Source organism: Streptomyces sp. TLI_55, assembly GCF_900206255.1.
Lineage (GTDB): Bacteria > Actinomycetota > Actinomycetes > Streptomycetales > Streptomycetaceae > Streptomyces > Streptomyces aquilus.
The window spans coordinates 8,771,417-9,232,789 of sequence record NZ_OAOJ01000001.1 but is presented as its reverse complement, the minus strand read 5'-3'; the positions used below and the strand labels follow the sequence as shown (position 1 = coordinate 9,232,789).

374 protein-coding genes and 23 pseudogenes (2 of these 397 only partly in view) are annotated in these 461,373 nt (G+C 70.1%); 187 read left to right on the top strand and 210 right to left on the bottom strand.

All coding sequences use genetic code 11. From position 1 onward, the window contains the following. Positions 1 to 90: the 5' portion of an SUKH-3 domain-containing protein gene (locus tag CRP56_RS42160; protein WP_179851261.1), read on the bottom strand. 360 nt of this gene lie to the left of the window's left edge; 90 of the gene's 450 nt are visible here — the first part of the coding sequence; its start codon is at positions 88 to 90; the stop codon falls past the left edge of the window. A gap of 608 nt (positions 91 to 698) precedes the next feature. Between CRP56_RS42160 and CRP56_RS42155 the strand changes: the two genes are divergently transcribed. Further along, complete coding sequence (locus tag CRP56_RS42155) at positions 699 to 1,142, top strand: VOC family protein (RefSeq protein WP_097273310.1); 444 nt, start codon at positions 699 to 701, stop codon at positions 1,140 to 1,142. 9 nt (positions 1,143 to 1,151) lie between these two features. Further along, positions 1,152 to 1,490, top strand: coding sequence for a hypothetical protein (locus tag CRP56_RS42150; protein WP_097273308.1), 339 nt, complete (start codon positions 1,152 to 1,154; stop codon positions 1,488 to 1,490). Positions 1,491 to 2,086: 596 nt separating this feature from the next. On the opposite strand, the gene CRP56_RS42145 is transcribed toward CRP56_RS42150, so the two are convergent. The 4 genes from CRP56_RS42145 to CRP56_RS42130 all read right to left on the bottom strand — a co-directional run bounded on the left by CRP56_RS42145 (position 2,087) and on the right by CRP56_RS42130 (position 5,623). After that, positions 2,087 to 2,563, bottom strand: coding sequence for a hypothetical protein (locus CRP56_RS42145; protein WP_097273306.1), 477 nt, complete (start codon positions 2,561 to 2,563; stop codon positions 2,087 to 2,089). 200 nt (positions 2,564 to 2,763) lie between these two features. After that, positions 2,764 to 3,336, bottom strand: coding sequence for a dihydrofolate reductase family protein (locus CRP56_RS42140; RefSeq protein ID WP_097273303.1), 573 nt, complete (start codon positions 3,334 to 3,336; stop codon positions 2,764 to 2,766). Positions 3,337 to 3,514: 178 nt separating this feature from the next. Continuing rightward, positions 3,515 to 3,973, bottom strand: coding sequence for a TetR family transcriptional regulator (locus CRP56_RS42135; protein ID WP_097273301.1), 459 nt, complete (start codon positions 3,971 to 3,973; stop codon positions 3,515 to 3,517). Positions 3,974 to 4,138: 165 nt separating this feature from the next. Then, positions 4,139 to 5,623 carry an MFS transporter gene (locus CRP56_RS42130; protein WP_097273299.1) on the bottom strand — a complete coding sequence of 495 codons (1,485 nt, stop codon included), beginning with the start codon at positions 5,621 to 5,623 and terminating at the stop codon, positions 4,139 to 4,141. A 144-nt stretch (positions 5,624 to 5,767) separates the two neighbouring features. On the opposite strand from CRP56_RS42130, the gene CRP56_RS42125 reads away from it, so the two are divergent. Beyond that, positions 5,768 to 6,334 carry a TetR/AcrR family transcriptional regulator gene (locus tag CRP56_RS42125; protein ID WP_097273297.1) on the top strand — a complete coding sequence of 189 codons (567 nt, stop codon included), beginning with the start codon at positions 5,768 to 5,770 and terminating at the stop codon, positions 6,332 to 6,334. A 263-nt stretch (positions 6,335 to 6,597) separates the two neighbouring features. Here CRP56_RS42125 and CRP56_RS42120 read toward each other — a convergent pair whose 3' ends face one another. Further along, positions 6,598 to 7,383 (bottom strand): SDR family NAD(P)-dependent oxidoreductase, encoded by a 786-nt coding sequence (locus CRP56_RS42120; protein ID WP_097273296.1) that lies wholly within the window; start codon positions 7,381 to 7,383, stop codon positions 6,598 to 6,600. Positions 7,384 to 7,468: 85 nt separating this feature from the next. Between CRP56_RS42120 and CRP56_RS42115 the strand changes: the two genes are divergently transcribed. Both CRP56_RS42115 and CRP56_RS42110 read left to right on the top strand, forming a co-directional pair. After that, a complete protein-coding gene (locus CRP56_RS42115) occupies positions 7,469 to 8,323 on the top strand; it encodes a helix-turn-helix domain-containing protein (protein ID WP_097273294.1) in 855 nt (284 codons plus the stop codon). 202 nt (positions 8,324 to 8,525) lie between these two features. After that, positions 8,526 to 9,296, top strand: a complete 771-nt coding sequence (locus CRP56_RS42110; protein WP_257041752.1) for a barstar family protein — start codon at positions 8,526 to 8,528, stop codon at positions 9,294 to 9,296. Between the two features lie 209 nt (positions 9,297 to 9,505). Here CRP56_RS42110 and CRP56_RS47305 read toward each other — a convergent pair whose 3' ends face one another. From CRP56_RS47305 to CRP56_RS49380, 3 genes are all read right to left on the bottom strand, one after another. Next, positions 9,506 to 9,781 (bottom strand): transposase, encoded by a 276-nt coding sequence (locus tag CRP56_RS47305; protein WP_143664991.1) that lies wholly within the window; start codon positions 9,779 to 9,781, stop codon positions 9,506 to 9,508. A 176-nt stretch (positions 9,782 to 9,957) separates the two neighbouring features. Beyond that, on the bottom strand, positions 9,958 to 13,599 hold the full coding sequence (locus CRP56_RS42105) for a beta-galactosidase (RefSeq protein ID WP_306459463.1): 3,642 nt from the start codon (positions 13,597 to 13,599) through the stop codon (positions 9,958 to 9,960). A 282-nt stretch (positions 13,600 to 13,881) separates the two neighbouring features. Next, complete coding sequence (locus tag CRP56_RS49380) at positions 13,882 to 14,544, bottom strand: ricin-type beta-trefoil lectin domain protein (RefSeq protein ID WP_373559743.1); 663 nt, start codon at positions 14,542 to 14,544, stop codon at positions 13,882 to 13,884. An 895-nt stretch (positions 14,545 to 15,439) separates the two neighbouring features. On the opposite strand from CRP56_RS49380, the gene CRP56_RS42095 reads away from it, so the two are divergent. From CRP56_RS42095 to CRP56_RS42080, 4 genes are all read left to right on the top strand, one after another. Continuing rightward, a complete protein-coding gene (locus tag CRP56_RS42095) occupies positions 15,440 to 17,425 on the top strand; it encodes a beta-galactosidase (protein WP_097273285.1) in 1,986 nt (661 codons plus the stop codon). 82 nt (positions 17,426 to 17,507) lie between these two features. Beyond that, positions 17,508 to 19,649, top strand: coding sequence for an alpha-galactosidase (locus tag CRP56_RS42090; RefSeq protein WP_097273283.1), 2,142 nt, complete (start codon positions 17,508 to 17,510; stop codon positions 19,647 to 19,649). A gap of 83 nt (positions 19,650 to 19,732) precedes the next feature. After that, positions 19,733 to 21,214, top strand: coding sequence for a glycoside hydrolase family 43 protein (locus CRP56_RS42085; protein ID WP_097273281.1), 1,482 nt, complete (start codon positions 19,733 to 19,735; stop codon positions 21,212 to 21,214). 125 nt (positions 21,215 to 21,339) lie between these two features. Further along, a complete protein-coding gene (locus tag CRP56_RS42080; RefSeq protein ID WP_097273279.1) occupies positions 21,340 to 23,094 on the top strand; it encodes a cellulase family glycosylhydrolase in 1,755 nt (584 codons plus the stop codon). A gap of 264 nt (positions 23,095 to 23,358) precedes the next feature. Here the strand turns inward: CRP56_RS42080 and CRP56_RS42070 are convergent, their stop codons facing one another. From CRP56_RS42070 to CRP56_RS42050, 4 genes are all read right to left on the bottom strand, one after another. After that, entirely contained in the window at positions 23,359 to 24,486 is a 1,128-nt protein-coding gene (locus CRP56_RS42070; RefSeq protein WP_097273277.1) for a Gfo/Idh/MocA family protein, read from the bottom strand. Continuing rightward, positions 24,456 to 25,166 (bottom strand): ThuA domain-containing protein, encoded by a 711-nt coding sequence (locus CRP56_RS42065; RefSeq protein WP_097273275.1) that lies wholly within the window; start codon positions 25,164 to 25,166, stop codon positions 24,456 to 24,458. Before CRP56_RS42065 ends, CRP56_RS42070 begins: the two co-directional genes overlap by 31 nt. Positions 25,167 to 25,913: 747 nt before the next feature. Next, positions 25,914 to 26,117 carry a hypothetical protein gene (locus CRP56_RS42055; RefSeq protein WP_097273272.1) on the bottom strand — a complete coding sequence of 68 codons (204 nt, stop codon included), beginning with the start codon at positions 26,115 to 26,117 and terminating at the stop codon, positions 25,914 to 25,916. A gap of 255 nt (positions 26,118 to 26,372) precedes the next feature. Further along, positions 26,373 to 28,634 (bottom strand): MMPL family transporter, encoded by a 2,262-nt coding sequence (locus CRP56_RS42050; protein WP_097273270.1) that lies wholly within the window; start codon positions 28,632 to 28,634, stop codon positions 26,373 to 26,375. 175 nt (positions 28,635 to 28,809) lie between these two features. Between CRP56_RS42050 and CRP56_RS42045 the strand changes: the two genes are divergently transcribed. Together CRP56_RS42045 and CRP56_RS42040 are read left to right on the top strand one after the other, a co-directional pair. Continuing rightward, positions 28,810 to 29,982 (top strand): sensor histidine kinase, encoded by a 1,173-nt coding sequence (locus CRP56_RS42045; protein ID WP_097273268.1) that lies wholly within the window; start codon positions 28,810 to 28,812, stop codon positions 29,980 to 29,982. After that, entirely contained in the window at positions 29,957 to 30,619 is a 663-nt protein-coding gene (locus CRP56_RS42040; protein WP_097273266.1) for a response regulator, read from the top strand. The genes CRP56_RS42045 and CRP56_RS42040 overlap by 26 nt, the downstream gene beginning before the upstream one ends. Positions 30,620 to 30,935: 316 nt before the next feature. Here the strand turns inward: CRP56_RS42040 and CRP56_RS42035 are convergent, their stop codons facing one another. The 4 genes and pseudogenes from CRP56_RS42035 to CRP56_RS42020 all read right to left on the bottom strand — a co-directional run bounded on the left by CRP56_RS42035 (position 30,936) and on the right by CRP56_RS42020 (position 32,778). Beyond that, positions 30,936 to 31,817 carry an alpha/beta fold hydrolase gene (locus tag CRP56_RS42035; protein WP_097273264.1) on the bottom strand — a complete coding sequence of 294 codons (882 nt, stop codon included), beginning with the start codon at positions 31,815 to 31,817 and terminating at the stop codon, positions 30,936 to 30,938. A gap of 108 nt (positions 31,818 to 31,925) precedes the next feature. Beyond that, positions 31,926 to 32,003: pseudogene (locus CRP56_RS48755) on the bottom strand (IS5/IS1182 family transposase); the annotation flags it as partial. Positions 32,004 to 32,110: 107 nt separating this feature from the next. Next, entirely contained in the window at positions 32,111 to 32,434 is a 324-nt protein-coding gene (locus CRP56_RS42025; protein WP_097273262.1) for a DMT family transporter, read from the bottom strand. Next, on the bottom strand, positions 32,431 to 32,778 hold the full coding sequence (locus CRP56_RS42020; protein WP_097273260.1) for an NAD(P)H-dependent oxidoreductase: 348 nt from the start codon (positions 32,776 to 32,778) through the stop codon (positions 32,431 to 32,433). The genes CRP56_RS42025 and CRP56_RS42020 overlap by 4 nt, the downstream gene beginning before the upstream one ends. A 44-nt stretch (positions 32,779 to 32,822) precedes the next feature. On the opposite strand from CRP56_RS42020, the pseudogene CRP56_RS42015 reads away from it, so the two are divergent. Then, positions 32,823 to 33,038, top strand: a pseudogene (locus CRP56_RS42015) (transposase); the annotation flags it as partial. Here the strand turns inward: CRP56_RS42015 and CRP56_RS42010 are convergent. The 7 genes from CRP56_RS42010 to CRP56_RS41980 all read right to left on the bottom strand — a co-directional run bounded on the left by CRP56_RS42010 (position 33,035) and on the right by CRP56_RS41980 (position 38,252). Next, positions 33,035 to 33,379, bottom strand: coding sequence for a DUF2750 domain-containing protein (locus CRP56_RS42010; protein ID WP_097273258.1), 345 nt, complete (start codon positions 33,377 to 33,379; stop codon positions 33,035 to 33,037). The pseudogene CRP56_RS42015 and the gene CRP56_RS42010 overlap by 4 nt on opposite strands. 45 nt (positions 33,380 to 33,424) lie before the next feature. Beyond that, positions 33,425 to 33,967 (bottom strand): hypothetical protein, encoded by a 543-nt coding sequence (locus CRP56_RS42005; protein ID WP_143664990.1) that lies wholly within the window; start codon positions 33,965 to 33,967, stop codon positions 33,425 to 33,427. A 668-nt stretch (positions 33,968 to 34,635) separates the two neighbouring features. After that, positions 34,636 to 35,616 carry an NADPH:quinone reductase gene (locus CRP56_RS41995; RefSeq protein ID WP_097273252.1) on the bottom strand — a complete coding sequence of 327 codons (981 nt, stop codon included), beginning with the start codon at positions 35,614 to 35,616 and terminating at the stop codon, positions 34,636 to 34,638. Between the two features lie 324 nt (positions 35,617 to 35,940). Beyond that, positions 35,941 to 36,153 (bottom strand): hypothetical protein, encoded by a 213-nt coding sequence (locus CRP56_RS49170; RefSeq protein ID WP_097273250.1) that lies wholly within the window; start codon positions 36,151 to 36,153, stop codon positions 35,941 to 35,943. 180 nt (positions 36,154 to 36,333) lie between these two features. Next, entirely contained in the window at positions 36,334 to 37,185 is an 852-nt protein-coding gene (locus tag CRP56_RS41985) for an oxygenase MpaB family protein (protein WP_373559775.1), read from the bottom strand. A gap of 205 nt (positions 37,186 to 37,390) precedes the next feature. Continuing rightward, positions 37,391 to 37,564, bottom strand: a complete 174-nt coding sequence (locus CRP56_RS47845; protein ID WP_179851259.1) for a hypothetical protein — start codon at positions 37,562 to 37,564, stop codon at positions 37,391 to 37,393. Positions 37,565 to 37,826: 262 nt separating this feature from the next. Continuing rightward, positions 37,827 to 38,252 (bottom strand): winged helix-turn-helix transcriptional regulator, encoded by a 426-nt coding sequence (locus CRP56_RS41980; protein WP_097273248.1) that lies wholly within the window; start codon positions 38,250 to 38,252, stop codon positions 37,827 to 37,829. Positions 38,253 to 38,318: 66 nt separating this feature from the next. Between CRP56_RS41980 and CRP56_RS41975 the strand changes: the two genes are divergently transcribed. Further along, positions 38,319 to 39,263, top strand: coding sequence for an NADP-dependent oxidoreductase (locus CRP56_RS41975; protein ID WP_097273246.1), 945 nt, complete (start codon positions 38,319 to 38,321; stop codon positions 39,261 to 39,263). A 115-nt stretch (positions 39,264 to 39,378) separates the two neighbouring features. Here the strand turns inward: CRP56_RS41975 and CRP56_RS41970 are convergent, their stop codons facing one another. Further along, positions 39,379 to 40,134: a class I SAM-dependent methyltransferase gene (locus CRP56_RS41970; protein ID WP_097275048.1), complete on the bottom strand. Its 756-nt coding sequence runs from the start codon at positions 40,132 to 40,134 to the stop codon at positions 39,379 to 39,381. 412 nt (positions 40,135 to 40,546) lie between these two features. Here CRP56_RS41970 and CRP56_RS41965 point away from each other — a divergent pair, with 412 nt between their 5' ends. After that, entirely contained in the window at positions 40,547 to 43,771 is a 3,225-nt protein-coding gene (locus CRP56_RS41965) for an ABC transporter permease (RefSeq protein ID WP_257041746.1), read from the top strand. 59 nt (positions 43,772 to 43,830) lie between these two features. Continuing rightward, on the top strand, positions 43,831 to 46,659 hold the full coding sequence (locus tag CRP56_RS41960) for a hypothetical protein (RefSeq protein ID WP_257041744.1): 2,829 nt from the start codon (positions 43,831 to 43,833) through the stop codon (positions 46,657 to 46,659). 42 nt (positions 46,660 to 46,701) lie between these two features. Here the strand turns inward: CRP56_RS41960 and CRP56_RS41955 are convergent, their stop codons facing one another. Then, on the bottom strand, positions 46,702 to 47,706 hold the full coding sequence (locus CRP56_RS41955) for an ABC transporter ATP-binding protein (RefSeq protein WP_373559742.1): 1,005 nt from the start codon (positions 47,704 to 47,706) through the stop codon (positions 46,702 to 46,704). Between the two features lie 638 nt (positions 47,707 to 48,344). Between CRP56_RS41955 and CRP56_RS41945 the strand changes: the two genes are divergently transcribed. The 5 genes and pseudogenes from CRP56_RS41945 to CRP56_RS41930 all read left to right on the top strand — a co-directional run bounded on the left by CRP56_RS41945 (position 48,345) and on the right by CRP56_RS41930 (position 52,255). Next, entirely contained in the window at positions 48,345 to 49,817 is a 1,473-nt protein-coding gene (locus tag CRP56_RS41945; RefSeq protein WP_257041742.1) for a hypothetical protein, read from the top strand. Between the two features lie 94 nt (positions 49,818 to 49,911). Then, positions 49,912 to 50,112 (top strand): annotated as a pseudogene (locus CRP56_RS49475) (IS701 family transposase); the annotation flags it as partial. A 67-nt stretch (positions 50,113 to 50,179) separates the two neighbouring features. Beyond that, on the top strand, positions 50,180 to 50,371 hold the full coding sequence (locus CRP56_RS47840) for a hypothetical protein (RefSeq protein ID WP_179851258.1): 192 nt from the start codon (positions 50,180 to 50,182) through the stop codon (positions 50,369 to 50,371). A 54-nt stretch (positions 50,372 to 50,425) separates the two neighbouring features. Beyond that, a complete protein-coding gene (locus tag CRP56_RS41935; RefSeq protein ID WP_097273242.1) occupies positions 50,426 to 51,586 on the top strand; it encodes a PP2C family protein-serine/threonine phosphatase in 1,161 nt (386 codons plus the stop codon). Between the two features lie 219 nt (positions 51,587 to 51,805). Then, on the top strand, positions 51,806 to 52,255 hold the full coding sequence (locus CRP56_RS41930) for a nuclear transport factor 2 family protein (protein WP_179851257.1): 450 nt from the start codon (positions 51,806 to 51,808) through the stop codon (positions 52,253 to 52,255). A gap of 323 nt (positions 52,256 to 52,578) precedes the next feature. Here CRP56_RS41930 and CRP56_RS41925 read toward each other — a convergent pair whose 3' ends face one another. After that, entirely contained in the window at positions 52,579 to 54,024 is a 1,446-nt protein-coding gene (locus tag CRP56_RS41925; protein WP_179851256.1) for an amino acid permease, read from the bottom strand. A gap of 521 nt (positions 54,025 to 54,545) precedes the next feature. Between CRP56_RS41925 and CRP56_RS41920 the strand changes: the two genes are divergently transcribed. The 3 genes and pseudogenes from CRP56_RS41920 to CRP56_RS41910 form a co-directional block, all read left to right on the top strand. Then, complete coding sequence (locus CRP56_RS41920; RefSeq protein WP_097273240.1) at positions 54,546 to 55,292, top strand: FadR/GntR family transcriptional regulator; 747 nt, start codon at positions 54,546 to 54,548, stop codon at positions 55,290 to 55,292. A gap of 86 nt (positions 55,293 to 55,378) precedes the next feature. Next, entirely contained in the window at positions 55,379 to 56,851 is a 1,473-nt protein-coding gene (locus CRP56_RS41915) for an APC family permease (protein WP_179851255.1), read from the top strand. 134 nt (positions 56,852 to 56,985) lie between these two features. Beyond that, positions 56,986 to 57,642, top strand: a pseudogene (locus tag CRP56_RS41910) (IS5 family transposase); the annotation flags it as partial. 224 nt (positions 57,643 to 57,866) lie between these two features. Here the strand turns inward: CRP56_RS41910 and CRP56_RS41905 are convergent. Together CRP56_RS41905 and CRP56_RS41900 are read right to left on the bottom strand one after the other, a co-directional pair. After that, a complete protein-coding gene (locus tag CRP56_RS41905) occupies positions 57,867 to 58,547 on the bottom strand; it encodes a class I SAM-dependent methyltransferase (protein ID WP_097273237.1) in 681 nt (226 codons plus the stop codon). An 81-nt stretch (positions 58,548 to 58,628) separates the two neighbouring features. Then, the gene (locus CRP56_RS41900) at positions 58,629 to 59,852 is read right to left on the bottom strand and encodes a phospholipase D-like domain-containing protein (protein ID WP_373559741.1); all 1,224 of its coding nucleotides are present in this window, start codon (positions 59,850 to 59,852) and stop codon (positions 58,629 to 58,631) included. Between the two features lie 294 nt (positions 59,853 to 60,146). On the opposite strand from CRP56_RS41900, the gene CRP56_RS41895 reads away from it, so the two are divergent. Genes CRP56_RS41895 through CRP56_RS41885 form a run of 3 tightly spaced genes read left to right on the top strand, consistent with a single transcriptional unit; the run spans position 60,147 to position 63,648 of the window. Continuing rightward, complete coding sequence (locus tag CRP56_RS41895) at positions 60,147 to 61,910, top strand: diacylglycerol kinase family protein (RefSeq protein WP_097273235.1); 1,764 nt, start codon at positions 60,147 to 60,149, stop codon at positions 61,908 to 61,910. Then, positions 61,911 to 62,864 carry a YihY/virulence factor BrkB family protein gene (locus CRP56_RS41890; RefSeq protein WP_097273233.1) on the top strand — a complete coding sequence of 318 codons (954 nt, stop codon included), beginning with the start codon at positions 61,911 to 61,913 and terminating at the stop codon, positions 62,862 to 62,864. Between the two features lies 1 nt (position 62,865). Further along, on the top strand, positions 62,866 to 63,648 hold the full coding sequence (locus CRP56_RS41885) for a phosphatase PAP2 family protein (protein ID WP_097273231.1): 783 nt from the start codon (positions 62,866 to 62,868) through the stop codon (positions 63,646 to 63,648). Positions 63,649 to 63,827: 179 nt separating this feature from the next. Here the strand turns inward: CRP56_RS41885 and CRP56_RS41880 are convergent, their stop codons facing one another. Both CRP56_RS41880 and CRP56_RS41875 read right to left on the bottom strand, forming a co-directional pair. Further along, positions 63,828 to 64,160, bottom strand: a complete 333-nt coding sequence (locus CRP56_RS41880) for a putative quinol monooxygenase (RefSeq protein WP_097273228.1) — start codon at positions 64,158 to 64,160, stop codon at positions 63,828 to 63,830. Positions 64,161 to 64,510: 350 nt separating this feature from the next. Further along, complete coding sequence (locus CRP56_RS41875) at positions 64,511 to 65,794, bottom strand: MFS transporter (protein ID WP_097273226.1); 1,284 nt, start codon at positions 65,792 to 65,794, stop codon at positions 64,511 to 64,513. 76 nt (positions 65,795 to 65,870) lie between these two features. Between CRP56_RS41875 and CRP56_RS41870 the strand changes: the two genes are divergently transcribed. Then, positions 65,871 to 66,440: a TetR-like C-terminal domain-containing protein gene (locus CRP56_RS41870; RefSeq protein ID WP_097273224.1), complete on the top strand. Its 570-nt coding sequence runs from the start codon at positions 65,871 to 65,873 to the stop codon at positions 66,438 to 66,440. Here the strand turns inward: CRP56_RS41870 and CRP56_RS41865 are convergent. The 3 genes from CRP56_RS41865 to CRP56_RS47835 all read right to left on the bottom strand — a co-directional run bounded on the left by CRP56_RS41865 (position 66,410) and on the right by CRP56_RS47835 (position 67,764). Continuing rightward, on the bottom strand, positions 66,410 to 67,105 hold the full coding sequence (locus CRP56_RS41865) for an alpha/beta hydrolase (protein WP_097273221.1): 696 nt from the start codon (positions 67,103 to 67,105) through the stop codon (positions 66,410 to 66,412). The two genes, CRP56_RS41870 and CRP56_RS41865, sit on opposite strands and share 31 nt — an antisense overlap. 186 nt (positions 67,106 to 67,291) lie before the next feature. After that, positions 67,292 to 67,468, bottom strand: coding sequence for a hypothetical protein (locus CRP56_RS41860; RefSeq protein ID WP_097273219.1), 177 nt, complete (start codon positions 67,466 to 67,468; stop codon positions 67,292 to 67,294). A 113-nt stretch (positions 67,469 to 67,581) separates the two neighbouring features. Further along, positions 67,582 to 67,764, bottom strand: a complete 183-nt coding sequence (locus tag CRP56_RS47835; protein ID WP_179851254.1) for a hypothetical protein — start codon at positions 67,762 to 67,764, stop codon at positions 67,582 to 67,584. A gap of 26 nt (positions 67,765 to 67,790) precedes the next feature. Here CRP56_RS47835 and CRP56_RS48745 point away from each other — a divergent pair. Together CRP56_RS48745 and CRP56_RS41845 are read left to right on the top strand one after the other, a co-directional pair. After that, positions 67,791 to 67,995, top strand: a pseudogene (locus CRP56_RS48745) (transposase); the annotation flags it as partial. Between the two features lie 100 nt (positions 67,996 to 68,095). Next, positions 68,096 to 68,638 carry an MOSC domain-containing protein gene (locus CRP56_RS41845; protein ID WP_179851253.1) on the top strand — a complete coding sequence of 181 codons (543 nt, stop codon included), beginning with the start codon at positions 68,096 to 68,098 and terminating at the stop codon, positions 68,636 to 68,638. 332 nt (positions 68,639 to 68,970) lie between these two features. Here CRP56_RS41845 and CRP56_RS41840 read toward each other — a convergent pair whose 3' ends face one another. Further along, complete coding sequence (locus CRP56_RS41840; protein ID WP_097273215.1) at positions 68,971 to 69,438, bottom strand: MarR family winged helix-turn-helix transcriptional regulator; 468 nt, start codon at positions 69,436 to 69,438, stop codon at positions 68,971 to 68,973. A 114-nt stretch (positions 69,439 to 69,552) separates the two neighbouring features. Here CRP56_RS41840 and CRP56_RS41835 point away from each other — a divergent pair, with 114 nt between their 5' ends. Together CRP56_RS41835 and CRP56_RS41830 are read left to right on the top strand one after the other, a co-directional pair. Further along, positions 69,553 to 70,497, top strand: a complete 945-nt coding sequence (locus tag CRP56_RS41835; RefSeq protein WP_097273213.1) for an LLM class flavin-dependent oxidoreductase — start codon at positions 69,553 to 69,555, stop codon at positions 70,495 to 70,497. Between the two features lie 129 nt (positions 70,498 to 70,626). After that, the gene (locus CRP56_RS41830) at positions 70,627 to 71,616 is read left to right on the top strand and encodes an L-threonylcarbamoyladenylate synthase (protein WP_097273211.1); all 990 of its coding nucleotides are present in this window, start codon (positions 70,627 to 70,629) and stop codon (positions 71,614 to 71,616) included. 357 nt (positions 71,617 to 71,973) lie between these two features. On the opposite strand, the gene CRP56_RS41825 is transcribed toward CRP56_RS41830, so the two are convergent. Together CRP56_RS41825 and CRP56_RS47830 are read right to left on the bottom strand one after the other, a co-directional pair. Next, positions 71,974 to 73,212, bottom strand: a complete 1,239-nt coding sequence (locus CRP56_RS41825; protein ID WP_373559740.1) for a glycoside hydrolase family 30 beta sandwich domain-containing protein — start codon at positions 73,210 to 73,212, stop codon at positions 71,974 to 71,976. A gap of 951 nt (positions 73,213 to 74,163) precedes the next feature. Continuing rightward, positions 74,164 to 74,421, bottom strand: coding sequence for a hypothetical protein (locus CRP56_RS47830; protein WP_179851252.1), 258 nt, complete (start codon positions 74,419 to 74,421; stop codon positions 74,164 to 74,166). A 285-nt stretch (positions 74,422 to 74,706) separates the two neighbouring features. On the opposite strand from CRP56_RS47830, the gene CRP56_RS41815 reads away from it, so the two are divergent. From CRP56_RS41815 to CRP56_RS41800, 4 genes are all read left to right on the top strand, one after another. Then, positions 74,707 to 75,573, top strand: a complete 867-nt coding sequence (locus CRP56_RS41815) for an AraC family transcriptional regulator (protein WP_097273207.1) — start codon at positions 74,707 to 74,709, stop codon at positions 75,571 to 75,573. A gap of 192 nt (positions 75,574 to 75,765) precedes the next feature. Then, complete coding sequence (locus CRP56_RS41810; RefSeq protein WP_097273205.1) at positions 75,766 to 76,404, top strand: hypothetical protein; 639 nt, start codon at positions 75,766 to 75,768, stop codon at positions 76,402 to 76,404. A gap of 517 nt (positions 76,405 to 76,921) precedes the next feature. Further along, complete coding sequence (locus tag CRP56_RS41805; protein WP_097273203.1) at positions 76,922 to 77,539, top strand: SRPBCC family protein; 618 nt, start codon at positions 76,922 to 76,924, stop codon at positions 77,537 to 77,539. A 38-nt stretch (positions 77,540 to 77,577) separates the two neighbouring features. Further along, entirely contained in the window at positions 77,578 to 79,890 is a 2,313-nt protein-coding gene (locus tag CRP56_RS41800; RefSeq protein ID WP_097273201.1) for an FdhF/YdeP family oxidoreductase, read from the top strand. Between the two features lie 291 nt (positions 79,891 to 80,181). Here the strand turns inward: CRP56_RS41800 and CRP56_RS41790 are convergent, their stop codons facing one another. Then, positions 80,182 to 80,742: a hypothetical protein gene (locus tag CRP56_RS41790; protein ID WP_097273199.1), complete on the bottom strand. Its 561-nt coding sequence runs from the start codon at positions 80,740 to 80,742 to the stop codon at positions 80,182 to 80,184. A gap of 116 nt (positions 80,743 to 80,858) precedes the next feature. Here CRP56_RS41790 and CRP56_RS47035 point away from each other — a divergent pair, with 116 nt between their 5' ends. After that, positions 80,859 to 81,278 (top strand): PASTA domain-containing protein, encoded by a 420-nt coding sequence (locus CRP56_RS47035; protein WP_257041735.1) that lies wholly within the window; start codon positions 80,859 to 80,861, stop codon positions 81,276 to 81,278. A gap of 126 nt (positions 81,279 to 81,404) precedes the next feature. Here the strand turns inward: CRP56_RS47035 and CRP56_RS41780 are convergent, their stop codons facing one another. Together CRP56_RS41780 and CRP56_RS41775 are read right to left on the bottom strand one after the other, a co-directional pair. Beyond that, positions 81,405 to 82,442: a C40 family peptidase gene (locus CRP56_RS41780; protein ID WP_097273197.1), complete on the bottom strand. Its 1,038-nt coding sequence runs from the start codon at positions 82,440 to 82,442 to the stop codon at positions 81,405 to 81,407. Between the two features lie 249 nt (positions 82,443 to 82,691). Continuing rightward, positions 82,692 to 83,372: a DUF4232 domain-containing protein gene (locus CRP56_RS41775; RefSeq protein ID WP_097273195.1), complete on the bottom strand. Its 681-nt coding sequence runs from the start codon at positions 83,370 to 83,372 to the stop codon at positions 82,692 to 82,694. Positions 83,373 to 83,642: 270 nt separating this feature from the next. On the opposite strand from CRP56_RS41775, the gene CRP56_RS41770 reads away from it, so the two are divergent. Next, the gene (locus CRP56_RS41770) at positions 83,643 to 85,982 is read left to right on the top strand and encodes an ATP-binding protein (RefSeq protein WP_097275030.1); all 2,340 of its coding nucleotides are present in this window, start codon (positions 83,643 to 83,645) and stop codon (positions 85,980 to 85,982) included. A 296-nt stretch (positions 85,983 to 86,278) separates the two neighbouring features. On the opposite strand, the gene CRP56_RS41765 is transcribed toward CRP56_RS41770, so the two are convergent. Continuing rightward, positions 86,279 to 87,217, bottom strand: coding sequence for a 2-hydroxyacid dehydrogenase (locus tag CRP56_RS41765; protein ID WP_097275028.1), 939 nt, complete (start codon positions 87,215 to 87,217; stop codon positions 86,279 to 86,281). 181 nt (positions 87,218 to 87,398) lie between these two features. Between CRP56_RS41765 and CRP56_RS41760 the strand changes: the two genes are divergently transcribed. Together CRP56_RS41760 and CRP56_RS41750 are read left to right on the top strand one after the other, a co-directional pair. Next, complete coding sequence (locus CRP56_RS41760; protein ID WP_097275026.1) at positions 87,399 to 88,163, top strand: methyltransferase; 765 nt, start codon at positions 87,399 to 87,401, stop codon at positions 88,161 to 88,163. A 219-nt stretch (positions 88,164 to 88,382) separates the two neighbouring features. Beyond that, positions 88,383 to 88,607 (top strand): hypothetical protein, encoded by a 225-nt coding sequence (locus CRP56_RS41750; RefSeq protein ID WP_097273192.1) that lies wholly within the window; start codon positions 88,383 to 88,385, stop codon positions 88,605 to 88,607. Between the two features lie 219 nt (positions 88,608 to 88,826). On the opposite strand, the gene CRP56_RS41745 is transcribed toward CRP56_RS41750, so the two are convergent. The 6 genes from CRP56_RS41745 to CRP56_RS41720 form a co-directional block, all read right to left on the bottom strand. Then, positions 88,827 to 90,185, bottom strand: coding sequence for an NAD(P)/FAD-dependent oxidoreductase (locus CRP56_RS41745; protein ID WP_097273190.1), 1,359 nt, complete (start codon positions 90,183 to 90,185; stop codon positions 88,827 to 88,829). A gap of 82 nt (positions 90,186 to 90,267) precedes the next feature. Beyond that, complete coding sequence (locus tag CRP56_RS41740; protein WP_097273188.1) at positions 90,268 to 91,101, bottom strand: GNAT family N-acetyltransferase; 834 nt, start codon at positions 91,099 to 91,101, stop codon at positions 90,268 to 90,270. A 116-nt stretch (positions 91,102 to 91,217) separates the two neighbouring features. Next, entirely contained in the window at positions 91,218 to 93,704 is a 2,487-nt protein-coding gene (locus CRP56_RS41735; protein WP_143664989.1) for an FtsX-like permease family protein, read from the bottom strand. Positions 93,705 to 93,785: 81 nt separating this feature from the next. Further along, on the bottom strand, positions 93,786 to 94,370 hold the full coding sequence (locus tag CRP56_RS41730; RefSeq protein WP_097273184.1) for a GNAT family N-acetyltransferase: 585 nt from the start codon (positions 94,368 to 94,370) through the stop codon (positions 93,786 to 93,788). A gap of 26 nt (positions 94,371 to 94,396) precedes the next feature. Next, positions 94,397 to 95,209: an SDR family oxidoreductase gene (locus CRP56_RS41725; RefSeq protein WP_179851251.1), complete on the bottom strand. Its 813-nt coding sequence runs from the start codon at positions 95,207 to 95,209 to the stop codon at positions 94,397 to 94,399. Positions 95,210 to 95,331: 122 nt separating this feature from the next. Continuing rightward, positions 95,332 to 98,112, bottom strand: coding sequence for a helix-turn-helix transcriptional regulator (locus CRP56_RS41720; protein ID WP_097273182.1), 2,781 nt, complete (start codon positions 98,110 to 98,112; stop codon positions 95,332 to 95,334). Between the two features lie 334 nt (positions 98,113 to 98,446). On the opposite strand from CRP56_RS41720, the gene CRP56_RS41715 reads away from it, so the two are divergent. The 3 genes from CRP56_RS41715 (at position 98,447) to CRP56_RS41705 (ending at position 101,647) form a co-directional block, all read left to right on the top strand. Continuing rightward, entirely contained in the window at positions 98,447 to 99,190 is a 744-nt protein-coding gene (locus tag CRP56_RS41715) for an SDR family oxidoreductase (RefSeq protein WP_097273180.1), read from the top strand. A gap of 84 nt (positions 99,191 to 99,274) precedes the next feature. Further along, entirely contained in the window at positions 99,275 to 99,745 is a 471-nt protein-coding gene (locus tag CRP56_RS41710) for a carboxymuconolactone decarboxylase family protein (protein ID WP_097273178.1), read from the top strand. Between the two features lie 285 nt (positions 99,746 to 100,030). Further along, positions 100,031 to 101,647, top strand: coding sequence for an MFS transporter (locus tag CRP56_RS41705; RefSeq protein WP_097273176.1), 1,617 nt, complete (start codon positions 100,031 to 100,033; stop codon positions 101,645 to 101,647). Positions 101,648 to 101,672: 25 nt separating this feature from the next. Here the strand turns inward: CRP56_RS41705 and CRP56_RS41700 are convergent, their stop codons facing one another. Further along, complete coding sequence (locus CRP56_RS41700; protein ID WP_097273174.1) at positions 101,673 to 102,911, bottom strand: PP2C family protein-serine/threonine phosphatase; 1,239 nt, start codon at positions 102,909 to 102,911, stop codon at positions 101,673 to 101,675. A gap of 362 nt (positions 102,912 to 103,273) precedes the next feature. Here CRP56_RS41700 and CRP56_RS41695 point away from each other — a divergent pair, with 362 nt between their 5' ends. After that, a complete protein-coding gene (locus CRP56_RS41695; protein WP_097273172.1) occupies positions 103,274 to 103,510 on the top strand; it encodes a hypothetical protein in 237 nt (78 codons plus the stop codon). 16 nt (positions 103,511 to 103,526) lie between these two features. Here the strand turns inward: CRP56_RS41695 and CRP56_RS41690 are convergent, their stop codons facing one another. Both CRP56_RS41690 and ilvC read right to left on the bottom strand, forming a co-directional pair. Then, a complete protein-coding gene (locus CRP56_RS41690; protein WP_097275024.1) occupies positions 103,527 to 103,961 on the bottom strand; it encodes a VOC family protein in 435 nt (144 codons plus the stop codon). 423 nt (positions 103,962 to 104,384) lie between these two features. Then, on the bottom strand, positions 104,385 to 105,389 hold the full coding sequence (gene ilvC, locus CRP56_RS41685) for a ketol-acid reductoisomerase (RefSeq protein WP_097273170.1): 1,005 nt from the start codon (positions 105,387 to 105,389) through the stop codon (positions 104,385 to 104,387). A 601-nt stretch (positions 105,390 to 105,990) separates the two neighbouring features. On the opposite strand from ilvC, the gene CRP56_RS41680 reads away from it, so the two are divergent. After that, positions 105,991 to 107,091 carry an AMP-binding protein gene (locus CRP56_RS41680; RefSeq protein WP_097273168.1) on the top strand — a complete coding sequence of 367 codons (1,101 nt, stop codon included), beginning with the start codon at positions 105,991 to 105,993 and terminating at the stop codon, positions 107,089 to 107,091. Further along, entirely contained in the window at positions 107,091 to 108,485 is a 1,395-nt protein-coding gene (locus CRP56_RS41675; RefSeq protein WP_097273166.1) for an aldehyde dehydrogenase family protein, read from the top strand. The genes CRP56_RS41680 and CRP56_RS41675 overlap by 1 nt, the downstream gene beginning before the upstream one ends. A 159-nt stretch (positions 108,486 to 108,644) precedes the next feature. On the opposite strand, the gene CRP56_RS41670 is transcribed toward CRP56_RS41675, so the two are convergent. Further along, positions 108,645 to 109,268, bottom strand: coding sequence for a DUF5134 domain-containing protein (locus tag CRP56_RS41670; RefSeq protein ID WP_097273164.1), 624 nt, complete (start codon positions 109,266 to 109,268; stop codon positions 108,645 to 108,647). Between the two features lie 17 nt (positions 109,269 to 109,285). Next, on the bottom strand, positions 109,286 to 109,672 hold the full coding sequence (locus CRP56_RS41665) for a cupin domain-containing protein (protein ID WP_234375065.1): 387 nt from the start codon (positions 109,670 to 109,672) through the stop codon (positions 109,286 to 109,288). 370 nt (positions 109,673 to 110,042) lie between these two features. Between CRP56_RS41665 and CRP56_RS41660 the strand changes: the two genes are divergently transcribed. After that, positions 110,043 to 110,939 carry an RNA polymerase sigma-70 factor gene (locus tag CRP56_RS41660; protein WP_097273162.1) on the top strand — a complete coding sequence of 299 codons (897 nt, stop codon included), beginning with the start codon at positions 110,043 to 110,045 and terminating at the stop codon, positions 110,937 to 110,939. Positions 110,940 to 111,027: 88 nt separating this feature from the next. On the opposite strand, the gene fdxA is transcribed toward CRP56_RS41660, so the two are convergent. Then, on the bottom strand, positions 111,028 to 111,402 hold the full coding sequence (gene fdxA, locus CRP56_RS41655) for a ferredoxin (RefSeq protein ID WP_097275022.1): 375 nt from the start codon (positions 111,400 to 111,402) through the stop codon (positions 111,028 to 111,030). 197 nt (positions 111,403 to 111,599) lie between these two features. On the opposite strand from fdxA, the gene CRP56_RS41650 reads away from it, so the two are divergent. The 3 genes from CRP56_RS41650 to CRP56_RS41640 all read left to right on the top strand — a co-directional run bounded on the left by CRP56_RS41650 (position 111,600) and on the right by CRP56_RS41640 (position 115,380). After that, positions 111,600 to 113,330, top strand: a complete 1,731-nt coding sequence (locus CRP56_RS41650; RefSeq protein ID WP_097273160.1) for an L-aspartate oxidase — start codon at positions 111,600 to 111,602, stop codon at positions 113,328 to 113,330. A gap of 115 nt (positions 113,331 to 113,445) precedes the next feature. Beyond that, the gene (locus tag CRP56_RS41645) at positions 113,446 to 114,189 is read left to right on the top strand and encodes an SDR family oxidoreductase (RefSeq protein ID WP_097273158.1); all 744 of its coding nucleotides are present in this window, start codon (positions 113,446 to 113,448) and stop codon (positions 114,187 to 114,189) included. Positions 114,190 to 114,423: 234 nt separating this feature from the next. Then, complete coding sequence (locus CRP56_RS41640) at positions 114,424 to 115,380, top strand: RNA polymerase sigma-70 factor (RefSeq protein WP_097273156.1); 957 nt, start codon at positions 114,424 to 114,426, stop codon at positions 115,378 to 115,380. Positions 115,381 to 115,382: 2 nt separating this feature from the next. Here the strand turns inward: CRP56_RS41640 and CRP56_RS41635 are convergent, their stop codons facing one another. After that, the gene (locus tag CRP56_RS41635; protein WP_097273153.1) at positions 115,383 to 116,105 is read right to left on the bottom strand and encodes an RNA polymerase subunit sigma; all 723 of its coding nucleotides are present in this window, start codon (positions 116,103 to 116,105) and stop codon (positions 115,383 to 115,385) included. Between the two features lie 159 nt (positions 116,106 to 116,264). Next, positions 116,265 to 116,921 carry a TetR/AcrR family transcriptional regulator gene (locus CRP56_RS41630; protein WP_097273151.1) on the bottom strand — a complete coding sequence of 219 codons (657 nt, stop codon included), beginning with the start codon at positions 116,919 to 116,921 and terminating at the stop codon, positions 116,265 to 116,267. Positions 116,922 to 117,092: 171 nt separating this feature from the next. On the opposite strand from CRP56_RS41630, the gene CRP56_RS41625 reads away from it, so the two are divergent. Continuing rightward, complete coding sequence (locus CRP56_RS41625) at positions 117,093 to 117,830, top strand: SDR family NAD(P)-dependent oxidoreductase (RefSeq protein ID WP_097273149.1); 738 nt, start codon at positions 117,093 to 117,095, stop codon at positions 117,828 to 117,830. Positions 117,831 to 117,978: 148 nt separating this feature from the next. Beyond that, positions 117,979 to 118,383 (top strand): OsmC family protein, encoded by a 405-nt coding sequence (locus CRP56_RS41620; protein ID WP_097273147.1) that lies wholly within the window; start codon positions 117,979 to 117,981, stop codon positions 118,381 to 118,383. Between the two features lie 91 nt (positions 118,384 to 118,474). On the opposite strand, the gene CRP56_RS41615 is transcribed toward CRP56_RS41620, so the two are convergent. The 3 genes from CRP56_RS41615 to CRP56_RS41605 form a co-directional block, all read right to left on the bottom strand. Further along, a complete protein-coding gene (locus CRP56_RS41615) occupies positions 118,475 to 119,194 on the bottom strand; it encodes an alpha/beta fold hydrolase (RefSeq protein WP_097273145.1) in 720 nt (239 codons plus the stop codon). A gap of 49 nt (positions 119,195 to 119,243) precedes the next feature. After that, positions 119,244 to 120,194 carry an alpha/beta hydrolase gene (locus CRP56_RS41610; protein ID WP_097273143.1) on the bottom strand — a complete coding sequence of 317 codons (951 nt, stop codon included), beginning with the start codon at positions 120,192 to 120,194 and terminating at the stop codon, positions 119,244 to 119,246. 126 nt (positions 120,195 to 120,320) lie between these two features. Continuing rightward, a complete protein-coding gene (locus CRP56_RS41605; protein ID WP_097275020.1) occupies positions 120,321 to 121,097 on the bottom strand; it encodes a DUF427 domain-containing protein in 777 nt (258 codons plus the stop codon). A 347-nt stretch (positions 121,098 to 121,444) separates the two neighbouring features. On the opposite strand from CRP56_RS41605, the gene CRP56_RS41600 reads away from it, so the two are divergent. Further along, entirely contained in the window at positions 121,445 to 122,392 is a 948-nt protein-coding gene (locus CRP56_RS41600) for an alpha/beta fold hydrolase (protein WP_097273141.1), read from the top strand. 30 nt (positions 122,393 to 122,422) lie between these two features. Further along, positions 122,423 to 122,917 (top strand): cupin domain-containing protein, encoded by a 495-nt coding sequence (locus tag CRP56_RS41595; protein ID WP_097273139.1) that lies wholly within the window; start codon positions 122,423 to 122,425, stop codon positions 122,915 to 122,917. 165 nt (positions 122,918 to 123,082) lie between these two features. Here the strand turns inward: CRP56_RS41595 and CRP56_RS47300 are convergent, their stop codons facing one another. Continuing rightward, the gene (locus CRP56_RS47300) at positions 123,083 to 123,340 is read right to left on the bottom strand and encodes a hypothetical protein (RefSeq protein WP_097273137.1); all 258 of its coding nucleotides are present in this window, start codon (positions 123,338 to 123,340) and stop codon (positions 123,083 to 123,085) included. 222 nt (positions 123,341 to 123,562) lie between these two features. Here CRP56_RS47300 and aceE point away from each other — a divergent pair, with 222 nt between their 5' ends. The 5 genes from aceE to CRP56_RS41565 all read left to right on the top strand — a co-directional run bounded on the left by aceE (position 123,563) and on the right by CRP56_RS41565 (position 132,199). Continuing rightward, complete coding sequence (gene aceE, locus CRP56_RS41585) at positions 123,563 to 126,250, top strand: pyruvate dehydrogenase (acetyl-transferring), homodimeric type (protein WP_097273135.1); 2,688 nt, start codon at positions 123,563 to 123,565, stop codon at positions 126,248 to 126,250. Positions 126,251 to 126,267: 17 nt separating this feature from the next. Continuing rightward, positions 126,268 to 127,542: a 2-oxo acid dehydrogenase subunit E2 gene (locus tag CRP56_RS41580; protein ID WP_097273133.1), complete on the top strand. Its 1,275-nt coding sequence runs from the start codon at positions 126,268 to 126,270 to the stop codon at positions 127,540 to 127,542. 99 nt (positions 127,543 to 127,641) lie between these two features. Continuing rightward, entirely contained in the window at positions 127,642 to 130,407 is a 2,766-nt protein-coding gene (locus tag CRP56_RS41575; RefSeq protein WP_097275018.1) for a helix-turn-helix transcriptional regulator, read from the top strand. Positions 130,408 to 130,991: 584 nt separating this feature from the next. Next, positions 130,992 to 131,681: a sigma-70 family RNA polymerase sigma factor gene (locus tag CRP56_RS41570; RefSeq protein ID WP_179851249.1), complete on the top strand. Its 690-nt coding sequence runs from the start codon at positions 130,992 to 130,994 to the stop codon at positions 131,679 to 131,681. After that, entirely contained in the window at positions 131,678 to 132,199 is a 522-nt protein-coding gene (locus CRP56_RS41565; RefSeq protein ID WP_097273128.1) for a MarR family winged helix-turn-helix transcriptional regulator, read from the top strand. The genes CRP56_RS41570 and CRP56_RS41565 overlap by 4 nt, the downstream gene beginning before the upstream one ends. Here the strand turns inward: CRP56_RS41565 and CRP56_RS41560 are convergent. Then, positions 132,189 to 133,115, bottom strand: a complete 927-nt coding sequence (locus tag CRP56_RS41560) for an alpha/beta fold hydrolase (RefSeq protein ID WP_097273126.1) — start codon at positions 133,113 to 133,115, stop codon at positions 132,189 to 132,191. The genes CRP56_RS41565 and CRP56_RS41560 overlap by 11 nt on opposite strands. A 161-nt stretch (positions 133,116 to 133,276) precedes the next feature. Here CRP56_RS41560 and CRP56_RS41555 point away from each other — a divergent pair, with 161 nt between their 5' ends. The 3 genes from CRP56_RS41555 (at position 133,277) to CRP56_RS41545 (ending at position 136,278) form a co-directional block, all read left to right on the top strand. Then, on the top strand, positions 133,277 to 133,543 hold the full coding sequence (locus tag CRP56_RS41555; RefSeq protein WP_097273124.1) for a WhiB family transcriptional regulator: 267 nt from the start codon (positions 133,277 to 133,279) through the stop codon (positions 133,541 to 133,543). Positions 133,544 to 133,719: 176 nt separating this feature from the next. Beyond that, the gene (gene qcrB / locus CRP56_RS41550) at positions 133,720 to 135,360 is read left to right on the top strand and encodes a cytochrome bc1 complex cytochrome b subunit (RefSeq protein ID WP_097273122.1); all 1,641 of its coding nucleotides are present in this window, start codon (positions 133,720 to 133,722) and stop codon (positions 135,358 to 135,360) included. Between the two features lie 69 nt (positions 135,361 to 135,429). Then, complete coding sequence (locus CRP56_RS41545) at positions 135,430 to 136,278, top strand: alpha/beta fold hydrolase (protein WP_097273120.1); 849 nt, start codon at positions 135,430 to 135,432, stop codon at positions 136,276 to 136,278. A gap of 113 nt (positions 136,279 to 136,391) precedes the next feature. Here the strand turns inward: CRP56_RS41545 and CRP56_RS41540 are convergent, their stop codons facing one another. Then, positions 136,392 to 137,453: a ferritin-like domain-containing protein gene (locus CRP56_RS41540; protein WP_097273118.1), complete on the bottom strand. Its 1,062-nt coding sequence runs from the start codon at positions 137,451 to 137,453 to the stop codon at positions 136,392 to 136,394. 120 nt (positions 137,454 to 137,573) lie between these two features. After that, positions 137,574 to 138,146, bottom strand: a complete 573-nt coding sequence (locus CRP56_RS41535) for a YceI family protein (protein WP_097273116.1) — start codon at positions 138,144 to 138,146, stop codon at positions 137,574 to 137,576. Positions 138,147 to 138,859: 713 nt separating this feature from the next. On the opposite strand from CRP56_RS41535, the gene CRP56_RS41530 reads away from it, so the two are divergent. The 10 genes and pseudogenes from CRP56_RS41530 to CRP56_RS48735 form a co-directional block, all read left to right on the top strand. Then, on the top strand, positions 138,860 to 139,594 hold the full coding sequence (locus CRP56_RS41530; RefSeq protein ID WP_097273114.1) for an alpha/beta fold hydrolase: 735 nt from the start codon (positions 138,860 to 138,862) through the stop codon (positions 139,592 to 139,594). A gap of 223 nt (positions 139,595 to 139,817) precedes the next feature. Continuing rightward, a complete protein-coding gene (locus CRP56_RS41525) occupies positions 139,818 to 141,050 on the top strand; it encodes an NAD(P)/FAD-dependent oxidoreductase (RefSeq protein ID WP_097273112.1) in 1,233 nt (410 codons plus the stop codon). A gap of 221 nt (positions 141,051 to 141,271) precedes the next feature. Beyond that, positions 141,272 to 142,138 (top strand): sigma factor, encoded by an 867-nt coding sequence (locus CRP56_RS41520; RefSeq protein ID WP_097273110.1) that lies wholly within the window; start codon positions 141,272 to 141,274, stop codon positions 142,136 to 142,138. Positions 142,139 to 142,534: 396 nt separating this feature from the next. Next, on the top strand, positions 142,535 to 143,083 hold the full coding sequence (locus CRP56_RS41515) for a hypothetical protein (RefSeq protein WP_097273108.1): 549 nt from the start codon (positions 142,535 to 142,537) through the stop codon (positions 143,081 to 143,083). Between the two features lie 461 nt (positions 143,084 to 143,544). Further along, on the top strand, positions 143,545 to 145,473 hold the full coding sequence (locus tag CRP56_RS41510; RefSeq protein WP_097273105.1) for an N-acetylmuramoyl-L-alanine amidase: 1,929 nt from the start codon (positions 143,545 to 143,547) through the stop codon (positions 145,471 to 145,473). A gap of 167 nt (positions 145,474 to 145,640) precedes the next feature. Continuing rightward, positions 145,641 to 145,994, top strand: a complete 354-nt coding sequence (locus CRP56_RS41505; RefSeq protein ID WP_097273103.1) for an antibiotic biosynthesis monooxygenase family protein — start codon at positions 145,641 to 145,643, stop codon at positions 145,992 to 145,994. A 1,052-nt stretch (positions 145,995 to 147,046) separates the two neighbouring features. Continuing rightward, positions 147,047 to 148,534, top strand: a complete 1,488-nt coding sequence (locus CRP56_RS41500; RefSeq protein ID WP_097273101.1) for an NUDIX domain-containing protein — start codon at positions 147,047 to 147,049, stop codon at positions 148,532 to 148,534. 71 nt (positions 148,535 to 148,605) lie between these two features. Continuing rightward, positions 148,606 to 149,799 carry a M15 family metallopeptidase gene (locus CRP56_RS47825; protein ID WP_179851248.1) on the top strand — a complete coding sequence of 398 codons (1,194 nt, stop codon included), beginning with the start codon at positions 148,606 to 148,608 and terminating at the stop codon, positions 149,797 to 149,799. Positions 149,800 to 149,979: 180 nt separating this feature from the next. Next, complete coding sequence (locus CRP56_RS41485) at positions 149,980 to 150,777, top strand: NUDIX domain-containing protein (RefSeq protein WP_257041708.1); 798 nt, start codon at positions 149,980 to 149,982, stop codon at positions 150,775 to 150,777. 43 nt (positions 150,778 to 150,820) lie between these two features. Further along, a pseudogene (locus tag CRP56_RS48735) lies at positions 150,821 to 151,137 on the top strand (DedA family protein); the annotation flags it as partial. A 40-nt stretch (positions 151,138 to 151,177) separates the two neighbouring features. Here CRP56_RS48735 and CRP56_RS41475 read toward each other — a convergent pair. Continuing rightward, entirely contained in the window at positions 151,178 to 152,617 is a 1,440-nt protein-coding gene (locus CRP56_RS41475) for a HAMP domain-containing sensor histidine kinase (protein ID WP_143664988.1), read from the bottom strand. Positions 152,618 to 152,660: 43 nt separating this feature from the next. After that, positions 152,661 to 153,368, bottom strand: coding sequence for a response regulator transcription factor (locus CRP56_RS41470; protein ID WP_097273095.1), 708 nt, complete (start codon positions 153,366 to 153,368; stop codon positions 152,661 to 152,663). A gap of 178 nt (positions 153,369 to 153,546) precedes the next feature. On the opposite strand from CRP56_RS41470, the gene CRP56_RS41465 reads away from it, so the two are divergent. Further along, positions 153,547 to 154,302: a hypothetical protein gene (locus CRP56_RS41465; RefSeq protein WP_143664987.1), complete on the top strand. Its 756-nt coding sequence runs from the start codon at positions 153,547 to 153,549 to the stop codon at positions 154,300 to 154,302. Here the strand turns inward: CRP56_RS41465 and CRP56_RS48730 are convergent. Then, entirely contained in the window at positions 154,299 to 154,463 is a 165-nt protein-coding gene (locus CRP56_RS48730; protein ID WP_257041700.1) for a hypothetical protein, read from the bottom strand. The genes CRP56_RS41465 and CRP56_RS48730 overlap by 4 nt on opposite strands. A 184-nt stretch (positions 154,464 to 154,647) precedes the next feature. On the opposite strand from CRP56_RS48730, the gene CRP56_RS47295 reads away from it, so the two are divergent. Continuing rightward, the gene (locus tag CRP56_RS47295; protein WP_143664986.1) at positions 154,648 to 155,064 is read left to right on the top strand and encodes a hypothetical protein; all 417 of its coding nucleotides are present in this window, start codon (positions 154,648 to 154,650) and stop codon (positions 155,062 to 155,064) included. 130 nt (positions 155,065 to 155,194) lie between these two features. On the opposite strand, the pseudogene CRP56_RS49375 reads toward CRP56_RS47295, so the two are convergent. The 3 genes and pseudogenes from CRP56_RS49375 to CRP56_RS41440 all read right to left on the bottom strand — a co-directional run. After that, a pseudogene (locus tag CRP56_RS49375) lies at positions 155,195 to 155,371 on the bottom strand (IS110 family transposase); the annotation flags it as partial. A 109-nt stretch (positions 155,372 to 155,480) separates the two neighbouring features. Then, positions 155,481 to 155,666 (bottom strand): hypothetical protein, encoded by a 186-nt coding sequence (locus CRP56_RS41445; protein WP_257041699.1) that lies wholly within the window; start codon positions 155,664 to 155,666, stop codon positions 155,481 to 155,483. A gap of 59 nt (positions 155,667 to 155,725) precedes the next feature. Beyond that, positions 155,726 to 155,947, bottom strand: a complete 222-nt coding sequence (locus CRP56_RS41440; protein ID WP_097273084.1) for a hypothetical protein — start codon at positions 155,945 to 155,947, stop codon at positions 155,726 to 155,728. A gap of 136 nt (positions 155,948 to 156,083) precedes the next feature. Here CRP56_RS41440 and CRP56_RS41435 point away from each other — a divergent pair, with 136 nt between their 5' ends. Then, positions 156,084 to 156,875: a CPBP family intramembrane glutamic endopeptidase gene (locus CRP56_RS41435; protein ID WP_097273082.1), complete on the top strand. Its 792-nt coding sequence runs from the start codon at positions 156,084 to 156,086 to the stop codon at positions 156,873 to 156,875. Positions 156,876 to 157,209: 334 nt separating this feature from the next. Next, a complete protein-coding gene (locus CRP56_RS47820) occupies positions 157,210 to 158,130 on the top strand; it encodes a restriction endonuclease (RefSeq protein ID WP_257041698.1) in 921 nt (306 codons plus the stop codon). Between the two features lie 74 nt (positions 158,131 to 158,204). On the opposite strand, the gene CRP56_RS41425 is transcribed toward CRP56_RS47820, so the two are convergent. The 3 genes from CRP56_RS41425 to CRP56_RS41415 all read right to left on the bottom strand — a co-directional run bounded on the left by CRP56_RS41425 (position 158,205) and on the right by CRP56_RS41415 (position 164,059). After that, positions 158,205 to 159,740, bottom strand: a complete 1,536-nt coding sequence (locus CRP56_RS41425) for an NCS1 family nucleobase:cation symporter-1 (RefSeq protein ID WP_097273079.1) — start codon at positions 159,738 to 159,740, stop codon at positions 158,205 to 158,207. 400 nt (positions 159,741 to 160,140) lie between these two features. Further along, positions 160,141 to 163,068 (bottom strand): M36 family metallopeptidase, encoded by a 2,928-nt coding sequence (locus tag CRP56_RS41420; RefSeq protein ID WP_097273077.1) that lies wholly within the window; start codon positions 163,066 to 163,068, stop codon positions 160,141 to 160,143. Between the two features lie 424 nt (positions 163,069 to 163,492). After that, positions 163,493 to 164,059, bottom strand: coding sequence for a TetR/AcrR family transcriptional regulator (locus CRP56_RS41415; protein ID WP_097273075.1), 567 nt, complete (start codon positions 164,057 to 164,059; stop codon positions 163,493 to 163,495). A gap of 264 nt (positions 164,060 to 164,323) precedes the next feature. On the opposite strand from CRP56_RS41415, the gene CRP56_RS41405 reads away from it, so the two are divergent. From CRP56_RS41405 to CRP56_RS41395, 3 genes and pseudogenes are all read left to right on the top strand, one after another. Then, positions 164,324 to 164,749 (top strand): TIGR03618 family F420-dependent PPOX class oxidoreductase, encoded by a 426-nt coding sequence (locus CRP56_RS41405; protein ID WP_097273071.1) that lies wholly within the window; start codon positions 164,324 to 164,326, stop codon positions 164,747 to 164,749. Between the two features lie 69 nt (positions 164,750 to 164,818). Continuing rightward, positions 164,819 to 165,234: pseudogene (locus CRP56_RS41400) on the top strand (transposase); the annotation flags it as partial. Continuing rightward, positions 165,153 to 165,521 (top strand): annotated as a pseudogene (locus tag CRP56_RS41395) (hypothetical protein); the annotation flags it as partial. The pseudogenes CRP56_RS41400 and CRP56_RS41395, both read left to right, overlap by 82 nt. On the opposite strand, the gene CRP56_RS41390 reads toward CRP56_RS41395, so the two are convergent. Genes CRP56_RS41390 through CRP56_RS41380 form a run of 3 tightly spaced genes read right to left on the bottom strand, consistent with a single transcriptional unit; the run spans position 165,491 to position 168,296 of the window. Then, the gene (locus CRP56_RS41390) at positions 165,491 to 166,489 is read right to left on the bottom strand and encodes an ABC transporter substrate-binding protein (RefSeq protein WP_097273068.1); all 999 of its coding nucleotides are present in this window, start codon (positions 166,487 to 166,489) and stop codon (positions 165,491 to 165,493) included. The pseudogene CRP56_RS41395 and the gene CRP56_RS41390 sit on opposite strands and share 31 nt — an antisense overlap. Before the next feature lie 8 nt (positions 166,490 to 166,497). Beyond that, positions 166,498 to 167,265, bottom strand: a complete 768-nt coding sequence (locus CRP56_RS41385; RefSeq protein ID WP_097273066.1) for an ABC transporter ATP-binding protein — start codon at positions 167,263 to 167,265, stop codon at positions 166,498 to 166,500. A 2-nt stretch (positions 167,266 to 167,267) separates the two neighbouring features. Further along, positions 167,268 to 168,296, bottom strand: a complete 1,029-nt coding sequence (locus CRP56_RS41380) for a FecCD family ABC transporter permease (RefSeq protein WP_097273064.1) — start codon at positions 168,294 to 168,296, stop codon at positions 167,268 to 167,270. A 345-nt stretch (positions 168,297 to 168,641) separates the two neighbouring features. Between CRP56_RS41380 and CRP56_RS41375 the strand changes: the two genes are divergently transcribed. Then, on the top strand, positions 168,642 to 169,334 hold the full coding sequence (locus CRP56_RS41375; RefSeq protein ID WP_097273062.1) for a response regulator transcription factor: 693 nt from the start codon (positions 168,642 to 168,644) through the stop codon (positions 169,332 to 169,334). Next, positions 169,331 to 170,782 carry a HAMP domain-containing sensor histidine kinase gene (locus tag CRP56_RS41370; RefSeq protein ID WP_097273060.1) on the top strand — a complete coding sequence of 484 codons (1,452 nt, stop codon included), beginning with the start codon at positions 169,331 to 169,333 and terminating at the stop codon, positions 170,780 to 170,782. The genes CRP56_RS41375 and CRP56_RS41370 overlap by 4 nt, the downstream gene beginning before the upstream one ends. A 116-nt stretch (positions 170,783 to 170,898) precedes the next feature. Here the strand turns inward: CRP56_RS41370 and CRP56_RS41365 are convergent, their stop codons facing one another. From CRP56_RS41365 to CRP56_RS41355, 3 genes are all read right to left on the bottom strand, one after another. Further along, positions 170,899 to 173,049 (bottom strand): MMPL family transporter, encoded by a 2,151-nt coding sequence (locus CRP56_RS41365; RefSeq protein ID WP_097273059.1) that lies wholly within the window; start codon positions 173,047 to 173,049, stop codon positions 170,899 to 170,901. A 327-nt stretch (positions 173,050 to 173,376) separates the two neighbouring features. Then, entirely contained in the window at positions 173,377 to 173,610 is a 234-nt protein-coding gene (locus tag CRP56_RS47815; protein WP_179851247.1) for a hypothetical protein, read from the bottom strand. 339 nt (positions 173,611 to 173,949) lie between these two features. Then, positions 173,950 to 174,684 carry an SDR family oxidoreductase gene (locus CRP56_RS41355; protein WP_097273055.1) on the bottom strand — a complete coding sequence of 245 codons (735 nt, stop codon included), beginning with the start codon at positions 174,682 to 174,684 and terminating at the stop codon, positions 173,950 to 173,952. A 121-nt stretch (positions 174,685 to 174,805) separates the two neighbouring features. Here CRP56_RS41355 and CRP56_RS41350 point away from each other — a divergent pair, with 121 nt between their 5' ends. After that, positions 174,806 to 175,249: a MerR family transcriptional regulator gene (locus tag CRP56_RS41350; protein WP_097273053.1), complete on the top strand. Its 444-nt coding sequence runs from the start codon at positions 174,806 to 174,808 to the stop codon at positions 175,247 to 175,249. 90 nt (positions 175,250 to 175,339) lie between these two features. On the opposite strand, the gene CRP56_RS41345 is transcribed toward CRP56_RS41350, so the two are convergent. Beyond that, positions 175,340 to 175,777 carry a glutaredoxin domain-containing protein gene (locus tag CRP56_RS41345; protein WP_097275014.1) on the bottom strand — a complete coding sequence of 146 codons (438 nt, stop codon included), beginning with the start codon at positions 175,775 to 175,777 and terminating at the stop codon, positions 175,340 to 175,342. 180 nt (positions 175,778 to 175,957) lie between these two features. On the opposite strand from CRP56_RS41345, the pseudogene CRP56_RS41340 reads away from it, so the two are divergent. Beyond that, positions 175,958 to 176,799: pseudogene (locus CRP56_RS41340) on the top strand (IS5 family transposase). A 20-nt stretch (positions 176,800 to 176,819) separates the two neighbouring features. On the opposite strand, the gene CRP56_RS41335 reads toward CRP56_RS41340, so the two are convergent. Further along, positions 176,820 to 177,749, bottom strand: a complete 930-nt coding sequence (locus CRP56_RS41335; RefSeq protein WP_097273050.1) for a M48 family metalloprotease — start codon at positions 177,747 to 177,749, stop codon at positions 176,820 to 176,822. Then, positions 177,746 to 178,117 (bottom strand): BlaI/MecI/CopY family transcriptional regulator, encoded by a 372-nt coding sequence (locus tag CRP56_RS41330; protein WP_179851246.1) that lies wholly within the window; start codon positions 178,115 to 178,117, stop codon positions 177,746 to 177,748. Before CRP56_RS41330 ends, CRP56_RS41335 begins: the two co-directional genes overlap by 4 nt. Positions 178,118 to 178,233: 116 nt before the next feature. Between CRP56_RS41330 and CRP56_RS41325 the strand changes: the two genes are divergently transcribed. Genes CRP56_RS41325 through CRP56_RS41315 form a run of 3 tightly spaced genes read left to right on the top strand, consistent with a single transcriptional unit; the run spans position 178,234 to position 180,331 of the window. Continuing rightward, complete coding sequence (locus CRP56_RS41325; RefSeq protein WP_097273046.1) at positions 178,234 to 178,902, top strand: DedA family protein; 669 nt, start codon at positions 178,234 to 178,236, stop codon at positions 178,900 to 178,902. Beyond that, complete coding sequence (locus tag CRP56_RS41320) at positions 178,899 to 179,510, top strand: phosphatase PAP2 family protein (RefSeq protein ID WP_097273044.1); 612 nt, start codon at positions 178,899 to 178,901, stop codon at positions 179,508 to 179,510. The genes CRP56_RS41325 and CRP56_RS41320 overlap by 4 nt, the downstream gene beginning before the upstream one ends. Then, positions 179,507 to 180,331 (top strand): phosphatase PAP2 family protein, encoded by an 825-nt coding sequence (locus CRP56_RS41315; RefSeq protein ID WP_097273041.1) that lies wholly within the window; start codon positions 179,507 to 179,509, stop codon positions 180,329 to 180,331. Before CRP56_RS41320 ends, CRP56_RS41315 begins: the two co-directional genes overlap by 4 nt. A gap of 140 nt (positions 180,332 to 180,471) precedes the next feature. Here the strand turns inward: CRP56_RS41315 and CRP56_RS41310 are convergent, their stop codons facing one another. The 3 genes from CRP56_RS41310 to CRP56_RS41300 all read right to left on the bottom strand — a co-directional run bounded on the left by CRP56_RS41310 (position 180,472) and on the right by CRP56_RS41300 (position 182,553). Further along, entirely contained in the window at positions 180,472 to 181,161 is a 690-nt protein-coding gene (locus tag CRP56_RS41310; RefSeq protein ID WP_257041689.1) for a GAF and ANTAR domain-containing protein, read from the bottom strand. Between the two features lie 345 nt (positions 181,162 to 181,506). Then, the gene (locus CRP56_RS41305; protein ID WP_257041688.1) at positions 181,507 to 182,145 is read right to left on the bottom strand and encodes a restriction endonuclease; all 639 of its coding nucleotides are present in this window, start codon (positions 182,143 to 182,145) and stop codon (positions 181,507 to 181,509) included. A 216-nt stretch (positions 182,146 to 182,361) separates the two neighbouring features. Continuing rightward, positions 182,362 to 182,553, bottom strand: a complete 192-nt coding sequence (locus CRP56_RS41300) for a hypothetical protein (RefSeq protein WP_097273037.1) — start codon at positions 182,551 to 182,553, stop codon at positions 182,362 to 182,364. A 243-nt stretch (positions 182,554 to 182,796) separates the two neighbouring features. On the opposite strand from CRP56_RS41300, the gene CRP56_RS41295 reads away from it, so the two are divergent. Next, positions 182,797 to 183,423 carry a TetR/AcrR family transcriptional regulator gene (locus CRP56_RS41295; protein ID WP_218878021.1) on the top strand — a complete coding sequence of 209 codons (627 nt, stop codon included), beginning with the start codon at positions 182,797 to 182,799 and terminating at the stop codon, positions 183,421 to 183,423. A 47-nt stretch (positions 183,424 to 183,470) separates the two neighbouring features. Here CRP56_RS41295 and CRP56_RS41290 read toward each other — a convergent pair whose 3' ends face one another. From CRP56_RS41290 to CRP56_RS41265, 6 genes are all read right to left on the bottom strand, one after another. Next, on the bottom strand, positions 183,471 to 183,923 hold the full coding sequence (locus tag CRP56_RS41290) for a hypothetical protein (protein ID WP_097273033.1): 453 nt from the start codon (positions 183,921 to 183,923) through the stop codon (positions 183,471 to 183,473). Then, a complete protein-coding gene (locus CRP56_RS41285) occupies positions 183,920 to 184,249 on the bottom strand; it encodes a hypothetical protein (RefSeq protein ID WP_097273031.1) in 330 nt (109 codons plus the stop codon). Before CRP56_RS41285 ends, CRP56_RS41290 begins: the two co-directional genes overlap by 4 nt. 138 nt (positions 184,250 to 184,387) lie before the next feature. Continuing rightward, the gene (locus tag CRP56_RS41280) at positions 184,388 to 185,713 is read right to left on the bottom strand and encodes an amidohydrolase family protein (RefSeq protein ID WP_097273028.1); all 1,326 of its coding nucleotides are present in this window, start codon (positions 185,711 to 185,713) and stop codon (positions 184,388 to 184,390) included. Further along, on the bottom strand, positions 185,710 to 187,290 hold the full coding sequence (locus CRP56_RS41275; protein ID WP_097273026.1) for an FAD-dependent oxidoreductase: 1,581 nt from the start codon (positions 187,288 to 187,290) through the stop codon (positions 185,710 to 185,712). The genes CRP56_RS41280 and CRP56_RS41275 overlap by 4 nt, the downstream gene beginning before the upstream one ends. Next, on the bottom strand, positions 187,287 to 188,192 hold the full coding sequence (locus tag CRP56_RS41270; RefSeq protein ID WP_097273024.1) for an alpha/beta fold hydrolase: 906 nt from the start codon (positions 188,190 to 188,192) through the stop codon (positions 187,287 to 187,289). The genes CRP56_RS41275 and CRP56_RS41270 overlap by 4 nt, the downstream gene beginning before the upstream one ends. A 19-nt stretch (positions 188,193 to 188,211) precedes the next feature. Then, the gene (locus CRP56_RS41265) at positions 188,212 to 189,045 is read right to left on the bottom strand and encodes an alpha/beta fold hydrolase (protein WP_097273022.1); all 834 of its coding nucleotides are present in this window, start codon (positions 189,043 to 189,045) and stop codon (positions 188,212 to 188,214) included. A 164-nt stretch (positions 189,046 to 189,209) separates the two neighbouring features. On the opposite strand from CRP56_RS41265, the gene CRP56_RS41260 reads away from it, so the two are divergent. After that, positions 189,210 to 190,061, top strand: a complete 852-nt coding sequence (locus CRP56_RS41260) for an IclR family transcriptional regulator (protein ID WP_097273020.1) — start codon at positions 189,210 to 189,212, stop codon at positions 190,059 to 190,061. Positions 190,062 to 190,398: 337 nt separating this feature from the next. Here the strand turns inward: CRP56_RS41260 and CRP56_RS41255 are convergent, their stop codons facing one another. From CRP56_RS41255 to CRP56_RS41185, 15 genes and pseudogenes are all read right to left on the bottom strand, one after another. After that, positions 190,399 to 191,010, bottom strand: a complete 612-nt coding sequence (locus tag CRP56_RS41255; protein ID WP_097273018.1) for a helix-turn-helix domain-containing protein — start codon at positions 191,008 to 191,010, stop codon at positions 190,399 to 190,401. A 9-nt stretch (positions 191,011 to 191,019) separates the two neighbouring features. After that, positions 191,020 to 191,832, bottom strand: coding sequence for an alpha/beta fold hydrolase (locus tag CRP56_RS41250; protein ID WP_257041686.1), 813 nt, complete (start codon positions 191,830 to 191,832; stop codon positions 191,020 to 191,022). A 20-nt stretch (positions 191,833 to 191,852) separates the two neighbouring features. Beyond that, positions 191,853 to 191,991: pseudogene (locus CRP56_RS48725) on the bottom strand (3-oxoadipyl-CoA thiolase); the annotation flags it as partial. Positions 191,992 to 192,092: 101 nt separating this feature from the next. Then, complete coding sequence (gene catC / locus CRP56_RS41240) at positions 192,093 to 192,389, bottom strand: muconolactone Delta-isomerase (protein ID WP_097273016.1); 297 nt, start codon at positions 192,387 to 192,389, stop codon at positions 192,093 to 192,095. 18 nt (positions 192,390 to 192,407) lie between these two features. Beyond that, the gene (gene catA, locus CRP56_RS41235) at positions 192,408 to 193,277 is read right to left on the bottom strand and encodes a catechol 1,2-dioxygenase (protein ID WP_097273014.1); all 870 of its coding nucleotides are present in this window, start codon (positions 193,275 to 193,277) and stop codon (positions 192,408 to 192,410) included. 30 nt (positions 193,278 to 193,307) lie between these two features. Further along, positions 193,308 to 194,411 carry a mandelate racemase/muconate lactonizing enzyme family protein gene (locus tag CRP56_RS41230; protein ID WP_097273012.1) on the bottom strand — a complete coding sequence of 368 codons (1,104 nt, stop codon included), beginning with the start codon at positions 194,409 to 194,411 and terminating at the stop codon, positions 193,308 to 193,310. A 9-nt stretch (positions 194,412 to 194,420) separates the two neighbouring features. Then, entirely contained in the window at positions 194,421 to 195,473 is a 1,053-nt protein-coding gene (locus CRP56_RS41225; RefSeq protein WP_097273010.1) for an NADH:ubiquinone reductase (Na(+)-transporting) subunit F, read from the bottom strand. An 80-nt stretch (positions 195,474 to 195,553) separates the two neighbouring features. After that, a complete protein-coding gene (locus CRP56_RS41220) occupies positions 195,554 to 195,874 on the bottom strand; it encodes a phenol hydroxylase subunit P4 (RefSeq protein WP_097273008.1) in 321 nt (106 codons plus the stop codon). 1 nt (position 195,875) lies between these two features. Continuing rightward, complete coding sequence (locus tag CRP56_RS41215) at positions 195,876 to 197,426, bottom strand: YHS domain-containing protein (RefSeq protein ID WP_097273006.1); 1,551 nt, start codon at positions 197,424 to 197,426, stop codon at positions 195,876 to 195,878. 1 nt (position 197,427) lies between these two features. Beyond that, entirely contained in the window at positions 197,428 to 197,715 is a 288-nt protein-coding gene (locus CRP56_RS41210; protein ID WP_095855690.1) for an MmoB/DmpM family protein, read from the bottom strand. Continuing rightward, positions 197,712 to 198,728, bottom strand: a complete 1,017-nt coding sequence (locus CRP56_RS41205; RefSeq protein ID WP_097273003.1) for a phenol 2-monooxygenase — start codon at positions 198,726 to 198,728, stop codon at positions 197,712 to 197,714. The genes CRP56_RS41210 and CRP56_RS41205 overlap by 4 nt, the downstream gene beginning before the upstream one ends. 51 nt (positions 198,729 to 198,779) lie before the next feature. Continuing rightward, positions 198,780 to 199,178, bottom strand: a complete 399-nt coding sequence (locus tag CRP56_RS41200) for a hypothetical protein (RefSeq protein ID WP_097273001.1) — start codon at positions 199,176 to 199,178, stop codon at positions 198,780 to 198,782. Between the two features lie 213 nt (positions 199,179 to 199,391). Then, positions 199,392 to 200,549 carry an acyl-CoA dehydrogenase family protein gene (locus CRP56_RS41195; RefSeq protein ID WP_097275008.1) on the bottom strand — a complete coding sequence of 386 codons (1,158 nt, stop codon included), beginning with the start codon at positions 200,547 to 200,549 and terminating at the stop codon, positions 199,392 to 199,394. A gap of 174 nt (positions 200,550 to 200,723) precedes the next feature. Beyond that, positions 200,724 to 201,629, bottom strand: a complete 906-nt coding sequence (locus CRP56_RS41190; protein ID WP_097275006.1) for a LysR family transcriptional regulator — start codon at positions 201,627 to 201,629, stop codon at positions 200,724 to 200,726. Positions 201,630 to 201,692: 63 nt separating this feature from the next. Continuing rightward, positions 201,693 to 202,859, bottom strand: coding sequence for a PucR family transcriptional regulator (locus tag CRP56_RS41185; RefSeq protein WP_097272999.1), 1,167 nt, complete (start codon positions 202,857 to 202,859; stop codon positions 201,693 to 201,695). A gap of 153 nt (positions 202,860 to 203,012) precedes the next feature. On the opposite strand from CRP56_RS41185, the gene CRP56_RS41180 reads away from it, so the two are divergent. Then, positions 203,013 to 204,506, top strand: a complete 1,494-nt coding sequence (locus CRP56_RS41180; protein WP_097272997.1) for a long-chain-fatty-acid--CoA ligase — start codon at positions 203,013 to 203,015, stop codon at positions 204,504 to 204,506. A 92-nt stretch (positions 204,507 to 204,598) separates the two neighbouring features. Here CRP56_RS41180 and CRP56_RS41175 read toward each other — a convergent pair whose 3' ends face one another. The 3 genes from CRP56_RS41175 to CRP56_RS41165 all read right to left on the bottom strand — a co-directional run bounded on the left by CRP56_RS41175 (position 204,599) and on the right by CRP56_RS41165 (position 210,792). Further along, positions 204,599 to 206,944 (bottom strand): ATP-binding protein, encoded by a 2,346-nt coding sequence (locus CRP56_RS41175; protein ID WP_097272995.1) that lies wholly within the window; start codon positions 206,942 to 206,944, stop codon positions 204,599 to 204,601. A gap of 270 nt (positions 206,945 to 207,214) precedes the next feature. Then, on the bottom strand, positions 207,215 to 207,970 hold the full coding sequence (locus CRP56_RS41170) for an SDR family NAD(P)-dependent oxidoreductase (RefSeq protein WP_097272993.1): 756 nt from the start codon (positions 207,968 to 207,970) through the stop codon (positions 207,215 to 207,217). A gap of 227 nt (positions 207,971 to 208,197) precedes the next feature. Next, positions 208,198 to 210,792, bottom strand: coding sequence for a flavin-containing monooxygenase (locus CRP56_RS41165; RefSeq protein WP_097272991.1), 2,595 nt, complete (start codon positions 210,790 to 210,792; stop codon positions 208,198 to 208,200). A gap of 253 nt (positions 210,793 to 211,045) precedes the next feature. Between CRP56_RS41165 and CRP56_RS41160 the strand changes: the two genes are divergently transcribed. Further along, positions 211,046 to 213,067, top strand: coding sequence for an NADPH-dependent 2,4-dienoyl-CoA reductase (locus CRP56_RS41160; protein ID WP_097272989.1), 2,022 nt, complete (start codon positions 211,046 to 211,048; stop codon positions 213,065 to 213,067). A 70-nt stretch (positions 213,068 to 213,137) separates the two neighbouring features. Here the strand turns inward: CRP56_RS41160 and CRP56_RS41155 are convergent. Next, positions 213,138 to 213,395, bottom strand: a pseudogene (locus CRP56_RS41155) (ATP-binding protein); the annotation flags it as partial. Positions 213,396 to 213,527: 132 nt separating this feature from the next. Then, the gene (locus CRP56_RS47810) at positions 213,528 to 213,686 is read right to left on the bottom strand and encodes a hypothetical protein (RefSeq protein ID WP_179851245.1); all 159 of its coding nucleotides are present in this window, start codon (positions 213,684 to 213,686) and stop codon (positions 213,528 to 213,530) included. A gap of 90 nt (positions 213,687 to 213,776) precedes the next feature. Here CRP56_RS47810 and CRP56_RS41150 point away from each other — a divergent pair, with 90 nt between their 5' ends. The 3 genes and pseudogenes from CRP56_RS41150 to CRP56_RS41140 all read left to right on the top strand — a co-directional run bounded on the left by CRP56_RS41150 (position 213,777) and on the right by CRP56_RS41140 (position 216,304). Continuing rightward, complete coding sequence (locus CRP56_RS41150) at positions 213,777 to 214,874, top strand: alpha/beta hydrolase (protein ID WP_179851244.1); 1,098 nt, start codon at positions 213,777 to 213,779, stop codon at positions 214,872 to 214,874. Further along, a pseudogene (locus CRP56_RS41145) lies at positions 214,871 to 215,279 on the top strand (FAD-dependent monooxygenase); the annotation flags it as partial. The gene CRP56_RS41150 and the pseudogene CRP56_RS41145, both read left to right, overlap by 4 nt. Next, positions 215,272 to 216,304: pseudogene (locus CRP56_RS41140) on the top strand (maleylacetate reductase). The pseudogenes CRP56_RS41145 and CRP56_RS41140, both read left to right, overlap by 8 nt. Before the next feature lie 6 nt (positions 216,305 to 216,310). On the opposite strand, the gene CRP56_RS41135 reads toward CRP56_RS41140, so the two are convergent. Beyond that, positions 216,311 to 217,216, bottom strand: coding sequence for a LysR family transcriptional regulator (locus tag CRP56_RS41135; RefSeq protein ID WP_101924613.1), 906 nt, complete (start codon positions 217,214 to 217,216; stop codon positions 216,311 to 216,313). Positions 217,217 to 217,444: 228 nt separating this feature from the next. Here CRP56_RS41135 and CRP56_RS41130 point away from each other — a divergent pair, with 228 nt between their 5' ends. From CRP56_RS41130 to CRP56_RS41120, 3 genes are read left to right on the top strand one after another with little or no spacing between them, the layout of a single operon-like run. Then, a complete protein-coding gene (locus CRP56_RS41130) occupies positions 217,445 to 218,686 on the top strand; it encodes an acyl-CoA dehydrogenase family protein (protein ID WP_101924612.1) in 1,242 nt (413 codons plus the stop codon). After that, positions 218,683 to 219,255, top strand: a complete 573-nt coding sequence (locus CRP56_RS41125) for a flavin reductase family protein (protein WP_097272983.1) — start codon at positions 218,683 to 218,685, stop codon at positions 219,253 to 219,255. Before CRP56_RS41130 ends, CRP56_RS41125 begins: the two co-directional genes overlap by 4 nt. A gap of 26 nt (positions 219,256 to 219,281) precedes the next feature. Then, positions 219,282 to 220,811, top strand: a complete 1,530-nt coding sequence (locus CRP56_RS41120) for an acyl-CoA synthetase (protein ID WP_097272981.1) — start codon at positions 219,282 to 219,284, stop codon at positions 220,809 to 220,811. Between the two features lie 321 nt (positions 220,812 to 221,132). On the opposite strand, the gene CRP56_RS41115 is transcribed toward CRP56_RS41120, so the two are convergent. The 6 genes from CRP56_RS41115 to CRP56_RS41090 are packed head-to-tail and all read right to left on the bottom strand — an operon-like array spanning position 221,133 to position 226,802. Beyond that, positions 221,133 to 222,047 (bottom strand): alpha/beta hydrolase, encoded by a 915-nt coding sequence (locus CRP56_RS41115; RefSeq protein ID WP_097272979.1) that lies wholly within the window; start codon positions 222,045 to 222,047, stop codon positions 221,133 to 221,135. Between the two features lie 21 nt (positions 222,048 to 222,068). Next, a complete protein-coding gene (gene dmpG / locus CRP56_RS41110) occupies positions 222,069 to 223,097 on the bottom strand; it encodes a 4-hydroxy-2-oxovalerate aldolase (RefSeq protein ID WP_097272978.1) in 1,029 nt (342 codons plus the stop codon). Next, positions 223,094 to 224,068: an acetaldehyde dehydrogenase (acetylating) gene (locus tag CRP56_RS41105; RefSeq protein WP_097272976.1), complete on the bottom strand. Its 975-nt coding sequence runs from the start codon at positions 224,066 to 224,068 to the stop codon at positions 223,094 to 223,096. The genes dmpG and CRP56_RS41105 overlap by 4 nt, the downstream gene beginning before the upstream one ends. Next, a complete protein-coding gene (locus tag CRP56_RS41100) occupies positions 224,065 to 224,862 on the bottom strand; it encodes a 2-keto-4-pentenoate hydratase (RefSeq protein WP_097275002.1) in 798 nt (265 codons plus the stop codon). Before CRP56_RS41100 ends, CRP56_RS41105 begins: the two co-directional genes overlap by 4 nt. A gap of 5 nt (positions 224,863 to 224,867) precedes the next feature. After that, positions 224,868 to 225,806: a 3-carboxyethylcatechol 2,3-dioxygenase gene (locus CRP56_RS41095; protein WP_097272975.1), complete on the bottom strand. Its 939-nt coding sequence runs from the start codon at positions 225,804 to 225,806 to the stop codon at positions 224,868 to 224,870. A 12-nt stretch (positions 225,807 to 225,818) separates the two neighbouring features. Further along, the gene (locus tag CRP56_RS41090; RefSeq protein ID WP_097272973.1) at positions 225,819 to 226,802 is read right to left on the bottom strand and encodes a zinc-binding dehydrogenase; all 984 of its coding nucleotides are present in this window, start codon (positions 226,800 to 226,802) and stop codon (positions 225,819 to 225,821) included. A 236-nt stretch (positions 226,803 to 227,038) separates the two neighbouring features. Here CRP56_RS41090 and CRP56_RS41085 point away from each other — a divergent pair. Continuing rightward, a pseudogene (locus CRP56_RS41085) lies at positions 227,039 to 227,394 on the top strand (transposase); the annotation flags it as partial. 328 nt (positions 227,395 to 227,722) lie between these two features. Here the strand turns inward: CRP56_RS41085 and CRP56_RS41080 are convergent. Beyond that, positions 227,723 to 229,350, bottom strand: a pseudogene (locus tag CRP56_RS41080) (IS200/IS605 family accessory protein TnpB-related protein). A 188-nt stretch (positions 229,351 to 229,538) separates the two neighbouring features. Beyond that, positions 229,539 to 230,144 (bottom strand): TetR/AcrR family transcriptional regulator, encoded by a 606-nt coding sequence (locus tag CRP56_RS41075; RefSeq protein WP_097272970.1) that lies wholly within the window; start codon positions 230,142 to 230,144, stop codon positions 229,539 to 229,541. 149 nt (positions 230,145 to 230,293) lie between these two features. Between CRP56_RS41075 and CRP56_RS41070 the strand changes: the two genes are divergently transcribed. From CRP56_RS41070 to CRP56_RS49370, 5 genes and pseudogenes are all read left to right on the top strand, one after another. Further along, positions 230,294 to 230,926, top strand: coding sequence for a TetR-like C-terminal domain-containing protein (locus CRP56_RS41070; protein WP_097272968.1), 633 nt, complete (start codon positions 230,294 to 230,296; stop codon positions 230,924 to 230,926). Positions 230,927 to 231,307: 381 nt separating this feature from the next. Then, the gene (locus tag CRP56_RS41065) at positions 231,308 to 232,882 is read left to right on the top strand and encodes a cytochrome ubiquinol oxidase subunit I (RefSeq protein WP_097272966.1); all 1,575 of its coding nucleotides are present in this window, start codon (positions 231,308 to 231,310) and stop codon (positions 232,880 to 232,882) included. 13 nt (positions 232,883 to 232,895) lie between these two features. Then, on the top strand, positions 232,896 to 233,900 hold the full coding sequence (cydB, locus tag CRP56_RS41060) for a cytochrome d ubiquinol oxidase subunit II (RefSeq protein WP_097272964.1): 1,005 nt from the start codon (positions 232,896 to 232,898) through the stop codon (positions 233,898 to 233,900). Positions 233,901 to 234,124: 224 nt separating this feature from the next. Continuing rightward, a pseudogene (locus CRP56_RS41055) lies at positions 234,125 to 234,490 on the top strand (electron transfer flavoprotein subunit alpha/FixB family protein); the annotation flags it as partial. Positions 234,491 to 234,877: 387 nt separating this feature from the next. After that, positions 234,878 to 235,150, top strand: coding sequence for an ester cyclase (locus CRP56_RS49370; RefSeq protein ID WP_097272962.1), 273 nt, complete (start codon positions 234,878 to 234,880; stop codon positions 235,148 to 235,150). A 108-nt stretch (positions 235,151 to 235,258) separates the two neighbouring features. Here the strand turns inward: CRP56_RS49370 and CRP56_RS48715 are convergent, their stop codons facing one another. Further along, positions 235,259 to 235,414: a hypothetical protein gene (locus tag CRP56_RS48715; RefSeq protein WP_257041674.1), complete on the bottom strand. Its 156-nt coding sequence runs from the start codon at positions 235,412 to 235,414 to the stop codon at positions 235,259 to 235,261. 655 nt (positions 235,415 to 236,069) lie between these two features. Between CRP56_RS48715 and CRP56_RS41040 the strand changes: the two genes are divergently transcribed. Next, positions 236,070 to 238,436: a SpoIIE family protein phosphatase gene (locus CRP56_RS41040; protein WP_097272960.1), complete on the top strand. Its 2,367-nt coding sequence runs from the start codon at positions 236,070 to 236,072 to the stop codon at positions 238,434 to 238,436. Positions 238,437 to 238,444: 8 nt separating this feature from the next. Here the strand turns inward: CRP56_RS41040 and CRP56_RS41035 are convergent, their stop codons facing one another. The 8 genes from CRP56_RS41035 to CRP56_RS41000 form a co-directional block, all read right to left on the bottom strand. Next, positions 238,445 to 238,945: a GNAT family N-acetyltransferase gene (locus CRP56_RS41035; protein WP_097272958.1), complete on the bottom strand. Its 501-nt coding sequence runs from the start codon at positions 238,943 to 238,945 to the stop codon at positions 238,445 to 238,447. Positions 238,946 to 238,952: 7 nt separating this feature from the next. Beyond that, entirely contained in the window at positions 238,953 to 240,530 is a 1,578-nt protein-coding gene (locus CRP56_RS41030; protein ID WP_097272956.1) for an acyl-CoA synthetase, read from the bottom strand. A gap of 57 nt (positions 240,531 to 240,587) precedes the next feature. Next, complete coding sequence (hcaB, locus tag CRP56_RS41025; protein WP_097272954.1) at positions 240,588 to 241,427, bottom strand: 3-(cis-5,6-dihydroxycyclohexa-1,3-dien-1-yl)propanoate dehydrogenase; 840 nt, start codon at positions 241,425 to 241,427, stop codon at positions 240,588 to 240,590. 3 nt (positions 241,428 to 241,430) lie between these two features. Then, complete coding sequence (locus CRP56_RS41020; protein WP_097272952.1) at positions 241,431 to 242,297, bottom strand: alpha/beta fold hydrolase; 867 nt, start codon at positions 242,295 to 242,297, stop codon at positions 241,431 to 241,433. Positions 242,298 to 242,331: 34 nt separating this feature from the next. After that, positions 242,332 to 242,895 carry a 3-phenylpropionate/cinnamic acid dioxygenase subunit beta gene (locus CRP56_RS41015; protein WP_097272950.1) on the bottom strand — a complete coding sequence of 188 codons (564 nt, stop codon included), beginning with the start codon at positions 242,893 to 242,895 and terminating at the stop codon, positions 242,332 to 242,334. A gap of 95 nt (positions 242,896 to 242,990) precedes the next feature. Then, positions 242,991 to 244,211 (bottom strand): NAD(P)/FAD-dependent oxidoreductase, encoded by a 1,221-nt coding sequence (locus tag CRP56_RS41010; protein WP_097272948.1) that lies wholly within the window; start codon positions 244,209 to 244,211, stop codon positions 242,991 to 242,993. Beyond that, complete coding sequence (locus CRP56_RS41005; RefSeq protein WP_097272946.1) at positions 244,208 to 244,555, bottom strand: bifunctional 3-phenylpropionate/cinnamic acid dioxygenase ferredoxin subunit; 348 nt, start codon at positions 244,553 to 244,555, stop codon at positions 244,208 to 244,210. Before CRP56_RS41005 ends, CRP56_RS41010 begins: the two co-directional genes overlap by 4 nt. Next, positions 244,552 to 245,922 carry an aromatic ring-hydroxylating dioxygenase subunit alpha gene (locus CRP56_RS41000; RefSeq protein ID WP_097272944.1) on the bottom strand — a complete coding sequence of 457 codons (1,371 nt, stop codon included), beginning with the start codon at positions 245,920 to 245,922 and terminating at the stop codon, positions 244,552 to 244,554. The genes CRP56_RS41005 and CRP56_RS41000 overlap by 4 nt, the downstream gene beginning before the upstream one ends. A 409-nt stretch (positions 245,923 to 246,331) precedes the next feature. Here CRP56_RS41000 and CRP56_RS47290 point away from each other — a divergent pair, with 409 nt between their 5' ends. Beyond that, the gene (locus tag CRP56_RS47290; protein WP_143664984.1) at positions 246,332 to 246,562 is read left to right on the top strand and encodes a hypothetical protein; all 231 of its coding nucleotides are present in this window, start codon (positions 246,332 to 246,334) and stop codon (positions 246,560 to 246,562) included. 560 nt (positions 246,563 to 247,122) lie between these two features. Further along, positions 247,123 to 247,968 carry an IclR family transcriptional regulator gene (locus tag CRP56_RS40995; protein WP_097272942.1) on the top strand — a complete coding sequence of 282 codons (846 nt, stop codon included), beginning with the start codon at positions 247,123 to 247,125 and terminating at the stop codon, positions 247,966 to 247,968. Positions 247,969 to 248,216: 248 nt separating this feature from the next. On the opposite strand, the gene CRP56_RS40990 is transcribed toward CRP56_RS40995, so the two are convergent. After that, positions 248,217 to 248,828: a helix-turn-helix domain-containing protein gene (locus CRP56_RS40990; RefSeq protein WP_097272939.1), complete on the bottom strand. Its 612-nt coding sequence runs from the start codon at positions 248,826 to 248,828 to the stop codon at positions 248,217 to 248,219. A 307-nt stretch (positions 248,829 to 249,135) separates the two neighbouring features. Here CRP56_RS40990 and CRP56_RS40980 point away from each other — a divergent pair. The 5 genes and pseudogenes from CRP56_RS40980 to CRP56_RS40960 all read left to right on the top strand — a co-directional run. Further along, positions 249,136 to 249,702: pseudogene (locus CRP56_RS40980) on the top strand (RNA-guided endonuclease InsQ/TnpB family protein); the annotation flags it as partial. Between the two features lie 177 nt (positions 249,703 to 249,879). After that, on the top strand, positions 249,880 to 251,031 hold the full coding sequence (locus CRP56_RS40975; RefSeq protein ID WP_097272937.1) for an ABC transporter substrate-binding protein: 1,152 nt from the start codon (positions 249,880 to 249,882) through the stop codon (positions 251,029 to 251,031). A gap of 112 nt (positions 251,032 to 251,143) precedes the next feature. Then, positions 251,144 to 252,349: a sensor histidine kinase gene (locus tag CRP56_RS40970; protein WP_097272935.1), complete on the top strand. Its 1,206-nt coding sequence runs from the start codon at positions 251,144 to 251,146 to the stop codon at positions 252,347 to 252,349. Further along, positions 252,346 to 253,005, top strand: coding sequence for a response regulator transcription factor (locus CRP56_RS40965; RefSeq protein WP_097272933.1), 660 nt, complete (start codon positions 252,346 to 252,348; stop codon positions 253,003 to 253,005). Before CRP56_RS40970 ends, CRP56_RS40965 begins: the two co-directional genes overlap by 4 nt. A 452-nt stretch (positions 253,006 to 253,457) precedes the next feature. Beyond that, positions 253,458 to 253,862 (top strand): growth inhibitor PemK, encoded by a 405-nt coding sequence (locus CRP56_RS40960; protein ID WP_097272931.1) that lies wholly within the window; start codon positions 253,458 to 253,460, stop codon positions 253,860 to 253,862. 70 nt (positions 253,863 to 253,932) lie between these two features. Here CRP56_RS40960 and CRP56_RS40955 read toward each other — a convergent pair whose 3' ends face one another. Continuing rightward, positions 253,933 to 256,236, bottom strand: coding sequence for a beta-L-arabinofuranosidase domain-containing protein (locus tag CRP56_RS40955; protein WP_097272929.1), 2,304 nt, complete (start codon positions 256,234 to 256,236; stop codon positions 253,933 to 253,935). Between the two features lie 768 nt (positions 256,237 to 257,004). On the opposite strand from CRP56_RS40955, the gene CRP56_RS40950 reads away from it, so the two are divergent. The 3 genes from CRP56_RS40950 (at position 257,005) to CRP56_RS40940 (ending at position 261,561) form a co-directional block, all read left to right on the top strand. Then, a complete protein-coding gene (locus CRP56_RS40950; protein WP_097272927.1) occupies positions 257,005 to 258,438 on the top strand; it encodes a glycoside hydrolase family 43 protein in 1,434 nt (477 codons plus the stop codon). Positions 258,439 to 258,541: 103 nt separating this feature from the next. After that, the gene (locus tag CRP56_RS40945; RefSeq protein ID WP_097272925.1) at positions 258,542 to 260,098 is read left to right on the top strand and encodes an alpha-L-arabinofuranosidase B; all 1,557 of its coding nucleotides are present in this window, start codon (positions 258,542 to 258,544) and stop codon (positions 260,096 to 260,098) included. A gap of 89 nt (positions 260,099 to 260,187) precedes the next feature. After that, positions 260,188 to 261,561, top strand: a complete 1,374-nt coding sequence (locus CRP56_RS40940; RefSeq protein WP_097272923.1) for a glycoside hydrolase family 43 protein — start codon at positions 260,188 to 260,190, stop codon at positions 261,559 to 261,561. Between the two features lie 75 nt (positions 261,562 to 261,636). Here the strand turns inward: CRP56_RS40940 and CRP56_RS40935 are convergent. Then, positions 261,637 to 262,085 (bottom strand): annotated as a pseudogene (locus tag CRP56_RS40935) (alpha/beta fold hydrolase); the annotation flags it as partial. Positions 262,086 to 262,377: 292 nt separating this feature from the next. Here CRP56_RS40935 and CRP56_RS40930 point away from each other — a divergent pair. The 3 genes from CRP56_RS40930 to CRP56_RS40920 all read left to right on the top strand — a co-directional run bounded on the left by CRP56_RS40930 (position 262,378) and on the right by CRP56_RS40920 (position 265,670). Continuing rightward, the gene (locus CRP56_RS40930; RefSeq protein WP_143664983.1) at positions 262,378 to 263,031 is read left to right on the top strand and encodes a hypothetical protein; all 654 of its coding nucleotides are present in this window, start codon (positions 262,378 to 262,380) and stop codon (positions 263,029 to 263,031) included. 84 nt (positions 263,032 to 263,115) lie between these two features. After that, positions 263,116 to 263,826, top strand: coding sequence for a hypothetical protein (locus tag CRP56_RS40925; protein WP_143664982.1), 711 nt, complete (start codon positions 263,116 to 263,118; stop codon positions 263,824 to 263,826). Continuing rightward, positions 263,823 to 265,670 carry a M48 family metalloprotease gene (locus tag CRP56_RS40920; RefSeq protein WP_097272916.1) on the top strand — a complete coding sequence of 616 codons (1,848 nt, stop codon included), beginning with the start codon at positions 263,823 to 263,825 and terminating at the stop codon, positions 265,668 to 265,670. Before CRP56_RS40925 ends, CRP56_RS40920 begins: the two co-directional genes overlap by 4 nt. 71 nt (positions 265,671 to 265,741) lie before the next feature. Here CRP56_RS40920 and CRP56_RS40915 read toward each other — a convergent pair whose 3' ends face one another. The 11 genes and pseudogenes from CRP56_RS40915 to CRP56_RS40865 all read right to left on the bottom strand — a co-directional run bounded on the left by CRP56_RS40915 (position 265,742) and on the right by CRP56_RS40865 (position 285,386). Continuing rightward, complete coding sequence (locus tag CRP56_RS40915) at positions 265,742 to 267,079, bottom strand: ricin-type beta-trefoil lectin domain protein (RefSeq protein ID WP_097272914.1); 1,338 nt, start codon at positions 267,077 to 267,079, stop codon at positions 265,742 to 265,744. A gap of 24 nt (positions 267,080 to 267,103) precedes the next feature. Beyond that, on the bottom strand, positions 267,104 to 269,086 hold the full coding sequence (locus CRP56_RS40910; protein ID WP_097272912.1) for an alpha-L-fucosidase: 1,983 nt from the start codon (positions 269,084 to 269,086) through the stop codon (positions 267,104 to 267,106). Between the two features lie 53 nt (positions 269,087 to 269,139). Then, on the bottom strand, positions 269,140 to 271,548 hold the full coding sequence (locus tag CRP56_RS40905; RefSeq protein WP_097272910.1) for a ricin-type beta-trefoil lectin domain protein: 2,409 nt from the start codon (positions 271,546 to 271,548) through the stop codon (positions 269,140 to 269,142). 104 nt (positions 271,549 to 271,652) lie between these two features. After that, a complete protein-coding gene (locus CRP56_RS40900) occupies positions 271,653 to 273,485 on the bottom strand; it encodes an RICIN domain-containing protein (RefSeq protein ID WP_097272908.1) in 1,833 nt (610 codons plus the stop codon). Between the two features lie 29 nt (positions 273,486 to 273,514). Beyond that, a complete protein-coding gene (locus tag CRP56_RS40895; RefSeq protein ID WP_097272906.1) occupies positions 273,515 to 275,026 on the bottom strand; it encodes an arabinofuranosidase catalytic domain-containing protein in 1,512 nt (503 codons plus the stop codon). Between the two features lie 30 nt (positions 275,027 to 275,056). Then, positions 275,057 to 276,685, bottom strand: coding sequence for a glycoside hydrolase family 27 protein (locus CRP56_RS40890; protein WP_373559737.1), 1,629 nt, complete (start codon positions 276,683 to 276,685; stop codon positions 275,057 to 275,059). Positions 276,686 to 276,738: 53 nt separating this feature from the next. Further along, a pseudogene (locus tag CRP56_RS40885) lies at positions 276,739 to 278,150 on the bottom strand (arabinofuranosidase catalytic domain-containing protein). Positions 278,151 to 278,528: 378 nt separating this feature from the next. Further along, positions 278,529 to 279,998, bottom strand: a pseudogene (locus CRP56_RS40880) (endo-1,4-beta-xylanase); the annotation flags it as partial. 47 nt (positions 279,999 to 280,045) lie between these two features. Further along, positions 280,046 to 281,179: an SGNH/GDSL hydrolase family protein gene (locus tag CRP56_RS40875; RefSeq protein WP_097272901.1), complete on the bottom strand. Its 1,134-nt coding sequence runs from the start codon at positions 281,177 to 281,179 to the stop codon at positions 280,046 to 280,048. A gap of 83 nt (positions 281,180 to 281,262) precedes the next feature. Next, complete coding sequence (locus tag CRP56_RS40870) at positions 281,263 to 283,710, bottom strand: RICIN domain-containing protein (protein WP_257041664.1); 2,448 nt, start codon at positions 283,708 to 283,710, stop codon at positions 281,263 to 281,265. 86 nt (positions 283,711 to 283,796) lie between these two features. Beyond that, complete coding sequence (locus CRP56_RS40865; RefSeq protein WP_257041663.1) at positions 283,797 to 285,386, bottom strand: arabinofuranosidase catalytic domain-containing protein; 1,590 nt, start codon at positions 285,384 to 285,386, stop codon at positions 283,797 to 283,799. Between the two features lie 943 nt (positions 285,387 to 286,329). Between CRP56_RS40865 and CRP56_RS40860 the strand changes: the two genes are divergently transcribed. Next, entirely contained in the window at positions 286,330 to 287,268 is a 939-nt protein-coding gene (locus CRP56_RS40860) for a L,D-transpeptidase (protein ID WP_097274994.1), read from the top strand. 138 nt (positions 287,269 to 287,406) lie between these two features. Next, positions 287,407 to 288,297, top strand: a complete 891-nt coding sequence (locus CRP56_RS47285; RefSeq protein ID WP_143664981.1) for a hypothetical protein — start codon at positions 287,407 to 287,409, stop codon at positions 288,295 to 288,297. A gap of 49 nt (positions 288,298 to 288,346) precedes the next feature. Here CRP56_RS47285 and CRP56_RS40850 read toward each other — a convergent pair whose 3' ends face one another. The 4 genes from CRP56_RS40850 to CRP56_RS40835 all read right to left on the bottom strand — a co-directional run bounded on the left by CRP56_RS40850 (position 288,347) and on the right by CRP56_RS40835 (position 290,903). Continuing rightward, complete coding sequence (locus tag CRP56_RS40850) at positions 288,347 to 288,982, bottom strand: helix-turn-helix domain-containing protein (RefSeq protein ID WP_097274992.1); 636 nt, start codon at positions 288,980 to 288,982, stop codon at positions 288,347 to 288,349. Between the two features lie 43 nt (positions 288,983 to 289,025). Then, entirely contained in the window at positions 289,026 to 289,391 is a 366-nt protein-coding gene (locus CRP56_RS40845; RefSeq protein WP_097272897.1) for a hypothetical protein, read from the bottom strand. Further along, a complete protein-coding gene (locus tag CRP56_RS40840; protein WP_179851242.1) occupies positions 289,388 to 289,651 on the bottom strand; it encodes a hypothetical protein in 264 nt (87 codons plus the stop codon). The genes CRP56_RS40845 and CRP56_RS40840 overlap by 4 nt, the downstream gene beginning before the upstream one ends. 76 nt (positions 289,652 to 289,727) lie before the next feature. Beyond that, positions 289,728 to 290,903 carry a PP2C family protein-serine/threonine phosphatase gene (locus CRP56_RS40835; protein ID WP_179851359.1) on the bottom strand — a complete coding sequence of 392 codons (1,176 nt, stop codon included), beginning with the start codon at positions 290,901 to 290,903 and terminating at the stop codon, positions 289,728 to 289,730. 234 nt (positions 290,904 to 291,137) lie between these two features. Here CRP56_RS40835 and CRP56_RS40830 point away from each other — a divergent pair, with 234 nt between their 5' ends. Then, a complete protein-coding gene (locus CRP56_RS40830) occupies positions 291,138 to 292,139 on the top strand; it encodes an RNA polymerase subunit sigma-70 (protein WP_097272893.1) in 1,002 nt (333 codons plus the stop codon). A gap of 46 nt (positions 292,140 to 292,185) precedes the next feature. Continuing rightward, the gene (locus CRP56_RS40825; RefSeq protein WP_097272891.1) at positions 292,186 to 292,596 is read left to right on the top strand and encodes an SgcJ/EcaC family oxidoreductase; all 411 of its coding nucleotides are present in this window, start codon (positions 292,186 to 292,188) and stop codon (positions 292,594 to 292,596) included. A gap of 73 nt (positions 292,597 to 292,669) precedes the next feature. On the opposite strand, the gene CRP56_RS40820 is transcribed toward CRP56_RS40825, so the two are convergent. Next, positions 292,670 to 293,464, bottom strand: coding sequence for a MerR family transcriptional regulator (locus CRP56_RS40820; RefSeq protein WP_097272889.1), 795 nt, complete (start codon positions 293,462 to 293,464; stop codon positions 292,670 to 292,672). 78 nt (positions 293,465 to 293,542) lie between these two features. Here CRP56_RS40820 and CRP56_RS40815 point away from each other — a divergent pair, with 78 nt between their 5' ends. Next, positions 293,543 to 293,905, top strand: coding sequence for a nuclear transport factor 2 family protein (locus tag CRP56_RS40815; protein ID WP_097272887.1), 363 nt, complete (start codon positions 293,543 to 293,545; stop codon positions 293,903 to 293,905). A 97-nt stretch (positions 293,906 to 294,002) separates the two neighbouring features. Here CRP56_RS40815 and CRP56_RS40810 read toward each other — a convergent pair whose 3' ends face one another. After that, positions 294,003 to 295,925 carry a Stk1 family PASTA domain-containing Ser/Thr kinase gene (locus tag CRP56_RS40810; RefSeq protein WP_097272885.1) on the bottom strand — a complete coding sequence of 641 codons (1,923 nt, stop codon included), beginning with the start codon at positions 295,923 to 295,925 and terminating at the stop codon, positions 294,003 to 294,005. A gap of 325 nt (positions 295,926 to 296,250) precedes the next feature. After that, the gene (locus tag CRP56_RS40805; protein WP_097272883.1) at positions 296,251 to 296,706 is read right to left on the bottom strand and encodes a MarR family winged helix-turn-helix transcriptional regulator; all 456 of its coding nucleotides are present in this window, start codon (positions 296,704 to 296,706) and stop codon (positions 296,251 to 296,253) included. Positions 296,707 to 296,816: 110 nt separating this feature from the next. Between CRP56_RS40805 and CRP56_RS40800 the strand changes: the two genes are divergently transcribed. From CRP56_RS40800 to CRP56_RS40780, 5 genes are all read left to right on the top strand, one after another. After that, complete coding sequence (locus tag CRP56_RS40800; RefSeq protein ID WP_097272880.1) at positions 296,817 to 298,133, top strand: MFS transporter; 1,317 nt, start codon at positions 296,817 to 296,819, stop codon at positions 298,131 to 298,133. Then, the gene (locus tag CRP56_RS40795) at positions 298,130 to 298,963 is read left to right on the top strand and encodes an SDR family oxidoreductase (RefSeq protein WP_097272878.1); all 834 of its coding nucleotides are present in this window, start codon (positions 298,130 to 298,132) and stop codon (positions 298,961 to 298,963) included. Before CRP56_RS40800 ends, CRP56_RS40795 begins: the two co-directional genes overlap by 4 nt. 246 nt (positions 298,964 to 299,209) lie before the next feature. Next, positions 299,210 to 300,538, top strand: coding sequence for a hypothetical protein (locus CRP56_RS40790; RefSeq protein ID WP_257041659.1), 1,329 nt, complete (start codon positions 299,210 to 299,212; stop codon positions 300,536 to 300,538). A gap of 268 nt (positions 300,539 to 300,806) precedes the next feature. Beyond that, positions 300,807 to 301,604 (top strand): hypothetical protein, encoded by a 798-nt coding sequence (locus tag CRP56_RS40785; RefSeq protein ID WP_257041658.1) that lies wholly within the window; start codon positions 300,807 to 300,809, stop codon positions 301,602 to 301,604. A 106-nt stretch (positions 301,605 to 301,710) separates the two neighbouring features. After that, a complete protein-coding gene (locus CRP56_RS40780; protein ID WP_097274984.1) occupies positions 301,711 to 302,568 on the top strand; it encodes a hypothetical protein in 858 nt (285 codons plus the stop codon). A gap of 27 nt (positions 302,569 to 302,595) precedes the next feature. Here the strand turns inward: CRP56_RS40780 and CRP56_RS40775 are convergent, their stop codons facing one another. From CRP56_RS40775 to CRP56_RS40735, 9 genes and pseudogenes are all read right to left on the bottom strand, one after another. Further along, positions 302,596 to 305,526 carry a helix-turn-helix transcriptional regulator gene (locus CRP56_RS40775; protein ID WP_097272876.1) on the bottom strand — a complete coding sequence of 977 codons (2,931 nt, stop codon included), beginning with the start codon at positions 305,524 to 305,526 and terminating at the stop codon, positions 302,596 to 302,598. 169 nt (positions 305,527 to 305,695) lie between these two features. Continuing rightward, positions 305,696 to 306,741: pseudogene (locus CRP56_RS40770) on the bottom strand (zinc-binding dehydrogenase). A 35-nt stretch (positions 306,742 to 306,776) separates the two neighbouring features. Then, on the bottom strand, positions 306,777 to 309,941 hold the full coding sequence (locus CRP56_RS40765; protein ID WP_097272874.1) for a bifunctional cytochrome P450/NADPH--P450 reductase: 3,165 nt from the start codon (positions 309,939 to 309,941) through the stop codon (positions 306,777 to 306,779). A 45-nt stretch (positions 309,942 to 309,986) separates the two neighbouring features. Beyond that, positions 309,987 to 311,036, bottom strand: a complete 1,050-nt coding sequence (locus tag CRP56_RS40760; RefSeq protein WP_097272872.1) for a tetratricopeptide repeat protein — start codon at positions 311,034 to 311,036, stop codon at positions 309,987 to 309,989. Beyond that, the gene (locus CRP56_RS40755; RefSeq protein WP_097272870.1) at positions 311,033 to 312,199 is read right to left on the bottom strand and encodes a DUF4331 family protein; all 1,167 of its coding nucleotides are present in this window, start codon (positions 312,197 to 312,199) and stop codon (positions 311,033 to 311,035) included. Before CRP56_RS40755 ends, CRP56_RS40760 begins: the two co-directional genes overlap by 4 nt. Before the next feature lie 32 nt (positions 312,200 to 312,231). Beyond that, a complete protein-coding gene (locus tag CRP56_RS40750; RefSeq protein ID WP_097272868.1) occupies positions 312,232 to 313,560 on the bottom strand; it encodes a Dyp-type peroxidase in 1,329 nt (442 codons plus the stop codon). Positions 313,561 to 313,641: 81 nt separating this feature from the next. Further along, the gene (locus CRP56_RS40745) at positions 313,642 to 314,262 is read right to left on the bottom strand and encodes a hypothetical protein (protein ID WP_097272866.1); all 621 of its coding nucleotides are present in this window, start codon (positions 314,260 to 314,262) and stop codon (positions 313,642 to 313,644) included. 270 nt (positions 314,263 to 314,532) lie between these two features. Beyond that, entirely contained in the window at positions 314,533 to 315,126 is a 594-nt protein-coding gene (locus CRP56_RS40740; protein ID WP_097272864.1) for a TetR/AcrR family transcriptional regulator, read from the bottom strand. Between the two features lie 326 nt (positions 315,127 to 315,452). Next, positions 315,453 to 316,628 carry a DUF4331 family protein gene (locus CRP56_RS40735; RefSeq protein WP_097272862.1) on the bottom strand — a complete coding sequence of 392 codons (1,176 nt, stop codon included), beginning with the start codon at positions 316,626 to 316,628 and terminating at the stop codon, positions 315,453 to 315,455. Positions 316,629 to 316,896: 268 nt separating this feature from the next. On the opposite strand from CRP56_RS40735, the gene CRP56_RS40730 reads away from it, so the two are divergent. The 5 genes from CRP56_RS40730 to CRP56_RS40710 all read left to right on the top strand — a co-directional run bounded on the left by CRP56_RS40730 (position 316,897) and on the right by CRP56_RS40710 (position 322,729). Further along, complete coding sequence (locus CRP56_RS40730) at positions 316,897 to 317,505, top strand: hypothetical protein (RefSeq protein WP_097272860.1); 609 nt, start codon at positions 316,897 to 316,899, stop codon at positions 317,503 to 317,505. A 13-nt stretch (positions 317,506 to 317,518) separates the two neighbouring features. Beyond that, positions 317,519 to 318,859, top strand: a complete 1,341-nt coding sequence (locus CRP56_RS40725) for a Dyp-type peroxidase (RefSeq protein WP_097272857.1) — start codon at positions 317,519 to 317,521, stop codon at positions 318,857 to 318,859. 28 nt (positions 318,860 to 318,887) lie between these two features. Continuing rightward, positions 318,888 to 319,976 carry a catalase family protein gene (locus CRP56_RS40720; RefSeq protein WP_097272855.1) on the top strand — a complete coding sequence of 363 codons (1,089 nt, stop codon included), beginning with the start codon at positions 318,888 to 318,890 and terminating at the stop codon, positions 319,974 to 319,976. Between the two features lie 104 nt (positions 319,977 to 320,080). After that, entirely contained in the window at positions 320,081 to 320,707 is a 627-nt protein-coding gene (locus CRP56_RS40715) for a TetR family transcriptional regulator (protein ID WP_097274982.1), read from the top strand. Between the two features lie 102 nt (positions 320,708 to 320,809). Then, positions 320,810 to 322,729, top strand: coding sequence for a Stk1 family PASTA domain-containing Ser/Thr kinase (locus tag CRP56_RS40710; protein ID WP_097272853.1), 1,920 nt, complete (start codon positions 320,810 to 320,812; stop codon positions 322,727 to 322,729). A gap of 147 nt (positions 322,730 to 322,876) precedes the next feature. Here the strand turns inward: CRP56_RS40710 and CRP56_RS49365 are convergent. Both CRP56_RS49365 and CRP56_RS40700 read right to left on the bottom strand, forming a co-directional pair. After that, a pseudogene (locus CRP56_RS49365) lies at positions 322,877 to 323,077 on the bottom strand (hypothetical protein); the annotation flags it as partial. A 506-nt stretch (positions 323,078 to 323,583) separates the two neighbouring features. Beyond that, complete coding sequence (locus tag CRP56_RS40700; protein WP_097272851.1) at positions 323,584 to 325,197, bottom strand: MFS transporter; 1,614 nt, start codon at positions 325,195 to 325,197, stop codon at positions 323,584 to 323,586. Between the two features lie 186 nt (positions 325,198 to 325,383). On the opposite strand from CRP56_RS40700, the gene CRP56_RS40695 reads away from it, so the two are divergent. Continuing rightward, positions 325,384 to 326,022 carry a TetR/AcrR family transcriptional regulator gene (locus tag CRP56_RS40695; protein WP_097272849.1) on the top strand — a complete coding sequence of 213 codons (639 nt, stop codon included), beginning with the start codon at positions 325,384 to 325,386 and terminating at the stop codon, positions 326,020 to 326,022. A gap of 37 nt (positions 326,023 to 326,059) precedes the next feature. Next, the gene (locus CRP56_RS40690; RefSeq protein WP_097272846.1) at positions 326,060 to 326,842 is read left to right on the top strand and encodes an LmeA family phospholipid-binding protein; all 783 of its coding nucleotides are present in this window, start codon (positions 326,060 to 326,062) and stop codon (positions 326,840 to 326,842) included. 5 nt (positions 326,843 to 326,847) lie between these two features. Here the strand turns inward: CRP56_RS40690 and CRP56_RS40685 are convergent, their stop codons facing one another. Next, positions 326,848 to 327,483 carry a TetR/AcrR family transcriptional regulator gene (locus tag CRP56_RS40685; RefSeq protein ID WP_179851241.1) on the bottom strand — a complete coding sequence of 212 codons (636 nt, stop codon included), beginning with the start codon at positions 327,481 to 327,483 and terminating at the stop codon, positions 326,848 to 326,850. A gap of 134 nt (positions 327,484 to 327,617) precedes the next feature. Between CRP56_RS40685 and CRP56_RS40680 the strand changes: the two genes are divergently transcribed. The 7 genes from CRP56_RS40680 (at position 327,618) to CRP56_RS40650 (ending at position 335,380) form a co-directional block, all read left to right on the top strand. Beyond that, complete coding sequence (locus CRP56_RS40680) at positions 327,618 to 328,760, top strand: VOC family protein (protein ID WP_097272842.1); 1,143 nt, start codon at positions 327,618 to 327,620, stop codon at positions 328,758 to 328,760. 36 nt (positions 328,761 to 328,796) lie between these two features. Next, positions 328,797 to 329,735, top strand: a complete 939-nt coding sequence (locus CRP56_RS40675; protein WP_097272840.1) for a fumarylacetoacetate hydrolase family protein — start codon at positions 328,797 to 328,799, stop codon at positions 329,733 to 329,735. A 19-nt stretch (positions 329,736 to 329,754) separates the two neighbouring features. After that, positions 329,755 to 331,335: a bifunctional 3-(3-hydroxy-phenyl)propionate/3-hydroxycinnamic acid hydroxylase MhpA gene (gene mhpA, locus CRP56_RS40670; RefSeq protein ID WP_097272838.1), complete on the top strand. Its 1,581-nt coding sequence runs from the start codon at positions 329,755 to 329,757 to the stop codon at positions 331,333 to 331,335. After that, positions 331,332 to 333,299 (top strand): acetoacetate--CoA ligase, encoded by a 1,968-nt coding sequence (locus tag CRP56_RS40665; RefSeq protein WP_097272836.1) that lies wholly within the window; start codon positions 331,332 to 331,334, stop codon positions 333,297 to 333,299. The genes mhpA and CRP56_RS40665 overlap by 4 nt, the downstream gene beginning before the upstream one ends. After that, positions 333,296 to 333,640, top strand: a complete 345-nt coding sequence (locus CRP56_RS40660) for a DoxX family protein (protein ID WP_097272834.1) — start codon at positions 333,296 to 333,298, stop codon at positions 333,638 to 333,640. Before CRP56_RS40665 ends, CRP56_RS40660 begins: the two co-directional genes overlap by 4 nt. Before the next feature lie 374 nt (positions 333,641 to 334,014). After that, complete coding sequence (locus CRP56_RS40655; RefSeq protein ID WP_097272832.1) at positions 334,015 to 334,887, top strand: SDR family NAD(P)-dependent oxidoreductase; 873 nt, start codon at positions 334,015 to 334,017, stop codon at positions 334,885 to 334,887. Between the two features lie 19 nt (positions 334,888 to 334,906). Next, on the top strand, positions 334,907 to 335,380 hold the full coding sequence (locus CRP56_RS40650; RefSeq protein WP_097272830.1) for a MerR family transcriptional regulator: 474 nt from the start codon (positions 334,907 to 334,909) through the stop codon (positions 335,378 to 335,380). A gap of 11 nt (positions 335,381 to 335,391) precedes the next feature. On the opposite strand, the gene CRP56_RS40645 is transcribed toward CRP56_RS40650, so the two are convergent. Next, positions 335,392 to 335,913: a hypothetical protein gene (locus CRP56_RS40645; RefSeq protein WP_143664980.1), complete on the bottom strand. Its 522-nt coding sequence runs from the start codon at positions 335,911 to 335,913 to the stop codon at positions 335,392 to 335,394. Positions 335,914 to 336,199: 286 nt separating this feature from the next. Further along, positions 336,200 to 336,598 carry a nuclear transport factor 2 family protein gene (locus CRP56_RS40640; RefSeq protein WP_097272826.1) on the bottom strand — a complete coding sequence of 133 codons (399 nt, stop codon included), beginning with the start codon at positions 336,596 to 336,598 and terminating at the stop codon, positions 336,200 to 336,202. A 194-nt stretch (positions 336,599 to 336,792) separates the two neighbouring features. Between CRP56_RS40640 and CRP56_RS40635 the strand changes: the two genes are divergently transcribed. After that, entirely contained in the window at positions 336,793 to 337,539 is a 747-nt protein-coding gene (locus tag CRP56_RS40635; protein WP_097272823.1) for a GNAT family N-acetyltransferase, read from the top strand. Positions 337,540 to 337,584: 45 nt separating this feature from the next. Here CRP56_RS40635 and CRP56_RS40630 read toward each other — a convergent pair whose 3' ends face one another. From CRP56_RS40630 to CRP56_RS40620, 3 genes are all read right to left on the bottom strand, one after another. Continuing rightward, on the bottom strand, positions 337,585 to 337,977 hold the full coding sequence (locus tag CRP56_RS40630) for a MerR family transcriptional regulator (RefSeq protein ID WP_097272821.1): 393 nt from the start codon (positions 337,975 to 337,977) through the stop codon (positions 337,585 to 337,587). Positions 337,978 to 338,023: 46 nt separating this feature from the next. Beyond that, complete coding sequence (locus CRP56_RS40625) at positions 338,024 to 339,073, bottom strand: NADP-dependent oxidoreductase (RefSeq protein ID WP_097272819.1); 1,050 nt, start codon at positions 339,071 to 339,073, stop codon at positions 338,024 to 338,026. Between the two features lie 76 nt (positions 339,074 to 339,149). Then, positions 339,150 to 340,001: an alpha/beta fold hydrolase gene (locus CRP56_RS40620; RefSeq protein ID WP_097272817.1), complete on the bottom strand. Its 852-nt coding sequence runs from the start codon at positions 339,999 to 340,001 to the stop codon at positions 339,150 to 339,152. A 141-nt stretch (positions 340,002 to 340,142) separates the two neighbouring features. Between CRP56_RS40620 and CRP56_RS40615 the strand changes: the two genes are divergently transcribed. Beyond that, positions 340,143 to 340,499 (top strand): winged helix-turn-helix transcriptional regulator, encoded by a 357-nt coding sequence (locus CRP56_RS40615; protein ID WP_097272815.1) that lies wholly within the window; start codon positions 340,143 to 340,145, stop codon positions 340,497 to 340,499. Between the two features lie 300 nt (positions 340,500 to 340,799). On the opposite strand, the gene CRP56_RS40610 is transcribed toward CRP56_RS40615, so the two are convergent. Beyond that, the gene (locus CRP56_RS40610) at positions 340,800 to 341,744 is read right to left on the bottom strand and encodes a hypothetical protein (RefSeq protein ID WP_257041649.1); all 945 of its coding nucleotides are present in this window, start codon (positions 341,742 to 341,744) and stop codon (positions 340,800 to 340,802) included. A 140-nt stretch (positions 341,745 to 341,884) separates the two neighbouring features. After that, complete coding sequence (locus CRP56_RS40605; RefSeq protein ID WP_097272813.1) at positions 341,885 to 342,469, bottom strand: TerD family protein; 585 nt, start codon at positions 342,467 to 342,469, stop codon at positions 341,885 to 341,887. Between the two features lie 277 nt (positions 342,470 to 342,746). Here CRP56_RS40605 and CRP56_RS40600 point away from each other — a divergent pair, with 277 nt between their 5' ends. Continuing rightward, the gene (locus CRP56_RS40600) at positions 342,747 to 343,199 is read left to right on the top strand and encodes a DUF5707 domain-containing protein (protein WP_097272811.1); all 453 of its coding nucleotides are present in this window, start codon (positions 342,747 to 342,749) and stop codon (positions 343,197 to 343,199) included. 89 nt (positions 343,200 to 343,288) lie between these two features. Here the strand turns inward: CRP56_RS40600 and CRP56_RS40595 are convergent, their stop codons facing one another. Then, on the bottom strand, positions 343,289 to 343,735 hold the full coding sequence (locus CRP56_RS40595) for an NUDIX domain-containing protein (protein WP_097272809.1): 447 nt from the start codon (positions 343,733 to 343,735) through the stop codon (positions 343,289 to 343,291). 187 nt (positions 343,736 to 343,922) lie between these two features. Between CRP56_RS40595 and CRP56_RS40590 the strand changes: the two genes are divergently transcribed. The 3 genes from CRP56_RS40590 to CRP56_RS40580 all read left to right on the top strand — a co-directional run bounded on the left by CRP56_RS40590 (position 343,923) and on the right by CRP56_RS40580 (position 345,711). Beyond that, a complete protein-coding gene (locus CRP56_RS40590; RefSeq protein WP_097272807.1) occupies positions 343,923 to 344,315 on the top strand; it encodes a hypothetical protein in 393 nt (130 codons plus the stop codon). Positions 344,316 to 344,381: 66 nt separating this feature from the next. Further along, positions 344,382 to 345,008: a TetR/AcrR family transcriptional regulator gene (locus CRP56_RS40585; RefSeq protein WP_097272805.1), complete on the top strand. Its 627-nt coding sequence runs from the start codon at positions 344,382 to 344,384 to the stop codon at positions 345,006 to 345,008. Positions 345,009 to 345,087: 79 nt separating this feature from the next. After that, positions 345,088 to 345,711 (top strand): TetR/AcrR family transcriptional regulator, encoded by a 624-nt coding sequence (locus CRP56_RS40580; RefSeq protein ID WP_097272803.1) that lies wholly within the window; start codon positions 345,088 to 345,090, stop codon positions 345,709 to 345,711. Positions 345,712 to 345,813: 102 nt separating this feature from the next. On the opposite strand, the gene CRP56_RS40575 is transcribed toward CRP56_RS40580, so the two are convergent. The 4 genes from CRP56_RS40575 to CRP56_RS40560 form a co-directional block, all read right to left on the bottom strand. Further along, positions 345,814 to 347,016 carry an MFS transporter gene (locus tag CRP56_RS40575; RefSeq protein ID WP_097272801.1) on the bottom strand — a complete coding sequence of 401 codons (1,203 nt, stop codon included), beginning with the start codon at positions 347,014 to 347,016 and terminating at the stop codon, positions 345,814 to 345,816. 228 nt (positions 347,017 to 347,244) lie between these two features. Next, a complete protein-coding gene (locus CRP56_RS40570; protein WP_097272799.1) occupies positions 347,245 to 350,457 on the bottom strand; it encodes a cytochrome P450 in 3,213 nt (1,070 codons plus the stop codon). Between the two features lie 223 nt (positions 350,458 to 350,680). Then, positions 350,681 to 351,397 (bottom strand): GH12 family glycosyl hydrolase domain-containing protein, encoded by a 717-nt coding sequence (locus CRP56_RS40565; RefSeq protein ID WP_097272797.1) that lies wholly within the window; start codon positions 351,395 to 351,397, stop codon positions 350,681 to 350,683. A 127-nt stretch (positions 351,398 to 351,524) separates the two neighbouring features. After that, positions 351,525 to 353,882: a sialidase family protein gene (locus CRP56_RS40560; protein ID WP_097272795.1), complete on the bottom strand. Its 2,358-nt coding sequence runs from the start codon at positions 353,880 to 353,882 to the stop codon at positions 351,525 to 351,527. Between the two features lie 366 nt (positions 353,883 to 354,248). Between CRP56_RS40560 and CRP56_RS40555 the strand changes: the two genes are divergently transcribed. Both CRP56_RS40555 and CRP56_RS40550 read left to right on the top strand, forming a co-directional pair. Beyond that, positions 354,249 to 355,631, top strand: a complete 1,383-nt coding sequence (locus CRP56_RS40555; RefSeq protein ID WP_097272792.1) for a condensation domain-containing protein — start codon at positions 354,249 to 354,251, stop codon at positions 355,629 to 355,631. A 135-nt stretch (positions 355,632 to 355,766) separates the two neighbouring features. Beyond that, complete coding sequence (locus tag CRP56_RS40550) at positions 355,767 to 356,969, top strand: low temperature requirement protein A (RefSeq protein ID WP_097272790.1); 1,203 nt, start codon at positions 355,767 to 355,769, stop codon at positions 356,967 to 356,969. A 37-nt stretch (positions 356,970 to 357,006) separates the two neighbouring features. On the opposite strand, the gene CRP56_RS40545 is transcribed toward CRP56_RS40550, so the two are convergent. Continuing rightward, positions 357,007 to 357,963 carry an alpha/beta fold hydrolase gene (locus CRP56_RS40545; protein WP_097272788.1) on the bottom strand — a complete coding sequence of 319 codons (957 nt, stop codon included), beginning with the start codon at positions 357,961 to 357,963 and terminating at the stop codon, positions 357,007 to 357,009. Positions 357,964 to 358,067: 104 nt separating this feature from the next. Here CRP56_RS40545 and CRP56_RS40540 point away from each other — a divergent pair, with 104 nt between their 5' ends. Together CRP56_RS40540 and CRP56_RS40535 are read left to right on the top strand one after the other, a co-directional pair. Beyond that, positions 358,068 to 358,655, top strand: coding sequence for a TetR/AcrR family transcriptional regulator (locus tag CRP56_RS40540; RefSeq protein WP_097272786.1), 588 nt, complete (start codon positions 358,068 to 358,070; stop codon positions 358,653 to 358,655). 238 nt (positions 358,656 to 358,893) lie between these two features. After that, on the top strand, positions 358,894 to 361,320 hold the full coding sequence (locus CRP56_RS40535; RefSeq protein WP_097272784.1) for a SpoIIE family protein phosphatase: 2,427 nt from the start codon (positions 358,894 to 358,896) through the stop codon (positions 361,318 to 361,320). A gap of 49 nt (positions 361,321 to 361,369) precedes the next feature. Here CRP56_RS40535 and CRP56_RS40530 read toward each other — a convergent pair whose 3' ends face one another. Then, a complete protein-coding gene (locus tag CRP56_RS40530; protein ID WP_097272782.1) occupies positions 361,370 to 361,753 on the bottom strand; it encodes an STAS domain-containing protein in 384 nt (127 codons plus the stop codon). Between the two features lie 212 nt (positions 361,754 to 361,965). Between CRP56_RS40530 and CRP56_RS40525 the strand changes: the two genes are divergently transcribed. Together CRP56_RS40525 and CRP56_RS40520 are read left to right on the top strand one after the other, a co-directional pair. Beyond that, entirely contained in the window at positions 361,966 to 362,301 is a 336-nt protein-coding gene (locus CRP56_RS40525; RefSeq protein ID WP_097272780.1) for an STAS domain-containing protein, read from the top strand. A 440-nt stretch (positions 362,302 to 362,741) separates the two neighbouring features. Then, positions 362,742 to 363,182 (top strand): ATP-binding protein, encoded by a 441-nt coding sequence (locus CRP56_RS40520; protein ID WP_097272778.1) that lies wholly within the window; start codon positions 362,742 to 362,744, stop codon positions 363,180 to 363,182. Here CRP56_RS40520 and CRP56_RS40515 read toward each other — a convergent pair. The 4 genes from CRP56_RS40515 to CRP56_RS40500 form a co-directional block, all read right to left on the bottom strand. Then, positions 363,161 to 363,592: an ATP-binding protein gene (locus CRP56_RS40515; RefSeq protein WP_097272776.1), complete on the bottom strand. Its 432-nt coding sequence runs from the start codon at positions 363,590 to 363,592 to the stop codon at positions 363,161 to 363,163. The two genes, CRP56_RS40520 and CRP56_RS40515, sit on opposite strands and share 22 nt — an antisense overlap. A 115-nt stretch (positions 363,593 to 363,707) precedes the next feature. Next, the gene (locus CRP56_RS40510) at positions 363,708 to 366,227 is read right to left on the bottom strand and encodes a SpoIIE family protein phosphatase (RefSeq protein WP_097272774.1); all 2,520 of its coding nucleotides are present in this window, start codon (positions 366,225 to 366,227) and stop codon (positions 363,708 to 363,710) included. A 76-nt stretch (positions 366,228 to 366,303) separates the two neighbouring features. Continuing rightward, complete coding sequence (locus CRP56_RS40505; RefSeq protein ID WP_097272772.1) at positions 366,304 to 370,557, bottom strand: HAMP domain-containing protein; 4,254 nt, start codon at positions 370,555 to 370,557, stop codon at positions 366,304 to 366,306. Between the two features lie 255 nt (positions 370,558 to 370,812). After that, positions 370,813 to 371,136: an STAS domain-containing protein gene (locus CRP56_RS40500; RefSeq protein ID WP_257041640.1), complete on the bottom strand. Its 324-nt coding sequence runs from the start codon at positions 371,134 to 371,136 to the stop codon at positions 370,813 to 370,815. Positions 371,137 to 371,322: 186 nt separating this feature from the next. Between CRP56_RS40500 and CRP56_RS40495 the strand changes: the two genes are divergently transcribed. Both CRP56_RS40495 and CRP56_RS40490 read left to right on the top strand, forming a co-directional pair. Then, positions 371,323 to 371,817 (top strand): ATP-binding protein, encoded by a 495-nt coding sequence (locus tag CRP56_RS40495; protein WP_257041639.1) that lies wholly within the window; start codon positions 371,323 to 371,325, stop codon positions 371,815 to 371,817. Between the two features lie 219 nt (positions 371,818 to 372,036). Beyond that, the gene (locus tag CRP56_RS40490) at positions 372,037 to 372,534 is read left to right on the top strand and encodes a MarR family winged helix-turn-helix transcriptional regulator (RefSeq protein WP_097272769.1); all 498 of its coding nucleotides are present in this window, start codon (positions 372,037 to 372,039) and stop codon (positions 372,532 to 372,534) included. Positions 372,535 to 372,595: 61 nt separating this feature from the next. On the opposite strand, the gene CRP56_RS40485 is transcribed toward CRP56_RS40490, so the two are convergent. The 7 genes from CRP56_RS40485 to CRP56_RS40455 form a co-directional block, all read right to left on the bottom strand. Next, the gene (locus tag CRP56_RS40485; RefSeq protein WP_097272767.1) at positions 372,596 to 373,774 is read right to left on the bottom strand and encodes a PP2C family protein-serine/threonine phosphatase; all 1,179 of its coding nucleotides are present in this window, start codon (positions 373,772 to 373,774) and stop codon (positions 372,596 to 372,598) included. A 97-nt stretch (positions 373,775 to 373,871) separates the two neighbouring features. Beyond that, positions 373,872 to 375,611, bottom strand: a complete 1,740-nt coding sequence (locus CRP56_RS40480) for a PP2C family protein-serine/threonine phosphatase (protein WP_097272765.1) — start codon at positions 375,609 to 375,611, stop codon at positions 373,872 to 373,874. Next, positions 375,608 to 376,678: an ATP-binding SpoIIE family protein phosphatase gene (locus CRP56_RS40475; RefSeq protein WP_097272763.1), complete on the bottom strand. Its 1,071-nt coding sequence runs from the start codon at positions 376,676 to 376,678 to the stop codon at positions 375,608 to 375,610. The genes CRP56_RS40480 and CRP56_RS40475 overlap by 4 nt, the downstream gene beginning before the upstream one ends. Beyond that, positions 376,675 to 377,118 carry an ATP-binding protein gene (locus tag CRP56_RS40470; RefSeq protein WP_097272761.1) on the bottom strand — a complete coding sequence of 148 codons (444 nt, stop codon included), beginning with the start codon at positions 377,116 to 377,118 and terminating at the stop codon, positions 376,675 to 376,677. The genes CRP56_RS40475 and CRP56_RS40470 overlap by 4 nt, the downstream gene beginning before the upstream one ends. Further along, positions 377,118 to 377,537, bottom strand: a complete 420-nt coding sequence (locus tag CRP56_RS40465) for an STAS domain-containing protein (RefSeq protein ID WP_097272759.1) — start codon at positions 377,535 to 377,537, stop codon at positions 377,118 to 377,120. Before CRP56_RS40465 ends, CRP56_RS40470 begins: the two co-directional genes overlap by 1 nt. Then, positions 377,534 to 378,424, bottom strand: a complete 891-nt coding sequence (locus tag CRP56_RS40460) for an STAS domain-containing protein (protein WP_097272757.1) — start codon at positions 378,422 to 378,424, stop codon at positions 377,534 to 377,536. The genes CRP56_RS40465 and CRP56_RS40460 overlap by 4 nt, the downstream gene beginning before the upstream one ends. A gap of 114 nt (positions 378,425 to 378,538) precedes the next feature. Beyond that, positions 378,539 to 379,732 carry a PP2C family protein-serine/threonine phosphatase gene (locus CRP56_RS40455; protein ID WP_097272755.1) on the bottom strand — a complete coding sequence of 398 codons (1,194 nt, stop codon included), beginning with the start codon at positions 379,730 to 379,732 and terminating at the stop codon, positions 378,539 to 378,541. Positions 379,733 to 379,930: 198 nt separating this feature from the next. Between CRP56_RS40455 and CRP56_RS40450 the strand changes: the two genes are divergently transcribed. Further along, positions 379,931 to 380,365, top strand: a complete 435-nt coding sequence (locus CRP56_RS40450) for a MarR family winged helix-turn-helix transcriptional regulator (RefSeq protein WP_059190636.1) — start codon at positions 379,931 to 379,933, stop codon at positions 380,363 to 380,365. 456 nt (positions 380,366 to 380,821) lie between these two features. Beyond that, positions 380,822 to 381,664, top strand: coding sequence for an RNA polymerase sigma factor SigF (locus tag CRP56_RS40445; RefSeq protein ID WP_257041632.1), 843 nt, complete (start codon positions 380,822 to 380,824; stop codon positions 381,662 to 381,664). A gap of 66 nt (positions 381,665 to 381,730) precedes the next feature. Here the strand turns inward: CRP56_RS40445 and CRP56_RS40440 are convergent, their stop codons facing one another. Further along, complete coding sequence (locus CRP56_RS40440) at positions 381,731 to 382,072, bottom strand: YybH family protein (RefSeq protein WP_097272750.1); 342 nt, start codon at positions 382,070 to 382,072, stop codon at positions 381,731 to 381,733. A 128-nt stretch (positions 382,073 to 382,200) separates the two neighbouring features. Continuing rightward, entirely contained in the window at positions 382,201 to 383,631 is a 1,431-nt protein-coding gene (locus tag CRP56_RS40435) for a glycoside hydrolase family 43 protein (RefSeq protein ID WP_097272748.1), read from the bottom strand. 340 nt (positions 383,632 to 383,971) lie between these two features. Between CRP56_RS40435 and CRP56_RS40430 the strand changes: the two genes are divergently transcribed. Next, positions 383,972 to 385,567, top strand: a complete 1,596-nt coding sequence (locus tag CRP56_RS40430; protein WP_097274976.1) for a sigma-70 family RNA polymerase sigma factor — start codon at positions 383,972 to 383,974, stop codon at positions 385,565 to 385,567. Positions 385,568 to 385,743: 176 nt separating this feature from the next. Here the strand turns inward: CRP56_RS40430 and CRP56_RS40425 are convergent, their stop codons facing one another. Further along, positions 385,744 to 387,105 (bottom strand): hypothetical protein, encoded by a 1,362-nt coding sequence (locus CRP56_RS40425; protein ID WP_097272746.1) that lies wholly within the window; start codon positions 387,103 to 387,105, stop codon positions 385,744 to 385,746. Between the two features lie 273 nt (positions 387,106 to 387,378). After that, positions 387,379 to 387,978, bottom strand: coding sequence for a TetR/AcrR family transcriptional regulator (locus tag CRP56_RS40420; RefSeq protein WP_097272744.1), 600 nt, complete (start codon positions 387,976 to 387,978; stop codon positions 387,379 to 387,381). A 102-nt stretch (positions 387,979 to 388,080) separates the two neighbouring features. Between CRP56_RS40420 and CRP56_RS40415 the strand changes: the two genes are divergently transcribed. After that, positions 388,081 to 389,262 carry an epoxide hydrolase family protein gene (locus tag CRP56_RS40415; protein ID WP_097272742.1) on the top strand — a complete coding sequence of 394 codons (1,182 nt, stop codon included), beginning with the start codon at positions 388,081 to 388,083 and terminating at the stop codon, positions 389,260 to 389,262. Between the two features lie 35 nt (positions 389,263 to 389,297). On the opposite strand, the gene CRP56_RS40410 is transcribed toward CRP56_RS40415, so the two are convergent. After that, on the bottom strand, positions 389,298 to 389,876 hold the full coding sequence (locus CRP56_RS40410; RefSeq protein WP_097274972.1) for a TetR/AcrR family transcriptional regulator: 579 nt from the start codon (positions 389,874 to 389,876) through the stop codon (positions 389,298 to 389,300). Between the two features lie 90 nt (positions 389,877 to 389,966). Here CRP56_RS40410 and CRP56_RS40405 point away from each other — a divergent pair, with 90 nt between their 5' ends. Then, entirely contained in the window at positions 389,967 to 390,848 is an 882-nt protein-coding gene (locus CRP56_RS40405; RefSeq protein ID WP_097272739.1) for an SDR family oxidoreductase, read from the top strand. Between the two features lie 377 nt (positions 390,849 to 391,225). Here the strand turns inward: CRP56_RS40405 and CRP56_RS40400 are convergent, their stop codons facing one another. Continuing rightward, entirely contained in the window at positions 391,226 to 391,576 is a 351-nt protein-coding gene (locus tag CRP56_RS40400; RefSeq protein WP_097272737.1) for a helix-turn-helix domain-containing protein, read from the bottom strand. Between the two features lie 509 nt (positions 391,577 to 392,085). Here CRP56_RS40400 and CRP56_RS40395 point away from each other — a divergent pair. Further along, positions 392,086 to 392,460 carry a hypothetical protein gene (locus CRP56_RS40395; protein WP_097272735.1) on the top strand — a complete coding sequence of 125 codons (375 nt, stop codon included), beginning with the start codon at positions 392,086 to 392,088 and terminating at the stop codon, positions 392,458 to 392,460. 112 nt (positions 392,461 to 392,572) lie between these two features. Here the strand turns inward: CRP56_RS40395 and CRP56_RS40390 are convergent, their stop codons facing one another. From CRP56_RS40390 to CRP56_RS40370, 5 genes are all read right to left on the bottom strand, one after another. Continuing rightward, a complete protein-coding gene (locus tag CRP56_RS40390) occupies positions 392,573 to 392,953 on the bottom strand; it encodes an NUDIX domain-containing protein (RefSeq protein WP_097272732.1) in 381 nt (126 codons plus the stop codon). A 46-nt stretch (positions 392,954 to 392,999) separates the two neighbouring features. Continuing rightward, positions 393,000 to 393,953 (bottom strand): YihY/virulence factor BrkB family protein, encoded by a 954-nt coding sequence (locus tag CRP56_RS40385; protein ID WP_097272730.1) that lies wholly within the window; start codon positions 393,951 to 393,953, stop codon positions 393,000 to 393,002. Positions 393,954 to 393,998: 45 nt separating this feature from the next. After that, a complete protein-coding gene (locus CRP56_RS40380; protein ID WP_097272728.1) occupies positions 393,999 to 394,934 on the bottom strand; it encodes a Dyp-type peroxidase in 936 nt (311 codons plus the stop codon). Between the two features lie 3 nt (positions 394,935 to 394,937). Then, the gene (locus CRP56_RS40375) at positions 394,938 to 397,250 is read right to left on the bottom strand and encodes an FdhF/YdeP family oxidoreductase (RefSeq protein ID WP_097272725.1); all 2,313 of its coding nucleotides are present in this window, start codon (positions 397,248 to 397,250) and stop codon (positions 394,938 to 394,940) included. Between the two features lie 136 nt (positions 397,251 to 397,386). Next, complete coding sequence (locus CRP56_RS40370) at positions 397,387 to 397,998, bottom strand: DUF1269 domain-containing protein (protein ID WP_097272723.1); 612 nt, start codon at positions 397,996 to 397,998, stop codon at positions 397,387 to 397,389. A gap of 284 nt (positions 397,999 to 398,282) precedes the next feature. On the opposite strand from CRP56_RS40370, the gene CRP56_RS40365 reads away from it, so the two are divergent. Continuing rightward, positions 398,283 to 400,775: an ATP-dependent Clp protease ATP-binding subunit gene (locus tag CRP56_RS40365; RefSeq protein ID WP_097272721.1), complete on the top strand. Its 2,493-nt coding sequence runs from the start codon at positions 398,283 to 398,285 to the stop codon at positions 400,773 to 400,775. Positions 400,776 to 400,910: 135 nt separating this feature from the next. After that, the gene (locus CRP56_RS40360) at positions 400,911 to 402,134 is read left to right on the top strand and encodes a PucR family transcriptional regulator (protein ID WP_097272719.1); all 1,224 of its coding nucleotides are present in this window, start codon (positions 400,911 to 400,913) and stop codon (positions 402,132 to 402,134) included. Positions 402,135 to 402,167: 33 nt separating this feature from the next. Here CRP56_RS40360 and CRP56_RS40355 read toward each other — a convergent pair whose 3' ends face one another. Further along, on the bottom strand, positions 402,168 to 402,794 hold the full coding sequence (locus tag CRP56_RS40355; protein ID WP_097272717.1) for a DUF1345 domain-containing protein: 627 nt from the start codon (positions 402,792 to 402,794) through the stop codon (positions 402,168 to 402,170). A 459-nt stretch (positions 402,795 to 403,253) separates the two neighbouring features. Here CRP56_RS40355 and CRP56_RS48700 point away from each other — a divergent pair, with 459 nt between their 5' ends. After that, the gene (locus CRP56_RS48700) at positions 403,254 to 403,667 is read left to right on the top strand and encodes a hypothetical protein (protein WP_257041624.1); all 414 of its coding nucleotides are present in this window, start codon (positions 403,254 to 403,256) and stop codon (positions 403,665 to 403,667) included. A 658-nt stretch (positions 403,668 to 404,325) separates the two neighbouring features. Further along, on the top strand, positions 404,326 to 404,439 hold the full coding sequence (locus tag CRP56_RS48695; RefSeq protein WP_257041623.1) for a cytochrome P450: 114 nt from the start codon (positions 404,326 to 404,328) through the stop codon (positions 404,437 to 404,439). Positions 404,440 to 404,475: 36 nt separating this feature from the next. Here the strand turns inward: CRP56_RS48695 and CRP56_RS40340 are convergent, their stop codons facing one another. From CRP56_RS40340 to CRP56_RS40330, 3 genes are all read right to left on the bottom strand, one after another. Next, the gene (locus CRP56_RS40340; protein WP_097272715.1) at positions 404,476 to 405,498 is read right to left on the bottom strand and encodes a LacI family DNA-binding transcriptional regulator; all 1,023 of its coding nucleotides are present in this window, start codon (positions 405,496 to 405,498) and stop codon (positions 404,476 to 404,478) included. Between the two features lie 246 nt (positions 405,499 to 405,744). After that, positions 405,745 to 406,866 carry a GH12 family glycosyl hydrolase domain-containing protein gene (locus tag CRP56_RS40335; protein ID WP_097272713.1) on the bottom strand — a complete coding sequence of 374 codons (1,122 nt, stop codon included), beginning with the start codon at positions 406,864 to 406,866 and terminating at the stop codon, positions 405,745 to 405,747. 157 nt (positions 406,867 to 407,023) lie between these two features. After that, positions 407,024 to 409,942 carry a glycoside hydrolase family 48 protein gene (locus CRP56_RS40330; RefSeq protein WP_097272711.1) on the bottom strand — a complete coding sequence of 973 codons (2,919 nt, stop codon included), beginning with the start codon at positions 409,940 to 409,942 and terminating at the stop codon, positions 407,024 to 407,026. 604 nt (positions 409,943 to 410,546) lie between these two features. On the opposite strand from CRP56_RS40330, the gene CRP56_RS40325 reads away from it, so the two are divergent. The 5 genes from CRP56_RS40325 (at position 410,547) to CRP56_RS40305 (ending at position 420,814) form a co-directional block, all read left to right on the top strand. Beyond that, positions 410,547 to 412,283 carry a glycoside hydrolase family 6 protein gene (locus CRP56_RS40325; protein WP_097272709.1) on the top strand — a complete coding sequence of 579 codons (1,737 nt, stop codon included), beginning with the start codon at positions 410,547 to 410,549 and terminating at the stop codon, positions 412,281 to 412,283. A gap of 229 nt (positions 412,284 to 412,512) precedes the next feature. Then, on the top strand, positions 412,513 to 415,509 hold the full coding sequence (locus CRP56_RS40320) for an AfsR/SARP family transcriptional regulator (RefSeq protein ID WP_097272707.1): 2,997 nt from the start codon (positions 412,513 to 412,515) through the stop codon (positions 415,507 to 415,509). A 194-nt stretch (positions 415,510 to 415,703) separates the two neighbouring features. Beyond that, positions 415,704 to 416,255: a sigma-70 family RNA polymerase sigma factor gene (locus tag CRP56_RS40315; protein WP_097272705.1), complete on the top strand. Its 552-nt coding sequence runs from the start codon at positions 415,704 to 415,706 to the stop codon at positions 416,253 to 416,255. A gap of 44 nt (positions 416,256 to 416,299) precedes the next feature. Continuing rightward, positions 416,300 to 419,626 (top strand): right-handed parallel beta-helix repeat-containing protein, encoded by a 3,327-nt coding sequence (locus CRP56_RS40310; protein ID WP_097272703.1) that lies wholly within the window; start codon positions 416,300 to 416,302, stop codon positions 419,624 to 419,626. Positions 419,627 to 419,722: 96 nt separating this feature from the next. Next, positions 419,723 to 420,814, top strand: coding sequence for a S8 family serine peptidase (locus tag CRP56_RS40305; RefSeq protein WP_097272700.1), 1,092 nt, complete (start codon positions 419,723 to 419,725; stop codon positions 420,812 to 420,814). Positions 420,815 to 420,834: 20 nt separating this feature from the next. Here the strand turns inward: CRP56_RS40305 and eccCa are convergent, their stop codons facing one another. Then, positions 420,835 to 424,755, bottom strand: a complete 3,921-nt coding sequence (gene eccCa, locus CRP56_RS40300; protein WP_097274970.1) for a type VII secretion protein EccCa — start codon at positions 424,753 to 424,755, stop codon at positions 420,835 to 420,837. Between the two features lie 149 nt (positions 424,756 to 424,904). Between eccCa and eccD the strand changes: the two genes are divergently transcribed. The 12 genes from eccD (at position 424,905) to CRP56_RS40240 (ending at position 445,169) form a co-directional block, all read left to right on the top strand. Continuing rightward, entirely contained in the window at positions 424,905 to 426,329 is a 1,425-nt protein-coding gene (gene eccD / locus CRP56_RS40295) for a type VII secretion integral membrane protein EccD (RefSeq protein WP_097272698.1), read from the top strand. 13 nt (positions 426,330 to 426,342) lie between these two features. Beyond that, the gene (gene eccB / locus CRP56_RS40290) at positions 426,343 to 427,836 is read left to right on the top strand and encodes a type VII secretion protein EccB (RefSeq protein ID WP_097272694.1); all 1,494 of its coding nucleotides are present in this window, start codon (positions 426,343 to 426,345) and stop codon (positions 427,834 to 427,836) included. A 125-nt stretch (positions 427,837 to 427,961) separates the two neighbouring features. Next, positions 427,962 to 428,300 (top strand): hypothetical protein, encoded by a 339-nt coding sequence (locus tag CRP56_RS40285; RefSeq protein ID WP_097272692.1) that lies wholly within the window; start codon positions 427,962 to 427,964, stop codon positions 428,298 to 428,300. A gap of 46 nt (positions 428,301 to 428,346) precedes the next feature. Next, entirely contained in the window at positions 428,347 to 428,667 is a 321-nt protein-coding gene (locus tag CRP56_RS40280; RefSeq protein WP_097272690.1) for a WXG100 family type VII secretion target, read from the top strand. An 8-nt stretch (positions 428,668 to 428,675) separates the two neighbouring features. Then, a complete protein-coding gene (locus CRP56_RS40275; protein ID WP_097272688.1) occupies positions 428,676 to 429,158 on the top strand; it encodes a type VII secretion system-associated protein in 483 nt (160 codons plus the stop codon). Between the two features lie 4 nt (positions 429,159 to 429,162). After that, the gene (locus CRP56_RS40270; protein ID WP_097272686.1) at positions 429,163 to 431,715 is read left to right on the top strand and encodes an AAWKG family protein; all 2,553 of its coding nucleotides are present in this window, start codon (positions 429,163 to 429,165) and stop codon (positions 431,713 to 431,715) included. Beyond that, complete coding sequence (locus tag CRP56_RS40265) at positions 431,712 to 432,185, top strand: YbaB/EbfC family nucleoid-associated protein (RefSeq protein ID WP_097272684.1); 474 nt, start codon at positions 431,712 to 431,714, stop codon at positions 432,183 to 432,185. The genes CRP56_RS40270 and CRP56_RS40265 overlap by 4 nt, the downstream gene beginning before the upstream one ends. Continuing rightward, entirely contained in the window at positions 432,178 to 432,522 is a 345-nt protein-coding gene (locus CRP56_RS40260) for a hypothetical protein (RefSeq protein WP_097272682.1), read from the top strand. Before CRP56_RS40265 ends, CRP56_RS40260 begins: the two co-directional genes overlap by 8 nt. A gap of 8 nt (positions 432,523 to 432,530) precedes the next feature. Continuing rightward, positions 432,531 to 442,151, top strand: coding sequence for a hypothetical protein (locus CRP56_RS40255; protein WP_097272680.1), 9,621 nt, complete (start codon positions 432,531 to 432,533; stop codon positions 442,149 to 442,151). Continuing rightward, the gene (locus CRP56_RS40250) at positions 442,148 to 442,888 is read left to right on the top strand and encodes a type VII secretion system-associated protein (protein WP_107484052.1); all 741 of its coding nucleotides are present in this window, start codon (positions 442,148 to 442,150) and stop codon (positions 442,886 to 442,888) included. Before CRP56_RS40255 ends, CRP56_RS40250 begins: the two co-directional genes overlap by 4 nt. Continuing rightward, the gene (locus CRP56_RS40245) at positions 442,885 to 444,003 is read left to right on the top strand and encodes an RICIN domain-containing protein (RefSeq protein ID WP_097272678.1); all 1,119 of its coding nucleotides are present in this window, start codon (positions 442,885 to 442,887) and stop codon (positions 444,001 to 444,003) included. Before CRP56_RS40250 ends, CRP56_RS40245 begins: the two co-directional genes overlap by 4 nt. Positions 444,004 to 444,059: 56 nt before the next feature. Beyond that, positions 444,060 to 445,169, top strand: coding sequence for an RICIN domain-containing protein (locus CRP56_RS40240; RefSeq protein ID WP_097272676.1), 1,110 nt, complete (start codon positions 444,060 to 444,062; stop codon positions 445,167 to 445,169). On the opposite strand, the gene CRP56_RS40235 is transcribed toward CRP56_RS40240, so the two are convergent. After that, positions 445,166 to 448,540 carry a BTAD domain-containing putative transcriptional regulator gene (locus tag CRP56_RS40235; protein WP_257041619.1) on the bottom strand — a complete coding sequence of 1,125 codons (3,375 nt, stop codon included), beginning with the start codon at positions 448,538 to 448,540 and terminating at the stop codon, positions 445,166 to 445,168. The two genes, CRP56_RS40240 and CRP56_RS40235, sit on opposite strands and share 4 nt — an antisense overlap. Positions 448,541 to 448,640: 100 nt before the next feature. Beyond that, positions 448,641 to 449,177: a TetR/AcrR family transcriptional regulator gene (locus CRP56_RS40230; RefSeq protein ID WP_097272672.1), complete on the bottom strand. Its 537-nt coding sequence runs from the start codon at positions 449,175 to 449,177 to the stop codon at positions 448,641 to 448,643. Positions 449,178 to 449,252: 75 nt separating this feature from the next. Between CRP56_RS40230 and CRP56_RS40225 the strand changes: the two genes are divergently transcribed. The 4 genes from CRP56_RS40225 (at position 449,253) to CRP56_RS40210 (ending at position 452,888) form a co-directional block, all read left to right on the top strand. Further along, the gene (locus tag CRP56_RS40225; RefSeq protein WP_097272670.1) at positions 449,253 to 450,302 is read left to right on the top strand and encodes an aldo/keto reductase; all 1,050 of its coding nucleotides are present in this window, start codon (positions 449,253 to 449,255) and stop codon (positions 450,300 to 450,302) included. After that, a complete protein-coding gene (locus CRP56_RS48690; protein WP_257041616.1) occupies positions 450,299 to 450,457 on the top strand; it encodes a hypothetical protein in 159 nt (52 codons plus the stop codon). Before CRP56_RS40225 ends, CRP56_RS48690 begins: the two co-directional genes overlap by 4 nt. A gap of 253 nt (positions 450,458 to 450,710) precedes the next feature. After that, entirely contained in the window at positions 450,711 to 451,748 is a 1,038-nt protein-coding gene (locus CRP56_RS40215) for an SDR family oxidoreductase (RefSeq protein WP_097272667.1), read from the top strand. 150 nt (positions 451,749 to 451,898) lie between these two features. Beyond that, positions 451,899 to 452,888, top strand: a complete 990-nt coding sequence (locus tag CRP56_RS40210; RefSeq protein ID WP_097272665.1) for a sporulation protein — start codon at positions 451,899 to 451,901, stop codon at positions 452,886 to 452,888. 34 nt (positions 452,889 to 452,922) lie between these two features. Here CRP56_RS40210 and CRP56_RS40205 read toward each other — a convergent pair whose 3' ends face one another. Both CRP56_RS40205 and CRP56_RS40200 read right to left on the bottom strand, forming a co-directional pair. Continuing rightward, entirely contained in the window at positions 452,923 to 453,861 is a 939-nt protein-coding gene (locus CRP56_RS40205) for a M56 family metallopeptidase (RefSeq protein WP_097272662.1), read from the bottom strand. A gap of 6 nt (positions 453,862 to 453,867) precedes the next feature. Then, positions 453,868 to 454,290, bottom strand: a complete 423-nt coding sequence (locus CRP56_RS40200) for a BlaI/MecI/CopY family transcriptional regulator (RefSeq protein ID WP_097272660.1) — start codon at positions 454,288 to 454,290, stop codon at positions 453,868 to 453,870. Between the two features lie 95 nt (positions 454,291 to 454,385). On the opposite strand from CRP56_RS40200, the gene CRP56_RS40195 reads away from it, so the two are divergent. From CRP56_RS40195 to CRP56_RS40185, 3 genes are all read left to right on the top strand, one after another. After that, positions 454,386 to 454,961, top strand: coding sequence for a TerD family protein (locus CRP56_RS40195; RefSeq protein ID WP_097272658.1), 576 nt, complete (start codon positions 454,386 to 454,388; stop codon positions 454,959 to 454,961). Positions 454,962 to 455,181: 220 nt separating this feature from the next. Beyond that, positions 455,182 to 456,507 carry a hemolysin family protein gene (locus CRP56_RS40190; protein ID WP_097272656.1) on the top strand — a complete coding sequence of 442 codons (1,326 nt, stop codon included), beginning with the start codon at positions 455,182 to 455,184 and terminating at the stop codon, positions 456,505 to 456,507. Beyond that, positions 456,504 to 457,523, top strand: coding sequence for a hemolysin family protein (locus CRP56_RS40185; protein ID WP_097272654.1), 1,020 nt, complete (start codon positions 456,504 to 456,506; stop codon positions 457,521 to 457,523). Before CRP56_RS40190 ends, CRP56_RS40185 begins: the two co-directional genes overlap by 4 nt. Positions 457,524 to 457,574: 51 nt before the next feature. Here the strand turns inward: CRP56_RS40185 and CRP56_RS40180 are convergent, their stop codons facing one another. From CRP56_RS40180 to CRP56_RS40160, 5 genes are all read right to left on the bottom strand, one after another. Beyond that, positions 457,575 to 457,739, bottom strand: coding sequence for a twin-arginine translocase TatA/TatE family subunit (locus CRP56_RS40180; RefSeq protein ID WP_097272652.1), 165 nt, complete (start codon positions 457,737 to 457,739; stop codon positions 457,575 to 457,577). Positions 457,740 to 457,807: 68 nt separating this feature from the next. Next, positions 457,808 to 458,908, bottom strand: a complete 1,101-nt coding sequence (locus CRP56_RS40175) for an AraC family transcriptional regulator (protein ID WP_097272650.1) — start codon at positions 458,906 to 458,908, stop codon at positions 457,808 to 457,810. 61 nt (positions 458,909 to 458,969) lie between these two features. After that, positions 458,970 to 460,397, bottom strand: a complete 1,428-nt coding sequence (locus CRP56_RS40170) for an aldehyde dehydrogenase family protein (RefSeq protein ID WP_097272648.1) — start codon at positions 460,395 to 460,397, stop codon at positions 458,970 to 458,972. After that, positions 460,394 to 461,272: an SDR family NAD(P)-dependent oxidoreductase gene (locus tag CRP56_RS40165; protein WP_097272646.1), complete on the bottom strand. Its 879-nt coding sequence runs from the start codon at positions 461,270 to 461,272 to the stop codon at positions 460,394 to 460,396. The genes CRP56_RS40170 and CRP56_RS40165 overlap by 4 nt, the downstream gene beginning before the upstream one ends. Next, a protein-coding gene (locus tag CRP56_RS40160; RefSeq protein WP_097272644.1) for a flavin-containing monooxygenase crosses the window boundary here: on the bottom strand, positions 461,269 to 461,373 show its final stretch. It continues 1,242 nt past the right edge of the window; 105 of the gene's 1,347 nt are visible here — the last part of the coding sequence; its start codon lies beyond the right edge, outside the window — the gene reads right to left on this strand; its stop codon occupies positions 461,269 to 461,271. Before CRP56_RS40160 ends, CRP56_RS40165 begins: the two co-directional genes overlap by 4 nt.

Sequence of the window (461,373 nt, the reverse complement as noted above, 5' to 3'; positions counted from 1 at the left end):
GAACCCGGCACCCTTCAGCCGCCGCGTCCAGTCCGTAATGGCGATATTGCGACCTACTGTCCACCTAGCAGCACAAAGCGCGTCCAGCACCGACGGACTGCAAGCCGTCATCGACTCACTTGTGTGCTCTATGCGCCCTCCCACTCGACTTTGCCTGTTGCCCCAGTCTGCCGCACATCCCCACCAGAGGACAGGGTTATTGGTTCCGAAGGACACGAAGATCGTTTACGGGACAGCCCTCAGCACGTTTCGATGGTGTTCGAAAGGATGGCTGGTATCCACGGGCGGTGCCTACGGTGGCCCGGAATGGGGGGCGACCACAGCGAGTTGCTTCGGTCGGCCGAGTGGCAGGTCCTCACCGGCGTCTGCTCGAACCGGCGTCACAGTGGGGCCAAGGCAGGGAGACGTCTGCGTGCAGTTCAAAAGATGTGACCCGCACAGCTGTGGTTCTCGCCCTTGGCCGTGAGGTGGTATTCGTGGCGCGGGCCGGCGTCGTGGGGCAGCCGCTCGAGCCCTCCCTGGTCGACCACAGGGTGAGCCGTTCCGTGAATACCTTGCGGAGCAGCCCAAGGCCGGCCTCGACATGGTCGAAGCGGCACACCCGGGCCACACATCGCGCGGGATCAGCGGCGACCAAGACTCACCGACCACGAGTGCTACCCCTCAGCGCCTTTTGAAGAGACCTCAAAAAGGATCCGATGACATTGATAAGGCGCTTCGACCACGTCGGCATCACCGTTGCTGACCTCGACGCCGTAACTGCGTTCTTCGTCAGCCTCGGTCTGGAGGCCGATCGGAAAATGGCCGTCGAAGGCGAGTTCCTGGACACGGTGATCGGCATGACCGGCGCCCGCACCGAGATCGTCATGCTGCGGGTGCCCGGCGGAGGTACGACACTCGAACTCTCGAGCTTCACACGGCCGAACCACCTGCCGGGTTCGCCTGCCGCACCGGCCAACGAGCTCGGCCTGCGCAACATCGCCTTCGAAGTACACGACCTCCAAGCCGCAGTCGACCATGCCGGACTCGACGGCTACGGCCTGGTGGGAGGCATCGGCGAATACGAGGGCGCGTGGCGGATGGCCTACGTCCGCGGTCCCGAAGGAATCATCGTCTCGTTGGCCGAGCGCATCCAGCAATAAGGAGAAAACATGAGCACGGCGGTGACCGACGAGCAAATTCGGGCTCTGGCCGCGACCGCGAAGCCCTACAGCCTGGCGATCCTTCAGTGGGGGCCGGAGCGGGCCATGGACGGCGCGGACGCAATCGAACTCGAACACCAACGGCGCATGGTGGCGCTGCGTGCTGAAAGGGTGATCGCGATCCTGTGCCCGGTCACCTCCGACACCGTGGCCGGCGTCGCCATCATGACGGTGCCGGCCGAGGAAGCCGAAAAGATCATGGCCGGGGACCCCTGTGTGCGAGCCGGGATGATGCGCTGCGAGGTTCACCCGTGTCACGGCTTCCCGGGGGATGCCCTCCCCGTATGAACGGTCCCGGTCAATCCTGCCAGGCCGGCAGATCGGCTTGGCCTCTCTTGCGGAGGTGTGGAATGACAACCGCCACTGCCTCCGAACCGGGCGCGAACTGCGCGCTGAGCAGCGGTTGGTGGCCCACGCCCTACGACGACGGCTACGTCACCACAGCCCGCGTGCACCCTCGACACGCCCCCTTGTCCCGCTCGCCGAAGCCTGGGACGGAGGGGAACTGCCGCCCATGCGGCTGCAGCAGACCATGCGGATCGCCGTACGCGGAGGCGACACCGGGCACACGCTCACATGGGACCCACCACGTGCCCGATCGCGCCTGTCGGGAGACGCCCCCGGGCCTCTCCGCGCGAGTGAATGCGTCGCCGCCGGCAATGCGGCGTCGGCCAGTCCATGCCGCAAGGCGCCTACCGGTGATGCCACTTACCGGCCAGGCGGGTGAGCCGAGACCCGAAGCCCACACGTGAGAAGCCGCGCCCGCTACGAAGGTCCCAACCCGTTGGTGATCTTCCAGAGGAAACTCGCCCGTACCTCTCCCCCACACCGCCGGCGCCCCGGCCGCCGTCGTCTCCCCATTCACTGCCCTGTCCGCGGGACGCTCAGTCGGTGCCGCCGACGGGAGGGTCCTGCCAGCCGGGCAGAGTCAGCTCGTCGTCGCGAAGCGACCAGAGCGGCTGCTGCCGGGACGGCGGTCCGGCAAGGACCCGCAATTGCTGCGGACGGTATTCGTCGCGCGCGTCCTCAACGCTGAAGCCCGCCGAGCCCAATACCGCGGCCATCGCCTGCATCATCGCCGCTCCGATCGCACTGGAATGCCGCAGGACCGGTTCGTCCAATTGCTTCAGCGCGAACACGCGACGCGCGCAGGCCCGCAGACGAGGGCTTGCCTGCCAGGCCACGAACACGCCGCCCGCCGCGTCGGCACCGTCATCGATGTCCACCTCGACGCCACCGGCCAGGACCGAGTCCAGGCCAGGGGCGAGCACGGGCAGGCCCGCGGCCGCCAGCTCGTTGCGGACCTTATAGGCGAGCACTTCCAAGGCCGCGGACTCTTCACTACCTACTCGTTCGAACACTTGCTCAATCTAGTCAACCGCAGACACGGAACCCTTGACCACGGCTACCAGAAACCGCATGTGCCCAGGCCCAGGTCAGCCAGCCGACTGGCCCGGCTTCGCCGTCGCAGCCTCGGCCGTCGCCGCGTGCGACGATGCGATCGCCTTGGCCTCGGTCACCAGTAGAGCCGCATGACCAAGGAAGGTGCTGGTCGACAGGCTCAACGACGGACGCGGTAGCGGATGTGAGTGGCCTCCGGCGTGTCGATCACTCGGATGATCTGCAACTCGATCTGCGACGGCAAGACGTCGAACAGGCGACGGCCATCACCGAGCAGCACCGGGATCTGATGGATCTGCACCTCATCCAACACCCCCGCCTCAAGCGCCCGTTGCGCCGTGTACGCGCCACGCACCTGCACATCCTTGTCCCCGGCGGCGGCCTTGGCCTGTGCCATCGCGCTTTCGATCCCGTCGGTCACATAGGTCACCAACGGATACCCCCAACGGGCAGCGGGGCCGGGCGGGCGGTGACTGGGCACGAAGATCGGGAGACCACCGTGATCACCGCCCCAGTGATCCATGAGCTCGGCAGTGCGTCGTCCCGCGAGCACCGCACCGGCTGCGTTCCATTCGTCCTGGAATTGCGCGGCAGGCCCCGACAGGGGGCCGGACTCGCCCTCCGGGTCGGCCCACTTGTGCAGGCGTTCGCCATCGTCGCCGCCTAGAAAGTCGTTCGGATCGGCGATGTATCCGTCGACTGACATCGACATGTCGAGCACTGATGCGGGCACTTCGACCCCCTGTTGGTTTCGACCAGCCTGATACGACTGTGCTGTAGACCCGGCATCGCGGCATTACTCATCGCGCATCGCAGCGGCAACAGCACGCGCGAGCCTGTGTGCCTCTTCAGCCACCATCGCCATCTGGGCCGTGTACCGCAAATTGCAGCCCGGGCGTGAGGAAGAGCGGCTACTTCAGCGGCTTCGCTGACTGTCGGCCCGCAGCGGGCGCGAAGCCGGGCTCGAGGAGGTCGAAGATTTCCTCCACTGCGGCCAGCGGGTTCTCGGCGTCCCGGGCCAGGGAGTAGGCATCCAGGGTGAAGCGGGCGAGGACACGACATGCGGTGGCTGACGTGGGTGCCTCGGGGTCTGAGGCGATGGCGGAGACGAGGGCCTGCTCGTGCCGCGCCTGCATGTGGGAGGTGTAGCCGCGCAGCGCGGCCGAGCTTTCGACGAGGGTCCAGAACGAGATGGATTTCGGTGTGGAGAACCATCGGGCGGCGTTGAGCGCCTCGGCGCGCAGCGCGTTGAGCAGCGACTGATCGGGGCTTCGGTTCGCCACGGCGCCGACCAGGCGTTCTTCGTGGTGTTCGTCCTGGTCGAAGACCAGCGCCTCCTTCGAGGCGAAGTGTGCGAACACGGTGGTCACGGCGACGTCCGCAACGCCGCGGCCGAGGCCACCGAGAGACAGTCCGGCGGCGGGCTGCCGGCCTCGTTGTCGAGGTGGCAGCGGGCGGTCGGGCGTCAGGGGCGGCTTCGGGGTGTGTGCGCGAAGCGCCGAACACCACAATGATTCGAAGCCAGTCGAACATACTCACAGCCCCTGTAGCCGTTCCGCTTCCGCCGGCACCTGGTCCGGTGTGGTGTGCGCATCCGGATCGGTGGAAGGGTGCGGCACCGTCGAGTCTGCCGCGGGCTTGGTCCTGGCCAGCCACAGGCTGGTGAAGACCGCGGTGGCCAGGGTGACGGCGCCGGCGACGACGAAGGCGTTGCCGAGTCCGGTCTCCAGGGAGGCGCCGCCGGTTTGCCGGGCGCGGACGACGGCGCCGAGCACCGCCACGCCCAGCACCGCGCCGATCTGCCGGGTGGTGCTGCTGATGCCGGAGGCGAGGCCGCCCTCCTGGGGACTGACCGCTTGGATGGCGGCGCCGGTCAGGGGGGACATGGTCAGGGCGAAGCCGGCGCCGATGACTCCCAGCCGCCACCACACGTTCCCGTAACCGGTGTCGGCGTGCACCGTGCCCAGCGCCAGCAGCCCTGCTCCGGCCAGGGCCAGCCCGATGGTGACGACTATTCGGAATCCGTACCGGGCGGCGAGCCGGCCCGCGAACGGGCTGACGATGACCATGGCGAGGGAAACGGGAAGGGTTTGCAGGCCGGCACGCAGGATGGAGCTGCCCTGGACGTACACGAAGAACTGGGAGAAGAAGAACGACGAGCCCATGAGCGCGAACCCCACCACGATCATGGCGGTGTTCGACACGGTGAACAGCCGCTCCCTGAACAGCCGCAGTGGCAGCATCGGTGCCGAGCGACGCGCTTCGACGGCGACGAAGGCGGCGAGGAGGATCGCCGCCGCGGCGAAGCTTCCCAGGATGACCGGTGCGGTCCAGCCGCGGGCGCCGCCCTCGATCAGCCCGTAGGTCAGGGCCCCCACCGCCAGACAGGACAGCACCGTGCCCGGGACATCGATCGCGGGGGCGTTCGGATTGCGGGATTCGCCGAGGTGGCGCAGGCCGACCAGCAGCAGGACCACGCCGATGGGCAGATTGACCAGGAAGATGGCCGGCCAGCCGAAGGCATCGGTCAGCACGCCGCCGGCCACGGGCCCCGCGGCCAGGCCGATGCCGCTGAATCCGGCCCACAGCCCGATCGCCTTGATGCGTTCGCGCGGTACGGGATATGCGGCGGCGAGCAGGGCCAGCGAGGCGGGGCTCAGTGCCGACGCCCCGACGCCCTGCAGCATCCGGCCGGCGATGAGCCAGCCGACCGAGGGCGCGAGGCTGCACAGCACCGATGCCGCGGTGAACACCGCCGCGCCGGCCAGGTACACCCGCTTGCGGCCGAACCGGTCGGCGAACACGCCGCCGGACAGCAGCAGCATCGCGACCAGCAGCACGTACGCGTCGACGATCCACTGCAGCCCGGTCAGCCCTGTGTGCAGCCGGTGCTGCATGTCGGGCAGCGCCGCTCCGACGATCGTGTTGTCGAGCAGCACCATGAATTGGCCCAAGCAGGTCACGGTGAGCAGCACGGCCCGGTCGGGTCGACCGCCTCCAGCCGCGGGCGATGCAGTCATGGGGTTCCTCTCCCTCGTCGTCGCGCCTCGCCACGGCTGATACGGCCGACTTCCGGGCGCCCTAACGCAGTTCCGGACTGCGTTAGGTGACTGTAGGGAGACTCCACCCACTAACGCAAGTCACAACTGCGTTAAGCTGGGGGGATGGAAGAGCCACAGAGGACCCGGCGACCCGGCGGGCGCGGCGCCCGGGTCGGCGCGGCGGTGCATCAGGCCGTCACCGACCTGATCAACGAGCGCGGCTACGGCAAGTTCACCGTCGGCGACGTCGCGGCTCGCGCGGGTGTGGCCGACAGCAGCATCTACCGCCGGTGGGGCAACCTGGAGGCCCTGCTCGCCGACGTGGTGCTCACCCGCCTCAACGCCAGGTCACCCATGCCCGACACCGGAAGCCTGGCCGGCGACCTGCGCACGTACGCGGCCCAAGTGGCCCGCGAGATCACCGGACCCGACGGCCTGGCCTTGCTGCGCCTGGCCGTCGCCCTGTCCGGCAACGGCGAACAAGGCGTGCAGGCACGCGACGACCTCCTCGCCGAACGCGCCCGCCAACTGGAGTCCATGCTCGATCGCGCCCGCGAGCGCGGCGAACACGCACCCGACGCGCTCGGCGTGCTGGACCATGTGATGGCCCCGATGTACATCCGAGTCCTGTTCGGCCTGGGGCCGCTCACCCCGGACTATGTCGACGGTCTGGTCGACCGGCTGCTGTGACCGCACGCCTCCCCCACCGACCCGCTCCGCGACAGCCAAGTCCGCACCGGCCGCCGGCTCGCCCCTGAGCCGGTGCTGCGGCCTGGCGGTCGCCCTGGCCCGTCACCCGCCGCACCTGTCGCCGGTGCGGCCGATGCGGTCGAACAGCCAGTCTGCGGGCGGCCCCAGGGGGCACGTCGGCCAGTTCCTCTCCTCGCCAGAGGCGTCGACGCAGGCACGAACTGCGGTGGGACGAAGCGCCCTTGGGCACCCTCGCAAACGGATCACGCGCCGGCACCGCCGTCGACGGGCAGGATCGCGCCGGTCACATACGAGGAGCGGTCGCTGAGCAGCCAGGCGGCGGCCTCGGCGATCTGCCAAGGCTCGGCCATCCGGCCCAGCGGAATCGTTGCGGTTATCTGCTTGACGATGCCGGGCGTGGCCGCCTCCCAGGTGTCGATCATCTGCGTGGAGGTGCCGCCGGGGGTGATGCCGTTCACGCGGATGTTGGCGGGGGCCCAGTTGACCGCGGCGGTCTCAGTGAGGCTGTTGAGTGCGCGCTTCATGGCCCCGTAGGCAGGCAGGGCGGGGTTGGCGCGGCGGCTGCCGATGCTGGAGGTGTTGACGATGGCCCCGCCACCGCCCTGTCGCATGAGGGCGGCCTCGGCGGTCATGGCGGTCCAGTGCGAACGGAAATTCACGGCGAACTGCTCGTCGATGTCCTCGTCGCTGGTGGCGTCGACCGGGCCGAACTGCTGCTGGGGGACCGCGCCGTTGTTGAAGGCACCGTCGAGCCGGCCGTGCAGCTCCTCGACGTGGTCGACGGCGGAGCGGATGCTCGCGCCGTCGGCGAGATCAAGGGTGACCGCGTCGGCGACGCCACCGTCGGCGCGGATCTCGGTCACGATCCGGTCGAGGGCGTCGGTGCTGCGGGCGGCCAGCACGACCTTGGCGCCCTCGCCGGCGAAGAGCCGGGCGGCGGCAGCGCCGATACCACGGCTGGCGCCGGTGATGAACACGACCTTGCCGTTCAGCAGGCCGATGGGGGTGCTGTCTGTGTTGGTGGTCATGTCAGCAGCGTGTGCCGGTTTCCCACCCTGATACAGGCACAAGCCGTACCAGGATCCCGCTCCGCGGAGCGTGCAGACTCGGAGTATGGACAAGCAGGAGCTGGGCACCTTCCTGCGCAGCCGCCGCGAGCGGCTGCGGCCCCAGGACGTCGGTCTCCCCTCAGGCCCGCGACGGCGGACACCGGGCCTTCGGCGCGAGGAGGTAGCGGTCCTCGCGCACATCTCCACGGAGTACTACATCCGCCTCGAACAGGGCAGAGCCGCCTCACGACCCTCCGGCGAGGTCCTCGCCGGTATCGCCGACGCACTCCTGCTCACCGACGCCGAATCCCATCACCTCCACGTCCTGGCGGGCACCGCCCCCAACCGAACCGCACTGCACCGACGCGACGTCCGACCGAGCATCCTCGCCCTGCTCGAGCGGCTGCCGCAGACAGCCGGCTTCGTCATATCCGCCGCCTTCGAGGTACTCGCCTGGAACGACCTCGCAGCCGCGCTCATGGAGGACTTCGCCGCACTCGACCCCAAGGACCGCAACCTGGCGCGCCGGGTATTCCTCGCCCCGCAGCGCGATGATCCGCCGCTGTACGGCATCTCCGACACCGCCGAGTTCCGTCACCACGTGGTCCAGGAACTGCGCTCCGCCGTCGCCCGTTACCCGGCGGATCCCGCGGTGACCGGTCTCGTCGACGAACTCCGCGACGCCAGCCCCGACTTCGCCCGGCTCTGGGAGCGGCACGACGTGCAGGCCGCAACGATGCTCACGAAGACCTTCCGCCACCCGGCCGTCGGCGAGATAACCGTCGACTGCGACTCACTCGCGCTCACCGACCGCGACCAATACCTCGTGCTCTACAGCGCCCCTCAAGGATCCCCAAGCGCTGAAGCATTGGCCCTTCTGAACGTCCTCGGAACCTCGGCCGCCGAGTATCGGCACTAGCACGACACTCCAGGCGTCGCTGAGAACCCGTCTTTCATCCTTCGGCCTCCCTGCGACGGTGGAGCGTTGGAGTGATGGTATTCGTGCAGGCCGAGTTGCCCCGTAGCCCAGCCGCCCCCTTCGTGGAGCCGTCGGTAGGCTCTTCCGCGCAGGAGGTGCCATGGAACCAGTGGGTGGGCCTGGCGAAGGGTGCAAGTACGCCTTGACCAGTGACGAGGATGATGAGTTCTGGGGGTGCGTGCGGGACACCGAGGGGCTGTTCCATCCTCAAGAAGACGGTCTTCGGCAAGTTGAACTCCTGGCGTGCTCTCCGCAGGGAAAGTTCCTGACCAGCCTCGATCATCTGGGGAGTCGGCGAGCGACGGCAGGCGGGGCCCATCTGTCGTTCCTCGATGCTGAGGGCATCGAGATGGGTTCCTACTTCGTCAGCGGTCTGACCGCGACGGCTGCAAGGCCGTCGATGCATGGAGACGGGCTGTTCGATATCGAGGTGCGCCTGTGGTGCGATGAACTGCTCCCTGGATCGGCGGAAGTCTGGGACTTGCTCCGAACAGGGACGTTGAACCGCAAGGGCATGTGGGGTGGCCTCGATGCGGGAGGCCGGAAGGCGTGGTTGTCCGTTGCGCTGTGGTCCCGTGAGTACCAGCGTCGCGGACAGCCCGAAGACGCCCCACCGGGGCAGGTGTTCCCCCTGGACGGCCGGCGAGCCGTCGATATCAACGGCTTCTACTGCGCACTGGGCGAGGCCATCAACGGTCCCGGCGGGTACTTCGGATGGAATCTCGCTGCCGTGGACGACTGCCTGAGAGGAGGCTTCGGCGCCAAGCCCCCGTTCACCCTGGAATGGCTGCACTCGAACACCGTGAGTTCAGGCCTGATCAGCGCTCCTGCGGCGGGCAGCGACAGTGCCGCCGATCTCCAGATTCTCCTCGAGATCTTCGCCGACCACGACGTCAACGTCCTCATGCGGTGAACAAGGGGAACAAGGCTTGAGCAGAGATCGGCACTCGCTCGTCAAGCGGCCTTCAGAGGAGGTTGCGGGCGGGGCATGGCGGCGTTCGGCTGGGTCACAAGTGTGATCGCGACAATGGTGAGCATCGCTTCGGCGTGCTCAGGGAGCGTCTCGTAGTCGCGGACATTACGGCGGGCATGGAGCCACCACGCCAGGCTCCGCTCGACCACTCAGCGGACCGGCACGAGGACGAAGCCTTTGGCGGTCTTGGGGCGGCTGACCGTTTTGATCGTGAGGCCGAGGAAGGACTTGGCCCAGGCGACGAGAGTGCCCGCGTAGATCGAGTCTGCCCAGACGATCGTGATCTGCGGGTGCATGAGGCGCAGGCGGAAGAGGACTTCGCGGGCGGCGACGCTGTCGTGGACGTTGCCGGGCGGTGCTGCCGCAACCGCACGGGAGACGGGCCGTACTCGCCGATCGGCGGGTACGGCCCGATGAACTCCCACTCCGCGCCCGTCAGTTCCACTCGCGTCACGCAAGGAACATCGACCGGACCGGACCCCGCCGCGACAGCGAATCCCGCAGATTGATCACGACTCGATACATGCCCCAGGGGTGGGAGCGGTCTCTTGCCGTACGGGTGGGAGATCCGTGCGGGGGTTGGTTGTTGGGCTGGTCGGGTTCAATTGGCGCAAGTGAGGCGGGCGTTGGCCCAATCGGCGTGGTCGCTGCCGTTGCCGTCGCCGCCGTCGCCGACCACGAGGTCGAGGTGCTGGGCGCCGGTGATGTCGGCGTTGAGGGTGACGGGGTCCTGATGGGCGCGCAGGACGTCGGTGGTGGCGACGGGTTTGCCGTCGGCGAGGACGGTGAAGGTGACGCTTCCGTAGCCGCCTGTTTCGTCGTCGATGCCCACAACGGCGGTGAAGGCAGTGCAGTTGCCGCCGAGGTTGACGGTGACGTCGGAGGGGGCATGCGCCCCCAGGCCCTTGGTGTAGGTGGTGCCGTTGAGGGTGATGGTGTGACCGTCGCCGGCGGCGTCTTCGCCGTTGGAGGTGTCACGCTCGACCGGGCCCCAGCCGTTGGTGGAGGTGAACGGCAGGGCGGACACCAACGGACTACCGGTGGGCGGCGGCACGGGGACCATGATGGTCGCCGATCCCGTCGCTGATCCGGTCCGGCCGTTCTGGTGGGTGGTGGCGGTGACGCCGAAGGCGGCTGCTCCGGGTTGGTCGCCGGTGGGGGCGGTGACGGTCCAGGTGCGGGTGGCGGTGCTGCCCGGCTGCACCGTGCCGATGTGCTGGACGGTGTCGGGTGTGGCGCTCCAGCCGTCGGGCAGGGTGAGGGCCAAGGTGGTGTCGCGGGCGGTTCCGCTGTTGCGGCGGGGGGTGTAGAACGCGGTGACTCGGCCGCTCTCCCCGCGCTTGAGGACGTCCGGGGCGCTCACCCTGACATCGGCGGTGGCGACGGCCTCCTGGTGGGGCACCTGGCCGTAGGTCGGGGAGGCGATGGGCGGATAGGTCAGGGAGGTGGTGTGGTTGCCGTACTCCTCCAGGGAGACCTTGCCCAGTCCGCCGGTGGTGGCGTCCTGATTCCACACGGCGATGGCGATGGTGTTACGCCCATCGGTGCGCAGCATGCCCGGCTGGACGGGGAAGGAGTGCTGTGGGCCGATGTCGTTGACGTACTGGCCGACCATCCAACCGTTGACGTAGATCAGCGCACGGTAGTGGCGAGAGGGGTCGTCGTCGATACGGATGCCCAGGGGAACGTCCTGTCCCTTGGGCAGGGACAGGTTGACACTGGTGCGGTACCAGGTGATCCCCGGCGCGCTGCCGGAGGCGGGCAGAGCCGCGGGCTTCCAGTCGGCGTCCGGATAGCCCGGCAGGTACCAGCCCCGGCGCTCACCGGTCAGACCACCGGTGTTGTACGGGCCACGCGCCGGGTCGACAAGATCCTCACCGCCGAGTTTGCCCTGGATGCGCCAGCTCAACTGCCGGGTCGAGCCGGTCAGATACGCCGACAGCAGACCACGCGGATTCTTGTTGCCGTAGGGAGAGACCCATGCTTCGTCGTGGCCCATGTTCTCCACCAGGACCGAGATGACGTTGTCCGTGCCCGGGCGCAGGGCGCCGGCGGGGAAGGTGAAGGCGTGCGCGCCGTCGCCACTGCTGCCCAGGAAGACCCCGTTGAGCCAGGCCAGATAGACCCCTTGATTGCCGGTGCCGGCGGCCAGAGAGATACTCTTCTCGGTTCCGGCGGCCTGGAAATGACCGCGGTACCACACCGCCCCGCTGTGGAAGCCGTACTCATCCGTGTAGAGCACCGGCGGTGCGGCCGGTTTCTGCGGGTTGGTGGTGGTGTTCTTGTCCGCCGCCTGCCAGGCGGCATCGTCATACCCGTACTGGGACTCCGGCGCCTCCGCCTTGGTACGCCAGCCAGTCAGCGTGGGAAGGGCCACGGGCACGGGGCCCGGGAGTTGCTGCTCGGTCGCCGATACCCGCTTGCCGTTCCAAGTCACGGTCCGGGCCGAGGGAGCGGCTATTACTTGCAGCGTGCTGGGTTTGTCGGTGTCGCCGGTCAGCCTGAGCTGGTCATCGGTGAACGCTGCGGTGCGCACCAGTTCCGGACCGCGCACCAGCACCGGGCCGCGGCCGGTGTCCAACTGCCAGAACCGGTCGGCGGTCGCGTCGTCGGCCAGCAGCAGCCGCAGCGGGGTGCTGCCGTCGGCCGGCTGGACCAGCACCTGGGCAAGCCCGTCGTGCGTGTAGTTCAACCGCAGGTCACCTCGCGCGGCGTCCCAGGTCTGCTTCACACTGCCGGCCAGCACCGTCACCCGGGGACGCGAAGCGTAGTGGAGCACCGTCTCGCCGTCCTGGCCGTGCCGGCCGTAGAACAGCGCGGTGTCCACACCATCCCCGTAATCACCGTGCGTCATCAGCTCCGATGTCGAGTACCGCAGATCCTGGTGGTCCATGCGGTAGTCGGCGACCAAGAGCTTGGAGTCACGGCCGGCGATCGTGACAGCCGTCCCCGGCTCCTGGGGAACACTCGGATAATCCGGCCCCAGGTTCAGCTGCGTCTGAACGGTGGAGGTGTCGTTGACGTCCTTGTGACGCACGACGACAAAGGTCGTGCCGTCATCGGGATTTCGCCGGACCTGCTGGCTCAACTCCGCGTCGGCCGGCGCCGGAGCATCCGGAACCAGGTCGGTCTTCGCCAACGGCTGAACCGACTGGACGAAATACCCCAGCCGTTTGTCCGTGTAGTACTTCTCGGTCAGCTCCCGGTCCTCCTTGATCGGAGCACCGTAGTCGTAGGAGGTATAGCCGTTGCCGGGGCTGGCCAGCCATCCCCACGACGTGCCGCCGTACGTCATGTAGAAACTCTGCATGGTGGCGCCGACACCGATGTTGTTCTCGTACGCCGCCTTCTCCCACTGACCGTTCGTCAGCTCCCGGCACTTGTCGTAACCCGGCCCTCCCCACGGGTCGAACGCACCTCCTTGGAACTCGGGTAGGTACAGCGGCTTACCCGCCTTGTGGCCCCAACTCAGGTCAGGCAGGGCGTTCCACGTGTCCGGGTGAGAGCAGTCGAAGCCCTGCGGATAGGAGTCAGGGCCGTCGATGTCCAGCAGATCGTTGTGCACACCGCTGTTGTTGCCGGTCAGGGGTACGGTGATGCCGTCGGCCCGCGCCTTGTCGACCAGGTGCTGCATATAGGCGTGGCCATCAGCATTCCCGTTGTAGAACTCGTTCTCCACCTGGTAGGCGATCACCGTGCCGGTGCCGTTGGTCAGTTGGTGGCGGGCCAGGATCGGATCGATGCGCGACAGCCACTCATCCGCCGCCGACAGGTAATCCGGCGCTGCCGTTCGCGGAGTGCCCTGCTGCTTGATCAGCCAGCCGGGAAGACCACCCGAATCCGTCTCCGCGTTGATGTACGGGCTCGGGCGTGCGATCACATAGATGCCGGTCTCCGCCGCCATGTCCAGCAGTTTGTCCACGTCGCGGACGCCACTGAAGTCGTACACGCCCTGTTTGGGCGAATGGTAGGCCCAGTCGAAATAGATCGACACGGCGTTGAACCCACCGGCCTTCATCTTCTGGAGCACGTCACGCCACGCCTGCGGGCTGGGCAGCCGCCAGTAATGGAATTCACCCGACCACACGTATAACCGCTTGCCGTCAATCTTCAACGAATAGTCGTCGTAGGTGATCGAGTGCGTGGCCGCGGCACTTCGTGGGACGGCGGCCGGAGCGGATGCGGCAGCGGCCGGTGGTGCGGTGGCCGAGAGCAGCCCCGCCGACAGTGCCCCAGCAGCCACCGCAGATACCAGCCGACTCATGCGCCGGGGGGCCACACGACCGTGCGTTCTTCCCTCATTGAACATGACAGGCCCTGATTCCTGAGAAGGCGGTTCCAGACCCGGCCTGCAATGAGGCCACTGGACCGCGGAAGTGGAGTGGATTCGCAGGGGATCGCATGGCCGGCCGTCAGAACGCCTGTCGATCCCGGTCCCTGGGTGCGAGCGGCTCCCGGATCCGTGAAACCAGCAACCCCGGAACCCAGGTTGTCTACTTCGGGTTGGGTACTTCGTCCCGGGTGATCACGTGGGGACTGTTGTGGATCTTCTACGGTTCGGCCACTGAGTTGGACGTGGGAGGTGGTCGGTGTTCCAGGTGTTGAAGAAGCTCCAGCGGGTGTCGGTTGACGGCGAGTGATCCGGGTCGCGGATGGGCCCGTTCTCGTGCAGGGCGATCGGCACAGAGGAGCCGACGATGTTCTTCACCACGTCGCAGAAGCCGTTTCGCGGGTTTCTCGTAGTCCGGCCCGGCCACCCACGTGGACTCCTCCCGGCCGGAGGGAATGCGCTCGCCGTACTGGCTGTAGAGGTAGCAGAGCAGGTACGTCGCCCGCTGCGTGGCTCCAGGCCACACGGGGCTCGAGCAGCAGCCGGGCGGCGGACGCTGCCTCCCGAAGTGGCCCACCTCTGGTTGGTACACAGACTCGACTGAACACCGGTAATGCAGCCGTCGGAGTTGACCTGCCACCGCTGGTTGCTCTGTCCGTTGCAGTTCCAGATGTCCACCTTGGCGCCCGGCGTCGTCTGGTTGTTGCAGGCCTCCAGGCACATCGAGTCGCCGGACACCCTCAACTCACCGGTCGGCGTCGCTTCCCACGACTGGTCGGCCTGGCCGTTGCCGTCCCCAATCTCCACCCCGGCACCGGCGGTGCTCGCCGTGCGTGCTGTAAGACGGGCTGCCGGCACCCCCGCTGGGCGCGATCTTGCCTGTGGTCGGTTTGCGGGTGAAGAGCAGGACACGTCCACTCCTCATGGGGAGGTTGGATGTTGTTCAACTGTGGTGGCTTGTGACGTCCCAAGAGGTGTTCCGCGAGGGACTCTGGAGGCACGCCCGGAACCGTAGGACTTCTGAGGGACCCTGACAAGGGGCGCGACGGCAAAATGAAACAGTTTCCAACAAGCCTGTACAGGAACTTACAAGCTCGCCGGGGTGCAGGTGTTCGTCCCTTCGATCCCAGGCGCGACGCGGCCATACCGAGGCGCTCGACGGCCGGTGCGTTCTGGTGCAGCAGCGCGGATCCGCTCGTCGAGCGTGAGCCGCCGAGCAGGTCTCGGCGCGTGTGTCGATCGGCGGTACCGGGTCGTGGAACGGATGCCGGGCGGGGGCAGGGACGAAGAACCCACGAGGAAGACGCCCAGGCAGGCTGGTCGCGGTCATCGAAGCGCTTCGACGCGCGCATCGCCGCGACAGGCCGTCAACAGCCTGAGCCAGAGAGATTTTCTTGATGCCTGCCCTCTTGTCTCGCAGGAGACGTGTCATTAACGTTCCCGGCCAGGTGAAGCGCTTCGACGATGTGGAGGGTGGGGCCGCCGCCTTGAGCAACGAGCTGAACCGCAGAAGCTTTGCCCCTCGTACCGCCGCTGATCATCCGCCCGTTCGGGCAGAAGCGCTTGCGCACCGGTGTGCTCTCCGGCGCGATCAGGGGGTGAACCGGCCGCCCGTTCGCACCCCCGCCCCGTAACCGGGAGCGGCTCCGCCCGCCCATTCCCCGCTGCTGGAGTGGAGCCGCTCCCTCACCACCGTCACCAGGGCCAGAACTCGCCCGGCAGTTGCCGCGTCCCTTCTTCCCGAGGACCCGTCATGACCACCCGCAGCCTGACCGACCGCCTGGGCGGCCTCGCCTTCGGCGGCGACTACAACCCCGAGCAGTGGGACGAACCGGTGTGGAAGGAGGACGACGCGCTGATGCGCCGGGCCAGGGTCAACCTGGCCACCATAGGCGTCTTCTCCTGGGCCCTGCTGGAACCGGACGAGGGCCGCTACGACTTCGCCTGGCTCGACGCCCACATCGAACGCCTCCACGCGAACGGCGTGGCCGTCGACCTCGCCACCCCGACGGCCTCCCCACCGCCCTGGTTCACCCTGGCCCACCCCGACGCGCTGCCGGTCACCCCGGACGGCACCCGCCTCACCCACGGCAGCCGCGACACCTACTGCCTCACCGCGCCCGCCTACCGCCGCGCGGCCCGCCGGATCGCCTCCGCCCTGGCCGAACGCTACGGAGACCATCCCGCCGTCGCCCTGTGGCACGTCCACAACGAGTACGGCACGCTCTGCTACTGCGACCACACCGCCGCCGCCTTCCGGGTGTGGCTGCGCGCGCGCCACGGCTCGCTGGACGCCCTCAACGAGGCGTGGGGAACGGCCTTCTGGAGCCAGCGCTACACCTTCTGGGAGCAGGTACTGCCGCCGCGCGTGACGCAGTGGCACAAGAACCCCGGCCAGGCACTGGACTTCCGCCGCTTCTGGTCCGACGAGATCATCACCGCCTACCGCGAGCAACGCGACGCGATCCGCGCGCACAGCGACCGGCCGGTGACCACCAACCTGATGCTCCCCGCCTACCAGAACGTCGACCTGTGGACCCTGGCCCGCGAACTCGACGTCGTCACATCCGACCAGTACCCGAGCGCTCCCGGCCTGGACGCCGCCGCCGACGTCGCCTTCCACGCCGACCGCGCCCGCTCCCTGGCCGACGGCGGCCCTTGGCTGCTGATGGAACAGGGCACCAACACCGTCTACGACCGCGACCGGGTCCTCGCCAAGGAGCCCGGGGACATCCTGCGCCACACCCTCGGCCACATCGCGCGCGGTTCGGAAGGCGCCCTCTTCTTCCAGTGGCGACAGTCCCGCGCCGGCGCCGAGACGTGGCACTCGGCGATGGTCCCGCACGCGGGGCCGGACAGCCGCATCTTCCGTGAGGTCGCGCACGTCGGCGAGGCGGTCGCCCGGCTCGGCGAGCTGGCGGGATCGACGGTCACCGCCTCGGTGGCGGTCCTGCACGAAGCGGACGCCTGGTGGGCGCTCGGCGTGGACGGCCTCCCCTCCCCCGACCTCGACTACCACGCGGCACTCGGCCGGGCGCACCGGGCACTGTGGGACGCCGGCGTCACCGTCGACTTCGCACACCCCGAGCACGACTTGAGCCGCTTCCCGCTCGTCATCGCACCAGCCCTGTTCCTCCTGTCCGACGCGGCGGCCGAGAACCTGCGCCGGTACGTCGCCGACGGCGGAACCCTCCTCGTCCAGCACGCGAGCGGATACGTCGACGACCGCATGCACGCCCGCCTCGGCGGCTACCCCGCCGAGCCGCTGCGCGAGGCCCTGGGCATCCGCGTCGAGGAGTACCGGCCGCTGCGGCGGGACGAGCGAATCGCCCTGTCGGACGGATCGCACGGCACCGTCTGGAGTGAGTCGCTACGGACGGAGGGCGCCGAGACGCTCGCCGCCTACACCCACGGCATGCTTACTGACAGCCCGGCGCTTACCCGGAACCGCTTCGGCACCGGGCAGGGCTGGTACCTCTCCACCCGCCTGGACGACGCCGGCTACGCCGCCCTGGTCGCCCGGCTGCTCGACGAGGCAGGGGCGGATCCCGAAGTGCCGGGCCTGCCCTCTCAGGTCGAGGCCGTCGTCCGACGCGCCCCGGACGGCCGTAGCTGGCGCGTCCTGATCAACCACCGCCCCGAACCCGTGCCCCTGCCCGAGCCCGCCCACGACCTGCTCACGGGCAGCACGTTGTCCGAACTGCCGCCCGGCGGCTGCGCGGTGCTCCGTACCACCTGACCCCCGCCCGAGTCCCTCCCTTACCGCGGGGGCTACCGCTGGGGCCCGCCCCGCACGTCTCTCCCCGACCAGAAAGGCCACCATGACCAGCGCACCGCAGACCCTCCGATGGGGCCACGCGGCCCTGGAGGTCGAGATCGACGTCGGCGAGGACGGCACCGCCCGCCTCACCCACATCGGCCTCCCCGGCGGGACACCTCCCGAGCGGCGTAACTGGCCTCCGCTGCCCCTGCTGGAGGTCACGGCCGCGGGGCACGGCCGCGCCTGGTCGGGCGGGCGTCTCATCGACTCGTACGTCGGCGGACGGCTGCGCCACCGCGCGCACCGCGTGTCCCGCGACGGTGACTGGCACGTGCTGACCGTCGAACTCCGCGACCCTGAAACCGGGCTCGTCGCGGAGGTGACCTACCGCTCGCCGGACGGGGTGCCCGTGCTGCGCAGCGAGGTGGTCCTGCGCAACGGTGGGGAGTCGGCACTGCACCTGGAATCGGTCTCGTCCCTGGTCGTGGGGTGTCTCGCGGACGGCCCGGAGGCCATCGGGGGCGCGGATCTGCTGTGGGCGGAGAACGACTGGGTCGCCGAATGCCGCTGGCAGCGCCGGCCGATGCGGGTGACCTCGCCGGTGTTGAGCGACCGCGTGGTCGTCTACGACAACGGCAAGGGCGAGTTCACGCAGACCGGCCGGGGTGTGTGGTCCAGTTGCGGTCGCCTGCCCATGGGCGGCTTCACCGACCGTGACTCGGGGCGCACCTGGGTGTGGCAGATCGAGCACAACGGCGGCGGCTGGCACTGGGAGTGCGGTGAACGCGACCGGCTCGCCTACCTGGCCCTGTTCGGCCCCACCGACACCCACCACGGCTGGCGCCATCCCCTGGAGCCCGGCGGCGAGTTCCGCACCGTACCCGTCGCTCTCGCCTTCAGCGCCGACGGCGGGCCGGACGACGCGTTCGCCGCGCTGACCCGTTACCGCCGCACGGCCCGCCGCCCGCACTCCGACCACCGGCGACTCCCCGTCATCTTCAACGACTACATGAACTGCCTGATGGGCGACCCCACCACGGAGAGACTGCTGCCGCTGATCGACGCGGCGGCCGAGGCGGGCGCGGAGTACTTCGTCATCGACGCCGGCTGGTACGACGACGAGAACGGCGGCTGGTGGGACAGCGTCGGCGCCTGGGAGCCGGCCGCCTCCCGGTTCCCCGGAGAGCGCGGGATCCACGAGGTGCTGGACCGCATCCGCGAGCGCGGCATGGTGCCCGGCCTGTGGCTGGAGCCGGAAGTGATCGGCGTACGCAGCCCCATGGCCAAGGCCCTGCCGGACGAGGCGTTCTTCCGCCGCGACGGCGTGCGCGTCACGGAGACCGGCCGCCACCACCTGGACCTGCGTCATCCGGCCGCCCGCGCCCACCTGGACCAGGTCGTGGACCGTCTGGTCGGCGAGTGGGGCGTCGGCTACCTCAAGCTCGACCACAACATCGACCCCGGCTCCGGCACCAGCGCCCACCCCGGCGAGACCCCGGCCGCCGGACTGCTCGGCCACAACCGCGCCCAACTGGACTGGCTCGACGGCATCCTGGACCGCTACCCGCACCTCGTGGTGGAGAACTGCTCCTCCGGAGGCATGCGCTGGGACTACGCACTGCTGTCGCGGCTGCAACTGCAGTCCACCAGCGACCAGCAGAACCTCCAGCTGTACGCACCCATCGCCGCCTCCGCGCCCACCGCCGTCACCCCCGAGCAGGGGGCCGTCTGGGCCTACCCGCTGCCGGAGGACTCCCTCGACGAGGTCGCCTTCACCATGGCGAGCGCACTCCTCGGCCGCATCCACCTCTCCGGCCTGCTCCCGGACCTGCGGCCCGACGCCCGGGCCCTGGTTCACGAGGCCGTGGCCGTGTACAAGGCCATCCGCGCCGACCTGCCTCAGGCCGTCCCCGCGTGGCCGCTCGGCCTGCCGGCCTGGGACGACCCGTGGCTCGCCCTGGCCATGCGCACCCCTGCCGCCACCTACCTCACCGTGTGGCGCCGCCCCGGCGGCGAGTCCACCATGAGCCTTCCCCTGCCTCACCTCCGCGGCTCCGCCGCTCGCGTCGACGTCCTCTACCCCACCGAGAGCCCCGCCGTCGCCGCCTGGAACCCCGATGCCGCCGACCTGACGCTGACGCTGCCCACAGCTCCGTCCGCCGTGCTGCTCCGCCTCACCCTCACGGTGCCGGACGTGCCCTGAACCGCCGGTGCCACCTGACAACGACCCGCTGAAGGAAAGGGACTTGACCCCATGTCAGAAATGCGGCGGGCGGACACGCCACCATGACCAACCCCGTGATCCCAGGCTTCCACCCGGACCCCAGCATCTGCCGCGTCGGAGACGACTACTACCTCGTCTGCTCCAGCTTCGAGTACTTCCCCGGCATCCCCGTCTTCCACAGCCGCGACCTGGTGCACTGGACGCAGATCGGCAACGCCCTGGACCGGCCGGCCCAACTGCGTCTGCCGGCCGCCATGCCGTCCTCCGGCGGGATCTACGCCCCGACCCTGCGCCACCACGACGGACGTTTCTGGCTGATCGTCACCAACGTGGCCGAGGGCGAGGGCAACCTGCTGTTCACCGCCACCGACCCGGCCGGGCCCTGGTCCGACCCGGTCCGACTGCCGGGGGTGAAGGGCATCGACCCGGATCTCGCCTGGGACGAGGACGGCACCTGCTGGTGCACGGTCGCCGGGGGCGCACAGGTCCGTATCGACCCGTACACCGGCGAGACCTTCGGACCCGCGCACCAGGTGTGGGCCGGCACCCCCGACGCCCAGGCGCCGGAAGCGCCGCATCTGTACCGCATCGGCACGTACTGGTACCTGCTCATCGCCGAGGGCGGCACCGAGCGCGGCCACGCCGTCTCGATCGCCCGCGGGCGCACGCCCACCGGCCCGTTCGAGCCGTGCCCGGACAATCCGGTCCTCACCCACCGCGGCACTCACCGCCCCATCCAGAACACCGGGCACGCCGACCTGGTCCAAGGACCCGACGGCTCCTGGTGGTTGGTGCTGCTGGGGGTCCGCCCGCGCGGTGGCACCCCCGGCTGGCACGTGCTGGGACGCGAGACGTTCCTCGCACCGGTCACGTGGGTGGACGACTGGCCCGTCGTCGGCGAGGTGCCGTCCGTTCTGCCCGCGCCGGCATGGCCGCTCGTCCCCGGCCCGGCCGCGGAGGTCCGGGACGACTTCGACCTCAGCGAGCTGCGGCCGCAGTGGATCTCCGTGCGCGACCGTCCCGCCGAGCACTGCACCACCAAGGAACGGTCCGGCTGGCTGACCCTGCGGGCCCGCGGCGCCTCGCTGGACGAGCCGGACGTCGTCTTCGCCGGCCGCCGCCAGCAGCACCTGTCCTGCCGGATACGCACCCGGATCGACCCCGCCGAAGGGCGCGGTGGCCTCGCCGTCCGCCTGGACGAGGAGCACCACTACGAGATCGAGGCGGCCGAGGGCCAGGTACGCGTCCTGAGCCGCGTCGGACCGTTCCGCACCGTCGCGGCATCCCGTCCCGTGCCGGCCGGGCCCGTGGTTCTGCGCCTCAACGTCTGCGACGCCCCTCCGAACGGCCCCCGCACCGGCCCCGATGTCCTCACGTTCGGCGTCGAGGAGCCGGACGGCACCTTCACCGCTCTCTGCGCACTCGACGGCCGCTACCTGTCGACCGAGGTGGCAGGCGGCTTCACCGGACGGGTCATCGGCCTGTACGCGGCGGCCGGCACCGTGCACTTCGACTGGTTCGACTACGAGCCGCTCGGCCTCTGAACCGGCGCGGCGAGCCGAGGCACGACGTCGACTTCCGAAGACGCCCCGCCCCCTGCTGCCTGCTGTCTTCTGCTCCATCTCCCCCCACGGGCGGAACCCGCTCGGCCGACAGAGAGAGGTCACAGATGAAAGGAACGCACCACCCCACCGACCGGCGCAGAGGCGGCCCGGGCCGGGTGCTCGGTCTGCTGCTGGCGCTGGTCGCCGCGATCGGGCTGACCAGCACCACCGCGTTCGCCGTACCGTCCCACAAGGGCGCGTCCGCGGCGACGGAGAACGTCGCGCTCAGTCCGATGGGCACGGTGGCCGCGATGCAGCCCAGCTGGAACCTCGGCAACACCCTGGACGCCATCCCCGATGAGACGTCCTGGGGCAACCCACTGGTCACCAAGGCCCTGTTGGACACCATCAAGTCCCAGGGCTTCCGCAGCGTCCGGATCCCGGTGACGTGGACCGACCACCAGTCCTCGACCGCCCCCTACACGATCGACGCGCGATGGATGACCCGCGTCAAGCAGGTGGTCGACTGGGCGCTGGCCGACGGTCTCTACGTCGTGATCAACGTCCATCACGACTCGTGGCAGTGGATCGCCGACATGCCCACCGACCATGACGGCGTCCTGGCCCGTTTCAAGGCCTCCTGGACGCAGATCGCCGCCACGTTCAAGGACTCCCCGCAGAGCCTGCTCTTCGAGAGCAACAACGAGCCGCAGTTCAACAACACCACCGACGCCCAGGGCATCCAGTACAACGACGAACTGAACACCGCGTTCCACAGCGTGGTGCGCCAGTCCGGCGGCAACAACGCGACCCGTCTGCTCGTCCTGCCCAGCCTGCACACCAATTCCGGCCAGGTCTTCCTGGACGCCCTGGTGAGCGAGATGAAGTCGCTGAACGACCCCAACCTCGTGGCCACCGTGCACTACTACAGCTGGTACCCGTTCAGCGTGAACATCGCCGGCGGCACCCAGTTCGACGCCACCGCCCAGAAGGACCTGACCGACAACTTCGCCCGGCTCCGCGACACCCTCGTCTCCAAGGGAATCCCCGTCTACCTGGGCGAGTACGGCCTGTTGTCCTACCCCGACCACTTCCAACCCGCGCCGCGTGTCGAACGCGGCGAGGCACTGAAGTACTTCGAGATGTTCGGCTACGAGGCCCGCATCTCCGGGGTGACCACGGCCCTGTGGGACGCCTACAACTTCCTGAACCGCTCCACGCTGCAGTGGCGTGACCCCGAGCTGATCAACCTGATCAAGACGAGCTGGACCACCCGCTCGGGCACCGCTTCCTCGGACCGGATCTTCCTGGAGAAGTCGAGCGCCATCACCGCCAGGACCCTCACCCTGAACCCGAACGGCACCACCTTCCGCGGCGTGTGGCAGGACGGCAAGAAGCTCGTCCAGGGCCGGGACTACACCGTCTCCGGCAACCAGCTCACACTCACAGCCACCGCACTGACCCGGCTCTCCGGCGACCGCGCCTACGGGGTCAACGCGACGATCGAGGCCCGTTTCTCCCGGGGGCTGCCCTGGAAGATCCACGTGACCACGTACGACAAGCCGGTGCTCTCCGACGCGACCGGTGACGCCGGCGGACTCACCATCCCCACCCAGTACCGCGGTGACCAGCTGGCCACCATGGAGGCCACGTACGCCGACGGCACCAACGCCGGACCGACCAACTGGACTCCCTACCAGGAGTTCAACGAGGCCTTCTCTCCCGACTACCCGGGCAACGGTCTTCTCCTCACCTCCAAGTTCGTCAACTCACTACGCGAGGACACCCAGGCGACGCTCGTCTTCCACTTCTGGAGCGGAGCCACCGTGACGTACCACGTGACGAAATCCTCAAGCACGGTGACCGGAACCGTCGCCTGACCCTTCCCCGCCCCGGGTGTCCCCTGGCGCCCGGGGCCTTCTTCCTGCCCGGTCAGCCACGGATCTCGACGGCGCGTTCGCCCGTCTGACGCAGGGCTGCGTTGCTGCTGCGGTGTCGCCGCCGGCGCCCGGCGCCAATGACGGTATGCGGTACGCGTACGTCGCCGCCCTGGAGGGCAATCTGCTGGAGCTGATCGAGACGCACTGAGCAGGGCAGGTTGGGGCGTCGTACCGCGGAGCCAGTGCGGCCCTCGATGCCGGCCCTCAGCGCTGTGCGGCCCGGCGGGCGTCGGCGCCCCTCCACTGCGCGGCGGCCGTCAGCGGAACGGCGGCGGGCGGCTCCGCCGAGGTGGTCAGCTCGATGCGCCGGCCCTCGGCCGACGAACGCAGGAGGGCACTCATCGTCTCCAGCACATGCAGGGCGAGGTCACCGTTCGCGCGGGGTGCCCGCCGCTCGCCTGCGGTGACGAAGTCGAGCAGGCCGAGGCCGCGTGTGCCGTCCATGTAGCCCGCGGACGCGGGAAGCGGGTGCCACTGGGTGCCGCCGAGCTCGAAGAGGCGTACCTCGCCGTCGAAGTGGTTCGGATCCGGGACCGCCAGGGTGCCCGCGTCGCCGTGCACCTCGATCGGCGCGGCTGTGGCGGCCACCCCGTCGAAGCTCGTCGTGATCGTCGTCAGAGTCCCGTTCGCATGCTCGAGCACGCCCGAGACATGACTGTCGACGTCCACCGGTATCCGCTCGCCCGCGCGCGGGCCGGAGCCGATGACGCGCTCGCTGCGCAGCCGGCTGGTGGCCCCGATCACGGCCCGCACCGGGCCCAGGAGGTGGACCAGGGACGTGAGGTAGTACGGCCCCATGTCCAGCAGCGGGCCACCCCCGGCGGCGTAGTAGAAGTCGGGGTGCGGATGCCAGCGCTCGTGGCCCGCTGTGACCATCACGGCGGAGGCGAACTGGGGGCGCCCGATGCTTCCCGCCGCCACCGCCGCGCGCGCCGTCTGGATTCCGGTGCCCAGCACGGTGTCCGGCGCGCATCCCACACCCACGCCGGCCTGCGCGGCGGCCTCCAGCACGGCGTACGCGGCAGGCAGGTCGGCGGCCAGCGGCTTCTCCCCGTAGACGTGCTTCCCGTGGCCGATCGCGCCGAGGGCGATCTCGGAGTGGGCAGCGGGGACGGTGAGGTTCAGCACCGTGTCCACATCCGGGCTGCTCAGCAACTCCTCGACGGACATGGCCCGCACGCCGGGCAGTTCGGCGGCGACCGCTGCCGACCGGGAGGCGTCGAGATCGGCGACCGCGGTGACGCGTACGGCGGGGTGGCCGACGAGCGTGTCCAGGTACGCGCGGGAGATGACGCCGAGACCTACGACGCCGATGCGGTGCGCGTCGCCCACAGCATGCCCCTTTCGATGATGGTGCGGACGTTCGGGTTCTCCAGCACGTCGAGGCTGTGCCCCGGGGTCGTCACCACGATCCGCCCGGCACCCCACCGCCGGGTCCAGACCGCGGGCGAGGTCACCGGCCGGTGCCAGGGCTGCCACGGCCGGGCGGGATGGGTGGTGGTGGCCAGGACGTCGATCAGGTCGTCGTGGAGCACCCAGTACTGCTCGGTGTGCAGCTCGAAGTCCTCGATGCCGGCGGTGACGGGGTGCTCGCGGCCGAAATCCGTGATGTTGACGACGTGCGGCAGGTAGTTGTCCTCCTGAACGCCCCGGCGTTCACAGGGCTCCTTGCCCGGGTGGGTCGCGAACTGCCCTCCCACCAGGTGGAGATAGTCGGACGAGGCACGGAACGAGTCGGCGATGCCGCCGTGCCAGCCGGTGAAGCCCGTGCCGGCCTCGACCGCCGCGCTCAGTCCAGCCAGCTGCTCGCCGCTGATCTCCGACATCGTGACGCACTGCACGACGAGATCGGTGCGGGCCAACACGGCGGCGTCGGCGTAGACCTCGGTCGACTCCTCGACCCGGACGTCATATCCGTTGCCGCGCAGGAAGGGCAGGAAAAGCTCCGTGGCCCGGACCGGCTGGTGCCCCTCCCAACCGCCTCTGACCACCAGGGCCTTCTTCAGCGTCATCGCGTGCCTACTCGTCCCTTCTCGCCTCTTCTCAAGCCGCAGTCCTGAGACTTGAGGCCGAAGATCGGCGCCCTCACTATGCGTCAGGCGCTCGCCCGCAGGGAAGAGCCACCGGATTCCGCGAAAGTTTTCGCTCACGGGCGGCCTCGGACGTGGCCTCCGTCAGCCGCGATCTCAGCGATCGACGCGCCCGTGCGGGCGGCGCGCAGGATCTCCAGCTCCCGGTCGGTGAGGGGCAGAACCTGGAACGCCAGCAGTCCGAGCGCTCCTGTGGGTGATCCACCATCTGTGCCTGAAGAGTCACGACATACTCCGGCAGCCGGGGTAGTCATGTCGGGCCGGGCGCCCGCGTGCACGACACCTTCGGTCCGAGGCGTTCGCGGGCCGTTCCTGCCGCAGTGCAGGTGCCGCGGGAAGTCCCCGTGCGTCACGCACGTGACCGGCACCGTCGCCGGTGGCGTGTGGGTCCGCTGTATCCAAGACGGCATCGCCGTCTGCCGGTTCCGCGTCACCGAACCTCCCCCTGTGGCACCACCACACAGAAGTGGTGTGACGGGGCCACCATTCCCTGTCGGTTAGGCCTCAAAAGTGGTTCTGGATCACTGGACCTGTAGCGGAGGCTGAGGCCGGCGACGACGGCGTCGAGGTCCTGGCCAAGGCCGGTGGCAAAGGTGTGCAGGGCGGGCAGGTCATCCGCCTGGACGCTGGCGATCCACTGGTCGAGGTGTTTGCCCTGGCGGTCGTTCATCAACTCGGCGAACGGCGGACATGGTGGGAGGTTCGGTCGAGCGCGGCGCAGCGGGTCAGGATCGCTTTGAGCTGCTGGGCTTGTTCGTCGGTGAGACGGTCGGGGTGGCGGGTCAGCCAGCTGGTCACGTCCCGGACGGACGGTGCTTTGCGGGGCGGGTCGTGCGGGAATTTCTCGCGGAGCTTGACCACGTACTTCTTCACGACGCTCTCGCCGCCGGTGTAGCCGCGCTCGGGACTTCCTCGAACAGGCGGCGGGCGATGGTGCAGTCCTCGGGTCCGGGCCTACTCAACGGCTCGGCCCGCGCCACGAAGGCCGACTCCAGTCTCCCGACGGCAGACCGGGGAACAGGACTTGCTTGCCGTCCTTCGCGTCCCATTAGGCGTACTCCCCCCGCGGAAACCGCGACCACCAGCGCAAACGCCTTAGCCGGTCTCGGAGGGCGGGCGGGAGTTGAGTCAATGGTCAACCAGCCGTGCACGCGGGGCCTCACCCGTGGATTCCGCGTCGGTGCCGACCGGGCCGCGGGGAAGCATCCTGTCCAGCCACTTCGGCAGCCACCAGTTGGTCCGGCCGAGGAGTGTCATGGTCGCCGGTACCAGCACCATGCGTACGACCGTGGCGTCGATGAGGATCGCGGTGGCCAGGCCGAGACCGAACATTTTTGTGGAGGGGTCGTCGGCGACGGCGAAGGACAGGAAGACCGCCACCATGATGAGGGCGGCCGAGGTGATGATCCGCGCGGTGCGCGAGACGCCCTCGACGATCGCCGTGCGGTTGTCGCCGGTGCGCAGGTACTCCTCGCGCACGTGGGAGAGGAGGAACACCTCGTAGTCCATCGACAGGCCGAACAGGATGGCGAAGAGGAACATCGGGATGAACGACACGATCGGAACGGTCGCTTCCAGCCCGATGAGTGCGCCTCCCCAGCCCCACTGGAAGACCGCGACCATGACGCCGTAGGCCGCGCCGATACTCAGCAGATTCAGCAGTACCGCCTTGAGCGGTACGAGTATCGAGCGGAAGACCAGCATCAGCAGCAGGAACGACATCGCCAGCACGGCGGCGGCGAACACCGGCAGACGTTCGCTGGTGCGTCGGCCCACATCGGACAGGCTCGCGGCGGCGCCGCCGACGTGCGCCGTGGCCGGGCCGTGCCCGACGGCCCCGGGCAGCACCTTGGCACGCAGCCGGGCGATGGTGTCGGCCGTGGCCTTGTCCTGAGGGCTGGTGGTCGGGAACACCACGAGGGTCGCGACGCCGGTGTCGCGATCGATGCGGGCCGGCGCGACGGACGCGATCCCCGGATCCGCCGCGATCGTTGCGACGAGACGGTCCACCACGCCCGGATCACCGGCAAGGTCCGCGGCGATGACGAGGGGGCCGTTGGTGCCCGGGCCGAATCCCTCGGCGACGAGGTCGTAGGCCCGGCGCTCGGTACGGCTCTGCGGCAGTGAGCCGTCGTCGGGCAGGCCGACGCGCAGGCCGAGCACGGGCAGCGTCGCGATCAGCAGCAGCCCCGCCGCGCCGACCGCGTAGGGCACCGGATGTCGGCCGACGTGCCCGACCCAGCGCCGCCACCCGGCGGCGGGGACGGCGCCCGGCGCCGTGTCCCTCGGTCGGCCGAGGCGGCCCAGCCTCCTGTTCCGCAGAGCGCGGCTGATCCGGCCGGCCCGGGCCAGGCGCGGACCCGCCGCGCCGAGGAAGGCCGGCAGCAGCGTCACCGACGCGAGCACCGTCGTCAGGACGACGATCGAGACGGCGATCCCTCCCACTGTCATGAACGGCACGTGCGCGACCGCGAGGCCGAGGATCGAAACGACGACGATGCCGCCCGCGAACACCACCGGCCGCCCCGCCGTCGCCACCGCTCGTCCGGCCGCCGCCTGCGCATGGAGCCCGGATGCGAGGTACTCCCGGTGCCTGGCGAGCACGAACAGCGCGTAGTCGATGCCCACTCCGATGCCGACCATGCTGCCCAGGACCGGCGCGAAGGTGGGAACCTCCGTCACCCCCGCCAGAACCGTCATCGTGGCGACCCCGACGGTCAGCCCGAAGACCGCCATGCCGATCGGCAGCGCGGCGGCGACGAGCGAACCGAAGGCCAGGAACAGGATCGCGGCCGCGGCGAGGAGGCCGATCAGCTCGCTCGCGCCGCCGTCGGGGTCGGAGAAGGCGTAGAAGAGGCTCCCGCCCATCTCGATCCGCAGGGGCAGTTGGGCACGCAGCCGCTCGCCGAGACCGACGAGCGCGTCGAGGTCCTCGGCCGACAGCCGGCTCTGGTCGGCGTACTGCACCCGGACGACCGCGATCCGGCCGTCGGCCGAGACGAGGCCGCCGCGCACAGCCGCGTCCCGGCCTGCGTCGAGCGCGCCCGCCGGGTCGCTCGTGCCGAGCACGTGCGACAGCCGCCGCACCTCGGCCCGCAGCCGTGTGAGAGCGGTGCGCGCGGCGTCGTCGTCGAAGAACGTCGCACCGTCGTCGAGGGGGGTGACGACCACTTGGGCGGTCATCCCCTCCTGTCCGGTGCCGGCCCGCTCGATCAGCTCCGCGGCCCGTCGGGAGTCCAGTCCCGGAGCGGTCATCGAGTCCGCGGTCCGCCCGCCGAAGGCGACGGCGGCGAGGACGGCGAGCGTGGCGACGAGCACCCATGCCGCGATCACCCGCCAGGGATGACGGGCGGCACCTGTGCCCAGGCGCAACAGGGCTTTCGAGAGCATCGGGTCCTCCAACCACCTCGTCGGCCGTCCTTGTACGGCCACCGATGCCGAGGCTCGTCGCCACGGCTCTCCGCGGCATCGGCTCGCGGGCCGCGGATCCGTCGGCCTCAAGTCGGAGTGACACCCCGTTCTTTCGGCTGATGCGCGGCACGCCGGGGTCCCTAGTCTGAGAACCGTGCTGCGAGACGACCTGCGAACCCTGTGGACCGAACCCCGGCCGCCCGACGCGCCCGCCCGGGTGCGGCGGGACTGGGCGCTGCTCGCCGCGGGCCTGGCCGGTGTGGTGCTGGAGGCGGCCCTGCGCGAGGACGTCGTGTGGCGGCCGGTGGCGGTGGTGTTCACCGTTTGGCTGTGCCTGCTGCCCCTGTGGCGCCGGACCCGCCCGCTGGCGATGGTGACGCTGGCGTTCGGCTCGGTGGCCCTGCAACCGCTGGCCTCGCTCGTCGCCGAGCCGCGCGAGCCCGTCGGCCTGTACACCGGCGCGATCGTGCTCGTGCTGGTGTACGCGCTGCCCCGGTGGGGATCGGGACGCGAGATCGTGCTGGGCGGCGCGGTGATCGTCACGGTCGGCGCGCTGTGTGTCGTCACGGACGGGACCCCGGTCGTCGAAAAGCTCGTGGGCTTCGTCTTCTTGCTGCTGCCCGGCGTGATCGGGGCTGCCGTGCGGTTCAGGGTGACCGCTCGCGATCGGCAGTTGGAGCAGCTGCGCTCCCGCGAACGCGAGCAGCTCGCCCGGGAGTTGCACGACACAGTGGCCCACCACGTGTCGGCCATGGTGATCATCGCCCAGGCGGGCCGGGTGCTCGCGGGCACCGACCCGTCCGCCGCCCTCCAGGCACTGGAGGGGGTCGAGGAGGAAGGGGCGCGCACGCTGGAGGAAATGCGCGCCATGGTTGCGGCGCTGCGCGACCGAGGGGTCGGCGCCGAGCTGGCGCCGCCTGCCGGTGTCGCGGATCTGGAGCGCCTGGTGCGCACCCCGGGTGGTCGCCTCAGGGTCGATCTGGGACTCGACGGCGAACTGGACGCGCTGCCCCCGGCCGTGGACGCGGCCGTCTACCGGATCGTGCAGGAGTCGGTGACCAACGCGCTGCGCCATGCGGTCGACGCGACCGAGCTCGTCGTCCGGGTCGCCGCGGAACGGCACACGGTACGGGTGAGCGTGCGCGACGACGGTCGGCGCACCGGCCGCGGCCGCGACGGATACGGACTTACCGGATTGCGCGAGCGCGCGACCCTGCTCGGCGGCACACTACGAGCCGGCCCGGGTACCGACCGGGGCTGGCATGTCGACGCCGAACTGCCGAGAGCGAGGAACGAGAGCGTTGTCCATTCGCGTCCTCGTCGCTGACGACCAGGCGATCATCCGCACCGGGTTGCGGATCATTTTGAACGCCCAGCCCGGCATCGAGGTGGTCGGCGAGGCCGCCGACGGGCGGGAAGCGGTACGTCTGGCCCGCGAACTGCGCCCTGACGTCTGCCTGTTCGACATCCGCATGCCGGTACTCGACGGGCTCGAGGCCACCCGGCTGGTCGCCGGGCCGGGCGTCGCCGATCCGCTGGCCGTGGTCGTCATCACCACGTTCGACCTCGACGAGTACGTCTACGGCTCCCTGCGTGCGGGCGCCCGCGGATTCCTCCTCAAGGACACGGGACCGGACCTTCTGGCGCAGGCCGTACGGTCGGCGTCCGACGGTGAGGCGCTCATCGCACCCAGCGTCACCGTCCGTCTGCTCCAGACATTCGCGGACCTGCCCGCCGGCCGGCCCGCGGCCCAACCGGTCTCCCCCGTCACCGCCCGCGAGGAGCAGGTGCTCCTCGCCGTCGCTCGCGGGCTGACCAACACCGAGATCGCCGACGCACTGCACATCAGCCTCAGCACGGTGAAGACGCATCTGGCCAGCCTCATGGCCAAACTCGGCGCACGCAACCGGGTCGAGATCGCGATGTGGGCCTACGAAACGCGCCGTATCCTCCCCGGAAGCTGAGCCGGGTGCCGGGTGCGGGGCGCCGGGTGCCGGGTGCGGGGCGCCGGGTGCCGGGTGCCGGGTGCGGGGCGCCGGGTGCCGGGTGCCGGGTGCGGGGCGCCGGGTGCCGGGTGCGGGGTGCTGCCCGGCCATGTCACATCGGTTCCCGTCCCGACGTCAGTGCACCGGTCGGCTCATGTCCGACGGCCGGACGCGCCTTGCCCGTGGCAGCTGGCGCGCGCTGCGGGGAGGGGCTGTCGGTCGTCCCGCCAACAGCCACGGGCGGCCACGACCGAGCATGCCGAGCCCAGGGCACCCAGGGCGGAAAGCCAGTCGGTCAGAGGGTGGCTTGCGAGGCGCCGTCAAGGACCTGGCGCAGCCGATGCGCGAACTCGTCCGGCTTCCCCGCATATCCGAACTCGCCGTCCCTGAACCCGCCGTGATGGCTGGGAAATACGGTCACCTGCCGGCCGAGCAGTTCAGCGGTCGCGACGGCGGTACGTCCGGTCAGCACGCCTTCGGACTCCTCGCCCACCGCGATCACGACGTGGGTCGGCGCAGCCGCGATCGCGTCGGCATCCGGCCGATGGCTGCTGACCGCCCACGACCGGTCAGACAGCAGCGGCTCCTCACGTGAGCCGTCATCCTCGGTGGGCATCCCGAACGTGGCGGGATCGGCCTCTGGCAGTGCGAAGTACGCGTCGGTGAACTCCCCCTTCCACGAGGTCATCGCGATGAACGCGGCCATCCCGGCGCCCCATCCCCGCTTCTCATAGGTATCTCGGACTGCGGCCCGCGCCCGCTCAGCCGCCGGGCCGTCCGACGTGAGGGTGATGAGCGGCGGCTCGTGCGCGACCAGAGTCGTCACGTCTGCCGGATACGTCGCCACGAGCGCGAGCGCGGTGACCGCTCCCCCGCTGCTGGCGAACATCTCAACCGGGCCGGCCCCGAGCGCTTCGATGACCGCGTGCACGTCGTCCGCCTGGGTCCGCGGCGTGTGGTCGACCCGCCCGTCCTTACGAGTACTGCGCCCCAGGCCGCGCGGGTCGTAAGTGACCACGGTCCGCTCAGGAAAACGCGCGGCGAGTGCGACGAAGCCTCTGGCATCCATGGGCTGCCCGATCATGAACAACGGCGGGCGCCCATCCATGGCCGGCAGTGGCCCACGAACGTCATACACCAGGTCCGCGCCGGATGCTTCGGGCGTGTGAGTCTCCATACCTGTGCAGACCGGCCCCGTCCCGAAAACTCATCGTTGCGGCAGGCATCGCTCCGCGATAGGGCAACACTCACACCTCGAAGCGCCGCTCCGTCTGATGAGCTCGGCCTTGGCGCCGGACAGATCCCATGCCGTGCAGTCCTCCCGGTTGCCGGGCAGTGGCCGGCCGACAGCGACGGCGAGCCGAGGGCCAGGCGACTGAGAGGACAGTGCCGGCTGCGACGTCCCACAGACCCTGCGCCCAACATGCCGCACCTAGGCTCAGCCCCGCCGGCTTCGCGTTGCGTCCGGCGTCAGCCTTCTGGACTGGCGACCCGCGCCAGGACGATGCCGCCGACGATCAGGGCCAGTGCGGCTGTGCGCAGGAACGTGACGGGGTCACGGTTGACGATGATCCCGAGCGTGATGGCGCCGACAGCGCCGATGCCGGTGAAGACGGCGTAGGCGGTACCGACCGGGATGGTCCGCATGGCGAGGGTGAGCAGGTAGACCGCGCCGGCGGCCAGGAGAAAGCAGAGCACGGTGGGCAGAGGCCGGGTGAAGTTCTGCGTGGGCTTGATGCTCTGGGACCAGCCGATCTCCACCGCTCCGGCGAGGGCGAGAAAGACCCAGTTCATGAGGTCACCTTCGCGGCGAGATCGCCACCGAGGTCACGCGCTTGCTTCAAAGCTTCGCTGAGGGAGGTTTCGTGCCGGGGCCTCAGATCGGTCAGCAGCGGGTCGACCACGGAATTCGTCAGTTCGGCGTGCAGGAAGCGGACGTCTGTGATGGCGAAGTGACCGGCGGCGAAGTCCTGTAGATAACGCGTCTGGTGATCGAGTGCGGCCTTGGGGGCGCCGGGGAGGTAGGAGCCACCGCGGGCGCTGGCCACGACGATGGTGCGTCCGGTCAGCGACATGCGGGGGAAGGTGACCTGGTCGATCCATGCCTTCAGGGAAGCCGGGACGCCGTAGTTGTACATCGGGGTTGCGATGAGGACGACGTCTGGTCTGGCACCTCGGAGTGAAGCCGCAGATCGCCCGCCGCGGCACCGAACACGGCTCCGGGCTCGGCACCCAACGCTGGGTCGTGGAGCGCACGTTCGCCCACCTGCACTGGTTCCGCCGCCTGCGGATCCGCTGGGAGATACGCGACGACATCCACGAAGCCTTCCTCACCCTCGGATGCGCACTCATCTGCTGGCGGCGACTGCGCTCCGTGTTGAGCGGCGCCGTGGGCTAGTCACCAGCCGCCAGTCGGTTGAGGACTTCCATCGGAGTGAAGCTCCAGCCGACGAGGCGCGGTCCGCTCCAGTTGATGCCGATCATGTATCCCTCTCGGGCGGCTTCAGGCAGATCGCGATCGCGCCAGGCATCCAGGGACATGGATTCAACACGTAGCCCATGCCCCCAGATCGTCGCCGCCCTCTGGGCCCGGGCTGAGGTCGACCAGTAGGGAAGACTTCGCGTGCCGTCCGCAGAGAGGGGAGCCGGGCTTCCCTCGTCATCCCGAACAAACCAGACCACTCCGCTCTGACGCGCATCTCGGAAGAATGCTGCCGCCTGCGAACCGCTCTGACTCATGCCACTGAGCCTAGCGTTCCCCGTCAATCATTTCGTTAGCGGTTCTTAGAGGGTCACGTGTGCGGAGATCAAGGGCGCGGAGGGCTCGGTCTCGTCGACGGTCAGCAAGGCGGTTCCCATGGTGTCGCCCTGCTCGGGAATCTCCACGTGGAGACCGCCCAGCCGCCCCGTGGTATTGACCTTCCAGGGAAGCTCGACGGAGTCGATGTCGTCCTGGTCCAGGGCCGCGTCCCCGGCCGTCAAGTCCCCGGCCGTCGTCCCCAGGGAGGTCACGAACGCCTTCAGACCGTCGGGAGTGCTACGGAAGCGCAGATAGAGGTCCTGACCGCTCTCCGCGCTGCCGTCGCCCGGCAGCATCAGGTAGGAGACGTCCCTGGCCCCGGCCGGCACCGTGAGCCGGAAGGTCTTCTGGAGAGCGGCGGCGGGCACCCCGTGCTTCTCCTGCGGAGCGTTCGGCAGCGCGTTGTCTTTGAGCCTGAAGGGCAGGAGCGGTCCCGCGAGGATCACTCCGGCGACCAGCAGGAACACACCGCATGCCGCTGTAAGAGCTGCGACAGGCAGTCGCTTTTCGTCATCCGGGCTCGTCATGTCCGCCATCAAGCTTCTTCCGCATCTTGGATGTGCCTCGGACGTCACGTCACGGGCGAGACCGGTGGTGTGCAGGTGGGCGATCTCCGGCAACGCGAGATGGTAGCGGAACCCCGCGAAGCTCCGTTCGAGATCTTTCCGACGTTCGCTGGGCACGGGCGGGACGTCGCGTGCGGCGAGCGCGTCGTCGACGGCCTCGCAGGGCCAGTGCGGCAGCCCTTCGGGCCGGCCTGGCCATCCGGGCGGCTCAAGCAACACGGACCCCACCTCCGCATACGGTGGGAGCGGACGGCGCGCGGGTCATGAGGCGCGGCGGAAGACGGCGGCCGGGCCGATGACGCCGGCACCGAACTTGAGAAGACGCTGCGGAGGGTGGGGGGAGCTACCCGGGATGGTCGCCGGGCGCCCCGGCATGGGTCGGGTGTGCTCAGCGGCAGCGTTCAGCTTGGGGCAGCGAGCCAGGACGTCCTTCAGCGCGGCCTGCTCGTCCTCGCTCAGCGATGCGGGGTGACGAGTGAGCCAGCCGGTGACCCGCCGCACGCGCTGATGCGGGGTTCACCTGTCGGCCGGAGGAGGCATGAGCGAGATGTCCTGGCAAGGTAATTGCGCTGGCGGACATACCGCGTCGCCGGGCGGAATGCCTGTGGGTTCGGAGGCGATGCTCCCGGTCAGTGAGGGATCGTGACGAGTACGCGTCCGCGGCCGCCGACGTCGACGCGGTCGTGGGCCTTGGCGATGTCTTCCAGGGGGTAGCGGTCGCCGACGTCGATGGTGAGGGCGCCGACGGCGGCCGCTGCGGTGAGGTCGCGGGTGGCCTGGCGTTTGGCATTGGCGGGGAAGTCGTCGCTGCCGAGCAGCCGCAGGATGACATTGTTGAACAGCAGGGGCCAGAAGGGGATTTCGGTCCGGTCGGCGCGGGTGGCGTAGGCGGCGATGACCGCGTCCTGGGCGACGATCGCGTTGTCGAGGTCGGCGTTGTCCGACAGGGCCACCTCGATGATCCGGTGTACGCCGTCGGGTGCGAAGGCACGGATCGCCTCCGCGGGATCGGCGCAGTCCAGAGCGACCGTGTGGGAGACCACTGCGGCATCGACATGGTCCAGGTCCGCGCTGCGCCGTACGGTACCGACTACGGTGGCCCCGCCCCAGCTGGCGAGCTGCGCGGCCAGGGAGCCGACCGAGCCGAGGACGCCGTGCACCAGGACGAGCTTGCCGTCGACGGGGCCGTCGGCGAACACCGTGCGGTGGGCGGTGATCCCGGGGATGCCCAGGCTCGCCCCGAGGTCGTCGCTGAGGTGCGCGGGCAGCGGAACGGCGAGGTCGGCGGGCACGACGGTGTACTGGGCGGCGGTGCCGAACGCCCGGTAGGACTGGGCGCCGTACACCCACACCCGCTGTCCGGCGCGGCGCGCGTCGACTCCGTCGCCGAGGGCGTCGATGACACCGGCCGCGTCGCTGTGCGGGACGACCCGCGGGTAGGGCATCGACGAGCCCAGCCAGCCGCGCCGCTTCTTGGTGTCACCGGGGTTGACGCCCGACACGGTCACGCGCACGCGTACTTCACCGGGGCCGGGCTGGGGGTCGGGCAGCTCGCCGACGTGCAGCACGTCGGCGGCCGGGCCCTGTTCGTCATACCAGGACGCAAGCATGGGTGACTCCGTTGCTCATCGGCTTGAAAGTGCTTCGAGCCTAGGGTGGACGGCGGGTTGGCGTGGGCGGCGTCGGATCCGGGGCGGTCCTCGCCCCGGCGGGGCGGTCAGCGGATGCCTTGCCAGCGGCCGAGCCCGTAAGCCATCGCGGTGCCGTCTTAAAGCGCCACCGCGCCCCACTGAGGTCCCTCCCGGCGACCTCGACGTCCGCTTGGAGGGCCAGAACGCGGCTTCAACGCCGAGTACGGCGATGACGCATGCCCCTACTGCGGCCTGGGTAGAAACCGCCGTCCGCGCCCTGCTCGGCGACTGCACCGATGTCCCCTACGTCTGGCGCCACTGCCGCTCACGGACGTCCGCCCCTGTGCCCAGCTCACCGCCGAGGCCGCCGCGGCGGCGGCCCTCCAGGGCCGCTCGTGGGAACTGCACGACCTGCCGATCAGCCACCCGGCCGCCCTGCGCCCCGACCAGCTGCGCGCCTACGCGGCAGAGGCGGGACTCGACACCCTCCGCTTCGAACGGGAGCTGCGCGCCCACACGGGGCCCCGCGCGTCGCCGAGAACGCTGACTCCCCGGACCCCAGCTCGGTCGCCAGCACCCCCACCTTCTTCGTCACCGGCCGCCGTCACCACGCCGCCCACGACCCCGCGGGACTCACTGCCGCCCGCGAGCGAGCCGCCGTGGCCGCCGCCCGCTGAACGCCGGCCACCCCACCCCTCAGGCCGCGTCCGACGGGGCCGTCACGGCGGAGCGGGCCGGGGCCATCGCCCAGCGGATCGCCGCGGTCATAGCCGAGCCCAGCGGCCGCACGCACAGCCCGTCCACCACCGGCAGCCGGGGCAGCCGCAGCTCGTCCGCGGCCCAGCCTGGCAGCGCGGACACCGCGTTCGCGGCCAGCACCCCGTACGGCAGCCGGGCGGCGAGCGGCACGGGTGGATTGAGCAGCAGAAAGCGGGCCGCGTCCCGGGCCGGCGCGGTGGAGCGCAGTTCCGGACGGTAGGCGTCGAGGCGACGCGCGAGCTGGTCCCGGGTGCGCGGCGGGTCGGGGACGCCAAGCGCCTCCGCGATGCGGGCCATGTCCTCGACGTAGCCGTCGCACTCCGCGGCCGTCAGCGGGTGCGCGCCGTAGCGCTGGTGGGCGCGCAGGAAGCTGTCGACCTCGGCGACGTGCACCCAGCACAGCAGGTGCGGGTCGGAGGCCCGATAGGGCTCGCCGTCGGGGGTGACACCCACGATCCGCTCGTGCACCGCCCGGACCTGCGCGCACGCGGCCTCCGCGTGCCCGGCCGTGCCGTACGTCGTCGTCGCCAGGAAGGTGCTGGTGCGCTGGAGGCGGCCCCAGGGGTCCCCCCGGAAGCCGGAGTGGGCGGCCACCGCCGCCATCGCCCGCGGGTGGAGGGACTGCAGGAGCAGGGCGGAGAGCCCGCCGATGAACATCGACGCGTCGCCGTGCACCCGCCGCACCGGCCGGTCCGGCGCGAACCAGCGAGGGCCGGGGGTCTGGTGGATCAGGGCCCGGTTGCGCGGGCCGTCGGGGCCGGCGACCCGGGCGAAGAGCCCGCCGCCCAGCCGCGCACGGGCGCCCGCCCCGAGCGCCCTGAGCGGGTCGAGTGCCCTCAGCGGGTCGAACGACCCGGACACGCCGTCGCGTTTCGAGGTTGCCGTGGCTCCTCCTGGTGCCGGGGCGCATCGGGGTGCGCCGGATGAGACCGTATATCTCCAGCTTCCCTCGTCATGCGCCCCGCGGATGCAAGGACGGCGACATGGGGTCCGCTCACGGGCAGGCGCAGGCGAAGCAGACCTCCGCCGCCTGCGGCTTGGGGCACAGCACGCGCAGCTCCGCCGCGGCCCGCAGCCGGCCCAAAGCACATGCCCGGGGCCGCCGGCAGGAACGCAGCGAGAGCGTCAGGGCTTCGGCGTTGTCGAACACCAGCAGCCAACCTGGCATCGTTCTCAGCTCAGCCGACAGCAGCTCCACCGCGGCGGCCGGTATTGCGCCCGCGGGCGCGATGCCGGCCCGGACGGCGAGCGCGCCAAGCTGTCGAGCTCAGCGTTCGCCTGGTCCTCGCGGCGGATGCTGCGCATTCAAGCGAGGATCTGCTGATGGTGCAGCGGCGTATAGGGGGCGCCCGGGGGGCGGGAGTGTACCGACGGTGACCTGCACGGCGAGCTGAGCTGTGGGCGCCCGGCGGGGTGATCGCCGGGCGCCATCATCGTCGTACGGGATCGGGGTCCTGCTCCTGCTGCGCGGCGCGGGCGTCGAACGTCTCGCGGGCCGCCCGGATGGTGTCGATGTTGGCCTGCGACCAGTCGGTGATGTGCTGGATCAGGGCGCCCACCTCCCGGCCCAGGCCGGTGAGTTGGTACTCCACGCGGGGCGGCACCGTGGGGTACACCTCGCGGTTGAGCAGGCCCTCGCGTTCCAGGGAGCGCAGGGTCGCGGTCAGCACCTTCTGGGTCACGCCGTCGAGGCGGCGGCGCAGTTCGGTGAAGCGCATCGCGTGGCCGTCCTCCAGGGCCACCAGCACCAGCATGGTCCACTTGCTCGCGATCACCTCCAGCACGGCCCGGGTGGGGCAGTCGCGTAGGAAGACGTCCACGCCGCCGTGTTCTCTGAGGTCGAAGCCGGTATCCATGAGGAACCTCGATATCAGACAAGTGCCTTCTTCCGCGCGGGGATTGCGGCGGCCGAGGATGAGTCCATGAACCGCGTGAACCGTATGCATGCCATCGTCCAGTCCGTCTTCGGCGGCCCCGAGGTCCTGACGTACACCGAGACCGACGTGCCCGAGCCCGGGCCCGGGGAGGTGCTGGTGCGGGTCGGGGGTGCCGGGGTGAATCCCGGGGACACGGTGTTGCGGTCCGGGCGGGTGCCGGAGCTGGTGAGCCTGCCGTGGACACCGGGCAACGACGTCGCCGGGGTCGTGGCGGGCGTCGGCCCCGGGGTGAGCCGGTTCGCGGTGGGGGACGAGGTGTACGGGCTGCTGCCTCTCTCGCCGCGCGGGGCGTACGCCGAGTACACCGCCGTACCGGCCGCCGTGCTGGCGCCGAAGCCCAAGAACCTGGACCTGGCGCAGGCGGCCGCCGTGCCGCTGGTCTCGGTGACCGCCTGGACGGCCCTGTCCGTGCTGGCCGGTGTGCGGCCCGGTGACCGGGTGCTGATCCACGCGGCGGCGGGCGGGGTCGGGCATGTCGCGGTGCAGCTGGCCAAGGAACTGGGCGCGCATGTCATCGGCACGGCACGGGAGGCCAAGCACGCGTGGCTGCGGGAGCTCGGCGCCGATGAGGTGATCGACTACACAGCCGTGGACTTCCGGGACGCGGTGGCGCCGGTGGACGTGGTGCTGGACCTGGTCGGGGGTGCGTACGGGGCGCGATCGCTGGAGGTGCTGCGCCCCGGCGGGCTGCTCGTGGGGGCGGCGATCGACCCGGGGGTCGATGAACAGCAGGCGGCCGAGCGCGGGTTGCGGTATGTGTGGGTGACGGCCGAGCCCTCGGGGGAACTGCTGTCGGAGATCACCGAGCGGATCGAGGCGGGGCGGCTGCGGGTGACGGTCGAGCGGACCTATCCGCTGGCGCAGGCCGCGGCGGCGCACCGGGCGATCGAGGAGAAGCGGACGACCGGGAAGCTCGTGCTGGTGCCGTGAGCATGGGAAAGGGCGCCCGGTGCGGCACCGGGCGCCCTCATGCTCGTATGAGAGGGCGGAGCAAGCGTCCTGCGAGCAAGCGCGCGGGCCGGCCAGGGGCTGGAGAATCCGGTGTTTATACCTTTCTCGCGACCACCATGTAGTTCTCGGCCTCAAGGTCGAACGTGCTCAGTTCCGGCTGGAGTCCGACCCGGTGCAGGTCGACTTCGAGTTCCTCGTACCGGTAGGGCCAGCAGGACAGCACTTCCGAGCGGACAAGAACCGAGCCAGTCTCATCAACTTGCGCGATCGCGATCTCGATGTGGTGCTCCTCCTCCCAATGCGGCGCAATCTCCCAGCGGTAGACCACGAGGCCATCGCGACCGTTCCGGCGGACGAGTCGGTCACTGATGTCCAGCCGGGAACCTCTGGCCCTCACGAGTTCCCAGGTGCGGGAGGTGAGTACCAAGCGCCCGCCGGGGCGCAAAAGCCGTGCCATCGATTCCAGAGCAGCACCCCGGCCTGTCGCGCCCGTGGCATGGTGAAGCGAGTTGCCAACGCAGAACACCATGTCGAACGTGTTGTCCTGAAAATGGTCGGGCAACTCTTCCCAGCTCGCCTGTAAGGCCCGGACTGATGCCCCGAACTCCTCGGACAGCTCCGCAGTCCGACGAACCATCGCCTCGCTGGCATCAGTTGCGACCACCTGGATGCCACGACCGGCGAGGCCGACCGCCAACTGTCCCGTTCCGCATGAACAGTCGAGGACGCGAGCGTTCGGCGGCAGGAGCTTGAGGACGTCGTCGAACGTCGCAGCGAACTCGGCTGGAGGCAACTTTGCATCCGTGATGAGCCATTCGTACACCTCGGCAAGCACGTCATAACCCGTCACAACCACTACCTCCATCACGCGGCAGACTCGCGGTAGGCCGGCAGTCCATCAACGCGGCGAGCCGGGCACCAACTGGTTTTCGCAAGGAGGGCTCTCGTCGGCGACACCGACCGGTAGCGGCCCCGCGATATCAGCGGAGCAAGTAACTCCCACTCCCGATCAGTGAGTTCATGGCGCGGTATCACCCCACCCACCGATCCTTGTGCGGTCTTGGTGAGCCCTGATAGGACTGTGACGCGCTGTCACCGTCACATGTTCGATTCTGCGGGGGTTGCATGTGGCCGCCACGGCCTTGACTTCTTCGCCTCAGCCGCGCCCGCGCGCCCCGCGTACCCCGCGCCCTCCTCGGCACCGGCTTCCCGCCGTCGTCAGGCGCGCCGCGCAGCACGGGCCGGCGCTCCTCGCCGTCGCCGTGACCGTCCTGCTGTGTGCGACGGCGCTGGCCGCGCTCGCGGCGCTGGCCGGGAGTTCCGTGCAGGACGGAGCCGTACGGCGGCTGGCCGGCCGTATCGACGCGCAGGCGAGCGTCAGCGCGTCCTACCGGACCGGCGGAATGGCCGCCGCGGACCGGGATGTGCGGGCTGCCGTCGAGCGGGTGTTCGCCGGGGTGCCGCAGCGGACCTACGTCGGGCTGCTGGGTGTGTCGCCGGTCTCGGTGACAGGGATCGGAGCGGAGGGTGGGCCGCCGCGTGTTCCCGGGGCCGGTGGACTGCACCCGGTCGCCGTCCAAGACGCGGGCCGGTTCGGGACGTTGGTCTCCGGGCGGTGGCCAGCCGGTACGGCCGGGGCCACCGCCGCCGCGTTCACCTCCCTCCCCGAGGTCCGGGTCGGCGCCGGATCCACCGCACCGGTGGACGCTGCGGTGCCCGATGCGCTGGCCCGACGTCTGGGTGCCGGACCCGGCACCGCCCTGCGGGTGGAGGACGCCTTCGGGCGGGCCGTGACGGTACGGATCACCGGTGTTTTCCGGGCGCGTGCCGCCGTCGGGTTCTGGCCGGCCATGGCCGGGGATCTGGCCCCCGGGCAGACCGCTGACCAGCGGCTGCTCGTGGTGTCGGCGTCGGCTCTCAACGGCAGCGCCGCCCTGAACGGGCACCTGACGGCCCACTGGAGCGCGCAGCCCGACTTCTCCCGGATCGACGCGGCCGACCTCGCCGGGCTGCGTGAACGGCTGCGCGCGTTCTCCGGGAGCCGGACGGACGTGTCGGTGTTCGGCGGGCGGCAGCCGTCGCTGGACGACCTGAACGCGGTCTCCGGTCTGCCGGGAGCGATCGACGACCTGACGGTGCCCATGGTGGCGGCCCGGTCCTCGCTGTACCTGCCCAGCGTGATGCTGGCGGCGCTCGCCCTCGCGACCCTGGTCCTGGCCGCACGACAGTTGACGGTGCGTCGGCGTGACGAGCTGGCGCTGCAACGGGCCCGGGGCGCCGGCACCCCGCGGTTGCTGGGGGGCGCCGCGGCGGAATGGGCGCTCACCGGCATCCCGGCCGCTCTCGCCGCGCCCTTCCTGGCCGGACTGCTGCACCCCGGCGCTCGCGGCACCGGTGTGTGGGCGGCGGTGGGGGTGACTCTGCTGGTGCACGCCGCGGCGGTGCTGCTGCCCGTACTGCCGTCGTCGCGGATGCGCTCGGCGCGGGGTGCACGGGCCGCCGCCGCGCAGCGGCTGGGTGCCGATCTGGCCCTGGCGGTCGTCGCCGTCCTGGGCTATCTGGAATTGCGGCGGCACCACTCGTTGCTGGCCGGTCTGGGGAGCGGCGGCGCGTCCGCCGATCCGGTGCTGGTCCTGGTGCCGGCCCTGGTGGCGGGCGCCGCGGCGCTTCTTCTGTTACGACTGCTGCCGCTGGCCTCCCTCGCGCTGGACGCGTTCGGGCGTCGTAGCCGGGGTGTGGTCCTCGCACTGGCCGGCTGGCACCTGGGCCGGCGGGCCGCACGCAACGCCGGGCCGGTGGTGCTGATGTGTCTGGCCGTGTCGGTGAGCGCCTTCGCGACCACCGCGCTGGCCTGCCTCGGCGCCCTGGCCTCCGAGGAGGCCGCGTTCACGGTCGGCGCTGACGTGCGCATCTCGCCGTCCGCGGACGGCAGTTACCCCTCCTCCGTACTGGGCTCCGCCTATCGTGCGCTGCCCGCCGTGACCTCCGTGACGCCGGTGACGCGGGCGACGGTGAACCTGCCGGGCGGCGCCACCGAGGACCTGTTCGGCACGATCGGCGGCCCCGCTCCCCGCACCCCCTCGGCGGACGTCCACGGGCTACGGCTGGCCGGGCGTCCGACCGCGCTGCTGCTGGACGAGCGGCTGAGCAGTGACGGCAGCCGGGCGGCACCGGGCCTGCGGCTGACCGTGCAGGACGCCGCCGGGCTCGTCAGCACGGTGACCGCCCGCCTGCCCGCCGCCGACGGAGCCCGGCACACCGTCGTCGTACCCCTCGACGTGCCGTTGAGCGGCGGCCATCCAAGGCAGTACCCGCTGACGCTGACCGCCGTCAGTCTCCTCCCCCAGCCGGGCGTCCGTCCCGCGCGACTGGAACTGGAACTGATCCGGGTGGGCGCGCGCGGCACCGCGGACACCTGGGAGAGCCGGCTGCCCGGTGGGCAGGCGTGGGCCGACGGCACCTCACATGCCTCCGACTCCACCGCGGGCGCGTGTGAGGGTAAGCCCACCGGCGGCTACGAGCCCGGCACCCCGGGGGTGTGCGCCATCGCTCCCGGCGGTTCCGGGGTGCTTCGGACCACGGTCAGCACCGGCATCCGGCCCGCCCAGGACGTCGATGACGTCCTCGGCGGGGGCCTGTCCGAAAGCGACTACGACACCCGGCCCGCCGGTCAGGTGCGATTCGTCGCGGGCCCGGTCGGCCGTCCCGCGCCGCTTCCGGTGCGCGCCGACGCCGCGGCGCTGAGCGCCGCGCGCCTGAGCGTGGGCGCCACCACGACGCTGGATCTGGGGAGCGCCCGGATCACGGCCAAGGTGGTGGGCCGGGTCGACTCACTGCCCGGACTGGGCCGCGAACAAGGGCATCTGATCGCCGATCAGCGCCGGCTCGCCGCCGCGATGACGCGCGCGGGTGCCGACCACGTGGATCCCGCGTTCTGGTGGCTCAGCAGCACCGACAGCGCCCGTACGGCCACCGCCGCCGAGGCGCAGCCCGCGCTGGGCCGCGTCACCACCACGGCGCGTACGGCCGCCTCCCTCCAGGCGGACCCGTTCCGCAGCGGCCTGCGCCGGGCGCTGGAACTGGTCCGCTACGTCGCCCCGGCCTTCGCGGTCATCGCCTTCACCGTGCACGCCGTGGTCTCCATCCGGCAGCGCCGCAAGGAGTTCGCCCTGCTGCGGGCGATCGGCGTGCGCACCGGAAACCTGTCCGCGCTGCTGAGCACCGAGCAACTGGGGCTCACCCTCTTCGCGGTGGTCCCCGGGGCGCTGATGGGCATGGCCCTCGCGTCGGCGGTACTGCCACTGGTCACCGTGGACGACAGCGGACAGACCCCCTATCCCCCGCTGCCGCTGGTCATGCCCTGGGCGACCGTGGCGCTGTTCACCGTGGGCACCGCCGTCCTCATCAGCGCGGTCGTGTCGGCGCTGGCCCGGCTGCTGTCACGGGTCGACCTGGTACGGGTGCTGCGAGCGGGTGAGGACCGTTGAGCACGCGGCCCGGTACGACGACTGCCGGCAGCCCCGGACATGACCGGAGAGGACGGACCGTGAGGCGACCCGTGGGCGCGGCGGTGACGCGGCGCCTGATACGCAGGGAGACCCGGGGCGATCTGCCGTTGCTGGCCTGCCTGGCGGCCGTGGTCCTGGTGCTCACGGCGCTCTGTGCGTGGGTCCCGGCGTTCGCGGGCGGCCAAGAGGACCAGGCCCTGCGGCAGCGCGTGACAGCCTCGCAGGAGCAAGCGCCTCTGATCAGCCTGAGCACCACACCCCAGGTCTTCACCACCGTGCCGCCCGCGCTGAACGCGGCCGGCCTGCTCGACGCCGGCCGCACCCTCACCGAGCAGCTCACCGGCCCCGCCGCAGGCCGGGTGACCGTCACCGGCGGCAGCTACGACTACGAGCAGGCGTCCCTGCTCTCACCGCGGCCCCCCGGCCCGGCGAATGCCGCCACCCAGCTGGCGCTGAGCTATCTGCCGTCCGCGCGGGCCCACCTGCACTACGTCAGCGGCCACCCGCCCGCCGATCGCACGCCGCCCGGCACGCCGGCCCAGGTCGCGTTGTCGCAGGCCAGCGCGCGGGCGCTCGGTGTACGGGCCGGCAGCCGGCTGACCCTGGAGTTCGCCAAGACGCCAGGTGTGCAGAGCGCACCACCCCGCGCGACGCTCCTCGTGAGCGGCGTCTACCGCACCACGGCGGCGAGCGACGACTTCTGGTCGGGCCGCGAGAGTCTGGACCAGCCGTCGCGCTACCCGGCCGAGCGCTCCGCGGGCACCGTGCTCGCCGTCCGCGGCCTCGTCGGACTCGACGCGGCGGACCTGCTGGCCGGTGCCGGCGTCGGCGGTCCCCGGATGACGTGGCAACTGCGCGCGGACCTGTCCGGAGCGGCGCTGAACCAGGCGCGCGCACTGACCGGCCCGCTGACCCAGTACAGCGAGGCCCTGAACGAGGCCTTGTGCCAGGGCGTTGACCCGATCACCAGCGACCTCAGCTGCCATGTCGGCGGCCGGCCCACCGCTCCCCTGCTGGTGACCGACTCCCTGACACCGCTGCTCACCGCCTTCACCGCTCAGGACCAACAGGCCAGGCGGCAGGCGACGTTCGCCGTCGACGCGCTGGCCGCGGTCGCCCTGGCCACCGTCACGGTCGCGATACGGCTGCTGCTGCGCCGCAGGCAAGCGCATCTGCGGTTGCAGCGCGCCCGAGGCGCGTCCACCGTGCGGTTGGTGCTGCTGCGCTGTGCCGTCGCCTGGCCGGTGATGGTGATCGCCGCACTGCTCGGCTGGGCCGCCGGAGTCGCCCTCGCCCCCACCGGCACGTCCGGATCTCCCCAACCGATGACCGCGGCCCTCGCCACCTCGGCGGTCGCGCTGACGCTGCCTTTGATGACCTGGCTCGCGGTCCGCGAACCACACAGACCGGGTCGACTGCGGCGCTCACGCCGGAACATCGCCGTCGGCCGACGCGTGGTCCTGGAGCTGACGGTCCTGACAGCGACGGCGGCCGGCGTGGTCGCGCTGCGCTCGCAGGGCCCCGACGGCATTCTCGGCGCCGTGCCGGTGCTGGTGGCACTGAGCGTCGTACTCATCCTGCTGCGCTGCTACCCGTTCGTGCTGCGCCTGGTGCTGCGGCCGGCCCGGCGCAGCCGGGGAGCAGTGGGGTTCCTCGGGGCGGCCCGGGCCGCGCACGACGCCCCGGCGACCGGGCTGGCCCTCTTCGTCCTGGTCCTGACCCTCGGGACGGCCGTGTTCGGCGGCCTCGTGCACCGTACGATCGACGACGGCTTCGCGACGGGCGCGGCCTGGAGCACCGGCGCCGACGCGAGCGCGACCGCGGCCGGGACCGTCACCCCCGCACCGGGCACCCGCGCCACCGGCACCCGGAGCGCCCTCCAGCACCTGTACTCCCTCGACCTGGCAGGACAGGCCGACGGCGCGGAGATCTCGCCAGTCGCCGTGATCGCCGTGGACCCGGAGCAACTCGCCGCCGTAGCACCGAAGTCACCGCTGGCCGCCACTTTGCTGGCTCGGCTGCCCCGGTCCACGGATGCCCGAGCACGCGCGAACGCCGGCCTGCCCTCACTCCTCTCCCCCGACCTGCGGGCCAGAGAGCGCACCGGCGGCTTCACCACCCCGGTCGTGCACGCCGGACAGCGCCCAAGGGATGTGGTCTTCAAGCCAGTTGGCACCCTGACCGCCACCGACCTGCGCGACCCGCTCCTCGGGCCGGTCACGGCACAGATCGCCGCCAACACGCCGCTGCTGATCACCACCGCCGACGCCGCGCGCCTGCTGCCCCCGCAGCCCTCGGGCAGCACCGTCCTGCTCCTCAAGGCCCAGACTCCCGCCGCCGGGGCGCCCGCCGCACTACGGGCGGAGGCGGCCAAGGTGCTGGGCCCACAGGCCCGGATCCGCGTCCGCTCCGAGACGCTGAACGCACTGCGCACCGACGGTCTGACGCGCGGACTGACCACGATCTACGCCGCCACCTCGATCCTGGCCTCCCTCTCGGGCCTGCTCGCCCTTGTCCTCGAACTGACGCTGACCTCGCACGAGCGAAGCCGCACGACCTCGTTCCTGCGCACCCTCGGACTCGGGGGCACAGCGGCCGGGGCCCTGCACTTCCTCCAACTACTGCCCTTGGCACTCGCCTCGGCGGTGGGCGGCATCCTGCTCGGACTGCTCGAACCGCGGCTCATGGCACCGACGTTGGACCTGCGGCAGTTCACCGGCGGTCCCGCCCAACCGGCACTGCACACCGACTTCTCGCTGACCGTCGCGCTCGTCACCGGCGTGACCGCGCTGATCCTGGCCGCCGCGGTCACCGAAGCGGTGCTGGCCCGGCGGCGGGGCCTGGGGGCCGTGCTGCGCCTCGCGTGAAGCCCGCGGATCGACACCCGCGCCACGCCTGCCCTCACGCGCTCAGCGTTCGGGGCCACCGCCTGCCGTGTCCTGCGCATCGGCGCGCGCCCGCCGCGCGGTCTCGTCAGGCCACACGCCCACGTGGTCGCTCTCCAGCACGAGGCGCACCCGCTTGCGCAGGTGGAGACGCTCGGTGAACTCGCTCGGCAGTTGCAGCCGACCACTGCCGTCCAGCACCGCGTACTCCTCCGCGGTGTGCACGTTGACGCCGTCCTCACCGGTGGCGACCCGGCGCAGCACCTCGGTGGACGTACGCCCGTCGCGGATCCCCACGGTGCGCTGCACCTGCTCGGACACCAGCGCGTCGTGGGTCACCACGACCACGGTGACGCCCAGTTCCTCGTTGGCCCGGCGCAGCGCGGCGAAGACCTCGTCGCTGGTGGCGGTGTCGAGCTGGCCGGTGGGTTCGTCGGCGAACAGCACCCGGGGCTCGTTGGCGTTGGCGACGGCGATGGCGACCCGCTGCTGCTCGCCGCCGGAGAGTGTGTCGGGGGTGCGGTCCCGGCAGTGGCCGACGGACAGCAGGTCGAGCAGTTCCTCCGCCCGGCCCCGGCGCCGGGAGCGCTTGATCCCGGCGTACGTCATCGGAAGCATCACGTTCTCGGCCGCCGTGAGGTACGGCAGGAGGTTGCGGGAGGTCTGCTGCAGCACGAAGCCCACCGTGCTGCGCCGGTAACCGAGCCGTTCGCGGCGCTTCATCGCCAGCAGGTCGTACCCGGCGACCTCGGCACCGCCCGCGGTGGGCACGTCCTGGCCGGAGAGGATGCCCAACAGGGTGGACTTGCCCGAACCGGAGGCACCCACCACCGCGATCATCTCGCCCTCGGCCACCGTCAGGTCGAGTCCCTGGAGTGCCTGAACCTCGACACCCTCGCTCTGGTAGATCCGCACCAGGTTCTCGCACACGACCAACCCGGCCTCGCGCTGCGGAGCCGCGGCGGCCGCGGCCCGCCGCCGCAACTCGTCCAAGTCCGGTGCGCCGATCGGCTGTTCGTGGACGGGCACATGGTCCCCCGGGAGGTGCGATCTGCGGACAACGGTGTCAGGCAGGCACCAGGGTAGTGCGGGAGTCGCGGCCAGGGTCCGTCTTCAAAGATCAGCGGATGGTGGGTCATGGCGGGTTGATAAGCCGCCATGAACTCACTGATCGGGAGCGGGAGTTACTCGCTTCGCTGATATCGCGGGCGGCCGCCGGTCGAGCGCGTGTGGCGGACCGGCAGGTCGTCAACGGGATGGTCTGCAAGATCCGGACCGGGATCTCCTGGTCGTTCTGCCGGAAGGCTGTGGTCCGCGGAAGATGGTCCACACCCGCTTCCGGCGCGCTACCGGTAGTTCGTAAAATCCGGTGATGGTGTGGGTTGACGGCAGGTCGGGTTGGTCGTAGGCCGGTGGTTACAGTCAACTGCCTTGCTGGGGCTGAAGATGACCGCTCGCCGTCCGTGTCCGCCTGCGCCGGGGCCGTAACCCCCTCGTCCCGGTCGGAGACTTGTCATGAGCGCACTCCGTAGTGCTGCACGTTCGAGCGAAGCCCTCACGCTTCGGTGATACGACGGACCTTCCGCACCGAAATGCCAGCAACTTTGAGAGCTGAACTACGCTCAACGCAACGGAACTGTCCGGCCGGCCCACACGTCGACAAGATCGTGACGAACATCGACGACGCCCCCTCCGTGAACGAGCTGTCGGCCACCTGGAGCGACATCCAGGGGGACGAAAGTGCCTACCGCGACGACTCGTACGACCGCGAGGTCCGCGACTGCGCCACCCGCCTCGCCGCCGACCCCGGCGCGCCCACCGCCTACGTCTGGACCCTGGGCCTCACACTGATGGCGTCCTACGTGGCCGGGCTGCCGGGTGAGGGAGTTGCCGACGCCGCCCGGGAGGCGCTGCGGGCCACGGACCACGCCCTGCGCGACCACCCCTGCGACCACGCCACGCATCCCTACCGCACCCACGACGCGGAGGAGGACGACTGGCACCTGCCCTTGCTGCTGCGGCTGCTCGCCGACGAGACGGCCGACTGGGACGAGGACCGGCCCCGCGAGGAGTGGCTCTGCCCGCGCAACGTCGCCGGATACGCTCGCATCGCCCTGGACATCCTCGACCCGGGTTCGGTGCCGGACGTCCCGCCCCGGCTCCCGGCGGACATCCGCGGCGACATCGAGAGTCTCTCGGCGATCCTGAACCTCTACCCCGACGGCGACCCCGACGACGACCTCGCCTCTCATGCCGGGAACCTCTCCCTCGCCGCCGACGCGGAGCGCCCCGGACGGCTGCTGGTCGCCAGGGCCATCAGTTGGCACGTCGTCTCCGGCATGGTGCGCAGGAAGTCGGTCCTCGACGACCTGATCGAGGCCGTGGCGAAGACGCTGCCGCACTACGCCGACGCGACCTGCGCCCATGAACGCCACCCGGAGCCGGAGGACAGCGGCCCGGAAGCCGCCGAGTCCGGCCTCAGGCTGAGCAGCCCCGCCGGACGGGAGATATACGAACGCGACCGCGAGGACTGGGGCCACCCTCCCCTCGACGAACTCCTCTGCCCCGTCCACCTGGCGGAGATCGCCCGCGAGACGCTGACGACCCTGCGCGAGGGCCGTGACAAGCTTTTCGGTGACCGTTCCACCGGCCATCTCGACGCCGAGTACCTGCGCGCGGACGGACGGCTGGACATCGAGAAGATCGTCGAACGGCTCGACCACAAACACTGGAACGAGAAGTACGCCGACGACCTGGGCCTGTGGGCCGCCCGTCGTTACGAGGGCGCCGACGTCCGGGAGCGCGTCGTCCTCTTCATCACCGCCTATCAGGCGATGAAGATCTCCTATCCCAGCCCGCCGTACGCCGTGACGCGCGGCGTACTCGACATGATGCGCCCTCTCGCCGCCGCGTCCCGACCGGCCGACTGCGCCCACCCGGACGACCATCCGACCACGCGGTACGTGGACATCCGGCACGGCCTCCCGCAGGTCTACGCCCCCGACGACTTCCCGGCGACCGAGCACTCCCGCAGCCTGGGATCGTGGACGTGCCCGCGCTTCACCGCGATCCTCGCCCAGGGGTGCGTCAGCAGTCTGGAGCGCCTGGACGAGACGGAGGGCGAGGGCGATTACCGGTAGTTCGTTAAATCCGCCGGTGGCGGTATGGGTTGACGGCAGGTCGGATTGGTCGTAGGCCGGTGGTCGGAGTCAACTGCCTTGCTGGAGACTGGAGATGACCGCTCGCCGTCCGTGTCCGCCTGCGCCGGGGCCGTTGGAGGACTACGCGGCCCGGTTCGACGGCCTCTTCCTCAGCCTGGCGCAGCGGCGGGGTTTTCGCGAGTACCTGACCGGGCTGCTGGCGCCGCGGGAGCGGAACAAGACGATCATCTGCCTGGCAGGAGCGGAAACGGTGACCGGGGCGGGGATGCCGGGGTGCAGCGGCTGCAGGGCGTGCTCAGCGGCTGTGCAGCTGACTTCTCAGACCCGGTACCGCCGGATCGGTGATCGCCGCGTACGCGGCGGCCATGTCCGTACCGGGGACGGACAGCAGGGGGCTCGTCCGTGATCTCGCCCGGACCCAGGCCATGCCCTCGCGGGAAGAGATCCGTCGGGTGCGGCGACTGATCGATCGCGTCCAGACCTCTCCCAACACCCTGATCATCTTCGAAGTCTGCGGCGGGGCACTCTGGTAGGAAGAAAGCACCAGCACGCGTGAGACGCGGGGTCGTGAAAGGCAGGCGCTTCCGATGGTGGCAGGCAACAGCTTCTTCGCCGACCTGCTGGCACGCTCCCAGCTGGTCTCCGGGCGTGATCTTGCCGGGCTGGTCTTCGACGCCGGGCAGAGCGTGGGTCTGACAGCCACTGGCGTGTACGTCACCGACCTGCAGCAGACGCGGCTCATCGCTCTGCCCCAGCCCGTCCCCGCCGGGGAGTCCACCTTGGAGATCGACTCCTCTCTGGCGGGACTGGCCTACCGGCTGGAGCACACGCACCTGACGCAGGACGGCATGACCGCGTGGATCCCCATGGTCGACGGCGTCGAGCGCCTGGGCGTGCTCAAGGTCTGCGGCCCCGACCTGTCCGTCCCCGACTGCGAGGCACTGGCCGCAGTGACCGCGCTGCTCCTCGTGTCCAAGTCGTCCCACAGCGACCTGCTGATCGAAGCGGAGCGCCGAAGGCCCATGACGGTCCAGGCCGAACTGCTGTGGTCCTTCCTCCCACCGCGCACGATCGGCACCGCCCAGGCCACCTCGACCGCCGTGCTGGAACCGGCCTACGACGCCGGTGGCGACGCATTCGACCACAGCTTCACCGACCACGGTCTGCACCTGGCCCTCCTGGACGCCATGGGCCACGACCTCGCCTCCGGCGGAGCCAGCGCGGCCGGACTGGCGGCCTGCCGCGCCACCCGCCGCTCCGGCGGCGGACTCACCGACATCGTCATCGCGATCGACCAGATCCTGGACCAATGGTTCACCGACCGGCTCATGACCGCGGTCATCGCCGACCTCGACCTCACCGACGGCACCCTCGCCTGGGTCAACTGCGGCCACCCCCCGCCCCTGCTCGTACGCGACGGGCAGGTCCTGAACCTCCTGCACCGCGAACCCGACCTGCCCCTGGGCTGGAACTTCCACAGCCACACCCCGCCCACCATCCACCGCGCCCGGCTCCAGCCCGGCGACCGCGTCCTGCTCTACAGCGACGGCGTCACCGAGGCCCGCTCACCCGAAGGCGACCTCTTCGGCGAACAGCGCCTCGCCGACACCGTCATCCGCGCCATGGCCGCCGGCGACCCCGCCCCCGAAGCCCTGCGCCGGCTCCTGCAGCAGCTCAGGCGCCACCAGGAACACACACAGTCCGACGACGCCACCATCGTGATGGCCGAGTGGCACCCCACCCCGTAGGCAAGGCCCCGTCGAGCCCGAGTACGGACTCGACTCAACTGGCCGGCGCCGACGAGCGACGCCACCGCGGGCACCGCCACCAGGGCCACGAACACGCCGAGTACAGCTTTGCGCACCACACCTCCTAAAGCGGGCCCTGTTGCGGAAGTGTCGACCGCGCCGCACGACGAGGTCTGATTGCCGCCAGCAAGATCCGCCTGCGGTGATCACACTGGCGACATGACGATGTCATCCACTACGGACTCAGTGACAGCCCTCACCGGCATGTATGCGGCTGAGGCGGAGTACTTGGCGGCAGGAGGCGCTGGCGAGGCTTCGTTCGACCTGCTCGCCCCCTTCTTCGCGCCCGATGTCGAGCTGCATCAAGCAGCTGCCCTGCCCTATGGAGGTACTTGGCGTGGGCACAACGGCATGGCGCAGTTCTTCCTCAGGATGGGAGAGGTGTGGGAGTCGTTCGACATGGTGGAGCAGGAGTTTCTTGCCACCGGTGAGACTGCGGTCGTGCTCACAAAGGTTCGTGCTCGCGCTCGTGCGACCGGGCGTGAACTCAGCTTCCCGATCCTGCAAGCGATCACGGTCAGGGACGGGCGGATCACCGAGGTCCGTCCGTTCTACTGGGACACGCGGGCTATCGCCGACGCCTGCGCCGTGCCGCCGCCTACAGACTGAGGCCGACGGTAAATCCGCTGGTCACAGCCACTGGTTGAGGACTGCCACCCACACGGTTGCCTCGTCGCGGACGGCAGGTTGTCGTATCTCGTGGCCACGGCCCGGTGACGCTTGAGGTCGACAAGCACCTCGCCGGCATCGTCTCCAACTCGTGGGGCGACACCGCGACCGGTCAGGCGTCCGCCCTCGCGACCGTCGGCGACCAACGTTGTGCACAGCTCCCGCGTCCCGACTCGGTCCGGTGCCGCGAACGGCTGGTGCCGCAGCGGGAGAGCTGCGGCACCAGCCGTTTCATGTCCGGCGGATGGAGGCCTGCCCCTCCCCTACGCGGCGGAGATCGCGCGCTTGGCGGTCAGCCGCTGCCGCAGCACCGCGATGCCCACCACCGCGAGCGCGACCACCGTGGACAGCACCACCTGGTCGCGGCCACCACCGGACGCGGTGTCGGTGAGCATGTAGCCGAGGACGAACACGATCAGTGCGATGGTCGCCCAGGTGAGGTACGGGAAGAGCCACATCCGCACGACCAGTTTCTCTGGCGACTCGGCCTGGATGATCCGGCGCATCCGCAGCTGCGAGAAGCAGATGACCAGCCACACGAACAGCGCGATCGCACCGGAGGAGTTGAGCAGGAACAGGAAGACGGTGTCCGGGTAGGCGTAGTTGAAGTAGACCGCCACGAAGCCGAAGACCACCGATGCCAGGATCGCCGTCTGCGGCACGCCCTGACGGGCCGTACGGCCGAAGGCGGCGGGGGCGTCGCCGCGGCGGCCGAGGGAGAAGGCCATACGGGAGGCGGTGTACAGGCCGGAGTTGAGGCAGGACAGGACGGAGGTCAGGACGATGAAGTTCATGACCTGGCCGGCGTGCGCGATGCCGAGCGAGTCGAGCGCGGCGACGTAGGAGCCGTCCTTGGTGATGGAGGGGGAGTTCCAGGGCAGCAGGGTCAGCACGATGAAGATCGAGCCGAGGTAGAAGACGGCGATGCGCCAGATGACGCTGTTGGTGGCCTTGGTGACCGCGCGCTGGGGGTCCGCGGACTCACCGGCGGCCAGGGTGACGATCTCGCTGCCCATGAAGGAGAAGACGACCATCAGCACACCGGTGAGGATGGAGCCGGGGCCGTTGGGCAGGAAGCCGCCGTGCGACGTCAGGTTGGACAGCCCGGCCGTGTCGCTGTGGACGCCCGGCAGTATCCCGAAGACGGCCAGCAGGCCGACCCCGATGAACGCGGCGATCGCCACGACCTTGATCCCGGCGAACCAGAACTCGAACTCCCCGTAGGAGGCGACCGACGCGAGGTTGGAGACGGTCAGCACGACCATCACGATCAGCGCCCACCCCCACTGCGGCACCGCCGGGATCCAGCCCTCCAGGATCTTGGCCCCGGCCGTCGCCTCGACCGCCAGCACCACGACCCAGAAGAACCAGTACAGCCAGCCGATCGAGAACCCGGCCCAGCGGCCCAGCGCCCGGTCCGCGTAGGCGGAGAACGAACCGGAGGTCGGGTTGGCGGCGGCCATCTCGCCGAGCATCCGCATGACGAGGACGACCAGCACGCCGACCAGGGCGTACGACAGCAGGATGCCGGGGCCCGCGGCCGCGATACCGGAGCCGGAGCCGACGAACAGACCGGCGCCTATCACGCCGCCGATGGCGATCATGGACAGATGGCGGTTCTTCAGTCCGGCCTGGAGGCCGGATCCTGCGGTGGGGTTCTCACCGCCGGTCTTGGGGGTGGCGGTCGGAAGAGGGGGACGTGTCTTCATCTCGACATCCAGAGAGTGGGTTCGGTCAGGGGAGGGTGCCGGCGGGTTCGGGCGGGGGTGACCGCGTGGATTTCGCCGCCGGATGGGCGTACGGCCTGGTACGTCGCGGGTGATCACCTGTCGAACGGGGTGACGCCGAGGAAAATAGTTCACGGCGATCAGAAATAACAAGGGGGCCAGATCGTCCGTTTTCCCTGCGACGTCCGAGCCTGACCCCACCTCCGGCCGGGCCTTACCCCAGCTGACCTGCGCATCCCGAGTGGGGGCGGTCCACGGGCGGAGTCTTGTTTAAATGTTCATAGTGCTCTAATTTTTCATGCACCACGGCGGCTGCTCCTTCTGTTGTGACGTCCGCGCCGTGCCTCGGCTGTTCCGGGAAGTCCGGAGACCCCCTCCCGACACCTCCTCCCGGCACCCCCTCGCCCTGGGAGGCCCCATGCACAACGCCTGCCTGATCCGGACCGCCCGCGGCGGCCTCAGCGGTTGCGCCACCGCGTTGAGCGGGCCGTTAGGGTGGCGTCGTGGTGAACGCAGCGGGCAAGTTCGGGCCTTACAACCAGCCGGGTCCGGCACGAACGGCGCCGGTCACCGGTGTGGGACACGCCCGTGCCCTGCCCGGCGGGGGCCAGACCGGATCCGAGCACGTCCGTTCGCGGATCGCGCTGCGCGTGCGCCTGGCGTCCGTGCTCCCGGGTGACCGGCTGCCCGACACCGGTGTCCTCGCCGACGAGCTGGGGATCAGCGAGATCACCGTCCGCCGCGCGCTGGAGGGCATGTGTCAGGACGGCCTGCTCGACCGTCGCCGCGGGCGCGCGGGCGGAACCTTCATCGCGCCGGGCTGGGACGCGGTCGTCGCCCTGCTGCACGACGCCGAGGAGGCGGCCTCGCTCGACTCCTTCCACCTTCTGCTCGAATGCGGCCTCGTGGCGCACAGCGCGGGTGAGATCCCGGCCGAGCGGCTGGATCCGCTTCAGTCGCTGGTCACGGAGATGGACACGACCGACGACTCGACGCGGCTGCTCCAACTGGAGGCCCGTTTCCATCTGGACCTCGCGGAGACGCTCGGCGGCCCCGGGATCCGCGAGTTCGCCGCCGACCTGCTCGGCCAGCTGTGCCTGCTGCAGCCCGCTCCGACACCCGCGGTCGTACGGGCGCGAAACCGCTGCCACGCCGAACTGCTCGTCGACCTCGGCCGTGGCGCGATGGACCAGGCCGTGCGGGCGGTGAAGACACACCAACAGGCACACCAGCGCGCCCACCCGAGCTGACGCCCCGGTCGCACCGCCCCGAGAACCGCCGGCCGGCGCCGACCCCGCACACGCGCCTCGCGCCGCCACACCGCACAAGGAGTTGCATGACCGACCACGGAGCCGTCGGCCCTTCGTCGATGTCGGGTCCCGTCGGCGGCGCGCCCCAGCGCCTGCGCGGCGGAGTCCTCGGCATGGCGGACATCGCCGCCGCCACAATGGCCAACGTCGGCCCGGCCATGAGCTTCTTCTTCGGCTTCGCCTTCCTGGGCACCGCCGCGGGCATCGCCTCCCCGCTGACCATCGTCGCCGCCGGTGTCGCGGTCGCGCTCCTCGGCAACACGCTCGCCCAGTTCTCCCGGGCACACCCCTCCGCGGGCAGCTTCATCACCTTCGTCGGCAAGACCTTCGGACCGGTCAGCGCGGTGACCACGGCCCTGCTGGCCGGCCTCGGCTACATCATCGCGATGGCCTCCGTCATCGCGATCTCGGGCGGGTTCGTACAGATCACGCTCTCCCACTACACCGGCGTCGACCTGCCGTGGATCATCTGGACGCTGCTGCTGACCGGACTCTCGGTCGTACTGATGCTGCGCGGGGTGGTGGTCTCCACCAAGTGGGCCGGCTACTTCTTCGGCGTGGAGATGCTGGTACTGGTGGTGGTCTCGATCGCGGCGCTCGTCAAGCACCATGGCAGTCTCTCCGCCGACCCGTTCCTGCCCGGCCACATCCATCACGGCCTCAGCGGCCTGGCGGCAGGCTTCCCCCTGGCCGTCTACCTGTTCATCGGCTGGGAGAACTCGGCGGCCCTGGCGGAGGAGACGCAGGACCCACGGCGCAACGTCGGCCGTGCCGTGTTCCTCTCCGTCGCCATCATGACCGTGAGCTACATCCTCTTCTCCTACGCCACGGTGACCGCCTTCGACAACGACATGGCCAGGCTCGGCGAAGCCCGCATCCCCTTCATCGACGTCGCCCACGACACCCTGGGCGCGCTGGCGTTCGTCGCCTACGTCGGGGGCCTGACCTCCACCCTCGGCGTACTGATCTCGGGCATCAACTCCCAGGCCCGCCTGGTGTTCAACGCCGGACGCGAGGGACTGCTCCCGTCCTTCTTCGGCTATGTGCACCCCACCCGGCGTACGCCGAACAACGCGATCGTCACCTTCGCCGTCACCGCACTGCTGATCATCGGAGGCTGGGGCCTGGGCCATCTCCTCGGGTCCGGCAGCGGCTCGATGAACCCGGTGGTCTTCTTCACCGAGTCCTCCAGCCTCGGCGCCATCCTGATCCTGCTGGTCTACCTCGCGTCCAACGTCGCCCTGCCGCTGTACTACCGCAGGTACCGCCCGCAGGAGTTCCGGACCGTCCGGCACCTGGTCCTGCCCGCGATCGGCGCCTTGGCCATCCTGGTCCCGCTGTACTACCTCGCCAAACCCGGCCAGCCCGCGCCATACAACTGGTTCCCCTACGCGGCCCTGGCCATCCTGCTCCTCGCCGTCGGCTACGCGGCCCTCCTGGTCCGCCGCGACCCCACGCTGGCTGAACGGGTGGGCTCCATCGTCGCCGACGTGGACTGACCGCAGCCCCGCACGGGCGCCTCTGACACAGCCCCTCCGCGGACCCGTACGTCTGTGCGCCGGCACGCCCCCAGGGGCCGCGCTCGGCCGCGTCGACGAGGGCCCAGCCAGCAAAGCGAACTGGCCTCCTGGACATGAGGCAGGGTGATCTTTCGGATGATGAGTGGGATCGGCTGGAGCCGCACTTGCCAACGAATCGTGGGCGGGGCGGACGCTGGCAATGCCACCGCCGTGTGATCAACGGGATCCTGTTCAGGCAGCGGACCGGCCTCCCTTGGCGGGACCTGCCTCCATCCTTCGGTATCTGGAAGACGGTTCACGACCGTCATCGACGGTGGTCGGCGGACGGTACGTGGGAGAGAATCCTGCGTGCCGTCCAGGCAGACGCCGATGCCGAGAGCCGGATCGACTGGAGCACGGCCAGCGTCGATTCCACGACCTGCCGCGCTCATCAGCACACAGCTGGCGCCTCCACTCGTGCCCCGAAGATCCCGGGACGGCGCAGGAGCCCGGCGCGGCACCGCTCCGATGAGGCCCGGGGACGCTCGCGAGGCGGGCTCACATCCAAGATCCACCTCGCCGGGGAAGGCGGGTGCCGCCCGCTCGGGTTCGTCATCACGCCCGGCCAGTGGGGAGATGCACCGCAGATGATCCCCGTGCTGGAAGAGATCCGCGTGCCCCGGCAGGCTGATTGACGACCGCGCACCCGGCCCGACCACGTCGGGGGAGATAAGGCGTACTCGTCACGCCGTAATCGGCGTCACCTGCGCAGGCGCCAGATCAAACACACGCCATGCGGGTCACCGAGAAGTGCTCCGCGACCAGCTTCCTGCCTGCGGTCGCACATCGGCGGCGCTCATCGTCGCTGATACGCGCAAGGCGTCGTAGGCCGCGCTCGGGGCCAGTCGGGCCGAGGGGCCGGCATGCCTCACTGCAGCGCATGTTCGACGACCCCGAACTCACCCCTCGTGACAACGACTCGCCCGGGTGCTGATCCTGCCGAAAGCGGAAGGGCTCAGCGCAGGCGCCGCGCACGCAGCACCAGGTCGTCGGTGTGGTGCGCGCCGGCGCCCCCGTCGGGTGCCACACGTGGCCGCTGCTCGTTCACCTCCACCTTCCAGTCGTCGGTGAGTAGGGCGGCGACCATCGAGGGCCAGACGTAGTCAGCCGGGTCGAAGCCACTGTCCTGCGCGTGCTGGGTGTCCATCCCCGCGTGATGCACGAGCAGCAGCACGCCGCCGGGTGCGACAGCCGCGAGCAGCGCTCGCTCGGCTGCGGCGTCGGGGGTGCGCAGCAGGGCGGGATACTGCGCGGAGACCAGGTCGAAGGAGGCCGGCGGGAGCGCCGCTTCCGTCAACGCGGCGTGTACCCAGCGAACGGAGACTCCTGCGTCCCGCCCGTGCACGGCCGCTCGCTGCAGCGCCACGCCCGAGACCTCGAGCGCGGTCACGTCCCAGCCGCCGCGCGCCAGCCAGACCGCGTCCGCGCCCTCTCCGCAGCCGACGTCGAGCACCCGCCCAGGTGTGAGCCCGGCTACCTCGGCCACGAGCGCACCATTGGGCCGCCCGCTCCACAGCTGTTGTCGCTCGGCGTACCGGTTGTCCCACTCCGCCCGCACCGCGGGGTCGCCGAGGTATCCCTCGCCAGGCAGGAAAGCGTCAGACGCGGGCGATCCCGCTGCGATGTTGTCGGTCACGGGCCCAACGTCACCCATCGGGGCCCCGTCCCGCCACTCCCGTTGCCGCTCCGGCAAAAACGGCATCCAGGGGCCAAGTCGTCAAAGAAAGCGGCGGATGGGTGTGACGGCTGTTTCCCGGGCGCGCTGGAGCAGTGCCCGTCGTCTCCAGCGGGTGAGATCGATGTCCACGCTGTCTTTCAGGTCCTGTTCGTAGTCACGGTCGAGTGACGCCGTGAAGGTCTCGTCCAGGACCGCGAGCATGACCTCTTCGTCGTGGTCCATGGAGCGGCGGTTGAAATTGGTGGAACCGATCAGCGCGGCCACCGAGTCCACCGTGATGATCTTGGCGTGCATCATGGTCGGCTGGTACTGCCGGATGTGCACGCCGGCCTGCAGCAGACGGGCGTAATGGTGTTGACCGGCCAACTGGCAGGCACGCTGATCCGTATGCGGGCCGGGGAGCAGGATTTCCACCCGTACGCCGCGCCGGGCGGTCTGGCAGAGCAGATCGATGAAGTACGTGTCGGGTGCGAAGTAGGCGGTGGCGAGCCGGAAGCGTTCCTCGGCGGAGGTGAGCATGACGCGGATGAGTGTCTGCATGTCCTGCCAGCCGATGCTGGCCGATCCGCGTACGACCTGAACGACGGCGGAACCGGCCTGCTGGTGTTCGGTGAAGCGGTCGCGGTCGTCGAAGAGTTCCTCATGGCACTCGGCCCAGTTCTGCGCGAACGCGGCCGCGATGCCGTCGACGGCCGGACCGCGCACCTGTACATGGGTGTCCCGCCATTCGCCCGGACCGCGGGCGTCGCCGCACCATTCCTCGGCGATACCGACACCTCCGGTGAAAGCGGTGTGCTCATCCACGATGAGGGCCTTGCGGTGGCAGCGGTGGTTCTGTTTGAAGGGCGACAGCCACACGGGTTTGCGGAACCACGCCACGTGCACGCCCGCCTCGCCCATCAGATCGAGCAGTTGCCGTTCGATCTTCTGGGCGCCGAAGCCGTCCAGAAGCAGCCGGACCCGTACTCCCGCCCGTGCCCGGTCGGCCAGCGCGCGGGCGAAGTCCCGGGCGATCTCGCCCCGCCAGTACACGAACGTCATCATGTCGATGGTGTGCCGAGCCGAGCGGATCGTCTGGAGCATCGCGGGAAAGATCTCATCACCGTTGCGCAGCCGGGCGAGTTCGTTCCCCTCGGTGGCAGCCACTCCGATGAGCCGCTCCAGTCGACGGCGCAGGCGCTGCTTGCGTGCCTCGGGGGCAGTGAGCGCAGGGGCGGAAGCCGGAGCGTCGGCAGGGGATGTCGATGTGCCGTCCAGAATCACGCGCTGTCTCCCGTCGGATCATGAGGTGGGCCCGGTGCAGACTGACCGGCGAGCCCGAGTAGCCGCTTGCCCTGCCGAGACGGCGGCACTCCTCGGAACAGACACCTTCGTGCAGAAGCGGTGAATGCCTGTCAACGGTCGCCGTCCCTGTCCGCGGACGCGTCCGCCGACAGCCACACCCCGCCAAGACCCGTCGCTACGAGTCTGGGCCGAAGATCAGCGGGCATACGGCGATGAGCCAGAGGACGAGCCTCGGCCCGGCCACCGCCGTGAAACGTTGATCAGGGGGCATCCATGCCGACCGCCGTATCGGGAAGACCAGCGGAGTTGCCTGGCGAGAGACCTGCGGGAAGTCTCGCGGCCCTCGGCCATCGCCCCGTGGCACCGCGCGGGACGGGTTGGGCCGTCGGCTGGATCGGGGCGCTGACGATCTGCCAGGCGGCACTGATGGTGGGCATCGGTCTGCTGATCACCGGCCCCGCCCACGACCTGTGGCCCATGACGGTCGAGGACCAGGTCAACTCGGCCTTCGCGCGGATGCGCACGGACACCCTCACCGCGCTGTCCTCGATCGCCTCCGAGGCCGGCAACACCGAGACCGTGATAGCCGTGACCCTGGTGAGCTGCCTCGGTCTGCTCCTGATGCCGAAGCTCCCCAGGTGGCGGCAGGCGACGTTCCTGGCGCTCGCCGTGTCGTTGCAGTCACTGGTCTTTCTGGTCATCACGGTGGCAGTGGACCGGGACCGTCCCGACGTGCACCGTCTCGACGGCTCACTGCCCACGTCGAGTTACACCTCGGGCCACACGGGCGCGGCGACGGCCGTCTACGGTGGACTGGCCGTCCTCGCCCTTTCCCGCATACGCAGCCCGTGGCGGCGCATCATCGCCGCCGCCCTGTTCCTGGTCCCGATCGTGGTGGGCATCGCCCGGCTCTACCGGGGCATGCACCACCCCACCGATGTCGCGGGCGGACTCGTGAACGGCGGCCTGTCGCTCTGGATCGTCGGGCGCGCCGTACTCGCCGACGGGTTCCTGACCGCTCCCCTGGCGTCCGAGGCCAGGACCACGCCGGAGGCCAAGGCCGAGGGCCGCGGACAGCGCTCGGGCCACGTCGCGGTGATCATCAATCCCACGGTCACCGGCCCCAGCGACCGCGACGCGCTCCGGCAGGTCCTCGCGCAACACGGCCACCGCACACCGGAGTTCATCGAGACCACCGCCGATGATCCCGGCGGCGGCCAGACCAGTGAAGCGGTGCGCAACGGCGCGACCCTCGTGGTGGTCTGCGGCGGCGACGGCACGCTCCGGGCAGCGGCCACCGCCCTGGCGGGCAGCACGGTCCCTCTCGTACTGGTCCCCTGCGGAACCGGCAACCTCCTGGCCCGCAACCTGGGTCTGCCCCTGTCTGCCGCCCACGCCCTGGACGCCGCACTGCGCGGCACCGTCCACCGCGTCGACCTCGGCCGCATCGAGGCAGACGGCCTGCCCCCGACGCACTTCGCCGCCATGTGCGGCGCCGGGCTGGACGCCGCCATGCTGCAGCGCGCCAACGCCCACGACAGCACGAAGTCCCTCCTGGGCTGGCCCGCCTATGTGCTCGCCCTCCCCCGGGCCTGGCGGCGCGCTCCGCGCATGACCGTGGACGTACGGCTGGACGGCGCCGCGGCTGTTCGGCGTACCGCCCGTATGGTGCTGATCGGCAACGTCGGCGCGGTGCAGGGCGGCATGCGCCTGCTGCCCGACGCGCGCTGCGATGACGGGCGGCTCGATCTGCTGATCCTCGATCCGCACGGCCTGGGCGGCTGGATCAGGGCCCTGTGGACGCTGCTGCGCGGCGCAGCCTCACCGCAGTCGGCTAGGAACACCCCTGGCGAGCAGCAGGGGGCCCTCGGCGCCGACGCGCCGGTCGCCTTCTTCACCTTCCGGCAAGCCGAGTTCACCTTCGACCGCGCCCAGCCCCGCGAACTGGACGGCGACCCTGTTGCGCCCGGGCGCCGGCTGAGCGTCGAGGCGAGCCCCGGCGCGCTGACGATGCTGCTGCCCGCACGGGAGAAGTAGATGGGTACGGCGACAAAGGTCCCCGAGACACGCGACATGACCGGCGAGGAACTGTCCGGCGACGAGGCCTGGGCAGCTCTGCGCCGGTACGGCGGCTGGCCTCTGCTGCGCGACGCGTTCGTCCGCTTCCGCTACGCCGACGGCTTCAGCCATGCCCGGGCCCTCGCCCTGCAGACGGTGCTGGCGGTCATCCCCCTCGCCATCGCCTTCGTCGGCCTGTCCACCAGCCTGCACACCGAGAACGTCGGCAGGCTCGCGGAGTTGACCATCCACCGGATAGCCCAGGGTCCCAGCGCGGCCGTCGTCGATGACGCACTCGACCGCAGCCGGCACAACTCCGGATCCGGCGCCGAGGTCGCTCTCTGGTTCGGCGCCGTCTTCTCCCTGGTCAACGTCACCACCGCCATGTGCCAGATCGAGCGGGGCGCCAACCGGATCTACGGCAACGAACGCGACCGCCCCTTCCACCTCAAGTACCTGCGCGGTCTGGTGATGGCGCTCAGCGCCGGCCTGCCGCTGGGTCTCGGATTCATCCTCATGGTGGCCGGCGACGACCTCGCCGCGGCGGCCGTCACCGTCTACGACCTAAGCGACAGCACCCTGCACGCCTGGGACATCCTGCGCTGGCCCCTCGGGTTCCTGCTCGCCCTCATCTCCGCGAGCGCCGTCTTCCGCCGTTCGCCACGCCGCAACCAACCGGGCTACACCTGGCTCGCCTTCGGCGCGGCCGTGTATCTCGTGCTGTGGATGGCCCTGACCTGGGTTCTGAGCCTCTACCTCGACCTCAGCGGTTCCTTCGACACCGTCTACGGCCCCCTCAGCGCGTTCATGTCCCTGCTGCTGTGGGCGTACCTCACGTCCATCGCCCTGCTGCTCGGCCTGTCCTTCGCAGCACAGCTGGAAGCGGCACGCGGCCGGCGCCCCGGACCGATCCAGGACGACCCAGGAGTCTGACGTGAGCACGAACGCAGGTTTGCGAAACCTACGAGCACGCCGTCGGCAGGCCGACCGCAGGTACGGTGCGCGACTGCTGGCCTCCGCCGGCCTCGCCTCCGTGAGCGCGGTCCTGTTCGGGCTGGTGCTCATTCTGGTCGAAGGGCAGTGGCGGCCGTTGCAACGACTGGACACGTCGGCCGCGCGACGCCTGCACAGCACGGCCCTCGACCATCCCGCGTGGGCGAGCACCCTGCACGTGCTCTCCGATCGGGTCTGGGACCCGGTGACGCTGCGGCTGGCCGTCGCGGTGCTGACGGTGTGGCTGCTGTACCGCAGGGCGTGGCGCCTGGCCGCCTGGGCGGCGGTGACCGCTGTGGCCGGCGGGCTCATCGGCCTGCTGGTCAAGACGGTGGTGGAACGGGCCAGGCCGGACCTCCAGGACCCGATCGCCCACGCGCCGGGCTACTCCTTTCCCTCCGGTCACGCCATGACGGCCACCACGTCCTTCGGCATCTTCCTGCTTGTGCTGCTGCCGCTGATCCCGCGGGCCTGGCGCATCGTGTCCTGGTGCCTGGCCCTGCTCTCGGTCCTCGGCGTCGGCTTCACCCGCGTCGCTCTCGGCGTGCACTGGTGCAGCGACGTTCTGGGCGGCTGGCTCCTCGGCCTCGCCGTCGTCGCCGCCACCGCCTGGTCCTTCCAGACCTGGCGCGTCGAAGCGGGTCGCGGCCACACGGCAGTGACGGACGGTCTGGAACCGGAGATCACCCATGACGCACCCGAGGACGACGCGGCCCAGCCATAGGCGGGCTGTCACGGGCGGCGTGGCGACACCCTCACAGGCCGCCGGCCCGGGAGCCTGAACGACGCCGCGTCTGCCCGGTTACCCGTCCGACGCACCCCGCTGCGTCCGCCCGCGATCATTCCGATGCACGCGTCGATCGATGCCTTCTTCGACGACTGCACCAGTGACGGCTACGCCGGTCACTCCCGCTCCTTCACGGCCATCTCACCGAGCTCGGACCAGTCGTTCTGCGGGATCGTCGCATTCACGATCCGCGGGGTCTCGGCGAGGTACGGCGGCAGAACGCCCTGTGCGGCGCGGAAGTGGTCCGAGCCGACATGTGCGGCGCCGGCTGCGTCGTCGCGGAAGGCTTCCACGAGAACGTACTCGGTCGGGTCCTCGACGCTACGGGACCATTCGAACCACAGGCAGCCCGGCTCAGCCCGTGTGGCCAGCGTGAAGTCCCTGCTGATCTGCGGCCAGTCGTCCGCGTGCGCCGGCAGGATCCGGAACTTGGCCGTAATGAAGATCACTGACTCTCCTCGGTGAGGGAAACCGTACGAAGCGGGTCGGCGCGCGTGCTGCCCGCGGCCTTCCTGTTCTTCGCAGTCCCATCCTTCGGGTCCGGCACGGCGCCGGTCCCGCAGGACAGGGGGACCGTGGGCAGCGCCCACAGTCCCGTTCATGCGGCCGCTCGGACTTGCGGACGGCCTCCAGTATCGCCTTCAACCGGGCACCACGCCCTTCCAGGCATGGGCATTCTGAAAGCCTCGCGCTCCTCACGCCTTCAGGTCCAGCCTCCTCCCGCACGGCAGCCGTGGCAGGCATGTCGAGGTCGCCGCGGCATCGGGGCAGCCGCGGCGACCGGTTCTCGGGTGGTTTCTCAGACCTGGGGGACGCCTGGGGTGACAGGGGTTCGGCTCATGCGCAGGCGCTGCGCGAGCAGGGCCAGGGCGCACAGTGCGGCGACCGTGGCCGCGTAGGTCACAAAGGTGTCCTTCAGGCCGGCGTGCGTGGCGGCGATGCCTGCGATCACGGCGGGGATGCTGAAGGCCAGGTAGGAGATGACGAAGGCGACGGAGAACAGTTCGCTGCGTTCGGCGGGGCGGGCTATCCGGGCCAGGGTGCCGAAGCTGGCCAGGGCGGAGCCGCCGAATCCGACGCCCGCGATCGCGGTGCCGACCGCGGCCGCGGTCAGGTAGTGCGCTTCCACACCGGTCAGGGCGACGGCCGTGCCGAGAAGGAGCAGGGTCGCGCTGACGGCGAGGGTGCGGCCGACGGGCCAGCCGCGCAGGGCAAGGGCGGTGAGGAAGGCCGGGCCGGTGAGCAGGGTGACCACGAGTCCGCCGACGACGTGGTTGGACAGGCCGAACAGGCCGGCGGCGACGGACGGGCCGAGGGACAGGTAGAGGCCGCCGAGTGCCCAGCTCGCGATGAGGATCGGGACCAGGCTGAGCAGGTCGGCCCGCAGGTGGGGGGCAATGCGCAGGCGGGGCTGGAGGGAACGGGCTGCGCCGGGGCGCCGCAGCGAGGTCTCGGGCATAGCCGACAGCAGGGCACCGGCCACCACCAGGGCCAGGAGCAGCAGCACGTAGACGAGGCGGGTGGGGTGTGGACCGTACTGGACGAGGAGTCCGCATCCCAGCGCGCCCAGTCCGAGTCCGAAGGTCGGCGCGGTACCCGTGACGAGGCCTGCCCGGTGCGGGGCGTGCGCGGGGTTGAGGTCGGCCAGGGCGGCGCCGAGCGTGGTCATCGCCGCCCCGGTGGCGATGCCCTGGACGAGGCGGGCGGTCAGCAGCAGGCCGACGCTCCCCGCGGTGAGGAACAGAACCATGGAGGCGGCTTCGAGGGCGATCGCGGAGAGCAGGACCGGACGGCGGCCCAGGTGGTCGGAGAGGGCGCCGAGGACGAGGAGCGCCCCGATCATGCCGAGCACGTATACGGCGAACACCGTGGTGAGGGTGGTGGCGGTGAAGTGCCACTGCTGCTGGTAGACGACGTAGAGCGGGGAGGGCGCGCTGGAGGCGGTCATGAACAGCACGAAGACGACCGCGAGGGAGGCGAAGGCGACGGGACGGCTCAGCCGTCGTCGCCTCTCCTCCGGTGGCGCCGTGCGGTCGGTGGGCGGCGGGGAGGGCTGGAGCTGGGACGAGGTGGGACCGGACACGACGCGACTCCAAAAGCAGTGATCGATGCGTTTAGGACGCTACCACTAACGCAGCGATCAGTGCGATAATTTCCCCATGGCTGACTCGTCGACCCAGGTACGTCCCGGCGGCCGCTCCGCGAAGGTGCGGGCGGCCGTACACCGCGCCGTCGCGGAACTCCTCGCCGAGGAAGAAGCCGAGACTCTGACCCTGCCCGCGGTGGCCGCGCGCGCCGGCGTGCACCCCACCACCCTGTACCGGCGCTGGGGATCCATCGCCCAGCTGCTCACCGACGTCGCCAGCAGCCGCTTCACCGACGACCTGGTCGTCCCCGACTCCGGCTCCCTGGCCGGCGACCTCCGACGCTGGCTCGCCGACGTGGCCACCGACGTCGCCGACCCCGACACCCTCGCCCTCATGCGGGCGACCATCGGCTCCGGACCGGCAGGCGGCTGCGCCTGCGTCGAGGATCGCCACCGCCAGCTCGCCGCCATCATCCAGCGCGAACAGGACCGAGGAGGAACGGCAATCGACGTGGAGAGCGCGGCGGACTTCCTCCTCGGCCCGCTCTACTACCGCGCCGTCTTCACCCCCGAACCCGCCACCGCAGACTGGGCACGCACCCTGGTGACCACTTACCTGGCCACGCTCAGCTCGACGAGGTGACGGGCTGTGCCAGCCGGATCGATGACCTGATGGAGGTGTGCGCCAGGCAGGTGTGCCACACGCCATCCGCGTTCGCCCGCCTGGTCGGCGAGGTCGTCATACGGAGGGCCGAACAGCAAGTAGGAGCACGGATGGTCGTCCCAGCCGTCGGGGACCGGGATGTGCTGCTCGTAGTAGGACAGAGGCAGGGTGGGCTGCTCCTCGATGACGGTCTGCCGCATCGTCGGATCGGTGAACATGGGTGCGACGTCTGCCTCGTCCCACCAGTCGGTCCAGCGTGGCAGCCTGCCGTTCACCGCCATCGGGCGCAGGAACGCCAGCAAGTCGGGTGTGGCGACAGGGGTGGGTCCGGTCCGGGCCGGCAGCGCGGCATCGACGAAGATGGAGCTGATCACTGGATGGTCGAGGCCCGAGCGAATCGCCGGGAGAAACAGGCCCGCGTTGCTGTGTGCTACCAACGTGACGGGGCTGTCGGCCGGGAGCTGCCGCAGGTCGTCGCGGACGGCGTCGACGATGCGGGGCCAGAAGGGGGGATCGCCGGCGCCGATGTGCAGCAGGGAGGGCACCCGTACCTGGTAACCGGCCGTCGTCAGGTGTTCGGCCACAGGGTGCCAGGTCGAGGGGCCTACGGACGGGCTGTGCAGGAGAACGAAGATCGGCTGCATGTGACGATCCTGTCGCTCGAACCTTCGGAGGCGCGACAGTCTTGGCTGACAGCAGAACGGCTTCGCTTCGAAGAAGCTCACGCGCCGCCAGGCGGCCCGTTCGCAACCATTCGTCATGACTACCTCGGCGCCATGGACCCATGACTCAGCGCGGTCGGCATCAGCGCCGGGGGGGCGGCGTCGGTGTCAGCGTCTGCGGCCGCCACGCGACCAGCCGGTGCCGATACCTGCGAGATGCAGAGCGAGCACGGCCAGCCCGAGGAGCATCACATTGGTCGAGCTGAAGGTGTCATTGGTCGAGAGGTCAGCCGCGTTGATCAGGAACGCGATGAAGAACAGGACTGCGGAAACGATGGCCAACATGGTGCTGTCTCCTTCGGGTTGGGGCTCGTCACTCGTGTGCCGTGCGAATGCCCCTCCGCAGCCGAAACACACAGCTGGGAACCCACCAGCTTGCTGCGGGAGGAACTTCTTGATCACGTGCTGCCGTTCGAGTCGCCGACCGCGATCACCAGGGCGCTGACCGGTGACCACCCCCTGAACCTCCCGCCGCGGCACAGGTCCTCGCCCTGGTCCCGCGGGCCGACCTGGTCCGGGCGAGCCTGACAGGAAACCCCGGCCTGCTCGACGACCTGGCCAGCGACGCCGTCCTCGGGCACGCCAAACAGCTCTACCTCGAAGAGGAATGCTCAATATGATCGTTCGGGAGAGCACGAGGCGGATGCGTGCCGCCGGCCCTGGAGGCCGAAGTCAACGCCCATATAGCCGAGTTGGCCAACCAGCCGGACGAGACCGGTCGGCGGCTCATGGTCCGCAACGGCTACCACCGGCCCAGGAGAGTCACCACCGCGGCCGGGGCGGTGGAGGTGAAGGCGCCGCGGGTGAACGATAACGGCCCCACCCGCGATTGTTCGTGGATGCTGTGGTGCCTTGGAGGGCCAGGGCTAGGCTCGTGGCTGATCACAGTTACCGACGAGGGGGTTCCGAGGTATGAGCGGGAGAGTGACGGCGGTCAGCAGCAATGGGGAGTACTCGTTCACGAAGCCGAACCGGGACAGCATCAGGCTGCTTGCCGGGCTCGGTGTGGAGGGGGACGTGCACGCCGGTGTGACGGTCAAGCACCGCTCGCGCGTCGCGCAGGACCCCACCCAGCCGAATCTGCGCCAGGTCCACCTCATTCATGAAGAGCTCTTCGCCGAGGTCGGCGAAGAAGGGTTCAAGGTGGCGCCCGGCGACCTCGGCGAGAACCTCACCACGCGTGGCATCGATCTGCTCGGTCTGCCGGTCGGCACATTGCTGCGCATCGGCGACTCAGCGGTCCTGGAAGTCACCGGGCTCCGCAATCCCTGTCTGCAGATCGACAACTTCCAGGACGGGCTGCTGAAGCAGGTCGTCGGCCGCGATGAGGCGGGGAACATCGTGCGCAAAGCCGGAATCATGAGCATCGTGAGGGAAGGCGGCGTGGTGCGCCCAGGCGACACGATCGACATGGAACTTCCCAGCGGTCCGCACCGCCCCCTGGACCGGGTCTGACCAGCCTGCAGGACAGGCCGTGACAGCACGACGGCCGCGCGGGTTCTTGAGCTGTGAAGATCAAGCAGGCCCGTGCGGCCATGGCCCGTCCCGCCTTCTGCGGCGTCGCGCGCCAACATCTCGGCGAGTTGATCGAAGAACTCGCGCCACGCCGGGAAGCGCGCTGCGAGCCCATGCGGCACGAGCGGCGCCAACGCGCGCGCCGCCGGAAGGCCGGGGCTTCGAACGCGGCCGGCTCGTCGAACGCACCGAGGTTCACGCAACCTGACCCCACATGGCCGAAGACCCGTCCCGCTGGGGGGTCTGCGGAAGTGGTCCACCGTCACCGTCCGTCATGTCGAGTCAGACGCCTGGCCGGCGCCCATCGGGGCGCCGACGAGGGACCGCAGGGTGCGGACCAAGCGCGTAGCGTCTGCGCTGGAGAGCGGCGCGAGGAAGCGGCGTTCCATCTCCTGGCGGGCAGATTCGGCGTCCTGCAGGCGCTTTTGGCCGGCCGGCGTCAGCTGCACGATGTTCTTGCGCCGGTCCTGGGGGCTGCGGCGCCGCTCTACGAGTTCCTTGCCCTCCAGGGCGTCGACGAGGGAGACCATCGTGGTGCGGTCGATGCCCAGTTTGCCCGCCGCGTCCAGTTGAGACAGTTCGTCGTGTGCGTTGAGGACGGCGAGAACGGCCAGTTCGCGGCCGTCGATCCCATACGGAGCCAAGGCCTGCGACGACTCCTCGGTCAGCCGCAAGTACGCGTGCTTGAGCAGATAGCCGAGGCGGGAGGTGAGGACCTCGGGCGGGGCGTCGCGCGTCATGGCGGCAGCGTATCCGGAGACTGATGGTCAGCAATACTGACGATCCGCTACGGTGACGACGTAGTGCCGTCGCCGCCCCCGGTGACGCGTCGACTCGAAGGGCGCGTGGCAACCATGTCCGACCAGCACATCCCCTCCGATCCCTCCGTGACGTTCGGCATCAAGACCACCCCGATGCGGGTCCCCTACCAGGACATCCTCCGTGTGTGGGAGGAGGCCGACGACCTGCCCGAGATCGCGGACGCCTGGCTGTGGGACCACCTCATGCCGATCGTCGGCCCCAAGGACGGGCAGATCCTCGAAGGGTGGACGCTGCTGAGCGCCCTGGCCGCCAGAACCCGGCGGCTGCGCCTGGGCCTGCTCGTGACGAGCAATCGGATCCGGTCGCCCGCCGTCCTCGGCAAAATCGCCACCACCGTCGATGTGATCTCCGGCGGCCGGCTGATCATGGGCCTAGGCGTGGGCGGCACCGTGCAGCCGGCCGACGCGGGCGGCATCACCGGAGAGAACCCGGCCGCCGCCGAGTACGCCGCCTACGGCCTCACGCTCGTCCCGCCTGCCGAAGGCATCGCCCGCCTGGAGGAGACCATCGCCATCCTCCGCGGCATGTGGACGCGGGACGTCTTCGACTTCCACGGGCGTTACTACACCCTGACCGGTAACCGCAACGAGCCGAAACCCGTCCAGCAGTCAGGCCCGCCCCTGTTGATCGGAGGCTGGGGAAACCGAACGCTTCGCCTGGTCGCCGAGCACGCCGACATCTGGAACATCCCCGGCCCGCCGCACAACACACTCGACTACATCACCGAACGCAGCACGGTCCTGGACGACCATTGCGCGGCCATCGGCCGCGATCCGCGGACGATCACCCGCTCCGTGCAGTACATCGTCTCCTACGACACCCCGGCCGCCGACCGCAAGGCCATCACGCAGCTCATTGCCGCAGGCGTGACGCATATCGTGCTGAGCCTGCGCAGCCCCTATCCTTCACAGGCCGCGCGATGGCTCGTCGACGAGATCATCACACCCGTGCGCAGCACAACCGGACAATTCTGCTGACGGCCGCTTGCCGCCATGACGGCTCTCGTGCCTGCGGGCTCCTGTCGGCCGCGGTTCGATGTCATGCGCCGATGGGTCCCGGGGCCACGGAAAACGGAGAGTGGGATCAGTGAGAGGATTGCGCGGGTGATGGCAAGAACCACTGACATCGAAACGGCGGCCGGTGTGTTGCGCGACGGGGGCCTCGTGGCCATCCCGACCGAGACCGTCTACGGCCTGGGCGCCAACGCCGAGGATCCCGCCGCCGTCGCGCGTATCTTCCACGTCAAGGGGCGGCCGCCCTCCCATCCGCTCATCGTCCACATCGGCGGTGCGGAGCAGTTGGCCGATTGGGTCGAGGAGGTGCCGGCGACCGCACGCCTGCTGGCCGAGCACTTCTGGCCCGGGCCCCTGACGCTGGTCCTGCGGCGTGGCCGCCGGGTACCCCTGGAAGCCACCGGTGGTCTGGAGACGGTGGCCGTGCGCGTGCCCGACCACCCGATCACACTCGCGCTGCTGTCGGCCTTCGGCGGCGGTGTGACAGCCCCGTCCGCCAACCGCTTCGGATCTGTCAGCCCCACCACGTCGGACCATGTCCGTGCCGAGCTCGGGGACGCCGTCGACTTCGTGCTGGACGGCGGCCCCTGCGAGGTCGGCGTCGAATCGACCATCGTCGATGTCACAGGCGAGATCCCGAGCATCCTCCGGCCCGGCGGGGTGTCACGCGAGGACCTCGAAGCCGTGCTGGGCCACCCGCTGGCGGTCCCTACGACGACCAGCGTCCGGGTGCCGGGCCAGCATCCGTCGCACTACGCCCCACGGGCGCGGGTCATCCTCGTCGAGCCCGAGAAGGTCATCGCCGAAGCGCAGAGCGCGCAGGAACAGGGGCACCAGGTCGGTGTCCTGCTCCCTGCCCCCTTCGCCGACGCTCCGGTGAAGGCGCACCACGTTGTGGCCCTCCCCGATTCGATGGCCGCCTACGCGCGCGGGCTGTACGGATTCCTGCGCGAACTCGATCAGCAAGGGTGCGATCTGATCATCGCGTCCTTGCCGCCGGAGGACGGGCTGGGTCTGGCGATCGCCAACCGACTCCGCCGCGCCGCCGGCCCCCGCCCCTCCCCCGGCAACGCCCGGCAGTGACGGGCGGATCCCCAGTCGCGACGGGGCACCGGCAATGACGTCTGGGACGCCGGCTGTGACGCGGGGCGCGGGCTACACGGTCGTCCCGTTGCCCCGTTGCCCCGTTGCCCCGTTGCCCCGTTGTCTGGATCGGACGCAGAGCGAAGCAGTTGCTGCTCTCCGACACTCGACGACGGCTGCGGCCCCGCACTCCGCCGCTCGCCTCCCGCTGCGCACCACACTGCCTCGCAAGGGCACCACAGGCACCGTGACGAGGTCGCGGACGTGGTCCAACGAGGACAGGCTGCGCGCTCGGACGCACATGGCCGGAGTCCGGTCGGTCGGTACCGGATTGGGAGTTCCGCGGGGGGTGCCAGGTCAGCGGATCACAAAGGTCATCACGCTCTGAGCGGGCAGCGCAACGGTGAAGGAGCCGTTCGACATGCCGGCCGTACCCTGGGACGCCACATTCCTGCTCGCGTCGGTCAGCCAGGAAGCGACACTGGAACCGGCGCCGTTCGCCACGGTGAACTGCTGGCTGACCGCGGCCGTCCCCTTGTTCACCGCGACGACGACCGTGGAGCCACCGCCCCGGTACGCGGAGACGTAGACGTTCGCCGCGGGGTTCGCCGTCGCGCCGATCCGCACATACCCCGGCCGCACGAACCGGGCGAAGTGCGCCATGGCGGCGCCATGCTTGCTCATCCTGCCGTCCTCGCGCATGGGGCCGTAGCTGCGCCGGATGTACCACCAGATGTAGGCCTGGAACTCGGCGTCCACCATGGCCCGGTGGATGTGCTCCCCCACATCGAGGGCCTGCGGCCAAAGATCCGCCGAATCCGAGCTGTTGGGGTAGTACACCTCCGTCATCCAGAGCTCTTTGCCCGCACCCTTCTGCTTGAAGAGGGGGTAGGGGAAGTTGCCGAACGACGTGCCGTACAGGTGGGCTCCGATCACGTCCACGTTGGCGAGCGCCACCGGGTCGTTGAGAATCGGGTCCGACATGTTCTTCAGGTACTGGAAGGACTCCGGCGCGATGACCCTGGTGCCGATCGAGCCGGCGTTCTCCCTCAGGAACCGGACCATTTCGGCCGGGGTCCACCACGTCCAGTCATGGGCGTAATCGGGCTCGTTCTGCACCGAAATGCCGTACAGATTCACTCCGTTGTTGCGGAGGTAGGTGTTGAAGTCGTTCAGGTGCTGGGCGTAGGCGCCGTACATGCTGTACCTGAGACGACGTGCGTTGGTCTGGGTGCCGTGGACGAAGGTCTCCACCATGGAGGCGGGCGGGTTCCACGGTGACGCGATGACGGCGGCCCCGAGTTGCACCGCGCGCTTCGCCGTCGCCAGATCGGGGCTCCAGGCCGCCCGGTCCTCGGGCACCGGGATCCGTAACAGGCTGAATCCCAACTGCCCGTCAGCGGTCCCGAATGCCGTGTCCCGCTGCGCCGCAGTGAGGTCGCCGATCCACGCGGCATGAGCCATACCGCCGAAGCCCCGGATCGTCTGCCGCGTCGCCGACGGGTCGATGACCGCTGCGGCGGCGGCCGTCGCGGACCCGGCGTCAGAGGCCCTCGCGAACGATGCAGTGGCGGCGAGGAGGGGCAGGGCGCCCATCGACGCCACGATGGCCCTCCGGCTCGCTGACCTTCGCCCTTCGACGGGCTCATTCCGCCTGTGCGCCATGTCTCCTCCTCGTGACTGCAGCGTGCGCTCCGGCACCTTCTCGGCTACGCCCGCCCGAGCAGGCCACGCGTAATGGGAGCGCTCCCACTCCTACGAATGAGCACATTCAGGCTGTTTCACTGGTACGTGGTGTCGATCATCACGCAGTACCACGCAGCGACCGACCGGGCACCAACGCCGTTCGATATCATGAACGTTGTCCAAGTGGCAGACTCCACGAAGTTAGCGACGCCGGTCATCACGGTCAACCCACGCGGCACAGTCGCCCCACTGAGGCTTTCCTCCACCCACCCGGCGGCCCCGCTCAGGTGCGGCGGCGCCCCGTAGAAGATCGCTTGCCTGGTCGCAGGCCCTGGACAAGGTCGCCGCCCACTACGGCATCGAGATCCGGCTGCGGTCCGAGACGACCGCCGCCGACAGCGACGCACACAGACTCACCGTCACCGACCCCACGACCGGCACCAAGGAGACGATCGGCTACGACCTCCTGCACGCCATCCCGCCACAAGGCGCCCCGACCGGGTCAAGGCGGGCCCCCTCGCCGACCCCACCAGCCCGCAGGGTTCGGCGCCGCCGACCGGCACAGCCTCGCTGTGGAGGCACCCTTCGCCACCGCCGCGGCGGCGGTCACACGAGGCGAGGCCGCCATCAGTTACCGCGCCCACGATCCCCACGCCACCCCCGGGGCACATCGGATCCGTCTGTGCCTCCACCGGTCCGAACGGCGCGTCTGTACGTGCGAGGACGGACTTCTGGTGCTGACCGCGGGACACGGCGTCCCCTCTGCCGGCGAGGCAGAGCCGCCCGCTATTCCTCTTCCTCGGCGCGACGCGCTTCCGCGGCGGACGTTCCGCATGTGTGACCGGTCGACGGTTCCGCCGCTCAGTTCCCTTCGTCGTCCTCGAAAACGAAGTACACGCTCAGCACACAGGAGAACTCCTCCCCGGCGGGGGCGTTCTCCCAAGCTGTGTCGAGGACGCGAACATCGTGCGCCGTGATCCATTCGGCGGCTTCGGCGAAGGGATCGGCCATCCGTGAGCCGAAGAACATCTTCCGTGCCACGGGGTGCACTTGGGAATCGGCGTCGGAATCGTCGAAGCGGTAGGGAACCATCAGATGGAGATTGGGCTCACTTCTCACACGGGCACCTTCCGCCAGTCAGCCGCCTGTTCGCGGCGCTCACGGAGGGAGACCCTCATGGTGGTCCGCCAGGTTGCTCGTCGTGCCCCGGATTTCCGTTCGCGCTCGGTGCACAGCTGCCCCGGGCAGTGAGGGATACGGCTTGCCGCCCGTTGCCGGCGGACGTGTCCCAGCGGCCACCGTCCTGGCGTTCGTGCGCACCCGACTTGATCGGGCACAGGATGTCGGGTCGGGCAGGGTGAGCCCTGCCTAGCGTGGTGGTCGTCAAGAGGAAGGAATACGGGCGTGCTGGAGCGGCTCAACCAGGCCATGGAGCACATCGAGTGCCGTCTCGACCAGGACATCGAGGTGGCCGAACTCGCCCGCGTCGCGGCCACCTCGGAGTATCACCTCCGTCGGATGTTCTCGGCGCTCGCGGGCATGCCGCTGTCGGAATACATCCGGCGCCGTCGGCTGACCCTCGCGGGAGCCGATGTGCTCGCGGGTCGGGCAACGCTGCTGGAGATCGCGGTGCGCTACGGCTACGGCTCCGGCGAGGCGTTCGCTCGGGCGTTCCGCGCCATGCACGGCGTCGGCCCGGGCGAGGCACGACGTACGGGCGCGGCACTCAGCTCTCAGCCCCGGATGGCCTTCCGTCTCATCGTCGAAGGGAGCAGCAGCATGCGATATCGCGTTGTGGACAAGGCGGACTTCAGCGTCGTGGGGCTCAAGAAGCGTGTACCGCTGGTTCATGTGGGGCCGAACCAGGCGATCATCGACTTCGTGCGCGGCATCGACCCGCAGATGGCGGAGCGGCTGAATCAGTTGTCGGACCAGGAGCCGGAGGGGATCGTCGCGGTCTGCGACGATCTTGACCCCAGCCGCGCCGAGGGCACCGAGCTCGACTACTACTACGCGGTGATCACCTCCGCGGCTGCCCCTGAGGGCACCACCACCTTGACCGTGCCGGCCGGTACCTGGGCGGTCTTCACCACCTCGGGGCCGGCGCCGCAGGCCATTCAGGAGCTGTGGCGGGACGTCTTCACCGAGTGGTTCCCGTCGAACCCGTACCGCAGCCGCACCGGACCCGAGATCCTGCGCACCCGCCTGTCCCCCGGGACAAGCGAGGCCGACGCCGAACTGTGGCTCCCGGTGGAAGCGGAACTCGGCTGACAAGGGGGTCCGGCCGGGGGCGGGCGAGAGCCGGCCTTCCGGCCGGCCGTGCGGTCTCTTCGCCAGGAACGGTCCCACGACCCGCTTGATCCCCTCGATCGTGCCAGCCCGGCGGAAGGTACGTGCCCCGGCCACACCGGCCTGTCCGTGCCGCACGGTACGGTCGGTCATGATCGACGACGGGGAGAGCAGATGACGATCCAGAGGCCAGGACTGCCGGAGGACCTTCCGGACCCCGAGGTGCTGTGGGCGCGATGGGCGCTCGTGGCCGTCGTGGCGGCGACCACCGAGGCCGAGCGTGCGCGCCACCGGACCGGTACCTGGATCGACGACGAGGGACTGCACCTCGACGACAGCGGCTGCACCTGGTGGACGTTCTCCCGCTTGGGCGGTGGCCGGTACGTGCTGTACGGCGAGGACGAATCCAGCGAATGCAAGTGGCACGAGCCGTCGGTCGACATGCTGGCGGGCGGCCCTGACTGGCTTCCCCACGAAGAGCTGCGCGACCGCCTCGCGGGGAACGAGCTGGGCTGCGTCTACTGGTACGACAAGGGCGCCTGGGCCCGCACCCCCTACCCCGAAGGCCTCAAGGACGACGGTCTGGACGGCGGGATGAGCCGGTTCGTGGAGCGCGACAAGGCCCACAGACTGCTGGACGAGTACGTCGGCTACGGCAAGCCCGCCCGCGCACTCCTCATGGAGCACGCCGAGGCCCGCCGACTGACGCCGGAACTGCTCGGACAACACGTCTCCTCGCCGGAGGGGGACGCCCCGGACCTACCGGCGATGACCAGGGCACTGCGACGTGCGGCGTTGGAGGCCCCGTTCTAGCGACTTCTCGGGAACTCGTCCGTGAGGTCGCCGAAGAAAGGTGCCGTCAGTTCCGCTTCCGTGCATGGACGTGCCGGCTGGAAGTTGACTGCTGGCTTTCGATTGGTTGCGCGAGGCCTGACTGGTGATTCGGCCCCGTGCGGAGCTCTGCTTCCCGCGTGCTCCGGCGACGCTGCGGCTGCTGACGGGGCTGCTGAACATCGTGGAACACGGCCGGCCGATGCCGGCCAGGCATGCGCTGCGGCCGACCGGACGGGGCGGCATAGGGGTGCCGACCGTGCCACGCGATCCTGTCAGCAGCCGCACCGGTCGCCCCCTGCGGTCCTCCGCCGATGACGGCGGTCATCTCCGCCCGTCCCGGCAAGCTGCTGTCAGCCGGCATGTACGCCACCTGCCGGAATCTTTCCGCGCCGGGGCGTCTCGGACACCGCAATCGGGGAACCGGGAGAGGAGCCCATGACACACGAGAGGCGCCGGAGGTGAGCGGCCCGGCCCTCGCAGCGCAGGAGAGGCGACGATGGCGCGCGATCACGACCTGCAACAGGCTGACCCGGACCCTGCAGGAACAACTGCCGGCGACGGCGACACTCGGCGTCGGCCGCTGCGGGAGCGGCACGTCGAGGAGGTGGTCGAGGTCAGCGTGCCGGTGCGTACGGCGTACGACCAGTGGACGCAGTTCAAGACGTTCCCCCGGTTCACGACCGTGGTGCGCGGGGTCGAGCAGCTCAGGCCGACCGTGACCGTCTGGACTCTCGGCTACGGCCCGCTGCGCCACCGCTTCGCCGTGGAGATCGTCGAGCAGGATCCCGATGCCTACCTGGCCTGGCGCGGTCTGGAGCAGCACCCCTCGCACCAGGGCGAAGTGGAGTTCCGTCCGACGCAAGAGGGCGGCACGGCCGTCACCGTCCGGGTACTGCTGCGGCCACGGGGGGTCGCGAAGGTGCTCACCGGCTCGCCGCACGCCACGCGGCTGATCGCCCGGCTGCTGCACCGCGAACTGCGGAACTTCAAGGGGTTCATCGAGGGCCTGGGGCAGGCGAGCGGAGGCTGGCGGAGCACCATCCGCAACGGCCGGGTGCAGCACGACCACCCGGAGCCGCCCCGTAGCCGCGTGGCTCACTGGCCCGTCGGCTGACCCGCGCACCGGAACCCGGCAAGAGAAAGGCGAACCCCATGCAGAACCCGCCCGCCGAGGAGACGGAGAGCACCCTTTCCGTGACGCCGCCGAAGAAGTGGGCGGCCGGAGTCCCGGCAGTCGTGCACGCGCTGGAGTACTCCCTGGAACAGACCTCCCCGCGCAAGACGGGCGTGGACCTGCTGGCCATGAACCAGGTCGGCGGCATCGACTGTCCCGGTTGTGCCTGGGCGGATCCGGCTCCTGGGCAGCGCCATCGCAACGAGTACTGCGAGAACGGCGCCAAACACATCAACGACGAGGCGACCAGGCGCCGTATCACCGCCGACTTCTTCCGGCAGCACAGCGTCTCCGATCTCGCCGGCCGCTCCGACATGTGGCTCAACCAGCAGGGGCGGCTCACCGAGCCGATGATCAAGCGTCCTGACTCCGACCACTACGAGCCGATCAGCTGGGACGACGCCCTGGGCGTGCTCGCTGAGGAACTCACCACGCTCGACTCCCCGGACGAGGCCGTCTTCTACACCTCGGGGCGCGCCAGCAACGAGGCCGCCTTCGTCCTGCAGCTCTTCGCCCGCGCCTTCGGCACCAACAACCTGCCCGACTGCAGCAACATGTGCCACGAGTCCAGCGGATTCGCCCTCAATGAGACGCTGGGCACCGGCAAAGGCACTGTCAGTCTGGACGACCTCCACCATGCCGACCTGATCTTCCTGGTCGGACAGAACCCCGGAAGCAACCATCCCCGCCAGCTCACCGCACTGGAGACGGCCAAGCGCAACGGGTGCCGGATCGTCGCGGTCAATCCGCTGCCGGAGGCGGGGCTGCGGCGCTTCAAGAACCCGCAGAAACCCCGGGGAGTCGTCGGCCGCGGCACCCAGATCGCCGACCGCTTCCTGCACATCAAGCCCGGCGGGGACCTCGCCCTGTTCCAGGCCCTCAACCGCCTGCTGCTGGAGGCCGAGGCCGCCCGGCCGGGAACCGTCCTGGACCACGACTTCATCGACGCCCACACCTCCGGCTTCGAGGAGTTCGCCCGCCACGCCCGCACCGTCGACTGGGACGACGTACGCGCCGCGACCGGACTGACCCACCAGGAGATCGAGCAGGTCCGCGACGAGGTCCTGCAAAGCGAACGCGTCATCGTCTGCTGGGCGATGGGCATCACCCAGCACAAGCACGGGGTGCCCACCGTCCGGGAGATCGTCAACTTCCTGATGCTGCGCGGGAACCTCGGGCGGGCCGGCACCGGCGCCTGCCCGGTGCGCGGACACAGCAACGTCCAGGGCGACCGCACCATGGGCATCTGGGAGCAGATGCCCGACTCCTTCCTCGACGCGCTCCAGGAGGAGTTCGGCTTCGACCCGCCGCGTCCGCACGGGCTGGACTCGGTGAACTCGATCAAAGCGATGCGCGAGGGCCGTGTGAAGGTGTTCCTCGCACTGGCCGGGAACTTCGTACGGGCCGCCCCCGACAGCGCGGTCACCGAGGAGGCAATGCGTACCTGCCGGCTGACCGCTCACATCTCCACCAAGCTGAACCGGTCGCACACCGTCTGCGGTGCCACGGCACTGATCCTGCCGACCCTCGGCCGTACCGAACGTGACCTGCAGGCCTCGGGCGAGCAGTTCGTCACGGTGGAGAACTCCATGAGCCAGGTGCACACCTCCCAAGGGCGCCTGGAACCGGCTTCCCCTGTCCTGCTCAGCGAGGTCGCGATCCTGTGCCGGCTGGCCCGGCGGACCCTCGACGGCCGGGCGGACATCCCCTGGGACGACTTCGAAGGGGACTACGGCACGATCCGCGACCGCATCTCCCGTATCGTCCCGGGGTTCCACGACTTCAACGCGCGCGTCAGCCGGCCGGGCGGCTTCCAGCTGCCCAACGCCGTGAACGAAGGCGTGTTCCGCACCGCGGTCGGCAAAGCCCTGTTCACCTGCAACGAACCGGTGGTGCCGCGCGCGCCCGCAGGCCATCTGCTGCTGCAGACCCTGCGCTCGCACGACCAGTGGAACACCGTGCCGTACACGCAGAACGACCGCTACCGCGGTATCCACGGCAGCCGCCATGTCGTACTCGTCAACCCCGTCGACCTCCGCGAGCTCGGTCTCGCCGAAGGTGACCAGGTCGACCTGGTCAGTGTCTGGGGGGACGGTACCGAGCGGCGCGCCGAGGAGTTCGCAGTGGTCCCCTATCCGACGGCCCAGGGCTCGGCCGCCGCCTACTACCCGGAGACGAACGTCCTGGTGCCGCTCGACAGCGTCGCCGACATCAGCAACCAGCCCACCTCCAAGGGCATCGTCGTGCGCCTCGAAACCCGCTCCTCCCGCACGACGCCCACATCCGACTGAACGTGGCGGTGCGGCATCGCGGCAGGCTCCACCCTGGGTTTTCTGCAGCGTCATGGTCACGGGGCTGGCGGCTTCGTCGTCGCAGGCTTCGAACCACGGGCTGGCGATGTTGAACACCACGTCCAAGGTGTCGGCGGCGAAGGGCTGCTGTTCGGCGGCGCCTCGCACCCGCGGGTGGCGGGCCGCTCCCATCGTGCTTGCCGCCGCGGCCAGTTGGGCTTCGGACAAGTCGAGGCCGACCACGATGGTGTGCGTGGGGGATGGAGTACATGCCCCCGCCCGCGTGCCGTGTCACGCGTCCGGAGCGTCGGGGGCCGCCTGGGTACTGGCAGTGCCCTGAGCACGGTAGTGCCGCAGAAGGCGAAGAAAGCGCCGATAATCTGCAACTCCGCCCAGGACGTACAAGAGGTTGCGGGATATCGGGAGAACGAGGGCGAGCATCGGAGCGTAAGCGACCCACGCGAACCCGGCCCCCAAGGCCACTGCGCAGAAGAGCGCCACGCCCGGAGCCGTTTCCGTCGGCGACCCGGTCAGCCACAGCAGGGCCGCAAGCTCGGCGAGGAACAACAGCGTGATGATCGCGACGGCGGACAGGACGTACAACACCATGGCCAGACCTGCCCGTGCCCCCACATTCGTCGCCCGCACCTGCCGTGCAACGTCTTCCACCTGCTGCGCAGAAGGATCACCGCCTTCGCGGAACATCGCACGGATCAGGGTGATGGGGCCCGTGAGGGATTCGTACAACTCCCGCACCCGTTGACGGCGGTTGTTGATCTCGACCACTGCCACCAGCAGGATCACCGGTGCCACCGCGGCGACGGTGGCGGCGTAGCTTTCTGTCATCTTCACCGCGACAGTTTGCCCTCACCTCACCCATTCGTGTCACAGGAACATCACCGTGCCTCCCTGCCGACTCCACGCGCCGCATGATGCTCTCTCAGATCACGCACCATGGTGAGGGCCACATGCGCACACGTACTGTTGCGGCCGCGCTCGCTGCCGCCGCGCTGCTCACACTCGCGGCCTGCGAGGGCAGCGACGGCACCGGCTCCAGCTCGTCGCACAGCAGCGTCCAGGGCACCGATGGCTCGGCGGACGACCGTTCCGTCCAAGACGCGGCCCCGTCCGCGCCCGCCGTCGAGGACGAGGTCGGCGCGGAGACCGCGACGCTGCCCGATCTGGTGGGCCAGGACCTGCAAGCGGCGCAGGACGAGGCGCAGGCCGCCGGGTTCTACGTCCTCGACGATCAGGACGCCAGCGGACAGGGCCGCCTGCAGATCTATGACCGTAACTGGACGGTGTGCAGCCAGGAGCCGCAGGCGGGCACGCATCCCACGGACACGCCGGTGACCTTGTACGCGGTCAAGGACGACGAGAGCTGCTGATACTCCCCCACCGACTGGCCCGGCCGCCCCCGAGACCCGGGCCCTCGCCGCGGGGCTTCGGTGATCCCTCGATCATGAGTGAGCTGCCCCACTCTACGTAGCCGTACGCGCTCGGCCGGGCCGACGTCAGCCCGTCACACGTACGCCGAACTGGAACGATCCGATCGTGCTCATCGACTCGTAGCGCACGTAGGCACCCGGGTACGGGGCGTGCAGCACCTGGTTGTTGCCCGCATAGAGGCCGACGTGCTCGGTGTTGTTGAAGAAGACCAGGTCACCGGGCTTGAGCGCACTCATCCCGATCCGGGTTCCGTCGTTGACCTGGGTGTAGGTGACGCGGGATATGTGCACCCCGGCCTCCGCGTACGCCCACTGCGTCAGACCGGAGCAGTCGTACGAGTTGGGGCCGGTGCCGCCCCGCGCGTACGGCTTGCCGATCTGGGAAGCGGCAGCGTTCAGGGCTGCCGCGCCGAAGGGGGAGGCGGCCGCCTCGTTGCCGAGGTCGACGCGCTCCGCCGCCGTGCGGCTGGCACGCGCCTCGGTGTCCGCGATCTCCTGGCGCTCGGCGGCGGTCAGGGAGTTCAGCAGCTTCTGCGCCTTGCTGAGCTTGCCCTGGATCTCCTTCTTCTTCTCGCCGAGTTCGGTGCGGGTGGTGGCGAGGTCCTTCAGCTTCTCCGTCGCCTCGGCACGCTGCTGGGCCAGCTCACGCTGTTTCGTCTGCACCTTCTTCAGCGACTCCAGCTGCTGCGCGGAGAGCGACTCGAGCGTGGACGCCTTGTCGAGGTAGTCGTCCGGGTCGGCGGAGAGCAGCAGCTGGAGTGAGGGGTCGATGCCACCGGAGCGGTACTGGGCGCTCGCCATCGTTCCCAGCCCCGTGCGCAGTTCATTGAGCTCGTCCTGCTCGCGGGCGACCTTGTCCTGGATCAGGCCGATCTCCTTCTGCAGTTTCTCCTGCTTCTCCTTGGCCCCGTCGTACTGGTTGGTGGCTCGCTCCGTCTCCTCGTAGAGCTTGTCGACCTGTGACTTCACCTCGCTCTTGGTCGGCTTCGGGGCCGCGTTGGCGGCCTGGGAGGTGAGAGCCACGGCAGCGGCCGCGGTCGCGGTCGCGGTGAGGACACTCACGCGGGTGCGGCTCTGCGGCTTGGGTCGGCGGTGAAGCGCCACGAAGACGAACTCCTTCTTCCTTCACCGCCCACACGGCAGCCACGTGGACGGCGCCCTCCACGGCCGCTCACGTCGTGCGAGCGATCATCCGTGCGAGGGTTCGAGATCTCACTTTAGTGATCTTCTTGTAATCATTTCAAAGTTTGAAGCGAACAACTTCGGCCACATTCTTCACTCTTGGCCTACGCATCATTCACAGGCGGGCGCCCCCGTTCCCGACGGGGCAGCCGCCGGGAACGGGTGTGGCGGTCAGAAGTCGTCGGCGCCGTTGCGGAGTTCGGGGGTCCAGTAACCGACCAGGGCCTGGGCAGGGTCAGCCGCGATGCCGTCCGGTCCGGGCGCGGTAACAGCGATGACCGTCGAGTCCCCCTCCAGCATCACCGAGAACGCCGACACGGGTTCGTTGTCCTCGTCGGTTCCGCCGTCCGAGACCTTGAGCAGGGCGTAGGCCGGGGCTCCCGCGGACAGCACGACCGGAGCGGCGGGCTTGCTCTTGGCCACGGACGGGACGTCCTGCTTGTGGCTCTCCAGGAGTTGGACGTGCGGGAAGCCCGCCAGGCGGCAGGGGTGCCCCGAGGTGTTCTTCGCGGTGAGGACGAGATGGGTGTAGGGCGGGCCGTCCTGCTTGGCCGCGGTGACGGTGACGTCGGCGGCGGTGCACGCGGGCGTGGAGGTGCTCGCCTGGCGGCCGGTCGAGCCGTCGGAGGTGCCGGAGCCGGCCGATCCCGAGGACTGGCCCGACGCCGTCGATCCAGCCGAGTCCGCGGTCGCGGCCGGTGCGGACGCGCCTGCCGTCGCCGTCGCGGTGGCCGAAGTGGGCGGCGTGGTCGCCGCGTTGTCGTCGGCGCCGCCCTGGCAGGCGGTGAGCGAAAGGGCCAGTGCCGTACCGGCGACGGCCAGCATCGTGGAGCGGGCGAAGACAGCGGTCATGGTGGGTTCCCCCGGTGAAGTGGTGCAGAACCACCGGCCTGTTGCCGGTGGCCGGAACGATCGGTCGGGTATGACGCGTACGGCAGTCCGCCCGCGCCCTGACACGAGCCCGGGCGGACTGCGACGCCGTTCGCGTCGGGCCTCAGTCGATCACCGCGAAACCCTCGCCACCAGGCGGTTCTCCCGGCAGAAGTACCGTCCGTCATACTTCTGCCGGGGGCTCGCGCAGGGAGAGCCGGACGATCGGGGATCTCAACGGTGCGCGGTGCCATGCCGGCCGGCGACGAATTCAGCCAGCAACTGCGACACTTCCGGACCCGTGCCGGGCTCAGCCAGGAGGCACTCTCCGAGGCGGCCGGGGTCAGCGTCAGGGCCCTGACCGACATGGAACGCGGGCGCACGCTCGGGCCACAGCGCCGCACGGTCCAGGCACTCGCCGAGGCACTGAAGCTGGACGGCGACGAGGCTGCGGATCTGGAGAAGTCCGCCGCACTGGGGCGACCACGTCCCCGTGCCGCCACCGCTCCCGCCGGGCCGAACACACTGGCCCTGCCGCGCGACATCCGGGACTTCACCGCACGGGGCCCGGCACTCGCGTGTCTGCTGGAGCTGGCGGCAACCCTCGACGACGGGAAACCGGTCGGCGAGCAGCCCGCGGAACCGACGGCGGTCTCCCCGGTTTCCGTGATCACCGGTCAACCCGGGCTGGGCAAGACGGCGTTCGCCGTCCACGCCGCGCATCGCCTCGCCCCGCGCTTCCCCGACGGACAGTTCGCCCTGGACCTGCGCGGCATGGACGCGGAGCCGACTCCGCCCAGGGACGCGCTGGCCCGGCTCCTCGCCGCGTCGGGCATCGCCGACGCCGCGATACCCAACGGCCTCGACGAGCGCGCCGCCCTGTGGCGGTCACTGCTGAGTGAGCGCCGGGTGCTCCTGCTGCTCGACAACGCCGTCGACGAGGACCAGGTCCTCCCCCTGCTGCCCGGTTCCGGGCCGTCGCTGACCCTGGTCACCAGCCGCAACTCCCTGGCGGGCCTGGACTCCGTCCACCGCACCGATCTGGCACTGCTGCGTCGCGAGGAGGCCGTCGAACTCCTGACCCGTATCCTCGGCCCGGAACGCGTCCTGGCCGAGGCCCAGGCGGCCCGTGACCTCGCCGACCTGTGCGGGCACCTGCCGCTGGCGGTCCGCATCGCCGGACAGCGCCTCCTCAGCCGGCCGCACGAACGCCTCGCCAAACTCGTCACCCGCCTGGCCGCCGAAGGACGCCGCCTCGACGGGCTCCAGGCCGGAAGCCTTCGGGTGCGTGCCGCGTTCGCCCTCTCCTACCGTCAACTCCCGTCCGTCACACGGACCTTCCTGCGCCGCGCCGCGCTGGCCGCCGGCCCTGACTTCAGCCCTGAGACCGGTGCCCTGCTGGCCGACCTCTCCTTCGACGAGGCCGTCGACTGCGCCGAGGAGCTCACCGACGCCGGGCTGCTCCAGAGCGACGCCGTCGCCGAGCGGTACCGCTTTCACGATCTGCTCAGGCTCTACGCCCTCGAACAGGCCGAGTCGGAGGACGGTCCCGACATCCGCGACGCCGCCCTGGACCGTACGGCGCGCTGGATGCTCGAACGGGCCACCGCCGCCGCGCTCCACTACGAGGTCCACCAGGAGCGGACCACACCCGCCCAGGACCCCGATCCCGACACGGCACCGGTCGGCAAGAGCGAGGCACGGGGGTGGCTGGAGGCCGAGCGGGCGCAGTGGCTGGCCTCGCTGCACCGGGCGCACCGCTCCGGCTGGCACCAGCAGGTCCTCGACACCGCGCAGGCCATGCACTGGTTCTCCGACATGACCCAGCACTGGGAACAGTGGGTGGAGGTGTTCACCTGGGCCACCGACTCAGCACGCGCCCTGGGCGACCGCCGGCAAGAAGCGGTCCACCTCAACTATCTCGCCTGGGCCCACAACCTCTGCGCGCACAACCCGGAGGCCGCCCTGACCGCGGCCGACGCCGCGCTGGAGGCCGCCCGTGAGTGCGGGGACGGGCTTCAGGAGGGCTGGGCGCTCGGCTACGGCGCAGGCGCCCTGCACCGGCAGGGCAGGGCCGAGGACGCGCACGACCGGCTGCGGGAGTCGGCCCGCCGCCTCGCGGCGCTGGACGCCCCCGAGGCCCGGCCGGCCGAGCTGACCATCCTGAACACCCTGGGCAACCTGCTGCGGCACACCGGCCGGGCGGCGGAGGCGCTGGAGATCCACCGCCGTAGCGAGCGGATCTGCCGGACGGGATTTCCCGGCCGCACGGACGAGTTGGTGAGCCTGTATCACGCGGTCGCCCACCAGCAGATCGGCAACGACCTGGTGGCCCTGGAGCGCTGGCACCAGGCCGAAGCGCCACTGCGCCGGGCACTCGCCGACTTCGAGGCGGCACACATGCCCATCTGGGCCGAGCAGGCCCGCCTGGACCTGGGGCGTGCGCTCAGTGGCATCAGGCACCCCGAGGCCCGGCAGACGCTGCTCACCGCCCGGGACGCTCTCGCGGCGCTGAACAGCCCGCTCCACGTCGAGGCCACGGCTGCACTGGCTGCCCTCGACACCCACGACGGGGCCTCCGCCGCCGGCTGAGCCCGAAGGGTCACGAGACGGTGAGTCCGGGGCGAGCGGGGTCAGGAGCTGGCCTCGGGGGCGGGGCGGTCGGCGAGCCACTCCCGGTAACTGGTCTGCGTGACGAAGGCGCCGGGGCCTGGCAGGAGGTCCATTGCGCGCGGGCGGGCGCCGAGGAAGGGGCTGTGGGCGTGCGCCGGGTGGTCTCCGTCAATAGGAACGCGGTCGGGCCGCCGATCTTCGCGCGCCGGGTGAGCTGCCGACGCGGCCACAAGACCGGTGAGGACGCAGACGTGTGCCTCTCGGGCGGCCTGGTGTCAGCGTGTGACGACGTTCTCCAGTTGACCGCCCGCGGCGAACCGGGTCAGCTGCCGTCGCACGAGCGCTTCGAGACGGGGCCACAGGCCGGGAGTGAAGGCGCCGACGTGCGGGGTGAGCAGGACGCCGGGCACGGTCCAGAGCGGGTGGCCCGGCGGGAGCGGTTCGGGGTCGGTCACGTCGAGGGCGGCCCGCAGCCGGCCGCCGTACACCTCCTTCAGCAGGGCGTCGGTGTCGACGACCGCGCCCCGGGACACGTTCACGAGCAGGGCGCCGTCCTTGACACGGGACAGCAGTGCGGCATCGAAGAGCCCGCGGGTCGCCGCGGTCAGCGGAGTGCACAGCACGATCACGTCGGCGTCCGCGACGAGCCGGGGCAGCAGTGACACGGAGCGCACCGGCCCTTGGGGGGTGTCTCTGTCCGCGCGGCCGACGCGGGTGACGGCGCAGCCGAAGGGTGTCAGGAGCTCTTCCACGGCTGTGCCGACAGCTCCGTGACCGACGATGAGAACGGACCGCTCGTACAGGGTGGAGAAGGTCCGCGGGTCCCAGTCCTCCCGGTCCTGGGCGCGGAGCGACTCCGGTATGCCGCGCAGGCTGGCGAGAATCAGCGTCAGGGCCAGCTCGGCGGTGCCGGCAGCCGCCACCCCCTTGGCGTTGCACAACGTCACCTCACGGGGCAGCCGGTCCAGTGCCGCCCGCAGCTCGTCGGTTCCGGCGCTGAGCGCCTGCACCGCCCGCAGCCGAGTCATCCGGGTCAGCGGCCGGGCAATGACGCCGATGTCCTTGGTCAGCGGGGGTACGTAGAACTCGACCTCCGCCGGGTCCGTGGGAAAGGCCGAACGGCCGTCCCAGCGGGCGTAGTCGAGGCCCGGGGGCAGATCGGTGAGGCGGCTGAACTGTGCGGGCAGCCATACCTGGGTGGATCGCGCGCTCATGACGACGTACTCCGCTCTCACGACGTTTTCCGGGGCTCCGGTCCGGTCTCGGAACGTCCCGAAAGGTCGCGGACGGAGCCGGACCATTGACTGCGCACCGTGTGATTCTGTGACAACGGTCCGCGCCTCTTCCCTCTGCCCTCGCTGTCACACGTTCGACCCATACGTTGTCATGTCGGGCATGCACACTATCCTCAGCGGGCAGCCCGGCCTCCGACGAGAAGACGACTCCTACGCGGTCACCGCGGAGTTCTACGACATCTTGCAGGCCGACGCGGACGAGGCGCGGGTCCGTCGGCTCTACGCACGCCAGGTCGCCGACGCCCGCACCGGCGTCCTGGACGTCGGGGCCGGTACCGGGCGGGTGACCATGCTTGCCCTCGCCGACTCCCGGGCCGACGTGCACGCCGTCGAACCGGCCCGGGCTATGCGTACGTCGCTGCTGACCCGGCTCGCAGCCCTGCCCTCCGAGCAGCGGGACCGGGTCACCGTGCACCCGCACCCCCTGGACGAAGCCGCGCTGGACGCGGTCGCGGACGTGGCCGTCTGCCACAACATGGTCGGCTGTCTGCCACCCGGCGTGCGCGAGAAGTTGTGGCCCGCGCTCGGCAGGGCCCTCACCTCCGGCGGCAGGCTGTTTGTGCAGCTGCCGCCGGCCCGGCTCCCGGCCCGCACCGTCGTGCGCCTGCTCGCCGACAAGCGGGTCGGCACACACGTCTACGGCGGGCGCATGACGATGTCCGCCGTCGGCTACCGCATCCGGACCCGCGCCGACTACTGGGTCAGGGACGCTGAGGACGTGCTGCGGGAACACACAGAGACGTTCTGGATGTGGCCCGCGACGCGCGCCCAGCTGACCCGCGAGCTGGCAGCGCACGGGTTCGCCCCGCTCCCCGGGTACGAGAAGTCGGAGCTCCTGGCCGTAAGGCTGCGCGGCCACCGGTGAGACGCCCCCCGGGTGCCGCAGAAAGGCGACCGGGTGGCACTACCACGACGGCACCCTTTACGCCTTCGTCAAGCAGGGCACGCTGAACCACTGCGACGCATCCTGCCGCACGGCGCCCCCTTCGCGCAGGACGCGCCGTCCCCGGGCTGCGAACTGCCGTGACACGGCGGCTCTGTCACAGCTTCCTCCGCCACCCGGTCAATGCGGTACCGACGGCTCGTGGCGCTCCGTGTGCCCGGGCCTCGCGACGCCGACCGCCGGACGGACCCAGCCGATGTCACCGTCTTGCTCGCCGCGGAGGCCGCCGTCCTGGAAGGGCGGCTCGGGGTGCTCCGGAAGGCGATCGCCGAGAGGGACGCCCGGATCCACGCGGTCGGTTCCGTGCAGCGGGCCCGCGAGGCCCTCATGCCCGGCACCGGCCCGGCGGCCGCCTCGTCCCCGTGAGCCTCCCGTCGCCGAGGAAGCCGGAGGCCGCGTGCGCCGCGGCAACCGCCGAAGCCGCCGCAGAGTCCCCGGCCACGGCAGGCGGGGGTGACGACCCGGGCGACGGCAGCACGACAAGCCGCAAACTCACCGCAGATCCTGGCGAGCTTCGCGCAGGCGGGAGACGCCGAGGTCCGCGCCCGCGCGTCCAACGGGCCGGCCGCGGACCGTACCGCGCCGTCATGCCGTGAGCCGGCCCCCGGGCTGTGCAGGCTCCTCTCCGCGACGCAGTTCGCCGCGGGCGACGAATGCCTCCCTCGGGTGCTGCACCGACGCCAGCGACACGATGTCGCGGCCGTAGAGAAGGGCCGTGACCCACACGGCGAACACACGCGTCTTGCGTTCCCAGCTCGGTATGGCCAGAACGTGGTAGCCACGGTGCATCAGCCAGGCCGGGAATCCCTTGATGACCAGGCCCCGGTACTGGAAGATGCCGCGGCCGAGCCCGAGTGTGGCCACCACACCGAGACTGCGGTGCACGTAGTCCTTGGTCGGACGGCCGCGCAGCGACGCCAGGATGTTCTTCGCCAGCAGCTTGCCCTGCCGGACGGCGTGCTGGGCGTTGGGCACGGTGTGCGCGTCCGGCTTGCCGGCCGCGAGATCGGGCACCGAGGCGTCATCCCCCGCCGCCCATACGTCGGGCACCACCTCGGTGTCCGTGGCGACCCGAAGATCCGCCCGTACGGTGAGCAGGCCCCGCTCGTCGACGGGCAGGTCGCTGTGGTTGTGCACGATCGGGTTGGCGGCGTTGCCGGCCGTCCACACCAGCAGGCCCGAGTCGTACTCGGTGCCGTCCGACAGCCGCATCCGGCCGTCCTCGGCGGAGATCAGCTGGGTGTTCAGGTGCACCCGCGCCCCCCGTTTCTCCAGTGAACGCACCACCCAGGCGCCCGGCCGGTCCCCGACCTCGGGCAGGATGCGGTCCCGTGCCTCGACCAGGTGGAAGGTCGGTTCGTCCGCGTCGATCTCCGGGTACTGCTTGAGCAACGCGGTTGCCAGGGCCAGCAGTTCACCGAATCCCTCCACTCCGGAGAATCCGCCGCCCACGACGGTGACGGTGAGCAGTTTGGTGCGTTCGGGCCCGCGCGGCAGACCGGCCGCGCGGTCGAACGAGGTGAGGAGGCGGTCGCGGATCGCCACCGCCTCCTCTACGTGCTTGAGTCCGTACGCCCGCTCGTCGAGCCCCGGGATCGGGAAGGTGCGGGTGACCGCCCCCGCCGTCACCACCAGCACGTCGTAGTGCAGGTCGAGGGATGGCCCGGACTCCGGGCGGACCGTGACCGTGCGCGCGCTGTGGCGGATCTCCGTCACCACGCCCGCCACCAGACGCGTGTGGTGGAGGTGACGGCGCAGCGAGACCGCCGCGTGCCGGGCCTCTACGGAACCGGCCACGACCTCGGGCAGGAAGGGCTGGTACGTCATGTACGGACGGGGGTCGACGACGGTGACGCGCGCCTCGCCCGGCCGCAGTCTCTTCTCCAGGCCCCACGCGGTGTAGAAGCCCGCGTACCCGCCGCCCACGATCAAGATCTCACGCACGGTGTCCTCTGTTCCTCTCGGTCCTGACTCTCTAGACCGGTCGTCGGCATTCGGTGTGACACGGTGCCTGGATCGCTGCGGTTCAGGAGGGGAAGGCGAACAGCCGGTATTCGGATGTCGTCGTGAAGCCGTAACGTCGGTACAACGGTTCGCCTGCAGGGCTGGCCACCAGCGCGGCGCAGCGCATTCCGCGCTCCCGCCCCACCTGGAGCGCGGTGGCCGTCAGTGCCGCACCGACGCCCTGCCGGCGATGTGCTTCGGTCACATGGACGAGGAAGATCCCGGCCACCCCGTGGGCGGTGATCACCACGGTCGTCCCGACCACTCGGCCGTCCAACACGGCGGCCAGTCGGATGATGTCGGCGTTGTCCTCGCGCCGCGACTCGATGCGCACCATCTCGGCCTCCAGCCCGGGTTCGACTCCCATCGAGGCCCGGTAGGTCCGGACGAACTCGGCCAGCCGTTCATCGTCCCAAACCGGCTCCACCCGCAAACCGGTGGGCGCGGTGTGCGGGACTGTGCCCGGGACGGCCGGTTCGTCGAACGGGAGCACCATCACGGGGAGGGCCGTGAGCTCTCGTCCACCGCGGCACCGCAGGACGTCGGCGGTGTCCTTCGGGCTGTCCGGCCCGACCCACCACCACCAGGGAACGTTCCCGAACTCCTTGCGGACGGCGGTCACGTCCGCCCCCTCCGCGGGCACCGACCGTACGCGTACGACGCCGTTGAACTGCGGGGTGGCAAGCCCGCTGCGGAACTGGTCGACGGTGCTGCCCGCCCGGTTCTGTGTGCCCCATCCCATGAGGTACTGACGGAAGTTGGCGAACACCGGGGCCATGGCGCCGAGGTCCCGCGGGACCTCGGTGCGTCGTGTCCCGTGGTTCGATGCACTGATCGGGCTTGCCGGATCCACCATTGCCACTGTCTCCCTCATCTGGTGGTTCTGCACATCGCAGTGTGCGTTGTGGTTTCGGAGCGGCGTTCTGCGGCCAGGGTTGTCCTCCGGAGCGAGGATCAGGCCGCGCCGGAGATTCACTCGTGACGTAGTCCCTGCGGTCGCGTCGCACGCCACAGTGCCGGCAGGGTCAACAGGGTGACACCGAGGGAGACGGCCGCCCCGATGCCGGCTATGGCCAGGAGGGTGCTCCAGCTGTGCGTCGTAGGCCTTCCGGCGAGTTCGAGCAGCGTGCTGCCGAGGGCCGTCCCGATCGACTCCGCCACGAGCAAACCAAGTCCGACGGGGAGTACGGACTGCAAGAGGACGGATGTGGCGAGCGTACGACGGGGCGTGCCGAACGCGACGAGTACGGACAGGACTCGTGCGCGCTCGCGGACCTGTTCGATCGCTCCGAGCAGCATGCTCGCTGCGATCAGTACCAGCACGGCCGTCACCCCGGCCAGCAGAGCCCGCCTGACTGCGTCGAGGGCACGGTCGCCCTGGGGCTTTCCAGGAAAGTCGACGCTGAAAGCCGGGTCGAGCCGTGCTGCTGCGGTGCGGATGTGGTCCTGCACGTCTTTGAACCCGGTCGTATAGATGAGCCCGACCGTGCTGACGGCGTGTGCGATGGCGGTGTGCCCGGCCGCCCTGGGGGTGGCCAGCAGGGTCCGTTCAGAGGAAACCGCTGCCGGACAGGCGGGGGTGGCACGGACGGTGGCGGTGATGTGCGGCACCGTCCAGCGGGGGCCGAGCATGTCCATGCGCAGTTTCATGCCGGTCGCCCATGTGGTCATGTCGGGCATGGTGTCGGTGGCCGGAGGAGCGGTGAGAAAGGCGTCCCCGTCCGAACAGGCGGGCAGCTGTGCCAGCAGGCGCAAATGAGCGCAGTCGGCGATGAGGACAGCCTGAGGAAACCCACCGCTCAGGGGGCTCACCGACAGCTCCGCGAACTCGACCGCCTGTTGGACGCCAGGAGTCGTGGCGAGCATCGGGGCGTACTGCGCCCCTCGCGTCCCGCCGTCATCGAGGCGGGCGATGGCGAGGCGTGTGGAGGCGGAGGGGCCGTGTGCCCCTCGGGCTGTGCTGTCCGGGTTCTGGGAGAGTCCGGTGAGGAGGGTCTGGAGGGCCACGGCTCCTGCCACGGCGACCGCGATTCCGTTGACCGACCGGGTGGCGGCGTCTGCGTTCAACTGCAGGCCGCGCAGGGCTAGTTGCCAAGGCAGCGGGCCGAATCCGCCGAACAGTCGGGTGAGGCGTTCCACGGCCCAGGGCAGCACCGCGGTGACTCCGACAAGGAGCGAAAGCATACCGATGAGCACCAGGACGACACCGGAGGTGCCCTGCAGGTCGGAAGGGCTGCGTACGCAGATCCGCAGCAACATCAGTCCGAGCAGGGGAAGTGCTGTTCGCCACCACAGACGTCGCGAGGTGCTGCCGGACTTCCGGACGACTCCAAGAGGCTCTACGGCCACTTTGTGCATCGACAGTTGTGTGATGCCGAGGGAGAGCGTGAGTACGGCGACGACCACGAGCCCCGCCAGGAGGGGCTGTGGCGTGAGATCTTCGGTGAAGACACCGAGCCCCTGTATCTGCACCGTTCCTGCGAACTGACGTCCTGTTATGAACAGGACCGCGCCCAGGGTGATACCTGCCAGTGTGCTGAGCGCGACCTCGCCTGCTGCGATGGTGGCGGCCATCCCACGATTCGCGCCGACCAAACGCAGGGCGGCCATCCGCCGGTCCCGTCGCTCACCACCGAACCGTACGGCCGCGGCGATGAAGGCACCGATGGGGAGGAGCAGTACGACGATTCCTGCGATGCAGAGGAGGACGAGCTCGGGTGGAAGGGGCTTCTTCGCGTAGGCCTTACCGAAGTGGTCGAGTCGTCGCGTTTGCCCTCCGTCGGCCGCCATGTGGTTCACGACCAGATAGAAGACGCGCTCGCCCGGGTCGAGCAGACCTGCGTCGCCGATCTCGCCCGCGATGGGATGGGCGAGGCGCTCGCGCAGCAGTCCGTTTCCCGGTGCGGCCAGCAGTTTGCGCAATGCGGGAGATACGACCATCTCCCCGGGGCGCGGGTAGCGCTGGACGCCGGGAGGCAGCGGTGCAGCGGGCCCCTCCGGCTGGACCATGCGCCCTCTGATCTTTTCGCCCCGGAACACGGTGTCGATGTCTCTGATCAGCACAGTGTGGTCCGAGCGCGTGATGGCGCGGTCGCCGAGGTTGACATCGATGCGGTGGTGTATCCGCTGGTCCCTGTGGTGCCTGATGGTCGGCACCGACGCGGCGAGCAGCAACATGGCCACACCCAGCCCCACTCCGACAGCTGTCAAAGACGTGCGGATCGCGCCGTTCCGCCCGCCGAAGAGTGCGAGTCGAGCGCCGAGGGCAAGCGCGCGGAGACCTCCGAGGCGCCGACGTGCAGGTGGGCTCACAATGTTCCTCTCGTACGGCTGGGGACAGGGTGCCGTCTCGCGGCGCAGGGGTGGGCAGCGGAAGGGCGCGAACGCCGTCTGTGATGCCGACTCGACTATACGTCGTGCGTATAGTCGAGCACACGATACCAATGCATCGTCGTACAACGTGTCACACTTTTACTGATCGAGCGGGCGACTCGTGTCCGACGACGCCTCATCGCGTCAGCAATTCCAGCGCCCGGTCCGCTACGAGGCGACCGTCTTCGTCGCGGCTGTCAAAGAGTGGCTGCGGCCAGCATCGTCGAGAGTGATCCAGTAGCGGCGCTTGTCTCCAGTTTCGGTGCTGCGCACATCTTCGAGGACGCCACCGTTGTTCTCGATGGTGCGCGCCGAGCCGACGTTGCCGTCGTCACAGGTGAGGAGGACCCGGTCCAGACCGAGCGCCGGCGCCTTGAGCAGAACTGCTCCCAGCGCCCACGAGGCCAATCCGCGTCTCCTGGCAGATGGCCGAACGCTGTAGCCGATATGTCCGCCACCTTCCAAGAGAAATGCGTTCAGATAGTGTCGAAGATCGATGGCCCCGAGGTAGGTCTCGCCATCGACGATCCACCAGTGGGTGGCGTGGACGCGTCCTTCCCCGACAGGCAGCGACCGGTCCGACTGCTGTCGCAGGCGCTGGACCCATGAGGCGAACCCTTCCGGGCTGTCAAGGTCGTCGTCACCGATCAGACGCAGGCCGGCCCCGTCCTGGTGAGCACCAGGCTGCCACTCGTCACGTGCCGCGAGCCACGAGGAATGCAGCCGCCCCGTGGGAGCGATCAGTTCAGCCATGCCAGGGACGATAACAGCCGTAGTCTCTATGCCGAGTTGATAGACGTCTCGGGCGTCGCGTGGTGCGCACGCCACGCTGCATAGCGCTGCCGCGCAATATAGGCACCTGGTGCAGGCAGTAGGTCCGTGCGTCGGACCCTGGCGCCGAAGAAGGTGCTCCGAGAGTCGGTGAAGACCCGGCGATGCTCCTCGTCCGCTGACAGAGCCTGGCGGACGACGACGTCGAGCCGGAACTGGTCGGGTCCGGCGATCTCGCCCACACCCTGCAGCGGCTTGGAAACCGCGGTGTGGGCCAGGAAGGCGGCCACTTCGGCGCGGGCTACCGGACGCACCTCGACCGGTGGCACCCACACGATCCAGTCCTCGGTGGCCGCAGCCGCGATCTCCTCCACGGACTCGAACAACTGCGTTGCGCGGATGATCGAAAAGGAGGTCCCGGAACCCCGCACCATACTCTCCTGCGCCTGCAGCGCCCGAAACACCCCTTCTGCCCTTACGCGGTCTGTGCCCACCACGGACAGGCCGACATGGTGTGCGACTCCGGCCGCAGCCTCGGCGGCGAGAAGGTGTGCCGTGGAGCGACTGGCCCGGTCAAGGACGGCGTCCTCGTCTATCACCAGACCGTAGTCCTCGGTCAGCGTGCCGTCGTCGAGGCTTGGCAGGCCGGAGAGGTCGACGACGGCGTCGCAACCGACGAGCACCTCCGCCAGGCCTGCCCCCGTCAAACGGTCGACACCAGCCATTTCGCAAACCACTACGGCCTCGTGCCCGTGGCCTTTCACTTGCTGTGCAATCTCCGCCCCGAGGACACGGGCGTCATCGAAGACCACCACTCGCATACGAGCTCCACCTCATTCACAGCGGCCTGGTACACCTTCCGGCCCGGTCAGGAGATAGACAGGAACGGTGGGCTGGATGTGACACCCAAGGCGACATACGGGTGGTGTCCGTTCGGTGGATATCACCGTGCCCGTGCGCTGTTGAGGACGTGCGGCAGGGCTCGGCGGGAGCTGATGCCGAGCTTCGTGTAGACCTTCCGCAAATGCCACTCCACGGTGTGGGGGCTGATGAACAGTTCCGCGCCGATCCGCGCGTTCGTCATGCCGTCGGCGGCGAGGGCGGCGACTTGCGACTCCTGCGGGGTCAGGGCACTCGCCGGCGTGGTCTTCCGTGCGGTCACCTGCTCGCCGGTGGCGATCAGCTCGCGGCGGGCTCGTTCGGCAAAGGCGTGCGCCGGCATCGCGTCGAACATGTCGTGGGCCGTGCGGAGGTGCTCGCGGGCCTGTGCCCGGCGCTGGGCGCGCCGCAGCCACTCGCCGTAGAGCAGGTGAGTGCGTGCCACCTCCACGACGACCCCACCGCGGCCGAATTCCTCGATCGCCGTGCGGTACAGGCGGTCGGCTGCCTCGCCGTCGGCCAGCAGCGCCTCACTGCGTGCGCTCGCGCCTCGCGCCCATCCGGAGTCGGTGGCGCGGGTGAGTTCGGTCAGGCGGGCCAACGAGGCGCGGGCCTGGTCGAGTTCACCGCACCTCGTCGCGGCCTCGACATGTTCGACCAGGGACAGACCGGTGAAGTTGAACCCGTCGTGCTCGATACCGGTACGGGCGGCTTCCATCGCCTCTTCGTAGCGGGCCAGTCCGTTGAAGAGCACGCCCTGGATGTAGCCCATGGCACCGAGCAGGGACACCTCGCCCCGCTGCACGGCGCGCTCTCTGGCCTCTTCGATGATGCCGGCGGCGACGTCCGCCTCACCCCGCCACGCGGCCAGGACGAGCGTCGCGTACTTGTGCGGGGCGTGGCCTGTCGCGGTGGCGATCGCGTCGGCCTCGTCGATCATCCGGTCCGCCTCGGCGAAGTCGCCGTAGTGGATGTGCACCCCGCCCGCGTAGATCAGAGCCGGCGGCAGGGCGCCGAGCGCTCCGATGTCACGGGCCAGACGCACGGCGCGGCTCGACAGTGTGTCCCAGGCATGCAGGTCCCAGGCCCAGTGGATGAACGACTCGAGCGCGACCGGGGCCAGCAGCAGCCACCGTACGGTCGCCTCCCGCGTGCGCAGCTCTTCGTGTTCGAGCAGCTCGAGTGCCTCGCGCAGGGCCGGGACGCCTGTCTGCGCGCCGTCCGCGAGCAGGGCCGCCACACCGTCCAGGAGAGCGTCGGCGGCTTTGGAACCCGAGGAGGGTGCCCCGGACGCGCGAGCCGCGATCGCCGCGGCGCGGGCGCCGGTCGGACCATGGACCCGGCCGGCGAAGATGGTCGCGCTGATCGCCTCCAGATACGTCTCCCTCGCCAGGGGAGATCCCGCCGCGGTGAACTGTGCGGCCGCGTTCAGAAGAAGGGGTGCCGCCTCGTCGCTGCGGCTGCGGGCGAACAGGATTCTGGCCCGCAGCCTCGCCAGACGGGCCCGGTCCAGGACGCTGAGGGGATACAGGTCGGCCACCGCCGCCAAGTCCGTGGCCCGTTCCGGCGCGGCGGCCGAGAAGTGCGCCTCGGCCGCCGCAAGGGCCCGGCGCCCCCGCGGCCAAGGGTCGGGCGTCACCTCCACCGCGCGTTCCAGCAGAACCGCCTCGGCCGCGATGCCACCACGCTGCCGGGCGCGGTCGGCTGCCTGCTCCAGTCCCGCGGCGACCTCCTCGTCCGGCCCGTCGGCCGCCTGCGCGGCATGCCAGGCGCGCCGGTCCGGGTCCAGGAGAGGGTCCGTGGCCTCGGCCAGGGCCCGGTGCACCGCACGCCGATCCTCCGGCTCGGCTCCGTGGTAGACCGCCGAACGGACCAGTGGGTGCCGGAACCGTACGGGCTCGCCGAACTCGATCAGGCCGGCCGCCTTGGCAGGTGCGGCGTCCGCAGTGATGCCGAGGGAGGCGGCCGCACGGCTCAACAGGCGCACGTCGCCGACCGGTTCCGCCGCGGCGATCAGCAGCAGGGCGCGGGTCGCGGCCGGCAGCGCACCGAGCCGCCCGGCGAAGTCACGCTCGACACGGCTGGCCACCGGTCCCTGGACGACCGGGGCACTCGACGCGTCGACGCCGTAGGCCAGTTCGGCGGCGCTGCGGCCACGGGAGAACTCCAGCAGGGCCAGCGGGTTGCCGTGCGTCTCGGCCACGAACCGGTCCCGGACCCGCTCCTCCAACCGTCCCCCCACAGCGCCCTCCAGGAGCTCCCCGGCCGCCGCGGCGTCGAGTCCACTGAGTTGCAGCGCCGGCAGGCCCGCGAGCGCGGACTGCCCCTCGGGGTCGCGGACCGCGAACGCCATGGCGACCGGCTCCGCGAGCAGTCGCCGGGCCACGAACTCAAGTGTCTGCAACGACACTTGGTCCAGCCACTGGGCGTCGTCGACCAGCACCAGCACCGGCCGGGCCTCCGAGGCGCGGGTGAGCAGGGTCAGCACGGCGAGGCCGACCAGGAAGCGGTCGGGCGGATCGCCCACCGCGGTCCCGAACGCCACGCGCAGCGCGTCACGTTGGGGTTGCGGCAGTTCCTCGACGCCGTCCAGGAACGGCGCGCACACCTGGTGCAGGCTCGCGTAGGGCAGCTCCATGTCGGCCTCGACACCACGTCCCCAGGTCACCTTCACCCGGGACGCCTGCGCGGCCACGTACGCGAGCAGCACCGACTTGCCGATGCCCGCCTCGCCTCGTACGACCAGGACGCGGGAGGAACCCTCCCGCAGGCCGGCCAGCAGGCCGTCCAGCGCCGCGCACTCACGCTGCCGGCCGACCAGATCGGGAAGCGGGCTGGCGATCATGCGACTCGGCTCCTCGGCGGGATCCGGGGGAACAGAGCTCCCACAGTGATGTTCGGAAGAATCCTCGTCACGATACCCGCGGCCTCTCCCTGACGGCGCGAACAGAGACTGTGACTACTTCCACGCCTCAAAACACACCGAAGCTGTCACAAATCGCGGCCCTGTCCGGTCGTTCCCCACCGCGACCGTCAGCGACGCGAAATCTCTGTGCGCCGCCCTGTCACAGATGCCGGGCCCGCCTGGTCAGGAGGGTACGAGCCATCGCGGCCGGTGCCGTGGACGAGGTCACCGCAGACCTACCGCGCACCGTGCGGCATCAGTGAAGGGAAAGTCCATGAAGGTCGTAGTGATCGGCGGAACCGGACTCATCGGTTCCAAGGTCGTCTCCAAGCTCAACGAACACGGTCACGAGGCGGTGGCAGCCTCCCCGAACACCGGAGTCAACACGGTCACCGGCGAAGGCCTGGCCGACGTCCTGAAGGGCGCCTCGGTCGTCGTCGACGTCTCCAACTCCCCCTCCTTCGAGGACGACGCGGTGATGGAGTTCTTCCGCGCCTCCACCACCAACCTGCTCGCCGCGGAGGCCGCCGCCGGCGTCACACACCATGTGGCTCTGTCCGTCGTGGGCACCGACCGCCTCCAGCAGGCCGGCTACTTCCAGGCCAAGCAGGTCCAAGAGGACATGATCCGGGACTCCGGGGTGCCCTACTCGATCGTCCACGCCACGCAGTTCTTCGAGTTCGCCAAGACCCTCGCGGACTCGGCGACCAGCGGTGACACGGTGTCCGTCGCCCCCATCAAGATCCAGCCCGTCTTCTCTGGCGACGTGGCCGCGGCGGTCGGCCGCACGGCGGTCGGCACTCCGGTCAACGGAATCGTCGAGGTCGCCGGCCCGGACACCTTCACCCTGGAGGACTTCATCCGCAAGGCCCTCGCGGCCCACAACGACCCCCGCACGGTCGTGACGGACCCGAAGGGTCTCTACTGGGGCGCCGCCCTCAAGGAGTCCGACCTGCTGCCCGGCCCCGACGCACAGCTCGGCGAGACGCACTTCGCCGACTGGAGCAGCAAGCAGTAACGGCGAGCACGGAGCCCACGGCCCCGAAATCGCAGCAACGTCACGTCAGTTCACCACCCATCACTCGACTCTCAGGATCCCTACATGGACGCGCGCATCAACTACTTCGGCAACGCTCTCGCGGGCAAGGTCATGAAGCACCTCAACTCGGCCGGGGCCGCTGTGCACTCGGCGCTGCCCGTCGCCACCCAGGAACTGGTGAAGATCCGGGCCAGCCAGATCAACGGCTGCGGTTTCTGCACCGACATGCACACCAAGGACGCCGTCGCCGCGGGTGAGGACCAGCAGCGGCTGCACCTGGTCGCCGCCTGGCGCGAGGCCACCGTCTTCACCGACGCCGAGCGCGCGGCGCTGGAGATCACCGAGCAGGGCACCCGTATCGCCGACGCGGCGGGCGGGGTGCCGGACGATGCCTGGGCCAACGCCGCCAAGCACTACGACGAGGACCAGCTCGCCGCACTGATCTCATTGATCGCGATCATCAACGCCTACAACCGCATCAACGTCATCAACCAGCAGCCCGCCGGCGGCTACACGCCGGGCATGTTCGGCTGACCCGCCCGCTCCGGCCCCGCCGGACGCCCACCGTCCGTCTCCCGGTCACCCCGGCCCACCGAGCGGGAGACGGACCCTCCGGCCACCCCCGCGCCCCCACGACGCCACGCCGCGATCCACCGCACCCCGCGCCAGCTGCGGACGCCCCCCCCACCCAGCGCACCCGTGCGTCCACGAGAAGACCCACCCGCCGCACCCGCCGCCCGGCACGAACCCACCCGCCGCACCCGCCGCCCGGCACGAACGCACCGGCCGCCTCCTGGCCCGCTGTCCCGAGGAGACGACATGCCCCCCTCCCCCGCCGCGGGCGACCCGGCCTTCCTGCGCATCGCCAGCGCCCGTGGCCGATGGACCCTTCTGGCCACCGTGCTGGGCTCCAGCGTGGTGCTGCTCGGCTCGACCGTCACCAACGTCGCGCTGCCACACATCGGCGACGACTTCGACGCCGACCTCGCCGCACTCCAGTGGACCGTGAACGCCTACATGCTGACCCTGGCGGGACTCATCCTGCTGGGCGGCTCCCTCGGCGACCGCTTCGGCCGACGCCGGATCTTCGTCCTGGGCATCATCTGGTTCGCCGCGGCATCCCTGCTGTGCGGACTGGCCCCCGACACGACCACGCTCATCGCCGCCCGCGCGCTCCAGGGCGTCGGCGGAGCACTGCTCACCCCCGGCTCACTGGCGATCATCGAAGCCTCCTTCCACCCGGACGACCGGCCACGCGCCATCGGCCTGTGGTCCGGGTTCGGCGGCATCGGGGCGGCACTCGGGCCGTTCCTCGGCGGATGGCTCGTCGACGGCCCCGGCTGGCGCTGGACCTTCCTGCTGACGATCCCCCCGGCGCTGCTGTGCGTGCCCCTGGCCCTGCGCCACGTCCCGGAGTCCGTCGGCAGGCCTCAGCAGCCCACGGTCGCGGCCGGTACCCACACCCCGTCCCGGCGCGGCTTCGACCTCGCCGGCGCGGCGCTGGGCGCACTGACGCTCGCTCTGGCCACCTACGCGCTGACCGAAGCCCGTTCCGGCGGGCCCGTCGCCCTTGCCGCGGCCGCGGGCAGTATCGCGGCCGGGGCCGCTTTCCTGCTGGTGGAGCGGCTCAGCAGCGACCCGATGATGCCCCTGTCGATCTTCTCGTCGCGGCCGTTCACGGCCATCAACCTGATCACCCTGTGCGTCTACGCCGGGCTGGGCGGGTTCTTCTTCCTGACCGCCCTGCAACTGCAGATCGCCGTCGGCTACTCGGCACTGGCGGCGGGCGCCGCCATGTTGCCGAGCACGGTGCTGATGCTGCTGTTCTCCGCTCGCTCAGGCGCGCTCGCCCAGCGCCTGGGACCACGCATCCCGCTCACCGTCGGCCCTGTGGTGTGCGGGGCCGGCATGCTGATGACGGCGCGGGTGGGCACGCACGCCTCCTACTTCGCCGACGTTCTGCCCGCCCTGGTCGTGATGGGCACGGGGATGGTCATCATGGTCGCTCCGCTGAGCGTGACTCTGCTGGCCTCGGTCGAGGCCACCGACGCGGGCCTGGCCAGCGGGATCAACAACGCGGCCGCACGCGCGGCCGGGCTGGTCTCCGTGGCCGCGCTGCCGCTGCTGGTCGGCATGAGCCCGGACGCATACCGCTCCCCCGACGCCTTCGACAGGGCGTTCAGCCGGGCCATGCCCCTGTGCGCGGGCCTGCTGGCCGTCGGCGCGGCCATCGCCTTCGCCCTGCTGCGCGCGACCGCCGCCACCTCTGACGCACGGCACGGGCGGGCGCACGGCTGGCTGATGGAGCCTCCGCTGGTGTCGCGCTTCGCCCATCACCAGGCTCTCGACCAGGTGGGGCACCGAGATGCCTCGGCCGGGGCGCATGCGCCAGCCGGTTCCCGCCCCTCCCCCGGCGAGGACCGGCTTCGCCCGTAGGCCGGCCCTGCTCGTCGGCACAACATCAAGCCCCACTCACTCCGTCGCAGGACAGATGAAGCACCGCCACGTCGTCCCGTAGCCCACCGAACGGAGCGGCCAGCAGCGACACACCGCGTACCAGGGCGTCGACGAACGTCTGCGCCTCCAGATGCGCGAGCCGACCGGCCAGCCTCAGCAAGCCCTCCTCCCCGAGCCGTCCGCCGGCCGTACGACCTTCGTAGAGTCCGTCGGTGAACAGCACGATGCCGTCCCCGTCCGGCAGCGCCATCTCGCTCTCACGCCAGTCCCCTTGCCCGGGGAACAGTCCCAGCGGCAGACCTGGCGGCGGCTCCACCCACCGGACCTGTCCCCGGTGGCGGTGCAGAAAGCCCGGATGGCCGGCGGTGACCGTCCGCAGCGTGCGGTGGTGGGGCGACAGGACCAGGGACACCACGGTCGCGTAGGTCTCCTCCTCCCCTCGCTCCTCGGTCAGGATGCGTTCGAGCAGACGGAGTTGTTCCAGCTGGCTCTGCCCGCACAGCACGGCCGTGCGCCATGCCAGACGCAGATGGACACCGAGGGCGGCCGCGGCGGCACCGTGCCCGGAGACATCGCCCATGATCACGTGGGCACTGCCGTCGTCGCCGCGCACCACATCGCAGAAGTCACCGCCCAGCAACGTGTGCGCGCGTTCCGGCGCGTAGTGGAAGGCGGTCGTGAAGCCGTCCGCCCGCAACGTCAGGTCGGGCAAAAGGCCCCGTTCCAGCACTGCGTTGTCCCGCGCGATCTCCTCGCCCGCCACGGTGCGCCCCGCGACGGCACGTTGCAGAGCGACCCGGATCTTCCGGCAGAACTCGTCGGGAGCGCTGCGACTGTGATCGACCCGGCCCTGCACCGAGCCGGCGACGGAGCGGAAGGCATGGGACGTATGCGGGCCCTCGAGAACGAGCACGGCCGCGTCGGGGGCGTGGCGGCGGACCCGGGTGACGACGTCGGCCAAGGTCCGTCCGGCCGGTGTACTGCCCACCAGAACGCACAGCAGGCCGTGGATGCCGGCCGTGCGGCATCCTTCCTCGACGCTCATGTGCCAGACCAGCGCATCGGCCGGCCGGTGCGGTAGCAGCCGCCGGACGCGGACCGCGTCCTGTTCGTCCTGGGACAGCAGAACCACCCGGAAGTCGCGGGAGAAGGAGGAATCCCCACGGGGACGGGCCTCGCGAGCCCGATGTCCTCCACAGCGCTCGGCGGCCGGAACGTCCGGCCGCGGAATGGGGATGCTCATGTGTGGTCTTTCGTGCGGCGAGTGGCGATGGCGGCTCCACGCACGAGTGTCGGTGGCTCGCGGAACGCGCACCCTTTTTCTCCTGCCTGGCCCGATCTGTTCGCTGATGAGACAGGGACGCACACGTATCTGTGACACCAAGATCCCCACCCGCGAGGCGGGGGACGGCAGTTGAAGAGGGGCGGCTGCGACGGCCCGATTCGCTGTCACGAACCGGGGCGCTGTCCGGTCAATGAAGAAAGAGCGGAACTCCTCACGGAGCCCCACCGCACCTGGTGCCCGTGGAACCCGGCTGTCACAACCGCGCCGCCTGTCCGGTCAGTACGGGGATGGGTGTCCGACACGATCCGAGGAGGACCGGGATGATGTCCCAAGACGTTGATCTTCAGGCGGACCCCGCCACCGTCGCGGCGGGGCTGACGGCCGAGGCGACCGCTCTCGAAGGGCGGCTGCGCCAACTCCGTGAGGCCGTGCATGTCGTGGATACACGTATCGCGTCGATCGCCGAGTCCCTCCAGACCCTGCGCGGCACCTCGACTGCACACGGCGGAGGTGAGCGTCGCTCCGGATCCCCGGGCGACGCCCTCCCTCACGGTTGAACACCGCACGAGCCTCTCAGCCCCGCGCCGGCACCTCCTGAAGCACCCATTCGTTGCCGTCCGGGTCGCTGAACTCGGCGTAGGAGTGATAGTCACGACGCTGCGGGTCGGGTCCCTCGACCCGCTTCACATCGGTGCTGCGGTGGAACACACCGCTCGTGTCATGGAAGACTCCGCCGGTCACCACGCCCCTTGCGTGGAGTTCCCGGCAGGCCCGCTCGATGTCGGAGACGACGAGGTGCAGGCCCCGCACCGAGCCCGGGGCAGCCGTGGTGACTCCGGTCCCGAACAGGATCGAGCACGCCGACCCCGGGGGCGTCATGTGCACCACGCGATAGGAGGCGTCGACGGCGTGGTCGGCATCGAGCCGGAACCCGACGGCCTCGTAGAACGACTTCGCCCGGTCGACGTCCGAGACGGGCAGTACCAGGACGGCCAGCTTGAGCTGCATGGCGTCGGCGCTCTCGCCGGCGGGCAGCCTGCCCGCCTCGGCTGACGAGCCCTCGCCGTCAGCTCCGCCGGCGGCCCGCGTGGCGTCCTCCACCTCCTCGATCTCCACCTGGTACCGGTGGATCCCGGTCCGCGGACCGTTGGCCACGACGGTCCAGCCCTCCACCACACGCCACATCGCGTCGGTGCCTTGCAGGTACGCACCGTCCGGCGCGGCGGCGGCCCGCAGTTCGGCATCGAGTGCCGCGTGCCGTTCGTGCGGCACGCGGAGTTCCAGGGTGAAGCGGCGCGGTGGTCGTGTGCCGTGCGCGGCTTCCGCCGCGGGCACTGGTACGGCGGCTATCTCGCGGATCCCGCCGAGCAGGGTGACATGCAGTGTCGTCATACGACCGTCACCGGTTCCCTTCCGTGCCGGCCCTCGCGATCACGAGCGCTCCTCGTCGTTGACCCAACTCATCAGCTTGCGCAGTTCCTTGCCGGTGGTCTCCAGCAGGTGCTCGGAGTCCTGCCGCTTGTACTCGGCGTACTTCTTCAGACCGCCGTGGTACTCGGCCATCCAGTTCTCGGCGAAGGTGCCGTCCTGGATCTCGGCGAGGACCTTCTTCATCTCGGCCTTGGTGGCGTCGGTGATGATGCGCGGGCCGGTGACGTAGTCGCCCCACTCGGCGGTCTCGGAGATCGACCAGCGCATCTTCTCCAGGCCGCCCTCGTACATGAGGTCGACGATCAGCTTCAGCTCGTGCAGGCACTCGAAGTAGGCGATCTCCGGCTGGTAGCCCGCCTCGGTCAGCGTCTCGAAGCCCGCCTTGACCAGCGCCGACACGCCACCGGCGAGCACCGCCTGCTCACCGAACAGGTCGGTCTCGGTCTCCTCGGTGAAGGTCGTCCTGATGACGCCCGCGCGGGTGCCACCGATGCCCTTGGCGTACGACAGGGCCAGCGGGAGGGCGCTTCCTGTGGCGTCCTGCTCCACGGCCACCAGACACGGAACGCCGCGACCCTCCTCGTACTGACGACGCACGAGGTGGCCCGGCCCCTTGGGGGCGACCATGCACACGTCCACCCCGGCCGGCGGTTTGATGAAGCCGAACCGGATGTTGAATCCATGCCCGAAGAACAGCGCGTCGCCGTCCTGCAGGTTCGGGGCGATGTGCTCCTCGTAGATCTCGCCCTGGACCGGGTCCGGGACCAGGATCATGATCACGTCGGCCTCGGCGGCGGCCTCCGCCACCGTCACCCCGCGCAGGCCCTGCTCCTCGGCTTTCGTCCGGGACTTGGACCCCTTGTGCAGTCCCACGCGCACGTCCACACCCGAATCGCGCAGCGACAGCGCGTGGGCATGGCCCTGGCTGCCGTAACCGATGACCGCGACCTTGCGGCCCTGGATGGTGGACAGGTCGGCGTCGGTGTCATAGAACAGCTCGGCCATGGCAATCCCCTCGCTTGTAGCCGCCCGCGTCGAACCGCGGGGCGAAACACCCGCCGTCGAGCGACAGTCGAAACACTATCTCATCCAATGTTGTCACAGTGTTTTCCAACACCGCGTTGCCACCACCCACGTCGCGTCGGCGAGCAGGCGAGGGCGAGGCCGATGTCCTGCGTCCGGGCCCGGACCGTCGTCGTCGCACCGCCCGCCTCCGGAACCGTGCGCAGCGCAACGCCGGCGCGGTGCAGCACGGCCGCCATCCGAGCGTCGTCGGGGTGGATCACGCCGTAGACCTCACGTACGCCCAACACGACGGCGAACCGGCCGAGTTCTCCCAGAAGCCGAGTGCCCAGCCCCCTGTTCTGCCAGCGGCCCCAAGCCTCGGCACACCGCCGGTCGGCTGCGGCCCAGTCATCAGACCGGGAGACACGGGTCGTTGTGACGGTGTGCCGGTGCCAGAGGGGCGCAGCCGCGTTTCCGTGGGGCTGTCACAGACGCCCCCGCCCCTCGGTCTTCTCTGCGAGAGCGGGTCGGGCCCGCGGGACCGCCCGGGACGCGTGGCTCTCACGCGTCCGCCCTCAGCGACTTCGAGAAAGGCGGTTCCATGCCGATCGGCTCAATGACCGTTCTGGACGCCGGCCCCTTCGACGGGGTGGACCCCGACGAATACGTCAGGGCGGCCATGCGGTGGCACTTCACTCCCGAGACGGGGTCCCGGTACTGGCTGGACCGGGTCGACCGGCTCGGTTTCGACCCTCGCCACGACGTCAAGGGCGTGGCGGACCTGGCGCTCTTTCCCGATCTCACGGACGAGCTGCGCGATGTGCGCGTGTCCGATCTCGTCCCCCGCGGCTACGGTCCGCAGGCCCGACCGCTGCACGTGTTCGAGAGCGGCGGCACGACCGGGGCGCCGAAGCGGGTCGTGCAGATGGACGACTGGGCGCGGCACGGCAGCGAGCACGTGACCCGCCGGCTCCGGGATCACGGACTGCCCGTCGGCGCACTGTGGCTGACTGTGGCGCCGACCGGCCCGCACCTCGTGGGTGATGTGCTGCAACGGGCCGCGGCGAGTCTCGGCAGCCCCGAGCTGGGGGTCGACATGGACCCCCGCTGGGTCAAGAAGCTCGTCGCCGCGGGCCGTCGCGACGAGGTCGACGCCTACACCGACCATCTCGTGGACCAGTGCCGGCGCATCCTGCTCGGCCAGGACATCGGTGTCATAGCGGCCACCACCCCCATGCTGGAGCGCTTCGCCCGGGACGGCGACCTCGTGGAGGTCATCAACGGCAGCGCCCGGGCGATCATCTGGGGCGGCACCCACATGGATCCCGACACCCGGGACCTGTTGCGGACCGAGGTGTTTCCCGACGTGCCGCTGATCGGCATGTACGGCAACACCATGATGCTCACCGCGCTTCTGGAGCGGGTCGGTCTCACGGCGTCGGAGCCGTGTGTGTTCGACCCGGTCTCGCCGTACGTCTTCCTGAGCGTCGTGGATCCCGACACCGGGCAACCGGTGGCGGAGGGCGAGCGGGGCCAGGTGGTGGTGAGCCACGTCAGCAAGTCCATGCTGATCCCCAACAACAGGGAGCGGGACACCGCTTTGCGGGTCCGCCCGGGCGAGGGCCACGCCGGGCACGCCGTCGCCGACGTCGCGCCGGTTCCCGCGGTCGAGGGTGAGACCGTCATCGAGGGTGTCTACTGATGGCCCCCGTACCGACCGCCGAGCCGCTGCACCTCGACGCCCTGGGCCCGCGAGGCACCTACCGCACACGTGTGCCGAGCACGGTGACCGACGTGTCCGGTGCCCCGATCGCACGGCTGAGTCTGGTTCCCCCGCTGTACGTGGCTCGGGCGATCGGTGCCCTGCGCCAAGCGCCGGCGATCGCCGCGGCCGACCTGGAGACCGTGTTCGCCACCGCCGGGGAGGCCTTCGCCGCGGGCACCGTGGGGGGCTTGAGCGTCCGGGAGTACGAACGTCTCGTCAGCCGAACCTCGGGCACACCGCTCGCCGTGGTGCGCGCCGCGACCCGGGGCACGGCGCACTTCGTACGGCACGCCGCCACGTCCGCCGACCGTGGCAGGCCACGCGGAGCCGCCCGCGACCTCAGCGACCCCGCCCTGCATCAGACGCACACGGTGTGGGCACGCCAGGGCGACGTGTTCGCCGTCAACGCGTCCGGCAACCACCCCGGTGTCCACCGTGCGTGGCTGGAAGCGCTGGCGCTGGGATACCGCGTAGCCGTACGCCCGTCCCGGCGCGAGCCCTTCACCCCCTACCGGCTCGTCGCGGCACTGCGTCAGGCGGGCCTCCGGGACGACCAGCTCATGCTGCTGCCCACCGACCACGCGACCGCCGACACGCTCGTCCACGGCGTGGACCGGGCCGTGGTCTACGGCGGTGACGAGGTGGTGGCCAAGTACGCGCACGACGCGCGGATCATGCCGCAGGGGCCGGGACGGTCGAAGATCCTCATCACCGCGGACACCGACTGGCGCGACCATCTGGACACCCTCGTCGCGTCCGTCGCCGGCGAGAGCGGCACCGCGTGCGTCAACGCCACCGCCATCCTCGTCGAGGGTGACCCGGCCCCACTGGCGGAAGCCCTCGCGGCGCGTCTGGCCGTCCTGCCCAGCCTTCCGCCGCAGGACGAGAGGGCCCGTCTGCCGGTGTGCCCGCGGGAGCGGGCCCGAGCCCTCAGCGCGTATCTGAAAACGGTGGCGGCCGGGACACACGCCTGGCTCGGCGGCGACGGCATCGCCGACGACCTCGGAGACGGCAGCGCCGTACTGCGCCCCGCCGTGCACCAGACCGCGAGCGCCCGAGCCCCTCAACTGCGCACCGAACTGCCCTTCCCCTGCGTGTGGATCGCCCCTTGGAGCCGCGCGGACGGCATGGCGCCGCTGCGCGACACGCTCGTGCTGTCGGCCCTGACCCGGGACCGGGACCTGTGGGAGGCCCTGTTCGCGGAGCCCAGCATCGCCAACGTGTACTTCGGCGATCAGCCGACCCACTGGATGGCGCCGGGTGTCCCCCACGACAGCTATCTCTCCGACTTCCTGATGCGGAGCAAGGCGGTGTACCAGGGCCCGTCCTGAACGCCGCTCGCCTCATCAGGGCGATCCAGCCCGCCTCTTGGCAGGGTGACGACCGTCGCTCCGGCCGTCCGGTGCGGTGGTCCGCGGTCACTCAGCGCATGACCACGGACCACCGCGCCTTCGCCGTGCCCGGGCGCGCGCCCTTTTCTCGTCCCGTACTCAGTGGGGCAGGACCAGCATCACGGCCGTCCCCAGCGCCATCGCCCCTTCGCCCACGTGCCGTGACGGCGTCGCCGCCGCGGCACGGCGCGCCGCGCTCACGGCCGAGCGCAGCGCGGGCATGGGGCGGGTCAGCGACCACAGCGCGTACGCCAGCAGACAGGACGCCAGCGACAGCGTGATCGCGGAGCCGTCGAGAGGGACACCGGCCCCCAGAGCGCCGGGCCCGGTGGGGCCGCCGGCCGCCCCGTGGTGGGCGTGTGCCGGACCGGTCCCGGTGTGCGGCACCCGCAGCATCCAGGCCATCGCGGCCATACCTGCCGCGTGCGGCAGCCGGTGGGTCATCACCGCCCTCCCCCCGGCCTCCCGGCGGCGGCCGACCGGCAGGAGAAACCACACCGCACCGGCGGTGAAGACACCGCCGACGACGGCAGCGGGCCCCGCGCGGACGTCGATCCAGGGCATCGCCGCCATGGACACGGCCATGGCGGCAGCCAGCAGCCGGTCCACCCGGGCGCGGACCCCCGTCCTTGGTGACCCGACGCCCCACGCCAGCCCGTGCAGGAGCACCGCCACGAACAGCAGCGTCAGCAGGCAGTGCACCAGGACGACGGGCCTACCCATGCCGGGTCCGTGCCCGCTCAGGCGGTGGGGCGCGGTGCCCGCAGGTGGGCGCGCTCCGCCAGTTCCTTCTCGTCGACCAGTTCCAGCATGGGCTTGCCGGGAGCACACATCATGGTCACCACGAACCGGGTCCGCGCGTCGGAAAGCGCGTTGCCGTCCTGGTAGTGGATGGCGTCGCCGCCGGGCTCCCAGAAGGTACCGCCCGCCTCCACCACGCGCTCGGGCTCGCCCTCGAGCTCGAAACGGACCGCTCCCTCGACGACGTAGCCGAAGGCGGGACCGGAGTGCCGGTGCGGGGGCGTGCCGGGGTCGCCGGGCTCCCACTCGACGAGAATGGTCATCGCCGACGCCCCCTCCGGGACGGTGAACGGTGCGGCGTCCTGGAGCACCTTGGCCGCCGTCATCCAGCCGGCCGTCCCTTCCTGGTCGCCGTGCCCGTGGTGGCCGTGGGCGGAGTGGTCGTGTGCTGTCATGTTGTCCGACACTGTGTTGCACCTTCCGTAGGCGTGAACATCGTTCGTCACTGGTGACCGGGGACCGGGCGCATGTGTGACAACCGGCCCCCTCACACCGCCCTTTCACGCATCGGCCCTCGTCTTCCACGGCCTGGATCGGGCGCGGACCCAGTGTGCGAATCCGGCGAATCTGGCGCGACGATTGCCACCGTGTGACCGGGGATCGCGAAAGAGATACCGTGAGCAGATGCGGCCCGCAGCGCGTAGCCTTGCCCCCTCGCGCGTAGCATGTAGGGCGCAAAGCCAGAAGGGACGACCCATGCGCGCCGGCGCCCACCCCGACACGTTCGACCGCGGTCTCGACGACTTCCTCTCGGCCAGACCCCGGTTGTTCGGCATCGCGTACCGCATCCTCGGCAGTGCCGTCGAGGCCGAGGACATCGTCCAGGACACCTGGCTGCGATGGCAGAACACGGACCGCGCGCAGATCCATGAACCGGCCGCCTTCCTCACCACGGTCACCACCCGGCTCGCGATCAACCTGGCCCAGTCCGCGCGGGTACGCCGGGAGTCCTACGTCGGGCCCTGGCTCCCCGAGCCGGTCGACACCACTCAGGACCCGCACCTGGGGGCTGAACGCGCCGAGGCGGTCGAGCTGGCGGTGCTGTTGCTGTTGGAGAAGCTCAACCCGATCGAACGCGCCGCCTACGTGCTGCGGGAGGCGTTCGACTACCCCTACCAGCGGGTCGCCGACATCCTGGAGACCAGCGACGCGAACGCCCGGCAGCTGGTCAGCCGGGCACGCAAGCACCTGGGTGCCGAGCGCAAGGAGCGCGTCAGCCCCGCGGCCCACCGGCGCCTGCTCGAAGGCTTCCTCTCCGCCGCACGCACGGGAGATCTCTCCACCCTGGAGGACCTGCTGGCCTCGGACGTCGTCAGCTACTCGGACGGCGGCGGCATCCGCGGCGCGTCCAGGATCCCCGTCATCGGCCGCGATCACGTCTCCCGTTACCTGGCTGCCTTCGCCCCGCGGTTCTGGCCGGACACCGAGACCCGGTTCGTCGAGGCCAACGGCAGGCCCGCCGTTCTCGTCACACAGGACAACGCCCCGCTGGCCCTGTTGTGCGTGGACGCGTCCGAGGCCGGCATCGAGCGCATCATGTGGGTGATGAACCCGGTCAAGCTGAACCCCTACGTACTGTCCCTGGGAGCCTGACCCGCATCCCATCACGCCCTCCCCGGGTGCCTGCCCCGTCGGTTCGCCGCACGCTCAGGGCCCGGTCCGCCGCGCCGGGCCGGGCGGTTCACGACGGGAACCACAGGTCGGCGTCGGCGGACTCCTCCTTGCGGGCCGCGAACCCGGACAGGCCGTTCTTGACGGCGTGCTGTGGGGGCAGGGCGGCGATGACGGGGTGATCGGCCCGTCCGGTGCCCTCCCTCGGCGGGTCGCGGAAGTACTCGGCGTTCACTGACCGGTACTGCGCCCACCGTGCCGGCAGGTCGTCCTCGTGGAAGACGGCCTCGACCGGGCAGACCGGCTCGCAGGCGTGGCAGTCCACGCACTCCCCGGGATGGATGTACAGCGTCCGCTCGCCCTCGTAGATGCAGTCGACCGGGCACTCGATCACACACGCCCGGTCCTTGACGTCGACGCACGGCTCCGCGATGACGTAGGTCACCGTCCCCACCTCCCCTCCCTATGCCGGCCGGCGGTTGCGGACCGCACGGCCTTCGTGCGCCCGGCCGGTGTGCGGTATGACCGGACCTGACGCCAGGGTGTGACACCGACGGGCGGGCCCGAGGCCGGGCGACGGTGTCACAAACGGTCACTCCACCTGGTCGTAGCAGGTGACCACCCCGAGCGATGGGAGCAATCGTGGTTGCCACCGAACAACGTCTTTCCACCACAGTGCTGGTGATCGGCACCGGCGGAGCGGGCCTGCGTGCGGCCATCGAGCTGGCGGAGGCCGGCGTCGATGTCCTCGCCGTCGGCAAGCGCCCCAAGGAGGACACCCACACCTCTCTCGCCGCCGGCGGGATCAATGCGGCACTTGCCACGATGGACCCCGAGGACACCTGGCAGCAGCACGCCGCCGACACCCTCAAGGAGAGCTACCTCCTCGGCGACCCCCGCACCGCCGAGATCGTCACCCGGGGAGCCGCCCTCGGCATCGACGACCTGGAGCGCTACGGCATGGCCTTCGCCCGGGAGGAGGACGGCCGGATCTCCCAGCGGTTCTTCGGCGCCCACAAGTTCCGCCGCACCGCCTTCGCGGGCGACTACACGGGCCTGGAGATCCAACGCACGCTCATCCGGCGCGCGAACCAGCTGGACATACCGGTGCTCGACAACGTCTACATCACCCGTCTCCTGGTCCACGACGGTGCCGTCTTCGGCGCCTACGGCTTCGGCCTCGGCGACGGCAGGCGCTACCTGGTGCACGCGGACGCCGTCATCCTCGCGGCCGGCGGCCACACCCGGATCTGGCGACGCACCTCCTCACGCCGCGACGAGAACACCGGCGACTCCTTCCGGCTGGCCGCGGAGGCCGGAGCCCGGCTGCGCGACCCGGAACTCGTCCAGTTCCACCCCTCCGGCATCATCGAGCCGGAGAACGCGGCCGGGACCCTGGTGAGCGAGGCGGCCCGCGGCGAGGGCGGCATCCTGCGCAACGCGCTGGGCGAACGGTACATGAACCGCTACGACCCCGTCCGCATGGAGCTGTCCACCCGCGACCGGGTCGCCCTCGCCTCCTACACCGAGATCAAGGAAGGCCGCGGCACACCCAACGGCGGGGTGTGGCTCGACGTCTCCCACCTGCCCCGCCAGACCATCATGAACCGGCTCCCCCGCGTCTACCAGACGCTGCTCGACCTGCAGATGCTGGACATCACCCGCGATCCCATCGAGGTCGCGCCCACCGCGCACTACTCGATGGGCGGGGTGTGGGTCCGCCCCGAGGACCACAGCACGGACGTGCGGGGCCTGTACGCCATCGGTGAGGCCTCCAGCGGACTGCACGGCGCCAACCGGCTCGGCGGCAACAGCCTCATCGAGCTGCTGGTGTACGGCCGTATCACCGGACAGGCGGCCGCCGCCTACTCGGAGTCCCTGACCGCGCAGCCGCGCTCGGCCGCAGCGGTGGCCCAGGCGCGGGCCGAGGTCGACGACCTGCTCGCCGCGGACGGACCCGAGAACGTGCGCGCCCTGCAACGCGCGATCCGCAACACCATGACCGAGCACGCGGGCGTGGTCCGTGACGAGGAGGGGCTGCGCACCGGGCTGGCGGAGCTGGACGCCATCGAGAAGCGCATGGAGAACGTCGGCGTCCATCCGGACATCGCGGGCTTCCAGGACCTCGCCCATGCCTTCGACCTCAAGTCGTCGGCACTGGCGGCGAGGGCCACCCTGGAGGCCGCGCTGGAGCGGCGCGAGACGCGCGGATGCCACAACCGCAGCGACTACCCCGCCATGGATCCCGCGCTGCAGGTGAACCTCGTCTGGTCCCCGACCGACGGCATCACCCGCGAACCCATCAGCCCCGTCCCCGCCGAGATCGCGGCCCTGATGGAGGACGTGTCGGCGGACGGAAAGCTCGTCGAATAGCAATACCTCGGTCCGGAGACGGTTTCCGGAATTCGAGAAAGGTGTCACGGCGCCGGTCGGCTCCCGGTCATAGCTCGTGCAGGCAGCGGATGAGAATGAGTGAAAGGAACGTCCCATGAAGGTCGTAGTGATCGGCGGCACCGGACTGATCGGTTCGAAGGTCGTCGGCAAGCTCAACGAACACGGGCACGAGGCGGTGGCGGCCGCCCCGAACACCGGCGTGAACACACTGACGGGCGAGGGCCTGGCCGAGGTGCTGGAGGGCGCGGCCGTCGTGATCGACGTCTCCAATTCGCCCTCCTTCGCGGACGACGCCGTCATGGAGTTCTTCCGCACCTCCACCACCAACCTCCTCAAGGCGGAAGCGAACGCCGGTGTCGCCCACCACGTCGCCCTGTCGGTGGTGGGTACGGAACGGCTCCAGGAAAGCGGCTACTTCCGTGCCAAGCAGGCCCAGGAGGAACTGATCAAGGCCTCCGGGATCCCCTGGTCGATCGTGCACGCCACGCAGTTCTTCGAGTTCATGAAGGGCATCGCCGAGTCGGCGACCGAGGGTGACACCGTCAGGCTGGCCCCGGTGAAGATCCAGCCCGTCCATTCGGACGACGTCGCCGCCACCGTGGGCCGCACCGCCGTGGGCACGCCGGTCAACGGTGTGGTCGAGGTGGCCGGTCCCGACACCTTCCAGTTGGACGAGCTGATCCGCAAGGGCCTGGCCGCCAAGAACGACCCGCGCACGGTCGTCACCGACGTGCACGCCCCGTACTTCGGCGCCGAACTGCAGGAGACCACGCTGCTTCCCGGCCCGGACGCCCGCATCGGCGAGACCCGTTTCGCCGACTGGCTCGCCCAGCAGTAGGCGCGTCTTCATGGGCCTGTCGTTCCATACCCCGTGGAACGACAGGCCCATTTTTTGTACGGCGCCGTAGATCAGCCGCCGCGCCGCATCCACGCCGCTGAAGTGCTCCAAGAAAGCACTGTCACAGCGTCCTCGGTCCCTCGGTCGTTGGGGGAGAGACGATCGCCGGGTCTGTGAGCGCCTCGTGGCCGCATTCCGACAACCCGGGCCCCGGAGGAATGGAGTCAGAGGGACATGTATCCAAAGGCATCCCCGACAGCGGTACCCCCCGCGGACAGGAACCTCGCCCAGGCTGTCACCACGTTCGTGGAGCTGCGGCCCCGGCTCTTCGGTATCGCCTACCGCATCCTGGGCAGTGCGACGGAAGCCGAGGACGTCGTGCAGGAGGCGTGGCTGCGCTGGCAGCGGACCGACCGTTCGGCGGTGGTCAGCCCCGCGGCGTTCCTCTCGAGCACCACGACAAGGCTGGCCATCAACGTGGCGCAGTCCGCCCGGGTGCGCCGCGAGACCTACATCGGGCCCTGGCTGCCCGAACCCATCGACACCAGCATCGACCCGGTGGCCGGCGCCGAACGCGCCGAGGCGCTGGAACTCGCCCTGCTCCTCGTCCTGCAGAAGCTCACGCCCACCGAGCGGGCCGCCTACGTGCTGAGGGAGGCCTTCGAGTACGGCTATGCGGAGATCGCGCAGATGCTGCGCCTGACCCCGGTCAACGCCAGGAAGATCGTGAGCAGGGCGCGCAAGCACCTCACCGACGACGAGCGGGACAGTGTCGACGTCCAGGAGCACCGCAGGCTGCTCGATGCTTTCGTCGCGGCCGCCCAGGAAGGGGACGTGGCCTCGCTCGAAGCGCTCCTGACACCCGACGCGGTCAGTCTGTCCGACGGCAACGGGCTGCGCGGCGCGGCCCGCGTGCCCGTGGTCGGCCGTGCCCGGGTGGCGAACCTGTCGACCGCCGCGTCACGGTTCTGGCCGACGGTCGCGATCGCGCCCGTGCAGGCCAACGGGCGCGCCGGGGTCCTGCTGTACCGGGACGGCCGGCCTGCGACCTTCATGACCATCGCCGCCACCCGGCGGGGGATCCACCGGGTTCTGTGGGTGTTCACCCCCGCCAAGATCGCCGCCTTCCTCGGAACCCGCGCCCACTGCGCACCCCCTGCCCGCGCGTCCCGGCGACGCCGTGCCACGTGAGCTCACCCGGGAAGGGAGCGGTTCCAGCTACGCAGCTTGTCGGGGTTGAGGACGGCCCAGACCTGAAGGACCAGCGAGTCAGCGATGTCGAGGCTCAGCACCGCGGCTACCTGGTCGTCGCAGCGAGCGAGAATGCCGGTGCGCCCGTTGACCGATCCGGTGCACAGGGTCACGCGCCGCTGTCCGGCCAGCAGGACCAACAGGCTGCGGGCGACCTGCTCGTCACCGCGGACGGGGCGGGTCAAGGCCCGGATCTTGCCGCCGCTGTCGAAGAAGGCCGTCGCGTCGGGGGCCAGCAGCGACCGCAGCCGGGGGCCGTCCTGATCACTGCACGCCTGCCGCACGGCAACGGTGATCTCATGCTCGCGACGCGCCGACACGGGCCACGCACGCCGCGCACCCACACTCCACCGAGCCCGCTCGACCGGTTCCGCGTCCTCGCCGCACCACGCCCGCAGAGCCAGGATCTCCCGCGCCTCCCCGCCGGGCCAGGCCGGCGCCGGTCGGGTCAGACACGCCTCGTCCACGACCTGAGTGAGCCAGACGCGGGGGGACGGCATCCGGACCCGCGCCGGATCGGTGAGGCCGTACCAGCGCCGGTAGGCCTCGTCCACGACGCGTTCGGCCATGGCGCGGCTGCCCAGCGCGCGGCAGGCGACGTCCAGCAAGTGCCGCCGTTCGTCGAGCGACTCGGCAAGCGGTACCGCGCCAACGACATGATCCATGGAGCGACCCCCACGCCGACGAGAGTCCGGAGCGCAGCCGCCGCGACGGCATGACTCAGACGTTACCCGCCCCCGTCCGCACCCGGCTGGTCGGCCGGCCTGATCGAGACGGAAGCTGCGGCATGATTTCACAACACAGCAATGATGTGCCACTTAGTGTCACTTCCCCGTCGGTGCAGAGACGCCCGACGGGTCCGCCATCCGCAGCCGAGCGGGGGGCGGATGGGGCAGGGCCGCACGGTCACCGGCGCGCAGTCCGTCGAACGCGATCTCCAGGAAGCGTTCCCACGCTCGCGGTTCGCGGTCCAGCAGCGGCTGGGCGGTCTGGTGGACGCCGCCGAGGAGCAGCACGATGTCGGTTCCGGTGATGTCCCCGCGGACGGTTCCTTGTTCTCTGGCCCGGGCGGTGAGGTTCTCGACCGTGTCGCAGAGCCGGTCGATCGCCTCGCGTACGTCCGCGTGCTGGAGCGAGGGCCGGCCGATGACGTCGCAGAACGCGCGGTCGGCGGCGAGCAGGCCGATTCCGTGTGCCATGAAGTCCTTCAGCGCACGGCCGGCGTCGTCGGCGCGCAGGAGCCGGTCCGCCGTCTCGAGCAGCCGGTCGAGGAGCTGCATCATGATCGCCGCGAGCAGGTCGTCCTTCGTCGGGAAGTGCCGGAACACCGTGCCCTTGGCGACGCCGGCTCGCTGGGCGATCGTGTGCATCGGCACCTCCACCCCGCATTCTGCGAAGGCCTCCGTGGCCGCTCGCAGAAGCAGCCTCCGATTGCGCACGCTGTCGGCCCTGGCCTGCACCGCCGCGGCTCTCCCGGTCATGACGCCTCCCTCTGCGTGTCACAACATTAACACTGAACATGACTCGGGGGTCATTTTCAGTGTTACTCTGACACAACATGACCCCTCGGTCACCTTCTCGGGCCGCCTTGATCTGTCCTCGCACACGACCCGGCCTGCCCGTCCCACCCCACCACCTCGTTCGGAGATGACATGAGTTCCGTTCTCGACCCCAAGGTCGTCCTCGTCACCGGCGCCTCCTCCGGCATCGGCAGGGCGACCGCACTGGCGCTTTCCAACGCGGGGGCCGCCGTGGCCGTCGGCGGCCGCAGGACCGACCGGCTCGAAGCACTGGCACAGGAAGCGCCCGGGGAGATCCTCGTTCTGGACATGGACGTCAGCGACCCCGAGTCGGTGCGCAAGGCCGTCGACCGGACCGTCGAACGCTTCGGCACCCTCGACATCGTCGTGAACAACGCAGGCATCATGCTCACCGGCCCCGTCCTGGACGCGGACCTCGCGGAATGGACCCGCATGGTGGAGACCAACCTGCTGGGCTCCATGTACACGGTGCACGCCGCGCTGCCCCACCTGCTGCGCTCCCGCGGCGCGGTGGTCCAGATCTCCTCCACCTCGGGCCGTATCTCCTCGGCCGGCGCCGCGGTCTACTCCGCCACCAAGTTCGGCGTCAACGCCTTCGCCGAGGCGCTGCGCCAGGAGGTGACCGAGCAGGGGGTCCGTGTCGTCCTCGTGGAGCCGGGCTTCGTCTCGACCGAGTTGGCCGACCACATCGCCGACCCGAACCATCGTGCCGCGGTCAAGGCCATGGCCGAGTCGATGCGGACCCTTCAGCCGGAGGACATCGCAGCCGCGGTGGTCTACGCCGTCACCCAGCCCGACCACGTCGCGGTCAACGAGATCCTCGTACGCCCCACCGATCAGTCCCGCTGATCACCCGCTGGGCGGCAGCCGCCGCCCCGCACCCCCCGCTTCCAGCCGGGTACGGGCACGGCGGTCGTCACAGTCGGCCGCCCCGCACGGTCTGAGCTTCGAGAGGCACAGGTCGTGCCTCTGCCCGTACCTCGGCTGAGAGGCAAGCATGAACACGCGCATCGTTACCGTGGCCGAAGGAAAGCAGCTCGCGCGCTCCGTGGCGATCGGTACCCACCGCCTGACAGCCGACGAGCCGGAGCCCGTCGGCACCGACACCGGCCCCACCCCGGGCGAACTCCTCCTGGCCGCGCTCGGAGCGTGCACGTCCATGGCGGTGCGGGCCTACGCGCAGCGCCACGAATGGCCGCTGGACCGGGTGGACGTCGCGGTCCGCTACGGCGCACAGGGGCAGGTGGTCAAGAACATCGGGCTGGTCGGGGAGTTGGCCCCCGCGCAGCGGGACCAGCTCCTCGCGGTCGCGGGACGCTGTCCCGTCCATCGGCTGCTGACCAAGGACGTCACGATCATCACCGTGCCCACGCTGCTCGCGGAGCCCGCACCGCTGCCGTGACGTCAGGCCCACACGAGAAACGCGGGGTGCGGGGTCCGGCCGTGAAGCCGGACCCCGCACCCCGCGTCGGTGTGGCGCGGGCCTGCGGCGCTCAGGCGGTCGCCTGCGCCGCCTCGTTGATCAGACGGGCCACGTCACCGGGGCGCGAGACGCTGACCGCGTGGGAGGCGGAGACCTTCATGACGGTAGCCCCGGCCCGCTCGGCCATGTAGGTCTGCGCCTGCGCGGGGATGTTCCGGTCCCTGTCCGCCACCAGCACCCAGGAGGGAATGTCCCGCCACGCGGGCGCGGACGCGCCCTCCGCCAGCGCGACTTCGGCCACCGGCCGCTGCGTCGCGGCCATGACGGCCGTTGTCTCCTCGGGGACGTCGGCGGCGAACTGCTCGTGGAACTTGGCCTGTTCGATGTACAGGTCCCTGACCTGGCTGCCGTCGGGCAGCGTCACCGGCACGGGCCGGAGCGTGTCGCCGAGGGTGCTGCCGGGGAACTTGCCCGACAGGGTGACGGCGCTCTCGCCCTCCTCCGGCAGGAACGCCGCGACGAAGACGAGTGCCTTGACCTCGGGCAACCCCTTGGCCGCGTTGCTGATGACGGACCCGCCGTAGGAATGGCCGACGAGGACGACGGGGCCCTCGACGGACGTCACTATCTGCCGGACGTACTCGGCGTCGCTGGTCAGTCCGCGCAGCGGATTGGCGACGGCGATCACCGGATAGTCGTGCGCGAGCAGCTTGTCGACGACGCCGTTCCAACTGGAGCCGTCCGCGAACGCGCCGTGTACGAGGACGATGGTGGGCTTGGGTGCACTCATGGGAAATGACCTTTCGACGTGCCGGGGGAAGGTGATCGGGTGCGCCGTCTCAGTCGGTTCCGAGAGCGTTGCGCAGCACGTGGATGGCCTGCTCGACGGCGGCGGTCGACGCCTGGGTGCCGCGGACCGTGTTCAGCATCATGAAGTCGTGCAGAGAGGCGTTGTAGCGGATGCTGGTCGTCGGCACACCGGCCTGGACGAGCTTGCGGGCGTAGGCCTCGCCCTCGTCGCGCAGCACGTCGTTCTCGTCGACGACGACGAACGCGGGCGGCAGGTCCCGGAGGTCTTCCAGGGTTGCCCGCAACGGCGAGGCGGTGATCTGGGCGCGCTCGGCGGGGTCAGTCGTGTAGGCGTTCCAGAACCATTCCATGGCCTTGGCCGTCAGGTGCGGACCGTGCGCGAAGGTGCGGTAGCTCTCGGTGTCCTGGGCCGCGTCGGTGACGGGGTAGTACAGCGACTGGTGCACGAAGGCAACGTCACCCCGCTGCTTGGCCAGGTGGGTCAGGGCGGCGGTCATGTTGCCGCCGACCGAGTCACCGGCGACGGCCAGGCGGGAGGCGTCGAGCCCTTCGTCGGCGCCCTCGGCGGTGATCCACCGGGCGGTCGCGTAGGCCTGCTCGACGGCGACCGGGTACTTGGCCTCCGGGGAGCGGTCGTACTCCACGAACACCAGGGCCGCCTTCACCCCGACGGTCAGCTCGCGCACGAGCCGGTCGTGTGTGCCGGCGTTGCCGAGGATCCAGCCGCCGCCGTGCACGTAGAGGATGACGGGCAGCGGGCCGGTGCTGCCGACGGGCTTGAGGATACGCACCCGCACATCGCCGACCGAGGCCGGAACGGTGATCCACTTCTCGTCCACGGGGAGCTTCTCGATCGGCTGCGCCTGCACGTCGTCGAGGAGCTTGCGGGCGCCCTCGACCCCGAGTTCGTACAGCAGCGGCGGCTTCGCGGTCGCGTCGGCGAAGTCCTGTGCGGCGGGCTCGAGAACGATGTCGGTCATGGTGTGATCCTTCTCTGGCGATTAAGGAGGACTTTTCACACCATGGGACCGGGCCCGGCGCAGATGTGTGACACGTAAGGGTCCCGGGCCGTCGGACACGCCCGGGACCGGACGACGTAGCGGAGCCTAGGAACGGAGTGTGCCGGGCTTCGGCAGCGGCTCGCCGTCCACGAAGAGGTCGACGTGCTCGTTGTAGAAAGCCGTCAGGCCCGCGATGCGGTTGGCGTGGATGGTCGGGAAGTCGTACGCCCAGGCGATGTCCTCGTGGACGGCGGTGGGACCGTCGAACGACCAGTAGCCGCTGGTCGTTCCCTTGTACGGGCAGCGGGTCACCGTGTCGGTCCGCCGCAGCCGGGTCCAGTCGACGTGCGCGCGGTCGAGGTAGTAGCGCGTCGGCAGGCCGGTCTCGAAGAGTTTGACGCACGCCGGTGCCTCCGCCAGGACCACGCCCTCCAGCTCCACGCGGACGCTGCTGGAGGAACGCACGGCGTCCACCCGCGAGTACGGGCTCCTGGGGTGGACGAAGACGGGTTCGTCCTCCTCGAACCAGTAGTCGATGGCCGGCCACTCGAAGCGCACCGTGCCCTGGAGCGGCGCCGGGGCGTCCTTGCCCCATACCCAGGCGGCACCGGGGCGCGAGTCGCCGCCCACGGACAGCGTGTGCCGGTGCGCTGTGCCCGCCCCGTGCTCCTCGGCGACCCCTTCGTCGTCGAGGACGCCGTCGACGAGGTCCCGCACCGGGATGCTGAACTGCGGGTACGCCTGCCACTCCCAGACGTACAGGGCGCGCCGCGTGTCGAAGACGGTGCGCCCGCCGATCACGCCCCTGATACGGCGGGGCACCGGCTCCACGTGCCCGACGGGCACGAGGAAGCTGGGATGCAGAACACTTTCGGTTTCCATGATCATCACCTGGATCGATCGGATCGGGGCCCGCCCTGCACCTACGCGCACAGCGCTGAGCAGGGCTTGTTTCGCTGTCACAGGAGGTGGCGGAGGTCGGTCTGTGCGGGGAGACAGCCCCCCGTGGAGAGGAGATCACGCCGTGCAGACGCGTACCCATTTTGACGCCAACACTCTTGACACTAACAAACCAACGTTCTTATGCACACTATGCACACTGTCGCCGAGGGCCGGACCCGGCGGCGACCGGGCCCGGTAAGGCGCCCGGCCCCACGCCCGGTACCCCAGCCGCGCCCGACCGGAACCGCGGCTCCCCTCCCCCACCGCTCCTTCGTCGGAGGATTCGCATGTCAGCCCTGCCCCTGCTCGCCCCGCTGCGACGCGTCACGACCGACGTGCTCGAAGTCGCCTACTACGAGACGGGCTCCCCCGACGGCGACACCGTCGTCCTTCTGCACGGTTTCCCCTACGACATCCACAGTTACGTGGACGTGGCCCCCCTGCTGGCCGAAGGCGGATTCCGGGTCATCGTCCCCCACCTGCGAGGGCACGGCCCCACCAGATTCCTGTCCGACTCCCTTCCGCGTTCCGGCCAGCAGGCGGCTCTGGGGGCCGACGTCATCGCGCTCCTGGACGCCCTCGGCATCGAGCGGGCCTACCTCGCCGGCTACGACTGGGGCGGTCGCGCGGCCACGGTCGCCGCGGCACTGTGGCCCGAACGGGTCCTCGGCCTGGTCTGCGTCAACGGCTACCTGATCCAGGACATCGGCGCCGCCATGAACCCCCTCGCCCCCGAACTGGAGGCGGGTTTCTGGTACTTCTACTACTTCCTCACCGAGCGCGGCCGCACCGGACTGGCAGCCGATCCACGGGGCGTCGCCCGGGTCATCTGGAAACGCAACTCCCCCGTGTGGGCCTTCGGTGAAGCCGAACTGGAGCGGGCCGCCGAGGCCTTCACCAATCCGGACTACGTCGACGTCGTCATCCACTCCTACCGGCACCGGCTCGGCCTGGCATCCGGCGCGGACGCGTACGCCCATCTGGAAGCCCGCCTCGCCGGCCTTCCTCCGATCACCGTCCCCACGGTCACCCTGGACGGCACCGCCGACGGCAACTTCCCGGCGACCGACGGGTCGTCGACCGCTCACCACTTCACCGGGCCCCGCCTGCACCTTCAGGTCGCGGACGCCGGTCACAACCTGCCGCAGGAACGCCCCGAGGCATTCGCCGCGGCGGTCCGGGACGTACGGGCCCTGCGACGGGGACACCCCCGCCACGACTGCTTCACCCGCTGACACCCGGCCGCCTCAGGAAAGGAAAACACCATGTCGTACCCCTACCCGGCACAGAAGTACTTCGGAGACGACGGCGAGGTCAGCGCCGTGTTCCGGCCTGCCGACACACCGCCCGATCTCGGCGAGAGCGGGCCGGGCAAGGACGCCACCCACTATCTGGCCACCACCGCGACCACCCGCGGTGAGCTCGGGCTCTACCGCGTCGAGATGAGGCCGCGGGCCGGCGGTCCGAAGACGCATTTCCACAGGCGGATCTCGGAGTCGTTCTACATCCTGGACGGCACCGTGCGCATCTTCGACGGTGTGCGGTGGGTGGACGCCCGCAAGGGCGACTTCGTGCACGTGCCGCAAGGCGGGCTGCACGCCTTCCGTAACGACTCCGACGCACCGGCGGACATGCTCCTGCTGTTCACACCCGGTGCGCCGCGAGAGGAGTACTTCGAGCAGGTGTCGACGCTGGCGCACGCCTCGGAGGAGGAGCGCTCCGCGTTCTTCGACCGGCACGACTCCTACTTCGTGGAGTAGGCCCGCCCCTGCGGTGTCCCGCGGTGCCCGCGTCCACCCCACCGCCGCGCTCGCGGGACACCTGGTATCGGGCAGCTTGTCACGACAACTCCTTTCGTCCGGTCAACAAGGCAGGGCGCGCGGGCTCACCCGGTCTGCCCGTCGCCTTCTCAGCACTTCCGACCGTCACGCCCGGCCGTCCCACCCCGGCGAAGGAGACAGCATGAAGGTCGTCATTGCAGGCGCCATGGGGCGGATCGGCTCGAGAGCGGTCATCCGTCTTCGAAAGGACGGGACGCAGGTGCTGCCCTTCTCCCGCCACGCCCGGTCGCGTCCGACGACGTCGCCGCCGCACTCGCCCACGTCGCCGGCGGGGTGCCGCTGTTCGGCGTCCTGGAGGCCGCTCGCCTCGAGGAGCGAGCGTTCGTCGACCTCGCCGCCCACGACCGCGCGCCCATTGATCGGCGAGGCACAGACGCCGTTCTTCGGTGCCCTGATCGGAGAGCGGACGCCGCTGCCCGGACCGGACGCCCATTCGGGCCGTCACACCATGGCCCAGCCGCTCAAGGACCGCTGATCCACCCGCGCCGCACCGTCCGACGGCCCGCGTCATCCACCACCCTCTCCTCCCCTCTCCCCCGCCCCATCCCTCGAGGAAGGCCGCCCATGAGTGACCCGTCCCGGCCCACCGTGTCCCCGTCGAGCAGTGAGCTCGACCAGCTTCCCGACCGTGACCGCGAGGAGACCGCAGAGTGGCAGGCCTCCCTCGACGCCGTCATACGCAACGCCGGGCCCGATCGGGCGGTGTACCTGATCCGGCGCGTGCACGAGTACGCGGCCCGCGCCGGCCTGTCCGTACCGGGCCTGCTCACCACGGACTACGTCAACACCGTCCCGGCGGCCGCGCAGCCGGAGTTCGACGGTGACATCGCCATGGAAACGAGGATCACCGCCCTGAACCGGTGGAACGCGGCGGCCATGGTGACCCGCGGCTCCCGACTCGGCCTCGGCGGACACATCTCCACCTACGCCTCGGCGGCCTGGCTGTACGAGATCGGCTTCAACCACTTCTTCCGCGGCAAGGAACAGGACGGCTCAGGCGACCAGTTGTTCCTCCAGGGACACGCCTCGCCTGGCATCTACGCCCGGGTGTTCCTCGAAGGCCGCCTGAGCGAGCAGCAGTTGGACGGCTTCCGGCGCGAGGCCGGCGGTCACGGCCTGCCGTCCTACCCGCATCCCAGGCGCCTGCCGTGGCTGTGGGAGTTCCCCACCGTGTCCATGGGCCTCGGCCCGCTCGGCGCCGTCTACCAGGCCCGCTTCAACCGCTATCTGCAGGCCCGCGGCATCAAGGACACCTCCGCCTCCCGCGTGTGGGCGTTCCTCGGCGACGGGGAGACGGACGAGCCGGAGGCCACGGCCGCCCTGACGCTGGCCTCCCGTGAGGGCCTGGACAACCTCACCTTCGTGATCAACTGCAACCTGCAACGCCTCGACGGACCCGTGCGGTCCAACTCCAAGATCGTGCAGGAGCTGGAGGCCCGCTTCCGCGGGGCGGGCTGGAACGTCGTCAAGACCCTGTGGGGTGAGGCCTGGGACCCGCTGCTGGCCCAGGACACGACCGGCGACCTGGTGCGCCGCCTGGGCGAGGAGCCCGACGCCCAGATGCAGACCTTCGCCGCGCGGGACGCCGCCTACATCCGCAAGAACTTCTTCGTCGGGGACACCCTGTCCGCACTCTCCGCCACCCTGAGCGACGCCCAGGTGGTGGAGCTCTTCGAGAACTCCCGTGGCGGGCACGAGCCGTTGAAGGTGTACGCCGCCTACCGGGCCGCCGTCGAACACCGGGGAGCTCCGACGGTGATCCTCGCCCAGACGGTCAAAGGGCACACCCTCGGGTCGGCGTTCGAATCCCGCAACGCCAACCACCAGATGAAGAAACTGACCATGGCCCAGTTCCGCGAGCTGCGCGACGTACTGGACCTGCCCATCCCCGACAGCGCCCTCGCCGGTGACGTCGTCCCCTTCTGGCACCCGGGAGAGAATTCGCCCGAGGTCCGGTACCTGCGCGAGCGGCGCGCCGCACTGGGCGGTCCCGCCCCCGCGCGCCGCGTGATCGCCAAGCCGCTGCCGGAGCCCGCCCCGCAGCCGTTCGAGGCGCTGCTCAAGGGCTTCGGCCCCCAGAAGGTCGCCACCACCATGGCGTTGGTCCGCCTGGTGAAAGACCTGATGCGGGACAGCCGCACCGGCGCCCGCTGGGTGCCGATCATCCCCGACGAGGCCCGTACCTTCGGCATGGAGTCGATGTTCCCCACGGCCGGCATCTACGCGCCCCAGGGCCAGACCTACGACCCCGTCGACGCCGACCAGCTGCTGCACTACAAGGAGAGCGAGACCGGGCAGCTCCTCATCGAGGGCATCACCGAGGCCGGTTCCATGGCCGAGTTCACCGCCGCCGCGACCTCGTACGCCACCCACGGCGAACCGATGATCCCCTTCTACATCTTCTACGCCATGTTCGGCTTCCAGCGCACCGGCGACCAGTTCTGGGCCCTCGCCGACCAGATGGGCCGCGGCTTCGTCGTCGGCGGCACCGCCGGACGCACCACCATGACCGGCGAAGGTCTCCAGCACGGCGACGGCCACTCGCACCTCCTGGCCGCCACCAACCCGGCGGCCGTCAGCTACGACCCGGCCTTCGCCTTCGAGATCGCGGTCATCGTCCGCGACGGCCTGCGCCGGATGTTCGGGGAGCGGCCCGAGAACGTCTTCTACTACCTCACCGTCTACAACGAGCCGAAGCCCCAGCCGCCCATTCCTGCGTGGCCCGGCATCGAGGAGGGCATCGTCCGCGGCCTGTACCCGTTCCGACCCGGCGACCCCGCCGTGTCCGGCCCTCGGCTGCAGCTCCTGGCCTCCGGCACCGCCGTCCACTGGGCACTGCGCGCGCAGGAACTGCTCGCCGCCGACTGGAACGTGCGCGCCGATGTCTGGTCGGTGACGTCCTGGACGGAGCTGCGCCGGGACGCGATGGACGCCGACACCGCCCGCACGCGCGGCGAGACACGTGTGCCCTTCGTGACCGAGGCGCTCGCCGGCGCGCCGGGGCCGGTCCTGGCCGTCAGCGACTGGATGCGCCAGGTCCCCGACCAGATCGGCCAGTGGATCGAGCAGGACTACTACTCACTGGGCACGGACGGATTCGGCCTGTCCGACACCCGCGAGGACGTACGGCGCTACTTCCGCGTGGACGCCGAATCGATCACCGTGACGGCCCTGGACCGGCTGGCACGGGCCGGGCAAATGGACCCCGACACCGTCGACCGCGCCCGCAAGCACTACGGCCTGGACACCTGAAGGAGCCATAAGCCGCCATGACGATTTCCGTGACTCTTCCCGCGCTCGGCGAGTCCGTCACCGAGGGCACCGTGACCCGCTGGCTGAAGCAGCCCGGCGAGCACGTCCAGGAGGACGAACCGCTGCTGGAGGTGTCCACCGACAAGGTGGACACCGAGATCCCCGCGCCCGCCACGGGAGTGCTGCTGACCATCGTGGTCGGTGAGGACGAGACGGTCGAGGTGGGCGCCGAGCTCGCCGTCATCGGGCCGCCCGACGCCGAGCTGTCGGCGGCGACCGCGGACACCGCCGCCCGGGCCGCGCCGCAGCCCGCACCCACACCGGCGCCGCAACTCGCACCCCCCGCCCCTGCCCCGGGGCCGGGGCCCGGCCCCTCACCGGCACCGGTCACGCAGCCGCCCGCCGCACCGCCTGAGCAGCGCCCACCGGCTCCGGCACCCGCATCCGCTCCGACACCGAGGCCGCAACCCTCCCCCGCCCCCACCCCGGTGCCCGCACCGCCACCGGCAGCCACGGCTGCTCCGGCCCCGCGCCCGCTCCCTGCAGCGGCAACGGCAGCGACTCCGCCGACGTCCGCCCTGCGCGGGCACACGGCCGCCGTCCCCCGGCTGCGCAAGGCCGTCGGCGACAGCCTCAAGCAGGCGCTGCTGGAGCAGGCACAGCTGACCTCCACCGTCGAGGCCGACGTCACCGGCCTGCTGCGGCTGTGGCGGCAAACAGCGGACCGCTTCCTGGCCCGCGAGGGGTTCGCCCTGACACCGATGCCGTTCTTCGTCCTGGCCGCCGCCCAGGCGCTCAAGGCACACCCCGTCATCAACGCCAGGATCGACACGGGCGGCGCGACCATCACGTACTACGACACCGAGAACGTCGGCATCACGGTCGACACCGGCCAGGGGCCGGTGACTCCGGTGGTGCGGGGCGCGGGCGATCTGACCGTCAGCGGCATCGCCCGTGCCGTCCACGACCTCACCGACCACGCCCTCGCCGGCCGGCTCACGCCCGCGGACGTGGCCGGAGCCACCTTCACGGTCTCCGACACCGGAGCGCGCGGCGCCCTCTTCGACACCCTCATCGTCCCGCCGCATCAGGCGGCGATCCTGGGCGTGGGAGCCGCGGTCAGACGGCCGGCCGTCGTGCAGGACGGCGACGAGGAGCTCATCGGTGTCCGCGAACTGGTCCACCTCTCGCTCTCCTACGACCACCGGCTGGTGGACGGCGCGGACGCCGCCCGCTACCTGACCTCCGTGAAGAAGATCGTCGAGGCCGCGGCGTTCGAGGACACGCGCTGAAGCGACGGCGGTGACCATGGCCACCCCCGAGGTGACCAGCGACGCAGATGAGTTGTGTGGCCGAAGACCAGATCTATACGCTCGCAGCCGGGGGTGTTCATGAACGGCGAGAATCCGGGCTTCCTGCACGGGCGGCAGAGCGAGCGAGCGGTGCTGGACCGGCATCTGGCCAAGGTGCGCGACGGCCACAGCGCGGTCCTCGTGCTGCGCGGCGAGGCCGGTATCGGCAAGTCCGCCCTGCTGGACTACGTGGCCGAGACCGCCGAGAACTGCACTGTGGTGCGCGCGGCGGGAGTCGAGGCCGAGATGGAGCTGGCCTTCGGCGGTCTGCACCAGCTGTGCGCGCCCTTCCTCGATCGCCTCGGGCACCTCCCCGATCCGCAGCGGATGGCCCTGGAGACCGCCTTCGGGCTCAGCGCGGGCACTCCCCCGGACCGGTTCCTCGTGGGGCTGGCGGTCCTCAGCCTGCTCGCCGATGTCGCTGAGGAGACGCCGCTGATCTGTCTCGTCGACGACGTGCAGTGGCTCGACCGCGTCTCGGCCCAGATCGTCGGGTTCGTCGCCCGGCGTCTGATGGCGGAGCGCGTGGGGCTGATCTTCGCCGTCCGCGAGGCGGACGGCGAACGCGCTCTGCAAGGGCTGCCCGAACTCACCCTCGGCGGGCTGAGCGAGCCCGACGCCCGCGCCCTGCTGACCTCGGTGCTTCCCGGCCGGTTCGACGAGCCGGTCCGCAGCAGGATTCTCGCCGAGGCACGCGGCAATCCGCTGGCCCTGCTGGAACTGCCCCGCAGCACCTCCGCGGCCGATCTCGCGGGTGGTTATGCCTCACCGTCGATGGGACCGCTCATCGGCAGGCTCGAGCACAACTTCAGCCTGCGCGTCGAGGAACTGCCCCCGCAGACGCGGCGGCTGCTGCTGCTCGCGGCGGCCGAGCCCGTCGGCGACGTCTCACTGCTGCGCCGCGCCGCCGACATCCTCGGCGTGTCCATGAGCGAGGCCTCCCCCGCGGTGGCCGCGCACCTGCTGGAGGTGCGCGCGCGAGTCCAGTTCCGGCACCCGTTGGTGCGCTCGGCCGTCTACCGCGCGGCGGGACCGGCCGAGCGCCGGGAGGCGCACCGGGCGCTGGCCGAGGCCACGGACGCGCGGTCCGACCCCGACCGCCGCGCCTGGCACCTGGCCCGCGCCACGGCGGAGCCCGACGAGGCCGTGGCGGACGAACTGACTCGCTCGGCCGACCGCGCGCAGGCGCGTGGCGGCATCGCCGCATCGGCGGCCTTCCTGGAACGAGCGGCCGAGCTGACGCCCGATCCCGCCCGCCGCCGCAGCAGAGCGCTGGCAGCGGCCCGGGCCAAGTACCTCGCCGGAGCGTTCGACGCCGCGCTGGAGCTGCTGAACGTGGCCGAGATGGGCGCGCTCGACGAGCTGCAACACGCCCAGGCCAGCCTGCTGCGCGGGCAGATCACCTTCGGGTCCCGCAGTGCCGGTGCCACGGTGCCGCTGCTGCTCACGGCGGCCCGGGAGTTCGAGCCGCTCGACGCCGGCATCGCCCGGGAGACCTACCGGGACGCGTTCTACGCGGCCCTCACCGCGGGCCGCGTGTCCAGCGGACCCGGCCTCGAGGAGGTCGCCCGGGCCGCACGCACCGCGCCCCCGACGGATCACCCCGGACCCACCGACCTCCTCCTCGACGGCCTGGCCATCGCCACCACGGACGGCTACGCGGCGGGCGCCCCGATTCTGCGCACCGCGCTGAACACGCTGCGGTGCGGCGGTTTCACCGTGGAACAGTCGGTGGGTTGGCTCCCGTTCGCCTGCCGCATGGCCCACAACGTGTGGGACTTCGACAGCTGGAGCACTCTGTCGGCCAAGCTCGTCCGTCTCGCACGGGAGACCGGAACGCTGTCCGTACTGCCTTCGGCGCTCCTGCTGCGGCTCGCGAACCGGGTCTTCGCCGGTGATCTGGACGACGCTCACTCACTCGCCGCGGAAGCGGTGACGATCGGCGAGGCCACCGGCAGCCACTTCCTCGCCCACTACGGGGCGTTGGTGATCGAACCCTGGCGCGGCCGCGAGACCGAGACCCTGCGGGCGATCGCGACGATCACCGGCGACCGGACCCTCAGCGGCGAGGGAAAGACGCTCACGGCCCCCCAGTGGGCGCTGGCCGTGCTGTACAACGGCCTCGGGCGGTACGAGGAGGCCTGCGCCGCCGCCGCCAAGGGCTGCGAGTACCCGCAGGAGCTGGGGCTGGCCCTGTCCTCCCTGGTCGAGCTGGTGGAGGCGGCGGCCCGCAGCGGACAGCGGGACCTCGCCGTCGAGGCCGTCGGCCGCCTCGAAGCCATCTGCCAGGCCAGTGGTACGGCCTGGGCGACGGGCACCTCCGCGGCGGCCCGTGCCCTGATCAGTGACGGGGACACGGCCGACGCCCTGTACCGGGAGGCGATCGCCCGGCTGGAGAGCACCCCGGTGCGAACGGCGCTGGCCCGCACCCGGCTGCTGTACGGCGAGTGGCTGAGCCGCGAGAACCGCCGGGCCGAGGCCCGGGACCATCTGGCCCGCGCCCACGAGATCCTCGACCGGGCCGGCGCGGAGGCCTTCGCCGAGCGCGCCCGCCGGGAGCTGGAGGCCGCCGGCGAGACCGTGCGCAGGCGCGCCACCGGCCACGACGAGGCGCTCACGCCCCAGGAGGCCCAGATCGCCCGGCTGGCCGGCGAAGGGCTGACCAACCTCGAGATCGGCGCGCAGCTGTTCCTCAGCCCGCACACCATCGAGTGGCATCTGCGGAAGGTGTTCACGAAGCTCGGGATCCGGTCCCGCAAACAGCTGGGCACCGTGCTGCCGGGCGAGGCCACGACTCACGCCTGACTCCCCAGGGGGGCGGCGCCAGGGCCGGGCACTGCGCATGCCGCGGCACGTCCCGTCGGGAGCCCGCGCGGGCCGCACCGACGGCCTCCCCGCCACGCGGTGCGCCCCCGGAACTCCTCTGACCACGGCCCGTGGCTCCGGGCCGGCCATGGCCGGTCCTGCACAGGTCCACCCCCGTCGAGGTCCGGACCGGGCCAGGGGCCCGAGGCGAGTGGGACCAGGGGGGTGACAGGCCCGGGGGGGTGGCGGGCCCCAGGGGCGCCCCGGGGTTGTGGGTGGCGGGCCCCAGGGGGCCCGGGGTCGTGGGTGGCGGGCCCCAGGGACACCCGAGGCCAGGGGGTTTCTGGCCCCGGGGGCCGGTGGGCCAGGGGGTGGGAGGCCCCGGGCCACGGGGTGGCCACGGTACGACCACGGGGTGCCCCACGGTCCATCAGGGGCGCGGCAGTGCCCCTGTCGGCGCGAAGTTGGTCTCGGCGGCGAGGGAAGCCGCCGATCCCCAGCCAGCAGAGGAGCCGATCGTGGATACATCTGTGATCGCAACCCGGCCGAGTCCCCGGCCGAGTCCCCGGCCGAGGCCGCAGTCGGTGACGGTGGCCATCACCGCCGCGCCCGTCGAACTCAACGACGCGGCCTTCGTGTTCGGCCGCATCCGGCCAGGACTGCTCAAGATCGCCAACCGGATTCTTCGAGATCCCGGCGAAGCCGAGGACGTCATCCAGGAGGCGTGGCTGCGCTGGCAGGGCACGGATCGCACCGTCGTCACCGACCCCGGTGCGCTGCTCCGCACCACGACCGTCCGGCTCGCCATCAACGTGCTGCAGTCGGCGCGCAGACGCCGCGAGTCCAGCGCCACCCCCTGGCTGCCGGAGTCCACGGACACCGGGATGTCACCGGAAGCCCTGGCCGAACGCCAGGACTCGGTCGAGCATGCCGTTCTGCTGCTTCTGCAGACCCTGACCCCCAACCAGCGCGCGGCGTACGTGCTGCGCGAGGCGTTCGGCTATTCCTACGACCAGATCGGTGACCTGCTCCACCTGTCCGTCGGGAACGCACGGCAGCAGGTCTCTCGCGCCCAGGACAGGCTGAACAACCGTCGGCACCGGCAGCACGTGGACGCGGCCACCCATCGACGGCTCGTTCAGGCCATCTTCACCGCCGCACGCACCGGAGACCTCGGCCACCTGGAGCACGTGCTGACCAGCCAGGACGCGCCGTACTCCGGCGAGGGGACGGCCGCACGTGACCGGGCGCCTTCCTACCGGGCCACCGCATGACCGGCACATCGCACAGGGACGTGGTGCGCGACGGACGCACCCGCCCCGCCGACGACCGCACGCACTCCTGCGCGACCGACCGATGGGACGCCCTCGACCGCCTCCACCGCCGCGTCCAGGGAACGGTGGAGCGGCGGCTGCGCGAGGAGACCGGGTTCGGCCTGAGCGAAGTACAGGCCCTGCGCCACATGGGCAGCGGCTGCGCCGCGGACGCCGGCGCCGAACCCGTGCGACTCGGGGATGTGGCCAACGGGCTCGGCCTGAGTCAGTCCGCCACGAGCAGGCTGATGGCCCGCCTGCTCCGACAGGGCCTGATCATCTCGAGCGCCGTCGACCACGACCGGCGCGGCGTGCAGATGCTGCTGTCCCCGGCCGGACACGCCGCGCTGCGCCGCGCCGCGTCCCGCTACGAACAGGTCGTCCGGGACGCGGTCGGCGATCTCGGTTCCCAGGACACGGATCCCCTCCTGTGGCATTTCCTCACCGGCGACAGCGAAGCCCGCACGGTCATCCGCTGAGGAAGTCACGCACGGCCGCCGTGAACATCTCGGGACGCTCGATGTGCCCCAGATGGCCCGTCTCCTCCAGAATCACCAGCCGGGAGTCGGGAAGAAGCCGGTGCATCATGTGCGCCCAGCGCGGCCCGCAGATGAAGTCGTCCTCGCCGACCAGGACCAGCGTCGGGACGGCGAGCCGGGACAGCTCGCCGCGGACGTCGAACGGGGGCTCCGCCCCCCACGCCGGTGCCGCGAACATCCGCAGGGATGCCCGCCCCGCGGCGAACTCCTCCTCGCGGCCCCAGTAGTCGTGGAAGTAGGCGGGCGAGATGGTGCGCAGCACCTTCGTCGCGCCCTCGTCGTCGGACCGGTCGAGTCGCGTGGTGAGATCCGCGACGTAGGTGGTCACTTCCGGCCGCTCGTCGGCGTGCCGCTGGACAAAGCCCTCCATGTTGGCCACGGCGGCCGCCCAGAACTCCTCTCCCGTCATCGGTGAGGTGTCGTACAGGACGAGGGACGCCAGGCGCTCAGGGTGGGCGAGGGCGTAGCGCTGCGCGACGAATCCGCCGTGGGAGTGGCCCAGCAGGGCCACCTCGGCGACGCCCAGGTGCTCGATCACCGCGTGCAGGAAGTGGGTGTAGGTGGCGAGGGTGTAGTCGCGTGGGTCGGCCAGCCGGCCCGACTCTCCCGTGCCGACCGGCTCGAGGTAGACGACGGTCATGCTGCGCTCCAGCTCGGGCATGCGCAGGTACTCCCAGCCGATGCCCGGCCCTCCCGAGTGGGCGACGCACACCGGGCCGGTTCCGGCGACGTGGTAGCGCTGCTCGACGGCGGCCGTACCGTGCCGGACGACGAGGGTGTGGGTGCCCGGGGAGAGTGGGTATCGGGGATCGATGGCTGGGCTGGGAAGGGGCCTCGGGCCCTGTGTGGCGTTCACAACTCCCAGATGGTGCGGCGGCCTGGGGCCCCGCTCAAGACATTGTGTCTGTTGTCACAGTGTATTTCACACTGTTTCTCTCCGCCATGGAATGTCACAGGACGTCCCTTCGGGCGGTCAGATGCAGGAGAGGCATCCGCGACGAGTAAGGAGGCGCTGCCATGAGTTGGCGCGAGAGAGCGGCTTGCCGGGATGTCGACCCCGACCTGTTCTTCCCCATCGGCACCGCGGGTCTGACGCTGGTCCAGATCGCCGAGGCGAAGGCCGTGTGCGCCCGGTGCCCCGTGCGGGAGCGGTGTCTGCAGTGGGCGTTGGACGTCGGACAGGTCGAGGGCATCTGGGGCGGCACGACGGAGAGCGAGCGCCGCGCGACGCGAAGGCGCTCGGCGCGTAAGGACATCGAGGGGATCAGTGCGAAGGCGTCCTGACCTAGACACTCCGTCATGATCATTCCTTACGGTGTCATGTCACATCTTCACCACTTTGTCGGTCCCTTCTGACGAGGGCAACGAAACCCGATGCGGCAGCTCGCCGCCATGCACCGTTTCGTTGCGCAGACCCGGCCGCAAGGCGCTCCCGGTGATGTGTTGATGGTGGTAATGACATGAGCGACGCAATCGAACCGGTCACTACGGCGGGCAGCCGCAGCGGTGACAAACTCGCCCACTGGGCGAGAACACGGATGGGCATCGGGCCCGCCGCCACGACCGTCACACGCAGGGCCCGTCCGGAGCACTGGTCCTTCCTGCTGGGCGAGATCTGTCTCTACAGCTTCGTCGTCCTGCTCATCACCGGTGTGTATCTGACGTTCTACTTCCACCCGTCGTCGAACGAGGTCGTCTACGACGGCAGTTACGCTCCGCTGCGCGGCCAGCTGGTGTCCGAGGCGTTCGACTCGACGATGCACATCTCCTTCGACGTACGTGGCGGCCTGCTCATCCGCCAGGCCCATCACTGGGCGGCACTGATCTTCGTCGCCGCCCTGCTGGCCCACCTGATGCGCGTGTTCTTCACCGGCGCCTTCCGCAAGCCGCGCGAGCTGAACTGGGTGGCCGGTTTCGCCCTGCTCGTCCTCGGCATGTTCGGTGGTCTGACCGGCTACGACCTCCCCGGCGACCTCCTGTCGGGTACCGGGCTCGCCGTGGTGAACGGGACACTTCTGTCGGTACCGATCGTCGGCACCTACCTGTCGATGTTCCTGTTCGGCGGCGAGTTCCCCGGGCACGATCTGGTGCCCCGCTTCCACGCGATCCACGTCCTGGTCATTCCGGCGCTGATGCTGGCGCTCGTCGCCTTTCACGCCTTCCTCGGACACCGCCACCGGCACACCCAGTACCCGGGACCCGGCCGCACGGAGCGAAACGTGGTCGGCCTGCCGATGCAGGTGTACGTGGTCAAGGCGGGTGGCTATTTCTGCCTGGTCGCCGGGGTCATCTTCACCATCGCCGCGATCGCCCAGATCAACCCCGTCTGGGAGTTCGGCCCTTATCGCGCCGATCAGGTCTCCGCGGGATCCCAGCCCGACTGGTACATGGGCGTCGCCGACGGGCTGCTGCGTGTCATGCCCGGGTGGGAGGTGAACTTCTGGGGCCACACCCTGGCCCTGGACAATCTGGTCCCTCTCCTCGCCGGCCTCGGCTTCTTCCTCGTCATGGGCGCCTACCCGTTCCTCGAGGCCTGGGTCACCGCCGACGACCGCGAACACCACCTGCTGGAACGGCCGCGCAACCGGCCGGTGCGCACGGCGTTGGGCGTGGCATGGCTCGGCGTCTACCTGGTGGCTCTGCTCGGCGCCGCGAACGACATCATCGCCTTGACCTTCCACATGTCGGTCAACACGGTCACTTGGACGGTCCGCATCGCCTTGTTCGCCGTACCGGTCGCCCTCTTCCTCGTCACCAAGCGCATCGCCCTGGGTCTGCAACGCCGCGATCGCGACAAGGTCCTGCACGGCCGCGAGACCGGCGTCATCAAGCGCCTGCCGCACGGCGAGTACATCGAGGTGCACCAGCCCCTCGCCCCTTACGAACGCCATGCCCTCACGGCGCACGAGCAGTACGAGCCGCTCGACCCCGGACAACCCGATACAGACGGCCGCGCGAACAGCAGGGTGCGCCGGCTGCGCGCGCGGCTCAGCCGCGGCTTCTACGGCGAGGGAACACAGATCCTCAAGCCCACCGTCCAGGAGTACCGGGAAATCACAGGCGAACATCACTTCACCAGCAAAAAGGACTTGGAGATATAAAGTGTCACACCTGCGGCACACATACGGTCCTTGAAGGTGACAACACACCGTTTCCCGAAAGGGCCTCCCATGAACCGCAGTTCCACCTACCGGCGGGTCCGCACCCCCCTCTCCCTCCTGGCCACCGCCTCCGTCGCCACCGCCCTCATCGCCACGGCGGTCGCCCCCGCCCACGCGGACAGGACCACGTCCGCACCGGACGGCGAGAAGAAGCCCACGGTCGTGCTCGTGCACGGCGCGTTCGCCGATTCCACCAGCTGGAACGGCGTCATCAGGAGGCTGCGGCACGAGGGTTACCCCGTCGTCGCCGCGGCCAACCCGCTGCGCGGGCTGGACAGCGACGCCGCCTACCTCAAGGAGGTCCTGGCCGGCATCGACGGCCCGGTGGTCCTGGCCGGACACTCCTACGGCGGATCGGTGATCAGCGACGCCGCCCACGGCGCCGCCAACGTCAAGGCCCTGGTGTTCGTCGCCGCCTTCCTCCCCGAAGAGGGAGAGAGCGCGGTCGAGTTGTCGGGCAAGTTCCCCGGCAGCACCCTCGGCGACGCTCTTCGCTCAGTGCCGGTCACCCTGCCGGACGGCTCCCGCGACGCGGACCTGACGATCGACCCGAGCAAGTTCCGCCAGCAGTTCGCCGCTGACGTCCCCCGCAACACCACGGACCTCATGGCTGTCACCCAGCGCCCCATCACCAGTGCCGCGCTGGCGGACGATGCCTCCGAGCCCGGCTGGAAGGACATCCCGTCCTGGGCCGTGGTCGCCACCCAGGACCGCAACATCCCGGCGCGGACCCAGGTCTTCATGGCGCAGCGCGCCCACGCCCACATCACGCGCGTACGGGCGTCGCACGCCGTGAGTGTCTCCCACCCCGCCGACGTCGCCGGGGTGATCGAGGAAGCAGCTCGGACCGTGCGCTGACCTGTCGTTGATGCGGGTCGGGGGGGCCCACGCACGCTCCGCCCCCCGACCCGCATCAATGTCGAGGCCCCCTGGACCGTCGGTCCAGGGGGCCGGCATGTGTGCGGGGGGGGTCAGCCGCGGTCTTCCGGAGCGACGTAGTCGAAGGTCGGGCCCGCGGTCAGGCCCTCGCCGTCGGGCATCGACATCAGGCTCTGGGCCTGCCCCTTGAGCGCGTACATCGTGCCGACCGACACCCCGAGCATCGCCGGATTGCCGTTGAACGCCTGCTCCAGAAGCTGCAACAGTTTGCCGTACGCGATGTTGAACGCCTCCTGCGCCGTACGGATCGCACTGCCCTCCGGATGGTCCTCCAGCCGCGGGTTGGGCCGCATCGGGCGTACCCCGGCGGGGTCGACAGCGAGCGTCTCCCCCGTGGGCCCCGTCTCCGGTGTGTCCCCTGGCTGGTAGCGCCGGCCCTGCGCGAGCTCCTGGAAGCGGTAGTAGTGCGAGACCGCCTTGGTCTGCGGGTGGAACATGTCCATGTCCCCGTCCCACACGTCGACGCGTGCCGCGCCCTCGCCCTGCTCCACGATCTCCTCCAAGGCGGAGAGCGCCGAGGCGAGATCGGTGACCGGGTGCAGCTGCCCGCCGGTGTGTCCGAAGGGTCCTGCGGCCACCTGGCGGGCGGGATCACCGGTGAAGACCTTTTCCTCGCCCAGCTCGGCGCACAGGTGTCGCAGGCCCTTCTCGATGGCGTCGTAGAACTGACCGATCGTCATGTAGGCGTCACCCTCGGCCGGGTCGCCCGGGTGGGCCGGTTGTTCGAGGCGGAGGAACATGGTGAGCGCCTCCGGACCGAACGGCAGCAGGGACAGCTGCATGGAGGGGTCTGCGTGCGGCATGGGCCGCGGATGCGGTGACAGTATCCGCGGGGTGTCGACGCGAGGTTGCCCGCCGACCGCGTTCAGGAGGTTCGCCACCAGGGCGAGGTGGATCATCTCCTCGACGAACACGCTGCTGACCACTTCGACGGCGTGGGCGTTCCGTTCGGGGTCGAGCGAGTAGAGGGCTGTGAGGTAGGGCGGCAGCGTGGCGTGCTCCAGCTCGATGGCCCACTGCAGGTGCTCGCGCAGATCCTCCATCGTCGTGATCGAGCGGAACCGGGCCTGGCTGGTGGGGTCTTGATGATTCATGGGGGTCTCACCTGGGGTGTGTGCGTACGATTCGGCCGCGGCTGCGGACCGACCTGTGGTCGCCGGCATCGCTGCCGGCGTGGACCGCGCGGGGCGGTCGGTGTTGTGGCGCGGGGCCGGTCATGCGGCATCCGCGCGGGAGAGGCGGACGGCGGAGATGTCGAAGCTGAGCCTGACCTTGTCGCTGATGAGGACACCGCCGGTTTCGGCAGGCGTGTTCCAGCCGAGCCCCCAGTCGGAGCGGCGCACCAGGGCGGTGCCGGAGAAGCCGACACGGTGGCCTCCGCTCTCGTCCTGCGTGGCCCCATCGAAGGCGAGGTGGATGTGGAGAGGGAGTTCGACGTCCTTGATCCTGAGGTGTCCCGTCAGACGGAACTGGCCGTCTCCGCGATCGGCGAGGCCCGCGGAGCGGAAGACCATCAGCGGATAGGTGGCGGCGTCGAGGAAGTCCGGACCCGCGAGATGGGCGTCCCGGTCAGGGCTGCTGGTGTCGACACTGTCGGTCTGGATGCTCAAGTAGGCCTCGGAGCGGCTGGGTTGGAACCCGTCCAGCTTGACCAGCCCCTCGAACGCGCTGAACCGCCCGTGCACGTTCGCGATCATGGCGTGCCGGACGGAGAAACCGATGGTGCTGCGCGCCGGGTCGATGGTGTAGACACCGGTCAGCGCTGTGTACGGGACGACGGTCGGCATAAGTGGGTCCTTGCGGTCGCTGGTCACGACGATCTGTCGTTGCGAGCCGTCGCCGTGTGCCTGCCAGGTGAATGGAACGGACCGCGGCCGAGGAAGGCCGGGCGAGGCCCGCACAAGGACAGACAGGTGAGCACCCGTGCCTGTGACACTGAGCCCGCCGCCGGGACAGCGATTCGCAAGTCACAGCGTGTCGACGCGTCAACGGGTCGCCGTCACGCGCGCCGTACGGTCAGCACCGCGGGATCACCCGCGTCGGGCACCGGGGTGAAGCCGTGCTCGGCCGGCTCTGCGACGATGTCGTCCCGGGAAGCCGGCCGCATCCAGAAGGTATCGGTGTGCTCGCGCAGCGTGCAGACCGGTCTCAGGGACGGCCCAGGGGTGGACGGTGACCCGTTGCAGGCCCAGCACGGTCACACGGCCGCTTGGCGGATGCGCGGGCGAACGGGACGAAGCGAGTACATGCCCCGTCTGACAGGTCCGGCGCCTCATCTGTGACGGCATACGGGCCCTGGACCGCCAGCACGTGCCCCTGGCGCGGGATCTCCCCCTGCTCGCTCCCCTTCCCCGAACTGACGGCGAACACAGGTGACACTGTGTGCCACTATGTTAGGTGCTTCCGGCGCAGCACATGATGCTCGTCGTCCCGGCCCGCCGCGGCCGCACAGCCTCCCCGGATCCCGGCCGCGGCCCCAACCACGAGGGATGTACCGACCATGCCCGCCATCCTCATCCACGGCGTTCCCGACACCCACCGCGTGTGGGACGGCGTACGCCGACACCTGACCCGCTCCGACGTCGAGGCCTGGGACCTGCCCGGATTCGGCACCCCCCGCCCCACCGGCTTCGGCTCCAGCAAGGAGGAGTACGTGGACTGGCTCGTCGAGCGCCTCGAGCGCGTCGGCGAGCCCGTGGACCTGGTCGGTCACGACTGGGGCTGCATCCTGACCGCCCGCGTCGCCTCCGTCCGCCCCGACCTGGTGCGTACCTGGGCCGGCGGCAACGGACCCATCAGTTCCCGCTACGTCTGGCACCCGCTGGCCGAGACCTGGCAGGACCCGGTTGCCGGCGAGCGGTTCATGGCCGAACTGGACCCTGAGGCCTTCGCGAAGGACCTGGTGAACGGCTTCGACGCGCCCCAAGCACCGGTGGAGGAAATGGTCCGGCACGTCGACGGCACGATGAAGGACAGCATCCTGCGGCTGTACCGGTCCGCCGTGACCATGGGGGCGGAGTGGGAACCGGCCCTGTCGAACGTCACCGCACCCGCGCTGGTGTTCTGGGGCGAGCGGGATCCGGCCTGCCAGATCGAGTTCGGCGACGAACTCGGCGCCGCCCTGCGCGCCACCCGCGTGCTCCATCTCGACTGCAACCACTGGACGGTGCTGGAGCGGCCCGCGGAGGTGGCCACGGCTCTTGAGGCGCACTGGGCGCAGGGCACCGGACGCTGACCCGCGTCGGTCGGCGGCGAGGCACGCGGACGGCGGACCACCACGGCCACGGTCGTGAAACACGGACGTCGTCCGCGCCCTCGTCGCACTGCTCCGCGCTGCCCTCGCAGGCCCGCACGCAACCTCTGTGAGACCGGCCGGTGTCACACCCTGCGGGTTCCCACGGTCTCACCGCACAAAGACACAACAGTGTCCGGTGCGCACGAGCGGAGACGGGAATTTCATGTCGCGAGAAAACGGGTTCGTGATCGTCGGGGGCGGCCTCGCCGCGGGCAAGGCCGCCGAGGAACTCCGGCAACAGGGCTACGACGGCCCGCTCGTCCTCATCGGGGACGAGGCGGAGCGCCCCTACATCCGACCGCCACTGTCCAAGGGGTACTTGCTCGGCAAGGAAGACCGCGAGTCCATTTTCGTGCATCCCGTGAACTGGTACCGCGAGCACGACGTCGACCTGCTGACGGGAACGCGGGTGACGGCCATCGACACACACGCCCGCCAGGTCGAACTCGCCGGCGGACGCCGGATGTCGTACACCAAGCTGCTCCTGGCGACCGGATCGTCCCCTCGCCGGCTGACGGTGCCCGGGGCGGACCTGGACAACGTGCTGTACCTGCGTCGCGTGGGAGACAGCGAGCGGCTCAAGGCCGCATTCACTCCCGGGGCCCGGATCGTGGTCGTCGGCGGCGGCTGGATCGGCCTGGAGACCGCCGCGGCGGCCCGGACGGCTGGGGCACTGGTGACCGTCCTTGAGCACTCCGAGCTGCCGTTGCTGAAGGTACTCGGCCGGGAGGCGGCCGAGGTCTTCGCCGACCTGCACCGGGACCACGGGGTCGTCCTGCGGCCCCACGCCGCCGTCGAGCGCATCACCGGTGACGGCACCCGCGCCGACGGCGTCCAGCTCGCCGACGGAACCCGACTGCCCGCCGACGCCGTGGTGGTGGGCATCGGTATCACCCCCAACGTCCAACTCGCCGAGGCGGCGGGACTCAAGGTGCGCAACGGCATCGTCACCGACGAGGGTCTGCGCACCTCGGCCCAGGACGTGCACGCCGCGGGAGACGTCGCCAACGTCTACCACCCCCGGCTCGGCCGGTATCTACGGGTGGAGCACTGGGCCAACGCCCTGCACCAGCCGCGTACGGCAGCACTGGCCATGCTCGGCAAGGACGCCGCGTACAACCGGCTGCCGTACTTCTACACCGACCAGTACGACCTCGGGATGGAGTACACGGGTTACACCGAGCCCGGGGGGTACGACCGCGTCGTCTTCCGCGGAGACCCGGCCGAGCGGCGGTTCATCGCCTTCTGGCTGTCCGGGGACCGGGTCCTGGCGGGCATGAGTGTGAACGAGTGGAACGTCATCGACTCCATCCGCGCCCTCATCGAGTCCGCTGCCTCCGTGGCGGACACGGCTCTGTCCGATCCCGAGACGCCCCTCGAAGGCCTTCTGCCCTGACGAACGCCGCAAGATCACGGCGGCCCGCCGTCGCAGGGGCTGACACCGCTGCGTCCGACCGGGAACCCGTGTCACGCGATCTGTCCCTGCCCGGTCAGCAGTGCATCGGGACGACCCACCAGACGTGAGCGGACTGCCCCACTCCCGGGAGCCGCAGGGACAACGGTCGGAATCAAGGGTGGCACCACCTTGTCGGGTGCTGTGCGAAGGGGTGATGCCGGATGGACCGGGAACAGGACGAGGAGACGATGCCGATCGCGGAGCTGCTCGACGAGCGACGTCGGCTGCTCAACGTGGCCTACTGGATGCTGGGCCGGAGCCAGGACGCCGACGACGTCGTGGCGGAGACCTACCGGCGCTGGTACGGCCTGTCCGGCGACCACAGGATCGGCATCGCCGAACCGCGGTCCTGGCTGGTGACGACCGTCGGCGGCATCTGTCTGGCGCGCTTGGCGCCGACCGGCCGATCGCACCCGGCCCCGATCGGCGCGGCGGCCCCTCAGGACCTGGACGAAGAGGTGAGCCAGGCCCTTCTCGATGCACTGGACACGCTGTCACCGGCCGAGCGGGCCGCATTCGTCCTCAACGACGTGTTCGGGATGGCTCCGGGGACGGTCGCCGCCATCGTCGGACAGACGGAACAGGAGTGCGGCGAGCTCGCCGCCCGGGCCCGGCACAGCCTCCGGAACAGGTGGGCGCACCCCACGACACCCCAGCAGCACGACCGTGTGGTGCGAGCGGTCCGTCAAGCCTGCGTCGCGGAGGACCCCGCCCGCCTGACGCCCCTCCTGGCACCGGACGCCACGGTGTTCTTCGACGGAGGCGGCAAGGTGAGAACCCTGACCCGGCCCGTCCACGGCGCCCGGCGCGTGACCCGCAGCCTGCTGACCCTCCTGGCCGGGCGCCCCCGCACCACACTGCACTGCCAGTCCGTCAACGGCCGCACCGGGATCGTGGTGCGCTACGGCGACGAGGTGGCCGCGGTCATCAGCCTGGACGTTGCGGGCGACCACGTCGTCCAGATCTGGGCGGTCCTCAACCCTGACAAGCTCCGCCACTGGAACCGGGCGTCCACACAGAAGAAATGAGGACAACGCGCATGGGTCAGGACCTCGATCCGCGTGCCGTCGGTGTATCCCTGGCCGCCGAAGCGGCGCTTCTCGAGGCCCGGCTCCGCATCCTTCAAGAAGCGATCGACGACATCGGCACACGCATTCACGATCAGAGGAGCGACTGCGCCGCCTTCGCGAACAGTCCGGGCGGGAATCCGGTCGTCCGGAGGTACCGCTCACGAAAGAGTGAAAGGACAGTGGCACGCATCTCATCCGACAGGGGCCTCGCACCATCACCTTGCATCTTCCGGGTTCGGAACTCGTACGCTGTGACATACGATGCACCCACATACATCCCCGGGTCCGAGCCGAGCGGCACCGCAGCTGACTTCAGCGAGGCGCGGCACGGAGGGTTGAGGATGAGAGGAAGACATGGTGTCGGCAACTCGCGCAGCGCATGAGATTGAGGTCACTGCGGAGAGCCTCCAGGAGGACCTCGCCCGCCTGGAGATTCAAAAACGGGCGCTGGAGAGGGAACTGGCCGCTGTGGCCGCCCACCTCGACTCCGTCCAGCGCGCCCTGAGCGCCCTGACGGTTCTCATGGCTGAGCCGTCCGGCGGCCGAGCGGCCGAGCAGCCCGAACAGGCGAAAGCCGACACTCCGGTCGTCGCGCCCGCACGCACGGCGCGCAAGCAGTCCGCGCCGCGACAGGCGGAGCCCGCGCGGAAGGAGAAGCCGGCGCCCTCCGCGCGTGTGGAGGCCGACGAACCGCGCAGCTACGGCGCGCTCACCGAACAGATCCTGGAGTACTTCGCCGGCGTCGGTGACGCGGAGGTCCGCGCGCGCGACGTAGCCGCGGCGCTCGGCCGGGACACCGACTCCGGGAGCATCAACGCGGTGCGCAGCACCCTCGACCGTCTGGTCGGCACCTCCCGCGTACGCCGGGCCGGCCGCGGCCTCTACCGCGCCCAGGCCTCCTGACCGCAGCTCTCTCGGCTCCGCGCACACAAAGTCACCCGGCTGCCTCGGACGCCTGCTCGCGGGGGATCGCACAGGCGCCCGAGGCACACCCCCGCAGACGCACGGTCCACGGCTGGGCGAGCGCTCCCACACCGGCCACTGAGCAAGTCACACGGTGTCGGAGTCGCTGTGAAGAGTGTATAGCACTCCACACTGTCGATGGTTCCAGGGTCCTGCCCTCAGCGGCGTCCCTCTTCGGCAACTCGCCTACCTGAAAGGGCTGTTATGCCCTTTCCGTACAGCTCCACCACTACACACGGTGTGACGGAAGCAGTTACTCTGTCCGTGGCCATTGCAACAAACATGGCCCTATAGTCATCCGCGCATCAAAGTGTCGCCCAGGCCTTCGGCCTTCCCCCATCGAGCGGCCATGCCGCCGACGCACCTTGATGCCCATGTTTCTTCCTCTGAGGAGCATCACCTTGCACAGAAAGAAGAAGGCCCTTGGCGTGCCCATCGGCATCGCCGTGAGCGCGCTGGTCGCGGGCTCCCTGCTCACCCTGCCCGGCCACGCACTCGCCGACGGCCCGAGCGTGACCGCGAACTCTCGCCAACGGGCGCTTCTGGCCGCTGCCGAGGAGTTCGACATCCCGTCAGGCGTGCTGCTGGCCCTCTCCCACCAGGAGTCGGCGTGGGAGGGCCACGGCGCCCTGCCGAGCACCGACGGCGGTTACGGACCGATGAACCTCACGGACGTCACCCCCAGCATGCTGGCGGGCGGTGCCGCGGGCGCGGCAGGCCGCGCCGACCTCGACTCCCTCGCCGCGGACCCCGCCCTGCACACCCTGCGCCAGGCGGCCGAGCTGACCGGACTGTCCGTCAAGTCCCTGCGCGAGGACGACACCGCGAACATCCGCGGAGGTGCCGCCCTGCTCGCCTCGTACGAGCAGGAGTTGGTCGGGGCGACCCCTTCGGACCCCTCCCAGTGGTACGGGGCCGTTGCCCGGTACAGCCAGGCCAAGCAGAAGAAGGCGGCTGCCTCCTTCGCCGACCGGGTCTTCCGCACGATCCGCAGCGGCGCCTCGGCGACGACCCAGGACGGCCAGCACATACGCCTGACCGCCGAGCCTTCCGCCGATCCCGCCCGGGATCAGATCAACTCCCTGCACCTGAAGGCCTCGTCGACGGCGGACACCACCGAATGCCCCACGACCGTCGACTGCACCTTCGTCACCGGATCGCCCGTCGGCCGTCAAGTCGCCGACCGGCCGACCAACGGCATCCGCATCGATACGATCGTCATCCACGACCTGGAGTCGACCTACGACGCGGGCGTGGCGGGTCTGGCCAACCCCACGAACCGCGCCGCGACCCACTACGTGATGTCCTCGACCGGGGCGGTCACCCAGATGGTGCTCACCAAGGACATCGCCTTCCATGCGGGGAACTACTCGACCAACCTGCACTCGATCGGCATCGAGCACGAGGGGTACGCCGCGCACGGCGCCGCCTGGTATTCGGAGGCGCAATACCAGGCGACGGCGGACCTGGTGAAATACCTGGCCGCACGTTTCGGCATCCCGCTGGACCGGCAGCACATCATCGGTCATGACAACGTTGCCGGGCCCAACTCCACTCTGGTCTCCGGTATGCACTGGGACCCGGGTTACGCCTGGGACTGGAACCACTTCATGAGCCTGCTCGGCGCCCCCGGCAGTGGCGCGTCCGAGGTGCCGGAGCCCGGCTCCGTCGTGTCGATCAGCCCGTCGTTCGCGGACAACATACAGACCCTCCAGATCTGTCCCTCCGACGACCCGACCGGCCAGACGACCACCTGCACCGAGCAGCAGCACCCGACCAACTTCGTCTACCTGCACACCGCCCCGAGCGAGACAGCCCCGCTCTTCGGCGACCAGGCGATCCACGGCACCGCGCCCGGCACCGACCGGGTGAACGACTGGGGCAGCACGGCTCAGGCCGGGCAGCAGTTCGTCGTCGCGGACGTCCGGGACGACTGGACCGCGATCTGGTTCAGCGGGGCGAAGGTGTGGTTCCACAACCCCGGCGGCGTCAACACGCGTACCAGCTACGGAGTGAAGATCATCAAGCCCGCGGGCACCACTCCCGTGGCCCTCTACGGCTCCAGCTACCCCGACAAGGCCGAGTACCCGGCCGGCCTGGGCGCCTCCACGCAGGCACCGCTGAGCATGTACGCCATCCCGACCGGGCAGGCGTACGTCGCCACCCGGGAAGCGATCGCCACCGACGACTACTTCCCCTCCAACGGTGCGGTGGTCATCGGAGGCAAGAAGATGTACACCATCCAGTACAACCACCGTGTCGCCCTGGTCTACGCGAACGACGTCACCGCGACCACGGCCGTCCACCACTGGGAGAACGCCGGCAACTGACGCTGTCGTCCGGGTCGTTGACCGATCTCAAGGGGGCCCTCACGCGAAGTGCTGTCGTCCCCCACGGGGGCCCTCACCCTGCCTGTCACCCGCTCATCAACCCAGGCCGCTCGCATCGCCACCCGCAGACCGGTCACACACGCGAGGCGTCGTCGGTCAGTAGGGGCATGAGCCATTCCCTCGCATCGAAGACCAGCACCGACGAGCCGGTCACCGTCATCAAGGCTTACACCGTACCGACGGACGAAGCCGACCACTTCACCGTCGTGTACCAGGAGAACGCCCGGATCATGGCAGCCCAGCCCGGCTTCCTCCGCTCCCGCCTGCACCGGCCCCTCACCGAAGGCCCGGAGACACGCTTCGTCCACATCGCGGAGTGGACGTCGGGGACCGCACTCGACAAGGCCACCGACAATCCCGAGTGGCATGCCTCGCTACAGCGCCTGTTCGACGACCCTGACCTGCACATCACCTCAGAACCGGCGAGCTACCGCGTCGTCGTCGAACTTCTCCCCTCCTGACAACACTTCCCTCGGCACTCTGGCCTCGAGGGGATTCGTCATCCGCCGCGTGCCTCCGCGCTGGGCGTCGGCCCAGGACAGTGGAGGCGGCTTCTCGCGGACGGGGCCGCGCAACACCTCCTACCACACCCCCCTGCGCTACAGATAGGTGGAGCCCTCGCCGCCGCCCTGTGCTCCGCGACCGCGGGCCTCGAACTCATCGCTCCCGCACGGCCAGCCGGTCACGCCAGGCACCCTCGTCGCCCTCCAACTCGCCCCACCCTTACGGCATCTGCCCCATGAGCAAGATACCTGTACATGACGTCATCAATCCCTCCATACTGGAAGGCGCAACCGGCGGGCCGTCACGCCGCTGCACGGGGGATGGACGAAGTGGATGAACCTGTCCTGATCGTGGATCTCGGAACCACCTCCACCGCCGCGGCCCTCTTGCTGGACGGACAACTCGAATTACTGCAGGAACCCGCGACCGGACGGCTCCGAGATCAAACGGCTCCTGAGCCACCGGCAGACGAGTGTCATCGACGGGCGCGAGTACTCGCCCGGCGAGTTGGTCACCGCCATGCTGGCCACGTTGCACAGAGAAGCCGAGGCCGTGCACGGCGGACCGGTCCGGCACGCCGTGCTGACCGTGCAGGGGACCACGGAAACGACGACACGATCAGGGCCGGGGAGGTCGCCGGCTTCACCACCGTGGAGATGCTGCCCGAGCCCGTCGCGGCGGCCCTGCGACTTCAGCGGCGGCACGTTCGACTGCGCGCTGGTCCACGTCGGCGACAAGGACCATGAGGTGCTGGCCAGTTCGGCTCTGGAGGACTGCGGGGGCTACGACGTCGACGAACTGGTGGCCCCCCTCGGCACCGAGGCTCCTGATCCCCGAGCACACGGGCGCGACCGTAGTGCGCTCCCTGTGTAGACGGCACGCACGCGGTGGGGGCTGCCCATCGCTCGTACCGTCGCCGTCGAGGAGTTCCCGGCAGAGCGGACGCGGCTGATCCGACCCGCACGCTCCCACCTCGAATCCTCCCGCTCCACGCCCTCTGAGGTAGCCCATGCCGTTGTCGCACGATCACATCCGCACCACCGTCGATGCCTACCTCGCTCGCCACCCTGACGAGCACGAGCAGCTCGGCGCACTACTGGATGCCCTCAACCGGACCGGCGACGAGATCGCAAGCCGCTCCACGTTCACCGGACACGTCACCTGCAGCGCGATCGTCATCGACCCACTCGGCCGCATCCTGCACGTGCTGCACCTGGCGAGCGGGAAGATCCTCACCCCTGGCGGACACCTGGAGCCCACCGACCAGTCCCTGGCAGCAGCGGCGCTGCGAGAGCTGAACGAGGAGACCGGGATCCCGCCCCAGGCCGTCACGCCGTGGCCCGGCTACGAGACGGTGCCGCTCGACATCGACATCCACGACATCGACGCCGCCCCGGGCAAAGGCGAACCAGGCCACCGTCACTTCGACCTACGATTCCTCTTCCGCCTGCACACCGCGAACGAGGTGAAGGTGTCCCTGCAGGAAGAGGAGGTCGCCGGCATCGAGTGGCGGCCCGTGGACAGGGCGGCCTCCCCTTCCCTCCGCGAGAAGCTCCTCAAGCTCTCGCTCCAGGTCGAACCGGAGACGACCAACGCCTCCGCACTGATCTACAACGACCGGGGCGAGTACCTGCTCCACCTGCGCGATTACTTTCCCGGCGAGATCTGGGAGCCGGGCATGTGGTCCCTGCTGGGCGGCGGCCGAGAGTCCCAGGACGTCACCCTGGAACACACGGTGCGGCGCGAACTGGCCGAGGAAGCCGGCCTCGATATCGCCGATCTGACCCCATTCGGCACCGAGTACGCCTCCGACGACACCGGCACGGTCGTACCCATCGCCATCTACACGGGCCGCTGGAACGGCGATCCCCGTCAACTCCGCCTGACGGAAGGGGTGATGCTGGCCTGGTTCGCCCCAGACGACCTCCACCGCCTCCGTATCGCCGACACCACGAGCGACCTCGTACGGCGCCACGCAGCCGGCCGCCCGACCAGCACCGCGCCGCAGAGCGGGCTCCCCTCGCCCGAGGAGCCACGCCCGGCTTCGCCGAACGGCACCGTCCTGAATGTCATCGGCGTCCACCTCTACCTGGAGCGCCCCGACGGGACGGTGCTGCTCGGGCTGCGCCACCCCAACTCCACGTTCGCGCCCTCCACCTGGCACACCCTGGCCGGACATTGCGAGCAGGAGAACGCCATCGCCTGCCTGATCCGGGAGGCACGGGAGGAAGCGGGCCTACGCATCGAGCGCCAGGACGTCGAACTCGTCCACGTCGTCCACCACATCGACAAGGCCGGAGACCGGCCCCGCATGGGCCTGTTCTTCCGCGCCCGCGCCTGGAGCGGCGAGCCGGAGCTGCGCGAGCCGGACAAGTGCACCGAGTGGAAGTTCTGGGACCCTGCCGCGCTCCCCGACGACCTCGTCTCCTACACCCGGTTGGCCATCGGAAAGATCCAGAACGGGGAGCTGTACAGCGAGACGGGCTGGCCCGCGTGACCGGCCCGACGAACCGCGCACACCGTCGCGTGTCGGCTACGACTGCGGCCGGACGTGAGGACACCCGCCTCGTGGTGATCCGCGGCAACTCGGCGTCAGGCAAGTCAAGCGTGGCCCAGGGGCTTCGAGATCACCACGGCCGCGGTATCGCGATCGTGAGCCAGGACGTGATCCGCCGAAACGTGCTCAGGGAACACGACACCGCACGCGGCGCCAACATCGCCCTGCTGGGCAGCATCACACGCGAAGCACTGAACGCCGGCTTTCACGTGGTGCTCGAAGGGATCCTGTACGCCGACCGCTACAGCCACATGATCACGTCTCTTGTCCGTGACCACCGCGGCGTCTCCCGCTGCTACTACCTGGACGTGCCGCTCGAGGCGACGTTGATCCGGCACGCGTCGAAGGCGGACGCCGCGTACCTGGCGCAGGTCACCGACAGCCACCTCACCTCCTGGTACCGCGAGCTGGATCTCCTGCCCGGCGGTCTGGAGACCGTGATCCCCGTACACAGCACGCTGCAGGACACCATCGCGCGCATTGTGCGCGAAACCGATCTCGCTTCTGCCTCCCCCGCCCCGCCACCGCAGTGCAAGCCGTCACAGAGAGACTCGATGAACCCTCTGGTGTTGATGTCCGATCCCCGCGTCGCTGCGATCCCGGTGCGCGAGTGCCAGGAGCCGCTCGTCGACGTCCGTGACCACGGGCTCCGTGTCGATCCCCGCAGGCAGGATCCGCTGGGCGCGTTCGCCCACGTCCGCGAGGGCGTCCTGTACCGGCTGCTGCACGCCCGATCGCTCCTGCCCGCCGGCACCGACCTGCTGTTCATCGAGGGCTACCGGCCGCTTTCCCTCCAGCAGCGCTACTTCACCGAGTACCGCAACGAGCTGGCCGCCGCTCACCCCGGCTGGACAGCCGAGCAGCTGCATCACGCCGCCAGCCGGTACGTGTCACCGCCGGAGATCGCGCCTCACTCCGCGGGCGCGGCCGTGGACGTGACCCTCGTCGACCAGGACGGCCACGAACTCGACCTCGGCACCTGTGTCAATGCCTCGCCGGAGGAGAGCGGCGGCGCCTGCTTCACGCACGCTCCGAACCTCAGCGATCCCGCGCGCCGCAATCGCACGCTGCTGCTCAACGCCATGGAGGGCGCGGGTTTCAGCAACTACGGAACCGAGTTCTGGCACTTCTCACTGGCGGACCGCTACGACGCGCTGATGCGGCAGGAGCCGTACGCGCGCTACGGACCGATCGAACTGCCGTAGCGAGAGCACGACCGCTCCACGGCCGGTCGCGACCCCACGACCGCGACGGTCGGAAAGCATCGAACGGAGGCATGTATGCCCGACGACACCCAACAGGCGCTCCCTGCCGTCCCGAGCCCGTCGGCCGGAGACGAAACACGCGAGCACCACTTACACCTGCTCGGGCGGTACTACCGCCAAGTGGAAGCAGGGAGAAAGACGATCGAAGTAAGGGTGGCCACCCCGCGCAAGCGCGATATCAGCGTCGGCGACACGGTCGTCTTCCACGACCGGGAGACCGGGCGGGAGCTCGACGTCCTCGTGCAGCGGATCACCCTGTACCCCACCTTCGAGGACCTGCTCCGCTCGGAGGACACCGAGCGCATCGACCCGGACGGGCCTCCCAGCGAGCTGCTCGCCAACCTCCGCAGCATCTACCCGCCGGCCAAGGAAGCCCTCGGCGTTCTCGCCCTCGCATTCGACCACCGCCCCGCCCGGCCAGGCCGCCCCATGCCGATGACGGCCGAGGAGTACGCGCGGACAATCCCCCACCACACGGTGTACGGCTGCCTGTACATCCGCGACGAGCATGACCGGCCGGTCCAGCTCCGCTCGGTCTACGGCTCGAGACTCTGGCAGTTCCCGGGCGGCAACCTGGACGCCCCAGGCGAGGACCCGCTGCAGACCGCCCGGCGGGAGACGGTCGAGGAGACGGGACTCGAACTCGCCCTCAGCGCACCGGTTCTGCTCTTGACGCACTTCATACACGCCGGGCCCCGGCTGCCGCTCAACAAGCTGGGGCTCGTCTTCGACGGAGGACGCCTGACCACCGAGCAACTCGGCCGGATCCGGCTCGATCCCGCGGAACACGACATGTGGGCCGTCCACGACCTCGCGACCTGGCAGGAGCTGATGGCGCCGCGCGCCTTCGCCCGCCTCGACGCCGTCGAACGAGCCCGGCGCGGCGAGGGCCCCGCCTACCTGATCACGCACACCTGACCCGCCGTGGCCTGGCAGATCCTGGGTCGGCGCCAACTGACCCGTGCCCACACCCCACTCGTCCCCTACCACTCGTAGATGTCCACCGCCTCCGTCTCTTTCGCTGCTGGCGGCGTTCGGCGTGCTGGGGGGCGGAGTGGTGATGTGCGCCGAGTCAGGGCTGTTGGTCGGCTTCTTCCTGCCAGGTGACTCGCTGCTCTTCACGGCCGGTCTGCTGTGCACGGGCTCGGCGGAGCCGAGTGCGCCCCTGCGGTCGGCGTCCTGGCCAGGGCACAGTCCGGTGGAGCACTGCTGGCCCGTAGCCGCTCGCAGCGTCTGCGCCAGGGTGCGCAACGCGTCGACGAACTGCTGGAGCGATACGCGCTCGGCTCGTTCACACCCCTCGGTATCGGCGGCGATCTCACCACCGCCGCCGCCCCTCGCCGCAGCGGTGTGCGCCACGCTCGTCGGCTGGCTCGGCTGGTTCGATCCGTGAGCCGACCGCTGCCCTCGGGCGCTGGGCAACGGCGCGCTGCGGAGCCGCGGTGGGCAGGCTTACGGTGACGAGGGCCCCGCCCGAGGGTTGGTTGGCGAGGCTCACCCGCCCGCCGTGGGCCGCGGCGATCATCCCGACGATGGCGAGGCCGAGCCCGCCGGAAGCCGCTTCAGGGCGGGGGGTCGGCGGCGGCCCGGCGACCATGGCGGAGGGGAAGCCTTGGCCTTCGTCCTGTACGCACACGTGCACGACGCCGTCCACGTGTTCGGCGCCAAGGGTGATGCGGCCCGGTCCTGAGGGGCCGGAGTGGCGCAGGGCGTTGTCGAGGAGGTTGTACAGGACTTGCCGCAGCCGTACCGGATCGAGGTGGGCGGTCGCTTCGCGGCTGCTCGCGCATTCCACGGTGATCGTCGAGCCGGCGGCGGTCGCGCGGGCGCGGAACGCCTCGGCCGCGTCGGTGAGCAGCCGTGGCAGGGACACCGGTTCGCGGCGCAGCGGGAGCCGGCCCTGCCGTGTGCGGGCGAGGACGAGGAGGTCCTCGGCGAGCCCGACGAGGCGGTCGGTTTCGGCGGCGGCGGAGCGTAGGGCGGCTTCGAGTTCGCAGCGGTCGCGGGGTCGCGCCATGGCCAGTTCGAGCTCGGCCCGCAGCAGGGTCAGCGGAGTGCGCAGTTCGTGTCCTGCGGTGTCGACGAAGCGGTGCTCGCGTTCCAGCGCCTCCTGGAGGCGCGCGAGCATGGCGTTGAGGGTGTGCGCGAGACGGGCCAGTTCGTCCCCGGTCGGTGGGACGGTAAGACGCCGTCCGGGCTCGGCCTCCGAGATCGCGGCGGCCTCCCGGCGGATGCGCTCGACCGGTCGCAGGGCCGCGCCGGCGAGCAGCCAGCCCACGTACGAGGACGCCGCCAGGGCGAGCGGGCCGCCGATGAGCAGCAGGAGCAGCAGTCGGTCCAGCGCCTCCGCGCGGTCGCCGAGCGGTGCGCCGACGACGAGGACCGCGGTTTGGGCGACTGTTCCCGGCAGGCGAACGGGCAGGGCGAGCAGCCGGGCGGGGTCGTCGATGCCCACGACGTGGCGGCTGAGGAAGACCGGCTTGGTGACGGTGCGTACGGTGGTCGGCGGCAGCATGGGCGCGGTCGCGACGGCCGGGGTCGTCTCGACGACGTCGCCGCCCGGCGTGAGGATCTGGCCGAACGACTCGTCGGGGTCGATGAGTCCGCGGCCCGCGTCCAGTGGTGCCCGTTCGCGCTGGGTCAGCGAGCTGACGGTGGCCGCGGCCCGTGCGCGCAGGTCGAGGTCGACGGCGCGGGTCAGCTCGGTACCCATCCGGATGTAGAGGAAGGCACCCAGCGCGGTCAGTACCACCGCCATCGCCAGACCGAAAGCGAGCGTGAGGCGGAGCCGGACGGGGAGCCTAGCCAGCGGGCCGCGCATGATCCGCGTGCTCCCTGCGGTCGTCTCTCAGCCAGTAGCCGGCGCCCCGGGAGGTGCGCAGTGACTGTCGTCCGAAGGGACGGTCGATCTTCTGGCGCAGGTAGCCGACGTACACCTCGACGACGTTCGAGTCCGCGTCGAAGGTGAAGTCCCATACATGCTCGATGAGTTCGGCCTTGGACAGCACCTGTCCGGGCCGCCGCATCAGGCACTCCAGCAGCGCGAACTCCTTGGCCGTCAGGATGACAGGAGTTCCGTCCCGGGCCACGGAGCGGGTCGCCGGATCGAGGGTGAGATCGCCGACGGTGAGCACGGCGGGCCGTTCGCGGGCGCCCCGGCGCATCAGCGCGCGCAACCGGGACAGAAGTTCGGCCAACGCGAAGGGCTTGACGAGGTAGTCGTCCGCGCCCAGGTCCAGTCCGCGCACCCGATCCTCCACGGCGTCCCGCGCGGTCAGCAGCAGGACGGGCGCCCACCGGCCGACGGCACGGATCTGACGCAGCACGCCGAAACCGTCGGTGCCCGGCAGCATCACATCCAGGACGATCACGTCGTAGTCGGTCTCACCGGCGTACCAGAGGCCGTCCTCGCCGGTGGCGGCCACGTCGACAGCAAAGCCGTTCTCCGCCAGACAGCGCCGCACCAGCTCCGCCATGGGCGCTTCGTCCTCGACCACGAGAATCCGCATAGTGCCTCCTCGCGAGGACCTGCTTGTGTCCAGCGTAGCCGGGGGTTTCTAAGGAGACGCTGAGTCCGTCCGAGGGCCCCTTCAGGGACTCGCAGGGACCGTTTCAGGGTCCCCTTAGGCACGCGCGAGCAGGCTCGAAGCCACAGTCGACGAAGGAGTTCCGATGATCGGCAAAGGCATGGCACGCAGAGCACTGGTCCTCGCCGCCGCCGGCTGCACGGCCACGGTCGTACTGGCGGCCTGTTCGTCGAGTTCGGGGACTTCGGGCAGTCCCGGGGGTCCCATCCACCGGTCCGCGGCGGCTGCGGCGACCAGCCCCGTTCCCCGCAGCTTCTCGGCGACCGTCGACAACCCGTGGTTCCCGCTGCCGCCGGGCCGGACGCTGGTCTACAGCGGCACCAAGGACGGCGCCAAGTCCACGGAGTACCTCACCGCCACCCGCGAGACCGAGAAGATCACCGGCATCCCCTGCCGGGTCGTCGAGGACCGTCTCTACACCGACGGCACCCTTAGCGAGACCACCCGCGACTACTACGCCCAGGACGCCGCCGGGAACGTCTGGTACTTCGGCGAGGACACCGCCGAACTCGATGCCCACGGCAACATGCTCTCCACCGAGGGCACCTGGCGCGCAGGCCGTGACGGCGCCCGCCCGGGCGTCTTCCTGCCCGCCCACCCCGTACCCGGCGCCGCCGGACAGCAGGAGTATTACCCCGGTCAGGCCGAGGACCGCTTCCAGATCCTGGATCTGTCCTCCCGTGTGTCCGTCCCGTACAAGACCTTCAGCGGGGCCCTGCGCACGAAGGAATGGACGCCGCTGGAGCCGGGGGTCGTGGACAACAAGTACTACGTCAAGGGCATCGGCACGGTGAAGGAGGTCACGGTGAAAGGCGGCCCCTTCGAGGAGAACGTGCTGACCGCTGTCAGGGGCTAGTGCTCTGACCGGGAAGCTTCACCGGGTCGTCCGGCAGCGATGGCGACGGCGAGCAGTGCGAAGCCGGCCAGACCGACGCGCTCCTTTCGCAGGTCGCCGGTGGCGTGGGCGGCCTCGTAGGTCTCGGTCACGTCCGAGCGCGTCACCGTCAGGTAGACCATGGTGGCCAGGATCAGGCCGAGGAAGATCAGGCCGGTGGTGACGGTGCCCAGCGCGAGGCCGGTGGGTTCGCCCGGCGGAGTCTTAATGACTCAGTCAAGCGTGGTCTCCCACGTCGAGGAGCACCGGTCCAGAGCCGACTGACGTCGATGGTCCCCTGCGGTCGGGCTCGACTACCCTGCGCGTGTGCGTGCTGAAGAGGTCTCCCGCTGGATCACGGATCACGATGCTTCGATCAGCACGGTCGAGCTTGCTTCAGCGTTCGATGCCTACCTCTGCACCCTGCCGTGGGCGGGCCATGGCATCGACTGGCGAGGTCTGCCGTGTCGATCCCTCGGGCTTCAGGGCGTCTCAGATGATGAGGCAGTGGAGTGGGCAAGGACGACTCCTATGGGCGCCCATGATCACGTCCTGTTGATCGACTCCGCGTCCGAGCCGGGCATCATCTGTGCCTTCGACGATGCACTGCGCGACTTCGAGCTGTTGTCGAATCGTCCAGAGCTCTACATGTGCGGAGTGGATCTCTCGGGTGGGCTGCCCGAACCGGCTTTTGGGCACTTCATCGAGCGTCGCGCGTTCATGACCCTCAATGCGCGGCTGTGAGGCGCAGCCGGCGGCGGGCTCAACCTTCTGCGGGGGCAATCGCCCTCGCTGGTGGTGTGGTTGTGAAGAGCCGGTTGTCGCGGAGGAGGGCCCACAGGACATCGACTCGTCGGCGGGCGGGCGCGGTGCCGGTGAGATCCACTGCCCATCGGACTTCTCCGGCCAGTGCGAGGACCTCGCTCAGGCCGGAGAGAATGAGGGCCTCGTCGTTGCTGACCTTCCGGCTCCAGACGGTGGTTCCGGTGTTGTCGATGGCGACCCAGCAGCGGTGGGCCTTGCTGGCGTCGATGCCGACCCATTCGCACATCTCAATCAACGGCCCGGGCGTCCAGAAGAGCGGGGCGGCCACGCCACCGGAGCCACCGGGGGCAAGCGACTTTAGAGCCACACCCCACTCTTCCTGACCGCCAAACAACTTACGGAGCGACCTTCGGGGAGGCGAGCCAGTCGCCGATGTTCGCGCCCAGCGGGCGGGTCAGGAGGTAAGCGAGCCAGAAGGACAGCACCGGGTTCGCACCGAACTTCCACAGCAGCGTGATCGCGGCGATGAGGCCAAGCGGCAGCAGCACCGAGGCGCCCGGGCGTGGCAGGCCGAGCCGCACACCACCCATGGCAGCCGAGCCCGCCGCCGGACCACGACGTCTGCGCAGGTCAGAGCCGCTCAGCCCGGTGTCTCCCGCCGCACCCTAGACCTGACGTAGGCCACCGTCGAGACCACGACGATGAGCATGGCCGTGTCCTCGGCCAAGGTCCCCAAGGCGTTCGTGACGGAGTGGCCGAAGGTGATGGCGGTCGCGGAGTGGGCGATCGGGAGAGCCAAAACCATGAGGGCGAACCGCAGCAGCGAGAAGCCATGCTTCTTCTCGTCCGCATCAGCTGTCATCTCTGCCTCACTGTCTTCTCCGGCTTCTCCGGCTCGTTTGTCTGCTCTCGATTCTCCATGACTTTCTGGCCCAGCCTCGACGACCCGGTCTGCGCGGGGCACCGCCCAGGCGGCCGCGGCTACGCTCACCCCCGTGATGGAACAGTGGAAAGGCCACATAACCCGCCATCCCCTCTGGGGCGCCTTGGAGTTGACGCTCGCCTGGCATGCCGTACTCCTGCTGTTCGCCAAGGTGATCCTGCCGCCGCTGGCACCGTCGTGGTTCCCGGGCCTGGGCGCCGTCCTGGTCAACGCGGCCTGTTTCGCCGGTGTCTGGTGTGTGTTGTGGCGGTGGGGATGGCTGCGCACCTCCGGTACCGCCACCCTCGGCCGGCGGCACCGCTGGTGGCTCGCCCTGCCGATGCTGCTGATCGCCGGCTCGTACGCCCTCGCCGGCCTGGACGGCACGACGACGGTCGTGGTCAGCTCGCTGGTGTCCCTGCTGTGGGTCGGCCTCAACGAGGAGGTCTACAGCCGCGGCCTCGTGCAGCAGACCCTCCTCCCGCTCGGCCCGGTGCGCGCGGCAGCCGGCGTCGCCGTCCTCTTCGGTGCCGGGCACCTCCAGAACTACCTCTTCTTCGGCGCACCGTTGGAGGACACCCTGTGGCAGATGCTGTCCGCCGGGCTGTTCGGGTTCACCTGCGCCGGTCTGCGGTTCGCGATCGGCTCCGTCTGGCCGATGGTGGTCGTCCACGGGCTGGACGACTTCTTCCAGATCCGCTCTCCTGGCGCGGCTCCGGACTGGTGGCAGGTGTGTGTGTATGTGTTTCACGCCGTGTACGGCTGGTGGCTGTTGCGCCACTACGGCAGCCGAGAGGCCCTTGCGCCGCGAGGTGCCGCCCCCACGGACGATGACGAGCATCCCGAGGCAGCCGGGGCGCTCGATTGACCCATCGGCCGCTACGTCGCCTGCGGCTGCCGGGGGAAGCGGGCAGACAGGTCGTCCAGGGATCACCATGCGGGCCAGGCGACAGGAGGCATCGCGGATGACAACAAGTGGGGCACGGCGCCGGCGGTGGCGTACCCGCCAGGCTCCGGCCCCGGCGCCGCCGAGTTCGCGCTGGACTGCCTCGCCCGCTTCCTTCCCGGTCCCGCGGACGCGTGCCGAGACCACCGCATACCATGGGCGACTCGGCGTCCACCTGCGCTTTTCTGTCAGCAGCGATGTCTCGCTCTGCCCACGCCGGGAGTGCGGACCGAACGTGAGTATCTGAGGGGGGAACGTGCCCGACACACCGCAACGGACGGTGCCGCCGCGGCCGATGCAGATCTCGTCGTGGCAGCAGGCCGAGCTCAACGCGGCCCGCTGGATGCGGCACTGGGGGTACACCGATGCCACCGCGAGCCCTGGGGGCCCGGACTCGGGTATCGATGTCCGGGCCGGGCGCGCCCTCGGACAGGTCAAGTACCAGGCCGCCCAGGTCGGGCGCCCGGAGCTGCAGCGCTTCGTCGGTGCGCGCCCCAGCCGGTCGACCGCGCAGCTGATCTTCTTCACCGGCAGCGACTACACGACCACCGCCGTGGCCTACGCCAGGGAGCGGGACATCGCGCTCTTCACGTACCGCCTGGACGGCACGATGACGCCGGTCAACGACACCGCTCGTCGTATCCATCGAGCCACCCCGTCTCCCGCGCCCGCCACGGTCCCCCACCGCCCCGAAACAGCCGGGGCGCCCACGTTCTGGCGGCGGAACTGGGGTGTGGTCGTGGGCGTTTCCCTGATCCTGGCTCCGCTGGGGTCGATCGGGGACGAGAAGACCTACACCGGGCCGCTCGCCCTGGACATCGTGAAGTTCATCGGCATCCTTCTCGGATGCTGGTCGGTCGGCGCGCTCCTGCTGGCCGCGCGGTTCGGCGTCCGGCCCTCCCTTCGGGCCAGGCCCTTCCGGGTGGCCTTCGTACCCCGGCCGCGAACGGACCCGGCAGTCGGCGCGTTCGGGGCGCGTGTGCCGCGCCCCGCGCGCGAGCGGGTCGCGGCAGCCTCCGGGGCCTCGCGGGACGACCAGGTCGCCGAGGCCGCGCGGCTGCTCCGCTCCGGCAGCAAGCCGCACCACGTCGACCGGATCCTCAAGGACCGCGGTGTCGGCTTCCTGGACCGAGGCCACATCCTCAACGAAGCGAAGAAGCGCAACAGGGGTTCCTGAAGACCGCCGGCGAGGCGCGGCCGGTGTGCCGTACCGGTCGCGCCTCGCCGTATGAGATGTTCCGTCCGCGTTGTCTACGATCCGGTGGCGGCGCCCGTCTGCTCCTGCACGGCCGGAGCCTCGGCGGTTGAGGCGGTGAGCGGGCTTCTGCCCCTGCTGAGGGCGAGGTAGATCACTCCGGCGACGGCGACGCCGATGAACCAGGAGTACGGGCCCAGGTTGTCCCCGTATCCGGACGGGCCGTAGACGGGCAGGATGCTGGAGAACACCGAGCCCACCGCGGCGGCAACGAGCGCCCGGACGTTCCAGCCGCCCTGGAAGCGGAACTCCCCGTCCTCCTGGTAGAGCGCGGGCACGTTGAGCTGGGTCTTCCTGATGAGGTAGTAGTCGACGACGAGGACGCCGAAGAGCGGGCCCATCGTCGAGCCGATGGCGTTGACGAAGCTGGGGGCGTTGTCCCAGGGGTGCAGCGGGTAGAGCAGCAGGGCGATGACGGCGGCGATGAGGCCGCCGCGCCGGAAGGTCACGTACTTCGGTGCCACGTTGGCGAAGTCGAAGGCGGGGCTGACGAAGTTGGCGACGACATTGATGCCGAGCGTGGCGACGGCGAAGGTCAGGGCGGCGAGCAGGACGAGGGCCGCGCTGTCGAACTTGGCGGATATCTTGGCCGGTTCGAGGATGACCTCCCCGTACACCTTGCTGGCGGCGGCCGTGGTGATCGCCGCGACGAGGGAGAAGAGGATCAGGTTGACGGGCAGGCCCCAGACGTTGCCCTTCTTCAGGGTCTTCACGTCGGGGGTGAAGCGGGCGAAGTCACCGAAGTTGAGGAACAGGGCCGCGAAGTAGGTGACCCAGGTGGCGGCTATCGCGGCGATCGCTGCGAACGAGCCGGGGCTGACGTCGAGTCCGGTGGCGCCCTTGGCGAGCGCGCCCAGGTCCTTGGCCGGCATGTCGACCGAGAAGGACAGCGCGCCGGCCTTGACGGACAGTGCGATCGCCAGCACCAGCATCATCAGCCAGACCGCCGGTCCGGCGAAGTCCTGGAAGCGGCGTACCGTCTCCATGCCCTTGCTGATGATGAGCAGCTGAGCGGCCCAGACGCCGAGGTAGCACAGCACTTCGAGGCCGCTGTGGTCGAAGAGATGAGTGGTCTCGTGCAGGTGCCTGGGGCCGTCGTAGCGGACGAGGAAGGCGACGATGGCGCCGGCGGCGGCGCTGGTCTGGGCGCCGTACCAGAAGGTGGCGACCACGGCCCGGGCGAGCGCCGGGACGTTGGCGCCGAAGGTGCCGAACGAGGCGCGGGCGAGGACGGGATAGGGGACGCCGGTCTTGACGCCCGCCCTGCCCATGAGGGTCATCAGCCAGTAGATGACCAGCGAGCCCACGCCGATACCGATGAGGAACTTGAGGGTGTTGCCCGCGACGAGGAACAGACTGGCGGCCAGGAAGTAGCCGTACAGGCTGTGGACGTCCGAGGTCCAGACGTTGAAGATGCTGAAGGCGCCCCACTTGCGCTCGGTGGCCGGGGCGAGATCCTCGTTGTAGAGACGGGGGGAATACCCCGGCGGGGTGACAGTTCTGTCCGCGTCCGCGCTGTCCGTCGCCGTCATGTGGTGCTCCTTGGTGCTGGCTGCGACAACTGCCTCCGGCATCGCACCGGATGGTTGAGGCGTCAGACAACGGCCTGTGTATTGCGCCTGGATGCCCGACACGTAACGGACTCGTCAACGGAAAATACTTTCCAGTTCCGGCCCTGCCCGACCGACCACGTTCGGGACTGCCGGCCACCGGGCCGGGCGCACACATCCCGTCCGAACAGGCGCGCAAAAGGCATCGGCTGAGCACCGAGGACAAAAAAAATGACAGAGCCGCAGCACTGCTCGCCACCACAGCAACTACGAGCACCTCCGGTCGAGGGAGGTCCGAACTGGGGCGGGCCGTGATGGTGGCCGATTGCACGGGGCGGCCTTCCGGCGAGGGAAGGCCGCCCCGGCTCCTGGCTGCGGCGCGTCAGCCTTGGTGCGGTGCGCCGTGGACGGTGAGTTCGGTCGCGTCGAGGTATCTGCAACCCGAGGGGCTGGAGTCCTTCGCGCAGTCCACGCCGTTGTCGGCGGCCTGGTTGCCGAGCATCGTCAGGCGGACGTACTGGACGTTCTGCCCGCTGCCGTCCTTGAGGGTCACGGCGTTCTGCCGGCCGGTGTCGGCGGGCTTGAAGTGGCCCTCGGCCGCGGTGGTCCAGGTCGTGCTGTCGGACGAGGTGTCGATCCGGTAGTCGCCGAGGGACGCGGTGGTGTCGTCGCCGCAGCCCGCCGTCGGGTCGACGAGGAGCTCACCGATGTCGACCGGCTTCGGCAGCTTGACCGTGTTGTGGACCGGGTCGACCCCGGTGCCGTTGGTGCCGCCGTTGGCGTCCGAGCCCCACACCGCGGACGCCATGTCGATCAGGCCGTCGGGTCCGCACCCGTACTGGGTGTTGTCGGTGCCGGTGAAGTCGGCAATCTCGGCGCCGCCGGAGGAGGACGCCCAGTCGCGGCGCAACTGCCAGTCGGCGTCGGCGGAACCGGCCTTGACGGCGATGGTGCGGACCTTCGGCTCGTAGCCGTTGCCGCTCGCGTACACCTTCCGGTAGGTGCCCTCGGGGACGTCCTTGATGGAGTAGGTGCCGTCCGCCTTGGTCACGGCGGAGAAGTCGGCCCCGGGGAAGCCGGAGCTGTGGCCGCTGACGCTGACCGTGACCCCGCCCACCGGGGTTCCGGTCGAGTCGTCGGAGACCTTGCCGGAGAGCGTGACCCGCTTGGTGCCCGGGCCGGGCGGCAGGGAGAAGTCCTCATCGGGCTGGATGTCGTCGGCGGAGAGCGCCGCGGCGAAGTAGCCCATCCCCCGGTGCGCGAAGACCTTCCAGATGGTCTTGTGGGCCCGGCCGTGGTTGACCACGGTGTCGGCCTGGAGGATGGCGTTGCGCTGGTCGAGGAAGGTCGGGGCGGCGGGCGACAGTTCCATCGCCCGGGTCAGCAGCGATTCGGTGAGCTTGCTGCCGAGCTTGGCGCGCAGGTCCCAGAGGGTCTCGCTCCAGATCTCACCGTCGGCATGCACCTCGGGGCCGTCGTCCCGGATCTTTCCGTAGTCACCGTAGGTGTACCCGCCGGGGCCCGCCGTCTTCGTGCCCGGGCACTTGGCCGCCTTCGACCCCACCGGGCAGTCCAACGGCTGGCTGCGTGAGGGGAGTTCGTCCGTCCAGTGCGGCGGGTCGAGGGCCACATCGCCGTCGCTGCGCGGACCGTCCTTCAGCAGCTTCTGGTTGACCAGGAAGTCCAGCGCGTACCAGTCGCTCCATGCCTCGCCCATGGCCCCGCCCTGCTGGCCGGTGAGGGCCGAGACGCCGTCGGCGTCGACGACGAGGCGGTTGGACAGGCCGTGCGTGTACTCGTGGTAGACGGTGGCTGCGTCGTCGCCCCAGTTGCCCTGCAGGACGTTGTAGCCGGGGCCGGAGCCGGTCAGGTACATCTGCATCGTGGGCGGTTGGCCGTCCGGCGGGGTGCCCATGTTCGCGTTGTTCAGGTGGTTCTCGTCGGGCAGCCCGTTGTCGACCGCCGCGCCGTCGTCGGTCTGCGCCTGTACGGCGTCGCCGTCGCGTCCGTCGAAGTTGCCGGCCTTGCGGGTGAAGCCGATCGGGGCGGCTTCCAGGTGGTCGTGGAAGGTGCCGAGGTAGTAGTAGACCTGCGCGGCGTTCTGCTTGCGGTTGGTCTTCCAGGAGTTCGGCTTCTTCTGGTTCCAGGAGCAGGGCAGCGGAGCGCCGCAGCCCTGGCCGGTGAAGGGCTTGAACGGGAAGGCGAACGTCCCGCCCGCCGTCGGTGCGATCTCCTCTCCCTTGTCCACCTTGTTGTTGTCGTTGACGTCGCTGAAGGCGTGCGCGATACGGCCGTCGAGGGTCTTGGCGTTCTTGGGGAGCCAGCCCTTGGCGGTCAGGTTCCGGGTGGCCTGCTTGCCGCCTGCGGGAGCGCCCGGGTAGCGGTCCCAGACCAGCACCTTGCCGCTGGACGCGGGCGCGGTCGCGCCGTCGTACAGAGGCTGTCCGGCAATGGACGTCCCGGCCGGGGACGCGCTCAGATCGGAGGACAGGTTCTGCCGGTACAGGACCCGACCGCTCACGGCGTCGACGACGTGCAGCCACATACCGTGGCCGTCCGGCGAGGTGACCGTCTGCCAGGCGCGGCGAGCGGTGTCGCCGGGCACCGGATAGACGACCTGCTTGGCGGTGTCGGTGGGCGTGCTTCCGTCGGCCCTGGCGCCCGCGACGTCACGGACGGCGGTGTCCCGGGCCTGCGTTGCGGTGACCCGGGCGCGGGCCAGCGTCGACGGCAGCTTCGGCACCGGAGCGCCGAGCACGCTGATCAGCCGTCCGTCGCGGGAGACGTTCGCCTTGACGCCGTTGCCGAAGACCGGCACGCCGTCGACCGACTGAAGGAACGACAGGTGACGTATGCCGGCGACATCGGTGTACTGCTTGCGCAGCGTCAGCGCGTTGACCTGGGCGTCAGCCAGGCCGAAGACGTCTGGACGGGCTCGCAGATAGTCCCGGACGATGTTGTCAGGACTGTCGTCACTGGGGGGCGTCAGGTACCCGTCCAGCTTGGCCACCTGGCGTGCGGTGCCGGTGGCCGGGTCCAGCTCCAGTACGCCCTGGGTGCCGAGCTGGTTGCGCAACTTCCGTACACCAGGGCGCTGTTCGGCCTTGGTGAGCCGGGCGTCGCGGCGGATCAGGGTCTGCTGGGAGGGGATGGGCGGCGTCTGGGCCGCCGGGATGCCGGTGTCGGCAGGGGGTGTCGGGTCGTCCGAGGCCGCGTTCGCGGTACCGGGGAGGATGGCGACGGTCAGCGCAAGGCCGGCCGTCGCCGCGAATATGGTGGTGCGCGTTCTGCGCAGGGAGGCTCTCGCCATGTCACGCCTCGTGGGGGGTGAGGAGTCCAACGGCTGCACCAGACAGCCGAGTTGATCACTCCAGACCCTTTCATCTCTCCTGCCCGACGAGAAAGCCCGAAAGATCAAAATTTTCGCAGAAGGCTCACAGGTCGCGGTGGAGGTGCTGCAGGCTGTAGATCGTAATCTTCATCGGTGATCGGTGGCCTGTCGTTCGTAGTGGCGGGCCCCGGACCGGGTTTGATCGAGGGAGGAAGCTGTCCGCCGCATCGACCCAGGTATCGCTGTGCCGCGTCGGGTGATGCGCGACACGGCTGGATCGGCTTCCTGTGCCGGCGGTCCGTCGGGGACGGGCGCGACGGGGCCCGGACTGGCGGACCGTGACCACGTGGGCCATGGGCACACAGTCGGCGGGAGCCGGTGAGGGCGGATGTCGCAGTGCTGGTCAGCCTCCCGCGATTGCGGTGATCGCGTCCGCCAGGTCGCTGACCACGCGCTTACGGTGGGACTCGTTGGGTTCGAGCGGCAGGTCCAACTGCAGGCCCATGAACGCGGCGTCCAGCAACGCCACCGCGCGTGCCGCTCGCGCCCGGGCGCAGCCCGCAGCGATCAGATGGTCGGCGAGGGCTTCCACCCAGCGCCCGTTGGCCTCGCGGACAACCGATACGTAGGGCTCACGCCCGAGTAGCCCCAGGGCGGCGGCCTCGACGTACATCCGGTGGCAGTGGTCGGACTCGTCCGAGGTGCTGGCCCGCCACAGGTCGAGGACTGCTGCGCGCACGGTACGGGACCGTGGCAGCGCGCGGACGGCCTGGACCGACCGGTCGTTGGAGATCCGGAGCACGGTGGCGACGAGGTCGTCCTTGTCGGCGAAGTGGTAGAGCAGCATGCGGTCGCTGGTGCCGACTGCTGCGGCGAGGGGGCGCAGACTCAGGCCGATCAGGCCATGGTCGAGTGCGTAGTCGGTCGCCAGTGCGGCCAGTTCCTCACGTCGCGCGGTGTTTCGGACCATGGCGCCTCCTCGTCCCGTTGAGCCTGATTGTAGCGACTGCTACATTCGTAGCGGTCGCTACACATGATGCGCGTCATGGGTTTGGCCTGGGTGCTGGTGTCGCCGGCCATCGGTGTGCCGTGCCTTGAAGAGCACTGCCACCGGCCAGGTGCGCGGGGGTTCACGGTGATCATCGTCGGCATCGCGGCCCTGAACCAGTACAAGGCGCACCGAGACGGGCACGTGTCGAGACGGCACGCTTAGACTCCCGAGAGGAACCAGAACATGAGCATGAGCGAGGCGGAGCTGGGAGCATTCCTCACCCAGACCTTCCCCACCCCCCTTGGCGTCATCGCGACCTTGCGCCGTGACGGATCACCACACGCCATCCCGGTGTGGTTTCGATGGAACTCGGGCGTCGTGACGCTTTGGACGACCGACACACGCGTCTGGGTGCGCAATCTGCTGCGCGACCCGCGGGTCTCCTTCTCCGTCCAGACCTTCGATGCGCCTTACCCGGCAGTCATGATCCGCGGACGGGCGACCGTCGCGACCGCAGATGACGCTGCCACGGTGGAAGAGGCTCGGGCGATCACCCGCCGCTACGTCGCCCCCGAGGTCGTCGAGGGCTACGTTGCCCGCTGGTCGGACCTGCGCACCATCGTCACGATCGTCCCGGACCGTATCGTGTCCTGGTCGGCCGGAGGCTGAGGCATGGTGACGGTGGTCGCACGTCACAGCGTAGATCCCGCCCGCTGGCAGGCCACGTTCGAGGTCCTGATGGACCGCATTGCGGGGCGGTCGCCCGGGTGGAACCGCGGCGGCGGGCACGGGAGTTCGTACTCGGGCTCCTGTCGGACCTGCCACACAAGAACTGCTGGACGCTGGCCGAGCACGCCGGACACGCGACCCCGTACGCCCTGCAGCATCTCCTGTCGAGGGCGAAGTGGGATGCCGACGCGGTCCGTGACGACCTGCGCGGCTTCATCGTCAAGCACATGCACGACGAAGACGCGGTGTTGGTGGTCGATGAGACCGGGGACCTGAAGAAGGGCACGGCCACAGTGGGCGTGCAACGCCAGTACACCGGCACCGCCGGACGCATAGGGCCCCCATGTGCTACGCCGAGTTCGGCGACATCGTCCAGGCCATCGACGCCCTCGACGCCGACGTCATCAGCCTGGAGGCCGCCCGCTCGCACATGCAGGTCGCCCGCGAACTCGCCGCCCACGGCTACCCGCGCGAGGCGGGACCGGGCGTGTACGACATCCATTCCCCACGGGTGCCGAGCGCGCAGGAGGCCGCCGAGCTGCTGCGGACCGGGCTGAAGGCCATCCCCGCCGAACGGCTGTGCGTCAACCCCGACTGCGGCCTGAAGACCCGCGGCTGGCCCGAGACCCGCGCCTCGCTCGCCCCTCGCCCCTCTGGAGACGGGCATGGCCGCCGGGGTTGTCACCGGTGCCGGTCCACCGTCCGCAGGTAGGTGCCGAGCCGGGCGATGGCGGACGGGTTCCGGGGGCTTTCGACCAGGTCGACGTAGTCGAGGACGAAGATCCTCTTGTGCTTGACCGCGGAGACGTCACGCAGCGGGGCGTACGACAGCAGGAACTTCCGCTTCTGCTCGGCGCTGACGTCGCCGTAGTCGCAGATGACGATGACGTCCGGGTTCCGTTCGACGACGGACTCCCAGCCGACGGTGGTCCAGGAGTCGTCGACGTCGTGCATGACGTTGTGTCCGCCGGCCTTGGTGATGATCTCGTCGGGGGCGGCGTAGCGGCCGGAGGTGAAGGGCTGGTCCTGGCCGCTGTCGTAGAGGAAGACCTTGGGCCGGTGGGCCGGGGCCTGGGCCGCGGTGGCGGCGACCTGCTTCTTGAAGTCGGCGATCAGCGCGGCCGCACGCTTCTCGACGCCGAAGAGCTTGCCGAGGTTGGTGAGGTCGGCGTACAGGGCGTCGAGGGGCGGCATGATGCCGCGGGAGGTCTTGGTGCGGCCGTTGCGGCAGGACTCGGTGAGGATGTACGTGGGGATGCCGAGCTTCTTCAGAGCTTCCGGGGTGAAGCCGCTGTCGTCCCGGAAGCCGTAGTTCCAGCCGGCGAAGACGAGGTCGGCGCGGGCGTCGAGGACGTTCTCCTTGGTGAGCTGGTCCTTGGAGAGCCACTTGACCTTGTCGTAGCCGTCCTTCCAGGGCACGTCGGTCAGGTCGCCCTTGTCGTCGGGCATGGCGAACCCGGCCATGCGGTTCTCCAGGCCGAGCGCGAACATCAGCTCGGTGATGCCGACGTCGTTGGTGACGACGCGCTTCGGGACCTTGTCGTACGTCACCTTCTTGCCGCAGTTGGTGAGGGTGACGGCGGGGGTCTTCGGGTCGGCGGACGACTCGACGTTCGCGCCGCAGCCGGTGGCGGTGACGGTGGCTGCGAGGCAGAGGGCGGCGGCGAGCAACTTGCGCATGGGGGTCCTTACTCGGCGGGGTGAAGCAGGTCGAACAGGAGCTGGACGGCGCCCGTCTCGGGGTGGCGCACCGGATGTGCGCGCACCCCGAACACGTCGGCGAGCAGGGCGGGGCGCAGTACGTCGTGGGGCGGCCCGGAGGCCACGATCCGGCCGCCGGCGATGACGTGGAGCAGGTCGCAGTGCGCGGCGGCCAGGTTCAGGTCGTGGAGGGCGGCGAGCACGGTCAGCCCGCTGCCGCGGACCAGCGACAGCACGTCCAACTGGTGGGCGATGTCGAGGTGGTTGGTGGGTTCGTCGAGGACCAGCACCTTGGGCTGCTGGGCGAGCGCGCGGGCGATGAGGACGCGCTGCTTCTCTCCGCCGGACAGGGCGAGGAAGCCGCGGTCGGCGAGGTGTGTGACGCCGGTGCGTTCCATGGCCCCCGCGCAGACGGCGCGGTCCTCGGCGGCCGTGCGGTTGCGGTGCGGCAGGCGTCCCATCGCCACCACTTCGGCGACGGTGAAGTCGAACTCGGCGGACGACTCCTGCGGCAGTGCCGCCAACTGCCGGGCCACCGCCCTGGGTTCCATGGCATGCAGGTCGTCCCCGTCGAGGCGTACGGCTCCCCCGGCCGGGCGCAGTGCCCGGTACACGCAGCGCAGCAGCGTCGACTTGCCGCTACCGTTCGGGCCGACGAGACCGACGAACGCCCCGCTGTCCACGGCGAGTCGCACGTCCTCGACCAGCCGGAGGCCGGCGGCCTCGACCGTCACGTCGTCGATGTCGAGCCTCATTGTCAGCGGCCTCCGAACGCGTAGCCGCCACGCCGCATGAGCAGCAGGAAGGCGGGGACTCCGACCACCGCGGTGATCACTCCGACCGGCAGTTCGGCGGGCGCGAGCAGGAGCCGGGACAGCACGTCCGCCCACACCAGCAGGACGGCCCCGACAAGGGGCGCCACCGTGAGCACGCGCCGGTGGTCGGCTCCGACCAGCATGCGTACGACGTGCGGCACCATCAGCCCGACGAAGCCGATGGCACCGCTGACCGCGACCACGGTCCCGGTCACGGCGGCGGTGACGAGGAACAACTCCCGGCGCAGCCGGGCGGGTTGCACCCCGAGCGCCGCGGAGGCCTCGTCGCCCATGGCGAGCGCGTTGAGCGTCTCGGCCCGCCACCGCAGCCACGCCCATCCGACGGCCACCGTCACGGCGGCGAGCGGCACTTGCGCCCAGGTCGCCCCGCCCAGGCTGCCCAGCAGCCACATCATCGCCGAGCGGGCCGCCTCACCTCGGGCCGCCCCGAACACCATCACCGTGGTGACCGCCTCGAAGCCGTACGCCAGAGCCGTCCCGGTCAGGATCAGCCGCAGCGGAGTGAGCCCGTGCGGCGACCGCGCCACGGCGTACACGAGGGCCATGGCCGCGAGCGCCGAGGCGAACGCCGACACCGACAGCGCCCACACGCCCAGCCCGGCGAACGCCCCCAGCAGGATGACCGCGTTGGCGCCGACCGCAGCGCCCGAGGAGATGCCCAGCACGAAGGGATCGGCGAGGGCGTTGCGGACCATGGCCTGCACGGCGACCCCGACGGCCGCGAGACCGGCACCGACGATCGCGCCCAGCACCACGCGCGGCAGCCGGATCTCCCAGACGATGGTGTAGGCGGCTGCGTCACCGGCATGGACGGTCCCACCGCTCAGCCCGGCCCACAGGAACCGGAACACGTCCGGCCAGCCGATGCCGGCGGCTCCCAGTCCGACACCGCACACGAGCGACACGACAAGCAGCAGCCCGAGCCCAACAGCCAAGGGCAGTACGGGCATTCGGCTGGAGGGGGGCACGATCGGGGCCGTCCTTCGCCTCGGGCCGCCTGAGAAAACTCACGCAAGGAGACAGCCCGTACGACGCCTTGGCCGCGCGGTCCCCTCTCGCAGTCCACGGCGAGCAGTCAACGGGTCGCGCCACCCACAGGCGATCGGGCTCACGCGAACGACCACAAGTCGCCGCGCACACCGTTGCGGGTCAGCGCCGGACTCTCACCGGACTTCCCCCGCGGGAGGCGTCCGGAGCCTAACAGAGGAAGATCAACGGCAACGCTCTAAGCCTGGCCTCAGGTTGATCGGAGACAATGAGCGGCAAAAACATCGACTGGGAGGGGGCGGGCCGGCGTGCGGATCATGATCGCGGATGATGAAGCGGCCATCCGTGACTCACTGGAGCGGGTGCTCCAGGTCGAGGGCTACGACACCAGCACCGTCGCCAACGGTCTCGCCGTGCTCGACGGGATCGGTGGGGACGACGGCGACACGCTGGATCTGCTGATCCTCGACGTGATGATGCCCCGCCTCGGCGGGTTGGAGACCTGCCGGCGGTTGCGGGCCGCGGGTCGGGATCTGCCGGTGCTGATGCTGACCGCCCGTGACCAGGTCTCCGACCGGGTCACGGGGCTGGACGCGGGCGCCGACGACTACCTGCCCAAGCCGTTCGCCACCGAGGAGTTGCTGGCCCGGGTGCGGGCCCTGCTGCGCCGGCGCACGCCGACCGACGAGGAGTCGCAGATCCTGTCGTTCGCCGACGTCCGGCTCGATCCCGACAGGTTCGAGGCGTGGCGGGGCGATCGGCCGCTGCGCCTGACCCGGACCGAGTTCTCCCTCCTGCAGGTCCTCATGAGCAACGCGACCCGGGTCCTGACCCGAGACGCGCTGTTCGAGGCGATCTGGGGCTTCGACATGAGCGCCACCGCCAACAACCTCCAGGTGTACGTGAGTTACCTGCGCCGCAAGCTGGAGGCCGAGGGCGAGCCGCGATTGATCTACACGCTGCGCGGCCTGGGGTACGTGCTGCGGGAGACTCCTCCGTGAGCAGGCCCGCCGGCCGGGAACCGCGGCGGCTGACCCGATGGTGGCGCCGGCGGTCCCTGCGGGCCAGGCTGACGGTGATCGCGGCGACGGCCATCGCGCTCAGCGTGTTCGTGGCCTTCCAAGTGGCCAGTCAACTACTGGGCTGGGAGCTGCAGGACACCGCCAAGGATCAGCTGCGCGCCGACTCCCGCGTCCTGGCGACGAACGCGCAGCGCGCCGGTCTGGCGCAGCTCCAGCTACCGCCGTATCCCGGATCCGGTCGGCTGGTGCGGGTCATCCTGCCCGACGGCAAGACCCGGACGCCGGCCGGCCAACCCGCCCTGCCCCCCGTCAGCGAGAGCGCCGAGCGCGTGGCGCAGGGCGCGTCGGCCGACCTGATGGAGTCGAACGACAGCGACGAGGACGGCTACCTCATCTACACCCTGCGGGCGGGCGACGGCGCGGTCCAGGTGGCCCACGTCGCCGACGACAGCCCGATCAACCAGTTCGGGTTCGGCATGCTGCTGATCGGGCTGCTCTGCGTGGCCGGCGGCACCCTCGTCGGGCGGACCGTGGCACGGACCGGGCTGGCGCCGATCGACCGGCTGACCGCCGCCGCGGTACGTGTCGCACACACCCGGGATCTCGACGCCGACATCCCGGACGAGGGCGGTGGGGAGATACGGCGGCTGATCCGGTCGATCAACGACATGCTCGCCGCGCTCCGGGACTCCCGGCGGGCCCAGCGGCTGCTCGCCGAGGACGCCGCCCACGAGCTCAAGACCCCGCTCACCAGCCTCCGCCTCAACGTCGAGCTGCTGATCCGGCTCGATCGACGCGGCACCCTGGACAGCGCGCTGCCGGCGGAGAGCCGGACCCGGCTGCTCAACGATCTCGGCGCCCAGGTGGCCGAGTTGAGCACCCTCGTCGCCGAGCTGACCGACCTGGCGCGCGGTGACGTCAGCGACGAGAACACCGAACTGCTCGACCTCGCCGACGTGGTGGCGGCCGCCGCGACCCGGGCACGTTCCCGCACGCCCGACGTCGAGGTCGCGCTTGACGTGACCTCCGTGTGGGTGAGCGGGCGTCCCGCCGCGCTTGAGCGGGCGGTACTCAACCTCATCGACAACGCCGGCAAGTGGTCCCCCGCGGACCAGCCGGTCCGGGTCCGGCTCCGGGCCGAGGACGCGTCGGCGGTGCTGGAGGTCGACGACGCCGGGCCCGGCATCGACGACGCCGACGTACCGCGGGTGTTCGACCGGTTCTACCGTGCCGACAGCGCCCGGGCGTTGCCGGGATCCGGTCTGGGCCTGTCGATCGTGCAGCGGGTCGTCGACGCCCACGGCGGCCGGGCCGGCGTCGCCCGCTCCGCACGCGGTGGCGCGCTGCTTCGGGTCGAGCTTCCGGCCGCAGCCCCGCCCGCCCCGATCGCGCGGCTCACCGCCGGGGAGGACGCTGCGGCGTCCTGACCTGCCCCGGCGAGTGGCGCAGCACCAAAGTTCCCAAGGACGTCGGCCGTTGGGCCCATGAAAAAAGGCCGGGACGGGCCTGGGGCCCGTCCCGGATCTCGTCCGTGCCGCCGCGCTCACCGTTGCAGCGCGGGCTCCTCGTCGTCGACGAGCGGCCGGCGACCGTCCGGCAGCTCGGCCGCTGGACCCGACAGCCGGCTCGGCCACCACATCCGCCGGCCGATCAGCAAGGTCAGGGCGGGCACCAGAACCGACCGCACCAGCAGGGCGTCGAGCAGCACGCCGAAGGCGACCAGGAACCCGACCTCGACCAGCATCACCAGCGGAAGTGTGGCGAGGACCGCGAACGTGGCCGCCAGGACCAGGCCTGCCGAGGTGATGACGCCACCGGTGGCCGAGAGCGCTTTGAGCATGCCCTTTCGGGTGCCGAGACGCGCGGTCTCCTCCCGGGCCCGGCTGGCCAGGAAGATGTTGTAGTCGACGCCGAGCGCCACCAGGAACAGGAACGCCAGCAGCGGCACCGAGGAGTCGACACCCTTGAACCCGAGGATCGTGTCGAAGACGAACACGCTGCCGCCGAAGGCCGCGGCGAACGAGACGATCACCGTGGCCATCAGGACCAGCGGGGCCACGATCGCCCGCAGCAGCAGCCCGAGGATGATCAGGACGACGGCGAGCACCAGCGGGATCACCAGCTTCTCGTCGCGTTCGGTGGTGACCTCGGTGTCGAGGTTCTCCGCACTCGGCCCGCCGACGATCGCCTCCGCCCCGCGCACCGCGTGCACGGCGGTGCGCACCCGCTTGATCGTGTCGTACTCCGCGGCGGTGTCCGGCGCGTCCTTCGGGAACACGGAGATGTTGGCCCAGCCACCGCTGGTCTGCTCCGGGACGGCCAGGGCCACACCGCGAGTGTCCTTGACGACGTCGAGCACCCGTTCCTGGTACGCCGGTCGCGCGAAGACCGTCATCGGCTGGCCGCCGAGTTCCGGGAAGTGCTGGCGCAGAACGGTGAAGCCGGTGACCGACTCCGGCGCGGACAGGAACTGGTCCTGCTCCCGAAGGGCGCCGGTGTTGCCCGCCAGCCCGAGGGCGAACACCCCGAGGACTCCGAGCGAGCCGAGTGTCGCCACCCACCGGCGGCGGCTGATGACGGCGCCGAGCCGTCCCCACAGCCCCGGCTTCTCCTCCGTGGCCGTGCTGAACCGCGGGACGGCCGGCCAGAAGATCCGCCTGCCGAGCACCACGAGCACCGCCGGGAACAGCGTCAGCATGGCCACCAGCGCGCACAGGATGCCGGCCGCGCCGATCGGGCCCAACCCGCTGGTGCTGTTCAGGTCCGCGACGAGCAGGCAGAGCAGCCCTGCGACCACGGTGGCCGCGGACGCGACGATGGCCGGTGCCGCGCCGCGCAGCGCGTGGACCATCGCGACCCGGACGTTCTCATGGTGGTGCAGTGCCTCCCGATATCGAGCGATGAGCAACAGCGCGTAGTCCGTGCCGACGCCGAACACCAGGATCGTCAGCAGCGCCGAGTTCTGGTCGTTGACCACGATGCCGAAGCCCTTGACGAGCAGGTAGACGGTCGCCATCGCGGTCAGTGCGGCCGCGCCCACGGCCAGCAGCGGGATCATCCACAACACCGGGCTGCGGTAGGTGAGGATGAGCAGGAGCGTGACGACGACGATGGTGGTGAGGAGGACCTGCACGTCGATGCCGTCGAAGACGGCGTCCATGTCGCCGTCGATCGCGCCCGGGCCGGTCACGTCGAGTTCCAGGCCTGCGGGACGGTCCTTCGCGGCGTCACGCAACGGGCCGACGATTGCCTCCGGTGCGCCGTAGGCCGTGCTCACCTCGAGGGTGAACATCATCGCCTCGCGGTCGCTGGAGGGCCTCAGCGGCGAGCCCTCGTCGTCCTCGCCGACCGTCGGCGTCGCCTTCGGCGGGTACCGCTTGGCGAGAGTGTCGTACTGGCGCTCGACCGTCGCGCGGTCGGCGTCGGTCATGCCGCCGGCGCGGTGGTACACGAAGACGAACGTGTTGCTGTCCCCGCCGGGCAGACGGTCGTCCAGCACCGCCACCTTGGTGGACTCGGCACTGGCCGGCAGGGTGTCCACGGCGCTGTCGGTGGTGACCGAGCTCAGCTTTCCGCTCAGCGGCACCATGCCCGCCGCCAGCACCAGCCACAAGCCGATCACCAACCACGGCACCCACCGGCCCGCCAACCGACCCGCCGGCGCTCCCCCGGACGGCGCTGCGTCGACTGCCATCACTGGCCTCCTCCATACGAGTTGCATCGCTTATCTGGATGCCGACTTCCTACGGAGCGAACCTGAGACGACTGTTAATGCGGTGCTCAGACCGCTTGCCCGAACCATGTGTTCATCGCACGCACCAACGTGGTGGAGGGGTGTCCTGAGCGGAAATGCCCCTCCACTGTTATGCGGTGGTGGGTGTGCGTGTCCAGGTGCCGCCGGACACGATCGTCGCGGCGAGCAGCTGCGGCGGCATGCTCGGCCAGGAACGCGAACACGCTCCCGGCCGGGATCAGGGCGCGGCACGTCTCCCAGACATCCGGCCCGACCAGCTCACCAGGCCTAGCCCAGGGAGCAGCTCGACTTCTCAGCCGGGGACGACCCGCATCCTTCGGACGGGATGGCAAGGATGAGCCGGTAGATCCCGAATGCCAGCGCCCCCAGGATCACCGCGGAGACGACGAGGTGCGCCGCGCGTGTCCATCGTGCCTGCCAGTGATTGTGAGCCAGGAGGAGGAAGAGGGCGGCGAGCAGCCAGACGAACAGACCGACAGCGCTGATGATGACGATCCCCACTATGTGCACCAGTGGAGGATGCCCCTGGCAAACATGATCACCCGCTCCGACGCCCGGGCCTGCGGCCTTCGGCATCGGTCCACGGAGGCGTCATGAAGCTCGGCAAGGCGCTCGCCACCGGAGTCACGGAAGAGCGGTCGCGGAACAACGAGGAAGAACTCGAACTCCGCCGACTGATCAATAGCGCCCCTCGTCGGGCCTGGTCGGCAGTGCTCACCGACCAGGCCCGACGTCAACACCGCGGTCCTACCGCCGTAGACCCTGCCCCTCTCCCCTACCTCGTGCGCACCGGCGCGCGACCGTCGAGAGCCGAGTCGACATGTCCCTTCAGTGCTACGCCTATCGGGACAGGGCGCCCTCCAACAGTTCGGCGACCTGTGCGTAGAACACTGCCGGGTCGCCGGCGAGGGCGGACTTCACCATCGCCGTCCAGTCGTCGACGACGACCTCGATCGACCCGGCGGCCAGGCCGTCGAGCGAGCGGCGCGTCACCTCGCGCGGATCGACCTTGGGCCCGTCGTACCCGGCCGACATGTCCGTGTCGGCGGCGCCGAGGAGGACGCCTTGGACGAGCGTGCCCTGCGCGGCGAGCTCGAGACGGACGCCGTTGGTCATGTTCCACTCCGCGGCCTTGGCGGCGGAGTACGCACCGGAGCCCGGGACGGCGAACCACGACAGCGCAGACAGAACGTTCACGACGGCACCTCCCCCATGGGCGGCGAGGATCGGACTGAACTCCCGGATCACGTCGAGCGTGCCCCAGAAGTGCGTGTCCATCTCACGACGGATCTCGGCGAGTTCGCCCGTGACGAGGCCGGCACCGGTCGTGATGCCGGCATTGTTGACGAGCAGACTGACGTCCCTCGCGGCGTCCGCCGCCGCGACGACGGACTGGTGATCGAGCAGGTCGAGCCGCAACGGCACCACTCGGGAATCGTCGAAGTCGAGCGTCTCGGGACGACGCGCGGTCGCGTACACCTTGCTCGCCCCGCGTTCGAGCAGTTCGAGGACGAAGTGACGGCCGATGCCGCGGTTGGCTCCGGTGACGAGGGCGATCTGGTCGGTGACGTTCATGGGTTTCCAGCTTCTTGTATAGGCCTCTTGATCGGCCGGGCCGCGCCCGACACCTCGCTACGCTAGAAGTTGACGTTGGCGTCAAGGTCAAGCCCAAGGCCCGCCCAGAGGGAGGACGCAGATGCGGATCGGTGAGCTCGCGCATCGAGCCGGAGTCAGCACCAGAGCACTGCGGTACTACGAGGAGCAGGGGCTGCTGACCTCCGAACGCACCGCCAGCGGTCAGCGCATCTACGCCGAGGCGGCTGTTGAGCGGGTCCGGCTGATCCAACTGCTGTTCACCGCCGGCCTGCCCAGCCGGACCATCGTGCGGCTGATGCCCCACATCGAGGCCGGGCACGCCACACCCGAGTCCTTCGAACTGCTGGAAGCCGAACGCGACCGCATCACCGCCGCCATGACGGACCTCGCCGCCGCCCGTGACGCGCTGGACCGCATGATCGACATCGCGCATCACCCGACCCCCGAACACTGCCCCGCCCTCCGGGAACCCGCCTGGGCGCCGTACGATGCGGCGGGCGCGGACGCGATCAGCCCGGACGAGGCCGCCGCCGTCACCGTCTGACCACTCGGCGGTGTTTGTCCCGGGACCCGGCTCGATCAGCTCCGAAGCGATAGATCGAGGACTTTTGTTCGCCGCCTTCGGCGACAGCAATCACGTGTGAGGGGCGAGCTGTTCGCGCACCCATCCGGGACCGGGGTTGGTGTGTGGCCGTCCTGCCACGACAACGGTCGGCACGGTCTCGTTGCCGTCGTTGGCTGCCCTCACCGCTGCGGCTCCTGCCGGGTCGCGCCAGATGTCGACCCAGTGCAACTGGCGGGCGCTGGAGCCCAGCCGGATGCGCAGTCGGATGCAGTACTTGCAGCCCGGCCGCCAGAAGACGACCGGCCGGCCGTCGACCGCGCTACGGCGTTGTGCCTCCCGGGCGCCGATCGACTTCGGGAAGACCAGGGGTGAGTTCACGCCGGCGAGCGCCAGGAACGCCAGCAGGAGTCCTGCGGCCGTGCCGGGGCTCCCCTTGAAGATCAGGCCGGTTGCGAGGGCTGAGCCGCTGAACACGAACAGCATCGGCAGGATCCAAGCGCGCGTCATGGTGATGCAGGCTACCGACTCCGCGTGATCGCCGAAACGCTCATGAACACCGTCCATGGCCAGAACCTGCCGGAGCCACTCGCCGGTCACTTGGCGCAGGCCCTGCGAGAACACGGCAACCCGCCCCTCTGACCCGTGCCTTAGAGGCCCTAACAGAAGCTGTAGATCATGTGACTTTCGGTGTGGGCGCTCGTTGGTTTGATCGTGGGAAAGCGAGAGTCTCGGCCGTGGATCGTCTCGGATGAACTGTGGTCGCTCATCGAGCCGTTGCTGCCTGAGCCGGGACCGAAGCTGGTCGAGGGCAGGCCGCGGATACCGGACCGGCAGGCCTTGTGCGGGATCCTGTTCGTGCTGCATACCGGCATCCAGTGGGAGTACCTGCCCCAGGAGCTGGGCTTCGGCTCGGGGATGACGTGCTGGCGGCGTCTGGCCGCATGGAACGAAGCCGGTGTGTGGGACGAACTGCACTTGGTGCTGCTGAAGAAGCTGCGTGCGGCGAAGAAGCTGGACTGGTCGCGGGCGGTGATCGACTCCTCCCATGTGCGGGCCGCTCGGCGGGGCCCAAAAGCGGGCCCAGCCCGGTCGACCGCGCACGGCCGGGCAGCAAGCACCACGTCCTCACCGACGCCCAGGGCATCCCGCTCGCGGTGTCGCTGACCGGCGGCAACCGCAACGACGTCACCCAACTCCTGCCCCTGCTCGACAAGATCCCCGCCGTCGCCGGGGTTGTCGGCCGGCCCCGCCACCGGCCAGACGCGCTGCTCGCCGACCGCGGCTACGACCACGACAAGTACCGGCGCCTGCTGTGGCAGCGCGGCATCCGCCCTGTCATCGCAGAACGAGGCCAGCCCCACGGCTCTGGCCTGGGCGTCTACCGGTACGTCGTCGAGAGAACGATCGCCTGGCTGCACGGCTTCCGCCGCCTGCGGATCCGCTGGGAGCGACGCGACGACATCCACGAAGCCTTCCTCGGCCTCGCCACCTGCCTCATCACCCACAGACACGTCCAACGCCTTTGTTAGGACCTCTTACCCACCCGGGCCTACCGGCTCTCTTCGCCCTGGGCGACCTCGACCTCGTGATGAAAGGCCACCACACCGGTGGTTGCCGCCGCGGCGGGCAGGATCGCGCAGACGGTGAGGAGCAGGGCGATCCATCGCCTGGTGTTCGAGCGGCCGTGGTCAGGGGTGAGGAGAGCGGCGACCCGCTGGGGAACGGGGCCCGTGGTCGCGGCGGCGGCGAAGTCCGGACGGGTGGAGCGTTGAGCGTCCCCCGCGAGCGCGGCGCGGGCGATGGCCCGTGCCAGGAGGCGGCGGTCGCCGACGGCTGCGGCAGCGCTCTCGTCGGCGGCACGTTCCGCGGCGAGCCGGATGGTGTCACGCGTGACGTGGAGCGCGGGGTGGCAGTGGGCGGCGAGTTCGGCGCCTGCCAGGAAATAGTGGTGGCCGCCCGCGTTGTGGGCCCGCTCGTGCGCGAACAGGGCCTCTCGTTCGGCGGGGCCCAGGCTGCGCAGCATCCCGGTGGTGACGACGATCCGGTGGGGCCTGCCGGGCAGGGCGTACGCGTCCGGGTGCGGGGAGTCGACGACGCACAGGTCGCCCGCGGCGGGGCGGCGGTCGGCCTCCGTGCGAGCGGTGCGGAAGGCCCGGATCTGACGTACGGCTGAGCGTGCGAGGGTCCAGGCGCCGAGGGTGAGCGCGCCGGTGGCGAGGGCGGCGGCCGGCAGGACGATCAGGTCCGAGGGGGTGCGCAGCGGGTGGATGAGCTCGCCCAGTTGCGCGAAGAGGGAGAGCTTGAGCAGTCCGATCAGGACGAGGGCGCCGAGGGCGGCCACGCATGCGCCGGCGCACGCCAGAACGCAGGCGGTCAGCGCGCGCAGGGCGGTGACCGGGTCGAGGCGTACGAGGGCACGCCGGGCCAGTGCCGGCAAGGTGAAGGGCAGCAGGAGCGGAATCAGAAGCAGGGCGATCACTGCTCGTCGGCCTCCAGCAGTTGGCGCAGCAGCTCCCCGTCGTCCGGGCTGAGCCGGGCGACGAACCGGGCGAGGACTGTCTCGCGGTCGGCGTCCCGGTCGAGCTCGGTGTGCATGCGCTGGGCGGTCAGTCCGGGGGCGTCCTGCACCGGGACGTAGGCGTAGCCGCGCCCTTGTCGCTCCCGGGCGACGACACCTTTGTCGTGGAGGCGGGACAGGATGGTCGTCACCGTCGTACGGGCGAGGCCGGAGGACAGCTCGGCCTGGACCTGCGCCGGGGTGAGCGGTGCGCCGGCGGCCCACAGGGCGGCCATCACGGCTGCTTCGAGCTCGCCGGCCGGCCGGCGTTCGTCCTTCGGCTCGGTCATAGGAACCATCCTCACCCCGTTATCGTCTACAGTTGAGTAGACCGTCTACACGATTGTAGTCAGTGGTGGGGGTGCTTGGGACGCGCCCGCTCCGACAGGCCGAAGGGGTCGCGACGATGTCCACACCCGTCCACCTATCGTCGCAGCTCGCTGTCAACGTGCTCGATGCCCATTCTCTGCTGGCCGCCTTCGGAGTGCTGGGGGTCGGGGCAGTGCTGTTCGCCGAGACGGGACTGCTGATCGGCTTCTTCCTGCCGGGCGACTCACTGCTGTTCACGGCGGGCCTGCTGTGCACGGGCTCCACCGACCACAGTGTGCACCTGTCCCTCGGCCCGTTGCTGGTCGCAGCCGCGGCCGGTGCGCTGGTCGGGGCGCAGTGCGGGTACCTGCTCGGCCGGAAGGCGGGCGGAGCCGTGTTGGCCCGCAGCCGCTCACAGCGCCTGCACGAGGGTGCGAAGCGCGCCGAGGAACTGCTGGAGCGGTACGGGTACGCGAAGGCCATCGTGCTGGCCCGCTTCGTACCGGTGGTGCGGACCGTGCTCAATCCGATGGCGGGCGCACTGGAGGTGCCGGTGCGGACGTTCACGCTGTGGCAGGTCGTCGGCGGGCTCGTGTGGAGCGTCGGCCTCACACTCGCGGGGTACGCGCTGGGCTCGTCGATCCCGAACATCGACCGTTACCTGCTCCCGCTCGTGGCGCTGATCGTCGTCGTATCGCTGATCCCGGTTCTTGCCGAGGTACGCAGGTCGCGTCGGAGCGCCGGTTCCAAGGCGGAAAGCAGGTGATCATGGCCTTCGACGGGCAGTCGATCGACGGCGCCGCCTACCTGGACGTGGTGCGTACGGCCGGGCATGCGCCGGGCTGGCTGGACGGCGCGGTGTCGTTCTGGTCGACGTACGGGCTCGTCGTGTTCGCTGTCCTGGCAGGCGCCGGCTGGTGGTTCGCGCGCCGGGCCGGGGGCGCGGCAGTGGTGACGGCGCTGGCAGTCCCGGTTGTCGTAGTAGTGGCGTACGGCGTGGATGCCGTGGTGAAGCTGCTGGTGAGCGAGGAGCGGCCGTGCCAGAGCCTGCACGTGAAGACCTTGGAGGCGTGTCCTGCGCCCGGGGACTGGTCCTTCCCCAGTAACCATGCGGCGATCGCGGCCGCCGCCGCGGTGGCCCTGCTCTTCGTCTCACGCCGGCTGGGGGTGGCCGCGTCCGTGGCCGCTGTGGCGATGGCGGCCTCCCGGGTGTGGGTCGGCGTGCACTATCCGCACGATGTCGTGGCCGGAGTACTGGTCGGCGGGCTCGTCGCACTCCTGTCGATGACCGCGGCACGGCGGTGGTCCCCGGCCCTGGGCGGGTGGATCCGCTCCGGCCGCCTGCGCCTGCGCCTGCTGGTGACGACCTCATGAACCGGCACGACACTGCCGACCTGGCGGGCACCGTCGGTCTCGGTGCCTTCATGGCCTTCGGCCTTCTCGCCTGGGTCGTGATCGGCCAGAACGGCGCTCCCCTGTGGCCGGACGACAGCTTGCTGGTCTGGTCGCTCGGCCATCGCCCGGACGTGGCGACGGCGCTGGCCCGCGGGGTGACCGCCACCGGCAGCGGCGCCGTCCCGTATGCCCTCGCGGCGCTGGCCGGCCTGGTCGCAGGGCACACCGCGCGGCAGCGCATGGGTGCCGCCGCGCTGAGCCTTGCCTGCATCGGCTGCGGACAGGCGATGCGCTACGGGGTGATGACACTCCTCCAGCGGCCGCGTCCGCCGCACGCCGACTGGGCGGCGTCCGCGGGCGGCTGGGCCTTCCCCTCCGGGCACACCACCACAGCGGCGCTCACCGCCGGGCTGCTGATCGTCGCCCTCTCCATGCGCGCCCGGCGCGGCGCCACCCCACTCCGGGTCGTCATCGGGTGCTGGGGCGTGCTGGTGGGCCTGTCCCGCGTCTATCTCGGCGTGCACTGGTTCAGCGACGTCATCGGCGGCTGGCTGTTCGCCACCGGCTGGCTCGGAGTGTGCCTGTACGGGATGGCCCGATGGCTTCCCGCATCATTCACCTCGGGCCCACCTTCTACGGCCGACGATCCGGCGGAGGACCATGCACCACAAGATCCTTGCCGGCCCGATGGGCAGGAGCGCAGCGTACGGCTGAGCGGGCAGCCCCGCCTGGATGCCCAGGGACGGCTGATCGTGACCTTCCCCGGCGCGGGGCCACCCCCGACCAGGCCACACGACTGACGACACACGGAAGGTGTCGGGGCGTACGGCGAGGGGACTTGGGTGGACAGGCCGGGTTCGGCGGCGTTCCCCAGGGGGCCGGCTCGGCCAAGGCCCCTCCAGTTCAGCCAGGAGCTGGAGGAGCCGTTCCCACCACGCGGTCAGGACAGGATGCCCTCTTCGCAGACACGGCGGGCGACCTCACGGAGTTTGATGTTGTTCTCCTGGGAGTAGCGGCGCAGCACCGCGAAGGCTTCATCCTCGGTGAGGCGGTGGGCGCCCATCACGATCCCCATGGCCTCGCCGATGATGTGGCGTGTGGCGACGGCCTGTTCCATCTGGGCGTGCGTGCGGGCGCTGGAGAAGGCGACCGCGGCGTGGGAGGCGAGCAGCCACCCGGCGGTCTCGCTGTCGGAGTCGAAGGCGCCGGGCTTGCGCGAGTACAGGTTCAGCGCGCCGAGATCCTCTTCGTCGGTGAACAGCAAAAAGCCCATCATGCTGCCCACCCCCAGTGCCTGGGCGCGGGGAGCGTAAGCGGGCCAGCGCCGGTGCTCGGTGGTGAGATCAGCGATGCGGAAGACCCGGTCGCCCTGCGAAGTGCGGACGGCATCAAAGCAGGGCCCCTCACCCACCTGCTGCTGCAGGGCGTCGCTTTCGACGACAAAAGGATCGGTGGGTGCGAGGGATTCCACCCGCGTGCCGTGCAGGACGAGGATGCCGGCCGCGTCACAGCCCTCGACCAGCTCCGTGGCCGAGGCCGTGATCCGCTCCAGCGTCGAGGTCACCGAGTCCTGCGCCAGCAGCTCCCTCGCCATCGACGCCATCTGCAGCGCGAACCGTGCCCAGTCCACTACCCCTCCATCGCTCGTCCGGCCTGGACAAGCCTCATACCCAGCGTTGCACGCGCCCTCCACCCTAAACAGGGAGCTGCTCCGCGCGGCGTACGCAAAACGGCTGTCCCACTCCCGAACAAAACTGCGTCGCCGCCGGTAGTCGCTGCGTCGGGCCGTTGCCTGGTGACGTCTGCGCCAGTGAGACCAGTGCAGCAGCCTGACCGGATACAGAGGCGGGTGGGGCGAAGACGGCAGGGAATAGGTCGCGGATCTCCGGGACGGTCAACCTTGCCGTGCGGTACCCGGCGTGGCGACCGTACGACAAGAGCTCCGGCTCACCGGCGAACGGCTCTTGCACGCGGGTCACTTCCCGTAGGCCTGCTTCCACCGCGCTCGGTGACGGGAGTCGCCCTGGCCGCGACCGTTCACACGGCTCAGTGCCAAAAGGGAGGTTCCGTTGTTCCACAAGCCGAGGTGATCGCGGTGCACAGCGAGAATGCCGTGCTTCACCGCGAACGTCTCGGAAGGACGGCTGAACCTGGTGGTCGTCACAAACACCGCCACGTCGGCCTGGAAGTGGACCTTGGCACCCAGGAGATCACGTAGCTCACGGCTGGCGATGGTGCTGCTGGGCGCGTACCGCTTGCACTGGATCACAAACGTCCGGCCATCCGGCAGACGACCGACGACATCAGCACCGTTGTCGTGCGAACCACCCACCCGCCGGACCTCCGTACACCCGTCCCTGCGGCACAAGTCGGCGACCAGCTCCTCGAACTCCGTGCCCGTCATCGCATCCACCTCGGCCAGGGTCCGCCGACCGGCCTTCACCGCCTCGTCCTGGCGCCAACGGCGGTCCCGAGCACGCACCCTCCGGTCAGTGCGCCACAGCCACCAGCCCACGACTCCGATACCGCCGAGGACCACGCTCCCGACGACGTACGGCCACACCTCCGACCAGAACGCCATCAGAACGATGAGCAGGCCGCCTCCGCCGAGCACGATCGGCTTTGCTCCTGTCACCCGCCCGCTACGACGAGCCGGCTTCCGTCCACGATGAACAGCCATCTCACCCTCCCCCGAACCTTCCTGAACCGAGAGTGTCGGCACCGCAGGACAAGCCCGGAAGAGCGCGACTCGGCCATGACCGATTCCGCTCAGCCGGATCCGGCGACCGATACGACCATCCGCTGATTCAGCAGCGTGGCTGTCAGCGCGCTACTCGCAGACAGTCGTGATCGGCGTGGAGACGCCGGCTCCGCTGGGCCCCGCGAGCGTTGCGGTCCCGCCACCGGCGAACGAGCAGCGGGCGCTGTTGCTCAGGACGAGGGTGATCGGTTCGATGTCGGGTCCGCCCGGCATGTGGTTGCTGTTGCTGGGAAAGCCCTGGGGGACCGACAGATCGACCATGCGGTCGGGGGCACCGTCCAGGCACACCCAGCACCCCGACCAGCACGCGCCTGTGAGCTGCCGCGTTGTGATGTCTGAGCCGTGACCGCGGCGCCCCCGGCGGTCCACGCCCAACCGACGATCTCCAAAGTGGATACGGTGTTGCTGTTATGGTGCCGGCCAAAGGAGGTGCACGTTTCGGTGGCAGCAGCTGGACCTATGCGAGCGACCACGGGATCGGGTCGGGGCCCGGGGCGTCCGCCCGTGCCGCTGGAGCGCATCGTCTCTACCGCGCTGCAGATCGTGGACGATGAAGGGGCCGACGCTCTCTCGATGCGGACGCTGGCCCAGCGCCTGGGCTCGGGCACGGCGACGCTGTACCGGCATTTCGACAACCGGGCAGCGCTGGTCGCCCATGTCGTGGACCGCATGTTCGGCGCCGTGGAACTGAAGGGCGACGAACTCCTCGCGATGGGCTGGCAGCAAGCGCTGCGGACGGTCGCGCACACCATGTTCGAGGCCCTGGCCCGGCACCGGAACGCGGCGCGCCTGTTGGTCGAAGAGATTCCCCTGGGGCCGAACGCCATGGCGCTGCGGGAGCACTCCGTCGCGGCGCTGCTCGACAGCGGCTTCCCGCCGCGACTGGCCGCGCACACGTATGCGACCCTGTCTCGCTACGTTCTCGGATTCGCCATACAGGTCAACGGTCATGGCGGTGGCGGGCAACTCGACGACGCGCAACTGTCCGCTGTCTTTCAGAGCGTCGATCCAGCCTTGTTCCCGGCGACGGTCACCGTCGCCGAGTCGATGCCCGTTCCGATCGAGGACGAGTTCTCCTTCGGACTCGAACTCCTTATCCGCGGGCTTGCCCGCCTGCGCGACGACGCCTGACCAGCCAGGACGCTGCGAACCTGAGGCCGCCCGCCTACGGCGGCTCGTCAGCGGAAGGCGAAGTGCTCGGCGTAGAGGTGCTGGCGGGGGACGCCCTGGCGGTGAAGGGCGCGAGTGAGGTTCTCGATCATGGAGGCGGGGCCGCAGAGGAAGACGTGTGTGTCGGGGGTGATCGGTCCGGCCTGGGCCTGGATTCTTTCGGCGGTCAGCCGGCCGTGGCTGCGCCTGAATGTCGGGTGGAGCCGGAACTCGGGGCGGTGTGCTGCCGCAGCGGTGAGTTCCAGGAGGAACGGCGCGTCTTCGGCGGTGGGGGCGCAGTAGAAGAGGTCGGTGCGGGGCGGCGCTGCACCGGGATGGGTGAGCCAGCCGAGGAAGGGCGCGATACCGATGCCGCCCGCGATCCATATCTGCCGGGGTCCGCCGAGGGTGTGGTCGAACATGCCGTAAGGGCCCTTGAGCCAGCCGCCGACCCGCAGGTAGACGAACTGGCCTCCGGTCACGGGAAGCGTCGTCTCACCGGTGGGCGTGAGGGTGAGGTCGAGGATGTCGGGTGTCGGCCGCTCGACACGGTGGACGGGTAGTCCGCCCGGGGTTCCCTGTGCCGTAGCACCAGTTCGTCGTAGGTGTAGGCGGTCATGCTGACGGTGGCCACGCTGACGTAGACCGCCAGGAGGGGCGCGGATCCGTTGATGCTGAGATCAATGTGACGGGCGCGGCCGAGACGGCTGCCGCGTCTTCGCATGGTCAGACTCTCGATGCCGCCCTCGTCCAGAAGGGCGATGGCCGCCTGGACGATGCGCTCTTGGTGCGGGGCGTCGCGGGGCATGCCCGCAGTAGTCGGCATAGGGCTGCTCACGGCACTTTCTTGCTGTGGGAACGAGGCCGCGGGGTGCCGGCGCGCCGACGCGGACGGGGTGGCGTACGCGTCGGCGCGCCGGCCATGCGTGGGGGCCGTGGCGGTATGTCAGCCGAGGGAGCCCACGGGCCGGATGCTGCGCAGCAGCCGCTCTCCGGACTCGCGCAGCTGGTCCATGACCTCGTCGAGGCCGGGTGCGCGCAGGACGTGATCGCGTTTGCGCCAGGTGCCGGCGACCATCACGGCCTCGATGTTGGCGATGTCGGCGTGCAGGGCCGTGGCAACCGGGTCGTGCGCCGGCCACAGGTTGAGCGCCCGGGCGTCGACGGCGACCAGGTCGGCCTGCATGCCCGCCTCGATCCGGCCCACCTTGTCTGCCAGGCCCAGTGCCTTCGCTCCTTCGACCGTGGCCCAGGCAAGCGCCTGTTTGCTGGTGACAGACGGTGTGTTGGCGTACATGCCGGTCGTCTGCCGGAGGTGGGCATGGTCCAGGCTGCGCTGGTGGGCCAGCGCGATCCGGGCCGCGGTGAGGACCGCGCCGGGTACGGCGGTATCGATGTCGGTGCCCAGGGAGGGTGCCGCGTCCAGGCTCAGCAGGGGTCCCGTGATGGGTGTGCCGTGCCCTTGGCCCAGTTCGTTCTCCGGGGTGATGGTGAAGGTGACGCCCGCCCCGACCAGCGTCTTCAGCCAGTCCGCGGGCATGTCGGATCCGTGCACGACGTTGGTCAGGGCGCTGAACAGCCCAGCGTCGCGTACGGCTTCCCAGCCAGGTGAGGGTTCGCCGCCGCTCTGGTGCATCGAGACGACGAGCCCGCGTTCCGCACCGGCCCGGAAGTCGGCCACCGCGGTCTCCGGCGAGGAATACTGCGGCCCTTGCAGAGCCATGCCCAGGGTCAGGAGGGCGTGCTCGCGGACGGGGCCGTCGAGCAGCCGGTCGATCTCGCCGAGGGGGTGAGGAGCATCCGGGGAGCGGTAGGGCGTGCCGTGCAGGAGGACGGCACGGATTCCCGCCTGGACCAGTCCCTCGACGGCCGCGTCGGCGTGCTCGGGCGACAGGGCGTTGTGGCACCAGTCGCCCACCGTGGTCGTCCCGCAGTTGAGCTGATTCAGCGCGCCGGCGAGATTGCTGATGTGCATGTCGGCCGGGGTGTAGTGCCCGACGCACTCCCCGTGCAGGTGCGTGAGGTACTGCATCAGCGTCCAGTCGGCGCCCGCCGAACGCAGCGCGGTCTGCCAGGTGTGGAGATGGGCGTTGACCAGACCGGGGATGATGACGCGGCCGGAGAAGTCGACGACCTCGGCGTCGGGCGCCTCGATGTTTTCACCGACGGCGGCGATGGTCTCGCCGTCGACGAGGATGTCGACATGCTCGGCGTCCGGCCGGTCCGGCGTCATCGTGATGACCTGCGCCCCGCGCAGCAGTATGCGGCTCATTCAGCGGCCCCCGAACCGCACGAGGTGTGGCTCGGCTGGAACATGGCCCGGCTCCTTGCCTCCGGCGTCATTGCCCGCACGGCGGCTTGTGTCGTGGTGAGGAAATCCGACGTGGCGATGTGCCCGATGTAGCCGTCGGGACGGATCAGCAGCAGCGTGTCGCCGGTCAGGCCGTAGGCGCTGCGCAGCGTGTTCCCGGGGTCGGAGAAGCCCGCGGGCGGCCCGACGGTGAGCCGCTTCAACTGGGCGCCCGTCGTCGGCCAGTGGAGGAGGTCGAGGTCTCGGGCGGCGCCGGGGCCGTAGGCGATGGCGGTGAAGTGCGGTCCCTGGAAGAGGTGGAACAGGCGGGTCTCGGCGCCGTCGGCTCCGAGCAGTCGGGCGTCCGGGGCGCGGTCGCCCACGTGCAGCGTGCTGGTGTCGCCGCTGTTGGCACGGGCGAGCGGGCCGCCGTAGTAGGTCAGGGAGAGCTGCTGCTCGTCCTTGCCGCGCTTCATGCTGGAGGGGTCCAGCTTGGCGATGCCGCCCCACTTCTCCGTGGACAGGCCCAGGACCCCGGCGGCGATCGGCTGCCGCTCGGCCTCGTAGGTGTCCAGCAGGGCCGGGTCGGCTCCGGCGAGGACCTGGCCGAGCTTCCAGCCGAGGTTGTAGCCGTCCTGCATACCGGTGTTCAGGCCCTGGGCACCGGCCGGGGTGTGGACGTGCGCGGCGTCGCCGACGAGGAAGACACGTCCGCGGCCGTAGTGCTGCGCGAGACGGATGTTGGGCCGGAACACGGACTTCCAGTGGATCTCGTGCAGCTGGATGTGCCGGTTGCGGGTGTGGGAGTGGATCCGGTCGATGATGGCGCCGATCTCCTGGGGCGGCTTCTCGTCGGGCGTGAGCCGGATCATCCACTGGAACATGTCGCTGTGGGGCAGCGGGCAGGCGGCGATGAGCTTGCCGCCGCGGCCGGGCCACATGTGCCACCGGTTGCGGGCCAGGCCACTGACGGAGGCATCCACGATCAGCACGCGGTCGGCCTCGTCCGTGGTCCCCACGAAACCGATGTCGAGCTGCTTGCGCACCGCGCTGGAGCCGCCGTCGGCCCCCACGGCATAGCGGGTGACGATCTCCTCGACCCCGTCCGCGCCGACCACCTTGGCGACCACCGCGTCCGCGTCCTGCGTCAGCTCGGTCAGTTCCTTGCAGAACTCGACCTCGCGGCCGAGCTCACCGAGCCGGGCGTGCAGGGCGCGGTCCGTGCGGAACTGCGGGATCAGCCAGGTGTTCGGGTACGGGACGTCCGAGGTGGCCTCTCTTTCGGGGAACATCCTCCACGGCACACCGATGGGTCCTGCATGCAGCCCGAGCTTGGGATAGTTGTCGCCGCCGGCCAACACGTCATCGAGAGCGCCGAGGTCCTCGAGGACTTCGAGGCTGCGGGGCTGGATGCCCTTGGCGCGCGAACCGTCGAAAGCGTGGGGGGACTTGTCGACGATCCGGACGTCGAGTCCACGGCGCACGAGGTCGATCGCCAAGGCGGAACCCGAGGGGCCGGCACCGATGATCAGTACATCGATGGCCTGCGGGTTGTTCATGAGCCGAGCCTTTCGGTGCGTGCGGACACGAACGGGACGAGCTGATCGGCGACGTCGCGAGGCCGTTCGAATGGGGCCATATGCCCGCATTTAGTAATTACGTGATGTTTCTGAGGCTTCAGTAGAGCGTGCGCCGTGTCGAAGTGCGTCAGCGGCGTGACGTCGTCCTCGTCGCCCCACAGCAGCAGCGTCGGAATGCCCAGGGCCCCCGTGCGCCGGAAGAGGTCGTCACGGCCGGTGAAAGGCAGGTGCTGCAGGGTGTCGAAGACCGCGTACAGCGAGCCCTCGAAGCGGAACGCGTCGAGGACCATCTCGGTTATTTTCGCGCCGAGTTCGGGGTCGCGGACGTTGTGTCCCAGGTGTCCTTGAAGGATCTGCCGGCCGCGCCGCCGGGCGATGAGTCCGGCCAGCCAGTCATTGCGCAGCAGCCGGTGAGGGGAGGTCAGCCGGGGTTTCGCAAGACCGGCAGGGCCCACGATGGTGAGGGTGGCGATGGACGCGGGGTACTGGGCGGCGTACGTCATGCCGACCAACGCGCCCATGGAAGTGCCGACCAGGTGCAGGGGCCGCGCCGTCAGGCCGAGCCGGTCCGTCAGCTCGGCCAGCTGCCGCGCGAACAGCGTCTCGTCGTATCGCGCCCGCACCCGGTCGGAGTAGCCGCGGCCGTAGGCGCTGCAGGTCAGCGTGCGCAGCCCGTGGGCGTGCAGCTCGCTGACGAGGCCGTCCCAGTAGAACAGCGGGATGGTCAGACCGCCCGCCATCAGGACCACGTCCCCGTCCTCGGGGCCCGTCAACTCGTAGTGGGTGACGCCGTCGGACAGCTCGATGAAACTGCCACGCAGCGCCCCCCGCGAGTCGGCGGTGAGCTTGCGATCCTCGCTCGGAGCGACGAAGTACTTCATGGAACGGGCCTCCTTGCCCTCAGTTCGCGGGAGTGTCGGCACAGGAGCCGAGGAACTTCGCGATCGCGTCCGCGACCCACTGCGGTTCCTCCTCCGGCAGCAGATGTCCGCCGTGGGGGTGGACGAGCTCCTGGGCGCCGGGGATGTCGCGGGCGAAGTGCTGGCCGTCGATGCTCGCGCTGCGCAGCACGAGTGTGGGCACCGTGATGCGAGGAATCTGCGCGCTGCGGTCGGGCTGGTCGGTGTTGCAGAAGTCGACGAAGGCCGAGCGGTTACCGGGGCGGCTCATGAGCTGATAGGCGCGGTCCACCATGGCGTCGTCCACGATCTGCGAATGCGGCCCGACGTTCTCGCGCAGGTTGCGTTCGAGTGCCCCGCGCGGCATCACCCGCCTCAACAGGGGCCGCAGCAGCGGATTGCGGGCCAGACGCATCCCCGCGGGCACCGTCTTCTCCGGGTAGCCGGTGGCATTGACCAGTACCAGGCCGGTCAGCCGCTCCGGATGATCCAGCGCGACGTTCCAGGCGATGTTGCCGCCCAGGGAATTGCCGGCCACCGCGTAGCGCGGCACGCCCAGCGCCTCCAGGAAGCCCGACACTGTCGCGGCGTACGCCGGGATGCGGTAGTCGCGGTCCTTGCGCGGGCCCGTCAGTCCGAACGCCGGCAGGTCGGGACGGATGACATCGAAGGCATCCGACAGCAGATCCGTCGCGCGGTCGAAGTGCTGCAGGGACGAAGCACTGCCGTGCAGCAGCACGAGTGCCGGGCCGTGCCCAGCACGCTTGTAGTGCACGCGCAGGCCGCCCACCTCGACGAACCGGGAATCGGACTGGGGCTCAGACCAGGTACTCATAATGGATACACTGTTACCGATATAGCGGTCGTGTCAAGTGGGGCGAAGCCTGGCTTGCGCGGCGTCCGTCACACCGCACGCCGGGCGTTTACAACCAAGAAATGGACACTTACAGTGGACGCACGTCCATTTCAATAGCCCTCCATGGATCACCGGAGCCCGCTATGCCAGTCCAGTCCTCCTCTGCCGACACCGCCGCACACGCACCACCCGGCGCGCCGACCGACGGTCAGCAGACCGCGGTCGACAAGGCGTTGGTTCTTCTGAAGTCGCTCGCCTCGATGGACGGGGAGATCGGCGTCAGCGAACTGGCCCGCCGCTCGCAGCTGACGAAGTCAACCGCGTTCCGTCTGCTGGGCATCCTCCAGCGCAACGATCTCGTCGAGCGGGTCGGCAGCAACTACCGACTGGGCAGCGAGCTCTTCACCATGGGCGAGCGAGTGTACGGTGCGACCCCAGTGCTGCTCCGCGAGCAGCTGCTGCCCCATCTCGTGGACCTGTACGAGCTGACGCACGAGACCGTGCACCTGGCGGTCCTGCGGGGCACCGACATCGTGTACGTCAACAAGATCCACGGCCATCGGGCCGCCCGCTCCCCCTCCAAGATCGGCGTCCGGCTGCCCGCGTACTGCACCGGCGTCGGCAAGGCCCTGCTGGCCTTCGACCACGACGCGGCCGAGGCTGCCGTATCGGCCGGCCTCCCGGCCCGCACCGAGTACACCCTCGCCGACCCGCGACGGTTCCGGGAGGAGCTGCGGCGCATCCGCCAGGACGGCATCGCTTACGACCGGCAGGAAGTCGCCCCCGGTCTGACCTGTGTCGCAGTGCCGATCATGGGTGCCTCCGGACGTCCGGTGGCGGCGCTCTCGGTCGCCGGCGCCCACCACCGCTTCGAGCCGTCCCGATACGCCCCGGCCCTGCGCCGCGTGGCCTTCGAGGCGGCACGCGCCCTCACCGCAGCGAAGGCACGCCAAGCGGCAGCGCCGTACGACGTGAGCAGGCCGCCGGCGGCCTGAGCGGACCGCCGGTGCCCCCGGCACACGCGGCACCGAGGTCACCAGGCAGGCGGATCGGACACACCGACCCGGCCGATCCGCCTGCCATGCCGTCGCGGACTGTCCGGCCCCACCCGTCTGTGGGTGGACCCCGGTCTCCGACATGACCACCCCTGGTCTGGACGCGGAGAACGGTGGCCGGCCCGGCGTGGGCGCAAGAACACCACGGTGTATGCCCGGACGCTCACGCCTGGCGACCCCGGACCGCCCTGACGAGCGGCCAACGCCAGGTTCCGCCCTGTCCCGGGGGTGGGCCAATGGGTTGTGCCGAGATGCGGCACACCAGGTGCGGCGAAGCTCAGCGTCTGTCGTTCCCGTGGGTCCGCGCCACGTTCGTCCCGCCGGTGCCAGGCTGGACGCGCGGCACGCTCACCACGATGTGCACCAGGCTCTCGTCCGCCAGTGACTCGTACATGTGGGGCCGGTCGCCCGGATAGCGCGCGAAATCTCCCTCGGCAAGCTCCAGCGGGCTGTCGACGGGTCCCACACGTACCTTGCCGCTGATGACGTAGAGGTGCTCCAGCGTGCCCACCGGGTGCGGTTCGGACGGCGTGCCCGCACCGTCGCCGGGCCGGCCGATGCGCACCACGTAGTTCTCGATCACACCTGAGCCGTAGATGTGGTCGAGCGACCGTGACTCGTACCCTCCGTGCTGCTCCCAGACAACCTCGTCGCCCCGCTGCACGCTGATGACCTGTTCCCGCTCGGCGACGAGCCGGGTCACCGGCACGCCGAGGGCCGTGGCGATGGAGAACAGGGTGTCGACCGTGGGGTTGCCCGTGCCCTGCTCCAGATTCGACAGTGTCTGCTTGGCCAGCCCCGCCCGGCGCGCCAACTCGGCCAGGGACAGGCCGCGCTGCTCCCTGAGAAGGCGCACATTGCGCGCGACAACGCTGTTTCCTTGTGACACACGGCCACTCTACGAGTTCCGGTCGGCGTCCTCCGCGCCGCCCGCCATTCGGAGGTGGGCCAGCAACGCCGCCCCGACGGCCTGTGGCTCTTCCACGGCGAGATGACCCGTATCCACCGTCACCGACTTCGCCCCGGAAATACCCTCGGCGAGTTCCCCGGCATGTGGCAGGGGTGTGGCGGTGTCCTGGGAGCCACCGAGCACGAGCGTGGGGGCGGTGATCCTTCTCAGGTCGCGCCGGACGTCGTAGGCGGCAAGGGCGTCGCAGCAGGCGGCGTAGCCGATCGGGTCGGCGTTGGCGAGGTCCTGCAGGAGCGTCTTCCCCAGGGAGCTCGCGGCTGTGCCGGGATCGGCGAACCAGCGGCCGGGCATGGCCTCCAGCAGGGCGCCGGTCCCCTCGCGTCGTACGAGAGCGGCGCGCTCCTGCCAGAACCGCGGCGGGCCGAAGTACGCCGAGGAACAGACCAGCGCCAGCGAGGCGATGTGGTCCGGCTGACGCAGTGCGAGGTGCACCCCCACACCACCGCCGAGCGAGATGCCGGCGTAGTGGAACCGGTCCCGGCCGTGCTGGGCGACGAGGTCCAGGACCATGTGGGCAAGGTCGCCGACTGTCGTACGGCCGGGCTTGTGACCCCGGACGAGATCGCTCGGCGAGCCGCCGTGCCCTGGAAGGTCGTAGCACAGCACGCGGTGGCTCTCGGCGAGCACCGCCACATGGGGGTCCCATACGGTCGTCGACGTGCCGAGCGAGGGTCCCAGGACGAGCAGCGGCGCGTCGATCGGACCGAGCACCCGGTGATGCAGCAGAGGGCGACGTTTCACTGCGGCTCCTGTGGAGGTTCTCAGCGTTCGAGGCGGAGGGCGATGCCCTGGCCTGCGCCGATACACGGGGTTGCGGTGCCGGCGCCACTGCCCCGGCGGGCGAGCTGGTGGGCGACGGCGCCGGGCGAGGCGGGCACCAGAGGCGCCGATGTAAGAGCCGGTTACCCGGGCGATCCGGCCCGCGGCCAGCAGGACCGCGAGACCGGATTCCAGGGCGCCGCGGTTGTTCGACACCCCGCTCAGCCGCTGGCCCGTGTCCGTCAGGCCACTTCCTCGCCGGCCGCGAGGTCGGACGGGTGCTGGGCCAGGGGCGTGACCTCGACGCTCATGTAGGGGAAGAGCGGCAGGTTCCAGAGGATCCGGTGCAGCGCCTCGTTGTCGGCGACGTCGAAGACGCTGATGTTGGCGTACTGGCCGACGCACCGCCAGATGTGCACCCACTCACCGGTTTTCTGCAGTTCCTGGCAGTAGGCCTTCTCCCGGGCCACCAGGTCCGCGCGGACCTCCGGGTCGAGGTCCCGCGGAATCTCCACGTCCATGCGCACCGCGAACAGCATCGCGTTTCCTCCGGTCCTTCACTGTTCCGGCGCGAGCTCGAGGTCGTAGTGGACCTCGTGCCCGTTGCTGTCCGCCGCCGGGGCGGGGTCGAGGACCAGCTCGGGCTTGACGGCGGAGGCGATGTCATCGGTGACGTGCTCGCCGCCACGGAAGTACAGCTGGGTGGTGAGCGTCTGGTGGCCGGGTGCGCTGACCTTCAGGTGGAGGTGGGCGGGGCGCCACGCGTGCCAGCCTGCGGCGGCGATCAGCTTGCCGCAGGAGCCGTCCGTCGGAATCTGGTAGGGGGCCGGTTCGACGGTGCGGATACGGAAGGTGCCCTTCTCGTCGGCGGTGAGCCGTCCGCGCAGGTTCCATTCCGGCAGGCCCGGCGCGAACTGCGCGTACAGGCCATCGGCGTCGGCCTGCCAGATGTCGACCAGGGCGCCGGGCAGCGGGGTGCCGTCGGCGCTGCGCACCTGGCCCTGGAAGAGGAGGGGGGTACCGCTCTCGCCCTCGCGCATGGGCAGGGTGGCGTCCGCGGACAGGGCCGGGGCGTCCGGCACGTAGTACGGCCCTTCGATGGTGCCCTTGCTGCCGGGGCGGGCCTCGTTGTTGACCTCCTCGACCACGTGTTCCACCCACACGTCGAGGAAGAGCGGCCACTCACCGTCGAGGCCGACCTGGATCAGCCAGGCCTTGAGGGCGTCGTACTCGGCGTAGGTGACCTTGTGACGGCGGATCACGTCGTGTACCGCGGCCAGGACCTCCGAGGCGAGCGTGCTGACCCGCTCCTCGCTACTGGCGGCCTCGCTGCGCTCTTTGGCCTGGAAACGCTCGGTCGCCGAGGCTCCGGAGGCAGCGGCGGTGGCCTTCTGTTCCGTGCTCTGCTGTGTGGTGACGTCGGTCATGTCCGGCTCTCCTTCGAGCTGGTGGAAGGGTCAGGTGTCCTGGCGGTAGTGCTTCAGCTTGTGGTCGTCGATCTCGATGCCGAGGCCGGCGGCCGCGCGTACGCGGACCGTGCCGTTCTCGATCCGCAGCGGCTCGGTGAGCAGGTCGTCGGTCATGTCGAGGAAGTTGGACAGTTCCGCGGGGCGCCGCGCGGTGGTCGGGAAGGCGGCTCCGAACGCGGCGCTGCACAGGGAGCCGATCTGGCCGTCGATCTGGTTGCCCATCACCACGTCGACGCCCAGGCCTTCGCACTGGTGGACGATGCGCTGGGACTGGGTGAAGCCCGTGCGTGCCGTCTTCACGCTCACCCCGTGCGCCGCTCCGGCGAGGAGTTCGCGGGTGACCTCGGCGGGCCGGGTGGCGCTCTCGTCGGCGTACAGCGGGATGCTGCTGTGCTCGGCGAGCCAGCGCCGGGCGAGGACGTCGTCAGCCGGGCACAGCTCCTCGGCGAAGGTGAGGCCCACGTCCTCCAGCTCGCGCAGGGCGCGGGCCGATTCGGCCGCGGTCCAGCCCCGGTTGCCGTCGATGTAGAGCTCCACGTCCTCGCCGAGGGCTTCCCGCAGGGCGCGGGTGGCCTCGACGTCGTCCCGGTAGGGGCGGCGCCCGACCTTCACCTTGAAGGCGGTGATGCCGTACTCGGCGCGCAGCTTCTCGGCCTCGGCCACCATCTCGGCCGCCGGGGCGAAGCCGACCATGTGGGCGACCCGCATCCGGTCGGTGAACCCCCCGAGGAGCTCGGTCACCGACACGCCCAGCGACTGGCCTATGACGTCCCACAGCGCCATGTCGAGGGCGGCCTTGGCGGTGGGGTTGCCGACCGTCCTGGCCAGCCGGGTCCAGATCGCCTCGCGGCGCAGCGCGGACTCGCCCAGGATCTGCGGGGCGAAGACGGTGGCGATCACGGCGATGATCGACGCCTGGGTCTCGCCGTAGGTGAAGGGGCGGGGTGGCGCCTCCGCCGTGCCGGTGATCCCGTCCTCGGTGTGGACGCGGACGAGTACGTGCTCGGCCGTGCCCACCTCTCCGCTCGCGAAGCGCAGCGCCTTGCGGTAGGGGATGGCGAACGGGATCGTCTCGATCCTGGTGATCTTCACGTCTGGTCCTTATCGGCGGATGAGCGGACTGCGCACGACGTGAGTGCCGGCAGCGCGGTCGGCTGTGTCGAAGAAGTCCTCCCGGTAGATGTCACGTGGGAAGAGGCGCGCTTTCATCAGGGCCTTCAGCGTGTCGGCGACCATGGCGGGGCTGCCGCATACGTAGGCCACGTGGCCGGAGGCGCGGGGATAGTCCTCGGCCAGCAAGGCGGGGACTCGCCCGCTGCGGCCCTGCCAGCTGTCGCGGGAGAGGGCGGGGCGGTAGGTGAACCAGTCGTGCTCCGCCTGAAGCGTCTCGAACCACTCCGCGTCGTAGAGGTCTTCCTGGGTGGCGACGCCGTGGTAGAGCACCACCTCGCGCTCGGTGCCGGTCTCGACCAGGTGCCGGAGCATCGACACCATCGGAGCGAGGCCGGTGCCGCCGGCCAGCAGGAGAACGGGTTCCTCGCGCAGCGGCCGGAAGGAGAACTGGCCGTACGGACCGGAGAGTGTGACCCGCTCCCCCGCACTCAGCGTCTTGAAGATCCAGCCGTCGGTGCACACCCCGCCCTCGGAACGCTTGATGTGCAGTTCGATACGGCCGCCGTCGGCGGGACTGCTGGCGATGGAGTACGGCCGCTGCTCGTCGCCGGGCACGTCCAGCAGGACGTACTGTCCCGGGTTGAACGCCAGCGGCTCGTCCAGCGTGATGACGACCCGCCGCACGTCCGGGGCGATGTCCTCGACGACGGTCACCTGGCCCGCCCGGTCCCGCACCGGGTGGATGTCCACGCCCTCCTCGACGTCCACCTCGCCCTCCACGACGAGATCGCCGCGGGGGCAGGCCACGCACAGCAGTGCGCAGCCCTCTTCACGTTCGCTCTCCAACAGCGCGTACGGGGAGGCGTCACCGAGGTCGGCGTCGCCCTCGAGGATCTGTGCCTTGCAGGTGCCGCAGGTGCCGTGGGTGCACGCGTGTGGCAGCCAGATGCCCTCGCGCAGGGCGGCGTCCAGTACCGTCTGGTCCTCACGGCACTCGATCTCCGCGCCGAGCGGCTCGATGCGGACGGTGTGAGTGGTCACTGCGGTTCTCCCTTGCCGGACCCGCGGGTGCGGGACTTCTCGGGCAGCGCCCGCACCCGCGGGTGGATTGCGGTGGCCGCTCAGACCGCGAAGCTGAGCAGAGCCTTGTGTCCGATGCCGAGGTCGGCGAGCGACTTGTCCTGCCCGCCGGTGAGCGGTTCGTCGAACAGCCGCCAGTCGGTGACCGATGCCGGGTCGAAGTCGGGGTCGGACGCGGCCCAGCCATGCACCATCGAGGTGACGAACTCCGCGAACGGCATGTTCTTCGGCACCCGGAAGCAGGCGGCCGAGCAGAACAGCGGGTTGCCCCGCCAGTGCACGTAGACCAGCTGGTCGTCGCCGAACACCTCGGCGCGGTCGGCCGACGGGAACTCGTAGTCGTAGAGCGCCTTGACCGTCATCTCACACCGCCTTGCCGTCGCGGTCGCCGTCGCCGTGCCACGCGGCCCAGGCGAGCTGGTCGGGCGAGCCGGTGTACTCGCCGTTGTCGCCCTCCTGGATGCCGTACCAGGCGAGGACGTCGGGCACGGTGGGGCCGCCACAGTTGCCCTGGTAGATCTGGTGGACGGGGAGCCAGGCCTGGACGTACTTCTCCGGCTCCCGTTCGAAGATCCACTGGCAGCCGTCGCTGCACGTGTGGAAGGTCTCGTCGCGGAATGTGCTGCGCCGGAAGGAGATCCGGGCCGGATTTCCGGGCTCGGTGAAGGCCATCGGAACTTGGCAGACCTGGCACAGCTGCGGCAGTCCCTGGAAGAACACCCGGCCGTCGTCGGCCTCGATCTTCCGGTGCTTCTCCCAGACCGGCCGGTAGACCTGGTCGAAGGAGTCCGGGTACTGCTCGGCGAGCCACTTCATGTGGGCCTCGTCGGGCGTCTTGGTGGTGAAGGCGGCGGCGAACGAGAAGTTGTGCAGGATCTTGTAGACCTGGTGCGAGAGGTGGTCCTTCTCGGCGATCGCGTCGTTCACGTGCCGGGGCGGCTGGATGCCGTAGTACTCCAGGTCGGGGAAGAGCCCGCCGAGCATCTGCTCCTCGAAGTACAGCTCGAATGCCTCGCGCCAGCTCATCACCGGCTTGGGCAGCATGTAGTCCATCATCCCCGCGACCAGCGCGGACATCCGGTACGCCCGCCAGAACCACTTGTCGATCCAGTCCTGGATGATCGGCACGTTGCCCTCGTCCTGCTCCAGCAGGAACTTGATGGCCTCCAGGCCCAGGGTCATGTGCCGGCTCTCGTCGGACTGGGCGGAGAAGCCGAACGACATGGTGGGCATGTCGCCGTTGAAGCTGGCGCCGCTCATGAACGGTACGAACAGCAGGTTGGTCAGCAGGTACTCGAAGCTGAACGAGATGGAGATGAGGAACTCGAACGGCCCGGCGGTCATCGCGTCGTCGAAGAGGGACTTGGGCACCGACAGGTACCAGACCCGGTCGTGCATCTTCGACCAGCTGTGGAAGCCGCCGTAGTACTTGTTGTAGTTGCTGATGGTGTGGATCTGCGTCTGGCAGTGGCGCAGTTCGTCCACGCTCTGGCACAGCGCCGCGAACCGGGGGGCCGGGCCCTCCAAGTGGCGGGCCAGGTAGGCGAAGTGCCGGTGTGCCGCGTACTCCAGGGGCGTGACGCCCTGGATGAACAGCTTGATGGCGTTCAGATAGCTGGCGTCCGACAGCGACAGGTGACCCTGGCTCTGGGCGAAGCCGTCCAGCACGGCGTACAGCCGCTTGTCCTTCTCGGCCTGGTACTTGTAGTAGGCGTCCACGGTCAGCCGGAAGGGGTCCTGCCAGCCGTCCCAGTCGTGGATCTTGATGCCCTCGTAGCGGGTGTGCGGAAAGAGCTGCTCACGGTCGACGTAGCCCGGCTCCCAGTCCAGATCGCGGGTCAGCAGCGCATAGCGCTCTTTGAGCGGCAGCTTGCGGGCCGGCTTCGAGGCGGCCTTCTTCGTCGGCACGCTCATGTCAGTGCTCCCAACTCACGATGATCCGGTCGTCGTCCCACTCGGAGAAGTTGCCGGTGTAGGAGACGATGGCCAGCTGGAACTCGCCGGTCTCCCACTCCCGCCCGAGGCGGGTCTCGACGCTTTCGCGGTTGATGACGATCCGGCCCGCCGCCTGCAGCTTGACGAGGCCGGGAAGGTGACGGAGGGTCAGTTCGGGGTTGTCGTCCTTGATCGCCTCGATCAGGGCCCGGTTCTCCTCGGACTCCTGGAGGTCGATGGCGACCTGGCGCAGTGTTCCGGTGCTCATGCGGCGCCTCCGGTGGTCTTGGTCCATGCGGTGGCGTGGGCTTCCGCGAGGTCGCCGAGCACAGTGGTGCTCGCCGCCTGCGGGAGCGCCTGGTCGATCGCCTCGGTGAGGGCCGCGACCGCGTCGCGTGCCCGGTCGGACCAGGTGGCGGCGATCCGGGTCAGAGCGGCGCGGTTGTCCTCGCCGCGTTCCGGGTCGTTCGCCCAGCAGGTGAGCAGCGCGTCCAGCCACTTGCGCTGGTCGGCGTACCACGTGGCCAGGTGCTGTGCGACCAGGCTGTACGCGCCGGCCCCGCCGAGCAGCGCGGTCTCGTCGAGGTGCTGGTACAGCAGCGGGTAGACGAGTGAGTCGACGAGGTCGACGGCCAGCAGGCCCTCCGCCCAGTCCTCGACGACCATGATCTCCTCGGTCAGGCGGCGCAGTGGCTGGAGGTGCTCGCCGTCAAGCCATTGCCGCTTGGCCTCCTTGAGCGCCTCGGCAGTACCGCCGCCGGCGGCGATCCCGGCCCGGGAGAGCATCTGCGCGTTGCCGATCCGGTCGAACGCGGCAAAGGTGCAGCACTGCTCCAGGGAGGTGCCGTAGGCGAAGCGGGCGCCGGAGACGCTCACCAGCTGGGCCCCGGACTCGTAGTGCCTGAGCGGGACGACCACCGAGGTCAGCACGGTGTGCCACGCCTCGGGCAGCTTCGCGAGCAGGTCGCGCGCCTCCAGGTAGCCCAGCGTCTTGCCGAACTCGTCGTGCAGCGCGGCCCGTTGGGTCACGTACGGCGTGTAGTAGTACTGGCGCGGATCGGTGTAGCTGTACGGATCCGTCAGCCGCAGGGCGGAGAACCGCTCGTCGTACAGCTCTCGGTCCTGCGCCCAGGTGGGCCGGTAGTGGAAGTTCTCCCTCGGCTCGACGTCGAGTGTCGCTTCGAGATAGCGGCTCGCCGGCTGGTCGCCGAGGCGGTCGATCACGTTCTGGTAGGTCTGGCGCCTCGGTTCGAGGACCCGGTAGCGCAGTTCGTATTGCACGAGCTTCTCCTGACGGGCTTCATCGGCATCAGGGACGGTTGCCGCGCTGTTTCAGCGGCGTACGGAGGCGGCGATCAGGCCGAGCAGGAGTGCCTGAAGCTCGTCCTCGCCGGTGAGCCGGCGCGGAACGTCGTCCGGGAGACCGGGGGCGGTGAGCCGGGCGACGGCGGTGCGGCCGGACACGGCGGTCTCCACCCGGGCTTCGGCTTCGCCGCAGCCGATGGTGAAGGACAGGATTCCGGGGCCGGTCGCGTCCACCAGGGTGAAGGCGGTGCCGTGGTCCCGGAGGACCGTGTTCGCCTCGCAGATCAACTGCTCTGCGAGGGACCGGACGACGACCTGCGTGTCGGTGAGGACCGCCACCGGGCCGGCCTGGCTCGGTTCGGTGTCCGGCACGGGCGGTGGCGCCCCGTCGAGCAGGGACATCACGGAAATCATGAACGGCGTCATCGGGCGCTCCTTGGTCCGAGCTGACGTCCGCGGGGCCGCTCGGGCGGTGCGCCACTGCCGCGGCCTGCGGTTGCTCTGAGTGTTACAGCGCCGCAATGACGTGTGAAATATCGGTTACTAATGGATTGATATCCGGGGCGTCATGTTCGGAAGACGTCCTGCTCGATCTACTCGACGTCGAGCCGATCGAGCAGGGACCGGAGTGCCTGATGCCTACAGACCCATGTCCTTCGCGATGATCGTCTTCATGATCTCGTCGGTGCCGCCGACGATCCGGTTGACGCGGTTGTCCGCATACAGGCGCGCGATCGGGTACTCGTTCATGTAGCCGTAGCCACCGTGCAGTTGGAGGCAGCGGTCGATCACACGGTGGGCGACCTGGGTGCAGAAGAGCTTTGTGCCGGCGGCCTCGGCGGGGGTCAGCTCACCGGCGTCGAGGGCCTCCGTGGCGCGGTCGATCACGGCTTCGGCCGCGTCCACCTCGGCCTTGCAGGCGGCCAGCTCGAACTTGGTGTTCTGGAACGTGGCGACCGGCTTGCCGAAGACGACCCGATCCTGCACGTACTGCTGGGTGAACCGGATGGCGGCCTTGGCCTGCGCGTACGCGCCGTAGGCGATGCCCCAGCGTTCGGAGGCGAGGTTGTGGCCGAGGTAGTAGAAGCCCTTGTTCTCCTCACCGAGGAGGTTCTCGACGGGCACCTTGACGTCTACGAAGGCCAGCTCGGCGGTGTCGGAGGTCTTCATGCCGAGCTTGTCGAGCTTGCGACCGACCGAGTAGCCCTCGGACTTGGTGTCCACCACGAGGAGGGAGATGCCGTGGCGGCGGTCCTCCGCCGTCGGGGCGGCGGTGCGGGCGCAGACGATCACGCGGTCGGCGTGCACACCGCCGGTGATGAAGGTCTTGGCGCCGTTGAGGACGTAGTGCGTGCCGTCCTCGGAGAGCTTGGCGGTGGTCTTCATGCCCGCGAGGTCGGAGCCGGTGCCCGGCTCGGTCATCGCGATGGCCCACATCTCCTCACCGGAGACGAACTTGGGCAGGTAGCGCTTCTTCTGCTCGTCGGAGGCGAGCAGCTTGATGTACGGCAGGCAGAGGTTGACGTGGACCCCGGACCCGCCGAAGGAGACACCGGCGCGGGCCGTCTCTTCGTACTGGACGGCCTCGAACTTGTGGGTGTCCAAGCCCGCGCCGCCGTACTCCTCCGGCACGCTGATCCCGAACAGGCCCAGCTCGGCGAGCTTGTAGTAGAACTCGCGCGGCGCCTGGCCGGCGGCGAGCCATTCGTCGTGGACCGGAACGACCTCGGCCTCGATGAAGGCGCGCAGGGTCTCCCGGAACGCCTCGTGATCTTCGTTGAATACCGTACGGCGCACGGACATGCTCCTTCGTCAAAGCTCGCGACCAGCCTCGCGACCAGCTGAGACCAGCGGACGGGCGAGCACACTGAGGGGACCAAGCGCCTGACTAAGCGCTTGCTTTTGCGAGATTACCCGTCGGCCGTCGTGGCAGTACAGAGACCCACGACACGTCAGAGCAGGTCCGGGCCGTCAGCGGGCGGCAGGTCGGCCGCCGCCCAGCAGCCACCGCAGGCGGGGCATCACCCGGGCGAGCAGCGCGGAGTCCTCGCCCGCTCGGGTCGCGACGGCCAGCTCGACCTCCTCGGTCGTGCCCGACAGGGGCCGGTATGTGGCCCCCGTGATGTGCAGGTGCCGCACCGAGGCGGGCACGAGCGCGACGCCGAGACCACCGGCGACAAAGGCAACGAGGGTCGAGGTCTCGGCCACCTCCTGCACCGCCGAAGGATGGAAGCCCGCTCGCTGGCAGGCATCGAAGACGGCGTCATACACCACCGATCGATGCTGGGAGGGGTAACAGATGAACGGTTCGGTCTGCAGCTCGGCCAGCGGCACGCTCTTCCGGCCAGCGAGTTCGTGCCCCTCCGGCAGCACCGCGATGAGCGGTTCCCGACGGAACACCAGCACGTTCAGCTCGGGGTCGCGTACCGGGGGGCGCAGGAAGGCGATGTCCAGGGACCGGTCGTGCAGCGCTTCCACCTGGCGTGGTGTCAGCATCTCCCCCTTGAGCTCCAGCTCGATCCCCGGGAACTCCTCGCGCAGCGCTCGGGCCACCGCCGGCAGCAGCTCGTACGTCGCCGAACCGGTGAAACCGATGGCTAGCTTGCCGACCAGGCCGGAGGCGACGAGCCCTGTCTCGTCCGCGGCGGCGTCCACCGCGGCGAGGATGCCGCGCGCCCGCTCCAGGAACCGGGCACCGGCGGGTGTGAGTTCTACCCGGCGGGTCGACCGAGTCAGAAGTTGTACGCCGAGTTCCGTCTCCAGCTGTTTGATCTGCTGCGACAGCGGAGGCTGGGCGATGTGCAGACGTTCCGCGGCGCGCCCGAAGTGGCACTCCTCGGCGACGGCGACGAAGTACCGGATGTGCCGTAGTTCCATGCTGGGGAGCATAGGTGGGCACTTGACGCCCTCTCTCCGATGCTCCCGGCCCGTACAGGCTGATCAGCGAGGAAGGGCACGCAAAGCCTCAAGCGCCAGCCCCAGATCGGCCAGGGTGCGGGGATCGGACAGGGGGCGACCGATCAGTTCCTCCACCCGGCGCAGCCTGTAACGGACGGTGTTCGGATGCAGGAACATACGCTCCGCCGTGTCCGGCGCCCGACCGCCCGCGGCGAACCAGTGGCCAAGAGTCTCCAGGAGACGCGTCCGGTCCTGCGGGGGCAGAGCGAGCACGGGTTCCAGGACGAGGCGCGCCAGGCGTGTCGCCTCCTCGGGCGCCGCCGCGACGACCATAGCCAGCGGACGGTCGTCGAAGCGGGCCACGCCCGCCGACTCCCCGGGCAGCCCGGTGAGCGCCAGCCGTGCGAACCGCAATGCCTGGGGGGTGTCGCTGAGTGAGTCGAAGAGAGGGCTGATCCCGACCCGGGCGCGGCGCCGCCGCAGGGTCCGCAGGCTCCGCGTCTCGGCGTCCGGCACGGCGAGGGACAGGAGGCCGATCTGCTGATCCGGCAGCAGCCGCCAGGCCGAGGACACTTGAGCCTCGCGCAACGCCGCCTCGATCCCGGGCAACGGTTCCTCCTTCGCTCCGGGAGCCGTGGCCACCACCACCGCATACGGTCCCTCCTGGGGCAGCCCGAGATGGCGAGCCGCGTCGTCGAGGCCGACACGGTCCGCGATGTCACCCCTGCACAGGGCCTCGACCACTGCTGAACGTCTCGCCTCCCGCTGCCGACTCAACTCGGCGGAGGTCTCCCGGTATGCGGTGGCGAGCACCTCCGCGTATCGGCCGAACAGCACCCAGATCTCCGAGGACCCGGCTGACAGCTGCGCCTGATCGATCTCGGGGTGCTGCCGGGCCTCGTCGAGGATCTGCGCCCAGAGGGAGTCGAACGCGGTCCGGTAGGCGTGCAGCGTTTCCGCCAGCGGGACGCCTTGCTCGGCGCGGATCCGCCCGGTCTCGCGTGCCGGGTGTACGTCGGGCTCGTTGCCCTCGGCCAAATACGCCAGAACGACGCGCGCATTGCTTTCGAGGGAAAATCGAAGCGATTCCCTGGGAACAACAGAATCATCGGCGTAGGAATCAACCTCGGCACGAATGCGCACCGCCAACGCCTCACTGATTTCGTGAAGGCGCTCCTGCAGCACCGAAGCGACATCGGAGAGGTCCATCTCCGCAGCTTATGGCGGTGTCCTTGTTCCTGGGAACAAGCAGTCCACAGCGATGCTGTATGTGCCGCCATAGACGCTCATCATTACGGGCGGCAGCATGCCGCCAAGCATCGCTGGGACGCGCGATGCACGTAGTCGCAAGAGGAGACAGGCATGCCCAATCTCGCGGAGTTCCTGGTGGCGACGGCCGCCCGACAGCCGGAGCGCCCCGCGCTGCGGCTGGGAGCGGCGACCATCAGCTACGCGGAGCTGGACGAGGCGAGCGCCCGAGCCGCCGCACTACTGCGCGCCGAGGGGGTCCGGCCCGGCGACCGGGTGGCCCTGATGCTGCCCAGCTCACCCGAGTTCGTCATCCTCTACTACGGCATCCTGCGCGCCGGCGGCATAGTCCTGCCGCTGAACCCGCTGCTCAAGGAGCGGGAGGTCGCCTACCACCTGGGTGACTGTGGTGCCGTGCTGCTCTTCGAGTGGCACGAGGCGCCAGGTGAGGGCGACAAGGGCGCTGCCGCCGCCGGCGTGCGGCACCTGGTCGTCGAGCCCGCCGACTTCGCCGAGCGTCTCGGGCGGCACGAGCCCGATCGCCAGGTCGCCGCGGTCGACGGGGACGACATCGCGGTCCTGCTCTACACCTCCGGCACCACCGGCCGCCCCAAGGGCGCCTCGCTGACCCATGCGAACCTGCGCCACAACACCGAGATCATCGTCACCGACCTGGCCAGGATGGCCTCGGACGACGTGGTGGTGGGCTGCCTGCCGCTCTTCCACATCTTCGGCCAGACCGCCACCCTCAACGCCGCGGTGAAGAGTGGCGCTCTGCTCGTGATCGTCCCCCGGTTCGACGCGGAGACCGTGCTCGACATTCTCGCTCGCGAGGGCGCCACCGTGTTCGAGGGCGTCCCCACCATGTACGCGGCGCTGCTGCAGCACCCCGCTGCCGCGAACGTGGATGTGTCCGCCCTGCGTACCTGCATCTCGGGCGGGGCCGCGCTGCCGGTGGAGATCCTGCACGGCTTCGAGCGCCACTTCGGCTGCATGGTGTTGGAGGCCTACGGCCTGTCCGAGACGAGCCCCGCCGTCTCCTTCTGCCGCCCTGACCGCCTGCGCAAGCCCGGTTCGGTGGGGACGCCCGTCCGTGACGTCGAGGTACGGCTGCTGGACGCCGACGGACAGGAAGTGGCCATGGGCGAGGTGGGCGAGCTGGTCGTACGCGGCCCGAATGTGATGAAGGGTTACTGGAACCGTCCCGAGGAGACGGCGGCGGCCATCTCCGACGGCTGGTTCCGCACCGGTGACATGGCCCGGCGGGACGAGGACGGTGACCTGTACATCGTCGACCGCAAGAAGGACCTGATCATCCGGGGCGGCTACAACGTCTATCCGCGCGAGATCGAGGAGGTCCTGCACGAGCACCCCGCCGTCGCCCTGGCCGCCGTCGTGGGCGTGCCGGACGACAAGCTCGGCGAGGAGGTGGCCGCGGCGGTCGTCCTGCGCCCCGGTGCGCAGGCCACGCCGGAGGAACTGCAGAGGTTCGTCAAGGAGCGGGTGGCGGCGTACAAGTACCCGCGCCGCGTGTGGCTGACCGACTCCCTGCCGACCGGGCCCACCGGCAAGATCCTCAAGCGGGAGATCACCGCATCCAGCGTCTGAGGACACGGGGTGAGGGCCTCCGAGCAGCTGTGGCGGCTCGGGGGCCCTCACGTCTGCCTGGCGACAGCGGTCGGAGCGGGGTGCGGTCGGCGCTATCCGATCCCGCCCGTACGCCCGGCGAACTGGGCGCGTCGGCGGGCCATCCACGCGGCGATCTGGGCCCGCGAGGTGAACCCGAGCTTGGCGAGGATCCGCTCGACGTGACCGTCAGCGGTGCGCTTCGCGATCACCAGCCGATGGGCGATCTCCCGGTTGGACAAGCCGGATTCGATCAGGGCGGCGACCTCCAGCTCCCGCTTGGTGAGTGGCTCGGTGGCATCGGAGCGCCGGGCCACGGCCGTACTCCCCTCGGCGCCCAGGGCCAGATCGATCACGTCCCGCAGGCGCCACCGAGGAACGGAGAGCTCGCCACCCCCGGAACCCGGCAGATCGGGCCGGTGGGCGCAGTGGCGTTCCGCGAACTCCGACACCTGCGGCCCGAATGCGGCGATCGACGTTCCGAGGGAACGCCACACTCGCCGTGCCGCCTCGCACAGGGCGGCCGCGCGGTCCACCTCACCACGGTCGTAGGCCACCCAGGCCAGCAGGTCGGTGCACAGAGCGACGCCGATCCCTTCGGACCGGAGCTGAATCCGCAGTGCCGCACGGGCCGCTCGCTCCGCCTCCTCCAGGTGGCCCAACGTCCACTCGGCCAGGCCCGCAGCCCAGAGGGAGAAGGCGCGGCCGGACCTGTCTCCGTACGTCTCGCACAACGCCACCGTGCTGCGGCTGATCTCCACGGCCTCGGCTGCCTGGCCGGCGCAGGCGAGCGCGGTGGCGAGCATATAGCGAGCGGCGAGTTCCAACTCACGATCACCGCGGTCGCGGTGTCCGTCGACAGCGGTCCGCAAGCCCTGCACCGCGGTGTCTGCGTCTCCGGTGAAGAGCGCCCACAGCGCCCCCCAGTGGGTGACACGCAGCTTCACGCCGGGATCGTCCAGTTCCTCAGCGAGGTCCGCAAGTGTGGTGAGCCACCGTGCGGCGCTGTGGTGGTCCCCCTGGATCAACGCGATCCAGATCATCACCCACACGCCCTCGGCCCGCTCCGGCGACGGCGCGGTGACCGCGGCGAGCGCCGCCTCCATCCGCGTCCGGCCGTCGGCGAGGAACCCTCCGGACAGCCAGTGGTAGCGCAGCCGTGCCATCAGGCGCAGAGCGGCTCGTTCCTCCCCCGGAGTGGAGAGGCTCCACTGCACCGCTGCGACATGGTCCGCGTGCTCCAGGCGCATCCGCTCCAGCAGGCCCTCCTGCCGGGGACCGCACCACTGGTCGAGGACCCACTGGGCCCGGCGCAGCATCACGTCGCGATGTCTGCGCCGCAACTCGTCCGCTTCGCCGGCCTGTACGGCGTGTTCGGCCGCGATCTCACGGACCGGAGCGAGCAGGCGGTACCGCATGGTGCCGGCGTCGCGCTCGGCGAGCAGGATGGACTGCCCGACCAGACGCTCGATGGAATCGACGACGTCGTCGGGGTGCAGTTCGCCAAAGGCACAGACCTCTTCAGCGAGCTCAAGATCGAAGGTCGCGGGAAACACCGACAAACGGCGCCAGAGGATCTGCGCGGTCTGCGGGCAGAGCTGGTAACTCCAGTCCACCATCGCCCGCAGTGATCCGTGCCGCGACCGGGACTCGGCATCCAGCGCGGTCAACGACGCCAGTCGTCGGCCGAACCGTTCCACCACCTGCTCGACGGTCAGTGCTCGCAGCTTCGCTGCTGCCAGCTCGATGGCCAGCGGCATGCCTTCCAGCAGTCGGCACAGCTCGACCACGGCCTCAGCGTTGTCCTCGGTGACATCGAACTCGGGATCGACGGCACGCGCCCGCTCCACCAGCAGGCTGACCGACCCGTCCGCGATCAGCTGCGCAGCCGGGGTGGCCGGTTCGGGCACGCTCAGTGGCAGCACCGGCCGCAGCACCTCTCCCTCGACACCGAGGGGTTCCCGGCTCGTGGCCACCACGCGCAGCTGCGGAGCCTCGCGCAGCATGACCGGCACCGCCGCCCGCACGGAATCCAGCACGTGCTCGCAGTTGTCCAGAACCAGCAGCAGTTTGCGGTTGCTCAAGAAGGACAGCAGCTTCTCACGCGGCTGCGTGGCGGACTGATCGTTGACGTCCAGGGCGCTGACCACCGCGGACTCCACCTCCGCGCCCCCTGCACCGATGCTCAGATCGGCCAGTCGGACCAGCCACGCGCCGTCGGGGAAACCGTTGCGAGCTCGATAGGCCAATTCCAGGGCCAGCCGCGTCTTACCCACACCGCCTGCCCCGACGAAGGTCAGCAGCCTGGATTCGGAAAGTGTCCGCTGTGCGACGTCGAGATCGCTCCTGCGCGCGATCAAGCGATTCAGAGACGGACCGACCCGGTTCCCTCCTCGTTGAGAGGCCTGGGCGCTAGTCATGCAGAGATCCTAGGCGAGTCCAACCCGAACACCACACCCTCGCGGGTGTGATCAATTCTCGCGAACACCGGCGATCGCAGCCTTCGGCCCCGCCCCGGCGGCGGCCCGCCGGGCCTCCGTCTCTCCGGTGACGTGAACATCGGGTTCACCAGGGACCTGGGCCGTCCCGGTCCGATGAGTGATGGTCGCCGCCCTCAGGTTCGCCAAGAGCCTCGGCACCTGACACCGCCGGTGAGCACGGGTGCGCCGGCGGTGCGCAGATCAGCCCTCTCACAGCCGCCGCACGTTCATTCCCCCGTCGATCACGGTGGCGGTGCCGTTGACGAACGAGGCGCCCTCCGAGGCCAGGTAGGTGGCCAGCGAAGCCACTTCCCCGGGTGTGCCGAGCCGTCCCTGCCCCAGGGTGATCAGATCCTTCAGCGGCGTTCCGCTGGCGGCCTCGAACTCTGTGAAGGCGCGCTCGATCATGGGGGTCTCGATGAAGCCGGGACAGATCGCGTTGGCTCGCACGCCAAGGTCGCGCAGCTCAAGCGCCATCACCTCGGTCATGCGCACGACACCGGCCTTGACCGCCGCGTAGGCGCCGAGCAGGGGGAACCCGACGACGCCGGCCAGCGAGGCGAGGTTGACGATCGCGCCGCCGCCGTCCGTCAGCGCGGGAACCGCGTGCTTGTAGACCAGCCAGGTACCCCGCAGGTTGACCGAGTACATCCGATCGAACTCGTCCTCGGTCAGTTCGTGGAGGAGACCGAAGCACTCGACACCGGCGTTGTTGACCAGCACGTCGAGTCCGCCCAGGGCACGCGTGGCCTCGGCGACCGCCGCGGCCACGCTGTCGCCGGAGCGGACGTCGCAGGTGACGCCGACGGTGTCGTGGCCGATCTCCAGAGCTGCCTTGTCGGCCCCCTCGATGTCGGCGATCACGACGCGGGCACCGGCGGCGACGAACGCTTCGGCGACCGCCCGGCCGATGCCCCGGTGCGCGCCGGTCAGCAGCGCACGCTTGCCCTCCAGAATTCCGGTCATGCTGTTTTCCTCTCCGGTCTGCGTCATGGTGATCGTGCTGTGGTGATCCGCCCTCGCACGCCGGACGGTGGCAGGTGTCCCTGGCGTGCGATGAGCGAGCGTCAGAAGCGGTGCCCCGTGGGCATCAAGCCATCGATGCCGCGCGGGGCACAGGCCCGGCCAGGCGCCGGGCAAGCAATCGGCACACGTCGCTCACGGCTCGTGCGCCGTGAACGCGCCGGGCCTGCTCAGCCGAGGAGCGCTTCGGCCTTCTCCGTCCCGGCCTTGGCCGACAGCAGCGGCGCGAGGAAGTCGCTGATGGCGTCCTGGATCTCGGCGGCGCGAGGGATCGAGCCGGAGAGGATGAACGTAGTGTGGATCAGACCGTCGAGGCGCTTGCAGACGGTCGGCACACCGGCTTCCGTCAGCGCTCGCGCGTAGTCCTCGCCCTCGTCACGCAGCGGATCGATCTCCATGGTGACCACGAGTGCGGGCGGCAGGTTCGACAGGTCCTGGGCATGTGCCGGGGCGGCCCAGGACGACGTCACGTGGGCAGGATCGCCGAGATACCAGGCCGCCATGCGCCCGCCCAGCTCGGTGGAGATGACCGGGCCGCGCGCGAAGATCCTGCGGGACACGGTGTCAGCCGTGAAGTCGGTGGGCGGAGTGACGAGGACCTGGGCGGCAAGGCGCGGTCCGCCCTCGTCCCGGGTGCGCAGCGCGGCCACCGCGGCGAGGTTCGCACCGGCGCTCTCGCCACCCACCGCGATCCGCTCCGGGTCGCCGCCGTACGCGGCGATGTTCTCCGCCGCCCAGCGCAGCGCCGCCATCGTGTCGTCGATCGCCGCCGGGAACGGGTGCTCGGGGGCGAGCCGGTAGTCCGGGGACACGACGAGAGCGCCGAGGCGCCGGGCCAGGGACGCGCAGGGCTCGTCGTACAGGTCCAGGCTGCCGGCGACCCAGCCGCCGCCGTGGAGGAAGACGACGACGGGCAGCGGGCCCTCGACGGGCGGCCGGTACAAACGCACCGTCCGCTCACCACCGTCGGTCTGGTACTGGGTGTCGGTGATGCCGACATCCGAGGGAACCGGCAGTTGCAGGTGCTTGAAGGTCTCGATGGCGCCTCGGATCTCCTCCAAGGAGGACTCCTCGAGCGACTTGGCGCCCATGTTCATCAGGCCGGCGAGGAGGAAGACCGCCGCACCGTCGATCTTGATCGAGTTCGGCAGGTCTCGCGCGTCCCCGTCGAGCGAGAAACCGGCGTACTCGGTCGCCTGGACCTCCGCGCAGATGGCGCGGTACATCGGCGCACCGGTGAACAGCGAGAGCGGCCTCCGCGGCTTGCCCGGAATGTTGTCGCCCATGTACCAGGTGACCGCCTTGGGGAACAGCGTCACCTCGGCGACCTCCGCGACCACCTCGTTGTACCGGTCCTCGGCCGCGGCCGTCACCTCGGCCGTCCGGTGACCGTGCGCGTCCGTATAGGCGATGAGGTCGGCGATGAAGTCGACGCTGTCCTCGATGGCGATCGGGTTGTTGAAGAGGGCCGCCGCGCCCTGCGGCCCGTTGACGTGGAACAGGTTCGGGAACCCGTGGTTGGCCATACCGATGTACGCGCGCTGCCCGTCGGCCCAGTGGTCGATCAGTTTCCGGCCGTCGCGGCCCACCACGCCCATCCGCATCAGGGCGCCCGCGCCCACGTCGAAGCCCGTGGCGAGCACGATCACGTCGAACTCGTATTCCTGGGCCGTGGTGGCGATGCCCTTCTCGGTGATCCGCTCGATCGGGGTCGTCTTGGCGTCGACGAGACGCACGTTCGGCAGGTTGAACGTCTCGAAGTACTTCGTCTCGAACGTGGCGCGCTTGGCGCCGTACGGGTGCCCCTTCGGAGTCAGCAGTTCCGCGGTCTTCGGGTCCTTGACCCGCTCCCGGATCCGGTCCCGGATGTAGTCCGCCGCCGTCTCGTTGGCGGCCGGATTGAAGATCAGGTCGAAGTAGGTGGACGCGAGCATCCGGAAGCCGCCGCCGTTGTAGTACGTGTCGTACGTCTTGCGGCGTTCCTCGGGGCTGTCCGCCATCGCGGAGCGTGTGGCGCGCGGGTACGCGGCGCCGGCCAGGCTGTTGCGCGACTCCTCCCGCAGCCTCGGGTAATCGGCGACGGTCTGCTCGAACTCCTCATCGGTGAGCGGACGGTTCCCGAGGGGACAGGCGAAGTTCGCGGTCCGCTGGAACACGGTCAGTTCGGCGACCTGCGGGGCGATCGTCTGGATGACCTGGATACCGGTCGAGCCGGTGCCGATCACGGCGACACGCTTGCCGGCCAGCTCGACGCCGTCGGCCGGCCACCGGCTGGTGTGGACGACTGTGCCTCGGAACGTCTCCTGGCCCGGGAAGTCGTTCGGCTTGTTCACCGAGAAGGCGCCGGCCGCGTTGATGAAGAACCGCGCGATGGTGACGCGGCCGTCGTCCGTGCCGACAACCCAGCGCTGAGCGGCGTCGTCCCAGACCGCAGACGTGACGCGCGTGCTGAACCGGTAGCTGCGGCGCAGGTCGAACCGGTCGGCCACATGCTCCAGGTAGGCCAGGATCTCCGGCTGCGCGGCGTACCGCTCTTTCCAGCGCCACTCCCGCTGCAGGTCCTCGTCGAAGGAGAAGGAGTAGAAGATGCTCTCGAAGTCGCAGCGCGCGCCGGGGTACCGGTTCCAGTGCCAGACGCCGCCCGGCCCCGAGGCCGCCTCGAAGGACTGAACCGACAGGCCCTGCTGGTTGCGGAGGCGGTGGGTGGCGTAGAGGCCGGAGAAGCCGGCACCCACGATGACTGCGTCGACATGTGTTTCGTCCATGTACCGACTCTGGGTTCAGCACGTTGCGAGGGCTACGGGTAGGGATACCTGATGGCATACCTGATCCCCTACCTGTCTTCTGTCGGGACGGTCGGCTGCGGCGACCCGGTTCAGTTGCGAAGCCGCTGGTGAACGGGGTGAGCAGCCGGATTCGCGAGACTCCGTCGATCTTTTGCAACTGATTGCATAAACGTTCCGGGGTCATAAAACTGCTTGCATGCCGCAGCACGACTCAGGAGCAGGAGCCCTGCCGATGTCCCCTTACCCTCACTTGCTGAGCCCGCTCGACCTGGGGTTCACGACCCTGCCGAACCGTGTCCTGATGGGCTCGATGCATCTGAGCCTGGAAGAGGCCGAGCACGGTTTCGAGCGGATGGCCGCCTTCTACGCGGAGCGGGCCCGCGGCGGCGTCGGGCTCATCGTCACGGGCGGGATCGCCCCGGATGAGCGAGGTCGGGCCTTCCCCAGAAGCGCCAAGCTCACCACCGAGGCTGAGGCCGAGCAGCACACGCTCGTCACCGAGGCGGTGCACCGCGAGGGGGGCCGGATCGCGATGCAGATCCTGCACACCGGCCGGTACGCCTACCACCCCGATCTGGTCGCCCCCAGCGCGCTCCAGGCGCCGATCAGCAGATACGTGCCGCATGTGCTGACCGATGACGAGATCGAGGAGACGGTCGAGGCGTTCGTCCGTGCGGCCGCACTCGCCAGGACGGCCGGCTACGACGGCGTCGAAATCATGGGGTCCGAGGGCTACCTGATCAACGAGTTCATCGCCCCGGCCACCAACCACCGCACCGACCGCTGGGGAGGCACCTACGAGAACCGGGTCCGGTTCCCCCTGGAGATCGTCCGTCGCGTGCGCGAACGGGTCGGCCCCGACTTCATCCTCATCTACCGCCTGTCCATGCTCGACCTCGTCCCGGACGGCAGCACCCTGGACGAGGTGGTCACGCTCGCCAAGGCGGTGGAGGCGGCCGGCGCCACGATCATCAACACGGGGATCGGCTGGCACGAGGCACGCGTCCCCACCATCGCGACCTCGGTGCCGCGCGGCGCGTTCTCATGGATCACTCAGCGCCTGAAGGGAGTCGTCTCCGTCCCCCTGGTGACCAGCAACCGCATCAACACCCCAGAGGTCGCGGAGGAACTGCTGGCGGAAGGCAGAGCGGACATGGTCTCGATGGCCCGTCCGTTCCTTGCCGACCCGGACTTCGTCGCCAAGGCACGCGCCGGACGCCCTGACACGATCAACACGTGCATCGGCTGCAACCAGGCGTGCCTGGACCACGGCTTCAGCGAGAAGACGATCTCCTGTCTGGTCAATCCGCGGGCCGGCTACGAGACGGAGCTGGTGCTGTCCCCGACGCGCCGCCGCAAGCGCGTGGCCGTGGTCGGGGCAGGTCCGGCCGGGCTGGCGGTCTCGGTGACGGCCGCCCAGCGCGGCCACGACGTCACGTTGTTCGACGCCAACGACAAGATCGGCGGCCAGCTCAACATCGCCCGGCGGGTCCCGGGCAAGGACGAGTTCAACGAGACCCTGCGCTACTTCCGCGTCCAGCTCGACGAACACGGCGTGGACGTCCGCCTCGGCACGAAGATCACCGCCGAGGCGCTGGCAGAGGGCGCCTATGACGAGGTCGTCGTCGCGACGGGCGTCGCCCCCCGCATTCCCGACATCCCGGGCCGGGATCGCCCGAATGTCGTCAGCTACCTGGACGTGCTACGCGACCAGGTGCCGGTGGGCGAGCGGGTGGCGGTCCTCGGGGCGGGCGGTATCGGGTTCGACACCGCGCTCTACCTGACCGACCCGGGCGACGAGGCCAGCCGCCGTCCGGACGTCTACTTCCGACGCTGGGGCGTCGACACCGAATACCGCACGCGTGGCGGACTGGGGCGCCCTGAGCGGCCCACGGTGCCGCGTACCGTTCACCTCCTCCAGCGCAAGACCAGCAAGGTCGGCGCCGGTCTGGGCGCGACCACGGGGTGGATCCACCGGGCCGAGCTGAAGCACCGCGGGGTCACCATGGTCGCGGGAGTGACGTACCGGCGCATCGACGATCAGGGCCTGCACGTCACGGTCGACGGCGAGGAGCGAGTGATCCCGGTCGACACGGTCGTCCTGTGCACGGGCCAGGAACCCAACCGAAGCCTCTACGAGGAACTGCGTGAGGCCGGGCTGCCGGCCCACCTCATCGGCGGCGCGGACCTCGCCGCAGAACTCGACGCCAAGCGGGCGATCCGCCAGGGCACGGAACTGGGGGCGACGCTCTGACGCCGAGCCGTCTCGGTACTCCGGCCGGTCCGCGATGTACCTTCGGCGACTTCGCACCTCGACGACCGCGTCATGGGATCAGTTCGTCAAGCTCCTGTTCCGCCCAGATCGTCTTGCCGGTCATGGAATAGCGGGTGCCCCAGCGGCGAGCGAGCTGGGCGATCATGAAGAGCCCACGGCCGCCTTCGTCGAAGGTGCGGGCCCGGCGCAGGTGAGGGCTGGTGCTGCAGCCGTCGGAGACCTCGCAGATCAGACTCCGTTCCCTGATCAGCCGGAGCCGGATCGGCTCCGCGCCATAGCGAATCGCATTGGTCACCAGCTCGCTGACCCAACGAGCCACCGGTCAAACAGTCACATGATCGAGCAGGCGCGTCCTCGGAGGCCTAGTGCTCCGCGTCGTAGCGCTCCCGTGCCTCTATGTCGGCCACCGCCTCGTGGGCGGTGGCCACCGTCTTGTCCATCAGGCCACTTCCTCGCCGGCCGCGACCCGCAGCACAAACTGACGGTCGCCGAGCAGCTGGAGGCCGCGCTCTACACCGACGCCCTGGTCGTCCTCGCCGCCACGCGCACCCTCCCGCGGATGGAGCCGCCCTCCGGGCTGCTGATGAGCGCCATGCATCACGGCGTCCCCAACCGGCATTGGACCGCCCCGGAGCCGGTCACCAATAGTGCTGGGCATGGGCGCAGACGCCGTGACGGAGGTTCGCCGATGACCATCTCCCCACCACCCGGAACCACCGAGCCGGCCCGTGCCGCCTCGCCGTTGACGATCAGCGAGCAAGGCGCGTTCTGGGTCGGTGTCGGACGCAAGCCGACCGAGGCCGGGACCGCCGCCGAGGCCGCGATGTACGTCCAGTACCAGATCCCGGCCGATCTCCGGCATCCGCTGCCTGTGGTGATGGTCCACGGGGGCGGCGGCCAGGGCACGGACTACCTGTCGACGCCGGACGGGCGCCCCGGCTGGGCCACCCGGTTCCTCCAGGCCGGTTTCGCCGTGTACGTGGTCGACCGTCCAGGTCACGGGCGCTCCCCGTACCACCCCGACGTCCTCGGGCCCATCGAGGGCGCGGCGCCGACGTACGAGTTCATCCGCTGGCTGTTCTGCGACGGGGCGGGACGACCCGGCAGCCAGTGGCCCGGCAGCGGCGAGGTCGGCGACGACTCCGCGCTGGACCAGTTGATGGCGAGCCAGGGCCCGACCCTGCCCACCTTCGCCGAGAACGAGGAGCAGATGCGGCGCTGCGGGGCCGAGTTGCTGGACCGTATCGGACCGGCCGTGCTGATCACCCACTCCATGGGGGCGCCGTTCGGCTGGCTGGTCGCCGATGCCCGGCCCGGACTGGTGAAGGCCGTTGTCTCCATCGAGCCGATCGGGCCGCCGTTCATCGAACTGCCCGGCCTCGGAAAGCTGGAGTGGGGGCTCACCGCGGCCCCGATCGCTTACGATCCGCCGGCGCGGAACCCGGAGGAACTGCGTCTCCGGCTGCGCGAGGCCGGGGGCGACGGGCTGCAGGACTGCCTCGTCCAGGACGAACAGGCCGGCCCCGTGCGGTCCCTGCCAGGGCTCCAGGGCTTCCCGATCGCCGTGGTCGCGGCCGACACCTCGCCGTTCGCGCCGTTCCAACACGGTGTCGCCGACTACCTCGCCCAGGCCGGTGCCGACGTCGAGTTGCTGCGCCTGGCGGACCTGGGGCTCATGGGCAATGGTCACCTGCCCATGGGCGAGAAGAACTCCGACGACGTGGCCGAGGCACTGATGAGCTGGCTGGACAAGCGACTGGCGGCAACCGAGGAAACGTCCCGATGACAACCGTGCCGACTGTCGAGACCGAGGTGCTCATCGCGGGCAGCGGGCCCGCCGGAGCGAGCGCCGTACTGGCCCTGAGCACCTATGGCGGGCCGCACCTCATGGGCACCCACTACTCACCCCCTCACGGACACACCCCGGGCGCACATCACCAACCAGCGCACCATGGCAGTGCTGCGTGACCTGGGTGTCGAAGAAGATGTGATCGCCCAGGCCACCCCGCGGCACCTGATGGGCAACACCGTCTTCCGCACCGCCGTCGCGGGTGAGGAGCACGGCCGGCTGAGGTCCTGGGGCAACGAACCGCTCGTGCAGGCCGCGCACGAACTGGCGAGCCCCACCCGCATGTGCGACATGCCGCAGCACCTCATGGAACCGGTGCTCGTGAACGCGGCCGATGCGCGTCCTCTTCCGGTCGGGTGCCGTCCCGGACGCGGTGCCCGACGAGGTCGCGCTTCTCGGCCTGCGCCGCGTCCTCGTGCTGTGCGACGACCATGGCCTGGACACGGCCCGTGCCGTCGCCGCGTCTCTCGGCGACGCCTGCGCCGGGCTGCACGCAGGGGCGGTGACGCACGTCCCGGTGGAGGTCGCCGACCTGGCCGTCGAGGCGGCTCGCGAAGTCCGGGCCGACGGCTGCGTGGCGGTCGGCGGCGGTTCCGTGACCGGCCTGGCCAAGGCCGTCGCGCTCAGCACCGGACTGCCGTACGTCGCCGTCCCGACGACGTACGCCGGATCGGAGATGACACCGGTCCGGGGCCTGACCGAGGGCGCGGTCAAACGCACCGGGCGCGAGCCGAAGGTGTTGCCGCGCAGCGTCGTGTACGACCCGCTGCTCACGCTCACCATGCCGCCCGTGGGGTCTGCGACGAGCGGTATGAACGCGATCGCGCACGCCGTCGAGGCTTTGTACGCCCCGGACTCCACTCCGATCGTCTCCCTCATGGCGGAGGAGGGTGTGCGGGCGCTGGCCGCGGCCCTTCCCGAGATCGTCGCCGACCCCTCGGGGCATGACGCGCGCAGCCGCGCGCTGTACGGAGCGTGGCTGTGCGGTGCCTGTCTCGGCGCGACCACCATGGGGCTGCACCACAAGCTCTGCCATGTGCTCGGCGGCACCTTCGACCTGCCGCACGCCGAGAGACACGCCGTCGTCCTGCCCCATGTGCTGGCGTTCAACGCGCCTGCGTTCCCGAGGCACTGGCGGCGCTGCGCCGGGCGTTCGATGTCCCGGATCCGGTACGGGAGTTGCACAAGCTGGGCGAGCGGCTGGGCCTCCCGCGATCGCTCGCCGACCTCGGCCTGACCGCCGCCGACGTGGACCGTGCGGTCGACGTCGCTCTCGGGGCGCCGTACGCGAATCCCCGGCCTCCGCCGACGATCTGCGCGCCGTCCTGCACACGGCCTGGGCGGGCGAGCCGCCGTACGGCGGCTGACCGCTTCTACCGGGCGAGTTCGGCGTACGGAACGCCGCTCGCACGTCGGGCCACCCGGCGTGCGACCTCGGCGAACGCCGGGGCGGCGGGCGAGTGGCCCGTCTCCGGATAGGCGACCGCGGCCACCGCGCTGAGGGACTCTTTCGGAGCGACGGCCTCCACTCCCGGGTGTGGCGGGAACATCCGGGCGCCCGACAAGGGGATCAGTCCCACCATGCGCTGGTAGGCGATCTTCGAGGCCATGTCCAGGGCCGAGCGGGCGTGGGAGCCGACTGTCGGGGCGTCGTCGTCGCTGTGGCGTCCCCCCACCCACAAGTCGTCGCCCGGGTGGGGGGTGACCCAGGGCTGGTCGTAGACCTCGGTCATGTCCACCGCGGCGGCCGAGGCCAGCGGATGCCCCTTCCACAGCGCGAGGGAAACGGGCTCGGTGAAGATCGGTACGCGTGTCAGGCCCGGCATGTCGACGTTCAGACACAACAGCGCCACGTCGCACTCGCCGGCCAGCAGCGGGGCTTGCCCCTGGTGGAAGTCCGCTTCGTGCACCCGGATCGTGGCTCTGGGATACCGCTCGCAGAACGCCTCGATGACCGGATGCGTCAGCTCCGCGAGGGCCACCCCGTAGAGCGCGACCCGCACCTCGTCCCGCCGCCTGGCCCTGATGGCGCCCGCGGCGGCGGCGAGCCGGTCGGCATCGGCCAGCACCTCGCCCGCCCGTTCGAGCAGCTCCGCGCCGTCGGCGGTGAGCGCCACATGCCGTTTGTCGCGGTCGAAGAGCTGGATGCCCAGCTCACGCTCGAGGGCGGCGATCGAGCGCGTCAGCGCGGGCTGGGTGAGGTGCAGACGCTCGGCGGCGACCCGGTAATTCAAGGTCTCGGCGAGCGCCGAGAAATGGCGCAGGCTCCGGAGTTCCACTCAGCCCTCCAGAAAGGCGTGGTCCACGGCGTTGTGGTCCGCGCCAGGTTACAGCGCGCTTCCCCGCACGTCACCAGGCAGAAATGTGCGGCATTCCCGTCACCCCAGCCGACCTGCTGTGATGCACGGCACTCATCAAGCCCCCGGTTACCGGCATTGGACGGTCCTCCGCCGCGCTGCCAACACTCGCTTCAGGCCGACCCAGAACATCAGTGGATGGGGTGCGAATTGTCCGAGACAACCGATGCAGCCGAGAAAATCATCGAGATTCCGCAGCCGGAGCCGGACCTGACACCGGAGGAACTGGTGCGCCGGGCCGCCGGCATGAGGTCCTGGCTACGTGATCATCAGGACGAGACCGAACAGCGGACCGGTATCTCCGAGGACACACACAAGGCGTTCCTGGAAGCGGGTTTCTACCGGTCCCTCCAGCCACGCCGCTTCGGCGGGTACGAGTTCGACCTGCGGACCTACTCCCGGATGGTCACCGAAGTGGCCCGCGGCTGCCCGTCCAGCGGCTGGAACCTGTGCCTGGCCGCCTCCCACAGCCTGGTGGTGGCCGGCCGCTTCCCCGAGAGCACCCAGCGCGAGGTGTTCGGGCCGGACGGCGACTTCCGCGCCCCGCTGCCGGTGGCCCCGAGCGCCACCGCGACGAGGACCCCCGACGGGTACCGGGTCAACGGCCGCTGGGACTACTCCTCCGGAGTCAACGTCTCCACGCACTTCCTGGGTGGCGTGCTCATCATCGACGAGGAGGGCGGCATGCCCACGCCGGGCCTGGTGCTCGTGCCCTCCGGCTGGCGGATGCTCGACAACTGGGGCGAGATCCTGGGCTTCCGCGGCAGCGGCTCCAACAGCGTCGTGGCCGAGGACGTCCTCGTACCGTACGAGTACGTGTCCAGGACCTACGTCGCGGCGAACGACGCCACCGACGGGCCGGGTGTGGAACTGCACGACAACCCCATGTACGCGGGCCGGCTGATGACGTTCTTCAACATCCAGCTGTGTTCGATCGTGGCGGGCACCGCCTGGGCCGCGGTCGACGAGTACCAGCGGATCATCACCACCAAGAACAGCCCGCTGCCGCCCTTCAAGCCGCGCAGCCACGATCCGGAACACCAGCGCAACCTCGGCCTGGCCACGGCCCTGGCCGACAGCGCGCAGCGGATCATCCTGTCGGTCGCCGACGACTACACCGCCTACGCGGCCCGGGGCCTGGCAGGGGGCGAGCCCTTCTCCGAACTGGACGACCAGGCCCTCTCCCTCACGGCCCGGCAGTCCGGCCAACTCGCCTGCCAGGCCGTCGAGATGCTGGCCTCGGCCAGTGGCTCCAGCGCGCTGGCGAACGGCCAGCGCATGCAGCGGTACCTGCGCGACGTCGCCACGTACAAGACGCACGCCAACGCCCAGCACAGCTGGTGGGCCACGGGATACGCCCGCTTGCTGCTCGGCGTGGAGAACCCGGCGTGAACCGGCCGACGTCCGCCGCGACGACGCCCGGCGGCGGCGCGGCGGACGACCCCGGCCGGTTCCGGCACGTGCTCGGCCACTACCCGACGGGTGTCACGGTGGTCACGGCGAAGGAACCCGACGGCACCCCGGTCGGCATGGTCATCGGCTCGTTCACCTCGGTGTCCCTCGACCCCCCGCTCGTCGCGTTCTTCCCCGGCTGCTCCTCCACCACCTGGCCGAGGATCATGGCCGGCGGCGCCTTCTGCGTGAACGTGCTGGCCGCCGGCCAGGAGGGCCTGTGCCGGGATGTCAGCGCCAAGGCCCCCGACGTCTTCGACCGCCACCCGTGGCGCGGCGCGCCCTCGGGCAGCCCCGTCCTGGCGGGCGTCGCCGCCTGGATCGACTGCGACATCGCCGACGTGTGGAGCCTCGGCGACCACTACTTCGTCCTCGGCCGCGTCCGGGAACTCGGGGTGGAGAAGACCGGCGTCTCGCCGCTGGTCTTCTCCCGGGGGCGGCTCGCCCCGTTGCCGCCCCGCCGGGACCACGACGACTCGGCCGACTACACATGGCCCGACTGGCTCTGAGAGCTCTGAGAAGGGAAAGACGCACCATGCGCAATCAAGGGCTCGGCTCGTGGCCCGCGCGGCGCGCCCGCATGGCGCCGGAGGCCACCGCCGTCGTGCACGACGGTGGATCCCTGTCCTACGGAGAGCTGGCCGCCCGCGTGACGCGGCTCGCTCACGCCCTGCGGGCCCTGGGGGTCGGCCACGGCGACCGGGTGGCCTACCTGGGCGCGAACCACCCGGCCCTGGCGGAGACCCTGTTCGCCGCGAACGCGCTGGGCGCCGTCTTCGTACCGCTCAACACCCGCCTCGCGGCACCTGAGTTGGCTTTCATCCTCGGCGACTCGGGAGCGCTGGTGCTGGTGTTCGCGGCTGAACTCACCGACGTCGTCGACGCGTTCAGGGACGACGTCGAGGTGAAGCACTACGTCGAGGTGGGGAAGGCGTACGAGGAGCTGCTCGCGAGCGCGCCGGACAACTCTTTGGACGAGACGGTCGGCCTGGACGACGTGTGCATGATCCAGTACACCTCCGGCACCAGCGGCCGCCCCAAGGGCGTCATGCTGACCCACGCCAACATCGCCTGGAACTGCTTCAACATGCTGCTGGACGGGGACATCGCCTCCGACGACGTCGCTCTGGTGGTGGCACCGATGTTCCACACCGCCGCCCTCAACACCGTCTTCCTGCCGGGCTTCCTCAAAGGGGGGACGTCGGTGCTGATGCGCGGCTTCGACCCGGACAGGGTGCTCGATGTCATCGCCGAGCACCGGGTGACCAGGATGTTCGGCGTGCCCGCGATGTACCAGGCCATGGCCCGGTCGTCGCGGTGGGCGACGGCCGACCTGTCGTCGATCCGGATCCTGCAGTGCGCGGCGGCACCCGTCCCCAAGGCCCTCATCCACACCTACCAGGACCGTGGCCTGACCTTCCTCCAGGCGTACGGCCTGACCGAGACCGCCCCCGCCGCGCTGGGCCTGCGCACACGGGACAGCATCCGCAAGGCCGGCTCGGCCGGCACGCCCTGCTTCTTCACCGACGTACGCGTGGTGCGGCCCGACCTCACCGATGTCGCACCGGGCGAGGTCGGCGAGGTGATCATCGAAGGCCCCAACGTGATGAAGGGCTACTGGCAGTGGCCCGAAGCGACCAAGGACGTCTTCGTGGACGGAAGTTGGTTCCGCTCCGGAGACGCGGCCACCGTCGACGAGGAGGGGTACGTCACGATCGTCGACCGGATCAAGGACATGTACATCTCCGGCGGGGAGAACGTCTATCCGGCCGAGGTCGAGCAACTCCTCCACCAGCATCCCGCGGTCGCCGAATGCGCGGTGATCGGCGTACCCGACGAACGATGGGGCGAGGTCGGCAGAGCGCTGGTCGTGCCCCGCGCGGGCTCCGACGTGTCGCCCGACGACATCATGAACTCACTGTCCGGCCGACTCGCCAAGTACAAGCTCCCCAAGTCGGTCGTCCTTGTGGATACCCTCCCCCGCAACGCCACCGGCAAGATCCTCAAGGCCCGCCTGCGCAGCCAGTACGGCTCAATGCCGGCCCGCGGCGCCGAGGAGGCATGAGGCCAGGGGACCCGAAAACGCACGAATCCAGCACGGTTGAGATGAACGGCTGACCACCACCGCGCCGGCCTTGTCGGGGTGCCGGGCCCGGCCGGGTCCAGTACGGCCGAGCACGCGATCAGCAGCATGCTCACAAACGGGTGACGCTTCCCGCGTGGGTGCCGCGGATCAGCCAGTGTGGCCAGCCGCTGCGGCAGTCCCGACAGGGCGCATGCTGACGCGAGGGCGACTTGATCAGGCAGATCGCACCGAGTGCGTGCGACACCGGCGCCGGCGAGGGAGCGGTCCCCGCCGGCGCGCCGGTGAAGGTGCACCGCACCGTCACCGAGCGGCTGGAGCCCCGAGAGTCCGCTTGAGGAAGGCGATCTGGTCGGGAACCACTTGGTCGAAGCCCTCCCCGACGTAGGGGTCCCAATGGCCGCCGCGGTAGGCGAGCAGCTCACCGTGCGGAGCCGCGGCCGCGAGAGCGGCGGCGGGGCCCGGCGGCGTGAGGTCGTCGTGGTCCATCACCTGGACCAGCAGGGGGCAGGTGAGCCGGGGGGCGGCCGCGACGGCGCGGAAGAAGGGCAGCGACAGGATCACGCGCGCGCTGACCTCGTTGTCGTAGGGCACGTCTGCCGGAAGGAGGCGCAGCATTCCCTCGTAGGCGTCCGCGGTGGCCAGCACGGCGCCCTGCTCACCGCGGCGCCCCACGGCCTTCACGGTGTACGGCTCACGGCCGAGGCGAGCCCCGAGGGCGTCCCGGACGCCCGCCACGCCCAGGCCCAGCACATGGGTCGCCGACCGCTTCAGCATGTGCACCAGCGCGGCCCGGCCGTCGGCGAGGGGCGCCTGCGACACCACCGCGGCGATGCTCGGGTCCGCCGCGGCGACCAGCACCACGGTGCCGCCGGACATGGAGCTGCCCCACACGGCGACACGCCTGGAGTCGACCTCAGGACGGGACCTCGCCGCGGAGACGGCGGCGTGATAGTCGGCGACCAGCCGCTTGATCTCGAGCAGGTTGCGCGGACGCCCGCTGGACTCGCCGAAGGACCGGTAGTCGAAGACCAGGGCGCCGAGCCCCTCGGCGGCGAACCGCTCGGCGTAGGCTGCGAGCCGCATCTCCTTGATGCCGCCGAAACCGTGCGCCAGGACGACGCAGGGGGCGGGTCCGTCGACGCCTTCGGGGGCGTACCACCAGGCGTCCAGTTCGTCTCCGTCGATCGGGATCCGTATGGGCAGGCGTTCACCCATGGGCGTTCTCCTTACTGTGTGTCAGTTCACGGGCCTGGTAGCCGGGTTGGACATCAGGTCGAGCGCGATGTCCACGATCATGTCCTCCTGGCCGCCGACCAGGCCGCGCCGGCCGACTTCCAGCAGGAGGGTGCGGGCGTCGACGCCGTAGCGCTCGGCGGCGATCTCCGCGTGGCGCAGGAAGGAGGAGTAGACGCCGCCGTAGCCGAGGGTGAGCGTCTCGCGGTCGACTTGTACGGGGCGGTCGCGCAGGGGGCGGACCAGGTCGTCGGCGGCGTCCTGGAGGTCGAACAGGTCGCAGCCGTGCTTCCAGCCCTGGATGTTCGCCACGGCGATGAACGCCTCGATGGGGCAGTTTCCGGCCCCCGCTCCTTGTCCGGCCAGGGAGGCGTCGACGCGGGTGACGCCCTCCTCGACGGCGACGACACTGTTGGCGACCGACAGGGAGAGGTTCTCGTGCGCGTGGATGCCGATCTGAGTGCTCTCGTCGAGTACGTCGCGGTAGGCACGGACCCGTTCGCGTACGCCGTCCAGGGTGAGGCGGCCGCCGGAGTCGGTGACGTAGACGCACTGGGCGCCGTAGGACTCCATGAGCTTTGCCTGCGCGGCGAGTTGGGGCGCTTCGGCCATGTGGCTCATCATCAGGAAGCCCGAGACGTCCATGCCCAGCTCGCGGGCCTTGGCGATGTGCTGGGCCGAGATGTCGGCCTCGGTGCAGTGGGTGGCGATGCGCACCGAGCGGACACCGAGGGCGTAGGCGCGCTCCAGTTCGGCGATGGTGCCGATGCCGGGGAGAAGGAGCGTGGTGAGGACGGCGTTGTCGATCGCGTCCGCCGCGGCCTCGATCCATTCCCAGTCGGTGTGGCTGCCGGGGCCGTAGTTGAGGGAGCCGCCGGCGAGGCCGTCGCCGTGGGCGACCTCGATGGCGTCGACGCCGGCTGCGTCGAGGGCGGCCGCGATGCGGCCCACGTCGGCAGGATCGATGCGGTGCCGGATGGCGTGCATGCCGTCCCGCAGGGTCACGTCCTGGATGTAGAGCTGGTGAGTCATCGGCTGGCCTCCGCGGTGACGGTGGTGCTGTGCCGGGCGATCGACTCGGCGGTGCGCAGGGCGGCCGAGGTCATGATGTCGAGGTTTCCGGCGTAGGCGGGCAGGTAGTGGGCGGCGCCCTCGACTTCGAGGAACACCGAGACACGGGTGGTCACCGGGCCCGCGCCCTCGGGGAGCAGGGTGTGCACGGGCTCGCCTTCCGCGATCGGGGTGAACTGCACCTCCTGCTTGAGGCGGTAGCCCGGCACGTACTGGGCGACCCGCTCGGCCATCTCCTTGACGGAGGCTCGGATGGCGTCGTGGTCCGCGTCCCCGATGAGGCAGAGGACGGTGTCTCGCATGATCAGCGGGGGTTCGGCGGGGTTGAGGACGATGATCGCCTTGCCGCGGGCCGCTCCGCCGACGTTCTCGATGGCGTGGGAGGTGGTCTCGGTGAATTCGTCGATGTTGGCGCGCGTGCCCGGCCCCGCCGACTTGGAGGCGATGGAGGCGACGATCTCCGCGTAGTGGACGGCGGTCACCGCGGAGATGGCCGCGACCATGGGGATGGTGGCCTGGCCGCCGCAGGTGACCATGTTGAGGTTGTCCGCGCCGGCCTCCAGGTGCTCGTCGAGGTTGACGGGCGGGACGACGAACGGGCCGATGGCGGCGGGGGTGAGGTCGATGAGCCGCTTTCCGAAGGGCGCGAGCCGGTGGGCGTTGGCCAGGTGGGCCTTGGCCGAGGTCGCGTCGAAGACGATCTCGATGTCGTCGAAGTGCTCCATTGCGATCAGGCCCTCGACGCCCTCGTGGGTCGTCGGGACCTTCAGCCGGGCGGCGCGGGCGAGGCCGTCGGACGTCGGGTCGATGCCCACCATGGCGGCCACTTCGAGGGTGTCCGACAGGCGGAGGATCTTGATCATCAGGTCGGTGCCGATGTTGCCCGACCCGATGATGGCGACCTTGGTCTTTGACGTCTTGGGGGAAGTCATACGTCCCTCTTCTCGGAGAATGCGGCGGTGACCTCGCCGAGCGAGCTGATCTCGGCGCGGATCCGGGTGCCGGGCGGGGCCGGGACCATCGGGCCCAGCGCGCCGGAGAGGACGACCTGTCCGGCCCGCAACGGGTCACCCAGGTCACGGGCCGTCCGGGCGAGCCAGGCCAGCGCGTTCAGGGGGTCGCCGAGGCAGGCGGCGCCGTTGCCCTCGGAGACGAGGACGTCGTCGGCGTAGAGCCGCATCACGGTCTCGCGAGGCTCGAACTCGTCCAGCGTGAGGCGGTGTTCCGCCAGCACGAACAGTCCGCTGGAGGCGTTGTCGGCGACCGTGTCGGTGAGGGAGATGTCCCAGTCGGCGATACGGCTGTCGACGATCTCCAGGGCGGCCACGGCGTAGTCGACCGCAGCGCGCACCTGCGCCGGGGCCAGGTCGCCGTCGGCCAGGTCCTCCTTGAGGACGAAGGCGATCTCCGCCTCGGCCTTGGGCTGCAGCAGCCTGCCGGAGGGGACCTCGGCCTCGGCGGAGACGTCCATGTCGGCGAAGAGCACCCCGAAGTCAGGCTGATCGACGCCGAGTTGGCGCTGAACTGCCGGGGAGGTCAGGCCGATCTTGCGGCCGACGACGACCGCGCCGCTGTCCACTCGGCTGCGGGTGAGTTCCTGCTGTACGGCGTACGCGGCGTCGACGTCCTGGGTACCGAGCAGATCGCGTACCGGGGCCACGGGCCGTCCCTCGGCGAAGGCGGCGGCGAGCCGGGCGGCCGCCAGCTCAACGGGTGTGAGTGCCATGCCGGTCACCGCCCTTCCGCCGTGGTCACCGCGAATCCGGCGATCCACGCGGGGATGGCCTCGTAGAAGCGGGACGTCATCTCGTACTTGCCGGTGGCCGCGAGGGAGGCGTACGCCGCGATCCAGGTGCGGACCTCGTGGGCGGAGCCGCCGCCCTGTGCGGCCATGTCGTCGACGGTCCAGGAGTCGAACTCCGCGAGGTCGCCGCGCTCCAGGTGGTCGAGGAGGAGGTTGTCCCAGGCGGGGTTGATCGGGATCATCTTCGTCGACCCGGCGGCGTAGTCGCGGCCGGCCTGGACGACCCGCTCCTCGCCCTTCGCACGCTGTTCAGGAGTGGGCGGGTTTCCCTCGATGAGCGCGTCGGCGACGCGGGGCGGTGCGCCCTCCAGCACCGGCACCGGCGGGTCGTGGGACAGACCACCGGAGGCGACGAACAGCACCCGCTTGTCCAGGTCGGCGGCGGCCTGACCGACCGCGGTGCCAAGAGCGCGGATACGGCTGACCGGTCCGAGCGGGGTCGCCACGCCGTTGACGAAGACGGGCACCACCGGCACGCGGTCGATACCGCCGAAGAGCACCTCCAGGGGCTGCGCGAAGCCGTGGTCCACGGTCATCCGGGCCGAGACGGTGAGATCGATGCCGCGGTCGAGCACCCCCTTGGCCAGCGTCTTGGCGGCGTCGGTGTCGACCGACAGCGGCCCGCCCTGGGAACCGAAGTCGCCCACCGCGTGGGCCTCGGTGGCCAGGCAGAACGGGGGCATCTCCTTGTAGAAGAAGCCGTTGTAGTGGTCGGGCGCGTAGAGGACGACGAGCTCCGGGTCGAAGCGGCGGACGAAGGCCCTGGCGCTCTCGACGGCCTCGTCGACGCGGGCCAGAACCTCGGGCTCGGGGTCGTTCCTGCCGATCAGGGGCGAGTGCGAGAGCCCGACGACAGCTGCGGTCATGGGAGAGGGTCCTTAACTCTGGGGGGCCGGCGGGTGGATGACGAGCTTCCCGGTCAGACCGCCGTCGATCATGAGCTGGAAGCCCTTGTGGATGTCCGCGAGGGGCAGGGTGCGGTCGATCACGGGGCGGACTCCGGTGGCCTCCATCAGCCGGAGCAGCGCGACGAGCTCGCCCCGGGTGCAGCCGGTGGAGCCGAGGACTCGTCCCTGGAGGTAGAAGATGCGGGCCAGGTCCGCGGGCGGGTTGGCGCCGCTCGTCGCTCCCGCGATCACGACCGTGCCGCCGCGCCGCAGCGACTTCAGCGAATGGGACCAGGTCGCCTCGCCGACCGTCTCGATCACGACGTCCACCCGCTCGGGCAGCCGCTCACCGGGGGCCAGCGCGGCGCGCACCCCCCAGCTGAGGGCCTCGGCACGCTTGGCCTCGCTGCGGCTGGTGGCGTAGACGACGGCCCCGGCGGCCACCGCGAGCCGGATGGCGGCGGAGGCGACCCCGCCGCCCGCGCCCTGTACGAGCACCCGGTCGCCGGCCGTGATCCGCGCCTGGGTGAAGAGCATGCGGTAGGCGGTGCCCCAGGCGACCGGCAGGCAGGCCGCCTCGTCGAAGGACAGCCACGCGGACTTCGGCACCAGGTTGCGGGTGGGCACGGTCAGGTACTCGGCGAAGGCCCCGTCGTGCTGCTCGGACAGCAGCGCACGGTTCGGGTCGAGCGTCTCGTCTCCCCCGCCCGCGTCCGGGTCGCCGAGCACCGGATGCACGATGACCTCGTTGCCGTCCTCGTCGTATCCGGCCGCGTCGCAGCCGAGCACGATGGGAAGGCGCTCCGGGGGATGGCCCACGCCACGCAGCGTCCACAGGTCGTGCATGTTCAGGGAAGAGGCCACGACCCGTACCCGGGACCAGCCGGGCTTCGGGTGAGGTACCGGTACGTCGCGCAGCACCAGCCCGGACAGCGGGTCGGCGGCGCTCTGGGAGATGGCGGTTGCTGCAAGCACGCAGCCACGTTCACCCGCACCCGGAGGCAGGACCTAGCCCGTGTGCCACGGTGCAGCACACGTCCGGGCTCCTGCCGGAGGGCGGCCCGTGCCCGGCCCCTGCACTCCCCTCGGACGCCCGGCACGCCGACCAGCGCGCGGCGTGGCCGCGGCATCCCCCGACGACTCGGCTCATTGGGATGCGCGGCAAAAGATCGCTTGGTGAGGACACGCTGGCGAAGTCGTCTGTTGGTACAGTTCGTCTGCCTGTGGGCCGGCCTCGAACCCGGCCCGACGCTGTCGCCGCGGACAAAGCCTACTCGTCCCGCGCTAACCGCTCTTACCTGCGGAAACGCAACATCAAGGCAGTCATCCGGAGAAGAAGGACCAGGCCGCCAACCGGAAGAAGAAAGGCCGCCGGGGCGGCCGTCGGACATCTCACGACGGCGATCTTTACAAGGAGCGGAACACCGTTGAGCGGCTCATCAACAAGTTGAAGGCATGGCGGGGAATCGCGACTCGATACGACAAGACGCCCGGGAGCTACCTCGCCGGCCTCCACCTCCGTGCCTCGATGATCTGGATCAACGACCTCCTGAAGGCAACTACCTGATCACAACATCACACAGGCCCTAGCAATCAGAACCTTGCGCCTCACCAATCCCAGAAGCCTTGGCCGCGCATCGAGCAGCACGGGATGACTAATCCCGACCGGTACAAGCAGGAAGAGCACAAAGGCCCCTTCCCTCGTGTTCGTGACTGCCACTCGCGCCCGCGACGAGCTCGTCGTCACGTGGAGCGGCAGAGCCAACCGATTCCTTCCGACCGACGCGACAGGACGGCTTACCGAGCCGCGGATCTGCTCAGAAACGATGGCCCGCCGTCCGGATCGGCCGCTGCATGATCGCGGATGTGCTGTATCAGGTTGCTGCTTACCGTTCCTAATCAGTGAGCAGGAGTGAGTGTTGTACCCATACCTGTGCACTGCGGACGCCCCGAACGGTTTTGGGTGTCCTGGTCGCCCGCGTACTCTCCCCGTCCGGCGGCACGGATCGTGTCCGTGGTCCGGGAACGCGGGGGCGGGGTCCCTCGCGTCCAAGGGTCTCCGGTCCGGCCTGGACGGTCCGATGCCCGTGTACATCGCTCTGGTGTGCACGGGGCGGTGCCGTCCGTCGCCGGATCGGGTGCCCTTGGGCGCGTCGCCCGATCGCGATGCTCGCGGCATCGTGACGGGTGGTCTTGTGCGTCTTCGAGTCCAGGGGGCGCTGCCAGTGCTGGGCGCCCCACTTTGAGGTGTAGGCCGGGTCCACGGCGATAACCGCGATTCCGGTGGCGTCGGCCATGGAGGTGAGCCGGGCACGGAGCCTGCCGGTGGGCATGCCGGAGACGAGCTGCCTAAAGCGCTTCTTGCGCCCGTGCTTCTCCCTGGTCTTCTCGGCCTGGAAGTCGAGGTCTTCCACGGCGATCGCTTTGACGCAGCAGGTCTTGGCCCAGTTCAGCAGCCGGGACAGGGCGTGCCGGACCTGGGCATCGCGATGATCCCGGCTGCCGGACAGGTCGTAGAGGAAACGACGTGGACGGCCGATCGGGTTGCCATGGGGATCAAGGCGCCATGCGGCCAGATGGTCGGCGTTGGTGTCAACGCCGATGACGCCGTGCGCGAGTGCGGTCTGTATCGGGATGGTCGGGGTGACCGGGATGGTCCAGGAGGCGTCCACATACCAGCGCCCACGCCCCGTGTCGTAGTGGATGCGGTAGGCCACCGCGCGGTTCGCTTCCACGCGGTCGGCCCACTCGGTGCCCCGGTGCCCGAACCGCATCGCGCCGGCGAGGACGTACCGGCCGTGCTTGGCGTTGGCCAGGCCGGACAGCGGCACGGGCAGCTTGATGCTGAGCTCGCCGTCCGGAGTAACGCGGATCGTCTCGTTGCCGTACCGCTTACCCGATTCCCCGTCAGCAGACAGGAACCAGCGCGCCGTCTCCCACCGCTGACGCCACTGCGCCTCGCTGAGCTGGGCGGCGTCGAGGTGGTGGCGGGTGCCCAGCAGGCGTCTGCCGCCGCGTGCCACACGGACGCGTCCGGCCTCGCGGTCCGCGCGAACCTGTGCAAGCCGGTCTTCGAGTAAACGCAGGCGGCGTGTCTTGTGGAACCATTCGTGCGCCGACCGGTAGCCGCCGGGCGAGCGCCTGGTTCCCTGCTCGCCGACCGGCAGGAAAGGCGGTGCCGAAGCGTCCTGATGCCCGCTTCGAGGCACTGGACGTGCGCCGACTGCCCGCGCCGGGCGAGTGCCCACTGATCATGCGTGGCCTTCGTGATGCTGCCCGCCCACCTGGACGACGCCCCGGACGTCAGGTCCCGCTTCCGGGCCGCCCACGTCTCGGCGGAATGCTCCAGGCCGTCAGCGCAACGCGCTTTGAGATCCTTCGAGGCCAGCGAGCCCAGGTGCGTACCCACCAGGCGCAGAACCTTCTCATCCTCGGGCGTCAGGTCCTTGAGCCGGGTACGGATCGTCACACCACAAGGGCCGGGGGCGACGAACGGCACTGCCACCTCGAGCAGCCCGCCCATTCCCCTCACCCCCGCCCGATGCCGTAAATCCCTCACCGCAGCCAACGAACCTCCCCCGGAAAGGTCACGCATTCGATAAAGGAACTCATGTTCCGCCGGATCCCCGCGCCGAAGCCGCAATGCTCACTCATCCGCTCTCAAACGCACCCAAGCACTGTCAACCGGCAGCAGCTCCCAACCCCTCAGGGTCAGGTGGTCAGGGACGGCATGACCACCGAGTCCAGATAGTCGAGCAGGAACGTGCGGTCCGGTGGCCGGTTGGCCACCAGTGGCCGGGCCACCAAGGCACCGATCAATACGTAAGGCATGTACTGCAGTGCCGGGCAGTCCGCTCGTACCTCACCCCGAGCCACCGCTCGTCGGAGGATCGCCGCGAGGCCGGCGGGGTCGGGGTCGACGATCAGGTTCTGCAGGGCCCGCAAGAGGTCGGGATGGGCGTGGACGGCATGGATCAGACCGCGGACCAGAGCGGCTTCTCTGTGGAGTTGCTCGTCGTCGAGCTGTTCGATCACCGTGCGCAGGTCGCCTCGGAGGGAACCCGTGTTGATGTCGCCGACGACTTTGCCCTTGGTCCGGCGCAGTGCCTCGGCGACCAGTTCCGGCTTGCCCGACCATTGGCGATAGAGCGTGGCCTTGCTGCAGCGGGTGCGGGTCGCCACCCCGTCCATGGTCAGGGCCTCGTAGCCGACCTCGCGGAGGAGGTCGAGGACGGTGGCGAAGAGCTCCTCCTCGCGTTCCGGGGTGATGCGGCTGCGGCGCGTGCGTGGCGTGGTGGCCTGGTCCCTCGCTGTCATCCGCGGCACCTCGTTCGAGCTTCGAGCGAAACGGTTTCGCACGTGCTTACGGTAACCTAGGCTACGGTGAATACGAAACCGTTTCGGTCGCACAATAGGACACGGGTCCTGAGTCGTGGGCCGTCTCGGGGATGAGGGGAGAGCCAGTCATGGCAGCCATCGCGTCGCCGGTCCCGGCCGAACCCGGCCCCGCCAAACCGGGCCGCCCCCGCGACACCACCGCCGACGACCGCATCCTCCGCGCCGTCGTCGACGAACTCTCCGACCATGGTGTCGCCGGCTTCCGGATCAACAACGTCGCCGCCCGCGCCAGGGTCGCCAAGCGCACCCTCTACAGCCGCTGGACCGAGCGGGACGAGCTCATCATCGCGGGGCTCAACACCCTCGCCCTCGACCTCGTCCCGCCCCGCACCGGCAGTCTCGTCGGCGACCTCAACGCCCTCTACGACGACATCGCCGACGCCCTCGACAGCCCACGCTGGCTCATCGGCGCCCGCTGCTCCTTCGAGCTGCCCGACCATCCCGAGCTGTACGCGAGATTCCAGCGCGACTGCATCGACAAGCCCCTGGCCGTCGTCGAGGACGTCCTGCGGGACGCACAACTCCGCGGTGAACTGCGCGCCGGCATCGACCGTTCCGTGGCCGCCGAGACCTTCACCGGTTCCATCGCGGGGTACAGCTCGCACATTGCCCGGCTCCGCGGGGTCAGTGCGTACGGTGTCCGCGCACAGTTCCTCGACATGTTCCTGCACGGGCTGCGCGCCCACGACCCTCGCGAATGAGCCTCCGGACCGCCGCGGAGGCCGAACTTGACACCCCACACCGACAGCCACGCGCCGGACGTGTCACGCCACTCCTCGATCAGGTCGAGCTGGGGAGGCGTTCCGTGAGGAGCCCTGCTCCGTCCACCGAGGGCCTCGGACTTGCCCGTCGACCGGGCAGGAGGTCCGCTTCGACTCTGCGACGGACTCGGTGCAAGCGCCTCCGAGGTCCTCCTGTGGCTCCTCGGAAGTTGACCCCCCTCCCCGATCCCAAACAGCCGATACGACATCACACCTTGTGAATGTGATCGCGTTCACAAGGTGTGACGATTCCTCCTGAAATCGGTGGGATCAACGGAGCAATCCTCTGCTGCGACTACGGCGACATAAGGAGAAGATGCAGTGGATCTGGCTTTGGCGCCGGAGACCTTGGCGCGATGGCAGTTCGGTATCACGACCGTCTACCACTATCTTTTCGTCCCTTTGACGATATCTCTGGCCGCCCTCACCGCCGGCCTGGAGACCGCCTGGGTGCGCACGGGTAAAGAAAAGTACTTCCATGCCACGAAGTTCTGGGGGAAGCTCTTCCTGATCAATATCGCGATCGGTGTCGCCACGGGCATCGTGCAGGAGTTCCAGTTCGGCATGAACTGGTCGGACTACTCAAAGTTCGTCGGCGACGTCTTCGGCGCTCCGCTCGCGATGGAGTCGCTGATCGCCTTCTTCTTCGAGTCCACCTTCATCGGCCTGTGGATCTTCGGCTGGGACAAGCTGCCCAAGAAGATCCACCTGGCCTGCATCTGGCTGGTGTCCACCGGCACGATCCTGTCCGCGTACTTCATCCTCGCGGCCAACTCCTGGATGCAGCACCCCGTCGGTTACCACATCGACAAGACCACGGGGGTGGCCCACCTCAACAGCATCTGGCAGGTCCTCTTCCAGGACACGGCGGTGTTCCAGTTCGCGCACACCCTCTCCTCCGCCTTCCTGACCGGCGGCGCCTTCATGATCGGCATCGCCAGCTACCACCTCCGGAAGATCAAGAAGAAGAAGGCCACAGGGGAGGACGTCGATCGTAAGAAGACGGTCACCCTGCGCACCTCGCTGCGACTCGGCCTTGTCGTCACCATGATCGCGGGCGTGCTGGTCGCCCTGTCCGGCGACTCCCTGGCCAAGGTGATGTTCAAGCAGCAGCCGATGAAGATGGCCGCGGCCGAGGCGCTGTGGGAGACCCAATGTCCGGCCCCCTTCTCGGTCTTCTCGGTCGGCGATGTGACCAAGGGCCACAACTCCGTCGAGATAGAACTTCCCGGTCTGCTGTCCTTCCTGTCCGACCGCAACTTCAGCAGCTGTGTCCCCGGCATCAACGAGACCGCCACGGCCGAGGCCGAGAAGTACGGTGGTGCCCCCGAGGACTACATCCCCAACCTCTTCATCACCTATTGGGGCTTCCGCCTGATGATCGGCATCGGGCTCAGCGCGGCCGTCGCCGCGGGTGCCGGATTCTGGCTGACACGGAAGAAGAAGTGGCTGCTGCCGGAGCATCAGGCCGCCGAGGACGACGTGCCCAAGCTGATGCTCACCAACAAGAGAGAGTTGGGGCCGACCATCACGCAGTGGGGCTGGCGCTTCGGCATGGCGTCGCTGATCTTCCCCTTCGTCGCCAACTCCATCGGCTGGGTCTTCACTGAGATGGGCCGTCAACCCTGGGCTGCCTACGGTCTGTTCAAGACCGAAGACTCGGTCTCCCCCGGTGTCAGCCAGACCGAGATGGCGATCTCGCTCGGAGCCCTGACCCTGCTGTACGCCATGCTGCTCTGGATCAACGTACGGCTGATGAAGAGGTACGCCGTCAAGGGCCCCGACACGGACGAGCAGCCGCCTGCCAAGGATCCGACGCTGCGCGGGCCTTGGGGAGACGACGCCGACGACGACTCCCACGACGACTCCGACAAGCCCTTGAACTTCGCGTACTGAGAGGAGATGCGCCATGGGCCTCAACGACTTCTGGTTCCTTCTGATCGCCGTCCTGTGGACCGGCTACTTCTTCCTGGAAGGGTTCGACTTCGGGGTCGGCATCCTGACCAGGTTGCTCGCGCGCGACCGGACTGAGCGCCGCGTACTGATCAACATCATCGGACCGGTGTGGGACGGCAACGAGGTCTGGCTGATCACCGCGGCCGGCGCGATGTTCGCCGCGTTCCCGGTCTGGTACGCGACGTTCTTCAGCAGTTTCTACCTGTTGCTGGTCCTCGCTCTGCTGCTGCTGATCGTGCGGGTGTTGGCCTTCGAATACCGGCACAAGCGGCCGGAAGAGAGCTGGCAGCGCAACTGGGAGCTGGTGCTGTTCGCCAGCTCGCTGCTGCTGCCGTTCCTGTGGGGAATGATGTTCGCCAACATGGTGCGGGGCGTGCCGATCAACTCCCAGCAGAATTTCGCCGGTTCGTTCACTGACCTGCTGAACTGGCCTGCGTTGCTCGGTGGTCTCGCCTTCGTCGCGCTGTGCACCGTGCACGGAGCGGTGTTCACCGCGCTGAAGACGGTGGGCGACATCCGGGTACGGGCCCGTACGTTTGCCGCCAAAGCCACCGTGGTCGCTCTGCTTCTGGGGGGCGCGCTGCTGATCTGGATCCAGGCGGAGCGCGGGACGGCGTGGACCGCGATGGCCCTTGCCATGGCAGTCGTCGGGCTTCTTGGCACGCTCGCGATGAACGCCAAGGCGCGGGAAGGGTGGGCGTTCAGCTTCACCGGGGTCGCCATCGCGTCCGTGGTGGCGGCGATCTTCCTGGCCCTGGCGCCGGACCTCATGCCCTCCTCGCTCAACGACGCGTGGAACCTGACGATCGACAACTCGGCCTCGGGTCCGTACACACTGAAGGTGATGACGTGGGTCGCGGTCATCATGATGCCGCTGGTGCTGCTCTACCAGGGGTGGACCTACTGGGTGTTCCGCAAGCGGATCGGTCCCCAACACATTCCCGCCGACGCCCACTGAGCCCACAGCCGAGAACGCCGCACCCATAGTCCGTTGCCACAGGTCAGGCCGAGTTGACGCTGTCGGATAAAGAACGGGCTGCGCTGGAAGTGTGGGTGCGGCGTCGTTCGACGCCGCAGGCGTGGGCCTTGCGGTGCCGGATCATCCTGGCCTGCGTCACCGGCGCGTCGAACAACTACGTTGCTGCTCAGCTTGGCTCGACACCGCATGCGGTGGGACGGTGCGTGACCTTCTCCGCCGCCGCGACCGGCACCAAGGTCACCGGGCGCACCCCGCGCGAGTCGACCGGCCGCCCGGAGCTGACCGAGGCCGCGATCGTCGTCTCCGGCGGCCGTGGCGTCAACGGCGCCGAGAACTTCGCGATCATCGAGGCGCTCGCCGACTCCCTCGGCGCGGCCGTCGGCGTCTCGCGTGCCGCCGTGGACGCCGGCTGGTACCCGCACACCAACCAGGTCGGCCAGACCGGCAAGTCGGTCTCGCCGCAGCTGTACATCGCCTCCGGCATCTCCGGCGCGATCCAGCACCGCGCGGGCATGCAGACCTCGAAGACGATCGTGGCGATCAACAAGGACGCCGAGGCCCCGATCTTCGGGGTGCGGTGGCCTGCGTGTTCGGCAAGTTGCCAGCCGTTTTTGCGGCCGCGTTCACAGTCCCAGGTCGCGTCGGCAAGATCGTCGATCACGCAGGGAGGCTGCCCTCATCACGGTTCGGACCGTTCTCGATGTCATTCGTTGGAGGGACGGTCCGGCAAGACCGCCCCTGACATGCCAACACCTGACTACACCCCGGACGATGACCGCGGCCTTTCATCCGGTCACCCATCTCAGCCGATCTCATCGACGAAATCAATGCGAGCCTATTGAAACGAACCATTTCCCGCTACGCCCGAGCGCTCCTACGCTCACTGTCAACCGCGAGCAACGGCGCCGCGCGGCGTCGACACAGCAATCGTGAGGAGAAGCTTGTGACTTCAACGGATGCAGTCGCGAAGGTGGACGTCGCGAAGGAATACTTTGCCGCATTCAATCAGCGGCGAGGACGAGGTAGTGTGCTTTCTGCGTTCGTCAGGAACCTGGCGGGGTGAGTTCGCCGGGGTTCCGCCGACCGGCAGGCACTTCACAGCTTGTACCGTCGATCGCATTCGATTCTCCGGCGCGTCCATTGCGAGCATTTCGACGGTGTGCGAGGTCCTGGGCGGCTTCAGCGTGATGCACCAGTTGGGGATCGTTGCGCAGCAGTCGGACGTGTAAGCGACCGCCTCGGTGCAACGGCGGATGTTCGGCGGTGGCGCGGGATGACGGCGAATCAGGTTGGCCGTCGTACTCCAGTCGTAGTTCGCGATCACGGCGAGTCGCTGCTCACGGCCCGTGGACGAGATCCGCGCCCCCACTGGCCTCAATCAGCCAGGACAGCGAACCGCTTCCGAAGGGCCAGCCAGTGGTGGCCACCTGCACCCAGCCGCCCGACTCGTCGGTTCCTGCGTGCCACCACCACCAGCTGCGATCGTCTCCCATTCCTTCCTCGGTCGGGTCGAAGCAGTACAGCCATCCCGAGAGCGTCCACGGCCCCTGATCGACGACCGCTCTCTCCTCTGGCGTCATCGCCCGCGATTGACGCAGCCACGCCTCGACGTCGAAGGGCTCGCCATGCTCCGGTTCCGGGGTCTCGGGCGCGCACCGCTGGATGAATCAGGTCGGCAACAGTTGCGGCCAAAGCTCATCTGTCGGCCAGTCGCCCATCTGGGAGACCACACATGTCAGTACCGCACGCGCGTTGTCGATGACCTCGGCTGGGTCCTCGGCCAGGTCCACATCGAAGGCGCCGCAGCTCGCCTGTCGTGATTCCCACGGTGAGGAAGTATGCACAGGCACCGACCTCGCGACATCTCGACATCACCACCGGTCAGGGGACGCGAACCTCTATGGCTGGACAGTGGGCTTGCCGTTGGTAGTGGCAGGCGCGGGCTTGGTGTCGGCGTCGGGGCTCAGCTCGCCCGGTTCCACGAGCCGCTGGAAACGGGGTCGTCCGTGTACCAGGTCTTCGGTCTCGGACTGCCGCGTGGCCGCCCGGCTTGAAACCTGGCACCCTCAGGGGGATCGTGAACATGGTCAGCAAGTCCGGCAACAAGGCCACTCAGGGCACGGCAACAAGGCCACCAAGGACACGACGATGACGTCCGACGAGACGCCCGGCCGACTCCCTCCGGCGTCGGCGGGGGCCTTCCTCGGCACGGCTGCTGCCATCGCGGTCACGGACCCCGACGGCCGGGTGACCCATTGGAGCAGCGGCGCCCAGACGCTGTGGGGCTACGCCCCCGAGGAGGTCATCGGCAAGCCTCTGGCCGATCTGTTCACCGCCGACTGGACAGTGCTGAGGCACCGGGACGGCAGACTGTCGGATGCTCAGGTGCGCCTCTGTCCGCTGCCGTCCGACGAGCGGCCGACCGGGTTCCTGGTGATGGTCGTGCCCGGGACGGGCTCTCCGGACGAGTACTCACTCATGCGACGGATGTTCGAGAAGCAGCCCCTCGCCCTTTCGATCTATGACCGCGACGGACGCATACTGTTCGGCAACGAGGTGATACAGCGGGCGACGGGCCTCTCCGAGCGCGACTTCCGCGGCCGGTTCATCGCCGAGATCCTCCAGGGCCCCGTATACGAGGAACTCGAGCAACGGGTCCGCCAGGTTCTTCAGACAGGGAAGCCCGAATTCACCGAACTCTTCGTGAGGCTTCCGAGCGAGCCGAAGGCGCACGCCTGGGCTCTCGACATCTTCCCGCTCACGGACGAAGCCGGCCAGGTGCAGGGGGCGGGTCTGTCGGCGTACGACTACTCCCAGCAGTACGAGTCCCGGGAGCGGCTGGCCCTCGTGAGCGAGGCCCGGACCCGCATCGGCGCCAGCCTGGACGTGGTGGGCACCGCACGCGAGCTCACCGAGGTCGCCGTGCCCCGCTTCGCCGACCTCGTCAGCGTGGACCTGCTCGACCCCGTCTTCCAGGGCGATGTGCCCGCACCTGTCCTGTCCGGTCCCGTCCCGCTGCGCCGGGCGGCATACAGGGTGGCGTCCGCGACGTCGGTAGAGCATCCGGCCCCGGACGAGATCAGCAACCATGTGGCTTCTTCGCCGATCGCCCGGTGTCTGGCCAGCGGCCGGGCGCAACGGCACCACGTCGACGACTCCCAGGTCGTCCGCTGGTTCGCCGACGACCCTGTCCAGGCGGCGCAGGCCCGCGCGTGCGGAGTGCGTTCGCTGATCGCGGTACCCATCCGCGCCCGTGGCACCACCCTCGGGGCAGTCATGTTCGTCAGATGCTCGTCTCGCGAGCCGTTCAGCCCTGACGATCTGGCCGTCACCGAGGACCTGGTCGCGCGGGCGGCGGTCTGCCTGGACAACGCCCGCCGGTTCACCCGCGAACGCGGCATCTCGCTGGCCCTGCAACGCAACCTGCTGCCGCACGGCCCGATCACGCTTCCTGCCGTGGAGACGGCTTCCCGTTATCTCCCCGCGGGCGGCGGCACGCAGGCGGGCGGTGACTGGTACGACGTGATCCCGCTGCCCGGCGCCCGCGTCGGCCTGGTCGTCGGCGATGTCGTCGGCCACGGCATCAACGCCTCAGCCACCATGGGCCGCCTGCGTACGGCGGTGCGCACCCTCGCCGACATCGACCTCCCGCCCGATGAGCTCCTCACCCACCTCGACGACATCGTCACCCACACCGAGGACGACACCGTCGCCACCGGTGAGATCCCCGGCGCCATCGGAGCCAGTTGCCTGTACGCGGTCTACGACCCCCTCTCCGGCATCTGCTCCCTTGCCCGGGCCGGGCATCCCCCGCCGATCCTGGTACACCCGGACGGCACCGGCACGGTCATCGACCTGCCCGCCGGACCGCCTCTGGGTCTGGGCAGCCTGCCCTTCGAGGCGGCCGAGGTCACCGTGCCCGAAGGGAGTCTGCTCGCCCTGTTCACCGACGGCCTCCTCTCGGCCGGCGATCGCGACCTCGACGAGGGACTCGACGCCCTGCGCCACACTCTGGCCCGGCCCGCATCCTCGCTTGCGACGCTGTGCGACACCGTCCTGGACACCCTGAGCCCAGAAGCGCGCACCGACGACATCGCCCTGCTCCTGGTCCGCACCCGGCTCTTCGGCGAGGACCGCGTCGCCTCCTGGGACGTTCCCGCCGACCCCGCGGCCGTCGGCGATACCCGCCGCCGTGCCTGCGACCGGTTGGCCGCATGGGGTCTGGAGGAAACCGCGTTCGTCACGGAACTGGTCATCAGCGAGCTGGTGACGAACGCCATCCGGTACGGCAGCGGCCCGATCCGCCTCAGGCTGATCAAGGACGAGACACTGATCTGCGAAGTCTCCGACGGCAGCAGCACCAGTCCGCACCTCCGCCGGGCCCGGGTGTTCGACGAGGGCGGCCGCGGCCTGTTCATGGTCGCCGAGCTCACCCGAAGATGGGGTACGCGTTACACCCGCACCGGCAAGACCATCTGGGCCGAGCTTGCTCCTCTCGACCTCTCCGCGCGGTGAGGCGGTGGTCAGTGGGGCATGTCGTCGAGGGCGGTGGACATGTCGGCGAGGTCCGGCGGTTCGACGGCGAACAGGACCACGCTGGCGTCGGGCAGGTCGGCCTCGGTGACCCGGAGGAGTCCGCCCGCCTCAAGGGCGGCCTGGGTGACGGTGTCGTTCTCGTCCGGTGCGGCGACGATGCGGCGGCAGCGGGGGTCGGCGAGGAAGAGTGCGGGGACGAGGTCGCACAGCAGTTTCGCGGCAAGCGCCGGGCCGGACGGCCCGTGGCCGGGGAGGACCAGACCCAGGGCAAGGTCGTGGGTGCCGTACGGATAGCAGCTGTGCAGCGGGTGGTGCGCGACGCGGTGGACGCGCAGGAGCAGCGTCGGACCGCCGTGCGCCTCGGTGACGGCGTACGTGCGCGCCGTCTGCGGGGCCACTGTGGCGGGCTCGTCAAGCGGGCGCAGCGTCCAGTCGCTACCCAGGACGGGTTCGGGCGTTGCCGGTACGACGGCGGTGTGGATGCTCATGGCCGGCTCACGGTGTCTCGGCGGACCGCTGGGTCTCGACCCAGCTCCGCAGTGCGGACTTGACCAGCTTGCCGCTGCCGTTGCGGGGCAGCTGTTCGGCGATCAGCACCTGGGTGGGCAGCTTGTAGCGGGCCAGGTGCCCGCCGGTGAAGGCGCGCACCTCCTCCAGTGTGGGCGTGGTTCCGGGCTCGCAGGTCAGCACGGCGAGCACGGTCTCGCCCCACTTCGGATGCGGGACGCCGATGACGGCCGCCTCCACGACACCCGGGTACGCGGCGAGAACGCGCTCGACCTCGGCCGGGTACACGTTCTCCCCGCCGCTGATGATCATGTCCTTGAGGCGGTCGACGATGTAGTAGAAGCCGTCCTTGTCCCGGTGCGCGATGTCGCCGCTGTGGAACCAGCCCGCGTCGTCGAAGGCGGCACGGGTGGCCTCGAGGTTGTTCCAGTAGCCGGGTGTGACGTTCGGGCCGCGCACGCAGATCTCCCCGCGCGTGTCCGCGTCCTGCACGCCGGCCCCGGTGACCGGGTCGACGATGCGGATCTGCGTGTACGGCATGGGTACGCCGGTCGATCCGGCCTTCTCCGCCGTGAGCCCGGCCGGGAGGTAGCAGGCGAAGGGCGCGGTCTCGGTCAGCCCCCACGCCTGCTGGAGCAGGATGCCACGTTCTTCGTAGTCCCTGATCAGCTGGGGCGGGACGGGGGCGCCCGCGACGATCGCGGATCGCAGGGCGGAGAGGTCGGCCGCGGCGAAGCCGGGCACGCGGGTCAGGGCGCTGTACATCGCGGGGACCGCGAACAGGGTCGTCACGCGGTGCTGGACGAGGTCCTCCAGGCACTGGGCGGGGTCGAAGCCGCGGCGCACGACGACGGTGCCGCCGCGCACGAGGGTGCGCAGGGTGAGGGCGTTGAGGCCGCCGATGTGGAAGAGCGGGGCGACGGCGAGGTTCACGTCGTCGGGGCGGGTGTCCACGACACTTTCGACGTTGACCGCGTTCCACCAGAGGTTGCCGTGGGTGAGCATGACCCCCTTGGGTCGGCCGGTCGTGCCGGACGTGTACATGAGCGCCGCCAGGTCGTCGTCGTACAGCGCCACCGGCTCCGTGCCACGTCGGTCGGCTCCGAGCAGCTCCGAGAGCGGTGTCCAGACGGCGGCGGGCGCCGTCGCCGCGGGGCACCGCGGATCTGTGTCGACCAGCACGTGGAAGCGGGCGGGTATGTCGCTCATCACCGACTCGACGAGTGCGCGATGGCCCTCCTCGACGACCAGGGTGTGCGCACCGCTGTCGCTGAGGATGTGGCGCACCTCCTCGGCCGCGAGCCGGAAGTTGACCGGCACGAAGACCGCCCCGAGGTGGGCCGCGGCCAGCAGCGTCTCGAAGAAGGTCACGCTGTTGAGGCCGAGGTAGGCGACCCGGTCGCCGCGCCGCAGTCCTCGTCCGGCCAGCCCGGCGGCCAACTCGGCCGTACTGCGGCTGAGTTGGGCGGCAGAGATCTCATGGCCCTCGTAGACGAGTGCGCAGGCGGTGGGGTACTGGGCTCTGCGGTGCAGTGCCGCGGCGGGGCTGATGTCGACGGCGGCCATGCGGCGGCTCCTTCGATGGCTGTCGTGCGGAAGTGAAAGGGGAGACGGGGAGACGGTTCAGAGGCCGGCGCCACCGGCCGGGGAACGGAATCCGCGGACGGCGATGCCGCCGTCGGCGGGGATCACGGCGCCGGTGACGGTGCCGCTGTTGGCGCGGGAGGCGAGCAGGACGTACGGGCCGGTGAAGTCCTCCGGCTCGACACTGGAGTCGTACAGCGGGATGAGCGGTTGCTGTTCCTGGCCGGACGCCTCGTTCTTGGCGAAGGAGGCTTCGAGCGTGCGGTTCTGCAGGCCCAGGCTCTGCGGGCCGCGCAGCTTGGTGCGCATGCCGCCGACGGCGACGCCGTTGACGCGGACCCGCGGCGCCAGTTCGTAGGCGAACTGGCGGAGCAGGCCGAGGCAGGCGTGCTTGCTGGCGGTGTACAGGGGGCCGCCACCGTCGGTGTGGAAGGAGGCGTTGGACAGGGTCATCACGATGCTGCCGCGCGTGGCGACGAGTTCCCGCCAGGCCGCCTCGACGGCGAGGACGTAGCCCTTGACGTTGATGCCGAAGATTTCGTCGAACGCCTCGGACAGCTCCTTGCCGTCGAGCTTGGTGACGCTGCGGTGGTAGTCCCAGATCCCGGCGTTGGGGACGAGGATGTCCAGCTTGCCGAACCTCTCGACGGTCGCGTCCACCGCCCGGTGCAGATCGTCCGGGGAGCGTACGTCGCCGGTGAGGGGCAGCACCCGGTCGGATCGGTCGCCCGCCGCGGCGACGACCTCCTCCAACTGCTCGGCCCCACGGCCGAGGACGGCGACACTCGCGCCTTCGGCGAGGTAGCGCAGGGCGACGGCGCGGCCGATGCCGGAGCCCCCGCCGGTGATCAGGGCGACCTCGCCCTCCAGCCATCCCATGATTCAGTGCTCCCCGAGGAAGTCGGTGACCAGGCGCTCGAACTCGGCCTGCCGCTCCAGCTGGACCCAGTGGCCGCAGCCGCCGAAGACATGCAGCTGGACGTCGCGGATCTGCTTGAGCATGAGCTGGGCGCCGTCGAGGGTGATGGTGCGGTCGTCGCGGCCCCACAGCAGGAGGGTGGGCGCCTTGATCTTGTGAACGCGCTGCCACAGCGGGTCCATGCCGTGCCGCTTGGCGAAAGCGGCGTTGTAGGCGTGGTAGAAGGCGATGTGGGACTCGTCGAGGGACGCCTCGTAGCGGGCCTGCGCCGTGTCGGCCCAGCGCTTGGGTTCGGCGGTCATCACGCCGATGAAGTCCCGCATCTTCTTCAGGGTGGGGCCCTCGCCGTTGTAGTAGCGGAACATGGCCTTCTGGCCCTCGGTCGGGGTCGGTCCGAAGGGCAGCCAGCCTCCTCCCGGCGCCATCAGAACCAACTTCTCGACCCGGCCCGGGACTTCGAGTGCGGTGGCGATGGCCGCGGCCCCACCGAGGCTGTTGCCGAGCAGGTGGAAGCGGTCGATACCGAGGGCGTCCAGGGTCTGCAGCAGGGCGTCGACGGTGATCTCGGTGATGCTGCGGGCGTCGAGGTCGGCCTCGGTGGGGCGGTAACTGCCGCCGAAGCCGGGCTGGTCGGGCAGGATCACGCGGAAGTGCTCGGTGAGTGCGGGGAGGTTGTGGCGGTAGTTGGCCACCGCGCTCGCGCCGGGGCCGCCGCCGTGCAGCATCACCAGCACCGGGCCCTCGCCGGCCTCGCTGACCGCGAGGGGGCCGAGCGTGGTCTGCACGGTGTGCTCGACGAGCTTCACCTCTGTGGTCTGTTCAGTGGTCACGAGCGGGCTCCGGTTCACAAAGGGCTTAAAAGGCTTACAGGAAGGTGCTGATGTTCTTGGCGAGAATGACGTTCTGGTCGAGCAGGATGGTGCGGCGCGCGATCAGCAGCCGTCCGTCGTCCGGGTCGCGGCGCAGCTGGTCGGTGCGGCCGCCGGCGTAGAGGTCGACCTCACGTTCCAGGCGGTTGCGGTAGCAGAGGAAGGCGGACTCGGCGACGTACTCGCCGGGCTCGTCGGCCGGCCAGACCAGGATGTTGGTGATCAGATGCCGGGTCCGCGACGGCGGGTCCTCGGCCCAGGCCATGCCCGAGTCGAATCGGCGGATGCGCCAGGCCAGGCTCGCCTTGGTCTCGTCGAAGATGGCGACCTCGCCGGGCGAGCCGTCGGCCAGGGCCTGCTGGCGCCGCAGGCGGTTGGTGCGTACCGGCGCCCAGTAGTGCAGGTCGTCGGTGAACAGCTCCAGCCAGTCGGCGTAGCGGTGCTGGTCGAGCAGCTGTGCCTCGAGGGCGTACAAGCGCTGTACCTCGAAGTGGAGCCGCATGTCCTCGTCGACGGCGGGTGCGGTCGTCCGGGGGGTCTCCGGGGGGTGGATGCTCATCGGGGGTCCTCCTGCGGGCCGCGCCGGTTGGTGCCATTCCAGCGCGGAGGGGGCGGTTCGGGGAGCGCGTGTGCCACAAGGCGGCACGTGGCGGTTCAGCGCTTCAGCAGCGTGCGCAGATCCGCGCTCTCGTCGGACAGGGCGGCCGCGTCGACAGCGACACGGCGATCGACGATCCGCCGGGCGGCCATGATGTCGCGTGGTCGGTCGATGGCGGCCGCGGCCACCAGCCGGTCGCCCAGCAACCCGAAGACGGTGAAGGCGTCGTCGTCCAAAGCCCCGCGCAGCACGGTGCGCTCGGCGGCCGCCATGGTGCCGACCGCCTCCAGCCGGGAACCGTGCCGGTCGGACCAGAACCAGGAAGCGCCGAAGGACGGCAGGGGGCGGCCGAGGATGCCGTGGGCGGCGGCCTCGCCGTCGCGCTGGGCGGCCTCCCAGTGCTCATGACGGACCTTGTGCCCCTCGGGGCGGGCGACGTCGCCGACGGCGAGGACATTGGGGTGGGAGGTGCGCTGACCGGGGTGGACGACCACACCGTTGTCGACGTTCAGCCCCGCGGCCTCGGCCAGTTCCGTGGCCGGACGCATGCCGATGCCGACCACGACGGTGTCGGCGGACACGGGTGCCGCGTAGCCGCTGAGGTGCAGCAGGACTCCGAGGTTGCCCGGACGGCGCTCGACGCATTCGACGCCGGCGGTCAGGACGGCGATGCCTTCGGCGGCGTGCCTCCGGTGCAGTGCGTTCGCGATCTCGTCCCCGACCGCCGCGGTCAGTGGCACCGGTACCGGGTCGATGAGGGTGACGCGGCAGCCCAGGGCGTGGGCGACGGCCGCGGTCTCAGCCCCGATGAGCCCCGCTCCGACCACGACCACCCGGGCGCCCGGCAGCAGCCGCTCCCGCAGCCGTTCGGCGTCCTCCCAGGTGCGCAGCAGGTGTACGGCCGGGTCGTCGCCGCCCGGCACCGGCAGGGGGCGCGCGGTGCCGCCGGTGGCCAGCACGATCCGGTCGGCTGCGGCAAGCCCGCCGTCGGCCAGCTCCAGTCCGCCCTCGTGCGGGCGGATCGCCCGGACCGTGACGCCGTCGCGGAGTTCGATGCCCTGCTCGTCGTACCACTGCTCGGGCCGCAGCAGGATGTTCTCGCGGCGGGACTTGCCGAGCAGGACGTCCTTGCTGAGTGGCGGGCGGTCGTAGGGCAGTCCGCGCTCGGCGGAGTACAGCACGAGCTCGCCGTCGTAGCCCTGGGCGCGCAGCGCGTCGCAGGTCGATACGGCGGCCAGGCCCGCGCCGACGACGGCGATGCGCCGTGGCGCGCTCATGCGTCGGCCTCCTCGCCGGGGTGCAGCCAGACCTCATCCTCGCGCACCTCGACTCTGTGCGTGCGCTGGGCGAGGGTGGCGGGCATGCACTGCGGTTCGCCGGACTTGAGGCAGAAGCGGGCGCTGTGCAGCGGGCACTCGACCTCGCCGTTCTCGATCCAGCCGTCGGCGAGCGATGCCTGGCCGTGGGTGCAGGTGTCGTCGAGGGCGTAGTAGGCGCCGCCCTCGTGGAAGACGGCGATGGCGTCGGTGTGGCCGGTGGTCTCGGCGGGCACCTTCAGCGCCTCGCCCTCCTCGATGTCGCCGACGGCGGCGACCCGGATGCCGGTGCCGATGGTGCTCATGGGGTGTCCTCGGTGTTCTTCTCGGCGTTCTTCTCGGCGCTCTTCTCGGCGTTCTTCTCGTGCCAGGCGGGCGTGTTCATCAGGTCGCGCCAGCGGGTGTAGAAGCCGCGGGCGGCGCCGTCGCTGTAGAGGCGGCCGGTGGTGCCGGGGTGGACGCCGTCCTCGGACTGAAGCCCCAGTCCCATCTGGTAGTTGAGCGTCATGGAGCCGGCCACGAAGCCGTGCGCGGTGGCCTGGCACTCGCTCCAGTTCTCGCCGTCGTCCTGCTCGAAGATGCCGCTCGGCCCGAACGTGCGCAGGTTGTAGATGCGTTGGGCGTCCTTGACCTCGTCCGGCATCGACTTGTCGACGATGGTCCAGGCCCAGACCTCCATCTTGTCCGGGCCCTTGGGGTGCCAGACGCGGATGGAGCCGTTGACCGGCAGGTAGGAGAAGTTCGGGAAGACGGTGCCGTGCCCGGTGGTCATCGGTCCCTCGACCCGGGCGTCACCGAGCCGTTCGCGCAGCGCCTCGTAGTCGGTCCACTCGTGTACGACACGGTCGTCGAAACGGCTCTTGGGATGGGTCGGAAAGCCGTGCCCGTGCCCCAGCGAGTCGGTGTACTGCCGGCCCGGCGTCTGCACGATCTCCGTCTTGGGGCCCTTGCCAGTGGGCGACATGACCATCAGCGCGGAGGCGTGCGAGATGTTGACGTGGTACCAGTCGGAGGCGAACTGCTCGGCGGCGAGCTTCCAGTTGCCCTCCAGCACCCACTTGTGCACCCCGCCGACGGCCTCGGTGCCCTCCGGGTCATGGTCGAGCATCGCGTCCAGATACCACGCCAGTCCTCCCAGCGCCTCCACCAGGGTCGGGGCCTCGGGGTTCCAGGTCGCGAAGACGAGTCCCTTGTACGTGTCGAGTTGCGCGACCTCGATCAGTCCCCACTGGTCCTGCTCGAAGTGGGCGGGGTAGTCCCCTCCGTTGGGGACGTTGATCAGCTTCCCGGAGGTGTCGTAGGACCAGCCGTGGTAGCTGCACGTGAACGCCTTCGTCGCCCCCGCGTCGGCGCGGCACACCCGCATGCCGCGGTGGCGGCAGGCGTTGAGGAAGGCACGCAGTTTCCGGTCCTTGCCCATGGTGACGATGACCGGGTCCTCGCCCATGTAGGTGGTGAAGAAGTCACCGGGCTTCGTGAACTGGCTCTCGTGCGCGAGGAACAGCCAGCTCGGCGCGAAAAGGCGGCGCAGCTCCTGCCGGTAGACGGCCTGGTCGCTGAAGATCGTGCGGTCGACCAGACCGCGGTCGAGGTCGAAGTAAGGGCTGACGTCGACGGCCGGCTCGGGTACGCGAGCCAGGCGGTCCGCCGACCGGGCGGGCGTGGTTGTCATCGCTGGGCCTCCTCGGGCCGGATCGGGCGCGCGCTGCGCCGCCCTCGTGGGCTGGTGGTTCGGCGTGCGTTCAGGTGCACACCCGAAGAGCCGGAGCGCTCCGGTTCACGCGGTGGCATGGCGGCTCCCCCGCTTCCTTGCTGGTGGTTCATCGGACGGTGGCGGTCAGTTCGGGCAGGTGGCCGGTGCCGGAGCGCACGGCGAGCCGAGAGCCCGGTGTCGGTGGGACGGCGGCGCGCCCGGACCCGGTGAAGCAGCAGCTCGCCCGGGTGGAGGGCGCTGCCTTGCGCGTGGAGCGTCCGGGCGGGCCGGGCCACGGCCCGCAGCGGATCGCCGAGGACTTCGGCCCCCAGGCCAGGCGCGACGCTCCCCGTCGGTGTACTGCCCGACGTACTCGTCCCGGAGCCCCATGAGCAGCTCGTCCGTGGTGTCGACGGGACGGCCGACGGCGACGCGCGCCGAGGAGGCGTTGCCGGCGACGGTGTCGGCCGGGGAGACGCGCTGGTCGGCGATGGGGCTGTCGATGATCTCCATGGCCGGCGCCGGCTCGGAGACGACCGCCCGGACCTCCGCGCCCGCACGCGGGGTCCGGACAGCCGGCCGAGGATCAGACCGACCTCTGCCTCGGCCCGCGGGGTGATGAGCTCCCGCGTGTTGGTGGTCCCGCCGTCCGGGATCGACTGGCACAGGGTCCCGAAGCTCGCTTCGGGCAGGCCGAGTTGCTCGCACATCGGCACGGGCGTGAGGCCCGCCTTGCGTCCGAGAGGGTGCTCACCCGCCGCGAGACGGATCCGTACGTCGGCCTCCTGCACGGCGAAGGCGCCGGCCAGGTCCGGGTCCCCGTACTCCTCGGTGAGTGGCGCGACGGGAATCCTCCCCCAGCCTTCGGCCGGGAGGTGCCCCCAGGCCTCGGCACGCCGCAGCACCGCCGCCGGCTCCTCGACGAGCTGTGCGTCGGGGGAAGCAGGGGCGGCGAGGACGGCGGTCGTGGCCACTGTGGCGTGTCGCTGCATGGCCACAGCACACGCTGCTCCCGGCCGCCGTGCCCAGCCACCGTGCCGGGATACGGCACGGCGTGACGATCGGATCCGTCACACAGAGACAAGCGGGGTCCCCGGCGTTTTACAACGACGAAACGATCGAATAAGCTGGACGCGCGTCCATTTTAATGGCCACCCTGGATCCCCATCGGAGCCCGCCATGCCACTCCCCTCCTTGCCTTCCGCACAGCCCTCAGCCACGGCGACCGGCGAGCCCGACCAGCAGACCGCGGTCGACAAGGCGCTCTTCCTCCTGAAGTCCCTCGCCGAACTGGACGGGGAGATCGGCGTGAGCGAGCTGGCCCGGCGGACACGGCTGACCAAGTCGACCACCTTCCGACTGCTGGGCATCCTCCACCGCAACGACCTCGTGGAACGTGTCGGCAGCAACTACCGGCTGGGCTCCCAGCTCTTCGACATCGGCGTACGGGTCTACGGCCCCAACCCTCCGCTGCTGCAGGAATGCCTGCTGCCGCATCTGGCGGACCTGTACGAGATGACCCACGAGACCGTGCACCTGGCCGTACTGCACGACACCGACATCGTGTACGTCAACAAGATCCAGGGCCACCGAGCGACCCGCTCCCCCTCCCGGATCGGCGCCCGCCTGCCCGCCTACTGCACCGGCGTCGGCAAGGCCCTCCTCGCCTTCGACCACGACGCCGCCGAGGCCGCGATCGCCTACGGACTCACGGCACGCACGGACTACACCTGCACCGATCCCGACCGTTTCCGGGCCGAGCTGTGCCGCATCCGCCGGGACGGCGTCGCCTACGACCGCCAGGAAGCCGTTCCCGGCCTCACCTGCGTCGCCGTACCGATCATGGGTTCGGCCGGGCGACCCGTGGCCGCCTTCTCCGTCGCGAGCGCCGACCGCCGCTTCGAACCCGCCCGGTTCGCGCCGGCTCTGCGACGCGTGGCCTACGAAGCGGCACGCGCGGTCAACGCGGCCACTGCGAGCCGGCAGCAGGCCCCCTCAAGGCTCGACGATCTGTCGGCGGCTTGACCCTCGCACGAGTGCCGACAGGCCACTCACCTGGACGGCGACCCCGGTGTGCGCGGCACCGAGGTCGCCTCACGGACGGGCCAGGCCCAGCGGAGTGGCCTGATCCCATCCCCGTTCACCGCTGTCCTTGCCAGGAGTGGTCAGCGGTGATGTCGCCCCCGACGTCCACCGGCGGCTGACGCCAGCATTCCGGGTCGGCGCCTGCCGAGGCGAGGACATGTGCCGAAAGACGGCACGGCGCAGCCGGATCAGCGCCGGGCGCCGCCGTGCGTGCGCGCCACGCTGACACCGCCGGTGCCGGGCTGCACGCGCGGCACGCTCACCACGATGTGCACGAGGCTCTCGCCGTCCAGCGACTCGTAGACGTGCGGCCGGTCGCCCGGATAGCGCACGAAGTCCCCGGCCGACAGCTCCACCGCCTCCCCGGCGGGACCCACGCGGACACGGCCGCTGATCACGTACAGGTGCTCCAGGGTGCCCACCGGGTGCGGCTCAGACGGCTTGACCACGCCGTCCGGGTCCTGGGCGATGCGCACCACGTAGTTCTCGATGACACCGGAGCCGTACACGTGGTCCAGCGACCGGGACTCGTATCCGCCGTGCTGCTCCCAGACGACCTCGTCGGCCCGCTGCACGGTCATCACCTGCTCCCGTTCGGCCACCAGCCGGGTGACCGGGACACCGAGCGCAGTCGCTATGGCGAACAAGGTGTCCACCGTGGGGTTGCCGGTGCCCTGCTCCAGATTCGACAGGGTCTGCTTGGCCAGCCCGGCCTGCCGGGCCAACTCGGCCAGGGACAGACCCCGCTGCTCTCTGAGAAAGCGCACGTTGCGCGCCACTACGGCGTTTCCTGTGGACACACGGCCACTTTAATTGGTCCCGGCAAGGGGGCACGGCGGGCATCCCAGCTGTGCAGCGATCACGCCGGGGATCGATGGCCCCTCCATGGATCGCGGCCGGGCATGAACCCACTCACCCGACAGGGACGCCGCATTCGACGCCCCGACGGGACGGCCGTCGAGGTCTACAGGACCGGCCGGTACATCGCAATGACGGGGCGCCGACATGGCTCTTCCCCGTCGATCCTCGCCGACGTATCCGACGTCATCCATCGTCTGACGGCCGATGCGTGATCTCGCGCCGACGGCCGGAGCCGCGGAGTTCGTCGCGTTCCGGCTCCGGGATGGCCGGCTGACCCTGGCGAAGACGGCGGAGCCGCTGGAGATCGTGTGGTCGCGTCCGCTGCCCGAGGGTGCGTCGCCGTCCACGGTGACGGTCTCGCAGGACTCGGCCGGACGCTGGTACGTGTCCCTGCTGTGTGAGGACACCTCCCTCCAGCCACTCCCGGCCACGCATGCGGCTGTCGGTGTCGATGTCGGCCTCGACCATCTGCTGACCCTCTCCCCGGGGGAGAAGGTCTCCGACCCCCGGCACGAACGCCGCGACCGGGCCCGTCTGGCCACGGCGCAGCGGCGGCTTGCCCGCAAGGCCAAGGGGGATGGAGCGAACCTGGCCAAGGCACGCCGGAAGGTGGCCAGGATCTACGCCCGCATCGCCGACCGCAGGCGCGACCACCTGCACAAATCACCACTCGACCGGGACGTGAACGCAGCGAAGATCATTCTGGCCGTCGGGCTGACGGTGTCTGGCTGTGGAGCTGGTGTAAGACCTCAACGGCGCACTCCGGGCGGGCAGTCGGCTGTGAAGCAGATAACCCCACGGCGCGAGCCGTAGGAATCTCCCTCCTTCAGGAGGGAGAGGAAGTCAATTCCCCCTCACAGGCTGGGCGTTCAACCGAAAGGTTGAACCCAAGGGCAACCTATGGGCGACGCGCAACGGCGCTGCCGCTCGGCAGACTGGCCGCGCCGCCGCGTACGGAAGGTGGCGGCGGAATCAGGAGGACCCCCCACCATGCCCAGCAACTTCAGCAGGCGTCGGCTGCTCACGACCGGTGCCGGTGTCGCGCTCGGCGGTGCCGCCGCCGTCGCCGCGCAGAGCACTGCGAGCGCCGCCGCCCCGGCCGTCGCCTCGTCGCTCACCGGCGTCCGCGAGGAGACCCGCTCTCTCGACGAGCTGTACGAGGCGGCGATAGCCGAGGGCGGCAGGCTCGTCCTGTACCAGGGCGGGGACGTGGACAGCCAGGCGGCCGGGGTGCGTGCCGCCTGGGCCGCGCGCTTCCCGAAGGTCGAGCTGACGGCCGTCGTGGACTACAGCAAGTACCACGACGTCCGCGTCGACAACCAGCTCGCCACCGGCACCCTGGTCCCCGACGTCGTCCAGCTCCAGACGCTCCAGGACTTCACCCGCTGGAAGCGTGAGGGCAAGCTGCTCCCCTACAAGCCGGCCGGGTTCTCCAAGGTCCACCAGGGCTTCAAGGACGAGGACGGCGCGTGGACCGCCGTGATGGTCATCGCCTTCAGCTTCCTGTACGACATCCAGGGCGTCGGCGCCCCTGCGCCGAAGACCCCGCTGGACCTGATCGATCCGCGGTGGAAGGGCGCGATCGCGTCCTCGTACCCGAACGACGACGACGCGGTCCTCTTCCTGTACACCCTCTACCAGCAGCGGTACGGCTGGGACTGGGTGGCGAAGTTCGCGGCGCAGCAGCCGCAGTTCGCGCGGGGCACGAACACCCCCGGTGCCGCGGTCAACGGCGGGACGAAGGCCATCGGGGTCGGCAGCGCGGGCAGCCTGCTCTCCTCGTCGACGACGGTCAAGTGGGTCGTGCCCGAGGGCGACCACCCGTTCATGGCGTGGGGCCAGCGTGCCGCGATCCTGAAGCAGGCGGCTCACCCGGCGGCCGCCAAGCTGTACATGAACTGGCAGCTGTCCGAGGGAAGCCAGAAGGCCAGCTTCAACGGCTGGTCGGTGCGCACCGACGTCACCCCGAACCCGAGCCTGAAGCCGGTGTGGGAGTTCCCGAACGCCCACCTCGACGAGTTCCCGAGGTTCATGGAGGACCGGGCGACGATCGAGCGGTTGAAGCAGACGTTCTCCCTGTACTTCGGTGAGGTCCAGGGCGCTCCCTCGCCCGGCTGGCTCGGACTGCACCCGGGGGCCTGACATCAGCGCGAGCACGGCTTCGTCCGGGCGTTTACAGCGATCACACAGGTCACGGCCTACAATCCGTGCCCTGTTGTCACCGCCGCCCGGCCCGCCCCAGGGAGCCGCAGCCGTGCCCGTCACCGCACTCGCCGTCCGCCGCTCCGCCGTGTCCGCGCGTCACCTGCCGCACCTGGTGTTCCTGGTCGCGGCCGGCGGCACCCTCGTCCGGCTCGTCCAGTTGAACAACGAGCTGTGCTGGCGGGTCGCGCCGCCCACGGCGGCCATGGCCCTGCTGTATGCGGTCGGCCTGAGCCGCTGGGACCGGCTCGGCCGGGCCCGGCCCCTGCTGCTCGGTGTCCTTCTGCTGCTGTGGGTATCGGTCGCCTGGACCTTGTGGGGCCCGCTCGCCTCCGGGTACGCGTGGCTGGCGGTGCCCTTCGCGGTCCTGGCGATGCGGATGCCCACGCGCGCGGAGCGGGCCGTGGCCCTCGGCGTGATCACGGCCCTGCTGCTGGCCGTCCTGGTGCGGGCGTACGGCGTCGTCGACCCCGACGCCCTGGCACCGCCGGTCACCGCCGTCCTGGCCACCGCGCTGCTGTACCGCGACCAGCAGCGGCTCACCCAGGAGTTGGCCGGCACCCGCGGGGCGCTGGCCCGGCAGCAGCGTGAGGCCGGGCGGCTCGCGGAGCGGGCGCGGATCGCCCGGGACCTTCACGACACGCTCGCGCAGGAGATCGCCGGCAGCCGGATGCTGCTGCAAGCCGCCGAGCGTGACTGGGAGCGCCGTCCTGAGGCGGCCCGCAGGCAGGTGCGGGTCGTCACCGAAGCGCTCGGCGATCATCTCGCGCAGACCCGCGGCATCATCCAGGACCTCACCCCGCCGGTGCTCGCCGAGGACGGACTGGAGTCGGCGCTGCGCGACCTGTGCGCCCGCACGGACATCACGGCCGGCACGCCTCGGATCTCCTTCCGTACCGAGCACGACGCCTGCCCGCTGCCCACCGAGCACGCGGTCGCCCTGCTGCGGGTCACCCAGGGGCTGCTCGCCAACGCGTGCGAACACGCGAGCGCCGGCCAGGTGCAGGTGACCCTGGTGTACGGCGAGGAGGGGGCGGCGGCCGTCGAGGTGCGCGACGACGGGACCGGCTTCGACCCGGGCGCCGTGCGGTCCGCCGGGAACAGCCGGGGCTTCGGGCTCGGCGGGGCGCGGGAGCGGCTGGTCGCGTTGGGCGGTTCGCTCGCCGTGGACAGCGCGCCGGGACGGGGCACGCGCGTGCGTGCGTCGCTGCGGCATCCGGCGCACGCGGTGGGCCGGACCCCGGTGGGCGCCCGATGAGCGAGGCCGTCGAGCCCACGCTGCGGATCCTGATCGTCGATGACCACACCGTCGTACGAGCCGGTCTGCGCGCCCTGTTGGAAGGCGAGCCCGGTTTCGACGTGGTCGGCGAGAGCGGGGACGGGCTCGAAGCGGTGCGGCTGGTCAAGCGGCTCGGTCCCGACGTCGTGCTCATGGACCTGCGCCTGACGGAGCCGGGTGCGGCGGGCGACGGCATCGACGGCATCGAGGCCACCCGTCGGATCCTCGCGGCCGACGCGCGTGTACGGGTCGTCGTACTCACCAGCTACGGCAGCCAGGCCGACGTACTGCGGGCCGTGGAGGCGGGGGCGCGCGGGTACGTCCTCAAGGCGGGCCCACCCGAGGAACTGTTCCGCGCGGTGCGGGCCGCGGCGGCCGGGGGTCTGGCGCTGGCCCCGGAGGCCGCCGCCAGTGCTCTGGGCCGCGCGCCCGAACCTCCCCTCAGCGAGCGGGAGATCGAGGTCGTACGGCTCCTCGCACAGGGGCACAGCAACCGGGTGATCGCCGGTGCGCTCTTCCTGGCCGAGGCGACCGTGAAGACCCACCTCGTCCGCATCTACCGCAAGCTCGGCGCCGAGAACCGCGCGGCCGCGGTCAGCGAGGCCGTCCGGCTCGGGCTGATCGAGCTGGTCTGACACGCGAGGACGGCCGCGTGCTCGTCCAGTGACACGGTCAGGCCGTCGCGGGTCGAGTGGCCGTGGTAGAGGCGTGACAGGCGGGCTTTGCCGTGAATGCTGCGGATGATCGCTTGCCCGTGGACGTTGCCGACGCCCGGGGTGCATCGATGAGATGGGCGTCGATCTCCGCGAGGGCGCAGTCACGACGGGGCCCGGCTTGACCCGCTGTCGCTCCTCTACGAGGCGCTGCCGGGAAAGGAAGCGCCAGAGCATTCCGCCTGCCGTGATCACGGCACCGAGCACAACGCCGCCACTCGAACGCCTGTACCCAGCGCGCTGGGTACACTGCGACCTGCGGCCACCGCGTGATCGGTTGTCTTGACACACCGATGATCAAGGGTGGCCGTACTCGTCTCCCCAGTGCGTCAGGGGCGCGCAGGGCCGACTGACGTCCCGTGGCAGGAGGACATGTGCGACGTGGCGAAGTCTGGTGGGTGGGGTCCGACGAGCGGCGACTGTTCGTCCTGCTGTCGGGGGACGACGCGTCCGGGATCCGGGCGATGCAGGTCGTCGAGCCGGCGGGCGTCGACATCAGCGGTCTGGGCGTCGAAGTGCGGGTTGGTGCCATGGACGGGCTGCCCTTTGAGGGCGTGCTGCGGCTCGCGTTCCCTCGTCCGGGCTTCACCCCTTGCACGTGGCTGACCACTGTGTCCCGCGACGACCTGATCGAGCGGGCGGCCGTCCTGTCCTCGGCGAAGCTCAGCGAGATCGACGATGCCCTCCACCTCGCTGAACAACCGCAGGAGCAGACCCCGGCAACGACCGCGAAGCTGGGCGAGATGAGAGACGCCCTCCGTCGCGGTGAACTCGGGTGACTGTTCCGCGTTGGGTCTGCGTCCGCCCCCTCCGCCAGGAGGACCACCTCGCCCGCTTCCGCGACGGACGCTAACTCAGCACGATCCGCCAGCGGTTGTCGGCGGTGCCGTCATCCGCGTCCTGGACCGCGAACGCACCGACCGCGGTGGAGTTGCCCGTGATGGCGAGCAGCTTGCCGCTGTTCACGTTGCGGATCTTGTAGGTCCCGTCGCCCTGGTCGAGGAGGGTCCACTTGTGGTCGGCGGTGCCGTTGTCGTCCCACTGCAGAACGGTCGCGCCGTCTGCGGTGTCCATGTTCAGAACGCCGAGCACCTTGCCGCTGTTGGCGTTGCGGAAGCGGACCGCGCTTCCATCGGTGATCATTTCCCAGTTGTGGTCGGAGGTGCCGTTGTCCGTCCATTGCAGCGCGCGGCCGCCGTTGGCCGTGGACATGTTCTGGATGCCCAGCAGGAGACCGCTGCTCGCGTTGACGAGACGGACGGTGGTGCCGGTGGTGTTCCAGTAGACGGCGTAGTTGAAGCCGTGCGCGTCGTAGAACGGGCCCAGGTTGACGGTGGAGCCGCCGGAGGTGGCGGTGAAGGCGAGTGAACTGCTGCTGGTCCGTTTGATCGAGGACGTGGTCAGCGCAGGGAGGGCGCTGAGCGTGGAGTCACCGTAGTTGCCCGCGAGGACGACCGGGCCGTAGGTGATCGCGGCTACGTTCGCGTTGTCGTTGGCCGGTCGGATGCCGATCCGCATGGGCAGGCGGACGGTGACCGTGTCGCCGGAGGTCCACGAGCGGTTCAGGGTGGCGTAACTGCCGGGTGTGGTGGTGATGGTCTGCGCGACGCCGTTGACGCTGATGGTGGCCCCGGTGGTCCAGCTCGGTATGCGGATGCGCATCGCCCACGTTCCGCTGACGCTGCCGGTGACCTGAAGGGTCGTCGTGTCGCTGACCGGGAAGGTCGTCGTCTGGGTGACGGTGATGCCGCGCTCCGTCCAGGTGAGCACCGACGGCACGAACATGTTCACGGTCAGCGTGGTGTCGTCGTGGAAGTAGAGGGAGTCCATCAGCCTGGTGTGCATCTCCAGGCCCGTGCCCTGGCAGCACCAGAAGGTGCCGTAGTCGGTGCTCCAGGTGCCGCCGCCCAGGGCCGGGCCCACACCGCGCCGGCCTCCCGGCTTGAGGGGGGTGAAGTAGGTGACGTGGCCGTGGTCGTCGGCCGGGTTCTGCTGGCCGATGATCTGGTTGAGCCACGCCCGCTCGTAGTAGTCGAACAGCGCGGCGCGGTTCGGGTCGAGCGCGAACAGCTCCCGGGTGAGCGTGAGCATGTTGATGGTGTTGCAGCTTTCACACGTGTCGTTGGTCAGGTAGCCGGCGATGGCGTTGGGGGCGCGGAAGTGCTCCGCCTGGCTGTTGCCGCCGATGGCATACGTGTGTGCGTTGACCGTGATGTTCCAGGCGTTGGTGGCGATGTCCCGGTAGCGGGTGGTGCCGGTGGCCTTGTACTCCCGGGCGGCCCCGATCCACTTGGGCACCTGGGTGTTGGCGTGCAGTCCGTTGAACTGGTCCTGGTTGGCCGCCAGCGGGTCGAACACCGCGGCGTGGTCGAAGCGCTGGGCGACGGTGAGCCATCGTGCGTCGCCTGTCTGCTGGTAGAGATCGGTCAGCACGGCGTTCATGCCGCCGAACTCGATGCGCAGCATGGTCTGCATCTGCTGGGTGGTCAGCCGGCCGGTGCGCCAGTCGACCCAGCCGGCCAGGGCGAGGAGCACGTCCCGGGCCTGTGTGCTGCCGATGTGGCGCCATACGTCCAGCAGGCCGGTGAGGGTCTTGTGGATGGTGTAGTACAGCACCTCGCCACTGGTTCCCTGCTCGAGAGCAGTGAAGTTGGACTCGGGATAGCCGGAGAGGTATCCGGGATTGAAGCCGGCGGCGCTGTTGTTGGCCTGGCACTTGGCCAGCTCCGCGACCATGTAGGTGGCCTTGTCCCGGTAGGCGGTGTCCCCGGTGACGGCGTACGACTGTGCCCATGCCGTCAGGAAGTGCCCCTGGATGTGGGTCCGGAAGCCGAAGTTCGGCGCGTCCCAGCCGCCGTTGGCGGTCGCGCCGTTGGTGGACAGCTTGTGGGTGGCGCGGAAGTTGTACAGCAGCCGGTCCACATCGATGAACCGCAGATAGTTCTGTGTGCGGTTCTGGTTGTCCAGCCACCGGCTCGCGGTGAGCCGGACCTGGCCGAGTTCGAAGGGGTGCGCCAAGGCCCCGATGTCGCTCCTCGCGGGGGCGATCGCCGCTTGGGCGGAGGACGCGCCGAGAAAGGATCCGGTGGCAGAGGCGGCCACAGTGGCCCCGGCCAGTTGCAGGAGACGACGTCTGCTGACGGAGGAGGACATCTTTGGCCTTTCGGTACGGCAGTGCGGCTGCTTGGACTGTCGATGTGCCGACGGGCCGACGTGCGACTACCCACCCCGGTTCGACTTATCAAACGTCGTCCGAAATATGGAACGCGACTCATCGCTGACACATGGGATGGATTAAGGGGTACGGACGCCGCTGATGTCTAGCCCGTGGACACACAATTCTGCGTAGCCCCCCTGCGCATGCCGGGCCGCCTGATCTGCCGTGTCGAGTCGTGTGCATGTACCGGAGACGGGGGGACGGCGCGGCGATAACAGAAACTCGGGGGACGTTCTGCGGGCCGAGCCAGGGGGCCGGGTGCGGGCCGGATCGCTCATCTGTCAGTTCGGTTAATCGGATGTGTCGGATGTATTGACGCGCTCACTTTTCCAGATTTAGCCTCTGCCCGATTTCGCGAACAGTGTTCGACATATCGTCCAACCTGCTCGACCGGACTGCGAGTTGACTAGGGAGGTCTCTGGCCGAAACGCCACCCACCTGAAACGCCTTCAAGGGCGCCGACAAGCGCAGCCACCCTTCGCGTGCCGCAACCGCCCCACCTGGGCAGACGCACGCAATCGCGCACCCTGACGCGCCGTCACCACGGCGCCCCGGACGAAGCGGTGAAACACCGTCGTCCGGATCCCCCCTTCCGACCCGCGCGGTGCCCGGGCCCTGGCCCGCTCACTCCGAGATCACATTCCCCCCGCCACCCCGCTCGCCCTTTCGCCTGGCGATAGCACCCGCACCCGACAGGAGATCCGATGTCTGCGCTCCGCGCCCGGCTGACGGTCATATTGCTCGCCGTCTGCCTCCTCTTCACGGGCCAAGCCCTCACCACACCCCAGCGGGCGGCCGCCGCCGACCCCGGCTACCTGATGGTGCACTTCACCGGCGACTCCGCGACCGGTCAGCAGCTCTACGTCGCGCACAGCGCGGACGGCCTGCACTGGAACGACCTCAACGGCGGACAGCCGGTCCTCAACTCGAAGATCGGCACGAAGGGCGTGCGCGACCCCGCACTGGTGCGCTCCCAGGACGGCCGAAAGTACTGGATCATCGCCACCGACCTGTGCATCAACTGCGGCTCGACGTACGCCAACGGCAGCCCCAACTTCGTGGTGTGGGAGTCCACCGACCTGGTGAACTGGTCGGACCCCTGGCTGCTCCCCGCCGCCTCGCTGGTCCCCGGCGGAAAGAACGCGTGGGCGCCGGAGGCGATCTGGAACCCCGAGACCAATGACTACGTCGTCTACTGGGCGACGAACGCCACGCTGAACGGCATCAACAAGTACCGCATCTACGCCGCCCGCACCACGGACTTCCACACCCTCACCACCACCCCGCAGGTCTGGATCGACCCGCCCGGCAACACCGCGGTCGTCGACACCCAGATGACCGAGGTGCCCGCAGGTACCGGCCCCTACCGCTACCTGAGGGCCTCCGGCGACGGCAAGAACAGCATCGAGGGCAGCAACTCGATCCTCGGGACGTGGACCAACCTCGGCGACCTCTCCACCAGCCTCGGCCTCACCGGCAACGTGGTCGAGGGCCCGGTCTGGATGAAGTTCCAGAACACCAACCAGTGGGCCCTCTACATCGACTACAACAGCCCGCAGGGCGTACGCGAATACCGGCCGATCCTGACGAACAACCCGTTCGACGTCAGCACCTACCAGCTCCAGCCGGCGGCCAACTACGACATGGGCGGCACCGCCAAGCGCCACGGCGCGATCCTGCCCCTCACCTCCGCCGAGGAGAGCCGCGTCCTCGCACGCTGGCCCAACACCCCGGCGCAGCGGCTCCAGTCGTACAACTACCAGGACCGGTACGTGCGTCAGACCAACTTCGACGTGCGCATCGACCCGAACGTCACGCCCATCCAGGACTCCCAGTTCCGGCCGCGGCCCGGCCTCGTGGGCACCGGCACCGTCTCCTTCGAGTCGGTGAACTACCCCGGCTACTACCTGCGCCACCAGAACTACGACTTCCAGCTCGTCCGCAACGACGGCACCGCCCAGTTCGCCGCCGACGCCACCTTCAACAAGGTCGCCGGCCTCGCCGACCCGACCTGGTCGTCCTTCGAGTCGTACAACCACCCCGGCTACTACATCCGCCACTACGCCTACCAGCTCCGCCTCGACCCCATCACCACCGCTACGGGGCGCAGTGACGCCACCTTCCGCGTGACGAGCTGACCCGACCGTCTCACGGAGCGCTCTGCGGAATCCGCCGATCCTCCGGCGGACCCCACACAGGAATCCCCCTCACCTTCCGCTCCACCCTGCGTAGGAGTCCTTCATGATCAAGAAACAGTGGATGGGCCGCGCCAGACGCGCACTGCTGGCAGCCGGTGCCACCGCCGCCCTCGCCGCCGGCCTGCTCACCGCCACGGCCGCCCCCTCGCAGGCCGCCACCCAGGGGCCGTGCGATATCTACGCCGCCGGCAACACCCCCTGCGTCGCCGCGCACAGCACCACCCGTGCCCTGTACGGGACGTACAACGGCCCGCTCTACCAGGTCAAGCGCGCCTCCGACAACGCGACCAAGGACATCGGGCTGCTGAGCGCGGGCGGATACGCCGACGCCGCGCAGCAGGACTCCTTCTGCGCGAACACCAGCTGTGTCATCACCGTCATCTACGACCAGTCCCCCAAGGGCAACAACCTCACCCAGGCACCCGGAGGCGGAGCCGCCGGCGGTCCGGACAACCTCGCCAACGCCGTCGAGGCGCCGGTCACCGTCGCCGGACACAAGGCGTACGGCGTCTACATCGCCCCCGGCACCGGCTACCGCAACAACAACACCAACGGCATCGCCACCGGCGACCAGCCCGAGGGCATGTACGCGATCTTCAACGGCAAGCACTTCAACGGCGGCTGCTGCTTCGACTACGGCAACGCCGAGACCAACAACCTGGACACCGGCAACGGCCACATGGAGGCCCTCTACTTCGGCAACAACAAGGGCTGGGGCTGGGGCAGCGGCAACGGCCCCTGGGTCATGGCCGACCTGGAGAACGGTCTCTTCTCCGGGGTCAACCGCGGATTCAACGCCAACAACCCGAGCGTCGACCACCGGTTCCTGACTGCCATGCTCAAGGGCGGCGCGAACCAGTGGGCCCTGCGCGGCGGCGACGCCCAGTCGGGCGGCCTGTCCACCTTCTACAACGGAATACGCCCCACCGCCTCCGGCTACAACCCGATGCACAAGGAAGGCGCGATCATCCTCGGCATCGGAGGTGACAACAGCAAGTGGGCCCAAGGCACCTTCTACGAAGGCGTCATGACCCAGGGCTACCCCTCGGACGCCACCGAGAACGCCGTACAGGCCAACATCACCGCAGCCGGCTACAACAGCGGCTCGACCAGCACCGGAACCCTCACCCCCGGCTCCCGGATCTCTCTCAAGGCCACCACCTCGCCCTGCTGCACCTCGCACTACCTGCGGCACAACGACGCCGACAGCAAGGTCGTCATCTCCAACATCACCGCCGCCAGCTCGGCCACCGACAAGGCCGACGCCACCTGGATCGTCCGCGCCGGCCTGGCCAACACCTCCTGCCTGTCGTTCGAGTCCGTCGACAAGCCCGGCCAGTTCCTGCGCCACTACAACTACCAGCTCAACCTGAACTTCGACGACGGCGGCAGCGCGTTCGCCAAGGACGCCACCTTCTGCCCCACCGCGGGCAACAGCGGCGCCGGCACCTCCTTCCAGTCCGCCAACTTCCCGACGAAGTACCTCCGCCACTACAACTACACGGTCTACATCGCGAGCAACGGCGGCTCCAACGCCTGGGACTCCACGACGTCATGGGCCCAGGACACCAGCTGGCTCACCGCGGCTCCCTGGAGCTGACGAGGGACCGAACCCGTGGGCGGCTCCGGGCCGGTGCCGCCCACGGGTTCTTCATCCGCCCGCACCTTCCTATGCCCCGGAGGCACCAGATGAGCGCCCCCCTCCCCTCACGCCGACTGTTCCTCGGCATGGCCGCGGCCGTGCCGCTGTCCACCACCGGCCTGCTGACGCTCGGCAGCCGGTCCGCGAGCGCCGCGACGACTTCCCCGTTCGTCATGGCCTACTTCACCCAGTCACCGAGAAACCTCGGCACGGACTACGGCCTGCACCTCGCGGTCAGCTCCGACGCGCTGCAATGGATGCCGCTCAACCAGAACAACCCCGTCGTGACCCCGACCGCGGGCGACGGCGGTCTGCGCGACCCGTTCATCCTGCCCAAGCAGGACGGGACGTACGTCGTCCTCGCGACCAATCTGAAGGGCACCGACTGGTCGAAGAAGACGCCGTACATCCACGTCTGGGACTCCGCCGACCTGCGCTCCTTCGACAACTACCGTCTGCTGAAACTGCACGACATGGCCACCCACACGTGGGCGCCCGATGCCTTCTGGGACCCCTCCCGGGGCCAGTACGCCATCACCTACTCGGCCGTCAACAGCAGCGGACACAACGTGATCATGGTGAACTACACCACGGACTTCCAGACGGTGACGGCACCACAGGTCTTCTTCGACCCGGGCTACGACATCATCGACGGCACCCTGGCCAAGGACGTGAACGGCGTCAACTACCTGTACTACAAAGGCCACAACAGCCTCACGGGGGCGAAGTCCACCTCCCTCGCCCCCGGCAGCTTCACCCAGTTCACCTCGGGCCTGGCGCCGCAGGGAGGCATCGAAGGCCCGATCCTCGCCGAGGCCGCCGGCACCTGGTACCTGTGGGGCGACGCCAACGCGCTCTTCTACGCCTACCAGACCAACGACCTCTCCACCGGCACCTGGACCGCCACCGACCGGCGCCTCTACACCCAGCCGCTGAACTCCAAGCACGCCGACATCAAGCCGATCCCACAGACGGTGTACGACAACATGGTCGCCAAGTGGGGAAAGCCGGCCTGGAACCGGCTGAAGTCCTACAACTTCCCGGACAGGTACTGGCGGCAGGTCGACGCCCTCGGCCGCATCGACCCGTACCCGTTCGACCCCTACACCGACTCACAATGGAAGCTGGTGCCGGGACTGGCCGACCCCTCCGGCATCTCCTTCCAGTCCGTCACCGACCCGACCCGCTACCTGCGACACTCCTACTTCCAGCTGCGACTCGACGCCAACGACGGCACCGCGAAATTCGCCCAGGACGCCACCTTCCACAAGACGGCCGGACTCGCCGACCCGTCCTGGTCGTCGTTCCGCTCACACAACTACCCGGACCGCTACATCCGGCACTACGACTACGCGCTGCGTATCGACCCGACCTCCACCACCACCAGCAGGGCCGACGCCACGTTCTCCGTCTGGTACTGACCTCGGCGTCCACCCTGGGGGCTTGTCGGCGCAGCGGTTTCTCACTCAGGTCGTCCGGCGAAGAAGTCAGATCTTGGTGAGACCGGCCCGGTAGTCCTCCAGCATCGCCCGCACCACGGCGTTGATGACCCGCTCGGGAATGTCCGGCTGGGCGAGGAAGAACCAGTGCCACCACTGCGTGGCGAACTCGGTCGTGATGCGGGACAGATGCCCGGTGAGGGGCAGACAGTCGATCAGCGCCACCCGCGAGACGGCGTCCGGATGATCGAGGACAAGACGCAGCGCGACACTGCCTCCTCAGTCGTGCCCGGCGAGCGCGAATCGGGCATGGCCGAGGCAGCGCGTCACCTCGACCACATCACCGGCAACAGCCCGCTGGGACCCCGGAGATCGGGACAGACAACGGTGAGTCCGCGTCGGACGAGGAGCGGGGCGACGCGATGCCACGTCGCGGATGTCCGGGGATGGCCGTGCAGCAGCACCACCGGCGGCTGAGCACGGAACGGTAAAAAAGCAATGATCATGTGTAGTCAATTGATTGCGCACCGTAGCATCGCTGCCCCGGGGTATCGCGTTTGAAGTCCCGGTGGGGCAGGGGGCGTTGTGACATTTCATTCCGGGGCACGTTTGCATGGCGCCCGCGTCGTGGTGACGGCAGGTGTGTGTGCGGGGCTGCTAGGTGTGCTGCTGACGGGCTGCTCGGCTGATGGATCGGCGGACGCAGCAGAGTCGGTTGGTACCTCCGCGTCCGCGACGGACAGCGCCACACCGTCACCCTCCACCACCGAACCCGCCTCCCCGCTCGCGAGTTCCCCCGTGATCGAGACCACGGCCCCGCCCGTGTCGCCCTCAGCGACCGACACACCGCCGAGTGAGCCGACCGGTGCTTCCGCGCTATGGGGAGAGCACTACAGCGGGACAGCACAGGTCACGGTCGATGTGTACGACTACTGCAGCGCCGACGGTTCACGGCGGTTCGCGGACACCAAGACGTACTCCATGAACGCCACACTGGACCTCGCCCGCCCGCGCACCGGTGGGGACGAGACCGAGAGCAACCCGTTCTCTCTGCTGCTCGCGGTGGGGCAGCCCTCCGAGGCGGGCGCGGTTTCGTTCGGGTCGTCGGCCGTCAGTACCGGTTCGAGCCAGGATCTGGCGGGCAACCCACGCGACCCAAACCTGCTGCTCACCTACTGGGAACTGGAGTGGGACGACGGCGAACTGAGCGGTCGGCTCACCGACCCCCACACCGAGCAGGCCGTCGCCCTCAACCTGCTCAACTGGCCCAGACTCGTCGTGCCCTGCCGCTCCGACCTTGGTGAACTACCAGGCGGATACCCGCACGCCGTGGCCGAGGAGACCACACTCGGCGGACAGGTGGATAGCAGCAACGCCACCTTGACAGCGCAGGGCAGTACCAGCGACGGCCAGTTGGAATTCCGTTTCGACTTCTCCGGGGCCTCGACGTGATCCGCGTGAGGCGGCACACGGCGCTATCGGCGGCAGCGGAAGGCGGAGGGTTCTGTGGCCGGTGAAGATCTTGACCGATGGGGGGTGCAGTTAGCGCGCTGGGCGGCACCTGACGAAACCGTGCTCGCCGCGCAGATCACCCGCGCCTACGCCACCGGAGGCAGAGCCCGCCGGGAGCTGTTCCGGACCAGTGGCCACGCGCCAGGCGGCTTCGGCGGGGGGATCGTCACCCTGCTGCCCGAACTGCTGGACGCGCTGGCGTACGCCGCCGATGCGGTCAAGGCAGCCCTGGCCAGCCAGGAGTTCGCCAATACCGTCTCCGCGGCGGCCCTGCTGGTCAGCCTGCGGTCGCAGCGCACGGGGCCGGAGCCGCGCCCGCCGTCAAGCCCGGCACCAGGCGCAGCTGCCTCTGGCGGGCAGTCGCCCAGGAGCGACACCGAACCCGCACATCCCCGCACCGGCGAGGAAAACACCGACGCCGTGCTGGCCGCCCTGCGCATCTGCGAGCGGCTGCGCGCCCGAGGAGTCGACACCGTCACCGCCGAGGAACTCGTGGCCCAGCTGACCGCCCAACTGCTGGCCTCCGAGGACCACGGCGACGTCGCGGCCTTCCTCGACGCCCTGGTGGCGAACGAGCCGCCCGAACCTGCCGTGGGCGGCTCCCGACGCATGCTCACCCCCGTCCGCCATCTGCCCGGTGCGCTCCTCGGCCTGCTGCGCCGCCGCACAGCGCCCGGAGCCGACCCGACACAGGGAAGACCACCCACGACGGCGGAGGAGACGGACGGCGCATGAGCCCGGCGGATCCCGGTCGCTCGGTCCCACCGGCACCCGGGTCCGCCAGCCGGCCCACACGGCTGTGGGGGCCGCCGCCCTGGCTCTGGCTGACCCTCGGACTGTTCGCGGGACAGGTCCCGTTGCTGGTCGACTGGCTGGCGTGGACGGCGTCCTGGACCGGGACCGAGCACGGCCGCGACCCTGCCCTGCTGACGGCACTGGCGCTGACCGTCGTGCAGCTGCTCCCCGTGGTCTTCCTGCTGGCCGGCGCACTGTCTGTGGCCCCACCCCAACCACGCACATGGTGGGTCGAGCGGCACTACAAGCTGCAGCCGCCGGACCACGAGCCGGACGGCACACCGCACGTCTACGACCAGATGCGGCGCTTCCTCACCCGGCAGGCGCCAGGCATCGAACTGCGGGTCACTGTGCGCCGGGACCTGCTCGCCCGTGTCTATCCCGGCGGCTGGCGCACCACACGAGTCGGCGTCTTCAGCCCCCTGGTCAGTCTGTGGCAACGGGACCGGGAGGCGGCCGAAGCGGTCCTGCTGCACGAGATCGGCCACCTCCGGTACGGCGAACAGCATGTCACCGGGCTCGGCAGCCCGTTCACCGGCCTGGTCAGAGCCTGGCCGTACGTCTTCACGGTGTTCGGCCTGCTGCCCGTGGCGCTGCTGCTCGCCTCCGGCAACGCCGCCGCTCCCCTGTTGTCCGCTCAGATCGTCCTGGTGGTCCTGGCCGTGCCCAAGACCTTGCTGGTCGTGGTCGGCGCTCTGTGGACGGCGGAACTGACCGCGGACCGGTATGCGGCCGCGGCAGCCGTACCAACAGCGCAGCAGCGGGCACTGAACGCCCTGGCACAGTCCACCCACGACGCTCTGGCCCGCCTCTACCACCCACCTGTCCGCATGCGCCTGTGGTTCGCCGCCCGCGCCGAACAGCCCGTGACCCAGCTCCTGCTGGTCCTCCTGTGGCCCGCGGCGATGCTCACCGAGAACCTGCTGGACCTGTGCGGCGCCGAACTGGCCTACCGCCTGCTCGACGACACGACGGCTGCGGACGCCACCCGTAAGGCTGTCTCACTCGCCCGGGAACAGCTCGCCTCGGGTCCGACATGGTGGGCGACGCTGGGCACGCTCGCCGCCTGGCCGCTGCTCACCGGCGTCTGGGCACGGCTGTGGGGGTGGCGTGGGCGACCGGTCGGCACCTTCTCACCCGCCCTGTACGCGACCTCCGCCCTGCTCCCCGTGCTGATTCTGCTCCTCGGACTCCTCCCTGACGGCCCGAAACCCGGCGCACCCTCCCTGGCCGACTCCCGCGCCGCCGCCCCTCCAGCAGGCACCCCACCGACGCCCTGTCTCAGCCCCTCGAAGCCCGCGGCGCCCATACGACCCGATGGGCTCCCGTCCTTCACCACCCCGCCGGCAGCGGACACCACGGCCTCCCCCTCACCCGCCGACAACCGAATGCGCTCCTTCCACACGCTCCGCGTCACCTCGACAGAACCGCTGTCCGGCTCACTCACACAGGCTCAGGACCTGGCAGACCGTCTCGCCCATGTCGGCTGGACACTGAGCCCCGACGGGACACTCACCGCCACGGGCGCCGACCTCCCCGAACTGCGCACCACCGTCGTGCACGACGGCACACGCCTTCTGCGCGGCGAGCGCACCCGGACCACGGACGTCAGCGCCACCACCACCTGGGTGGAGGCGCGGCTCCGCCGACAGACGGGCCGTACCGTACGACTCGACCTGATCCGCGCGGCGACCGGCGTCACACACGCGGTGGTCGCCTGCCGGGCATTCGACTCCACCGTCACCACGGCTGCCCGACTGACCCTGCAACTCGAAGAGCAATGAAGTACACACCAGCCGAGAAATGCCGAGTCCTGGGGCCAGGCCCGTACCGGGTAGGGCCTGGCCCCGGGCCGTCAGTTCTGCAGGCGCCAGTGCTGGTTGGCGCCGCCGGAGCAGGTCCACAGCTGGATTTTCGTGCCGTTGGTCGTTGCCTGGCCGTTGGCGTCCAGGCAGAGACCCGACTGTGCCGCTGTGATCGTGCCGTCGGCGTTGATGTTCCATTGCTGGTCCGGCTGCCCGTTGCAGTCCCAGATCGCCGCCGGGGTGCCGTTGCCCGCGCCCTGGCCGACGCCCAGGCACTTGTTGCCGTAGACGACCAGCTGCTTTCCGGAGGAGTAGGTCCACCGCTGGTTGGAGCCGCCGTTGCAGTCCCACAGCTGTGCCTGCGTGCCGTTGGCCGTGGTCGAGTTGTTGATGTCGACGCAGCGTCCCGACTGCTGGCCGATGATCTGCTGGTTGCCGGACTGCGGGGGCGGCGGCTGGTTGGAGCCGAACTGGGTGAAGAACTGCCACACCGCCGCGGACGTCCAGGTGCGCCAGCCGTCACCGGTGGAGCCGTCGATGGGGCCGGGGTCGTGGCCCGCTCCGTCGAACGCGGCCCAGACGACGGGGTATCCGGACCTGCATCCGGAGTAGGTGGTAATGGTGTGCGTCAGGCTTCCGTAGGCCGGCTCGGGCGGGTTCTGCGGGGTGCAGCCGTTCGTGCGGACGAAGGTGTCGCGCAGGTCTCGTCCCGACTGGATGGGCAGCACGTTGTCCCTGAGGCCGTGCAGTCCCATGTAGGCGATGGGCTGGTTGCCGCCGTTGCAGCCGCTGAGGTTCGCGCCGGAGTAGACCGCGACCGCGCGGAAGACGGTCGCCCGGGAGCAGGCGAGGGCGTACGACATCGCGCCGCCGTAGCTGAAGCCGGCGGAGAACAGCTGGGTGGTGTCGACGCACAGGCCCGATTCGATCTGGTTGACCATGGCGTCCACGAAGGCCACGTCCTGGCCGCCGGGGTTGGCCCAGCCATTGCCGTTACCCTGGGGCGCGACGAAGATCGTGCTGTTGTTCGCCTGGTCCGCCAGGCGCCTGAGGCCGTAGTAGGACCAGTTGTAGCCGTCCGTGCCGCCCGAGTCGACGTCGTTCGCCGTGCCGCCGCGCCAGTGGAAGCCGAAGATCAGCCGGTAGGGGTGGTTGCTGTCATAGCCGGCCGGGACCCGCAGGATGTAACTGCGGTTCTGGCCGCCGCTCTGAATCGTGTGGTTGCCGCTGGTCAGCGTCGGGGCCTTCCCACAGCCGGCGCTTGCCGCGGTGGCGGACCTGGTGTCCGGCGCGGGTGCGCCGAGGGCGCTGCTGAACGAGGTGCCTGCGGTGGTCAGGACGAGAAGTAGCGCGGCCACGAAGGCCGTTAAGAGTGGTTTGCGATTCATATGCACCTTCTTCCGTTGTCGTCTTCACACTGCGGTGATGGTCCACGCGTTGTTGGTGCTGGAGTTCGGCGTCCACAGCACCGTGGTGGAGCCGGCCGTGGTGCTGCCGGCGCCGTCGAGTGCGGTGCCGGTGCCCCGGTTGACGATCTGGTAGCGGCCGTTGCCGAGGCTGTTGAGGGACCACTGCTGGTTGTTGCCGCCGTTCCACACCTCCTGGCGGGCGGGAGCGCCGTTGGCGGCGTTGCCCCAGCTGTCGGCGGCCATGCCGTTGGTGCGGTTGATGATGCGGTAGTAGCCGTTGCCGAGGTCGATCAGCTGCCACTGCAGGTTGGTGCTGCCGTCGTAGTTCCACTGCTTGAGGTTGGAGCCGGCGGTCACGTTGCCCCCGCTGTCGAGCACCAGGCCGCTGGTGACGTTGGCGATCCTGACCCAGGTCGTGGAGCCGCCCGGCGGGCCCAGGACGGGGATCTCACCGGAGAAGGTGAGCTTGACCGTGTACGCCAGCGCGCTGAACGGCGCGTTGGCGGAGGGCATGGTGAGGTGCAGGCCCGACGCGTCCTGGGTCGGTGCGGGCAGGTTGATGTAGGTGCCGGCGGTGTTGCCCAGCAGTTGGGCACCCGTCAGGCTGCTGAGGTTGATCTGGTTCGAGTTCAGCGTCGTGATCGTCAGCGTGCCGCCCTGCCAGCCCAGGGCGGTGGCGTAGAGGACCTTGTTGTCCTTGCTGCGGGTGAACCGGATGTCCTGTGGTTTGCCGGCCACCGGTCCGCTGAAGGAGCCGCCGCCCATCTTCGTGGGGCCCTCGCCGTAACTGGACCAGGAGCGGGTGGAGTAGACGGCCTCTCCGAAGCGGCCGAGCCAGTCCCCCATCGCGAGCAGGATGGACTGCTGCCCGGAGGGGATGGTGCCGTCTGCCATCGGGGCGATGTTGAGCAGCATGTTGCCGCCCTTGCTCACCCGGTCGATCAGCGAGTGGAGCAGGGCCTGGGTCGTGTAGTAGCCGATGCCCACCGTGTAGCACCAGCTGGAGGAGGAGATGCTGTCGTCGGTCAGCCAGTAGGGGGTGAGCAGACCTGCCGGGCCGCCGCGTTCGAAGTCGAAGACCTCGCCCTTGTTGTTGAGGCCGTCCTTGTAGGTGGCGACGACGTCCTTGTTCCATGCGACGGCCTGGTTGTAGTAGTGCGCGAGGAACTGCAGCCGGTAGGACTCCTGTACGAGGTTGAGGTCGAAGTCCTGCCAGACCAGGTCCGGTTGGTAGCCGTCGATGACCTCGACCAGCTTGTCGTACCAGAGCTTGTTCTCCGCGGCCGAGCCCTGCTGGCCGTAGAGGATGCGCAGCGTCGGGTCCGACTGGTTGGGCACGTGGTCGTAGAAGCCGTTGAAGTGGTACGCGTGGTGCAGCGAGGCCATGAACTTCAGTCCCTGCCCGCGGATGGCCTGCGCGTGCAGCCCCACCAGGTCGAGCTTGGGGCCGTGCTGGACCGAGTTCCACGGGTTGGCGCGGCTGTTCCACATGGAGTAGCCGTCGTGGTGCTCGGCGACCGGCCCTGCGAACCGGGCGCCCGCGGCCTTGAACAGCCGGGCCCAGGCGTCCGGGTCCCATTTGCCGCCCTGGGAGACCAGCTTGGGGGCGAACTGGACGAAGTTGCCCGCCTTGTCCCGGCCACCGTCGATGAAGTTGTGGTACGGCCAGGCCGCCGGGTCGCCGTAGGTGGCCTTGTGGTGGTTGTTCTCGGCGGAGCCATCGACGTACATGTTGCGCGGGTACCACTCGTTGCCGAACGCGGGAACGCTGAAGACGCCCCAGTGGTAGTAGATGCCGAACTTGGCGTCCTGGAACCAGGCCGGGGCCGGGGGGTGCTGGTCCACGGAGGACCAACTCGCGGTGTAGCTCTGGGGACCGTCGGTCGCGGCGGCCTCGGGGGCGAACCGCAGCAGGCCGACGGCCGCCGACGCACCGGCCGCCGCCAGCAGTCGCCGCCGACTGAGCGGCAGGGGGGAGGAAGTCATGGGAGGCCTTTCAGAGGGATCGGGCAGGCGCGGGAAGCCCGCCGGTCACGGGATCAGTCGCGCGTCCACTTCTGGTTGCTGCTGCCGTTGCAGGTCCACAGCTGCAGCAGGGTGCCGTTGGCCGTTCCGGCGCCGGTGGCGTCCAGGCACAGGCCGGACTGGTCACCGGTGATGGTGCCGTCGGCGCGCAGCGTCCACTTCTGGTTGGCGCCGCCGTTGCAGTCCCAGATGTCCACCTTGGTGCCGGGGCTGGTGCCCTGCCCCGCGGCGTCCAGGCAGACGCTGCCGTAGACCCGCAGCTCACCGGTGGAGGTGTCCGTCCACTGCTGGTTGCTGCCGCCGTTGCAGTCCCACAGCGCCACCTGGGTACCGGCCGTGTGCGACTGGTTCGGTACGTCGACGCACCGGCCGGAGCCGACGCCGACGATCGCGCCGGTCGTGCCGCCGTCGTTGCCGCCGCTGCCGGGTGTGATGGACAGGTTGTCGAACTGTGCGGTCTCGCCCTGGCTGGTCCCGTAGCCGATCTGCCCGGCCGCCCAGGTGCTGTCGCTCGCGGTACCGACCGTGGCGCCGTCGACGACGGCGGTGATCGTGGTGCCGTTGAAGGTGAGGCCCAGGGTGTGCCACCGGTTGGTGCCGAGCGCGGCGGTCGTGCCGCGGGCCAGGGTGGTGACGGTGCCGTTGGTGTTGGAGTTGAGGATCGACCAGGCCCCGGTGTCGCTCACCCGCAGGCGGTAGGCGTTCTGCCCGCCGCCGTGGTCGTAGTCGTGCGCGCCCGCACGGCCGATCAGTTCGACGTATCCGGACTGTTCGAGCAGCACGTCCGACGAGACGGTGTAGTTGCCCCAGCCCGTCTCTCCGAGCAGGGCGTGCGGATCCGTCAGCGAGTCCCAGGTGATCGGCTTCTGCGGGCTCATCTGGCGCACGCACTTTCCGCTACGGCCGCCGCCGCAGCCCACCGTCTCGAAGGCGCCTTGCCAGTCCATGAGGTACTTCGCCTCGGTGCCGGTGGTGTAGCCGTCGAAGGAGTCGCTGTACGGCAGCTTCAGCGCGCTCTTGGCGGGACCGGTGGCGGTGCCCTTGCCCTGTCCGGTCGTGGTGGTCAGCGTGTACAGGTGGCCGGGCTGGACGGTCAGGCTGAAACCGCCGCCGGACGGGGTGATGTCCGTGCTGTGCACGAAGTGGTCGGCCGGGTTGGCGGAACCGACGTCCGTGGACCAGACGTGGACGGTTCCGGTGGACAGTCCCCCGGTGACGTTGAAGTTCAGCGTCTGCGCGCTGCCGGCGTCCATGGTCTCGATGACCGTGGAGTAGTCGGAGTTGTTCGTGGACTTCAGCGAGACGTAGCTTCCGTTGGCGCGGTTGCCGCCGATGTAGCCGCTGGAGGCGTCGAGGTAGTGCCATCCGGGGGCGGTGAACTGGCTGGTGTGCGCCATCACCCAGGTGTTCTTGCCGATCGAGTAGGAGCCGGACCAGGGCTGTGCGGCCAGGGCCAGGCCCATGGTGGGGTACGGCAGGTTGGGGGTGAGCGCGGCGACCACCGGCCAGTTGAGGTACGCGGTCATGCGTCCGTCGATGTATCCGCGGTTGATGCCGCGGGCCATGGCCTGCGCTCCCCCGTTGTAGTCGTCCGAGCCGTTCTCGCTCGCCCACAGCGGCTTGCCGGAGTTCAGGGCGGCCGCCGGGACCGTGCAGGTGGACTGGGAGGACCGGTAGCCGCAGGGATAGTGCGTGCCGATGGCGCTGACCGCGGAGGCGAACGCGGGGTTGGAGTTGACATCGTTCGCCACGGACCAGTCCGAGTCGGCCGCGACGATCTTGACGCCGGCGTAGCCGTTGCTGTTGAGCGCGCTGCGCAGCTGCTGGTACCAGGAGACGTTGTAGCCGCGCTCGTTCCATCCGCCGAGGTAGTCGATGCTCAGCCCGTGCTGCTTGGCGCAACCCAGCCAGGAGACCAGGTAGTTGACCATGTCGGTGGACCAGAAGTTCCCGTTGCCGATCCAGCCCGGGGCGCCCCAGGCGAGCCCGTACAGCTTGATGTTGGGGTTGCGGGCCTTGGCCTGCTCCATCAGCCACCATTCGTAGCCCCGGTCGCAGTTCAGGTCGGAGCGGGTGTGCTGGTGACTGGGCTCGGCTCCCGAGGTGGAGTTGGTGTCCCCGCCGATCTCGGCCTTGAGCAGCTGCAGAGAGGCGCCGTACCCGGGCCGGAAGAGGTAGTCGAGGACCTGGCCGCGTTGCGGCTCGGGGTAGTCGATCAGGAGTCTGCTGTTGCCGCCCCCGCCGCTGATCGCGCCGACGCCGTCGAAGGTCCGTCCGCCGGAGGTGCCGTTGAGGGTGATGGAGGTGGCGGCCCGGGCCGGAGTGGCGGTGGTGCCCACGACGCCGCCGGCGGCCAGGACGAGGCCCGCGAGTACGGCCGTCGGGACGCGCAGGCGCCGTAACAGCCGTGCGATTGCTGACACGGTGGGTTCCTTTCGCAGGTGGGGGGTGTCCACGGCCGGTGCGGTCGGCGGACGGTTCGGTGGACGATGCCTTGGACGATTCAGTGGACGGCTCAGCGGTCGGTTCAGCGGACGAAGAAGTCCTGGTTGGTGCCGGGGGCGTTCTTGCACGGCCACTGGTCCAGTTGCTGGCCCGCCGTGCTGCCGGCGCCGTAGACGTCCAGGCACAGACCGCTGTTGCGGTTCTGGAAGGCGTAGGAGCCGTCGGACTGGCGCACGGGCAGCCAGAGGCCGTTGGCCGCTGTGCCGGGGGGTTGTTGGACGATGTTCGGAGTGCCTGCCGTCGTGGAGCCGCCCGCGACCGCGACGTCCTGGCCGGAGCTCTGGGCGCGCAGTTCGCCGTAGCCGCCCGAGGCCGGTACGAACTGGAACTGCTGGTTGCTCTGCCCGTTGCAGGTCCACTGGTCGATCGCGGCGCCCGCGCTGCCCGAGTTGCCGTACACGTCCAGGCACAAGGTGTCGTGGGCGACGACGAGTTGGTGGTTTCCGGCCGGGAAGCCCTCGCCGCCGGTGGAGGCGGGGGTGAGGTAGACCGCGAACGCGTCATGCGCGGCCTGGAACGTCAGCGGCACGGTGATCGAGCCGCCCGAGGCGCTCACGTTCTGGTCGTAGACGGTCTGGGGCGCGGCGAGGGGCGCCTGGTCCGGGATGCGGTGCACGGTGACATGCACGCTGCCCGCGTTCGTCAGCCACGGCACGGACGACAGGCCGTTGAAGGTCACGGACGCGGTACCGGAGTTGCCGTTCGCGTCGCCGATGATCGCCACCGCGCGTTTGTTGGCGGGGTCCTCGGAGGCCGAGATCGCCGTCGAGCCGACCTGGCCGGAGGTGTCGACCAGGGTGCCGGTCATGTCGGCGTAATCCCGAAGCGCCCACCAGTTGCCGGTCGGCTGCCAGCTGCCGCCGCTCTGGGTGAGGACTCCTGTCAGGTTGGGGGTGACGCAGCAGACCCAGTTGCCGCGCATCGCGTTGGTGTATCCGGACTGCGCGAACCGCGCCAGGTACCAGGCCGTCACTCCGGCGGTCTGCCGGTCGGCGGGCTGGTACTCGTTCGCGGACAGCGGCCGGGGGCCGATGCCCGCCGTGGTCAGGGCGCTGTTGAGGGACTGGGAGACGGTGACCGGGTCGTCGACATCTCCTTCGTCATGGTTGGTGATCATGTCCGGTACCGTCTCAGCCGCCTTCACATGTGCGAGCCAGGTCCGCCACTCCCCCGGGTTGCTCTGCGGGGTGAAGGCGAGCGACGGCCCGACGATCTGCGCTGCGGGGGCGATGCGCCGGATCTCCCGGTAGGCGGTGTCCCACATCTGGAAGTACTGGGCGCTGTTGACACCCCGGGTCCAGAAGGCGGAGATGTCCGGCTCGTTCCAGATGTCGTAGGCGAACGTCAGCCCCGTGGCCTGCAGTGCTCCTACCGTGGAGTCGATGAAGCTGATCCAGTTGGAGCAGTCGCCGTTGTCGCACGGGTATCTCGTGTTGGACGGCTGCCCGCCGTTGGCGCCGTAGATGTCGCTGACCAGTACCTGGTATTGCGCGTGGTACGGCGGCTGGGTGAGGCGTTTCGCCTGCGCGACGATCGAGTCGATGTCGGCCCGAGTGGCCGATCCGTACTGGTAGTTGTCCTTGATCCAGCCGCCGGAGAACCAGCCGCCGCCGCGGAACGCGTTGATTCCCAGCGGCTTGATGAACTGGTCCGCCGGCTGGCTGCCGTCCTGCGTGAAACCGTAGAGGAAGCCCTCACCCACGCCGGTCGACGGACCCCGCGTCGACGCCAGGTTGACGCTCAGCGCCTCGCCCGAGGCGGCCCGGCTCTCGGCCGTCGCCGCCAGTTGCAGCACGAACGCCAAGACGATGCCGACGGCCAGGACCAGACGGCCGGGGCGCGCTCTCTTCCTCATACGGTCCTCCTGCGTCACGCGTCAGGGGGTCAGCTCAGTGACCACTGCTGGTTGGATCCGCCGTTGCAGGTCCACAGTTCGACGGGGGTGCCGTTGGCGGTGGCGGCGCCGGTCACGTCCAGGCACAGGCCGGACTGGGCGCTGGTGATCGTGCCGTTGGCGTTGACGTTCCACTGCTGGTTGGTCTGGCCGTTGCAGGTCCAGGTGATGACCTTGGTGCCGGGGCTGGTGCCCTGGTTGGAGGCGTCCAGGCACAGCCGGCTGCTGCCGGAGTACACGGTGAGCTGGCGGGAGTCGGTCTTGGACCAGGTCTGGTTCGCCGCCCCGTTGCAGTCGCGGATCTGGGTCTGCGTACCCGGCGTCGTGGACGCGCCCGGCACCTCCAGGCACTTGCCCGCGCCCACCGCGTGCAGCGCGGTCGACGTTCCGCCACCGCCTCCCGAGCCGTAGCCGGCCGCGGTGATGCTTGCCTGGACGGCGTTCTCGGTGGCGTCGGAGGGGTAGCCGGCCGTGATGGCGCCCTCGAAGAACTCGCCGGTGCCCGAGACGCTGTTGTCTCCCCCGGTGCCGAGCAGGACGGAACTGTCGACCTTCATCGGCGAGTAGCCGTTCGGCAGGGGGCCGGAGAAGGTGGTGGTCAGCCCGCCGCTCGCGCCGTCGCCGTATTTGAGGGTGAAGTTGGTGGTGCCGTTGTTCTTCTCCCAGGCGCTGACGAAGGGGTGGTGCACACCGGGGTTGTTCGGGTCCTTGTTGGAGCCGGTGTTGGTGTGGAACATGCCGTTCTCCAGATCGGCCTCTACCCACGGCCCCGACCCGGTGCAGCCGCCGAACCAGCAGGCGTTGCCCCAGTAGATGGCGTTCATGGTGGCGTTGCCGGTGTCGGTGTGGGTGTTCTCACCGAGGCCGTAGTCGAAGCAGCACCACTGGTTCGTGTAGTTCGACGACGTCACCATGTAGATGCCCGAGGGCTGGGATCCGGTGGGGACGCCTTTCGCGTTGTCGTGCCGGTAGCCGACGCCCTGGGCGACCTTGACGCCGAAGACCTGGTGGCCGGCCGCGGTCACCGGCAGGGCCATGGCGTCCGCGCCGACATCGGACCCGTTCGGGCCCGGGCCCTTCCAGTAGCCGCCCCAGGAGATCGGCATGTCGTTGTGCTGGGCGGTCTGGTCGTAGATCTTCGTGATCGTGCACGACGTGCCGGAGCAGAACGACACCTGGGACGCGCCGTCCGCGTACCCGCCCGCGCTGAGCAGCCCGATGTCGCGGTAGCTGTGGTCGGAGGCCCGCTGGATCTGGTACAGCGGTCCGTTGTACGACGCGAAGAGCGCCCTGGTCGTGGAGTGCGCCGTCACGCACGGCGTACCGCCCGCGGCGTAGAGGTCGCACGGCAGCGACACGTCCGCCACGCGTTGCACCGCCGTTGCGGACCGCGGGGACGTGGCGAACGCCGGGGCGCCGAACGCGGCCACGATCATCGCCAGGACGACAAGGAGCACGGCTTTTCCGCGCCTGCGCGGGCGATCACCGGCTGGTTCGAGCATGGAAACCTCCTCCTGGGTTCGAATGCGGAGTCATCCCAAAGTCCACCGCTGGCTGCTGGCGCCGTTGCAGGTCTGCAGCTCGGCGAGGGTGCCGTCGGCGGTCGCCCCGCCGACGACGCCCAGGCACAGGCCCGACTGGACGCCGGTGATCGTGCCGTTGGAGTTCAGCGTCCACTGCTGGTTGCTCTGGCCGTTGCACGACCAGATCTCCACCTTGGTCCCCGGCGTGGTCTGGTTGTTGTAGGCGTCCAGGCACCTCTGGCTGCTGCCGGAGTAGACGGTGAACTGGTTGGACGCGGTGTGCGTCCAGGTCTGGTTGGCGCCGCCGTTGCAGCTCCAGATCTCCACCTGGGTGCCGGCGGTCGTGGTCGAGTTGGGTACGTCGAGGCACTTGCCCGCGCCCACGGCGTGCACCGCGCCGGTCACGTTGGTGCCGCCGCCGCTGGTGCCGCCCGCGACCCGGTACATCACCGTGCCATGTGCCGGTACCGAGGCGCTGATCGTGCCCGAGGTGGTGGAGGTCGCCCCCGACCACAGGTCGGTCAGGGTGTAGGAGGAGGCCCCGGTCTTGCCGATCGCCGCCGCGGTGGTCGAGATGGTCGCCGTCGAGCCGGTCTCGTTGAACAGGGCCACCGACACATCCCCGTTGGCCAATGGTTTGGCCAGCACGTCGAGGCCGCCCGAGGAGGAGACCATGGTGCCCTGCTTGCCGAGGGGGTCCTGGTCGACCGCGATCACCCGGGAGTTGGTCAGGGTGGACAGGGTGTCCGCACTGGCCGAGGGGATGTTGGTGCCCGCGATCAGCGGCGCGGCCATCTCCGCCCACAGGCTGAACTCGCTGCGGCTCTCGGTGGCCGTCATCGAGCCGTTGCCGACCTCCAGCATGTCCGGGTCGTTCCAGTGGCCGGGACCGGCGTACGAGGCGAGTCCCACGTTGCTGTGGAAGATCGACAGCATGCTGGAGAAACTCGCGCTGATGTCCCCGGTGGTGCGCCAGCTGTTGCCCACGTCCGCGCCCCAGGTCCACACGTTGTCCTGGCCCCAGTTGCACAGGCTGTACAGGATCGGCCGGCCGGTGGCCGCCAGGGCGTCCCGCATCGCGGTGTACCGGCTCTGCGCGGACACGCCGTTGTTGTTGCAGTTGTCGTACTTCAAGTAGTCCACGCCCCAGGACGCGAACGACTGGGCGTCGGTGCTCTCGTGGCCCAGGCTGCCCGGGTAGCCGGCGCAGGTGGCGGTGCCCGCGTCCTCGTAGATGCCCAGTTTCAGTCCCAGCGAGTGCACGTAGTCGGCGGTGCCCTTGATGCCGTCGGGGAACTTGGCCGGGTCCGGCACCAGGTGGCCGCCGGAATCGCGGTTGTGGGTCATCCAGCAGTCGTCGATGTTGACGTAGGTGTAGCCCGCCGCCTGCATGCCGTTGGTGTGCATCGCCTGCGCGGTGGACTTGATCAGCGATTCCGAGACGTTGCAGCCGTAGGCGTTCCAGTCGTTGAAGCCCATCTGCGGGGTCAGCGCCAGCCCGTTGCCCAGCGCGGCGGCGGGCTGCGCCGTGCCGAGGGAGACGAGGGGGAGGCCCACGCACAACAGCGCGACCGAGAAGGCGAACGCCAGCACTCGACGCAGGGACCCTCGCGGGAACCTGTTGATGATCATGTTCATGTCATCTACTCCTGGGACGGGTTGCAGCAGAACACGCCATGGGGCACAAAGACTCAGCGGTATCCGGCCGCGATGATGTTGGCCTGCACCGCGCTGTCGGTCGCGTCGGAGGGATAACCGGCGACGATGGCCCCCTCGTAGAAGGTGCCGGCGCTCAGGTTGGCGCCGCCGCCGGGCTTGCAGCAGTCACCGCCGCTGCCGAGGACGATGGCGCCCTGTTTCTTCATCGGGCTGTATCCGCTGGGCAGCGCGCCGTCCCACAGGGTGGTCAGGCTGCCGGACTGCGCGTTGCCGCCCTTGAGGGCGAACCTCGATGTCCCGTTGTTCTTCAGCATCGCGGTGACGAACTTGACGGGGAAGGCGCGCTGATTGCTGTTCCAGGACTGGCTGCCTCCGGAGTACAGGCCCCATTCCAGGTCGGCCTGGACCCAGGGACCGCTTCCCGAGCAGCCGCCGAACCAGCACTCGGTGCCGAAGTTGATGGCGTCCATGGCCCCGGCCGCGTCGGCTTTCCGTGTCGTCTCGCTGTTGCCGTAGTCGAAGCAGCAGCCGTTGTTGACGTGGGTGCCGCTGGTCACCATGTACGCCCCTCGGGTGCGCTGCCGGTCGGTACTCCCGTCAGATGGCCGTCCCGCCAGTAGCTGTTGCCGGGGTTGATGTACAGGGAGTACGCCTTGGTGCCCCCGGCGGTCAGCGACTCAGAGGTCGCCTTGGCGGGACTGCTCTGACTCGATCCCGGCACCTGGGCCGATCCCTGGTACCACAGGTCGTTGCCGCGTCCGGACTGGTCGTAGACGACGGTGATCACACAGGTGGTGCCTGCGCAGAACGAGTCCTGCGCCGCCGCGTCGGCGAAGCCGCCGGCCGCGCGTACGCCGATGTTCCTGGTCGCGTTGTCCGAGGCGCGCCTGACCTGGTAAAGGCTGCCGCTGTACGTCCCGTAGAGCGCCCGTACGGTGCTGTGCGCGGCCACGCAGGGAGTGCCGCCCGCGGAGTAGAGGTCGCAGGGGCCCGAGCCGCCGGGCGGGGGCGGAGGTGTCGACGTGGTCCACTTCTGGTTGCTCTGGCCGTTGCAGGTCCACAGGATGACCGCGGTGCCGTTGGCCGTGCCCGCCCCGTTGACGTCCAGGCACAGACCGGACTGGACACCGGTGATGGATCCGTCGGAGTTCTGCCGCCACACCTGGTTCGACTGGCCGTTGCACGTCCAGATGATCACCGGGGTGCCCGGCGCGGTCCGGTTGTCATAGGCGTCCACGCACCGGGTGCCGCTCATCGTCCTCAGCTCGCCCGCCGAGGTGAATTCGAACGCCTGGTTCGGCTGGTTGTTGCAGTCCTGGATGTCGAGCGCCGTTCCCGGCGTGTCGACGTTGCCCTTGACGTCCAGACATCGGCCCGACGCCGAACTCACCAAGGGCGCCGGTGTCGACGCCGGGGCGGACCACGTCTGCGACGTCGACGTCATCAGCGCCAGCAGCGCCATCACGGCGGTGACGGCGAACGCCGGCAGACGTCGTCTGTGAGCCGTGGGACTGCGACGGGAAAGGGGTGAAGGCCGCATTCTGTTCCTCGCGGATGTGAGGGAAGGGGACAGAGAGTGCTGTGCCTGGCGGAACGGGATGGTGGCGAGGGCCATCGAGAGCACCCACAGGAACCCCTCAGACATCCCATGTCCTAGTGATTCCACAGCTCCCCGAACGAGTCAATACGCTCGGCACGCCCCAGTGAATTTCGATCCATCCCATGTATCGTCCCTGGTCAGACCGCTGTGAGGGCATGCCGGAAGCCGCGTCCGGCGACGGTCGCCGTACCGGACGCGGTGTGTTCGTTCCGGGTCACCTCACCTGAAGCTCCAGTGCTGATGGGCGCCGCCGTTGGAGTCCCAGATCTGGACCGGAGCTCCGTTGCCGCTCTGCCCGCTGGGGACCTCCAGCGCCCGGCCCGAAGCCACGTTGATCAGGGTGTACGAACCGTCGCTGTTCTGACTCGCCCGCCAGTGCTGGTTGGCACCGCCGTTGGCGTCCCAGATCTCGATCCGGGTGCCGTTGCCGGTCTGGCCGCCCGGCTCGTCCAGGACCCGCCCGCTGGCGATGTTCGTCAGCGTGTAGGAGCCGTCACTGTTCTGACTCGCCCGCCACTGCTGGTTCGCACCGCCGTTGGCGTCCCAGACCTGCAGGAGCGTGCCGTTCGCCGTCTGGCCCCCCGGCACGTCCAGGGCCCGGCCCGCCGCCACGTCGGTCAGCGAGTACACCTGTCCCGAGACGATGCCACCGCCCGGATTCCCCGTACCTCCGCCGAGCGCCGAGAGCGACGCGTCATAGGCCGGCTTCTTGTTGCCGTTGTTGTCGAACAGCAGCGGGTTCTCCCCCGTCCGCCACGAGTCGCTGTCCCTGATCCCCCACACGGTGATGCCGGTGCAGCGCGCGACGCTCATGCAGGCCCGCACCGTGTTGCCGTACGCGGTCGCCGAGGCCTGGGCGATGTCGAGCTCGGTGATCTGGACGTCGACGCCGAGGGCGGCGAAGTTGGACAGGGTGGTCTGGAAGCTCGACGGCGGGCCGCCCGCACCGAAGTGGCTCTGGAAGCCGACGCAGTCGATGGGCACGCCGCGCGCCTTGAAGTCCTTGACCATGTTGTAGACGCCCTGGGTCTTGGCGTCGGACCAGTTCTCGATGTTGTAGTCGTTGTAGCAGAGCTTGGCGGCGGGGTCGGCGGTCCGGGCCGTGCGGAAGGCCTCCTCGATGAAGCCGTTGCCGAGCACGTTCTGGAAGACCGAGCTGCGGTGCTGCCCGCTGCCGCCGTCGGCGAACGCCTCATTGACGACGTCCCAGGCGTAGATCTTGCCCTTGAAGTGGTTCATCTCGGTGGTGATGTGGTTGTTCATCACGCTGCGCAGGGTGGCCGCGTCACCGATGGAGCTGACCCAGCCGGGCAACTGCGAGTGCCACACCAGCGTGTGGCCGCGCATCCGCTGCCCGTGCGCGGTGGCGTGGCTGACGATCTGGTCGGCCGGGCCGAAGTTGAAGTTGCCGCGGGACGGTTCGGTGGTATCCCATTTCATCTCGTTCTCCGGGGTGATCATGTTGAATTCCCGGTCGAGAATCGTGGAGTACGTCGAGTTGCCGAGTTTCCCGGCGGCCACGGCCGTACCGAAGTAGCGGCCGCTGTCGGCGGCGGCCGCGCCCAGCGTGCTGGAAGCCGCATGTGCGGTGAGGCCCGCCGGTCCGGTCAGGGCCAGTGCCGTACCGGCCGCCAGGGCGGCGGCCGAGGCCAGGGCCCTGCGGAGCAGAGGCTCGTCGTTGAGCCAGGACATGGGGGATCAACCTCCTTGTGCGGGTGCGTGAGAGAGGGGTCTTCGGGTCAGGACACGGGCAGGGCGGTCCACTGCTGGTTCGTGCCGCCGTTGCAGTCCCACAGGACCAGTTGCGTACCGTCGGTGGTGGACGCGTTGGGGTCGTCGAGGCAGCGGCCGGAGACCGGGTTGCGGTAGCCGCCGTTGTACGTCTGCCATTGCTGGTTGGTTCCGCCGTTGCAGTCCCAGATCTCGATCTTGGTGCCGTTGGCGGTGCCGCGGCCGGTGACGTCGAGGCACTTCCCGAGCGCCCGCAGGGTGCCGTCGGAGCGCGCGGACCATGTCTGCGCGGCGGAGCCGTCACAGCTGCGGATCTCCGCGGCGGTCCCGTTGGCGCTGTTGCCGCCGCTCACCCCCAGGCACTTGCCCGCGATCCCGGAACGCACCTGCCCGGCAACGGAGTCCGGCGGCTTGATCCAGCCTGCCGCGTCCGCGGCCTGGATCCCCGCGTTGAAGGCGTCCGCCATCTTGGCGAAGCCGTTGTCGTTGGGGTGCAGGGCGTCGGACAGGTCGGCGGCGGTCAGGGCGCTCATGTCCACCAGCCGGACGTGCTTGCCGGCCGCCTGCTCGGCCTGGACGATCCCGGGCAACTTCGCGTTGAACGCGGGCCGGTTGGCCTCCTCGGTACCGCTGGTGGAGATGATCACGGTGCCGACGAGCACGGTCGCGTCGGGTACGGCCCTGGTGATCTGGTCGATGAGCGCGCGGAGCCGGTCCGCCGCGGTCGGGATCTGGTAGTTGCCGTTCAGGTCGTTGGTACCGATCTCCAGGGTGACCACGTTGGGGCGGTAGCGGGCCAGCACGGAGTCCGCGATGCCGGCGATCTGGTCGATCCGCCAGCCGGAGTGGCCTTCGTTGTCCAGGTCGGACATGGTGCCGTTGCGCCCCGAGCCGACGAAGTCCAGGGTGTGCCCCTCGGCCGTCAGCTTGTTCCCGAGGAAGCTGCGGTAGCTGTTCCCGGACGGGCTGCCGACGCCCCAGGTGATCGAGTCGCCCAACGGCATCACCCGCAAGGGCGTTGCCGCTGGGGCCTGTGGTGCGGAGGGCGGCGCCTCGGCGGCGGTGGCTGCGGCGGGCCATGCGGCGCCCATGGCGAGGGCGGCCGCCAGCGCCGCGGCCAAGGGGGCCCAGTACTTCTGCATCTGCGTTCCTCACTGGGTGCGGGACAGTGGGTGGGGGTGAACGAATCGCCGGTCCGTGCAGGCGCTTTGGAGGCGCGAGCAGGTCAGCGGGGGGTGAAGTCCTGGTTGGTGCCGGGGGCGTTCTTGCACGGCCACTGGTCCAGTTGCTGGCCCAGGTTGCTGCCGCCGCCGTAGACGTCCAGGCACAGACCGCTGTTCTGGTTCTTGAAGGAGTACGAGCCGTCGGACTGCTGCACCGGCAGCCACAGAGCACTGGGCGTTGAGCCCGCGGCCTGCTGCACGATGTTCGGCGTACCCGCGGTCGTGGAGCCGCCGGCCACCGCCACGACCTGTCCGGAGTGCTGGGCGCGCAGTTGCCCGTAGCCGCCCGAGACCGGCACGAACTCGAACTGCTGGTTGCCCTGCCCGTTGCAGGTCCACTGGTCGATCGCGGCACCGGCGCTGGTGGAGTTGCCGTACACGTCGAGGCACAGGCTGTTGCTGGCGATCACCAACTGATGGGAGCCCGTGGGGAAGCCGCCACCGCCCGAGGACTGGACGCCCGCCTGCTGGATGACGTCGCGGGCGCCCTGGGGCCAGTTGGTGCCGCTGACCTGGACGTTGCCGCTGAGGACGTTGTTGTGCGGCGGGCCGGTGGCCACGTAGGTGTTGCCGCCGTTGTACCAGTTGCCGGAGAACGTGTTGTCGTCGGTGTGGTTGTTCGCGTTGGCGTTGGTGAGCGCCCAGTTGCCCGCGTCCTGCACCACGTTGCCGGACACCTCCAGGTACCGGGAGCCCTCGTCGAGGTACAGCGCGGTGGTGCGGTTGTTGTCGTACATGTAGTTGTCGGAGATCACCGAGCCGGGGGCCGCGGACAGGCTGTAGATGCTGCCGCCGTCGAACATCGCGTTCTTGGTGTCGAAGACCAGGTTGTGGGAGACGGTGTTGTTCTTCAGCGTCGTCGGAGTGCTGTAGACCGGCTGGTAGTTGTACGTGCCCCGGTTGACGTAGTCCTGGCTGCCGCCCGGGTCGTTCATCCCCCAGCCCCAGCCGATGTCGATCCCGTCGTAGGGCAGGTGATCGCACTGGTTGTGGGTGATCGTCGCGTTGGTGACGTAGGTGGACAGGATTCCCGCGGTCTCCTTGTAGTCGGTGCCCACCCCGCTGACCTTGTTGTTGCTGATGGTGATGTTCTGGTTGGTCATCTGCGGGTTGGCGGGGTGGTGCGCGTCCGGCTGGATCCCGCCGACCTGGATACCGCTGCCGGCGAGGTCGGTGAAGGTGTTGCCGGTGATGGAGACCCCGTTCGCGCCGAGTCCGGTGCCGGAGGCGGTGGCGACGCCGTCGTTGCCCACGCCCAGTCCGGCCTGCCCGAGTTCGGAGAACGTGTTGCCGGAGAAGGTGATGTTGGTGGCGGCGGAGACCTGGACGGCGGCGGGCATCTGCTCCCAGTGGTTGCGGGTGGCCTCGAACTGCGTGCACCCGGACTTGCAGGTGCTCAGCCAGTTGGCCGGCATCGCGTAGGCACCGGTGATGTGCGCGCCGCTCTGCTGGTCCGCGTACCCGTCGGGTCCGCTGGGGCCGAGCCAGGAGGTGCCGGTGAACCGTATGCCGGTGAATCCGAGGCCGGTCACGGGTGAGCCGTAGCTGCCGCTGATGCCCAACAGACTTTGCAGCCGGGGTAGTTGGACATCAAGACTGTTCGGGTTCTGCCCCGGCTGGGCCCGGTAGTACAGGTCGCCGGTGGACGAGTCGAGGTACCACTGCCCGGCCTGCTTGAGGAACGCGTAGTTGTTCTCCAGGTACATGGTCCCGCCGGCGAACGGCGCGTTGATGGTGTCGTAGCCCCACGAGTTGTTGTTCCACGCGGGCTGCTGCATGGTGATGGTCCTGCCGCTGATCGACTGGACCGGCGCGTAGCGGTCGGTGAAGGAGTTGACGCTCTCGACCTCCATGTGGCTCTGGTCCGAGAGGCCGGCCAGGTAGTCGAGGGAGGAGTCGGTGACGGTCAGTCCGGTCTGGGTGAAGGTGAACGACGAGCGGGGCACCTGGATCGCCGCACGTGGCGCCTGCTTGCCGTTCACGTACAACTGCCGCGTGTTGACGCCACTGCCGACGTGGACCGACCAGATGTTGCTGGTCTGATCATGCACCTGCCAACCAGATATCTGCTGGGCGCCGCTCACGACCGGCTGCTGCCCTGACACGGCCTGGTAGGTGATCGTGTGGCCGTTCTGGCCACCGTCGCCGGAGCCGAAGGTCAGCGGCTTGGACTGCCGGTAGGTGCCGCCGGCCAGGTGGACCACGACGTCGGAGTCGGCCGAGAGCCGGTGCGCGGGCTGGCGCGCCTGGTCGATCGTCGCGAACGGCTGCCCGGCGCTGCCGTTCCCGCCGGGCGCCGCATCCGGGGCCACGTACAGATCGGCGGCCGCTGCCTGGCGCGCGGCCGGTACGGCGAACGCGGCCCCGGCCAGGGGCAGGCTCCCGGCGAGTAAGGCGAACAGGGCTACAGGGGCGGCCCAAAGGCCGTGGAGCGCTCTGGCTCCGGACATCGTCATCCTCCAGTGGGGGGTGGTGGCGCCTGGTGTGGAGGCGCCCGATGGGGGGACGGAGTGGCGGGCGGAAGATCCCGGTCCCCTCAGCTGAGATTCCATCGCTGGTTGGAGCCGCCGTTGCAGGTCCACAGTTCGGCCAGGGCGCCGTTGGCCGTGGAGGCGCCGGTGACGTCGAGGCAGAGTCCGGACTGGGTGCCGGTGATCGTGCCGTCGGAGTTCAGCCGCCACTGCTGGTTGGCGCCGCCGTTGCAGGGCCAGGTCACCACCTTGGTGCCCGCGGTGGTCTGGTTGTTGTACGCGTCCAGGCACAGCTGGCTGCTGCCGCTGTATACCGTCAACTGGTCGGAGGAGGTGCGGGTCCAGGTCTGATTGGCGCCGCCGTTGCAGTCCCAGATCTGCAGCTGCGTGCCGGCCGTGGTGGACGAGTTCGGCACGTCCAGGCACTTGCCCGCGCCCACCGCGTGCAGCGCGCCGGTGCCCGTCCCGCCGGTCGTGGTGGTGTACCCGGCCGCGGTGATGTTGGCCTGGACCGCGTTCTCGGTGGCGTCCGACGGGTAGCCGGAGGTCATCACGCCCTCGTAGAAGGTGCCTTGGGCGCCCTTGCTGTTGTCCCCGCCGATGCCCAGGATGATGGCGCCCTGCTTGCGCATCGGGTTGTAGCCCGCGACGTTGGGGCGCACGCCGTCGTAGAACGTGGACAGGCCGCCCGACTGCGCGTTGCCGCCACGGATCGCCCAGTGGTTCGGGCCGCCTTTGACGATGGCGGTCGTGTAGCGGTAGTTGATGGTCGGGTCGTTCGCGTTGTAGTGCTGGTTCACCCCGGAGAACAGGCCGTTCTCCAGATCGGCCATGATCCAGGGGCCGTTGCCCGCGCCGTAGCCCCAGACCTTGATGTTGCCGAAGTAGATGGCCTCCATGGTGCCGTTGCCGTCGTCGTTGCTGTCCGTCTCGGCATTGCCGTAGTCGAAGCAGCAGCCGCCGTTGTAGTGCGTGCCGTCGAAGATCGCGTACATGCCCTCGGGGTTGTCCCCGGTCGCGATGCCGTTGGTGTGGTTGTTGCGATATCCCGTCCCGGGTGCCACGAAGACGCCGTAGGCCTTGTGACCGCCCACCACGGTGGGCGCGGCCGTCGCGTTCGCGAGGTTGTCGGGACCACCCGCGGCACCGCCGCCGGGCGCCTGGGTGAGGTGGTTGGCGCGACCTGACTGGTCGTAGATGATCGAGATCAGACAGGTCGTCCCCGCACAGAACGAGTCCTGCGCGGCGGCGTCGGCGTAGCCGCCCGCGCTCAGGACGCCGACGTCGCGGGTGGCGTTGTCCGAGGCACGCCGGACCTGGTAGAGCGGCCCGTTGTACGAGGCGTACAGCGCCCGCGTCGTGCTGTGGGCCGCCACGCAGGGCGTGCCTCCTGCCGCGTACAGATCGCAGGGTCCGGACGTGGCGGCCCGGGCCGTCCCGGCGTTGGCGCCGGCCAGTGCGCCGACGGCGAGCACGGCCGCGGCCGCCGCCCGGGCGATCGTTTTCCGCAGAGAGCTGCGGGAGCGCTCCCACGATGGCACAGATGCCTGCCCCACCTCATTTCCCGGCCTTCCGCGGCGCCGTACCGCAGCGAGCAGCCCTTGGACGCCACCGCGCCCGAACGGCCCATGGCGTCTGGTACCTGTCGTTCCCATCCGATCTCCCCTACCGCGCGGGCGGAACCCAGTCGGGTTCTGTGCTGGTGGCGCTGACGAACGCGAAAGCGCTTGGAGGTGCCGATCTTTCAGTGGGATTGCAGAGAGGTTTCGGGGGGAGACGGTGCTCTCGATTCCGCAGTGCTGTCAAGGGTCCTGACTCCCTCGTCCGGCCTGATTAACGAATCGGTTCGATCGCCGATCTTCCCGGTGCCCCGTCGAACGGCCCGCTCGAGCAGATCGGGCGTGACGGTGGACGAGCGGCGCGGCAGGCCCTCACGCCGACGCTGCTCGGCTGGTCGCGCGGGTCTGACCGGCGGTGCGGATGCAATCGCCGAGCACCCCGTGCAGTGCCGCTGACCTGGGACGCGGACGCCGAACTGAAGTTGAGGAGGGGATCGTGCTCGTCGCACCGGCCGGCGAGACGGACCGTGATCCGTCCCTGGGCGGCCTCTTCGGCGTGCGGCACTTCATTGCCCCTGCCGGTCGCCGGTCGTACCATCTCGTCGAAGCGCTTGCGCGGAACCGATTCGATTCGCGCCGTCCCGCAACGTGAGACGCGGACGCGTGTCGGTTCCGGTAGTCCGATGGCGCTTGCGCGTACTCCTGGTGCTGCTCGGGTGTTCTGGTGCTGCGTCACTTCGGGTCGGCTGTGCGGCACTTCGGTGCGGGGACGTGAGGACGCGCGCGTCTGCGGCTTTGTCGGCATCCGGAGCGGATGGCGTGGGTCGAGTCGCCGAGCGCGGCGTGGAAGGCCACGCCGCCGTGCACGTCCCCACGGCCGGTGAGTCTTGGGACACGCTTTACGCGACACATGCAACTGCAGCCCGCGCCGTCTGTGTCTGACAGGAAGACGGGCCCGCCAGGGCCGAAGAGCGAGAAAACGGGGCGGTTCGTGGGACGGCGCAAGGGCAGCATATGGGTCGCATTCGTCACGGGCGTGATGCTGGTGGGCGCGAGCGCCTGCGGTGGGGGCGGCAGTGACAAGGCCAGCGGCGACGACGGAAAGGCGTCGGGAAAGCCGAGTGCGAGCGCCTCCCCGTCACCCACGAAGCCTGCGGGCCCGCCGATGCTGCTGGAGACCATCACCCCGCAGACGGGAACAACGGTCGGCGTGGCCATGCCCATCTCGGTGATCTTCACGGACCCTGTGGCCGCCAAGGCGCGAGCCACGGTGGAGAAGCACATGAAGGTCAGCGCCTCACAGCCGGTGGCCGGCGCCTGGCACTGGATGGGCGACAAGCGCGCCGACTGGCGCCCGAAGGACTACTGGCCCTCCGGTACGACGGTGAAGATCGACGCCGATATGACAGGCGTCAGCAACGGCAACGGACGCTACGGCGTCCACGGTTACACGCACACGTTCAAGATCGGTGACGACGTGCGCGCGGACGTCTCGGTCACCGGCCACACCATGAAAGTCACCCGCAACGGCGCTCCGGTGCGCACGCTGTCCATCAACGCGGGCAGCGCCGAGTACCCGACGTGGGACGGCACGATGGCCGTCATCGACAAGCAGGAAAAGGTCCACATGACCTCCTGCAGCGTCGGGATCAGCTGTGACAAGGGCAACCCGAACTACTACGACCTGACACTGCCCTGGGACATCCACCTCACCCAGTCCGGCACCTACGTCCACTACTCGACCGGCGACCCCAACCCGGGCAGCGGCAGCGCCCGCGGCTCGCACGGCTGCGTGCACCTGTCCCTGCCGGACGCCAAGTGGTTCTACGGTCAGGTCAAGCAGGGCGACCCCGTCACCATCACCGGCTCGCCCCGCGGCAAAGCACCGGCCGACAACGGCTACGCCGATTTCAACCTGGGATGGGACCAGTGGCTCGCCGGCAGCGCAAGCGGTGAGCAGACGACCGCCACCCTCTGAGCGGTCAACGCCCCCGGGGCGGCAAGCGGTGGAATGCGCGGGAAAGCACCACTCAGCGCATTCCGGATTGTCGCCCCGGATGCGGCGTACATGCCAAATACTGGCCTCCTCCCGTTGTCCGCACAGGAGGGGCACCGCGTGAAGAAACTACTGAGTTTCGCGTCCGTACTGGCGCTCTTGACCGGAATCACCATTGTCTCGACGACGTCCGCCTACGCCGCCACAGACAGGAGTGGGGCGGAACGGCTGAACATCCCCAACAGCAGTGCATGCAGGGCTGGACGCACCGTCATGCAAGGCATGGTCGCGGGGTCAGGCGGCCAGCTCTACATCGTTTTCACCAAGGCGGGCGGGGCCGAACCGGTCCTGTCCAGATGGCTGCGTGACGGCTCAACCTGGGACGGCGCCAGTTGGACCTGCGCCGGGGCGCCGACCTCCATACCCGCACTCGGTCACGGCAACGATCTCGCCTACCAGCCGGACTATCGGGGCCAGGGCCCTGCCGTGATTGGCACCCAAGGAAGTGAATCGGCTTACCCGAGCGCCGATGTGACGATCATTCACCTCAGCTCGTCAGGATCCATTGGCGCAAGCGAAGAAGTCCGTCTGCCCGTCGGCAATATCAGCGGCCTCTGCTACAGCGCGACGGCGGCCGACGGAGCCGGCAAATATGCCGCCCGCCGCTCGGGCAACCTGTGGACCCATCCCGGTGCCGGTTCGCTGACGAGCGGATGGACGCTGGTGAAGAGCAACCTGACGAGTCACGACAATCGTTCCGACCAGGGCACTGACTGCTCCGAGAACTACATCTGGAACACCAAGTCCATCAACAGTTCAACGCCGGAAACCGGGTGGAACTGGGTGTTCCAGTACAACTGGTCCGGAGGTGACGTGGAGAGCGATATCGGAATTCCGGGGAACAGCCTGACCGACGAGATCGAAGATGTCACCCACATCGGGAGCGACTTCTTCATCGGCGTCAACAGAAATGGCGGGAGCCCCGACTCCGTGAAGGTCTTCATCGAGTAAGTGCTCCTCCGCGAAGCTGAGAACGCGGGGCCGCGCGGGTGGGTGGCGTCTACCGCTCGGCGTGGTCGAAGGGATCGTCGAGTCCAGCGATCACTCTGACGTCCGCCTCGGACATGCCCAGAACCCTGGCGATCTCCTCGACAAGAAGCGGCTCCGGGTTATGCCTGCCGCTGCGCAGCATGAGGATCGTGGACATCGACCGTGCGGTCTCCCTGGCCATCGCCTTCACCGGAATCCCGCGCAGGTCCATCAACCCGGTGAGCACCGATGCGAACGGATGCGGCTCCAGGCGCCCCGCAGGGGCAACGGCCGGGCCGAGGACCACATCGCCGATCTCGGCCTGGAACCGGATCAGCTGGTCGCCCGCGAACCCGACCTTCGCGACGAAAGGCAGGCTCTCGCCCCCGCTGGAACCCACCGTTCCCGGCACGGACACCTCGGTGAACGGTGAAGACCCGCCCTGGTGATGGGTATCGATCTCCAGGGGAAGACCCGGCTCGACCTCGCGGACCTTCCAGTCTCGGTTCCACCAGGCAAGCTCCTGCAACACCCCGTTGAAGAAGGGCAGCAGAACCGTGAGGTCCACCGGATCCGGAGGGTTCTTCTGACCAATCCAGAGGACATCGGGCCAGTACCTCAGCGCCGCGATCACCTCTACCGTCAGCGTGCGATCCGCACTCACCATGGCCAACCCCCGCATAGACCCGTCGATTCCGCCGAGGTGCCGATCAGCCCGTCCACGCCTTGATCTGAGTGGCGACCTCACGGACCGGAAGCCCGTCCCGGGCGGCGCGGGCCAGCGGCACAACGCTGTCCAGGCCGGCGCTGACCGGCATGCCGCACGCCGACAGGTAGGCCGCGGTCACCGTGGCAGCGAACAGCAGGTTCCGCGCCTCCAGACTCGGGTTCCTAGCCAGCTCGCACAGCAGCGCCGCAGCCTTGTGGTGGGCCTCGGGATAGACCTCGTGGTCGAGGATCTCTGCCCGGTGACGCGCTTCCGCCGCCACAGGGATGCCGTAGTCGACGACCTGGGGATCCCCCGGAATCTGCTGCGCCACCGCCAGGATCCACGCCAGATCGACGCGGAGGTTCACGCGGCGTCCCTCGGCGCCGGCTGCGCCGGCCTGTCCGACAGGCCCGGGTACCGGTCCTCACCGACCTCCGCCTCGAACGCGTCCGCGTACGCCGCCAGGAACGAGGCAGCGCCCGCCATGAACGCGGCACGGGACTGATTCAGATCGGCCTCGATGAGGTCGGCCACATACCCCTGCAGGCTCAGACCGCGCCGCTTGGCACGGTCTTCCGCGGCCGCCTTCACCGCCTCGTCCAGACGGATGTTCACCTGCTTTCCCATACCAGCACTGTAGCTATCCATCGCTACCAGCACCTAGCAGTCAAGCAAGCGGCGACGGTCGCGTTCCGTGCGAGCCTCACTGCGGAGGCGGCTGCCACTCGAGCATCATGATGGTCGCGTCGTCACGGAGCCGGCTGGTCTCCACGTCCAGGATGGAGTGGATCAGGCGCCGCAGGCTCTCCGGGGCCAGCTCCCCCGCGGCGGTGGCGCGGATGACGTAGTCGGCGAACCGCTGGAGACCGAACAACTCCCCGTCATGGGTGCGGGCCTCTGTGACACCGTCGGTGTAGAGCAGGACCCGGTCGCCCGGGCGCAGGGTCACCTCATGGATCGTGCGGCCACTGTCGGTCAGCAGGTACGGCAGTCCCAGCGGAGGGTCGGCGTCCCTTTCCAGGGCATGGTCCATCAGCCGGTGGTCCCGGATGAGCAGGGGCGCGGGGTGTCCGCAGTTGCACCACCGCAGAACGCCCGAGGCCAGATCCAGCTGGGCGAGGATGCCGGTGCAGAACTGATCGGGCAGCCATTGGGCGAGGGCCTCGTCCACCGTCTGCGCCAGTTGCGGCAGTTCGGCTCCGATCCGGCGCGCGTTGGGGCAGGCCGCCAGTGCAAGGGCGCTGGTCAGGCCGGAGGCGAGGTCGTGTCCCATGGCGTCGAGGACGGTGGCGTGCAGGGCCGTCTCGGTCAGGGCGTGGTCGAAGGCGTCGCCACCGATCTCGTAGGCGGGTTCGAGGACGGCCGTGGAGACCACGCGCGCATTTCCGATCGTCCGGGGCGGCAGGAAAGCGCGCAGCATCTCGGAGGGCAGCTGCATGCGTTCGGTGCGGGTGCGCTGGACGTAGGAGTCCTTGAAGGTGCGCCGGGAGGTGACCATCATCGCCACGAGTGTGGCCAGGGCCTTGCCGCGGTTCAGGGAGGCGGCGGTGAGCAAGGGGCCGTAGACGGCGAGGACGCCCAGGCGTTCGGCGCCGTCCAGCAAGGGGAACCAGGCCGTCATCGCGCCGGACTCCGTGGGCTCGACCCGCAGGGACTGGGTGCGGTACGTCCAGCCGGCCAGGGAGTCGTCGATGGGCAGGGTCGCGGTCACGTCGGTGAGCGGGACCAGGTGACGCTGCTGGATGTCCGCGAGGTAGGCCACCGAGTGATGCAGGCCGAGGGCCTTGGTGCAACGGGCCAGGGCGGTGGTGAGGTCGACGGTCCGGTTGGTCGAGTCGGCCAGGAACTGGTGCAGCGGGTCGTCACCGGCATCGGGCATCGTCACCCCGTTTCGCCTCCCTGCGTCGCCTCCCCCAGGCCGCATGCGATCTGGGGCCCGTCGCTCAGCAGTCTCACACCGCAACCACACGAGCGCATTCGGACACCGTCCACCGGCTGAGGCGGGGCGCCCACACGCGGGCGTACGGCTCGGCCGTCTGAAGGAGATCGGCTCCTGATGGCGGGCGCTGGATAGAGTGACCGCGGGCACCTCAGCGAAGGGGCGGGGCGGGGAATGACCGAGCAGGTGGAGGATTTCGACCGCTTGGTCGAGCCGTTCCGGGCGGAGCTGTTGGCGTACTGCTACCGGATGCTCGGCTCGGCGCACGACGCCGAGGACTTGGTCCAGGACACGTTCCTGCGGGCCTGGCGGGCACGCGACCAGTACGACAGCACCCGCAGCTCACTGCGTACGTGGCTCTACCGCATCGCGACGAACGTCTGCCTGACCGCCCTGGAGGCGCGTGGCCGCCGGCCGCTGCCGTCGGGGCTGGTGGCCGCGTCGGACCCGCTCGGCCCGCTCGTCCGCGGGGAGAACGTCTGGCTCCAGCCGCTGCCGGACTCGATGCTCGAAGCAGACGATCCGGCGGCCGCCGTGGTCAACCGCAGCAGCCTGCGGCTGGCGTTCGCCGCCGCCTTGCAACTCCTGTCGGCGCGTCAGCGCGGCGCGCTGATCCTCCGTGACGTGCTCGGTTTCTCCGCCGCCGAGGCGGCGGAGATCCTCGGCACCACGGTCGCGTCGGTGAACAGCTCCCTGCACCGGGCGCGTGCCGGCGTGCAGGGGGTTCACACCGAGTCGGAGCCGACGGCGGCCGAACAGCGCGCCTGGGTCGACCGTTACATGAAGGCGTTCCTGCAGGCCGACGTCGAGGGCCTCAAACGGCTGCTCACCGAGGACGTCATCATGGAGATGCCGCCCATGATCAACTGGTTCGCCGGCCCGGGCAATTACGGCCTGTTCATGGAGTGGGTCTTCCGGGCGGCCGGAACGGACTGGCGTCTCACGGCAGTTGCGGCCAACGGCCAGCACGGGTTCGCCGCGTACCGACGCGTCGGCGACGCGTACGAACTGCACACACTCCAGCTCTTCACCGTCACCGCCGCCGGCATCAGCCGGACCTCGGTGTTCCAGGACTCCGAGGTCTTCACCTCCTTCGGCCTGGCCCCCCGGCTGGAACCCGATGAACTTCCTTCCGCGGACGCGAACAGTTCCGGCCCTGCCGCCGGTATGTACTGACGAGTTCCCCGGAGCCCCGGGCGGACCTCTCACAAGGGAGACCCCGATGTCAGACAACCGCGCAGCCGACGCAGCAGCCATCCAGGCCGTCTTGGCCAAGTCCTACGCGGCCTGGGAAGCCGGCGACGCCGACGGCATGGTCGCCGACTACACCCCGGACGCGACTGCCATCATGACCGGCTCCCTCCGCGGCAGCCGCGAGAACATCCGCGCCGCCATGGCACTCGCCTTCGACGGCCCCCTCAAGGGCAGCTGGACCAGCAACAAGCAGCTCAGCATGCGCTTCGTCGGCGCGGACGCCGCGATCGTCATCAGCGAATCCGGCATCCTGTTCCCCGGCCAGACCGAGCTCCCGGACACGGCCAAAGTGAACGCGACCTGGGTGCTCGAGCGGCGCGACGGCCAGTGGCTGATCGCCGCGTACCACAACAGCCCGGTCCTCGCGCCGGGGCAGTAAGCCAGCATGCGGGGCGCTCCTGCGCCAGTAGGGGCGCCCCGTCGTTCCAAGACTCCGCACCGCACTGACCGCCTCAGGTGACACGAAAGACCGGCCAGCCGATCTCGGTGCGCCAGGCAGTGGGATCGCTTGTGTCACGGGGGCCGACGACGTAGACCTCTCGCACCGGCCCGGCCACCGACATCGCGTTCTCCACCACCCAGGTCCCGAGTTGGCCGTACGTGACCTCGATGCCGTCGTGCTCGCCGATGTGGGTGGTGACGGCCAGTTCCGCGGCCGGCAGCGTCATGGGGTGCACACGTCCGGTGCGAGGTGGCGCAGCGGTCGGCAGGTAGACGACCGCGTGACCGCGCTCCTGCTCGAAAAGGGCGTTGTCGTAGCTGCCGCCCGGCGGTCCGGTCACGGCGGCGCCGACGGCCGCCTCCAATTCGGCCATCGCGCCTGCGTACCAGGTCTCGATGTCGCCGTGCCCGACTACGGCCTCCACCGCCGCGACCTTCTGGGCGGGTTCCGCGCGCAGCTCGACGTCGATCGGCGCGGGGTCGGGCCGGAGCAGGCGGCGCAGCGACACGACCGCGGCCCGGGTGCGGTCGAGGGAGTCCTCGAGGCGTTGCAGGTGGTCCGCGACCAGGGCCGCCCGGACACGGGGGTCGGGGGTCCGCAGGATCTGCTGCACATCGCTCAGGGGGACGTCGAGCTCGCGGAGCCGGTGGATGACCTGGGCGGTGGGGATCTGGTCGACGCCGTAGTAGCGGTAACCGGTGGTCTCGTCCACCACGGCGGGTTCCAGCAAGGCGGCCTCGTGGTACCGGCGCAGGGTCCGGACGCTCAAGTGGGTCAGCCGCGAGAACTCGCCGATGGTCAGCATCCCGTCATTCTCAACGCTCTCCCTGGGGGAGAGTCCACGGCTTGACCCTCCCGCGCCGTGAGGTCACACGCTGGGCTCATGACACAGCACACCGATCTCCCGCCCGATCTGCTCCCGACCACCGTGCGCGAGTTCTTCGCCGCCCACGTCGCCCGCGACGCCGACACCGCGTCGTCGTTCCTCATCGAGGATGCGGTGATCGTCGACCAGGACGAGACCTTCCGCGGCCGAGAGGAGACCTACGCGTTCCTGCGGGACTCCGGGTCCGAGTTCGAGTACACGACCGAGCAGATCGGCGCTCGCCGCGTCGATGACGCCCACTGGGTGGTGACCGTGCGGCTGGAGGGCACCTTCCCGGGGGGCGTCGCCGAGCTCGACTACCGGTTCGCGCTGCGGGACGACCTCATCGCCGAAATCGTCATCGCCAACCACCCGGCCTGACCGAACCCGCACCACCTCGATCTTCAGTGGAGAGAACGCGTGCTGGGAAGCGGACATGCTCGGTGCTCTCCTTCAGCGGGGGGGGCGGTGAGTCCGGTCAGGTGAGTGAAGGGGGCGAGATCGGCGGCAACGGAGGTGTCGGAGTCTCCGTCGGCCGGCCCGCTCCGGCGTCCTGGGTCACGACGACCACGGTGCTTCCCGCCTCCACCTCGCTGCCCGCCTCGGGGGTGCTGGACGTCACCACCGCATCGGAGGCCTGGGAGTAGCCCGTAGCAACACTGACCTGAAGGCCGAGCGCCCTCAGTTCGTCCTGGGCCTCGGCAAGGGTCTTGCCGACGATGTCCGCGGGGATCCGCACGGTCTGTACGGCCTTGGCGACCTTGACGTCGATCGTCGTACCCGGCGTGACCTCCTTGCCGGAGGCGGTGCTCTGTTCGACCACGGTGCCGGACTCGGCGTTGCTCTCGACCTCGGTCGTGCTCCCCAGCTTCAAGCTCTGCGCGGCCAGCAGCTCCCGGGCCTCGCTCACCGTGCTGCCGGTGAGGTCGGGGACGGTGGCCTTCTCCGCCTCCTTGGCCACCGTGAGGGTGACCTCGGTACCCTTCTCCGCCTTCTCCCCGCCGTCCGGGTCCTGCTTGAGGACGGTGCCGGCGTCGTCCCCGGACTCGACGTGCCGCAGCTTCACCTTGAAGCCCTTGTCCCGCAGGATCCGGGACGCGTCGTCCTCGTCCTTGTCCGTCACGTCCGGCACCTCGACCTTGGGCGCACCGGTGGAGACGGTGACCGAGACCGCCGCACCCTTGGCGATCCTCCCCGCCATCGGGCTCTGTTGGCAGACGTGGCCCTTCGGCTGGTCGGCGCAAGGCTCCCGCTGGGAGACGGTGACGGTGAGATCGACGTTGTCCGCCGCGCTCCGAGCCTCCTCCAGGGTCTGGCCCACAAGGTCGGGTACATCGACCTTGCCGTCATCGGCCGTACCACGCCCGAACATGAACCAGCCCAGCGCCACCGCCAGGACGACGACCGCCACGCCCGCCGTGATCAGCGCAGCGCCTCCTCGGCGACGGCCGCTCTCCTCCTGCTCGGCGTCGTCGTACGGGAAGTCCCGCTCTCCCGACGGAGGTTCGGTGCCCGAGACCAGGAGCCCCGTGCTCAGGTACGCCTCGATGTCGGCGAGCATGTGCTCCGCGGAGTCGTAGCGGTACGCGGGGTCCTTCTCCAAGGCACGCAGGACGATCGCGTCCACCTGCGGGGTGACCTCGGGGTTGTAGAGGCTCGGTGGGCGCGGGGTCTCCTCGATGTGCTGGTACATCACCGCCATCGGCGTCTCACCGGTGAACGGCGTGCGGAAGGTCAGCAGTTCGTACAACAGGCAGCCGGTGGAGTACAGGTCGGCACGGGCGTCGATCTCCCGCCCCATCGCCTGTTCCGGCGAGAGGTACTGGGCGGTCCCGATCACGACGGACGTCTGCGTCATACCGACGTCGCGCGTGTCCCTGGCGATCCCGAAGTCCATGACCTTGACCTCTCCGACCCAGGTCAGCATGACGTTGGCCGGCTTGATGTCCCGGTGCACGATGCCGTGCTCGTGGGAGTGGACGAGGGCGCGCAGGACGCCGGCCGTCACTTCCAGGGCACGCTCGACGGTCAGCGGTGTCCCGGAGTGCAGGGAGTCCCGCAGCGTCAAACCGTCGACGTACTCCATGACGAGGTACGGGAGTCGGGATCCGTTCGTCGTGTCCTCGCCCGTGTCGTACACCGCCGCGATGGCGGGGTGGTTGAGCGACGCGGTGGACTGCGCCTCCCGCCGGAACCGTTGCTGAAGCTCCGGTTCGTGCGCGAGGTCGCCGCGCAGGGTCTTCACGGCCACGCTGCGGTCGAGCCGGAGGTCGTGCGCGAGGTGCACCTCGGCCATGCCGCCCGCGCCGAGGAGGCGGCGCAGCTCGTACCGGCGGTCGAGGAGGGCCGCCGGATGCCCCTGGTGGGCGAGGGTCAGGTCATCTGGTCCACCGAGGTTCACTGCGCTTCTCCACAGAGGATCGGAAGTCGAGGCTGGAGGCATGGCGCCGCGGCGCGCTGCCCATGGAGCCAGGAGCACAGCAAAGATACTTGCACATCAACGGGTAAATATGTTGCGCGGCAGGGACTGCGGACATGAGAGGCTCGTCACGGCCCACGCAGCGACCGAGGCCGCGAGGATCGCCGGTGCGGCACGACGGCAGCACAACTCGCCCTGGCGCGGACCGCGCCGGGGGCCGTCCGTGCCGATGAGCACGCCCGGCACCCCGCCCCGGAGAAGCTGGTAACGGGTACACATTCCGCACACCCCAGCCCCCGAGAGTGCGTCACCCAGAAGAGCGCTGCCCCCTCTGGTGACCGAGGATCTTCTGCAGCGCGGCGATGAGGCCTGCCTGCTCGTCCGGGGCGAGCGGGTCGACGAGTTCCTGCTGAGTGGCGGTCAGCTCGCCATGGATCTGGTCGAGTCGCTCGCGCCCCGTCGCGGTGATCCGGACGAGGTTGCGCCGGGGATCGGCCGGATCGGGTCGACGCCCTAGGCAGCGTTGGTCCTCGAGCTCGATGACGCGCTGGGCGACGTCCTTGCGGTCCATGTTCAGCCGACGGCCGATCTCGGCCTGACTGCACGGGCCGAACTCCTCGACGGCGCAGAGGATCGCGTAGTGGTAGCGCCCGGCTCCGACCGAGTCGAACACTTCGCGGGTGCGTCGGCCGGCAGTCGTCGCGATCTGAGTGAGCAGCCAGCTGGGTGTTTCCAGAAGCCGCTGGGGTGGGCGCGTGTCCACAACTCCTCCTTGCGTTGGCGGCACCAACACTCTACTGTGCGTTGGTGTCACCAACCCTAGGAGGATCTGTGACGCGCACACCAAGACCGTGGTTCGTTCTCGGAGCCGTGGTGACGGCTCAGCTGATGGTCAGCGTCGACGCGACCATCCTCGCGCTGGCGATACCCGGGATGACCGCCGATCTGCAGCTGTCGACAGAGGCGGTGGCGTGGGTCATGGCCGGTTACGTCCTCGCCGCGGGAGCGCTGATGATCGCCGGAGGGCGTGTCGCGCAGGCAACCGGTTACGCCCGCATGATGACCCTGGGGCTGGTGACCTTCGGTCTCGCGTCGGCCGCAGGCGGCGCGGCCGATGCCGGTTGGATTCTGATCGGCGCCCGCGTCGCCCAGGGCATCGGGGCAGCGGCGATGACGCCCGCCGCGATGGCACGACTCTCGGCAGCGTTTCCCGATGACGGCCGCGCCAAGGCGTACGGCATCTTCGGGATGGTCATGGGCAGCGGAACCGCCATCGGCTTGCTCCTGGGCGGCGTGCTGACCGAGGTCTCAGGGTGGCGGGCCTGCATGTACGTCAACCTCGTGTTCGTCGCGGTCTCGCTGGTCCTCTCCGCATGTGCCAAGGACCGCGTCGATCCCTCACCCGGGCATGGGCGTGGCTGGTGGCGCGGGATCGTGCTGGGTGTCGGCGTCGCCCTGATCGTTCAAGCCCTCACCGATCTGGACACCCCCGGGCGAGCCGCCGCCTTCGCCATCGCAGGTCTCGTGGTGGTCGGACTGTTCGCCGCGACCGACCGGCGTGCGGCCGCACCGATGATCCCGGTGGTCCTGTTCCACAACGCGAGGCGACGGGTCGCCTATTACGGGCTCTTCCTCTGGGGCATAGCGACGATCGCGACCTTCGTGACAGCCAGCGGTTCACTCCAGGACGAGCACCACCTCGCACCGCTAGTCGTGGGGGCGCTGTTCCTGGTCTACCCGGCCGCCATCCAGGTCGGGCTGGCGATCACCCGCCGACTCCGCGGCGCCTTGCCCCCGGCCCGGGCCATCGGTGTCGGCCTCGCCTTGATCGGCATCGGTCAAGGCGTCCTCGCGCTGTCGCCGGACGGCGTCACTGCCATCCTCGCGGCCCTGGGGCTGATGGGGCTGGGCACCTCACAGGTCATGCCCAGCGCGAACAGCGCCATGAACCAGGACGCCGGACCGCATGCAGGAGTCGCCGGAGCCGTCGGCACCACCCTGCAACAACTCGGCGGCAGCCTCGGGCTGGCCATACCGGTCGCCTTGGCCGCCTGGACCACACACGCGACCAGCGTCGCCGCCGTCATCACTGCCCTGCTCCTGCTCAGCGCGTCACTCTTCGCCCTGCGCCAACCACAGATCACGACCACACCCACCGCATCGACGGAACCGAAGGAAGTGTCAGCATGAAGATCCTGACCACCGGAGCGACCGGACGCGTCGGCAGCCACCTGGTGAGACAGCTCGCCGAGCACCACCACGTCGCCGCCACCGGGCGCACCGTCCATCCGCGCACGCAAGGCCTCATCACCTGGCATCGAGCCGACCTCGCCGACCCGCAACCGTGGACAGCCCTCCTCGGCGACGTCGATGCAGCGTTCCTCTTCCCGGCTTTCGGCCACACCCAGCACTTCATCGACGCCGCCACCGAGGTGGGCCTGCAGAAACTCGTTCTCCTGTCGTCCGGCGCGGTCAACGACACCCACAACAGCTTGATCAAGACCGTGCACGCCGAGATCGAGGCCCAAGCCGAGGCCAGCGGCATACCCACAGTGCGGGTGCGACCCACCGTCTTCATGGCCAACGACCTCGCCTGGCTTCCAGCCGTCAGGAGTGGGACCCCCGTGCCGCTGGCCTACCCGGACGCATCGATGCCGGCCGTCGCCGAACAGGACATCGCCGCCGTCGCAGCCACCTGCCTCACCCAAGATGTCGACCGCGACACCTACGAACTCACCGGGCCACGAAGCCTGACCCAGCTCGAACGACTGCGCGTCCTGGCGAAACACACGACAGGCGCACGCGCTTCCTGGACCGACATCACCGACATCGCCGAACGGGAGGGGTTGCCGGACATGCCGGGCCCACCCGGCGAGTACCTCCTCAAAAACCTCGCTCGCTCGTCACTCGCGCCCGTCCCGCCGTCCGAGGACGTTCATGAAGTCCTCGGGCGAGCTGCCATCGATTACAGCGTCTGGGCCACGGGGGCAGCGGCACAACCGCTCGACGACGCACGGTGAACCGCATCGCGCCGCCCACCCGGACTCTCCTCGCGGACGGAAGCGATCGCAACTGCGGCGTCGCGTAACGGCCTTGGGGCGAGGGTGGCGGGTTCTCGGACGGTGAGGCCGATGACTGAGAGGTTGTGAGGCAGGTCACGAGCGCAAGATCCCGGCGAGAGTTACTTGCTCATTGACGGGCATGTAATGCTCATCCTCGCGTGCTTACACGAAGCACATCCCCCACACCTGCCTCTGAGGTCACCCTTGCGAAACTCGTCCAGGTACTCGGCTGCCGCGGCCCTGATCGCCTCCGCCACCCTGCTCGCCACCGGCTGCTCAGCGGCCGACGAAACCTCCACCGAGAACACCGCCCCGACCGTCGCGGACGCGTCTCCCACGACCACCACCTCGACCACCACCGGTACGGCCGGATCGGCCCGGAGCGGCAAGGGCGCCGCCGCGGACGAGCACCACGGGAAGACTCAGGCCGTCGTGGCCGCGGACACCAAGGGCGCGAGCCGGGGCGCGGCCAAGTCCACACTGAAGGTGGTCTCCTACGACCGCTCCAGTGGCCGTGCCGTCGTCGCCGGCAAGTCCAAGAGCGCCGCCGCCGTGAGCACCGGCGACGTCATCGCCAGCCCGCCGACGGCCGACGCCCCGCATGGCCTGCTCGTCAAGGTCACCAAGGTGCTGGACAGCACGTCCGGGGGTACCGAGGTGCAGACCGTCCCGGCCACGCTCCGCGAGGCGCTGGGCACCCAGAAGGTCCAGCGCACGGTGACCGTCGCCCCCTCGGACATCCAGGTCAAGCCCCTCGGCGGCGACGTCCAGGTCTCCGATTCGAAGACCCTGGACAGCCTTCGCGTCGACGTGAGCCGCTCGGTGAGCGGCGGCGACGACCCCGTGACGGCGTCCGCCACGATCTCGGGCTATGTCGAACTGACCCCCACCGTCGAGTTCTCGTACGACGGCAGCTCCTCCGGAACGGACTCCGCCTCGCTCGCCCTGTCCGGCGAGTGGTCCTCGCAGTTGAAGCTGGAGGGCCAGGTCGCCGCCTCCGCGGGCACCCAGGTGCCGTTCGCGCAACTGACCACCGATGAGACGTTCTATGTCGGCGACGTCCCGGTCGTGGTGAACCTCAGCTATGTCCTGTACTACGAGGTGGAGGCCGACGGCAAGGTCACAGTCGCCATCGGACAGAGCACGTCCGGCGACTTCAAGACCGGCGGCACCTATACGAAGGACGACGGCTGGACTCCGGTCAGCGAGGCCGACATGAAGGTCTCCGCCGTCGACACGTCGGTCACCGCCGCCGGCCACGCGAAGGCCACGCTCGGCGCGAAGGCGTCCGTCGGCCTCTACGGGGCCGTCGGCGTCAACGCCGAACTCGCCCCGTACGTGCGGGCCGCGGCCGAGAGCGACCTCGTCGGCAAGACGTACTCCTGGGCGACGTACGGCGGTTACGACCTCAACGGCACGCTGGAGGTCGATCTGAGCGAGTTCGGGGTGCCGATCGACGAGAGCGTCCCGTTGGTCTCCGTGCACGAGGAGCGGGAGCTCGCGCCGGGGAGCGGGTCACTCACCTCCCGGTGAGCACCGGCCGCGCTGAACAGGCGCGCACGCCCGGGTCCGGAGCGGGGGCCGGGCGTCCCGGCGGGGCAGCCCCTACGTACATGGAATACGTACTCCTACCGACGTCTTCCCGGCATCCATGCCATTTCCTTGTGTTCATGACGACACCGGGTGTGAGAGCGCAGACCCCCCAGAGGCTCGCCGTGAGCCTGGCGGCGGGCGGGTTCGCCCGGTGAGGCGCACGGCGGGGACGAAACGTTCCGCTCTGCCTGCCGTCGCGGCGCTCACCGTGGTTGTTCTGTTCAGCGCGGGCTGCTCGGGCGGCGACGACACCTCCGCCTACGGAGATGCGACTCCAAGCGCGACAACAGAGGTCACCGAGTCGCCGACACCGTCCCCGACTCCCCCGTATCCGACCGATGCCTCAGGCTGCCACGACAACAAGGGGTGGACGACGGCGGAGTCCGTCGACTGGGTGCGGCTCGACGTCGACACTCCCCAGCAGAACTCGGGATCCGACGGACTGGAGTTCTCCAGCATCCCGGGATACCTCGGACCGCTCTGCCACAAGATCACCGTGCAGGTCGAGTTCTGGAAGCTGCTGTACGGCGTCGCGGACGGCGACCGCGGCGGGAAGCTCTCGGACGGGACACGGCCCGACTACTACTTCGACATCCGCCGCGTGAAGCGCGTCGAGGTGCGTGCGGACGCCGACGGCGAGCGGACGATCGCCCTGCCCAAGTCCCTCTACGCGAAGGACCGCAGCCCCTGCGTGGGCGCCCTCCTCACGGTCACCGTGGGCAAGCCGCTCAAGAGCAAGGAACTGCCCAAGGAGGTCGACGTCGGCGGCACCCAGGACATCTGGGACCGCAAGGAGGTCAAGTTCCGTTCGGAGCGGGTCGCCGACTACGAGCTCTCCGAGCCCTCGGCACCACAGGTGTGCAGCCCGGACGGCAGGCCCACCGCGGACCCGGCCGACGTGCCCCCGCCGAGCGCCGAGCCGACGGACCTGTTCCCGACGGACCTCTACCCGTCGCCCAGCTACAGCTGGGACCTCAGCGACATCCTCCGCTCCCCCACCCCCTGACCTGCCGTCGCGGGCTACTGAACGTACGCAGGCCTCGTCACGTACATCAGCAGGCCTTGCCACAACACCAGTCCATCAGGACACCGATCTCACCATGGAGAACTGCATGCGCATGCGCACCACGGCCACCGTCCTCACCAGCGCCGCCGTCATCTCGGCGCTGGGCCTCCCGGGCGCCGCACAGGCGGCAGACCACCCGGGGGCGGCGGCACCGTTCGGAGCTTTCGTCTCCGGAGGCGTCAAGCCGCAGGACGCGCTGGGCGCCACCAAGTTCTCGGACGGCGTCGTCAACGGCGGCAAGGACATCGTCCTCGGAGTGACGGGCAAGAAGACCATTCCCGTCACGTTCTCCGCCTTCGACCCGAACGGCGTCGCCCTCACCCAGGCGTTCCTGTGGCAGGGCACCGACAGTTCGAGCACGGACACCATCACCGGCGCGTTCCAGTCGGACGACGACCCCGAATGCACGGAGTCACCGGCGGAGGGCGGCTGGAACTACAGCTGCAAGACGGTCTTCACCATCGACCCCGCAGTCGCCTTCAAGGACGACAACGGCACCGCCGGCACCTGGAAGCTCTTCCTCGGCGCCTACGACCTGTACGCCAACGCCAGTTACAACGACGACGTCACCAGAACCCACATCAAGCGGGCCGCGAAGCTCACCGCCAACGCCTCCCCGGAGCCGGTGAAGAAGGGCAAGACCATCACGGTCACCGGCAAGCTGAGCCGCGCCAACTGGACGACGGGCAAGTACGCGGGCTACGCGACCCAGCCGGTGAAGCTGCAGTTCCGCAAGAAGGGCACCAGCACCTACACCACGGTGAAGACCATCAAGTCGAACTCGACGGGGAACCTGAGCACCACCGTCAAGGCCGTCTCCGACGGTTACTACCGGTTCGCCTTCGCGGGCACCTCCACCACCGGTTCCGCGACGGCCACGGGCGACTTCATCGACGTCCAGTAGGCATCCAGTGCCGGATCCGGGCCGCGATCAGCCCGGATCCGGCCTGGCGTCCACGAAGCGGTTCCCGGTGGGGCGGCGGGCCATCAGCGTGGCGAGGGCCGTGCGGGAGGAGACCCCGGTCTTGCGGAAGGCCCGGGAGACATGGGTGTCGACGGTACGCCGGCTGACGTAGAGCCGGTCGGCGATGGCCTGGCTGGTGAGGCCCTCGGCCACCAGCTCGGCTATCTCCAGCTCCCGGGCGGTCAGGGTGGCGAGCCGTTCGGCGAGTTCGGCGCGGTCCGGGGAGCCGTACACCGCTTCGGATCCGCCGTCCGGCGGACGGGTGGCGTCGGCGAGGCCCACCAGCATGGCGCTGCCGCCCGTCTCGGCGAGCCGCCGGCCCCGCAGCCAGGCGAACGTGCCGTCACGGCCGCGGCCCGCCGCCGCTTCCAGCGGGGCGCCGAGCAGCAGCGAGAAGGCCTCCCAGAAGACCGCCCCGCAGCGGGCGCTCTCCGCCGCGGCCTGGGCGAACAGGTCCGCCGCCGCTGCCGTGTCCCCCTGCGCCAGCGGCAGATGCGCGTTGCTGCGCAGCGCGGAGGCCCGCTGCATCGGCAGCCCCAGCTGTTCCGCCTCCTTGCGGGCCTGTTCGGCCCACTCACGGGCCTCCTCAAGGCGCCCCGTCGCCAGGGCGGACGTCACCAGGATCTCCAGGTACAGCGGCCGCATCGAGGGCTGGATCCGGTGCAGTTCGGGGCCGCCCGCCTGGAGCAGCGCGTCCCTGGCCCGGACCGGATCGCCGGCCATGAGTGCCGCCCAGCCGAAGAGGCACCAGGCGGTGGAGGCCCACCAGTTCACCCCGGTGCCGGCCGCGGCCACCGCCTCCTCGGCGACGGCGAGGGGGCGCGGATCGCCGGACGGGCAGGCGGCGACGAGCGCCGAGGCCTTGCTCGCCAGCGCGAACGTGAGCAGCTGGTCGCTGCCGATGCCGCGGGCGATGTCCTCCGCCTGGTCGGCCAGCTCCACCGCCGAGGAGACACGGCAGGTCTGCACCCGGACATGGGACAGACAGAGCAGCAGATGAGGCATGACGTAGAGCTGGCCGCTGCGGCGGGCGATGTCGAGGCCGCGCTCGGCGTGCCGCTCGGCGTCCGGGTAGTTCTCCAGGAAGGCTTCTGCCCAGCCGAGCCGGGCGAGCGGTTCGCACAGGGCGGTGAGGTCGTTGTCGGGCAGCGAGTCGACCAAGGCGGCGGCCTGCTGGGCCAGTTCGTGAGCCGCGGTCATGTTGCCCTCGTACGCCTCCCCCAGGGCGGCCACCGCGAGGACGCCCGCCTCACCGGGCTCGTTCCCCATCGACCGGGCCGCCGCGAGGGCCGCCTCGACCTCGGCTCGGACCTGGGGGTACGAGATGCCGCTGCTCTGAGGTGCGGCCGAGCCGAGTTCCAGGCCGAGCCGGACGACGTCGGCCGGTGCGGGGTCGCGGGCCAGCTCGCGGCGCAACAGCGCGACGGCCTCGGTGCTGCGCCCCAGGTGACGCTCCACCAGCGCACACAGGACGACCGCGCGCACCCTGAGGTCCTGGTCCTCGTCGGTGGGGCGGCCACCGGACGACCGGGACGGGGTGGCTATGAGTTCCTGGAGCAGGTCACGGCTCTCGCGCAGCCCCCCGCACGCGGCCAGGGCGCGGGCCCGCCGCAGCGTCAACCCGCGTCGTCGCGAGGCGTGTTCGTCGGTGTGCGGAAGATGGCGGAGCGCCACGTCGAGCCAGTGGGCGCAACTCGCGGGGGCCGTGCGGGCCGTCCGTGCGGCGGCCTCCTCGAGCACGGCCACCGCCGCCGGGTCCCAGGAGGTCAGCGACCGCTCCACATGGTGGGCCCGCTCGGCGGCGGAGGCACCGGCGCGGGCCAGCTCCTCGGCGGCGAGCCGGTGGATGTCGACGCGCCTCAAGAAGGGTGTGCTCTCGTGGACGAGCGTGCGGACGACCGGATGCCGCAGGGTCAGCAGGCCCTGCGGGTCGGAGCGCAGCAGATCGCGGTGGGTGAGGGCGTGGACGTCGTCGGTGAAGGCGGTGCCAAAGCGGCCGGTCACCCGGCCCAGCATCGCCGGGGTGGCGTGCTCGCCCAGCACGGCGACGGCCTCGACGAGGCCGCGCTGGGAGGGGGTGAGCGCGGTGAGTTCCTCCAGCAGCAGCGCCCCGAGCTCCGGTGGCGACGAGGACTCGGGCGTCGTACCCCCGCGGCGGGCCTGCAGAAGGGTCAGGAAGTACAGCGGGTTGCCCTCGCTCGCGGCATGCAGTGCGGCGGTGTCGGCGGCCGGCATGGCGGGGCCGGCCAGTTCGGCGCAGTCGCGTGCGCTCAGCGGCCCCAGTCCGAGTCTGACGACCGTGCCGTCGTCGACGCCCCGGGTGAGCCTGGCCGCGAGCGACTCGGGGCTCTGACGGTCCCGGCGCGCCACGGCCAGGACGACAGGGGCGTGCACGGCGTGGCGTACGAGGTGATCCAGCAGTTCCAAAGACGCGGAGTCCGCCCAGTGCAGGTCGTCGAGGGCCAGCAGCAACCCGGACGGGGCGGCGAGCCGCGCGAGCAGGGCTGCCGTGGCGCGGTGCAGTCCGAATCGGTCGGCCGCGTCGCTGTGTTGGGCGGCGCTCGGCTGCAGCAGGGGTAACACGGCGTCGGTCTCCCGGAAGCCGTCCAGGGCGTGCGGGTCGAGGTCGGCGAGCGCGTCGGTGAAGACCTGGAACGGCACCTGGCGCTCGTACTCGGTGGCTCTGCCGCGCAGTACGGTCAGTCCGCGGCGGCGCGCCCGCGCGCAGACCTCGCCGAGCAGCCTGCTCTTGCCGATGCCTGCCGCACCCGTGATGTCGACGACCTGGGACCGGCCCGTGCCGCGGCTCTCGTCGCCCTTCGCCGTGTCACGAGCGTGGCGGGCGGCACGGTCGAGCAGTTCGTCGAACCGGGCCAGTTCAGCAGACCGGCTCAGCAACGGGGATCTGTCCCCGGCGTCCCCAACCACCGCGTCCGACGCCACAGTTACCCCCGTGTCTTGACATTCCCCTCACATATCATTCTCACCTGTTGATCGACATAACCACCGCATCCGCGCCCCGGAACGGACGGATCTCACACCTCGTGGTCCCGGTACCGGTACACGCTCACGGGACCAGGATGAGGCGGATCGGATCCCCGATCTTGTGCGCCAATCGGTGGACGGCCTTGTCGGCCTCGGCCAGCGGGATGTGATCGGTGATGGAGGGGGCGAGATCCAGCCGGCCACTGGAGGCCAGCCGAATCAGCTCGTAGACGTGGTCGAACGACGAGCCGTAGTGGCCGAACACCCGCTTGTTGAGGGCATTGAAGGTCAGTCGCTCCGAAAGCGTCAGCGGTGCGGTCGTGATGCCCACCAGCACAAGGGATCCGTGGTCGCCCAGCACCGGTGAGGCCTGTTCCCGGACGGCGGGCACGCCGGCGAAGTCGAACGCGTAGTCCAGGCCCCGGCCTTCGGTCGCGGCCAGCACCGCTGCCGCGAAGTCCTCGTCGGCGGAGTCGAGAGCGAGGTCGGCGCCGTACGCGAGGGCACGCTCACGGGCGCCGGGCAGCGGATCGACGGCGATGATCGGCGAGGCCCCCATCATCCGCGCGACCCGTACCGCGTGCGCTCCGACCCCGCCCACGCCCCAGATACCGACGGACTGCGCGGGCCGTACCGACACCGTGTCCACCAGCGCCGCATACGAGGTGGAGACCGCGTCGGGGATGATCGCCGCCTGGTCGAAGGGCAGGTCGTCGGGGATGGGGACGAGGGTGTCCTCGCGGGCGATCGTGTACTGCGCCCAGCCTCCGTCGTAGTCCACCCCCCGGCCGCGGAACTGACGGCATGCTCCCCGCCGACCACAGCCCTCGCACATGCCACACGGCTGTCCCGCCTGGAGGGCGACACGGGTACCGACGGCCAGGTTCCGGGTGAGGCCGGGGCCGAGGGTGTGGATGACCCCGGCGTTCTCGTGGCCGAGGGTGAGTACATCGGCGCACGCGTGCAACGGGGCGATGCTCCCGTCGATCAGGTGCAGGTCGGACAGGCACACGCCCGCCGCTTCACCTCGACGAGCACCTCACCCGGGCCGGGCTCGGGGATCGGGATCTCTTCCAGGGAGAACTTCTTCGTCTTGAGGTTGAGCCGTCCGGCCAGCATCGTGTCCATCGGTGTCTGCCTTCTTGGTGGATGTGCCTGCGAACTCAGGCGAAGACGTCCTGTTGGTAGCGGCCCACCGCTTCCAGCCCGGCGAGCCACGCGCGGGAGGTGTCGGCGTCGCTGCCGGTGCGCTCCTGGTGGATCGCGACGAGCGCGTCCCGTACGGCCGGCGCCATGAAGCGCCCGTCACCGCATACGTAGAGGTAGGCGCCGTTCTCCACGGCCTCCCACACGGTGTCGGCCGCGAGGGCCAAGGCGTCCTGGACGTAGCGGGCCGGATGGTCGGGAACCGCCGAGAAGGCGGTGTGGATCCGGGCGATCCCGGCCTTCGCCCAGGTCTCCCACTCGTCCCGGTAGAACCAGTCGTGCTCGGGATGCCGGCATCCGACGAAGACCTGGGACAGGCCGATCGCCGTTCCGGCCGCGTGCTGCCAGGCACGTTCCTCCAGGAAGCCGCGCAAGGGCGCGATGCCCGTGCCGGGTCCGATGAGAATGAGCGGTACGGCCGGGTCGGCCGGCAGCGCGAAGGGCGGCGACGGGGCGCGGACGTAGCCGTACACGACATCCCCGGGCTCCAGGCGCCCGAGGTACTGGGAGCACAGACCCTGGTATTCGCCCTCGCCCGCGAGGGCGGGCCCTTCCACCATTCCTACGGTGAGGCGCACGTGGTGCGGTTCGGCGAGGCAGGACGAGGAGATGGAGTAGAGGCGGGGCCGGATGGGGCCGACCATCTCCAGGAAGACAGCGGGCGGGAGTTCGACCGCGGGAGAGCGTTCCAGCAGGGTCAGCACGGAGACGTGTTTTGCGAGGATGCTCTCCGCGTACTTCTCCTCCGCCTGCTCCAGCTGCTGTCGGGTGGCGGGGCAGCGGGTGTGCTCGGCCAGCGTTCGCAGGTGGTCGCGGGTGGCCACTTCCTGGAGCTCCAGGAAGTCGGTGAACAGCAGCTCCGCCGTGATCGGGACATCGACGGGCAGGTGCGTCCGGCCGGTGGAACTGATCCGGAGGACCTGGTCGGGGGCCAGGCTCAGCCTGGTCAGGGCGCGGGTGACCAGTTCCGGAGCGTTCTTCGCGAAGACCGCGAGGTGGTTCCCGGTGCCGTAGCCGACCCCGGCAGGCAGCTCCAGGATGATGGACTTCGCCGGGGCGCGGGGCGCGGTGAGGTCGAAGTCCCACAAGCCGGTGGGGTCTTTGACGAGGTCCTCCGTGGCCACCACGGTCAGCGGGTGGGCCTGGCTGGAGACGATCGAGGGACGGATGTCGGCCTCGGTGAGGAGGTCGACCTGGAAGCCCGGTGCGCTCTCGTCGGTGGTGTCGGCGGCGTACTCCTCGGCCAGGGCCGCCCACAGGGTGTCGGTCCAGGCCCGCGCCATGCCGTCGAAGTCCCCCGAGGCGTCGGCCTCACCACGGGCGACCAGGGAGGTGGCCCCGGCCGCGAGCAACGCGGCTTCGGCCCGCCGGGGGAACACCTGGTAGGTGTCCCACTGGGTGTTGCCGGTTCCGAGAACGGCCAGTCGTACTCCGGACAGCGTGTCCTCGGGCAGTCCCTGAGCGAGGAGGTCGTCGAACTTCTGAGCGTTGTCGGGGGCTTTGCCGTTGTAGCTGGCGGTGACGACGATCAGCACGCCCTCCGTGGGCAGGTGGCCGGCGAGGTCGTCGAGGGTGCTGAGGGACGTCGCGAAGCCGGCCCGGCCGGCCCGGTCGGCGATGGTGCGGGCCAGGTCCTCGGAGCTGCCGAGGTTGGAGCCGTAGGCGACGGCCAGGTCCACGCCCACGGTGTGCAGGGCCTCGGCCTCCGGTTCGGGCTGCGCCGACTGCACCGCGGCCGGACGCCTGCTGCGGCCCTGGCGGGTCTGCAGCCGCAGCGTGAAGCCGGACGGCTTGTACGTGAGCGCCTCCTCGACATGCAGTCGGTAGTCTCCCGGGTCGGAGACAGCGAACCGGCGCAGGATGAGCGCGAGGGCGAGCCTGGCCTCGGTCAGCGCGAACTGCCGCCCGATGCAGGCGCGTTCACCTGTGCCGAAGGGGCGGTAGGCGTACGGGTGGTGCTGGGCCTTGTTCTCGGGCAGCCACCGGTCGATGTCGAACTCGTCCGGTCGCTCCCATGCTTTGGGGTGGGTGTGCAGGAGGGGAAAGAGCAGACTGACCTTCTGGCCCCTGCGCACCGGGTGGCCGCCGAGTTCGGTGTCCTCCAGCGGTGCCTTGCTGATGGCCGGGACGGGAGCCCACAGCCGGAGCGTCTCACTGAGGATGCGCGGGATCACGTCCAGCCGCATGACGGTCTCGTAGTCGGGAGGGCCGTCGTCCGGCAGGAGCTGGTCGACCTCGTCGTATGCCTGGGCCAGGACGTAAGGGTTGCGCATCAGCAGATACAGGGCGAAGGACAGCAGGCCGCTGGTGGCCTCGTGGCCGGCGATGAGGAACGTCAGGGTCTGGTCGCGCACGTTCGCGTCGTCGAGCCGCCGCCCGGTGACCGGGTCGGTCGCCTCCAGCATGAGGCCGAGGAGGTCGTCCCGGCCGGTCTCGCCCGAGCTGCGGCGCTGCTCGATCACCCGGTCGACCAGCTGCCGCATCTGCCGGATGCTCTGCTGGTACGTCCGGTCCTCCACGCGTCGCAGCCGGGTGACCAGCGGCATGTGACGGGTGCGGTTCATCACCTCTGTCAGTGCGCGCAACATCGCCTGGAGAAAGGGGTCCAGCTCCTCTCTGCGGAACGAGTCGAAGCGGTGCCCGAACCCGCACAGTCCGATGGTGTCCAGAGTCAGCCGGGTCATGTCGTCGGACACGTTGACGGGACGCGCCCCGGCCGCCTCCCATGTGCGCACCAACTCCTGGGCGACGTCGAGCATCTGCGGGAAGTACGCCTTCATGGACCGCTGGCTGAAGGCAGGGATCAGGATGCGGTGCGCCTGACCCCAGACCTCCTCGTCGTCCCGGGCCGTGAAGAGTCCTGATCCGACGAAGTCCCGCAGGTGGGACAGCGGTGGCGCGATCACCTTCCCGAAACGGGCTTCGTCGCACACCTCGGCCGCGAGGTCGGGGTCGGTGACGAAGACCTGCTCAAGACCGCCGATCTCCATGGAGAAGACGCCCTCGGGGTAGCGGCGGCCGACTTCGGTGATGTACTGGATCGGATGGTGCGGCGGGATCTGTGGGGTGTTGCCCACGAGAGGGATGCCGCGTGGTGCGGGGATCGCGGGGATGCCGTTCATGGGTGACTCCTGCGGACGGCGGTGCCGTCGCGGTCAGGGCGTGTCCTACGCCGACTGTTTGCTTGCCGCCCGGGCACGCTGGACCAGGGCGTACGAGCGGGTCGTCTGGCGCATGACCAGGGTCTGCAGGGCGAGTTGCAGCCCCCGGTCCACATCGCCTCCCACCTGGAGCCAAAAGTCGCAGGCATGGTCGGAGTAGGCCTCAGGGTGGCGCAGCACCAACTCGTCGTAGCGTTCCGCCGCCCGGTCCCGCCACGGCTGAGCCTCCTGGTGCCGGCCGACGGCGCGCAGGGCGAGTGCCAGGTGGGAGGCGTACTCGGGGTCGTCACTCGTCTCCGCCAGGGGACGCAGGCGGTCGGCGGCGGCCTCGGCGTCTCCGCACAGGAGTTCCACTTCGGCGAGGTGTCCGATGGCGGGGGCGTATCCGGGCACTCGGCACCGAGCGGCGTCGAACGCTTGGCGCGCCGCGAGCAGTTCACCCTCGCGCAGCCACATCACCCCGCGCCGGAAGTCCAGTTGGGCGAGGGGGAAGGGCGAGACACCCCGGTAGGTGTTCCGGGCCTCTTGGAAGACGTGCACCGCCTCCGCGATGTTGCCGCTTTCCGCATGGAGGACGGCGAGGGCGCTCAGCATGGCGAAGTCCGACTGGTGCGGGGCAGCCTCCCTCAGCAGAAGGTGAGCCTCGCCGTGGCAGCCGACCGCCTGCATGATCGCCGCTCGTTCCGCGGCCAGGTCCTCCCGTCGCGCGCCTGCCCGGTCCGCGGCGTCGAGGTCGGACATGGCCTCCGCGAATCGGTGCAGGGTCGCCCGGGCCCGGGCCCGGGCCGCCAGCGCGGTGGAACTGTCGGGCGCGTTCTCCGCCAACCGGTCGGCGAGTTGCGCGGCCTGCTCGTAGTCGGCGACGCGCCCCAGGAAGTGTCCGCGCAGAGTCAGGAGATCCACGAGCACGGCCTGCTGTGCGACGGCGAAGTGGGCGGCGGGACCCGTCAGCCGTACTCGGCCCGCCAAGCCGTCGATCTGCGCGGAGAGGTTGGTCAGGGCCAGCGTGCCGTCCGTGGTACGCGGCTCGTGTCGGTCCGTGGTGGTCCCGGTCATGCCGCTGCCTCCTCGGGAGGCGGCGCCAGGGCGGCGAACAGGGTCATCAGGTCCGGAGGGGTCGGGTTGGGGGACACGAGATAGGGGAATTCGTGCCTCGCCGGCTGGGTCGCCTGATCGACGCCGTCGCTGACGCGGCCGCCGTCGACGCCGTTCACCAGGAGCGTGAAGAGGGTGTCCACGATGTCGTCGTTGGGCGCGCGGCCACCGCAGGTGGTGTGCTCACGTCCGGCGAGCAGGGCGGTCTCGATCTCGAAGCAGCTGTTCTCGGAGAACGGCTTGGAGACGTCCACGACGAGGAAGTCCGCCAGGAGCAGGTCGGTCAGCGGGTGGACGCCTTGGTCGTCCAGAGGCCAGACGGTCTCGCCGGCGAGGCGGTCGAAGTAGGCCAGGTTGGCGTTGAACCGGGCCCGGTAGGCACCCTCGTAGTCCTGCCGGACGGCGAAGGCGTCCTCCTCGTTGTAGAGGTCGCGGATCTCCAGGTCGCTGTTGACGGGGTCGAACTTCTTGCTCGCCAGGATGACGTTCTTGATCTCCGGTCGGCCCATGCGCTCCAGGCGGGTCGGCCGCCCGCCCGAGATGACGGTCTCGCCGACGACACCGAACAGAGGACCAGTGTCCGATCCGAACACTGCCTCGGGGTCGACCTCGACGACGATGCTCAGGACGTTCATGCCTTCGAGGATGTTGGTCGCGCCCTCGGGCTGGAACGCCAGCTTCTCGATGGCATCGGATGCGAGGACACCCTTGAGATTGATGAAGAACGGGTCGAGCCGCGGCCCGGCGAAGATGCGCACCCCGGCCGTGTCGGTGGGCTTCTCGTCGCCGACCTGGAAGAGGATCTGCTCACCGCTGGGCAGGGTGCACGTACCGATCTGCACCGGATGCTCGCTGCCCGGGACCTCGCCGGGGGCGGCGAAGGTGAAGTCGAGGCTGTACTCGGCCTCACCGACGGTGAAGACCCGGTCGGCCGGTGTGACCGGACGCGCCCGGAACCGGTAGGTGAGCGCGTCGGAGAACAGCGCCGTCGGCGCGGCGGCCGGGAACACGTCGAGCACCAGGACCAGGCGGCCGGGGCGGTCCGGGCTGGGGAAGGCGTAGACGTCCGCGACGTCGGACGCGGGGTCGAAGAGGATGCGCGGTCCGGAGAAGTGATCAGCCATGGTCGGCTCCTTGACAGTCAGGTGCGGGGAAATCAGGTGTCCAGGTCGGCGAGCCAGCGCAGGGCGCTCAGACTCGGCAGGAAGCAGTACTCGCCGCCTCGGTTGACGACGAACGCCGGCAGCCCCTGGAAGCGGCGGCGGATCGGTTTGCGGGGCACGGTGAACTGGCCCTCGTCGTTGGCGCCGACGAGTGGGTCCTTCTCGGTGGGGGAGCCGATGAACTTGCCGTCGTTCACCCACTGCGTCTGCACGAACTCGAACTGCCGGGCGAGGTGGGCGCCGACGAAGGCGAAGACGATGCCGCGTTCGGCGCCGTCGTCCTCGTAGACACCGGGGGGAAGCTGGGAGCCGTAGTTGGTGCCGCGCCGGATCATGCGATGCAGGCGTGCCTCACCGGTGATGACCGAGTCGCGCGGGTTCATCCGCCGGGCGTGCGAACCGAGCGGGCACTTCAGGCCCTGCGGGTCGTCGCCGTACTGGAAATCGTTGTTGCGCTTGGGGTCGGCGCCGAGTTCGGGGTCGTCCTTGTCGGGTGCCAGGGACAGCGGGGCACCACTGGGCCAGCGGCCGACGAACTTGGCGGCCAGCAGTTCCTCCTCCGCGCGGTCGGCGGCACGGTCCCGCATGTACCGGCGGAAGTCGGCCACGCGCGTGTGCAGCTTGCGGAAGACCGCGTAGGTGCCGTTGCGGCCCAGCACGTCGGGCTGCGGCACCTGGGCGACGCTGCCGGTCTCGTCCTCGTACCCGAGAATGAACTCGCCCGCCTTCAACGGCACTTCGCGGGAGTTGGTGCCGGGGATGCCGGTCCCTTCGATGGCCGGCTGGCCGATGCCGTCCTTGAAGCCGAACGGTTCGCGCTCGTCCGGCGCCGCATACACGTCCTGCTGCCAGATCGGTACGACGCCGGGCAGATCCCGCATCGCGTCGCGGGCCAGGAGAAGGATCGCTTCCAACCGGGCGGCATCGGGGGCCAGGCCGGCCAGCATGAGGTGGATGTCCTTGGAACCGAGCGGATGCTCCCAGTTCTCGGGCGCGCTCTCGCCCACGTCACCGAGTTCGGCGGCCCGTGCGGCCATGCCCTGCTGGAACTCGGGGGTGAAGGTGGCCAGCGAGTCCTCGGGCACGCCCATGGCCCGCAGGCCTTCGAAGCTGAAGCCCACGGCGAGCGACACCTGACGCCGGGCGTCGAAGGTGTCGGCCGAGTCGAGGATCGGGAGCAGACGACGCAGCAGTTCGCGTGCCTGCCGACGGTCGTCGATGCGCAGTGCCAGGTAGGCGCCGGCATAGGGGGTCGGCCGGGGCTGGAGGGCGGCGGCCTGGATGTCGTGGAGTCCGAGGGCGCTGCCCTGGTCCGTGCTCATGGTGCCTTCACAGTTCTCTTCGCGCTGCTCGTCCGGCGTGCGCAGGGGACGTCACCGCCCCCTGCGCGGCGTACGGCTGGTTCAGGAAGCGGCCAGATCGAGCAGCGGCTTCAGGGCGGGGTGCGAGAGCGCCTCCTCGGCGGCAGGGTCGTCGAGGACCTGCTGGAAGGCCATGTCCAGTAGCTGCCCCTTGATGACCTGCGACATCGTCACCACGCCCAGGGGGTTGAAGTAGACGGCCGCCGGGGTCTGCACCGACTGGATGATCTTCTTGAGACCGCCGCTGGCCTTGCGTGCGTTCGCCTCGAAGTCCGGGTGGTTCTTGTCCAGCCGGTCGATGCCGCCGTTGTCCTCCAGCCACTGCACAAGGACATCCGCCTGGGCGGTGTGTTGCATCCAGTCGAAGAAGTGTGGGGCGCCCACGATCAGCAGGGCATCCTCCAGGTACGGGTCCCAGTCGGTCTCGAAGGTCGTGGCCCAGAGCAGCCGGCGGCCCTCATCGAAGATCACGTGCCGGGAGTCGCGCAGCCCGGTCTTGATCGTCTCGGCGGGGTCGGAGGCGCGCAACACCTCGACGAAGCGACCCAGAGCGGCTCGCAGTTCCTCTTCGTGACCCGGCTTGACGTCGAAGTAGGCCGCCAGCTCGGAGACGACACCGTCACTGATGCCCTTGCCGGAGTTCTCGTCGACGATGGATGTCATGACTTTCTCCCTTGCGCGCAGTATGTGAGCCTTGCGGCGCGGAACGGAACCTCGGAGGTACGGCGCCCCTGCGAGACAGATTGACTCACATCCGGGATATGGGTCGACTCGCCGAACGATCGACCCACCGGTAAATTGATGATCTCATCAGTTATGCGGGTGTTGTCAACCCCGCCTCCCCAAAAGAAGGCATCGCCTGCAGGGGTACTCAGTGCACCCGTTTGGGGTGATACGAAAATCAGTGGAGTCGGCTGAGTGCTGCGGGAATCGCTACGGCGCCCACGCGCGCAGCGACGCATCCACCACGTCGTCCACCATGTCGTGACCGAGCCGGGCTCCCACGAGGAACCGCTGATAGACGAGCGGCCCGACGATCGTCATGGCGAACATCTCAGCCGTTACGTCGTCCCGCAGGTACCCCCGGGCGACGGCAGCGGTGACGGCAGGACGCAGGGAGTCGACGACCTGGGTCAGCACCGTGTGACGGAGGCGCCGCATCCCCTCGTCGTACTGTGCTCCGCCGAGTACGGCGGCGAGAACGGCCCCGGCCTGGGCGTCGTCGAGCCGCTCGGCCAGCTGGCGCAAGTAGTGGACCAGCTCGGCGCGCGGCTCGGCACCGGACGCCGCCCGTACGTCCTCGGGTGCCGGCGACAGGGGCGGCATGCCTGCCTCCAGAGCCGCCAAACGGAGACCGAGCAGGTCGGCCCAGTGACGGTAGACCGTGGCCCGGCCCACTCCGGCACCGGCGGCGACCGCCTGATGCGTGACGGCCTCCAGGCCGCCCTCGGTGAGCAGCGCGGTGGCTGCGGTGACCATGGCCTCGCGGCTGCGCACCTGACGTGGATCGGCTCGCTCCTCCGGCATACGGCACCCTTCGCGTGAGACAGGTTGCCTCACATGCTAGTCGCAGGGTGTCTCGGCCCGGAGGCATCGTGGGCGAGTCCCCGGCTTGCCTCGCGGGCGCGCCTGACCAGGGCGTACGAGGTGTGCGGGGTCGGCCATGGCCTCGACTCACCGGTGCAGGGTCGCCCGGCTGCGCGCCCGGGCCAGCAGGCGGCACTGTCGCCAGGTGCGTTCCACACGAGGTTTTCGGAGAGCTGGGCAGCCCACTCGTAGTCGGCGACGCAGCCCAGGAGGTGTTCGCGGAGCGCAAGGAGGTCGACCAGGACCGGCGCCCACGGGCCGGCCCGTCATGCCGCTTCCGCTTCGGGCTCCGGCGGAGCGAGCAGCGCGGTCATCACCGTCATGAGGTCCGGCGGGTTCGGGTTGGGGGCCACGAGGTACGGGAAGTCGTGCGTGGCCGGCTGGGTCGCCCCATCGACGCCGTCGCTGATGCGGGGGCCGTCGACGCCGCCCACCAGGAGTGTGTAGAGGGTGTCCACGATGTCGTCGTTGGGCGCACGGCCGCCGCAGGTCGTGTGGGGGCGTCCGGCGAGCAGTGCGGCCTCGATCTCGAAGCAGCTGTCCTCGGCGAACGGCTTGGAGATGTCGACGACGAGGAAGTCGGCCAGGAGGAGTTCCGTGAGCGGGTGGGTGCCCCGGTCGTCCGGCGGCCAGACGAGTTCTCCGTCGAGGCGGTCGAAGAAGGCCAGATTGGCGTTGAACCGTGCCCGGTAGGCCTCGACGTAGTCCGGTCGCAGAGAGAAGGCGTCCTCCTCGTTGTAGAGGTCCCGGATCTCCAGGTCTCTGTTGACGAGGTCGTGGCTCCTGCTCGCCAGGACGACGTTCTTGATCTCGGGGCGGCCCATGCGCTCCAGCCGCACCGGGCGCCCGCCGGAGGTCACGGTCTCGCCGACGACGCCGAGCAGGGGGCCGCAGTCCAGGCCGAACACCACCTCGGGGTCCACCTCGACGACGATGCTCAGCACGTTCATGCCTTCGAGGACGTTGTCCGCGCCGGGACCGAAGGCCAGCTTCCGGGTGGCGTCCGCGGCCAGAACGCCCGCGAGGTCGATGAAGAACGGGTCGAGTCGTGGCCCGGCGAAGATCCTCAGCCCTTCGGCCTCGGTGGGCTTGTCGCCGCCGACCAGGAACAGGACCTCTTCACCGGTGGACGTCGTGCAGGTGCCGATCTGAAGGGGGTCGTCGCCGCCGGGGAGCCGACCGGGCGTGGCGAAGGTGAAATCGAGGCCGTACTCGGTGTCGCCGAACGTGAACGCGGCCCGGTCTGCCGCCGGGGCGACCGGCCGGACCCGGAAGCGGTAGGTGATCGCGTCCGAGAACAGCGCGGTGGGAGCGGCGGCCGGAAACACGTCGAGGACGAGCACCAGGCAGCCGGGGCGGTCCGGGCTGGGGAAGGCGAAGACGTCAGCGACGTCGGACGCGGGGTCGAAGAGGATGCGCGGTCCGGAGAAGTGATCCGCCATCGAGAACTCCTTCGAGTGATGGGTGGGTCGAGGTGCGCCATCTTTGAGACACAATGACTCACAGAACCACTGTGGGTCAATCTGTCTCAGAGTGGCGTGTGACTACCTGTGAGTAGCGCGTTGACAAGCCGGAACGGCGAACTGATGATGTAATCAGTTATGCGGAGGTGGTCAGAAAGCGGGTTTCCTCTCGCTTGCACGCCGCCCCGCGATGGCCTATTTGTGGCGGTACGTGGAGTATTGCCACCCACGCCCAAGGAGAGGCGCCATGAGCGAGAACGACCTGCACGCGAAGTTCCAGCAGTTCCCCGATGCCGTCCGCGAGAAGGTCGAGACCGCACTGTCGGACGCCAAGATCGCCCTCAAGCTCAAGGCCGCCGAGATCCTCGCCGACAAGGAGGAGATGGCCGAACACGCCGTCACCACCGCAGGCCGGATCGGCGCCAAGAGCGGCGAGGTGTCCGAGCTGACGACGATCCTGCCGCTGAAGCCGAACGGCGCAGTGCGGCTGCGGAAATTCTTCGGCCTGCTCGGCGGGAACCTGGCGGGCGCCGGTCAGGTCGGCACCCTGCACAACATGCGGTTCGTCTTCCTCGAGAACGACACGAAGCTGCTGTTCGCGACCGCCTTCGACGGCGAGTGGGACCCCTACATCGACGACTTCGCCACCAAGATCCCCGACATGATGGACTTCCTGTTCGAGAACGTCGAGGGCTGGCCCGGCATCACCTCGCCGGATGTGAAGGACTTCATCGTCAAGTACCAGATCCCGGCCGAGGCGTGGTTCGTCGCCCACCCCAACCTCACCGTCGCGGAGGGCCACCGGCTCAAGCGGCAGGAGGCCGCCGTGCAGCGTTTCCTGTCGGACCTCAACTGAAGGTCGGCGCACCATGCCTTCCCCGCTCTTCCGGCGGCTGCGCCGCCCGCCCACCCTGGACCTCGACGACATCCAGGCGACCTTGCTGCGGGCCCGGCCCGAGCCCTACTTCGGCACCCACGCGATCCTGGAGATCACCGAACCGGCCGCGGGCAGGGAACTGCTGCGCCGACTGGCGCCCAGGGTGACCTCGGCGGCGCGCTGGGACGAACCGCAGCCGTCCTGGCTGGCCGTCGCCCTCAGCTACCAGGGTCTGGTCGCACTGGGGCTGCCGGAGAGCTCACTGGCCTCCTTCCCGGCCAACTTCCGCGCCGGGATGGCCGCCCGCGCCGAGCGGCTGCGGGACACCGGCGTGAACGCGCCGGACCGCTGGGAGTTCCCCTTCGGCACCCCGCGCGTGCATGCCGCCGTCACGGTGTATGCGGCGAGCGAGGACGACTGGCGGGCCGAAGTCGCCGCCTACGAGAAGGAACTGGGCGAGGTCCCTGGCGTACGGCTGCTGTCGCACCAGGACTTCGCAGCCGACGGGTTCAACGTCTTCGGCTACCGGGACGGCTTCAGCCAGCCGGTGGTCGAGGGCAGTGGCGCCGAACCCCTGCCCGGCGACGGACGGCCCATCAAGGCGGGCGAGTTCGTCCTCGGCTACCCGAGCGAGACCGGTACGCCGCTGCCCGTACCGACTCCGGACGTCCTTGGCCGCAACGGCACGTACGTCGTCTTCCGCAAGTACCACTCCCACGTCGCGGCCTTCAACAAGTGGCTGCACGACAACGCCTCCACCGAGGCCGAACGCGAGCTGCTGGCCGCCAAGTTGGTCGGCCGCTGGCGCAGCGGCGCACCCCTCGCCCTCTCGCCCGACCGCGACACCCCCGCGATAGGCGAGGACCCGAACCGGATCAACGACTTCGACTACTCGGCCGACCCGCGTGGGCTGCGCACCCCGCTCGGCTCCCACATCCGGCGGATGAACCCGCGCGACACCAAGCTGACGGTCCTCAGCGACGTCAACATCCGCCGCATCATCCGGCGCGGCACCTCCTACGGCACCCCCCTGCCTCCCGACCGCCTCAAGGACGACGGCACACCGCGCGGCCTGGACTTCATCGCTCTCGGCGCCCGGGCCATCGACAACGTCGAGTTCCTGCAGAGCGAATGGGTCGGCTCCGGCAACTTCATGGGCCTGGGCAAGGAGAAGGACCCGATGATCTCGCTCCAGGACAAGGGCGCCTACTTCACCGTGCCCGGGACCCCGCCGCGCCGGGTGCAGAACATCCAGTCCTTCAACACCCTCCTCGGCGGCGAGTACTTCTTCATGCCGAGCCTGTCCGCCATCCGCTGGCTCAGCGGCAACTGACCCCCCACCTCGCGCGAAGGCACTGCCCATGACCTCGTACGTCCGCTACAGCCCCGACCTCGAACAGCCGTTTCCGGACGAGGACGAACTCGTCCGCCAGGTCGTCGCGGCCATGGGCAAGGCCAACCAGCAGGTCGCCGACAAGCACCGCCACGGCCTGCGCGACGCCCACGCCAAGAGCCACGGCGTCCTCGCCGGCGAGCTTCGCATCCAGCCCGACCTGCCCGCCCACCTCGCCCAGGGGCTCTTCGCCGCACCGGTCACCTACCCGGTGATCGTCCGCTTCTCCTCCGCCCCCGGCGACCTGCGCTCCGACCAGGTGCCCGTCCAGCGCGGCCTCGCGATGAAGGTGATCGGCGCCCCCGGGCCCCGCGCCCTCGACGACGGCTTCACCACCCAGGACTTCCTCCTCGTCAACCACCCAACCCTGCCCTTCGGCAACATCGCCGAATACGCCAAACTCCAAGGCATCCTGGAGAAACAGCCCGGCCAGAGCGACCAGCAGCTCCAGCTCACCGGCGCGGCCGCCCGGGTGGCCGCCAAGGCCCTCACGCGCGTCGGACGTCCGCTGCCGGCCGCCGTCGAGACCCTGGCCGCCGCCAACGACCACATCCTCGGCGAGACCTTCCACTCCATGGCCGCGCTGCGCTACGGCGACCACGTGGCGAAGATGTCCGCCGCGCCCCGCTCGGCGAACGTCAGGGCCCTCACCGGCAGCCACGTCGACAAGAAGGCCGGCGAGTCGGCTCTGCGCGACCTCGTCACCGACTTCTTCGCGTCCAACAGCGCCGAGTACGACATCCGCGCCCAGCTGTGCACGGACATCGACCGGATGCCGGTGGAGGACGCCTCGGTCCTGTGGTCCGAGGAACTGTCGCCGCACCAGACCGTGGCCGTGCTGCATCTGCCCGCCCAGGACGCCTACAGCGACGCCCGCCGCCGCTACGCCGACGACGTCCTCTCCTTCAGCCCCTGGCACGCCCTGGAGGCCCACCGCCCGCTGGGCTCGATCATGCGCTCCCGGCGCGCCGCGTACCCCGCCTCCAGCGACTTCCGGCACCGCTTCAACGGCATCGAGCCGCAGGAGCCGTCCGACATCAAGGAGCTGCCAGCCTGACCACATGTCCCGACCGACCCCGGATGCGTCCGCGGGTCGGTCGGGACTCCCGTGTCAGAATGGAGAAGTCCCTTCTCCGCCCTGTCTTCTTCGAGGTTCCTTTCGTGTCCCAGCCCGTCGGCCGTGTGCCCCAGCGACGCAACGCCCGCTCCAACCGGGCGCGCATCCTCGCCACCGCCCGCCAGGAGCTCGGCCGGAACCCCGACATCACCCTGGAGGAACTCGCCCGCGCCTCCGGTGTCGTACGGCGCACGCTGTTCGGGCACTTCCCCGGCCGGGCCGCACTCCTGGATGCACTGGCTGAGGAGGCCGCCGAGGCGCTTCAGGCCACCGCGGCGGTCGGCGCAGGGGTGACGGAGCCGGCGGACCGGGCGCTCGCCCACTTCACGTTGGCGCTCTGGCCCGTGGGCGACCAGTACCGGATGCTCCTGGCGCTGGCCCGGCGGGACCTCGGTATGGACCGTGTCGCCGGGATCCTGGAGCCCGCCCGGGTCAGGGTCACGGCCATCCTGGAGCAGGGACAACGGGACGGCGTCTTCCACACCCACCTGCCCGCCCCGGTGCTGAGCGCCGGTCTTGAGGCGATGACGGTCGCCCTCCTGGAGGAGGTCAACACCGGGACGCTGGAGGACGACGGCACCCGCGTGGCCGTCAGCACGCTCATCGCGGCCGGTGTGCCGGAGAAGCGGGCGCGGGTCGTCGTGGACGAGGTGGCCGCCGCCGAGGGGTGAGATCCCCCTGCGGTACGACGTGACCCCGGTGCGAAGCGCCGGGGTCTTTCCGTGTCCGCCCCCACTTCTTTAGTTGCCCTCAGATGTGCAATTATCTTCTGTATGAACTTCGGTGGCCCAGACGATCTGGCCTTCTCCCAGCCTGCGCCGGTGGCGGTCCTCGGCGACAGGTACGAACTGCGGCTGCTGCTCGGCGCCGGCGGCATGGCCGAGGTGCACCTCGCGCATGATCTCCGGCTCGACCGCAGCGTCGCGGTGAAGACTCCTCGCACCGACCTCGCGCACGATCCGGCACTCCAGGAGCGGTTCCGGCGGGAGGCCATGTCCACCGCCTCGCTCAACCACCCGGCCATCGCCGCGGTCTACGACACGGGCGAACACTTCTCCTACGGGTGGCAGTTGCCGTACCTCGTGATGGAGTACGTCGACGGCACCACCCTGCGCGAGGCCCTGTCCTCTGGACCACCGCTGACCGTCGAACGCGCCATGGAGGTGACGGCGAGCGTTCTGGAGGCGCTCGCCCATTCCCACCAGCAGGGCATCGTGCACCGGGACATCAAGCCCGCCAACGTCATGGTGACCTGGTCCGGTCAGGTCAAGGTGATGGACTTCGGCATCGCCCGTGACGCACGGGACGTCGCCATGACCCAGACCTCCATGGTGATCGGCACCGCGCAGTACCTCTCCCCCGAGCAGGCGATGGGACACGCCATCGACGCCCGCTCCGACCTGTACTCGGTGGGGTGCCTGCTGTACGAACTCCTCACTCTCCGCACGCCGTTCACCGGCGATTCGCCGATGACGGTGATGTACCAGCACATCCAGGAGGAACCACGGCCGCCGAGCCTCTACAACCCCGAGGTCGGTCCGCAGGCCGACGCCATCGTCCTGCGCGCGCTGGCGAAGGACCCCGCGTACCGCTACCAGTCCGCGCAGGAGATGCTCGCCGACGTCGAGGCGTACCTCGGGGCGCAGACCGTCCTGGACCGGACGTTAGACGGCGTCGACGAGGAGCCGGACGGCGATGACGTGGCGGAGAGCGGTCGCCGAAGAGGCAGCACGGCGCTGATCGGGACGGGTGTCGCGGTCGTCGTCGCGGCACTCGTGCTCGGCTGGTTCATGTTCGGGCGCGGTGCGGCCGACGACGGCAAGACGGACGTACCCGATCTCGTCGGCCAGACCCTGGAGGAGGCCCGGCGCACGGCGGACAACGTCGACCTCACGCTCACCGTCACCAAGAAGGAGCCCTGCGCGGACCAGCCCAAGGGGCACATCTGCACGCAGTCCCCCGTGGACGGCCGGCTCGACAAGGGAGAGGCGGTGTCGGTCACCGTCTCCACCGGCGCGCCGAAGGTCGAGGTGCCGGACGTCACGGACAAGGACGAGGACGACGCGTCCCGCATCCTGGAGGACAAGGGCTTCAAGGTGAAGCTCCGGCACAAGGTGTCCACCGAGGACGCCGGGACCGTCCTCGAACAGGACCCTTCCGGCGGCGAGAGCGTCGAGAAGGGCACCGAGATCACCCTCACGGTGGCCAAGGAAGCCGAGAAGGCCACGGTTCCCGACCTCACTGGCAGCACCCTGAGCGAGGCCCGCAAGCTGCTCGCCGAGCAGGACCTCGAACTGGGCGACACCACCGAGGTGGAGAGCAGCGCCGCGGCCGGGACCGTCGTCGAACAGAGCGTCGCCGCGGGAGACGAGGTCAAGCCCGGTTCGTCGGTCGACGTCCAGATCGCCAAGTCGGTGCAGACCGTGCAGATCCCGGCGGACATTGTCGGCAAGACCCTCGCCGAGGTCCAGAACGAGCTGGGCGGCCTCGGCCTCGAGGCGACCGTCGCCTCCGGGTACCCCCAGGCCTCCGACGCCGTGGTCACCTCCAGCACCCCGACGGCCGGGAGCGAGGTCGAGGCGGGCAGCACGGTGGTCGTCGTCACCGAGGAGCCCCAGGACACCTCGTCGGACGACGGGACACCGGACGACGGGACGGCGACGACGCCGGGAGCGACGACAGACGACCAGTAAGACGCCGTTCACCGCCGGCGGACGCCATCGAGGCGTCCGCCGGCGGTGTCGGTCTGCCCACTCCTCGGGCTCCCAGGCGATGAGCTGCTCGAACACCTGCTGGTCGCCCTCGGTCTTCAGGTCGTTCAGCGTGAGGCGGCCCCAGACGAAGAGGAGCAGTTGCTCAGCCGTGCCCGTCGCCGAAGCGGAGGCGGGCGCGGCGTCGTGCGTGAGGGGTGCGGGCCAGGCGCCGGTGCCGTCCAGGGCGAGGAGCCACGGGCGGCCCTCGGTGGCGTGGTAGTGGATGGTGGCGGGCTCGTGCGGCCAGGCCGCCGGGGTGGAGTTGCAGGTGTCGAGGAACTCGGCCACGCCGTCGATCGCGACGTCCGCGCCCGCCTCGCGCAGCGCACTCAGCGGCAGTTCGTTCGACTCCGTGTACCAGGCCGGCAGCGCCTCGAGATCGCGCGGCGCCTCCACGGCATCCTTGGCCGACGGAGCCTCGGCCGGGCACGGCGGCAACCGCGCTCCGGAACGCCGCCAACCGTTCGTCGATCAGTCGCAGCAGGGCGGAATACTCTGTCACGTCGCTTACTCATCAACCCAGTTCAGCGATACCGCACCCCATTTCCTTTTGGGCCGGACAGCTGCGGGGGAGCGGGAAGCCAGGCAATTCCCGGCGTCGATGGGGCAGTTCGGCACGAGAGCCGGGAGCGCCCTCCATGGGCCGAGGCGGCGTCCCGGTCGCGGACAACAAAAAAGGGACGGTGCCGGGTTTCCCCTCCCGGCACCGTCCCGGGGCCGTGCGCCGCTCAGGCACAGCCCGTTCTGGGGGTGGAGGAGGCCGGACTCAGGTTCCGGCCTCCGGTGTACGAGGCTCAGGCGTCCACGGTCTCGGTCTGCTCCTCGGCGGCCGATGCCGCCTCTTCCTGACCGTGCTTGACGGTGTGCTTGCGGCCGGGCAGGACGGCGATGACGATCAGGGTTCCGGCGGCCATGATGATGCCGCCGATGAAACTGGTGTGGGCGATGGCGTGGGCGAAGGACTCGTGCACCGCTCCCAGCAGGGTCTGGGCCTGCTCGGCGCCGCCCTGGGGGTTCTTGGCGACGTGTTCGGCGACCGCGATGCCGCCGCCGACGGAGTCCTTGGCGGTGTCCATGGCCTCGGCCGGGAGGTGGCCGCCGACCATGTCCGTCAGCTTGTCCTTGTAAGACGTGGCCAGCAGCGAGCCGAGGATGGCGATGCCCAGGGCGCAACCCAGTTCCAGGGCGGTGTCGTTGGCGCCGCCGCCGACGCCCAGTTCGTCCTCGGGGAAGGAGCCCATGATGGTGTCGGTGGCCGGGGACAGGCTCAGGCCGATGGCGAAGCCGAGGAGCAGCAGGGGCGTCAGGAAGTCGGTGTAGGTCGAGCCCGACTCGACCTGCGTGAGCAGGAAGACGCCCGCGGTGCCGATCACCATGCCGGTGCCGACCACGATCTTCACGCCCAGCTTCGGAGCCAGCTTGCCGGTGACCGCGGCGCCGACGAACACGGCTCCGGCCAGCGGCAGCAGGCGGATGCCGGTGTCGAGGGCGTCGTAGCCGAGGACGAACTGCAGGAACTGGGTGGAGTAGTAGATCGAGCCGAAGGTGCCGAAGAAGAAGAACAGCACCGCCATCATCGAGCCGCTGAAGGGACGCTCGGTGAACTTGCGCACGTTCAGCATGGGGTTGGGGTGCTTCAGCTCCCAGGCGACGAAGGCCAGCAGGCCCACGCCGGCGACGACGGCCGCGGTGATGGGGCCGACGCCCCAGCCGAAGTGCGGGCCCTCGATGGTCGCGTAGACGAGGGAACCGACCGACACCATCGACAGCAGACCGCCGACGTAGTCGATGCGGCCCATGCCCTCCGCCTTCGACGGCGGGACCAGGAGCAGCGCGCCGACGACGCCGAGGACGGCGACGGGGACGTTCATCAGGAAGGTGGAGCCCCAGGCGTGGTTCTCCAGCAGCCAGCCGGCGGCCAGCGGGCCGGCGGCGATGGCGAGGCCGGAGGTCGCGGACCAGGCGGTGATCGCCTTGGCGCGCTCGGCGCGCGGGAAGATCGCGACCAGCAGCGAGAGGGTGGCCGGCATGACGATGGCGGCACCGACGCCCATGATCGCGCGGGCGGTGATGACGAGGTTCGTCTCATCGACCAGGCCGCCCATCACCGAACCGCCGGCGAAGATCAGCAGGCCGAGAACGAGGGCGCCGCGGCGGCTGTACTTGTCGCCCACCGCGCCCAGCACCAGCATCAGCGCGGCATAGGGGACGGTGTAGCCGTCGATGACCCACTGCAGGTCACTGCTGGACAGATCCAGGGCCTTGGTCAAGTCGGGGGCGGCGACGACCAGTGAGGTGTTCGCCATGACGACGATCAGCAGGCACAGGCACAGGACCAGCAGGGCCCACCAGCGGCGGTGGTAGGGCTCCGTCATCTTCTCGACGGGTGTGTTCGGAATGAGCGGCATGGTCAGGCTCCTCGGCAGGAGGTGAAGCGGAGGCTTCGCGGTACGGAATCGATGGGATCGGTGCACGCGGGGCCACGAGGGGCCCGGCACCAGGGGCAGCTAATTGCCCGTTGATGTGCAGACTAGTTTATTGCTCGCCGATGTGCAACTATCGAGTCGCCCTCCCCCGCCTACCGGAGGTTCGACATGATCCACGCACACCTGACAGCCGCCCCGGAACGCAGCCGCACCCTGCTCACACGGGCCCGCATCCTGGAGGCGGCCCGGCAGGAACTCAGCCGTGACCCCGACAGCAGCCTCGGTGACATCGCCGAGGCGGCAGGGGTGGTGCGCCGTACGCTCTATGGCCACTTCCACGGCCGGGCCGCACTGGTGGAGGGGCTGGTGGAGGAGGCCGCGTGGGCCTTGCGGCAGGCGCTCGCGGTCCCGCGCGCGCCGGTGGCGGATGCCGTCACGGAGTTGGCGCGCTTCGTCCTCGCGGTGTGGCCCGTCGGAGATCGCTACCGCATCCTGCTCAGACTCGCTCCCCAGGACCTCGGAGCCGATCGGCTGGCCGAAGTCCTGGCTCCCGCGCGGGACATGTCGGAGGCGATCATCTCCCGGGGGCAGCGGCAGGGCGCTTTTCAGACCGGCGTACCCCCGGTCGTCCTGGCCCGGGCGCTGGAGGGGTACCTGCTGGGGCTTCTGGACTGCGCGAACAGCGGGGTCTGGAGCGACGACGGCGCCGGCGCCGCGACCGCCGCTCTGACCGCGATGGGCGTGGCCGAGGACAGTGCCGCGGCGTGCGTCCACGGTCTTGTCCGCCCCGCTGGCGACGCCGCGTAGGCGCGCACTTCCCGAACACCACTCGAAGAGGAGAACCATGTACCAGTCCCCCCGCGACGAGAAGTACGTCGGCGAGCCCTACTACGGCGACGGCTCCGTGTACGCGAGCCCTCCGACCCGGACCAGGCGGCGCATGATCATCGCCGCCGTGTCCCTGGCGGCCCTGCTGGTCGGCACAGTCGCGGTCGACCGGATCGCCGCAGCTCGCGCGGAGAGCCGTACGGCCAAGGCGTTCCAGGACGGCATGGGAACCGCCGATCGGCCGTCGGTGCACGTCAGGGGCTTTCCCGTACTGAACCAACTGGCTGCGGGCAGCCTGGACCATGTCGACCTCACCGCCCACGAGATCCCGGCCGACGGCAGCACCCGGCCGCTCCCGGTGACGAAGCTGACGGTCGGGATGGACGGACTGAAGACATCGGGGAGCGCCGACGAGGCTCACGCGGACGGCGTCACAGCGACCGCGTTCCTGTCGTACGCGGACGTGTCGACGGCGCTCGGCGTACAGGTGGCACAGGGGGACGAGTCCGGGCGGATCAACGCGACCGCGAGTCTGCCGCTCGTCGGCGACGTGACCGTGAGCGCGGCCGTCTCGGCGGCCGACGGCAACCGCATCGCCTTCACGGACGTACGCGCGGAGCAGGGTGAACTGCTCCCTCCGCTGAAATCACTGCTCGACAAGGCCCTGGACGAGCCCATTCCGCTGCAGAACGTGCCCGAAGGGCTCCGGCTGCGCTCGGTCACCACCACCGAGGACGGGATCGACGCCCGCTTCACGGGCCGCTCGGTCACGTTCCACCCGGACTCGTCGTCCGCGTGAGGTCGTCAGGCGGCGTCAGGCAAGGGGTGTCGGGCCACCTCGTGCGCTTCGTCCGCGGGCAGGCCGAGCATCCGCAGGACCATCTCGGCGAGGTTGACCGCGGCCTCGTCACCGTCCACCTCGGGACGGGCGAACCGCAGCTCCACCAGGGACAGCAGGGTGCCGCCCAGTGCGGACAGGGCGACCATGGGGTCGACGGACGTGAAGCGGCCGGAGGCGATGCCGACCTGGAGATCACGCAGGGCGCGTCGGGCCAGTCCCTTGCCCGAGTGGATGTGCGCGAGGCCACGGCGGCGCAGGACCTGCATCAGCTCCGGGTGGGACTCGGCCATGCGGGCACTGAGCCGGAAGCCTCCCGCGACCCGCTCCGCCGGGTCGTCGATCCCCGTCAGACGCTCATCGAATTCCTGCGCGAACTCCTCGAGGGCGTCGATCACCGCCGCCTCGAACAACTCCGCCTTGGAGTCGAAGTGGTTGTAGAAGGAGCCGAAGCCAACGTCCGCGCGCTCGGCGATCGCCTGGATGCTCACGCTCGTGTCGCCGCTTTCGGCGAGGATCTGCCGGGCCGCTCGCACGAGAGCCCCCCGGGTCTCTGCGCGACGTCGCTCGAACCGATTGCTGGGCGGGGCTGACGTAGACATACGCAGAGTCTAACGGTTGCACGATGGCGATCGCAGTCCTGATGAATCCATCATTTCCTGCGGTGAACGTCTTGACGACAGAACTGTCACAGTTGATGATTTCCTCATTACGGCAATGTTGCTCGGAGGGCACCATGTCTGAAACACACGTCAACGGGGACGTCCTCACGGCCCACCAGGACCTCCACAGTGAGCAGGGCGCCCTGCGCGGCGAGCACCCCGGCCGATCCCGGAATCCCGTGATCAAGGTGGCGGACCTGGCCTGGCTGGAGTTCGAGAAGCCCGACCTGGACCGGGCGGAGGTCTTCGCCCGCGACTTCGGCTTCGGCGTCGCCGCCCGCACCGAGAGCGAGCTGTGGCTGCGGGGCACCTTCGCGGGCTCGCCCTGCATGGTGATCCGGCGCGGTCGTACGTCCCGCTTCATCGGTCCGGCGTTCCGCGCCGCCGAGCGGGCCGACCTGGACCGGCTGGCCCGCGCGACGGGCCGGGACGTGCGGGACGCCGACGTTCCCGGGGGCGGCAAGGTCGTCGACCTGCTCGACCCCTCCGGCTTCCCCGTGCGGGTCGTGCACTGCGGCGAACAGCTCCCCGCCCTGCCGGAACAGCAGCCGCTGCTCCTCAACTTCGGCACGGATCACCGTCGTACGAACGCCACGCAGCGTCCGCCGCGCGAGCCGTCCCGCATCCAGCGTCTGGGCCATCTCGTCCTGGAGACCCGCGTCTTCGGGCGCGCCCTGGACTGGTACCTGGACACCCTCGGGATGATCGTGTCCGACTTCCTGTTCCTGGACGGACAGCGCGGCCGCGGCCCGACGATGGCGTTCATCCGCTGCGACCTGGGCGGTGTGCCGGCCGACCACCACACCCTCGCCATGCACCTGGGGCCGGGCACGGGATACGTCCACTCCGCCTACCAGGTCACCGACCTGGACTCCATCGCCGCCGGTGGCGAGTACCTCAAGGAGCGCGGATACAAGCGCAGTTGGGGCATCGGCCGGCACATCCAGGGCAGCCAGCTCTTCGACTACTGGCGCGACCCCGACCACTTCATGCTGGAGCACTTCGCCGACGGCGACCTGTTCTCCTGCGACGTCGAGCCCGGCTGGGCGCCCATGTCGACCAGCGGCCTCGCCCAGTGGGGCCCGCCCGCCACCCGCGACTTCCTCGGCGCGAGCCCCTCCCCGCAGCGGCTCCGCGATGTCGTCGAGGCCCTGCGCGGCGACAACGAGATGGACCCGGCACGACTGTTCGGCCTGCTCAAGGCCGCCAACTCCTGACCCCCGCACACGAATCCCCCTCACAAAGGCACTGACATGAGCACCAATGTCCTGCGCACCGCCGACGGCTGGTGGGTCGTCCTCGGCGACCGCGCCGTCCCGGTCGACACCAAGGCCGCCACCACCGCCGAACTGCTCGCCGACCGCGACGCCGTCCGTGAGGCCGCCGCCTCCGGCGAACCGGGCACGCCCGTCGCCGACCTGGTGGCGCTCTCACCGGTCACCACGCCCTGCCGGGTGGTCGCCCAGATGGTCAACTACCGCAGCCACGCCCGCGATTCGGGATTCAAGGGGGACGTCCCGCCCACCTTCTTCCGCAAGGCGTCCGGCTCGGTCAGCGGCCCCGGCGACGCCGTTGTCCGGCCGTCGCACGTGAAGTTCCTCGACTACGAGATCGAACTCGGGCTCGTCATGGGCGCGCCGCTGCCCGTCGGCACCGTCGTCGAGGAGCGGGACCTGCCGTCGTACGTCGCCGGACTGGTGATCACCAACGACGTCAGCGCCCGTGAGGTGCAGCTGACCAAGACGCAGTTCTACGAGAGCAAGTCGTACCCCACCTTCACGCCGACCGGTCCGTACCTGACGCTGCTGGAGCCGGAGGACTTCGCCCATCTCCTGGATCTGCGGCTGAAGTTGAGCGTCAACGGCGAGCTGCGCCAGGACCGCACCCTGGCCGACATGATCGTCCGCCCGGCACAGGCGCTGACCCTGCTGGCCCGCTTCCAGACCCTGGACGCCGGCGACCTGATGCTCACCGGCACTCCCGGTGGCACGGCCCTGAAGGCGCCGCCGAAAGCCGTCGAGAAGATCGGCGCGCTGCTGCCGCCCGCCGTGAAGTGGAAGGCGTTCTTCAAGAGCCAGGCGAAGAACCCGCACTACCTGAGTCCGGGTGACGTGATCACGGCGACGATCGCGACCCATGACGGCCGCATCGACCTCGGCGAGCAGCGCACGCCCGTCGCGGACGCGAACTAGTACCCGAGGTGAGCCGCACATGACCGTCGATGAAGCCGCACGTGTGCCCGTCGTGATCGTCGGGGCCGGGCCGGTGGGCGTGACCGCCGCCCTCCTCCTGGCCCGGCGCGGCGTCCGCAGTGTCGTCCTCGAGCGCCACCAGCACGTCTACCCGCTCCCCCGCGCCGTCGCCAGCGACGACGAGATCCACCGGATCCTCCAAGCGGCGGGCGTCGGTGAGGAGTTCGCCGCGATCTCCCGACCGGCGCAGGGGCTGCGGCTGCTGGACGCCCGGCACCGGGTGATGGCCGAGTTCCGGCGCACCGAGCACGGCCACCACGGCTACCCGCAGACCAGCATGTTCGACCAGCCCGAGCTGGAACGCGTACTGCGCGACGCCCTGGCCGGGCGGCCGGAGAGCGAACTGCGCGGTGGCGTGGAGGTCACCGGCATCGGCCCGGCCTCCACCGGCCCCGTCCGTGTCACCTACCGCGACGACACCGGCGATCACGAGCTGTGGGCCGACGCGGTCCTCGGCTGCGACGGCGCCAACAGCCTCACCCGCGAGGCGATCGGCGGCGTGTGGGAGGACCTGCGCTTCGAGGAGCGCTGGAAGGTCATCGACGTCGACACGACAGGTCCCGTCCGCTGCTGGGAGGGCGTCGACCAGGTCTGCGACCGGGCCCGGCCGGCCACCTTCATGCGCGTGAGCGAGCACCGCTACCGCTGGGAGTTCCGGCTCGGGGAAGGACAGGAGACGGTCCGTGAGCTGATCGCTCCGTGGCTGCCGCCCTCGTACGACGGGGACTTCGACGTCGTCCGCGAGACGGAGTACACCTTCCGGGCCCGCGTCGCCGACCGCTGGCGCAGCGGCCGGGTCTTCCTGCTCGGCGACGCCGCCCACCTCACCCCGCCGTTCATCGGGCAGGGTCTGTGCTCCGGGCTGCGGGACGCCTACAACCTCACCTGGAAACTCGCCCGTGTCCTCCAACAGGGCGGCGACGAACGGCTGTTGGACACGTACGAGAGCGAACGCAAGCCGCACGCACGGCACGTGGTCCGCCTCGCGGTCGCCATGGGCTGGGCCATGACCGGCGGCCAGGACGGCGCCGCCGCCTTCCGCCGCCGGGCACTGGCCGCCGCCTGCCGCATACCCGGCCTCACCGAGCTCGCCGGCCGCGACCTCAGCCCGCCGCTCACCGCCGGACCGCTCGTGCGGCGCGGGGTCCGCCGACGTCTGCCGGGCACGCACTGTCCGCAACCACGGGTGAGCGTCGACGGACGGCCCACCCGTCTCGACGAGGCGCTCGGCGACTCCTTCACCGTGCTGACCGCCTCCGACCCCACCCCTTCCCTGACCGCGCTCGCCCACAGCCTCGGCATACGCGCGCTCTGCGTGGCCGACCTCGGCGACGACGGCACCCTCGCCGCCTGGCTGCGCGGCGGACACGCGGACGCGGTCCTGCTGCGGCCCGACCGCATCGTCATGGACGTCCTCCCCTCGGGCAGTCACGACTTCACGTCGACCGCCGCCTGGGCCTCCCTGCTGCACACCACCCGAAGCCCCGTCCCGTCCGCACGGACGGCCCCCAAAAGCCTGTTGAGGAGTACGACGCGATGAGTACGCCCTTCTTCACCCCCGATCCGGAGACGGTGGCCGCCAGTCGCATCGCGGACTTCGCCCGCTATGTCGGGGGGGACGGCACCGACTATGCCGCCCTGCATCGCTGGTCGGTCTCCCATCTGGAGAGCTTCTGGGGCGCGGTGTGGGAGTACTTCGGCATCGACGCCGACACCCCGTACGAGCAGGTGCTGGCCGAGGACGGCATGCCCGGCGCCCGGTGGTTTCCCGGCGCGACGCTCAACTACGCCCACCACGCGCTGCGCAACGTCCGCGACGACGACACGGCGATCCTCGCCCTCGACGAGACCGGTGCCGGGTACGAGGTGACCGGCGCCCGGTTGCGTGCCCTGGTGGCGTCCGTCGCCGCCACCCTGCGCGACCTCGGTGTCGGCAAGGGTGACCGGGTCGTCGGCTATCTGCCCAACACCCCGCACGCCATCGTCGCGTTCCTCGCCGCCGCGAGCCTGGGCGCCGTCTGGTCGGTGTGCGGACAGGACTACGCCCCCAAGGCCGCCGCCGACCGCTTCGCCCAGCTCGAACCCACCGTCCTGATCGCCGCCGACGGCTACCTCTTCAACGGCACCACCCACGACCGTCGCGAAGAAGTCCTCGAACTCGCCCACGCCCTGCCCACGTTGAAGGCCACCCTGCTGGTCGACCACATGGGCCTGCCCTGGCCGTCGCGGGCGTACCCGTCGCTGGTGGTGCCCTGGGAGGACGCCTCCACCCGTACCGAGGAACTCGCCTGTGTGCCGGTGCCGTTCGACCATCCGCTGTGGGTCGTGTTCTCCTCCGGCACCACCGGCCTGCCCAAGGGCATCGTCCACGGTCACGGCGGCGTGCTCCTTGAGCACCTGAAAACCCTGGGACTCCATTCGGATCTGGGCCCCGGCGACCGCCTCCTCTGGTACACCACCACTCACTGGATGATGTGGAACCTGGTCGTCTCCACCCTCCTGACCGGCGCCACCACCTGCACCTACGACGGCAGCCCGGCCCCCTTCGCCAAACTCGACCGCCTCTGGGAACTCGCCGCCCGTCACCGGGTCACCGTGTTCGGCACCAGTCCCCAATACCTGCTCGGCATGGCCAAGTTCGGCATCGACCCGTCCGTCCACGACCTGTCGTCGATCCGCGTCGTCGGCTGCACGGGCTCGACGCTGCCCGCCTCCGCCTACCCCTGGGTCCGCGAGCACGTGGGCGACCACGTCCTGCTGGCCTCCATCAGCGGCGGCACCGACATCGTCTCCGGATTCGCGGGCAGCGCCCCCAACACCCCGGTCTGGGCGGGCGAGTTGTCGGCGCCGAACCTGGGTGTGGCGCTGGCCGCGTACGACGCCGAGGGCTTTCCCGTCATCGACCAGGTCGGCGAGCTGGTCGTCACGCGCCCCATGCCCTCGATGCCGCTGTACTTCTGGAACGACCCGGAGGGCGCCCGCTACCGCGACGCCTACTTCTCGGCGTACTCCGGCGTCTGGCGGCACGGCGACTGGATCACGGTCACGGGCCACGGCTCGGTGATCGTCCACGGCCGCTCCGACTCGACGCTCAACCGCAACGGGGTACGGCTCGGCAGCGCCGACATCCATGACGTCGTCGAACGTCTCCCCGAGATCGCCGAGGCCCTGGTCATCGGCGCGGAGGAACCGGACGGCGGCTACTGGATGCCGCTGTTCGTGGTCCCGGCGGCGGGCGTCGAACTCGACGACACCCTCCGGGAGAGGATCAAGGACGCCATCCGTACCGGCACCTCACCCCGCCACGTCCCCGACGAGATCCTCGAAGTGCCGGGCATCCCGCACACGCGTACCGGCAAGAAGCTGGAGGTCCCGATCAAGCGGCTGCTCCAGGGCGCCGCGGTGGCGGAGGTCGTCAATCCGGCCACCGTGGACAGCCCCGACCTCATCGACCACTACGTCCGGCTGGGCGAGGAGCGCCGCAAGGGCAGGTCCGCCTCATGACCACCGTGCTCGCCGTCGTCCTGTCCCTGGTCTTCCTTCCGCTGGGGCTGGCAAAGCTCGCCGCGGCCCCGGTCATGCGCCAGGCGGCGGCCCATTTCGGCATGCCGGTCCGGCTCTATCGCGTGGTCGGCGCGCTGGAGGTGGCCGGGGTCGCCGGTGTGCTGACGGGGCTGACCTGGACGCCGCTGGGCGTGGCCGCCGCGACAGGCCTCACTCTGCTGATGGCCGCGGCGGCGGTGGTCCACCTGCGCCACGGCGACCCGCTGCCCCGGGCCGTCCCGGCGGTCGTAGTGGCCCTGATCTCCTTGACGTACGCGGCAACGGCGATGACCGCCGGCTGACGCGTCCAGTACGGCCGGGCGCGGGCAGCCTCCTGCGAGGGTGGCGGCCGCCCCCGCCCGGCTCCGCGCGGGCCGTCATCGCACACCGGCCTCCCTCCCCCGGGGCCGGGCGGCCCGCGCCTACGTCCGGGGCCTGCGAGACGGCTGGGCTCGACAGGCCCCGGACGTGACACCCCGCTCCACCGGTGCTGTTGTAGGCCTGACCGCCCACCGACACCGTGAGCCCGGCGTCTGCGCGCTGGTGGCGGCGACCACCACGGCCCAGAGGGCGAGGACGATCCTGCGACGGTGGAAGGCGCGCCTCACGGCTCGTCGCCCCCGGCACCTGAGTGCGGCTTGCTTTCAAGCGCGCTCGAACCTTTAGCGTCACAGCCATGACCACGACGAACGACACGAAGACATGGATCATCACGGGCGCGAGTTCGGGCCTCGGCCTGGCGCTCGCCGAGGCGGCACTCGAGGCCGGCGAGCAGGTGGTCGGGACCGCGCGACGGGCCGACCGGTTCGACGGGCTCAAGGCCCGGTACGGTGATCGGTTCCTCGCCGTCGAGCACGATGTGCGCGACACGGCGGGAGCGGACGTGGTCGTGCAGCGGGCGCTGGAGGTGTTCGGGCGTGTCGACGTGCTCGTCAACAATGCCGGTGCCGGACAGGTCGGCGCTGCCGAAGAGATCACGGATACCGCGCTGCGGGCCATGCTCGAGCAGCACCTGTTCGGCCCGGCCGCCTATGTGCGTGCCGTGCTGCCCCACCTTCGGGAGCGTCGCTCGGGTGCGATCGTGCAGATGAGCAGCCAGGGCGGGCGGATGTCGTTCCCCGCCGTCGGCAGCTACTCGGCCGGCAAGTTCGCGCTCGAGGGCTGGTCGGAGGCGCTCGCGGGTGAGGTCGCACCGTTCGGCATCCGCGTCCTCATCGTCGAGCCCAGTCGCTTCCGCACCGCGTTCAACGCCGCCGACGTGCTCAACACCGCGCAGCAGAGCGCGATCTACGACGAGGCCATCGGTGCCGTGCGCGCGAACATGGCCGAGGCCGACGGCATCCAGGAGGGCGACCCGGCACGCGCCGCCCGCGTGATCCGCGACATGCTCGACACCCCCGACGCGCCGCTCCGGCTCCCGCTCGGCGCCGAGGCGGTTCGCAATCTCACCCGCGTCTACCGTGGCGCGCTCGAAGACGTCGAGAAATGGGCGTCCGTGAGCGAGTCGGCGGACTTCCCGGGCATGCCGCCCGCGGCCCGCGCGTTCTGATCGCCGTACGCTGTCCGCCATGGCCACCGAAGCGCTGATCGAACGCATCCTCGCTGCCAGCGACGGGCCGTCCTCGTCGGCGATCGACGCGCTGCACGAGCTGCTCGACGACGCCACGATCGAGGCCTCGGAGACGCCCAAGAGCGTCGCCGAGGCCGCCCGGCTCGTCGGCCTGTCGACACACACCCTCCGCTACTACGAGCAGGAGGGACTCGTGCGGCCCGCTCGCAACGCCTCCGGGTACCGCGAGTACTCCGCGTTCGACCTGCGCCGCCTCGTCTTCCTCACCCGGATGCGCCTGTCCGGGATGACCATGACCGACCTCAAGCGCTACATCCTGCTCGTCGAGCAGGGCCCGAGCACCATCCCGGAACGCCGTCGCATGATGCTCGACCAGCGAGACCGCATCACGCGGCAGATCCGTGAACTCGGCCTGGCGCTGGAGGCCACCGAGTACAAAATCCGCGTCTACGACGGCCACCCGGAAGGCTGACGTCCGGGGCCTCAGCAGTTCGTCACGTAGTAGACCCAAGACCAGTCGGCGACGTCGTCCTCGGTAGGAGCGCCGCTGTCGGTCCAACGGACGATGAACTGGTAGTCCCTGAACTGGGCACGGGTTCCCAGGGTTTGATGGTTCTGCCACGATCCGTCGCCGAACCAGGGGATGCTGTAACTGGCGCAAGCGATCATGTCGATGACATCGCCCGTGAAATAGGGCTCGCTGTAGGCGCAGAAGTGTTTGTACTTGCAGTCGTACGCCGCCGTCCGGGACGCGCTGCCGACTCCGCCGGCGGCAGTCGGCAGGGCAAGCTTCAGGACGACTCCTTTCGCCAACTGAATACGGTCGGGAGCGATCTGCGTCCCGCCCAAACGGGCCAGGTAGGAATCAACCCGGTTCTGCAACGTCGTCGCCTCGGCAGCGCTCAGCTCTCTTGCCTGTGAAGCCGTGGGAGCCCCGGACTCCGACTCGGCGGTGGCTGCACCGGACATCGTCAAGGTGGCGGCCAGGCCCACCGTGGCGGCCACGACGCCACGAACCCATGCGCGCCGCCTCTGGCTTGGGTGCTCTCCAAATGCCATGTGCCTGCTCCCCCTGAACTCATCGATGCGGCCGACCCAGCGCCGGCTCATGACAGCTACCGTCGGCCCGGCAGTCCGGGTCGCGATTCACGCTGTCACCTCTGCGCCAGCGCGTCGAAGTATTCGAGCTGCATCGAATCGGAGGCCGCGGTTCTCACTCGGGGCGCATCGTTGATCTCTGCGGCGTGTCAGCGGGGCGTCACCCGCTCGGACCGCCGCGACCCGTGCCCCCTCAGGGCTGGTCGTACCAGGAGAACGCCGCGATCCGCCAACCCTCCGGGGTGCGGACGAACTGGATGGTCTTGCTGCCGCCGCCTTCGAACGGCTCGCCGTCCAGGATGCCGGCCTTCCGGTACTCGCCGAAGCGCGACGCGATGTCGCCCGCGATCTCGGTTCGCTCGGAAGTCTCCCACTCCGAGAACTCGACCAACCGGCCGTCGGCCAGCAGGCGTTCGCGTGGCTCGATGAACTCGTCCACGGTGTAGACCGTGTAATTCGGACCGGTCAGCACGATCACCCCACCCGGAATGACCAGCCGACGGATCCGGGCCACGTCCGCGGCCTTGCCGCCGCGGTTGTCGAAGGCTCCGAAGAACTCGGCGGCTATCGCGTCAATCTCGATCTTGGACATGGCGCGACGGTAACACCGCCAGGGGCAACGGACATGACATCGAGGCAACCCCCGCCCAGGGCACCTCACATGACGCAATGTCAGGAGCTGCCGCACTCCATTTCGGCCCGGCCTGCGTATGCCCCACGAGACGGCTGACGACCGCTGCAGCGGAATCCCTCGGCGTCTGTGACCTCGGGTGGCAGGATCGGCTGATGGCTGTTGATCCGTTGCTCAAGCAGGCTCAGGGCGTGTGGGAGACGTTGGCCGCCGCGCCGGTGTCGTTTCCCCCGGCGGGGGGCTTGAGCGTGGTCGCCTCGCCCGCCTCGCAGATCGCTCCGCCGTCGTGGGCTGGGATGGTGGTGCTGGGCGAGTCGGCGCTCGTCACGACGACGACCGACAGGGAGGCGCAGGTTCTGCGTCGGATTCTGGCCGGGTTGCCGACCGGCTCTCTGACGTCTTCAGAAGCGGTTCGGCCCGTGTTGCCGGTGACCGAGATGCTGGGGCCGGCGATCTTGGGATACGTGTCACGTGCGGGTTTCCGCCCGGCGCCGGCGAGCCGGTCCGTGGAACGGCTCGCCCCCGGGCATCGGGACTTGATGGCGTTGGTGAAGTCGGTGCCGTCCGAGGACGCCGGTGAGAGCGGGATGGACGGCATCACCTCCGCCGCGTTCGTCGTGCGCAGGGGCGCGGACGTGGTGGCCGCGGCGGGGTTTCAAGCCTGGCCCTCGGCAGCCGCCCACTTGTGCGTGCTCACCGCGCCGGGGGAAAGAGGCCGCGGGCTGGCGCGGCAGGTCGCTTCTGCGGCGGTGGCGCAGGCATTCGCCGACGGTCTGCTCCCGCAGTGGCGTGCCCGTCCGATGGCTTCCCGGAACGTTGCCCGGGCGCTGGGGTTTCGCGAGCTGGGAATCCAGCTCAGCATCCGCTTGGACCAGGAGGAACTTCTTCGCCTGGAAAGCTGACCGGAACGTGTCACCCTGGGGCTTCGTCCTTCTGGGCTTGCCGGTTCAGGCGGCTCCTTGCTGCGGCACATCACTGGGCGTCGCCAACCAGGGCATCCGGTGAACGAGGGTGTCGCGCAGCCGTGTCAATGCTGCGATCTTCTCCTCCAGTTCAGCCACCCGTTGTGTGCCGATGCCGTAGCCGTCGGCACACAACGGCGAGTACTCGAAGACCTCTGGCAGATCGGTGTCGAGGTAGCGCACGAAGGACTTGACGTTCTCCACGGTGAACCCGGAGGCAAGCAGGTCGCGGACGTTGCGGACCCTGGTCACCGCATGCGGGCCGTAGACGCGGTAGCCCGACGGCGCCCGGTCGGACTCCAGCAGGCCCTGCTCCTCGTAGTAGCGCAGGGCGCGGGTCGTGGTCCCTGTCTGTGCGGCAAGTTCACCGATCAACACGCGGCCACCTCCGGGGTGATTGTCGGGCGTGACGTAGGCCTTGTGGTCAACTCCCGAGCCGCACCACGGTCTTCCCGGTGTGCCGGCCGCGGACGAGGTCGAGGAGTGCCTCGGGTGCGCTCTCCAGCCCGCTGATCACTGTCTCGTCGTAGACGATGGATCCCTCGCGCAGCCAGTCGCGGAACTGTTCGCCGAACTCCGCGGCCCGGTCGAGGTGGTCCCACAGGGTGAAGCCGCGGATGGTCAGGCGTTTGCCGAGGACATTCAGCAGGTCACCGGGGCCCTCGTCGGGGCGAGCGGTGCTCTGCCGGTTGAGGGCTCCGCAGACCGCGATACGGCCGTGCACGTTCATGACCTCGATGGCGGCGCGCAGTTGCTCGCCTCCCACGTTGTCGAAGTAGACGTCGATGCCCTCTGGGGCCGCTTCGCGCAGCCGGTCGAGTACCGGGCCGTCGTGGTAGTCGAAGGCCGCGTCGAACCCGAGCTTCCCCGTGAGGTGGGCAACCTTGTCAGCAGAGCCGGCGCTTCCGACCACCCGGCGGGCTCCCTTGAGCCGAGCGATCTGGCCCGCCATGCTGCCCGTCGCTCCAGCCGCGCTGGAGACGAAAACGGTGTCGCCCGGTTGCAGCCCTGCCGCGTCCATGAGCCCTATGTAGGCGACCAGCCCGAACCCCAGGTGCATGGACGGGCTGGGGTAAGCGGCCTTGTCCACGCGGCGGAACGCACTGGCCTCGGCCACGGCGTACTCGCGCCAGCCGAGCCGATGCACCACCAGGTCTCCCTCGCTCAGCGACGGGTCTGCCGAGGCGACCACCTCGCCGAGCGCGTCTCCGTACATCACCTCGCCCACCTCATAGCGTGGCATCGGCAGCGAGGACCCGCCCGCGATCAGCATGAGCATGCCGGGATCGAGTGACATGAACAGGTTACGAACCTGCACCTCGCCCGGTACGGGGGCTGGGACGTCAACCTCGACGACGTCGAAATGGTCCAGGGTCGGGAGCCCGACGGGCCGTGCGGCGAGGCGCACCTCCAAACCGGTGCTGGGCGAGCTGGACAAGGCAGGCAACGAACCGTTCTTCGCAGAGGACTTCATATCGCCGACGCTAGGCCTTGACCCATGCGTGAAGGTCAACCTCTCCCGCCGATGAGGATCCGGCGCCGGGCCCCGGTCATGCCGCGCGCGCGTCCTCGCCGGCCAGGAACGGGCGCAGCAGCGCGAGCAGGGCACGCGGCCGGTGCAGCGGGATGATGTGGCCGCAGTCCTCGATGACATGCCCGGTCAGATCGTCGGTGACCGGACGGAGTTGGCGTTCCAGCGCCGTACCGACAGGCCGGGCACCCAGCGCCATGGTCGGCACCGTCAGGCGGGCGGTGGCGACTGCCCGCTCGATCTGCACCGCGCTCTCGGGCAGGGCCCGGTAGTACGAGAAGGCACAGCGCAGCGCCTGGCGGCCGGTGTACGCGCGGACGAAGGCGTCGCGGACAGCGGGAGGCACCCCGTCGCCGAGCGTGCCGGCGCGCAGGAACCAGTCGACGTAAGTGGCCTCGTGTCCCTCCAGCACGGTCTCGGCGAGGCCGGGTTCGGCGGCGTGGAAGCCGAACCACCACGGCGGGCCGTCGGCGAGGAACTCCTCGGCGCCGGGCAGCCTGCCCAGCACGGCCTCCATGACGACGAGGCGCCGGACGAGACCGGGCCGGCGCAGGGCGAGGAGGAACGCCGGCGCTGTACCGGCGTCGATGCCCACCACCGCGGCCGAGGAGATGTCGAGGGCGGCGAGCAGCGCCGCGGCATCCTCGGCAAGCGTGCCCGCGTCGTACCCGGATTCGGCCCGGTCGCTCGCGCCGAATCCGCGCAGGTCCGGCGCGATGACCCGGTGGCGGGCGGCCAGATCGGCCATGACGTCCGTCCACAGCTCCCAGGTGTGCGGGAAGCCGTGCAGCAACAGGACGGCCGGGCCCGACCCGGCGAGGGCGACGTTCAGTTCGACACCGTTGACCGGGATGCGTCGCAGCTCAGGCATGGCGGGGCCCTCCAAAGAGGTGGTGAGGAAAGGTGACAAGGTCACGGTAGGGAACTAGCCTGATCCCCCCAAGACGGCACTTTCCCTTCAGGTGGTGAGCACCAGGTGACCAGGGCAAGGCCCGGTGAGCGCGGCGACCTGATGGATCCCGACTGCCCGACGCGCCAGTTGCTGGACCGCATCGGCACCAAGTGGACGTCGATGACGGTCAAAACACTGGCCGAGGAGGCGCCGGGCGAGCTGCGTTTCGCGGAGCTGCGGCGCCGGATCCCGGGCATCTCGCAGAAGATGCTCTCCGTCACCCTGCAGAGCCTGGTGCGCGACGGTCTGGTCGCCCGTCGCGTGGAGCCCACCGTGCCGCCCGCCGTCCACTACCGGCTCACGGCGCTCGGCCTGTCCCTCGAAGCGCCGCTCTCCGCTCTGCGGGACTGGGCCGAGAGGCACATGCCGGAGATCGACCGCAACAATCAGCTCGCCGACGAGTCACCCCTCAACTGAGGCTTGTCCCGCGATGATCACCTGAGTCAGAACTGTCGCCCCTGCGTGCCCTCCTGCCCGGACCAGGTTGAGCAGACGAAGGGAAAGGCCGGCAGGTGGGGCGGCACACACCGCCTAGGGCCTGTCCGGCGGATCAGGTCTCAGGAAGCGGGCGGTACCTATCTGATGCCGGTGAGCGGGGTCTGGTGCGTTGGCCTGCAAGGCGGAGGAGGGCGGCGACGCGGAGCGTCGGCAACCGACGACAACGCCGCAGGCCGGCGTGCCAGACCCCGCTCACCGGCATGATCCGCCGGACAGGCCCTAGTCGCCTCCGCCGTCACCCCCACCATCGCTACCGCCGTCGCCACCGTCACCGCCGTCCGAGCCCCAGCCGTCACCGCCGCCGGATTCGTTGTCGTCGCTCCCCGTGCCGAGGTTGCTGAACCAGGCGCGGTCCCAGTCGTCGTCGGCGGCGATCGGCTCACCCCCCGTCACCGGGCGCCGCTCCGCCCGGAACCGCGCGAGACCCGTCCCGTCCCCGAGGCCGAAGGAGACGGCGAAGACCTGTGCCATGACAGCATCCAGCGGGTCGGAGCTCTCGTACCGCACCGGGGACAGCGGCAGCAGTACCGAGTCCGGGTCGGGCACCGGTCGCCGCGGGGGCCGCGTCAGCAGGGCGACCCGCCGTTCGTCACGCAGCAGCCACGAACTCACCGCGTTCTCCCGCCGCAACACCCAGTGCTGCCCGGACAGTCGCACCTCCACCCGGCACTTGGACTTGCGCAGCTTCTTCGTCAGCCCGAGCCGGGCCGGGGTGTCGCCGACCGTCAGGCACAGCCCCTTGGACGGATCGGGGGTCTCGCGGACGAAACCCTGGGGCGCCCGGATCCGTACGACGGGAGCGTGCGGCCCCCAGACATCCACGCGCACCAGGCGCCGGTCCACCGCGACGGTGATCGGCCCGGCGGGGCCGGTCGCGAACCGTCGCGCGATCCACAACGGCACTCCCTCGGCCCGGGCCTGGGCCCCGAGGGCCGCCACCCGGTCGGGCCCACCGCACTGCCCAACCGCCAACTCCCCCAGCGCGTGGGCGAACTCGGCCGCCCGACGCGCCCTGACAGGCGTGGTGGTGCCTGTCACGCGGGTCAGCGGCACCACCCCGGTCTCCTCCGGCAGTCGCTCCAGCGGGCGCTCCGCGCCTCCACCACCGAGCCAGCACCCACGCTGGAACGCCTCCGCCATGGCGGCGAGGTTCAGCTCACTCAACGGTGTGGTCCGGCCCCCTCGCCGCAGCTGGTCCGGGGTCAACTCCACTGTTCGGGCCAGCGGATTCCACGACCGCTCCCCATAGAGCACCTCACTCACAACCATCCCCCGCGTCTCAGTGACGTAGTGCTTGCTACGTGCTACTTGCTGACGGCGAAGCGCATGAGGGCGTGCTCGTCCCCCTGCTTGATCTTGCCCGTCGTGTTGATCACTTGGAGCTTCCAGCTCCCATCGACACGGATCGCCTTGGCCACGGCGCAGCCGTTGTCCTGGCTGAGCAGGCTCGGCCAGATGTCGGCGACCTGCTGGGAGGTGCCGCCGGTCGCGTCGTAGACCTTGAAGCTGATGTTGCGCGCCTTCTGGAAGGAGCTGCCCTTCTTGTACGCGGCGGCGACGAACACGATCGACGTGATGTTGGGCGGGATCCGGGCGAACTCGACGGTCACCGTCTCGTCGTCGCCGTCCCCGCGGCCGGTCTGGTTGTCGCCGCTGTGGACCAGCGAGCCGTTGCCCATGGGGTCGAGCGAGTCGAGTCCCGCGAGGCGCACAGGCTCCTTGCCCTGCATGGCGATGGCGATCAGGTCGAGGTCGGTGCCGCTGTTGCGGCGCAGCTTGCCCAGTACTCCGCCGCTGCTGCCGGCGGTGGGGTCCCAGGAGACGCCGATGGACAGGTGGGTGACTCCGTCCAGGTCTGCCGGACCGTCTTCCTTGGTGAGCGTGATCATGTGTGGCGCATCCTCGTGTCGAAGAGTCGAAGTATCGAAGGGACTACAACACGCAGAGTGTGCCCGGCCCCTTCTCGGTTCCCTGTACCGGGGCCGTTGAGCGTCCACTCCGCCTCAGCGAGAGGCTGGTGACGGTACGCAGAGGGGTCTGCGACTACCCAGGCTGAGTTGAGTATCCGTGCTCACGTCCGGTGCGACCCCCCTCGGCGAGTATCGGTGCAGCGGCGCCGCCGAGAGCGCCGGCTCCGCACCGCCGAGACCACTTACGGAGAACCTCATGTCCCGTCGTGTCGCCCTGTCCCTCTCCGCCGGTGTCATCGTCCTCGGCGGCGCCGGAGCTTTCGCCCTCGCCTACGCCGGAGACCAGCCCCCCGCCCTGGCCCACAGCACCGCCCGCTACACCGCCCCGCACGGGGACCAGGACGGCTCGCTCAGCTTCAGCACCGAGGTCACGGCGTCGCCCGGGGTCAAGAGCGTGAAGGTGCTGGCCTATCCGGCGAGTTCCTCGCTCGCGGAGAAGGAACCGACCGTCAAGGAGATGGCCGCGGCGGAGCAGGCCCGCTGCAAGGCCGTCGGCAACGACACCGTGCGCTGCGTCTACACGGCCCGGGTGACCGCCGCCGACTCAGCTTCCTCCCCGCACGGTTCCTGGCGCGTCGCCGTCCTCGCCACGGCCACCGACGGCACCACCACCCTGGACACCAAGGCGGCAGGTTTCAGCGTTCGCTGAACCTCACCACCTCGTCGTGGGCTCGGGGCTCTACGCCGTCGCAACAGGCCGGAGCAACGATCAACGGCTGAACGAGGGGGCGGCGGCGCTCATGCTTCCAGACGGTCCAGCCAGGCGTCCTGGCCGTCCGCCAATGGGAAGGCCAGGGGCAGCGGCTCGAAACGGCAGTGGAACGTCATGCCGTTGTCGCGCCCCGCGCCCGTCACGTGGTGGTCCCACGCATCCGGGACATCCGCGTCGTCGTTCACTTCCAGTTCGAAGAAGGTGGTGTGGCGGGGGAAGCGGCGGATCGGGTGCGGCGTGTGCTCCTCCGCGAGGGGACGCAGCACCCGCACGCAGGTCAGTCCGCACTCCTCCGCGACTTCCCGCAACACTGCCTCTTCCAGAGGCTCCTCCGGGGCCACACCCCCCGCCGGAACGTGCCTACCGGGCGGCAGGTCCGCGTCGTGGTCGAACACGAGCAACTCCACCGGCCGTCCCGCGCGTCGGCGCAGGACGTAGGCGGCCACCCGGATACGCAACGTCAACTCCCGCATTCCCGAAGCGTAGGGGTGACACATCCGCGATCACGGGAGATCCCCCTGCATCGAAGCGACAGGACCTGGTCGCGGCGGGCGTCGGCCAGCACTTCCGTCGGCGAGGCCCCTCATACGGATGGCCCGGGCGGCGGGCCGCAGCGGGCGACGCTCTGGGTCTGCTCGGCAGCGTCACACCAGCGTGGGCATGACGATCACCACCCGAGTGGTGAAGACTGGACAGATGCGTTACGACCTCGGCGGCCTCCTGTTCATAGTGCTCGGTCTCGTCCTTGTCGCCGTCGGCTTCGTCTGGCACGGACGTGCAACGCGTCCCCTCTCGGCGAAACGCGCCCAGGCAGCCCTGATCCGGGACCGCTCCAGAAACCTGCTGCGTGCCGCGGACATGGCGATCGCCGAAGCACGCCGCCGAGCCGCACACGACGAACCGGCCATCGTCACCGTCGAAGACGTGACCAGGGTGGCGTGCCGGCACTACGGACACCTCTTCGTGGAGCGCGAGGAAGCAGCCGCCGCCCTCCGCCGGCGCTATGAGGCCGCCGGCTGCCGGGTGGACTGCATGACCGACGCTTTCAACTGACCCCTTCCAGCAAGTACTTGATGTCTGCACTGCCGGCTCAAGCTGCGATGTCGGCTTCGGGTTGGAGTGCGGGGCCGAGCAGCAGGCCCCCGTCCAGGACGAATTCCGTCCATCATCGAGGCAGCGACGAAGCTGTTCCTGGACTCCGGCTACGACGGCACCTCACTGGCCCGTATCGCGGAGGCCGCCGGAGTGTCGAGGGCGACCCTGTTCAAGCAGTTCACCACCAAGGCGGCCCTCTTCGAGGCGATCGTCACCGAGTACTGGAAGGTCGACGACACGGAGGCACCCCTCCCCGAGCCGGGGAACCTCCGCGCAGGACTTGAGACCATCGGACGCCGATACGTGGCCCTGCTCACCCAGCCCGGCATGGCCGCCCTCTTCCGCATCGTCATCGCCGAGGTGCCGCGCTTCCCCGAGCTAGGCGAGACCCAGTTCAAGCTCGGCAAGCTGCCCTACTTCGAATCGGTCCGCAGCTACCTGGCAGCGGAGGACGCGGCGGGCACGGCCCGGCTCGATGATGCGGAGACGGCGGCGACCCAGTTCCTCGGGATGATCTCCAACTTCGTGTTCTGGCCGCGGATGCTGCTCGCCCACTGGGAGCCTGATGACGCCGCCAACACCAACGCGGTCGACGAAGCGGTGCTGACCATGCTTGCCCGATACGGCACGGAGGGGACCCACGGCGCCTGAGACACCAGGTGCCCCACCTCGGGAAATCGCAACATGATCGAACGACTTATTCAGTGGACTAAGTCGTTATCATGCCTGCATGGCTCATGTTTCCGCGGCCGAGCGCCGTCCTCAGCTGATCAAGGCCGCCATCGACCTCATGACGAGAGAAGGTGTGGCTGCCGGAAGCACCCGTGCCATCGCCGCCGAGCTGGGTGTGGCCCAGGCGACCGTGCACTACACCTTCGGCACCAAGGAGGACCTGTACCGGGCCGTCATGGAGCAGCTCACCCATGATCTGATCGCGCAGGTCGAACGGGCGACGCCCGCGGACGCCGGCTTCGAGGAGACGATCACAGCGCTCGCCGCCGCCCTGTGGCAGACCGTGCGCGAGCAGCCGACCACCCATCAGCTGCTCACCGAACTGTCCATGTTCGCGCTGCGGACGCCACGGCTGCAGGAGGCCCTGGAGGGCCACTACCGCGAGGTGACGGCCGTGACGACGAAGCTGGTGACCGAGGCCGCCGAGCGCGCCGGTCACCAGCTCGACCAGTCGGCGGAGACCCTCGCCCGGTTCTTCCTGGCGGGCTTCGACGGCCTCTCGTCGCAGCATCTCGCCCTGCCCGACGAGGAGGCCGAACACACCTGTCTGCAGGCCCTGGTCTCCGCTGTCGTCGCTCTCGCCGGAGGCCGCATGGAGTTCGTGTCCCTGCCGACGAGCTGACGGCGGGGTGGCCCGGGCACTCCGTCCTCAAACGCCCAAGCGGCCGCCGCCCCTGACATCGGACAGGGGCAGCGGCCGTTGCGTGTGGCGGGGACGACGTCGTCAGACGGTCGGCACGCGTCCGGGCTGCGGTTGTTCGTCGGTGGTGGCCTCCCCGCCGGCCACCGTCATCCTCAGCAGGGGCAGTGAGGCGGCGAAGGTGCCGACCGCCAGGACGATACTCAGTACGCCGGCCCCGGCACCGTCGAGGATGGCGCCGACGGCCAGCGGCCCGACGCCGGTACCCAGCGCACCCGCCCCGCTGAGGGAGGCCACCAGGCGTCCGGTCGGGTCGATGAGCGCCGCGGCGGCGAGCATCTGCACCAGGACGGCCAGTTGGCAGCCCTGCCACAGGACGGCCGCGACGGTGAAGACGACCGGGTCATGGGTGACGATCAGGGCCGCCATCGCGAGGGCCTGCGCCGTGACGAAGGCGGCCATCGACCGCATGCGCCCGAAGTGCCGCGCGCAGAGGGGCCCCACCGCGGCGCCGACGAGTGCCACGACGCTGGAGACGGCGAGGACGGCCGACACGGCCGAGTGCGACATGCCGGTGTGCTGCCGCCCCAGCACCGAGGCGTACGACCACGCGCCTTGGGTGACCGACCACAGGAGCCCGGTGCCGACGAGCAGCAGGACCGACGGTCGCGCCGAGGCCGCCGCAGCCGTACCGGCGGACCCGGCGTCCGGTGCCGCGGGACCGGACGGGCCGTCGGGGAGCCGGCGCAGCAGCGGCCAGGCGAGCGCACAGCACAGCGCCATGAGCAGGAAGCCGCTGCCCTCCCCCAGGTCGTGGTTGGCCGCCGGGACGCCCATGATCAGCAGCGCCGTCACCCCGACCACGCCGGAGATGGTGACCGCGGAGGCCTTGTCGGCGTCGTCGGTGGCGGCGAGGGCGGCCGTGGCCGCCGCGTAGACCGCGCCAAGCCCGGCGCCGAGAACGAGGTTGGCCAGGACCAGGCTCACCGAGTCGGTGGCCGTAGCCGCGCCCAGGAAGCCGGCGCCCGAGACGGCAAGGCCCAGACGGGCCATCCGTACCCGCCCGGGCCGCGCCGCCCGCTTGGCCAGCAGCAGAGTGACGACGGCGGTCGCCATCAGCTGGGTCGCGGCCACGAGCCCGGCGGTGGAGTCCGACAGCGCGAAGCGGGTCGCGAAGTCGTCGACGAAGACGGGCATCACGTTCGCTCCCCCGTTGCCCAGGGTCACTCCGGCGATGAGGGCGACCGCGACGCCGAGGGTCAGGGCGGAGCCGCTGCGCGCGTTCACCGACCGCTCCTCAGAGGGGAGTTGGGAGAGGCCAGCGGCCCTCGGTGGGGCGCGGAGCGTGCGACAGGCATGAGAACCTCACGAGTTCGGGAGGGGGCGGGGCACGAGGTGCAAAGCGGCGGGACGCAGGGTGAAAAGGACAGGGCCACGGACCTGGGGGGAGTGGTGTCCGTGGCCCTGTCGCTCGGTGGGGTGTGCGGTGGACGTCGGCCCCCGCACACCGGGCGGTCAGCCGGCCCAGACGTCCTCGACGTAGGTGCCGGACTCGATCAGGGCGTTCAGCCAGGCGCTCGCCTCGTCGTCACCGGCGCCGGTGTACATGCGGTAGATCGCCATGAACGCCTCCCGCACCGCAGGAGCCATGCGGCGCCCGTCGCCGCAGATGTAGACGCGGCCGCCGGCCTCCAGTGCCGCCCAGACCTCGTCGCTCTCCTTGGCGATGCGGTCCTGGACGAAGCGGGCACCGTCCTCGGGGGCGCAGGAGAAGGTGGGGCGCATGCTGACGGCTCCGGCCGCCTCGGCCGCCTCGAACTCCGCGCGGTGGAGGTAGTCGACGTCGGGGTGGTCGCAACCGAAGTAGCACAGCAGGGTGCCGGTCGACCGGGTGTGGCGGCGGTCGAGGACGGCACCTCGGAAGGGGGCCAGGCCGGTGCCGGCGCTGACCAGGATCACGGGTACGGAGTCGTCCTCGGGCAGACGGAAGGCCTCGCTGCAGGGCAGCACCCGGGCCTGGACGGTGTCGCCGGCCTTCACGGTCCGGAGGTAGTGCGAGCCGATGCCACGGAAGGTGCCGTCGCCGCGGCGGTGGGGCGCGGCGAGCAGCGACACCATCAGGTCGACCTCGCCGGGTGCCGCCGCGGCGGACGAGGAGACCGAGTAGTGGCGCGGGCGCAGGACGGGCAGGAGTTCCAGGAAGACCTCGAACGGGAGCTCGCAGGCCCGGTAGCGCTCCAGCAGGTCCAGGACGCTGTGTCCGGCGACGGTCACCTGCTCGCGGAAGGTCTCCTCGTCCGCCGCCGCGAGCTCGGCCAGGGGGCGCTTCTCGGGCGGGCAGGCGGTGTGCTCGGCGAGTACGGCGACCTGTTCCCGGGTGGCGGCATCCTGCAGTTCGACGAAGTCGGTGAGCAGGCGGCGCAGGGTCAGCGGCCGGTCGACGGGCAGGGCGCCCCGGCTGCGGCGGCGGGCACGGAGCCGGACGGTGCGCTCCAGGTCCAGCGAGAAGCGGTCGGCCACGCGCTGGACGAGGTCGCGCGGGTTGCTCGGCAGGACGGCCAGGTGGTCGCCGGTGCGGTAGGTGACGCCCTCGGGCAGCCGCAGCCTCAGGAACCGCTTGGAACGGCCCAGCCCGTGGTCCATGTCGACCAGTTCGTACGCGTCGAGCACCTCCATCGGCTGGACGCCGTGGCGTGCCGCGAGCCCGCCGATGACCGAGTCGGTCGTGTCCTCCAGCTCGTACAGTCCCGTGTCCTCGTCGGCGTCCTTCTCGGTCCGCTGTACGTTTCCGGCGGCTCCGTACCGCTCCAGCAGGGCGGTCCACAGGTCGCCGGTCCAGCGGTCCACCGTGCCGGCGAAGTCACCTGCGGCGTCCGCGGCGCCACGCTCCAGCAGTGAGGTGGCGCCCGCGGCGGTGAGCTTCTCGTCGATGAGGGTGGGCACGCGCTGGTAGGTGGCGGCCCAGTTGCGGTCGCCGACACCGAGCACGGCGTAGTGAAGGCCGTCGAGCGCGCCGGGCGCCAGGCCCTCCAGCCAGGCGACGAACTCCGTGGCGTCGTCGGTGGGCCTGCCGTTGTAGGAGGCGGCCACGATCACCACCGGCCCGTCACCCGGGGTGAGTTGGCCCACCGCGTCGTTGAGAGGTGCGACGGACGGGGTGAAGCCGTGCTCGTCGCCGTCTTCGGCCAGGTCGCGGGCGATGCCCGCGCAGGTGCCCAGGTTGGAGCCGTGCAGCAGGGTCAGCGCGGTTCCGGTGGCGCGCCGGACGGCGGTGCGGCCCTCGGCGGTGGGGGCGGCGCTCGCGGAGACGGCGGGCAGCCGACGCTCGCCGCTGGTGCGCCGGGCCAGGTTCAGGGTGAACCCGTCGGGCTTGAGGGTGAGGGACTGCTTGATCTTCAGCTGGTAGTTGGCGTGGTCGATCAGGCGGTAGCGGTGGATCACCAGGGCGAGGACCAGCGTCGCCTCGTGCAGCGCGAACTGGCGGCCGATGCAGGCGCGTTCGCCGCTGCCGAACGGCTTGAACAGGTGGACCGGGCGTTCCTCCTCCCGCTCGGGCAGGAACCGGTCGGGGTCGAACAGCTCGACGTTCTCGCCCCAGGCGGGATCGCGGTGCAGCTGCGGGATGAGGATCTGGATCGAATCGCCCTTGCGCACGGCGTACTTCCCGCCGATGACCGTGTCCGCGAGCGGCTCCACCGCGAAAGCGGGCGCCGTCGGCCACAGCCGCAGGCCTTCGTTGAGCACCTGGCGTATGTACGTCAGCTTGCCGATGTCCCCGTAGTCGGGCTCGGGCGCGTCGGCGTCGCCCCACAGGGCGTCGACCTCGGCCTGGGCGCGGGCGAGGACCTCGGGGTGCTTGGTCAGGTAGTACAGGGCGAACGACAGGGCGCCACTGGTGGTCTCGTGACCGGCGATGAGGAACGTGATCGCCTGGTAGCGGATGTTGACGTCGTCCAGGGGCTCACCCGTCACCGCGTGGCGAGTGTGCAGCATGCGCCCGAGCAGGTCGTCGGTGCTCTGATCGCCGGACGCCCGGCGCTGCCGGATCACATCGTCGACGAGGTCCTTCATCAGGGCGACGTCCTCGCGGAACTGCTCCGTCTGCTTCCACTTGAAGAGTTCCGTGCCGGGGATGGACTCCCCCTTGGCCTGGGCGAAGCCCAGAGCCCGCGACAGGGCGGTGACGAAGGGGTGCGGCTCCTCGCGGCTGAACGACTCGAAGTCGTAGCCGAATCCGCACAGGCCGATCGTGTCGAGCGTCAGCCGTGTCATGTCGTCGGCGACGTCCACGGGCTCCGCACCCGCCGCCCGGTCCCACTTCGCGGTCAGCTCGCGGGCGACCTGGAGCATCGTGGCGTGGTAGCCGCGCATCGCGCCGAGGGAGAACGCCGGCATCAGGACGTCGTGCGCCTTGCGCCAGTTGGGCTCGTCGTTGAAGGCGGTGAAGAGCCCGTCGCCGGTGATCTCCCGAACGATGACGAGGTCGGGGTGCACGTTCTTGCGGAACCGGCTCTCGTCCGCCAGCTCGGTGACCAGGTCGAGGCCCGAGGCAAAGTTGATCTCGTTGCCGAAGACGCGGATCTTGAACAGCGGCCCCAGCTCGGTGGCCTCTTTCATCACATAGTGCAGGCCGTCGACACCACTGGGGATGTCGAACGCGTGGCCGACCAGAGGCAGGGCGGGCCGCTGGGGAATCGGTTCGGTTCCGCGCAGGGTCTCGTGGGTCATGAGCTGCCTTTCGTTCCGCACAGGCTGTCGCTGACCAGAACTATACGAGCGACATTGTCACTCGACAATGTCAGTCGATTGTGGCAACTGACACAGTCGATCGACGGAACCATGCGGGGCCCTGTCCGTCCGCCCGGACCCAAGCCCCCGCAGGGGGCATGCCGCAACGCAAGAGGTCCCTCCCGCGACGCACGTCGCGGGAGGGACCTCTGCTGGTGGGGCGTCAGAAGCCCACGGCGCCCCAGGAGTGGGCGGTGTAGTCACCCGGCCCGAACTCCCAGCCGGCCATGACGCTGTTGAGGTAGTGGTCGCCGGTGTAGAAACCCCTGTTCTGGCCGTAGTTGAAGAACGGGGTGAGGCTGCCGGACCACCAGCCGGACTTGCTCCTGTCCAGGAAGCTGAGGGTGTGGCCGCCGTTGCTCCAGGTGTACTCGTAGATGTCCCAACTACGGCCGCCCAGGCTGACGTTGGTCGCGGCCGGGACCGCGTTGCCGCTCGCGTCGTAGTGGTCGGCCAGCGGTTTGGTGTTGTACCAGTTGAGCCAGATCATGATCTCGGTCTTGGAGTTGCGGTCGGTCGGTGCGGGGTAGGGGTCGATGAAGATGTCGTACGCGGCGTCGTAGTAGGAGCCGGACTTCGGGGATGCCGACTGGCTGAACCACGAGGTGTTGTTGGGACTGACGTCGCGCATCTTCTTGGGGAGCGTGGTCACCGGCGACGAATAGCCCCAGTCCTTGCCGTTGACCATGGCGACGAAGCCGGTGCCGGTCGAGGAGTTCACGCCCCAGTTGTTGTCGTCGCTGTACCACGTCGAGGCGTTGCCGCCGGTCGCGTAGTACTTGAACCAGTACGTCTGTGACGCTGCCACCGCCGAGTTCGGCAAGGTGAGGACGAGAGCCAGAGCCGCGAACAGCGCGGCCCAGCCGATACGGATTTTCATCAGCCCTCCGGAATGTGTGTGGAGTGGGGGGATCACACAGGAGAGGAAGTCGGTCGTCCTGCCCTGGCGGCAGGGCCACGTCGGTCCCCTCTTCGGGACCGTGGGTGCGGAGCGCGGTGACCCGAAGTCAGGCCTCACTCGGGTCGCCGTAGATGACCCCGCGTCCGTTGGTGCCGAAGTAAACGCGGCCGTAGACCCGGGGGTCTCCGGTCATGGTGTTGCCGGTCCAGGCGTACTGGTGCCGGTCGTCGTTGATGCGGATCCACGTGCGGCCCGCGTCGTCGGACCGGAAGATGCCGCGCACACCGTGGATCTTGGAGCTGGTGTAGACGGCGGGGTAGGTGGCACCGGGTGCGGCCTTGCCGAATCCGACGACGTCGCCTTCGTCCACCGCCTCGAACCTGGTGAAGGACGTACCGGAGTCGGTCGACCGCCACAGTCCGTACGGCGTGGGGGTGGCGGGCTTGGTGGTGCCGCCGGCCAGCCAGATGTCGCCCTCGTGGCCCGGGACCGGCTTGAATCGGACGTTCCCCGCGACGGGCAGACCGGTCGCCGCCGTGGCCGTGAAGGTCTTGCCGCCGTCCGTGCTGAGGTAGAAGACGCCGGAGGCGTAGGCGTAGAACGTCGCCGGGTTCACCCGGTCGGAGCGTACGGGGGCTCCGGCCGGCACCCCCTTCGAAGCCGTCCAGGTCGCTCCGTGGTCGTCGGACCAGCTGACCGGCGCGCCGGCCGGTGACCAGACGACGCGTCTGCCGTCGGCGCTGATGGCGACGGCCTGGTCCTCGACTCCGGGGCCGGTGACACCGGAGGGTTCACTGCCCGACGGCTTCCAGGTGCCCCCGCTGTCGGTGGAGACGGCGAAGTGCTGGGTCCAGCCGCTGGTGGGGTGGCCGACGCGCACGATGGTGTGGGGCGCCAGCTCCGCGTAGTCCAGGGCCGGGGTGCCGCCGAAGGTCGGGCTGTCGTACATCTTCGGCGCCTTGCGGAAGTCCGTGTGCCGGAAGCCGCCGACATCGCCGACGCCGGAGAAGAGGTGCGCCGCGCCGACGGGCGGGCTGATCACCGCCAGGACGGAGGTTTCCTCCAGCCCCTTGGCCCGCACGGACAGGTGCACCGTGCCGCCGCTGTCCCAGTCGGTCAGGTTGTCCGCGCCGTAGATCGTCGCGCCGGTGCCGTACATGAAGTGGCCGGAGTCGAAGGGGTCGATCTGGACGGACTCCATCATCCAGCCCAGCTTGGGGGTCATCTCCGGCAGCGACGGCGAGGCGTTCCAGGTCAGCCAGGGGGCGGCGGAGATGTCGATGTCGTAGCGCAGGGTGCGCTCGGAGTTCGGGCCGGACTCCCACGCGGGGGTCCAGCTCGCGCCGCCGTCGGTGGAGCGGAAGAGGAGGCAGTCCGGGTACCACTTGACCTGGGTGGACACCATCAAGGTGTCCGGGTTCTGCCGGTCGATGGTCAGGCCGCTGTAGCCGTACTGGTTGTCGTCGCTGGTGGACGGGACCGGGCTGATGCGGGTCCAGGTGTCGGTGGCGGTGTCCAGCTTCCACACGTCGCCCCTGGAACCGTCGTACGGGCCCGCGGTGTTGCTGGTCGCCAGGTACAGGTAGCCGCCGACATGGTCGAAGACCGCGTGGTGCGGGATGAAGCCGGTGGGCTGCCCCGGCACGCGTTCCCAGGTCGCGCCCGCGTCGGTCGACCGGTACAGGATGTTGTCCTTGTCGGCGACGGTGACGTAGAGGGTCCGGGTGGCCTTCCCCGCTCTGCCGGTGCGCTTGTCGAAGACGACTTGCAGCACGCCCAGGTTGTCGCCGTTGGGACCGTCGGTGTCGGTCGGGTCGGGGACGAAGTTGCCCGCGTTCGGGAAACTGGTGACCTTCGCGAAGGTCTTGCCGTGGTCGGTGCTGCGCCACAGCCCGTGGCCCCCGCGCACGCCCAGGTAGAGGATCCTGTTGCGGTGAGGGTCGATCGCCAGCCGCTCACCGATGCCCCGACCGGGCATGTTGCCGCCCAGCCGGAACGGCAGCGGGGTGGTCTTCCAGGTGCGGCCGCGGTCGGTCGAGCGCAGGATCGCCGCCAGGCTCGGGTCCCATTCGGGCATGGGGTAGGTGCCCGCCGCCAGGTAGACGCGGTCGGGGTCGGCCTCGTCGGTGGCGATGCTGATGATGCCGGTGTGTCCGTACTCGTCCCAGCCGACCCAGTCGGTGAGGGGGATCCACCGTCTGGTCTTCGTGTCGAGGCGGTAGGCGCCGCCGATGTCGGTACGGGCGTACACGAGCCCGGGTTCGGACTGGTTGAAGACAATGCCCGTGACGAAGCCGCCGCCGACTATCTCCGCGTTGCGGAAGGTGTAGGGCACGCGTCGGGCCTTTCCCGCCGTGGGGGCGGACGCGGCGGAGGCAGTGGAGGGGGCGAGCACAGGGAGCGCGGCTGCGGCCGCGCCGGCGGCCAGCAGCCCTCGCCGGGAGAGGTCCTGGGCATCACTCATGACGGGTCCTTGCCTTTCGGGTGCAGGTCCGTACGGGTCTGCGCACAGGCAGCGGGCCCATGGGCTCCGACGTGGTCGGAGGTGGGTGCGCGGACGCTGCGGGGGGATGGGAGTAGTCCTTGTCGATGCGCTTCGACGTTTCGGTGACACTAAGGCGGTGTTTCCCGGGCGACAACGGGCCGCTCCGGTCACTTTTTGGTAACAGGCGCGTTCGGAAGCCGCATCACACGACTGTGCGACACGTGATTGACACACGACCCAGCGCCATGCCAACGTCGAAGCGCTTCGACTACGTTCCCCACCGTGCGCCGTTCCCGAGACATGGCGCCGGCGGGTCGCCGACGTACCGGAGGAGGCCGGGCGGACATGCGACAGATCGCACGCCACGACGTCGTCTTCGTCGCCGGCACCGCCGGAGAGCATGAACTGACCTGGTCGCAGAAGGCCCATGCACGCGACGGATGCCACCCCCGTCTCCACGGCCCCCGCAACAGGAACCAACGGATGGCGCGGCTGCTCGACAGCACACCCGACATGGCCGCGCTGCTTCATGCCTTCGCCGCGGTCATGGCGCACTTCGAGGCGCTGCGCACGCTGTATCCGCGCGCCGCGGACGGCCACCCTCGCGCGGTCGTCGTCGCCTCCGGCGTGCTCCAGGTCGACGAGTACGCCTGCGACGCCCCGGTGACGAGGGACGAGCTGAGCGCTCTCACCCTTCGGCTGGCCGAGCCCGGATTCGGCCCGGACGACCTGCCGTTACGGGCCGCCGTCGTCACCGTGGACGGCAGACCCCGCCACATCGCACTGTCGTTGCACCACTTCTCGGCGGACACGACGGCCGCCCGGATCGTGGCCGAACGCCTGGCCCGACTGGCGGCCGATCCGGGCGCCGACCTCGGTACGGGGTGGCAGCCGCGGCAGATCGCGAGCTTCGAAGGCAGTCCCTCGGGGCTGCGGCACGCCCATCGTGTCGACGCCCACGACCGGGCCATGCTCCGTCAGTCCGCCATGCCCGAACTCCAGCTGCCCGGAAGCCACGAGGGCGCCCTCTACAACTTCGTATGCCTCGACTCGGCGGCGGTCGCGCTCGCGGCAGCCGGACTGGCGAAGCAGTACCGGACCTCCGCGGCCGCCGTCCTGCAAGCCGCATACGCCTGCGTGCTCGCCGATCACCTCGGCATCGCGAAGTGCGTGTTCAACACCGTGATGGCCAACCGGCAGACCGCCTTCGCCCGCGACGCGGTGGCCCATGTCGCCGGCAGGGCCCTGGTCCCGGTCGACACCTCCCTGGGCAGTGAACGGTTCCCGGCACTGTGCCGTGCCGTCGACGCGGCACTCGTCAGATCCGCCTCCGTCAGCCTGCGGGAACCCGAGCGCTACGCCAGATCCCTGGACGAGGCCTCCGACGAACTGGGCCGCTCCGCGGACAACCCGTACATGGTCAACATCCGTCCCATTGCGCCCCGCACGCTGATCCGAGCCCGCGTGGACACAGCGCGGCAGGACTTCGAGCGAGCCATGACGACCAGCCGGTACGGACGATTCCCCAAAACCGTCGACACGTACGCCGGCAAGCTCTGCTTCATCGTGTGGGACATGGCCGAAACGGCCGGCATCAGTCTCGGGACGGACGCGGCATCGTTCGACGCGGCGGATCTCGAACAGATACTGCGGTCCTTCGAGAGGCGGCTGGTCGGAACGGCGATCGGCGCTCACGCCGCGCGGAGCGGCTCCTTCGCCGACGCATAGGGGTACGAACAAGCGCCTCGGATTCCGCTGTGTACGCGGGAAGCGAACTCCCGTACCCGGCAACGACCATCTCTGGCCATGACCAGTGGGTTATCGTTCCGCCGGTGGGCGGTGGGGCGCCCCGAAGGGGGAGTTGTGGGAGCGAATGGCGAGGGGTCGCGGCTGGTCGCGACCGAGGGCGGCCACCGGGTGACACCGGCCGAGCTCTTCTTCGACTTGGTGTTCGTGTATGCGATCACTCAGGTCACCGCACTGATGGCGGCCGACCCGAGCGCGCTGCGGCTGCTCGGCGGGATGGTCGCGCTGGCGCTGCTGTGGTGGTGCTGGTGCTGTTTCGCCTGGCTGGGGAACGTCGTACGGGCCGACTCCGGCGCGATGTTCACCGTGCTGGTGTCCGTGATGGCCGTTGTCCTGATCGTGTCGCTGGCCGTGCCCGAGATCTACGACGACGCGCCCGGCGGACTGCCCGCCCCGTTGGTCTTCGTCCTGTGCTACGGCGCCGTCCGCGTCCTTCACCTGGTCACGTACTGGCTGTCGGATCCCACCGATCAGGCCCTGCACCACGTCCTGCGCCGCACCGCCCTGGTCTCGGTGACCCCGCCGTTCGCCCTGCTCCTCATCGGTGCGGCGTTCACCGGCACCACCCGGATCCTGATCTGGCTCGCCGCCGTGCTCATCGACTACCTGGGCATCTTCCTCACCGGAAAGTCGGGCTGGCGGGTCGCCTCACCCGGCCATTTCGCCGAACGCCACGGCCTGATCGTCATCATCGCCCTCGGCGAGTCGATCGTCGCCATCGGCGTCGGTGTCTCCGGCTTCGCGCTGAGCACCCCGGTCCTGGCCGGTGCCGCCCTGGGGCTGCTCGTTTCCGTAGGGCTGTGGCGCCTGTACTTCCGCCAGCTCGCCGAGACGGTCGAGCATCGGCTGACCGCGGTGACCGGCGACGACCGCACCCGGCTGGCCCGTGACGCGTACACCTTCCTCCACCTTCCCCTGGTGGCCGGAATCGTCATCACCGCCCTCGGCATGAAGAAGACCCTCACGCAGATCGCCGACACCGGCCACTACGACCTGACGGAACCCCTCCACGGAGTCGTTGCCTGGGCCCTGCCCGGCGGCGTGGGCCTGTTCATCCTCGCCTCGGCCGCCCTCCTCTTCCGCACCACGAGCCACCGTTCCCCGCTCCTCCTCGCCGCCGGAGCCGTCTGCCTCGTCGCAGGACCCGCCATCGTCTTCATCCCCTCCCTCGCCGCCCTCGCCCTCCTTGCCGCGCTCGTGACCGCCCTGGTCGTCGTCGAGGACACCACCGTCCGGCCCCAGGTGACCGCGGCCGACTGAGCCCGGAAAAGAGGCGTGTTTCTGCCGTAGCTCCCTGTCACACGTGTGAGCGCCACGTGTCTCTGTAGGGGGCCAGGAACGCGCTCAGGGCCGACAGCATCGGTTCGGGTGCTTCCTCGGCCGGGTAGTGGCCGCACCCGGGCACGACCACCGTCTGCACGTCCTCCGCACCCAGCTTCATCGTGGCGCCGACCGCCGCGCCCACACTCATCTCCCCGCCGATCGCCAGAACGGGAAGGGACAGTGGCCGAGTCCTGCGCTTTTCGTTCTGCGCGATGGTGGAGTCCAGCGCGCGGTAGAACTCGAAACTGCAGCGCAGAGCTTCCGGGTCGGAGGCCAGCACGTCGACGTAGTACTGGACGGCCTGCTCGGGCAGCGGCTTCCCCGCCTTCTTGGCGAACTGGTTTCCGAAGTAGAGCCCTTCCCGTCCTCGGACCAACTGCTCGTTGACTTCTGCCAGGCGGTTGAAGGCGAAGTGCCACAGGCGTTCGTTGGCCTCGCGACTGCCCAGAATGGGAGCGGAGGGGGAAAGTCCGGGGATGGTCGCCTCGGCGACGGCCAGGCGGTCGAGCCGGTCCGGGTGGTCCGCGGCCAGGGCATAGCCGGTCCACATGCCGACGTCATGGCCGACCATGGCGAACCGCTGATGCCCGAGGGAATCCATGAGGGCGACCAGATCACTGGCAAGGGTGCCGGTGTCGTACCCGTCTCGCGGCTTGTCGGACAGGCCGACACCGCGCGGATCGACGGCGACGACGTGAAAGTCCTGGGCGAGTGCGGGCATCAAGAAACGCCAGGCGTACCAGGTCTGCGGCCAGCCGGCCAGCAACAGCAGGGCGGGGCCGGATCCGCCGGTGACGGCGTGCAGACGCACGTCTCCGGTGTCCACGTACCGACTGGTGAAGAGGTCGGCGAAACCCGTCGGGAGTTCCGGCGCGCCGGAGGCCGAACCTGGTCCTTGCGGGGTGGGGAGGTCACTGGACGAGAGATGCATGGCGCCACCCTAGGCATCTTGGATCGATCGGTCAAAGATAGTTTGACCAGTCGGTCCACCATGCTGTTAGCCTCGCGACAGCGGCGTGGATCAGGAGGTGCACCGTGTCGGGCCGGAAGCAGTTCGACGTCGGTACGGCGGTCGACCAGGCGATGCGGGTGTTCTGGGAGCGTGGGTACGCCGACACCTCGCTCGACTCCTTGAGCGCCGCCACCGGTCTCGGCCGGGGTTCGCTCTACGGTGCCTTCGGTAACAAGGAAGCCCTGTTCACCCGGTGCCTCGATCGTTACTCCGCCATCTACGGGACGCGTTTCGAACAGGCACTGGCCGCGCACCCGCACGATCCGGTCCGCTCGGTCGAGGCGTTCTTCGACGTCACCCTGGATCGCATCGCGGATCCATCGGTCCCCGCAGGGTGCCTGGTCGCCCAGTCGGCCGCGCAGTCGTCGACCCTGAGCGCGGAGTGCGGCGCCCGCGTGCGCAGCCTCGTCGCCGCGCAGCAACAGCGGGTACGTACGGCCTTGGCGGGCTCCTCGGCCGACGCTCGATCGCTGGACGAGCTGGCCACATACGTGGTCGCCGTCAACCAATCCCTGGCCGTCCTGAGCCGCATCGGCTCCCCTGACAGCGAGCTGCGATCCGTGGCCCGCGTCGCCTGCTCCACGGTGGCGAACACCATCAGCGCACGCTGACTTCCGACGGTCCGTGAGAGGTACGGGTGCCGAGGAACGGCCAGGACAACCAGAGCCAACGGCTTGCGGCAGCGACCCCAGCTCGGGAAGGGTGTCTTCGGAGCCGGATGAGGATTGTCGCCGCGGCGGTGACCATCGGTTGAGCCGAGCGTGCCGGGGAGCGATCCTGGTGGCACCGCCCGTGACGCGTGGTGCCTGCGGGATCGTCGTCACGGCAGGAACGAGAGTGGGTCGTCCCATGGACAACCGGTCCATCGGCTCCGGTGCGGCACGGGGCACCGGGGTACCAGAGGACTTCGCCGTCGTCATCGATGCCCGGCTGCACGTCATGGCGTGGAGTTCCGGTGCCCAGGCCCTGTTGGGACACACGGCCGACGACGTCGTCGGCCGTCCGGTCGCCGCCCTGCTCGCCGCGGACCTCCCCCACCCCGCCGTTCGGCGATGGGCCGCGGGCGAACCGTGGACCAGCGAGGTGGCGCTGCGCCACCGGGACGGCGACCGGATCGTCGTACGGCTGCGCGGAGCACCGCTGTCGACCGGGGCAACCCGCTCGCTCTGGCTCGTCACGGATGCCACGGTGACCTACGCCTCCGGCCCGCGCGCCGCCGACGCGGCCGAGCTGTGGGACCGCACGCTCGCGCAGCTTCCGCTGCCCGTGGCCGTCTACGACCACCGCAACCGGTTCGTGGCCTGCAACGAAGTGATGAGCCGGGCCATGGGCCTGTCCAGCCAGGAGATGGCAGGCCGGACCCTCACCGAGATCCAGCCGAGCCACAAGGAGACGGACCGCCTCCAGCGCGAGGTCCTGCGCACCGGGGAGGCGCTCCACAGCGAGCAGGCGCCGGGCCGGGGCCTGGGCGAGGTCGACGAGCACGCCTGGTCGGTGTATCTCACCCCGCTCAAAGACCCGGACGGCTCGGTCCAGGGCTTGTCGGCGCTGGTGATCGACACCACCGAGCAGTACTGGGCCCGGCGGCGCCTGGAGGTGCTCAACGAGGCCAGTGCGCGGATCGGGAGCACCCTCGACGTGACGCGGACCTCGGAGGAGCTTGCCGAGGTGGCGGTCGCGGGGTTCGCGGACTTCGTCGTCGTCGACCTGCTGGAGTCCGTCGTCTCCGGGGACGAACCGGAACCGGTGGCGCGCACCGACCAGGTCGTCCTGCGCCGTGCCGCCCATGCCTCGGTGCTCCCCGGGTGTCCCGAGTCCGCGATAGCGGTGGGCGAGCAGGCCACCCGTCCCCCGCACTCCCCCGCGGCCTGGGCACTGCGCACCGGCCGGGGCACCCGGCACCGCATCGGCGACCCGGTGCTGCGCGAGTGGGTAGCGCAGTCCCCGGCGCGCGCCGAGGCGGTACGCCGGTACGGGATGCACTCGATACTGCTCGTCCCGCTGCGCGCCCGCGGCGTCACCTTGGGCCTGGTGTATCTGGTGCGGCACCGCACGCCGGAACCCTTTGGTGACGAGGACCTGCTGCTGGCCGAGGAGATCGCCGCCAGGGCGGCCGTGAGCATCGACAACGCCCGGCGTTACACCCAGGAACGCCGGACCGCGCTCGCCCTTCAGCGCAGTCTGCTGCCCGAGCGGTTGCCCTCCCCGACCGCCGTGGACCTGGCCTACCGGTATCTGCCGGCGGGGTCCGCGAGCGGGGTCGGGGGCGACTGGTTCGACGTCATCCCCCTGTCCGGGGGACGGATCGCCCTCGTGGTGGGTGACGTGGTCGGCCACGGCATCCACGCCTCCGCGACGATGGGGCGCCTGCGCACGGCGGTCCGTACGCTCGCCGACGTCGACCTCGCCCCCGACGAGCTGCTCACCCAGCTCGACGACCTGGTCGTCCGGCTCGACCGGGAGGAGGGGCCCGACGCCCGGGGCTCGACGAGCGCCGCATATGGCGAGGTGGGCGCCACGTGCCTGTACGCCGTCTACGACCCTGTCTCCCGCACCTGCCGGCTGGCCCGCGCCGGTCATCCGCCGCCGGCCCTGGTGACCCCCGACGGGACCGTACGGTTCCTCGACCTGCCCGCCGGCCCGCCGCTCGGCGTCGGGGGGCTGCCGTTCGAAGCCGTCGAGGTCGACCTGGCGGAGGGGAGCCTGCTCGCCCTGTACACGGACGGGCTGATCGAGGCCGCCGACCGGGACATCGACCGGGGTCTCGGCCTGCTGCGGGACGCGCTCAGCCATCCACCGTCCGGCCTGGAGGACATCTGCGACCTGGTGGTCCGCAAGGTGATACCCGCCGCTCCCGCCGACGACATCGTGCTGCTCCTGGCCCGGACGGCCGCGCTGGAGCCCGACCGGGTGCGCACCTGGCGGCTGTCCGCGGATCCCGCCCTCGTCGCCGGGGTCCGCCGGATGGCGAGTGACCAGCTGAGCGTCTGGGGCCTGGCCGAGCTGGCCTTCGCCGTCGAGCTCATCGTCAGCGAACTGGTCACCAACGCCATCCGCTACGGCAGCGCACCCATCGAACTGCGCCTGCTGCGCGGCGACACACTCGTCTGCGAGGTCTCCGACGGCAACAGCACCGCCCCGCACCTGCGGCGGGCCCGCACCTTCGACGAGGGCGGCCGCGGGCTGCTGCTCGTCGCCCAGCTCGCGGACCGCTGGGGCAGCCGGCAGACACCCACCGGAAAGACCATCTGGGCAGAGTTGCCACTGCCGACGTGAGCGTTCCCGTGGCGTCGGTCCTGCGGGGGCTGCGGATCCGTGTCGACCGTCAAGGCTGTCCCTGCTGCTGCGGGTGATCGACCAACTCCAGCGCCTGCTCGACGCTCTCCGACACCGGGACCGTGATGCTCACGCCGGTGAGATCCAGAATCCGGCGCACGGCGGGCTGCGGCGCGATGATGTGCACGCTGCCGGGCAGGTTCCGGGCTTCCTGGTAGACGCGGAGAATGATGTTCATGCCGGAGGAGTCCATGAACGGCACGTCCGTGAGGTCGAGCAGGAAGTGGCGTCGGCCGTGGTGCAGTTGGTTGGCCAGATGATGCTGGAACTCGGTCGCGGTGTCGACGTCCAAATAGCCCTGCACCGTGATCAGGGCCACGTCGTCACGCACCAGGGCGACCTCGACGGACAGGGGGTTCTGGGCAACGGACACGAGTGCCTCCAACGACATGTACTACGGCCGGATCTGATGACGCGCTGGCCTGCGGGTCGCGGCGGGTGCCGCGCATGCGCGCTTACCCCTCGACAGACACCTCATGCCCCCTGCGCACCAGGCCGTTCGACGTTCCCGGCCGTACGTGACACGGTGGGAGGAGCCCAGCGGCCGTTCCCGGCCGCCAACCCCCCAGGAAAGGGGGACCAACCGTGGGCACTCACATCACCGTGAGCCCCGGCGGCTACGCCGCCACGCTGACCGTGCACGACGACATCGACGACCGCGCACGGCCTGCCATCGAAAGCGCGGCGTGCGAGCTGCCGCCTTCCGTGCGGCGGCTCACTCTCGACCTCGCCGGCGTCGGCTTCACGGACTCGGCACTCCTCCACCTCCTCCTCACGGTCGACGGCTGTGTGGCGCGCCGCGGCGGCCTGCTGAGGGTCGTCGGTCTGCGCCCCCAGCCGCGCCGTGTGCTCGCTCTCGCCGCCGATGTGCGCCCTGAGCCCCATTGGGAGGTGTACCTGCGCTCTCCGGGCCCGAACTGACGCTCGCACCCTGTCGCAGTCGGGGGCCGTGCCCGGTACGCGGAGCAAATGCGGCCCGCATGTACGCGGGCGAGCCGGGTATCCGCTGCTGTGGGCACACGGCAGCGGCTCGCCACGATTCGCTGCGCACCGCACGACAGAACACCCGGGACGTCAGCCGGAGAACGGCACTCCGATTCGCCCGGGCGCTGGACGCGACGCCGGAAGGCGCAACCTTGAGGCGCACTCGTCGGTCTCTCCACCGGGACACCGGCCGCCTCCGCCATGCTGCGCAGGCCGCGCGCAGCATGGCGCACGCCGCAGCGGCGCCCCGTGACGGTGGCAGGCCCGTACGACGAAGGCATCGAAAGGCCGTCCGACATGACAGAAAACGCAAGGTACTTCGCCCTCGGCCGGGACCGACGGCCGACTGTGGAGGAGCCCCGGGCACTGGTCCAACGGTGAGCCGGTCCGACCGCACGGCCGTGGTGACGACCGCGGCGTCGGCGCGGGAGTACGCGCGGGCGGTCGTACGGGAGCAGTGGGACACGGAATCCCGCACGGCGCGGGAAGAGGACGTCGTCGATCTGCTGCTCGTCGTCTCCGAACTCGTCAGCAACGCCCTGCGGCACGGTGACGGACTCGCCGCCTTCGAGGCCACCGCCACCCACGACGGGGTCCGGCTGACCGTCCACGACCACAGCGACGAACTTCCCGACGTCGTCCACGGTTCCGGCGCTCTCCCCCTGCCGGGGCAAGGACAGGGTTACGGCTGGCCGATCATCATGCGCCTGGCGCGTGACATCCGCATGGAGCGGCTCCCCGGCGGCGGCAAGGCGATCAGCGTGCTGGTCCCGCTGCGCGGCCGGCCCCAGCCTCCTCACCAGGGCAGAAAGACGTGAATCTCCTTGCCGTCCGACTGTTGGACGACACTGACCTGACTGCACAGCGACTGGATCAGATACCAGCCGACCCCGCCGCCTCCGTCACGGTGGAACGGGCGCGGGGCCGGCGGGGTGCCGCTCGTGTCGTGGACGACGACGTGGACGCCGTCGAAGGTCCTGCGCAGCCGGACCTCGAAGGGGCCCGGCGCGTACTGGACCGCGTTCGCGGTCAGCTCGGCGACGACGAGGAGGACGTCGTCGTGGTGTTCCGGCGCGGTCGGCGGATCCACCCGCGCGAGATCGTCGAGGAAGCGCTCGGTGTCCAGTCGGGCCTCTGTCACGTCATGCAGCTCGCCCCGGTAGCGCATGGCCTGCTCAGGGTCCTTCCCGGACGCCCCACTTCCCTGCCAGCGGTGATCGGTCGTCATCTCGCCTTCCCACCAGGAGCCGCGCCCCTGCCGGCCCGGCTCACTCGTCCCTGCGATTGCCTGTCTTCCCGAAGGCGACGAGGCTACTCATAGGAAAGGCAACCGAACCCCCCGTCTACGTCACCCGGATACCCACGACACAAGTGTCGTCGTCCGTGTCCGACCTGCTGTGGGTGAGCAGGCGGTCCAACTGTTGTTCGAGTACGGGCTGAGGCGCGCGCGCCGTGGTCAGCAGGTGGGTCAGTGACTCCTCCACGGAGCGGTCGCGCCGTTCGATCAGACCGTCCGTGTACATCAGCAGGGTGTCGTCGACGGCCAGTTGCATCTCCTGCTCCTCGTACACCGCCTCCGGTACGGCACCCAGCAGCATCCCCTTGACCAGCGGCAGCGGAGTCGCCTCAGTGCCGCGCACCAGGACCGGCGGCAGATGGCCCGCCCGGGCCCACCGCAGGCTGCGGCGCTCGGGATCGTACAGACCACAGACCGCGGTGGCGGTGACGGCCCCGGTCAAATGGTGGGCCACCATGTTCAGCCAGGACAGCAGTTGGCCCGGTCCGGCACCGGTGACGGCGAGGCCACGCAGCGCGTTGCGCAGCACGACCATGCTGGTGGCGGCCTCGATTCCGTGCCCGGCCACGTCTCCCACGCACAGCAGGACCAGTCCGGCGGGCAGGACGACGGCGTCGTACCAGTCGCCGCCGACCAACTGCTCGGTCTCGGCCGGTCGGTAGCGCACCGCCACCCGCAGTCCGGGCGCCTCCAAGGGGGCCTGCGCCGGCGGCATGATGGCGTGCTGCAACTGGAGTGTCAGCCGGTGGCGTTCACTGGCCTGCTGCTCGGTGTGGGCGAGTTGGTCGCGGGTGGCGGCGAGCGCCACCTCCGTCCAGTGGTGGGCCGAGATGTCCTGGTAGGCGCCTCGTACGAGGTTCAGCCGGCCGTCGGAGTCGAGCACCGGTTCGGCGGCCACCCGCAGATGCCGGGTGACCCCGTCGGGCCGTTGCAGACGGAAGGCCGTGGCAGCGGGCCGGTGGTGGTAGAGCAGAGTGCGCAGGAAGCGGCCGAGGGCGACCGCGTCGTCGGGGTGGGCGTGCGCCGGCAGGTCCTCCAGCGGCACCGGGCCCAGGGAGGTCGGCTGGCCGTAGAGATGGTAGAGCTGGCCGTTCCAGGTGATCTCGCCGGTCAGGAGGTTCTCCTCGAAACCGCCGATGCGGCCCAGGCGCTGGGCGTGCTGGAGCAGGTGGGCCAGGCGTGCCGTCTCGTCCTCTATGCGCCAGATGAGCAGCACGCTGCCGCCGTGGCGGCTGACGCTGATGTCGGCGACCGCGGACAGCGGCACATCGCCGACCAGCGCGGTCAGCCGCATGCGCTGGGCGCGGAACGGCTCTCCCGTGGCGTGCACGCGTTCGACCTGCTCGAACAGTCCGCCGTCGCCCGCGGCCATCGGGTAGGCCTCCAGCAGCAGCGCCCCGTTGACGACGCCTCGCGGCCGGCCCGCGGGGTCCTGGAAGCGGGCGTTGACGTGGTGGATCCGGAAGTCGACGAGTTCGCCGCCCGCGTCGACGTGCGGGACGAGGACCAGTGCGGGGTCGTGGAGTCCGTCGGCCAGGTCCGTCAGCTCGGCGGCGTCGGGCAGGATGCGCGGGCTGCCGTCGGGCCGGCGGAGGGCGTACGTCTCCAGGGTGTGCGCGCACAGCTCCGCCAGTGCCTCGATCTGACGGGCGATCTGCGGGGGCTGGGGCTCCAGCGGGGCCGGCCAGACGATCTCCAGGACTCCGTGGATGCGGCCCGCGGCGGCGGCGGGCATGGCGACCCTGCCGCCGTGCGGGAACTGGTGCTGGCCGACGGAGGGCAGGGCGGTGTCGGACAGGGAGCCGATCCACTGACCGGTACGGGCGGTCAGGCCGCGGCGTGCCACGGTGGTCACGCCCGGCGGTACGTGCCGCCAGCGCCCCGCTTCCGCGCCGGAGAACCCGGCGCTGCCCGCGAGGGTGAGCGATCCGTCGGCGCCCAGGGCCCAGATGGCCACGGCGACGGCGCCCAGCGGGGTCAGCGCGTGCGCCAGGAGGGAGTCGGCGACGGTCTGCGCGTCCTGGGCGGCGGCCAGCGCGGCGCTCTCCGCGGAACGCAGTCCGACGGCGGAGGAACCCTGACCCGCCGTGCCGGGCCCCTGGGGCTGTCCCGTCGTGGCCGCGAGGAAGGCGGCCGTCACCTCGGAGAGCCGGTCGCGCGAGGCCTGGTTGATCACCTCGACGGCGAACTCCAGCGGTGTCACACCGGCTTGTTCGGTGAGCTCGGCCAACTGGCGGGCGGCCTGCGCGGGACCGCACTGCAGGCGTTCGACGAGGATGCCCTTGGCCAGTTCGATCAGGGCCCGCCCGTCCGCTTCCGCCTGGGCGGCGCGTACCTCCCTCCGCAGGCGCTCCACGGTCGACGCGAGCCGTCCGACGGGAGAGATCCGGTCGGCCGCGTCCCCGTCCTCGCCCGGGGCTGTCACGGTGTCCTGTCCACTGCGGGCGGCGGGCAGCGCGGCGGCCACCCGCCCCGAGGCCGGCTCCCCGCAGCTCGCGGGAGCGTCGGCGGGCTGCTCGCCGGTACCGGCGCTCGCGGGGTCGGGGGGCTGCTGGGGTCGGCTCACGATGACGCTGTTCCTCGCTTCGAGGGTCCGGGGAGGGCGGAGGGCCCACGGGGGCCGGCTACGGCGTGGTCCTTCCTCATGCGGGAAGCCAGCGCCGGACGCGGCCGATGAGGTCGTCGGCGTCGACGGGCTTGGTGACGTAGTCGTTGGCGCCCGAGGCGAGGCTCTTCTCCTGATCGCCCGGCATGGCCTTCGCGGTGACGGCGATGATGGGCAGGTCGGCGTACTGCGGCATCTGCCGGATCTCCGCGGTGGCGGCGTAGCCGTCCAGCTCCGGCATCATCACGTCCATCAGCACCAGGGAGATCTCGGGATGGGCGAGCAGCATCTCGATGCCCTTGCGGCCGTTGTCGGCGTGCAGGACCTGGAAGCCGTGCAGTTCCAGCACCCCGCTGAGGGCGAAGAGGTTGCGCGCGTCGTCGTCGACGACGAGGACGGTGCGGCCGAGGAAGGAGTCGTCCATCACCGGTGGAAGGGCCTGATGGGGCTCCTCGGCGCGCACGAGCGGCAGCACGTCACCGGGCTCCTCGGCGGACAGGTGCAGCGTGATCTGTTCACGCAGTTCGTCCAGGCTGGACAGGAAGACCAGGGGACGGCCGCCCGCGCGGGCGCGCAGGGACTTCTCCCAGGCCAGGTCCACCCGCTGGCTGGTGTGGACGAGCACGGGCACGCTGGTCAGCGCCGAGTCGCCCTGCATGGCTTCCAGCAGTTGCGCGCCTTCCTCGTCGGGCATGCCGAGTTCCAGCACCACGCAGTGGCAGGGCTCGGCGGCGAGCGCCGCGGCCGCCTCCTGGGCGCCGACGGCGGTGATGATGTCGACCGCTCCGCGCGCGTCGTCGGGGTTGTGCGCGACGTCCGCGGCCGCGCGTTCGGCGACCAGCGTGAGCAGTCCGCGCAGCCGCTCCTCCACCACGAGCAGGCGGCGCCTGCGCTGCTCGGGCGCCACCAGGGCACCGGCCGGCGCCTCGGTGGAGGCGTCGTCGTCCAGTTGTTCCGGCGACCGGGAGCTGCCGAGCACGTCCTCGAAGTCGGCGCGGGCCACGGGCAGGTAGAGCGTGAAGGTGCTGCCCTGTCCGGGGGTGCTGTCGACGGTGACGGCCCCGCCGAGCAGGTGCGCGATCTCCCGGGTGATCGACAGTCCCAGGCCGGTGCCGCCGTACTTGCGGCTGGTGGTTCCGTCCGCCTGCTGGAACGCGCCGAAGATCGTCTCCAGTTGCTGCGGGGGAATGCCGATGCCGGTGTCCTTGACGCGGAAGGCGACGATCGGTCCGCCGCGCAGGACGCCCAGGGGCACCTCGCGGTCGGCCGCGGGTTCGATCCGCAGTTCCACGCCGCCCTGCTCGGTGAACTTCACCGCGTTCGACAGCAGGTTGCGCAGGATCTGACGCAGCCGGGAGTCGTCGGTGAGCAGGTCGGCGGGGGTGCCCGGTGCGGTGGCCACCGTGAAGTCGAGGCTCTTCTGGGTCGTCATCGGGCGGAACGTCGCTTCGACGTACTCCAGGAGTTTGCGCAGCGGGACGCGCTCGGGGGCGACATCCATCTTGCCGGCCTCGACCTTCGACAGATCGAGGATGTCGTTGATCAGCTGCAGCAGGTCGGAGCCCGCCGAGTGGATGATGCCCGCGTACTCGACCTGCTTCTGGGTGAGGTTGCGTGAGGGGTTCTGAGCGAGCAACTGGGCCAGGATCAGCAGGCTGTTGAGCGGGGTGCGCAGTTCGTGGCTCATGTTGGCCAGGAACTCCGACTTGTACTTGGACGCCAGGGCCAGCTGCTGGGCGCGGGTCTCCAGCTCCTGGCGGGCCTGCTCGATCTCCAGGTTCTTGGCCTCGATGTCCCGGTTCTGCGAGGCCAGGAGGGAGGCCTTCTCCTCCAGTTCGGCGTTGGAGCGCTGCAGTTCGTCCTGCTGGGTCTGCAACTCCTCGGACCGCGACTGCAGTTCGGCGGTCAGCCGCTGGGACTCGTCCAGCAGCTCGTCGGTGCGGGCGTTGGCCACGATGGTGTTGAGGTTGACGCCGATGGTGGGCATCAGCTGGGCCAGGAAGTCCTGGTGGATCTGGGTGAAGGGGATGACGGACGCCAGCTCGATGACGCCGAGGACCTGCTCCTCCATCACGATCGGCAGTACCACGAGAGCGCTGGGCACGGCCTGCCCGAGGCCGGAGGAGATGGTCACGTAGCCCGGCGGCAGATCGTCGACGGCGATGACCCGCCGGCTGCGGGCGGCCTGCCCCACCAGCGAGCGTCCCACGGGGATGCGTACGGGCCGGTCGACGTCGTCGGGCCAGCCGTACGAGCCCACCAGCCGCAGCTCGGGCCCGCCCTCGGTGTCCTCCGCCAGGTAGAAGGCGCCGTACTGGGCGGTGACGAGCGGCGTGAGCTCGTCCATGATCAGTTCGGCGACGACCGGCAGATCCCGGTGGCCCTGCATCAGGCCGGAGATGCGGGCGAGGTTGGTCTTGAGCCAGTCCTGCTCCTGGTTTGCCCGGGTGGTCTCGCGCAGGGACTCCACCATGGAGTTGATGTTGTCCTTGAGTTCGGCGACCTCGCCCGAGGCCTCCACCCTGATGGACCGCGTGAGGTCGCCCTCGGCGACGGCGCTGGCGACCTCGGCGATCGCCCGCACCTGCCGGGTGAGGTTCCCCGCCAGCTCGTTGACGTTCTCCGTGAGGCGCTTCCAGGTGCCCTCGACGCCTTCCACCTCGGCCTGACCGCCCAGCCGGCCCTCACTGCCCACCTCACGGGCGACGCGGGTGACCTCGGCGGCGAACGACGACAGCTGGTCGACCATCGTGTTGATGGTGGTCTTCAGCTCCAGGATCTCGCCGCGGGCGTCGACATCGATCTTCTTCGACAGATCGCCGTTGGCCACGGCCGTCGTCACCAGGGCGATGTTGCGGACCTGGCCGGTGAGGTTGTTGGCCATGGAGTTGACGTTGTCCGTCAGGTCCTTCCACGTGCCGGCCACGTTCGGCACATGCGCCTGTCCCCCGAGCCGGCCCTCGGTGCCGACCTCGCGGGCGACGCGGGTCACCTCGTCGGCGAACGCGGACAGCGTGTCGACCATCGTGTTGATGACGTCGGCCAGGGCGGCGACCTCGCCCTTGGCCTCGACGGTGATCTTCTGTGACAGGTCGCCCCGCGCGACGGCGGTGGCCACCTGGGCGATGGAACGGACCTGGCCGGTCAGGTTCGAGGCCATCACGTTGACGTTGTCCGTCAGGTCCTTCCAGGTCCCCGACACACCACGGACGATCGCCTGGCCGCCCAGATTGCCCTCGGTGCCGACCTCACGGGCCACCCGGGTGACCTCGTCGGCGAACGCCGACAACTGGTCCACCATCGTGTTGATGGTGTTCTTCAACTCCAGGATCTCGCCCCGCGCATCCACCGTGATCTTCTGCGACAGATCACCCTGCGCCACCGCGGTGGCCACCTGGGCCACATTGCGGACCTGCGCGGTGAGGTTGCCTCCCATGAAGTTCACGGAGTCGGTGAGATCCCGCCAGGTGCCCTTGACGCCCTTGACGTCGGCCTGGCCGCCCAGCCGGCCCTCGGTGCCGACCTCACGGGCCACCCGGGTGACCTCGTCGGCGAACGCCGACAACTGGTCCACCATCGTGTTGATGGTGTTCTTCAACTCCAGGATCTCGCCCCGCGCATCCACCGTGATCTTCTGCGACAGATCACCCTGCGCCACCGCGGTCGTCACCTGGGCGACATTGCGGACCTGCGCGGTGAGGTTGCCCGCCATGAAGTTCACGGAGTCGGTCAGGTCCCGCCAGACACCGCCGACCCCTGGGACCTGGGCCTGGCCGCCCAGCCGGCCCTCGCTGCCGACCTCACGGGCCACCCGGGTGACCTCGTCGGCGAACGCCGACAACTGGTCGACCATCGTGTTGACGGTCTCCTTGAGCTGGAGGATCTCGCCCCGCGCTGGCACGTCGATCTTCTGCGACAGATCTCCCTTGGCCACCGCGGTCGCCACCTGGGCGATGTCACGCACCTGGGTGGTGAGGTTGCCCGCCATGGCGTTGACCGAGTCGGTCAGGTCCGCCCAGGTGCCCGACACGCCCGGCACCTCGGCCTGGCCGCCCAGGGTGCCCTCGGTGCCCACTTCGCGGGCCACGCGGGTGACTTCGGAGGTGAACAGCGACAGCTGGTCCACCATGCCGTTGAAGACCGTGGCGATGTCGCCGAGCAGACCCTCGCCGTCGCCCGGCAGCCGGGTGCCGAAGTCACCGTCACGGACGGCGGTCAGTCCCGCCAGGAGCTGCCGCAGTTCCGGCTCCCCCGGGGACCGGTCCACGTCCTCGATCGTCTTGCCGGTCATGCGCACCCTCGTTCCGCTCCCCAAGAGCCCTCTCTCCGAGGACTCGGAACCGGGCCGGGCCGTGACCGACCCCGCCCGCATTTCCGCACTTCACCAACGCGCACGATGAAGAAATCCGGTGAAGGTTAACTCAGTTGTCGCGCGACAACCAAAGCCGGCCCGGAGACTCCCAGGTGCCCCCAATTCGTGCCTCGGAAACGGCATGACCAAGGCTGATCCGGGCACCTGTAAGGGTTTGGCGCCGCGGACAAGGCCTCAATGCGCCAGCGCCTCATCGAGGTTCGGGTGACAGGTGACGATGAGATCCAGCCCGACCAGCTGCACCGTGCGCAACACCGCGCCCCGCACGCCCACGAGCCGGAGCCAGCCCCGCGCCGCCACGGTGGCCTGATGGGCGGCGATCAGGGCGTTGACCCCGCTGGAGTCCATGAACGTCACCTGGGTCAGATCGACGACGACCCGTGTGGCGGCGCTGGCGTCCGCCGGCGGCAGGGCCCGGCTCAGAGCGCCCACGCTGTGGTGGTCCACCTCGCCGTCGAGGCTGAGCACCGTGACGCCGTCGGCGTCGGTCCTGGTCACGGACAGACGGCCGTGACCCGCTGCTTTCTGGTTGTCTGCCACTCGCGTCCTCTGCATGCTCGGTCGGGCCGGGTCACGTCTTCGTTGCCAACGCTGCCCCGTCACCGGGCGCACGATGCCTGTGGCGGGCTCGTTCGTGAAGTGTGGCCAGGACTGAGACGGGAATTCCCGGGTAGGCGCGCGCTCATGAACGGGGTACTGCAGACCACCGTCCTGGAGCCAGTCCCGGACAAGGAGTGTTCCTGGATGCCGGAAGAAGCGCCGGTCGAGACGGCCCTGGCCCTGGACGGGGCGGCCGGCTGCATCGCCGACGCGAGGGCCAGGACGGCTGAGTTCCTGGCACGCGCGCGCTCCGACCACGCTCTTCCGGTGTCGGCGCGCGCCCTGGAGCTGGCGCAGCTGGTGGTCAGCGAGCTGGTCACCAACGCCCTCAAGTACGCGCCCGGTCCGGTCATGCTGGAGCTGCGTGCCGCCGGGGACTGGCTGGAGATCACGGTGTGGGACACCGAACCGGTTCTTCCGACGGCGCGCAGGGCCGATGCCGGGAGAGTGGGCCAGCACGGACTGGAGATCGTCATGGCGGTGGCCGACGGCTTCGAGGCGCATCGGGAACCCGTCGGCAAACGGATCACCGCGCGGCTCACCCTGCTCGATCCTCCCGTGCCGAACCTCGGCGGCTGACACGGCTCCCAGGGCCTGGCCGACGGAGCGTGTTCGGGGCGGGCGGGGCCACGCGTGGAGGTGCCGCATGACCATCGCTGCCGGGCGGGACCATTCGCGCGTTCAACAGGCGTCCCTACGATGGCTCGGGTGCGGTGCTTGGCAGGCGACGCTTCGGGTACCGCGTTGGGATGAGGGTGGTATGCGTATGCGCACGCGCTTGCTGAAGGCCATGGGGTCGTGAGTCGGCTCGGCGGCTTCGGGCACGACCGGCCAGGCGGCCCGGGCGACAAGGCTCTTTCCCTGGCACGGGAGATGTCCGATGCCGTGGACGGGCTGGCGCACCTGTGGTCGGCGGCCGGGCAGGAGGCGAGCATGCGGCTGTCGGCGCACCAGCTGCGGGCCTTGCGCATTCTGGAGTCGGGTCCGGGTCTCAACCTCACCGCCCTGGCGGAAGGCATGGAGATAGGGCTGCCGACCGCGAGCCGGCTGTGCGACCGGTTGGAGGCGGCCGGCCTGCTGGAGCGGGTACTGCACCCGCACAAGAGACGCGAGGTGCAGCTCCACCTCACCGGTCACGGCCGGCAGGTACTGGGCGAGGTGGCCGTGCACCGGTCGCATGCGCTCGCCGTGGTCCTCGCGGCGATGGAACCGGCCGAACGCGAGGCATTGCTCCGGGGCATGCGCGCCTTCCTGTCGGCACAAGAAGGCCGACGGAGCGGCACCACCGACTCCTGAGGCCCCGGCACCGGCACCGGCCCCCGGCCCGGTCAGGCAGGTCAGTCGGGTGTCGGCCGGGTCAGCCAGGTCGGCCGTGCCAGTCCAGGCAGACGACAGCCGCGTCGGCCGCCAGCTCGCTGCTGCCGTAGTGCTCGATCAGCCCGGCGATGACCGCGCGGGCGGTCTCGTGCGGCTCAGCGGCACGGGTCGCGCTCAGGATCTGGCACAGCACCCGCTCACCGAAGACATCGCCCGCGGCGGAGCGGGTGGCGTGCACACCGGTGCTGACGACGAGGAGACGGTCACCGGGCTCGACCGGGAGCGTCTGCGCTTCATAGAGGCTCTCCTCGAACATCCCCAGCGGGAGCTGTGCCTCCAGTTCGACCCGCTCGGTGTGCCCGGAGCGCTGGCGGAACAGCTGGGGCGATCCCGCGTCCACCGCGTGGACCGTGCCGGTGGCCAGGTCGAAGTCCAGCAGCAGGGTGGAGGCGTACTTCTTCCCGCCGTACTGGGCGAACACGGCCTGGTCGGCCAGGCTCGCCTGGTCGGCGAGCGACACGCCGGCGCGGCGGGCGTTGCGCAGGGCGGCGACCGTGAGACTGGTCAGCAGCGAGGCCTCGATGCCGTGTCCCGTGCCGTCGGTCACGGTGAGGACCAGGTGTTCGGCGTCCGCGGACCAGTCGAAGTTGTCGCCGCCGATGGCGTACGCGGGTTCCAGATGGGCGCTGAGGGTGAACTCCTCGCGGGCGCAGCCGCGCCCCGGCAGCAGCTGCCACTGCATCTCGGCCGCCAGGGTGAGGCGGCGGGTGCGGCGGGCCAGGAGGAAGAGGTCGGTGTCCCGTCCGGCGGTGACGACCTCGTGGCCGAGTCCCGTCGCGAAGTCGGCGAGCTGCAGCACGAGGTCCGGGGTGGCGGCGTCCGCCGGCAGCCGGACGGTCAGGACGCCGACGCGGTCTCCTCGCACGGTGACCGGCAGATGCACCTGATGTCCGGCCTGCGCGTCGACGACTTCGATCACCGGGCTCTGTTCGACGAAGGCCCTGCCCTGCGGGCCGTCGTGGGCGGGGACCTGAGCGCCGGTGTCCGGCAGGTGGGACACCGGCTGCAGCACCGAGAGGCCGTAGTCGGCGAGGAGCAGCGTCACGTCCCGGGCCCCCACCCGCTCGGCGAGGACCCGGCGAGCGGTGGTGACCAAACGGTGCGGAGCGGCCGCACGCAGCCGGGCCTCCACGGAGGGAAGGGGTTCAGGGGCATTCACGGCATCCGCCCTCTCGCCTGGTGGCCTTCACGCTACCCGAGGGCTCGGTCCGCAGCAGGCTCACCCGGGAACGGGCCGGTCGCGCGCTGTCCGCGCCTCACTGCCCGGCCGGTGGGACGGTGTGGCACAGCAGCAGGCAGATGTCGTCGTCGCGTTCGGAGTCGTGCAGGAGGGGCTTGAGCAGGGCGTCCGCCACGGCCTGCGGGTCCTGCTGGAGTTCCGGACCGCTCAGGGTGCCCAGGGCCTGGCCGAGGCGTGCTATGCCCGCGTCGATGCCGAGCGCCCGCCGCTCGACCAGGCCGTCGGTGTACAGCACGAGGGAGGACCCGACGGGCAGGTCGGCGCGGTGGTCGGTGTACACGAAGGGCATGGGGATGCCCAGCATCACGCCGGGCCGGGTCTCCAGAACCCGCACCGACCCGTCCGCGCCGCGCACCACCGCCGGGGGGTGTCCGGCCGAGGCCCAGACGACTTCCGGTTCGCCCGGCCGGAACCGGGCGATCATCGCGGTGGCGTACAGCTCCGGTTGCAGGTGGCCCAGCATGCGGTGCAGGCGGGTGAGGATCTCCGCCGGGCTGTCGGTCTCCACCGCGTAGGCGCGCAGCGCGGTGCGCAGCTGGCCCATGACGACGGCGGCGTGCAGTCCGTGGCCGGTGACGTCGCCTATGACGGCCAGCAGGCTGCCGTCGGGCTGCAGGAAGGCGTCGTACCAGTCCCCGCCGATGTTCAGGCCCCGGGTGGCGGGCAGGTATCGGGCGGCCAGCAGCAGACCGGGCACCGTGGGCAGCTGGGTGAGCTGGGCGCGCTGGAGGGCCTCCGCGGTGTCGCGGTACTGCTCGTAGCGGCGGGCGTTGTCCAGGGCGACGCCCACGCGGCGGGCGAGTTCGACCAGCATCACGCTGGTGTCCGGATCGAACCGGGGACCGGGGGCGGTGAGGGTGAGCACACCCAGCAGACGCCGGGCCGTGAGCGGGATGGCCAGCAGCGGCCGGTCCGGGGACAGCGCGGACGGCGGGAGGTCGGCCACGCCGGGCAGCGCGCCGGGATGGGCGGCGGCGTGCTGCGGCCGGCCGGTGCGGGCCGCGGTCACGGCGGCCGCCGCGTGGTGCGGTACCGGGTGTGGACGGTCGTCGTCGGTGTGCTCCTGTTCGTCGTCGAAGAGCCAGACGTCGAGGTGTTGCGCGTACTCGGGTACGAGCAGATCGGCGAGGCTGCGCAGGATGGCGTCCGGATCGAGGGACGCGGAGATGGCGGCGCTGGCGTCCGTGAGGAAGGTCAGCAGACGCCGGGCCCGCTCGGCTTCGGCGCGGGCGGCCCGCTCGGCGTCGAGGAGCTCGCGCTGGACCCGGGAAGCGGCTTCCAGGTCGGCGTGCAGGGCCAGGACGCCCTGGTTGGTCTGGTGCAGCTCCTCGCGGTGCAGGTGCAGCAGGCGTTCTTGTTCGTCGAGGAGGTTCAGGACGGCCGCGGTGTGCTCGTCGGAGTGCAGCAGGGCCGCCGTGAGCGGTGCGCCCGCGTCGAGGGTGGGCTCGGTCGGCCGGGGCAGGGGGCAGGACAGGGCGGGCTCGTCCGCGGGGTCCGGTGCCATCGAGCCGACCGGCCGCACCGTGACGTCGAGCCGTCCGGCCTGCTCCTCGGTGACCTGCCGGACGCGAGGCAGGAGTTCCCAGTCGCCGTGCCGTTCGAGGCAGCGGCGCAGCAGCGCCGTGAGCGAGGTGAGGAAGCGGGCCCGTTCCAGCGGCGGCACTTCGGCGGCGGTGACGACGCGGTCGAGGGCGGCCCGGACCTCGGCCGCGTCGGCGACCGAGGTGATCTTCCAGACGTCTGGGGTCGCGGTCATGGACGTCCGTCCGGGTCGGGCGCGAGGACGGCCACCGTGGTGTCGTCGCGCAGCGGTCGCGCGGCGCTGCTGCCGTCACGCAGGACGACGGCGGCCGTCACGGCGGGGTCGTGGCCGAGCAGGCTGGCGTCCTGCGGAGGGGTCCAGCGGCTGGGGAGTCCGTCGCTGTGCAGGATGAGCAGGCTGTCGGGACGCCAGGCCGAGGCGTGGCGCGGCACGGTCGCGGGGAAGTGGGCGCCGACGATGCCGGGGTGCGAGACGAGCGGCCGCCACTCGCCGCCGGCCCGGAGCCGGGCGCCGATGTTGCCCACTCCGGCGAACGACAGCTGCTGTGTGTCCTCGTCGAGCTGGGCGATGCCGACGGCCGCGCCGCGGGTGGGGCGCAGCGCGGAGTGCAGGTGCCGCAGGATGTCGGCGGGCGGCAGACCGGCTCGCCGGTGCAGTTCCGCCACGGCGGCGCCGGACGCCTCGGCGGCCTTCGCTCCGTGGCCGAGCCCGTCCGCGAGCATCAGGGTGATCCGGGGGCCGGAGCGCACCCAGGCGAAGGCGTCTCCGGAGTACTCGTCGTGGGCGAGGGGGGCGTTGATGCCGCCGGCCCGGGTGCCCGCGCCCGCGGGGGCCGGTCGTCGGCGGGACGGCACACGCGCCGCGGCGGGGCCGATCCGGGCCACGGCGATGGTGCCCTGTCCCTGGCGGCTGTGCAGGTCGAAGTCGTCGGCCAGGCGGCGGCAGGTTCCCAGGCCCGCGCCCAGGGAGGAGGCGAGGGTGGTGTAGCCGTCGCGCAGGGCCGCTTCGACGTCGGCGATGCCCGGTCCGTGGTCGAGCGAGGTGATCTGCACCCGGTGCGCGGGATCGGCGAGGGTGGCGGCGGGCTTGGTCAGGTTGATCACGATGCGGCCGCCGCTGGCGTGTTTGACGAGGTTGGTCGCGAGTTCGGTGGCCACCAGCGCCGCGGCGTCCGTGGAACGTGCGTCGAGGCCGGCCGCGGCGCAGGCGCTCTCGGCCGCGACGCGGACGTCGCGGACCCGGGTGGTTTCGGGGACGGGCACGTCCCAGACCCTGCTCACCGCACCCCCGGGCGGGGCGCCGGAAAGCCGGAGACCCATTCGGTGATGGTGACGGTGGTGCCCGAGCCCGGACGGGTGTCCAGGACGAAATCCTGGACGAGCCGCTTGGCACCGCTCAGACCCATGCCGAGTCCTCCGCCGGTGGTGTAGCCGTCAGTCAGGGCCAGGTCGACGTCACGGATGCCCGGGCCGCTGTCGACGAAGGACAGCCGCAGTCCGCGGCGCGCCCCGTCCGTCGGCGTCGTGATCTCCACGTGCCCTCCGCCGCCGTGGACGAGGGTGTTGCGGGCCAGCTCGCTGGCCGCCGTGACCAGCTTCGTCTGCTGGACGAGGCCGAAGCCGAGGTCTGCGGCGCACTGCCGCACATGCTGGCGCAGCCAGGCCAGGTCGGCGTCCGAGCCGATGGGCAGTCGTGTCGTCGGGGTGAGGGGAGCATGCATCACGCACCCTCTTCCGCGGTAGCGGGCCGGACCACGGAGGGAGCGCGGCCCAACAGGGCCAGGGCCCTGTCGACGTCCAGTGCGGTGTCCAGGCCGGGCAGGGTGAGGCCCAGCTCCACCAGCGTGATGGCCACGGCCGGGCGCATGCCGGCCAGGATCGTCCGGGTGGCCAGCAGACGGGCGCTCGCGGCGATCTCGGCCAGGATCCGACCGAGGAAGGAGTCCACGATCTCCACACCTGACAGGTCGATCACGACACCGCCCACTGGCACCGGACTGTTCGCGATGCGCTGGGTGATGTCGTACTGAAGTTGTTCGGCCGCTCCGTCGTACAGGTCCCCCCGCAGGGTGACCAGGAGGATGTCTCCCAACGCCAGGACCGGCACGGGCTCCGGGTGGATGGCGGGGAAGTCGGTCACCGCGAATCCGCTCCGGCGGTCGGGCGGGCGGAGACGGCGATGCCCTGCTGGGTGAGCGCGTAGGCCAGGGCCTCGGCGAGCCCGGCCCGGGTGAGGATCGAGCCGAGATCGATGCCGAGGTGGACGATGGTCTGCGCAATCGCGGGACGGATACCGGAGACGATGCACTCCGCGCCCATCAGCCGGGCCGCGGCGACCGTCTTCATCAGGTGCTGGGCGACGAGCGAGTCGACGGTCGGCACGCCGGTGATGTCGAGGATGGCGTACCGGGCCCGCCGCTCCACGATCGCCTCCAGCAGGCTCTCCATGACGATCTGGCTGCGGGAGCTGTCCAGGGTTCCGATCAGCGGTACGGCGACGATGCCTTCCCACAGTTCGATGACCGGGGTGGCCACCTCCAGCAGCTGCTGGCGCTGCCGGGCGATCAGTTCCTCGCCGGCGTTGATCGTCGTCTCCATGACCACCACGCGGAGCGTGCCCATCAGGACCGTCAGGTCCAGCAGGCAGGCATGCATGCGCTCGTCGGCGGGGTCGTCGAACTCGGCCCGCAGCAGTGCGGCGACGGGGGCGCGCAGTCCGGCCACCTCGCGGGCGATCTGCGAGGGGGTGTACCCGGACTGGGTGCGGGCACTGGTCATGCGGCCCAGCTGGTCCCTGACGGTGTCGAAGCCGGGGGCCTCGATGTCCTCCAGCCGGCCGGAGCGGGCCACGTCCGCCAGGGCTTCCGCCACCGCCCGGCCCGCCTCGACGGCCTCGTCCCGGGAGACGGTGAAGACGTTGCTGAACAGGGCGGCGTCCGCCCATCGATGGGCGATCTGCTCACGGCGTCGCTTGAGGAACTCGCTGAGCTGCTCTGCCACTTCGGGGGCCGTATCGTGCTCCACCACTAGATCTTCTTCCTGTCGAGCGCCCCTGCGGCCGACCGTACGGCAAGCCACGAGAGAATTATTGCCGTACGGCAAACGTTAGCGCGGGGGCGCTGGGCCAACAACACACGATCGTCACAAGGAAAGTCCGGCATCTCCTCCCCCGGCCGGCCGTCCCCGCCAGTCCAGGCAGACGACGAGAGCGTCGTCGTCCGCCACCGCCTCGCCGCGGTGACCGGTCAGCTCCCGCAGGATCGCGCGCGGCACCTCGGCGGCGGGCAGCAGCCGGGTGGAGTGGATGGCGCGGGCCAGGGCCGCCTCGCCGTACGCCTCCCCCTTGGGCGAAGCCACGGCGTGGACACCGTCGCTGACGAAGACCAGCCGGTCCCCCGGTTCGACGTGGAAGTCCTGGGCCACGTAGTCGGTCTCCTCGAACATGCCCAGGGGCAGCTGGGCGTCGAAGGCGATGCGCTCCACGGTGCCGCCGCGCAGCCGCAGCAGTTGCGGGGAGCCCGCGTCCACGACGACGGCCCGCCCGGTGGACAGGTCGAAGTCGAACATGAGGACGGACAGATAGCTGCGCCCCCGGTAATGGGCGTACACGGCCTGGTCCGCCAGGGCGGCCTGGTCGGCGATGGGGATGCCGGCCCGCCGGGCGTTGCGCAGGGCGTTGATGGCCAGGTTGGTCAGCAGAGCCGCCTCTATGCCCTCCCCCATGCCGTTGGTGACGTACAGCGTCAGCCGCTCGGCCGTGGCGGCCCAGTCGAAGTTGTCGCCGAAGATGGCGTAGGCGGGCTCCAGCTGGGCGCCCAGGGCGAATTCCGGGCGGGTGCAGGCACAGCCCGGCAGCAGCTGCCACTGCATCTCGGCGGCCAGCGTGAGCCGGTCCTTGCGCCGGGCCTGCAAGTACAGATCGGTGTCCCGTTCGGCCACGACCACCTCGCGCCCCAGCACGTCGGCGATCTCCAGCAGTTCGGGCTCGCACTGCCGCGCGTCCTCACCCCCGTCGAGGGTCACGGACAGCACGCCGACCCGGTCGCCCCGCACGCTGACCGGCAGGTGCAGACGCGTCCGCCCCTCCCGCAGCTCCTCGCGGTACGGCCGCTGCGAACCGAAAGCCCGGCCGGCCGGGCTGTTGTCCACCGACACCGGTTCCAGGACGTGCGGCCGGACCGATACCGGCTGGAGCACGGTCAGTCCGTAGTCGGCCATGAACAGCTCGACATCCTCCGCGCCGTACTGTTCGAGCAGTGCGGCGCGGAGAGCGTCGAGCAACGCATGGGGCGCCGCCCTGCGCAGTGCGCGCTCAGCGGCCACGAATCTGTTCACGATGGAAAACACACCTATCTGTTGCCGGAGGCCACGGAGCCCACAGGACAGCGAACTCGCTCGTCCCGGCCTCGACCGTCGCCCAATGCCTCAATGGCCCGCCCGCGCACCTAGTACGCTGACGGACATCCCAGTGCCTGCGAAAGTGTGACTGTGACTGCCTTCCGCCCCCGCCCGGAGCCCGACGAGGTCGCTCGTATGACCTCCACGGCCGGCGAACTGCTGGAAGTGCTGTGGGGCCGCGCATCGACCGCCCCCGCTTCCGCGTCCCAACTGCGCGTGCTGTTCGTCCTGGAACACAACGACGGCATCAACCTGCGCACCCTCACCGACCACCTCGCCTCCACCCCGCCCTCGACCAGTCGCCTGTGCGACCGACTGCAGGCCGCGGGCTTCGTGGAGCGCGTGGTGAGTCCGGCCAACCGGCGGGAGGTGCGGCTGCACCTCAGCAGCCGGGGGCGGGCCTTCCTCGTCGACCTGCGCGCGCGCCGGGAGCAGGTGCTGCGGGCGGTCCTCGACCAGATGCCCGCCGCCAAGCGGACCGCGCTGATGGAGGGGCTGGACGCGTTCTGCGAAGCCGCGGCCCTGCAGATGCACGACGACGCCGAGTCGTCCGACAGCCGGACCGCCTGAGCGATCCGCCGCGGAACCGGACCTCGCGTCGCGCACGGGTCCCGAGGATCAGTGCACGGAGCTTCCCCCGCCCGCCGGAACATTCAAGATCCTTCCCCATGCGCGTCCGACACCGCTACTTTGTTGCCTGCCGACTATAGTTGTCAAATGGCAAGTGTCGGTCGGCGACCCGCCTTGATCAGAGTTCTGTCCTGCCATGCGGATCGAGTACCCCGAGGGCCGCGACCTACGGCTGTGGCGAAGGTCTCGTGAAGACCGCGTTCACCCCTCCTGCACCGCCCGGACCGCGTCTCACCCGGCACGATGTGCTTGCCTTGCGGCAGTCGGCACCCGGCCGGTTCCCTCCAACGGATGACGACGAGGGGCATGAAGAGCGCGAAGCCGGGTAAGCGCGCCCCGACAAGACGTCCTGTCCCAGCAGGGGCAGGTTGTGGGACCAGGGGAAGGCTGACAACTGTGACGACACGCGTGCACGTGACGACGGAAGCTGCTACTGAGCTGCCGCGCATCACCGAACCGCGAAAGGTCGCCCCCCAGGACGCCCGAGAGCTGACCAGGCTGTTCCTCGACCAACTGGCCACGCTGGAAGAGGGAACCCCCGAGCACCAATACGCCCGCAACACCCTCATCGAGATGAACATGTCGCTGGTGCGCTTCGCGGCCAAGCGCTTCCGCAGCAGCGGCCAGGACATGGAAGACGTCATACAGGTCGGCACCATCGGACTGATCAAGGCCATCGACCGGTTCGAGGTCTCCCGCGACGTGCAGTTCACCAGTTTCTCGGTCCCCTACATCGTCGGGGAGATCAAGCGGTTCTTCCGGGACACCTCCTGGTCGGTGCATGTGCCCCGCCGCCTCCAGGAGGCCCGCTCCGAACTCGCCAAGGCCGTCGACGAACTCGGGTCGCGTCTCGGCCGCGCCCCCAAGGTCTCCGAACTCGCCGAGCTGATGTGCCTGACGGAGGACGAGGTCATCGAGGCCCAGATCGCGGCCAACGGCTACACGTCCGCGTCCCTCGACGCCGCCGTGGGCAACGACCCCGACGAGGAGAACGCGACGCTCGCCCACTTCGTCGGCCAGGAGGAACCCGACTTCGCCCTCGTCGAGGACTTCCACGCCCTCGCGCCCCTCATCAGCGACCTCAGCGAACGCGACCGCCGCATCCTCCATCTGCGCTTCGTCGAGGAACTCACCCAGGCGCAGATCGGTGAGCGCCTGAACATCTCCCAGATGCACGTCTCCCGCCTGATCTCACGCATCCTGACCGGCCTGCGCAAGCAGATGCTCCACACCGACTGACACGCCAGGGGGGGCCGGCGGCGGGACGCTCACAGTGCCGTCTGGAGGGTGAGCGCCCGCCATGGATCAGGAACTGAGATGCTCATGCAGCATCTTCAACTCGCCGTCCCTCCGCACGATGACGTTGGCGCCCCGGCCCTGGCCGGACCGCGGTTCACCGTCGATGACGCCGGTCCAGGCGAATGCATAGCGACACACAGCGACATCGGCGGTGAGCACAGGCCACTCCAGTTCGCGCACCTCATACACCTCGTCGAGGATCCTCGCGAACGTCTTCGCGATCGCGGATCGGATCTCCTCGATGCCGCGATGCGAACCGTCCGAGAACCAGTACACGGCATCCTCGGCGATGAACGGCACGACTTGTGAGACGTCGTGGCTGTTGTTGGCCCGCTCGTACTCACGCATGAACGCAGAGAGCTCAGGTTCCAGCGGTCTCAACTCAGGGCTCCTGAGGGTGGTTTGTACGGGAACCAGCGGGCCGTGTCGGAATGCCGGCGCCCCGGGGCGGCGTCGGCATCCCTGTCGCTGTCGGGTCAGCTCGTCACGCGGAAAGTGGCGTCGCCGCGTCCGGTCGCGGTGGTGATCGGGTCGAGCCTCAGTTTGTAGGCGTAGTGGCGGATGTAGCGGTCGGGGTGGTTGTAGGACTGGAAGGACGACCAGGTGGCGTCGGCGAGGCCGGCGACCTTGCGGAAGGTGGCGTCGGCGGCGAACTGGGCCGTGCCGTCGTTGCGGACCAGTTGGAAGTCGTAGTTGGCGTGACGCAGGAAGTATCCGGGGTAGTTCACCGACTCGATGGAGACGGTGCCGGTGCCCGCCAGGCCGGGCCGCAGCCGGAACTTGGCGTCGTCGCTGGTGACGTTCTGGTCGATGAGCACGTCGAAGTCGGCGTGCCGTACGTACCGGTCCTGGAAGTTGAACGACTGGAGCCGCTGAGCCGGGGTGTTGACATACCGGCCGAGGACGCGGGCTTCCTCGGCGGCGGTGAGGTTCAGGATCGAGCCGTGGCGCTTCTTGCTGACGCCCATGTTGTAGCTGCCCGATGCCGGGAGCTGGTAGGTGCCGACGGCGGAGGGGTCGGTCGTCCTGACCGGCATGTACCCGCCGCTGGAGGCGTACTGGTCGAGGTACAGGGTCCACTCGTTGCGGTCGCGGAACTTCATCCACATCGGGCCCTCCACCTGGGCGCCGGTCAGGCCGATGCCGGAGAGGTTGCCGAGGGTCGTCCAGGTACCGAGGATCGAGTTGCTGCCCTCGAGGGTGATCTGGCCGTCGCCGGAGGCGCGTACGTAGCGGTAGGCGCCGACGCCGGCGGGCACTTCGACGATCTGCGTGTCGATGAGTTCCTGGGCGCCCGGGCGGTCGATGTAGATCTGCGGGGTGGTGATGGTGCGGAAGTCGCTGGTGCGGGCGTAGAAGACGCGGTGCTTCGTCTTGCCGTTGAGGGGCACGTTCGTCGACCAGTACAGCACGTAGTCGCTGGTCTCAGGGTTCCAGATCGCCTCCGGCGCCCAGGCGTTGCGTCCGTCGGGGATCGCACCGGCGACGTTGAGCAGCCACGGCTCCGACCAGTTGACGAGATCCGTGGACTCCCACACCACGAGGTTGCGGCTGCCGTTGTTGATGGCGGCGTTCCAGTCCTGCCCGCAGCTGATGCACAGATCGGTCGCGATGATCCAGTACTTGCTGCCGTCAGGCGAGCGCACCAGTGCGGGGTCGCGCACCCCCTTCGTGCCGATCGTGGAACGCAGGATCGGAGCCCCGCCGTTGAGGTCGTTCCAGTGGAGGCCGTCCGTGCTGTGCGCGAGGTACATCTGCTGACCGCCGGATCCCTCACCGGTGAAGTGCAGCATCAGATAGCCCGGGTCGGCGGCGGCCGCCCGCTGAGGTGCGGCCAGGGATTGGGAGGTGAAGAAGAGGCCGGCGGCGAGGAATATCGCCGCGAGCCGGGTGAGCACTCTTGCCATGTGCGTGTCCTGTCTCTGGTGCGGGTGCCCGACAGGGGGTCGACAGACCCACTTTTGTTCGAAATCACGGACGTCGTTCGCGAATTCGGCCAAAAGTTAGGGCTAGGTAAAAGCGAGTGTCAAGAGGGGGGAAAGCAGCAAAGCAGTGTTGCCCCCTTCGTGCCCGGGACGGGATCGTGCACATCAGGAGACGCGTCGGCGCGTCGCGCATAACGAAAAGCCCGGGACCTACGAAAAGGTGGGGCGGCATCCGGGGGCGCCCCGACACGCGTCGTCCGGCTCCGCTCCTGGCACACTGTCGCCTCGACACATCGACAGGACCACGGGACGGGTGGGCAGCGTGCGCTCGCGGAACAGGCAGGAACAACCGGACGTCGCCGTCGTCGAGGCGGCACGGACCGGGGACGCGCAGGCCGCGGAACAACTGGTACGGGACTGCCTGCCGTTGGTCTACAACATCGTCGGGCGGGCGCTGGACGGGCACAGCGACGTCGACGACGTGGTCCAGGAGACGATGGTGCGGGTCCTGGACGGGTTGCCCGGTCTGGAGCGACCGGATCGGTTCCGGTCCTGGCTCGTCGCCATCACCGTGCGACAGATCCGTGACCGGTGGCGCAAGGGGCGCACCTGGCTCGCCGCGGACCCCCTGGAGGAGAACGCCCATGAAGCGGACCCGCGGGCCGACTTCGCCGACCTGGCGATCCTTCGGCTCGCGCTGTCCGGCCAGCGGCGTGAAGCGGTGGAGGCAACCCGCTGGCTGGAGGACGAGGAACGCGAGGTACTCGCACTGTGGTGGATGGAGAGCGCCGGTGAACTGACCCGCGGCGAGCTCTCGACGGCCTGCGGCCTCACACCGCAGCACGCGGCGGTCCGGGTCCAGCGGGTCAAGGAGCGGCTGGAGACGGCGCGTACCGTCGTACGGGCCGTGACGGCCTCGCCGCGCTGCCCCGACCTGGCCACCGTGCTCGCCTCATGGGACGGGCGGCCGTCCGGACTGTGGCGCAAGCGGCTGGCACGCCACGTCCGCGACTGTCCGCAGTGCCTGTCGAACTCGTCCGACCTGATACCGGCGGAGGGACTGCTGGCCGACCTCGCACTGGTGCCGGTGCCGGTCGCCCTGACCGGCCTGGTGCTTGCCAGGGCACTGGGGGAAGGCTCTGCCGGAGCGACCGCGAGCACGAGCACGAGCACACACACGGCGAGCGGTGCGAGCCGTGCGGCGCGGACGCTCGGCAAGCTGGCCGCCAAGCCCACGGCGGCGGCAGCCGCAGGTGCCGTGACGCTGGCGGCTGCCGGTGTGGCCTGGTACGCCGCCACGGGATCACACGAACAGGCCGAGCGGCCCGCCGTCGTGGCGCCGCCGGCGGCCGGCGCCTCGTCCGTGTCGCCGTCCCCGAGGCCGTCCGTCTCCCCGACGGCGACGCCGACACCGGTGTCGAAATCGACACCGCCACCCACATCGACGCCGACCGCCTCCCCGGCGACGAGGGCCGAGGCGCGGATCTCGGGGCCGCACGCCCTGCGTTCGGTCGACTCCCCCGGCGCCTACGTCACCCAGTCCGGCTCACTCGGCGTCCTCGGCCCGGTCGGCGCCGACAGCTCCGCCGCCACTCGCCAGGCGGCCACCTTCACCTTCGTCCCCGGCCTGGCCGACCCCCGCTGCTACTCCCTCAGGGACGCCACGGGCAGGTATGTGCGGCACTACGCCTTCCGCGTCCGGCTGGACATCAACGACAGATCCGCCATCTTCCAGAAGGACGCCACCTTCTGCCCCCGTTCCGGTTCCACGCCCGGTTCGGTCGCCCTGGAGTCGTACAACTACCCCGGCCGTTACCTCCGCCACCGGGACAATCTCCAACTGTGGCTCGACCCCTCTGAGAACACGGCCTCCGACCGGGCCAGTCGCTCCTTCGTCCTCATGGCGCCCTGGGCCTGAGACCGCAGGGGCCGGTGACGGCCCGGGAGATCGTTGTCCATGACAGCTGGCCCCATCCGACCGGCCGGCAGCGCACGAGCTGACGGAGCGGGCACGTGCCACAGATGCCCACGCACGGCGGGAGGACTACCGCCCCGCTGTCCGGCCGCTGCCCGAAGCGTCACCCCGTACGGCCGTCAGAGGCCGGCCTCGGCGAGGATGCGGTCCATCCGCGCCCGCGGCAGCACGGAGTTGGCCGCTGCCTCGTCGGCGACCTTGGGTTCCGGGTCCGCCATCAGTCGCTCCAGCAGTTCCGCGGTGACGTTGGGATGCCGGGCCGCGCCCGCACGCAGAAACCCCTCCTCGAAGTCCGCGAACCGCCGCAGCACCGACACGGGCAGCTCGGGGTCCTCCAGAGCGAAAACGCGCACCCGCGGGTCCGGCTCGTCCGCGAAGCCGCGCAGTGCCTGGCGCGGGAAGTTGGGGTGGTCCACCAGCAGCGGCCGGATGTGGAGTACGTCGCCATGGGCGCGGAGCAGCCGGACCAGGACCTGCGGCGGTGTGCCGGGGCGGCGGGCGGCGGCGCGGCGGACGGATACGTCGGGGTCGTCGTCCAGGCGCTGCCAGGCCTCGTCCGGTAGGTCCCGGCCGTCTGCCAGAACTCGGCGCATCACTGCATGCGGGCAGTCGAGGTAGCTCAACCGCTCGGCGAGCGGAGCGTCCCGGAGCCAGTCGGGCTCGTAGGAGGGCCAGTCGAGGGCGACACGGGCGTCGACGCCGCCGGCCGCCTTCTCGGCCTCGACCAGTGCGAGCAGCCGGTCGCGGGTCTCGGCGGTGACGTGGCGGCTGAAGGCCACCGCGAAGCGTACGGACGGATCCGCACAGTCCTGCAACTGAACCACCATGTCGGCGGTCAGGTGCGGGTTGCGAGCCACTGCGTGCAGCACGGTCTTGTCCTCGGCCTTCAACAGCCGGACGAACTGATCCGACGTCAGGGGGAGATAACGTGCGACGTTGGCCTGGACGGCCGGATCGGCGAGGCAGCGCGCGTAGAGCTCAGGGGGAACCCCGGGATGCTTGGCCCTGGTGGCCGCGGCCCGCACCCCCGGGTCCGGATCGGTCAGCAGCGCCAGCTGCACGGTCGTCGGCCGGTCACGCCAGGCCTCCGCGACGATCGCCCGCAGCTTGGGATCGGAGGCGGCTGCAAGTTCCGCCGGTGGCCGGCCGTAGGCCTCGACCAGATTCTCGATACCAGTCGACACTCCGCACTCCACCATGGTCCGGATGAAGTCGGCATGGGCGTCGCGGATCGCCGGGTCGGGATGCCCGGCGATCCGGTGGCGCATCGCCGGGGAGATTCGGTCTCCGTGCAGGAGCACCGCCGAATCCCTGCCGCCGTGCGTCAGGAGGGCCTCGACCACGGCGTCCGGCAGCTGCCCCTTGCGCGTCTCCAGACCGTGGCGGCCGGCCCCGTGCATGGCCAGGCGCATCAGGACGTCCACCGGAGCGGCCGGGTTCCGCCCCAGCCCGGACAGCCGTGGCTGCTTGAGATCGACCATGCGAACACGCTAGCCGAGCCGCGGCAACGAGCCCTCGCCAGACCTACGCTGACGTCACGTCAACCGTGCCGACAGAGAACGGCACGGGCGGCAGCGGCGTGCGGTCGGCGCAACGACGCCTCACCACGGAGACGGCCGGCACCCTCTGCCCGCTCTCACGCCTTGACCGCGCCCGACAGCATGCCGGGTCGACGACTACTTCCGGTACACCTTCGTCAACAAGTCCGACTGGCAAGGGATCTGAGCCGGAGCCGACTGCCCGCGCGCTGTGGGTCAGGGCTGGTCGCCCGCGAGCGCGATGGCGCGTGTCTCGGGAACTCCCAGCATCAGCAGGCTCGTGATCGTCGCTGCTCGGGGACCGAGGGTTCCGTTCGACCGGTCGCTGTCCGCGATGGCGAAGACGACGCCGTAGGCGATCTGGCTGAGGATGTCCGCCGGCAGGTGCTGGGCGAACACCTCGGCGTCCTGGCCCCGTTTCACGAGGTCGGCGAGGAGCTCGTCGACTGGTCCGAGCAGCGCGTGGATGACTTCGCCGTACTCGCCACGGCGCAGCGCCAGCAGCACTCGGTACCGGTGCACGACCGGCCAGAGGCGGGCGATGAATTCGACCCACGCCGCGTCCGCTTCCGCGCCGGAGGCGTTGACTTCGGTGAGCACGGCTGTCATCTCGGTGACGGCCCGCTCCGTGAGCGTCCGAACCAGGTCGAGGCGCGAGGGGAAATGGTCATAGACCGTGCGCCGGACGACGCCGGCGGTGGAGGCGATCTCGCCCATTCCGGCGTCGGGGTTCTCTCCGAGGAGATCGAGGGCGACGTCGAGGATGCGTTCGCGTGTCTCCTTCATCGAGCGCACGCGGGAGGACTCGGTGGGCACGGCGTCAGTATTGCACACGGGTGTACAGTGAGATTGACTGTACAGACGTGTGCAATGAAGAGTTGTGCCGCGCCTCGAAGCTCAGGAGATGAGAAGAAGGCCATGACCGCACCGACACCGCCCGCCTCGCCCCTCGTCCGCCCGTTCACCGTCTCGATCCCGGAATCAGAGATCGACGACCTCAAGCAGCGGCTGGCCAGGACTCGTTGGCCAGATCCGGAAACGGTGGGCGACTGGTCGCAGGGGGTTCGCGCAGAGAACGCCAAGTCTCTGATCGACTACTGGGAGCACGGCTACGACTGGCGGCGCCTGGAGAGCGAGCTCAACCGCTTCCCCCAGTTCCTGACCGAGATCGACGGGCTGGACATCCACTTCCTCCACGTCAGGTCCAAGAACCCCGACGCACTGCCGCTGCTGCTCACGCACGGATGGCCGGGCTCGATCCTCGACTTCCTCAAGCTGATCGGCCCGCTGACCGATCCGGTCTCGTTCGGAGGGGACGCCGCCGATTCATTCGACGTCGTCGTCCCGTCGCTCCCCGGGTTCGGGTTCTCCCAGAAGCCCACGCAGACCGGGTGGACCGTATCGCGCATTGCGAGCGCATGGGCGGAGCTGATGAGGCGTCTCGGCTACACGAAATGGGCCGCGCAAGGCGGCGATTGGGGCGCCGTCGTCACCACCGCCCTCGGGGCAACGCAACCCGAGGGGCTCGTCGGCATTCACCTGAACACCCAGTACGCCTTTCCCGCACGGATACCCGACACCCTGACGCCCGAACAGCGCGACGCCGTGGACACCCTCGCCCTCTACACGGGCGAACTCGGCGGGTCGAACCACCTCCAGGGCACGAAGCCGGAGACGGTCGGGTTCGCCCTGGCCGACTCCCCCGTCGGCCAAGCAGCCTGGATCTACGAGAAGTTCCAGTCCAAGACCGACAACCGAGGGCTCGCCGAGGACGCCCTGGCCATCGACGACATCCTCGACGCGATATCGCTCTACTGGTTCACCAACAGCGCGGCGTCGTCCGGCCGTATCTACTGGGAGAACAGAACACTCACCTTCGCCGGCCCGAAGGTGTCACTTCCGGTCGCGGTGACCGCCTTCCCGAAGGACATCCCACGCGTGCCGCGCAGTTGGATCGAGGACACCTACAGCAATCTGATCCACTACACCGAGGCCGACAAGGGCGGGCACTTCGCGGCCCTGGAACAACCCGAGATCCTGGTCAGCGAAATCCGCACCGGCCTGCGCGCCCTTCGTTCCTCCGGGCAAGAACGATGGTGATACGCGATCGCGGATGACCGTAAGTGGCCGCCGGGTCAGCCCAGCGACGCGCTCGCCGCACGCAGTTCGTCCAGGGCCGCCAGGGTGTACCCGGCGAAGTCGTTCGGGTCGTCACGGTCGGCTTCGGCCCAGTCGGCGTATCCCCGCTTGAAGGCGAGAACGCCCAGTTCGCCGGCGAGAGCCGCGATCGGATCGGGTACGCCGCGGGCGACCAGGGCGGTTTTCATCGCGGCCGCGAGGCTCACGCTCTTGAGCGCGTCACGCTCCTGAAGCTCGGTGCTGGCGGCGACGGCCGCCTTCAGACGGGGGGCGAACTCACGGCTCTCGGGGCCCATCATGCCCGCGGCGCGCACGAGACCGGCGGCGACCGCCTCGAGCGGGCTGGCCTCAGCGGGGGCCTCGGCGATCCCCTCGGCCAGCAGTCGGCTCAGCGTCTCCTGTCCGGCCACCAGCAGCTCGCGCTTGTCGGGGAAGTGCCGGAAGAAGGTGCTCTTGGTGACTCCGGCGCGCTCGGCGATCTGCGTGACCGTCGTGGCGTCGTATCCCTGCTCGGTGAACAGGTCGACAGCCGCTACGACAAGGCGTTCACGTGCGCCGGGTTCCCATCTGGCCATGGTCACCATCATAGGTGATGGGACTCTTGTCCCATCACTGCGGTAGAGTGATGGGACAAGAGTCCCATCACTTGTGGAGGAGATCTCCTCATGCGCGTATTCGTCACCGGCGGCACCGGCCTGATCGGGTCCGCCGTCGTCGCCGACCTTCTCGGCAACGGCCACACAGTCCTGGCCCTCGCCCGCTCCGACGCATCCGTACGGGCCGTCGAGGCGGCCGGGGCAGAACCGTTGCGGGGAGCACTCGCCGACCTGGACACCCTTCGCGCCGGCGCCGCCCGGACCGACGGAGTGATCCACCTGGCATTCAGCAACGACTTCAGCAGCCCCGAGGCCCTCGCGCAGGGAATCAGCGAAGAGAGTGCCGCCCTGGCGGCCATCGGCAAGCAACTCGTCGGCAGCGACCGCCCCTTCGTCGCGGCCTCGGGTACGCCCTCCGTGCCCGGCCGCGTCTCCGTCGAGACCGACCCGGTGCCGACCGACGGACCGGTCGGAGGCCGCGGCCGCGCCATCACGGCGGTGCTGGACCTGGCATCGCGCGGGGTGCGGAGCACGACCGTCCGCCTGCCGCGCACCGTGCACAACCAGGGCCAGGGCGGCTTCGCCGGCCTACTGACCGACATCGCACGGCGGACCGGTGTGTCCGGATACCCGGGTGACGGCACCCAGCGCTGGCCGGCCGTGCACGCCCTCGACGCGGCGGCCCTCTTCCGGCTCGCCCTGGAGCAGGCGGATGCCGGCACGTCCTGGCACGCTGTGGCCGACGAGGGAGATCAAGTACGTGACATCGCCGGCGTGATCGGCCGGCGGCTGGGCCTGCCGGTCAAGTCGGTCCCCGCGGAGACGTACGGCCCCCTCGGCCCGATCTTCGCGAACGACCAGCCCGCGTCCAGCACCCACACCCGGGAGACGCTCGGCTGGGAACCGAAGCACCCCAGCCTTCTGGAAGACCTGGAGAACATCGAGCCCTGAGGGTGATCGCCAAGCCGCGAGAACTGGGGGCGACATGACCTCATAGCGCCGTCCGTCGCACAGCACGGCCCGGATGGCGCTGACGCGATGGCCCGGGGCGTGCGCCAGGCCAGGTCGGCCGCCACTGCGGCAACTGCGCCGAGAGTGGGACGTCGCCAGACAGGCGAGCTCGTCCTCTTGTCCCCACCGCAACTACGAGACCAGGAAAGGCGGTTGAGTCGTGACCCTGCGACGTGGAGCCTTCCTCACTCAGGTGAAGGAACGCGGCGCGTACGAAACGGAGCCCGAAGTCGAACGGGCCTCGCGCGTGGTGCTCGCCCTGCTCTTCGGCCGCGGCCAGGTCCTGACCGCCGCTGCCCCTCTCCGAGGCGCCGTGTTCAGGCGGATTCAGGCTCGACGCGGTCCGCTGATTCGCCGGCGGCACGGCGGTACGCGGCGTTGATGCGCTGTGCTTCCTCGAGCTGGTCCTCGAGGATGATGATGCGGCACGCGGCCTCGATCGGAGTCCCCTTGTCGACGAGCTCCCGGGCGCGCGCCGCGATGCGCAGTTGATAGCGGGAGTAGCGGCGGTGCCCTCCCTCCGAGCGGAGCGGAGTGATCAGACGCGCCTCACCGAGGGCCCGCAGGAAAGCCGGCGTGGTGCCGAGCATCTCGGCTGCCCGACCCATCGTGTAGGCGGGGTAGTCGTCGTCGTCCAGATGATCATTCAGGGGGTTGTCCGATGTCATGCCACCTCGCTGCGGAAACGTGTCGAGGGGCCCTGGTGCCGTACGGCACCAGGGCCCCGAAGGAAATTCAACACCATCTGTCGGCTCTACTGCTGTGCCGACCTTCTGTTGTCCGCTACCCGGCTCGGCAGAGGGGGGTGCGGGGGGATCTCATCTGCTCGACCGGGGACCACCATCCATTCCGGGGTCTTGCGGTGCCCGGGCCGTGTTCTTGCCGGGCCGGGCGATCCTGATGGCGTCTGTTCCTCCGTTCCTTCCTTGAACCTGCTTCGTATTCGGCTACCCCGCCCGTACGTGTCCGGCGGGTCTTGTCGACCTTGGGTACTGCAACAAGCATACCCACACCAGGGACGAAAATCTACTTCCGCAAGAACAGGTTTCACTCGGTCGGTGAAGAAGAATCCTGCCGCTGACGGCTCTCACCGGCCGGTTGCAGCCCTCCTGGCCGCGCGCGGCCACATCAGCCCCAGCTACGTCAGATACGGGCGGGCCGCATAAGCTCTGCTGTCATGTCGAACCCTGATGAACTGCTCGTCGCCCTCTCCGCCGCCGTGGAGCTGGGGGGAAGCAACCAGATGTCGCTGACCGTGGTCGTCGGTGGCGCCGTCATCACCGGCCGGCTGGCTCCCGAGGCAGTCTGGAGGGAGCGGGTGGCAGAGGTCCTCAAGGACTCCGACCGTCTCGGCCCCTTCGCGGACGTCTTCGCGCGAAGAGACCGAGGAAACCACTCCGGCCGCACCGAGGCACCCACGCACCTGCACTTCCATCTCGCCCGGATCCTGCAGGGCACCCTCGGGATTCCGGAGACGGGCGGCATGTACCGCGTCGCGATCGAGGACGTCAGCGCATGGTCCATCGGAGATCTCATCCACTCCAACCAGTGAGCGGCGGCACAGCGGCGCCGACGGAACCCTCAGCTGCCCCCCTCACCGGAGGGGGGCTCTGCCAACGGTTCCTCTGCGAGGTCCGGTTGGGCGGCCCGTGGACAGCGGGCGCTTACACCGGTGTGTGGCCCTCCAGATAGATCCGCACCGTCTCGGAAAGCCCCGCATCGACCGCCTCCGCGAGCGAGGACCAGCGGACCTGGTCCGCTTCGAGCCGCGCGTTGTCCGACGGGGTCTCGCTCAGCAGTTGGCACACCACGGCCCGTCGCCCGCCTGCCGTATCCGATGCCTGCTGCGGCAGGGGCGTCGAGCCGTCGACGAGGTAGCCGGTGAGCTCGTACACCGCGCGCGCCGCGGTGGCCGACGCGGATTCGGCGGGTTCGGGGTCGCCTGAGGGCAGGGTCCAGCGGTCCTGCGTGTTCACCAGCAGCACCCGGCCGTCGTAGAGCACGACCGCGTCCACCGCGCCCTCGGTGCTCTGCTCCGTCGTCATGACCCGCCCACCTCTTCCCAGTTCGCCTGTCGGCCGGCCCTCCGTGTCACAGGGCGTCATCGTGAATCCTCACCGCCCTGCGCAGGGTCATGTACGGCTCCTGATCGGCGGGGAGCCCCTGTGCGATGGCGCGTTCGCGTTCCCATTCTGCGTTGAGCTCGGCTCCCAGCAGAAGAGCGAGGTTGGCCAGCCAGACCCAGATGAGGAAGGTGATGGCGGCCGCGAGGCTCCCGTACACGCGGTCGTACGAGCCGAAGTGCGCGGCGTAGTAGGCGAAGGCCGTGGAGGCGGCGCACCAGACCGCGACCGCGACCAGGCCGCCGGGGGTGCCCCAGCGGAACGGCTGGCGGGCGTTGGGGGCGGCCCAGTACAGCAGGGCGATCAGGAGACCGGCCAGGAGCAGCAGGAGTGGCCACTTGCCCCACTGCCATGCGGTGACGGCGCTGTGTCCGGCGCCGAGTGCGACGCCGACGCGGTCGGCCAGCCGTCCGCTGAGGACCACCACTGCGGCGGCCGTGGTCACCATGAGGAGTGTCAGCACGGTCAGCCCGATGCGCAACGGAAGCAGGAGTCTCGTGGGACGGCCCTCGGGAACGTCGTAGACGGCGTTCATGGCGCGGATGAACGCGGCGACGTAGCGGGAGGCCGCCCATATCAGGGTGAGCGTTCCGGCGACTCCCGCCGCCGTGTGCCGCCGCTCGACGGCGGCCAGTACCCGGGTGATCCAGGCGTGAGAGGGGCCGGGTGCGAGGTCGCTCACGTCACGCAGGAGCGGCTCGGTGAGGGAGGGACCGATGGCGCCGAGCAGGGATGTCAGCACGAGGAGTGCCGGGAGAGAGGACAGGACGGCGTAGTAGGTCAACGCGGCGGCCCAGTCGCCCAGGTTGTCCTTGCGTAGCTCGGCCAGGAAGCGACGCGCGATCCGGCGCCGTGGGCTGATCCCGTGTCCTGGTGGGTCCTGCTGTTCGGTGTACGGGGTTGCCCCTGGGGCTGGTCCCACTGCCGCGTTCCCCTCCTGTCGTCTTCACTCGTCCTGGACTTGGTGTCACCTCGGGGGCGGGGCGGGCGGATCGTGCAGAAAGTCGGTGGTGGGTACGTGGAACAGGGCGCCGGTGACTGCGGTGGAGAAGTCGAGAATGCGGTCGTGGACGTGGGGGCGGTCGCCGAGGAACATGTTCCGCAGCATGTGCTCGATCACCTCGGGGGTGCGCGCGTAGGCGATGAAGTAGGTGCCGAACTCCCTTTCCCCGACGCGGCCGAAGGGCATGTTGTCCCGCACGATCTTGAGTTCGGTGCCGTCCGCGTCCGTGATCGTGTTGAGGGCGACGTGTGAGTCCGGCGGCTTGACCTCGTCGGGCAGTTCGACGTTGCTCAGCTTCGTCCGGCCGATGACCTTCTCCTGCTGTTCGATGGTCAGCGCGTTCCAGGCGGTGAGGTCGTGCACGTACTTCTGGACGACGACGTAGCTCCCGCCCGCGAACCGCGGGTCCTCCTCGCCGATGAACACCGCGTCGGCGGCGCGGCGGCCCTCCGGGTTCTCGGTGCCGTCGACGAAGCCCAGGAGGTCGCGCTCGTCGAAGTACTTGAAGCCGTGCACCTCGTCGACCACCAATGCGGCGCTGTCGAGACGTGCGCAGATCAGCTGGGCGAGTTCGAAGCAGGGGCCCATGTGACGGGCCCTGAGATGGAACAGGAGGTCGCCCGGGGTCGAGGGGGCATGGTGGTGGGTGCCGGTCAGGGGCACGAAGGGGTGGAGGTCGCGTGGGCGTGGGCCGGTGAAGAGACGGCTCCACGCGTCGGATCCGATGCCGACGACGCAGGTGAGTTCGGTGTCCGGGGCGCGGAAGCCCACCGTACGGGTCAGTCCGGCGATGTCCTGGAGCAGGGCGTGCACGCTGTCCTCACCGCCCGGAGTGAGGGTGCACACCAGGAACACGGCGGACTTGGCCGGCGGCATGATCACGGACTGTGGCTCGGCCATGGCTCAACCGGCCGGCGTGATACGGACTTTGACGTGCTTCATGAGCGGCTGGTCGCTCTGCGTGCTGTAGTCGCCGATCGCGCACAGCACGTTCATCTCCGGCATGTACCCGGCCGCGCAGCCTCTGGGCATGTCGTACGGGATGGCCAGGTAGCCGTCGAGACGACGGTGGGTGCCGTCCTTGGCGGTGCTGACGATGTCGACCGGGTCGAGCTTCGCGATGCCGCGCTCGCGCATGTCGTCCTCGTTCATGAAGACGAGCGTGCGCAGGTTCTTGACGCCCCGGTAGCGGTCGTTGTCCGAGTAGATGGTCGTGTTCCACTGGTCGTGGGAACGCATGGTGCCCAGGGCCAGGTCACCGGGGGCGGGGACGACGTCGGGCAGGGGGGCCGCGGAGAACTCGGCGCGTCCGGACGGGGTGTGGAAGACCAGCTCGCGGGCGGGCTGCTTGATGCGGAAGCCGAGCGGCAGCCGTACGCGCCGGTTGCAGTCCTCGAATCCGTCGAGGACCTGCGCCATGGTGTCGCGGATGCGGTCGTAGTCCTCGACGTACCACTCCCACGGGGTGTCGCTGCCCGGGAGGGCGGCGCGCGCCATGCCGGCGATGATGGCGGGTTCGGAGAGCAGATGCGCGGAGGCGGGACGCTTCATGCCGACCGAGAGGTGCACCATGCTCATCGAGTCCTCGACCGAGGTGCTCTGGATGCCGGTGCGCTGGTGGTCCTTCTCCGTGCGGCCCAGGCACGGCAGGATGAGCGCCTGCCGGCCGTGGACGAGATGGCTGCGGTTCAGCTTGGTGCTCACCTGGACGGTGAGGTCGCAGGAGCGCAGCGCCTCGTACGTGTAGGCGCTGTCGGGGGCGGCGAGGGCGAAGTTGCCGCCCATGCCGACGAACACCTTCACCTCGCCGCGGTGCATGGCCTGGATGGTGCCGACGGTGTCCAGGCCGTGCGCGCGCGGCGGATCGATGCCGCACACGTCGGCGAGGCGGTCCAGGAACTCGTCGGTGGGCCGGTGGTCGATGCCGCACGTCCGGTTGCCCTGGACGTTGCTGTGCCCGCGCACCGGTGACGGTCCTGCCCCCTCCCGGCCCAGATTGCCGCGCAGCAGAAGGACGTTGACGATCTCCCGGACGGTGTCGACGCCGTGTTCGTGCTGGCTGACGCCCAGGCACCAGCTGAAGATGCTGCGGTCGGCGTCCCGGTACACCCGCGCCGCCTTGAGGATGTCGTCGCGGCTGAGGCCGGACTGGTGCTCGATCTCCTGCCAGGACGTGTCCTCGCACACCTTCCGGTACGTGTCGAAGTTGGCGGTGTGCCGGTCGATGAACTCCCGGTCCAGCGCCTTGGGATCGGTCTTCGCCTGCTCCAGGATCGCCTTGGCCATGCCCCGCAGGAGCGCCATGTCGCCACCGATGCGCGGCTGCAGGTTCAGGGTGCTGGTCCGGGTCGCCTTGAAGCGGGCCATGTCCGTGAAGTCGTGCGGGACGATGGTGCGCGTCGCGGCTGCCTCGACCAGCGGGTTGACGTGCACGATCTGGGCGCCGCGGCGGTACGCCTCGGCCAACGCGGTCAGCATCCTGGGCGCGTTGGAGGCCGCGTTCACCCCCATGATGAACAGCGCGTCAGTGGCCTCCCAGTCCTTGAGGTCGACCGTGCCCTTGCCGGTGCCCAAGGAGGCCTGCAGGGCGCGGCCGCTGGCCTCGTGGCACATGTTGGAGCAGTCGGGCAGGTTGTTCGTGCCCAGCTCCCGGGCCATCAACTGGTAGAGGAAGGTGGCCTCGTTGCCGAGTCGGCCGGAGGTGTAGAACGACGCCTGGTTCGGGTCGTCCAGCTCCCGTACGACCCGGCCGACCAGTTCGAACGCGTCGTGCCAGGAGAGGGGGACGTAGTGGTCCGACTCCGCGTCGTAGACCATGGGTTCGGTCAGTCGGCCCTGGTCCTCGAGGGCGAAGTCGCTCCAGCCGGACAGCTCCGTGACCGAATGGGAGGCGAAGAACCGGCGATCCACCCGCTTGCGCGTCATCTCCCAGGTGACGTGCTTGATGCCGTTCTCGCAGATGTCCAGGTGCAGGCCCTTGGTGTCGTCGGGCCACGCGCATCCGGGGCAGTCGAAGCCGCCGTTCTCGTGGTTCATCCGCATGATCGCGCGCGGGCCGTCGACGAGGGCGCCCTCGCGTACCAGCACCTGGCCCACGCTCTTGGCCGCCCCCCAGCCCGCGGCGGGATGCCGGTAGCGCTCGGCGGTCGGTTCGCCTTCGGCGACGGGGCCCACCCGCGGTTCCGGCTGATCCCGGCTGTCTTCGGAGGCGCTCACATGCCTCACCCCTTCTGACCCGGGCGGGCCGATGGTCGTCGCTGTCTCAGGCTATGCCGGTGGATCAGCCGCTGCCACACGTTGGAGCAGGCCCCGCTCCTGGCCTGCGGGAGGGCGGGATGTCGTGCGCAGGGGTTCACAGGCGCATTTTGTTGCTGATGGTTTCCCAGCGCTCGTGGAATTCCTCGTGTGGTTCCGTGCGCTTTTGCGTACGGAGTGTCGCGGCCGCGGCGGCCTGGGCTTCCCTGGCCGCGTCGGCGGTGGCCTCGAACTCGTCCAGGACCTCGTGGGCCGGGCGCCTGACGACCGTGCCGCCGCCTGCCGCGACATCGGCGTCGATGACGCTCTCGCGGGTCTCGGTCACCTCGGCGATCAGCGCGGTGCGCCCGGGCGAAACCGTCCTGGCCAGCTCGCTGAGGGCGGCGTCGGTCCCTGAGGCCCGGTGCATGTCGATCGCCCCGCCGACGAGGGCACCGGCGCCCCAGCCCAGCAGCACCGTGAACGGGCCGCCGAGCAGGCCCACCAGCGCTCCGATGAGGCTGCCCGAGGTCGCTGCCGCCGCCGTGACGTTGTCGGTGCCGTCCATGACCTCAAGGGCGCCGTCCGCCGTGCGTTCGGCCACCACGGCGGCGTGCACGTCGACAAGACCTTCGGCGTCGGCCTTTTTGAGCCGTGCCAGGGCGCGATATGTCTTGTCGTCCTCGGCGAACCGAATCGCGATCACATTCCGGGACCGCGTGTCCTTCATGGTTCCTCCAGGAAGCCCTGCCGCTCGGACAGCGGGAGAGGATGTGGCGTACGGCACCGAAGCTAGAGCATGACCATCCCGGATTTCTGCAGGTCGAGGCCTGGTTTGTCGGTCGCGACAAGCAAGTTTGTGACGCCTGCCAGTACCGGCGCGAGAAGGTGTCGAGTACGCGTATCGGCGTTAGCGTGAGACTTCTGGCAAAGGCCCGGTCCGCGCGGCGCGCTGCGAGCGTGCCGGCTCGCCGAAGTACGGCTTCGTGCGTGTTCACCGCATCTGGAGTTCCCATGTCCATGCCGTTTGGTTCAGCTTTCGGTTCGTCGGATCCTTTCAGTGACTTGTTCAACCGCTTCTTCGGCATGTCACCCGCGTCGTCTCCTCCGGCCGTGCAACGGGTCCCGATCGGCCGCCTGTTGAGCGAGCCGTCCCAGGAGCTGCTCAGTCTCGCCGCTCAGCGAGCGTTGCAGGACGGGACCTCGGACCTGGACACGGACCATCTGCTGTGGGCCGCGACGAAGGTGGAACCCTCACGGAGCCTGCTGGCCCAGGCGGGGGTGGACCCCGATGCGTTCGCGTCGAAGATCGCCGACGTGCTGCCGCGGGAGTCGGGTGAGCCGTCGGCCGAACCTGGCCTCACCCCGGCCGCCAAGCGCACCCTCGCCGCCGCCTACTCCCACTCGCAGGCCTCCGGAGCCTCCTACATCGGCCCCGAGCACATCCTCGGCGCCTTGTTGAGCGGTACCGACACGGGCGCCGGGCGGTTGATCCGCGGCGATGGTGTGGACGTGCAGAAGCTGCGCGGTCTCACCGACAGGACGTCCCAGGCCGATGCCGCCCCGGCGGACGGCAAGGCGGCGCCGTCTACGACGCTGGACGAGTTCGGGCGCGACCTGACGGAAGAGGCGAAGGCCGGAAAGCTGGACCCCGTGGTGGGCCGGGCGCAGGAGATCGAGGAGACCGTGGAGATCCTCTCGCGGCGCTCCAAGAACAACCCCGTGCTCATCGGAGAGCCCGGCGTCGGCAAGACCGCGATCGTGGAGGGGCTCGCCCAGCGCATCGTGGCCGGTGAGGTCCCCAACACCCTCAGGGACAAGCGGGTGGTGGCCCTCGACCTGTCAGGCATGGTGGCCGGCGCGCAGTACCGCGGCCAGTTCGAGGAGCGGCTGAAGAAGGTCATCGAGGACGTCCAGGCGGCGAGCGGCGACATCATCCTGTTCATCGACGAGTTGCACACCGTCGTGGGCGCGGGTGCCACGGGTGAGGGCGCGATGGACGCGGGCAACATGCTCAAGCCCGCTCTGGCCCGCGGAGAACTCCACGTGGTGGGCGCCACGACCATCGACGAGTACCGCAAGTACGTCGAGAAGGACGCCGCTCTCGAACGCCGCTTCCAGCCCGTGATGGTTCCCGAGCCCACGGTCGAGGAGACGGTGCAGATCCTGGAGGGGCTGCGCGACGCGTACGAGGCGCACCATCAAGTCCGTTTCGCCGACGGGGCGTTGGTGGCGGCGGCGGAACTGTCCGACCGCTACATCGGCGACCGCTTCCTGCCCGACAAGGCCATCGACGTCATGGATCAGGCGGGCGCGCGGGTGCGGTTGCGCAGCGCCGACCGTTCGACCGAGGTGGTCGGTGTGCAGGACCGCCTCGCCAGGCTGCGCCGCGACAAGGACCAGGCGGTGGCGGTGGAGGACTTCGAGAAGGCCACCGAGCTGAAGGTGCGGATCGACGAGGCCGAGGGCGAGTTGGCCGGGATCGAGGAACGGCGCGAAGGCGTCGTCTCCGTCACCGCCGCCGACATCGCCGACGTGGTCTCCCGGCGTACCGGCATCCCCGTCTCCCAACTCACCGCCAGCGAGAAGGACAGGCTCCTCAAGCTGGAGGAGGAGATGCACGCCAGGATCGTCGGCCAGGACGAGGCGGTCACCGCCGTCTCCCAGGCCGTACGCCGCAACCGCGCCGGCATGGGCGACCCGAACCGTCCGGTGGGATCCTTCCTCTTCCTCGGCCCCACCGGCGTGGGCAAGACCGAACTCGCCAAGACACTCGCCGAGTTGCTGTTCGGCGACGAGAACCGCATGATCCGCTTCGACATGAGCGAGTTCCAGGAGAAGCACACCGTCGCGCGGCTCGTGGGCGCGCCTCCCGGATACGTCGGTTACGAGGAGGCCGGTCAGCTCACGGAGAAGGTCCGGCGCCAGCCCTACAGCGTCGTCCTGTTCGACGAGGTCGAAAAGGCGCACCCCGATGTCTTCAACACCCTGCTGCAACTCCTCGACGACGGCCGGCTGACCGACGCCCAGGGCCGCACCGTCGACTTCCGGCACTGCGTCGTCATCATGACCTCCAACCTCGGCGCCCAGCGCATCATCGACCACAAGGGCGACGTGTCGGAGCTCAAGGACGAGTTGATGCAGCTCCTGCGCACCCGGTTCCTGCCCGAGTTCCTCAACCGCATCGACGACATCATCCTCTTCCACGGCCTCACCGAGGACGATCTGACCCAGATCGTGGACCACCTCCTGGAGCAGAGCAAGCGCCGGGTGCACGCGCAGGGCATGACGCTGGACGTCACCGAGGCGGCCAAGAAGCTGCTGGTGGCGCACGGCCACCAGCCGGAGTTCGGCGCCCGCCCCCTGCGCCGCACGATCCAGGCGGAACTCGACAACCGGATCGCGGAGATCCTCCTCAGCGGCACCGCCGAGCCCGGCGACACCATCATCGCCGACGTCGACCACGACACCCTCCACCTCACCGTCCGCCCCGCCGGCACCGACTGACACCCGTGCGCACCACGACATCGATCACCTTCCGACGGCACCACGGGACACGGCAGCAGGGCGGCGGGCCGGGCCCGCGGCGGGCAGTGGGGGCGTACGGCTGCGCGTACGATGTCAGCCGGACGGGGAGCGCCGATGGCTGAGCGGACAACTGCGCGGGGAGCTGACGAGGAGCGCAACCCCGCGCTCACCTCCCTGGTCGCGTGGGCCCGCGAGCACCTCACCGAGTTGATGGTCGACGTGTACGCGGCCGTGTGCGAGCGCATCGACCTGTATCGCGAGGGCGACGTCGTCCCGCGCGACGACCTGCGCCGGTCGATCGAACGCAATCTCGGGTTCATGGTCAGCGGTCTCGACGATCCCGACGTCCCCCTCGACCGGGCGGCACCCTCCGAGACCGGCCGACGCCGGGCCCACCAGCGGGCGCCCCTGCCCGAGGTCCTTCAGGTCTACCGGATCGGCTGCTCGATGCTCTTCGACGCACTGGTCGCCTACGCCCGCAAGGACGGCCGCGCCGACACCATGGACGCGCTGCTGGAGGCGTCGAGCAGGCTGTGGCGGCTCGCGGACGAGCACGCGCTGCTGCTCACGGAGGCGTACCGGGCGGCCACCGCGGAGCTCCTGGCCGCCCAGCAGCGGCGGCGTTCGGCGTTGGTGGAGGCGCTGTTCACCGGTCAGTCGGTCCGGGACGCCGGCCCTTGGGAGGTAGGCCGACTCCTCGGACTGCCGCTCGACACGCAACTGGTGGTGGTGGCCGCGGAGACCGCCGGCCTCGCCGAGGAGAGCCTGCTCGGGGTCGAACGGCGGCTCGCCGAGCGGGGCATCGTGTCGGCCTGGCAGCTCACCCCGACCACGCAGGCCGGCGTCGTGGCCGTACGCGAGGAACAGGGCACCGCGATGCTGGCCGTACTGCGCGACGCGGCCGGCGCCCGCACCGGCATCAGCCCGCCCTATCTGTCGCTCACCGAGACGCCGCGCGCACTGCACCTGGCCCGGACGGCACTCGCCGAGATCCCGGTCGGCACCACCGACGTACGCCCGTTCAGCTCCAGCCCGCTCGCCGCCTTGCTCGCCCACGACCCGGACGAGGGACGGCGGCTGGCGGACCGGGTGCTCGGCGCGGTGCTCGATCTGCCGCCCGAGGACCGCGACGCCCTGCTGAGCACGCTGCACGCGTTCCTGCACCACGGCGGATCGGCCGAGCGGGCCGCGCGCTTCCTGCACTGCCACCCCAACACGGTGCGCTACCGGCTGAACCGGATCCGCGAGCTGACCGGACGGTCACTCCAAGACCCCCTGGCGCTGGCCGAACTCGCGACCGCGGCACAGGCCGTACGTCTCAACGGCGGCAGACGATGATCGGCGAGCGCCCCCGGGCGCTCGCCGTCATCGTCAACTGACGAGTCCCACCACGAGGTTGATGGCGGTGGCGAGAATGCTGGTGCCGAAGACGTACGACAGCAGCGTGTGCCGCAGCACGATGGCGCGGATCGCCGAGCTCGACACATCGGTGTCCGACACCTGATAGGTCATGCCGAGGTTGTAACTGAAATAGAAGAAGTCCCGGTACGCCGGCGGATCGTCCGTATTGAAGTCGATCCCGCCGCCGGACTCGTAGTACACGTAGGCGTAGCGGGCCGCGTACATCAGATGGAGCGCCGCCCAGGCCACGAAGACCCCGCACAGGGAGATCGCCGCCGCCGCGTGAGTGTTGTCGGACTTGCCGCGCAGGAGCAGCAGCACGATGGCGAACAGTCCGCACAGCGCCACCGCCACCACCACGAGTTCATCGAGCAGGGGCCGGAAGTCCTCCCGCCGCGCATTGCGGTGGGTCGCCGCGGCGTCCATCGGCCACAGCACCGCCCAGCCCGCCAGCACGAAGCTCAGTTCCATGGCGGCGATGGCGGCCAGAGCGCCCAGGGGCGGGTCCGCCGGAATGCCGACGGCCACGCCGACCACGGCACCGAGAACCACCGAGCCGGCAAGACGGGGCACGGCATCCAGAAACCAGCTCCTCATACGCCCTCACCGTAGTCGCGCCGTCGCCTGGCCGCGCGACCAGTCGGCATGGGCGGGGGCGGCGAGGGCGAGGCCGGCACGGCATGAGGAGGACCGCTTCGACCTCCCCAGGCGTTCACGGCCCTCCCCTGGTGAGCACCGTTCGTACTCATGACGGATGAGACGAACGAAGAACGAACAGGTGCCACGAGGCGGACGGCATTGCGGGGGCTGGGACTCGCGGTGGGGGGCAAGGCACTGGCACTGGCCACCGGGCTCGGAACCTCGCCGGCCGCAGCGGGCGCGCGTCGCGGGATCACCACTTACGTGCTGGTGCACAGTACCCACAGCGGCGGCGCGTTCTGGATGCCGATCGCGCGGGAGCTGACACGGCACAGAGGCTTTCGCTGATACGACTCCGGCACCTCGGGCTGGAGGACTACGAGGCGCGTGTCACGGGCGGCGGGGATCCTGGCCGGCATGCAGACCGACGAGCCGGTCGCCGCTTGTGCGGGCCGAGCGGTCGGCCGGGCTGGTAGTTGGGGACGCATCCCGCGCACCTACCTGCCCTTCGGCAAGGACCGGACGATCGCCACCGCATTCCAGGACAGAATGATCGCGGAAGCCGACGCGCTCACGCCCGGCATCAAGTTCCGTGTGCACGATTTTCCCGGGGCGTCGGGCCGACGGAGGCTCAGTAGGTTGCCGGCTCTCCAGCGGCGGTCAGCGCTGCCCTTCACCGCCTCGGAGCCAGTGGTCCAGGAACTCGACCAGCATCGTCTCCGAACGTACCAACCGCTCGCGTTCCTCAGGAGGAAAGGATGCGAGGGCATCGACCAGAACCCGCTTCCGCGGGATGTGAACCATGTTCCCCGAGTAAATCCTGCAAGTTGAGCACCAGGCGAACCCGACGCAGCGCTCAAACATGGAGGACTCGGGCGGATAGAAGCGGTATCGGTACGAGCGGACAGGCGTCCCGCATGCGGCGCAGATCCGTCGTTCGCCATCGGGAGCAGACCAGTCGCTCCCGACCTTGCGCCAGCGCTGCCGCCCGGCCGGTGCTCTTCAAGTCGTCATGTCCAGCATTCTGTCCGATCACGGCCGCACGGCACAGCCGTCCGTACAAACCTTGGCCACCGAAGCCAGACCGTGACGGCCTTGATCGGGCTCACGCAGCGCGCCAGGAGTAGTCCTCATCGCATCGCCACGTGCGGATCTGAGTCTCGGCAACGGATCCGCCGACTGCGTTGGCGGCCCCGCCGACCGAGACGAGCACGGCCACTACGTCGGGGACGACGACACGGACAGTGATCACGGGCCGGTGGAAGCCGCATACCTCGCCGCGATCGCCGCCTTCGCGAAGCCTGTGACATTGAGCGGCTGGCGATCCGGGAACCCGGGGTCTCGGGGCCCGTCCATTTCGGTGGGGAGCCGGAGGTTGCCGGACACGGCCTCACCGGGCTGTTCCCGCCCGACCTCACCGGCTTCCACGACGGAGCGCAGGTGTCCCTCGCCGTGGCGCTGGAGGTGGAGACGCGCGAGGAAGTCATCAGTGCCTTGCGATATCACCCGGAAGCCTTCCGAGCACCTGACCTTCGGCGTCGGCATCCACGCCTGCGTCGGCCAGCACCTGGCCAACTGGGAGGCGCACGCTCTCGTCACCTGAGCGAGCCGCCCGGCTGAACCCCTCGGTGGCGGGCCGTCAGGATGATTCACGGACGACCAGCTCCGTGCGGAGGATGACGTGGCGCCAGGCCACGGACTGCTCCTCCATCTCCTCCAGCAGCAGCTTGATCATGGCCCGCCCCATCTGCTCCAGCGGCTGGCGCACGGTGGTCAGCGGCGGCTCCGTGCGCTGGGCCAGGGGAAAGTCGTCGAAGCCGATGACGGCGACGTCCTCGGGGACCCGGCGTCCGGCCGCGCGCAGTGCGTGCAGCGCCCCGGCCGCCGTGGTGTCCGAGGCGGCGAGGACGGCGTCCAACTCGGGGTGGCGTGCGAGGAGTTCGGTCATGGCGCGGCGACCGCTCTCCTCCGAGAAGTCGCTCTCCGCCACCCAGGACCGTGACGTCTTGTGGCCGGCCATCGCCAACGCGTCCTGGTAGCCGCGCAGTCGGCACTGCGCGGCGTACATGTCCAGGGGTCCGGTGATGGTGGCGATCGCCGAGCGGCCCTGTTTCAGCAGGTGGGACACGGCAGTTCGGGCGCCGCCCACGTTGTCCGCGTCGACGTAGCTCACGTACTCGTCACCCGAGCGACGCCCCAGCAGCACGGTCGGCACCCGTGCCTCGGCGAGCATGTCCGGCAGCCTGTCGTCGGCGTGCACCGACATCAGCAGCACGCCGTCGACCCGGCCTCCTCGCGCGTACTCCAGGAAGCGCTGCCGTTCGGACTTCGAGCGGACCAGGGTCAGCATCAGCTGCATCCCGGTGTCCGCCAGCGCATCGCCGAGCGAGCGGACGATCTCCGAGAAGAACGGTTCCGCGAACTGCCGCCAGTCCGGCTCCGTCAGTACGAGGGCCACGGCGTCCGCACGCCGGGCGGCCAGGGAACGGGCCGCGAGATTGGGCACGTACCCGAGTTCTTCGATGGCTCGCTGCACGGCTTGGCGCGTCGATTCCTTCACGCCGGCCGCGTTGTTGATCACCCGCGACACCGTGCCCCGCCCCACCCCGGCGTGGGCAGCCACCTCTTCCAGAGTCGGCGCTCCAGGTCGTCGCCCGGCCATGACCACCTCCCCCACCCGCGAGATCACCGATCTTACGGGGCGGAGCAGCCGGGCACATGCCTTCCGCACATGATCGGACAGGGTCGGCCGGAAGCAGGTCTCGCTGTCGGTGTCCGCGGAGGCGGCGCCGCGGATCCGCTCAGCGACGGACAGGTCGGCCAGGCGGATCCGCGGTGCCGGGTGCGCGCGGTGGGACGAGGGCAGGACCTCAGGACGGCCGGGACCGATCCGCCCGTCCCGGTGCCGTCACGCGGTGGTGCAGGACGTGCCGTTCAGGCTGAACGCGGCCGGTTTGGCGAAGGCTCCGTTGTACGTGCCCTGGAACCCGAAGGAGACCTGACCGCCCGGCGGGATGGACGTGTTGTAGGCCATGCCGCCGGCCGTCACCGCTCCTGACGAGGGTGAGATCTGGGCGCTCCAGGCACTCGTGATCTTCTGCCCGGACGGCAGGGTGAACGCGAGTTTCCAGGCGTCGACGGGCGACGACCCCGAGTTGGTCACGGTGACGTCCGCCGTGAACCCGCCCTGCCACACGTTGGTGCCGTAGGCCACCTTGCAGGCCGACGAGCCGCCCGGGCCTCCGCCGGTGCCGCCGAGGTTCACGCTGGAGGAGAACGAGTTGACCGCCAGTCCCGCGCCGTTCTGCCAGGGCTCGAAGCCTGCCTGAATGCTCGTCAGGTACCAGTTGTCCTGGGCGAGTCCGCGGGAGACGGCCTGGCGGACGAAGTCCATCACGTCGAAGTTCCAGCTGTCGATCGTCGACGGTGCGACGAAGGACAGGACGTCGTTGGAGCCGTTGTTGCCGGACCACACCTGCCACTGGCGCCCGGCCACGGTGGCGGAGCCGACGGGCGAGCCCACCGGCTGCACGGAGCCCACCCGGTTGAACCAGATCATGATCTCGGTGCGGTTCACACCGTCGGTGCGGGGTGTCGGGTCCAGCCAGATGTCGTACGCGGCGTCGTAGACCGCGCCGCTCACATAGCTGTACGAGATGCCCGAGGGCGCGCTCGCGATGGAGCTGAGCCGGGCCGGGAGGTTCGTGCCGGGCGAGCAGTTGGTGTAGTGGCAGCCGTTGAACACGGAGGGGTACGACTTCGGGGCGCCGGTCGTGGGGACCGAGCCGTCGGCCTGGGTGATGCGGAAGCCCGAGTCCGTGACGGAGATGCACTGGGTGGCGCTGGTCCCCCAGCGGTTGTTCTGCACGACGTAGCGGCCCTGGATGGTGGTGGAGCCGAACTCCTCGCAGATCGTCGTGTCGGCGTGCGACGCGGGGGCTGCGCCGAGCAGCGCCGCGAGTGCGACGAGCGTGGTCAGCACGGCGCCCCACAGGGCTCGCGTTCCTGGCTTGTGCTGTACGGATTGCATGCAGTTCCTCCGCGGGTGCTTTCAAGAAATGGCAGAGCGTTGGCCAGAGCGTTGGGAGCGCTCCCAAAGTGCCGGACGGCCCCGGGGGGCGGGGCCGTCCGGCCGCATGACCCCGCCCGCCTTCGGCGGGGTCAGGTACGCGGAGCCGTGGCGGGGGCTATTCGAGGAGCTCCGCGTACGAGCCCATGGCCAGTGCGATGTCGGCCTGGGCCCAGAACCGGTGGTAGGTGAAGACGGGGGCGGCGCCGCCCTTCAGATAGGCCTCGATCTTCGACCACGCCGGATCGTTCTTGTAGAAGGACCGGAGGGAGAGGAAGGTCGACGAGGAGTTGATGGCGTCGCCGTTCGGCATCGTGCCGGTCCAGCCGCTCGGCACGTAGACGCTGTCGTTGAACCTGCTGTAGTCGGTGCGGGTCTCGGGGACGGCGATGCCCAGGCTGTCCCGGTAGTTGTTCCACATGCCGTCCAGCAGGGCCTTCGCCGTCGACTTGGCCGTCGCGTCACCGGACTTGGCCCCGTAGTAGGCGAGTGTCTTGGCGTACGCGGCGGCCACACCGACATCATTGGTGTAGTCGGCGACGGTGACGTGAAGTCCGCTGTTGGCACCGGGACTTGACGCGTTCCACGGGTCGGGCTTGCCCGACCACTGGAGCGTGGCGGGGATCTGGTAGGTGCCGTCCGGGTTGATCGTGGTCTTGGACAGCGCCCACTTGACCCACTTGTCGAGGACCGCCTTCGCCTGGGCGTTACCGGTCTGCTGGTAGAGCTCGGCCACCCGCTCCATCGACCACGCCTGGAACCCGAACCACTGGTTGGAGGGCGGGTCGTGGTAGACGGGCTGCTCGTCGTAGTACATGCCGTAGAAGGTCGGCGTGCCCGACGGCGGCGTGGCGTAGCGGCCCTGCCAGCTGTTGGTCGCCCCGCCCGCGATGGCCCCCTCGTCCGACTGGAGCCACCGGTAGAACTCGATCTGGCGTTGCAGCGACTTGCTCCAATCACCCGCGCCCGTCGCCGACTTGGGCTTCAGGTCGGCGTAGGAGCTGAGCGCGTAGGCCGCCAGCGGGTTCTGGTAGCCGCTGTGGGCGTGGCTGGAGCCGATGCGCCAGGACCAGCCGGCGCTGGTGTCGGCGGCGCCGCCCCAGGCGTAGTACCAGGACAGCAGGTAGTGCGAGGCGTCCTTGCCGGTGCCGGCCGGGCAGGTGGCCGGGCCCACGCAGTTGCCGATCTTCTTGAAGTACTTGTCGAACATGGCGTAGCGCAGGTAGTCGCCCATCTTCGACGCCTTGGCGACGGTGGCCGACACGTCGCCGCCCTTGCCCTGTTCCTTGGCCCAGACGTCCGCCCAGTACGCGGCCTGCACGGCACGCGCGTCGGCGTCCGGGGCGTCCGTGTACTTCCACTGCTTGGCGTAGGAGCTGTCGCCGGTGAACAGGTCCAAGTAGCCGTTCTTACCGCCGTACTTGAAGGCGTCGCAGGTCGGCTGCGGCACCGTCTCCCAGACCGATTCCTGGGGGCCGCGCTGGAACGTGTTCAGGTACGACGGTCCGCTCGCCGTGGGGCCGGCCTCGCAGCTGCCGCCGGGCGTGTTGCCGTAGCCGTAGACGTTGTCGACGTCCTCGATCCAGTGCATGCCGTAGACGTCGTCCGTGCCGTACGCCGACTTCAGCTCGGACGCGATCGGGTCGGAGCCGACCGGGACCGACGAGTCGACCTTCACGGGGTACTCGTTCGGCGTGTCCGCCTCCGGCGCGTAGGTGGCCGGCTTGGAGGCGTTGTAGGAGCCACTGGTGGGCTGGTCGGCATGGGTGGGGATCATGTACTTCTCCATCAGGGCCCATGCACCGTTGAACTTGGACCAGTCCCCCGTGACCCTGCCGTACATCGCCTGGAGCCACAGCAGATAGCCGTAGGCCTCCGACGTCGTTTCGTGCCCCTGGTCCGGTGCCTCGACGATCAGCGTCTCCACCGAGTGGTACGGAATGCCCTGTGGGGAGAAGTAACCGTTCGCCGGGTTGGTGATCTTGCCGTAGAGGTCCAGGAAGCGCGCGTCGTACGTCTTGGACGCGGCCAGCTCCGTGACGGTGACGGTCGCCTTCGCGTAGCCGGCGGCCGATGCCGTGAACGTGGCCGCGCCGGTTCCCGAGGCGTCCGCGGTCACGGTCACCTGCTGCGCGGTGTTCCAGTTGGACGGTGTGAAGGTCAACGACGAACCGCTGGTCACCGACAGTCCGGTATTGCCGCTCGTACGCTCCACACTCACGGTCACGTTGGAGGCCGGCTGTGTGGAGAGCTTCACGGAGAAGGTTCCCGACTTGCCCTGCTGCACGGCGAGTTGGCCGGGTGAGAGCACGAGGGCCGGTCCCGCCGCGACGGTGATGCCGACCGGCGTGGACTCTGCGGAGGCGCCCAGGCTGTCGTACGCCTTCGCCACCAGGGAATGACTGCCCACGGTCAAATCTGAAGCGGAAAGCGAGTACGGGGCGCTCGTGTCGGTGCCGAGCAGGGTGGTGTCGTCGTAGAACTCCACCTTGCTGATCGTGGCGTTGTCGGCGGCCGCCGCGGTCGCCGCGAGCGGGACCGGGTCTCCCTTGGTGTAGACGGCGCCCGGCTTGGGGCTGGTCAGCACGGTCACCGGGGGCTGGTGCGCACCGGTGCAGGGGGTGCCGTTCACCGCGAAGGAGGTGGGCGCCGCATTGGTTCCGCTGTAGCCGAACTGCGCGCCGACGGTCACCGCGGCACCCGCGGCGAGGGTGGCGTTGTACGGGGCGTTCTGCACGGTGACCGTCTGGCCGATCTGCGACCACGTGCCGTTCCAGCCGTTCACGAGCTTCTGGTTGCCCGTGTAGCCGTACGTCACGGTCCAGCCGTTGATCGCGTCGGTGCCGCGGTTGGTGAGGGTGAGATCGACGGTGAAGCCGGAGCCCCAGTCGTTGGTCTTGTAGTCGACGCTGCACTGAACACCCGCCGCCTGAGCAGGTGTTGGGCCGACGGCCAGCATCGACAGGGGCAGGGCGAACGCGGCCGCGACGGCGGTCCACAACCGCCGCGCGGCTCTGCGCTTACGTCCGGGATCCATGTGCTGGTTCCTCCTTGCCGTACACGGCTCGGTGGGGGATCAAGGCCTGAACCAGTGGGAGCGCTCCCATCTTGGGGACGGACACCGTGCGCGTCAATACGTTGAGAAGTTGAATCGTTCGAACCGGTTTGCCGTACAAAAAAGTTAAGCAACCACCCTGTGAAAGCACGGCGGTTGGCGCTAGCGTCCGTCGCACCAGTGGGAGCGGTTCCCTCACTAGGCGCAGCCATCACGATGCGCCCAGCTGAAAGGAGTCGCTCATGCGACACCCTCCGCACCCAGCACCTCTTCTCGCCGCCCCTGCGGGCTGCGCCCACTTCGGCCTCGTCGACGCCTGCGGCGCGTGCCGTAGGTCGCCGTATACGGCTACAGCCATCGCTTCAGCGCTGCCCAGCGTCTGACCGCGGGCCGTACAGCACGCCGCCACCGGGAACATGGCCGCCGTGCGCTGATGCGACGGGAGCGCTTCACCCGTGGGCATCTCGCCCGAACGCCTGCCCCTGCCCCTGCCCTGATGGCGGCAGTTGCCCCCTACCGCTCCGGGCCGGCGGTCGCCTGCTCGCATCCGCAGCCGATCGCGCCCAGAAGGAGAAGGACTCCCCTCATGAGTCGCACAAGAATGTCACTGCTCACCGCGCTGGCCCTGCTCACCGGGACCTCCGGCGCCGCGATCATCGCGGGCCCGGCCGGCGCCAGCACCGCGGCCACGCCCTGCACCGTGGACTACAAGGTGCAGAACCAGTGGGACACCGGCTTCACCGCCGCCGTCACGATCACCAACAACGGCGCGGCCAAGTCGAGTTGGTCGCTGAAGTGGTCGTACGCCGGGAACCAGAAGATCAGCAACGGCTGGAACGCGAAGGTCAGCCAGAGCGGCTCCGCCGTCACGGCCGCCAACGAGAGCTACAACGGCACGCTCCCCACCGGTGGTTCCGCGAGCTTCGGTTTCCAGGCGTCCTACAGCGGGACCAACGCGATTCCGGCGACGTTCACGCTCGACGGCGTGACCTGCAACGTGGACGGCGGCCCCACCGACCCCGGACCGACGCCGACGGACCCGGGACCGACCGACCCCGGCCCGGGCGGACCGAAGGCCGCCAACCCCTATGCCGGCGCGAAGGCGTACGTGAACCCCGAGTGGTCCGCGAAGGCGGCCGCCGAACCGGGCGGCAGCCGTATCTCCAACCAGCCCACCGCGGTGTGGCTGGACCGGATCGCCGCCATCAACGGCGTCAACGGCGGCATGGGCCTGCGCGCCCACCTGGACGAGGCGCTCAAGCAGAAGGGGAGCGGTGAACTCGTCGTCCAGCTGGTCATCTACGACCTGCCCGGTCGTGACTGCGCGGCCCTGGCCTCCAACGGCGAACTGGGACCGAACGACCTCGACAAGTACAAGTCCCAGTACATCGACCCGATCACCTCGATCCTCTCCGAGTCGAAGTACGCGGGCCTGCGCATCGCCACCGTCATCGAGCCCGACTCGCTGCCCAACCTGGTCACCAACGCCGGCGGCACCAACACCACCACCGACGCGTGCGTGACCATGAAGAGCAACGGCAACTACGAGAAGGGTGTCTCGTACGCCCTGGACAAGCTCGGTGCCCTGGCGAACGTCTACAACTACATCGACGCCGGCCACCACGGGTGGCTCGGCTGGGACAGCAACCTGGGCCCGTCGGTGCAGGAGTTCGCCAAGGTCGCCACGTCCAACGGCGCGAGCATGAGCGATGTGGCCGGCTTCATCGTCAACACCGCCAACTACAGCCCGGCCAAGGAGCCGAACTTCAAGGTCACCGACACGGTGAACGGGCAGACGATCCGCCAGTCGAAGTGGGTGGACTGGAACCAGTACGTGGACGAGCAGTCGTTCGCGCTCGGGCTGCGGGACAAGCTGGTGGCCGCCGGATTCGACTCCGGTCTCGGCATGCTGATCGACACCTCCCGCAACGGCTGGGGCGGCACCGCCCGGCCCACCGGCCCCGGTCCGCAGACCTCCGTGGACGCCTACGTCGACGGCAGCCGCATCGACCGGCGCATCCACGCCGGCAACTGGTGCAACCAGAGCGGTGCCGGACTCGGTGAACGCCCCACCGCGGCGCCCGCCGCCGGGATCGACGCCTACGTGTGGGTCAAGCCGCCGGGTGAGTCCGACGGCAACAGCGCCGCCATCCCGAACGACGAGGGCAAGGGCTTCGACCGCATGTGCGACCCGACCTACGGTGGCAACGCGCGCAACGGCAACAACCCCACCGGCGCGCTGCCGAACGCACCGCTCGCCGGGCACTGGTTCTCCGCCCAGTTCCAGCAGCTCATGCAGAACGCCTACCCGCCTCTCCCGTAGCCCAGTGACACGGTGAGTGGCCGCCGGGGCCGGTCGTCGAGCGACCGGCCCCGGCTCACGCGTACGGATCCGCCCCGGCGTCAGGCCGCCCGGCGGGACTTGCCTCTGAGAAAAGCAGTGGCCCGGACCCGGGCCGTAGGTCGGCGGCTCCAAGAGGGCTTCAAGTGCCTTCCAAGACGGGGTGCGGAGGCTGTGCCGGATTCGGGTTCTGGCAGGGAGAGACATAGAGGTGCGGGAGCAGATTCGGTTCGCGGTGCTGGGGCCGGTCAGCGCGTGGCGCGGCACGGCCGAGGTGGACCTCGGACCGCCCCAACAGCGGGCCGTGCTGGGGGCGTTGCTGATCGCGGAGGGCGCCCAGGTGCGGGTCGGCGAACTGGTCGACGCGCTGTGGGGTACGGCTCCGCCCGCGTCGGCGGTGGGGTCGGTCCGCACGTATGTGCACCGGCTGCGGCGGGCTCTCGACGACGCCCTGCTCATCCGGTCGGTGGGCGACGCCTACGTCGTACGCGCGCTCCCGCAGGACCTCGATCTCGCCGCGTTCCGTGAACTCGTCGCCCGTTCCGAACGGTCCCGGCAGGCCGGCAACCTCCGGGACGCCGTCGTCCATCTGCGGGCCGGGCTCGCTCTGTGGCGCGGTCCCGCCCTGTCCGGGGTTCGGAGCGCATGGGCGCGTGCCCAGCGTGAACGCCTGGAAAGGCTCCGGCTGTCCGCCCTGGAGACCCGGCTCGCCCTCGAACTCGACCTCGGCGGCCACGCCCAGGCCGCACCCGAACTCGCCGCGTTGGTCGGCGCGCACCCGCTCGACGAGCGGTTCCGCGAGATGCTGATGCTGGCGCTCTACCGGTCCGGCCGGCAGTCCACCGCCCTGGAGGCGTACACCGAGGCACGGGAGCTCCTCGCGGAGGAGCTGGGGGTCGATCCGGGGCCGGGCCTGCAGCGGCTGTACGAACGGATCCTGCGCGCGGATCCGGAGCTGTTGCCGCGGCCCGCCGCACCGACTCCGGCCGAGCCCGCCCAGGGTAGGGCGGATCGGGTCGAGGACCTTCCGGCCGCCCAAGAGGCCGCCGTTGCGGTGGCGGTACCAGGGGCCGCCGAGTCCGGCGTCGACGACTCGCAACCGGTCCGTGAGGCGTCCGCGCACTCCTGCCCCCCGGCCATCGACCGCACCTCACCCACTCCCCCCGTCCCCGCCCAACTCCCCGCCGCACTGGCGGGTTTCGTCGGCCGCGACGACCAACTCGCCCAAGCCACCGCCCTGCTCCCCGAGGACGGTGACGCGCCTTCCGTCACCGTCCTGGTCGGCGGCACAGCGGGGGTCGGCAAGACCGCGTTCGCCGTGCACTGGGCCCGCCGGATCGCTGCTCGGTTTCCCGACGGCCAGCTCTACGTCAATCTCCGGGGCTTCGACCCGGTGACCGATCCAGTCTCCCCGGGCCAGGCACTCCGCACGCTTCTTGCGGCACTGGGCGCGGACCAGCGTGAACTCCCGCAGGACGAGGACGCGTTGGCGGCCCGGCTGCGTACCGTGCTCACCGGCAGGCGGGTGCTGATCCTCCTGGACAACGCGCGCGACGCCGGGCAGGTACGGCCGCTGCTGCCCGGCGCCCCGGGCTGCCTGACGATCGTGACGAGCCGGAACCGGCTCGGCGGTCTGGTCGCCGTGGACGGTGCCCACCCGGTGCATCTCGACGTCCTCAGCGCACGGGAGGGACACGAGCTTCTGGTGCGGCGACTGGGCGCGGCACGGGTCGCCGCCGAGCCGAAGGCCGTACGGATGATCGTCGAGCTGTGTGCGGGGCTGCCGTTGGCGCTCGCCGTCACGGCGGCCCGCGCCGCCGGGCGCCCCGCCTTCCCGCTCGCCGCGCTGGCGGCCGAACTCGCCGAAGGACACGGCAGTTTGGACGCCTTCACGGACACCGACCAGGTCGCCGACGTACGAACGGTGCTGTCGTGGTCGTACCAGGCGCTGTCGCCCGCCGCCGCCCGGCTGTTCCGGCTGCTCGCTCTGCATCCGGGGCCGGACGTCTCACCGGCCGCCGCCGCGAGTCTCGCCGGGCTCGGACTCCCCGCGACCCGGAACCTGCTGACCGAATTGGTGCACACCCGTCTCGTGGACGAGCCCGCGCCGGGCCGCTATGCCTCTCACGATCTGCTGCGCGCGCACGCCGGCGAACTCGCGGCCGAGATGGACAGCCCGGAGGAACTCACGGCGGCTCGCCGCCGCATGCTGGACCACTACCTCCATGGCGCCCACGCCGCCGCCGAACTCACCGACCTGACCCGGGACCGGATCTCCCTCAGGGAGCCGTCCGACGGCGTGCGGTGTGCGCAGTTCAGCGCGGCCGAGCAGGCCACGGCCTGGTTCGAGACCGAACGGGCCGTCCTGGTCGCGGTGTTGCGACAGGCCTCGGCACACCACTTCGACGTCCACGCCTGGCAGCTCGCCTGGTGTGTCGAGCACTACCTCGGCCGCCAGGGTCTGTGGCACGAACTCGGCGTCACGCTGCGCACCGCCCTGGTCTCCGCCGAGCGTCTCGGCGACCCCACGGCCCTCGCGCACATCCACCGCGGGCTCGCCCAGGCCGAGTCGTACGCCAAGCACATCAAGGAGGCCCACCGGCACATCGAGCGGGCCATCGCACTCTTCGGCGAGGTCGGCGACCTCCCGGCGCTCACCGAGTGCCACCGCCAGTTCAGTGTGGTCCTCGAAGTGCAGGGCGACCTCGAAGGCGCCCTCGAACACCACCGGCTGGCCCTGGAACTGGTCGGCCCGGACGACAGCAGGCTGCGCTCGTGGATCCTGAACGGGCTCGGCTGGTACCACACCCTGCTCGGGCGGCATCGCGAGGCGCTGATGTACTGCGCGTCCGCGCTGCGCCTGGCCCGCGCCGCCGACGACGACTACACCCTGGGCCACGTCCTCAACAGCACCGGCACCGCCCACCACCACCTCGGCGCCCACGAGGACGCCGTAGCCGCCTTCGAGGAGTCCCTGCTGCGGTTCCGGCAGGTCGGAGGCGTGCCCTGGGCGGAGGCCCACACCCTCGCCTCGCTGGCCGAGACCCGCTCGGCCCTCGGCCAGCCGGAGCGGGCCCGCGCTCTGCTGCGGGAGGCGGTCCGCATCCTGGACGGGATCAGGCATCCGGACGCCGGGCCGCTGCGGGCGAAGGTGTCCGCGCTCGCGGTCTCCCGGCCCGCGGTGAAGGACCGGGCGCGGGCCGGGTGACATCCGGCCCCGGCAACTCTGGGGGCCCGGGGTGAGAACCCCACGGGCCGCGCGGCCGTAGTGAGAAGTGGGGTCGTGGACGCGTGGCTCCACATGACTATCGAACGTCTATCCCATGCCAATCGGCGGTCGATCACACACTGTGACGATCGGGGAGTCCTCACTCCCCGATCCGAAACGAGTCGGTCACCGCCATGCGTCCTGCGTCCCTCACCGCGTCCCCCACCGATGACGAGGCCTTCGCTCGCGTGATCTACCAGACCCATGGAACCGCCCTGCTCGAGTTCGCCCGGGGCCTGACCCTCGGCGATGTGCACGGTGCGGAGGACATCGTGCAGGAAGCCGTGCTACGGGCCTGGCGCCACGCCGACCGGCTCACTTCCACGCCCGGGCTGACCCGGCCGTGGCTGTTCACCGTGGTACGGCGGCTCGCCATCGACGCGTACCGCACCCGGCGGGCCCGCCCGATGGACCTCGTTCCCAAGGCCCTGGAGCGGGAGGTCGTCGCCGACACCAGCGAACTCACCCTCACGGCCCAGGTCCTGGTCCGCGCCCTCACCGACCTGGACCGCCCGCACCGTGAAGTGCTCGTGCACCGCTACTGCCTGGACCACAGCATCGAGGACACGGCCGCCGAACTGAACCTCCCCGCGGGCACGGTCAAATCCCGCAGCAGTCATGCCCTTCGGGCCCTGCGCCGGGCCCTGGCCTCGCACGGGGCGGCGTCCCCCGCGGGCCTGCGCTGAACCTCCCCCCGTCGAACCATCCCTATCCCCATGGAGGATCCGGCGTGTCACGCCAGCTACTGACGGTCTGCCAGGACCCCGCCCCGCACTCCCCCGCGGACTCCTTCCGGACCATCGGCGAGGCGCTCCAGCGGGCGCGCGGCGGTGCCGTGATCAGCGTCCGGCCGGGCCGCTACCAGGAGTGCCTGGTCATCGGGACGCGGGTGACGATCGTCGCCGAACAGGCCCGGGGCAGCGTGGAGATCGCGCCGCGGCGCGGCAGCGCCGTCGTCCTGAAGGCGGACGCGGTGATGCTGACCGACCTCGTACTGACCGGCCGGGACGAGGAGTTGCCGGTGGTGGACGTGGCGCGCGGCCAACTCGCCCTGGAGGGCTGCGACGTGACCGGCGCGGGCTGGACGGCGCTGACGGCCCGTGGCACCGGATCACTGGCCATGCGGGACTGCCGGATCACCAATCCACAGGGCGCGGGACTGGTCGTCACCTCACCGGTGGACAGCTCGGTCGAGTCCTGCACGGTCGAACACCTGGGCACCTCGGGCGCGGTGATCGGCGAACGCGGCCGGGTCACCCTGCGCGGCTGCACCGTCCGGGACGCCCGCGGCAACGGCGTGCTGGCCAACGGCGAGGCGCGCGGCTCGGTCGAGGACTGCGACATCTCCGCCACCGACAAGCCGGCCATCGCACTGGAAGAGCACTGCACCACCCGGGTGGTGCGCACCGCCGTCCACGACACCAGCACCGGCGTCCACCTCAGCAGCGCGGCGCGCACCACCCTGGAGGACGTGACGGTCACGGCCACCACCGGCCCAGGCATCGTCCTGTCCGGCGGCACCGACCCCTGGCTGCGCCGCTGCCGCACCGACCGGACCGAGGGCCACGGAATGGTCGTACTCGAACGGTCGCGCGGCACGATCGAGGACTGCCGTCTGGACGGGGCTCAGGCACCGGCACTGCGGGTGGCCGGCTCCGCGTCCCCCGTGCTGATCGGGCTGTCGGTGCAGGGCGGTGCCGCGGGCGGGCTGCTGCTGGAGGAGGAGTCGGTCGCCGAGCTGGACCGGCCGGAGGTGAAGGACGTCGCCGGCGTCGGTGTCTCGGTACGGTCCGGGGCGAACCCGCTGCTGCGCAGGGCCCGGATCAGCGCGCCCGGCGGCCACGGCGTGGAGGTCCGCGCCGACGGACGCGGGCGTCTGGAGGACTGCGTGGTCGAACGCCCCGGCGGGGCGGGCATCCGGGTCGAGGACGACGGCACGCTGTACGTCGGCGGCGGCACCGTCGACGCGGCGGCCGGCGGACCCGGACTGTCCGTCGGGGCCGACGGCAGCGTCACCCTGCGCGACTGCGAGATCCGCGGCGAGCGCGGCAGCGCGCAGCCGGGCGTGCTGGTGGAGAAGGGCGGCGAACTGACCGCGAGCAGACTGCGGGTGAGCGGCGCGGGCGGACATGGTGTGGTCGTCGACGACGGCGGGCGCGGCGCGTTCACCTCCTGCGAGGCGATGGGCAGCGAGGGCGACGGCTTCCGCGTCGACACCGACGCCCCGGTGTCCCTGGTCAACTGCACCGCGCGCGAGAACACCGGCGGCGGACTGGTGCAGGTCCGCCCCGGCGACCGGCTCGCTGTAGAGGGCCTGACCAGCGCGGACAACGGCCGCCGGGACGCCTGGGGGGTCGGCGACGTCGAAGGCACGGACCCGGCCGGGGCTCCCACCGCCCCGGCGGACGGCGGACCGCTGGCCGAACTCGACGCGCTCATCGGCCTGGACGACGTCAAACACCAGGTCCGCACCCTTGTGAACCTCACCAAGCTCGCCCAGCGCCGCGCCAGCATGGGCATGCCGGTCCCGCCGATGAGCCGCCACCTGGTCTTCGCGGGGCCGCCCGGCACCGGCAAGACGACGGTCGCCCGCCTCTACGGCGCGATCCTCACGGAGCTGGGCGTGCTGCGCTCCGGCCACCTGGTGGAGGTCTCCCGCGCCGACCTCGTCGCGCAGATCGTCGGCGGCACGGCCATCAAGACCACCGAGACCTTCCAACAGGCCCTCGGCGGGGTCCTGTTCATCGACGAGGCGTACACCCTGGTCTCCGACAGCCGGGGCGGCGGCGCCGACTTCGGCCGGGAGGCCGTCGACACCCTGCTGAAGCTGATGGAGGACCACCGCGACGACATGGTCGTGGTGGTGGCGGGCTACACCGAGGAGATGGCCGGCTTCCTCGCCTCCAACCCCGGTCTGGCCTCCCGCTTCTCGCGCACGGTGGAGTTCGCCAACTACTCGGTGCCGGAACTGGTCGCCATCATGGAGTCGATGTGCGTGCGCCACCAGTACGAGCTGGAGGACGCCACCCGCAAGGCCCTCGCCGTCCGCTTCGAGCGCATGCCGCGCGACGCCACGTTCGGCAACGGTCGCGCCGCCCGTCAGCTCTTCGAGGAGATGGTGGACCGTCAGGCGACCCGGCTCGCCTCGCTCACCGAGATCGGGCAGCGTGATCTGGCCCTGCTGCTGCCCCAGGACGTGGGCGAGGAGGCCGCGGCGGCGGTGAGCGACGAGGGGCCCGCCGGTGGCGACCCGCTCACCCGTCTCGGGGACATGGTCGGCCTCACCGGCGTGAAACGCGATGTGACCGACCTCGTCAACCTCCTCGCCACCGCCCGCCGCCGCGAGGCCGCCGGCCTGCCCGCACCCCGCATCAGCCACCACCTCGTCTTCACCGGCCCGCCCGGCACGGGCAAGACGACGGTCGCCCGCCTCTACGGCGAACTCCTCATGACGCTCGGCGTGCTGCCCCGCGGCCAGCTGGTGGAGGTGGCCCGGGCGGATCTGGTCGGACGGTACGTGGGCCACACCGCCCAGTCGACCCGTGAGGTCTTCCAACGCGCCCTGGGCGGCGTCCTGTTCATCGACGAGGCGTACACACTGACACCCGCCGGCTCGGCGGGCTCCTCGGACTTCGGCCGGGAGGCCGTCGACACCCTGCTGAAGCTGATGGAGGACCACCGCGACGAGGTGGTCGTCATCGTCGCGGGCTACACGGAGGAGATGTCGGACTTCCTGGCGTCCAACCCCGGTCTGATGTCCCGCTTCTCGCGCCGGGTGGAGTTCACCGATTACACGGCGGACGAGCTGGTGACGATCGTCCGCCGGCATGCGGAGGCGAACGGCTACGAGTGCGGGCCCGGTACGGGTGCGGTCCTGCGGGAGTACTTCGACTCGCTCCCCCGGGACCGCTCGTTCGGCAACGCACGCCTGGCCCGCCAGGTACTGGAGACGATGATGACCCGACAGGCGGGGCGGATCAGCTCGATGTCCGCGCCGGGCTTCGACGATCTGCGGCTGCTGCTGCCCGGGGACGCGCCGGAGGTGACGGCGCGATGAGACGGACGATCGTGTCGTTGACCCTGGTGACGGTCTGCACGGCCTGCCTCGGGGCCACCGCCTCCGCCGCCCCGCCGACCGCCGACCGCCGACCAGGTGAAGCTGCCGGTGGTGCCCTCCGCGCTGACCGCCGGCGCCGCCTGCACGAAGGCGTCGGCCGCGGTCGCGAAGGACGTGCCGTGGGAACAGCGGGCGTTGGGGCTCGACGGCACCTGGGCCAGCTCGGCCGGGCGCACGGGCGGGTCCGGGGTGACCGTGGCCGTCGTGGACACCGGGGTGGCGGCCGGGGCCGCCGCGCTCGAGGGCCGGGTGACCGCGGTGGGCTCCGCGGGCACCGACTGCGTCGGCCACGGAACCTTCGTCGCCGGACTGATCGCCGCCGCCCAGGAGCCGGGCGTGCGGTTCGCCGGAGTCGCCGACCAGGCCCGCGTCCTCGCGGTCCGGGGCACGGACGAACGAGGCGCGGCCACCGCCGGCTCGGTGGCCGCCGGCATCCGTTCCGCCGCGAAGGCGGGTGCCGAGGTGATCGTGGTCTCCCCCGCACTGAACACCGGCTCCGAGGACCTGACGGCGGCAGTTGCCTCCGCGACCTCCAAGGACGCCCTGGTCATCGCGGCGGCGGCCCCCGACCCGGCGGGCTCGGGCACGGCGTCCCCGCCCGCGCCCCGCGACTACTGGCCCGCCTCGGACCCGCACGTCCTGTCCGTCCTGGACGTGGACGCGAAGGGCTCCCACCCGGACAACGCCCCCATGCCCCTGCGGGCCGACCTCACGGCCCCCGGCGACGGCGTGGTGGGCATCGGCCCGTCCGGCAAGGGGCACTACATCGGCTCCGGCGCGTCCCTCGCCTCTGCCTACGTCGCCGGAACCGCCGCGCTGGTACGCGCCGCGCACCCCGGGCTGAGCGCCGAGGAGACCGCCGCACGCCTCACGGGTACGGCGTACCCGGCGGACGTCCCCCGGCTCGATCCGTACGCCGCGGTGACCTCGGTACGGCAGGGGGCCACGGCCGCGGTGTCCGCTCCGGCCACCGAAGACCCCGTCCACCTCGCCACCGACCCGCAGGCGACGGCCGCGGGCCGTCGCGCGCTGGCCGTCACCTCCCTGGGGGCCGCGGCCGTCCTCGCGGTGGCCTGGGCGGCGGCGGCGGCCCGGCTGCGCCGGAAGCCGTCGGCCGACGGCTCCTGACCGCGGGCACCGCCCCCGCCTCACTCCCCGCCGTCCGCCAGCGCCGTCTGAATCAGCGTCGCCTTGCGCCGTACGATGCTCAGCGCCCGCCCCGGCGGCAGGTTCCGCGGCTTGACGTTGCCGAAGACATAACCCTCCGACGGCGGGCAGGACAGCAGCAGGCCGGGCGTGTTGACCTCGTCGAGGCGCCGCAGCAGCTGGTCGTTGAGGCCGCGCCCGGCACCCGTCGCCGAGCGGACGGCGACCACATGGACGCCGACCTCGTGGCCCAGGGCCAGGTGCTCGAAGAGGGGCGCGAAGGGGTGGTCGAAGGCGTTGCCGCCGCCGATCATGTCGTAGTCGTCGATGAGGACGAACAGGCGCGGGCCCTGCCACCAGTCCGCCAGGCGCATGCGGGCCGGGGTGATGTCGGGGCCCGGTGCGCGGGTCTTGAGGGCCCTGGCCGAGCCCGCCACCAGTTCCTTGACGGAGTCCATCGAGACGGCGTGCCCGAGCTGGTACTCCGACGGTACCGCGTCGACGAGTTCGCGCCGGTAGTCCACGACCAGGACCCGCGCCTCGGCGGACGTGTACCGCTCGGTGACCGACCGGGCGATCATCCGCAGCAGGTTCGTCTTGCCGCTCTCGGTGTCGCCGACGGCGATGAGGTGCGGGGTGCGGGCGAAGTCGTGCCAGACGGGGGCGAGTTTCTCCTCGTCGAGGCCGAGGGGGATCCGCAGGCCGTCGCCGAGTTCGGACGCGGGCAGCGAGGCCATCGGCAGCCGGTGCGGCAGCATCCGCACCGGCGGCGCGGCCGGGCCCGTCCAGGCCGCGGAGACCTGTTCCACCAGTTCGGCGACCCCGTCCGCGAGGTCGTCCGCGCGCTGCCCGCCGTCGATCCGGGGCAGCGCGGCGAGGAAGTGCAGCTTGCCGTCGGTCGTCAGGCCCCTCCCGCCCGTGCGCGGCACCGAGGCCGCCTTGCGGATGTCGATCACCGAGTCCATCGTGTCGCCGAGCCGCAGTTCGAGCCGGGTGGCGGCCTGGTCGCGGATCTGCGCGGACAGCTCCACCCAGCGGGCGGTGGTGACGACCAGATGGACGCCGTAGTTGAGACCGCGCTGGGCGATCTGGTTGAAGGCGGCGACGTGGGTGTCGTAGTCCTGGCGGACCGTCGACCAGCCGTCCACCACGAGGAACACATCCCCGTGCGGCTGATCGTCGAACTCCCCTTGCGCGCGCCGGCGCCGGTAGGCCGCCATGGAGTCCAGGCCGTGGTCGAGGAAGAACCGCTCCCGGTCCGCGAGCAGCGTCGTCACCTCGGCGACGGTGCGGCTGGTGCGCTCGCTGTCGAGGCGGCTCGCGACCCCGGCGACATGCGGCAGCCCGGCCAGACCCGCGAGGCCGCCGCCGCCGAAGTCCAGGCAGTAGAACTGGACTTCCCGCGGGCTGTGGGTGAGTGCCAGCGCGGTGATCAGCGTGCGTACGAGGGTGGACTTGCCGCTCTGCGAGCCGCCCGCGACCGCCACATGACCGCCCGCTCCGGACAGGTCCACGACCAGCGGGTCCCGGCGCTGCTCAAAGGGCTTGTCGACGATCCCGACCGGCACCCGCAGCCTGCCCACCCCGGACCAGCCGGCGGCGACGAGCCCGCGCTCGGCGTCCTTGTCGAGGCCCGGCAGCAGCGCGTCCAGCGCGGGCGGCAGCCCCAGCGGCGCCAGCCACACCTCGTGAGCCGCGGGCCCGGAGTCCCGCAGCCGGTCGAGCGCGACGGACAGCAGCGTGTCGGAGGACTCCTCGTCCGGTACGACCGGTTCGGGCACCGCCGGTGCCACGGCACGCGGCACCACCCAGCCCGCGCTCCACGGCACGATCTGACTCGCCACCCGCGCCTGCGCCACCCCGCCCCGCCGCTGCCGGTACGCCCCGGACACGTACGCCGCCCTGAACCGCGTCAGCGCCTCCACCCCGCTCTTCAGGAACCCGGCACCCGGCTGCGACGGCAACTGGTAGGCGTCCGGCACCCCGAGCACCCCGCGGCTCTCCATCGCGGAGAACGTGCGCAGACCGATCCGGTAGGACAGATGGCTCTCCAGGGCGTGCATGCGCCCCTCGTCGAGCCGCTGCGAGGCGAGCAGCAGATGCACCCCGAGCGACCGCCCCAGGCGTCCGATCATCACGAACAGGTCCATGAACTCGCGGTGGGCGGCGAGCAGTTCGCTGAACTCGTCGACCACGACGAACAGACTCGGCAGGGGCTTCAGGGGTGTGCCCGACATCCGCGCCTTCTCGTACTCCAGCGCCGAACTGTAGTTCCCGGCCGCCCGCAGCAGTTCCTGGCGCCGGATCAGTTCCCCGTGCAGCGCGTCCTGCATGCGTTCCACCAGCGCCACCTCGTCGGCGAGGTTGGTGATGACGGCGGAGGTGTGCGGCAGTCCGTCGAGGCCCAGGAAGGTGGCGCCGCCCTTGAAGTCGACCAGGACGAAGTTCAGCGTCTCGGAGGAGTTGGTGAGCGCCAGCCCCAGTACCAGGGTGCGCAGCAGCTCGCTCTTGCCGGAGCCGGTCGCCCCGATGAGCATCCCGTGCGGGCCCATGCCGCCCTGCGCCGACTCCTTGATGTCCAGCTCGACCGGGCGGCCGTCCGCCCCCACGGCCACCGGCACCCGCAGCCGGGCCGCCCCGGTCGCCCGCCGCCACAGCGCCTCGGGATCGTGCCGGTACAGGTCGGGTATGCCGAGCAGCGTCGTCAACTGCACGTCGGTCGCCAGCGGTTCGGCCGCGTCCGCGCTCAGGCTCATCCGGTAGGGCGCCAGCAGCCGGGCCAGCGCCTCCGCCGCGGCCGGACCCACCGCGTCCGGCCGGCCCAGCGCCGTGCTCTGCTCCTTGCGGCTGCGGTCGGTGCGCACCAGCCGCACCGAGCCGGGCCGCACGTCGAGGCGCAGGGTGGTCCGGCCGGGCCGCCAGCTCAGCGCACCGGAGAGGTCCAGGACCACGGTGTTGCGCGCCCCCGGGCCGTCGAGACGGTGTCCGGCGGGCACCTTCACCCCGTCCACCACGATCACCGTGAACGGCTCGTCCCGGCCCGGCGGTTCCTCGGGGTCGAAGCCCGCCCGCTCGGCGAACTCCGCGCCCAGCAGGTCCTCCAGGTCGTTGAACGCGGAGGCCACCATGCGGGCGGGCCCGGCGCCGTCCCGTTCCTGCGGATGCAGGTTGTGCGGCAGCCACTTGGCCCACTCCCACTCCGCGCGCCGTTCGTCGGACACGCACAGCGCGATCCACAGGTCCTCGGGCGCGTGGAACACCGCGAGCTGACACAGCGCGGCACGCGCGAGCGACCGTACCGCCGTCTCGTCACCGCGCAGCAACACCCGTGACCAGGACCGCAGATACAGGCCGATGGGCTGGTCGGGCACCGTGCTGTAGGCCCGTACGAAACGGCGCAGGGCGTGCGCGGACAGCGGCTCCAGATCCTCGACCGGCTTGGTGGACAGGGGGTTCAGACGCATCGACAGCTGCTGCTCGCCCACCGCGATGCGGACCTCGGCGAAGTCGTCGTCCTTGGGCCGCCGTTCCCACAGCCGGGTGGTGCGGACCATGGAACGCAGGGCGACGGGGGCGGGGTGCCGCCAGGCCAGGGCATGCTGCTGCTCGATGACGGCCCGCTGGACCCTGCCCCGGGTCTGGGTCAAGTACCGCAGATAGTCACGCCGTTCGCCGTGCAGACGCTGCTTGCGCTCGCCGCTCTTGCGCATCACCTGGCCGACCATCATCGCGCCGGAGGCCAGCACCATCATGCCGAGCGCCAGGTAGCTGAAGACGCTGCTGGTGCCGCCGGGACGGATGAACATCAGCATCATCGACACGGACATCATCGCCATGGGGAGGTAGGTCCACACGGCGGAGGAGTCCGGCACCGTCTCCGGGAGCGTGGGCGGCTCCTGGAGAGTCAGCTCCCCTTCGGGCATGTCGGGCCCACGGCGGCGGGCGGGTCGGCGGAACAGGACGACGCTCAACGGAAGGGCTCCTCAGGCGGCAGCGGGCGCGGAGAACGCGGAAGGGGGTCACTCCGTAATACGGATGGGGAGCCCCGCAGGATCTGTGCCAGGAGAAATCGATGACCGACCACCAGGTGGCCGAGCTGTGCCATCTCACCGTCCGCGGCCCGGCCCGGACGATCGACCTCGCCGTGCCGGCGGACGTGCCGGTCGCCGACCTGCTGCCGACCCTGCTGCGCTATGCGGGTGAGGGCAGCGGGGAGGCACCGGGCGGCGACGTCGAGGAGCGCGGCCTCGACCACGGCGGCTGGGTCCTGCAACGCCTGGGTGAGCGCCCCCTGGACGAGGAGGGCACCCTCAAGTCCCTCGACCTCAAGGACGGCGAGGTGCTCCATCTGCGGCCGCACGACGCCGCGTTGCCCGAGGTCCGCCTGGACGACCTGGTCGACGGCATCGCCAACGTCACCCGGGACCGGCTGCACGCCTGGACGCCCGAGGCGGGGCGGCGGCTGCTGCTCGGCCTCGCGGTGGCGACGCTCGTACTGGGACTCGGCGTGCTGGCGTGGCCGGGCGGATCGGCGGCCGTCCGGGCCGCGGCGGCCGGCGCGAGCGGTCTGCTGCTGCTCGCGGGCGCCGCGTCCGCGGCCCGCGCGGTGGGTGACCGGGCGGCCGGGGCGGCGCTCGGGTACATGGCGGGACCGTTCCTGGCGCTGGCCGCGTTCCTCGTCCCCGGCGGCGACCTGAGCGGACCGCAGGCCCAGGAGGTGCTGGGGTCCAGGCTCCTGGCGGCGGGTGCCGCGGGCGCGGGCGGCGCCGTGCTCGCGCTCGCCGTGACGGCCGTCTCGGCACCGCTGTTCCTCGCGACGGCCCTGGTGGCGGTGTCCGCCGCGCTCGCGGGCGCCGGGATCGGCGTGTTCGGACTGACGGTCGACGGTACGGCGGCCGCGGTCGCCGCGCTGGTGGTGCTGCTCGGCGGGTTCGTGCCCGCGCTGTCCTTCCGGCTCGCGGGGATGCGGATGCCGGCCCTGCCGGGCAGCGCCCAGCAGCTCCAGGAAGGCATCGAGCCCTACGAGGGCCGGGATGTGGCCACCCGCACCGAGCTGGCGAGCGGCTGGATGACCGCCCTGTACGGCGCCTCGGGCGCGGTCGGCGCGGGCTGCCTGGTGGCGCTGTCGCTGCGGCCGAGCCTGCCGGAGGCGCTGACGGCCGGGGTGCTGTCGCTGCTTCTGCTGCTGCACGGGCGGGGCATGGTGAACGTGCGCCAGCGGCTGGCCCTGGTGCTGCCCGGCGCGCTGGGCGCCGCCCTGCTGGCCGGTACCGCCGCTCACGCGGCGGGCCCCGACGGCCGGCCCCTGCTCCTGGCCGGGTTGCTCGCGCTGGCGGCCGTCCTGGCGATCGCGTCCTGGACGGTGCCCGGCCGCCGCATGCTGCCGTACTGGGGGCGGGCCGCGGAGCTGCTGCACTCGGGCCTCGCCATCGCGGTGCTGCCGCTCACCCTGTGGGTGCTCGGGGCGTTCGGCGCCCTCCGGGCGATCAGCGGCTGAACGGGGGTTCGTCATGCAGTCCAAGCGCGACCAGGTACAGGCGCACGCCTTCGTCATGAACCGGCTGGCCTCCGGGATGCTGCTGGCCGACCCGGACGCCCCGGAGAGTCCGCTGGGGCGCACCACCCGGGGCGCCGTCGTCGGGGTCGTCGTCGCCGTACTCGTGGCGGCCGGGGCACTGGTCTACGGCCTCGTCTCGCCCGGCGGGAACGACTCCTGGCGTACGTCGGGCACGCTCGTCGTCAACCGGGAGACCGGCGCCCGTTACGTCTACTACGACGGCCGGCTGCGCCCGGTGCGCAACTACGCCTCGGCCCGGCTGATCGGCGGAAAGGACCTCAAGACCGAGGACGTCTCCACCGCATCCCTCGGCGACACCCCGATCGGTGCCCCGGTCGGCATCCCGGGCGCCCCCGACTCCCTGCCGGGCGGCGGAGACCTCGACTCCGGGGCCTGGCAGGTGTGTTCGGCGCTCGACGAGGACGGCTCCGCGGTGACCGCCCTCGTCGCGGGCGGCCCCACCGCCGACACCGGGCTCGACGCCGGCGACGGTGTGCTGGTCGCCGGACCGGACGGGGCCTCGTACCTGGTCTGGCAGGGCAGCAGGCTGCGCCTGGACCACAAGTCCGGCGCGGCCGTCTCCCTCGGCTACGGCTCCGTCGCCGCGCGCCCCGTGTCGGCGGCCTTCCTCGACGCCCTGGTCGAGGGCCCCGACCTCACCGCCCCGGCGGTCGCGGGCCTGGGCACCAAGGGCCCCGCCCTCGGCTCGGCCGCGAGCAGGGTCGGCCAGGTCTTCCGGGTCAGTGTGCCCGGCTCCGCCGAACGCCCCTACTACCAGCTGCGCCAGGAGGGCCTGGTCCCGCTCACGGACACCGCCGCCGCCCTCGCGCTCGGCGACCCCACGATCCGTGAGAAGGCCTACGACGGTGACTCCCCGGTCGCCGCCGACCTGGGCGCGGACACCCTCAAGCAGCATCTCGCCCCGGGCGCCGAGGGCCGCTCCCCCGGCGCCGCCGGCCTGCCCGCCGCCCCGCCGCACGCCGTGTCGGTGCCCCAGGACCAGGCTGCCTGCGCCCGCGTGGAACCCGGCACCGACGGCACCCGGGTGGCCACCACGCTCGTCCCGGTCACCGACCTGGGCCCGGTCTCCGCCGCCCCGACCGACCAGGTGGCGCCCGCCTGTCTGCGGGTGGACGGGGTGGTCGTCCGGCCGGGCCACGGCGCACTGGTGCGCGCGCTCGGCGCGGACGGGGCCGCCGTGGGGGACACGACGTATCTCGTCACGGACAACGGGGTGAAGTACCGGGTGCCTTCGACGGCGGCGCTGGAGGCGCTCGGGCAGAGCGAGGCGAGCGCGCGGGCACTGCCGGCGCCGCTGCTGTCGATGCTGCCGACCGGCCCCGACCTGGACCCGGCGGCGGCGACCGGCGCCTCCAGGCCGCACACCACGGGGCCCGCCTGCGGCGACTCCGGGGCCGGAGCCACCCAGGCGGCCGCCGAAAACTGAAGCCGCCGCACGAGAACCCGGCGCCCCGCCTGCTCCGTAGTACGGGATGACGGGCCTCCGCCCCCACCCCCCGGGGACGGAGGCCCCGACCCGTTCCGCCACATCCACCGACCGGGAGGCCTGCCATGGCAGGAAACGGCCAGCAGTCAAGCGAACAGTCGACCCGCAACGGCATCCAGGCACTGGAGATGGCCTTCAGCGGCATCCTCAAGGCGCGTCAGGACGTCGACGCGACCCGCGCCAACCTCTCCGCCGGCTACCAGGGCAGCGACGGCGGCCAGTTCGGCGCTCTGCTCAAGGACTGGGACACCCAGTGCACCATCATCCTGAAGAACCTGGAGGCCATGGTCCAGGCCCTCAACACGAGCCTCGTCCAGCACGGCAAGGCCCAGGGCTCGTCCGTCGACGCCATCAACCAGGCGTACAACGCCTCGCAGTCGGCCTTCGACCAGCTCGCCGGCTGACCGGCTCCCCCCGACCGCCCACCGCATCCCGGAACGAGGTTCCCGCATGTCCGACCTGACCGACGGCTACATCTACGTCGACTACAACCACATGAACAACGCGGCCGACGACATGGTCCAGCAGACCAGGGCGATCGCGAACACGCTGGCCTCCCTGGACGCCGAGCTCTACGAGCTCAAGAACACCTGGTACGGCACGGACGCCAGGACGTACACCGACAAGCAGGACGCCTGGAACAGGGCCGTGCACGCCATGGAGGAGATGCTCACCTCGCACGCCGCGCTGCTGACGGACATCTCCGACCAGTACCAGTACAGCGAGAAGCAGTTGACGCAGATGTGGTCCGAAGTCGGCATCGGTCGCTGAGCCACCCCATGGCAGACCTCACCCATCTCGACGGCCCGGCGCTCCAGCGCTTCGTGGACAACGACCTCGCCGACTTCATCGACGCCCTCAAAGCCATCCGCAAGGACAGCGCGGCCGACAACGGCGGGGTGCGGGCGCTGCGCAGCATCGTGAACGGGGCCACCACCCCCGAGACGCTCCAGCAGAGCCAGGCGCTGTCCATCGGCCTGATGGGCACCGGCGACACGATGCACGGCGAGTCGCTGCTGACGGCGGCGACCGGCGCCGCGCAGAGCGTGGACGCCGTCCTCGCGCAGCACGTGAACCTGTTCGGGGACATCGACCGCGACATGAAACAGACCATCCGCACGATGCTCAACACCCAGGGAAGCACCCTGCAGTCCATCGACGGGGAGAAGTTCCTCGACCTCTTCTCCGACGTCGACGAGGGCATGAGCGAGAACCCCGGAAGCGAAGAAACCACCGGCCCGGGTTCCGGTTCCGAAAGCTGATCGCATGCCTGAGAACGCCACGACCTACGACCAGGACGACTACTGGGGCCAAGCGGTGACGATGCTCACCGGCTACCCCATGCCCAGCCGCGCCGGCCTCTTCGAGCATCTGAAGAGCAAGGAGGGCATCCCGCTGTTCCGCATGGACATCCGCTCCCAGGCCATGCGCAACCTGTCGGACGCCGACTACTCGGCCATCAGCGGCTGGCAGGTCTCCTCCGGCGACGACTACATCCTGACCTTCGTGGGCACCAGCGGGGGCGCCGACGGCTCCAACCACCAGAGCGCCGACTTCAACCTGTACCAGGCGCACATCGTGCTGATCGGCGTCCCGGTGGGTGGCGACGGCCGGGGCCGGCTGCTCGACAACGGGGAGACGTTCACCGGCGGCCCGTTCACCGGCCACTACGGCGACCAGTGGGACAACTCCGCGCTGGCCCAGTACGTCAGCGGGGCGAAGGCCGCCCTGGACGCACTGGCGGCCGACAGCGCGCACAGCACCGCGGGGTTCTCCTCGCACGGCCTCACGGTGGCCGACAAGGACGCCGTCAAGCTCAAGTCGTTCCAGGACACCGCGCAGTCCTTCGACCGCGCGAAGAAGTTCTTCGCCGACCAGGCCGTCGTGCTCAGGCAGTGGGAGGAGTCCCTCGGCGGCGAGGACGGCGCCTGGCAGGGGCAGGCCGCCGGGATCTTCCGCGACCTGGTCCGCCGGCTCCGCAAGAACTACGACGCCTACGTCGAGCAGCTGGGCGGCCTGACCTACCACGCCCAGAGCACCAGCGTCGACTACTACACCCCGGGCTCCCCCTACTCCGACGCGCTCATCAAGGCCCAGAAGGACCTGTGGCGCCAGACCGTCGCGCTGCGCACCGCCTGGATCACCTGGGCCAACACCGGCCAGCACGACCCGCACCGCGGGCTGCTCGAGATGCTCAACGAGCTCACGGCGTGGGTGCTGGAGAACAACGTCCACCAGGTCAGACACGAGAGCCGTCAGGGCAACGACCACTACTCCGCCACCAGCGCCTTCAGACAGAGCCACCCTGTCTACGGCAACCTCAACGACGTCAACAACTGGAAGAAGGTCGGCGAGGCGGCCGTCCAACGCTGGACGACGTACATCGAACGCCAGCTGATCCCGGTCGCCAAGCAGGTGCTGTCGGACCTCAACAACGCGTGGATCGAGGCCATCGACCCGCTGGAGGTGCCCCTGGACGCCAAGGACACCTCCTCACTGACCGACCAGTACCAGGACGGCCAGGGCGACGACAGCCACGGCAACGGCATCGGTGACGGGCTGGGCGACAGCATCAACGAGGCGATCGACAACCTCACCAACGGCATCGGCGACAGCCTCAACGGCCTGGGCGACAACCTCTCCGGAATCGGCGACGGCCTCTCCGGCATCGGGGACGGCCTGAACACCGGTCTCGACGGCCTCACCAGCGGTCTCGGTGCCGGACTGAGCGGCCTCACCACCAGCCTCGGCACCGGCCTGAGCGACCTGGGCAGCGGACTCGGCACCGACCTCGGCACCGGCCTGGGCTCCCTGTCGGACGGCCTCACCAACCCCGGCGGCGGCACCACCACCCTCAACCCCGACGGCACGCTCACCACGACCTACCCCGACGGCTCCGCCAGCATCTTCGACCCGAGCACCGGCCGGGTGACCACCACCACGAAGGACGGAAAGACCACCACCACGGACCTGGACGCCGGCGACAGCATCACCAACCCGGACGGCAGCCTCACCACCCTCAACCCGGACGGCACCCTCACCACCACCTACCCCGACGGCACGGTCACCACGATCGACCCGACGACCGGCACGGCGACCACCACCGACCCCGACGGCAACGTCACCACCACCGACCTCGGCAACGGCCTGAGCGACCTCGGTGACCTCGGGGACCTCGACTTCGACGACCTGAACGACAACCTCGGCAGCCTGAACAGCAACCTCAGCAGCGGACTGGACGGACTCACCGACGCCCTCGGCGCCGACCTCGGCTCCGGCACCCCGCTGACCGCCGGGCTCACCGGCTACGGCACCGGTACGACGCCCTCGACCGGCCTGGGCGACTCCTTCGCCGGGTACGACGACACGCCGTACGCCTCGGGCGCCCTGGGCGCGCCGACCGCCTCCGGCACCGGCGGCGCGGACACCTCCGCCGCGAGCAGCGGCATGCCGATGATGCCGATGGGCATGGGCGGCGCCCCGGGCGCGGGCGGCGGGCAGTCGGGCAACGGCGACCGGGTGCGCAACGTCCTCACCGAGCCGGGCGGCGGTCCCCTCGACGGACGTGCCCGCCGCGCAGGCAAGGGCAGGAAGGGCGCCACGGCCGAGGACGAGGCCGAGGGCACCACGACCGGCCGGTCCAGGGTGAGCACCAGCTCGTCGGCCTCTCCGTTCGCCCCGCAGTCCGCCGAGGCGCGCCGCGGCGGCCGGGTGACGGAGAGCGGTGGCGAGGAACGGGCCAGCTGGCTCGCCGACGAGGAGGACGAGGACGTGTGGGGCGCCGAGGAAGGCGGGGCTCCGTCCGTGATCGGCCGATGAGCGGGGCCTCGTACGACAAGCGCCTCGCCCAGGCGATGGCCGAACTGGACGCCACCCGCGAGGCGGTGGCCCGTGCGGAGGCGGAGCTCGCCGAGGCGTCGGTGCGGGTGCGTTCGAAGGACCGCAGCGTCGAGGTCACCGTGGGCCCGCAGGGTGAGCTGACCGGGCTCCGGTTCCTGGAGGACCGCTACCGGAGCATGTCGGCCGGGCAGTTGGCGGCGAGCGTGCTGGAGGCCGCGGCCGAGGCGCGCGGGGTGATGGCCCGGCAGGTGATCGCGGCCTTCGAGCCGTTCACCCGGCCGAGCACGACCGTGCCCGAACTGACCGGGGTCGACGTCGACTGGACGAAGATCTTCGGCTCCGCCGTGCTGGAGGACGCTCCCGCCGCGCACCGCGCCTCGCGGCACCGGCTCCGGGACGAGATCAGCGAGGACCCCGACGACTCCGAGGAGGAGCACCAGCATGGCTGACGGCAACGCCTATTTCGCCAACCCCGGGCGGATCCAGTCCGGGGTCCGGCAGATCGACGAGATCAGCGCGCTGGCCCGGCAGATGGTCCGCGAGTTCGTCGCCGACGTGAACCTCACCCGCGACTGGCCGGGCACCGACGACGAGTTCGCGCGCGAGGTCCAGCCGCAGGAGAAGAGCGAGCGTACGACGGTCACGGACACGGGGCAGTCCGTCTCCGACGCCGTCGTGGCCGTCGCCGACGGCACCCACACCAACCTCCAGAACATCATGGGCACGCAGAGCGGCGTCCTGGACGCGATCCACGACTCCGCCGTGAACGGCCCCGGAAGGCACTGACCCAGCCAATGGCCATCCACGTCTCGCCCGAAGTCAACAACCTGCTGCTCCTGCTCATCGGTGAGCGGATGCTCCAGGCGGACGAGGACAAGGCCTATCAGAGCCATGAGCCGTACGCTCGCCTCGGTCGGCAGCTCCACAGGCTGTCCGACCTGATCGAGGTGTCCGTGGTGGAGGTCGGCCGCGCGCTGCCGCCCGCCGTCGCCACCCGGTACGTCCGGGCGATGAACCTCTTCGTCGACGACCGGGGCCGCAACGCGCTCAAGGACTTCGCCGCCGAACTCGACGTGGTCGCCCAGAGCCGCGTCGAGACCTCCATGAACATCATGGAGGCGAAGTGGCAGATCATCGCCGAGATCGTCCGGCTGCTCATCGAGCTGGCCGTGATCCTGGTGATGTCCGTCTTCAGCGGTGGCAGCGCGGCGGGGAAGGCGGCCGTGGCCCGGGCACAGAGCCGGGTCACCCTCCTCACCATCCTCGACAACCTGATGCGGCGCACGCATCTGATGCCGAGTCTGAGCGAGGCCTTCGACGAGGCGTTCACCACGTTCGCCGTGCGGTTGTCGATGATCGCGTTCGGCCCCGACGGACGGCGCCCGCACGGCTTCGACTGGGAACAGATCCTCCAGGACGCCGTGTTCGGCGGCATCACGGGGATGTTCCACGGAGCCTTCGAGGGGGTCGTCGACAAGTTCAAGAAGTTCTTCCGGAAGGACCACTTCGACGACACCCTCGTCAAGAACCTCGACGACGACGTTCTGTCGAAGACCGACCGGAACCACCTGTCGTCCGGGCACAACAACCGCGACATCGGCGGCGATCGGGACACGCGCGGCACCAGAGACGTCGGCAACGACCGGAACCTGAGGGACGACTTCGGCGACGGCGTGGGCGACGCCGTCCTGGAGGGTGCCGCGGAGACCGGCGGCGAGTTCGTCACCGTGGGCCTGTTCACGGGGACTTGGGCACTCAGCGGGGACACCTTCCTGACCGCGGCGGGCAGTGCGCTGTTCATGGGCGCGGTGTTCGCCGGGGTGGCGAAGTTCGGGTCGCAGTTCAACGTGCAGATGGACGCGGTCAATGATGTGCGGGGCTTGGGCGCTGCGACCGGAACCGGGACTGGGGCCCCCAAGGCGACGGGGTCGAGCGGGTCGTCCGGCGAGACGCAGGCCTCCGACGGGTCCGGGAGGCCGGCGAGGACCGGCAAGAGCGGTACCGCCGGGGCCGGCCAGGACGCTGACAGGACCAGGAGCACGCCGGCCGGGCGCGGCGGGCAGACCGACGACACCCGACGGGACGAGGAGACGCCGGTCCACGACCCGCTCCACGAGGGCGGCGACAGCGACACCGAGGACGGGCGGACCGGGGCGGCGCCGCCCCTGTCGTCCACGGCACCTTCGCAGAACACGTCGGGCACTTCCGGGACGACGGGCACGTCGACGGGCAGCTCGGATGCGCCCACCCGTACGACGGGCACCTCGACGGGCAGCTCGGACGCGCCCACCCGTACGCCGACGACCAGCCGCCGCGACGGATCGGGCGCCCACGACACCTCCGGCGCCGATGAATCCGCCCCGTCTCCCCGTCGTACCGTCTCCGCCACTCCTGTGGCCGACATCCCGGCACGGATGGAGCCCGGCACCACCACCTCTTCCGCCGCGCCGGCGCCGATCACGACGACATCCACCACCTCGACCACGACGACCGCTCCGCCGTCGACCGCGCCCGCACACGCCCCCGCGCCGAGCGGCTCCTCGGCGGTGGCTCCGTCCTCGGTCGCCGCCCAACCCCGTTCCCTCGCCCGGACCATCCCCTTCCAGGGCGACGAGCTCCAGGTCCTCGAAGTCGTCGGAGACGGCGACTGCTTCTTCACGTCACTCCTCGCCGGTCTGCACCACCAAGGCCATGGCTCGGAGCTGGTCGCACTCGACGTCCCGCAGCTTCGGCAGCGCGCGGCGGAGGCGTACCGGGGTTCCGCGGCATATGAGGAGGCGAACGGGCGTGACGTGCTGGACGTCCTGTTGCAGGACCTCGGTCCGGCCGACCTGACGGCCCTCACGGGTGGTGCACGGCCGCAGCTCTCCGCCGAGCAGCAGAAGGACATCGAGAACCAGCTGCACAAGAAGCTCTACGGCGACGAACTCCGGCGCCTCGTCCGCTCCGACGCCGACCGGGCCGTCCTCACGGATCTGCCCGACGCCGCGGTCCGTGCGCTGCAGCCCGGCTATCAGCCCGTGCTCGGCAAGGCCCAGCGGGCAGAGCGCGAGGAGCTGTCCAACGGGGTCCGCGCCCGGATGATGCGCGACCAGATCCGGCAGATCCTCACCGGGGACGACACCCGGCGGGCAGAGGAGCTGTGGTCCCAGCTCGTGCAGCGGCGGTACCAGGGCTGGGCGGAGACCCGCCCCGGTCTGGCCGACTTCCTGAACAGCCGGCTCGGTGACCTGGTGACGGACTCCATCCTCGACCGCAGCATGTGGACGACGCCGTTCTTCGACCTGGCCCCGTCCGGGATCGCCCAGGCGCTCGGCCTGAACATCACCGTGGTGCAGCAGCACGGGAACGGCGCCTGGGACCTGCCTCTCAACCCCGGTGCGGGCAGGGCCCTTTACGTCCACTACAACGGCGTCAACCACTACTCGGCGATCCGGAACACCCCCGCTCCACGGCCGGCCGAGACCTTCGTGGCGCCGAAGACCACCAGCAGCGCCGACACACCCCTCGGCGCCGACGACACCACCAGGCCCGCCACCTCCAGTCGCGTCGACGAACTCATCGACGTCCTCCGCGGCACACCCGTCGACCAGCGCGTCCTGGACAACCTCCACCGGCTGAGCCCCGCGACCGTCGACGCCCTGCTCGGGTCGGCGCGCCGGCAGCCTCCTCCAGCCGTCGGCAAGGGCAGGGCATCGGGCAAGAAGGAGAAGGGGAAGAACGAGAAGGAGAGCAAGGAGGCCAAAGCGGCCCGCCTGGCCGGGCACAAGCCCGACGCCGGTCTCAAGAAGGTCCTGCACCACCCGGGCTACGCCACCGGCGACCAGTTCGGCATCGCCGCCTATCTGCTGGCCGACGAGAACGTCCATGTCGTCGTGGTCGAGGATCCCGACGGCAAGAACGACCGCAGCGCCGACATCGAGGCGTTCTACCGCGCCAACGGCATCCCCGACGGCCGTGTCCACAAGGTGACCGTCACCGCGGACACCGACGGCGACGCCCACGCCATGGCGGTCTTCGACAAGGTCAACGGCCTCGAAGGCAAGTCGTCGTCCATGTCGAAGAACCAGCTCAAGAACCTGGTCGTCCCGGTGGGCGCGGCGACCACCTGGCTCGGGGAGAACTTCAGCCGCACGACACGGGACAAGGTCCGCGAGGCCTGGCACCTGGACGACCGGGGCTTCCCGCAGCAGGACCAGGACCGCGTCGCCAAGTGGCTGGCGAAGAAGCACATCACCGTCGAGCCGGACCGCGAGGTCATCGTCCTGTGGTCCCGCTTCAGCGGCAAACGCGGCGACGTCCACGTCGAGCACGACACCAGCTACACCGGCATGGACCAACTCCTCACCGCGATCCACGACCGCACCAAGGACAACCCGCCGGGCCCGCTCGTCATCATCGCCGGCGACGCCAAGGTCAACCCCAAAAGCCGCCCCCACTACCCCGAGCTCACGCAGAAGCACTGGGAGAACGGACTCACCGTCCACGACCTCACCGACTTCTGGGACGACAAGGACGGTACGGCGGCCTGGGGCGGCGACACCCGCCTCGGCCAGATGCGCCTGTACGAATACCTCAACCGACAGAGCGGGAACTCCCTCCAGCACCTCGGCTTCCGCAGCGGCAACCTCGAAGCCATGGCCCTCGCCGGGCACAAGGTCAAGTACCTCGAAGAGGAGCGCAGCCTCGGCGGCGAGCGCATGCAGAAATGGCACGAGGGCACGTCCAAGGCCCCTCTCACCATCGGCTACGAACGCATCGTCATCCAGCGCCCGCCCACCCGCTCCGGCCAGATCGCCCTTGAGGCACGCGGCACTTGGGAGAAGAAGGACGAGGAGTACCGCAAGCTCGACTCCCTCACGGCCGAACAGAAGAAGGAACTCGCCAACCTCGCCCAGGCCTTCAAGCACCCCGCCTGGGTCGCAGGCAAGGACAACGAGCCCGGCGCCGACAAGCCCTTCAAGAGCCCGACCACCAAGGGCTTCCTGCCCGCAGACGTCGACAAGATCGCCGATGCGCTCATCGGCACCGCCCCTGCACGCCCCACCATCCTGGTCACCCTCCCGCCCACCGCACCGGGACAGGTCCGGACCCTGGACGGCGAAGCACTGCCCGACACCGCCTTCCGCAACTACGCACTGGCTCAGGGGCTCGCCTCCTTCACCGACGCCGACTGGCGCGACCGCGCGGCCCGCTACGACACGGTGACCTCCACCACCGAGTACTCCGACTACCGCCCGAACGACCGGGTGTTGATCGGCGCGCCCAAGGACGTGCCCTGGCGGGGCCAGGGCGTGTCGTTCTTCGCCGGACACGGGAAGGCGACCCGGGTCGACCTCGCCCTCGGGGCGCCCCGCACGGTCGCCGTCCCCAAGAAGACACGTCCCGTCGAGGGGCCGAAGGACGCGCCCTCGGCAGAGAAGACGCCTCCTGTCGAGGGAACGGAGGAAACGCCCTCGGCGGAGAAGACGCCTCCCGAAGTCACCTATGTCACGTACGACAAGGTCTCGGTCACCGGCCCGGAGCTGGGCAGGTATCTGATCCGCTGGGGCGGGCTCGGTCCCGACGGACAGCCGATCGTCCTCTACTCCTGCCACACCGGCGCCCGGCCCTCCCATGGCGGCCTGCCGGTCGCCCAGCACGTCGCCAACACGACCGGCCGTCCGGTCTTCGCGCCCAGGACCAAGGCGGGTACCGCGCTCGACGGTCCGGGGCGGGTTCGCCCGACCCTCGACGTCGAGTCGGACGACGGTGAGGGCGGGGTCGTCGCGAGTGAGTGGGTCCTCTTCCTACCCGAGCCGTCCGGCGATGCCCTGGCGGAGCTGGCCGTACATGCCGGGCTGCATCAGGGCGGCGAAGCCCTGGACCCGTGGGCGGCCAACCGCACCCTCCAGTTCGTCCGCACCCTGCGCGGCACCACCGGCATCGACACGGGTACCGATCCCGCACTGCTGCGCGGACTGGGCGCGCTGGAGGCGCTGCGCTGGAACGGTACGACGGACGACTACACCGACGGTCGGATGACCCCGGACCTGCTGACCCGCATCACTCGCGAGAACTTCGGGCTGCCCGGCACGGTGACCCCGGCTCCGGACCAGTACCGCGCCGTCCTGACCGCCGCTCGCACGGCGGCCCCGGACACGGCGCCCGGCGCCCTCACCGTCCAGCCCCTCGCGGCACACACCGGTCCCCGGCCGGCGCCCGGCGTGGACACGGCCCCGGTCCGGGCCCCCCTGTGGGAGTCGGGCAAGGGAAAGGGCAAGGACAAGAATCCGGACAAGGTCAAGGAGAGCAAGGAAGAGAAGGCGGCCCGCCTCGCCAAGAAGCCGCCCGCCGCCGACCTGAAGAAGGTCCTGATACACCCGGGCTACGCCACCGGCGACCAGTTCGGAATCGCCACCTATCTCCTCGGCGACGAGAACGTGCACGTCGTCGTGGTGAGGGACGGGGACCCCAAGAACCCACGCGACCGCAGCGACGACATCGCCGCGTTCTACCGCTCCAGCGGCATCGCCGAGGACCGTATCCACCAGCGGACCATCGGCGGGGGCGAGGACGCCGACGCCCTGGCCCAGAGCGTCTTCACCTCCGTCAACGGCCTGACCCCCGACACCTTGCCCACGGCGAGACAACTCAGGGACCTGGTCGTCCCGGTGGGCGCGGCGACCACCTGGCTCGGCAAGAACTTCAGCTCGGAGGAGCGGAAGAAGGCCCGCCGGGCCTGGCAGTTGGACAGTGCCGCCTTCCCGCAGGAGGACCAGGACAGGGTCGCCGACTGGCTCGCGGCGAGGAACATCACCGTCGAACCGGACCGCGAGGTCATCGTCCTGTGGTCCCGCTTCAGCGGCAAACGCGGCGACGTCCACGTCGAGCACGACACCAGCTACACCGGCATGGACCAACTCCTCACCGCGATCCACGACCGCACCAAGGACAACCCGCCGGGCCCGCTCGTCATCATCGCCGGCGACGCCAGGGTCAACTCCAAGAGCCGCCCCCACTACCCGGAGATGGCCAAGAAGCATCGCAGGACCGGTCTGGCCGTCCACGACCTCACCGACTTCTGGGACGACAAGGAGGGCACGGCGGCCTGGGGCGGCGACACCCGCACCGGGCAGATGCGCCTGTACGAATACCTCCGCCTCCAGAGCAGAGGCTCCCTCCAGCACCTCGGTTTCCGCAGCGGGAACCTCGAGGCCATGGCCCTCGCCGGGCACAAGGTCAAGTACCTCGAAGAAGAGGGCAGCCTCGGCGGCGAGCGCATGCAGAAATGGCACGAGGGCACATCCAAGGCGCCCCTCACCATCGGCTACGAACGCATCGTCGTCCAGCGCCCGCCCACCCTCTCCGGCCAGATCGCCCTCGAAGCACTGGACGCATGGCAGAAGACGGAGGCGGAGTACCGCAAGACCAAACTCGCCACGCCCGAGCAGAAGAAGGAACTCGCCAACCTCGCCCAGGCCTTCAAGCACCCCGCCTGGGTCCCCGGCAAGAACAACAACCGCGGCGCCAAGAAGCCCTGGAGGGACCCGTCCACCAGGGGCTTCCTCACCGAAGACGTCGACAAGATCGCCGATGCCCTCCTGGCCACCGCCGCGTCCCCCGACCCTCGCGGGCAGAAGAGCGGGAACTGGTCCCACCCGATGTTCACCAGCGGGGACCGGCCCTTCCGGCAGGTGCCGGTCGCCGGGGACGGCGACTGCTACTTCCGGTCGCTCCTGGAGAGCGCACGCCTCCAGGCCCCGGACGGTGCCCAGGTCGGCGAGAGCGTCGCGGACCTGCGGCACAGGGCGGCTGACAGGTTCGCGGATTCCGACGCGCACGCCCTTCTCAACCGGAGTGACGCGCTTGAGGAGTTGCTCCAGGACGTCTCCGACCGGAACGAGCGGGACAGGCTCAGGGCTGCGCTGAACCACGGCGGTCCGGAGGCCGAGGCGGTCTGGCGCGCGTGGCTGTGGGAGGCGTATCCGACGTGGGCCCGGAGCGAGCCGCCGCTGTCCGCCGTGCGCGGGCGCAGGCTCGGTGATCTGGTGGCGGAGTCCATCCGGGACGTCGCCCTGTGGAACACGCCGTTCTTCGACCACGCCCCGGAAGTCGTGGCACAGGCACTGGGGTTGCGCGTCGTGGTCGTCAACGCCGACGGCACCCCGGACTACGTCCTCAACCCGGACGCCGACCGGACCGTCCACGTCTTCTACAACGGCCGCAACCACTACTCCGCGCTCGCCCCGGCGGAGCCCGCGGCCGACCATCCCGCTCTCGCCACCCGCACCGATACCTTCGCCGGTGCAGAAGGGGAGTTGGACTCCCGTCGCCCGCCCCGCCTGGACCGAGCGCTGCTTCCCCCTGCGCCGCCCGAGGACGAGGTGCCCTTCGACGACAGCCTGGTCGTCCTGCGCGGCACGGACGAGGTCGTGCGCGAGATCGCCGACCGCGCGAACCTGCCGGACGGCACCCGGGCCGCGCTGGACCTCGCCCTGCGTGCCACACCCCAGGTGTTCCAGGGCAGTGGCTGGGTCTCGCCGGAATTCGTCGACTCCCGCAACCGTCCCCGGACCCTGCGGGTGACGATCCGGCCGCACGGTGCGTGGCAACGGTTCGCCGACAACTCGCTACCGGACCAGAGCCGACGGCCGGCCGGCTCTGCCGTGTACGTGGACGACGTGCAGTACGAGGTCTCCTTCGGGGGTGAGCCGGTCGGCCTCGGCCCGGCCGGGCTGCCGCTCCCCTTCACGGTCGGTGAGAGCCACTTCACCTTCGGCGTACGCAACGGCCTTGCCCTGCGCCCGTCCGACACCGAGGCCGGGCCGGACGCCCGCCGCGGGGAGCCGACCGGCACGCTCACCACCGGCCCCGGCTCCACCAGCTGGCATCACCATCCCGGTCCCGGCACCCTCACCGGCCCGGACGGCACGGTGTACGACCTGGTGGAGCCCTCGGAGGACGGCAACAACTTCTGGAACGCGCTGGGACTCTCCGGCGACGAGGCCGAACAGCGTCCGCTGCCCCTGGGCTCGCTGCTGGACCGCAGGGCGCCGTTCACCGCGACCGAGCTGGCGAACGCCGGAGAGAGCCTCGGTCACGACGGACGACCCGTCGTCCGCTTCCACGCCACCGCCGGCCGCATCCCTGACGACGTGCCGCTCACCCTGTCCCAGGAACGCGAGTTGATCCTCACGCACCTGCGCGCGGCCCGGCGCTGGAACCCCGCGACCACCAGGACCGCCGCCCGGACAGCGGCCGACGCGACCGGGACGACGGTCACGATCGTCGCCGAGGACGGCTCAAGCCGCTCCTACGCGCCCCTCGCCGGCGCCCCCGCCGGGCGTGCGGTGATCCTCTACCAGCGCGGCGGGGAGTTTCTGCCGGCCCGCCCGCGCCCCCCGGCCGGACTCAGTCCGCACGACCCGGCGTTCCAGGGGCTGGAGGTCACCAGGGCCGACGTACAGGATCTGACCGTGGGCGCGAGCGCCGCCGCGACCTGGGGCCTCATGCCGACCACCCGGCTCACGGTCGCCGAGCTGGGCCTCGACGACGGAGATCTGGCGAAGCTCTGGCAGACGCACGGCCACCGGATCGGCCCGGCCGTCTCCCCCCAGACCGCCCGTCAGCGGTACGGCATTCCGGAGAAGAACTTCGGCAAGTTCCGCGGCATCGCGCGCGAGCGGGGGCTGATGATCGACGTACGCCCCGCCCACCCGGCCACCGCGAAGTGGCTGGACGAGGGGAAGCTGCCCAGGCCGAGGGAGATCCAGGCCGAGACGATCAACGACCTGGACGTCCACCTCGGCGCGCGGGCGGAGCACATCGGTCTCGTCGGCTACTTCGAACCGGACCTCCCCGAGGACCGCACGGGCTTCGACGGGACGACCTGGACCGCGGTCAAGGCCCGGTACGCGCAGCGGCTCGCCGAGTTCCACCACCTGTCCGCGACCATGGCGGCGCTGGCCGAGGAGGACCGCTTCCACGTCCGCGACGGGCTGGTCCTGGGCCACCAGGGCGGCACCCCCGACGGCGCGCTCACGGAGATCACCGACGACCACACCGTCTTCGACCTGGCCACACCGGGCGGCGGACGGCTGGACACACCGACGCACGACGAGACCGTACAGGCGATGATCCACAACGACATGGCCGTCACGCGCGGCGCCCATCTGTACTGGCGCGCGCCCCGATCACCTTTCGGCAAGGGCGTGTTCACGAAGGTCCTGGAGTCGCACGGCCCTGACGGCGCCCCCTTGCTCCGCTTCCGCCCGGAGAACGACCACGCACGCCTGGTCCACTACACGCCCCCGCGCGGAGCGGCCACCGGCACCTCGTCTATCTCCCGGGAACAGGTCCGGACGGACGCCCTCCCGCACCCCTCACAGCACCAGCAGGACGACGACGCAGCAGCCGGCAGGAGCAGTAAGTGACCCACAGCGAAGCAGGGCGGGCGCGGCAACTCCCGCCCAGCGCACCACCGTTGCCGGAGGAGGTCCGGGAGGCCGCCCGGCTCGCCCCCGACCACTGGATCGGCGTCGTCGACCCCGGATGGCGCGCGGACGGCCCGCCGCCGCGCTGGGCGGTGGTCGGCGAATGGCGGTCCGGCGAAACCGGCGAGGTCGAGGAATGGGAGCCGAACGCCGAGTACCGGCCCTCGCCGTCGGCCCTCGGCTGGCCCGAACCAACCGATCCGGTGGACGAGGCCGTACGGTTGGCCGTCACCGGGTACGGACCGGTGACGGACGTGCTCCGCGCCCTGGCCGACGCGGAGGTCTCCTTCGTGCGCGCGCCGGAGGGCGGCCCCCTCGCCATGACCTCCCCGGACGGCGAGCCGACGATCCCGGTCTTCACCTCCCGCGAACACCAGCCTTTCAGCGGCTCGCTGGTCCACGACACGCTGCCCGTACGGGCGTTGACCGCGTACGGCATGACACTCACCGTCAATCCGGCGGGGCCGGCCTGCATGGTGGTGGGCGCGGAGGAACTGCAGGCCACCACGCGGGACGCCGGTCCAGCCGATGTCCCGGCCACGGCACGGCTGTTCCACCCGGACGACGACGACCTCGGCAAGCCCACGGCCCCGGGCGTGCCACTGGTGTCCGCGGCGCCCGACGACCTAGCCCTGCCCGGATCACCTGAAATCTCCGCCACGGAAGGCACCGCATGACCACCCCACGCGACGAGCCGGCGGGCGAGGCTCCGGAGGCCCGGCCGGGGGCGACCGGCGAGGCCCACGCGGCCCCGGCCCCCTCCCCGGTCCTCCCGTCTCCCCTGCCCCAGCGGCGAAGAGGACCGTCGGCGATCGCCGAGGCCTCCGCCGGGATGTCCCGGCCGGACGCCACGACGGGCGGACCCGCCACACCACCGGAGGCGTCCGGGCCCGATGCCGCACCCCCCATGTCGGACGCCGCGGCCGAGTTCGCGGCACTCACGGCCGCCGAACCGGCTCCGTCGCCCGCGGTCTCCCGCAGGGGTGCCGGCGTCGGCGCCTCGGGAGGCGTCGCCAGCCGTACACGATCCGCCCCCTTGGCGGCCGCGTCGGCCCCGACCCGCCCCCGCAAGCCCTTGCTGGCAGGCGCCGCGTTCGTCGGTGCGGTCCTGATCGCCGTACCGTTCCTCCTCATCGACGGCGACGGTGACCGACCCGCCGACCGGGCGGACGCAAGCACCGGAGCCCCGCTCCCCGGCGACCACTGGACAGGCGGTGAGACCGGCGCGTACGGCAGCGCCGCGCCCCCGTCCGGCTCTCCCTCGGCCCAGGCATCCAGAGGCCCCGCCACCGACCAGGCCTCGGACCGTCCGAAGGCGGACGACACCACGCCGACGCCGGACGGGAAGTCCACCGGCACGGCCACGCAGGCGGCCCCCGCCGCCTCGGCCACCGGCCACCCCACCACCGCCGGCATCCGTCTCCGCAGCCACGCCTCCGGCCGCTGCCTCGACGTCACCGACGGCAGCACCGCCGAGCGCACTCCCCTGCAGATCTGGGACTGTTCGGGCGCCGCACGGCAACGCTGGCGGCTCGCCTCCGACGGGACCGTACGCGCCCTCGGCATGTGCATGGACGTCGACGGAGGTTCCCGCGACGACGGCGCCACGATCCAGCTGACCACCTGCAACGGCACCGGCGCCCAACAGTTCCACCTCAACGCCGCTCACGACCTGGTCAACGTCCAGGCCGACAAGTGCGTAGACGTCAAAGACCAGTTGACGACCAACGGCACCCGCATCCAGCTGTGGACCTGCACGGGATCGCAGAACCAGAAATGGAGCACCGCGTGACGCGCCCCGGCTCGCCGCCCACTCCCCACGCACCCGACGGAAGACCGAAGGACCCCATGACGGCCGCTTCTCCCGACCATCCGGCGACCACGAGCGGCACAGCGGTCGCCGCGGCGCCCGCCACCGCCGGTATCGCTGCCGCTGCCGAGCCCGCGACCACCTCCGCCCCCGTCCCTGATGCCGAGCCCGCCGCGGTGACTGTCGCCGCCGAGGAGGAGGCGCCCTCCGCCGACACGGACACGGGGACCCACGAGGCCACGGACAGCGACATCGACCGGGAGGACGAGGAACACGCCGAACCCCCCGCCGAGACCGCCACCGACCCCGCCCGCCCCCGAAAGAGCCTCCTGGCCGGCGCCGCCATCGCCGGAACCCTGCTCGCGGCCGTACCGTTCCTCATCACCACGCCCCACGACAGCGCCGGCGACGAACACGGCAGCCGCGCGACGGACGCCCTCGCGGGCACCGTCCTCGGTGGCGCGGGCGACCAGGAGATCCCCGGCGTGTTCGGCACCGCCTCCCCCTCCACCGGCGGCCGTGCGTCGACCGGCGCGAAGGACAACGGCGGTAAACACAAGGGAAGTTCAGATACCGGCAGCGGCTCAGGATCGTCCGGAGGCGGTGGCTCGGACCACTCCGGATCGTCTTCGGGCGGCACGAAGACCGCAGGGACGAAGCCGCACAAGTCCGGCCAGTCCTCCTCCACTTCGAGCACCAAACCGCACACCGACAAGAACACGGCGTCGGGCACCGGCAACACCAGCGGCTCCGGCAGCACGGTCACCGCCGTGAGCATCCGCGGCTACGCCTCCAACCGCTGCATTGACGCCACCGACGGCTCCGGCGCGGACGGCACTCCCCTCCAGATCTGGGACTGTACGGGGGCCTCCTGGCAGAAGTGGAAGTTCATGTCGGACGGCACGGTCCGCTCGATGGGCAAGTGCATGGACGTGGCCTGGGGTTCGACCGCGAACGGCGCGGCGATCCAGCTGGCGAACTGCAGCGGCAACCAGGCCCAGCAGTTCCGGTTGAACTCCGCGCACGACCTGGTCAGTGTGAAGGCCGACAAGTGCGTCGACGTCAAGGACCAGTTGACGGCCAACGGCAGCACGCTCCAGCTGTGGACGTGCGGCGGCACCGACAACCAGAAGTGGGGCAAGGCCTAACGCACACCGCCATCCTCCGGGGGTTGTGCCGCGCCCCACCGTCGCGCGACCCCGTCCGCCCGTACGAAGTACCGGCGGGCCGTCTCCTCCTCGCCCAGCAGCCGGTGCAGCAGGCCCAGATAGTGGGCCACCGGTCGCATGGCGAACACGGTGTACGCACCCCCCGACAACTGATCGCGCACGGGCAGCAGTTGCCGTATCAGCTCGGGTGCCTCGGCGTGCCGCCCGAGCAGTGCGGCCAGTTCGGCGCGGATACAGGTGTTGCGCGTGTGATGGTGATCGTGCCGCAGCGGAATGCGCTCGACCGCCCGGGCTTCGTCGAGGCGTCCCAGGCGGGCGAGAACGAGCGCGTATGTGTCGCCGTCGATCGGCCCGTTGCGCTCGTACCGGTCCCGGGCCAGCGGCACCAGTTCCGCCACCCGCCCCCGCGCGAGCCCCACGGTGATGAGCGCCAGCTCATGGAAGTCCTGGGCGTGCATCATGCCGTGACGGTCCATCAGCGCGCCGACCTCGTCGTACCCCCGCAACGCCTCGTCGAAGTCGCCCTGCACCTGCGCCAGCATGGCGAGGCTCGCCCGGTGCACGGCTTCCGACTCGACCAGCCGATACCGCAGGGCGAGCTCCAGGCCCGCCTCGGCGTGCGCCCGCAGTGCGTCGGGATCATTGCGCGCCCCGGCGACACTGGCGTCGATGAACTCGCACACCCAGCGGTAGACCGGCAGGTCGAGCCGCTCGGCCAGGACACGCAGCTCGGCGGCGGCGCGGGAGCGGAACCCGGTGGCCCGTTCATAGGAACGGCACTTGGCCGCGGAGGCCAACGCCTGGGCGAGCAAGCCGGGTTCACCACTGAGGCGGGCTACGGCGACCAGTTCCCGCGCAGCCGACACCACTCTCCGAGGGGAGTCCTCACCGGCGATCTCGGCGACGAGCGTGTCCAGCAACAGACAACGGACAGCCGCATCGGCCACTCCGCTCGCGACGGCCGTGTTCCCCGTGGACCGCGCCTGCCCCTCACCCGGTCTCGCCTCGGCGAGGAGTCGCTCCAGGGCAGCCACGACCGGCCGGTCCACGAAGCCGTAAGGACGGGTCTGCCAGGGAGTCGGCACCTGCCACCCGGTCAGCGCGGCGGCGAGCAGATCGTCCCGTCCGGCCTGCTCCGCGATCTCGATCGCGCGGCCACGGGTGACCCGGGCGGCGGGCGTCGTCCCCGCCCGGACCTGGGCGCGCAGCAGTTTCCCGAGCAGTTCGACCCGGCGCGCATCGCGGTCGCCGCCGGGTTCAGGGATGCGCTCGTACGACTCGGCGACCCGTTCCAGCATGGCCACGGCGGCGTCGTAGGCGTATCGTCGCTCGGCCAACTCGGCGGCTCGCAGACCGTGTTCGACGGCGAGCGGGGCCAGTGCGACGTTAGCGGAGCGCGAGCAGTGGTAGGCCAGGGCGGTGGCGGCGTCGGGCCGTAGGTCGCTGAGCGCCTCGGCGATCCGCGCGTGCAGACGGCCGCGGCGCAGCCAGGTCAGGTCGGCGTAGAGGGTGTCCCGTACCAGGGCGTGCGTGAACCGCACGCGCCCCGGCCCCGGTTCACTGAGCAGCCCGGCCGCGACCCCTGTCTCCAACCCGTCCAGAACGTCGGCTTCGGCCAACTCGACTGCCCGGACCAGTACTTCGACGTCGGCTTCTCGCCCCACCACGGCGGCGACCCGCAGCACCTCGAAGGCGTGCCGGGGCAGCCGGCCCAGCCGACGCCGCAGTACGTCACGCACCCCCTGCGGTACATCGGACAACGCCACCAGCGATCCTTCGCTCGCCAACAGCCGTGCGCTCTCCCGTACGTAGAAGGGGTTCCCGCCGGTCCGCTCGGTCAGCACGGCCACCGTGTGCGGGTCGACGTCCGCCCCGCACACGGCGGTCACCAGGGTGCGTACGTCCGCCGCCGCAAGTCCGCCGAGCGCGATCCGGTACGGGGACGATCTGGCCGCGAGCTGTCCCAGCGTCGCGGTCAGCGGGCCGGCCTCGCTGGGCCGGTGCGCGGTGAGCACCAGCACGGCGGGACCGCCCTCGCCCGTGAGGTGCTCCAGCAGGGCGAGGGTTTCGGCATCGCCCTGATGGAGATCGTCGATCACCACGGCGAGCGGACCGTGGTCGGCAGCCTGTGCCATCCAGGTCGCCACCGCGCGGTGCAGCAGGAACCGTCCGGCCACGGCATCGGCAGGGGCTGCCGCGTCCACCCGCTCGTCCAGCAGCGGGGCCACCAGCCTCGGTTCGGTGGGCGGCACCTTCCGCGCCAGGGCCCGCAACGCCTCGACCCAGGCCCAGGCGGGCGGTGCGCCGTCGAACTCCGGGCACCGCCCCACCAGCACGGTCCACCCCTCGGCGGCCAGCCGCTGGGCGGCCTGACTCAGGAAGCGTGTCTTGCCGGCCCCGGCTTCCCCGGTGACCTGGATGACTCCGCCCGAGTGCCGACTCTCGGCGGCGGCCCGCGCGAGCGCTGCCAGTTCGGTGTCCCGGCCGACGAAGAGGTCGTCGCCGTGGGGGATTTCGGAGGGAGGCAGGGTGACGGGCTGCACTGGGGAAGCGCTGTCGGCGCCCGCGCTCATGGCGGCGGTGGGTAGGGCCTTCTCGACCTCGTACCCCTGTCCCGTGAGCATCGCCTGCTCAAGTGCCTCCAGGTCGGAGCCCAGCTCGAGCCGGAGCTCCTCGCTCAGAATCCGCCGGCACTGGCGCACCGCGTCGATCGCGTCGCCTCGTCGCCCTGCCGCCCACAGGGCTGTGGCCAGCAGCCGCCAGCCGTTCTCCCGCAGGGGCTGCTCACGGGTGCACGCCGAGGCGAGGAGCACGGCTTCGTCCGCCCGTCCGCCGCTGAGCATGGCGTCGATGAGCATCTCCCGTGCGGTGAGCTGGAGTTCGGTCAGCCGTGCCACCTCGGTCACGGCCCAGCCGGCATCGGCCACCTCCACGAAGGCGGGCCCGCGCCACCATCCCAGCGCCTCCCGCAACAGCCGCCGCGACTCGTCGGGTGAGGCGCCCTGCGCCCGCCGCAGCGTCGCCTCGAACCGCCAGGCGTCGACCGCGTCCTGCGGCAACCGCACCGCGTACCCGGGCGCACTGCTCACCAGCACCTTGGCCGGCGCCCGCCGCGCTCGCGACGGCTCGAGTACCCGCCGTAGATTCGAGACGTAGGACTGGAGCGAGACCAGGGCCCGGGCCGGTGGACTCCCCTCCCACAGCTGGTCGATCATCCGGTCGACGGACACCACCCCGCCCCGGGCACAGAGCAGCATCGCGAGAACGGCGCGCTGCCGGGGCCCTCCGAGCCCGACCCGCGCACCGTCGACGTAGGCCTCTAGGGATCCCAGCACTCGCAACCGCACCATGGTGAACGCATCGTAAGCGGTGTCGAACCACGAACAGCGCCGCCAGCCGCAGCAGTTGGACCAGCACCGCAGAGGCACGCCAGTCCCCTGCGGCCCTCCCCTACCGGTGCGTGCGGAGTCCGTCGAGGATGAGCGCCAGCATGTGCGGGGCCCGGTCCACGGGGCTGGACGCGGCCCGCCACAACGCGCCGGTCAGCTGGAGGAAGTCCTCGGGTGCGGCGTCGACGCGAATGCTTCCGTCCTTCTTGCCGGCGTCGAGGAGTTCTGTGATCGCGCCGATGACCGGGCCGTAGCTCTGCTCGTTGATGGCCTGGTGCACGGCCGGGGTGAGCGCGTCGCCGAGGCCGTGCTTGCGCCGCATGGCCTCGACGAGGTCCAAGGTCCAGTGCCGGAGGGCTTCCAACGGGGGCATCCCGGCCAGCAGGTCGGGCACGGTGCCGGTGATGCGGGCGACCTCGTCCTGGTTGACGGCCAGGACCAGCGCCTCGCGGGTCGGGAAGTTGCGGTACAGGGTGCCGGCGCCGACTCCGGCGCGCTGGGCGATCTGGTTCATCGACGTACTGCCGTCCGCGGCGAGCGCTTCGCGTGCGGCGGCGAGGATGCGTGCCCTGTTCTCACGGGCGTCTGAACGGACCACGGGACCTCACGTTGCTAAGTGGAGAGTTCTCCACTACGTTATCCGGAGAGCTCTCCACATACTTTAAGGAGCGTCATGCATTACATCAAGCTCGGCACGACCGGCCTCGACGTGTCCCCGATCGCTATCGGTGCGATGACCTACGGCGAACCCGACCGCGGGCATCCCGTCTGGTCGAAGGGCGAGGCGGACGCACGCCCGCTCATCAGGCACGCGCTGGAGGCGGGGATCAACTTCTTCGACACCGCGAACATGTACTCCAACGGCTCCAGCGAGGAGATCCTGGGCCGCGCGCTCAAGGACTTCGCCGACCGCGACGCCGTGGTGATCGCCACGAAGCTGCGCCACCCGATGCGGCTGGGACCCAACGGCCGCGGCCTGTCCCGCAAGGCGATCATGACCGAGGTCGACCACTCGCTGCGCCGCCTCGGCACCGACCACATCGACCTCTACCAGATCCACCGCAACGACCACGCCACCCCCTGGGAGGAGACCCTCGAAGCTCTCAGCGACCTCGTGAAGGCCGGCAAGGTGCGCTATCTCGGCGCCTCGTCCATGCACGCCTGGGAGTTCGCGAAGGCGCTGCACCTGCAGAGGCAGCACGGCTGGGCACGCTTCGTGTCGATGCAGGACCACTACAACCTGCTCGCCCGCGAGGAGGAGCGGGAGATGATCCCGCTGTGCCTGGACGAGGGCGTCGGCACGGTCGTCTGGTCGCCGCTGGCCCGCGGCCGTCTCGCCCGCGCGTGGGACGACGCCCGCTCGACGGCGCGCTCCGAGACGGACGGCGCCTACGCGGACCTGCTCTACTCGCCGGCCGAGGAGGCGTCCAACCACGCGATCATCGACACCGTCGGGAAGGTCGCCGCCGCACATGGCGTCACCCGTGCACAGGTCGCGCTCGCCTGGCTGCGCCGCCAGCCGGTCGTCACCGCACCCCTGGTCGGCGCCGGTTCGGTCGAGCAGATCGACGAGGCCGTGGCCTCCCTCGACATCGAGCTGACCGACGACGACGTGCGCGCCCTGGAGGCCCCGTACACCCCCCGCCACGACTGGCAGGGCGTCTCGGACGAAGCCGAGATGGAGGCCATCCGCCGACGCGTGCCCGGCATGGCCCTCGCGTGAACCCGATCGTCCGCTCCGGCGCCACTGCCCGGGCCGGAGCCCTCCTCGTCCTTCTCGGCCCGCTCGTCTCCTGGGGCGCCGAGTTCATCACCGCCGCCGCATGGCAGGACCCGCCGTATTCGCCCCTGTACAACTGGGTAGCCACCTCGGCCTGACCGGCCCGCCACAGACCGGGCGCCCGCCCGATCACCATCATGGTCCTCGCCGTCCTCGCCGTCCTCGCCGGCATCGGAGTCTCGCTCGTCGGCATCTTCCAGGGCTCATCGGCCTGTTCGAGCGCGCCGTCATCCACCCGATCATGATCGGCCACGCCCTCCTGGGAAGCAGCGTGGCCGCCACCCAGCGCCACCGTGCGACGCACCCGACAAACCCCCTCGCCGCACGAGCCAACAGCTGAAGGAAAGACACATGACACAGGTACTGGTCACCGGAGGCACCGGCTTCATCGGAAGCTGGTGCGTCCAGGCCCTGCTGGAGGCCGGGCACACCGTCCGCACCACGGTCCGCGACCTGCGACGCGAGCCGGCACTGCGGTCCTGGCTGCACGGGGCCACACCGTTCGACGACGACCGGCTCAGCGTCGTACGCGCCGACCTCGAACAGCCCGAGGGCTGGGATGCCGCCGTCGCCGGCTGCGAGTTCGTCCTGCACGTCGCCTCGCCGACCCTGCGCCACGCTCCGGCCAACGACGACGACCTGGTGGTCCCGGCACGCGAGGGCGTCCTGCGCGTGCTGCGCGCCGCCCGCGACGAGGGTGTCCGCCGGACCGTCCTGACCAGCGCTTTCGGTGCCATCGGGATCGGACACCCGCCGCGCTCGACCCCGTTCACCGAGGAGGACTGGACCGACGTCGACAGCGACATCCCGCCCTACCAGCGCTCCAAGACACTCGCCGAACGCGCCGCCTGGCAGTTCGTCCAGGACGAGGGCGGCGGCCTGGAACTGGCGGCGGTCCATCCCGTAGGAGTCCTCGGCCCCCTGCTCGGCCCGGACGACCCGCCGTCCCTGCGTCTGGTCCGCAGAATGCTCGAAGGGCAGGTTCCCGCGTGCCCTCCTTTCGGGATGGGCTTCGTCGACGTCCGCGACGTCGCGGATCTGCACCTGCGCGCGATGACGGATCCGGCAGCCGCCGGCGAACGCTTCCTGGCCATCGCCGGACACAGCCTGCGCGTCATCGACATCGCCCGCATCCTGCACGACCGCCTCGGTGAACGCGCCGCGAAAGCCCCCACCCGTGAACTGCCCGTCTGGGTCGCCCGCGCACTGGGCGTCGTCAACCCGGAACTGCGCCTGCTCAGACACCAGCTCGGCCGGGACCTCGACGCCACCAGCGCCAAGGCGGAGAAACTCCTCGGCTGGCGAGCACGCCCCATCGCCGACACCATCGAGGACACCGCCGAGAGCCTCCTCGCCCACGGCATCGGGGCAAGGACCAAGAGCACGTAAAGCGTGCTGGTCAAGTGGCTGATCATCGCCGCTTCGGGGCGGTTTTCGGACAATCCCGCGTCGAGGACCGTGATGCCGCTGCCGACACATCCGGCCGCCCTATGCTTCTACGCACTTGTAGAGACCAGATGTGAAGGAGTGAACGCCGCGATGGTGTTCAAACGGCTGCTCGGCTCGCTCGGTGTGGGCGGCCCCACGGTCGACACGGTCCTCGATCCCGGCACGGTCCGCCCCGGCGGCACCCTCTCCGGGCAGGTCCACCTCCGGGGCGGCAACGCCGACTTCGAGATCGAGCACATCGCCCTGGAGCTGGTGGCCCGGGTCGAGGCCGAGCACGAAGAGGGCGAGAGCGAGGGGACGGTCGCCTTCGACCGGTTCATCGTCGGGGGCGGCTTCCGGCTCGCCGAGGGCGAGGAGCGGTCCGTGCCGTTCGGCGTGACGCTGCCCTGGGAGACGCCGGTGAGCGAGCTGTACGGCCAGCCGCTGGGCATCGTGCTGGGGGTGCGCACCGAGCTGTCCGTCGCCGGCGCCAAGGACAAGGGCGACCTCGACCAGCTCACCGTGGGCCCGCTGCCCGCGCAGGAGGCGATCCTCGAAGCCCTCGGCCAACTCGGCTTCGGCTTCCGCTCCGCGGACCTGGAGTACGGCCGTATCGGCGGCACGGGCCAGCAACTCCCCTTCTACCAGGAGATCGAGCTCACCCCGGCCGCGCAATACGCCCACCAGGTCAACGAGATCGAGCTGACCTTCCTCGCGAGCCCGGCCGGCCTGGAGGTGGTCCTGGAGGCCGACAAGCGCGGCGGCTTCTTCTCCGAGGGCCACGACGCGCTCACCCGCTTCACGGTCGGGCACCACGACGTGCGTGACTGGAACACGGAAGTCGACGGCTGGATCCGGCAGTTGGTCGAGCACCGGGCGTCGTACGGATCGCACTCGTCGTACGGGCACGAGGGCCCCTACGGCGGCCACCACGACCACGACGACCACCACCGCTCCGGCCCCGGCATCGGCACCGCGGTCGCCGCCGGTGCGGCGGGACTCGCCGTTGGCGTCGTCGGCGGCATGGTCGCCGCCGAAGTCGTCGACGAGATCGGCGACTTCTTCGAGGACGAGGAAGAAGAGGGGGAGGGCGAGGACTGACCCCCTTGACCACCCGGTGCCCGGCGGCGCCCCGCTACAGGGGCGTCGCCGCGTGCAGCAGGACTGCCAGCGTGAGCGCGGAGTTGGCCGACGCCATCGCCGATACCGCCGTGCCGGCGGCGGCCGTCCACGCCGCCATGCCCACGGCGGTGAACGCGGACGGCCAGGTGCGTGCCGTGGGCGCCGGGGCGAGCAGCGCTGCCACGCGGCGTGGCACCGGGCCGGGGGCGGCGAGTCCGGCGAGCGTCGGGGCGGGAGTACCTCGGGAGACGAGCGCCGCCTTGCCGATCGCGCGGGCCACGGCGCGACGACTGCCGACCGTCTCGGCCGCTTCCTCGTCCGCCCAGCGCTCGGCCGCGTAGGAGACGGCCTTGCGCAGCGGGTGCAGGAACGGGTTCGCCTGTGCCGCCAGGCGTACCGCGAGCAGATGGCGATGGTGGCGGGCGGCGAGATGGGCGCGCTCATGGGCGAACAGGGCGCGGCGTTCGGCCGATCCGAGGCAGGACAGCATCGCCGTCGACACGACGACGCGGTCCTGCGCACCCGCCCCGCCGGGCAGCGCGTACGCGTAGGGCGCCGCGTCGGGCAGGACCGCCACCTCGGTGTGCGGCAGCCCGGCCAGCGCCTGGTGAGCGCGACGGGTCAGGCGCCGGTGCCGGCGCAGGGTGACCGCGCACGCGGCGACCACCGCGAGCAGCGCCGGTACGGCAGCCCGGCCGGCGATCTCGTCGTACGGCACCGCCTTCCGCACCTCCGGGTCGGACCAGCCGTCGGGCAGCGGGTTGCCGGGCAGTTGGGCGGTGCCCACGACCATCAGCAGCCCCAGGCACACGGTGCTGCACACGGCCATGACTCCTGCCAGTGCGGTCAGCAGCCGGGTGGCTGTCCTCGGGTGCAGATGCCGGTCGGCGAGGCGGGCGATCGGCCATGCCGTGAGCGGCAGGACCAGTGGAAGAAAGACGAACACCCCCATGAGGCTTCAGTTTTCCCCTTCTGCCTTCGCGCGACCCAGCAGTTCCCTCAGGAGGCGCTCGTCCCCCGGCTCCAGCGAGGTGACGAAGCTGGCGAGGACCGCTTCCCGGTCGCTCTCGCCGTCCAGCAGCTTGCGCATCTTGTGCGCGGCGAGTCCGGCGTGGTCGGACACCGGGGTCCAGACGAAGGAACGGCCCGCTCGCTCACGGGCCACCACTCCCTTGGCCAGCAGCCGGGTCAGGATCGTGATCACCGTCGTATAGGCCAGGCCGCCGCCGAGCCGCTCCTGCACCGAGCCGGCCGTCTGAGGGCCGTCCGCCTCCCGCAGAGCCGACAGGACCAGCCCCTCCAACTCGCCCTGCCCCCTGCGCGGGGGACGCTGCCGCTGGTTCGTCACACCTACTCTCCCTTCCGCTGCACCGCGGTTCATCGGCGGTCCATCGTAGAGGCGGCTTCAATCTACAGAATTGTAGAAGATAGGCTGTTCGGCAACTCACCCAGCTGACGATCGAGAAGGAGAGCACCATGGGAGTTTCCCTGTCCAAAGGCGGCAACGTCTCGCTCAGCAAGGAGGCACCGGGCCTGACCGCCGTCCTGGTCGGGCTGGGTTGGGACGTGCGCACCACCACGGGTACCGACTACGACCTCGACGCCTCGGCGCTGCTCCTGGACGTCTCCGGCAAGGTGCTGTCCGACCAGCACTTCGTCTTCTACAACAACCTGCGGAGCCCCGACGGCTCGGTCGAGCACACCGGCGACAACCTCACCGGTGAGGGCGAGGGCGACGACGAGAGCGTCAAGGTGAACCTCGCCGCCGTGCCGGCCGAGGTCGACAAGATCGTGTTCCCGGTCTCCATCCACGACGCCGAGAACCGCGGCCAGAGCTTCGGCCAGGTCCGCAACGCCTTCATACGGATCGTGAACCAGGCCGGCGGCGCGGAGATCGCCCGCTACGACCTCTCCGAGGACGCCTCGACCGAGACCGCGATGGTCTTCGGCGAGCTCTACCGGAACGGGGCCGAGTGGAAGTTCCGCGCGGTCGGCCAGGGCTACGCCTCCGGCCTGGCCGGCATCGCCGCCGACTTCGGCGTCAACGTCTGACGCTCGCCACGTCCTGGGCCGCCCGACAGCGGGCGAGGTGAACCGCCGGGCGGCCCGAGAGGCGCCGGGAACCGGGATGTGGCCAGAATCGTTTGTCTGTTTCCCTCACCTTTGGAGGAGTGCCGACCGTGTCCGCCAGTTCGACGGACCCTTCGGGGCACAGTCCCCGACCATCCCGCCAGGACTTTCCTGAGCACGGCACAGGGCGGGATGGTGTCGGATGAGTGCCGTGGAAGCCTGGCTCGGCGTGCTGGCCGTCCTCGTACTGACCGCCGGTACCGGCTATTTCGTCGCCCAGGAGTTCGCGTACGTCTCCGCGGACCGGCTGGCCCTCTCCCGGGAGGCGGAAGGCGGGGACAAGAAGGCCGCCCGTGCCCTGACGGTGCTGGAGCGGCTGTCGTTCATGCTGTCCGGCGCGCAGCTGGGCATCACCGTGACCGGTCTGGTCGTCGGCTTCATCGCCGAGCCGTCCGTGTCCGCCCTGCTCAAGCCCGTACTGACCGGCATCGGCATCCCCGAGGGCGCGGTCGGCGGCATCTCGGTCGTGCTGGCCTTCGTGGGCGCGACCGTCGTGCAGATGGTGCTGGGCGAGCTGGCGCCGAAGAACCTCGCGATCGCCGTCCCGGAGCGGCTGGCCAAGGCGCTGGCGCCCTCGACGCTGGCGTATCTGAAGGTCGTCGGGCCGGTCGTGCACATCTTCGACGGCGCCGCCAACCGGCTGCTGCGGAAGGTCGGCATCGAGCCCGTCGAGGAGCTGCACCACGGCGCCACCCTGGAGGAGCTCGGCCATCTGATCGGCGAGTCCCATGAGCAGGGCGAGCTGCCCAAGGACACCGCTGCCCTGATCGACCACGCGCTGGAGTTCTCCGAGCGCACCCTGGACGAGGTGATGGTCCCGCGCGCGGACGCCGTCTTCGTCCGCAAGGACGCTTCCGCCGCCGACGCCGTCGGCCTGATCGGCAAACACGGCCACTCGAACTACCCGGTCCTCGGCGACCACCCCGACGACGTGGCCGGCGTGCTGGGCGTGCGCGAGCTGATGCGACTGCCCGCCGACGGTCTCACCGCCACCACCGCCGGTGCCGTCGCCCGGCGTCCGCTGCTGCTCCCCGACACCCTGCCGCTGCCGGAGGCCGTGGAGCAGATGCGCGCGGCCGACGACGAGTTCGCGGTCGTCCTCGACGAGCACGGCGGAGTCGCGGGGATCGTCACCTACGAGGACATCGCCGAGGAACTGGTCGGTGACATCGCCGACGAGACCGACCAGGTCATCGAGGTCGCCGTGCCTGATGGCGAGGGCTGGCTGGTGGACGCCGGGCGGCGCCTCGACGAGGTCGCCGAGGCCACCGGCATCGAGCTGCCCGAGGAGGAGGACTACGACACCGTGGCCGGCCTCGTCGTGGACCGCCTCGGCCGCTTCCCGGCCATCGGTGACGGGCTCACCGTCGAACTCGCCGACGGGGGACGCGTGATGATCGGCGTACGCACCCTGGACCGGCATGTGCCGGAGCGAGTCCGTATCGAGAAGACGGAGGAGCAGGCATGAGTTTCCCGATGGCGCTCTTCGTCACCGTGCTGCTGCTGATCGGCAGCGGCTTCTTCGTCGCTGCGGAGTTCGCGCTCGTCGCCGCCAAACGCCACCGCATGGAGAAGGCGGCCGCCGAAGGCCGCAGCGGCGCGAAGGCCGCGCTCGCCGGTATGCGGGAGCTGTCGCTGATGCTGGCCGGCGCCCAACTCGGCATCACCGTCTGCACCCTGGGCCTGGGCTCGGTCTCCAAGCCCGCCATCTCCCACGAACTCGACCCGCTGCTGCACAAGGTGGGCCTGCCCAGCGCTGTGAGCTACGGCATCGCCTTCGCCGTGGCCATGATCGTGGTCGTGTTCCTGCACATGGTGGTCGGCGAGATGGCCCCCAAGTCCTGGGCCATCGCCCACCCCGAGCGCTCCGCGATGCTGCTGTCCCCGCCGTTCCGGGCCGTGGTCAAGGTCGTACGCCCCCTGCTCGCGATCCTCAACCGGATCAGCAACGCACTCGTACGACTGTGCCGGGTCACCCCGCGCGACGAGCTGGCCTCGGTCCACAACCGCGAGCAACTCACCCACCTCGTCGAGGAGTCCGAACGCCTCGGCCTCATCAGCGAGACCGACTCCGAACTGCTCACCCGCTCGCTCGTCGAGCCCGAGACACCGGTCACCGCCCTTCAGATCCCCGCCGCGCAGATCACCTCGATCGCCGGGGACGCGGGCGTCGAGGAGATCCTGCGCGTGGCCGGCGCCGGCGACCGCACCCGGCTGCTGGTCCGCGACGGTGACACCGTCGTCGGCTCGGTGCACGCCCGCGACGCCCTCGTGGCCCGCGCGCAGGGTCGTACCGCCGCCGCCCGGGCGCTGGCGCGACCGGTGCCGGAGCTGGCCGAGGAGACCACGGTCGGCGACGCGATCGAGCTGCTGCGCGGACGCCGAGCCTCGCTGGCCGTCGTACGGGACGGGTCCGGTCGTCTGACGGGCATGGTGACGCTGGACGACCTGCTCGCCCGTTATCTGCAGCCGCAGTCGGCCTGATCGGCCGCACCGGTGACGTCCGGGCAGGGGCCCCGGACGCCACCGGGCAGGTCAGGTGCGCGCCGGGGGCTCGTCCTGCTCCTTGAGCGCCTTGGCCTCGCTCTTGAAGATCCGGGCGGCCTTGCCCGCCGAACGTGTCAGCTCGGGCAGTTTCTTGATGCCGAGGACCACCACCACGACGAGAAGGATCAGGGCCAGTTCACTCATGCCGAACATCAGGTCTGCTCTCCCGGCGAGGCGATAGTGTCTACAGTGCTGTAGAAGTCTCTCCTGAACGTGACCACTCAACAAGCCCCTTCTCCGGCCTGACCACTCGGCGTTGTTCCCGCCGTCTCCGAAGCGAACCCCTCGCGCAGCTTCAGCGGGGCCACCCCGTGCCAGCGGCGGACAGCGCGGCGCAGGGCGCGTTCGTCGGAGAAGCCCGCCTGGCGGGCCACCTCGCGGAGGGTGAGGTGAGGGCGGTGCAGGAGCAGTTCGACACGCTCACGGCGGACGCCCTCGACGATCGCCTCGTAGGAGGTGCCGCAGTCGGCCAGACGGCGGCGCAGCGTCCGCTCGCTCGACGCGTGTCTGCGGGCCTGCTCGGAGAAGGACGGGACGACCGGGAGGCTCTGCGCGACGGAGATCTCCAGGATTTCCAGCAGGTCCTGCTGCCGGCGGCGGGAGGCCATCTGCCCTTCGAGGAGTTCCAGCGTCGAGGCGTAGGTGACCGGATCGCGGCCCGGCATCGGCCGGTTGATCCATGCCTGCGGTACCACCAGCCGGTTGCGGGAGGCACCGAAGCGCAGCGGGCAGCGGAAGAGGTCGCGGAAGGGCTGGACGTCGCGCGGGGCGGCGAAGGCGAAGTGGACCTCCTGAGGTGCGAGGCCGGCATCGGCGGCGAGGCGGCCCAGCGTGACGACGCTCGAGAACGCCTCCTCGACCAGGAAGACGGCGACGTCCGGGTCGATCATCGGGTCCGGGAGGTCGGCTCGGACCACGTAGTCGGACCCCTCCCGGCCCGCCGACCAGACCGTCATCGCCCCGGACACGTTCTGGAAGCGGACCCCCGCCTCGATGGCGGCCCGGAGGGTGTCGCCGGCGAGCATGGCGAAGCCCACCAGCCCCCAGGCGGTGAGGTGCTGCGCCGCTCCGACCCGCAGGCCCAGGTTCTCGTCCCCGGTGAGTTCGACAGCGCGCCGGATGACGGCACTGCCCTGGCGGTAGGAGACGCGCAGGGCCGCCGAGCGCATCAGGGTCTCGGTGAGACCGACCTGGTCCAGTTCCGGCTGCAGGTCGACTCCGTACTCCTCGGTGATCTGGCGCAGGTAGCGCAGAATGTTCGGGGAGATCGTCGCCGACGTGCTGCGGGTGGTGCCGCTGTCCGGACGGGGTGCCTCGGTCATGGCTTCTCTCCAGGGCCGTGCTCGCGACCACTTTAGGCATATGCGTGCGGTGGCGGCCGCGCTAGCGGGTACGGATCCAGATGGTCTTCTCCCTGGTCCACTGCGCGAAGGCGTCGGTGGACCGCTCCGCCCCGCCGAATCCTGACTGTTTCCAGCCGCCGAACGGGGCGGTGATGTCGCCCTCGCTGTAGGAGTTGACGGAGACCACTCCGGCGTGGATGCCGCGGGCGAGGCGGAAGGCGGTGTCGAGGTCGTGGGTCCACAGTGAGGCGGCGAGGCCGTAGGGGGTGGCGTTCGCCGTCCGGATCGCCTCCTGCTCGGAGGCGAAGGTCTGGACGGTGACCACGGGGCCGAACAGTTCCTCGGTGAGGACCCGGCTGCCGTCGGGGGCGCCGACGACGACGGTGGGCGGGTAGTAGGCCCCGCGCGGGTGCAGGCCCGCCGGCAACCCGGCGGTGTGGGCCACGGCCCCGGCGGCGACCGCCTCGTCCACGGCGCCGGCCACCCGGTCGCGGGCCACGGTGCTGATCAGCGGTCCCGTACGGGTGTCCGGCTTGGCCGGGTCGCCGATGACCAGGGCACCGGCGGCGGCCGTGAACCGGGCGACGACCTCGGCGGCGATGTCCTCGTGGACCAGGATCCGGGAGCCGGCCGTGCAGTTCTGGCCCATCGTCAGGAACGCGGCCTCGATCATGTCGTCGATGAGGTCGACGCCGAAGTCCAGCGCGTCCGGCATCAGCACCTGGGGGCTCTTGCCACCCATCTCCAGGGAGACCCGCTTGAAGTTGGTCTCCGCGGCGTCGGCCAGGATCCGCCGTCCGGTCGCCGTCGAGCCGGTGAACGACAGCGCGCCGATCCCGGGGTGGCGGGCCAGCGCCCGGCCGGCTTCCGCGCCATAGCCGGGCAGCACGGCGAGGGTGCCGTCCGGCAGTCCCGCCTCCGCCGCCAGCCGGGCCACGTGCAGGGCCGAGCGCGGGGTCGCCTCGGCAGGCTTGAGCAGCAGGCTGTTGCCCGCGGCGAGGGCGGGTCCGATCTTCCACGCGGCCATGGCGAGCGGGTAGTTCCAGGGCAGGACGGCGGCGACCGCTCCGACGGGTTCCCGGCTCATCAGACCCAGGTGGTCGGGGCCGGTGGGGGCGGTGCGGCCGAAGACCTTGTCGGCCGCCTCCGCGAACCAGCGGATCGACTCGATCGCGCCCGGCACATCGCCGGTACGGCACTCCGTGATGGGTTTGCCCGCGTCCTCGCAGTCCAGACGGGCCAGGATCTCGGCGTCGCGTTCCATCAGCTCGGCGAGGCGCAGCAGGACCGCGGCCCGCTCCCGGGGCGGCCGGGCCGCCCACACCCCGCTGTCGAAGACGCGGTGCGCCCGGTCCACGGCCGTGTCCACCTCCCTCGCGCCGGCGGCGGGCAGGGTGTCGAGGGTCTCCCCGGTGGCCGGGTTGACGACGGCGAGCAGGTGGTCGTTCGTGTGTGTGGTCACGGTCATGCCTCCTGCACCAGTTCCCAGCGGCCGTCAACCTGGCGGGCCAGTCCTCTGCCGCGCAGATCCTCCAGATACCGGGCCAGGCCACGCTCGCCGCGTTTGCGGAAGAGCGGCAGAAGCCGTGGCAGAAGGTTCGGCGCCAGCATGGAGAAGCGGACCAGGAGCGACTCCGAGACACGTGGGTACGCTTCGAGCCGCGGCCGGTCGAGCAGGCTCACCACCGCGGCGACCACGTCGGACGGCTGCTGGGGCGGGTCCTGGAACTGCAGGGAGTTGCCGCCGTCGACGGCCTCCCGGCGCAGCATCGGGGTGTCGGTGGCCGACGGCAGCACCGAGCCGACGCGAATGCCCTTGGTGCCCAGGTCGAGGGCGATGGACAGCATCGCGCCGCGCAGCCCGAACTTCGACGCCGCGTAGATCGGGGTCTCCCCCTGGGGAAAGATGCCGGCGAGGGACACCGTGGTGACGACCCGGGGATCGGCGGAGGCCTTCAGCAGGGGAACGGCCAGCCGGGTGGCCACCAGCGGGGAGATCAGGTTGAGGTCGATCTCCCGCTCGATGGTCTCCACCGAGCGCACGTCGAACCGCTCGGTGCTGGTCATACCGACGTTGTTGACCAGCACATCGAGGCGGCCGAAGGCGACGGCGACCTGTTCGAAGAGGTCCGCGACCCCGGCCCGGTCCAGCAGGTCGCAGCCGAGCCCCAGGTGGCCCGCGCCGGGCAGGCTGTCCGCGACCCGCCGCGCACGCTCACCGTCGATGTCGACGACGACGCACACCGCGCCGCCGCTCGCGAACCGCCGGCACAGCGCGCTGCCGATGCCACCCGCGCCGCCGGTCACCAGCATGATCTTGCCGGTGTAGTCGTAGCCGCTCATGCCACCGTCTCCTTGCCCCGGACGGTCCGCATGGCCGGCGCGCGGCCCTCGGTGGGCCAGCCCATGGCGGCGGCGACCTTGGTGAGGTATTTGGTGTAAGC

What these genes read in the sequence shown, in the direction of transcription:
- CRP56_RS42155 (WP_097273310.1), top strand. Translation starts at nt 699, where the DNA reads ATGACATTGATAAGGCGCTTCGACCACGTCGGCATCACCGTTGCTGAC.
- CRP56_RS42150 (WP_097273308.1), top strand. Translation starts at nt 1,152, where the DNA reads ATGAGCACGGCGGTGACCGACGAGCAAATTCGGGCTCTGGCCGCGACC.
- CRP56_RS42130 (WP_097273299.1), bottom strand. Translation starts at nt 5,623, where the DNA reads ATGACTGCATCGCCCGCGGCTGGAGGCGGTCGACCCGACCGGGCCGTG.
- CRP56_RS42125 (WP_097273297.1), top strand. Translation starts at nt 5,768, where the DNA reads ATGGAAGAGCCACAGAGGACCCGGCGACCCGGCGGGCGCGGCGCCCGG.
- CRP56_RS42120 (WP_097273296.1), bottom strand. Translation starts at nt 7,383, where the DNA reads ATGACCACCAACACAGACAGCACCCCCATCGGCCTGCTGAACGGCAAG.
- CRP56_RS42115 (WP_097273294.1), top strand. Translation starts at nt 7,469, where the DNA reads ATGGACAAGCAGGAGCTGGGCACCTTCCTGCGCAGCCGCCGCGAGCGG.
- CRP56_RS42095 (WP_097273285.1), top strand. Translation starts at nt 15,440, where the DNA reads ATGACCACCCGCAGCCTGACCGACCGCCTGGGCGGCCTCGCCTTCGGC.
- CRP56_RS42090 (WP_097273283.1), top strand. Translation starts at nt 17,508, where the DNA reads ATGACCAGCGCACCGCAGACCCTCCGATGGGGCCACGCGGCCCTGGAG.
- CRP56_RS42085 (WP_097273281.1), top strand. Translation starts at nt 19,733, where the DNA reads ATGACCAACCCCGTGATCCCAGGCTTCCACCCGGACCCCAGCATCTGC.
- CRP56_RS42080 (WP_097273279.1), top strand. Translation starts at nt 21,340, where the DNA reads ATGAAAGGAACGCACCACCCCACCGACCGGCGCAGAGGCGGCCCGGGC.
- CRP56_RS42065 (WP_097273275.1), bottom strand. Translation starts at nt 25,166, where the DNA reads ATGACGCTGAAGAAGGCCCTGGTGGTCAGAGGCGGTTGGGAGGGGCAC.
- CRP56_RS42050 (WP_097273270.1), bottom strand. Translation starts at nt 28,634, where the DNA reads ATGCTCTCGAAAGCCCTGTTGCGCCTGGGCACAGGTGCCGCCCGTCAT.
- CRP56_RS42035 (WP_097273264.1), bottom strand. Translation starts at nt 31,817, where the DNA reads ATGGAGACTCACACGCCCGAAGCATCCGGCGCGGACCTGGTGTATGAC.
- CRP56_RS42025 (WP_097273262.1), bottom strand. Translation starts at nt 32,434, where the DNA reads ATGAACTGGGTCTTTCTCGCCCTCGCCGGAGCGGTGGAGATCGGCTGG.
- CRP56_RS42020 (WP_097273260.1), bottom strand. Translation starts at nt 32,778, where the DNA reads ATGTACAACTACGGCGTCCCGGCTTCCCTGAAGGCATGGATCGACCAG.
- CRP56_RS42010 (WP_097273258.1), bottom strand. Translation starts at nt 33,379, where the DNA reads ATGAGTCAGAGCGGTTCGCAGGCGGCAGCATTCTTCCGAGATGCGCGT.
- CRP56_RS42005 (WP_143664990.1), bottom strand. Translation starts at nt 33,967, where the DNA reads ATGACGAGCCCGGATGACGAAAAGCGACTGCCTGTCGCAGCTCTTACA.
- CRP56_RS41995 (WP_097273252.1), bottom strand. Translation starts at nt 35,616, where the DNA reads ATGCTTGCGTCCTGGTATGACGAACAGGGCCCGGCCGCCGACGTGCTG.
- CRP56_RS47845 (WP_179851259.1), bottom strand. Translation starts at nt 37,564, where the DNA reads ATGCCAGGTTGGCTGCTGGTGTTCGACAACGCCGAAGCCCTGACGCTC.
- CRP56_RS41980 (WP_097273248.1), bottom strand. Translation starts at nt 38,252, where the DNA reads ATGGATACCGGCTTCGACCTCAGAGAACACGGCGGCGTGGACGTCTTC.
- CRP56_RS41975 (WP_097273246.1), top strand. Translation starts at nt 38,319, where the DNA reads ATGAACCGCGTGAACCGTATGCATGCCATCGTCCAGTCCGTCTTCGGC.
- CRP56_RS41935 (WP_097273242.1), top strand. Translation starts at nt 50,426, where the DNA reads ATGGTGGCAGGCAACAGCTTCTTCGCCGACCTGCTGGCACGCTCCCAG.
- CRP56_RS41930 (WP_179851257.1), top strand. Translation starts at nt 51,806, where the DNA reads ATGACGATGTCATCCACTACGGACTCAGTGACAGCCCTCACCGGCATG.
- CRP56_RS41925 (WP_179851256.1), bottom strand. Translation starts at nt 54,024, where the DNA reads ATGAAGACACGTCCCCCTCTTCCGACCGCCACCCCCAAGACCGGCGGT.
- CRP56_RS41915 (WP_179851255.1), top strand. Translation starts at nt 55,379, where the DNA reads ATGACCGACCACGGAGCCGTCGGCCCTTCGTCGATGTCGGGTCCCGTC.
- CRP56_RS41895 (WP_097273235.1), top strand. Translation starts at nt 60,147, where the DNA reads ATGCCGACCGCCGTATCGGGAAGACCAGCGGAGTTGCCTGGCGAGAGA.
- CRP56_RS41890 (WP_097273233.1), top strand. Translation starts at nt 61,911, where the DNA reads ATGGGTACGGCGACAAAGGTCCCCGAGACACGCGACATGACCGGCGAG.
- CRP56_RS41870 (WP_097273224.1), top strand. Translation starts at nt 65,871, where the DNA reads ATGGCTGACTCGTCGACCCAGGTACGTCCCGGCGGCCGCTCCGCGAAG.
- CRP56_RS41865 (WP_097273221.1), bottom strand. Translation starts at nt 67,105, where the DNA reads ATGCAGCCGATCTTCGTTCTCCTGCACAGCCCGTCCGTAGGCCCCTCG.
- CRP56_RS41860 (WP_097273219.1), bottom strand. Translation starts at nt 67,468, where the DNA reads ATGTTGGCCATCGTTTCCGCAGTCCTGTTCTTCATCGCGTTCCTGATC.
- CRP56_RS41845 (WP_179851253.1), top strand. Translation starts at nt 68,096, where the DNA reads ATGAGCGGGAGAGTGACGGCGGTCAGCAGCAATGGGGAGTACTCGTTC.
- CRP56_RS41840 (WP_097273215.1), bottom strand. Translation starts at nt 69,438, where the DNA reads ATGACGCGCGACGCCCCGCCCGAGGTCCTCACCTCCCGCCTCGGCTAT.
- CRP56_RS41835 (WP_097273213.1), top strand. Translation starts at nt 69,553, where the DNA reads ATGTCCGACCAGCACATCCCCTCCGATCCCTCCGTGACGTTCGGCATC.
- CRP56_RS41830 (WP_097273211.1), top strand. Translation starts at nt 70,627, where the DNA reads ATGGCAAGAACCACTGACATCGAAACGGCGGCCGGTGTGTTGCGCGAC.
- CRP56_RS41825 (WP_373559740.1), bottom strand. Translation starts at nt 73,212, where the DNA reads ATGGGCGCCCTGCCCCTCCTCGCCGCCACTGCATCGTTCGCGAGGGCC.
- CRP56_RS41810 (WP_097273205.1), top strand. Translation starts at nt 75,766, where the DNA reads ATGACGATCCAGAGGCCAGGACTGCCGGAGGACCTTCCGGACCCCGAG.
- CRP56_RS41805 (WP_097273203.1), top strand. Translation starts at nt 76,922, where the DNA reads ATGGCGCGCGATCACGACCTGCAACAGGCTGACCCGGACCCTGCAGGA.
- CRP56_RS41800 (WP_097273201.1), top strand. Translation starts at nt 77,578, where the DNA reads ATGCAGAACCCGCCCGCCGAGGAGACGGAGAGCACCCTTTCCGTGACG.
- CRP56_RS47035 (WP_257041735.1), top strand. Translation starts at nt 80,859, where the DNA reads ATGCGCACACGTACTGTTGCGGCCGCGCTCGCTGCCGCCGCGCTGCTC.
- CRP56_RS41775 (WP_097273195.1), bottom strand. Translation starts at nt 83,372, where the DNA reads ATGACCGCTGTCTTCGCCCGCTCCACGATGCTGGCCGTCGCCGGTACG.
- CRP56_RS41770 (WP_097275030.1), top strand. Translation starts at nt 83,643, where the DNA reads ATGCCGGCCGGCGACGAATTCAGCCAGCAACTGCGACACTTCCGGACC.
- CRP56_RS41765 (WP_097275028.1), bottom strand. Translation starts at nt 87,217, where the DNA reads ATGAGCGCGCGATCCACCCAGGTATGGCTGCCCGCACAGTTCAGCCGC.
- CRP56_RS41760 (WP_097275026.1), top strand. Translation starts at nt 87,399, where the DNA reads ATGCACACTATCCTCAGCGGGCAGCCCGGCCTCCGACGAGAAGACGAC.
- CRP56_RS41740 (WP_097273188.1), bottom strand. Translation starts at nt 91,101, where the DNA reads ATGGTGGATCCGGCAAGCCCGATCAGTGCATCGAACCACGGGACACGA.
- CRP56_RS41730 (WP_097273184.1), bottom strand. Translation starts at nt 94,370, where the DNA reads ATGGCTGAACTGATCGCTCCCACGGGGCGGCTGCATTCCTCGTGGCTC.
- CRP56_RS41725 (WP_179851251.1), bottom strand. Translation starts at nt 95,209, where the DNA reads ATGCGAGTGGTGGTCTTCGATGACGCCCGTGTCCTCGGGGCGGAGATT.
- CRP56_RS41720 (WP_097273182.1), bottom strand. Translation starts at nt 98,112, where the DNA reads ATGATCGCCAGCCCGCTTCCCGATCTGGTCGGCCGGCAGCGTGAGTGC.
- CRP56_RS41715 (WP_097273180.1), top strand. Translation starts at nt 98,447, where the DNA reads ATGAAGGTCGTAGTGATCGGCGGAACCGGACTCATCGGTTCCAAGGTC.
- CRP56_RS41710 (WP_097273178.1), top strand. Translation starts at nt 99,275, where the DNA reads ATGGACGCGCGCATCAACTACTTCGGCAACGCTCTCGCGGGCAAGGTC.
- CRP56_RS41705 (WP_097273176.1), top strand. Translation starts at nt 100,031, where the DNA reads ATGCCCCCCTCCCCCGCCGCGGGCGACCCGGCCTTCCTGCGCATCGCC.
- CRP56_RS41700 (WP_097273174.1), bottom strand. Translation starts at nt 102,911, where the DNA reads ATGAGCATCCCCATTCCGCGGCCGGACGTTCCGGCCGCCGAGCGCTGT.
- CRP56_RS41695 (WP_097273172.1), top strand. Translation starts at nt 103,274, where the DNA reads ATGATGTCCCAAGACGTTGATCTTCAGGCGGACCCCGCCACCGTCGCG.
- CRP56_RS41690 (WP_097275024.1), bottom strand. Translation starts at nt 103,961, where the DNA reads ATGCAGCTCAAGCTGGCCGTCCTGGTACTGCCCGTCTCGGACGTCGAC.
- ilvC (WP_097273170.1), bottom strand. Translation starts at nt 105,389, where the DNA reads ATGGCCGAGCTGTTCTATGACACCGACGCCGACCTGTCCACCATCCAG.
- CRP56_RS41680 (WP_097273168.1), top strand. Translation starts at nt 105,991, where the DNA reads ATGCCGATCGGCTCAATGACCGTTCTGGACGCCGGCCCCTTCGACGGG.
- CRP56_RS41675 (WP_097273166.1), top strand. Translation starts at nt 107,091, where the DNA reads ATGGCCCCCGTACCGACCGCCGAGCCGCTGCACCTCGACGCCCTGGGC.
- CRP56_RS41670 (WP_097273164.1), bottom strand. Translation starts at nt 109,268, where the DNA reads ATGGGTAGGCCCGTCGTCCTGGTGCACTGCCTGCTGACGCTGCTGTTC.
- CRP56_RS41665 (WP_234375065.1), bottom strand. Translation starts at nt 109,672, where the DNA reads ATGACGGCGGCCAAGGTGCTCCAGGACGCCGCACCGTTCACCGTCCCG.
- CRP56_RS41660 (WP_097273162.1), top strand. Translation starts at nt 110,043, where the DNA reads ATGCGCGCCGGCGCCCACCCCGACACGTTCGACCGCGGTCTCGACGAC.
- CRP56_RS41645 (WP_097273158.1), top strand. Translation starts at nt 113,446, where the DNA reads ATGAAGGTCGTAGTGATCGGCGGCACCGGACTGATCGGTTCGAAGGTC.
- CRP56_RS41640 (WP_097273156.1), top strand. Translation starts at nt 114,424, where the DNA reads ATGTATCCAAAGGCATCCCCGACAGCGGTACCCCCCGCGGACAGGAAC.
- CRP56_RS41635 (WP_097273153.1), bottom strand. Translation starts at nt 116,105, where the DNA reads ATGGATCATGTCGTTGGCGCGGTACCGCTTGCCGAGTCGCTCGACGAA.
- CRP56_RS41630 (WP_097273151.1), bottom strand. Translation starts at nt 116,921, where the DNA reads ATGACCGGGAGAGCCGCGGCGGTGCAGGCCAGGGCCGACAGCGTGCGC.
- CRP56_RS41625 (WP_097273149.1), top strand. Translation starts at nt 117,093, where the DNA reads ATGAGTTCCGTTCTCGACCCCAAGGTCGTCCTCGTCACCGGCGCCTCC.
- CRP56_RS41620 (WP_097273147.1), top strand. Translation starts at nt 117,979, where the DNA reads ATGAACACGCGCATCGTTACCGTGGCCGAAGGAAAGCAGCTCGCGCGC.
- CRP56_RS41615 (WP_097273145.1), bottom strand. Translation starts at nt 119,194, where the DNA reads ATGAGTGCACCCAAGCCCACCATCGTCCTCGTACACGGCGCGTTCGCG.
- CRP56_RS41610 (WP_097273143.1), bottom strand. Translation starts at nt 120,194, where the DNA reads ATGACCGACATCGTTCTCGAGCCCGCCGCACAGGACTTCGCCGACGCG.
- CRP56_RS41605 (WP_097275020.1), bottom strand. Translation starts at nt 121,097, where the DNA reads ATGGAAACCGAAAGTGTTCTGCATCCCAGCTTCCTCGTGCCCGTCGGG.
- CRP56_RS41600 (WP_097273141.1), top strand. Translation starts at nt 121,445, where the DNA reads ATGTCAGCCCTGCCCCTGCTCGCCCCGCTGCGACGCGTCACGACCGAC.
- CRP56_RS41595 (WP_097273139.1), top strand. Translation starts at nt 122,423, where the DNA reads ATGTCGTACCCCTACCCGGCACAGAAGTACTTCGGAGACGACGGCGAG.
- aceE (WP_097273135.1), top strand. Translation starts at nt 123,563, where the DNA reads ATGAGTGACCCGTCCCGGCCCACCGTGTCCCCGTCGAGCAGTGAGCTC.
- CRP56_RS41580 (WP_097273133.1), top strand. Translation starts at nt 126,268, where the DNA reads ATGACGATTTCCGTGACTCTTCCCGCGCTCGGCGAGTCCGTCACCGAG.
- CRP56_RS41575 (WP_097275018.1), top strand. Translation starts at nt 127,642, where the DNA reads ATGAACGGCGAGAATCCGGGCTTCCTGCACGGGCGGCAGAGCGAGCGA.
- CRP56_RS41565 (WP_097273128.1), top strand. Translation starts at nt 131,678, where the DNA reads ATGACCGGCACATCGCACAGGGACGTGGTGCGCGACGGACGCACCCGC.
- CRP56_RS41555 (WP_097273124.1), top strand. Translation starts at nt 133,277, where the DNA reads ATGAGTTGGCGCGAGAGAGCGGCTTGCCGGGATGTCGACCCCGACCTG.
- qcrB (WP_097273122.1), top strand. Translation starts at nt 133,720, where the DNA reads ATGAGCGACGCAATCGAACCGGTCACTACGGCGGGCAGCCGCAGCGGT.
- CRP56_RS41545 (WP_097273120.1), top strand. Translation starts at nt 135,430, where the DNA reads ATGAACCGCAGTTCCACCTACCGGCGGGTCCGCACCCCCCTCTCCCTC.
- CRP56_RS41540 (WP_097273118.1), bottom strand. Translation starts at nt 137,453, where the DNA reads ATGAATCATCAAGACCCCACCAGCCAGGCCCGGTTCCGCTCGATCACG.
- CRP56_RS41535 (WP_097273116.1), bottom strand. Translation starts at nt 138,146, where the DNA reads ATGCCGACCGTCGTCCCGTACACAGCGCTGACCGGTGTCTACACCATC.
- CRP56_RS41530 (WP_097273114.1), top strand. Translation starts at nt 138,860, where the DNA reads ATGCCCGCCATCCTCATCCACGGCGTTCCCGACACCCACCGCGTGTGG.
- CRP56_RS41525 (WP_097273112.1), top strand. Translation starts at nt 139,818, where the DNA reads ATGTCGCGAGAAAACGGGTTCGTGATCGTCGGGGGCGGCCTCGCCGCG.
- CRP56_RS41520 (WP_097273110.1), top strand. Translation starts at nt 141,272, where the DNA reads ATGGACCGGGAACAGGACGAGGAGACGATGCCGATCGCGGAGCTGCTC.
- CRP56_RS41515 (WP_097273108.1), top strand. Translation starts at nt 142,535, where the DNA reads ATGGTGTCGGCAACTCGCGCAGCGCATGAGATTGAGGTCACTGCGGAG.
- CRP56_RS41505 (WP_097273103.1), top strand. Translation starts at nt 145,641, where the DNA reads ATGAGCCATTCCCTCGCATCGAAGACCAGCACCGACGAGCCGGTCACC.
- CRP56_RS41500 (WP_097273101.1), top strand. Translation starts at nt 147,047, where the DNA reads ATGCCGTTGTCGCACGATCACATCCGCACCACCGTCGATGCCTACCTC.
- CRP56_RS41475 (WP_143664988.1), bottom strand. Translation starts at nt 152,617, where the DNA reads ATGGCGGTGGTACTGACCGCGCTGGGTGCCTTCCTCTACATCCGGATG.
- CRP56_RS41470 (WP_097273095.1), bottom strand. Translation starts at nt 153,368, where the DNA reads ATGCGGATTCTCGTGGTCGAGGACGAAGCGCCCATGGCGGAGCTGGTG.
- CRP56_RS41465 (WP_143664987.1), top strand. Translation starts at nt 153,547, where the DNA reads ATGGCACGCAGAGCACTGGTCCTCGCCGCCGCCGGCTGCACGGCCACG.
- CRP56_RS48730 (WP_257041700.1), bottom strand. Translation starts at nt 154,463, where the DNA reads ATGGTCTACCTGACGGTGACGCGCTCGGACGTGACCGAGACCTACGAG.
- CRP56_RS41440 (WP_097273084.1), bottom strand. Translation starts at nt 155,947, where the DNA reads ATGACAGCTGATGCGGACGAGAAGAAGCATGGCTTCTCGCTGCTGCGG.
- CRP56_RS41435 (WP_097273082.1), top strand. Translation starts at nt 156,084, where the DNA reads ATGGAACAGTGGAAAGGCCACATAACCCGCCATCCCCTCTGGGGCGCC.
- CRP56_RS41425 (WP_097273079.1), bottom strand. Translation starts at nt 159,740, where the DNA reads ATGACGGCGACGGACAGCGCGGACGCGGACAGAACTGTCACCCCGCCG.
- CRP56_RS41420 (WP_097273077.1), bottom strand. Translation starts at nt 163,068, where the DNA reads ATGGCGAGAGCCTCCCTGCGCAGAACGCGCACCACCATATTCGCGGCG.
- CRP56_RS41415 (WP_097273075.1), bottom strand. Translation starts at nt 164,059, where the DNA reads ATGGTCCGAAACACCGCGCGACGTGAGGAACTGGCCGCACTGGCGACC.
- CRP56_RS41405 (WP_097273071.1), top strand. Translation starts at nt 164,324, where the DNA reads ATGAGCATGAGCGAGGCGGAGCTGGGAGCATTCCTCACCCAGACCTTC.
- CRP56_RS41390 (WP_097273068.1), bottom strand. Translation starts at nt 166,489, where the DNA reads ATGCGCAAGTTGCTCGCCGCCGCCCTCTGCCTCGCAGCCACCGTCACC.
- CRP56_RS41385 (WP_097273066.1), bottom strand. Translation starts at nt 167,265, where the DNA reads ATGAGGCTCGACATCGACGACGTGACGGTCGAGGCCGCCGGCCTCCGG.
- CRP56_RS41380 (WP_097273064.1), bottom strand. Translation starts at nt 168,296, where the DNA reads ATGCCCGTACTGCCCTTGGCTGTTGGGCTCGGGCTGCTGCTTGTCGTG.
- CRP56_RS41365 (WP_097273059.1), bottom strand. Translation starts at nt 173,049, where the DNA reads ATGGCAGTCGACGCAGCGCCGTCCGGGGGAGCGCCGGCGGGTCGGTTG.
- CRP56_RS41355 (WP_097273055.1), bottom strand. Translation starts at nt 174,684, where the DNA reads ATGAACGTCACCGACCAGATCGCCCTCGTCACCGGAGCCAACCGCGGC.
- CRP56_RS41350 (WP_097273053.1), top strand. Translation starts at nt 174,806, where the DNA reads ATGCGGATCGGTGAGCTCGCGCATCGAGCCGGAGTCAGCACCAGAGCA.
- CRP56_RS41345 (WP_097275014.1), bottom strand. Translation starts at nt 175,777, where the DNA reads ATGACGCGCGCTTGGATCCTGCCGATGCTGTTCGTGTTCAGCGGCTCA.
- CRP56_RS41330 (WP_179851246.1), bottom strand. Translation starts at nt 178,117, where the DNA reads ATGACCGAGCCGAAGGACGAACGCCGGCCGGCCGGCGAGCTCGAAGCA.
- CRP56_RS41325 (WP_097273046.1), top strand. Translation starts at nt 178,234, where the DNA reads ATGTCCACACCCGTCCACCTATCGTCGCAGCTCGCTGTCAACGTGCTC.
- CRP56_RS41315 (WP_097273041.1), top strand. Translation starts at nt 179,507, where the DNA reads ATGAACCGGCACGACACTGCCGACCTGGCGGGCACCGTCGGTCTCGGT.
- CRP56_RS41300 (WP_097273037.1), bottom strand. Translation starts at nt 182,553, where the DNA reads ATGGTCGATCTGTCGGTCCCCCAGGGCTTTCCCAGCAACAGCAACCAC.
- CRP56_RS41285 (WP_097273031.1), bottom strand. Translation starts at nt 184,249, where the DNA reads ATGCCCCGCGACGCCCCGCACCAAGAGCGCATCGTCCAGGCGGCCATC.
- CRP56_RS41280 (WP_097273028.1), bottom strand. Translation starts at nt 185,713, where the DNA reads ATGAGCCGCATACTGCTGCGCGGGGCGCAGGTCATCACGATGACGCCG.
- CRP56_RS41275 (WP_097273026.1), bottom strand. Translation starts at nt 187,290, where the DNA reads ATGAACAACCCGCAGGCCATCGATGTACTGATCATCGGTGCCGGCCCC.
- CRP56_RS41270 (WP_097273024.1), bottom strand. Translation starts at nt 188,192, where the DNA reads ATGAAGTACTTCGTCGCTCCGAGCGAGGATCGCAAGCTCACCGCCGAC.
- CRP56_RS41265 (WP_097273022.1), bottom strand. Translation starts at nt 189,045, where the DNA reads ATGAGTACCTGGTCTGAGCCCCAGTCCGATTCCCGGTTCGTCGAGGTG.
- CRP56_RS41260 (WP_097273020.1), top strand. Translation starts at nt 189,210, where the DNA reads ATGCCAGTCCAGTCCTCCTCTGCCGACACCGCCGCACACGCACCACCC.
- catC (WP_097273016.1), bottom strand. Translation starts at nt 192,389, where the DNA reads ATGCTGTTCGCGGTGCGCATGGACGTGGAGATTCCGCGGGACCTCGAC.
- catA (WP_097273014.1), bottom strand. Translation starts at nt 193,277, where the DNA reads ATGACCGACGTCACCACACAGCAGAGCACGGAACAGAAGGCCACCGCC.
- CRP56_RS41220 (WP_097273008.1), bottom strand. Translation starts at nt 195,874, where the DNA reads ATGACGGTCAAGGCGCTCTACGACTACGAGTTCCCGTCGGCCGACCGC.
- CRP56_RS41215 (WP_097273006.1), bottom strand. Translation starts at nt 197,426, where the DNA reads ATGAGCGTGCCGACGAAGAAGGCCGCCTCGAAGCCGGCCCGCAAGCTG.
- CRP56_RS41210 (WP_095855690.1), bottom strand. Translation starts at nt 197,715, where the DNA reads ATGAGCACCGGAACACTGCGCCAGGTCGCCATCGACCTCCAGGAGTCC.
- CRP56_RS41200 (WP_097273001.1), bottom strand. Translation starts at nt 199,178, where the DNA reads ATGACGCCGTTCATGATTTCCGTGATGTCCCTGCTCGACGGGGCGCCA.
- CRP56_RS41190 (WP_097275006.1), bottom strand. Translation starts at nt 201,629, where the DNA reads ATGGAACTACGGCACATCCGGTACTTCGTCGCCGTCGCCGAGGAGTGC.
- CRP56_RS41185 (WP_097272999.1), bottom strand. Translation starts at nt 202,859, where the DNA reads ATGGACCTCTCCGATGTCGCTTCGGTGCTGCAGGAGCGCCTTCACGAA.
- CRP56_RS41180 (WP_097272997.1), top strand. Translation starts at nt 203,013, where the DNA reads ATGCCCAATCTCGCGGAGTTCCTGGTGGCGACGGCCGCCCGACAGCCG.
- CRP56_RS41175 (WP_097272995.1), bottom strand. Translation starts at nt 206,944, where the DNA reads ATGACTAGCGCCCAGGCCTCTCAACGAGGAGGGAACCGGGTCGGTCCG.
- CRP56_RS41170 (WP_097272993.1), bottom strand. Translation starts at nt 207,970, where the DNA reads ATGACCGGAATTCTGGAGGGCAAGCGTGCGCTGCTGACCGGCGCGCAC.
- CRP56_RS41165 (WP_097272991.1), bottom strand. Translation starts at nt 210,792, where the DNA reads ATGGACGAAACACATGTCGACGCAGTCATCGTGGGTGCCGGCTTCTCC.
- CRP56_RS41160 (WP_097272989.1), top strand. Translation starts at nt 211,046, where the DNA reads ATGTCCCCTTACCCTCACTTGCTGAGCCCGCTCGACCTGGGGTTCACG.
- CRP56_RS47810 (WP_179851245.1), bottom strand. Translation starts at nt 213,686, where the DNA reads ATGCATGGCGCTCATCAGCAGCCCGGAGGGCGGCTCCATCCGCGGGAG.
- CRP56_RS41150 (WP_179851244.1), top strand. Translation starts at nt 213,777, where the DNA reads ATGACCATCTCCCCACCACCCGGAACCACCGAGCCGGCCCGTGCCGCC.
- CRP56_RS41120 (WP_097272981.1), top strand. Translation starts at nt 219,282, where the DNA reads ATGCGCAATCAAGGGCTCGGCTCGTGGCCCGCGCGGCGCGCCCGCATG.
- CRP56_RS41115 (WP_097272979.1), bottom strand. Translation starts at nt 222,047, where the DNA reads ATGGGTGAACGCCTGCCCATACGGATCCCGATCGACGGAGACGAACTG.
- dmpG (WP_097272978.1), bottom strand. Translation starts at nt 223,097, where the DNA reads ATGACTCACCAGCTCTACATCCAGGACGTGACCCTGCGGGACGGCATG.
- CRP56_RS41105 (WP_097272976.1), bottom strand. Translation starts at nt 224,068, where the DNA reads ATGACTTCCCCCAAGACGTCAAAGACCAAGGTCGCCATCATCGGGTCG.
- CRP56_RS41100 (WP_097275002.1), bottom strand. Translation starts at nt 224,862, where the DNA reads ATGGCACTCACACCCGTTGAGCTGGCGGCCGCCCGGCTCGCCGCCGCC.
- CRP56_RS41095 (WP_097272975.1), bottom strand. Translation starts at nt 225,806, where the DNA reads ATGACCGCAGCTGTCGTCGGGCTCTCGCACTCGCCCCTGATCGGCAGG.
- CRP56_RS41075 (WP_097272970.1), bottom strand. Translation starts at nt 230,144, where the DNA reads ATGACAGCGAGGGACCAGGCCACCACGCCACGCACGCGCCGCAGCCGC.
- CRP56_RS41070 (WP_097272968.1), top strand. Translation starts at nt 230,294, where the DNA reads ATGGCAGCCATCGCGTCGCCGGTCCCGGCCGAACCCGGCCCCGCCAAA.
- cydB (WP_097272964.1), top strand. Translation starts at nt 232,896, where the DNA reads ATGGGCCTCAACGACTTCTGGTTCCTTCTGATCGCCGTCCTGTGGACC.
- CRP56_RS49370 (WP_097272962.1), top strand. Translation starts at nt 234,878, where the DNA reads ATGCAGTCGCGAAGGTGGACGTCGCGAAGGAATACTTTGCCGCATTCA.
- CRP56_RS48715 (WP_257041674.1), bottom strand. Translation starts at nt 235,414, where the DNA reads ATGGGAGACGATCGCAGCTGGTGGTGGTGGCACGCAGGAACCGACGAG.
- CRP56_RS41040 (WP_097272960.1), top strand. Translation starts at nt 236,070, where the DNA reads ATGACGTCCGACGAGACGCCCGGCCGACTCCCTCCGGCGTCGGCGGGG.
- CRP56_RS41035 (WP_097272958.1), bottom strand. Translation starts at nt 238,945, where the DNA reads ATGAGCATCCACACCGCCGTCGTACCGGCAACGCCCGAACCCGTCCTG.
- CRP56_RS41030 (WP_097272956.1), bottom strand. Translation starts at nt 240,530, where the DNA reads ATGGCCGCCGTCGACATCAGCCCCGCCGCGGCACTGCACCGCAGAGCC.
- hcaB (WP_097272954.1), bottom strand. Translation starts at nt 241,427, where the DNA reads ATGGGATGGCTGGAGGGCGAGGTCGCCCTGATCACCGGCGGGGGCTCC.
- CRP56_RS41015 (WP_097272950.1), bottom strand. Translation starts at nt 242,895, where the DNA reads ATGAGCATCCACCCCCCGGAGACCCCCCGGACGACCGCACCCGCCGTC.
- CRP56_RS41010 (WP_097272948.1), bottom strand. Translation starts at nt 244,211, where the DNA reads ATGAGCGCGCCACGGCGCATCGCCGTCGTCGGCGCGGGCCTGGCCGCC.
- CRP56_RS41005 (WP_097272946.1), bottom strand. Translation starts at nt 244,555, where the DNA reads ATGAGCACCATCGGCACCGGCATCCGGGTCGCCGCCGTCGGCGACATC.
- CRP56_RS41000 (WP_097272944.1), bottom strand. Translation starts at nt 245,922, where the DNA reads ATGACAACCACGCCCGCCCGGTCGGCGGACCGCCTGGCTCGCGTACCC.
- CRP56_RS47290 (WP_143664984.1), top strand. Translation starts at nt 246,332, where the DNA reads ATGAGCAGCTCGTCCGTGGTGTCGACGGGACGGCCGACGGCGACGCGC.
- CRP56_RS40995 (WP_097272942.1), top strand. Translation starts at nt 247,123, where the DNA reads ATGCCACTCCCCTCCTTGCCTTCCGCACAGCCCTCAGCCACGGCGACC.
- CRP56_RS40975 (WP_097272937.1), top strand. Translation starts at nt 249,880, where the DNA reads ATGCCCAGCAACTTCAGCAGGCGTCGGCTGCTCACGACCGGTGCCGGT.
- CRP56_RS40965 (WP_097272933.1), top strand. Translation starts at nt 252,346, where the DNA reads ATGAGCGAGGCCGTCGAGCCCACGCTGCGGATCCTGATCGTCGATGAC.
- CRP56_RS40955 (WP_097272929.1), bottom strand. Translation starts at nt 256,236, where the DNA reads ATGTCCTCCTCCGTCAGCAGACGTCGTCTCCTGCAACTGGCCGGGGCC.
- CRP56_RS40950 (WP_097272927.1), top strand. Translation starts at nt 257,005, where the DNA reads ATGTCTGCGCTCCGCGCCCGGCTGACGGTCATATTGCTCGCCGTCTGC.
- CRP56_RS40945 (WP_097272925.1), top strand. Translation starts at nt 258,542, where the DNA reads ATGATCAAGAAACAGTGGATGGGCCGCGCCAGACGCGCACTGCTGGCA.
- CRP56_RS40940 (WP_097272923.1), top strand. Translation starts at nt 260,188, where the DNA reads ATGAGCGCCCCCCTCCCCTCACGCCGACTGTTCCTCGGCATGGCCGCG.
- CRP56_RS40920 (WP_097272916.1), top strand. Translation starts at nt 263,823, where the DNA reads ATGAGCCCGGCGGATCCCGGTCGCTCGGTCCCACCGGCACCCGGGTCC.
- CRP56_RS40915 (WP_097272914.1), bottom strand. Translation starts at nt 267,079, where the DNA reads ATGAATCGCAAACCACTCTTAACGGCCTTCGTGGCCGCGCTACTTCTC.
- CRP56_RS40910 (WP_097272912.1), bottom strand. Translation starts at nt 269,086, where the DNA reads ATGACTTCCTCCCCCCTGCCGCTCAGTCGGCGGCGACTGCTGGCGGCG.
- CRP56_RS40900 (WP_097272908.1), bottom strand. Translation starts at nt 273,485, where the DNA reads ATGAGGAAGAGAGCGCGCCCCGGCCGTCTGGTCCTGGCCGTCGGCATC.
- CRP56_RS40895 (WP_097272906.1), bottom strand. Translation starts at nt 275,026, where the DNA reads ATGCTCGAACCAGCCGGTGATCGCCCGCGCAGGCGCGGAAAAGCCGTG.
- CRP56_RS40890 (WP_373559737.1), bottom strand. Translation starts at nt 276,685, where the DNA reads ATGAACATGATCATCAACAGGTTCCCGCGAGGGTCCCTGCGTCGAGTG.
- CRP56_RS40875 (WP_097272901.1), bottom strand. Translation starts at nt 281,179, where the DNA reads ATGCAGAAGTACTGGGCCCCCTTGGCCGCGGCGCTGGCGGCCGCCCTC.
- CRP56_RS40870 (WP_257041664.1), bottom strand. Translation starts at nt 283,710, where the DNA reads ATGTCCGGAGCCAGAGCGCTCCACGGCCTTTGGGCCGCCCCTGTAGCC.
- CRP56_RS40865 (WP_257041663.1), bottom strand. Translation starts at nt 285,386, where the DNA reads ATGGGAACGACAGGTACCAGACGCCATGGGCCGTTCGGGCGCGGTGGC.
- CRP56_RS40860 (WP_097274994.1), top strand. Translation starts at nt 286,330, where the DNA reads ATGCTGGTGGGCGCGAGCGCCTGCGGTGGGGGCGGCAGTGACAAGGCC.
- CRP56_RS40850 (WP_097274992.1), bottom strand. Translation starts at nt 288,982, where the DNA reads ATGGTGAGTGCGGATCGCACGCTGACGGTAGAGGTGATCGCGGCGCTG.
- CRP56_RS40840 (WP_179851242.1), bottom strand. Translation starts at nt 289,651, where the DNA reads ATGGGAAAGCAGGTGAACATCCGTCTGGACGAGGCGGTGAAGGCGGCC.
- CRP56_RS40835 (WP_179851359.1), bottom strand. Translation starts at nt 290,903, where the DNA reads ATGCCCGATGCCGGTGACGACCCGCTGCACCAGTTCCTGGCCGACTCG.
- CRP56_RS40830 (WP_097272893.1), top strand. Translation starts at nt 291,138, where the DNA reads ATGACCGAGCAGGTGGAGGATTTCGACCGCTTGGTCGAGCCGTTCCGG.
- CRP56_RS40825 (WP_097272891.1), top strand. Translation starts at nt 292,186, where the DNA reads ATGTCAGACAACCGCGCAGCCGACGCAGCAGCCATCCAGGCCGTCTTG.
- CRP56_RS40820 (WP_097272889.1), bottom strand. Translation starts at nt 293,464, where the DNA reads ATGCTGACCATCGGCGAGTTCTCGCGGCTGACCCACTTGAGCGTCCGG.
- CRP56_RS40815 (WP_097272887.1), top strand. Translation starts at nt 293,543, where the DNA reads ATGACACAGCACACCGATCTCCCGCCCGATCTGCTCCCGACCACCGTG.
- CRP56_RS40795 (WP_097272878.1), top strand. Translation starts at nt 298,130, where the DNA reads ATGAAGATCCTGACCACCGGAGCGACCGGACGCGTCGGCAGCCACCTG.
- CRP56_RS40780 (WP_097274984.1), top strand. Translation starts at nt 301,711, where the DNA reads ATGCGCATGCGCACCACGGCCACCGTCCTCACCAGCGCCGCCGTCATC.
- CRP56_RS40765 (WP_097272874.1), bottom strand. Translation starts at nt 309,941, where the DNA reads ATGAACGGCATCCCCGCGATCCCCGCACCACGCGGCATCCCTCTCGTG.
- CRP56_RS40760 (WP_097272872.1), bottom strand. Translation starts at nt 311,036, where the DNA reads ATGACCGGGACCACCACGGACCGACACGAGCCGCGTACCACGGACGGC.
- CRP56_RS40755 (WP_097272870.1), bottom strand. Translation starts at nt 312,199, where the DNA reads ATGGCTGATCACTTCTCCGGACCGCGCATCCTCTTCGACCCCGCGTCC.
- CRP56_RS40750 (WP_097272868.1), bottom strand. Translation starts at nt 313,560, where the DNA reads ATGAGCACGGACCAGGGCAGCGCCCTCGGACTCCACGACATCCAGGCC.
- CRP56_RS40745 (WP_097272866.1), bottom strand. Translation starts at nt 314,262, where the DNA reads ATGACATCCATCGTCGACGAGAACTCCGGCAAGGGCATCAGTGACGGT.
- CRP56_RS40740 (WP_097272864.1), bottom strand. Translation starts at nt 315,126, where the DNA reads ATGCCGGAGGAGCGAGCCGATCCACGTCAGGTGCGCAGCCGCGAGGCC.
- CRP56_RS40735 (WP_097272862.1), bottom strand. Translation starts at nt 316,628, where the DNA reads ATGGCGGATCACTTCTCCGGACCGCGCATCCTCTTCGACCCCGCGTCC.
- CRP56_RS40730 (WP_097272860.1), top strand. Translation starts at nt 316,897, where the DNA reads ATGAGCGAGAACGACCTGCACGCGAAGTTCCAGCAGTTCCCCGATGCC.
- CRP56_RS40725 (WP_097272857.1), top strand. Translation starts at nt 317,519, where the DNA reads ATGCCTTCCCCGCTCTTCCGGCGGCTGCGCCGCCCGCCCACCCTGGAC.
- CRP56_RS40720 (WP_097272855.1), top strand. Translation starts at nt 318,888, where the DNA reads ATGACCTCGTACGTCCGCTACAGCCCCGACCTCGAACAGCCGTTTCCG.
- CRP56_RS40710 (WP_097272853.1), top strand. Translation starts at nt 320,810, where the DNA reads ATGAACTTCGGTGGCCCAGACGATCTGGCCTTCTCCCAGCCTGCGCCG.
- CRP56_RS40700 (WP_097272851.1), bottom strand. Translation starts at nt 325,197, where the DNA reads ATGCCGCTCATTCCGAACACACCCGTCGAGAAGATGACGGAGCCCTAC.
- CRP56_RS40695 (WP_097272849.1), top strand. Translation starts at nt 325,384, where the DNA reads ATGATCCACGCACACCTGACAGCCGCCCCGGAACGCAGCCGCACCCTG.
- CRP56_RS40690 (WP_097272846.1), top strand. Translation starts at nt 326,060, where the DNA reads ATGTACCAGTCCCCCCGCGACGAGAAGTACGTCGGCGAGCCCTACTAC.
- CRP56_RS40685 (WP_179851241.1), bottom strand. Translation starts at nt 327,483, where the DNA reads ATGTCTACGTCAGCCCCGCCCAGCAATCGGTTCGAGCGACGTCGCGCA.
- CRP56_RS40680 (WP_097272842.1), top strand. Translation starts at nt 327,618, where the DNA reads ATGTCTGAAACACACGTCAACGGGGACGTCCTCACGGCCCACCAGGAC.
- CRP56_RS40675 (WP_097272840.1), top strand. Translation starts at nt 328,797, where the DNA reads ATGAGCACCAATGTCCTGCGCACCGCCGACGGCTGGTGGGTCGTCCTC.
- mhpA (WP_097272838.1), top strand. Translation starts at nt 329,755, where the DNA reads ATGACCGTCGATGAAGCCGCACGTGTGCCCGTCGTGATCGTCGGGGCC.
- CRP56_RS40665 (WP_097272836.1), top strand. Translation starts at nt 331,332, where the DNA reads ATGAGTACGCCCTTCTTCACCCCCGATCCGGAGACGGTGGCCGCCAGT.
- CRP56_RS40660 (WP_097272834.1), top strand. Translation starts at nt 333,296, where the DNA reads ATGACCACCGTGCTCGCCGTCGTCCTGTCCCTGGTCTTCCTTCCGCTG.
- CRP56_RS40655 (WP_097272832.1), top strand. Translation starts at nt 334,015, where the DNA reads ATGACCACGACGAACGACACGAAGACATGGATCATCACGGGCGCGAGT.
- CRP56_RS40650 (WP_097272830.1), top strand. Translation starts at nt 334,907, where the DNA reads ATGGCCACCGAAGCGCTGATCGAACGCATCCTCGCTGCCAGCGACGGG.
- CRP56_RS40640 (WP_097272826.1), bottom strand. Translation starts at nt 336,598, where the DNA reads ATGTCCAAGATCGAGATTGACGCGATAGCCGCCGAGTTCTTCGGAGCC.
- CRP56_RS40635 (WP_097272823.1), top strand. Translation starts at nt 336,793, where the DNA reads ATGGCTGTTGATCCGTTGCTCAAGCAGGCTCAGGGCGTGTGGGAGACG.
- CRP56_RS40625 (WP_097272819.1), bottom strand. Translation starts at nt 339,073, where the DNA reads ATGAAGTCCTCTGCGAAGAACGGTTCGTTGCCTGCCTTGTCCAGCTCG.
- CRP56_RS40620 (WP_097272817.1), bottom strand. Translation starts at nt 340,001, where the DNA reads ATGCCTGAGCTGCGACGCATCCCGGTCAACGGTGTCGAACTGAACGTC.
- CRP56_RS40615 (WP_097272815.1), top strand. Translation starts at nt 340,143, where the DNA reads ATGGATCCCGACTGCCCGACGCGCCAGTTGCTGGACCGCATCGGCACC.
- CRP56_RS40605 (WP_097272813.1), bottom strand. Translation starts at nt 342,469, where the DNA reads ATGATCACGCTCACCAAGGAAGACGGTCCGGCAGACCTGGACGGAGTC.
- CRP56_RS40600 (WP_097272811.1), top strand. Translation starts at nt 342,747, where the DNA reads ATGTCCCGTCGTGTCGCCCTGTCCCTCTCCGCCGGTGTCATCGTCCTC.
- CRP56_RS40595 (WP_097272809.1), bottom strand. Translation starts at nt 343,735, where the DNA reads ATGCGGGAGTTGACGTTGCGTATCCGGGTGGCCGCCTACGTCCTGCGC.
- CRP56_RS40590 (WP_097272807.1), top strand. Translation starts at nt 343,923, where the DNA reads ATGACGATCACCACCCGAGTGGTGAAGACTGGACAGATGCGTTACGAC.
- CRP56_RS40580 (WP_097272803.1), top strand. Translation starts at nt 345,088, where the DNA reads ATGGCTCATGTTTCCGCGGCCGAGCGCCGTCCTCAGCTGATCAAGGCC.
- CRP56_RS40570 (WP_097272799.1), bottom strand. Translation starts at nt 350,457, where the DNA reads ATGACCCACGAGACCCTGCGCGGAACCGAACCGATTCCCCAGCGGCCC.
- CRP56_RS40565 (WP_097272797.1), bottom strand. Translation starts at nt 351,397, where the DNA reads ATGAAAATCCGTATCGGCTGGGCCGCGCTGTTCGCGGCTCTGGCTCTC.
- CRP56_RS40560 (WP_097272795.1), bottom strand. Translation starts at nt 353,882, where the DNA reads ATGAGTGATGCCCAGGACCTCTCCCGGCGAGGGCTGCTGGCCGCCGGC.
- CRP56_RS40555 (WP_097272792.1), top strand. Translation starts at nt 354,249, where the DNA reads ATGCGACAGATCGCACGCCACGACGTCGTCTTCGTCGCCGGCACCGCC.
- CRP56_RS40545 (WP_097272788.1), bottom strand. Translation starts at nt 357,963, where the DNA reads ATGCATCTCTCGTCCAGTGACCTCCCCACCCCGCAAGGACCAGGTTCG.
- CRP56_RS40535 (WP_097272784.1), top strand. Translation starts at nt 358,894, where the DNA reads ATGGACAACCGGTCCATCGGCTCCGGTGCGGCACGGGGCACCGGGGTA.
- CRP56_RS40515 (WP_097272776.1), bottom strand. Translation starts at nt 363,592, where the DNA reads ATGACGACCGATCACCGCTGGCAGGGAAGTGGGGCGTCCGGGAAGGAC.
- CRP56_RS40505 (WP_097272772.1), bottom strand. Translation starts at nt 370,557, where the DNA reads ATGACCGGCAAGACGATCGAGGACGTGGACCGGTCCCCGGGGGAGCCG.
- CRP56_RS40495 (WP_257041639.1), top strand. Translation starts at nt 371,323, where the DNA reads ATGAACGGGGTACTGCAGACCACCGTCCTGGAGCCAGTCCCGGACAAG.
- CRP56_RS40480 (WP_097272765.1), bottom strand. Translation starts at nt 375,611, where the DNA reads ATGACCGCGACCCCAGACGTCTGGAAGATCACCTCGGTCGCCGACGCG.
- CRP56_RS40470 (WP_097272761.1), bottom strand. Translation starts at nt 377,118, where the DNA reads ATGCATGCTCCCCTCACCCCGACGACACGACTGCCCATCGGCTCGGAC.
- CRP56_RS40450 (WP_059190636.1), top strand. Translation starts at nt 379,931, where the DNA reads ATGACCTCCACGGCCGGCGAACTGCTGGAAGTGCTGTGGGGCCGCGCA.
- CRP56_RS40440 (WP_097272750.1), bottom strand. Translation starts at nt 382,072, where the DNA reads ATGCGTGAGTACGAGCGGGCCAACAACAGCCACGACGTCTCACAAGTC.
- CRP56_RS40435 (WP_097272748.1), bottom strand. Translation starts at nt 383,631, where the DNA reads ATGGCAAGAGTGCTCACCCGGCTCGCGGCGATATTCCTCGCCGCCGGC.
- CRP56_RS40425 (WP_097272746.1), bottom strand. Translation starts at nt 387,105, where the DNA reads ATGGTCGATCTCAAGCAGCCACGGCTGTCCGGGCTGGGGCGGAACCCG.
- CRP56_RS40415 (WP_097272742.1), top strand. Translation starts at nt 388,081, where the DNA reads ATGACCGCACCGACACCGCCCGCCTCGCCCCTCGTCCGCCCGTTCACC.
- CRP56_RS40410 (WP_097274972.1), bottom strand. Translation starts at nt 389,876, where the DNA reads ATGGCCAGATGGGAACCCGGCGCACGTGAACGCCTTGTCGTAGCGGCT.
- CRP56_RS40405 (WP_097272739.1), top strand. Translation starts at nt 389,967, where the DNA reads ATGCGCGTATTCGTCACCGGCGGCACCGGCCTGATCGGGTCCGCCGTC.
- CRP56_RS40400 (WP_097272737.1), bottom strand. Translation starts at nt 391,576, where the DNA reads ATGACATCGGACAACCCCCTGAATGATCATCTGGACGACGACGACTAC.
- CRP56_RS40395 (WP_097272735.1), top strand. Translation starts at nt 392,086, where the DNA reads ATGTCGAACCCTGATGAACTGCTCGTCGCCCTCTCCGCCGCCGTGGAG.
- CRP56_RS40390 (WP_097272732.1), bottom strand. Translation starts at nt 392,953, where the DNA reads ATGACGACGGAGCAGAGCACCGAGGGCGCGGTGGACGCGGTCGTGCTC.
- CRP56_RS40380 (WP_097272728.1), bottom strand. Translation starts at nt 394,934, where the DNA reads ATGGCCGAGCCACAGTCCGTGATCATGCCGCCGGCCAAGTCCGCCGTG.
- CRP56_RS40370 (WP_097272723.1), bottom strand. Translation starts at nt 397,998, where the DNA reads ATGAAGGACACGCGGTCCCGGAATGTGATCGCGATTCGGTTCGCCGAG.
- CRP56_RS40365 (WP_097272721.1), top strand. Translation starts at nt 398,283, where the DNA reads ATGTCCATGCCGTTTGGTTCAGCTTTCGGTTCGTCGGATCCTTTCAGT.
- CRP56_RS40360 (WP_097272719.1), top strand. Translation starts at nt 400,911, where the DNA reads ATGGCTGAGCGGACAACTGCGCGGGGAGCTGACGAGGAGCGCAACCCC.
- CRP56_RS40355 (WP_097272717.1), bottom strand. Translation starts at nt 402,794, where the DNA reads ATGAGGAGCTGGTTTCTGGATGCCGTGCCCCGTCTTGCCGGCTCGGTG.
- CRP56_RS48700 (WP_257041624.1), top strand. Translation starts at nt 403,254, where the DNA reads ATGCAGACCGACGAGCCGGTCGCCGCTTGTGCGGGCCGAGCGGTCGGC.
- CRP56_RS40340 (WP_097272715.1), bottom strand. Translation starts at nt 405,498, where the DNA reads ATGGCCGGGCGACGACCTGGAGCGCCGACTCTGGAAGAGGTGGCTGCC.
- CRP56_RS40335 (WP_097272713.1), bottom strand. Translation starts at nt 406,866, where the DNA reads ATGCAATCCGTACAGCACAAGCCAGGAACGCGAGCCCTGTGGGGCGCC.
- CRP56_RS40330 (WP_097272711.1), bottom strand. Translation starts at nt 409,942, where the DNA reads ATGGATCCCGGACGTAAGCGCAGAGCCGCGCGGCGGTTGTGGACCGCC.
- CRP56_RS40325 (WP_097272709.1), top strand. Translation starts at nt 410,547, where the DNA reads ATGAGTCGCACAAGAATGTCACTGCTCACCGCGCTGGCCCTGCTCACC.
- CRP56_RS40315 (WP_097272705.1), top strand. Translation starts at nt 415,704, where the DNA reads ATGCGTCCTGCGTCCCTCACCGCGTCCCCCACCGATGACGAGGCCTTC.
- eccCa (WP_097274970.1), bottom strand. Translation starts at nt 424,755, where the DNA reads ATGCCCGAAGGGGAGCTGACTCTCCAGGAGCCGCCCACGCTCCCGGAG.
- eccD (WP_097272698.1), top strand. Translation starts at nt 424,905, where the DNA reads ATGACCGACCACCAGGTGGCCGAGCTGTGCCATCTCACCGTCCGCGGC.
- eccB (WP_097272694.1), top strand. Translation starts at nt 426,343, where the DNA reads ATGCAGTCCAAGCGCGACCAGGTACAGGCGCACGCCTTCGTCATGAAC.
- CRP56_RS40285 (WP_097272692.1), top strand. Translation starts at nt 427,962, where the DNA reads ATGGCAGGAAACGGCCAGCAGTCAAGCGAACAGTCGACCCGCAACGGC.
- CRP56_RS40280 (WP_097272690.1), top strand. Translation starts at nt 428,347, where the DNA reads ATGTCCGACCTGACCGACGGCTACATCTACGTCGACTACAACCACATG.
- CRP56_RS40275 (WP_097272688.1), top strand. Translation starts at nt 428,676, where the DNA reads ATGGCAGACCTCACCCATCTCGACGGCCCGGCGCTCCAGCGCTTCGTG.
- CRP56_RS40270 (WP_097272686.1), top strand. Translation starts at nt 429,163, where the DNA reads ATGCCTGAGAACGCCACGACCTACGACCAGGACGACTACTGGGGCCAA.
- CRP56_RS40265 (WP_097272684.1), top strand. Translation starts at nt 431,712, where the DNA reads ATGAGCGGGGCCTCGTACGACAAGCGCCTCGCCCAGGCGATGGCCGAA.
- CRP56_RS40260 (WP_097272682.1), top strand. Translation starts at nt 432,178, where the DNA reads ATGGCTGACGGCAACGCCTATTTCGCCAACCCCGGGCGGATCCAGTCC.
- CRP56_RS40255 (WP_097272680.1), top strand. Translation starts at nt 432,531, where the DNA reads ATGGCCATCCACGTCTCGCCCGAAGTCAACAACCTGCTGCTCCTGCTC.
- CRP56_RS40245 (WP_097272678.1), top strand. Translation starts at nt 442,885, where the DNA reads ATGACCACCCCACGCGACGAGCCGGCGGGCGAGGCTCCGGAGGCCCGG.
- CRP56_RS40240 (WP_097272676.1), top strand. Translation starts at nt 444,060, where the DNA reads ATGACGGCCGCTTCTCCCGACCATCCGGCGACCACGAGCGGCACAGCG.
- CRP56_RS40235 (WP_257041619.1), bottom strand. Translation starts at nt 448,540, where the DNA reads ATGGTGCGGTTGCGAGTGCTGGGATCCCTAGAGGCCTACGTCGACGGT.
- CRP56_RS40225 (WP_097272670.1), top strand. Translation starts at nt 449,253, where the DNA reads ATGCATTACATCAAGCTCGGCACGACCGGCCTCGACGTGTCCCCGATC.
- CRP56_RS40215 (WP_097272667.1), top strand. Translation starts at nt 450,711, where the DNA reads ATGACACAGGTACTGGTCACCGGAGGCACCGGCTTCATCGGAAGCTGG.
- CRP56_RS40210 (WP_097272665.1), top strand. Translation starts at nt 451,899, where the DNA reads ATGGTGTTCAAACGGCTGCTCGGCTCGCTCGGTGTGGGCGGCCCCACG.
- CRP56_RS40205 (WP_097272662.1), bottom strand. Translation starts at nt 453,861, where the DNA reads ATGGGGGTGTTCGTCTTTCTTCCACTGGTCCTGCCGCTCACGGCATGG.
- CRP56_RS40200 (WP_097272660.1), bottom strand. Translation starts at nt 454,290, where the DNA reads ATGAACCGCGGTGCAGCGGAAGGGAGAGTAGGTGTGACGAACCAGCGG.
- CRP56_RS40195 (WP_097272658.1), top strand. Translation starts at nt 454,386, where the DNA reads ATGGGAGTTTCCCTGTCCAAAGGCGGCAACGTCTCGCTCAGCAAGGAG.
- CRP56_RS40190 (WP_097272656.1), top strand. Translation starts at nt 455,182, where the DNA reads ATGAGTGCCGTGGAAGCCTGGCTCGGCGTGCTGGCCGTCCTCGTACTG.
- CRP56_RS40185 (WP_097272654.1), top strand. Translation starts at nt 456,504, where the DNA reads ATGAGTTTCCCGATGGCGCTCTTCGTCACCGTGCTGCTGCTGATCGGC.
- CRP56_RS40180 (WP_097272652.1), bottom strand. Translation starts at nt 457,739, where the DNA reads ATGTTCGGCATGAGTGAACTGGCCCTGATCCTTCTCGTCGTGGTGGTG.
- CRP56_RS40175 (WP_097272650.1), bottom strand. Translation starts at nt 458,908, where the DNA reads ATGACCGAGGCACCCCGTCCGGACAGCGGCACCACCCGCAGCACGTCG.
- CRP56_RS40170 (WP_097272648.1), bottom strand. Translation starts at nt 460,397, where the DNA reads ATGACCGTGACCACACACACGAACGACCACCTGCTCGCCGTCGTCAAC.
- CRP56_RS40165 (WP_097272646.1), bottom strand. Translation starts at nt 461,272, where the DNA reads ATGAGCGGCTACGACTACACCGGCAAGATCATGCTGGTGACCGGCGGC.